The following is a 452,200-nucleotide window of genomic DNA, read 5'->3' on the forward strand; positions in this document are numbered from 1 at the left end:
GACCAGGATCAGCACCGCGCCGACGCCGGCGAGCTTGCGCCGGCGCTGCGACCAATGCGCGCGATTAAGCGCGCGGTCGAGCCAGCCGATCAAGCCGCCGATCAGCACCACCGGATGCGCCAGCCGCCGCCACAGCCAGTCCGGATCGCCGATCACCGCGTCGAACGCCAGCGCGGCGACCAGGATCAGCAGCGTGTGGTCCCAGATCAGCAATTCAGCGCTCCACCCGTTCGAGTTCGGCGCCAAGTCGCTGCGCCGCCTCCACCAGCATCGGGCCGCCGCAATTGATCAACCGTTCGGGGATCACGATGCGCTTGGCGGCCGGATAGAACCGCTCCAGCGCCGGATGCAGCAGAAAGGCGCGGCCCTCATCCTCGGCGAAATCGCCGCCATCGGTGACCATCAGGAAATCCGGTCGCAGGCTGACGATGGTTTCCAGCGACCTGAACCCGGCCCGCATCGATCCGGACTCGCCGATCGCATTGCGCAGGCCCGCGGCGGTCAGCAACGAACTGGCCAGACTCTGCGCCCCGGCGATCCAGCCGCGTCGCGACACCGGCAGCACCCGATAGGCCTTGCGTGACGCCACCTGGCGCAGCCGCGCGATCGCCGCCTCCAGCCGCGCCAGTTCGGTGTCGGCACGATCCGGATGGCCGGCCAGTTCACCCATCAGCCGGATCTGCTTTTTGACATCGTCGATCGAGCGCGCGGCGTCGAACTCGACCACGCGCAGGCCCTGCTGTTTCAGCAATTCGCGGGTCGCCCGCTTGGTGTAGCGGCCGGCGACGACGATGTCGGGCTTGAGCATCAGCACGTCCTCGGCTTCGCCGGACAGAAGCGGAAATCGCGCCGCCTCGGCGGCGTGCCAGGAGCGGACCGGGTCGCGGGCATAGGGGCTGAGCCCGAGAATCTGCGCCGGATCCGCCAGCGTCATCAGCAACTGGTCGGTGCAGACATTGATCGAAGCGATCCGCGGCAGCGCGTCGGCACGGACGGTATTTGGCGCGACGAGGGCGATCAGCATAATGACGATGGCCAGGCCACGTTGCAGGCTCTCGCACTTTGCGACGGATGATGGCATGAAGCGGCGATGAAACATGGCGGCGATCTGACACAGGCCATGGCGCGCCATGGCGGCGCGCCGTCGCTCTGGCTCGACCTCTCCACCGGAATCAATCCGTGGGTCTGGCCGATCCCGGACATCGTAGCCGATGCCTGGCAAAGGCTGCCGTCCCATGCCGACCACGCCGCGCTGATCGATGCCGCGCGGGCGGCCTATGTGGTGCCCGCCGACGTCGACATCGTCGCCGCGTCCGGTACCCAGGCGCTGATCCAGTGGCTGCCGCATCTGGCGGCGCCCGGCGCGGTCGCGGTGGTCGGGCCGACCTATCACGAGCACGAAGCGGCGTGGCGCGACGCCGGCCGCGAGGTGCGGACGATCGGGTCGCTCGATCAAATTCCCGATGGCGTGCGTCATGTGGTGATCGTCAACCCGAACAATCCCGACGGCCGCGTCGCCGATCTGGCGAACCTGGCCCGCGCCGCCGAGACGCTGCGGGGACGCGGTGGCTGGCTGGTGATCGACGAGGCTTTCGCCGATGTCGATCCGGCGATCAGCGCGGCCACGCTCTGTCCCGACTTGCCGATCGTGATCCTGCGCTCGTTCGGCAAGTTCTATGGTCTGGCCGGGGTGCGGCTCGGCTTCGCGATTGCGGCGCCGCAGATGGTATCGCGGATCGCCGCTGCGATCGGGCCGTGGGCCTGCTCCGGGCCGGCGCTGCAAATCGGCGCCGCCGCCTTGCTGGATGTCGATTGGGCCGAGGCGATGCGGGATGCGCTGTCGCGTCAGGCCGGCCGCCTCGACGCCGTCCTGATCAAGCGCGGATGCGAACTGGTCGGCGGCACCTCGCTGTATCGGCTGGTGCGGTGCCGCGACGCGCGCGGTTTGCACGAGGCGCTGGCGCGACGCCAGATCTGGTGCCGGCGCTTCGACTGGGCCGAGGATCTGCTGCGCTTCGGCTTGCCGCCGGACGATGTCGGGCTGGATCGGCTGGCCGCGGCGCTGGCCTAGCATCGCCTAGACTCCGGCCCAGGGCAGGATCACGGCGCTGTCCTGATGCGCGGCCCGGTAGGCGCTGACGCGAAACACCTCGGCCATGATGGCGTCCGACAGCGCCGCGGCCGGCGCGCCATGCGCCGCCATTTTCCCGTCCGACAGCACCAGCACCGAATCGGCAAAGCGTGCGGCGAGGCCGAGATCATGGGTAACGACGACCACCAGCGTGCCGGCATCGGCGGCGGCCCGCAGCGTCCGCATCACGTCGAGCTGGTAGCGCGGATCGAGCGACGCGGTCGGCTCGTCGGCCAGCAGCACCGGCGCCTCGACCGCCAGCACCCGCGCCAGCGCCACCCGGCTGCGCTCGCCGCCGGACAGTTCGTTGACGGAGCGGTCGGCAAATTGCGCGACGTCGGTGGCGTCCATCGCGCGGGTCACCGCGGCATGATCTTGCGGCGACAACCGCCCCGGATCGCTGGCGCCGTGCGGATAGCGGCCGAGCGCCACCACGTCGCGCACCGGCAGCGGCCAATGCACCAGATGGCCCTGCGGCAGATAGCCGAAGTGCCTGGCGCGTTCGCGCAGCGACAATTGCGCCAACGAGGTGCCGTCGATCGACACGTTGCCGGCGGAGGGGATCAATCCGGCCAGTGCGCGCAGCAGCGTGGTCTTGCCGGCGCCGTTCGGTCCGACCAGCGCCACCAGATGGCGGCGCGGCAATGCGATCGCGACGTCGCGCAATACCTCGCGGCCGGACAGGCGGACGCCGAGTTGTTCGGTGCGGATGAAAGCGGACGCGCTCATGCGACGCCTCCGCCCAGCGCGCGGCGTTCGCGCACGATCAGATAGAGGAAGAATGGCACGCCGATGATCGAGGTCAGCACCCCGACCTTGATGTCGGTGGTCGACGGGATCAACCGCACCGCGATGTCGGCGGCGAGCAGCAGCGCCGCGCCGGTGAGCGCGCTCGGCACCAAGAGCCGCGCCGGATCATGGCCGATCAGCGGCCGCATCAGATGCGGCGCCACCAGCCCGATAAAGCCGATGGTGCCGGAAACCGCGACGCCGCCGCCGACCCCGAGCGCGACGCCGGCGATGACCAAGAGCCGCAAGCGGCCGACATCGACGCCGAGGCTTTGCGCGGTCTCCTCGCCGAGGCTGAGCGCGCGGAACGCCGAGCGCTGGCTCATTAGCAGAATCGCGCCGGCGGCGATGAAGGGCAGCGCCAGCATCACATGGCGGAAGCTGCGGTCCTCCAGCGAGCCCATCAGCCAGAACGCGATTTCAAGGGTGGCGAATGGATTGGCTGATAGATTCATCACCAGCGCGGTCGCCGCACCGGCAAGGCTGGAGATCGCCAGCCCCGCGAGAATCAGCAGCAGCAGCCCGGCATTGCGGCCGGCGACGCCGAGCAGCACGAACACCGAAACGAACGCCATCGCGATGCCGGCGACCGGCAGCGCGTAGGAGCGCACATCGGCCCAGCCCAGCGCGATCATCAGCACCGCGCCGAACGCCGCCGATTGCGGCGCGCCGAATAATGACGGCGACGCCAGCGGATTGCGCAGCAGCCCCTGCAAGGCGGCGCCGGACAGGCCCAGAATGCCGCCGATCGCCAGCGCCAGAATGGCGCGCGGCAGCCGGATTTCCTGGACGATGACCTGCTGCACCTCGCCGCCGCCGCCGAACAGCGCGTCGAGCACGGTGAGCGGCGACAGTTTCACCGGACCGATGCCGAGCGAGCCGATCGCCAGCAAACCGACCAGGATGGCGAGCGCGGCGGTGACGACCGTCCGCCGCGTCGCGGGGCGTGTGGCTGTTACCATGTGGCGTTGAATCCCGCATAGGCGGCCGGGCCGGTGGTGCCGAGATTCACCACCTCCTGATAATGCGCATTGAGGATATTCTCGCCGCGCGCGAACAGCTTCCAATTGGCGTCGAGCTTGTATTCGGTGAACAGGTCGACCCTCGTATAGGGATCGAGCGGGTTGCGTTCATCGGCCGAGCTGAAGCGCTTCGACACCATCGTCACCCGCGGTTCGATCAGCCATTTGTCGGTCGGCGTGATCGCCAGCGATAGCCGCGTCACGTCGCGCGGCCGCCGGCTCAGCGTCAGATTGGTCGCCAGATCCACCGCGTGCAGATACGTATAGGCGGCCTTGAACCTGAGCAGGCCGGGCATCAGTTCGATATCGCCGCCGAGCTCGAGCCCATAGGTCTCGGCTTGGCTGACATTGATGTAGTGCCCGAGCGGGTTGGCGGCGTCGGTGGCGAAGTCGATCAGATTGTCGAATTTATTGCCGAACCAGGTTGCCGACAGGGTGACGCGGCCGTCGAACAGCGCCTGATCGACACCGGCGTCGTAGCCGAAACTGGTCTCCGGGCTCAGTCCCGTGCTGCCATAGATCGGGGCGTAGAGTTGATACAAAGTCGGCGCCTTGGCGCCGGTGCCGGCGCTGGCGTGCAATCTGGTGCCGGTTTCCTGGATCGCATAGGCCGCGGTGGTGCGCCAGGTTTCGAACCGCGCGACGTCGACCACATCGTCGATGCGCCCGCCCATCGACACCGTCAGGCGCTCGCCGATCGGCACTTGCCACAGCGCGAACAGCGCGTTGGTGTCCTGGCTGGCCGCGATCTGGCCGGTGCGCGCGACCGCGGTCGGCAGCAGCTTGGTCAGATAGGTGTCGGCGGTCTCGTGTTGCGCCTTGGCGCCGAACACCAGCGTTCCGGCCGGGCCGAGCTTCAGATTGCCCTGATATTCCGCCGCCATGCTGTCGGCCAGATAGTCGGTCACCGTCCGGGTGGTGTTCTTCGGCAGCATATTTGTCTTGTAGGTGGTGGCGTCGAATGAGCGATCGATATGGGTCTCGGAGACGCTGACAGTGTGGGTCAGGATGCCGCCGAAACTATCGACCGCGGCGCGACCCCAGACCTGTTGCAGCAGGCGCGTCGCCGTGGCCGGCGTATCCGGAAAGCTGCCGCTCGCCGCGTCATAGGCCGAGTTGGTCTTGGCGGCGAGCACGCCGCCTTCCAGCCGCACGCCCTCGCCGGCGTCGTAGCCGATCCGCGCGGTGCCGCCGAGCCGGTCATAGCCGTCGCGTTCGAGATTGGGATATTTCGCTTCGATCTCCGGGATCCGATAGCCGTAGCGCGAGAAGCCGTCGCTGCGCTGGCCGGTGCCGGACAATGCGTAGGACCACGGGCCGTTCGAGCCGGTCAGCGCGCCGCTGCCGCCGCCGGTGCCGTAGCTGCCGCCTTCGCCGCGCAGATTGACCTGCGCCGGGCCGGAGCCCTTCTTGGTGATGATGTTGACGACGCCGCCGATCGCGTCGGAGCCGTACAGCGCGCTCTGCGGGCCTTTCAGTACCTCGACATGGTCGATCATGCCGGGCGCGATCATCGACAGGTCGAAATCGCCGCTGGCCGCGGTCGGATCGTTGACGCGGATGCCGTCGATCATCACCAGGGTCTGGCCGCTGTCGGCGCCGCGCAGCCTGATATAGGTGGTCGAGCCGGGGCCGCCGCTTTCGCTGATGTCGAGACCTGGCACGCTGCGCAGCGCGTCGACCAGCGAGCCGCCATTGTGGGTGGCGATGGTCTGGCCGCTCACCACGCTGATCGAACTGCCGGTCCGGCTGATCGGCTCGGAGGTGCGGTCGGCGGTGACCACGAGGTCGGGCAATTGTTGCGCGGACTGCGCGCCGGCTTCGGCGCTGAAACACGTCAAGGAAAGACAAGCGGCCGTCACGGCAGCGCTCGGCTGGGAAATCATCGCGAACCCCTTCTGTCGACCCACCGTCGAACGAGCTGAATCTCGTCAACGGCCGGTCTCCTGGCTCGCGGTCGTTACCCGATCCGCCTTCCCGGACGCTTCGCCGGGCAAGTCTGCCGGCAAGTCCAGTGGCTTCGTACGATTCGCAGAAGTGCGAGACTTCGGAGAATCATGCGCGGTGGATCGCGAATGGCCGCATACAGTTGCGGGGGCAGCCACGGCATTGGGGATCGCTCCCCGCACCGCATTCCCGTTTCACCTCCTTGCGGAGGCACCGATGACCCGACACAGGAAGCACACCGCACCATCCCGCGCAACGGCCTTGCCCGGAGTTTCGATCCGCGGTCCGACCGACTTTCGGCTCAACCGGCCGGCGTGGTGCGGTCCGGCGTGGCGGCGCGCAGGCCGGAGAACACGATCCCCATGAAGATCGTGATCATTCCGGCGCTCACTGCATTCATTGAAAACAGCGCGGCGGAGGCCTGCGGCGAATAAAGATGTGGCGGCGCGGCGTAGTTGCCGTGCAGCAGCAGATAGGCCGCGACCGGCAGGCCGGCGAGCAACAACATCAGCAGGCGCTCGCTGGGCCGGAACAGCAGGCTCGCCAGCATCGCACAGGGCAGCAGGAACAGTTCGGTCCCGGCGGCTTCGCCAAGCAGCCAGGTGCAGAACACGGTGTTGAGCGTCGCCACCAGCGACAGCACGATCCGCCCAAGGAGCGGGTGACGGCGCGCGATCGCCGGCACCATCAGAAAGAACGGAAACGACAGCGCGCTCAGCAGCAGCCAGGGCATGCCGTCGGTGCCCGCCACCAGCGCGACGTAGATCGGATAGAATGGCCCATTGCCGGCCAGCACCAGCGCAATGAGATTGCCGACGCCCGCCAAGGAATCGTTGTTCGACGCATAAGCGAGCAGTCTGGCCTTGGCGGACATCGGATCCATCCTTGAACATTGCCGAGTCTGTCTAGATCGGCTGCGGCGGCAAATCGACGCCAAAAGCGCCCCGGAGGGATCACGCCGCAGCCGCTCGATGGCCGCGGGAATTCCCAATTTTGTGACTGTCGCCGCAAACCGGAACCGTTCCACCACCGGCGGTTTAATCATGCGAAATCGGGCGCGCAGCAGGAATTTGACATGGCAGATCATGAAACCCAGGTGCAGGACATCGAATCCGCCGCAGCGGCCGAGAACAACGGCGCCACCGTGGAATATGATGGACCGGCCGGCGGCTGGGGCTCGATGCGCGGCATCGCGGATATTTTCGGCAAGGAATGGGCGACGCCGAGCGCGGTCGAAACCCTGATGCGGCAGAACAAGCCCAAGGGCTTCATGTGCGTGTCGTGCTCCTGGGCCAAGCCGGCCGATTACCACACCTTCGAATTCTGCGAGAACGGCGCCAAGGCGACGCTGTGGGAATTGACCAGCAAGCGCTGCACGCCGGAATTTTTCGCCGCCCACAGCGTCACCGAATTGCGCGGCTGGAGCGATTACGATCTGGAACAGCAGGGCCGGCTGACCGACCCGATGCGCTATGATCCGGCGACCGATCACTACGTTCCCTGCAGCTGGGAGGAAGCGTTTCAGGGGATCGGCGCGCAGCTGCGCGCGCTCGATCCGAAATCGGTGATTTTCTATGCGTCGGGCCGCGCCAGCCTGGAGACATCCTATCTCTACGCGCTGTTCGCCCGGCTCTACGGCAATAACAACATCCCCGACAGTTCCAACATGTGCCACGAGACCACCGGCGTCGCCTTGAACAAAGTGATCGGCGTCGGCGTCGGAACCGTGGTGTTCGACGATCTCGCCAAATGCGACGCGTTCTTTTTCTTCGGCCAGAACACCGGCTCCAACAGTCCGCGTTTCCTGCATCCGCTGCAGGAGGCGGCCAAGCGCGGCGTGCCGATCATCACCTTCAATCCGGTCCGGGAAAAGGGGCTGGAGAGCTTCATCAATCCGCAAAACGTGACCGAGATGCTGACCGGCAAGGCGACGCCGATCAGCACCCAGTATCATCAGGTCAAGGTCGGCGGCGACATCGCGGTGCTGATCGGGCTGTGCAAGCACGTCTTCGCCTGTGACGACGCCGCCAAGCGCGACGGCCGGCGGGTGCTCGACGTCGATTTCATCGAGGCGCATACAAAAGGGCTGGACGAATTCGAGGCCAAGGTCCGCGCCACCTCCTGGAACGAGATCGAAGCGGCGTCGGGGCTGACGCGGGCGGCGATCGAGGGGGCCGGCCAGGTCTATGTCGAGGCCGATCGCGTCATCGGCATCTATGGCATGGGCCTGACCCAGCACGTCCACGGCTTCGAGAATGTCGCGACCTTCGTCAATCTGCTGCTGCTCAAGGGCAATATCGGCCGCGATGGCACCGGGATTTCGCCGGTGCGCGGCCATTCCAACGTCCAGGGCCAGCGCACCGTCGGCATCGCCGACAAGCCGAAGCTGGTGCCGCTCGACCGGCTCGCCGAGCAATTCGGCTTCGAGCCGCCGCGCGAAAAGGGCATGAACACCGTCGAGGCCTGCCACGGCATGATCGACGGCAAGGTCAAGGCCTTCATCGGCCTCGGCGGTAATTTCGTCCGCGCCATTCCCGAGCGGGCCGCGATGGAGCAGGCCTGGACCCGGATGGAGCTCACCGTGCAGATCGCCACCAAGCTCAATCGCAGCCATCTGGTCAACGGCAAGGCGGCCTATCTGTTGCCCTGCCTCGGCCGCACCGAGCAGGACATCCAGGCCACCGGTCCGCAGGCGGTGACGATGGAGGATACGTTCAGCTGCATCCAGGGCTCGGTCGGGCTGCGGACCCCGGCGAGCGACAATCTGAAATCGGAGCTGGCGATCGTGGCCGGCATCGCCAAGGCGACGCTGCCGCCCAATCCCAAGGTGATTTGGGATGACTGGGTCGGCGATTACGGGCTGGTTCGCGACGCGATCGAGCACACCTATCCGGACATGTTCCACGATTTCAACGCCCGGATGTTCACGCCCGGCGGCTTCTACAAGGGTAACGCCGCGCGCGAGCGGATCTGGAATACCGAAAGCGGCAAGGCCGAGTTCACCACCCCGACGATGCTGAGCTCGATCGGCTTCGACGACGCGCCTGGGCGCTATCGGCTGCTGACGATGCGCAGCAATGATCAGTTCAACACCACGATCTACGGCATGAGCGACCGGCTGCGCGGAATCGAGGGCCGGCGCGACGTGCTGTTGATCAATCCGGACGACATCGCGCGGGCGGGCCTCGTCGACGGCCAGATGGTGTGGCTGGTCGGCGATGCCGATGACGGGGTGCATCGCGAGGTCGGCCCGCTCAAGGTGACGCCGTTCCGGCTGCCGGACGGCTGCGTCGGCTCCTACTATCCGGAGATGAATCCGTTGATCGCGCTCGATCACCACGACATCGAATCGAAAACGCCCGCCAACAAATCGGTGCCGGTGAAAATTCGCGCCTGAGACGGAATCGCGCATGGGCTATGTGCGATAGCGGGCCGATCACTGCTGATCGGCTCGCAATCGCATCAAGGCATGACGCCTCATGGGCCGTTTGACGCATTGACGATACGCCCCCAAAGCATTGCATGGTGCGGCTGCCTCGGCCACAATATGGCGATGCAGCACGACCCCGCATCCCCGCGGGGATGATCCGAACCCATCACGCTTTGCCATTGGTATCGCGCCATCAACCGCACGATGAGAGGCTTCATGAGTAACGGTGCCACCGCTCCCCTCGCCCGCCACGCAATGGCTTATGTTCTGGCAGGAGGTCGCGGCAGCCGGCTGATGGAATTGACCGACCGGCGCGCCAAGCCGGCAGTCTATTTCGGCGGAAAATCCCGCATCATCGATTTCGCGCTGTCGAATGCGCTGAATTCCGGCATCCGCCGCATCGCGGTGGCGACCCAATACAAGGCCCACAGCCTGATCCGGCATTTGCAGCGCGGCTGGAATTTCTTTCGTCCGGAACGCAACGAAAGCTTCGACATTCTGCCGGCGAGTCAGCGCGTCTCCGAGGAGATGTGGTACCGAGGAACCGCTGACGCGGTGTATCAGAACATCGACATCATCGAGAGCTACGATCCAAAATTCATCGTGCTGCTGGCCGGCGACCATGTCTACAAGATGGACTACGAGAAGATGCTGCAGCAGCATGTCGACCAGGGCGCCGACGTCACCGTCGGCTGCCTCGAAGTGTCATGCGCGGAAGCCTCGGCGTTCGGCGTGATGCATATCAATCCGGACGGCGTGATTCACACCTTCCTGGAAAAGCCCGCCGATCCGCCGTCGATCCCCGGCAAGCCCGGCCTGTCGCTCGCCAGCATGGGCATCTATGTGTTCGATACCAAATTCCTGCTCGAGGAATTGAAACGCGATGCGGCCGACGCCAATTCGTCGCATGATTTTGGTAAGGACATCATTCCCTATCTGGTCAAGCACGGAAAAGCCGTGGCGCACAATTTCAACAAGTCCTGCGTTCGCTCCCACGCCGAGGCCACCAGCTATTGGCGCGACGCCGGCACGGTCGACGCCTATTGGGCGGCCAATATCGATCTCACCGACATCGTCCCGCAGCTCGATCTCTATGACAAGGACTGGCCGATCTGGACTTACGGGGAGATCGTCCCGCCGGCGAAATTCGTCCACGACAAGGACGGCCGGCGTGGCGCCGCGACCTCGTCGCTGGTCTCCGGCGGCTGCATCATCTCGGGGGCGAGCCTGCGTCACACGCTGCTGTTCACCGGCGTCCGGGTGCACTCCTATTCGACCGTCGAAGGCGCGGTGATCCTGCCCTATGCCGACATCGGGCGCTCCAGCCGGCTGAGAAACGTCGTGGTCGACGCCAATGTGCGGATTCCCGACGGTCTCGTGGTCGGCGAGGACCCCGAACTCGACGCGGCCCGATTCCGCCGCACCGAATTCGGCACCTGTTTGATCACCCAGCCGATGATCGACAGGCTCGCTCTATGAAAACCGTCACGGCGCTGTCGGTCGCCTCGGAAATCTATCCTTTGATCAAGACCGGCGGCCTCGCCGATGTGGTTGGCGCGCTGCCGGCGGCGCTGCAGCCGCAGGGCATCACGATGCGGACGCTGGTGCCGGGCTATCCGGCGGTGCTCGAGGGCATCGAGGACCCGCACCCGGTTTACGTCTTCGCCGATCTGTTCGGCGGCCCGGCGCGGCTATTGGCGGCGCGGCAGGACGAGCTCGAATTGCTGGTGCTCGATGCCCCGCATCTCTATGCCCGCCCCGGCAATCCCTATGTCGGGCCGGATGGCGAGGATTGGCCCGACAATGCGTTTCGCTTCGGCGCGCTGGCCAAGATGGCGGCGCTGGTCGGGCAGGGGCTGGTCGCCGGCTTTCTGCCGCAGATCGTCCATGCCCATGATTGGCAGGCCGGGCTGACGCCGGCCTATCTGCGCTATAGCGGCAAACCGGCGCCAGCCAGCGTCTTCACCATCCATAATCTGGCCTATCAGGGCCAGTTTCCGCGCGAGCTGCTGGGTCAGCTCGGGCTTCCCGACCGGGCCTTCAGCCTCGACGGCGTCGAATATTACGGCGCGATCGGCTATCTCAAGGCCGGCTTGCAGCTCGCCGACCGGATCACCACGGTTTCGCCGACCTATGCCCAGGAAATCCAGGGACCGGAAGCCGGGATGGGTCTCGACGGCCTGCTGCGGCTGCGCGCCAAGGATCTCAGCGGCATTCTCAACGGCATCGACGATCAGGTCTGGGACCCGGCGACCGATATCAGGATCCCGGCCAATTTCGACCTCCACACCATCGCCGCGCGCTCGCGCAACAAGCAATCGCTGCAGGGCCGGTTCGGCCTGCGTCCGCAGCCCGGCACGCAATTGATCGGCGTGATCAGCCGGTTGTCCTGGCAAAAGGGCCTCGACATGCTGATCGAGGTGCTGCCGACGCTGCTGGCCGACGGCACCCAGCTGGCGCTGCTGGGCTCCGGCGATCCCACGCTGGAAGCCGGCTTCCGCGCCGCGGCGCTGGCCCATCCGGGCCAGGTCGGCGTGGTGATCGGCTATGACGAGAGCCTGGCGCATCTGGTCCAGGCCGGCGCCGACGCGCTGCTGGTGCCGTCGCGATTCGAGCCCTGCGGCCTGACCCAGCTCTGCGCAATGCGCTATGGCGCGGTGCCGGTGGTGGCGCGGGTCGGCGGGCTGGCCGATACCGTGGTCGACGCCAATGAGATGGCGCTGTCCACGGGGGTCGCGACGGGAGTGCAATTCTCCCCGGTCACCGCCGATGCGCTCGCCGCCGCGCTGCTCAAGACCCGCGCGCTGTTTGCCGATCACGCGGCGTGGCGCAATCTGCAGATCAACGGCATGACCACCGACGTGTCATGGACCAACCCGGCGCAGCATTACGCCAAATTGTATCGCGATCTGCTGGCGGCGCGGTAGCTTCGCAGGGTGGATTTCTTCTGCCATTGCCATAGCCGCTTCTGCCCCACGCACGTCATTCCGGGGCGCGAGGCCGTCAGGCCGAGCGAACCCGGAATCCCGAGATGTTCTGGAGTGGCCGCGAGATTCCGGGTTCGCTCGCAGCTGACGCTGCGCGCGCCCCGGAATGACGCCGCGTTGTTATGTTGAGCGTCGCGAGACTGACAGCGGGCGAGGTTTCCTCATCCTGAGGAGCGCTCTTTGCGCGCGTCTCGAAAGATGAGGGAGGCCTCTCCTCATGGTTCGAGACGGCGCTGCGCGCCTCCTCACCATGAGGACGCCTCCCCCCTCAACAGCACGTCATTCCGGGGCGGGAGGCCGTCAGGCCGAACGAACCCGGAATCCCGAGATGTTCTGGAGTGGCCGCGAGATTCCGGGTTCGCTCGCAGCTGACGCTGCGCGCGCCCCGGAATGACGCCGCGTTGTTATGTTGAGCGTCGCGAGACTGACAGCGGGCGAGGTTTCCTCATCCTGAGGAGCGCTCTTTGCGCGCCTCCTCACCATGAGGACGCCTCAGACCCCCTCGAACAGCGCGGTCGACAGATAGCGCTCCGAGAAGGACGGCACGATCGCCACGATGGTTTTCCCGGCGTTTTCCGGCCGCTGGCCGATCTCGATCGCCGCGGCGATCGCGGCGCCCGACGAAATGCCGCCGGCGATGCCCTCGGCGCGCGCCATCGCCCGCGAGGTGGCGATCGCGGTGGCGCCGCTGATCTTGACGATCTCGTCGATCACCGAGCGGTCGAGAATGTCCGGCACGAAGCCGGCGCCGATGCCCTGGATCTTGTGCGGACCGGGCTGGCCGCCCGACAGCACCGGGCTTTCCTCGGGTTCGACCGCGACGACGCGCAGCGAGGGCTTGCGCGGCTTCAGCACCTGGCCGACCCCCGTAATGGTGCCGCCGGTGCCGACGCCGGCAACGAAGAAGTCGATATTGCCCTGGGTGTCGTTCCAGATCTCCTCGGCGGTGGTGCGGCGGTGCACTTCGGGATTGGCGAGATTCTTGAACTGCTGCGGCATCACTGCATTCGGCGTCGTGGCGACCAGCTCCTCGGCCGCGGCGATGGCGCCCTTCATGCCCTTGGCGGCTTCCGTCAGCACGATCTCGGCGCCGAGAAACGCCAGCATCTTGCGCCGTTCAATCGACATCGATTCCGGCATCACCAGCTTCAGCCGGTAGCCCTTGGCGGCGGCCACATAGGCCAGCGCGATCCCGGTATTGCCCGAGGTCGGCTCGATCAGCAGCGTGTCCGGATTGATGATCCCGGCCTGTTCCATCGCGGTGATCATCGCGGCGCCGATGCGGTCCTTCACGCTGCTGGCGGGATTGAAATACTCCAGCTTGGCCAGGATCGTCGCCTTGACGCCGTGCTGCTGCGGCAGCCGGTTCAGCCGCACCAAAGGCGTATCGCCGAATGCCTCGGCGACGCTGGCATAGACCCGGCCGCGGCCGGGGGGATGCGCCGGTGCATCGGCTGCGGCGGGCTGGATCGATGCGGTTGCGGCTTGTGACGCGGCTTGGGACATGGATGCCTCCGGGTTACGCGGGGTCGGAAATGCGCTTGTTGCCCCGGATCAGATATCCCGATCGCCGATGGCGTCAACGCGCCCCGAAAATATGGAACAATCGTCTCCGATCGGCGGCCTGGCGAGAATGCCCGTTTCGTCGCATTGCCCGGATTTAGACGGAAATACCGGCGGGGATCGCCCGACATTTCGTCTGCGCCCTTCACAACGCCGTCACGCTGACTGTAGTATGCCAAGGCATGCTGCTTCGCAGCGTTTGAATCGGGCTAGACGGGGGCCAGGAGCGTTACTTGAACGCACATGTCTCGCAGGGTGGTTGGCCGGTATTGGTGTTGAACGCGGACTTCCGGCCGCTCAGCTACTATCCGCTTTCACTTTGGTCGTGGCAGGACGCGATCAAGGCGGTGTTTCTTGACCGCGTCAATATCGTTGCGCACTACGATCACGCCGTGCACAGCCCGTCTTTCGAAATCCAGCTACCCAGCGTGGTGTCGCTGAAATCCTTCGTCAAGCCGTCGACACATCCGGCCTTCACCCGCTTCAACGTCTTCCTGCGCGACCGCTTTGTCTGCCAGTATTGCGGTGCACCGGAAGATCTGACCTTCGATCACATCATCCCGCGCTGCAAGGGCGGCCAGACTACCTGGGACAATGTGGTGGCGGCCTGTTCTCCCTGCAATCTGCGCAAGGGCAGCATGACGACGCAGCAGGCCCGGATGTTTCCGCGCCAGGCGCCGTTCGCCCCGACGGTGCATCATCTGCACCGCAACGGAAGGCTGTTCCCGCCGAACTATCTGCACGACAGCTGGCTGGACTATCTCTATTGGGACACCGAGCTCGATCCGTAGCGGCAGCGCGATGGATGATGTTGGGCTCCGCGCGGTCAGCGCTAGCGCAGGATGACTTATCTTCGAATCGTCATCCCGCTCTAGCTTGTTGTTTGAGCATGATCTTTTCCGAAAACCGGGATCCACTTTTCGGGGTCATGCTCTAATAGTTCGGTGCGGGAGGCGACAGGCAGTCGAAATGCCCGTCGCGCGCGACCGACTCGATATTGTGCCTGAAATACTGCCCCATCGACGGCGCCGCCATTAGGGCGGCGAATGTGCTGGCCGGAACGCCGCAATAATCGTGGTAGACGCCCCGAACGCTGACGATCAGCCGCGCCTGCGCCGGGTCGTAGCAGCTGCGCTGGATGACGCTGCTGCGGGTGATGTCCCGGCACCCGAACGGCGCCAGGTCGACGGGCCCGCTGGCTTCGACGTCGACGGTCTCGGACCGTATCTCGGCGGTCATCAGCGACGCGATCAAAAATGCGATGGTTCGAACCATGGCGGTCTCACAGGCTCACGCGGCATCGCGAATGCCTTCCTCGTCCCGGCGCGACGTCGCATAAATATCCCACACCGCGATGAACATCGCGGCGATCACCGGGCCGATGACGAAGCCGTTGAGGCCGAACACCTCGATCCCGCCCAGCGTCGAAATCAGCACGACATAGTCGGGCATCCTGGTGTCCTTGCCGACCAGCACCGGCCGCAACAGATTGTCGACCAAGCCGATCACCAGGGCGCCAAAGGCGATCAGGATCACGCCCTTCCACACCGCACCGGTCGCCAGCAGATAGAGCGCGACCGGAATCCACACCAGCCCGGCGCCGATCGCCGGCAGCAGCGACAAAAACGCCATCACCACCGCCCATAGCAGGGCGCCGTTGATATCCAGAACCCAGAAGATCAAGCCGCCCAGCGCGCCCTGCAGCAGCGCGATCAGCATGTTGCCCTTGACGGTGGCGCGGATCACCACGGTGAATTTTTCCAGCAGCTCGTCCTGCCGTTGCCGGCTCAGCGGCAGCGCGTTCCTGATCCGGCGCGCCAGAGCGTCGCCGTCGCGCAGCAGGAAGAACAGCAGATAGACCATGACGAACAGATTGACGACGAAGTCGAAGGTGCTCTGCCCGATATTGATCGCCTGTCCGGCGAGGAACTGGCTGCCTTTCAGCAGCCCCGCCGACAGCCGCTCCTGCAGGCCACCGAGATTGGCGATGCCGAACTGGCTCGACAGATCGCTGATCCAGATCGGCAAGGCAGCCTGGATCTGCTGGAACAGTTGCGCCAGGTCGAGCTCGCCGGACTGGATTTTCTTGTACATGCCGCCGGCCTCCTGCGCCAAGGCGGCGCCAACCATCGAGATCGGCAGGATCACGATCAGCACGATGATCGTCACAGTGGCGATGGCGGCGAGGTTGCTGCGGTTGCCGGTCCTCTTCAGCAGGCCCCGGTACAGCGGGGCAAACAGGATCGCGATGACCACGCCCCACAGCAATGCGCTGTAGAACGATCGAAGGATCAATCCGAACGCCAGCGACGCCGCAACGACCAGGAACAGGAAGAATTTGTCTTCGTGGATGCGCATGTGGACCGTTGGTTCCTGGTCTGCGGCATCGCCGCGACTGCTTCAGAATATCGTGGATGCCGGCGTGAACCAAACCATGATCCGGCGCAACCGCGGTTTGCACCTGCTCTGCTATAGCGTGCTCCGGAGCAGATGTCGGGGCAGGTGCGGGAAGGGTAATGGCGTTGACGATCGAGCCGGTGATCCTGAATCTCGTCATCGCGCTCGGGATCGGGCTGTTGATCGGCGTCGAGCGGGAGCGCCGCAAGGGCGACGGGCCGTCGCGGGCGCCCGCCGGGATCCGGACCTTCGCGATCGCGTCATTGTCGGGCGCCATCAGCGTGCTGGCCGGCGGCGATACGCTGCTGGCGGTCGTCACCGCCGGCGCGATCGCGCTGACCGCGGTCGCCTATTGGCGCGGGCGCGAAACCGACCCCGGCCTCACCACCGAAATGGCGCTGATCGCCACGGTGCTGCTGGGCGGTCTCGCCATCGAGCGCGCCGCGCTCGCCGGCGGTCTCGCCGTCACCGTGGCTCTGCTGCTTGCCGCGCGCGATCGGCTGCACCGCTTCGTGCGCCAGGTGCTGACCGAACAGGAAGTCGAGGATGGGCTGATCTTCGCCAGCGCGTCGCTGGTGGTGCTGCCGCTGGTGCCCGATCGCCCGATGGGGCCCTATGGGGCGCTCAATCCGCATACGATCTGGATCATCGTGCTGCTGATCATGGCGATCGGCGCGGCCGGCCATCTCGCGGTTCGGCTGCTCGGCGCGCGATTCGGATTACCGCTCGCGGGTCTGGCATCCGGATTCATCTCCAGCACCGCCACCATCGGGGCGATGGGCGCGCGCGCCGCGAAGGCCCCTGAGAGCCTCGCCGCCGCCGTCGGCGGCGCGGTGCTGTCGACGGTGGCGACGATCGTTCAGCTGGCGATCGTGCTGGCGGCCACCAGTCCGGCCACGCTGCGCCTGCTCGCGGTGCCGCTGCTCTGCGCCGGGCTGACCTCGGTGGTCTATGGGGTGGTGTTCACCGTGATCGCGTTGCGGCGGCAGGCCGAGCGCGAGCCGGAACGCGGCCGCGCCTTCAGCCTGCCGATGGCGCTGACCTTCGGGCTGACGCTGTCCGTCATCATGGTCGCCGCAGCCGCGCTGCAGGATTTGTTCGGCGACAACGGCATGATGGTGGCCGCCGCTGTTGCCGGCTTTGTCGATGCCCATTCGTCGGCGATCTCGGTGGCGTCGCTGGTCGGCAATGGCAAGATCGCCGTCCATGACGCGCTGCTGCCGATTCTGGCGGGCTTTTCCACCAACACGATCAGCAAGATCGTGCTGGCCGGCGGCGCCGGCGGGTGGGCCTTCGCGCTTCGCGTGGTGCCGGGATTGATCCTGGTGGCGTTGGCCGCCTGGGCGGGGGCTCTGCTGGCCCCGATCACGATGTGAGCCGTTAGCCGGCGGCGTGCGGATAGGGCTTGAGCTCGACATTGGCGGCCGACAGCCGGCGATACAGATCGCGGCGCCGCGCGATCGGCAGCCAGCCGTACAGAAAGATCTCCAGCGGGCGCCAGTTCGCCACCCAGCCCAGGATCAGGAAGCTCTCCTCGACCAGTCGCCGAAACGGCGAGTCGATCAGATGGCCGCCGGCCAGGTGGGCCAGCGCCAGACAGACGACCAGGATCGAGACGCCGATCGCGAGCGAGCGCCGGCCGACCCGAAACAGCTCGCGGAGTTCGCGCTGGGTGGTGGCGGCGCGTTCGGCGAAGTAACGGCCCAGCGCGACGCTGAAATCCCGCGCCGCGGCCTGCTGCGCGTCGGTGTCGGGGAAATGCACCGCGATCCGGATCGGCCGGTCGGTGCCCAGTTCACGCGCCCAATCGACGATGTAGTCCTCTGCCACTCTGTCGAGATCGCGTTCGCGAAACGGGAACGGATCGAGGGTGTGAAACAGCTGGGCGATGTCGTCGACCTGCAGCTCGATCAAATCGGGGGTGGGAGTCGCCATCGCCGGGCAGCCAAATCGCGGAGCATTTGAAGGCGGATCGACCGACCGCGCTTTTCTGATTGCATTGCGGCCGAACCCTGCTCCAGAGTCAATCGATCGTGGCGAAATGCGATCGCCGAAGCCGCGCGGAGGCGCCAATGTCGCGTCATCAGGACGGATCGTTCCGCAAGGACAACGCCGCTTACGAAGCTTGGCTGCGGATGCAGTGCGAGGTGGTCGGCAAGGACGTTCGGCACAAGCACGCGAAGATGAAGGAGAATGCCTTCATCTTCCTGCGGGCGACTTATTTCCGCTGGGCCAAGACCATTCCGACGCTGTGCCCGGAGTTGATGGACGCGCCCGCGGTGCTGTCGGTCGGCGATATGCATCTGGAGAATTTCGGCACCTGGCGCGACGCCGAGGGCCGGCTGGTCTGGGGCGTCAATGATTTCGACGAAGCCGCAATGATGCCCTATCCGCTGGATCTGCTGCGGCTTGCAACCAGCGTCCGGCTGGCTCCGCGCGGCAAGCTCAAGAAGGACGCGGCCGGGGCGGCGCTGCTGAAGGGCTATCGCGCCGGTCTGGCGCAGCCGCGTCCGGCGCTGCTCGACGAAAGCGACACCTGGATGTTGCGCTACGCCGTGGCGGCCGACAAGACCTCGGACAAGTTCTGGGCCAAGGTCGCCAAATACCCGACCGCCGATCCGCCGCGCAAACTCAAGCGCCATCTGGTCGAGAGCCTGCCCAAACACGCAACCAATGTGTGCTACTTCCGTCGCGTTGCCGGCACCGGCAGTCTCGGGCGGCCGCGCTATGTGGCGGTCGCCGATTGGCGCGGCGGGCGGGTGCTGCGCGAGGCCAAGGCGCTGGTGTCGTCGGCCTGGGTCTGGGCCCATGGCGAGGACAGTGCGAGTTCGCATTTTCTCGAACTGGCGACGGGAAGATACCGAGCCTCCGACCCGTTGCTCGAGGCGCGCCACCATTTCGTGATTCGCCGCCTCGCCCCGGATTCGCGCAAGATCGAGCTCGGCCGCAAAGTCGGTACGATCGTCCGCACCAATCTGCTGTGGGAGATGGGCTACGACCTCGGATCGATCCATGCCGCAGGCTCGCCGGGCGCCAAGGTTCTGCTCGCCGATTTGAAACGGCGCAAGCGGGGCTGGCTGAACGCGGCGGCGAAAACCGCGGCAGCAGCGGTCCGTCGCGATTATGCGCAATGGTGCGGCTGAGCGACCGGCGAGGGGGACGTAGTCCGATGAGCGACGCCGTGGTCGACGACATCGTGGCGTTGCTGCCGCCATTGTTGCAGTCGCTGGAAGCGCTCGGCTTCGTTGCCCGCTATCTTCATCCGCCGCAATTCGGCGCCGTGATGCAGCGGATCGGCGCGCCCGATCGGCTGTTGGGGGAAGTGGTGCCGAGGCTGGCAAACTGGCCGGACTCCTTTGCGCATCTGCGCGGACCGCTGCAATCCGCCAGTGCGGCGGCGCTCGCCGGCTTTGCCGGGTTGCGCGCGGTCGAAGCCGGCGACGGCGATCTGATCGCGGTTGGCCGCGCCCTGCGCCAGCTACCGAAGGCCGCGGAGGCGCTTTATCCGCTGGCGGCTCAATTGCCGCCGGTCTCGGTCTTCTTCACAGATCCATCGCTGCGGGACGATGCAGATCTGTCGGCGCGGCTGGCGCAGCCGGCAAGCCCGGACACCGGGATCTCGCACCACGCCAATGAGCCGGGCAGCCGCGGCGGGTTTTCACTCTATGTGCCGGAATACTACACGCCGGATCGAACATGGCCGCTGGTGATGGCGCTGCATGGCGGCAGCGGCAATGGCCGCGGCTTCTTGTGGAGCTGGCTGCGCGATGCCCGCAGCCGCGGCGCGATCGTGGTGGCGCCGACCGCCATCGGGGGCAGCTGGGCGTTGATGGGCGAGGACGCCGATACGCCGAATCTGTTGCGGATCCTCGATCAGCTGCGTGCGCGCTGGCGCATCGATCCGGCGCGGATGCTGCTCACCGGCATGAGCGATGGCGGCACCTTCTGCTATGTCAGCGGCCTGGAAACGACGTCGCCCTTCACCCATCTGGCGCCGGTCGCCGCCACCTTTCATCCGATGCTGGCGCAGATGGTGGATGCCGAACGGCTGCGCGGCCTGCCGATCCAGATCGTCCACGGCCGGCTCGACTGGATGTTTCCGGTCGAGGTCGCCCGGCAGGCGCGGCAGGCGCTATCGGCAGCCGGCGCCGACGTGATCTTGCGCGAGATCGAAGATCTCAGCCATTGCTATCCGCGCGAGGTCAACGCGACGCTGCTGGATTGGCTCAGTGCCTGATGGTCGCTTTGGCCAATTCTTGCACCTGGCCGCGGTCGGCGAACAGCGCAACCACGAGCAGCAACAGGCCCAGATGAAACAAGGCGGCGCCGCCGGCGACATGCGCCATCTGCCAGATCAGCACCGGCGCGGCGCCCATCAGCACGGTCGATCCCGCATAGCTCAATGCGATCACCGCGGAGGCCGGATGACCGAGCCGCCAGATCACCGCCGCCAGCGCGCCCAGCGCCAGCACCGCCTTCACCACCGCCATGAAGCGCAGCAGCAGCGTCAATTCATCGCCTGACTGCTGCACGGCCTGCGCGGTCGCGGCCGGGTTGCCCGATAGATATGCGGCAGCGGCCGCGATCGCGACCGCCACAAGCGTGGCGCTGCGCGCCGGCACAGCCAGCCGCCAGGCTGGCGCGGTTCGGGTCAGAGCGGGAAGCGGAAAATCGGTCATGATCTCGGCCTGTGATCCTGTGGTGATCCTTTGATCCTGTGGTGATCCTTGCGCCTCAATGGTTGAAGTCTAGCGCATCGCCACGCCGGCTCAAGGCGACAGGCCGCCTCAGCGATTTGCCGGATGGAACCAAAGCGCGACGGTCCGCGTTGGTCGCGGTCAATTGGAGAACTGCAATGCGTTTGTTTGTTGGAATGATCTTGGGCGCGTTGCTGCTCACATTGGGCGTCTATATCCGCGATTCGCTGTCGACCTCGACGGTCGCCAATGGCGAGGTCGCGCTTGCCGACCGCACCATCGTCAATTGGGACGTCGCCTCCACCCAGTGGGATGGCCTGAAGGCCCGCGTGCAACGCGACTGGACCAAGCTGTCGGAAAAATAAGCGCGCCGTCGCGCTATTTCTTCGCCGCCGCCTTGCGGGCGTCGCTGATCGCCAGCTTGAATTGCTCCTTGGTCAACGGTCCCGGCACCCGGAACTTGCCGATGATGAAGCTCGGCGTTCCCTGAAAACCGAATGCGGTGGCCTGATCGTCGGCGCGCTTCAGGATCGCTTCGATCTGGGCCTTGTGCGTGTCGAGATCGCGCGTGGCGCGGTCGACGTCGATGCCGGCCTTGGCGAGACGCTCGCGGACGCCGGTTTCGGTCAGCTTTTCATTGAGTCCGATCAGCGCGTCATGCGCGGCGAAGAATTTGTCCTGATATTTGGTCGCCAATGCGAGCTGCGCCGCATAGACCGAGACCGGCCCCAGGATCGGCCAATCCTTCAGCACCAGCCTGATCTTGCCGTCCTCGGCCACGACCTGTTTCAGTTCGGGGGCGAGCTTGCGGCAATAGGGGCAGTTGTAGTCGTAGAATTCGACGATGGTGATGTCGCCCTTGGGGTTGCCGGCGACCGGAATCTCGGAGTCGCGCAGCACCTTGGCCTCGGTGAGGACGTTGCCGTCATCGGCTCCGGTCTGTCCGCGCGCCCGCACCGGCGCGATCTCCAGCCCGAGCAGTACCGCGCTGGCGCCGAGCAGCCCCAAAGCCTGGCGACGGCTGCGCAGATTGCTTGGCGCGGGCGCCAGGGCAGCCGGATCGGTTCGGTCGGTCATTGCAATCTCCACGGAACCCGAACGCCACGGCTGTTCAGAGTGAAACCAGTTGGCGCTCACATATAGTCTGCCGCCGGTGTTGGATAGGCGCAAAGATGCTCGCCGCGACGGAACTTGCGGGTCAGCGCACCAAGCTTGCGGGTCAGCGCACCAGCAGCGTCACCGCCAGCGGAACCAGCAGCGAGGTCACCAGCGCATTCAGACTCATCGCGATGCCGGCGAAGGCGCCGGCGACGGCGTCGACCTGAAACGCCCGCGCGGTGCCGATGCCGTGCGACGCCAGCCCGGCGGCGAAGCCGCGGGCGCGAAAATCCCTGATTCCCATGGCGTTCATCAGCGGCGTCACCATCACGGCGCCGAGGATACCGGTCAGAACCACAGCCACCGCCGTCAGCGACGGGTCGCCATTGAGTGACTGGCTGATTCCCATCGCGACGCCGGCGGTGACCGATTTCGGCGCCAGCGACAGCACCACGCCGCGCGGCAGACCGGCCAGCTGGGCGAGCCAGACCACCGAGACGATCGCGGTGATGCAGCCGACCACGAGCGCGAGCGTCATCGGCAGGATCGCCGCGATCACCTGTTTGCGGTGTTCATAGAGCGGCACCGCCAGCGCCACGGTCGCCGGCCCGAGCAGAAAATGCACGAATTGCGCGCCAGAGAAGTAGGTGGTGTAGGATGTGCCGGTCAGCTCCAGGAAGGCGCCGATGATCCACATCGCATGCAGCACCGGATTGGCGAGCGGATTGCGCCCGGTCGCGAGCGAAATCGCGTCAGTGAAGGCGTAGACCAGCAGCGTCATGGTCAGCCACAGCAGCGGCGTCTGCGACAGATACACCCATAGCGAGAACGGATTGTTGCTCATCGCGGCGTTCTCCACCGCGCCATCAGCCGCACCGCCAGCATGAATGTCGCCACCGTCACCATCAAGGTCACCAGCACCGAGCCGATCAACACCGCGACGATCGCCACCCCGTGGGCGGCGAGCAGATCGTATTGCTGGATCACCCCGACGCCGGCCGGTACGAACAGCAGCGACATATGTGCCAGCAAACCCCTGGCGGTGGTCTCGAGGCCACCGTCGCGCAACGGTCCGCGCGCCAGCAGTTCGGACCAATCCCGCGCCAGCAACAGTAGTAGCAGCAGCAGCAGGCCAATCACCGCCGAGGGTAGCGGCAACGCGAAGCCGCGCGCGATCGCCTCGCCGGCCAATTGGCACAGCAGGATCAACCCCAGACTCGCGATCATCGGACACCTCGGCTTATCGAGAGGTCCGATTCAGCGTTTCCGCCCGGCTTGTCAATGACCGGTGGCGCAGTTCAGCCCTTCAGCTTTTTGTTGCATTCGCTCCAATAACCGCCGCCTTTCTGAATCCAGCGCAATCCGCCGGTGGTGTTGGCTTCCTTGTTGAGCTTCCATTGCGCGGCGCAGGTATGAAGGCGGGCGCGGGACGGCGTCTCCTTGGCGAATTTCGGGTCGATGGCGGACGGAAAGGTGGCCGGACCGGCCGATGGCGGTGGTGCCTGCTTGGCGGCGGATTTGCTCCGCTTCGGCTTGGCTTCCGCGGCCTTCGTGTCCGTGGCCTCGGGTGCTGCGGCCGCCGTCGCCTCGGCGCCGCATTGCTCCTTGCGGAAATCATTCCAGGCCTGACCGTTCAGCGTGCCGGCGGATTTGGCGGCCTGATATTTCGCGCTGCATTCCTGCGCCGTCAGCGCGTTGGCCGGCAGCGCCGTTGCGAGCGCGATAAAACCCGCGGCGATCGTCGTCGCAGCCATGATCGTCAGATGTTTGGTGGTCGTCATTGCGGCTCTCCCCTGAAAACCCCGTGGACAACTCCATCCTAGCGTGCAGCCAAACCGAGGCAATGCGATCGGCGGCGGCTTGGGTCAAAAAATCGGCGGTATTCACGGGCGGTTCAGCATCCGCCCCGGAGGATGGTGGCCCCTCCAACGACAGGTCGTGTCCGATGAACATGCTATCCCGTTGCGCAGTTGCCACCGCCGTCACCTCGCTGCTGCTGACCGGCGCGGCATTCGCCCAGACCGCAGCGCCGGCGCCGAAAACCGCGCCCTCGACGATGGCGCCGACGGCCAAGAAGACCGCGGCCCCGCGCACCGCGGCGTCGCTCGATTGTTCGAAGCAGGCCGACGCCAAGGGGCTGCACGGCAAGGAACGCAAGAAATTCCGCAAGGCCTGCATCAAGACCGCAAAGCCGATCTGAACGAGCCGACCGCGCCAGTGCCGGCCCCACGGCACTGGCGCGGTTGAACGCATGGCCCCGCGCGTCTTGCGCATTTGTCGCAGCTGGCCGGATTTGCCATAACGGCGCGTGTCCGAACAAACCCCGCCTCCCAGCGTCCAAGCCAAAACCCTGAACGTGCTCGAGACCGTGCTGATCGGCATCGGCGGCGGGGCGTTGTTCTATTGGGCGCAATTGCCGGGCGGGCTGATCACCGGCGCGATGGTGGCGGTCGCCGCCGCCGGGCTGTCCGGCCGCAAGATGGGCCTGCCGCAGCCCTTGGCCCATGTGATCCTGATGACGCTCGGTCTGTCGCTGGGCTCGATGGTGTCGCCGGCGATGATCCACAATCTCAGCGCCTATCCGGTGACGATCGCGATGCTGGCCGCAGCGACGTTCTGTTCGACCTTCGGCAGCAGCTATTACTTGCAGTGGGTCCATGGCTGGGACCGCACCTCGGCGCTGCTGGCCGGCAGTCCCGGCGCGCTGTCGCAGATCATCATGCTGGCGACCGAGCGCAAGGCCGACGTGCCCGGCATCGCGGTGGTGCAAATCATGCGGGTGATCATTCTGACCGGCGCGGTGCCGATGCTGCTGGCCGCCTCCGGCATGATGGGGCACGGCCCGCTGCCGTCGCGCGGCCCGATCGCCACGCCGCTGGCGCTGGCCGAGCTCGCCGCGGTCGCGGTGGCAGCGGCGCTGTTGCTGCGCTGGTTGAAATTCCCGGCTGCCTGGATGTTCGGGGCGATGCTTGGCTCGTCGGTGCTGCACGGTGCCGGCCTGGTCGAGGGCACTCTGCCGCAATGGGCCTATATCGCGGCGCTGACCGGGATCGGCACCCTGATCGGCTCGCGATTCGGCGCGATCCGGCTGCGCACCATTCTCAGCCATCTCGGCGCGGCGCTCGGGTCATTCGCGGTGGCGATTGCGATCTCGTCGGTGTTCGTCACGGCGATCGCTCTGACCATGCATGTCAAATTCAGCGACGTCGTGGTGGCCTTCGCCCCCGGCGCGATGGACGCCATGCTGGCGCTGGCGCTGACCCTGCACGTCGATCCGGTATTCGTCGGCGCGCATCATCTGTCGCGCTTCATCTTCGTCTCGATCGCCACGCCGGGGATCGTACATCTGTTCGGCCGCGCCGCCGACGATCTCGATGATTAAAGTGAAGTCCTCATCCTGAGAGTCTGACTGAGAGGCCAATAAATCGAGATTTGATTCCGTCATTGCGAGCCGACGGCGCATCGCGCCGTCCGACAGCGAAGCAATCCAGGGCGCCAAGCAAAGACTGGATTGCTTCGTCGCAAGAGCTCCTCGCAATGACGACGTTGAAGGCCGTTTTGTTGATCGCTTTTCAGTCAGGCTCTGAGGCGCTCACCGCGCCGTCTTGGCGATGCCCCAGCTGGCGATCGCTGCCAGCCCCAGCGAGATCAGCACGTTATAGCCCGCCAGCGACAGGCCGAGAAAGCGCCACTGCGCCTCATCGCAGCGGATCACCTTGACGCTGTCGAGCTGGTCGAGCAGGCCGCCTGCCAGGCCGGATTTGCCAAGATCGAGCAGCGGTCCGCTGCAATCGCTCGGACCCGCCCAGAATTTCCACTCCACGCCGGAATGATAGGCCCCCAGCCCGGCATTGCCGAGCATGGCGAGCGCCAGGATCGCAAGGCCGGCGATCAGCAAGGTGCGCGGGGCTTGCCGGGAGGCGGCCAGCGCGATCAGAAAGCCCAGCGGGAACGCCAGATAATAGGCATAGCGCTGTTCGAGGCAGAGCGGGCAGGGATAGATCTTCAGCACCAGCTGGAAATACCAGGCGCCGGCCAGCGCCGCCGCCGCAACCAGGCCAATGGTCAGCGCCGCCATCCGCGCCGGACGTGACGAAGCGGCCTCGATGCCTGATTTGAGGGGGATGTCGACAGTCACGGTCGGTCTCCGGTTGGAACTGGGTCCTATCCCGCGGCCACATCGCTGTCGAGCCGCAAACCGATCACAGCGCGGTGTAGGCCTCGCGCGGGTTGACCGGCCGCCCCCGCCCGCTATATTCCGCCGGCTTCGCACCCCCTTGTTCGGCGGCGCGATGCCCCTGTGGCGGAATTGGTAGACGCGCTCGACTCAAAATCGAGTTCCGCAAGGAGTGCTGGTTCGATTCCGGCCAGGGGCACCAATTTCGCGTCGATCCCATGCATCGTTGAGAGCCCGCCCTGCATGGATAGGCGCGCGCCGTGGCGGTCATCGCTGGGCGATGTAATCGGCAAGTTCGTCCGGGGTCCCTTCGGGAAAAGCCGCCTTCAGAAATGCGAGGAAGGCTGACACGCGGGCGCTGAGGAGTCGGCGGGAGGGATAGAGCGCCCACAGGGTGATCTGCGGCCCATCGACGTCGGCCCAATGCACCAGCCGTCCGGCAGCGATGTCGTGCATCACCAGGGATATCGGAAGCCGCGCGGCGCCGACGCCCGCCCGCACCGCGTCGCGAATCATCAGAAGGGATGACAGCCGGAGGATCGGTTTGGCGGTCAGATCCGATGTCCCGGCCGGCGTCACCACGCGCCAGGTTTCGATCTGGGCGTCGCCGCCGCGAACGACTGCCGGGACCATGGCGTCGACGGGGCCGCGGAGAAGCGACGGGCTTGCGACGACGACCAGACGGTCGCGCAGAAAGACGCGGCCGACCAGGCTTTCATCAGGCGCGGGATTGACGCGGATCGCAAGGTCATAACCTTCCTCGATCATATCGACGCCGCGATCTTCGGCCGTGACCTCGAGGTTCACCTCGGGGAATTTCAACGCGAACTGGCCTGCAATTTTGCCCATCGCGGTCTGTGAAAACAGCAGCGGGGCGCTGATCCGCAGCCGCCCTCGCGGCCGGGTCCCGCCCGACGCGACGGTCGCCGTCGTCTCATCCAGTTCGAGCAGCAAGGCGCTGCTGCGCTCGTGGAGCGCGCGGCCCTCCTGCGTGAGTTTCAGGGCGCGGGCGCTGCGCTCGAACAGCCGCAGATTGAGGCTGGCCTCCAATTCTGCGACGCGGCGCGACAAGGTTGCCTTCGGGCGCAGCGTCGCTCGGGCGGCTTTGCCAAAGCCGCCATGACGCGCCACCAGATTGAAATCGACCAGAGCCAGCAGATCCATTGTTCCACCTGTGAGACAGAGCGTCCAGATATAACGACTATTTGCATGAATATGGATCGCTAATTTGCGGACATGCCAATCGGCATTCCCAAATCAGGAGTGACATTCATGACCATCCTCGTTATCGGCGCCACCGGCCGTGTCGGCCGCCATGTCGTTCAGCAACTCGTCAATCGCGGCGCCAGCGTGCGCGTGCTCAGCCGCGATCCGGCAAAAGCCGCTTTTCCGGCCGGGGTCGACGTCGCCCAGGGCGACCTGCTCGACCTCGCCGCGCTGCGGGCCGCGTTGAAGGGTGTCAGCGCCCTGTTCCTGCTCAATGCGGTGACCGGAGACGAATTCACCCAGGCGATCATCACCTTGAACGTCGCCCGAGAGGCCGGCGTCGACCGCGTCGTCTATCTGTCGGTGATCCACGCCGATCGCTTCGTCAACGTGCCGCATTTCGCGGTGAAAGCCGGCGCCGAGCGGATGCTGCAAGCGATGGATTTCGGCGCCACCATCCTGCGGCCGTCCTACTTCATCGACAACGACCTTACGATCAAGGACGTGATCTTCAACGCCGGCGTCTATCCGATGCCGATCGGCAACAAGGGCATCGCCATGGTGGACGCCCGCGATATTGCCGAGGTGGCCGCCATCGAGCTGATCCGCCGGGCGCAGGCCCCCGGCAAGCTGCCGATCGAGACCATCAATCTGGTCGGCCCGGACACGCTGACCGGTGCGGGCGTGGCCACGATCTGGTCCGAGGTGCTGGGCCGCCCGGTCGTCTATGGGGGCGACGACCCCAGCGGCTTCGAGCAGAACATGGCGAGTTTCATGCCGGGATGGATGGCCTATGAGATGCGCCTGATGGCCGAGCGCTTCGTCGTCGACGGCATGGTGCCGGACACGGGCGACGTCGAACGCCTGACCGCGATGCTGGGCCGTCCCTTGCATGCCTACCGCGACTTCGCCGCCGGCTTGGCCGCGACCGCCTGAAGACAACGCGTCAAAACGATAGCTCCGACCTGATTGATCAGAACCGGAGCTATCGGCGCGCGATGCCCGCGTCACCGCGAAGGCGGTCTTGCTTCACCGAAGGTCGCGTGCGGTTTTGCCGCTCACGCCATGCCCCCGGGTCCTGTAAGCTGAGGCATGGATGTCCTGAGGCAACGAACGTGAAGATGGTGGCGACCAAGGCGAGGGGGCGGCCGAGATCGGCGGAGACCGAGCAGGCGATCCTTGAGACCGCCTATCGCATGATGGCGTCGAGCGGTCTTGCCGCCACCAGCATCGACGCGGTCGCGCGCGAATCCGGCGTCTCCAAGATGACGATCTACAAATGGTGGCCGTCGCGGGAGGCGCTGCTGATCGATGCATTTTTGCGCCAGGCCGCCGCGATGCTGCCATTGCGGGAGGACGGCGACGCGCTGGCCTGTATCAGGCACCATGCGGCGGCCTATGTGGCCGCATTGAACGGCGATTTCGGCCGGGTGCAGCTGGCGGTGATCGCCGAATGCATCGCCGGGGCCGGCTCGGCCAAGGCCTTCGCCGAGCGCTATCTGGCGATCCGCCGGCAGGTCGGGGTCGGGATCATTCGATCGGGCCAGAGCGACGGCAGCATCGCGTCGGCCGATCCCGCGCCCGATCTGTACGACCGGATCTACGGCACGCTGTTCTATCAATATGTCTTCGGGCTGCGCGCGCTGACCAAATCCTATGCCGAGCAGCTTGTGACGTCGGTGCTGGCGAAGCCATAGAGCTCGCGTATCTTCATGGGCGGTGCCTGCAAAGGATGCAGTCATTCCGGGGCGCGAGCAGCGATAGCTGCGAGCGAACCCGGAATCTCGCCGCAGCGCGCGGCCTTGCCGCGAGCTCGATGCCGGGTCAACCAGATAGCGGCGCGCTATCCGCCGTTCAGCCGCGCCTGACGAAACCAGGCCCAGGTCTGCCGGGTGACGGCGCGGTAGCCGCGCCCCTTATGGGTAATGCGCTCGTCGACGATGGCATTGAGCTTCGGCAGAGCGTGGAACGGCACCGACGGATAGGCATGGTGTTCGACATGAAACGGCATGTTCCAGGTGAACCACTTCATCACATCGCCCGTATAGGTGGTGCGGGTGTTCTCGAAGGCGCTGCGGGTCCGCTCGCAGCCGGTGTGTTCCGCCAGCAGATAGGGCCGCAGAAATGCTTGGCCGATGAACAGCGGCAGCAGCCAGACCCACAACAGCATGGTGCTGGACAGCGCCAGTGATGCCACCAGCAGCACCAGATAGACCGCCAGATAGGCGCGCGCTTCGCGCACCACCATCGCTCGCTTGTTCTCCGGGATCCAGGGCGCCACGGCGTCGCCGGTGGCGCGCCGGACCAGCGCAACGATGCGCTTCACCAGCTGCACGATGCCGCTATAGGTGACGGCAAGCCGCGTATCGGATGTAGGGATGGTGGCGTTGAGTAGTTCGGGGTCGCGCTGCGGGTCCTGGGTGAAACGATGATGATCCCAGTGGAACAGCGCATAGGCTTCATAGGGATAGATGATCATCAGCGCCGACAGATGGCCGAGCGCGAGGTTCATGTATTTCGACCGGAACACGGTCTTGTGGGCGGCCTCATGCAGCGGCATGAACAGGAACGCGACCAGAAAGCCCTGCGCCAGCAACAGCGGAACGGCCCAGACCAGGCCATAACGAATCATCACCTGCCACAGCAAGGTGCCGACCAGCACGATCGCGCCGTAATGGGCGAGCGCGCGGATCAGCCCGGGCTCATTGGAGCGCGCCGACAGCTCTTTTAGTTGCGCCGGCGTCAAGGCCCGGCGATCGATGCTGCGGTCGGCGTCAAGTTCGATGCTCATCGCAATGCTCCCTCAATCGGCCGCCAGAAGTGCCGCCACCTTGGTCTTGATGAAGTCGCGGTCCGCGGCGATCGCAGCCGGGTTGCCGGCGCGGTGTCCGTAGTCCGACGGGATCGGCGCCAATTCGGCCGCGCGCGCGCCGGTCAGCAGCGGTAGTTCGTCTTCATTGTCGCGGACCTGGAAGTAACTGTCGGTCCGGCTCGGCATCAGCAGCATCCGCGCGGTGATAGCGGCGAGTGCCTTGGCCAGATCGCCGCCGAATTGCGCGCAGCGGCTGATATCGCCGCTCTGCCAGATCGCGATCTGGGCCAACAGGTCATTGGCGTCGCGCCGGGAAAACGCAACGTCCCAGGAGCGGGCGAGGTAATCCTCGAGCGAGGTGAAGCCCTGCCCGCGCCACAGCTCGTCGCGGTAGAAGCCGTGCGACATCGCCCAGCCGGCATAGACGCGGCCCATCGCGCGTAGTCCGGTCGCGGGCTGCGCCACGAAGCGGCCATCGACAAAGGCCGGGTCGGCGGTCAGCGCCGCCCTGACGCCTTCTAGAAACACATGATTGAACGGCGAGCAGCGGGCGCTGCCGCAGACGATCGCCGCGCGTGCGACCATGGCGGGATGGCGCGCCGCCCAGTGATAGGCCTGCATGCCGCCCATCGACCAGCCATAGACCAGCGCGATTCTGGAGACGCCGAAATGCTCGGTGATCAGCCGGTGCTGTACGTCGACGGCGTCGTAATAGCTGATCGCCGGAAAGGCGCCATCCTTAAAGGCCTGCGGCGCGTTCGAGGGCGACGACGACAGGCCGTTGCCGAACAGGTTCGGAATCACGATGAAGTAGCGCTCGGGGTCGAGCACGGGGCCGATCAGCCATTCGATGTCACTATGCTGAGCGCCGAACGATGTCGGATAGAGGATGACGTTGTCCTTGGCGGCATTGAGGCGGCCATAGGTCTTATAGGCCAGCTGCATCTCGGCGAAGACGCGGCCGGATTGCAGGGTGACGTCGCCGGCATCGAACAGCTCATAGTCCACGCTCATGCGGGCGGCTTCCGATCCGGTTGCGTTGCAAATAAGTGGACTGATCGTACATGAATTTGCGAAGGCGTCGCAACGCCAATCTTTGACGCTTGCGCCCAAATCCGCGGCAATGGCCGCCCCGTCGCAGCATCCGGGCTGTGTGAGCCCGGACGGCAATTCCGCGTCGGTCTTCAGCTGCTCTGTGCCACCGTGGACGGTTGCGATGGGGCGCCTTGCTGGTTGTCGGCCGCCGAAGCGGCCGGTTTCGGCAGCGCGATTCCCTTGTCGCGCGTGACATAGACGGTTTGCGACGGGAAGGCGAAGCCGGTTCCTTCGTCCTCGATCAGCTCCATCAGGCGCAGGATCAGATCCTCTTTGACCTCGAGAAAATCGTCGTAATTGATGGCGTGGACATAGGCGAAGATCTCGACCTGCAGCGAGATCGAACCCAGTCCAATCAGCCGAACCCGCGCCGGATCGTCGTCGACGCGCGGATGGTCGAGCAGCATTTTTCGCATCGCGGCCAGAACGTTGCGCATCTGATCCGGGGTGGTTTCGTAGCGCAGGTCGAGAATCGGATGAAACCAGAACTTGTCGCGTCGGCTGTAATTCTCGATCTGCAACGAAGCCAGCTGGCCGTTGGGCACCGTCACCAGCGTCCGCTCGAGCGTCCGGATTCGGGTCGAGCGCATGCCGATATCCTCGACCGTGCCGATGGTCTCGCCGAAGCGGCAGAAATCGCCGACGCGGATCGGCTGATCGGCCACCAGGGTCAGGCTGCCGACCAGATGTTCGATGGTCTTCTGCGCGCCCAAAGCGATGGCCAGGCCGCCGATGCCGAGAGCGGCGAGGCCGGCGGTGACGTTGAACCCCAGCGCGTCGAGGCCGGCGATCGCCGCGAAGGCGAAAATCGCGAATTTGACGCTTCGCCTGATGAAGGTCACCGCCGAGAGCATCGACAATCGGCCGCGCAGCGTCATGCGGTCGGTGGCGAATTCGCCAAAGGCGTCGACGACGCGCCAAACGATCCAGGAGATCGCGATCCAGCCTAGCAATTCGGTGGCGCTGGCCAGATGTTGCCGCGCGATAATCGAAACGCCGAGCAGAACCGTCGCGAGCCACAGCGCCCAAGTGGTCAGCAGCACCCGGATCGGTCGCGCCGACGCCAGCAGCACGCGCCGGATCCGCGAGTCGGTGAAACGGTTGTGGAAGTGGAACACCGCCAGCCAGATTCCGCCGGTCACCAGCCAGACCAGTGCGTAGGCCAGCATGGCGAGCACGACGATCGCCAGCCAATGACCGATCGGCGCCCCTGCGAACTGGTTGTCGCGCAGGACGTCCGGAAGTATCCGGTCGATGCGGCTGGAAATCACCGTGCGCGAGAGCTCCGGAAGCTCCGCCACGGTTTTGGCGGACACCAGCCAGATCTTTCCGTTGTCGCGTTCGACCCGCTCGGCCAACAGGTCGACATTGCCGTTAATGGTCCGGATCGCGCCAAATTTTTCCTGATTCGGCATCAGGCCGTCGTCCTGATCGCCCGCAGGCGCGGTACTCAGACCCAGTCGGGAGATGATGTATCCGCCCTGATCGAGGACGCGCTGCAACTGTCGTGCGGCACTCGGCCCCCAGGTGTCCTTTTCCTTGCTGAGGTCGAGATATTCGGCGGCGCGCTCGTAATTGTGTTCGGCGAGCGCGCCCAGGAATCCCGCAACCATTCCGGCCGGGGTTTCGCGGCCGAGCGGATCGGCCGCAGGCGCGGCCGGCGCAGCTGCGTTGGTATTGGCGCCATTGGGTACCGGAAGCTGCGCAAACGCCGCGGTCGCCACCAGCATCGCCCACACGATGATCATCGATCGAATTGTTGCCCGTGTCAGCAGATGCAAGATGGATCCTTTCGAAAAGAATTCAGGTCGGCGGATAGCTTGCCGGGTTTGCGCGGGGTAGCTGGCCGGTCGCGAGGGGTGCGGCAAGGCGTCGCCGGGTGAAGAGTAGCACGGAGGGACGGATCGGGTTCCGAACGAAGGCTGATATCGTAAACGTCCGCCAATGGTCCTGATCGATCGCATCCGGTTGCGCAGGGGCGCGCGGCCCATCGCCTACGGGACAATTTGGCCAGCACTGTGGTCGCCGCGGCCCGCGTCGGCCCGGGCTCTAGGAGCCATTCCGGTTCTGATAGAATCAGAACCGGAGCTCTAGATTCTTATTTTGACGCGTTTTCTTCACGCGAACCGGAACCCACTTTGCTCGAAAACGCTCTATTCCGGCTGGTTCATCGTCTCGATCACCCGCAGCCGGCTCTGATAGGCCGCAAACAGGCAATCCTCGTCGCGGCCGCAATCGTCGCGCTTGCGCAGCCAGGCGCGCTGCTCGTCCTTGAAGGCGCGGAGGTCGGCCGCGCTGCCACCGACCGCCGGTGAGGTGATATTGCCGAGCGCGATGGCGTAACCGGCATTCAGCGCCTTATCCAGCGAGGCAAGCCGATTATTGGCGCAGATCGTGTGTTCGGCGGCGGAATTGGCCGCTATGCAATCGAAACTTGGTGAAATCCGCTGCCGGGGGGCGACGACCGGGGCGCTGCCGGGAAGCCAATCTGCAACCACCAGCACCGCGCCATCCTCGCCGCTGAATTTGCTGGTCGAGATCAGCAGTGCGCCCCTGGCGAAGATGGCCGCGCGCGGTGCGAAGCTCCCGGTGCTCAGGGTGATGGTCCGCTGCAGAGCCAGGTTCCGGGCCGAAAACACCCAGATCGTGCCCTTGTCACCCAGCGCCACCACATGATCGTCATTGCTGATGATCTTCGTGACCAGCTGCGACACCGACGCCCGGTGCAGTTCGCCCCTTCTGTCCGGATCGAGCATGATCACCAGACCGTCATCGGTACTGCCGTCGACGCGCCCGCCAGCGAAGATATTGCGGGAATTGCCCGAGATCGCCCAGAGCGACGCGCCGTCGACCCTGACCGATGTGGCGTCCAGCGTGTCCTGATCGACTACCGTCAGCGCGGGACCGCGCGCATGGGCGACCCAGATCTGGTTGCTATGCGCGGTCAGCGCCTGACCCCATTCGCCGAGGATCCCGGTCTGGTTCTGGCGGCCGCCGCGGTCGACCCGGATAAGACGGCTGGAGTCGGAACTGCAGCTGGGCAGGGTCAGCACCCATAATGCGCGCCCGCCATCGATCATGGCTTGCGGGCATTCGGCCAGTTTGGTCAATGTGCCGCGGCGTCCATTGGCCGATTGCCGCCAGATCCGCTTGTCGGTGACTACCAAAGCGTAGACATCGCCGTCGCCCGACGCGGCGAGGTCGACCGGCAGTCGGCCGACCTTGACGTGTTCGACCACGCGGCCTTCGGCAAGGTCGATCCTGGCGAGGCTGCGCTGACCGCTCTCGGCGGCCCATAATGATTTGCCGTCAAAGGCGATGCCTTCCGCCCATTTGCCGATTTCGATCACGGTGGGGGTCAGGACCACCTGTTCGGCCGCCGCTTTGTCCGCGACCTTGGCACAATTGGCGTCGGCGCCACACGGTTTCTGCGCCGAGGCCGGTGTGGCGAGCGCGCTCAACATCCCGCAGATCACCAAAATGGCCGCGAAGCGCATTTGCGTTGTCTCCCTAGACAATTTGAACACGCAGTCGGATCATGCGCGAGCCCCATTAGGCGAGGGCGGCGCGTCATGGCAAGCGCGAACCGCAGGCGCCGGCACTGCGCAGTTTGTTCTGGCGCTGACGCCGCCGCGGTCCGACAGTCCTGCCGCCGCCTGTTCGCCGATGGTTGGATGGGCCTGCGCCGGTCAACCGACTACACCCAATGGATCAGCCTGTTCGCGCCCGCAGGGCGCGGTCGTCAACAGAAAGGACCGTGATGAGCTCCCGCGTTCTCGCTTCCCATCTTCGCAGCAAGATTATGACGGCCGCCGAAGCCGCGGCCCTGATCCCCTCCGGCGCCAATGTCGGCATGAGCGGCTTCACCGGCTCCGGTTACCCGAAGCGGCTGCCGCAGGCGCTGGCCGAGCGCATCAACGCCCATCACGCCCGCGGCGAGAAATTCAAGGTCGGGGTCTGGACCGGCGCCTCGACGGCGCCCGAACTCGACGGCGCTTTGGCCAAGGTCGATGGCATCGAAATGCGGCTGCCCTATCAATCCGACCCGACCTGCCGCGAACGTATCAACGCCGGCAAGATGGAATATATCGATATCCATCTGTCGCATGTTGCCCAGCACGTCTGGTTCGGCTTTCTCGGCAAGCTCGATATCGCGGTGGTCGAGGTCGCCGGCATTCGCGAGGACGGCAGCCTGATCCCGTCATCCTCGATCGGCAACAACAAGACCTGGCTCGATCGTGCCGACAAGGTGATCCTGGAGGTGAATTCCTGGCAGGACATGCGCTTCGAGGGCATGCACGACATCTATTACGGCACCGAGCTGCCGCCGCATCGCAAGCCGATTCCGATCGTCGCCACCGCGGACCGCATCGGCGAGAAATATTTCCGCTGCGACCCCGACAAGATCGTCGCCATCGTCGAGACCGATGTGCCGGATCGCAATTCGGCGTTCTCTCCGCCCGACGAGATCTCCAATGCGATCGCCGGCCATATTCTCGAATTTCTCCAGCACGAGGTGAAGGTCGGCCGGCTGCCGCCGAGCCTGTTGCCGTTGCAATCCGGCGTCGGCAATGTCGCCAATGCGGTGATGGCGGGGCTGGAGACCGGCCCGTTCGAGAATATGACCGCCTATACCGAGGTGCTGCAGGACGGCATGCTGCGGCTGATCCGCCAGGGCAAGCTGACCCACGCCTCGGCGACCGCGCTGTCGCTGAGCACGGAGGCGCATGCCGAATTCATCCGCGACATCGAATTCTATCGCGAGCGCATCGTGTTCCGGCCGCAGGAGATCTCCAACCATCCAGAGGTGGTGCGCCGGCTCGGGGTGATCGCGATGAACGGGCTGATCGAGGCCGACATTTACGGCAACGTCAATTCGACCCACATCATGGGCACCAGCATCATGAACGGCATCGGCGGCTCCGGCGATTTCGCCCGCAATGCCTATCTGTCGTTCTTCATGACGCCGTCGGTGGCCAAGGGCGGCGCGATCTCCTGCATTGTGCCGATGGCCTCGCATGTCGATCACACCGAACACGACGTCCAGGTGATCGTCACCGAACAGGGGCTGGCCGATCTGCGTGGATTATCGCCGAAGGCGCGGGCCCAGGTCATCATCGCCAATTGCGCGCATCCGACATTCAAGCCGGCGCTGCAGGAATATTTCGACCGCGCCAAGCAGGTCTCGCCGGGCCTGCATACGCCGCACATCATCGAGGAGGCGCTGACCTACCTGCCGAACTGGATCGCCCACAAGGCCGCGCGCGAGGCCTGGCGCGACGATTCGGTGGTGCAGGCCGACGCCTGGCGCTGAGGGCGCATTCGTCATTGCGAGGCGCGAAGCGACGAAGGAATCCGGCAGCCGCACGTGATGCCGCCCCTGGATTGCTTCGCTCCGCTCGCAATGACGGAGGGAGGTGCGGCACCGGCATGCCGGGGAGGTCCTACTCGTCATTGCGAGGAGCGAAGCGACGAAGCAATCCAGGGGCGGCCTGCACTGGCGCTGCGGATTGTTCGCTTCGCTCGCAACATCGGCTACGGCACCAGCACCGCGGCGCCGAGCAATTCGCCGCGGCGCAGCCTCGCGATCACCTCATTGGCCTCACTGAGCGGAAACGCCGTGGTCTGGGTACGAATGCCGGCTTCGGCGGCGACTTTCAGAAAATCCACGCCATCTTGCCGCGTCAGATTGGCGACCGAGATCAGTTGCCGCTCGCCCCACAGGATGTCGTAGGGGAAGGACGGGATGTCGCTCATGTGGATGCCGGCGCAGACCACGCGGCCGCCCTTGCGCACCGCGCGCAGCGCCATGGGCACCAGCTCGCCGGCCGCCGCATAGATGATCGCGGCGTCGAGCGGCGCGTCCGGCAGCTGGTCCGATGGGCCGGCCCAGACCGCGCCGAGGCTGCGGGCGAAATCCTGCGCGGCGTCGTCGCCGCTGCGGGTGAAGGCGTAGACCGCGCGGCCCTGCCAGCGCGCCACCTGCGCCACGATATGACCGGCCGCCCCGAAGCCATAGAGGCCGAGCCGCTCGGCATCGCCGGCCATCACCAGCGAGCGCCAGCCGATCAGCCCGGCGCACAGCAGCGGCGCCGCCGCGACGTCGTCGCCCAATTCGCCGAGCGGAAAGGCATAGCGGGCGTCGGCAATGGCGTGGCTGGCGAAGCCGCCGTCGCGCGTATAGCCGGTGAACAGTGGCGCGTCGCACAGGTTCTCCATGCCGGCGCGACAATAGCGGCAGCTCCCGCAAGTATGGCCGAGCCAGGGAATCCCGACGCGATCGCCGACCCGGTGGTCGGTGACGCCCTCGCCGATCAGGTCGACGCGGCCGACGATCTCGTGGCCGGGAATGATCGGGTAGGGGATGGCGGGCAATTCGCCGTCGAGCACATGCAGGTCGGTGCGGCACACGCCGCAGGCGCTGACCTTGACCCGGATCTGCCCCTCGCCGGGGCGCGGGTCATCGCGCTGGCGCAGCCGCAGCGGCGTGCCCGGCGCCTCGAGCACCATCGCCTGCATGGCGATCCTCCAAGCTAATGGCCGTGGTAGATCATAGCATGCCGGCGTGACCGCGACATCGGCAAGCCCGGCTACTCCGCCGGCTGCAACGCGCCGCGCTTCTGCTTCGGCGCGATCCAGAAGGCATCGGGCCGCTCGAACAGGAAGGTCGCGCCGGTGCGCAGCGCCAGCCGCCAGATCGCCAGCGCGCCGACAACGCCGACCATGGTGACGATCAGCGCGATCGTGCCGATGTCGAGGAAGTCGGCGAATTTCAGCAACAGCGTTCGGGTGATCGCCATCGGCAGGAAGAACGCCAGATAGATCACGATCGAATGCTCGCCGCAGAACCGCAGCCCGTTGAGCCAATGCGCGCGCGCCAGCAGCGTGCCGGTCACGATGATGGCGCAGGCTCCGGACAGGCCAAGCGCCAGCGAGATCAGCGGCCATTCGCTGACGCCGGCATAGACCAGCCCGGCATCGAGCGCCGCCCACAGCGCCAGGCCGGCGAGCGCCACAGCTGGTCGCGCCCGGGCACGATCCGACAGCGCGAACACCTGGGTCGCAAACAGATAGCCGGAATAGAAATACACAAAGCGCGCGGCGAATTCGTCCGGCACCATCCAGCCGGTCGAAACATGCAGCGATTCCAGCAAGGCCGCGACCGCCCAGATCGCCAGCGGCGGCCAGCGCCGCGTCGCCTTGGTGACCACGAAGAAGATCGGCAGCAGATAGATGAACCACAGCGTGCCGAACGGATCGATGAAGGACACCAGGTACAATTTTCCGACGCCGAGCCAGCCCATCTCGGCGGCGAAGCCCGGCGCCTTGAAGCCGAACTGGATCGTCACCCACAGCACATAGAAATAGGCGAAGTGCACCACCTTGCGGTCGAGATAAGTGCGCCAGTCGCGGTCGATCACCACTGCCAGGAACAGACCGGAGATCAGGAAGAAATCCGGCATCCTGAACGGCTTGGCGAAGGCGACCACCAGATGCATGTAGCCGGTCTGGCCGGCGGCGGCCTCGACGCCCAGCACCGAATGCATCATCACCACCATGACGATGCAGATGCCCTTGGCGTAATCCACCCAGTCGACCCGCGCCGGCGACCCGGTGCGAGCGGTTACTGTGCCGGTTGCGGTCATCTTTGTCCCTCTTTGGCGCGGCCCCGGCGCAGTATCCGGTGGAACAGTTGCGATCTTGTTTCAACGATCAAGGAATGTGCCACGCGCGGCGGCTCACATTGCCGCGATGAGCATTTGGTTAAGGCGCGTTAAGGATTTCCAGCCCCACCGCGCCTGATCCGAATCCTGTGACCCATCAATTGCCAAGAAGGATGGATACGCGGGTCAAGCCCGCGTATGACGCCGCATTGGTGGACAGGCTGGGACCAATTTTGCGCGCATTCGACACCCCCCTACCGATCGACGCCGTGCTCGACGAGCTGTCGCGCAGGCTGGCCGACCAGAACGCCGCGGTGCTGGTCGCGCCGCCCGGTGCCGGCAAGACCACAAGGGTGCCGCTGGCGCTGCTCGATGCGCCATGGCTGGGCACCAAGAAGATCATCATGCTGGAGCCGCGCCGGATCGCGGCCCGCGCCAGCGCCGAGCGGATGGCCAGGACGCTGGGCGAGCGCGCCGGCGACACCGTCGGCTACCGCGTCCGCTTCGGCTCGAAAATCTCGCGCGCAACCCGGATCGAGGTGGTGACCGAGGGCATCTTCACCCGGCAGATCATGGACGATCCGGAATTGACCGGGATCGCCGCGGTGCTGTTCGACGAATTCCACGAGCGCTCGCTCGACGCCGATCTCGGCCTGGCGCTGGCGCGCGACGCCCAGCAGGGGCTGCGCGAGGATCTGCGCATCCTGGTGATGTCGGCGACCATCGACGGCGCCCGGGTGGCGCGGCTGCTCGGCGACGCGCCGGTGATCGAAAGCCTCGGCCGGGCCTTTCCGGTCGAGACCCGCTATCTCGGCCGCAAGCCCGACGCGCCGCTGGAGCGGCAGATGGCGGAGGCGATTGCGTCGGCGTTGCGCGAAAATCCGGGCTCGGTGCTGGCGTTCCTGCCGGGCGCCGCCGAAATCCGCCGCACCCAGACGTTTCTCGCCGAGCGGATTCACGATGCGTCGATCGAGATCGTGCCGCTGTTCGGCGCGCTCGACGCCGCGGTGCAGGACCGGGCGATTCAGCCGGCGCCGAAGGGGATGCGCAAGGTGGTGCTGGCGACCTCGATCGCCGAGACCTCGCTGACCATCGAGGGCGTGCGCATCGTGGTCGATTGCGGCATGGCGCGGGGGCCGCGCTACGAGCCGGATATCGGGCTGACCCGGCTGGAGACGGTGCGGGCCTCGCGCGCCGCGGTCGATCAGCGCCGCGGCCGCGCCGGCCGTACCGAGCCGGGGGTCTGTTACCGGCTGTGGGACGAGCCGCAGACCGCCTCGTTGCCGGCCTATACCCAGCCGGAAATCCTCAGCGCCGATCTGTCGTCGCTGCTGCTTGATCTGGCGCAATGGGGCGTTGCCGACCCGGGCGCCCTGGCGTTTCTCGATCCGCCGCCGGCGCCGGCGCTGAAAGAGGCGCGCAGCCTGCTCGGCGAACTCGGCGCGCTCGACGCCGACGGCCGCATCACCGACGAAGGCAAGAGCCTGCGCGCGCTGGCGCTGCCGCCGCGATTGGCGCGGATGATCGTCGATTCGCACCGGCTCGGCGCCGGCGACGCCGCCGCGGCGATCGCCGCGATTCTCACCGAGCGCGGGCTCGGCGGCGACAGCGTCGATCTCGGCGCAAGGCTCGAGCAGTTCCGCCGCGACCGCACGCCACGCGCCACCAGCGCCCGCCAGATGGCGCAGCGCTGGGCTTCGCAGGTGGCCTCTTCTCCCTCCCCCTTGCGGGGAGGGTGGCCGGCCGAAGGCCGGTCGGGTGGGGGGGCAACAGCCAAGGCTTCGGTTCGTGGCACCCCCACCCCCGACCCCTCCCCGCAAGGGGGAGGGGAGTTGAGCAGCGGCGAAATGCTGGCGCTGGCGTTTCCGGATCGGGTCGCCAAGAACCGCGGCAATGGCAGTTTCGTGCTGGCCAATGGCCGCGGGGCCGCGATCGACCGGGCCTCGGCGTTGGCGCGCGCGCCCTATATCGCGGTGGCGGAGATGACCGGCACCGCGGCGCAGGGCCGCATCCTGCTGGCGGCGCCGATCGCGCTGACCGAGATCGAGGCCCGCTTCGCTGCGCAGATCGCCGCCCTCGACGAGATCTCTTTCGACCGCGCCGCGCTGGCGTTGCGTGGCCGGCGCAAGCGCACATTGGCCGCCATCACGCTGTCGGAAGCGCCCTTCGCGGTGAAGCCGTCGGCGGAGACGGCGCGCATCTTCGCCGATGGCGTGGTCGCGGCCGGGCTCGAGAAGTTGCCGTGGTCGAAGTCGCTCGCCCAATGGCGCGGCCGGGTGATGTTCCTGCGCGCCGCCGAGGGCGAGGCGGCATCGCATTCTTGGCCGGATCTGTCCGACGCCGGATTGGCGGAGAATCGCGAGGCCTGGCTGCTGCCTGCACTGTTCGACAAAACCGCGTTGAAGGAGGTCTCCCCCGGCGATCTGTCGGACGCGCTGATCGGGTTGCTGCCATGGGAGCTGCGCGCCCGGCTCGACAAGGAGGCCCCGACCCATTTCGAGGCGCCGACCGGCACCTCGCTGCCGATCGACTATGAAGCCGAGCAGGGCCCGACCATCGCGGTGCGCCTGCAGGAATTGTTCGGGCTCACCACGCATCCCTCGGTGGCCAAGGGGGCGGTGCCGCTGGTGCTGGAACTGCTGTCGCCGGCGCATCGCCCGGTGCAGGTGACGCGCGACCTGCCGGGTTTCTGGCGCGGCTCTTACGCCGCGGTGCGCTCCGACCTGCGCGGACGCTATCCGCGCCATCCCTGGCCGGAGGACCCGGCCAATGCGCCGCCGACCCGCCGGGTCAAGCCGCGCGGAACCTGAGGCCCAGGCACATCGCGGAGCCGCCGTTAAGGCTTCGCTCACCCTATTGGTCGAAACAGCAGGCATGGCGGCGGGCATTCATCGCCGCTTGCAGCACGGCGTGGTCTGATTGCCGTGCTCGAACCGACCAGTCGATGAGTATGCCTATGCGTGGGATCATGATTTTCGCCGCCATCATGGTGGTGCTCGGCACCGTGATGGCGCAGATCGCCGACCGGATGACGCCGGCGCAGGCCCGCTCAATGGTGACCGGGACCGGCGCCGTCGACGCGCCGCAGCAGGCCGGCGTCCGCAATGTCAGCATTGCGCGCGACGCCCGCGGCCATTTCCAGACCGACGGCCGCATCGAGGGCCAGCGCATCGCCTTCATGGTCGACACCGGCGCCTCGGTGATCGCGCTGAATGAGAGTTCGGCGGCGCGGTTCGGGTTGCGGCCGCGCCGCTCCGACTACACCGCCACCGTCTCCACCGCCAACGGGACCGTCAAGGCGGCGCGGACCAGGCTGGCGATGGTCGATGTCGGCGGGCTGATCGTGCGCGACGTCGAGGCCATGGTGCTGCCTGACGAGTCGCTGTCGGAGAACCTGCTCGGGCTGTCGTTCCTGTCGCGGCTGAAGCGGTTCGAATTTGCCAACGGCCAGATGGTGCTTGAGCAGTAACGCGGCGCTCTCAGCGGCGCTTGCGAAACATGTCGCGTGCGGCGATCAATCCGCCGCCGGCGATCAGCGCCGCCGCGAAAGCCAGCGTCGGGCTCGGCCTGGCATAGCCCGCCGCGATCAGAAATCCGGTCGACAGCAGGGGGGTCGCATAGGACGCGGCCCCCAGCACCCGGATGTCGCCGCGCTTCATCCCGATGTCCCAGGCATAGAACGCCGCGCCGAGCGGGCCGATGCCGAGTGCGGTGATCGCCAGCCACTGGCTGGTGCCCTGCGGCCATACCGTCGTCTCGAAGGCCAGATGCATCAACGCTGCGAGCAGGGCGGTCGCCATGCAGAAGCCGGCCACGGCGTCGGTCGGGACCGCGCGCAGCCGGCGCGACATCACCGAATAGCTGGCCCACACGAACGCCGCCGCGATCGCCGCCACGAGGCCCGGCACATAGGCCGGCTCGAAACCGGAGGTATTACCGGCGAACAGCAGCACGGTGCCGGCGAGCCCAAGCAGCGCGCCGACGATGTGATGCGGCAGCAGTCGCTCGCCCGGCAGCAGCGAGGAGAACAGCACGATCAGCAGCGGCCACAGATAGTTCAGCAATCCGGCTTCGGCCGGCGGCGCGAAGCGCAGCGCCAGGAAATACAGCGCGTGATAGCCGAACAAGCCGCCGACGCCGACCGCCCAGGCCAGCGGCGACTGCCGCAACGCGCCGAACGCGCCGGGCCGCGCGATCCAGCTCGCCGACGCCGCCAGCGCGCCAATCGCGAAGGTCATCGCCGTCAGCTGGAACGCCGGTACCGTGCCGGTCGCCACCGTCAGCACCGATAGCAGCGACCACATCAGGATTGCGGTCAGGCCGATCAGGGTCGCGGTGCGCGGCGTCATAATTTCAGTCTTGAATGGCAGTTTGGATGATGGGGCGATGCCGAATCGCGGACGGCTCACTCCGCGGCGGTCCAGCTTTAGCTGCGATCAAGCCCGACATCCACTCCCGAAACCCAAGCCCGAAATCCAAGCCCGAAACCGAAGCTGTGGATCCATGTCCGAATTCCATGCCTCTGGGGCGCACATGTCTCTGGGGCTCAGATGCCGCTGGGGCTCAGATGCCTCCGCGGCTCGCGCGCCGCGAAGTGCGATTTGCCCATCCTGGTCTGCACCCAAGGCCGGGGAGCAACCGGACTCACCAACCTTCAAAACGAAAGTCTATGAAGACCATCGGTATGTAACAGATGGACGATCGGATCATCCGATCAGATCATATACTGGCCGCCATTGATCGACAGCGTCGAGCCGGTGACGAAACCGGATTCATCGGCGGCGAGGAAGACCACGGCGCGGGCGATCTCGTCGGGCTCGCCGAGCCGGTTGGCCGGGATCAACGGCAGGATGGCCTTGTCGAGAACCTCCTTGGGTACGGCCTGCACCATCTCGGTATTGATATAGCCGGGGCAGATCACGTTGACGGTAATGCCGCCGCGCGCATTCTCCAGCGCCAGCGCCTTGGTGAAGCCGATGTCGCCGGCCTTGGCCGCCGAATAATTGACCTGGCCGAACTGGCCCTTCTGGCCGTTGACCGAGGAGATGTTGATGACGCGCCCGAATTTGCGCGCGCGCATGCCTTCAATGACCTGACGGGTCATGTTGAACAGCGAGCCGAGATTGGTGTTGATCACCGCGTTCCATTGCTCGAGCGTCATCTTGTGAAAGGCGCCGTCGCGGGTGATGCCGGCATTGTTGACCAGGATGTCGATCGGCCCCAGCTCGGCCTCGACCTTCTTGACGCCTTCGGCGCAGGCATCAAACGAACTCACATCCCATTTGTACACCGGGATACCCGTCTCGGATTTGAAGGCGTCCGCGGCGCTGTCATTGCCCGCATAGGACGCGGCGACCTGATAGCCCGCCGCCTTTAATGCTTTGCTGATCCCCGCGCCGATTCCCCGCGTTCCTCCGGTCACCAATGCAACACGCGCCATGCTTACTCCCTCCCCTTGCGCATGATTCACCTGAGCGTGAGCGGTGACGGGTCAGATCATGCGGCATTCCAAAATCGTGAACGCGATTATCGCAATACCGTCCTCCTCTTGCGATGAGGAGCGTGCCTGCTGATCGTGTTCGGCTTTTCTTATAGCTTCGAATTAATCTGGCCGCGTGACGAACATCAAGACAAAAACGCCCGGCTTTCGCCGGGCGTTTTGCTAATTCGTTGGTGCAGTGCAAACGACGCGATGATTGCGCGTCGTTACCTCGCTGCTTGCATCAATCGCGGGCAAGGCACATCGCGATGCCCATGCCGCCGCCGATGCACAAGGTGGCGAGTCCCTTCTTGGCGTCGCGCTTCTGCATTTCGTGCAGCAGCGTTACCAGCACGCGCGCGCCGGAGGCGCCGACCGGATGGCCGATCGCGATCGCGCCGCCATTGACGTTGACCTTGGAGATATCCCAACCGAGGTCCTTGTTAACCGCGCAAGCCTGGGCGGCGAAAGCCTCGTTGGCCTCGATCAGATCCAGATCGTTGATAGTCCAGCCGGCCTTCTTCAGCGCCGCGCGCGACGCCGGAATCGGCCCGGTGCCCATGATCTTCGGATCGACACCGGCCTGGCCCCAGGACACGATCCGCGCCAGCACGGTCTTGCCTTCCTTGGCGGCTTGCTTGGCGGTCATCAGTACCACCGCGGCGGCGCCGTCATTGATACCGGAGGCTGAGCCGGCGGTGACGGTGCCGTCCTTCTCGAAGGCCGGCTTGAGCTTTTGCATCGCCTCGATGGTGGCGCCATGGCGCGGATATTCGTCGGTATCGACGGTGATGTCACCTTTGCGAGTTTTGATGATGAAGGGGACGATCTCGTCCTTGAACTTTCCGGCCTTCTGCGCCGCCTCGGCCTTGTTCTGCGAAGCGACCGCGAATTCGTCCTGCTGCTGGCGGGTGATCTGGTACTGCTTGGCCACGTTCTCGGCGGTGTTGCCCATGTGATAGCCGTTGAAGGCATCCCACAGCCCGTCCTTCAACATGGTGTCGACGAACTCGACGGAGCCCATCTTGACGCCACCGCGCAAATATTGCGCATGCGGCGCCATGCTCATCGATTCCTGGCCGCCGGCGACGACGATGTCGGAATCGCCGTTGAGCAGCGCCTGATAGCCCAGCGCCACGGTGCGCAGTCCCGAACCGCACAATTGATTGACGCCCCAGGCCGGGCTTTCGACCGGAATGCCGGCCGCGATTGACGCCTGGCGCGCCGGGTTCTGTCCTTGTGCGGCGGTGAGGATCTGCCCCATGATGACTTCGGACACCCGGCCCGGCTCGATGCCGGCGCGTTCGAGCGCGGCCTTGATGGCAGCCGCGCCAAGTTCATGCGCGGGCGTGGTGGCGAAGGCGCCGTTGAAACTTCCGACAGCGGTACGAGCGGCGCTGACGATGACGACATCGTCGGACATGGACATCTCCTGGGCTTGAGGTTCTTGTGCTTGAGGTTCTTGGGCTTGAGCTTGTTGGACGGCGCTCGCCCGTCGGCGAGCCGGTGTCGGTCGCTATCCTGTTAATCCGGCGGCAGCGTGTCAATCCGAGACACGATTTTGCGAGCGCCGAACCGCCAATAAAATCGCCGGGTGGCGACATCGGCAGCAATCGGTGCCGAGAAATTAACGCGGCCGCACAAAATGGTAGCCGAAACGCATCCGAAGTGCTTACTTTATTGCATTGCGTTTGCCGGCCGCCGTGTTTTCGGCGGGTCCCTTTCCTCCGTGTGTGTGGGTGCCATGGCGAAATCTGACCAACCGACTACGATCAAGAAATATGCGAACCGGCGGCTGTATAACACCGGCACGAGCACTTACGTGACGCTCGAGGATCTCGCCTCGATGGTGAAGGACGGCGAGGACTTTCTCGTCTACGACGCCAAGTCCGGTGACGACATCACCCGCTCGGTGCTGGCCCAGATCATCTTCGAACAAGAAAACAAGGCCGGACAGAACCTGCTACCCACCACCTTCCTGCGCCAGCTGATCCGGTTCTACGGCGACAGCATGCAGATGGTGGTGCCGAAATATCTCGAGCAGTCGATCGACAGCCTGACCCGCGAGCAGGAAAAATTCCGCAAGCAGATGACCAACACCTTCAGCATGACGCCGTTCGCGCCGCTGGAGGAAACCGTCCGCCGCAACATGGAAATGTTTCAGCAGACCTTCGCGATGTTCAAGCCGTTCGTGCCGCCGCGCAAGGGCAGCGCCCACGCCGCGGAGCCCGAGGACCCCGCCGCCGAGCCGGCGGGCGAGACCGGCAATATCGAGGATCTGCGGCAGCAGATGAAAGAGATGCAGGAACGGCTGGAGCGGATGTCGCTGGAGCAGAAAAAGGACGAGTAGGCCTGCCTGGAAGATTAGGCGGCTCGGGCAGATAAGCGTCGATGCGGCTCGGCCATCGCTGGCCCACGAGAGCTGGGAGCGATATTGCCGGGTCGTGGAATCGGACCGTAAGGCTGGCGGCTCGGCCGATGCGACCGTCTTGATTTGTACGGCAAAATCCCGTACAAAATTTGAAAGAGGGTTCGAGATGGCCACCGAACAAAGCCGGACCGCGCGTATCGAAGCCCGCATCGCGCCCGAAGCGCTCGCAGTCGTCAAACGCGCCGCCGAACTGCAAGGCCGCAGCGTCAGCGATTTCGTCGTTGCGGCTGCGCAGGAAGCCGCTGCGCGTGCCATCGAAGATATCCAGATCATTCGCCTCGCGGTCGAGGATCAGCGCGGCTTCGCAGCCGCGATTATCGATCCGCCGCCCCCTTCCGCCAACCTGCTGCGTGCCGCCGACGCCTATCGGGATCTGGTCAAGGCGTCGCAGTGAGTCCGCAATGAGTGCGGGGTTTCGGATCGAAGCGCTGGCCGCGGCGCATGATCGGCTGAGCTTTTGCAGCGGTGTCGAGCCGCTCGATCGCTATCTGCGCGAATTGGCAAATCAGGATATCAAGCGCCGTATCAGCAATTGTTTCGTGGCGTTGGACGATGCCGGGTTGATCGCCAGCTACTACAGCTTCGCGGCCACGAGCCTGCCTTTGACGGAATTGTCCGCCGAACAGACCAAACGCCTGCCACGCTACCCGCTATTGCCCGCCGGGCTGATCGGCCGTCTTGCGGTCGATCGCCGTTTTCGCGGCCAACGTCTTGGTGGGGCGCTGATCATGGATGCCGCGATGCGGGCCTCGCGCTGTGATCCGGCGATCTTCGCCCTGATCGTGGACGCCAAAGACGACAGTGCCGTCCGCTTCTACGAGCACTATCAATTCCGCCGCTTCACCAGCCGGCCGCAATCCTTGTTCCTGCCAGTCGCGACGGCATTGCAGGCCCTTCAGGCAAAGGGTGGCCAATGATGCGAACCCCTTGAGCCCGACGTCCGTGCCCAAAACGCCGTGATCTCAAGCCGCGGCGCACGATTTGTCTCTGACCTTGCGGATGCCGACTCTATCGCCGCGCCGACGGCAAGCTCTCCGCCGCCGCGTCCCACGGCCGGTGCTGCGAGGCGAGGCCGGTCAGCCGGCCCTGAATGTAGTCGCAGCCCCAGTCGCGCAGCAGGTCGGCGGATTCCTGATCCTGCACCCATTCGGCCACGGTCTTGATCCCGAGCCGGCGCGCCAGATCGATCAGCGTCTGTACGAAGGCGCGGTCGTCGGCGGAGCGGGCGATGTTCTGCACAAAGGCGCCGTCGATCTTGACGATGTCGACGCCGAGATTGCGCAGATTGCGGAACGAGGTGTAGCCGGCGCCGAAATCGTCGATCGCGATCCGGGCGCCATAATCCTTCAGCCTGTTGACGAAGCCGCGGACGTCGTCGAGGTCCTGGATCGCCACCGTCTCGGTGATTTCGACGATCAGCCGCTCGGCGATGCCGGGATGCGTCGCCATCATCGATTCGATGCTGGCCCACCAACCCGGATCCATCGTGGTGTCGGGCGAGATGTTGAGGCTGAGCTGCACCCGGGGCGAAGCGGCCAGTTCGGTGACCACCAGTTCGAGAACTCGGTGATCGACCAGGCGGATCAGACCGAGTTTTTCCGCCACCGGCACGATGTCGGGCGCCAGCAGGAGCTGGCCGTCGGCCTGTCGCATCCGGACCAGGCATTCGTAAAACGAAGGCAGCTGCGTGACTGTATCGACCACCGGCTCATAGGCCATGACGATGCGGCGTTCATTGAGCGCGGTGACGATCTCGTCGGTGACGCGGATATTGACCCGGCGTTGGGCGTCGCGCTCGACATTCGGGCGCCACATCGAAAACGAGCCATTGCGCCGCAGCTTCGCGCTGTCCAGGGTTTCATGCGCGCGATTGATGGCCTCGTCGGCGCTCCTGGCGTAGCGCGGCGCGCCGACGGCGCCGATCGAGGCGGTGACCGAGACCGGGCCGGATTTGGTCGGCACGATTTCGTTGCGGATTGCGGACAGGAAGCGCTCGGCGGCGATGTTCATATCGTCGGCGGTGCAATTCTTCAGCACCAGGCCGAATTTGTTGCCCGAGAAACGGCCGAGCTGGTCGCCGGCGCGCAGCCGCGCGCGAATCCGTTTTGCGACCTCGCAGATCACCTCGTCGGCGACATCGAAGCCGAAGGCGTCGTTGATCCGGGCGAGGTGGTCGATGCCGATCAGCATGAAGGCGAAGCTCGAGCGGAACCGGGCGGCCTCCTCGATCGTCTCGGCCAATGACGCCACCAGATGGGTGCGGTTGAGCTCCCCGGTCAGCGGATCATGTCGGGACAGCTTCAACAATTCCTGGTCGTGGGCGTGGCGCTCATTGTTGACGCGGACGATGCCCTCGACCCGCGCAGGCTTGCCGTCGGGGCCGCCGAACCAGCAGCCGCACTCCTCGATCCAGCACACCGGCGCGGCGCTCGAGGCGCGAACACCATATTCGATCCGGTATGGCACGCTGGCGCGGCCGACCGCGGTCGCGGTGCTCAGCAATGCCTCGGAGCGGATATTGCCGGCGGGTTCGATCAGCCTGGCAAAGCCGGCGCCGGACGCCAGCGTGGCGGCGGGAATGTCCTGAAAGACCTCGTCGGCGCCGTCGGTCCAGACCATGCCGTCGGTGGCGAGGTCCCAGACGAACGCCGCCTGTCCCAGCGATTTGAGGATCGCCGCGGGCTGCGGTTGGCTGGGGAACGGCGCTGAAAAGGTCCTGTCCGCAGCCTGGTCGGCGAATCTGGCAGTCGCAAGATCGAAGGATGTCACGTTTGCCTCATTCTGGGACGCCTACGGGTGATTCCCTGTGAAAGAATAGGGTGCCAACATTGCTTAACGCTAGGTAAAGTTCTTAACGTCTCGGAAACCAATTTTTCGCTGCTCGTGGAACTACCAGACGGCATCGGCATAGGTCTTGCGATGCACCTGGCACAGGGGGCGCAAGCGTCCCAAAACCGCACAGAACGGGTCGCCATGCCGAGCAACTGGACCAGCAGCACGATCGACGACGGCGAAACCGCCGGTCAGGCCGATGCAGCCGATCATCGCGCCATGGTCAAGGCGGGCCCTGTCGCCTACCGCACCCGATATACCGACCAGCCGGTTCGCCCGAATTCGATCTTCGTGGCTCATCTGATGGCGATCGACCAGCATTCGCGGCAGCCTGGCGAGTGGCCCCAGGCCGCGCCCCAACAGGCGTCGGCGGCCTACCGGTCGGTGATCGGTCGCGATTTCGCTGCCGCCGGGGGGCGGATGAGGCGGGACTCCTGACGCCCGGTAGGCGTCAATAATGCATAAAAACAGTGACTTAGCGGCGCGGCGCGGGGGATTCGGCGTCCGGCTCCGGATCAGGCGTCGGCATATTCGCGGGTTCGGCCTGCGGCGCCGCGGCAGGCGTCGTCACCGCGACCGGTTCCGGGCGATCCAGCAGAACAGTTTCGGCAACCAATGTGGCGGCGGGCAGCTCCGGCGGCGGTGACGCCTGCTCGGGCTGCTGCGGCGGCGGCGCTTTGGCGGGCGCGGTCGGAGCCTTGCGGGCGACGCGCGGCTGCGGCCGCCGGTGCAACGCGATGCCGGCGAGGACGTCGACCAGGGCCAGCAAGGCCAGCACGAAGAAGGTGGAGTTGCCGAATGGCGGCAGCAGGATGAATTCCGCGGCCGCGCAGGCGAAGACCAGCAGCGACAGCAGATGGTCGGTGACATATTTGGCGCCGGGGCGGGCGCCCTTGATCACCTCGAGCAACAGCAGCAAGGCGCCGAGCGAGAGCAGCACATCGCTGACGGTGAACGTCCAGGCGGCCCCCGATGGCAGCGTTAGTGTCGCAAGCGGCGCGGTGAACGCGACGCCCGGCATCAAGAAGACGAGGATGTTGCAGATCGCGAGCGGAATCAGCAGCAGCGGGAAACCGACTATGGCCATCGGTAGTGCTTTCCGTCGTCCCGGAACCGCGGGGGACGATCAACCAACCACTGCGGAGCTGGCGTCAGCATCCGGTCGCGAGAGCTAGCGCCAATGCTGGATCCGCAACGGATATGCCGAATTGCCGGACCGATTCTGCGTCGCCTGAACCGGAGCGAGGAGCCAAACGCCGTTGTCGCGGCGCGCCGTGCCGGCGCGCCGTCGCGGGTCAGGAGTCTTTCTTGACCTTCAGGACCTGGCGGCCCTTGTACATCCCGGTCTTCAGGTCGAGGTGGTGAGGGCGGCGCAATTCGCCGGAATCCTTGTCCTCGGCATAGGTCGGGGTCTTCAGCGCGTCCGCGGAACGACGCATGCCACGCCGCGAGGGCGAAGTTTTTCTTCTCGGAACGGCCATTTCGAAAGTCCTTGCAGGGATGTGGGGTGTCGTCCGCAACCGGACGGCCCGGCGCTTTCGCGCGAGCGAACTGCTGATTAGGCCGGGCTTATAACGGAACGAGGTCGCCAAAGCTAGAGCGTTTTCGAGCGAAGTGGGTACCGGTTCGCGTGACGAAAACGCGTCAAAACAACAATCAAGACCTCCTGTTCTGATCTACCAGAACCGGAATTGCGCGAGAGCGACCGGCGACCGAAATCGCCGAAATGGCTCAGGAGCCGCGATTTGCGTTCCAGCACCGCCCAAGTTCCGACGACTGCGCTCGCGCGACATATTTCGACGCCAGACGGCGCACCCCGCGGCCCGGATTGCGGGCGCTGCGGCTGATCGGGTTGGGCAGGATCGCCGCCATCAGCGCGGCCTGGCGGGCGGAGAGCTGCGAGGCACCGCGTCCAAACGCATATTGGGCGCCGGCCTCGGCGCCGAACTGCCCTTCCGGCCCCCATTCGGCGATATTGAGGTAAATCTCCAGCACCCGCTGCTTTGACAGCACCAGATCGATCCACAGCGCCAGCGGAAATTCCAGCGCCTTGCGCACCACGCTGCGGCCCGGCCACAGGAACAGGTTCTTGGCCACCTGCTGGGTGATGGTCGAACCGCCGCGCGCGGCCTCGCCATCCTGCAGGTCGTCGATGACGTCGCGCACCGAATCCCAGTCGATGCCCCGATGGCTGCAGTATTTGGCGTCTTCGGAACCGACCACGGTGCGCGGCAAGGCCGCTGAGATCGCATCCAGATCGACCCATTGCCGCGACACCGGCGCGCCGGACAGCCAGCGCCAGGCCATCAAGGTCGAGACCGGATGGCCGGTGCCATAGAACGGCGTCAGCAGATAGGGCAAGGCCAGCAGACCCAACACCACCATGATGGCAATACGGATCAGTCGTCTCATGCGGCCTCGATGCCGTGCCTGCCGGCCGGTCGGGCCGCCATACGGGCGTCGCGGCTGGCGACAGCGGAAGCCACATAAGCGGGCATTTACGGTCTCCGATGATCGTTGCCGGCCACGCCGAGCGCAGAATTGACGAAGCCGGTGCCATGATGAATGGTCCCGCCAACATTATCTGGAGCACTTCCGAATGGCCACCGGCACTTCCTCGATCGACTTTGCCAAGCGGCTCGATGCCACCGCTGACGATACCGAAGCCCTGCTTGCCCGCCTGCTTGGCGACGATCTGTTGCCCGACGAAACCGCGCGGCCGCCGCGGCTGATGGAGGCGATGCGCTATTCGAGTCTCGGCGGCGGCAAGCGGCTGCGGCCGTTCCTGGTGGTCGAGAGCGCGGCGGTGTTCGGCGTCCAGCGCGAGGCGGCGCTGCTGGCCGGGGCGGCGCTGGAGTGCATCCATTGCTATTCGCTGATCCATGACGACCTGCCGGCGATGGACAACAGCGATCTGCGCCGCGGTCGCCCGACGCTGCACAAGGCCTATGACGACGCCACCGCGATTCTAGCCGGCGACGCGCTGCTGACGCTGGCGTTCGACATCATCACCCGGGACGAGATCCATCGCGATCCGCTGGTGCGGTTGCTGCTGACCCGGGCCTTGGCGCGGGCCTCCGGGATCGGCGGCATGGCCGGCGGACAGATTCTCGATCTGGCCGGCGAGGGCCGCTTTGGCGATCGCGAGCCGGTCGACGTGGCGCGGTTGCAGCAGATGAAGACCGGCGCGCTGCTGCGCTTCGGCTGCGTCGCCGGCGCCATTCTCGGCCAGGCCTCGGCCGAGCAATACAAGGCGCTGGAAGATTATGGCCGCGCGCTCGGCGAGGCATTCCAGATCGCCGACGACCTGCTCGATGTCGAAGGCGACGCCGAGGCGCTCGGCAAGCCGGCCGGGGCCGACGCGGCGCTCGGCAAGACCACCTTCGTCACCCAGCTTGGCATCGACGGCGCCAAGCGGCGGATCGCCGATCTCTTGGCGCGCGCCGATCAGGCGTTGTCGGTGTTCGGCGCCAAGGGCGACGTGCTGCGCGCCGCCGCGCATTTCGTCGCCGCGCGAAAGAACTAGCCCGCATGGCCGAGCAGGAGATCGACGATCCGCGGCTGTTGCGTTTTCGCAAATTGCCGCGGCCGGTTCGTGTGGTCTATGCCCGGCCCCGGCTGTTCATCGCGATCCTGATCGGGATCGTCGCCTTTGTCCTGCTGCCGGGGTCGCTGCGGCTGGTGACCCGGCTGCTGATCGGCTGGGACGTTTCGCTGGCGCTCTACCTGATCCTGGCCTTTGCGATGATGTACCGCTGCGGCGTCGAGCATATTCGCCGCAACGCCGTCCTGCAGGACGACGGTCGCTTCCTGATCCTGATGGTGACGTCGATCGGCGCCTTCGCCAGCATGGCGGCGATCGTCACCGAGCTTGGCGCCTCGCATCGCGGCGCCGCCGAGCTGACGCTGGCGACGCTGACCATCGCGCTGACCTGGGCGGCGGTGCACACCACCTTCGCCCTGCACTATGCGCATGATTTCTATCGCGGCACGCCGGGCGGGCTGGCGTTCCCCGGCGAAACCGCCGAGCCGGATTATTGGGACTTCGTGTATTTCTCCTTCGTGATCGGGATGACCGCGCAGGTCTCCGATGTCGGCATCACCGACAAGACGATCCGTCGCACCGCCACCGCGCATGGCGTGGCCGCCTTCGTCTACAACACCGCGCTGGTCGCCCTGATGGTCAACATCGCCGCCAGCGCGATCTGACCGGGCCGGCCGTGAGGCGGCTCCGGGCCGAAGCCGTATCCCTTGACCCGGTGCCGCAGCCGGGCGATTTCATGATCTGATGTCTCAGCAAGCCGGGTCAGGTTCGTCGTGGAAGCCAAGTTTCAGATCTTCCTGACCTTGCTGGCGGTGCTGGCCGGCACCGCGCTGCTGGCGCGCCGGCTCAATGTCGCGCCGGCGATCCTGCTGCTGATATCCGGCATCGCACTGGCCTTCGTCCCCGGCATGCCGGGGATCGAACTGCCGCCGGAGCTGATCCTGCTGCTGGTGCTGCCGCCGCTGATCTATTCCGCCGCGGTGGCGATGAGCTGGCGCGAATTCTGCTCCAATCTGCGGCCGATCGCCCTGCTGGCGATCGGCTGCGTGATCTTCACCGCCTGCGCGGTGGCGGTGGCGACGCACTATCTGATCGGGCTGCCCTGGAGCGTCGGCTTTCTGCTCGGCGCCATTGTGGCGCCGCCGGACGTCGTGGCACCACTGGCGATTGCCCGCAAACTCGGGCTGCCGCGGCGGATCCTGGTGGTGCTGGAGGGCGAGGGCCTGGCCAATGACGCCACCGCGCTGATCCTGTATCGCTTCGCCGTGGTGGCGATCACCACCGGGGCGTTCTCGCTGCCGCAGGCGTCCGCGACCTTCGTGGCGATTCTCGCCGGCGAAGTGCTGTTCGGCGCCGCGGTCGGCTGGCTCAGCCTGCGCGCCCGGCATTGGGTGCGCGATCCGCAGATCGAAATGACGCTGTCGCTGCTGACGCCCTATATCGCCTATTGGATTCCCGAGCATCTCGGCGGCTCCGGGGTGATCGCCACGGTGGCCTGCGGGCTCTATATCAGCTGGAACGGCCCTTTACTGATCCCGTCGGCGACCCGGCTGCAGGGCATCTTCTTCTGGGATCTGGTGATCTATCTGATCGAGGGCATGCTGTTCCTGCTCACCGGCTTTCAGATGCGGGTGCTGCTGGAGAAATCCAAGGAGTTTCCGTTCGGCGACATCCTCACGGCCAGCATTCTGGTGGCGGCGATCGTCATCGTGGCGCGGTTCGCCTGGGTCTATCCGGCGAGCTATCTGCCGGGGCTGCTGAGCAAGCGGTTGCGCGCGCGCGAGCCGCTGCCGAACAGGCGCGCGGTGTTCGTGGTCGCCTTTACCGGCGTGCGCGGCGCGGTGTCGCTGGCCGCGGCGCTGGCGCTGCCCTATGCGCTGCCGGGCGGCGAACTGTTTCCCGACCGCGACCTGATCCTGTTCGTCGCGTTCGGCGTGATTTTGATCACGCTGATCGGGCTTGGGCTCACCTTGCCGGCGGTGGTCCGGCTGCTCGGCGTCGCCCGCGCCGGCAAGGACGAATATGCCGCCGAGCGCGATTCGGAAATCGCGGCGCGGCGCGAGGCGCTGGCCGCAGCACTTGCCTCGCTCGACGCCATGACCAATGACCGCGAATTGTCCGACGAGGTGGTCAAGCTGCTGCGGGCGCGGCACGAGACCCGCGCCAATCTGCTGCCGGTCTCGTTCGGCCCCGATCGCGACCAGGTCTCGGCCACCGGCATCACGCTGGTCCGCGAGTTGATCGCGGCGGAGCGTACATTCATCCATCGGCAATTGCGCGACGGCAAGATCACCGACGAAAGCCGCCGCCGCATCGAACGCGACCTCGATCTCGAAGAGGCGAGCCTGGCCAATCGCGAGGTCGGGACGGGGACGGTGTAGCCGCAGGCCCCGCGGTCGCGGTGGCTGGCGTGGCTACGTCACCGGACGTCAATCAGCTTTTGAGCGAACCGCCATCCGCCCGGAGCTCGTTGTCTCCAATAGCCGCGCCAGCGTGTCGGCGAGGGCGCGGAATTCGGCGTCGCCATAGCCGCGGGCGGTCATGAATTGGGTGCCGATGCGCAACGCATAGTGGCCGGCGGCGGTGGGGTCGGCGCAGGTCCCGACCAGGATCGCATCGCGCTCCAACGCCTTCATCGTCTCGGCCGGCATCATGGCGCCGTCGATCGGGATCAGGATCTGGTGGGTGAACAGATCGCCCGGTCGCGGCGCGATCACTGCCACGCCGCGGGCGTCGAGCGCTTCGGCCAGCACCGCCGAATTGGCGCAGATCCGCCGGGCGTAATCGCCGGCGTCCCGCTCGGCGTCGATCAGCGTGACCAGCAGCGACGGCAGCCGGCCTGCGTCGTAATTGGCCAGCATCTTGTCATCGATCAGCCTGGCGAGCCGTTCGCCATCGGCCGGGTTGCGGCCGGCGATCACGCTGTGCGGCCGGCCCGGCAGCGTCTTGTAGGTGGAGCTGGTCAGCACGTCGACGCCGAGCGCCAGCGGATTGGGGAAGGTGCCGCCGATGATCAGGCCCAGCACATGCGAGGCGTCGAAGATCGTCATCGCCCCCACCGCCTGGGCGCTGGCGACCACCGGGGCGATGTCGTCGGGCGTGATCATCACCGAGCGGCCGAGCAGCACCAGAGCGGGCCGGCGTTCCTGGACCATGGCGGCGGCCGCCGCCGCGTCGAGCCTGCGGCACCCGGCATCGAATGGCAGTTCCTCGACCGTGAGCCCGGCGAGATCGGGGGTGCCGCCGCGACGCTGGCTGAGATGGCCGCCATGGGCCGCGGCCGGCCCCAACATCAGCGCGCCAGGCGCACCGAAGGCGTGGAACACCGCGAGGTTGGCGATGGTGCAGCTCGGCAGCCGCGGCTCCGCCCAGTTCGCGCCAAGCAGCGCGCAGATCTTGCCGCGGATCGCGACTTCGAGCTCCGACACCAGATCAGTGTCGGGCTGTTCCTTGGCAAAGCTCGGTCCCATCGCCGGATAGGCGCTGAGCGCGGGCGTATAGGCGGCCTGGGCGGCGGGGCTCGGCATGCTGGCGCCGGCATAAAGCACGATGCGGTCGCGCAGCAGCGCGTCGCCGCGCGCGGCCGCTCGTTCGAGCAGCCGTTGTTCATTGATGTCCATCACTTGGTGGTTTCCTTCAGCCCGTTCGCCGGCCGGGTCGGTTTAGTGCGACAGGATCTTCGACAGGAATTGCTGGGCGCGCTCGCTGCGCGGCTGGCCGAAGAATTCCTCGGTGGCGGCGTCCTCGACGATCTCGCCGCTATCCATGAAGATCACCCGGTTGGCCACCTTGCGGGCGAAGCCCATCTCGTGGGTCACCACCATCATGGTCATGCCCTCGCTGGCGAGCTGGACCATGACGTCGAGCACTTCCTTGATCATTTCGGGATCGAGCGCCGAGGTCGGCTCGTCGAACAGCATCAGGACCGGGTCCATCGCCAGCGCGCGGGCGATCGCCACGCGCTGCTGCTGGCCGCCCGAAAGCTGGCCCGGGAATTTGTCCGCATGGGCCGACAGCCCGACGCGTTCGAGCAGCGCACTGCCCTTGGCCAGGGCTTCGGCGCGGCTGCGGCCCAGCACCTTCACCTGCGCGAGCACCAGATTCTCGGTGATCGACAGATGGGGGAACAGCTCGAAATGCTGGAACACCATGCCGACCTTGGCGCGCAGCAGCGACAGATTAGTCTTCGGCGCGCCGACATCGACGTCGCTGACGATGATCGTTCCGCTGTCGATCGGCTCCAGCCCGTTTACGGTCTTGATCAGCGTGGATTTGCCGGAGCCGGACGGTCCGCAGACTACCACGACCTCGCCTTTGGCGACCGAGGTCGTGCAATGCGACAATACCTTGAAGTCGCCATAGGACTTCGAGACGTCCCTTATCGAAATCATCGTCATGGCAGGTCCTAATTGATGATCGCGACGCGCTTCTGCAGCCGTCGCACCGCGAACGATGCCAGAATCGAGATCACGAAGTAAACGGCTGCGGCGAACAGATACATCTCGAGCAGACGGCCGTCGCGCTGGGCGATCCGGGCCGCCGCGCCGAGAAAGTCGGTGATCGACAGCACATAGACCAGCGAGGTGTCCTGAAACAGGATGATGGTCTGGGTCAGCAGCAGCGGCAGCATGTTGCGCAGCGCCTGCGGCAGCACGACATAGGCCATGGTCTGCGCGCCGGTCAGGCCGAGCGCATGGGCCGCCATGGTCTGGCCGGTCGGCAGCGACTGGATGCCGGAGCGCACGATCTCGCAGAAATAAGCGGCCTCGAACAGCGTGAAGGTGACCACCGACGACCAGAACGGATCGATCCGCACCGGGCGCGGCGATCCGAGCAGCCATTGCACGACGAACGGCACCAGGAAGTAGAACCAGAAGATCACCAGCACCAGCGGCAGCGAGCGCAGCAGATTGACGTAGATCGCGGCAAAGCCCGAGAGGATCGGAAAGCGCGACAGCCGCATGATGGCAAGCACGGTGCCGATCACGATGCCGAGCAGCGTGGCGCAGGCGGTCAGCGCCAGGGTGAAGCGCATCCCGGTAAAAATCAGATAGGGCAGCGCGTTGACGATGGTCTGGAGGTCGAAGCCGGATAGCATGTCAGAGCGCCTTGATCTTGGGCGTCTTGCCGCCATAGCCGGGGACCAGCGCCAGCCGTTCGACGCTCCGCATCGTGAAGACGGTGGCGAGATTCAGCATCAGATACAGCACGGTCGCGGCGGTGAAGGCCTCGAATACCTGGAAGCTGTTCTCCTGCATGGCGCGGGCGCTGCCAGTGAGTTCGATCAGGCCGATCGCCAGCGCCACCGAACTGTTCTTGGTGCAGCTGAGAAATTCCGACGTGATCGCCGGCACCACGATCCGGAAGGCCATCGGCAGCAGCACGTAACGATAGGTCTGCGGCAGCGTCAGGCCGAGCGCTTGGCCGGCCATCCGTTGGCCGCTCGACAGCGTTTCCAGGCCGGCGCGCACCACTTCCGCCATGCGGGCGGCGTGGTAGCAGCCGAGGCAGATCACGGCGGTATAGAACGAAGCGTTGGGCAGATGTTTCAGGGCCATGCCGGCGTCGCGCGGCAACAGCTCCGGCAATACGAAGTACCACAGGAACATCTGCACCAGCAGCGGGACGTTGCGGAACAGCTCGACGAACACCGTGCCGGCCGCGCGCATCCAGCCGACCGGCGCGTGGCGGGCGACGCCGACCAGCGAGCCCAGCACCAGGGCGATCGCAAACGCCGCGACCGAGGTCGCGATGGTCCAGCCGAGGCCCCAGAACATGGTCTCGAGCCAGGTGTGAGTCCCGTCGAGCGAAGGCTCGAAGAAGATCCACCAATTCCAATGATAACTCATCGTCCGATCCGCCTGGGCAGGTCCGAATATGTTCGGGCTTGGCCCGACGCGACGCGCGCGTCGGGATCTGGGGCAAACGCTGCTTAGCGGTACAGGTCGGGATTCGGATCGTCGGTCGGGTTGGCGATCACCTTCTTCAGCTGCGCCGACATCGGAAACGCCATGTTGACGCCGCGCGGCGGGATCGGCTTGGTGAACCACTTGTCGTAGATCGCGTTGATCTTGCCGGATTTGTACAAGCCCTGAAGCGTGGCATCGACCAGCGCCTTGAAGGCCGGATCGTCGCGGCGAAGCATGATCCCGTAGGGCTCGACCGAAAGCGGCGCGTCGGAGATCTGATAGGCGTCCGGCGATTTCGAGGTCGCTTTGCCGCCGGCGAGCGAGACGTCGTCGAAGATCAGAGCGGCGGCGCGGTCGGTCCCGAGCGTCAGCATGCCTTCCGCCATGTCCTTGGCGGACAGGATGGTCAAATCGAGCTTCTGCTCGTTATTGGCGGCGTTGATGATCTTGACGCTGGTGGTGCCGGACAGCGTGGCGACGGTCTTGCCCTTGAGATCCGCCATGGTGGCGGCCGGCATGGTCTTCTTGGAGAGGATGCGGACGGCTGCCACGAAATAGGTGTCCGAGAACGTCACCTGCTTCTGCCGGTCGGCATTGTTGGTGGTGGTGCCGCATTCCATGTCGATGGTGCCGTTGGCCAGCAGCGGAATCCGCGTGGTGCCGGTGACCGGCATGTAATTGACCTTGATGTCGGGCTTGCCGAGCGTGGTCTTCACCGCGTCGACCACCGCGGCGCAAAGATCGAGGGCGTAGCCGATCGGTCGCTGCTTGTCGTCGTAATAGGAAAACGGCACGTTGCCGTCGCGGTGACCCACCGTGATCTCGCCGCTGTCGGCAATCTTCTTCAGCGTGCCATTGGCGGGGGCGGACATCGCAGGGGTGGCCATCAGCGCCATCACGCAGGCTGACGCCGCCAGGAGTTTGAAATTCATAAGTGTCCCTCTGTCTGATCGAAGACTCGCGGCCGGCCGCGGGGAGCGGCGGCCTCCAGCGAGGTTCGGGCGGGCGGATGCTGGCTTGCGGGCCAAGCAGGGTCAATCAATAAATAATGAATTCATTTATTTGGCGATGAGTTCGCCTGATATTTAGGCGAAATGCCCAATACGAGGGCGGAAAATGGTTTTGCTTTAGGCGAGCGTTGCCGCCGAGGGCGCAGCCGTGGCCTCGTCGGCAGGCTCCGAAAATGCCAACGCGTGGCGCACGGCCTGGGCGGTGTTCAGCACATGCTGCCGCATCACTTTGGCCAGCGTGGCGGCATCGCGCCGCCGCAGCGCCCGGACCATCCGCTCGTGATCGTCGACCGCGATCCGCCAGTCCTCCGGGAGTTGGCGCACGGTGTGGCGGATGTTGCGGATCCGCAGCTCCAGCATTTTGTACAGGCTGAGCAGCGCCCGGTTCTGCGCCGCCTCGAACAAGGCCATGTGAATGGCGTGGTTGAGTCGGGCATATTCGATCGGTTCGTCGCGCTCAAATGCCGCCACCATGGCCCGGTGGGTGTCCTCGATGGCGGCGATTTGCGGATCGCTGATATGGACGCAGGCCAATTCTCCGGCGAGGGCCTCGATGCTGGCGATGATCGGGAACAGCTCGGTCAATTCCGCCGGCGTGATCACCGCGACCCGCGCGCCGCGTTGCGGCAGCAATTCGACCATGCCTTCCGCCGCCAGCACCTTCAGCGCCTCGCGCAACGGCGTCCGGGAAATGCCGAAGCGCAGGCACAATTGTCGCTCGGGGATCTTCTGCCCCGGCGCCAACTCGCCGGTGACGATCATGTCTCTGAGCAGATCGGCCGTCTCGCTGTGAAGCGTGCGCCGTCGAATCGCAGTGACCTGGGGCATAGTGACCTGAGTCCTAGTGACCTGGGACATGCGGCCGTTCTCATGAGAGGCTCATCTATCCTAGCGCGGTCCCGCAAATTATAGCGATAGGGCGGTCGCCGCAACACTGCGGGTTGTGGCCGGCCGCTGGCTTGCCCGGCATCGGCGTTGCCAGACGGCGGGCCACGGCCATCGGCGATGTCCCCTCGCAGTCATGCCTGAGCAGGCGAGACGATAAAGCGAGCGTTCGGCATCGTGGCCGAAGCCGTCGGCTTACTCCGCCGCCGGCACCATCTGCGCCGCGCCGGCGCTGCTGGCGCCGTATTTCTGCTCGATATAATCGATCACCAGCGCCTTGAACTCGGTGGAGATATTGGCGCCGCGCAGGGTACGGAATTTCTGGCCGTCGACGAACACCGGCGCCGCCGGGGTTTCGCCGGTGCCGGGCAGCGAGATGCCGATATTGGCGTGCTTGCTCTCGCCGGGGCCGTTGACGATGCAGCCCATCACCGCGACGTTGAGATTTTCCACGCCGGGATAGCGGCTCTTCCAGCCGGGCATTTCGACGCGGATGAAATCCTGGATCGAGCGCGCCAATTCCTGGAACGTGGTCGAAGTGGTGCGGCCGCAGCCGGGGCAGGCCGCCACCAGCGGCACGAAGGTTCGGAACCCCATGGTCTGCAGCAATTCCTGCGCGACCTGGACTTCGAGGGTGCGGTCGCCGCCGGGCTCCGGCGTCAGCGAAATCCGGATGGTGTCGCCGATGCCCTGCTGCAGCAGGATGCCGAGTGCGGCGGAGGAGGCGACGATGCCCTTGGAGCCCATGCCGGCCTCGGTGAGGCCGAGATGAATCGCATAATCGGAGCGTTCGGCCAGCGTCTGGTACACGGCGATCAGATCCTGCACCGCCGAAACCTTGGCCGACAGGATCATCTTGTTCTTGGGCAGGCCGATCTCCTCGGCGCGGGCCGCCGACAGCAGCGCCGACTGCACCATCGCCTCGCGGGTCACCGCGCGGACGTCGCGCGGGGCTGCCGACAGGGCGTTCTCGTCCATCAGCTTGGTCAGCAATTCCTGGTCCAGCGAACCCCAATTGGCGCCGATCCGCACCGCCTTGTTGTTCTTCAGCGCGATCTCGACAATGTCGGTGAACTGGGTGTCGCGCTTGTTCTTGAAGCCGACATTGCCGGGATTGATCCGGTATTTGTCGAGCGCCTCGGCGCAGGCCGGGTAATCCGCCAGCAGCTTGTGGCCGATATAATGGAAATCGCCGATCAGCGGTACGGTGATGCCGCGCTTGCGCAGCCCGTCGCGGATATGCGGCACCGCGGCCGCGGCTTCCTCGCGATCCACCGTGATCCGGACCATTTCCGATCCGGCGCGCGACAGCGCGGCGACCTGGGCGATGGTGCCGTCGATATCGGCGGTGTCGGTATTGGTCATTGACTGCACCACGATCGGTGCGCCGCCGCCGACGGCGACGTCGCCGACCATGACCTGGGTGGTGGTGTGCCGGGCGCTGGGGCCGGCAATGTCGTTCTGCAGCGGGGTCTCGAGCTTGTTCATGGGGTCTCGAATATCAGGTTTTTGTGACATTCAGCAATGGATCAATGGTTGCCAACCGGGCCGGCCGGTTCACCAGATAGAGCCCGGCAATCACCAGCAGCGCCGCGACACCAAAGGCCGGGGTCAAGGGATCGTGCATGATCAGATAGCCTGCCGCGACCCCGAATAAAGGGGTGATGAAGGTGAAAGCCGACAATTTGCTGGCCGAATAGGTCTTTATCAGAGAAAACCACAACAGGAACGTCATTCCGACCACCCAGATCGACTGATAGGCCATCAGCGTCAGCGACAACGTTGATGGAACCTTGGCGATGGTTTCGCCCGTCAGCAGCGCTGCCAGCGCCAGAATCGGGATCGACATGGCCACCTGGTAGCCCAGCCCCTTCTCGGCCGGGGCCCGCTGCAGATGCGACGCCTTGACGATCAGCGTGGTTCCCGCCCATAGCGCGCCGCCGCCGACCATCATCAGGTCGCCGAGCAGCACATGGGCATCGACATTCGGCTGCGGCACCCCGATCGCCAGCGCCACGCCGGCGAAGCTGAGGCCGAGCCCGGCCCATTGGATCCGCCGCAGCCGCTCGCCGAGAAACTGGTAGGATCCCAGCGCCACGAAGAACGGCGCTGTATAAAGAAACACCGAGGCGCGCGACGCCGTGGTCAGCAGCAGGCCGCGATAGATCAACACGAATTCGACCCCGAACAACAGGCCGGCGAACAACCCCGCCTTCAGCGTGCCATCGCGCTGGAACAGCTTCACGCCGCGCGCCTTGGCGATGATCAGGATCACCACCAGCGCGCCGGAGGAGCGGATCGCCGCCTGCAGGAACGGCGGAATCTCCGGCAGCACCAGCTTCACGGCGATCTGGTTGAAGCCCCAGGACAGGCAACACAGCAGCATCAGCGCCACCGCGCCGATGCTGAGCGGCCTGCTGGTCAGCGGATCGTGCTGCATCGGCGATCCATCGCGCTGGCGCGGCGAGCGGGGGCGTTGCGCGGCGAAGGCGTGGCGTGGCGGCAGGATGTGGCGTGGGGGCAGGATTTGGCGTGGGGGAAAGGCATGGCGGCTCCGGCTTGACACCGTGTTGTGCGGTCGCGCTCCCGAACGGCCTTATGGCGCCGGGACAGACTAAGCCGATAGACTTTGCCCGGCGGCTTGGCAATGGGCGCAGATGCCGGTGATTTCCACCACCGACAATTTGGGCGTGAAGCCGGTCAGCCGCGCGGCGTCGTTCAGCGCCTTGGCCACCGGCGTCGCCGGAAGCTCGCCGACCGAGCCGCAGCTGTCGCAGATCAGGAACGCCACCGCTGAGGCGTCGGCATGATCGTGCGCGCAGGCCAGGAACGCATTGCGGCTTTCAATGCGATGCACCAATCCGTTCTGCATCAGAAAATCCAGCGCCCGATACACCGTGATCGGCGCCGGCCGCGGCATATGCCGCGCCAGCTCGTCGATCACCTCATAGGCGCCGAGCGGACGGTGGCTCGACAACAAGGCGCGCAGCACATGGCGCCGGATCGGCGTGAAGTTCCGCGCGCGGCCGGCGCAGACCTGCTCGGCATGCGCGATCGCATCCGCGGTGCAGCGGTCGTGATCATGGTCGGGCGCTGGAAAAGTCGGCTTTGCGGCTGTCATCGGCTAACCTGTGCTGGGCAAGGAACACTTGTCCGTTACCAGACATGTGGTGTTCGATCCTCGGATTGTAACACGCGATCAAGCAATCTCGCACCGTCCTGTGCCGCGCGACGAGCCATGCGCGCCGGGCAGGCGACTTATGCACCCGATACCTCTCGTTGAATTCATAAGCTAGCTTATGTTACCGCAAGCTTAGGGAGTGCAGCGGTCCATGGCGCGCGGTTCGGTCGACATTAACTTTATGTTTACGCTGGCCGAGGTGCAGCGGCTGCTACGGGCCTATGCGGACAAGCGCGCCGCTTGCCATGGCATCACCCGCGCGCAATGGGCGGTGCTGGCCAAGGTCGAGCGCTGCGAAGGCATGAAGCAGACCGAGCTCGCCGAACAGATGGAGATGCAGCCGATCACGTTGACGCGGTTGATCGATCGGTTGTGCGACCATGGCTGGCTCGAACGCCGCCTCGACGACAGCGACCGCCGGGTCAAGCGACTCTATCTACGTAAGGCCGCGCGACCATTGCTCGGCAAACTCGCCGGCGTCCGCTCGGAAATCACCGCCACTGCGCTCGCGGGCATTGCCCCGGCCGATACGCAGCGGCTACTCGCCCAATTGGAAACCATCAAGGAAAACGTCCGTGCCGCGGTTCACGCCGCGCAGGGCCAACCTGCACGAAAGGAACAGCATCATGGCTGATCCAGTTTTGAAGTTTTCGCCCGAACAAAAGGCGGTACCCGAGATACAGCCGCCCGCGCATCCGCCGGCCAAGGAACCGCCGCCTCAGCGGCTGACCGGCTTGCGCAAATATCGGCGCCCGCTGCTGCTGATCGTGCTGCCGCTGCTCGCGCTGATCGTCGGCTTCGCCTTTTATCTGACTGGCGGCCGCTACGTCACCACCGACGACGCCTATGTGGGCGCCCAGAAAGTGCTGATCACCCCCGACGTCGCCGGCAAGATCGTCAGCGTCACGGTGAAGGAGGGCCAACAGGTCTCGCCCGGCGACGTGCTGTTCCAGATCGATCCGGTGCCGTATCGGCTGGCGCTGGCGCAGGCCCGCGCCAAACTCGCCGACGCCAAGACCAGCCACGATAATCTGGTCGCCAACGTCAAGCTGTATGGTCAGACCGTCGATCTGGTGAATGCCGGCATCGACTTGAAGCAGCGCGACGTCGATCGCAAATCCTCGCTGGTCAAGAGCAATGCCGGGTCGCAGCTCGACCTCGATAACAGCGCGACCACATTGGTGACGGCGAAGGCGCAGCTGCAGCTGGTGAAGCAGCAGCGCTCGACCGCGCTCAATCAATTGCTCGGCGATCCCGAACTGCCGCTCGAGCAGTTTCCGGCCTATATGGAAGCCAAGGCGGCGCTCGATAATGCGCAACGCAATCTCGATCTGGCGACGGTTCGGGCGCCGATGAGCGGCACCGCCACGCAAGTCGACAATATCCAGCTCGGCCGCTTCGTCGCCGCCGGAACGCCGGTGTTCAGCGTGATCGACACCACGGCGCCGTGGGTCGACGCCAATCCGAAGGAAAGCGACTTCACCTATGTGGCGGTCGGCCAGAAAGTCACCGTCGACGTCGACGCTTTTCCGGACCACGTCTTCACCGGCACGGTAACCTCGCTCAGCCCCGGCACCGGCGCGCAATTCGCGATTCTGCCGCCGCAGAACGCCACCGGCAATTTCGTCAAGGTGGTGCAGCGGGTGCCGCTGCGGATCGCGCTCGATCCCAGCGACCCGGCGGTGCGCAAGCTGAAGGCCGGCATGAGTTCCTTCATCTCGATCGACACCCATCACCACCGCTCGCTCGCCAAGATCCTCGGCTTTGAATCTGCGGTGGCGGCGCCGGCCCAGAACCAGGACGGAAACTGACGATGTCGACCGCCGCCGCAGCACCGATCGCGGTTCCGGGCCTGCGCCGGAACATGGTTACGATCTGCGCCATGACGGCGACGATCATGCAGGCGCTCGACACCACCATCGCCAATGTGGCGCTGCCCTATATGCAGGGCTCGCTGTCGGCGTCGCAGGACCAGATCAACTGGGTGTTGACCTCCTACATCGTCGCCGCCGCGATCATGACCGCGCCGGTCGGCTGGATCGCCAACCGGTTCGGCCGCAAGCGCATCTTCATCATCTGTGCGGGCGGCTTCACCATCGCCTCGGTGATGTGCGGCCTGGCGCAGAACATCAACCAGATGGTGGCATTCCGGCTGCTGCAGGGCGTGTTCGGCGCGGCGCTGGTGCCGTTGTCGCAGGCGGTGATGCTGGACACCTACGCGCTGCACGAGCGCGCCAAGGCGATGGCGATCTGGGGCATGGGCGTGATGATGGGGCCGATCATGGGCCCCTCATTGGGCGCCTGGCTGACCGAGACCTATTCCTGGCATTGGGTGTTCTTCGTCAATCTGCCGTTCGGCGTGTTCACCGTGCTGGGCCTGCTGGCCTTCATGGACGAGACCAAGCAGAACACCACGCTGCGATTCGACTGGTTCGGTTTCGCCGCGCTGGCGATCGCGATCGGCTCGATGCAGCTGGCGCTCGACCGCGGCGAGCAGCTCGGCTGGATGGAATCCAATGAAATCATCGCCGAGGCGATCATCTCGGTGGTCGGCTTCTACTACTTCTTCGCGCATTCCTTCACCACCGCCAAGCCGTTCATCCAGTTCGCTATCTTCAAGGACCGCAATTTCATCGGCGGCTGCGTGTTCATGGCGGTGATGGGGCTGGTGCTGTTTTCCACCATGGCGCTGGCGTCGCCCTATCTGCAGAACGTCGCCGGCTATCCGATCATGACCGCCGGTCTGCTGCTGGCGAGCCGCGGCTGCGGCACCTTCGTGGCGATGATGCTGGTGGGACGGCTGATGCGCTATGTCGAGGCCCGCAGCCTGATCGCCTTCGGCCTGACGCTGACCTGCGCGTCGCTTTATGTGATGACCGGCTGGACCGACCAGACCCCGGTCCACAGCATCATCGTCACCAACATCATCCAGGGCTTCGGCTTCGGCCTGGTGTTCGTGCCGCTGTCGACGGTGGCGTTCCTGACGCTGCCGAGCCATCTGCGCACCGACGGCACCTCGATGCTGACGCTGGTGCGCAACGTCGCCAGTTCGATCGGCATTTCGGTGGTGATCGCGCAGCTGACCTCGGGCTCTCGACAGGCGCATGCGGTGCTGGTCGAGCACGTCACCCCGTTCAATGATGCGATGCAGATGCCGAATGTCACCGGCTCGATCGACATGAGCACCACCACCGGCCAGGCGATGATGGATGCCATCGTCAATCTGCAGGCGCAGATCATCGCGTTCGCGCATGATTATCAGCTGGTGATGCTGGTCACCGCCTGCGCCATCCCGCTGGCGATCATGATCGGCTCCACCAAGGTCGCGCTGCGCCAGCAATCGCAGGCGCCGGATCATGTGGCGGTGATCGACTAGCGCGATCGGATAAGACTAAAGGTTCAGTGTGCCCGGACGCAGTGCAACGCCGTTTCGCGTCCGGGACACAGGCTGAAATTGAGAGCCCTCATGGTGAGAAGCGCGCAGCTTTGCGCGCGTCTCGAACCATGAGGGAATGAGCAGCCTCATCCTTCGAGACGCCGCGCAACCGCGCGGCTCCTCAGGATGAGGCGCAATCCGTCAATTCATCTTCTCGATCGCCATCGCGACGCCCTGGCCGACGCCGACGCACATCGTCGCCAGCGCCAATTTGCCGCCGCGCTTTTCCAGGCCGTGCACGGCAGTCATCGCGAGACGCGCGCCGCTCATGCCGAGCGGGTGGCCGAGCGCGATCGCGCCGCCATGCGGATTGACGAAATCGCCGTCATCGGCAACGCCAAGCTGGCGCAGACAGGCCAGGCCCTGCGAGGCGAAGGCCTCGTTGAGTTCGATCAGGTCGAAATCGCTGATCTTGAGCCCTAGCCGTTCCATCAGTTTTCGCGTCGCCGGCACCGGGCCGATGCCCATGATCCGCGGCGGCACCGCGGCCGAGGCCAGGCCCAGGATGCGCGCGCGCGGCGTCAGGCCGTGCTTCTTGATCGCGGCTTCCGAGGCCAGGATCATCGCGGCCGCGCCGTCATTGACGCCCGACGCATTGCCCGCCGTCACGGTGCCGGGATTGCGCACGATCGGGCGCAATTTGGCGAGGCCTTCCAGCGTGGTGTCCGGGCGCGGATGTTCGTCCTTGTCGATGGTGATCGGCCCGGCCTTGCCGCCGGGCGCCGTCACCGCGACAATCTCCTCGGCGAAATAGCCCGATGCGATCGCCGCACCGGCGCGCTGCTGGGAGCGGATCGCGAAGGCGTCCTGGTCGGCGCGGGAGATCTGGAATTCCTCGGCGACATTCTCGCCGGTCTCCGGCATCGCATCGACGCCGTATTGCGCCTTCATCAGCGGATTGATGAAGCGCCAGCCGATCGTGGTATCGAAGATCTCGGCCTGGCGCGAAAACGCCTCGGCCGCCTTGCCCTGCACAAACGGCGCCCGTGTCATCGATTCGACGCCGCCGGCAATCGCCAGATCGATCTCGCCGGCGCGGATCGCGCGGGCCGCGGCGCCGACCGCGTCGAGCCCGGAGGCGCAGAGCCGGTTCAGCGTCAGGCCCGGCACCGAATTCGGCAGGCCGGCCAGCAGCAGCGCCATCCTGGCGACGTTGCGGTTGTCCTCGCCGGCCTGGTTGGCGCAGCCGAAATAGACCTCGTCGACCGCGGCCCAGTCGAGCTTCGGATGCTTCTCCATCAGCGCTTTGATCGGGGTGGCGGCGAGATCGTCGGCGCGGACCTTGGCAAGCGACCCGCCGAACCGGCCGATCGGGGTGCGAACCGCGTCGCAGACAAAGACATCGGCCATGATTCAATCTCCCTTGGGTTGCCATCCGGGCTTCGACGCCGGAATTGAGCGCGAGTTCTAGAAAGCACCACCGCCAAGGTCAATTGCCGGTCAATTCCGCCTGTCGGAAACCGTGTATTTCGCGGCCAAGCCGGTAGGAACCGGGCGCGGAATTTTGCTAGTGTTGAGCCGAGACCGGCGCGCCGGGTTCGGCCTCACCTCTCCCATAAAGAGAGGTCGGCGCGAAGCGCCGGGTGAGGGGTTATGCCCTCAAGATAGTCCGTCACCCCTCACCCCAACCCTCTCCCTAGGGGAGAGGGGGCGGTTCCGATGCCACTCCGCATCGATTCCAAGGGACCAGTTCCAAGGGACCAGTTTCGAGTTTGCCGCCCACCATGACGATACAACCCGCTGTTCCCGTGCCTCCCGAATCCGCCGCGTCCGCGGAGCCGCCCGCGCGGGTTTCGCCGATGATGGAGCAGTACCATGAAATAAAGGCCGCCAATCCCGGCCTGCTGCTGTTCTACCGGATGGGCGATTTCTACGAATTGTTCTTCGAGGACGCCGAGATCGCCTCGCGCGCGCTGGGCATCACGCTGACCAAGCGCGGCAAGCATCAGGGGCTCGACATTCCGATGTGCGGCGTGCCGGTGGAGCGCTCCGACGATTATCTGCACCGGCTGATCGCGCTTGGCCACCGCGTTGCGGTGTGCGAGCAGACCGAGGATCCCGCACTGGCCCGCGCCCGCAAGAGCGTGGTGCGCCGCGACGTGGTGCGGCTGATCACGCCCGGCACCCTGACCGAAGACACTTTGCTCGATGCCCGCGCCAATAATTATCTGCTGGCGATCGCCCGCGCCCGCGGCTCCGCCGGCACCGATCGTATTGGCCTCGCCTGGATCGACATTTCGACCGCCGAATTCATCGTCACCGAATGCGCAACCGGCGAATTGGCCGCCACTTTGGCGCGGATCAATCCCAATGAGGTGATCGTCACCGACGCGCTCTATGGCGATGCCGAACTCGGGCCGTCGTTACGCGAATTGCCGGCGGTGACGCCGCTGACCCGCGACGTGTTCGATTCGGCCACCGCCGAGCGGCGGCTGTGCGATTACTTCGCGGTCGCCACCATGGACGGGCTGTCGGCGATGTCGCGGCTGGAAGCCACCGCGGCCGCCGCCTGTGTCACCTATATCGACCGCACCCAGCTCGGCAAACGCCCGCCGCTGTCGCCGCCGTCGCGCGAGATGGCGGGCGCCACCATGGCGATCGATCCGGCGACCCGCGCCAATCTCGAACTGACCCGGACGCTAAGCGGCGAACGCAAGGGTTCGCTGCTCGATGCCATCGACTGCACCGTCACCGCCGCGGGCTCACGCTTGCTGGCGCAGCGGCTGGCGGCGCCGCTCACCGATGTGGCGATGATCGCGCGCCGGCTCGACGCGGTCGCGAGCTTCGTCGCCGAGCCAGCGCTGCGCGACGATATCCGCGCGTCATTGCGCGCGGCGCCCGATATGGCGCGCGCGCTGGCCCGGCTCAGCGTCGGCCGCGGCGGGCCGCGCGATCTGGCCGCCTTGCGCGACGGCGTGCTGGCCGCCGATCAGGTGCTGGCGCTTCTGGCGCAGCTCGATACCCCGCCGCACGACATCGCCACCGCGATGGCGGCGCTGCGGCGGCCGTCGCGGGATCTGGCCTTCGAATTCGCCCGCGGGCTGGCCGACGACCTGCCTTTGATGAAACGCGACGGCGGCTTCGTCCGCGACGGCTTCGACGCCGCGCTCGACGAGACGCGAAAACTGCGCGACGATTCCAGGCTGATCGTCGCCGCCATGCAGGCGCGCTATGCCGACGAGACCGGCGTCAAGGGCTTGAAGATCCGGCACAACAATGTGCTCGGCTATTTCGTCGAGGTCACCGCGCAGCACGGCGACAAATTGATGACGCCGCCGCTCAACGCCATTTTCATTCACCGCCAGACCCTGGCCGGGCAGACCCGCTTCACCACATCCGAGCTGGGCGAGATCGAGGCCAAGATCGCCAATGCGGGCGACCGCGCGCTCGGCCTGGAGCTGGAGATTTTCGACCGGCTGGCCGCGATGGTCGAGGCGGCCGGCGAGGATCTGCGCGCCGCCGCCCACGCCTTCGCCTTGCTGGATGTCGCGACCGCGCTGGCGAAACTGGCGGTGGACGACAATTATGCGCGGCCCGAGGTCGATGGCTCGCTTGCCTTTGCGATCGAGGGCGGCCGGCATCCGGTGGTCGAACAGGCGCTGCGCCGCGACGGCCAGCCCTTCATCGCCAATGCCTGCGACCTGTCGCCGGGGCCTGGGCAGCAATCCGGCCAGATCTGGCTGATCACCGGCCCCAACATGGCGGGTAAATCGACCTTTCTGCGCCAGAACGCGCTGATCGCGCTGCTGGCGCAGATCGGCTCCTTCGTGCCGGCGACCCGCGCCCGGATCGGCATTGTCGATCGCCTGTTCTCGCGCGTGGGCGCCGCCGACGATCTGGCGCGGGGACGCTCGACCTTCATGGTCGAGATGGTCGAGACCGCGGTGATCCTCAACCAGGCCAGCGAGCGCGCCCTGGTGATCCTCGACGAGATTGGCCGCGGCACCGCGACCTTCGACGGGCTGTCGATCGCCTGGGCGGCGATCGAGCATCTGCATGAAAGTAATCGATGCCGCTCGCTGTTCGCGACTCATTATCATGAGCTGACCGCGCTGTCGGGCAAGCTGCCGCGGCTGTTCAACGCCACCGTCCGGGTCAAGGAATGGCGCGGCGACGTGGTGTTCCTGCACGAGGTGCTGCCGGGCTCGGCAGACCGCTCCTACGGGATTCAGGTGGCGAAGCTGGCGGGGCTGCCGCCGGGCGTGATCACGCGGGCAAAATCGGTGCTGGCCAAGCTCGAGGCCCAGGATCGCGGCCAGAACGCCCGGGCGCTGGCCGAGGATCTGCCGCTGTTCGCGGTCACCGCCCGGGCGCCGGCCGAACCGTCGCCGCCCAGCGAAGCCGAGCAGCTGATCGCGGCGCTGGGGGCAATCCATCCCGACGAATTGTCGCCGCGCGAGGCGCTCGAGGCGCTTTATGCGCTCAAGGCCAAATTGCCGAAAGCGTGATCAAATAGATCAAGCCTTCAAGGTCGTCATTGCGAGGGGCTCTTGCGACGAAGCAATCCAGCCTGTGCTTTGGGCTCCTGGATTGCATCGCTGTCGGACGGCGCTGCGCGCCGGCCTCGGCTCGCAATGACGGAATCATGGCTGATTTGATGGGTTTCTTTCAGTCAGGCTTTGCGCCCAGCAAAAAGCCGCGCCCCGGACGGGACGCGGCTTGATCGATGCGTGGAGCTTACTTCTTCGCCGGCGCCATCTTGGAATCGGCCGGCTTGGCCGCATCCGCGGGCTTCGCCGCGTCCGCGGGTTTGGCCGCATCGGCCGGCTTGGCGACTTCCGCCGGCTTGTCCATGCGCTCGACCTTGGCGGATTTCCGCAGCTCGGCGACGTAATCCGACTGCGCCTTGCGGGTCACATAGGTCTCGATCTGGGCCTTGACCTGCTCGAATGACGGCGGAGTGCGGTTGCGCTTTTCCTCGACCTTGATGATGTGCCAGCCGAATTGCGACTTCACCGGCTCCGAGATCTTGCCCGGCTCCAGCGCGAAGGCTGCGGCGGAGAATTCCGGCACCATCTGCTCCTTGGTGAAGAAGCCGAGGTCGCCGCCGTCGGAGGCGCCCGGATCCTTGGATTCCTTCTTGGCCAATTCTGCGAAGTCGGCGCCCTTTTTCAGCTCCGCCTCGATCTCCTTGGCCTTGTCCTCGGTCTCGACCAGGATATGGCGGGCGTGAACTTCCTGCTCGCTGGCGATCTGCTTGGCGGCCTCGTCATAGACCTTCTTCATCGCCGCGTCGGTGGTCGCTGCCTTGCCTTCGGTCGCCAGCAGGCTGTCCATCAGCAGGCGATTGCGCGCGAAAGCCAGCTTGGTCTTGAAATCGGCGGTGTCGGCGATCTTCTTGTCCTCGGCCGCCTTGGCGACGATCTTCATGTCGATCAGGAACGACAACACGTTGTCCTGCTTGGTCGCCGGGTCCATCTGCGCCAGGCTGGGCCCGAGTTCTTGTTCGGCCAGGGTCACGTCGCTTTGGCGGATCTCGGCACCGTTCACCTTGGCAAGCACCGGATTGGCGTCTTCGGCGCGAACCGGAAGACCCGCAAACAGCACCAAAGCAAGGCAGCCGGTCACGGCGGTCAGGCCGAAGCGATGGCTGGATTTGGGTAACAACGACACGGCGGTCATGGAGAATCCTTATCTTCGGGAAATAGTGCTGTTTCGGGGCGGCGGGACAGTTGCCCAACCATGCGGCCTTGGCAACGCGAAAACTTGGTCAATTTCATGAATTCCGCGACCGGCTGGCGCGTTGACAACCCCCTGACCCAGCCATATCTGTCCCCAGACTAGTAAGGTGGGACAGGCATCGACCGGCCGAAGCTTGGCCGAATACCTCGGATTGCTGGATTCCCACTGATTTCGCGCGACGCCCGAACCGGATGCCAGCCCCTGCGTCACGATGAGTTGATAGCTTCGGTTGAATGATGTGCCGGCGGCGACGCCGAACTGCAAAGACAGGATTTTAGTATGCTCGGCGCGCTTGCTCGCAAATTTTTCGGCTCCGCCAATGATCGTCGCGTCAAGGCCTACCAGGCTCGGGTCGACGCCATCAACGCTCTGGAGCCGGAAATCGCCGCTTTGTCCGACGAGGCGCTGCGGGCCCGCACCGATGAATTCCGCAAACAGATCGCCGAAGGCAAGACCCTTGACGAATTGCTGGTGCCGGCCTTCGCCACGGTGCGCGAGGCCGCCAAGCGCACGCTCGGCCAGCGTCATTTCGACGTGCAGCTGATCGGCGGCATGGTGCTGCACGAGGGCGACATCGCCGAGATGAAGACCGGCGAAGGCAAGACGCTGGTCGCCACGCTGGCGGTCTATCTCAACGCGCTGGCCGGCAAGGGCGTGCACGTCGTCACCGTCAACGACTATCTGGCGAGCCGTGACTCCGGCTGGATGGGCCAGATCTACCGCTTCCTCGGCATGACCACCGGCGTCATCGTGCACGGTCTCGATGACGGCGAGCGGCAGAAATCCTATGCCTGCGACATCACTTACGGCACCAACAACGAATACGGCTTCGACTATCTGCGCGACAATATGAAGTACCGGCTCGAGGACATGGTGCAGCGCGGCCATGCCTACGCCATCGTCGACGAAGTCGACTCGATCCTGATCGACGAGGCGCGCACGCCGCTGATCATCTCCGGCCCGCTCGACGACCGTTCGGAATTCTACAACACCATCGACACCTTCCTGCCCAAGCTCGACAAGGCGACCGATTACGAGCTCGACGAGAAGCAGCGCACCGTGACGCTGACCGAAGCCGGCATGGAGAAGATCGAGACCCTGCTGCGCGACGCCGGCCAGCTCAAGGGCGAGTCGCTGTACGACGTCGAGAACGTCTCGGTGGTGCATCATATCAATCAGGCGCTGCGCGCCCATTCGCTGTTTTCGCGCGACAAGGACTACATCGTTCGCGACGACGAGGTGATCATCATCGACGAATTCACCGGTCGCATGATGCAGGGCCGACGCTATTCGGAAGGGCTGCACCAGGCGCTGGAAGCCAAGGAACACGTCACGGTCCAGCCGGAAAACCAGACGCTGGCCTCGATCACCTTCCAGAACTACTTCCGGATGTACGACAAGCTCGCCGGCATGACCGGCACGGCGCTGACCGAAGCCGACGAATTGTTCGACATCTACAAGCTCGAAGTGGTCGAGATCCCGACCAATCTGCCGATCGCGCGTCTCGACGAGGACGACGAGGTCTATCGCACCCAGAACGAGAAATACGCCGCGATCCTGGCCGAGGTCGAGCGCGCCAATGCGCGGCTGCAGCCGGTGCTGGTCGGCACCGCCTCGATCGAAAAATCCGAGGTGCTGGCCGACTACCTGCTCAAGCACGGCTACAAGCAGATCGACTTCGCCGATCCCAAGGGCATGGACAAACTCTATGCCGCCGCCCGCACCGGCAAGCCGGCGAAGTTGTTCGCGGTGCTGAATGCCCGCTTCCACGAGCAGGAAGCCTATATCGTCGCCGAAGCCGGCGTGCCGGGCGCGATCACCATCGCCACCAACATGGCCGGCCGCGGCACCGACATCAAACTCGGCGGCTCGCTGGAGATGCGGATCGAACACGACACCGCGGGCATCACCGACGAGGCCGAAAAGGCCGCCAAGATCGAGGAAATCAAGAAGGACGTAGAACGCTTCCGCGACATCGTGCTGAAGGCCGAGGATGTGGTCGAGATCGAGCCGGCGAAGGGCTCCAAGCCGGCCAAGACCGTGACCCGGCCCGGCGGGCTCTACATCATCGGCTCGGAACGCCATGAATCCCGCCGCATCGACAACCAGCTGCGCGGCCGTTCCGGCCGTCAGGGCGATCCCGGCCGCTCGAAATTCTTCCTGTCGCTGGAAGACGATCTGATGCGGATCTTCGGCTCCGACCGGCTCGACACCATGCTGACCAGGCTCGGCCTGAAGGAAGGCGAGGCGATCATCCATCCCTGGATCAACAAGGCGCTGGAAAAGGCGCAGCAGAAGGTCGAGGCGCGCAACTTCGACATCCGCAAGAATCTGCTGAAATTCGACGACGTCCAGAACGACCAGCGCAAGGTGATCTTCGACCAGCGCGTCGACCTGATGAAGGAAGACAGCGTCAACGAGACCGTCACCGACATGCGTCACGCCTTTGTCGAGGATCTGGTTTCCAAGCACGTCCCCGAACACGCTTATGCCGAGCAGTGGGATGTCGCCGGGCTCAAGGAAGAGCTGGATCGCGTGGTCGGCCTCGATCTGCCGGTCGATGAGTGGGCCAAAGAAGAAGGCATCGCCGACGAGGAATTGCTGGCGCGGCTGGAGAAGGTGTTCGACGAACACATGGCGGCCAAGGTGGCGCAATGGGGCCCCGAGGTGATGCGCTACGCCGAAAAGAGCATCCTGCTGCAGACCCTGGATCATCTGTGGCGCGAGCATCTGGTGATGCTGGATCATCTGCGCAACGTCATCGGGCTGCGTGGCTATGGCCAGCGCGACCCGCTGCAGGAATACAAGTCGGAGGCGTTCAGCCTGTTCGAGGCGATGATCGCGCATCTGCGCGAGGCGGTGACCGCGCAGCTGATGCGGGTCGAGATCATTCCGCCGGAGCAGGACCATGAGCTGCCGCCGATGGAAGCGCACAAGCTCGATCCGAACACCGGCGAGGACGAGATGTCGTTCGCCAATGTCTCGCTGGCGCCGGCCGACAATGCCGACAAGTCCGCGCGCGACCCGAACCGCCCCGAGACCTGGGGCAAGGTCGGCCGCAACGAGGATTGCCCCTGCGGCTCCGGCAAGAAGTACAAGCACTGCCACGGCCGCTACGCCTGAGCTGCGGCTTCGAGGCGGGGTGACCCGCTTGATTCCATAGAGCTTGTTTCCATGGATGCTGTCATTCCGGGGCGCGCGGCCGCAGGCTGAGCGAACCCGGAATCTCGCTTAGAGAGCAATTCTGTTTTTGATGGAATCAGGCTTGCGCTTCGGAGCACTCACAACGGGCACGCCCTCATGGTGAGAAGGCGCGAAGCGCCGTCTCGAACCATAGGCCGCAGACATCCGGCTCCTCATCCTTCGAGACGCCCGGCTTTGCCGGGCTCCTCAGGATGAGGACTCAGTGCCCTTGGGAACGACCAAATCCGCTTCGATCAATCGATCAATCGATCAAGCGCTTTAAGCGCCCTGCCTTGCCGCGAGATTCCGGGTTCGCTCGCAGCGGAGCTGCTCGCGCCCCGGAATGACCGAGTTTGATCAGACGGGTCATACCGACGGACGTTGCCGTTGACTCATCAATTGAGTCATGGCCGGGCTTGTCCCGGCCATCCACGCCTTTGATCCAGCACGGTTTTCAATGCGTGGATGCCCGGCACAAGGCCGGGCATGACGAACGCGAGGCTGTGCCCTTTGATGTCAGGTCGCCTGAAGCTGCGTCAGCGGCAACATCCCAGCGGCAAGATCCGAGGGTTGAGGCTGAGGCGGACTTCGGCGTGGTAGGTCGGTCCCTCGCAGATGCGGCCTGCCGGTCGAGGCGCTGTGGTCGTCGTCACCTGAAATGAAATTGCGGCGTCTTCGCCGGCGCAGCCTCAGCGCGCCGCTGAAAACCGGCTGTCGAACGAATTCGTCGACACCACCGGCGCGGCGCCGGCCATCGTGCTGCCGGACAGGGCGGCGGTGCTCTCGGAACCGAGCGAGGGCTTCAGCTGCGGCCGGGCAGCGGCCGTGTGCCTTGGCGGTTCGGCCGGGGTCGGCACCTGCGCCTGATGTCGCGGCGGCGCTGCGCTGTCCTGACCTCTGACGGCATAATTTCGCGGGGCCGTCTTGGGCTTGGCGCGGGGAATCGGCAGCGGGACCGCCTCGGCGGTCGGCTTGGCCTCGTGGCTGCCGATCCCGACCTTGCTGGCGAGGCTGCTGAAGAAATTGCTGGAGCTGGACGGGTTGTTTGACTCCACGGACGCGACATAGGCCTTAGGCGCGGTGGATTCCACCGCGGCCGCTGGCTCCGACACGGTGCCGGTCACGCCGGCGGAGATTCGCGGAGGGTTGACGGTCGGCGGGATCGTGCCCGGCGCGCGGGTCATCGCCGCGAGCGCCAGGCTTTGACTGTCGCCGCCTTCCGACAGGCCGGTCGAGGCATCGGGCAGCTTGGCGGCGAACACGCGGTTCATGCCGCCATCGATGCCGGTCTGCAGCCGCGCCACCGGCATGCCCTTGGAAATCAGCTCGGCGGTCTTGATGTCATCGCTCCGCTCCTTGGCCTTCACGGCCGAGGCGATCGAATCGGGGATCACATAGGCCGGGCACTTGCCGGCGGGGTTGAACGACAGCGGCTGCGATGCATCCGGCGGGGCGGCCGCGTCGAATACGTATTTCTTCTCGCAGAAATCGACCTTCGGCTCCTGCCGCGTCACCTCGAAATGATCATTGCCTTCCTTAAGCATCTTCCAGAACGGCATGTTCGGATTGTTGCGATGCTTGGCCAGGTTGGCCGGCGTCATCCGGAACGGATAGGCCTGAAGCTGGAACGCGCGCTGGCCGCCGAAAAACGATTCGCGGCCGAGCGAATAAATCTCGGCGATCTGTTCGTCGGTCATCGCGTAGCAGCCGCGCGACGAGCAGTCGCCATGCACCATCAGCTGCGAGCCGGTGCGCCCGAGCGCGCGATCGAAGGCGTTCGGATAGCCGGTGTTGAACGACAGGTAATAGGACGATTGCGGATTCATCTGGCCGGGCGAGATCGCGTAGAATCCTTCCGGCGCCTGGCGGTCGCCTTCGCGGATCTTCGGTCCGAGATCGCCGGACCAGCGGCAGATCGGATAGGTCTTGAGCAGAGCAAAACGGCCTGAGCGAGTCTGCTTCCAGATCTCGAGCTCGGCCTCCTGTTTGAACAGCCGCACCAGGATCGGCGATTGCAGATCCATGTCCTTGGTCTGCATCTCGGAAACCAAGCGCGGTGGCACCGGCTGATTGGCCTTGGCGTTACTCGCCAGCGAAATCTGGTCGCTATTGCAGCCGGCCAGCGCCAAGCCGGCCGCAAGCACGGCCGAGGCGACAAGCGCGCGACCTGGGAGATTGATCAAAGCGAAGCTCCGCAGCCAATGGGCAAATTCAGTCTCCGATTGTCGACAATTGTGCCCATTACCCTAGCCAAATATTATCCTTAAGACCCCGTGCTCGCAAGCCGATCAAGGCGGTGCGGACGCGCCATGCCGGGGCATGGTCAAGGAACACTGAACACGCCGCTCGCGGCCAAACTTGGACCGAACCGGCAGGCCGATGAATATGGTTAAGGAAGGTTGAGCAGAGGCTGGCGGAGCTCAGCCGTCCGCCGCATCAGTCCGGCGGGGCCGGATCAGGCCAGTTTGCGGCCGATATCGAGGAATTTCTGCCGCCGCTGCTTGCGGATGGTGTCGCGGTCCAGGTCTGCCATCGCGGCGAAGGCCTGGGCGATGGCGTCGCCCGCGGTCGCAATCATGGCGGCGGGATCGCGATGCGCGCCGCCTTTCGGCTCCGGCAGGATCTGGTCGATCACGCCGAACCGCGCCAGATCCTGCGCGGTGATCTTCATCGAGGTCGCGGCTTCCTGGGCCTTGGCGGCATCGCGCCACAGGATCGAGGAGGCGGCTTCGGGCGAGATCACGCTGTAGATCGCGTGTTCCAGCATCAGCACCCGGCTGGCGGTGGCAATCGCGATGGCGCCGCCGGAGCCGCCTTCGCCGATCACGACCGCGACATTGGCAACGCCGAGCGCCAAGCAAGCGTCGGTGGAGCGCGCGATGGCCTCGGCCTGGCCGCGTTCCTCGGCGCCGATGCCCGGATAGGCCCCGGCGGTGTCGACCAGCGACAGCACCGGAATGCCGAAACGATCGGCCATTTCCATCAGCCGCACGGCCTTGCGATAGCCTTCCGGCCGCGCCATGCCAAAATTATGCTTGAGCCGGCTCTCGGTGGAGGCGCCCTTTTCCTGGCCGATCACGCAGATGCTTTCGCCGCGGAAACGGCCGAATCCGCCGACCAGAGCTTCGTCCTCGCCGAATTTGCGATCGCCAGCCATCGGGGTGAATTCGGTGATCAGCGTCTCGATATAGTCGAGGCAATGCGGCCGCTGCGGATGCCGCGCCACCTGGGTCTTCTGCCATGGGGTCAGCGTGGCATAGAGGTCGTGCAAGGCCTGTCCGGCCTTTTCCTCGATCCGGCTGATTTCCTCGCCGATGTCGCTGCCGGACTCCGCCAGCGCACGCAATTCGTCGATCTTGGAATCAAGTTCCGCGACCGGCTTTTCAAAATCGAGATAGCTGCGCATGGGATCAGGCATTTGCACGATATGGGGTCTGGGAGGGACGGGCGATAGCGGCCAAACCCGGCTTTTCTAGCCATCGGCCGCCCGAGTCAAGCGGGCGACGCAAAAGGTAATTTGTGTCAACGACTTGGTTTCGCGCTCGCGCGGCCCACATGCGGCCATCGGCGGCGCCCGATGGCGGCAGATGACGTCCTCAGTCTTCGATGGTCTCGTGGGCGTCGGGTTCGCCGCGTTTCCAATAGCCCGCCGCCTTGGTCCAGGCTTTGGGATGGCCGCGCTGTTCGACGATCTCGCGCCGCAGCGCCCGGGCGACCGCCGCCTCGGCGGCGATCCAGACAAAACCCTCGCCTTCCGGCAGCGAAAACGCCGCCAGCGCCGCCAGCAGCTGGGCAGCGTCATCGGACGACGGATCGCGCGCGATCCAATGCGGCGTCCAGGCAGCAGCGGTGGCCAATTGCTGCGCGGCGCCGTCGGCGGTGATCACGAAACTCGCCACGGCCACGCCGGGGCGCAATTCCTCGACGCGGCGGCCGATCGCCGGCAGCGCGGTCTCGTCGCCGATCAGCGCATACCAGTCGAAATCGTCCGGCACCACGCTGGAGCCGCGCGGGCCGCCGATCTCGAGCGTGTCGCCGAGCCGCGCCGATGCCGCCCATTGGGTCGCCGGCCCGGCCTCGTGGAGAGCGAAATCGATCGTCAGCGATCCGCGCGCTCGGTCGAACCGGCGCGGGGTAAAATCCCGCATCACCGGTTTGCCGTCGGCGCCGGCCGGAAAGATCAGTTTGACGTGGTCGTCATGGCCGAGGCTGACGAAATCGCCGAGCTCCGGCGAGGTCAGGTCGAACCGCAGCATCCGCGACGGCAGCGGCGTGATTGCCGCCACTGTGAGCAGACGGCGGCGGAGTTCGTGGCGAACGCGCTGCACCTGATGGCGCGGCGTGTGATCCGGGCCAGGGGGAGTGCCCTGGCCCGGCAAGGTGTCGGTTCTGCTCATCACAGCCGCTCGATCTTGCTGGCGGCTTCGTCGATCAGCGCCACCGCTTCGTGCAGTTTGTCCTTGCCGAGGCCGGCGCCGAGCCGATGCATCAGCACGCTTTTGAGGTTGTGCATGGCGCGGCGCACCGGCACCGCGTCGGTGCGTTCGCGCATCGCGCCCATAGCTTCCAACCGCGCCAGCATGGCGGCGACTTCGGCGGCGTGCTCGGCAAGATGCGCGGTGCCGTCCGGCGTAATGGCAAATTGCTTGCGCGCGCCCTCCGACACCTGCTCCTCGATCAGGGTCATTTCGCTGAGCAGCGTCAGCGTCGGATAGATGATGCCGGGGCTCGGCGCATAGGCGCCGCCGGTCAGCTCCTCGATCGCGCGGATCAGATCATAGCCATGGCGCGGCCGGTCGGCGATCAGCTTGAGCAGCACCAGCCGCAGCTCGGCGCCCTCGAAGCGCCGGCGCCTTCCATGGCCGCGACCCTCGCCCTCCTCCTGCCAGTCCCCGGGACCGCCGTCGCGGCCGAACCGGCCGCCGCCGCGCGGGCCGGCATGGCGTTCGTCGCCAGCGTGGCGTTCGTCAAAGTGACGTTGGTGAAAATGTCCGCGACGGCCGTGGCCGAGCGCCTCTCTGAATCCAAACATGGAAAATCCTCTGTCTCGTTTATGATCGCTCTAAGATATATCATGAAAATCGGCGAAGCTAGCTCAAAGATATGTTTTCACCGCCTTGTGATATATTTTAGCGGGCCGGCAAATTGCTCCCCGCTGCTCCCCACCCGGACAGCTCGTCGCGCCGGTCGGCTAGCCCGAAGGGCGAAGCCGGGCGTCTCGAAGGATGAGGAGCCGGATGGTCTGCGGCCCATGGTTCGAGACGGCGCTTCGCGCCTCCTCACCATGAGGCGGTGCCTGTTGTGAGCGCTCCGAAGCGCAGTCCCGATTCCATCAAAAACAAAACTGCTCTAGTTGCCTTCCGCCAGCGGGTGCAGGTCGCGCACCAGGCTCTTGAGCCGCTCCTCGACCACATGGGTATAGATCTGCGTGGTGGAGATATCGCTGTGGCCGAGCAGGGTCTGGACGATGCGCAGGTCGGCGCCATTGTGCAGCAGATGGCTGGCGAAGGCGTGGCGCAGCACATGCGGGCTCACCAGCCGCGGCGGCAGCCCGGCGGTGAACGCCAATTCCTTGAGATCGCGGGCGAAATGCTGGCGGGTCAGGTGGCCGCTCTCGCCCGAGGAGGGAAACAGCCATTTGCCGGCGCTGGCGTTGGATTTCTTCTCCTTGCGCAACATTTCGGTCGCGGCGAGATAGCTGGCCATCGCCTGTTTCGAGGTCTCGTTGAGCGGCACCAGCCGCTCTTTATTACCCTTGCCGCGGACCACGATCATGCGGGCGTCACGCCGCGCCGCCGCCAAGGGCAGCGACACCAGTTCGGAGACCCGCAGCCCGGTCGCGTACAAGACTTCCAGCAGACAATACAGCCGCGCCGCCCGCAGCCGCGCCTGAGGCGACACTTCGGGCGCCTCGGCGGCTCGCCTGGCACAATCCAGCAGCCGGTCGACATCGGCGATCGACAGCACTTTGGGCAGGCCGCGCGCGCGTTTCGGTCCCGACAGGATCGCGGCCGGATCGTCGGCGCGGATCCGCTCGGTCAGCAAAAAGCGAAACAGGTGACGCAGCGCCGACAATTTGCGCGCCACGCTGGAGGATTTGTAGCCGCGGGAATCGAGGTCGCCGAGATAATCGCGCAGCGCCTCGGTGTCGGTGGTGACGAAGCTGCCCTTGCGGTGACCGAGGAAGTCGGAGAAATCCGTCAGATCGCCCCGATAGGCATCGAGCGTATTGCGCGGTGCGCCCTGTTCGGCGGCGATCATGTCGAGGAACAGGTTGGTGAGTTTTGCATCGGAGGAGCTGGCGGCCATCTGACAAGCCTAGCGGCTATTTCTTGAGAAACTTGTCGGCCTTGACGGTCACGGTCATTTCCCGCGGCTGCGGATTGACGAAATTCGCCAGCGCGAAGATCACGCCATAAATGATTCCGCCAATCACCGCGACAACCGTCAGAAACCGGAACAAAGAGGGCATAGCAAAGGTCTCAGGCGAAATTGTCTTGGCCGGCAACGATTTACCGTTGATAGGCGGCGGTTGAGACCCTGACTACGACCATGTTCGCCGGCCGGTTGCAAGAGACTCTGGCAACAGCCTTGACCCGGGTAGTATAACCGGCACCGATAACGCCGCCATGACCGTGCCGGTGAATTTGGGTGCCAGATCAATGTTCGAGACCGAGTCGCCGGCCGAGACCCGTGCGTTCACAGAAGCCGCGATCGTCGCGGCGCTGGGATCGCGTCCGGTCGTGCTGATCGGAATGATGGGGGCCGGTAAGTCGACCGTCGGTCGCCGGCTGGCGCTGCGGCTGGGCCTGCCGTTTCTCGATGCCGACAATGAAATCGAGGCGGCCGCGGCGATGTCGATCGCGGAGATTTTCGAAATCCATGGCGAGCCGCATTTTCGCGACGGCGAGGCGCGGGTGATCGCGCGGCTGCTCGACGGCGGCGCCAAGGTGCTGGCCACCGGCGGCGGCGCCTTCATGCGCGCCGATACCAGGGAGCGGATTCGCGACCGCGCGGTGTCGATCTGGCTCAAGGCCGAGTCCGATGTGATCCTGCGCCGGGTCAAGCGCCGCGCCGACCGCCCGTTGCTGCGCACCGCCGATCCCGCCGCCACCATCGAGCGGCTGATCGGCGAGCGGCATCCGGCCTATCAGAGCGCCGACATCACCATTGCGTCGCGCGACGTGCCGCACGAAAAGATCGTCGACGAATGCGTCGCGGCGCTGCACGCGTATCTCTGCCTTGGCAATGCCGCGCCCCCAACTCCGAGCGAGACCCCATGACCGCGCCATTGAACCATTCCGCCCCGATCACGGTCGAGGTCGCGCTTGGCGATCGCCGCTACGACATCCTGATCGGCCGCGACGTGCTGGAGCAGCTCGGCGGGCGAATCGCGGCGTTGCGACCGGGCGCGCGGACCGCGATCGTCACCGACCGCACCGTCGCCAAGCATTGGCTCGACCAGACCGAGGCTTCGCTCGCGGCCGCCGGCTTGTCCAGTTCCCAAATCATTGTCGGCGAGGGCGAGAGCTCGAAAACCTATGCCGGGCTGCAGACCGTCTCCGAGGCGCTGATCGCGGCGAAAATCGAGCGCAACGATCTGGTGATCGCGCTCGGCGGCGGGGTGGTCGGCGATCTGGCCGGCTTTGCGGCGGCGATCCTGCGCCGCGGCGTCGATTTCGTCCAGGTGCCGACCTCGCTGCTGGCGCAGGTGGATTCCTCGGTCGGCGGCAAGACCGGGATCAATTCGCCGCAGGGCAAGAACCTGCTCGGCGCGTTCCACCAACCGGTTCTGGTGATCGCCGACACCGGCACGCTCGACACGCTGTCGCCGCGCCAGTTCCGCGCCGGCTATGCCGAGGTCGCCAAATATGGCGCGATCGGCGACGCCGCGTTCTTCGCCTGGCTGGAGACCAACCACGGCGATATTTTCCAGGGCGGCAGCGCCCGCGAACACGCCATCGCCACCTCGTGCCGGGCCAAGGCGGCGGTGGTGGCGCGCGACGAGCGCGAGACCGGGGAGCGCGCGCTGCTCAATCTCGGCCACACTTTTGGCCATGCGCTGGAAGCCGCCACCGGATTCTCCGACCGGCTGTTCCACGGCGAAGGCGTCGCGGTCGGCATGGTGCTGGCGGCCGAATTCTCCGCCGAGCTCGGGATGCTGCCGCAGGACGACGCCACGCGGCTGTCGCATCACCTTGCCGAAGTCGGGCTGCCTACCCATCTGCAGGATATCGCAGGCTTTGCCCAGGAAGGCCTCGCCGACGCCGATGCGCTGTTGACCCTGATGGCCCAGGACAAGAAGGTGAAGCGCGGTCAGCTCACTTTCATCCTGTTGCAGGCGATCGGGCGCGCCGTGATCGCCAATAATGTCGAGCCCGCGCCGGTTCGGGACTTCCTGGCCCGGCAACTCGCGCGCAAACCCTGAGCATCGAACCAATGGACTGGCTTACCCTCGGCATCGTGTTGGCATGCCTGCTGTGCTCGGCGTTCTTCTCCGCCAGCGAGACCGCGCTGACCGCGTCGTCGCGCGCCAACATGATGCGGCTGGCCAAGCAGGGCAATCGCCGCGCCGGCATCGTCGGCCAATTGTTCGCCAAGCGCGAGCGGATGATCGGCGCGCTGCTGCTCGGCAATAACATCTTCAACATCGGCGCCTCGGCGCTGGCGACCGGGCTGTTCACCGCCTGGTTCGGCGATGTCGGCGTGCTTTACGCCACCGGCGTGATGACGGTGCTGGTGGTGATCTTCGCCGAGGTGCTGCCGAAGACCATCGCCATCAATGCGCCGGACCGGGTCTCGCTGTTCGCGGCAAGGCCGATGACGTTGATGGTGCTGATGCTCGGGCCGCTGCTGACGGTGATCGAGGCGATCGTGCGGGTGCTGATGAGCCTGTTCGGCATCAAGATCGGCCATGACCAGCCGCTGCTGTCGCCGACCGAACGGCTGCGCGGCGCGGTCGAGCTGATCCATCACGAGGGCGGCGTCGCCAAGCAGGACCGCGACATGCTCGGCGGCCTGCTCGATCTCAATGACCTGCAAGTGTCCGACGTGATGGTTCACCGCACCGAGATGGTGATGATCAACGCCGATCTGCCGCCCGAGGAACTGGTGCGCGAGGTGCTTTCCACCGAATATACCCGGATTCCATTGTGGCGCGACAAGCCGGAAAACATCATCGGCGTGCTGCACGCCAAGGACCTGCTGCGCGCGATCCGCGCCGCCGACGGCGAGACCGACAAGATCGACGTCACCACCATCGCGCTGCCGGCCTGGTTCGTGCCGGAGATGCGCCCGGTGTCGGAGCAGCTCAAGGCGTTCCGCAGCCGCAAGACCCATTTCGCCCTGGTGGTCGACGAATATGGCGAAGTCGAAGGCATGGTGACGCTGGAGGACATTCTCGAGGAGATCGTCGGCGACATCTCCGACGAGCATGACGTCGTGGTGGCCGGCGTGCGCACCCAGCCCGATGGGTCGGTGGTGGTCGACGGCTCGGTGCCGATCCGCGATCTCAACCGCGCGATGGATTGGCGCCTGCCCGACGAGGAGGCGACCACGGTGGCGGGGCTGGTGATCCACGAGGCGCGCTCGATCCCGGAGCGCGGCCAGAGCTTCACCTTTCACGGCTTCCTGTTCCGGGTGCTGCGCCGCGAGCGGAACCGGATTACCGCGCTGCGGATCGCGCCGGTGCCGCAACAGGCCGAGGTCGGGCTGCTCGCCAAGAAGCCGCGCGTCGGCCCCGTCTTCTGACGGCGTCGACGCCCAGCTGTTGCCCCGCGGCGCCGCGGATCAGCGCGCCACGCAGCAATGATCCGGGGACGTCAGTCAGCCGTTGAGGTCCTGCTTCTTCTGCAGGAATTCCTCGCGGTTGATTTCGCCGCGGGCATAGCGGTCTTCCAGCACGTCGAGCGCGACGCGCCGCGATTCGGTGGGATCATTGCGCGCCTTGGCGGCGGAATTGGTGCGGATAAACCAGGCCACCAGCACGGCGACGAGAATCAGGCCGACGATCCAGCTGATGATATTGAGCGGACCCATTCCGCCGAAGCTGTCGCCCATCATGCCCCAATGCGGTCCATGTCCCATCGATCAATCCTCCCCGGTCTGGCTGGCATCCGCCGTGCCGGCGTCATTGATTGCGGCCGCGCCGACCGCGATGGCATGGCCCCCAGCTGCAAAGCTCGAGGTGATCGAAATGAAGATGCGCGAGCTTGTCATCGGGCGAACTCTCCTGATGGCGGCCTTCAAAAACAGTGCCGCGAGAATCGCCCCTGGGAATAGTCTATGCAAGGTCGCCGCTTGATCCTTGATTTCGATCAAGCGCCGGCCAGGCGCAATCCTCGGGACTGGTCCCGAAGCTGGCAGGCTAGCCCTTGCCCGGGGAGCCTAAGCCTCGCCAGGGGAGTCTAAGCCTCGCCGGGGGAGTCTAAGCCTCGCCGGGGGCTTGGGCCTTGATCGCCAGCGCGTGCACCGAGCCGGCGAGTTCCGCCGCCAGCGTGGCATTGATCATGCGATGGCGGTCGAGTCGGCTCTTGCCCGCGAAGGCCGGGGACACGATATTGACCCTGAAATGGGTCTCGCCGCCCGGCCGGTGGCCGGCATGGCCTTCATGCAAATGTGATTCATCAATCACGTCGAGACTCACAGGAGCGAAAGCTTCGTTCAACTTCTGTGTGATAGAGTCTTTCGCTCTCATGATCTGGCCACGTCCGTCAGGGTAATGTTTGAAATTCATCTATTCCCATCAACCCGGGTGCTATTCGCAATGTCAAGACTTGAAGCCCGCCGCGTAGCGTTGTCATAGTCAGCCATGGCCATCGACTCCTCCAAATTTTTCGACAGCATCCGCATCAAGCCCAACAAGCTGAGCGCGAAGCAGCAGGCGGCTGCGCGCGAGGAAGCGCAGATGTGCGAGGCGCCCGGCTGCAAGAACAAGGGCGGCCATCGCGCGCCCAAGGGCCGCGGCGCCGAGAAGGAATATTGGCACTTCTGCCTGAACCATGTACGCGAATACAATCAGGGCTATAATTTCTTCAAGGGCATGGAAGCCGACGCGGTGGCGCGTTATCAGAAGGATGCGTTGACCGGGCACCGCCCGACCTGGAAGATGGGCGCCAACGGCACCAAGACCAAAGGCAAGGCCGGCGCCGCCGAGATCGACGACGCTTCCGACCCGTTCCACATGTTCAGCGAGCTCAACGGCCGCGGCCGCTGGCGGCCCGGCCCGGGTTCGCAGGCCGAGGAGCCCAAGGTCGAGACCCGCAAGGTGTTCAACGCCGAGCGCAAGGCGCTGCAGGTGATGGGGCTCGGCTCCGACGCCACGCTGGAAGTGGTGAAGGCGAAATACAAGGCGCTGGTGAAGCAGCATCACCCCGACGCCAATGGCGGCGACCGCTCCACCGAGGATCGCCTGATCGAGATCATCAAGGCCTATAATTATCTGAAGACCGTGGTTCGCGGCGCCAGCTGACGAGTCGCTGTCGCGCCGCTTGCGCGGCGCACAGCCGCGCGCGTTCATTCAGGCGGTCTTGTATTCAGGCGTCCCTGCCGGACAGATCGGCAGATGCCTTGCGCCAGCGCCGCCAGGCCCACAGCGCCAGCAACGCCGTGGTCACCGCGCCGGCCAGCACCGGCAGCAGATGATGCAGCCCCAATTGGTGCGGCTTGGCCAATACGGTGGCGGCGATCAATCCGGGCAACACATGGGCCGGCGCCCACAGCGCGATCGCCGGCAGATTGACCGCGAAGAATCGCCCCGGCGCCATGCCCAGCGCGCCGGCGGTGACCGGCACCAAAGCCCGGACCGGCGCCACGAAGCGGGCGAAGAACACCGCCCAGGCGCCATAGCGCAGAAAGAACGCCTCGCTGCGCGCGACCAGCAAGGGATAGCGCGCCATCGGCCAGGCGCCGAGGATTCGGCGCTGGCCGCGATGCCCGGTCCAATAGGCGGCGGCGTCGCCGATCACCGCCCCCGCCACCGCCGCCGCGATGACCAGGACCACATTCAGGTGACCGCCGGGAATCAACGCGCTCAGCGCCAGGATGATGGTCGAGCCGGGAATCACCGAGCCGAGCAGCGGCACGGCTTCCAACAGGGCGGACAAAAAGACGATCAGATAAGCGAGCCCGGCATGCGCCGAGGCGAATTCGATCAGATGCTCGAGAAATGCGCTCACCGGAACCTTCTTTGCACGATCGTCACATCAGAGGGCCCGCGATGGCTGCCGGGCAAGCGGCGCCCGTGCCCGGCGTTCCCATCGGCAAACACTGTCAAACCGGGATCATCGATTCGCAATGCAGCCTTCCATAAACCTGCATTCGCACCTATCTTGATGATAAGACAACAGAACTTTGATGACGCGGCGGGCTTCTGCCGGTCGCGGCTCTCTGCTAGGCTGAAATCCGCATTCAACCGCAGCCACCACAGATCGGGGTTCGGCGCATCCGAGCCTACGGAGGATTGATGACCGCCGCCATGACAACTGCGCAGGAGACCGCCGGCTTACCCGACATGAAGGTGTCGGTTCGGCAGGTTTTCGGCATCGACAGCGACCTCGAAGTTCCGGCCTATTCGGAGGTCGATCCGCATGTGCCGGACGTCGATTCCGACTACCGGTTCGATCGCAACACCACGCTGGCCATCCTTGCGGGATTCGCCAAGAATCGCCGCGTCATGGTCACCGGCTTTCACGGCACCGGCAAATCCACCCATATCGAGCAGGTGGCGGCGCGGCTGAACTGGCCCTGCGTCCGCGTCAACCTCGACAGCCACATCAGCCGGATCGATCTGGTCGGCAAGGATTCGATCGTTGTCCGCGACGGCAAGCAGATCACCGAATTCCGCGACGGCATTCTGCCCTGGGCCTTGCAGAACAATATCGCGCTTGTGTTCGACGAATATGACGCCGGCCGTCCCGACGTGATGTTCGTGATTCAGCGCGTGCTGGAAGTCTCCGGCCGGCTGACGCTGCTCGATCAGAACAAGGTGATCAAGCCGCACCCGGCGTTCCGGCTGTTCTCGACCGCCAACACCATCGGGCTCGGCGACACGTCGGGCCTGTATCACGGCACCCAGCAGATCAACCAGGGCCAGATGGATCGCTGGTCGATCGTCACCACGCTGAACTATCTGCCGCATGACGAGGAAGTCGAGATCGTGCTGGCCAAGGCCAAGCATTATCGCAACCCGGAAGGCCGCGACATCGTCAACAAGATGGTGCGGCTCGCCGACCTGACCCGCAACGCCTTCGCCAATGGCGACCTGTCGACGGTGATGAGCCCGCGGACCGTGATCACCTGGGCGGAGAATGCCGAGATCTTCAGCGACATCGGCTTTGCGTTCCGCGTCACCTTCCTCAACAAATGCGACGAGCTGGAGCGCCCGCTGGTGGCGGAGTTCTACCAGCGCTGCTTCAATGTCGAGCTGGCGGAGAGTTCGGTCAACGTGGCGATGAGCTGATGTGATGCCGTTGATCTCCGTCGAGCGCACCGTTGGAAAAACCAAGAAGGCGGTGCTCGACGGATTGATGGGTTACAACCGCGAAAAGATGGGGAAGACGAAGCACAAGCGCTTCGCCATCTCGTTGCGCGACAAGGACGAGATCGTCGGCGGTATCGTCGGTGAGGTCTGGATGACGGTGTTGTTCATACAGTACTTCTGGATCGATGAACGGTTTCGCGGCAAGGAACACGGCACGGCCCTGATCGCGAAGATCGAGGATGAAGCCCGGCAGTTCGGCGCGGAGCGCGCCTATGTCGACACCATGAGCAGTCAGGCGCCGGGGTTCTATCGCAACCGCGGCTATCAGGAGTTCGGTGCGATCGACGGCTACCCGGGCGGCGTGACCCGCCACTGGTTCACCAAGGCGTTGTGAGGATTGGCGATGACGACCAGTTCGAAAATTCGCTCAGAGTCGACCGCGCAACCGGCCGCATCGGCGCGCTATGCCGATGATCGCTATGGCTGGGTCGAGCAGCAGGTTGCGTTGTTGCGGCAGGGTCGGGTGACCGAGATCGATGCCGACAACATCGCCGAGGAGTTGTCCGACGTGGGCGGCGAGCAATATGACAAGCTGGAAAGCGCGATTCGCGTCGTGCTGCTGCATTTGCTGAAGTGGGACCAGCAGCCCACGCACCGGTCAAAGAGTTGGGTTTTTTCGATCCGCACGCAGCGGCGTCAGATCGCTCGCGTTCTCAAGAAGAATCCTAGCCTTAAGCCGCATATCGCAGAAGCGATCGGTGAAGCCTACCTCGATGCCCGCGATGACGCCCAAGAGGAAACCGGGCTTCCGGCGAAGGCTTTTGGGTCGACCTGTCCCTATGATTGGGATGCGATCCTGTCGCGCGCCGTTGAGTTTGAAGACATCCGCTCACCGGAAGAGTAATTGTCCACATGACCACGCCCACGAACAAATACCGCCCCGGTTCGAAGGAAAGCCCGACCGAGCCGTTCAAACGCGCGGTGACGTCCTGCCTGCGCGCGATCGCCAAATCGCCGGAGCTTGAAGTCACCTTCGCCGCCGAGCGGCCCGGGCTGTCGCCGGGCAAGGCCAGGCTGCCGGAACCGGCGCGCAAGATGAGCAAGCGCGACGCCGCCATTGTGCGCGGCCACGCCGATTCCATCGCGCTGAAGCTCGCCTGCCACGACCCGAAAGTGCATCGCAAATTGATGCCGGGCAATCCGCAGGCGCGCGGGGTGTTCGAGGCCGTCGAGCAGGCGAGGGTCGAGGCGCTGGGCGCGCGGCGGATGGCCGGCGTGGCCAAGAATCTCACCGCGATGCTCGACGATCATTTTCATCGCGGCAAGTTCGACGAGATCACCGACCGCGCCGACGCGCCGCTGCCGGATGCGCTGGCGATGCTGGTGCGCGAACGGCTGACCGGCCTTGCGCCCCCCGCCGCCGCGAAGAAGATGGTCGACCTGTGGCGGCCGGTGCTGGAGGACAAGATCGGCGCGCGGCTCGACCTGCTCGAGAGCTTCGCGGAGAACCAGGCCAAGTTCGGCGACGCCGTGCATGAGCTGCTGCAGGCGCTGGACATCGGCGACGAGCGCAACACCGAAGCCGACGAGGACGAGAATCAGGAGGACAATCAGGAAGGCGAGAACGATCAGTCCGGCGCCGAAGGCACGCCGGAGAGCGACGCCGCGCAGGAGATGAGCGCCGAGCAGGCCGAGGCCTCCAGCGATGAGATGAGCGACAGCGCGATGGAAAGCGCGCAGGCCTCCACCTCCGACACCTTCGAGGACGGCGAACTCGGCGAGGACGAAACCCCGGGCGAAGCGACGCGGCCGAATTCGCGCGGCCATAACGAACCGCGCGGCCCGGAATATCACGCCTTCGCGCCGAAATTCGACGAGGTCGTCGCCGCCGAGGATCTGTGCGATCACGACGAGCTGGAGCGGTTGCGCAGCTATCTCGACAAGCAGCTGGCGCATCTGCAAGGCGTCGTGGCGCGGCTCGCCAACCGGCTGCAGCGCCGGTTGATGGCGCAGCAGAATCGCGCCTGGGATTTCGATCTGGAAGAAGGCGTGCTCGATCCGGCGCGGTTGTCGCGCGTCGTCACCGATCCGTTCCATCCGCTGTCGTTCATGAGCGAGAAGGAAGCCACCTTCCGCGATACAGTGGTGACGCTGCTGCTCGACAATTCCGGCTCGATGCGCGGCAGGCCGATCACGGTGGCGGCGACCTGCGCCGACATCCTGGCGCGCACGCTGGAGCGCTGCGGCGTCAAGGTCGAGATTCTCGGCTTCACCACGCGGGCCTGGAAGGGCGGGCAATCGCGCGAGGCGTGGCTCGCCGCCGGCAAGCCGGCCAATCCGGGCCGGCTCAACGATCTGCGCCACATCATCTACAAATCGGCGGACGCGCCCTGGCGTCGGGCGCGGAAAAATCTCGGGCTGATGATGCGCGAGGGATTGCTCAAGGAGAATATCGACGGCGAGGCGCTGGACTGGGCGCATAAGCGGCTGCTCGGCCGAAGCGAGCAGCGCAAGATCCTGATGATGATCTCCGATGGCGCGCCGGTCGATGATTCCACGCTGTCGGTCAATCCCGGCAATTATCTGGAGCGGCATCTGCGCCATATCATCGAGGAGATCGAGACCCGCTCGCCGGTCGAACTGATCGCGATCGGCATCGGCCATGACGTCACGCGCTATTATCGCCGCGCCGTCACCATCGTCGATGCCGAGGAATTGGGCGGCGCCATCACGGAGAAATTGGCCGAATTGTTCTCCGAGACCGCGGTCCCGCCACCTTCCCCAGGCCGTCCGCGCCGGCTGCATTCGTGACCGCGCGCGAGGCGCGATGAGACACCTGCATGTTCGCCCGGCTGAGCCGCTGGAGGACAGCGCTAGCGACGCAGACGGCGCGCACCCTCCCCCCTTGCGGGGGAAGGTCGGGGTGGGGGGTGCCACGAGTGAGACGCCAACTTTGTGGACCCCCACCCCCGACCCCTCCCCGCAAGGGGGAGGGGGGACACGGCGGCGCTTCATTGCGGGAAGCTTGGCGCTTAGCGCGTTGGCGGCCTTGCCGACGCTGGATGCGCGCCCTGCGCTGGCGCAGTCGGCCAAGGCCGAGCTCGACGCCTTCTCGGTCCATGATCCCCAGCGCATCGAGGTCCGCGCCCGGCCGATCGCCTCGTTCGATCTGCGCGATCCGTCGCATCTGCGGTTCGGCGCGCTGCAATTTCGCAGCGGGCTGGTGCTGACCTCCGGGTTTCGCGGTTTTGGCGGGCTATCGGCGCTGCGGCTCGATGCCAAGGGCGAGCGTTTCATCACGATCAGCGACAAGGCCAACTGGTTCACCGGGCGCATCGTCTATGCGGGCGATCAGATGACCGGGCTGACCGAGGTCGAAGCCGCGCCGATGCTGGGCCCCGACGGCGCGACGCTCACCAGTCGCCGCTGGTACGACACGGAGTCGATGGCCTTCGCCGAAGGTATCGCCTATGTCGGCATCGAACGGGTCAACCGGATCGTGCGGTTCGATTTCGCCCGCGACGGCGTTCGCGCGCGCGGCGAGCCGATCGCGGTGCCGCCGGGCGTGCGCAAGCTGCCGAACAACAAGGGGCTGGAATCGCTGGTATTCGTGCCGAAGGGCCGCAAACTGGCCGGCACCTTGATCGCGATCTCGGAACGCGGCCTCGATGCCGACGGCAATATCATCGGCTTTCTGATCGGAGGCCCCTCGCCGGGGTCCTTCGCGGTGCGCCGCACCGACAATTACGACATCAGCGATGCGACGCTACTGCCGGCGGGGGATCTGTTGCTGCTGGAGCGCAAATTCTCGCTGCTGACCGGGGTCGGAATCCGGATCCGGCGGATCGCGCTGGACACGCTGGCGCCCGGCGCGGTGATCGACGGCCGCACCATCTTCGATGCCGATCTCGGCCACGAGATCGACAATATGGAAGGGCTGAGCACCCATGTCGATGGTAACGGCGACACGGTGCTGACGATGGTGTCGGACGACAATTTCTCGATGATCCAGCGCACCCTGCTGTTGCAATTCACGCTGATCGAGGAGTAGTCGCGCGGTCGCGCCGGCCGGCTTAGGCGGCGCGCACCGTGTCGAGGAATCTGCCGACCTCGGACCTCAACCGATTGCTTTCGATCGAGAGCGATTTGGCAGAGGACAGCACCTGCGCCGATGCCGAGCCGGTTTCGGTGGCGCCGCGCTGCACGTCGGTGATGTTCGCCGACACTTGCTCCGTCCCCTGCGCCGCCTGCTGAACGTTGCGGGAAATCTCCTGGGTCGCAGCGCCCTGTTGTTCCACCGCCGCCGCGATGGTCGAGGCGATCTCCGACATCCGTCCGATAGTGTCGCCGATCTCCTTGATGGCGCTGACCGAAAGCTGGGTCGCCGCCTGAATGCCGCTGATCTGCTGGCTGATTTCCCCGGTCGCCTTGGCGGTCTGCTCAGCCAGCGTCTTCACTTCGGCGGCGACGACGGCGAAGCCGCGGCCGGCGTCGCCGGCCCGCGCCGCCTCGATAGTGGCATTCAGCGCCAGCAGGTTGGTCTGTCCGGCGATGGTGTTGATCAGTTCGACGACGTCGCCGATCCGGGTGGCGGCCTGGGCCAGTTCGGCGACGCGATCATTGGTGGCCTGAGCCTGATTGACGGCCTCGCTGGCGATCCGGGCCGAGTCCTGAACCTGCCGGCTGATTTCATTGACCGACGACGCCATCTCCTCGGTCGCTGACGCCACCGATTGCACGTTGGTCGAGGCTTCCTCGGAGGATGCCGCCACCACCGTTGCCAGCTCCTGCGATCGCGTCGCTGTCGAGGTCAGCGACGTCGCCGACGCCTCCAGCTCGGTCGAGGCGGATGAAACGATATGCACGATCTCGCCGACCGCGCCCTCGAACGCATCGGCCAGCTTGATCATTTCGGCCTTGCGCTGCTGGGCCGCGACGGCCTCTTGGCGCGAGGCAGCCGCGGCTTCCTCGCGCGCTTTTTCTTCGGCCTTGATCTTGAAGGTTTCCACCGCGTCGGCGATCTCGCCGATTTCGTCCCTGCGGCCGAGCCCCGGCAGCACGACATCGAAATTGCCGTGGGCCAGTTCGATCATCGCCGCGGTCATTGCCGCCAGCGGCCGCGACACCGAACGGCCAACCAGATATCCGGCGCCAAGCACGATCATGGCAATCACCGCGAGCGCGATGTTGATTTGGGTTTCGGTCTGATCGCGCAGCACGTCACCTTGTTGCTCGGCTGCGAGCCGCGCGGCGGTTACCGAGCCGACCATCGATTCGATCAGCGGTTCGATCGGCGCAAAGGAGGCCGACATCGCGGCAAGCTCGGTGCCAAGTGCCTTAGCGGTCTCGGCCCAGGCCAGGAAGTCGCGCTGATAGTCAGCGAGCTTGGTCGCCAGGGCGGTCTTGGCGTCGGCCGGAAGGCTGGCGCTGTCGATCAGAGCCGAGAATTTCTTGGCCTGCGCGGTCAGTTGGTCGACATATTTTCCGTCGCGCCGCATCATAAAATCTTTCTCATGACGCCGCATCATCAGCATCGAGATTTTCATCTGCGGCTCGTCGAACCGATCGGCCATCTTTTCGATGTCGTGGACCGAGGTCCGCAGCTTGATTTCCAGTCCCGATTTTTCATCGAGCCCCAGACGCGTCTTCTGCGCCAACACGGCTTCGAAGTGACCCTCATAGGCCTTCAACGCATCGCCGATGCGGCCGACATCCGCGGCCAACGCCTGATTGGTTCCGACCTGCTTGCGCAGCGCGTCGACGCTCGCCACCGCGGATTTGACGATCGTCTGCTGCAGTTCGGCTTTCGCGACGTCGTTGCGCGCCAGGAAGTCCTTCTCGGCGCGGCGGGCCTCGAGCAGTTCGACGTTGAGCTTGCCAGTCAATTCGGCCGTCAGTCGCGCGGCGTCGGTCGCCTTCTGGATCGGCGCCAGCGACGACTCGCCATACAGATGGATGCCGCCGACCAGCAGCACGCCGATCAGCCCGATGATCCCGATCGCCGCGATCTTATGGCTGAGGCGGACGGTCCAGCCGCTGCCGGCGGTGCTCGCGGAGCGGCCGGCATGGGATGGGCTGTTCGGCATGACGACTTCCTCCGGTGATCGTGGAACGTGCGCAGATATGACCATGCGCGATCCAGGCGGGGTCGATGCCTCGACAGCTCCAGATCGCCATCATGGGATTCGTCGATTCTTCAAGCCGGATCGGAAGCGATCGCTTGAAGGATCAGATTCAGATTATGGACGAATGCTTTAGACTTGGTTGCCCATTGCCCTCGGCAGACTACCAGGGGCGCTGATGCGATCGTCGTTCAGGCCGGCGCCCGCCTTGCGTTGCGGTTCTGGCGTCGCGGCCGACAACGCCTGTCGGACCATGCGGGCGAGCGCGGCACGCCGATAGGGCTTGCTGAGCAGGATCACATCCTCATCCAGGCGGTTGTTGTGGATCAGGGCATTCTCGGAATATCCCGAGGTGTAGAGCACCTTCAGTCCCGGATGCCGCTTCGCCATCTCGGCGGCGAGCTGCACGCCGTTCATCTTTCCCGGCATCACGATATCGGTGAACAGCAAATCGAACGCAACCTGCTTGTCGCTGATCGCAAGCGCGGCGGCGGCGTTGGCCACTGACAGCGTGGTGTAGCCCAGACTCTTGAGCTGCGAGGTGACGTAGTTGCGCACCAGCGCGTCGTCCTCGACAACCAGAATGGTTTCGTGGCCTCCGACCGGCGCAGCCTCGGGCGCCGCCGGCGCGATCTTCTGAGTTTCGGCCTTGGCGCGCGGCAGGTAGATCCGGAACGTGGTGCCCAGACCCTCCTCGCTGTAGAGCGTGATGTGGCCGCCCGACTGCTTGATGAAGCCGTAGACCATGCTGAGGCCGAGCCCGGTCCCCTTGCCGACTTCCTTGGTGGTGAAGAACGGATCGAACACCTTGTCGCGGATCGCCTCGGGAATGCCGGAGCCCGAATCGGTGATCGCGATCATCACATAGCCACCCTCGTCGATCCCGCCCATCCGCCGGGCGAGTTCCTGATCGAGCACGACGTTGCAGGTCTCCAGCGACAGCTTGCCGCCATTGGGCATCGCGTCGCGGGCATTGACCGCCAGATTGACCAGCGCGGAATCGAGTTGGCCCCGGTCGACGAAGATCGGCCATAGCCCCGGCTGCAGCACGGATTCGATTTCGATCTGTTCGCCCAGTGCCGAGCGCAACAGGCTTTCCAGCCCGCTCAACAAGACGTTGGCGTCGGTTTCGTCGGGCTGCAGCGGCTGCTTGCGCGCGAACGCCAGCAGCAGCCGGGTCAATTCCGCGCCGCGGTCGGCCGCCTCGCTGATCAGTTTGGCGATCGCCAACAATTGCGGCTGCTCGGCCACCGCATCGCCGAGAATATCGATGGTGCCGGTGATGACGGTGAGCATGTTGTTGAAGTCGTGGGCGATGCCGCCGGTCAATTGTCCGATCGACTCCATCTTCTGCGATTGGCGTAGCTGTTCGTCGGAGACGATCTTGTCGGTGAGGTCGCGCAGGAAGGCGTTGGTGACGAAGCCGTCGTCGCGGCGCAACGCGGTCATCGCCACTTCGATCGGGATCGCCGAGCCGTCGCGCCGGACCGCTTCGATCTCGACCCGGTGACCCGGACTGCCATGCTCGATCGAGTCGAGAAAACGCGAATATTCGGCGGCGCCCTCGTTCAGCTGCTCGGGGGAAAAGATCAAGGCGCCGATGCTTCTGCCGATCACCTCGCTGCGGAGCCAGCCGAACATCGCTTCGGCCTGCGGACTCCATTCGGTGATGGCCCCGGCCGAGTCGATCTGGACAAAGGCATCGAGCGCGGTATCGATGATCGCCCGCGCCATCCGCTCGCTGTGGCGCAGCGCTTCCTCGCTTTTCTTGGTCTGGGTGACGTCGTGATAGACCATCACCGCGCCTAGCAGCTTGCCGGATTCACTGCGCAGCGGCCGGCCATTGGCGATCAGATAGGAGCGCCGATCCGATCCGATCGGCTGCACGATGAATTCCAAGTTTTCGATGATCTCGCCACCGAAGGCGCGCAGCAGCGGCGAATCGTCCGGCCCGAACGGGGTGCCGTCGGGGAAGAAGCGGTCGAAGGCCCGCGTCGTGTTGCGAGGGCCGACTCCCGAAAGGCTCCCGAACAGGTTGCGTGCCGCCGGATTGGTGATGATCACCATTCCCTCCGCGTCCACCACCAGCACTGGATCCGGCATATTGTTGATGGTGTTGTTCAGCACGTCGCCCAGCCGCGAGCTTTGCTCGGTTTCCTTGGTTAGTTCGGCGGCCTTCAGCCGCGATTCCGCAGCCATCCGGTTGAAGGCCTCGGCCAGAACGTTGATTTCGTGACCGCCGCCCGCCGTGACCGTGACCGGTTCGCCGCGGGAGAACCCCTCGACCGCCTGGGTGATCCGGACCAGCGGCCGGGTCAGCGAGCGTGCCAACGGCACTGCCATCAGGACAGCGACCAACAGCGCGGCGGCGCCGCCGAGCAGCGTCGCCTTCTGTACCGCGGTCCGCACCAGGAAAAAGGAGGAGTAGGGCCTGGTCTCGACCACCGCCACCCTGGGGCCGCCGGCGAGCCTTGCCCATTCCCATCCGACGCCGAAGCGTTGCCCGGCGCGGTCCAGCATCAGCCGCGGTTCGGTGCTGCCCGCCTGCAGCAGTGCCGCGAATTCCGGAAAATCGTCCTGGATACGAAAGCGAGCGCCGCGATCGAAACCGAATTCGCGCGACGGGTCGGGATGCAGCAGATAGTCGCCCTGCTCGTTGACCAGATAGATCTGGTTGCCGGGCTGCCCGCCGGCGCGCAGCCGCGCCAGGATGGCGCGCAGATCGACATTGAGCACCAGCACGGCATAAGTCGTGCCGTCGGGTTGGTGCAGCGGGGCGACCACGCGCAGTGTGGGGGTGTCCGGTTTCTCCAGCCCCGTCAGGGTCCGGTTGAGTTCGATGTTGGAGACGTAGATTTCGTTGGCCGGCGTCGCGATGCCCTGTTTGACATAGGAGCGGTCGCCGCGGCGCGATAATTGATCCTGAGGCACGATTCGAATCGTACCGTTCGGACCGTGGCGGTCGACCCGAATGATTTCGAGGCCGCCATCCGCCACACCGATCACCCGGAGGATTGCATAATCCGGTTTGGCGGTGAGCTCGGCGACGAAATCATGGGCGATCTGCTCGCGCCAATAGGCTTCGGTCGGGTTCGGCGTCTCGCCGCCAGCGTTACGCCCCGCCATCATCAGTCTGCGCAGATCATCGGAACTGGCGCTGGCCTTGACGTCGGCATAGGCGCTGCTCAGCGACGCATCCATCACCACGGCGCTGAGCCGCGCCTGGGTCTGCAGCCGCTCGAGCGCTCTTGGCATCAGCAAGGAGACGACGCTCTGATAGTTCAGAACACCAAGCGCCGCGGTGGTGACCAGCGCCAGCGCGATCATTGCCAATGCCAGCCGGGAGGAGAGCGTCATCGCGCAAGCCCGACGATAGGTGCTGGCGTCTGCCACCGTGACGATGGCCGCGCGCAACAAGCCCCGGCACTGGATTGCACTTGGGCATCGGCGGCGTCACGCGTGTTGATGGTCGAAGCCCGCATCTTGCGTTTTGCCATTGCTGCCGAACGCCGGCCGGGTGAGGAAATCAGACTACGATCGATATGATCGTGCTTCTCCCCGAAAAACTACGTGATTCGGCAAATAATTTGGCCTTCGTAAAAATACGGGCAGGTCTCGCGCCGCGGGCTCGGCTGCTACTGGTCCGGCTGAGGGGCCGTCCGAATCGATCATCGTTCCCAAGGAGTTAGTAATTACCGCTGAATTTTCGGACCAGAATGTCTAATCGGTCCTGAGTACCGTCAGCTGGGATGCGTCCGGACTGCATCAGGACGACCATTCCATGCAAGGCGCTCCACAGCACTTCGGCGGTGAATACCGGGGCTCCCTGATCCGGCCCGAGTGCGGTGACCAGCGCGTCGAAAGCCGCCCGGAGTGCCGTCGGCGTTTCTTCGCTGGCAAACAACAGTTCCGTCGGCGAGACGAACATCGCCTCGTACACAACCGGCTGCGAGGCGGCAAAATGAAGATAGGCGGTACAGAGGGCGTGCAAAGCATTGGCGCCGCCAGCCGCATTTTTCATGTCGGTCGCCAGCTCCTCGAACCCCCTCATAGCGACCGCCGCCATGATCTCGGCCTTGCCTTTGAAATGGCTGTAGAGGACGGGCTGGCTGTACTCGATTAACGCTGCGAGGCGACGCGTCGTGACCGCCTCCCAGCCTTCCGCTGCAGCCAGCTCAAGCGCGGTATTCAGGATCAGCTCATAGCGTTCGGCGCGCTGACGCTCTTTTCGTTCCACGATCGACATTGCATGACACTACCGGCGCCGTATTTCCTGTCAACGCTAGATTTCCAATTGACAGCATTAACTAGCGCCGCTAGATATATTGCAGATGAAAGGATAAAGCGTCATGACCCATTCCACTTTACTGATCCAAATCGGATATGTGCTGTCCGGCCTGATCGCGGCCGCGATCATCTTCCTCGGTTCCCGTTTCTGGCTGGCGCCAGCTGGCGCATCGGCTGAGTTCGGCATCGCTGCATCTCCGCCGCTGTCGCGTGGCTTCAACGCGTGGCTCTCCGTGAAGGGGACCCGCGATATCGCGTCCGGGATTTTCGTCATTCTGCTCATGGTGAACGGAATGCCGCACCTCCTCGGCGAATTCATGCTCGCCGCAAGCCTCATTGCCTTCGGTGACATGGTCACCGTCCTTCGGTCGGGCGGAAGCAGGGCGCTCGCCTTCGGCATGCATGGGCTTACCGGACTGGTCATCGTCGCGACCGGCGCATGCCTGATGATCGGCGCCTAAAATCCGATCTCACAACTCAACTTTGGAAAGCACGAAACATGACGGCCGCAACGCACGCTGATCTGGTGAAGCTCGGCCGGCTCTTCGCCGCTGGACGTGTTCACTCAAATCGGCGCCGCCTCGCCAACCGTCAGAATTCGATGCGCTCCAGCATTCCAAGATCCGGCCAGCGACACCGGCCGGAATGCTGGGAGGTTCACCTGGCCGTCGATCGCGGTACCGGAATTGAGCGTCATCGCGACCGGGGCCTATCCGCTCATTCCTAACAGGAGACCACCATGCGAACCTATGAAATGCGAGTCTACTCGCTGCGTACCAACGAGGCGCGCGATTTTTATGCCTCAACCGTCTATCCGCGCCACCTCGATAATTTTGGCCGGTTCGGCGTCGAAGCGCACGGCTTATGGACCCAGAAGGATGATCTGGCGCATAGGATCTTCGTCTTGGTTTCCTATGAAGAGGGCGCCGATCCTCATGAAGTCGCGCAGCGATACATTCAGAGCCCAGAGGCTGCGAACGATGCGAAGGGCTTTGATGTCGCCGACATCCTCAACGTTGAATCAACGATCCTCGTGCCGTCGCCGAACTCTCCGCTCAAATAGTGCTGTGCGGCACGGCCGTGCGGTCTTCAAGGTCGGGCGTCGGACAAGACCGTCGCGCCGGCTATGCTCGAAGGGCTCGCGCCGGCACGCGACCCCATCGCTGATCGCCACAACGACGCCCGCGCGCTTGTCGGCTGCGGCAATCGGCAAAGCTTAGCCCAGCGCTTCCGCGCGCTCGCCATGCTCGACCCCTGCATGCTCTTGCACGTCGAGGCATTTGATCAGCTGGGTCAGGACAGTGCGGTCTTCATCGGGAAGCGCGCCGCACAGCAACTGCCGGAATAATTTCAAGTTCGCATCGAGATTGTTTTCGAGATCATAATCGTTCATCGCACACCATCCCCGAATTGGAATAGGGAGAGAGCTGTCTCACTCTCGATCATCGCTGTCATTGGCGATGCGATTATCACGCAATATTACGAGGGCAACAATCGATTTGTCGGTTCGGTTACGGACTCTGAGAGCCCTTCGCACCTCCGTATGATTACTTAAGCGCGGCGCTCGCGGTACTGAAGTAAGGTCGGCGTGCCTTGTTGCCGCTTTGCAGCAAATAGCAACGTCTGCATGGTGGTCGACGCGACCGCTGATCGTGGCGTTCATCGATGAGCTGATGCGGGATCGAATAAGCGTCGTCACGCGTGCGGTGCGAGCGCCAATGCTGCGTTGCGCCATCGACGCCGCACTAATCATATGCCGCAATGCGGCGGTTTGCCGTGTGGGTCGAAAGTGCGCGCGGCAATGAAATCAATCCGCGGAATGCCGTGTAGTTGCGGCTGTGTCGCCGCCAGCATGCGGGCTGCTCGCAGAGCGCGGGTAGAACGGCCGCGTCAGCCGTGACGCAGGCGCGCGCATCAATGCTTGCGGCCGCGCGGCGTCGGGACTCCGTGCATGGATCGGATCGGTCGCAGCGCCATCGCGACGCCGAGATCGAGTGCGCCAGCGAGCTTCCCTGAAAAAGAGAGCTTCCCTGAAAACAAAACCGGCCGGATCTTGCGATCCAGCCGGGTTCAAATTCGATCGATCAGTCGGTGGTGCCGAAGCCTCAGCTGGCGGCGGCGACCGGAGCCGCGGGTTCGGCGGCTTTCTTCTTGGCGATCGCGCGCTTGATGTCGACGGCCTTCTGCGACAGCTCGGCGTCCTTGGCCTTCAGCAGGAAGGCGTCGAGCCCGCCGCGATGGTCGACGCTCTTCAGCGCATTGGTCGAGACCCGAAGCCGCACCGGGCGGCCCAGCGCGTCCGACAAGAAGGTCACATTGACCAGATTGGGCAGGAACCGCCGCCTGGTCTTGATATTCGAGTGGCTGACCTTATTGCCCGTTTGGACACCCTTGGCGGTCAGTTCGCAGCGCCGGGACATGGCGAAAATCCTCTGTCATCCCCGTCGGCCCACTAGCAGGCGCGGGGGTTGTAAAATCACGTCCATTTCAGGAACCGGGGACCTATAAGCGGGACGGCGTCCAGCGTCAAGTTATCAGCCGCGCAACAGTGGCCTGCCCGCCGGGTCAAGCTGCTGCAGGGGGCCGGGTGCATGGCGGTTTCCCTCGCGGCCTCAACCATATAGCATCATATAAAGGACGCATTCGTTGCAAAATGATGGTCCGAGATCGAGGCGCGCATGACGTGCCCCAGACAGGACCTCCCGTCAGTGATCAATCTCCCCAGCCTGTCGTTTGCCCAGCGGACCCTTCCCGCCTTGGCGCTTGTTGTCGGGCTGGCGGCGCCGTTCGGCGAAGCCGCGGCGCAGGGCAAGCTCGACGCGCGCTACGAGGCGTCGCTGGCCGGAATCGTCATCGGCAAGGGCGCCTGGATGATCGAGATCGACGCCGATCAATATTCGGCCTCCGCCAACGGCGGCACGTCGGGGCTTCTGCAGGCCTTTGCCGGCGGCAAGGGCAGCGGTGAATCGCAGGGCCGGATCGTCAATGGCCAATTGGTGCCGATGAGCTATGCGGCGTCCACCACGTCAAAAAGGAAAACGGAATCGATTCGGATGACCTTGGTGGGCGGCAATGTGAAGGATTACGCCATCACCCCGACCCCGCCGGTCGACGCCGATCGCATTCCGGTCACCGAGGCGCACCGTCGCGGCGTGTTTGATCCGATGACCGGCTCATTCCTGCGGGTGCCCGGCACCGCCGACCCGATCAGCGCCGATGCCTGCCGTGCCTCGACGCCGATCTTCGACGGCCGGATGCGTTACGATCTCAAATTCGAATTCAAGCGGATCGAAACCGTCAAGGCGGAAAAGGGCTATCACGGCCCTGCCGTGGTGTGCGCGCTGTATTTCGCGCCGATTTCCGGATACATCGCCGACCGTACGGCGATCAAATATCTGATCCGCCAGCGCGATATGGAAGTCTGGCTGGTGCCGATCGCCGGCACCCGCGTGCTGGTCCCGTTCAAGATCAAGATCCCGACGCCGCTGGGCAATGCCGTGCTCGAGGCGACCCAGTTCAACACCCAGGCAAGCCCCGCCGTACCGAAAGCGACTGCCAAAACCCAATAGGCGCATCGCGCGACGGAAACCGAATCGGGTCGGCGGCGCCGCGCTCCGTCGCAGCCTCACCGCCACGCCATCGCAACATCCCGGGAGCGGAATGATGTTGACTCCGGGGGCAATCACCGAACGCATGGTCATTAAGACCGCTGTTCAAATCCAGACGACCGCCAGCCCAGGGCTCTCCGAGTCTGGTGGCATTCTCGAACGCCGGGGCGAGATGTGGTGGGGAACAAAGTCCGGAACGGTCGAGTCACCGATTCGGGCGCGTTTCGTTCCGGACTCGTTCCAAAGCTTAAAATGCGACGTCGGATGCGTCGCATTGTGAAACACTTATGACCGCAAGCGACGCAGAAAATCAATAAAATGGCCTTTTCCTCTCCCCCGCCGTGGTTTGCGAGCGATCGCGCTCCTGGCGCCGGCGTGACCGCGGTTCTCGGACCGACCAACACCGGCAAGACACATCTGGCGATCGAGCGGATGGTGGCGCATTCCTCGGGCATCATCGGATTGCCGCTGCGGCTGCTGGCGCGCGAGGTCTACAACAAGATCGTCGCCCGGGTCGGCGAAAGCGCGGTGGCGTTGGTCACCGGCGAGGAGAAGATCAAGCCGCCGAAGGCGCGCTATTGGGTCTCCACCGTGGAGGCGATGCCGCGCGATCTCGACGTCTCGTTCCTCGCTGTCGATGAAATCCAGATCGCCGCCGATCTGGAGCGCGGCCATGTCTTCACCGATCGGCTGCTGCATCGGCGCGGCCGCGACGAGACGCTGCTGTTGGGCGCCGCGACGATGCGGCCGATCATCGAGCGGCTGCTACCCGGCGCCAGCATCGTGACGCGGCCGCGGCTGAGCCAGCTGGAATTCGCCGGCGACCGCAAGATCACCAGGCAGCCGCGCCGCACCGCGATCGTGGCCTTCTCGGCCGACGAGGTCTACGCCATCGCCGAATTGATCAAGCGCCAGCATGGCGGCGCCGCCGTGGTGCTGGGCTCGCTCAGCCCGCGCACCCGCAACGCCCAAGTGGCGATGTTTCAGTCCGGCGACGTCGATTATCTGGTGGCCACCGACGCCGTCGGCATGGGCCTCAATCTCGACGTTGACCACGTCGCTTTCGCGTCCGACCGCAAATATGATGGCTATCAGTTCCGCCGCCTGACCCCGTCGGAATTTGGCCAGATCGCCGGCCGTGCCGGCCGCGCCACCCGCGACGGCACCTTCGGCACCACCGGGCGCTGCGCGCCGTTCGAGCCCGAACTGGTCAACGCGCTGCAAAATCACACCTTTGACAGCGTGAAGGTGCTGCAATGGCGCAATGCCAAGCTGGATTTTTCCTCGCTCGCCGCATTGCAGGTGTCGCTTGCCGAGAGCCCGACGCACAACGCGTTGACCCGTGCGCCGATCGCCGAGGACCTGCGGGTGCTCGAACACGCCGCGCGCGATGCCGAAATCCGCGATATCGCTCATGGCCCCGCCGCGGTGGAGCGGCTCTGGGACGCCTGTCAGATTCCGGACTACCGCAAGGTCGCGCCGGCCGCACACGCCGAACTGGTGACGACGCTGTACGGATTTCTAATGCAAAAGGGCAAAATTCCGGATAGCTGGTTCGCGGCCCAGATTGAACAGGCCGATCGAACCGATGGTGGAATCGACACGCTGTCGGCCCGGATCGCGCAGATCCGGACTTGGACTTTCGTCGCCAATCGTCCCGATTGGCTCGCGGATCCCGAACATTGGCAGGGAATTTCGCGAGAAGTCGAAAATAAATTGTCCGATGCGTTGCACGAAAGGCTCACGGAGCGTTTCGTTGATCGTCGGACCAGTGTATTGATGCGCCGCCTGCGGGAAAATACGATGTTGAATACTGAAATTGGTAAAACTGGCGAAGTGATCGTGGAGGGCCATGTAATTGGCCGCCTCGACGGATTCACATTCGCGCCCGACGCCGCCGAGGCTGGTTCGGATGCGAAAGCCTTGCAGGCGACCGCCCAAAAGGCTCTGGCCGGCGAAATTGACGCCCGCGCCGAGAAATTGGCGGCCGCGCCGGACGACCAATTCGTGCTCGCCTCCGACGGCACCGTGCGCTGGACCGGCGATGCGGTGGCCAAGCTGGTAGGGGCCGATGATGTTTTGCACCCGCGATTGCGGATCGTCGCCGACGATCGCCTGACCGGCGCGCCGCGCGAAGCGGTGCAGGCCCGGCTCGACCTGTGGCTGAAAGCCCATATCGAAAAGCTGCTGGGGCCGTTGTTCGATCTGACCAAGGCCGAGGATGTCACCGGCATCGCCCGCGGCATCGCATTCCAGCTGATCGAGGCGCTCGGCGTCATCGAGCGGCAGAAGATCGCCGCCGAGATGAAGGATCTCGACCAGCCCTCGCGCGCCACCTTGCGCAAATATGGCGTCCGCTTCGGCGCCTATCACATCTATATGCCGGGACTGCTGAAGCCCGCCGCGCGCGCTTTGGCGACGCTGCTGTGGGCGCAGAAGCAGGACAATGTCGATATGTCGGCGCTGTCCGGCGCGCAGCATCTGGCCGGCAGCGGCCGGACCTCGTTCCCGGTCGACAAATTGCTGGACCGCGACGCCTATCGCACGCTGGGCTACCGGCAATGCGGCGAACGCGCCGTCCGTGTCGATATTCTGGAGCGGCTCGCCGACCTGATTCGTCCGGCGCTGGCGTGGCGCGAAGGCTCGCACGGCGAAAAGCCGGCCAGCGCCTTCGATGGCCGCGGCTTCGTCGTGACCCAGGCGATGACCTCGCTGACCGGATCGGCTGGCGAGGATTTCGCCTCGATCCTGCGTGCGCTCGGCTATCGGATGGAGAAGAAGCCGCCGCTGCCGCCGGCACCGCCGAAGGCCGCCACCGAACCCGCGACCGTCACGCCGCAGACCGCTGCGATGACTGAATTGTCCGCGGAGGATCTGGCGATCATGGCTGGCGCGATTGCGCTGGAGCCGGAGATCGCGGTGGAGACCGGCGACATCGCCGATATCACCAATGAGGCGCCGGAGGCCGCCGCGGCCGAGCCGGAAGCTGCTGCGGTTGAACTGGCCGCCACCGAACCGGTCGAAGCCCAGCCCGACCCGGCGACGATGCCGGCCGTCGAATTGGCGGTGGCCGAGGCGCTTGCGGAACAGCCCGCGGCCGAAACGGCGCAGCAGCCGGTTGCCGCCGAGATTGCCGCCGAAGCGTCGCAGCAACCCGGTGCCGCCGATGCCGCAGCCGCTCCGGAGGCAGCAAGTTCTGAGGTCGCGAGTTCTGAGGTCGCGAGTTCTGAGGCTACCAATGCTGCGGCGGAGGTCAGCGCGGATCCGGCCCCGGACGCGGTGGTTGCCGAGCCGGAATTGATTGAGGTCTGGCGCCCGGGCGGCCGCTCCGACGAGCATCGTCCGCGCCACGATCGCAACCGCTACCGCAATCAGGATCGCTCCCAGCAGGCCGGAGCGCCAGCTGAAGGCGAAGCCGCCGATGGCGCCAAGCGCAGCCGGCCTGGGCGTGGTCGGCGTGATCGCAAGCCGGATTTCCGCCGGCCCGATGCCAACGCATCCGGCGCCGCGGCCCCGGCCGAGGGCGCTCCGGCTCAGGACACCGCAAATGGCAGGCCGCCGCGGCCGCCGCGCGAGCGGTTCCAGGGCAAGGGTAGGGACCGCGACAAATTCCAGGGAGCGAAGGGCGGCCGCGAAGGCGGCAATGACCGCAGCTCGCATCGCCAGGTCGCCAGCAGCGCGCCGCCGCGCGAACGCGATCGCCCGATCGATCCGAATTCGCCCTTCGCCAAGCTGGCGGCCTTGAAGGAACAGCTCACCGCCAACCGCAAGGATCAGCATTAGAGCGTTTTCGAGCGAAGTGGGTCCCGGTTCGCGTGAAGAAAACGCGTCAAAACAAGAACCTGGAGCGCCGGTTCTGTTCTATCAGGACCGGAATTGCTCCAGCCCCTTTGGGGCGATGACATCGATCCGCTCGCGCGGATCGCGGCTGAGAGGGCCGCGCTAGCTTACGAAGTGGTGTTGCTTGGAGCGCCAGCGTCTCGACAAATGGTTGTGGCACGCAAGGGTGGTCAAAGCCCGGACCAGCGCTGCTGCCCTCGTCGAGGCCGGCCATGTCCGCATCAACGGGACCCGGGAAAAGGCGCCGGGACATGCGGTGAAGCTTGGCGACGTGGTCACGGTGGCTCTGGATCGCGCCGTGCGCACACTCAGGGTTGAAGGCTTTGCCGAGAAGCGTGGAAATGCGGCGAGCGCAACCGTACTTTATACCGATCTGCACGCCAGCCAAGAAAAGCGGCAGGTCTCTTGCGGCTGACAGGGTCCTGCGCTACCCACTGGTCAAATTGATACTGTCTCTCGGAGTCTTGGATGACTTACGTCGTCACTGAAGCCTGCATCAAATGCAAATACACCGACTGCGTCGAAGTCTGTCCCGTGGACTGCTTCTACGAGGGTGACAATATGCTGGTGATCCATCCGGACGAATGCATCGATTGCGGCGTCTGCGAGCCGGAATGCCCGGCCGACGCCATCAAGCCGGATACCGAGCCGGGCCTCGAGAAGTGGCTTGAAGTGAATACCGAATATTCCAAGACCTGGCCCAACATCACCCAGAAGAAAGAGCCGCCTGCCGACGCCAAGGATTTCGACGGGCAGGACGGGAAATTCGACAAATACTTCTCACCGGAGCCCGGCACCGGCGACTGAGCGTTTCGCGCCAGCCATTGATGCCTGAGGCCGAATCATTACCGGCGCGCTTAACCCTGTTCGAACTTGCCGCCCCTCGATTTCAATGAGGGGCCGCGATTCGTCATAAATCATTGATTTTTGCGGGAAATGTGCTATTATAGGCACATTCGAGTGCTTGGCACGCGGATTTGCGGCCAGGACAGGTTCCCGTGAAAGCATGAACAGGGGCGTGGAGTCTCCACGCGCAGGCCGTGTCACAAAAAACGCGTAAAAAGAGTGTTTCGAAGGCTTCGAAAAATGCGCCGTCGGCCAGCCGCGGTGCAACCAAGAGCCGCTCGCCGACTTCTACCAGAGAGGCCCCTTCTACCAAGGCAAACACGGCCAAAGCAAACGCGGCCAAGTCGACAGCCGTGAAGGCTTCGGCTTCGAAGGTTTCAAAAGCGGCAGCCCCGAAGACGTCAGTCGCAAAGGCGTCGGCCGCGAAGACTTTAGCTTCAAAGGTTGCGGCTTCCAAGGCCCCAGCCTTCAAGTCCTCCAAAAACAAAAGAAGTGCAATGCCCAGCAAGACTGCCAAGACCTCCGTAAAGGCCACCGAATCCAAGGCCGCGTCCGCCAAATCGCCTGCCAAGGCCGATGCAGCGAAGGCTGATGCAGCCAAGGCTGCGCCGAAGGTTGCGGCCAAGTCTGCCGTTGCGGCGAAGTCTGCAGTTGGGACCAAGCCGGCGGCGAAGCCGGTGTCGGCCCAGCCCAAGGTGGAGGAGCCGAAGAAGGCGCTGACCCAGCGCCAGGGCTTCAAGACCGGCGAATTCGTGGTCTATCCGGCCCACGGCGTCGGCCAGATTCTGGCGATCGAGGAGCAGGAGATTGCGGGCGCCAAGCTTGAGCTGTTCGTGATTAATTTCATGAAGGACAAGATGACGCTGCGGGTGCCGACCGCCAAGGTCGCCAATGTCGGCATGCGCAAGCTGTCGGAGCCGGCGCTGGTCAAGCAGGCGCTGGAAACCCTGAAGGGCCGCGCGCGGGTCAAGCGGACGATGTGGTCGCGCCGCGCCCAGGAATACGAAGCCAAGATCAATTCCGGAGATATCGTCGCGATCGCCGAAGTGGTGCGCGATCTGTATCGGTCCGATTCGCAGCCGGAGCAGTCCTACAGCGAACGTCAGCTCTATGAAGCCGCGCTCGATCGGCTGTCGCGGGAGATCGCGGTGGTGCAGCACGTCACCGAAACCGAGGCGGTCAAGGAAGTCGAGGGCCAGCTCGCCAAGAGCCCGCGTCGCGGCGCCAAGGCCGAGGCAGAAGCCGATTCGGACGCCGATGGCGATTCCGATGGCGACGATGCCGCGGTCGCCGACGAAGCCGCCTAATACCAAAGGGCACGGCCTCTCGTTCGTCATGCCCGGCCTTGTGCCGGGCATCCACGCCTTCAAGCGGATGCTGCAGAAGAGACGTGGATGGCCGGGACAAGCCCGGCCATGACGCGTGGATGAGTCGAAACCAAACGCCTTGGTATAAGCCGTCTAAACCGACCCATCAATTCAAGGCTCGCAATTCAAGGCTCGGCCCAAAAGGCCGGGCCTTTTGCTTGGGGGGAGATTGACCTTCCACCCTCGCTGAAGACGAATCCTGAAACGATTACGACGAATCGCGTCATTGCGAGCTGAGTGAGGCCGGCGCGCAGCGCCGTCCGATAGCGAAGCAATCCAGGGGCGGGCAAACCCTGACTGGATTGCTTCGTCGCTTCGCTCTCGCAATGCCGACATTGAACGCCTGACGGTCGCGACCGATGGGCGTAGCGAGCCCCGCCGTCAGTCCACCACGATCTTGACGCGCTCGCGCGGTTTGACGGTGGAATTGGCGTCGAGCCCGTTCAGCAGCCGAAACCGCTCCGCGGGCCGATCGACCCCGGCCATCCGGTGCGACAGCGATTCGACCGTGTCGCCGGGCTGCACCGTGATCACCTTGATGCGCAGCGGCCGGGCGGCCTGGATTTCATCCAGCGTCAACCGCCGGAATGATGCCACGGTCTCGCGGGCGTTACGCTCGCTCTCGGTGGTCTTCTGCTTGGTCGCAAAGATGAAGCGATAGACGTCGCTGCCAAACCGCAGCGCATAGACCTTGAACTGCCATTGATCGCCATGGGCGGTCACCGACGCAGCCGGGAAGCCGCTGATGGTCAGCTCCTCGGTCGAGGCCTTGTCGACATTCTCCATCCAGCCCGAATTCAAATAATCGCGCAGGCTCTGCTCCGCCGGCACCCGGACGACGTCGAAGCGCATCGCCTGATTGCCGCCGTCGCGCACGCCGATCACTGCCTGGGCGGTGTTTTCCAGCGTGAAGGCCTCGGGTGCCTGGAAGGTGAAGCCGAGTTTGGGGTGCAGGAAGCGCCGACCGCGGACGAAGCCTTCGCTGGGATCTTCGCCGTAGACGATATTGTCGATCGCGGCCAGATAGGCCTCGCGGTCGCGCTCGCGGTCGCTGCCCTGCGGTGCCGAATATTGCCGGGCATTGGCCTGCGCGTTCTGCACCCGCTCCGGAGTCGCCGGATGCGACGACAGGAAGTCCTGCGAGCGCGCATCGACCGGGCCGCGGCCGGCCTTCATCGCCGCGTTGCGTTCCATCGCGGTCAGGAAGCGGGCGGCGCCATAGGGATCGAAATGCGCGCGCGCCGAGATCCCGACGCCGATGCCGTCGGCTTCGAACTCCTGCTGTCGCGAAAAGCTCGCCAACGTCAGCTTCGACTTCGCAAGCGCCAGCGCGGTCATGTCGGGGTCGTTGCCCATGTTGGTGACCACGCGGGTCACGATCGCGGCCTGCCGCGCCTGATCCTGGCGGATCAGCGCGTGCTTGGCCAGCACATGGGCCATTTCGTGCGACAGCACCGACGACAATTCAGAGGTATCGCTGGCCAGCGCCAGCAGTCCGCGCGTGACGTAGAGCTGCCCGGTCGGCAGCGCGAAGGCGTTGACCGCGCCGGAATTCAGGATCGTGACCTTGTAGGCCAGATCCGGCCGCTCCGATGCCGCCACCAGCCGCTCGACCGTGCTGGTAATCAGCGCCTCCAGCCGCGGGTCGTCATAGGGGCCGCCATAGGCCGCCAGAATCCGCTCGTGCTCGCGTTCGGCGGCGGGCGATTGCACCGTCGCCGGCCGAGCCGGCTTCGGCGGTGCGGAGACCGCTGCGACCGCCTGGAACCGGCTCATGTCACCGCAGCCGGACAGGACCAGGGCGGCACACAGCAAGATCGGCGCGGCCAGCAGCAGGCCGCTCCTCGATATCTTGCGCCGTTGTTCCGATCTGATCACGCTCGATGCTCTCTGCGGGCGTTATTGACGGCCCGGCCATTCGATTTGTTCAATGCGCCGGACCTCGATCCGCGGCCCGCCCCGCACGCCGACCCAGCCCCGGACCCGAATATGCTGGTTTTCGAGGGACTTGAGGTGAAGGCCCTGAGCCTCAAAAGATCCCGCCATCCGCCTTGAAATAGTCACGGCGAAGTCTCGTGTCCAGCGCCGGCCGAAATTCAAATAGACCGTGGCGCCGGCTTGCCGCACCGAAACGACCTTGCCCTCAACCAGTGCGAACCGCCCGATCTGCGCCAATATATCGCCAGGATTTTCGGCGTTTTTTATGGCGGCAGGGTCGGCCCAAATGCCCTGCCGGCGCTGTCGGGCAGAGGCTTCCGCCGCCATCAGCTCAGCCCGGCATGCGCCCATGGCGATGTCGATGCCCACCAGCGCGGCGCCGCGCCCCACCAGCTGGCGCTGCGCCGACGCGGCGTCGGCGTCGGCGCCGAGGAAGACGAAGGCCGGTTGCCGGCCATAGCGGTCCGGCGCGTCGCTGTCGCCGCGCAGCGTGACTTGCCGGCCGGCGACGAGATCGGCGAGCGCCGCCATGCCGTCGCCTCGCGGCAGCGCCGGCTCGATGCCCACGAGCTTCACCTCGCCGCCGTCCTGCAGCCGCAAGCCGCGCGGATCGATCACCGCAATCACCTGCCCCTCGCCCTGCGGCGCAAGGCTGCAGGGCGAGGCTGCGCGGCTCATCGCCCCGGCGAACATCCACCACGTCAAGGTCAGCGCGAGAAATCTGGTACGAGGTCCGATCATCTCATCGTCACAACGAAAGAGGGCGCGGCGCGGTGCCGGATTATTATAGCTGCTACCAAGCGTGCGACCATGCCGCGCGTTGATGTCATTCGGCGCAGCCACTGCTGATCACCATTCCACTTTGCGGAAATCTCGCTCGCTTGCCGCCGGCCGGCCAATCCGGCATGATCATCGCAACGATCAGATGCGCCGCGCAGCAATGCGGCGCCGATCGTGGGGGAAACAATGAAGAAAATCACACCGAAGAAAATCACACCATTGCGTTCGATCCTGCTGGCGTCGCTGCTGATGGTGACGCCCGGCGTCGCGATGGCTCAAAGCGCGCCGCCGCTGAAGCTCGGCGCGATTCTCGACATGTCCGGTCTTTACGCCGACATCACCGGCCCCGGCAGTGAGACCGCGGCCAAGATGGCGGCGGAAGATTTCGGTGGCGAGGTGCTCGGCCGCAAGATCGAGATCGTGGTGGCGGACCATCTCAACAAGGCCGACCTCGCCGCCAGCATCGCCCGCGACATGCTGGACAATCAGGGCGTCGAGGCGATCGTCGACGTCGCGGCCTCCGCCACCGCGCTTGCCGCCGGCGAGATCGCCAAGGCGCGCGGCAAGATCATCATGTATTCCGGCCCGGGCTCGATCCGGCTCAGCAACGAGGCCTGCGGCCCCTTCACGGTGCATTACGCCTACGACACCTATGCGCAGGCCAATGTCGCCGGGCTCGCCGCGGTCAAGCGGGGCCTCGACACCTGGTTCTTCCTGACCGCCGACTACGCCTTCGGCCAGGACCTCGAAAAGGATACCTCCAACGTCGTCGTCAAGTCCGGCGGCAAGGTGCTGGGCACCGTCAAGCATCCGATCAACACGTCGGATTTCTCCTCCTTCCTGCTGCAGGCGCAGTCCTCCGGCGCCAAAGTGATCGGGCTCGCCAATGCCGGCGGCGACACCATCAACGCGATCAAGCAGGCCGCCGAATTCGGCATCACCCGCAAGGGCGGCCAGAAGATCGTGCCGCTGCTCGCCTTCGTGACCGACATCGACAGCGTCGGGCTGCAGACCGCGCAGGGGCTGCTGGTCGCGGGTGCGTTCTATTGGGATCTCAATGACGACACCCGCGCCTTCTCGAAGCGCTTCGTCGAACGCATGAAGCGGGTGCCGACTTCGGCGCAGGCCGGGCTGTACTCCTCGGTCATGCATTATCTGCAGGCGGTGAAGGCGGCGGGCACCACCGACGCCGCCGCGGTGATGGCCAAGATGAAGGAAACCCCGATCAACGATTTCTTCGCCAAGAACGGTCACATCCGCGCCGACGGCCGGATGGTCCACGACATGTATCTGTTCGAGGTCAAGACGCCGTCCGAATCCAAGGGCCGCGGCGACGTCTACAAGCTGCTGGCGACGGTGTCGGGCGACGACGCGTTCCAGCCGCTGGCGCAGTCGCGCTGCCCGCTGGTGAAGAAGTAGGACGTGCAACGCCGTCATTGCGAGGAGCTCTTGCGACGAAGCAATCCAGCCTTCACTTGCAGCCCCTGGATTGCTTCGCTTCGCTCGCAATGACGGGCTCCGGAGCCGGCATTTGCACAAGAACAACAATCACAAAGGCAATCCCAATGACCGATATCGTCCTGCAGCAGCTCGATCAGGGCCTGCTGACCATCACGATGAACCGGCCCGACCGCCGCAACGCGCTCAATCCCGACATGGTGCGCGGGCTGGTCGAGGCGGCGCGGCGCGCGGCGGAAGATCATGAGGTCCGCGCCGTCTTGCTGAAGGGCGCCGGCGGCACCTTCTGCGTCGGCGGCGACGTCAAATCGATGGCGGAGGGCCGCGCCTCGCTGTCGTTCGAGGCGAAGCTCGCCAATCTGCGGCGCGGCATGGAGGTGTCGCGAATCCTGCACCAGATGCCAAAGCCGGTGGTGGCGCAGATCGATGGCGCCGCAGCAGGCGCCGGGCTGTCGATGGCGCTGGCCTGCGATCTGCGCGTCGCTTCCGAATCCGCCAAGATCACCACCGCCTTCGCCAAGGTCGGGCTGTCCGGCGATTACGGCGGCACTTACTTTCTCACCAAGATGCTCGGCAGCGCCAAAGCGCGCGAACTCTATCTCACCTCGCCGGTGCTGAGCGCCCGCGAGGCGTTGGCGCTGGGCATGGTGACCAAAGTCGTCGCCGACGCCGAAATCGGCGCGGCGGCGCATCAGCTGGCGCTGTCGCTGGCGCAGGGGCCGAGCGTGACGCTGGGCTACATCAAGCGCAACATCAACAATGCCGAGGAGCTGTCGCTGGAAGCCTGCTTCGACGCCGAGGCGATGCATCATTCGCGTTGCGGCGACACCGCCGACCACAAGGAAGCCGCCGCCGCCTTCGTCGAGAAGCGCGCGCCGGTGTTTCAGGGGCGCTGAGATGACGGGCTATCTCAGACTGCGTCAGATCTGCCTGGTAGCGCCGCAGCTCGAACCGGTGGCGAGCGATATCGCGGCGATCATGGGGCTTCAAATCTGTTATCACGATTCCGGCGTCGCCAACTATGGCCTCGAAAACGCGCTGCTGCCGGTCGATACCACGCTGCTCGAAGTGGTGGCGCCGTTCCAGCCCGGCACCGCCGCCGGCCGCTTCATCGAACGCAGCGGCGGTCGCGGCGGCTATATGGCGATTTTCTCCTGCGACGATCCCGATGCCCGTGGCCGTGCCGCGGAAGCGATGGGTGTCCGCATCGCCAATGTGATCGATCATGCGCCCTATCACGGCGTGCAGTTGCATCCGCGCGATTGCCGCGCCGCCTTCATCGAGTTCAACCACACCGAAGGCAGCGACGATATTTTGGGGCTCTATCCGCCGGCCGGGCCGAATTGGCAGCAGGCGATCCGCAAGGATGTGACCCGAGCGCTGGTCGCGGTCGAGATGCAAAGCCCCGATCCGCAAGACCTCGCGGAGCATTGGGGCCGCATCGTCGGCGTGCCGGCAACGACGGCGGCGAATGGCGAGGCCGAGATCGCCTTTGTCAATTGCAGCTTCCGCTTCGTCAAAGGCGACAGCGAGGCGATGACGGCGCTGACCTTCAAGGTGGCCGACGCCGCGCGGATCCGCGACGCCGCCAAAGCGAAGGGGCTCGCGGTCGGCGGCGATGGCTTCACGCTGGCCGGTGTCGACTTCCGGCTCGTCGCATGAGCCATCCGCTCGATTCGTTCTTTGCGCCGTCCAGCATCGCCATCATCGGGGCGTCGCGGGACCCGATGAAGATTCCGGGCCTGCTGCTGAAATTCCTGCGCCGCAACGAATTTCCCGGCGCGATCTATCCGGTCAATCCGAACTATCCGGATATCGATGGCTTGGCGTGCTATCCGTCGGTCGGCGCGATCGGCAAGCCGGTCGATCTCGCCATCATCATCATTCCGGCCCGCGCCGTGCTCGGCGCGCTGGCCGAATGCGCCGAGGCCAAAATTCCCAATGCGGTGATCATCTCCTCGGGCTTTGGCGAGGAGGGCGGCGACGGCGTGGCGATGCAGCAGGCGATCGCCGATTTCGCCCGCGCCACCGGGATGCGGATCTCGGGGCCGAATGCCGAGGGCTTCTTCAACGAGCCGATGAAGATCGCCGCGACCTTCAGCCCGACCGTCGACGTCAAGCCGGACGTCCCGCGCCTGCTGGCGTCGCGCCGGCGGATCGGCATCGTGGCGCAATCGGGCGGCATCGGCTTTGCGATCTATAATCGCGCCCGCGCGCTCGGCGTCGCGCTCTCGATCGTGATCTCGACCGGCAATGAATCCGACCTCGGTGCCGGCGAGTGCCTCGACTACATGGTGCAGGACGCTGCGACCGACGTGATCCTGCTGTTCATCGAGGGGATTCGCGACACCGAGAAATTTCTCGTCGCGGCGCGGCGCGCAGCGCAGGCCGGCAAGCCGGTGATCGTCACCAAGGTCGGCCGCTCCGACGCCGGCGAGCGCGCCGCGGCCTCGCACACCGCCAGCATGGCGGGATGGAATGCGGCCTATGACGCGGTGTTCGCCAAATACGGCTGCATCGTCTCCAACGATCTCGACGAGGCGGTGGCGATCGCCGCGGCGCTGACGACATCGCCCTTGCCGAAGGGCGACCGCGTCGCGGTGGTCACGGTGTCGGGCGGCGCGGGAATTTGGGGCGCCGACGCGGTCTGCGCCCAGGGCCTGCGCGTGCCGGAATTGTCCGCGCCGTTACAGGCGCAGATCCGTGCGCTAATTCCGTCCTATGGCTCGGCGCGCAATCCGGTCGACATCACCGCGCAGGCTGTGCACAGCGGTGGGCTGCAGAAGACCATCGAGCTGCTCGAGGCCTGCGATGAGGTCGATAGCATCCTGGTGGTGATCTCGCTGTCGAGCGAGACAAGGATGCCGCTCAAGAAGGCCGAGCTGAAGCCGCTGCTTGATGCGCAGACCAAGCCGGTGCTGTTCTATTCCTACACGCTGCCGTCGGATTTTGCCCGCGAAGGGCTCGCCGCCTCCGGCGGCGTGGCGTTGTCGGGGCTGACCCATATCGCGGTCGCGTTACGTCAGCTGGTGCAGCGCAGCCGCTTCAGCCTGGCGGCCGAGCCGGAGGCGTTCGGCATGAAATCGCTCGATCTATCGGGCTATCCGGTAGGCGGAGCGCTGTCGGAATATGACAGCAAGCGATGGCTGCGTGACGCCGGCGTGGCGCTGCCGGACGAGATCCTGGTCGCGGAAAAGACCGTGCTCGAAGCCGCGATCGCCCGGGCCGGCTTTCCGCTGGTGATGAAAATCCAGTCCCCGGCGATTGCCCACAAGAGCGAGGTCGGCGGCGTCCGCGTCAACATCGCCAGCGAAGCCGAGGCGCTTGAAGCCTATGATGCGCTGCTGGCCAATGCCGCCCGGCATTGCCCCGATGCGGTGATCCAGGGCGTGCTGGTCGGGCCGATGGCGAAGAAGGGTGTCGAGATCATCATCGGCACCATGATGGATGCCAGTTTCGGGCCGATGATCATGGTCGGCCTCGGCGGCGTCGTCACCGAATTGTTCAAGGATGTGGTGTGGCGGCCGGCACCGGTCGGCGCCGCGGAAGCCGGCGCGATGCTCGACGGCTTGAAGGCCGCGCCGCTATTGCACGGCTTTCGCGGCGCGCCGCCAGCCGATGTCGGCGCGCTGGCCGAGCTGATCGCGCAGATCTCGCAGCTCGCCGCCCATGCGCGCGATCATGTCGCCGAGATCGAACTCAACCCGGTGCTGGTGCATCCGCTCGGCGACGGCGTCACCATCGTCGACGCGCTGGTGGTGGGGAAGACGACTAACTTTCTAAAATGACCTCATCCTGAGGCGATTCGTCATTGCGAGCCGAGGCCGGCGCGCAGCGCCGTCCGCAGGCGAAGCAATCCAGGGGCGTCAGGCAGGACTGGATTGCTTCGTCGCAAGAGCTCCTCGCAATGACGGCCTCGACGGCTTGACGAAGGATGGGCCGCATGGCCTCATGGTTCGAGACGGCGCAACAGCGCCTCCTCACCATGAGGGCACGCCTCACCGACCCTTGAAGTCGGCGACGCGGCGTTCTTCGGTGGCTTTGACGCCTTCCTTGAAATCATCGGTGGCGCGCAGCCGGGTCTGTTCGGCTAGTTCATGTTTAGTCGCCGCCATGACGCGGTCGGCGAGGTCGCCGCGCATCGTCGCCCGGGTCGACAACAGGCCGAGCGGCGAGCATTCGGCGATCTCGCGCGCCAGCTTCAAGGCCTCGGCGCGCACCTCGTTCTGCGGCACCAGCACATTGGCCAGCCCGATCTTGAAGGCGTCCTCGCCGGTGAGGCGGCGGCTGGTGTAGAACATCAGCTCGGCATTGTTCTTGCCGACCAGTTCGGGCAGCGCGACGGTAAGGCCGAAGCCGGGATGGAAGCCGAGTTTGGTGAAGTTCGCGGCGAAGCGCGCCTCCGGACAGGTGACGCGGAAATCCGCCGACACTGCAAGCCCGAGCCCGCCGCCGATCGCCGCACCCTGCACCGCGGCGACGATCGGTTTCTTGGCGCGGAAGATCCGCACCGCTTCGGTATAGAGATGTCCGATCGAGCCGAGATTATCGGCAGGATCGCCGCTCTTGGCCGCCGCCTCGGTTTCCTTGCGGTTAGGATCGCCGAAATCGGCGCCGGCGCAGAACGCCTTGCCCTGGGCGCACAGCACCGTGGCGCGAATCTGCGGATCGGCGTCGATCGTGTCCAGCGCGTCGGCAATCTGCTGGATCAGCATGATGTCGAAGAAATTATACGGCGGTTTGCGGATCTCGATGGTGGCGACATGGCCGAGAAGCTCGACGCCGATATCCTTGTAGCTGGTCATTCTGATCTCCGGTCATGATGGCGTTGAAACTCGCGCCGGCCGCTGCGCGCGGCGCTCCGGCGCAAGCCGTGTTCAAAATCGCGCGGTCAGCGCAGGCCGAGGCCGCGCGCGATGATGCCGCGCAAGACTTCGGTGGTGCCGCCTTGGATCGTCAGCTTCGGCGCGGTCTTGATCGCGAAGGGCAGCTGATCGTCGAGCGTGGCGTGGTTCGAGGCGTCCGGATCGACAAAGGCGGCGAGTTCGCGCACCCGATGCGGCAGCTGCTGTTCCCAGATGGTGCCGATGTCCTTGACGATCGAGGCCTCCACCACCGGCTCCTTGCCGGCCTGCAACATGCCGGCGACCGACACCGACATCCGCCGCATCGTGTGCAGCTGCGCCACCAATCGTCCGATGCCTTCGGCGCCGCGGATGTCCGGGTTCGGCCCCAACGCGCGGACCAGCTCGGTCAGCACGTAATAGGTTTCGAGAAATCGTTCGGGGCCGGAGCGCTCATAGGCGAGTTCCGAGGTTGCCTGTTTCCAGGCGCCGTCAATTTCGCCGAGCATGTGATCGTCGGGCACGAAGACGTCCTCGAACACCACCTCGTTGAATTCATATTGGCCGGTGATCTGCGCGATCGGATTGACCTTGATGCCGGGGCTTTTCATGTCGACCAGGAACTGGGTCAGGCCGTGGCGGCGATTCTCCTTGGTCGGCGGCGAGGTGCGGAAGATCGCGATCATGTAGTCGGCGATATGCGCCGAGGTGGTCCAGATCTTGGAGCCGTTGATCAGGAAGCCGCCATCGGTCCGGGTCGCCTTGGTCTTGGCGGCGAACAGGTCGGAGCCGGAATTCGGCTCGCTCATGCCGATCGAGAAGCAGACTTCGCCGCGGCAGATCCGCGGCAGGATGTCCATCTTGATATGTTCGGGCGCGTATTTCAGCAGCACCGGGCCGCTCTGGCGGTCGGCGACGAAGAACCGCCGTGTCGGCGCGTTGGCGACGCGCATCTCCTCGGTCACCACATAGCGCTCGAGAAAGCTGCGCTCATGACCGCCATATTGCTTCGGCCAGGTCATGCCGAGCCAGCCGCGTTCGCCGACCCGGCGGGAGAATTCCGGCGCGTCGCTGTCTTCACGCTGCGGCTTGTGCGGATCGAAGGTGCCGGCGGCGATTTCCTCGGCGAGAAAGGCGCGCACTTCCTGGCGCAGCACCTCGCATTCGGGCGGCAGGCGGATCGGATCGAAGCGAAGGGCTGCGGTCATGTCGGTCTCGTTCTTGTTGAGGTGTCAGCGGGAAGCGACCAGCGGCCACAATTCGTCGGCGCCGCGCGTCGCGACCAGTTTGCCGAGCTCGACCGCCCAATGGCTTTCGCTGCCGAAATCGTCGCGCCACGCCAAAGCGCGCAAGGTGAAGCGATGCAGAATATGCTCCTGGGTGAAGCCTATCGCGCCGTGGACCTGGTGGGCGATCGCCGCGCCCTTTTCGGCGGCCTCCGCGCAGCGGATTTTTGCCGCGGCGGCTTCCAGAAACAGCGCGTCGTCGAATGATTCGGCATGGGCGAAGGCGTCGGCCGCCGAACTGGCGGCGGCGAGTGCCGCGGAGGTCTCGCCGGCGAGCTTGGCCAGATTGTGCTGCACCGCCTGGAATTTCGAGATCTTCTTTTCGAACGCCACCCGCTCGTTGGAATAGCCCACGCTGACGTCGAGCATCGATTCCAGCGCGCCCGCGATCTGCAGGCTGCGCGCCACCGCGCCCATCAGCATCAGCGCATTCTGGTCGAACCCCGCCGGCGCCGGCTTCAGCGCCAGCGGCGTGACATTGTTGAGGATCACGGTGTCGGAGGGATCGTCCGCGAGATTGAGCCCGGGCTCGATCCGGCACGCCGCGATCGCTACCAGCGCGATCGCAACGCCATCGGCGCCGTGCGCCAGCACGGCGATATGCCGCGCGCCCTTGGCAAAGGGAACGCCGCGGGCGCGGCCGACCAGACTGCCGTCGGCATTGAGCGTGATGCGATCCTTCGGATGGGCCGGCGCCACCGTCATGGTGTCGGATGGCGCGGCGATCCTGGCCTGCGCCAGCAGCCAGCCCGCCAGCATGGTTTCGGCCAGCGGCACCGCCAGCGCGAAACGGCCGGCCGCGCTCAGCACGGCAAAACCTTCCGCCAGGCTGGCGCCCGAGCCATCGCAATCCTCCGGAACCCAGGATAGCGGCAGTCCGGCCTGTTCGAGCGCGTACCACAGCGGCGCCTTCCAGGCGCCGTCCTTGCCGCTGTTGATGGTCTGGGCGTCGGCGAGATCCGCGAAGATTCGTTCGGCGGTCTCGGCGACAATGTTATCACTCTCCGTCACAGCGCTTCCCCGTTGTCACAAGCACATCTCATTCGGGCATCGCTGCCGGGCATGGGGTGCTGCCATTGTTGTTGCTCGGCATGATGCGGAAAAGCCTCGGCAATGACAAGCACCGTCGGCGGCGGATCACCCTGCGGTGGCGGCATGGAGCCGATCACCTGCTTGATTGGACGGGTTATTCCGCGCGGCGGGTTTTGCCGAAACTTGCTCTGGCCTTTGCAGCCGATATGGTGGCCGCCACGGCGAACCACCTCGTAATAGCAACTCATAAGAAACAGGACGGGCAGATGTCGAAGGACGGAATGTGTGTGATCGTGACCGGATCGGCGTCGGGCCTTGGCGCCGCCACCGCAGCCATTTTGGCCGGGCAGGGCGCGCGGATCGTGGTCAACTATGCGTCGAGTCAGAAGGAAGCCGAACAGACCGCCGATACCTGCCGCAGCGCCGGCGGCGACGTCGTGGTGGTGCAGGGCGACGTCGCCAAGGATGACGATTGCAAGCGGATCGTCGCCGCGGCCGCGCCCTGGGGCCGGCTCGACGCGCTGATCAACAATGCCGGCACCACCAAGCACATGGCGCATGACAATCTCGACGGATTGTCGGCGGAGGATTTTCAGCGGCTCTATGCGGTCAACACGATCGGGCCATACCAGATGATCCGCGCCGCGCGGGCGTTGCTGGAGGCCGGCGCCAAGGCATCGGAGCGCGCCGCGGCGGTGGTGAATGTCTCGTCGGTCGCAGGCATCAGCGGGATCGGATCGTCGGTCGCTTACGCCGCCAGCAAAGGCGCGTTGAATACGATGACGCTGTCGCTGGCGCGTGCGCTGTCGCCGCTGATCCGCGTCAATGCCGTCTGTCCGGGCTATATCGACACGCCCTGGTTTACCAAGGGCCGCGGCGTCGAGGGCGCGAAACAGATCCGCGACATGGTGGTGGCGAAGGTGCCGCTCAAGCTCGCATCGACTGCCGAAGACGTCGCAGAACTGGTGTGTTTTCTCGCGACGGCGAAATCCGGCACGATGACCGGCGAAATGGTCCGGGTCGATGCCGGCCTGCATCTGGTGAACTGACCCGTCGAAAAACGCTGGCCGCGGACTGCTGCGGCCAGCGCGAGACCGTTACCTGTTGCCGGGATCGGAAATCATCCGCCGCGCCACCAGCCTGTTCCAGATGAACAGCACAATCAGCGCGCCGAGCGTCGCGGTGATGAAGCCGGCGCCCTGGTTCGGTCCGTAATGGCCGATCGACTGGCCGATGAAAGTGGCGAGGAACGCCCCGGCAATTCCCAGCACGGTGGTCAGCAGGAATCCGCTGGGATTGTTCGGCCCGGGAGACAAAACCCGGGCGATGATTCCGGCGATGAAGCCGACAAGGATGATCCACAAAATGCCGGTCATGGCGGGCGTCCTTTTTGAAATGACAGTAGTGAGCAATGAATTGAAGGTGAATTAGATCCAGCGCGAGGCTTCGGTTTCGGTCGGCAGCCGTCCGTCCGGGGTCAGCTGATCGACCACTTCGGGAAGCTGCCGGCTGAGTCCGTCGAACAATTCGTCGCGCGACAGGCCGGTCTGCGCTGTCATCATCTCGATCTGGTCGGCACCGAGCGCGTTGGCCAGATCGTTCGGCGCGATCTGCCGGTTCGGTCCGGGGCTGACCCAGGAATTGGCGGTGTCGCCATGGCCGCTTTGCTGGAATTGCTTGAGCAGATCGCCGAGCCCGCCGCTGAGAATGCTTCCGGCAGCGCCGCCGGCCAGCAGGCCGCCGAGTCCGCCTTTCAGCAGATCGCCCAGGCCGCCCGAGGGGCCGGCATTCGCGGTATTGAACGGCGGCGGCACCTGCCTCGGCTGGGCATTGCCGGAGGGGGCGGGCGCATTGTCGCTATTGACGTGCTTATAGGCCTTGTAGGCAAGCAGAGCGAGGATCGCCATGGTGATCTTCGACATCCCGCCGCTCTTGTCATTGGGGTCGGCCGGACCGCGTGGACCATTCTGCATGCCGTTGAGAATATCGAGCAAACCCATTTTCATCTCCCTTGGGCTCCAGCCCGCGATTAAGATGGGGCCGGCTGATGGCGGTTACAAGGCGAGCGCTCGATTGGGAATCCTGCCCGCGCCCTGCTAATCAACAGGCTGACAGTGGCGCGGATAACAGCCTGGATGACCAATGAGTGACGCCCGGACTATCAGGATCGCCGGCGCCGGCAGCATCGGCTGCTTCGTCGGCGGGATGCTGGCCGACGCCGGCCGCGATGTCGCGCTGCTGGCGCGCCCCAGGGTGATCGCCGAGATCGGCGGTCACGGCTTGCGGCTGACCAGCTTCGAGGGGCTCGACCGCCGGATCGCGCCCGAGGCGCTGACCCTGTCCGAGGATCCGGCGGTGCTGCGCGACGCCGCCTTCGTGCTGGTCACGGTCAAGAGCGCCGATACCGCCGAGATCGCCGATCTGATCGCGCGCCATGCGCCGTTTGATGCGGTTGTCATCAGCCTGCAAAATGGCATCGGCAATGTGGCGACGCTGCGCGCGCATTTGCCGGGGCGAAGTGTGCTGGCCGCGATGGTGCCGTTCAATGTCGTCGCCATCGGCGAGGGCCGCTATCATCGCGCCACCTCGGGCGATATCATTGTCGAGCGCGACCAGGCCGACACCGCGGCGCGGCTCAGCGTGCCCGGGCTGCGGCTACTTCCGTCCGACGACATCATCGGCGTGCAATGGGGCAAGCTGCTGGTCAATCTGAACAACGCGCTCAATGCCCTGTCCGGCCTGCCGCTGCGCGACCAGCTGGCGCAGCGAGACTGGCGACGGCTATTTGCCGATCAGATGGCCGAGGGGCTGGCGGTGATCAGGGCCGAAGCCATCAAGCCGGTGGCGGCGACGCCGCTGCCGCCGGCCTGGTTGCCGCGATTGCTGCGCTTGCCCGATCCCCTGTTCAACCTGCTGCTCGGCCGCACGATGAAGATCGACCGCAATGCGCGCTCCTCGATGTGGGAGGATCTGCAGCGCGGCCGGCGAAGCGAGATCGACTATCTGCAAGGTGTGATCGTCGAGATCGCGCGGCGCCGCGGGCTGAGCGTGCCGTTGTCGCAGCGCGTGATGGATTTGATCAAACAGGCCGAAGCCGCCGGCCACGGCTCGCCCGGCCTGACGCCGGATCAGATCAGGGGGCATGATTAGCTGATGCCGTGGCGGCCGCCGCGGCGATCGACCGGCGCCGCCCGGATGAGCAGCCCGAAATCCGCCGCACTAGCGAACCGCCGGAGCCTCTGATATGGACAATCCCGAGCGCCTGCGGCAGCCCGTGGGTCTCCGGTCCCGTAGCTCAGCCGGATAGAGCGACGGTTTCCTAAACCGTAGGTCGGATGTTCGAGTCATCCCGGGATCGCCAGCTTCCTCCCCGCCCTTTTGAAGATTGAGCCGCCCTGCCGTGGCGAATCGGCGGGTCCGGCAGATCGCCGCCTCGCCCCGACCCCTGCGACGCGTCGGCTAAGCCGGCGGCCAGTTGCGCAAGGTCATGTCGGCGATCTTGCGCAATTGATCGCGGCGGACGCCGCCCGCGGCCTGCACCGCCATGCCTTGCAGAATGGTCGAGACGTAGCGCGCCAAATCGGCGGCGTCGCAATCGGCCGGCAGGTCGCCTTCTTCCTTGGCGCGCTCAAAGCGCAGCCGCAGATCGTCCTCGCCCTTGGCGCGGCGCGCCATCAGTTCCTGCTTGATGGTTTCGGCGGCGTCGCCGCAGGTCAGCGCGCCCTGCACCGCGAGGCAGCCCGGCGGATGGTCCGGCCCGCTCAGCGCGTCGGCGGCGGCATGAAGAATGTGTTCGACGACGGCGCGGGCGGTCGGCTTCTCCAGCGCGATCCGCACATAGCCGCCGGGGCCGTCGACATAGCGGTCGAATGCCTTGCGAAACAGCTCTTCCTTATTGCCGAACGCCGCATAGAGGCTGGGCTTGGTGATGCCCATCGCCTCGGTGAGATCCGCCATCGAGGCGCCCTCATAGCCTTTGCGCCAGAACACCTGCATCGCCAGGTTCAGAGCCAGATCGATGTCGAATTCACGCGGACGGCCGATGGCCATGGCGGGCACTCCCAGATTTTCTACCGATCAGTAGATATGTCCCTTGACAACGATTGTCGATAGTCCATCTATACCGAACGTTACGGATGTGTGCGGTGCAGCAGCGGGCGCGAGCCTCGCTGTCCCTGCAAGCTACTGAAAATACAGGGATTAGGCAAAGCCTGATCGTGGAAGGGACCAAGATGATCAAAAGTCTTAACCGCAAACACCTGATCGGCATCGGCATCGCGCTGGCGGTGTTCACCGTTGCCGCAATCGACGCGATGACCGACTGGCCGCAGGCCAAAGCCGGCGCGACGGCAGCCGCGCCCGGCCCGGTGCCGGCCTCGGTCGCGCTGGTCAAGTCGCGCAAAACCACGCTGTCCGACGAGTTCTCCGGGCGGCTCGAGGCGATCGACCGGGTCGAGATCCGCTCGCGCGTCGCCGGTGTGATTCAGCAGATCCATTTTCGCGAAGGCGCGCTGGTGAAGAAGGGCGATCTGCTGATCCAGATCGATCCTTCGCTCTACGCTGCCGATGTGGCCCGCGCCGAGGGCCTGGTGGCCGCGGCCAAAGCGCAGCTGGTGCTGACCAAGAGCGATTTCGATCGCGGCCAGCAATTGTCGGATTCCCGCACCATTTCGCAGCGCGACCTCGAGGGCCGCGTCAATGCCTATCGGGCGGCCGAGGCCAATCTGAAAGCCGCCGACGCCGCGCTGCGGACCGCGCAGCTCAATCTCGACTACACCGAGATCCGCGCGCCGGTCGCCGGCCGGATCGGCAAGATGGAAATCACCGTCGGAAATCTGATCGCCGCCGGCGCCGGCACGCCATTGCTGACCACGCTGGTCTCGGTCGATCCGATCTATGCCTCCTTCAACGCCAATGAGCAGGTCGTCACCCGCGCGCTGAATGCCCTGGCGGACGAGAAGACGCCGGCCGCGGTCGAGCGAATTCCGGTTGAGATGCGGATCGACGCCACCGACCCGGTCAAGGGCCGGATGCAGTTCATCGACAACCACGTCGATGCCGCCAGCGGCACCGTGCGGGTCCGCGCCGTGTTCGACAATTCCGATGGCCGGCTGATGCCGGGCCAATTCGCCCGGTTGGCGATGGGCCAGCCCAAGCCCGAGGATGCCCTGCTGATCAGCGAGCGCGCGATCGGCACCGACCAGAACAAGAAATACGTGATGGTGGTCGATCCCAACGATAAGGCCGAATACCGCGAGGTCACGCTGGGCGATACGGTCGGCGGCCTACGGGTCGTCACCAGCGGGCTGAAGGCCGGCGAGCGCATCGTCGTCAACGGGTTGCAGCGCATTCGCCCGGGGGCCGCGGTCAAGCCCGAGATGGTGGCGATGGATGCCGCCCACGCCAAGCCGTCCACCAAGCTCGCGGAGCGCTAGGCCGACAGCAAGCCCGGCCCGGCGGCCGGGGCCTCAAATCTCGTCTCTTGACTGCAGATCGCGGCCGACATCTCGGCCGCGCCGGGACCCCATTGTCCGCGACACCCAATTTAGCGAGCTAGCGCCATGCATTTCTCGAAATTCTTCATCGACCGCCCGATCTTTGCCGGCGTGCTGTCCACGTTGATTTTCCTGGCCGGCCTGTTGTCGCTGCCGGTGCTACCGATCTCCGAATATCCCGAAGTGTCGCCGCCGACCGTGGTAGTGCGCGCGCAATATCCCGGCGCCAATCCCAAGGTGATCGCCGAGACCGTGGCGACGCCGATCGAGGAGCAGATCAACGGCGTCGAAGGCATGCTCTATATGAGCAGCCAGGCCACCACCGACGGGCTGATGACGCTCAACGTCACCTTCCGGCTCGGCACCGATCCCGACAAGGCCCAGCAGCTGGTGCAGAACCGGGTGTCGCAGGCAGAGCCGCGGCTGCCCGCCGAGGTCCGCACCCTGGGCATCACCACCATCAAGAGCGCGCCCGATTTGACCATGGTGGTGCATCTGCTGTCGCCCAATGACCGCTACGACATGACCTATCTGCGCAACTACGCGGTGCTCAACGTCAAGGACCGGTTGGCGCGCATCGAGGGCGTCGGCCAGGTCCAGCTGTTCGGCTCCGGCGATTATTCGATGCGGATCTGGCTCGATCCGCAGAAGGTCGCCGAGCGCGGGTTGTCGCCGGCCGACGTGGTCAAGGAGATCCGCGAGCAGAACGTCCAGGCCGCCGCCGGCGTCGTCGGGGCCTCGCCGAGCGAGTCTGGCCTCGACCTGCAGCTGTCGATCAATGCCCAGGGCCGGCTGCAGACCGAGGAGCAGTTCGGCGACATCATCGTCAAGAGCGGCGCCAATGGCGAAGTGACGCGGCTGCGCGACATCGCCCGCATCGAGCTCGGCGCCGCCGATTATTCGCTGCGCTCCTTGCTCAACAACAAATCGGCGGTGGCGGTGCCGATCTTCCAGGCGCCCGGCTCCAACGCCATCCAGATCTCCGACAATGTCCGCAAGACCATGGCCGAGCTGAAGAAGAACATGCCCGACGGCATGGACTACAGCATCGTCTACGACCCCACCCAATTCGTCCGCGCCTCGATCGAGGCGGTGATCCACACGCTGCTGGAAGCGGTGGCGCTGGTGGTGCTGGTGGTGATCCTGTTCCTGCAGACCTGGCGGGCCTCGATCATCCCGCTGATCGCGGTGCCGGTGTCGGTGGTCGGCACCTTCGCGGTGATGCATCTGTTCGGATTCTCGATCAACGCGCTGACTCTGTTCGGGCTGGTGCTGGCGATCGGCATCGTGGTCGACGACGCCATCGTGGTGGTGGAGAATGTCGAGCGCAATATCGAAAGCGGGCTGTCGCCAAAGCACGCCGCCTATCAGGCGATGCGCGAGGTCACCGGCCCGATCATCGCCATCGCGCTGGTGCTGGTGGCGGTGTTCGTGCCGCTGGCCTTCATCACCGGTCTCACCGGGCAGTTCTACAAACAGTTCGCCCTGACAGTGGCGATCTCCACGGTGATCTCCGCCTTCAATTCGCTGACGCTGTCGCCGGCGCTCGCCGCGCTGCTGCTCAAAGGCCATGACGCGCCGAAGGATGCGCTGACCCGCGGCATGGACCGAGCGCTGGGCTGGTTCTTCCGGCGCTTCAACCGGGCGTTCACCCGCAGCTCCAATGCCTATAGCGGCGGCGTCGGCCGGGTGATCTCGCGTCGCGCCATCGTGATGGTGGCCTATGTGGCGCTGATCGGCGTCACCGGGCTGTTATTCAAGGCGGTGCCCGGCGGCTTCGTGCCGGGTCAGGACAAGCAATATCTGGTCGGCTTTGCGCAATTGCCCGACGGCGCCACGCTGGACCGCACCGAGGAGGTGATCCGCCGGATGGGCGAGATCGCGCTCAAGACGCCGGGCGTCGAGGACGCGATCCAGTTTCCCGGCCTGTCGATCAACGGCTTCACCAATTCGTCGAATTCCGGCATCGTGTTCGTGACGCTGAAACCGTTCGACGAGCGCAAGACCGCGGCGCTCAGCGGCAATGCGATTGCGATGACGCTGAACGGCAAGTTCGCGGCGATCCAGGACGCCTTCATCGCCATGTTCCCGCCGCCGCCGGTATCCGGCCTCGGCACCATCGGCGGCTTCAAGCTGCAGATCGAGGACCGCGTCGGGCTCGGCTATGACGCGCTGTCCGATGCCACCAAGGCGTTCGTCGCCAAGGCCACGCAGCAGAAGGAGCTGGCCGGCCTGTTCACCTCCTATCAGGTCAACGTGCCGCAGCTCTATGCCGACATCGACCGCACCAAGGCGCGCCAGCTCCATGTGCCGGTGACCAGCGTGTTCGAGACCATGCAGATCTATCTCGGCTCGCTCTACGTCAACGACTTCAACAAATTCGGCCGCACCTATTCGGTCCGCGTGCAGGCCGACGCCAAATATCGCGGCCGCGCCGACGATGTCGGCCTGCTGAAAGTGCGCTCCGACACCAACGAGATGGTGCCGCTGTCGGCGCTGCTGAAGATCAAGGAGAGCGCGGGGCCGGAACGCGCCATGCGCTACAACGGCTTTCTGACCGCCGACCTCAATGGCGGCGCGGCGCCGGGCTATTCCACCGGCCAGGCCCAGGACGCCATCGCCCGCGTCGCCGCCGAGACCTTGCCCAAGGGCATCGGCTTCGAATGGACCGAACTGACCTATCAGGAGATCATCGCCGGCAATTCGTCCTTCATCGTGTTCCCGGTGGCGCTGCTGCTGGTGTTCCTGGTGCTCGCCGCGCAATACGAAAGCCTGATGCTGCCGCTGTCGATCATCATGATCGTGCCGATGGGCCTGCTGGCGGCGATGTTCGGGGTCTGGGTCACCAAGGGCGACAACAACGTCTTTACCCAGATCGGCCTGATCGTGCTGGTCGGGCTGTCGGCCAAGAACGCGATCCTGATCGTGGAATTCGCCCGCGAGCTGGAATTCGGCGGCCGCACGCCGGTGCAGGCGGCGATCGAGGCCAGCCGGCTGCGGTTGCGGCCGATCCTGATGACCTCGTTGGCCTTCATCATGGGCGTCGTGCCGCTGGTGATCTCCACCGGCGCCGGCTCCGAGATGCGCCACGCCATGGGCGTGGCGGTGTTCTCCGGCATGATCGGCGTCACCGCCTTCGGGGTGTTCTTCACGCCGATGTTCTACGTGCTGCTGCGCGCATTGAGCGGCAACCGCCCGCTGATCCAGCACGGCGAAGGCTCGATGACGCCGCTCGCGCCCGAGGAGCCGGATGCGCCGCGGCCGCACGGGACAAGGGAGGTCGTATAGCTTCGCAGGACCCGTCCGGCGGCTGACCCCGCCTGCCGGATTGGTTCGTTGCGACGGATCGGATGTCACGGCTGTGATGCTGCGCCCGGCTCCCGCCCCCCTGCCGCGGCCGCGCGTCACGCCGATGACATCCGAGTCGCCGCATCCCGATCGCCGAAGCGCGCGGCTGTTCCGATTAACAATCTTCCATGATGAAACGATCGCCTGCGCGCCACGTTGAGCAAGCATTGGCTCATCGTCGGAGGCTCTCCATGAGGAAGATCGCGGTCATTACCGGCGCTGGCGCCGGCGTCGGACGGGCCACTGCGCTTGAATTTGCCCGCAATGGCTACGATGTCGCGCTGCTGTCGCGCGATCCCGATCGCCTCGACAGCCTCAAGCGCGAGATCGAAAGGATCGGGCAACGGGCGCTGCCGATTCCGACCGATATGGCGGACGCCGATCAGGTCGAGGCCGCGGCCTCGCAGGTGGAAAGCGAATTGGGCGCCATCGCCGTCTGGGTCAATGTCGCGATGGCGACGGTGTTTTCGCCGGTCGACCAGCTTACGCCGCGGGAAGTGCAGCGCGCCACCGAGGTCACCTATCTGGGTCAGGTCTACGGCATGATGGCGGCGCTGAAGCGGATGCGGCTGCGACGTCAGGGCAAGATCGTCAATGTCGGCTCGGCGCTGTCCTATCGCTCGGTGCCGCTGCAAGCGGCCTATTGCGGCGCCAAGGCGGCGATCCGCGGCTTCACCGATTCGCTGCGCTCGGAGATCATCCATGATGGTCTCGATATCGGGCTCACCATGGTTCATCTGCCGGCCGTGAACACCCCGCAATTCGATTGGGCGCTCAACAAGATGCACAAGATGGCGCGGCCGGTGGCGCCGATTTTCGAGCCCGAAGTGGCGGCGCGTGCGATCTATTTCGGCGCTACCCATGAGCGCCGCGAGGTGTGGGTCGGCTTTTCCACCGTGAAGGCAATCGTCGGCAACATGATCGCGCCGGGCCTGATCGACCGCTATCTGGCGAGCGCGGGCTATAGCGGGCAACTCAGCAACCGGCCGCTGCCGCCCGATTCGCCCGGCAATCTGTTCGAGCCGGTCCCCGGCCACGCCACCGCCCATGGACGCTTCGACGCCAGCGCGCGATCAAGCAGCTGGGAAATGTTCACCGAGCGGCATCGCGAGGCCATCCTGGCCGGCGTCGCCGTGGCCGGCCTGCTTGGTATCAGTTGGCTGCTTGGCGGACAGCGCCGCCATCGCGTGGTGCGGCGCAGTTACTAACAGCCTGACCGAAAATGCGATCAAGGTCCATGACGTCATTGCGAGCCGAGGACGGCGCATCGCGCCGTCCGAACGCGAAGCAATCCAGGGGCCTCAAGCTCAGACTGGATTGCTTCGTCGCAAGAGCTCCTCGCAATGACGAATCCAAAGGCTTGATTCGATTGATCGCTTTTGAGTCAGACTCTCAATGCGTTCGATGCGCCGATCGCCCGGGTCGGCCACGCGCTCAGACATGCACCGCGTTGCGCACCCGACCGGCATCGCCGAACACCCGCAGATAGCGCTCGATTTCGGCGGGGCTGCCGGTGGCCTTTTCGGGATTGTCGGACAGTTTCACGGCGGGCCGGCCGTCGACCGAGGTCACCTTGCAGACGATCGAGATCGGGTCGAGATTGGTCGATCCGTCCGGCGCGCAGCCGACGAAATCATTGGTGAGGTTGGTGCCCCAGCCGAAGCTGACCCTGACCCGCCCGGCAAAGTGATGATAGGTCTGCTCGATTGAGTCGACGTCCATGCCGTCGGAAAACACCAGCAGCTTTTCCCTGGGATCCTGGCCCTTCTGCTTCCACCATTTGATGATTTCCTCGCCTGCCGCGATCGGTGGCGCGCTGTCGGGCCGAAAGCCGGTCCAGTCGGCCACCCATTTGGGCGCGTCGCGCAGGAAGGCCGTGGTGCCGAAGGCGTCGGGCAGCGCGATCAGCAGATTGCCCGCATAAGTGTGGCGCCACTGGTCGAGAATCCGATAGGGCGCCCAGCGCAATTCGGCGTCGTCATTGGCCAGCGCGGCGGCCACCATCGGCAATTCATGGGCATTGGTTCCGATCGCCTCGAGATCGCTGTCCATCGCCAGCAACACGTTGGAGGTGCCGGTGAAGGAGGCGCCGAGCCCTTCCTTGACGGCCTCGACGCACCAGCGCTGCCACAGAAAGCCGTGGCGCCGCCGTGTGCCGAAATCGGACAGCTGCAATCCGTCGAGCCGGTGCAGGCGCTCGACCTTGCTCCACAGCTTGGCCTTGGCGCGGGCATACAGAACATCGAGGGCGAAGCGGCCCTTTCCTTTGGTGGCCTGGCGCGAGCGCAATTCATTGAGGATCGCCAGCGCCGGGATTTCCCACATCGTGGTGTGGGTCCACGGCCCGTGGAAATGCAGCTCATACTGGCCGTCGACTTTTGTCAGCTCGTAGTCGGGCAGCCGGAAGCTCGCGAGCCATTTGATGAAATCCGGCGAAAACATCTGGGTCTTGCCGTAGAACGTATTGCCGGCCAGCCAGATCAGCTCCTTCTTGCTGAAGCGGATGGTGCGGGCGTGGTCGAGCTGGGCGCGCAGCTCGGTTTCGTCGATGACCTCGCCGAGCCGGACATGCCGGCTGCGGTTGATCACCGAGAAAGTGACGTGCTGATCCGGGTAGAGATCCCGGATCATCTGCAGCATCAGCAATTTGTAGAAATCGGTGTCGAGCAGGCTGCGCACGATCGGATCGAGCCGCCAGCCATGGTCGTAGGTTCGGGTCGCAATGTCGGTGATCGCCATGCGGCGACCCTATCCCGCCAGCAGCCCGTCAACCAGCCACCTTTCGGGCCAATGGCCTATAGCTTCACCATCCGCTTGCCGCGGTTCTCGCCGGCCAGCAATCCGATCAGCGCCTGCGGGGTGTTTTCCAGCCCGTCGATGACGTCCTCCTGCACCTTGAGCTTGCCGGAGCCGACCCAGGATTGCAGCTCGGTCAGCGCCTGGTCGCGCTGGTCCATGTAGTCCATCACGATGAAGCCCTGCATGATCAGCCGCTTGACCACGATCAGCCCGGGCACGCCGCGCGGGCCGGTGGCCGAGGGCACGCCGTCATATTGCGAGATCGCGCCGCAGCAGGCGATCCGGCCGCGCAGATTCATCTGCGCCAGACAGGCCTCCAGAATGTCGCCGCCGACATTGTCGAAATAGACGTCGATGCCGTTCGGCGCCGCCGCCCTGAGCGCCTTGAACACCGCGCCGTCCTTGTAGTCGACGGCGGCGTCAAAGCCGAGTTCGCGGGTCAGCCAGTCGCATTTGTCCTTGCCGCCGGCGATGCCGACGACGCGGCAGCCCTTGATCTTGGCGATCTGGCCGACGATCGAGCCGACCGATCCGGCCGCGGCGGAGACCACCACGGTCTCGCCCGCCTTCGGCTTGCCGACATCGAGCAGGCCGAAATAGGCGGTGAGGCCGGCGATGCCGTAGACGCTCAACAGATGCGTCATCGGCTCGATATTCGGCATCTTACTGAGATGCTTGGCCGGCACCGCGGCAAAGTCCTGCCAGCCGGTGTCGCCGAACACGATATCGCCCGGCTTCAGCCCCGGCGCCTTCGACGCCACCACCTCGGCGATGCCGCCGCCGGCCATCACCGTATTGGTCTCGACCGCGGCCCGATAGGTCGCGCCATGCATCCAGGCGCGGTTGGCGGCGTCGAGCGAGATGTAGCGCACGCGCAGCAGCGCCTCGCCATCCTTCGGCTCGGGGATCGGCGCGTCCGCCATCTTGAAATGTTCGGGGCCGAGCTTGCCGGTCGGCTTCTCGACCAGCAGGATCTGTCGGTTGATCTCGGGATTGGTTGCGGCGTTCACGATGCTCTCCCTGTGGCCCTGCGATGCGATCGCCGTGGCGATCGTCGCGGGCCTGTTATGGCGGCGATTGCGGCGGACGCTAGTCGGCGACATCGCGCTCCGCAACGGCAAAGTCGACGCACCGCGACCGGCGCTCAGAGCCAGACTGAAGATGATATCAAGAGAATCAAGCCTTCAAGGTGGTCATTGCGAGCCGAGGACGGCGGATCGCGCCGTCCGACGGCGAAGCAATCCAGGGACATCAAGCAAGGACTGGATTGCTTCGTCGCAAGAGCTCCTCGCAATGACGGCGTTGTAAGCCTCGTTCTATTGATCCCTTTTCAGTCACGCTCTCAGAAGAACGCCAGATCCTCGGCGCGGCCGCCGCGGGTCACGGTGGCGAATTCGATCGCCAGGAACAATCCGCCGGCGACATAGATCTTGCGGTTGAGCGATTGGGCCATTGCCAGCGCGTCGCGCGCCGCGAGGGCGACCGTGGGCGCGATATGAATATCCGCCCGCGGATTGGCGCGGTGCGCGCTATCGGCGATCGTCGCGGCATCGGCGCCCTTGTGATGCGCCGATGTGCAGATGATGCGATCGAACGACGGCGCCAGCGCGGCGACGATGGCGTCGGCGCTCTTGTCGCGCGAGACGCCGAGCACCAGGATCCAACCGTCGGCGCCGTGGATCGAAACAAGGCTCGCCAGCGCGCGGCGGATGCCGTCGGGGGTGTGGCCGACGTCAATCACGGTGAGCGGCTGCTGACGGATCGTCTCCAGCCGGCCGGGCCACTCTGCATTGCGCAGGCCGGCGCGGATCGCCGATTCGATGGCGCGGGGCGTCGCGTCGGGTCTGCTGCGTTCGAGCCACAGCAGAACCAGCGCGATCGCGATCGCGGCATTGTTGAACTGGAATGCGCCGAGCAAGTTCATCTCGATCGCCGCAAAATCCTGGCTGTCGAAACGCAGATCGAAGCACTGCCCCTGCGCGGTGCTGATCGGATTGCCGATGCTGAGCTGGTCGCCGACAAACAGCCCGACCACGTCGCGGCTGCGGTTATATTCGGTGAGGTGATCGCGCAGCGCGGCGCAGTTCTCGCCATAGACGATGACGCCGCCGGCGGCGCAGGCGTCGCTCTTGTCGGAGGCGATCAATTCGAGCGAATGGCCCAGCAGTGCGACGTGCTCATAATCCACCGAAGTCACGCAGGTCGCCAACGCGCCGATCAGCCGGGCCGGATCGTAGCGGCCGCCGATCCCGGCCTCGAACACCGCGAAATCGCATTGCGCCTCCTGGAAATACAGGCAGGCTAGCGCAAATTGCGCCTCGAAGGCGCCGAAGGATTCGCCGCGCCGTTGTGCGACATCGGCGATCGCCGCCTCGATGCGCGCCAGCAACCGCGCCAGCGTGGCGTCGTCGATCGGCGCGCCGTCGATCCGAAACCGCTCGTTGAAGCGATACAGATGCGGCGAGGTGAACAGCCCGCTGCGCAGGCCGAAGGCGCGGCCGATCGCGGCGCAGAACGCGGCGGTCGAGCCCTTGCCGTTGGAGCCGGTGACTACCACCGAGATCTCGCGCAGCCGGGCGCGGTCGATTCCCAGAACCGAGAGCAATTCCGCCAGGCGCGCCAGGCAAAGCCCTTCGCCATATTTCGGCAGGCTGAACATTACAGCAATCCCATCGCGGTGAATGTATGCCGCCAGATCGCCAGGATCAGATCGTCGCGGCCGCAATCTTCCAGAAAGCGGATCGACGGATTGGAATTGACCTCGATGACGCGGATCTGGTCCGGCCCCGGCTCCACAAAGATGTCGACCGCGCCGAGCCGCAGGCCGAGCGCGCGCACTGATGCTCTGGCGATGGCGCAGGCCTCCTGTTCGGGTTCGGGCGCCTCGAGCGCCATGGTTCCGCCAATGCTGAGATTCATCCGCCCGGGAATCTCCCATCGCGCGCCGGATGCGAGCACGACATCATGCCCGTTGGGCGCGATTGCGGCGGGCGATAGGCCACGCGCGCGCAATGCCAGATCGTGTTGCGTCAGCAATTCGTCAATGCTGCGCACCCCATCGCCGAGCAGCGCCGGCGGATATTTGCGCGCGCAATACAGGATTTCGTCGTCGATCACGAAGATCCGATATTCGTGCCCGCGGGCCAGCGGCTGGATCAGCACCGAATCATAATAGCGCGACACCGCGTCGAGATAGTCCGAAAGCGCCGCCTCGCTTTCGATCATCTGCGCGAAATCGCCGCGCGAGCCCAGCAACGGCTTGACGAAGGCGCGCCCGCCCAATGCTGCGAGATAGGCCAGGGCGTCGGCGCGCTCATGGCCCGGCGGGCGCAGCGCACGGTGGCGGGCGTGCAGAAAGAAATAGCGGCCGCCGAGGCTGGCGATGCCGGCGCGCGCCAGCACCGCATTGGCGAGATATTTGTCATTGGCCAGCGTCGCGGCGGTGGCGTTGTTCTGCGGATAGAACGAGCCGCGCCCGGCGCCGAAGCTGAGCGTCCGTGGCGGGGCGGTCACCGAGAACAACAGCCCGGTGCCGGCGTCGTGTTCGGCAAAACCCAGCCCGAAATGGGCGCAGGCATATTCGGCATAGATGGCCTGATCCGGATAGAATCCGGGCTTTCCGGCACGAAAATCGGGGAGGCGATACATCTGGTTCCGGCGGTCGCGGCGATCGGGGCTTTTGCAGCGCGGTCCGCCAGTCATTGCCGCAGCCGCGTCCCCCCGCAAGTGTTTTCCGGCGCAATGGCGCCCGAAACCGGGTCTGGCGGATCGATATCGGCCTCACGCCCGTCGCGCCGCCGGGCAATGGACCGGGCCGCGGCACGCGGTGGTCGTCGCCTTGTGATCTCGGCGTGGTCAAAATGGTGTATGGGTTTTCGCGCGGCGCTGCCGCGGTCCGGCCGAAATGATCGGATACAGCCCCGCGCCGGCGTCGCTCGCGGCGCAGACACCAGACAAGCGGGCCATCGCGCGCGCGCCCCAAGGGATTTCATGGAAACGCTTTTGCTGCCTTTCTCGCCGCGGTTCATCGCTCTGACGATCTGCGGCGTCCTCACCGTGCTGCTGCTGAGCATCGGAATCTCGGACGGCAAATTGCTCGGTCCGATATTGGTGCCGACGCTGGTGTTCGGCGCGCTGACGCTGCTCGGCATCCGCGACCTGTTGCAGAAGAACCACGCGGTGCTGCGCAACTACCCGATTTCCGCGCATCTGCGTTTTCTGCTCGAGGAAATCCGCCCGGAGATGCGGCAATATTTCTTCGAGAGCGAGAAGGACGGCATGCCGTTTAGCCGCGACACCCGCGCGGTGATCTATCAGCGCGCCAAGATGGTGCTCGACAAGCGGCCATTCGGCACCCAGGAGGATGTCTATCGCGACGGCTATGAGTGGATGCATCATTCGGTGGCGCCGCGTCCGCATGCCGAGGCGCTGTTTCGCGTGCTGATCGGCGGGCCGGATTGCGCCAAACCCTATTCGGCCTCGGTCTTCAACATTTCGGCGATGAGCTTCGGCGCGCTGAGCCCGAACGCGATCCGCGCGTTGAATGCCGGCGCCCGCAAGGGCGGCTTCGCCCATGATACCGGGGAAGGCGGCGTCAGCCCCTATCACAAGGAAAACGGCGGCGACCTGATCTGGGAAATCGGGTCAGGCTATTTCGGCTGCCGCAATCGCGACGGGTCGTTCAACCCGGAGGAATTCGCCCGCGTCGCCACCGACGACCAGATCAAGATGATCGAGCTCAAGGTCAGCCAGGGCGCCAAGCCCGGCCATGGCGGCGTGCTGCCGGCCGCGAAAGTGTCGGAAGAGATTTCGCGCATCCGCGGCGTGGCGATGGATGAGGACTGCATCTCGCCGCCCTATCACAAGGCGTTTTCGACGCCGCTGGAGATGATGGGCTTCATCGCCGAGATGCGCCGGCTGTCCGGCGGCAAGCCGACCGGCTTCAAGCTGTGCATCGGCCACACCTGGGAATTTCTGGCGATCTGCAAGGCGATGCTGGAGACCGACATCTATCCCGATTTCATCGTGGTCGACGGCAAGGAGGGCGGCACCGGGGCGGCGCCGCTGGAATTCATGGACCATCTCGGCATGCCGATGCGCGAGGGCGTCAATTTCGTGCACAACGCGCTGGTCGGCATCAATGCCCGCGACCGGGTCCGGGTCGGCGCCGCCGGCAAGATCGCCACCGCCTTCGACATGGCCCGCGCCATGTCGATCGGCGCCGATTGGTGCAATTCGGCGCGCGGCTTCATGTTCTCGCTGGGCTGCATCCAGTCGCTGAGCTGCCATACCGATCGCTGCCCGACCGGCGTGACCACGCAGGAGCCGTCGCGCTATCGCGCCTTGGTGGTGCCGGACAAGACCGAGCGGGTCTGCAATTATCACCGCGCTACGCTGGAGGCGCTGAGCGAGTTGCTCGCGGCGGCGGGGCTCGATCATCCGCAGCAGATCCGGCCGATCCATTTCTCGCAGCGGATCTCGACGACCGACGTGCGCAGCTTCGCGCGGCTGTATCCGCCGCTGCGTCCGGGCGAGCTGATCGAGGGCACCGGGGACGTGCGCTATCGCGAACCCTGGGCAATGGCGCGGGCCGACACCTTCGCCGCGGCGATGTGAGATAGGCCGGTCAAGGTTGCCTCGTCATTGCGAGCCGAGGCCGGCGCGCAGCGCCGTCCGAACGCGAAGCAATCCAGGGGCGGCAAGCGAGGACTGGATTGCTTCGTCGCAAGGGCTCCTCGCAATGACGACCTTGAATGCTTGATCTATTGATAGCCTTTTGACTCAGACGCTCACACGCTCACACGCTCAGACGCTCAGACGCTCAGACGCTCACACGCTCACACGCTCACACGCTCGGCCGGCGGCCCAGCGCGGCGAGGTCGAAGCGGTTGATGTCGCCGAGCAATTCGCAAAATGCCTGGGCGGCGTGGTCGATCAATCGCCGGCCGTTTTCGGCCGTGGCCTTCGTCGCGTCGCCGACGGCGCCGCTGGGGTTGAGATCCTCGGTCTGCCAGGCGAAGGGCGCCGGCCGATGCGCCGACAGCCAGTGAAAATCGCGCTCCATCGCGATGCTGGCGGCGCCAAACTCGGCGACGCGATCCTCGCGCACCAGCTGCGGATTCGACGCCAGCATGATCGAGGTCTCGACCGCGCCGCCATGGATGCCGTGGCGCAATTCCTCGGCGCCGATCATGCCCTCCGGGGTGCCGAATCGCCCCCAAGAGGTGGTCACCGCCAGCATGCCGTGGCGCGCGCGCAGCTCCTGCGCCACCAGACTCATCGCCGCGCTGTTGCCGCCATGGCTGGTCACCAGCACCAGCTTGCGCAGGCCGGCGCGGGCGACGCTGTCGCCGATCTCGGTCCATTGCCTCAGCGCAGTCTCGGTGCTCAGCGTCAGGGTGCCGGGGAATGAGAGATGCTCGGTGGACAAGCCGACGGGCTGCAGCGGCAGGAAACACGCCGGCACGGCGGCGGGCAGCAATTCGCCAACCCGCGCTAGATAGGCCTCGGCGATCATCACATCGGTGCCGAGCGGCAGATGCGGGCCGTGCTGCTCGGTCGCCGCCAGCGGCAGCACCGCGATCCAGCGCGCCGGGTTAACGATCTCCGGCCAGTGAATCTCGGTCCAGTTGCGGGAAGGGGGGAGGGTTGTCATCGTCAACGACGCTATCTTGCGGGAATTGGGTGCTTGCGATTGGGTGCCGCGCGGCTTGGCTAGTCACTTGGCTAGTCAGATGGATCAAATGCCTGCATTGTTTCGCCACGAACGCAACGTCGAACCCATGCCGGCCCCGCAACGGCCTATCATGCCTCTGAATGACCGACGGAGTCCAATCATGAGCCCAGGCCTTTTGCTGCGCGCGTTAACCATCGGCCTCTCCTTGACGCTGGGCGTTGCGGCGCACGCGGCCGGGCATGGCGCGGCGGAGAAGCCGGCCGTGGTGGAAAAGCCCGCCGCGCCGAAGCCGCCGCCGCCCGTTGCGACGAAGCCGCCCGCCAAGACCGGCTCCGCGGAGAAGCGCAAGGACGGGCTCGATCAGGTCACGTTCGGCACCAATTGGGTGGCCGAGCCCGAGCATGGCGGGTTCTTCCAGGCGGTGGCCGACGGCACCTACAAGACCTATGGGCTCGACGTCTCGATCGTGCCGGGCGGCCCCAATGTCAACAACCGCGCGCTGCTGATCGCCGGCAAGCTCGATTTCTTCATGAGCGCCAATACGCTGCAATCCTTCGACGCGGTCGCCAACAATGTCCCGGTGGTCGCCGTCGCGGCGATCTTCCAGAAGGACCCGCAGGTGTTCCTGGCGCATCCGGAATCCAAGGTCAGCAAGCTGCAGGATCTCAAGCCGCTGACGCTGTTCGTGTCCAAGGAAGGCATCGTCAGCTATTTTCAATGGCTCAAATCCGAATACGGATTCAGCGAGGCGAAGGTCAAGCCCTACACGTTCAACCCGCAACCCTTCCTGGTCGATCGCAACAGCGCGATGCAGGGCTATGTCAGCTCCGAGCCGTTCGTGATCGAGCAGCAGGCCCAATTCAAGCCGACCGTGCTGCTGCTCGCCGATTACGGTTTCAACGGCTATTCCACCCTGATCGAGACACGACGCGAATTGGTCGACAGCCAGCCGGACCTGGTGCAGCGCTTCGTCGATGCCTCGCTGATCGGCTGGTATCATTATTTGTATGGCGACAATGCCGCCGGCAACGCCATGATCAAGAAGCTCAATCCGGACATGACCGACGCCATGCTGGCCTATTCGGTCGGCAAGATGAAGGAATATGGCATCGTCGATTCCGGCGACACCTTGCGTGACGGCATCGGCGCGATGTCGGATGCGCGCTATGCCAGTTTCTTCGACAAGATGGTGCGCGCCGGCGTGGTGCGCCGCGACGTCGATTTCCGCAAGGCCTATACGCTGCGCTTCATCAATCAGGGCGTCGGCCTGCGATTGCGGCCGCAAGAATAGGACCGCGCGATGGCCGATCCCGCAGTTTTCGTCGAGTTCGACGGCGCGCCGGCCGGCGTCGCGGTCCGGCTGCGCGCGGTCACCAAGACCTATCCCAACGGCACCGCCGCTCTGGGCCCGCTTGACCTCGACGTGCGCCGCGGCGAATTCGTCTCGCTGCTCGGGCCGTCCGGCTGCGGCAAGTCGACGGCGCTGCGGCTGATCGCGGGCCTGAGCGCGCCGTCGTCCGGTACGGTCAATCTGTCGAGCCGGCCGGCGCAGGCGCGCGGCGACCATGCGATCGGCTTCGTGTTTCAGGAGCCGACGCTGATGCCCTGGACCAGCGTGCGCGGCAATGTCAGCCTGCCGCTGCGCTTGGCCCATGTGGCACGCGGCGATATCGCCTCGCGCGTCAGCGAGGCGCTGGCGCGGGTCGGGTTGCTCGACTTCGCCGAAGCGTTTCCGCGCGAATTGTCCGGCGGCATGAAGATGCGGGTGTCGCTGGCCCGCGCGCTGGTGACCGATCCCGACATCCTGCTGATGGACGAACCCTTCGCCGCGCTCGACGAGATCACCCGGTTTCGCCTCAACAATGATCTGCTGGCGCTGTGGCGCAAGCTGCGCAAGACCGTCATCTTCGTCACCCATTCGGTGTTCGAGTCGGTCTATCTGTCGCAGCGCGTCGTCGTGATGACGCCGCGGCCCGGAACGATTGGCGCCGAATTCCGGATCGATGCGCCACAGCCGCGCGGCGAAGAGTTCCGCACCTCGGCGGATTATGCCGCGCAATGCCGCGAGGTCTCGCATGCGCTGGCGCAGACCGCCGATAGCGTGACCAGCGCATGAGGGCGCGGCCGCGAATGCCGCCGGATGAGGCCGGCGCCCACAGCAATGGCGCGCGGCTGTTGCGCGTGCTGCTTCCTGTCATCATGTTCGCCGCCGGCGTCGCGGTGTGGGATCTGGTGGTGCGTCTCAACCAGATCCCGCCTTATGTGCTGCCCGGGCCCGGATTGGTGCTGCGCACGCTGATCGCGGATTGGCCGCTGCTGTGGGACTCGCTGCTGACGACGCTATCGACCACGCTGGAGGGGTTTTCGGTCGCGGCGCTGGGCGGCATCGCGCTGGCGCTATTGTTCAACCAATCGAAATGGCTGGAATATTCCCTGTTCCCCTATGCGGTGGTGCTGCAGGTGACGCCGGTGATCGCGATCGCGCCGCTGCTGCTGATCTATCTGCCGCAGGAGGCCGCGGTGATCGCCTGCGCGGTGATCGTGGCATTCTTTCCGGTGCTGGCCAATACCACGCTGGGGTTGAATTCGGCCGATCGCAATCTGGTCGGGCTGTTTCGGCTCTACGGCGCGTCGCGCCTGCAAACCCTGTGGCGGCTGAAGCTGCCGGCCGCGCTGCCCTATATTCTCGGCGGCTTGCGGATCGCCGGCGGGCTGTCGCTGATCGGCGCGGTGGTGGCGGAGATCGCCGCGGGCTCGGCCGGCGCCGGCTCGGGCCTGGCCTATCGCATCGCCGAGGCCGGCTACCGGCTCAACATTCCCCGGATGTTCGCCGCATTGCTGTTGCTCTCGGTCGCCGGGATTGTCATTTATGGGCTGCTGGCGCTGGTCTCGCATCTGCTGCTGCGGCGCTGGCACGAAAGCGCGCTGGGAAAGGATAATTGATGGCCGGGGGAAATGCGTCGTCGCAGGTCGAGCTGCTGATTTATGGGCCACGCAAGCCGGTGGTCGAAGCCGGCTTCACCGACGACTACGTCCTGCACAAGGTCGAGCAGCTGGCCGACCTCGAGCGGCTGCCGCCTGTGGCGTTCGAGACCATTCGCGGCATCGCGGTGACCGGCCTGGTGCCGGCGAGTTCGGCGGTACTGGCGCGATTTCCGAAGCTCGAAATCGTCTCCAGTTTCGGCGTCGGCTATGATCACGTCGATTCCGCCTGGGCGCGCGACCATGGCGTGATCGTCACCAATACGCCCGACGTGCTGACCGAGGAAGTCGCCGACACCGCGCTCGGCCTGTTGATCGCCACGCTGCGCGAATTCGTCAAGGCCGATAAATTCGTCCGCTCCGGCCTGTGGGCGACCCAGGACTATCCGCTGAGCGCGGGCTCGCTGCGCGACCGCACCGTCGGCATGGTGGGCATGGGCCGGATCGGTCAGGCGATCGGCCGACGGCTCGACGCCGCCAAGGTGCCGGTGGTGTATCATTCGCGCAATCCGGCCGCGGGCGTTGCCTACAAGCACTATCCGGATCTGATCGAGATGGCCAAGGCGGTCGATACTTTGGTGGTCATCATTCCGGGCGGCGCCGCCACCGCCAAACTGATCAACGCCGAGGTGATGGCGGCGCTCGGTCCGCGGGGCGTCATCATCAATGTGGCGCGCGGTTCGGTGATCGACGAGCCTGCTTTGATCGCGGCGCTGTCATCCGGAGCCATTCAGGCCGCCGGGCTCGACGTCTTCGCCCAGGAGCCGAAAGTGCCGGAGGAGTTGCGCACGCTGCCCAATGTGGTGCTGCTGCCGCATATCGGCTCGGCCTCGGTGGTGACGCGCAACGCGATGGATCAGCTGGTGGTCGACAATCTCGCCGCCTGGTTCGCCGGCCAGCCGCCGCTGACGCCGATTGCCGAAACGCCGGTGAAGGGGCGCTGACCATGTGGCGTCCGGGCGCTGCCAGACTGGCGTTGGTCGCGGCCTTGCTGGCGCTGGCTTCGCCGGCGCCGGCGCAGGATGCCGCCGCGCTGAAGAAGGACATGGTCGGGCAATGGGAGTTGTCGACCGCCGAGCGCAGCAAGACCTGCGTGGTGACGCTGAAGCCCGACGCTGCGCCGCAGGGGCTGAAGCTCGAGCTGGAGCCCGGCTGCGCCGCCGCGCTGCCATTCACCAAGGACATTGCTGCCTGGAACGTGAAGGGCCTCGACATCGTCCGACTGGAAGACGCCGCCGGCGCCGCGGTGATCGACTTCACCGAAGTCGAGACCGGCATTTTCGAGGGACGGCGCAGCGGCGAGGGCATCTACATCCTGCAGAACCTGGTGGCGGCGCGCTCGCTGGCCCGCTCGATGGATCAGATGATCGGTGACTGGGCGATGGTGCGCGCCTCCGGTCGCACCATCTGCGGCCTGACCCTGACCAATACCGAGACCGACGCCGAAAATTTCGAGGTCTATCTGAAGCCGAATTGCGATCAGAGCGTCACCAGCTTCGCCCCCAAGATGTGGCGGCTGGAGCGCGGCGAGGTGCTGCTGCAATCCGCCACCGGCGAGATCTGGCGATTCCAGGCCGACGACAACGCGCAGTGGCGCCTGATGCCCGACAGCGTCGATCCGCTGATCCTGGTGCGGCAGTAGTAACGACGAGTCGCTCATCATCGTCGTCATTGCCAGATCATGGTCATTGCCGGGCTTGACCCGGCAATCCATCCTCCTTGAACAAGGTCGTCGTGAAGACGGATCCGCGGGTCAAGCCGCGGATGACGCAGTACCAGACATGATGTCGTCATTGCGAGCCAAGGACGGCGCATCGCGCCGTTCGACGGCGAAGCAATCCAGGGGCGCCAGGCAAGGACTGGATTGCTTCGTCGCAAGTGCTCCTCGCAATGACGAACCTTGATGTCGGTTGCATTGATCTTTCTGAATAAGGCTTCGAGCAGCGCATCTTGCGCGCCTCCTCACCATGAGGATTGTCGCTTTGTTCAGCCGCTCAGATCAATTTCATCCCCTTCAGGCTGGCGTGGCCGTTCTTGCCGACGATGATGTGGTCATGCACCGCGATGCCGAGCGGGCCGGCAATGTCGATGATGGTCTTGGTCATCTGGATATCGGCCTGCGACGGCGTCGGATCGCCGGAGGGGTGGTTGTGGACCATACCTAGCGGTTTTCTAAGTAATTGATTTGGATGCAATAAATGGCGATACTGCAAGGAATGGTGCCGGAGACTGGGATCGGTTGATCATGCCCGACCGTGATCATCACGCCTGATCACCCCTGTGCTTGCCGAGTCCCTTGGATGCACGGCACTCCACCTTATTCTTTTCATCCCACGCATCAAGCTCGCCGAGGGGATAAAGCACGGCCTTGCCAATTTTGACGAAGGACGGGCCGAGACGCATCGCGCGCCAATTTCGAAGGGTCCCAACCGAAATACCTCCCCGATAGCGTTCAGCCACTTCGTCGGGGGTAAGGAATTTACTATCTGCCACTACGGCCTCCTTTGGCAGCACGACTTAACGCCGTGTCGCCGCGTCTTCGTTTGATCATCGCGGCAGTCTGGCGAGGCTCGCTTCGGCGCAATGTTCAAACGCGCGGGCCCGGTGCCTCACGCTTCCGCACGGACATACATGCTGCGCAATTCACCGCTGCGAAAGACGTCGAAGGCAGGTGTCGGAGAAACGGATACCATAGAGGCCACATAGGCGGGGTTGACTGCGCTGCCTCCCGTTGTCGGTGCCAGGTGGAGGGCAGGTGCTGCGCCGCTGGGTATGTAAGCGATCTCCGTCACGAGTCTGGGGGGGGGGTGGGCGCGGAAAAACAAGACAGACTCAAAAAGTGGTTTGTCTACCAATCCACAGAAATACGGGACGAGTTGAAAACGTCGTGTTTTCAGTGGGTTATGAAGGAAGGAAAAGAGGCTGACGATGTTCGGTTTTCGCTCTAGGTGCAGTATAGGTGCAGAGAGCGTCGGCTAGAATCGGCGGCAAATGTGCGGGTGTGGTGGAACTGGTAGACGCGCCGGATTCAAAATCCGGTTCCGAAAGGAGTGTCGGTTCGATTCCGACCACCCGCACCATCCTTAAAAATCAGCCTTAGAAGTTCGTTCGGATTGTATCTGATCGACCACACCGAAATGCTTGCAGCGATATGCCAGCCGCCGAAGTGCCGCCCTTCGTTCAGCGTCGGGGTCTCGCGGGGGTGCTATCGCAACCCCGTGCAGCCCAAAAGGCCTGTGTGAGACCTGCCCGCCGAAGGTGGAGGCAACACGTTCGAATCGTGTCGGGCGCGCCATTTCGATTCAAAGAGACAACTTCACGGCGGCAGTCCGAACAGCTCATCCATCTCTTGCCGCGTGTGGTCTAGATCGCGCGCGGCTCTGCGGCGGGCGCCATGCTTGGCCACGGATCGGCTTGGGTAATACGCTAGGCCACTCTTTGATCGGTCGCTCTCGTCTCGGCAACCACGATCCGGTCGCGCCCAGCGTGTTTGGCGCGATAGAGGGCTGCGTCGGCCGTCTGCAGCAGCTTGTCGAACGCGCAATGGTCGGGCGCACTCGCCAAGCCAACTGATACGGTAACTGGCCCCAACTCGCGCCCGCCGTGCTCGATGCGGATGGCTCGCACCTGCGCCAGGATCGCCTCGGCACGGCTGAGAGCCTGCTCTGGACCAAGCTCGGGCATCAGCAGCAGGAACTCCTCGCCGCCATGGCGAAAGGCGACGCCACTCTCGCGCATCGAATGCGAGAGAACCTGGCCCAAGGCGCGAAGGACGGCATCGCCGGCGTCGTGGCCGAACTCGTCGTTGAAACGCTTGAAATGATCGACGTCGATCATGAGGCAGCTGAGGGGTTGAGCGAGGCGCTGCGCTTCCTCCAGACGGAGCTTCAGCACCGTCTCCAGATGACGCCGATTGGCCAGTCCGGTGAGCGCGTCACCCATAGCCATCTCCCGCAGCGCATCACGGAGGCGCAGATTGCCGAGCGCCAGGCTGATATTCTCGGCCAGCATCTTCAGATACATTTCCGAGATTGGCGGAGAATCCGAAATATCCTGGCTAGGCTCGAAATAGAGCAGTCCGAGGGTGGCTCGTTGCGCGATGAGTGGCAGACAGATCGAGTCGATCTTCCCATGTGTGCGGTCAAGATGATCGCAGGGAACATCGAGAGAGCCGCCGGCCGGCCGGTGCAGGTCGCTGCGTTGCAGCGCCCAACACGCCGTTGGCGGAAACTCGGGTCTTGAATGAATTGGCGCGAGCCATGAGCAGGCCTCGACCAAGGCATTGCGCCTGTCATCCAGAAGATACAGGCGACCCGCAAGGGTCGGGACGATCTCAGGGACGAAGCTTTCGACGACCCCCTCCAGCGCGTGGATGGTTTCGCAGCCCTGCATCCGCTGGGTCATGCGCGACAAAAGGGACCGCATGGCGAGATCGGTGCTACGCTCCGTCTCAAGCCGTTGCCGTTCGAGGCCGTTCTCCCGGAAAATACGGATTGCCTGGGCCATGTCCCCGATCTCGTCGATCTGATCGATTTCGGGCGGCTCGACACCATAATCCTGGGCGGCGAGGCGGCTGACGACGTCGCTCAGCCGCACGACCGGGCACAGCACGCGCTGCTTGAACACGAAGTAGAGCACGCACAGGACGACGAGGGCGGTGAGAGCGAGCATCCCCTCTGAGATGGTTTTCCAGATCCGCGCGATGTTGGTCGCGGCGGTGATCTCCGCGCCGGTGCGCTGGTCAAGGCGGTACTGAAAGCGCTCGACATCGCTCTCGACGCGATCCAACTCACGGTCATATTCCGCCCCGAACAGAATCCGGCGCGCCTGGTCCTCTTCACCCCGCTCATGCGCAGCGATGGCCTGCCGCTGCTGATCCTGCAAGGTATCGGCCCACTGCATGGCGTCGGAAAGCGCGCTCAATTCATCCGCGCTCGCGCCCACCTCTTTGATACGGCGAACGCGATCCTCGACCGATTTCAAGGCCGCCGCGTCGCGGCGATAGAGGACCAGATGTATAGAATCGCCGGTGATCACATATTCGCGGGCTTGGTCGCTGAGCGCCGTCACCTCAGCAGCGATCTTTGAGGTGGCTTGGTCCAGGCTGTAGCGTTGTGCGACGGCCGCGCGCTCGTTCTCCAGAGCGTTCGACGCCAGCAGCATCGTCGCTCCAGAAGCGAGTGCCATGATGACGGTTGCCCCGTAGGCCCAGTTTGTGATCGTCGCTAAACGCATGGTGGCAATAATAGCGTCAAGAATGGTAGGAAACGTTAAGTCATCCGTGCGACCAAACGAAGGGCGCAAAGTTTACGCGTACGGCACGTTGGGAATGAACAGGCTGTGCCCATGGGTTCGCGTCTTCGAACCGGGAGCCTCGTCCGTGCGCCCATGCGCCCCACATCGCGCTGGGCGCTCCCGATTGGACCGCCCCGGCTGCTCCACCAAGCATACAGCTTGCATCGCCATGTCCCGTTGTCGATCGGTTGGGACGATGCTATTCGGGCTGTGTCGGAAAAGGCAGACTTGGTTTGGTAAGCCCAAGTCCTTTCGGTGACGAAAGCTCTGGTCTTTGGCCTCGTGCACGAGATCCCCACGACGAACGTCGGATGCCACGCAGGCGTCTAATCGTTCGTCCGTGCGGGTCTGAAGCTCAGGAACGCTCCGGTCGAACAATCGACCAAGGAGTATCCTATGCACGTCTCTCACGCCGCCCTTCATGATGTGATTATTGCCGGTGCTGGACCGGTTGGCCTGTTCCTCGCTTGTGAGCTCCGCCTGGCAGGCTGCTCAGTGCTGGTGCTGGAGCAGGCGCAAGACCCATTCTCGCCACTGAAGGCTCTGCCCTTCGGGTTGCGCGGCCTGTCGGTGCCTACGATCGAGAGCCTCGATCGCCGCGATCTGCTCGACTCCATCAAGGCTCGCGCGGTTGGTCACGACGTTCCGGCGGCTGCGCACTGGACGAAGCAAAAGCGCCGCCCGGGCGGCCATTTTGCCGGCATCCAATTCTTCCAGGATCAGGTCGACAGCACGGAATGGCCGTATCGCCTCCCCGGCGCCGTCAGCAGCATCGCGGCCGATATGGCGAGCATCGAAGCCGTTCTTACCGCGCGAGCGGCGGCGATCGGCGTAGAGATAATACGCGGCGCCAGCGTCGAAGACTTCGAGCAATCGGGCGAGGCGGTCTTCGTCCGCGCGGGCGACGAGACATATCGAGCGCGCTGGCTCGTCGGTTGCGATGGAGGGCGCAGCATAGTGCGTAAGGCGGCCGGCATCGGCTTTACCGGCACCGATCCCGAATTCACCGGCTATTCGGTGCAGATCGAACTCTACGACCCGGACACGCTCAAACCCGGTCGCCATTACACCCCGACGGGCATGTATACCTATGCGCCACCGGGCACCATCGCGATGGTCGATTTCGACGGCGGCGCCTTCCACCGGACCCAGCGCGTCACCCGCGATCACATCGAGGCCGTGCTGCGCAAGGTCTCCGGCACCCAAGTCGGAATCGCGGCTCTGGAGCTGGCTACGACCTGGACGGACCGTGCCCATCAAGCGACCGACTATCGTAAGGGTCGCGTGCTGCTCGCCGGTGATGCCGCGCACATCCATTCGCCATTGGGCGGCCAGGGGCTCAACCTCGGGCTTGGCGACGCGATGAACCTGGGCTGGAAGCTTGCCGCGACGATTCGCGGTGACGCGCCGGCCGACTTGCTCGACAGCTATATGCTGGAGCGGCACCCGGAAGGCGTGCGCATTCTCGACTGGTCGCGCGCGCAGGTCGCGCTCATGCGACCGAGCGCTAGTTCGCGCGCCCTCGAAGCCATCGTCCGCGATCTGATCGGAACACGCGATGGCGCGACCTATTTCGCCGAGCGGGTCTGGGGCGTTGGTCTTCGCTACGATCTTGGCGGCGATCATCCGGTCGTCGGCCGCAGCGCGCCTGACTTCGAATTCGTCGACGGCACGAGGTTGAACGAGCACCTTCGGCGCGGGCGTGGCTTGCTCCTGGACTTCGACGCGCGCGCATCGCGCCGGGACCTGGCCGGCAGCTGGAGCGGGCGGATGGACTATGTTGCCGGGGAACCGAGAGAGCGTCTGGGCCTGAGCGCGATGCTGGTGCGACCCGATGGGTTCGTCGCATGGGCAAGTTACATCCCGAATGACGATGAAACGCTGGCGCAGGCCGCGATACGGTGGTTTGGGCACCCGGTCCGGATTGCGGCACTCTCGCCCAGCGCGAGCAGCCCAATCATCGATCGCGTCGGGTTGATCGGTGGCGGCACAGTGTAAAGCTTGGACAGTGTCTCGTGGCCGCCGACGGGCGGCAATTCGAACCGGGTGGCGTTAGGATCGGCACAGCATCGCGAATCGGTTGTGAGCTCGGGTAGCGGATTGAACTTCGTCTTCAAACTTCATCGCGATGGAGCCTTTGATTGGATGATCCTATGGCCATCAAGGGGTGTTGATCTTGTCCTGCGTGCGCAATTCGAAGTCGCTGGCGTCGTGGCGCTCATGAAGTTGCTCGGATAGTTCACCGCTGACACGGTTCACGATCCGCCCACGCTTTACAGCGGGGCGGTCGGCAATCGCCGCCACCCAACGCTGGACGTTGGCATATTCGTGGAGCGCTAGGAATTCCGCCGCATTCCCATAGAGCCGACCTAGCGCGACGTTTCCGTACCAGCACCATGCCGCGATGTCTGCGATCGTATAGTCACCGCCGGCCAGATAGGGGGTCTCCGCCAGACGGCGATCAAGCACGTCGTATTGGCGCTTGGCCTCCATCGCAAAGCGGTCGATCGCATATTCGATCTTGGTCGGCGCATAGGCATAAAAATGGCCGAAGCCACCGCCGAGATAGGGTGCGCTGCCCATCTGCCAGAAGAGCCAGGACAAGGTCGCCGCGCGCCCGGTCGGATCGGTCGGCAGAAAGGCGCCGAACTTCTCGCCGAGATAGGTCAAGATCGCACCGGATTCGAACACGCGGATTGGCGTGGAGCCTGAACGGTCAAGCAGCGCAGGGATTTTGGAGTTAGGATTGACATCGACGAAGCCGCTTCCAAACTGATCTCCCTGCTCGATCCGGATCGGCCAAGCGTCATATTCGGCACCCTCGTGCCCCAGCGCTAGAAGCTCCTCTAGTAGAATGGACACCTTCTGGCCGTTCGGCGTGGCAAGGGAATAGAGCTGCAGCGGATGTTGGCCGATCGGCAAATCCTTGTTGTGAGTGGCGCCGGCGACGGGCCGGTTGATGGCGGCGAACTGGCCCCCATTGGGCTTATCCCAGACCCAGACCTTCCGTGGCGTGTATTCCTGCTGATCGGGCATGACGTGCTCCTTGTAAGGTGGACCTCGCCAGCGACCGCGCTGGTCGATGGTCGTCCGTCGATGGCAGTGCGAGCGACTTCGTTTCCTTTTCGGTTCGCGAATTCCCCCTTAGCTCGCGGCGAGCGCCGTGGTCTTGGAGATCGCGGTTTGAAAGGCGGGACGGCCTTCGAGTTCGGCATACCAGCGTCCGACATTCGGCGTCGCAGCGAAGTCGACCCCGGCGAAGCCGCGCTGCCACATCCAGCCGAAGTCGGCGATGTCGGCGATGCTGAGATCGTCGCCAGCGACGTACTTCTGCTTGGCGAGCAGCGCATCGAGCACGCTCATCACACGGATCGCTTCAGCCGAGAAGCGCTCGATGGCGTAAGGGATCTGCTCCGGGGCAAACTTCAGGAAGTGGGCCGCGTTGCCGAAGGCTGGGCCCACGGCGGTGCCATGAAAGAAGAGCTGCTTGAATACCCGGGCACGCGGCGCACCAGCCGTGGGTAGGAGTTTACCCGTCTTCTCGGCTAGGTAGATCATGATGGCGGCACTCTCGCTCAGTACGAGCGCGCCGCCGTCAGCGTCATGATCGACGAGAACCGGCACCTTGCCGTTGGGGTTCAACGCCCGGAAGGCTGGATCCTTTTGACCGCCGGTTCGGATGTCAACTGAGTGAAGGGTATAGTCGAGTCCCAACTCCTCAAGCGCAATGGGAACCTTGACGGAGTTCGGCGTGGCGAATGCATAGACGTCGATCATGGGATGTCCTTGCCTGGCTGAGTGGAATTCGAAGTCTGACTGACTTGAGGGGGCTCGCGACCTAGGAGGTCAGAGCACGTGCGATGGAGCAGTTTGGCGATCTGAAGCGACAGGCCCAAAGGCGCCGCATAGGCGAGCGACACGAACAGCGCTTCCGAATTGTACTGGAACCGATGGGCCAATCGAGCATGGCGCATGCCAGCCTCACCTAAGCCACGTGCGACGCGCTAACGCCGCCAGGGTTGCGGTAATGGTGGCGGGTTCGAGGCGATTGCGGAAATCGACGTCGACATAGGCAAAGGCAATTATGCCGTCGCGATCGATCACGTAAGTGGCCGGGAGCGGCAGCACCCAGCCGCCATCCCCATTGCGGTCAGGCGAAGCTTGGCCGAGCTTTGCGTAGATTAGGTGTAACTCCTCGGCGAGGTCGAACGCGATACCATACGCCTTTGCCGCCGCGGAGCCGGTGTCGCTGAGAACTGCGAATGCCAGATCGTTCCTTTCGACGGTGCTCAGCGATTGATCTGGCGTCTGCGGCGAGACAGCGATGAGCGACGCTCCCAATGCAGTGAAGTCGGGCAGAGCCTTTTGCAGCGCCCGCAGCTCGAGATTGCAGTATGGGCACCAGCCACCGCGATAGAAGCTCAACACCACTGGGCCGGCTGTGAGGGCTTCAGCGAGGCTCGTGGCGCCATCCCTGCTGTTCGGCAGGGTAAAAAGTGGGGCGCGATCGCCGGCTTTCGACGCACGATCGAGGATGCCCGAGGCGCTGAGGTTGAGATCCGCTTGCGTCATGGCAGCGGCCATCTCGGCCGGGACCTTGTGTATGAAGTCGGCGTGGAATGCAGTTAATTCGGCTTGGAGTGACATGGAGTGCTCCTCTAGCGGATGCGGATTCGGTGCTCTCGCATTCTCCGTCCGTGCCCTCGCCGTTGTTGGAGCAGAAAGCTGCCCCCTACGATTGCCGACCGGATCCTCGGCGCTTCAACGCGCCGAAGATCGGATTGGGTGAAAGGAGATCAGGCGACCTGCCGATGGCTCAGTTGCTCTAGAACCGGGAAGATGGCCGAAGGCTCGGGGCGCCGTGTGTAGTCGGCGTTCACTTCGGCATAAACGATGGTCCCATCCTGCGCGATAACGTAGCGAGCAGGCATCGGCAGGGTCCAACTGTCCTCGCCGTTGAACTGCGCCAGGTCGGCGCCGAGCGCCTTCTGGACCTCACGCAGATAACCCGGCAAAGTCCAGCGGACCCCGAACTGAGCGGCGATCTCCCCGCCATGGTCGCCGAGGATTGGGAACCCCAGTCCGTTCTGTCGCTGCGATTTCCGACTATTTGGCGCCGTCTGCTGCGAGATCGCGACCAGGGTTGCCCCGCGCAGCTCGATCTCCGAACGGGCTTCTTCCAGCGCGCTCAGGTCGAAGTTGCAAAACGGACACCAGGCACCGCGATAGAATGTGACCACGAGCGGCCCGTTCGCGAGCACCACCTTTGAAGCGACTGGATTGCCGTCAGGATCAGGAAGGGTGAACTCGGGTGCCACGTCGCCGACTTTCAAGGCACGGCTCTGCGCGCCGGACGCGATCAGTTCGTCGGTGGAGCGATGGAGCGCTTCGACTGCAGCCGGCGGCGCGAGGTTGTTATCGAATTCGAATTTAAACGCATCGAGCTTGCCTTGCAGTGGCAGACCGGATTTCGCGATCGTGGCTAGGGTTTCCTGAAGGGTCATCGAACTTCTCCTTGTCGGGCCAGCAACATCGCTGGTGTTGCCTATGGATGCGCTATTCCAATCGCTTGCAGAAGAAGGGCTGGGGCGATAGCATATATTCCAACTTGGAATATTTGGTGCATGAAATGGATCGATTGCACGCGATGGAAGTCTTTGTCCGTGTCGTCGAGACCGGCTCCTTCTCGACGGCCGCGCGAGATTTGCGGATTGGGCAACCGGCTGTGTCGAAATTGGTCGCAGCATTGGAGGATCACCTCCAGGTGCGGCTTCTCGTTCGCTCAACGCGCCAACTTCATCCGACCGAGGCCGGCCAGGCTTTTTATGAGCGCGCGCGCCGAACCCTCGCGGAAGCAGATGAAGCTGAGACCGCTGCCCGCGGATTGGGCAAGGGGCTCGATGGACGACTTCGCGTTTGTGCGTCCGTCACCTTCGCGAGGTTGCACATTGTGCCAAGGATCGGCGCATTCTTGGACGCGCATCCCAATCTTCGCGTCGATTTCGTCATGGATGACCGATACATTGATTTGATGGGGGAGAACATCGACGTGGCTCTGCGCGCGGGCGAGCTACCCGATTCCAGCCTGACCGCGCGCAAACTCGCAACGTGCGGACGATCAGTGGTAGCGAGCCCCGCCTACCTCTCGCGAATGGGCACACCATCAGCCCCGAGTGATCTCCTCGACCACACTGCGCTTGTTTACACACAGGGCCTGGTTGCGGAGGAATGGCGATTTCGTCGCGCGACTGCAGATACGTCCGTGCGCATTCCCACCCGGCTCTCGTTCAGTGCGGCCGAGGGAGTTCGCGAGGCGGTGATTGCCGGTCTTGGCCTGGCGATCAGCTCGCGATGGATGATGGAACCGGAGCTTGCGAATGGGAGCGTTATTCCGGTGCTTACCGACTGGAAGCTTCCGAGCGCCGACTTGTGGGCTCTCTATCCGAGCGGGAGGCTACCGACGGCGAAAGCGCGTGCCTTCGTCAACTGGTTTGAAGAAAACTTCTCAAGTAGAGAGTATCAATCCACGTCGGTGGGTACAGCGAGCTAGAACTTCTCTGACCACGGGCGGACATCGATCTCGTGAGACCAGGCGCTGCGCGGCTGTCGATGCAGTTGCAGATAAAGTTCAGCGATCGCATTTGGCGCGAGCAGCGAGTCCTCCCCACGTTCCTCGGCCAGATGTCGATAGCGCTCTGACTCGATTTGTCCGTCGATGATTACGAAGCCGACATGTACGCCTTGAGGCCCCAGCTCACGAGCCATGCTTTGCGCGAGCGCCCGCAAACCGAACTTGGGAACCGCTAAGTTGGCAAAGCCAGCGCTGCCGCGCAGCGCAGCAGTTGCGCCCGTAAATATGATCGTGCCATGCCCACGCTTGACCATGCGACGTGCGGCCGCTTGCGCGACAAGCAAGCCACCAAGGCAGCCGATCCGCCAGCATCGCTCGAAGTCGGCGGGATCGATGTCGAGGACGTCGGCCTTCTGGAACGCGCCGGCGTTGAATACGACGAGATCCAGTGCTCCGAGGTCGCGATCGACGCCATCGAAGACACGAAGGACGTCGTCGGCACTTGAGACGTCGGCGGTATATGGGCGAATGTCGTCACGGCCTTCAGACTGGATCAGAGACTTTAGCTTCGCTTCGTCGCGAGCCACCGCGCCGACTTGCATGTTCTCGGTCGTGAAGCGGCGGGCCAGTGCCCATCCCAACCCTGGTCCGACCCCAAAGACGATCGCGGTTTCGCGTGCTGCCATGGATGTTGCTCCTTCGCCTTGGCCTGCCTCCGCCCATCTCGGCGAAGGCACGCCCTTCAGAGATTCGTTGTTCCAAGAGCGTTGACGAACCTCTTGTACGCTTCCTCATCCAGGAGTGCGTCGAACTCCTTCGCGTCTGCTAGGCGGAGCTTGAAGAGCCAGCCCTTGCCCATCGGGTCACCGTTGATCTTTGCTGGGTCGTCATTGAGCGCTGTATTGACGCCCGTAACCTCGCCGGAGAGGGGTGCGAGAAGTTCGTTGGCCACCTTCACCGACTCAATGGCAGCGACTTCTCTGGCCTGTTCAACACGCTTGCCGACTTGCGGGAGGTCAACATGAACGATTTCGCCAAGCTGCGTTTGGGCATAATCGGTGATACCGACGACGGCTTCACTGCCGTCGAGCCGGACCCATTGGTGATTGTCGTTGAAACGCACAATGCTCATCTCGTGCCCTCAGGGAGGTCAGACTCCAAATCCTGCTCGCCAATAGTCTGGGCATACGTTTTGCCGTACGGATAAAAAAGGTCTTTGCGGCCTTGCTCCCACGCAGCCTTGAGCTCCGGCTTAGTGATGTCGAAGTCGGGCCGGCATTTTTCTGTGACGACACGCAAATCCCGACGGAGATCATCCATGGTCGGTCGACCGAAGTACCAGTAGCCATTGTAGATCTTATAGATCACAAGGCCCGGTTCGAGGACGATCACATGGGGAATCATCGGATCATGGCGTGGATCCGTATATTCAGCGATCTCAAGGTCCTTTTGGATGATGCGCCTGCTATCCGAAAGAAAGGGCCAATGAGCACCAACACCGCTGCGGTATTCATTGGTCTCAGTAATATTGTCGGTGCTGATCGTGACGAGACGGCAATAGCCAACTTCCATCTCATCGTGGAGATCAAGTAGCTTTTGGTGTTGTTGGCGATCTTTGGGACAGTATCCGCCACGGCTGAGTACCAGCACCATAGGGCTTTGGCCTTGCAGAGCCGAAAGCTTCCGGCGTTTTGCAGTATGGTCAGAGAGCTCGTAGTCGGGGAGCATGGCCCCCGGAGTCATATCGTGTCGCATAAAGCGCCTCTTGCGTTTTCAGGCAGTCCTTCCGGATTACAATGCGATGGCTGATGAGGTCATTCCTCACAGCCAAGGAAAGCGTTATCTCTTCCAAGACCTGTTGAGCAGGACCCAGAAAATCAACAGATGCGAAATGATCACCAAAGGGGCGTAGAAAGTGTAGATGTACCAAATAGTGGATAGGTTGAAGCTGGGGACGTTCAAGCTCAGCACGCCGCGCAGTCCGTTCAATAGGTCAGCAAATCCCAACGTATTCGTCACCCACACCAGAGGGACGGCAAAGCGCCAGTTACTCCGCAGAGCAAAAATGGAGGCGAGGGCCAGCGCAGCTGCCAAGAGGTCACCGTAAGCGGCGCCAGAAAGGAACTCTCCAGGGAGTCTCGGATCAATCATTCCCGTAACTAACAGCGTCATTCCCACATAGCGGGGCACATGCACCCAGAGCAGCGGAATCAGAGCGGCATTGCGAGGCAGCTTGGTCAGCGACGGCCAAACGTACCACGCCGCGACGATGGAGAAGACGGCGCAACTCACGAGAAGCTGCATCCAGAATATTGCGACGCTACCCATGTCTAATGGCTCCCGTTTATGTTCTCGACGATCCTCAATCGAATCGTCTTTACATCGCCAGCTCGGCTTCTTTGATGTTGGCTATCGGCCCAAGGATCGTTGGGTCGAAGTCGTTGAGGGCGCCTCGACCGGACCAACGCCTCGGTAGGTCGGGATTCGCCAGGGCCCCGCGGGCGATGGTGATGATATCGGCACCGTCGTCCAGCGCAGCCAGCGCCTGTTCGACGCTGTGCAGACTGCCATTGGCAAAGATCGCTGCTTTGGGTGCGTGGCGCTTGGCGAGTTGCATCAAGGATGGACCTTCCGACGTGAACGCCGGCTTCCACGCCTCGAATTCGGTTACATGGATGAAGTCCGCGCCGGCCTCCGCGAGGCTGCCGAAGATGATTTCGGCGTCATGCTCCGCATCGGCCCACTTGTGATGGTAGTCGTTCACCTTGCCTTGAGAGATGCGGACGCCGACAGGCACCTTGGGGCCGACCTGCGCTCGCACAGCCTTGAAGGTTTCGAGGATCAATCGCACGCGGTTCTCCGTAGAGCCGCCCCACGAATCCGCCCTGGTGTTAGCGTAGTCGGTCAAAAACTGGTCAAGAAGATATCCATTGGCGCCGTGGATCTCGATTGCATCAAACCCGGCAATCTTGATTGCGCGCCCTGCCGATTCAGCGAAGCCGGTGATGGCGTCGACGATCTGCGCCTCCGTAATCGCGGCCGGCAGGGCGTAGGCGCCCTTACCATGATAGAACGACATCTGTTCGCCCTTCGGCTGGACCGGAGACGGCCCAACCGTGGTGTCGCAAAAGCGATTGCCCTGGCTGATTGCCCCAGCATGCATGATCTGGGCGATGGCGAGCGCGCCGTGCGCCTTGATGCCGCTGACGACCGGTTTCCAGGCGTTGGCCTGCGCTTCGTCAGTCATGCCGGGCTGATGGATGTAGCCCTGCGAGAACGCCTGATCGGTATAGATACCTTCGGTGATGACTGTCCCGAAGCCACCGCGCGCGAAACGCTCGTAGTAACGGGTCATCGTTTCGGTCGCCCGGCCATCGTCGGTCGCCGAGATGCGTGTCATCGGTGCGACGGACAGGCGGTTCTTCAGGGTACGGCCGTTTATAACGATCGGTGCGAAAAGCGCGCTGGTGTCAATGCCCATCGTCCAGATCTCCAGAACCATCAAACCGAGCGTTTTGCGCTCTAATGCGCAGGAAATTCGCTCGTACGAGTTAGATTTAGCCTGTGCGGGTAGGCTGGAGAAGACAGGGTGGATGATAAGCAATATATCGTTTGGCGTTAGAATACAGATTCTCTGAATGAGGCGATACCCGTTGTGACGGTCGAGAGCCTGTTGGGCTGCGGCTCGTCAGAAGGGGCACGGTGCCGGCGCTGGTAAGCCGGTAGAAGAGACCTCTCTGCCTCACGCGGCTCCTTTCATCGAAGCTGGCAATCGACGCTCCACTCGATCTGGTCCGGCGGCTTCGGTCTCTCAGTTCGGGTGGAGTGTTGCGAGCCCAACAACGAAACTCGCGAGTTTGGTCGCCGAAACGAGTTTGGAAGACATTCCTGTCAGGGTCGATCTCATTTCCCGCGGATTATGGCTTCCGCCGCAAGGGCGGCTGACAGCAGCGTCGTGTCACGCCCGTGTGCGGCCGAGAGCAGCACGCTCGTCGGCATGCCGTGCTCGTTCACTCCATTAGGGATTGCCACTCCGCACCAGTCGAGAAAATTGCCCAGCATCGCGTTGCGCACCGTCTGCACGTTCGCGCGCGCGAAGACATCATCGTCGGCCAGCAGTGGAGCGACCGGCATCGCTACCTGCGACGTGGTTGGAAAAGCGACGATTGCTTCGCCGATCAACGCTTCTGATTCTGCGATGAGGCGTCTGCGGGTCTGAATCACCACGTCGAGGTCAACGGCGGTCATTTGCTCGGAGAGCCGGATCCGCTCGACGACGCGGCGATCGATCCGGTCCGCGTCCGGTCCGATCAGACGTTTGCGGTGGAGGTGCAGCGCCTCGGCGCCGAGGAGATGGCCGTGATTGGCGAACAGTTCGATTGCCTCGGCGATCTGCGGCACGGGGCGGCGCTGGACGCGAACGCCGGCGCGCGCCAGTCCGGCGAGCGTCGCCTCGAAATTGGCGAGGACCGCAGCCTGGCAACCGTCGAGAACGACGGTCTCCGGCACGAGAATCCGGAGGCCGTCAAGGTCGGCGGGCCGCGCCTCGGGCGTCGGAACGCCGCGCAGAGCGGCGTCAACGAGCACGCAGTCTTCGACGGTATTGGCGAGCGGTCCAAGCGAGTCGAGCGTGCGCGAGAGCGGGAAGACGCCATCCATCGAATAGCGCCCGGTAGACGACTTGTAGCCGACGACGCCGTTGAAGCTGGCCGGTACTCGGATCGAGCCGCCGGAGTCAGTTCCGATGGCTAAAGGTGTCAGCCCCGCCGCCACCGCGACGGCAGATCCCGAGGAGGAGCCGCCCGGCGACCGCGCGATCTCAGGATCGCGCGGGTTGCGGGGCGTGCCGTAGTGTGGATTGAGGCCCAACCCCGAGTAGGCGAATTCACTCATGTTGACGAGGCCAATAGTGATCAGGCCCGCGCCGACTGCGGCCCGCAGCAACGCCGCGTCGCGTTTGGCCGGGGACTCCGATTTCAACACGACCGATCCGGCCGTGGTCACCCGGCCCTCAACATCGAACAGATCCTTCCAGGCCATCGGAACGCCGTCGAGCGCGCTGAGCGGGAGCCCGGCGCGCAGCCTAGCGCGCGATGCCGCCGCCTCCTTGCGCGCGCGCGCCGCCGCCACTTCGATGAATATGGCCTTGTCGGGATTGTCAGCGATCGCGGCAAGAGTCTCCTCTACAAGGCCGCACGGGTCCAACCTCCCGGATCGGAGTTCGGCGCCCAGCGCAGCTGCAGTCCGTCCAGGATCAAAGCTCGGCGTGGACAAGCAACCTCACAAGGACTCGCTCTTTGGCGATGCGCCTCGCCTTGCGAGGCCACGCTGCTTCAGCCTCCATACGAGCACGTCAAAGCGGTCTTGGCCAAAAAACGGTTCATTCTCGAAGACCATGGTCGGCACCCCCCAATGCCCGGCCGCCTTCAACGCATGATCGTTATCCGCCAACTGCGCGTCGAAGCGTTCACGGTGGATGTCCACCGCGGATTGAAGGTGCGAGAGAGCGAGCCCCGCTCGCCGCGCGGCTTCCGCAAGGTGGTCGCCTCTGTCCCAGCCGTCTACTTCCCCGCTCCACAGCAGCTTGGCCACCTCCCAGCCAAATTCGACGCCGCGCCCTTCTTCCGTTGCTGCTATACCAAGGCGGCTTAGGCGCAGCGCCAGCGGCTGCTCGGCCGCGATGGCGAGGGTCTTGGGATCCTGATTTATCGGATCGGGAACAGGCCGCCTGAAGGGAAGCCCCTGGAACGCAGCGGCCCGTGCGCTGTCCAGAACGAAATAGGGCCGCGCCAACGGATCCATCCGAGCGAAGTAGGACGGATTACGGATTGCTGCAGGATTGACGATCCGAAAATCGACCGAGACCATGTGACTCTCTCGAAGCGACATGATTCTCGGTAATACGATGTATGAGTAGGGGCTACGAAATGACCAGTACAGTTCTATCGCCAAGGCCATGCCAATTCCCCGTCTATGCCATATTGCTCATTGTCTCAGCCGAAAACGCCGGTGCGGTGACCGTCTAGTCAAATCGATCGCCGTAAGATTCTCTGAACCAAGTGTTGATTTCTCCAGAAGTCGCGAACCACACGCCGTCGTGGGAGGAAATATATTGGAGAGCTGCGGCCAAGTGCTTGGCTCTGAAAGGCTGCCCAGCGATGAAAGTATGAAGGCAGATCGGCATGATCTTGGCCCGGTTCGCGCTCTCTGCGTAGAAAACGTCGAATTGATCGCGGATGAGCTGGCCGAATTCTCCGGCCGTGATGCCGAAACTCAAGACCGAAGGAAGGTCATTGCACTCGACGGAATAGGGCATGGAGAGCAACCCCTTCCCGGTGTTCACCTTCATCGGAAACGGTTCATCGTCGGCGGAGAAATCGCAAAGGTATTCTATTCCTGCTTCCGACAACAAATCCGGCGTGTCAAACGTTTCAGACATAAACGGTCCAAGCCAGCCTTTCGGTGGGACACCCGTACTCTTCGCAATTGTAGAAACGACGTCGCCGATAAATCGCCGTTCGTCATCCGGCGAGAGGCCGTTCAGGAATGTGGAGTTGTTCTTGCCGTGACCCAGCCATTCCCAATGGAGCTTCTTCCCAGCCTCGACGATTTGAGGATATTCCAGGCAGATGTCGGAATTTAAGAGGACGCTCGCGCGCACGCCGAGTTTTTCGAACATCTCGGCGAGCCGCCAAAAGCCGACGCGCTGCCCGTAGTCGCGCCAGCCATAGTTGAGAGGGTCGGGCGAAAATTTCGTCGTGCCCGGCACGATCGCGGGTCCCGGGATGTTCTCCGGAAAGTGCTCGATGTTGAGGTAGAGAACCACTGCAACTCTCGCTCGATTGGGCAGTTGCAGCGGCACTCGATCGACGATCGGGGAGAAGCTATATCGGCTTGTTTGCGTGAGCATCGTATCACCTTCGTCTTGCGCTAGGTCGAGCGCCGGTCCTGCTAACTGGGCGACCTAGCCTTACCCACACCCCGCGCAGCGCTCGCAGAAGTGGTCTTCGTCTCGGCCGACGATCATGGGCCGCGTCGATGAGAGTCATCGGTACGACAGAACAGAGAGCCGTTCGATGCCGTTTATAACGTTCAGCGCGAAAAGCCCGCTTGTGCAAATCTCCGTCGTCCTAGGTCCAAACCATTGCATCGGCCGCTTTCCGCTCACGGCGCAGGGTCAAACGCCCCTTGGCGAAGGTTTAGCTTTTGTGGACGGGAGGCGGAAGATGGGATGGACGATAAGCAATATATCGTTTAGCGTTAAAATATGGATCTCGCGGATGTAGCTCTGTTTCGCGCAATTGCGTCAGTCGGCAGTCTGTCGGCGGCGGCTCGCCAGATAGGCACGACGCCGATGCTGGTCAGCCGCAGATTGGCAGGTCTCGAGGCCGAACTCGGCGCGCGTCTGTTCCACCGCACGACGCGGTCTCTATCGCTGACGCCCGAGGGAGAGGCGTTCTTGCCTCACGCGGTGACCCTAATGGAAGCCCGCGATTCGGCATTCGACTCGGTCTCGTCCGGTAGCTCGGGCCTCTCAGGCGTGTTGAAGATTACAGCGCCGAACGTCATCGGCCACTCTGTCGTGGTCCCTGTCGTTGCCGAGTTGATCGCCGACAACCCCGCGCTACGCGTCGATCTGACCCTGAGCGACAGTGTCGTCGATATCGCAACGGCAGGTCTGGATGTTGCCGTTCGCGTGGCGGAGATGAAGCCGTCGGACATGATAGCGACAAGGGTTGCCGACAATCCGTTTACTTTGATCGCATCGCCAAGCTACGTCGCACGCTTCGGACAACCCGCGACATCAGAAGACTTGGTGAGTCATCCCTGCATTAAGCTTCATGCGATGGACACTTGGCCATTCACGCGGGGGGGCCAGATGCATCGAGTTCGGATTAGTGGCCCCTTCTCTGCCAGCACCGTCGATGCGGTCCGAGCAGCCTGCATCGCCGGCGTCGGGATCGCCATGTTGACCTACTGGGATGTGCACAAGCAGGTCGCGCGGGGAGAGCTGCGGCGTATAGTCTTAGCCGACGTCGAACCGCAGGAAGTTGGGATATGGGCCGTGTTCCCGACCCGCACGCACATGCCTGCCCGGGTGCGGGCCTTTATTGATGCGTTGCGAGATCGCTGCATGCCGGGATCTCCCAGTCCTCGATTGGTACAAGCGGATCGTCTTTGAAGTATTCCCGGGCGCTTTTGATAAAGGCGCCAAGGTTGGTCGAGGCGATGCGGCGCGCGGGATGGATCACGCTGACTGGAAGCTTTTCGGCCGTAAAACTGACCAGGAGCGGGACCAAGCGGCCAGCTAGCACACTGGACATCACTTGGTAGGACAGTGTCCTGGAAATGCCGAGGCCCGCCTCAGCGGCCGCGATCGCCGCATCACCGCTATTCACGGTCAATCGGGGCTCGACGCGAACCAGCTTACCGGTCGTCCCGAAGCGCCATTCGTTGGTCGCGTCGAGACTCTCGAAGGCAATAATGTCGTGGGCCGATAGGTCGTTTGGCGCTTTCGGCATTCCGCGGCGCTCCAGGTATTCGGGGCTCGCCACCAAGACGCGGCTGACGGACCCGAGGCGGATCGCCTTCATGCTACTGTCGGCTAGGTCGCCGACGCGAACCGCCACGTCCACGGCTTCCTCCGCGAGGTGGACGTTGCGATCCGAGAGCGACAAGTGGACAGTCAGGCTCGGATGCTTCGTCAAAATCCGGGTGATGATCGGCAACACATGCAGCCGACCAAATAGGATTGGCGCCGCGACCTTCAGTGACCCCCGGGGCTCTGCGTCCTCGCCCCGGACGCGGCGCTCGGCCCCTTCAATGTCCTCCAGCACTTGCCGGCAGCTATCCAAGAAAATCTCGCCACGCTCGGTCAGGCGGACCGAGCGGGTGGTGCGATTGAGAAGTACGAGACCAAGCCTGTCCTCCAGATCGGCGACCGAGCGGGTGACGACAGAGGGGGATAGCCGCAACTGCCGCGCCGCCTCGGCGAAGCTGCCAAGGGAGGCGACGGCGACGAACGCACGCATAGTTTCAAGTCGGTCCATGCACTATTGCGTACTTGACAATAAAGACTTGTCAACAAGCGTGATTATCGCTGATTGGGGATCATCGTACAAGCATCGGGACGCCGGCGCCGCCGGATCAGACCCTCTGGAGGATGCCGTGTCCCGAATAACCGTACCCGCCCGCGAAGCCGCTCCCGCCGCGTCTCAGTCCATGCTGGACGCTGTGGAGAAGCAATTGGGCGTCATTCCCAACCTTTTTCGTCTCGTTGCCCTGAGCCCGGCGGCGCTTCAGGGCTTGCTGGGCCTCAACGGTGCCTTGGGCAAGGCCTTGGACGTCAAGACCCGGGAGCGGATCGCCATCGCCGTCGCCCAGGTCAATGGCTGCGACTATTGCCTCTCCGCCCACACCTACCTTGGCTTGAATTTGGCCAAGATCGACAAGGCTGAGATTGCGCTGAACCGCAATGGTGCGTCGTCTGACCCCAAGGCCAATGCGGCCGTCGCGTTCGCCCGCAAGATCACCGAAAATCGCGGGAGCGCCGCCGAGGCGGAGCTCCAGGCTGTGCGGGCGGCCGGCTATACCGACGCGCAGGTCATCGAAATCATCGCCGTGGTGGCCGAAAACGTCTTCACCAACATGGTCAATATCGTTGCCGGCACGGAAATCGATTTCCCGGTCATCCATACCGCCGAAGCAGCCTGAAGCAACTGGCTGCCGGCGGGAGATGCCCGCCGACAGCCGTCCCTTGGGGTAAGGTGTGGGTCATGGCTTACGGATTTCTCGACACCCTCTCGACGCGTGGCGTGCGGGCGGCACAGGCCGCCAACGGCAGCGCTGAGATGTGGCAGAAGTTCAGCGGTCACCGTGCGTTCGATCGCTTTACCGCCGCCGAGACCGCCTTCGTGCAGGCCCGCGACAGCTTCTACATGGCCACGGTCTCGGAATCGGGCTGGCCCTACATACAGCACCGCGGCGGACCTGTCGGCTTCCTGAAGGTCCTTGATGAAAAGACGCTTGCGTTCGCCGATTTCCGCGGCAACCGCCAGTACATCAGCCTTGGCAACGTGGCTTCGGACGATCGCGCCGCCCTGTTTCTGATGGACTATCCCAATCGCCAGCGCCTGAAGATTCTGGCGCATATGAGTGTTCGAGATCTCGCCGCTGAACCTGAGTTCGCCGAGCAACTGTCGTCGCCCGGCTACAAGGGGCGGCCTGAACGGGCCTTCATCCTCAAGCTTGAGGCTTTCGATTGGAACTGTCCCCAGCACATTACTCCGCGCTTCACCGCGGACGAGGTCGCCGCCGGGACGTTGCTCCTTCGGGAGCGCTTGGCCGAAACGGAGGCTCAGCTGAAGATTCTTCGCGAGCACGTCGCTCGCCCGCAAAACCCGGAGAGCGCCCCTTGAAAACTTCTAACGAAGCTCGCCCCCCCATGCCGCCGTTCACGCGCGAAACCGCGATTGAGAAGATCAGGAAGGCCGAGGATGCCTGGAATAGCCGCGATCCGGAGCAGGTGTCGCTCGCCTACACTCCGGACAGCCGATGGCGCAATCGGAGCGAGTTCCTCCAGGGCCGCGCGGCGATCATCTTGTTTCTGCAGCGGAAGTGGGACCATGAAAGCGATTACCGGCTGATCAAGGAGCTCTGGGCGTTCACGGAAGATCGTATTGGCGTCCGCTTTGCTTATGAGTGGCATGATCTGACGGGAGCTTGGTTCAGATCCTACGGCAACGAGAACTGGGCGTTTGATGCGCAAGGTCTGATGCGCGAGCGACACGCCAGCATCAACGACGTCGCGATCGGCGCCGCTGATCGGAAGTTTAACTGGGATCGAAAGGGGCCGCGTCCGGCTGACCACCCGGGCTTGAGCGAATTGGGGCTGTGATGGCAGCGCCGGCTCGTCAGATGGCCGCTCCTCGCGGCTGCTCGCAGCTTCGACTTCTCCTGAAAGTTCCGTTATCGACCTGGCCTGGGGGTGGCGGGTCAACGACAGACAACTTGGTTCGGGCCAGCCTCAACGCGCCAGAAATCCTTCGGCCATGAGCCGGAACGCCTCGATCGCCTTCGGCAGGACGATATGTGGCTCGTCGCTGGCGGCAACCCATAGAGCGGCATTGAACGCCGTGCCGCTCAGAAGGCGTGCAGCGGCCTCGACATCGACTGACTTAATGACACCGTCGGCGATCAGATCGGCGACCGCCTGCTTTGTGACGCTCAGGCAGGCATTCTGGCTCGGCCACGTCGAAGGGTCGCCCAGGAAGGCAGGTCCGTCCAACAAGACGATCCGTCGGATTTCCGGGTCCAGCGCCATCCCGATATACGCTTCGCCCTCAGCCAGCAGCCTTGCCCATGGGCTTGCCGCAGTTGCTGCGGCCAGTTGCGCGCGCGCAGCCATCTCGCCATCGACTTGGGAAACGACGGCAGCCAGCAGTCCCTTCTTGTCGCCGAAGCCGTGATAAAGGGCGCCACGAGTGAGGCCGACTTGCGCGGTGAGTGCGTCCATCGACGCCTCGGCGTAACCCGATTCAGCGAACGCTTTTCGCGCTGCTCCGATCAGCTTGATGCGGTTTTCTTCCATCGTTTCAGCGCGACGCTTTGCAGCCAAAGCAATCTCCTATTTCGCATACGGCGCGTATATGGAGTTGACAGCCGGTACACATTTGTGCTTTCACATACGCAACGTATCTTACTACCGCGGCTTCGCGAGAATGTCGAGCAAAGCTGGTCGGGTATGTTCGCTTCCACCATGAAAGGACGATCTAATGACCCAGCGTCAGGCAGTGTTTCCAGCCAACCGACATGCCCTCTACGAGCAGCATGGATATTCCGCCGCAGTGAGATCGGACGACCTGTTGTTCGTGTCGGGTCAGGTCGGCAGCCGCGCCGATGGTTCGCCTGAGCCCGATTTCGAGGCTCAGGTTCGGCTGGCTTTCGCCAATCTGGAAGCCACGCTCGCGGCAGGAGGATGCACATTCGACGACATCGTCGATGTGACATCGTTCCATACCGATCCGGAAAAGCAGATGGGCGCGGTCATGGCGGTGAAAAGCGAGAAGTTTCCCCGAATTCCGTATCCGAACTGGACGGCGCTTGGCGTCAACTGGCTTGCCGGTTTCGACTTCGAGATCAAGGTAACCGCGCGCATTCCTTCTAGTACATCGGCGTCTGTAAGCCGCCGGAACCCTCCAACAATTTGGGATATGGCATCGGGCGGGTACTCGCAAATCAGTATCGCAGAACCGGGCCGTCTCGCCTTCCTGTCCGGTCAGGTCGCCTGGCTGCCCAGCGGCGAGGAAGCGCCCAAGGACGTTGCCGGCCAAGGCAAGATTGCGGCTGCCAACCTCGCCGCCGCACTCAAGGAACTAGGGGCGTCCGGGCAAGACATCGTGATGCTGCGCGTCTACGTCGTCGATGCGACCACGGAAAAATTCCAGCAGGTCCAGACCTCCCTAGATGAACTAAAAGGGACCGGGATGCCCAGCATCACCACGATTGGCGTTCAGGCACTCTATTCGCCGGACATCTTGGTCGAGATTGAAATGGTGGTGCGTGTGCCCTGAACGGGAGATCCCGGACACGGTCATCGAACTTCGGTGACCGTGTCAAAGGCGGAAACGCGGGTCGACACCTAACGGACTGCGCTTTCGATAATTGCGTTGATGAAACGCTCGTCGGTCTCCTCCTTGGAGAACCAGCGACGGAAAAAGAACGGTCCCACTAGGGTGGCTATGAGATCGGTTGTGACGTGATCCGACGGGATCTCGCCTTTGGCCTTGGCGCGTTCTATGACGGCGTCGAATGGCGCCATGAAAGCTTTGTGAAGCGCCGCCTGCATGGCGTTGATCTCAGGGTCGCGCTCGGCGGCATCAATAATCGAAGGATAGACCGAACTCCAATTCGCCGTCTGCAACTGATCAGAGAGTCTCGCCAGCAGAGCCCGCACGTCGCCCCGCAGACTTCCGGTGTCCGGCACGTCCGGTGCGCTTCCGAGGCGGGAACAGGCATCGATCAGCAAAGCCGAGCGCGACGGCCAATGGCGGTAGATCGTCGTTTTCGAGATGCCGGAAACGCGGGACACCTCGTCGATGCTCACCCCGCTGATGCCGCTTTGCACGAGCTGCCGGTACGTTTCGGCCAGCACTTGCGCTTTGGAGCGCTCGACCCGCTTGTCCGCAATCTGAATTGGTCCTGCCACAGCCGCCTTCCCACTTGACATAAAACAGCACGATACCGTAGCGTATCACAAATACGGTCCCGTGCAGTATCGAAATTCGGGAACCACATTGCAAGCCGGAAGGGTGCCCTATGAAATTCGCCTATACGCGTCTCGTCACAGACGATGTCCAAAGCCTCTCCGCTTTTTACGAAAAGCTGTTGGGGACGCCGTCAAAGGGGAACGACGATTATGTCGAACTCCACCCTGGGGGCGCCATTCTCGCCATCGTAAGCCGGAAGGCCGCCGAGTTCATGCACGGTGGGGAATGGGTCGCTGGCGCCAATCGAACGGCCATCCTCGAGTTCGAAGTCGACGATGTCGATCGGGAGCGTGAACGCATCGACTCCCTTGTGACCGACTGGCTGCAGCAGCCAAAGGACATGCAGTGGGGCAATCGCTCCATGCTGTTCCGCGATCCCGACGGCAACCCGATCAACTTCTTCAAATCACCCGCCGCCAAAGCCTGACCGGGCATTGAGGTGGCGGACGCCATCGGCTGGTGCAACCAGTGAGCAGACAATCATGACGAACAGAGCATTCCGTATCCACGCGTTCGGCGGCCCGGAGGTTCAATATTTACGCCGTCATTCCTAAGAAAAAATAGTCCCATTCGACTTTGTGCCTGCGTCGCACCGACACCGGATACGCCGTCGATCTTCTAATTTGACTTTGAGAGGTCTCCATGAACACCAAAATAGCTATCATCACAGGCGCTGGCCGCGGGCTTGGCCGCAATATGGCCGTCCATCTGGCGCGCCGAGGCGTAGGCATCGTCGGCACGTTCAGGGGTGGTAGCGAAGGCGGTCCCGACTCGACAGCGGAGATCGAGGCTGCGGGCGGGCGGGCCGCAATGCTTCAACTCGATGTCAGTCGGACGGCCGACTTTCCGGCGTTCGCCGAGCAGCTTCAGAAGACGCTGGAGACGACCTTCGGGCGCAGCAATTTCGATTACCTCGTCAATAATGCGGGGAACAGTGCGTTCGCGCCGGTGTCTCAAACGACCGAGGAACAATTTGATTCCCTGATCGCCGTACAGTTCAAGGGGCCGCTATTCCTGACCCAAGCGCTGTTGCCGATGATCGCCGACGGCGGTTGCGTCCTCAATGTTTCCTCTGGCGCGGCGCACACAGTCTCTCCCGGTCTCGGCGTGTACGCGGCGAACAAAGGTGCGGTTGAGGTTTTGACCCGCTACCTAGCGACTGAACTTGGCGGCCGGAAAATCCGGGTAAACGTAATCGCTCCAGGCGCCATCGCGACCGACTTCGCCCACGGCGTGGTTCGCGACAATCCAGACATTAATAAGAGGGTCGCCGGCGCGACTGCGCTGGGCCGCGTCGGTCAGCCTGACGATATCGGCGCCGCTGTCGCGTCAATTCTGTCTGACGATTTCGGATGGGTGAATGGCGCGCGCATCGACATCACCGGCGGCCAGGGGCTTTAGCACCGCTGGTCCTTTGGGGCCCCGCGATCGAGGCCTCTTCCGATCACCGAGTTAGAATAATCGTTGAAGCATACGGATCTGCAGTCATGGTGACCAAAGAAGCGGCCGTTATTGTTGGCGTCGGGCCGGGTCTGGGGGCGGCGCTGGCGCGGCGCTTCTCCGCCGCCGGCCTCAGCGTGGCGATTGCTGCGCGCGATCTAGCGAAGGTCCAGGCCATCGCGACCGCTATTGGGCCTGACGTGCGTGCGTATGGCTGCGATGTCACGGACGAAGACCAGGTGGACCAACTGTTTCGTGCGGTGGAGTATGATCTCGGCGCCCCGCATGTCGCGATCCACAACGTTGGCGCCTACCTGCGCAAGAGCATCCTTGAATCGACCAAAGACGATTTCGAGATGTGCTGGCGATTGTGCTGTCTCGGCGGGTTTTTGATCGGGCGCGCGGCCGCGCGGATCATGGTGCCTCAAGGGCACGGTACGATCCTTTTCACCGGCGCCACGTCCAGTCTCAGAGGCGCGGCACTGTTCCACAATAACGCCGTCGCAAAGTTCGGATTAAGGGCACTCGCACAGAGTATGGCGCGCGAACTTCAGCCGATGGGCGTGCATGTGGCCCACGTCGTCATCGATGGCGCCATCGAGAGCGAACACCTGCGGACCGTGCTCGACAAGCGTGATCCGGAAAGTTTCCTGCCGCCTGACGATATTGCCGAAGCCTATTACCAGCTCCACGTTCAGCGTCGCGGCGCCTGGACGCAAGAGCTGGATCTTCGGTCTTGGAAGGAAGGCTTTTAGCTATGGCGCGTCTTCGCGCGGAGGAGAGGAATACTTCGCCGTCATGGCCGCACCGGCGGCGATATTCCACTACGAAGGTTGGAGAGCTAGTGCTGCCGGTATTGGTATTGATCCATGCCAGACGTCGTCCTTGATCTTCGCCATCTGAAATATGCGATGGTTGCCGCCGAGCAAGGTAGCTTTCGGCGTGCAGCTGAGTTTCTAAATTTGTCGCAGGCGACCGTAAGCCGACGCATCCAACTGCTTGAGCGCAGACTTGGAGTTTCGCTGTTTGAGCGTAGTAGAACGGGCTCCCGACTTACGCAGGCTGGTGAAATTTTTATCCGGGATGCTGAGGTTGGCGCTGCGCACTTTCGACAAGCAGTAACGAACCTTGGGTTGGCTCGACAAGGACAGACCGGCAAAATCCGCATTGGTCTTATGGCCTCGCTGGCGAGAGGGTTTCTTGGAGAGTTGTTCAGTACCTTTCGGGCCAGCTTTCCGAACATAGATGTGACCTTCGAAGAGGCGTCTTCGCAATCAAACGCTGCTGGCGTTCTCAACGGGCGGCTTGACGCGGCCTTCATTTCCGGCAGGCCGGAACTGCCAGGGTGCCATACGCGCATGCTGTGGCAAGAGCGGATCTTTCTGGCAATGCCCGTGTCGCATCAATTGGCTGGCGTGAAAAATGTGCGTTTGAATCTCGTACGTGACGAGACTTTCCTTGTCGGCGCCGACGGTCCAGGCCCGGAAATAGAAGATTATCTTGTTCGTCAGCTCTCCGTCCTCGGTTTTCGCCCGAAAATTGTTGCTCAGAAAGTCGGTCGCGAGAATCTTTTAAATATGGTTGCAGGGGGCTATGGACTAACACTGACGACGTATTCGACACTTGGGGTCGCATATCCGGGCTTATCGTTTGTTCCTGTTGGAGAGCCTGAAGAAAATGTCATCTCAAGCGTCGTGTGGCCCGCCAACAGCAAGAATCCCGCTTTGATAAAACTGCTCGATATTTGCTACATCCTGTCGCGCAAATATCAAGAAATCGATGGCTTTGCCTTATCGCCTTAGCCCGATCACACTGTAAATCATTAGAGCAATTGGCGGCGCGCACTGGCGAAGCCACGATCTGTGGCCATGAACCGCTCCAACATAGGGACAATCAAACGGAGAGGATCGGTTACTTCCTGTCCCTGCTCTTTACTAAGGGCTTTCGCGTACGCAAAGAGATCGCGGTGCAGCGCTGCAGGTAAATCCAACGTGATTTTCACTGGTTTGTCGTCGACAATTGGCCCGAGCTTCAGCTTCGCCATTATGATCCTCCATACGGCTCAAGGACAAGATCCCGCGTCACGATTACCCTCACTGGAAATCCAGGCCGGATCGTCAGTGTCGGCGCGATGTTGAGCTGGCGACGGACGATCTGCTGGCCGGCGTCGTTGATCGTATCCTGCCCGCCGTTGCGGATCGCGCTGATCAGTCGATCGTCGTCGTTTGTGGCCAGCTCTGCGCCGATGCTGAGCAAGGTCGAGAGCCCTGCTGCCTTCGCCAGATCCCACCAGTGATAGTCGACGCCGTCCTGCAGGCCGGCGAATCCTTTAGCGTCTGCCCCTGGCTGACGCTCGAGAACGATTGAGCGACCGTTCGGAAAGATCAGGCGGTTCCAGACCAGCAGCACACGGCTCTGACCGAACTGCACGTTGTTGTCATACTGGCCAATGACGCGCGTGCCCTGGGGCACGAGAAGGATGCGGCCGGTCGGGCTGTCGTAGATGTTCTCGGTGACCTGCGCCGTGATTTGGCCTGGCAGGTCGGACCTGATGCCGGTGATCAGCGCTGCCGATATGACCGCGCCGGCCTGCAGGATGTTCGGCGACGCCGGCGCGGCGACGCGATCTGCCGCGACCGTGCGGCGATCCGGGGCTGCGTTGAGGAAGGCGCTCTGGCGGTCCTGCGCTGAGGGCGTCGCCGGCGGAGGCGCAAGGCCGAGGCCAGCCAGGTCGGGCGCCGGCGGCGGTGCAACGGTGGGCGCCGCGACTGAGGCGCCAGCGCGTGTCTCGGTGCCCGAGAACAGCCGGCTGGTCCGGGCCGTTTCGATCTCCTGTAGCCTGCGCTGCTCTTCCGGACTGATGCCCGGATTGGGGGTGGCGATGCCAGGGGCTGGAACGGCCTGACCTCGCTCCTGCGCGCCGACGATTGGGCGGCCGAGATCGCCCGGCAGGGGCGGTCCGAGGCGAGGCACGCCGCTGTAGTCGCGCGGCAATCCGGCGAGCCCATCGGCGGTCGAGCGGTTGTCCGTCGAATAGAGTTCCTCGTTCGGGCGGGCGCCATCGCGGGTCTGAAGCGCATAGACGAGAGCACCGCCGAGCCCGACGCTGGCGACGAGGCCGATTCCCGCGAGGACTTTACGCGATAGTCGGGTGACACGCGGCGGCTCGGCGCGCAGCCGCATCGGTGCGGCGCTGGCCGGCTCGCCGGTCAAGGGTTGCGTATCGTCGGCCGACGTGTGCTCGTTCGGGGGCTCGTTCTCGCTCACGACGCCGGCCTCCCGTCGGTGCGGGTGATGCGGACGCGCTTCTGGCGATCGCCGGAGCCGAACCGCAGCTCGGCGGCGGCGAAGAGCCGGTCGACGATCATGTGGTTGCCGCGGACCCGGTAGTTCACCAGCTCGGAGGTGTTACCCTCGGGTCCGACGACGAACAGCGGCGGCATTTCGCCCTGGCCGATCCCGCGGGGAAACTCGATGAAGACCTGACGGCCGTCGTCGAAGGCGCGCAGCGGCCGCCACGGCGCACGGTCGCCGTCGATGGCATAGCGGAAACTGACGTTGGCGAGATCGACGCCGCTCGCCACCGGCTGGGCGGCCTGCGCCTCGGCGTTTTGTCGGCGCAGCGCGATGAGCTGGTCCTGCGGGTATTGCCACGAGACCGACGCCATATAGGTCCGCTCCGTCGAGCGAAGCTCCATATGATAGGTGCGCAGGTTGGTGTTGATGACGAGGTTCGTCATCAGTTCGGCGCGCGTGGGTTTCACGAGGATATGGATCTGGCGGGTTGCGCCAGATCCGCTCTCGGTGTCGCCGATAATCCAGCGAACGGTGTCGCCCGCGGCAACGGGACCGGAGCCGACGAGCTGCTCGCCCGGCTGCAGCGCGATGTCGGTGATCTGGCCGACGGCGGTATAGACTTGGTAGAGCGCTCCTTGCGTGAACGGATAGACCTGCATCGAGTTGATGAAGCCGTCGCGCACCGGCTGGATCCGAGCGGCGGCGTTGGCTTGGTTCACCCTTGCCGTGGGATCGGCAGGCTCCGGCGTGCGCCGGGACGGCTCGACGCGTTGCAACTGACCAGGCAGCGGCAGCGGACGTGGCAGTTCGACCACGGTGACGGGCGCTGGTGGATCGACCGTCTGCACGGCCGGGGCCGCGTTGTCGTAGGAGATTTCCGGCGGCGGATTGGTAGTGGCGCAGCCGGCGAGCGCGGTCGTCGCCAATAGCACGAACGGCAATACGCATCTGCGCGGACCCGGAGATGCGATGATGTGTGAAGCCGGATTTCCGGCTTTACGGAAAGACGGCTTCATTGCCCAAGCTCCCGTGACCAGTTGATGGCGTTGACGTAGATGCCGAGCGGGTTCGCCCTGAGCCGGTCGGCGTTGCGCGGGATCTGCACCACGATCGTCAGGATCGCGGTCCAGCGCGTAGTCTCGGCGAGCTGACCGTTCTCATAGCGGCGCTCGACCCAGGCAACGCGGAAGCTGTCGGGGGACGCGCGAATGACGCTGGAGACGTCGACCGCGATCTGCTGGCGGCCGACCTTCGCGAACGGGTCGTTCGATCGGGCATAGTCGTTGAGAGCCATGGCCCCGCGATCGGTTGCGAAGTCGTAGGCGCGCAGCCAATTCTGGCGGACGATGATCGCGTCGGCGGGAATCGAGCGGACCTGCTCGATGAAACGCGCGAGGTGGAAGGCGATTTGCGGATCGGTCGGCCGATAGTCGGCGACGGCAGGCGCGACGGCCTGGGCTTGGCCAAGTCGATCGACCTGCACCACCCAGGGCACAATCGTCCCCCGCGCCGACTGCACGACAAGCGCGGTGGCGAAGCCGGCCGACAGGATCAGCGAACCGAACGCCATCGTTCGCCAGTTCTTGGCCTGCAGGCGCGAGGCGCCGATGCGTTCATCCCAGACCTGGGCGGCGCGCTGATAGGGCGTCTCCGGCTCGGGGGCTTTGCCGTAATGGGTGGAGGGTCGTTTGAACATCAGCGATCGCCTTCGGAAAGATTGACGGAAGAGCCGCCGCCATGGGCGTCGCCGGAGCGGACGGCATGGGCCGTGGCCTGGACGGCATGGGTCATGTGCTGCGAGCGGCGCATCCGCTGCGCCCAGGCCGGCGGACCGCCGGCGCTCGCGGAACCGGCGGCAGCGGCGCCGTCACCGGCCGCGTCACCGCCGATCGAGCCCGCAGTGGACGTGCCGCCCGTCGCCTCGAAGGCGGCCTTGCCGCCAGCGTTGAAGCTGGAGCGCATGCTTTCGGCGGCGCGCGACGCAGCGCGGCGCAGGGGCGAGACGGCCGCGCTACCGCCAGCGCGGGCAACGCCGCCGAGCCCGGACGCGACGCCAGCGGCGCCGGACTGGCCGGCTGCTCCGAGGCTGTAGGCGGTGGATGCGCCACCGGCGATCGCCGCGCCGCCGCGGGCGGCAGCGGCTGCGCCACCGGCCAAGGCAGCACCACCGGAGGCGGCGGCGCCGACGGCGCCCGCGCCGAGCGCGACCATGCCGCCCGCGGCGATGCCCGTGCCGACCGCTGCGCCGGCGCTGAGCTGCGGGCCGCCGGAGACGAGACCACTGGCGATACCGGGACCGAAGATGCCCAGGCCGAGCAGCGACAGCGCGGCGAGCACGATGGCCATCGCCTCGTCGATGGTGGGGGTTGCCCCGCCGAAACCGGCGGTGAACTCGGAGAAGAGGGTCGAGCCGATGCCGATGATGACGGCGAGGACCAAAACCTTGATGCCGGAAGAGATGACGTTGCCAAGCACGCGTTCGGCCATGAAGGCCGATTTGCCGAACAGGCCGAACGGGATCAGCACGAAGCCCGCGAGCGTCGTCAGCTTGAACTCGATGAGCGTGACGAAGAGCTGGATGGCGAGGATGAAGAAGGCGAGCAACACCAGCGCCCAGGCCAGGAACATACAGGCGATCTGGATGAAGTTCTCGAAGAACGACCAATAGCCCATGAGGCTGGAAATCGAGTCGAGCAGCGGTCGTCCGGCGTCGAGACCGGTCTGTGCCACCTTGCCGGGGCGCATTAGATCAGCCGTGGTGAAGCTCGTCCCGCTGGCTTTCAGGCCGAGCCCGGCGAAACTTTCGAAGATGATCCGGGCGAGGTTGTTCCAGTTGCCGATGATGTAGGCGAAGACGCCGACGAACAGCGTCTTCTTCACCAGGCGGGCCATGATGTCGTCGTCGGCGCCCCACGACCAGAACAGCGCGGCGAGCGTCACGTCGATGACGATCAGGGTGGTGGCAATGAAGGCGACTTCGCCGCTGAGCAACCCGAATCCGCTGTCGATGTAGCGGGTGAAGACCTCAAGGAAATGGTCGATGACGCCGGTGCCGCCCATGATGTTATCTCGCCTCGTCGAGCTGCGGCGGCGCGATCGGTGCGGCGGGTTCCAAGGCCGGCTGATCGGTGCGATCCCATTGGGGAGCGGCGCTGTCTCGCGGCGCTGGCGGCATGTCCGGCAGTCGCTCGGCAGGTCGCGCGCCAGGGGCGAGGAAGCGGTTGCGGTTCTCCGCCCAGGCCCGCAGGCAGGCCGGATCGCGGGGCCCCGCTTCGCCAAGCGCCTGGCAGCGGATCAACTCGTCGCGCAGCGGATCAGCCTGCGCCTGAGTGGTCCGGCCGGACGGCCAGGCCTCGGACGCTTCCTCTTTCCGGCTCATCTCGATCGCGGTCGCGGTGATCGCGACCGCGACGAACACGACGGCGCCAAGCCGGGCGAGCATCTTGCCGTCCATGACCGCGTCCTCAGTTGCCGTTCGGGAACATGCGGGCGTTGCCCGGCTGGTAGCCGCTGCCCGGCGTCAGGAATCGACGGCGCTGCTCGCGGCCCTGTTCGGCTGCGGCCGAGCGCTCGGCCTCGGACAGGCTCTGCGCGCGACCGTTTGCGGCGACGACGGCCGTGAGGTCCGCGAGCTGCTGCGCTTGCAACGCCAAAAGTTGGTTGCCGGCCTGTGTCGCCTGCAGCGCGCCCGTCGCGCCCTGGCTCTGGCCGACCAGCGCTGACATCTGGGTCCGGTTCGTGTCGATGTTACCCACGACGCCCGCCTGGACGCGCATGGCGTCCTGTAGGCCGCCGACGGTGTTCTGCCAGCGCTCGCGCGCACCGGCCACGAGCTGCTGGTCCGAGGACGAAATCGACGCATTGCCGTAGGTCGTGCGGAACGCCTGATCGATGTTCTGCACGTTGTATGCGATGCGTTGCGCTTCGCCCAAAAGCTGTTGCGTGCGCTGAACGGACTGCTGGAGCTGCTGGAGAGACGAAAACGGCAGGCTCGTAAGGTTGCGAGCCTGATTGATCAGACCGGTCGCCTCGTTCTGAAGCGACGTGATCTGGTTGTTGATCTGCTGAAGCGCTCGCGTGGCGGTCAGAAGATTCTGGGCGTAGTTGGTGGGGTCGTAGACGATCCCGCCAAACTGCGCGTGGGCGGGCGGCGCCATAAACGGCATCACGGCGACGGAAGCCGTCAGCAGCGCTGCGGTCATGCGCAGCACGCGCGAGCGGGAATGAACGGAACGGGTCATGGGCGTGCCTCCGGATCGGTTTGGGGAGTGACGTTGGTGAGGTCGGCGATGAGGTCGGCAGCCCAGGCGAGCCGGTTTTCGGCAAGCCACTCGACAAGGAAGCCGTCCGTGCCGCTGCGGGCATGGACTTCCGCGATGAGCGCCTGGTGCTGCTTCGATGAGGCGGCGCAGAGCGCCAATGCGACATCGGACAGGCCCAGCTCGAACAGCCGGTTGCCGCGCCGGGACTGGCAGTAGTAATCGCGCTTGGGCATCGCCCGTGCGAGGATCTCGATCTGGCGATCGTTGAGGCCGAAGCGGCGATAGATGGCCGTGATCTGCGGCTCGATCGCGCGTTCGTTCGGCAACAGGATGCGGGTCTGACAGCTCTCGATGATGGCCGGCGCGATCGCCGATCCGTCGATGTCCGACAGCGACTGCGTAGCGAAGATGACGCTGGCGTTCTTCTTGCGCAGCGTCTTCAGCCATTCGCGGAGCTGGCCCGCAAAGCCCTCATCGTCGAGGGCGAGCCAGCCTTCATCGACGATCAACAGCGTCGGCCGCCCGTCGAGGCGGTCCTCGATGCGGTGGAAGAGATAGGCAAGCACGGCGGCAGCGGCGCCGGTGCCGATCAACCCTTCGGTTTCGAAGACCTGAACATTGGCTTCGCCCAGATGCTCGGCCTCGGCGTCGAGCAGCCGACCATAGGGACCGCCGACGCAATAAGGTCGCAGCGCCTGCTTGAGATCGTTGGACTGGAGTAGGACGGACAATCCCGTCAGCGTCCGCTCGGTGATTGGCGCCGATGCCAGCGAGAACAAGGCCGACCAGAGATGCTCCTTCACCTCCGGCGTTACGGCCACGCTCTCGCGCATTAGGATCGCGACCAGCCAGTCGGAGGCCCATGCACGCTCAGCGACATCGTCGATGCGCGCGAGCGGCTGAAGCGACACGCTGTCGTCTGAGCCTTCGGTGAGGCCGCCGCCGAGATCGTGCCAGTCGCCACGCATGGCGAGCGCGGCTGCCCGGATCGAGCCACCGAAATCGAAAGCGAAGACCTGGGATTGCCGATAGCGCCGGAACTGCAACGCCATCAGCGCCAGCAGCACCGACTTGCCGGCGCCTGTGGGGCCGACGATCAGCGTATGGCCGACATCGCCGACATGGATGGAAAGCCGGAACGGGGTCGAGCCTTCGGTTTTGCCGAAGAGCAGTGGGGGTGCTGCAAAATGCTCGTCCCGTTCCGGTCCCGCCCACACCGCCGACAGCGGGATCATGTGGGCGAGATTCAGTGTGTTGATCGGGGGTTGGCGGAAATTGGCGTAGACATGGCCGGGCAGCGAGCCGAGCCAGGCGTCCACAGCGTTGATCGTCTCGGGCATCGCGGTGAAGTCGCGGCCCTGGATGACCTTCTCGACCATCCGCAGCTTCTCGGCGGCGATGCGCGGATCATCGTCCCAGACAGTGATCGTCGCGGTCACATAGGCCTGGCCGGCATAATCGGCGCCCAGCTCCTGCAACGCCATGTCGGCATCGGCCGCCTTGTTGGACGCATCGGTGTCCACGAGGGCGGAGGCCTCGTTGGTCATCACCTCCTTCAGGATGGCGGCGATCGATTTGCGCTTGGCGAACCATTGCCGCCGGATCTTGGTCAGCAGCTTGGTGGCGTCGGTCTTGTCGAGGAGGACTGCCCGCGTCGACCAGCGATACGGAAAGGCCAGCCGGTTCAGCTCGTCGAGGATGCCGGGCGTGGTTGCGGTCGGAAAGCCGACTATGGTGAGGATGCGGACATGCGCGTCGCCGAGCCGGGGTTCGAGCCCGCCGGTCAGCGGCTGATCGGCGAGCAGCGCATCGAGATACATCGGCGTCTCGGGGACGCGGACGCGATGCCGCTTCGTTGAGACGGTCGAGTGCAGATAGGTCAGCGTCTCGCCGTCATCGAGCCAGGCGCATTCCGGCATGAAGGCGTCGATAAGCTGGAGGATGCGATCGGTGCGGTCGGCGAAACCGCGCAGGATCTCGTGCGCGTCGACGCCGGTGTGATCGCGGCCCTCGTAGAGCCAGGTCTCGGCCCGTGCGGCGTCCTCGGCCGGCGGCAGATAAAGGAAGGTCAGGAAGTAGCTGGACTCGAAATGCGCGCCGGCCTCTTCGAAATCTGCCTTGCGTTCCGCGTCGACCAGGCCGGATGCGCTGTCGGCGAACACGCTGGCCGGATAGGTCGCGGCGCCATGGCGCTGCGCTTCGACGAAGATGGCCCAGCCGGAGCCGAGGCGACGGAAGGCGTTGTTGAGCCGGCCGGCGACAGCGACCAGTTCGGCCGGCACGGCGCTGTCGAGGTCGGGGCCGCGGAAGCGCGCGGTGCGCTGCAGGCTGCCGTCCTTGTTCAGCACGATGCCTTCGCCGACCAGCGCCACCCAGGGCAGGAAGTCGGCGAGCCGCGTATTGCGGTTGCGATATTCGGCGAGGTTCATCATCGGCGTCGCTCCTCAGACCGACAGGTGGCCGGGGATGCGCAGATGCTTGCGCACGACGTCGACGAACTGCGGATCGCGCTTGGCAGCCCAGACGGCTGCGAAATGCCCGACAGCCCAGAGGCCGAGGCCGACCAGCCAGAGGCGCAGGCCCAGGCCGAGCGCGGCCGCCAGCGTGCCGTTGAGGATGGCGAGCGAGCGCGGAGCGCCGCCGAGCAGGATATGCTCGGTCAGCGCCCGATGGACCGGGACCGAGAAGCCCGGCAACTCGCCGCCATGGTCCGCGCCGTCGGCCATCAGACGAGCGCTCCGCCGCCGAACGAGAAGAACGACAGGAAGAAGCTCGATGCGGCGAAGGCGATCGACAGGCCGAAGACGATCTGGATCAGACGACGCGCGCCGCCCGACGTATCGCCGAAGGCGAGCGTCAGGCCGGTGATGATGATGATCATCACCGCGATGATCTTGGCGACCGGCCCCTCGATCGATTCGAGGATCGATTGCAGCGGTGCCTCCCAGGGCATCGACGAGCCGGAGGCGTGGGCGGCCGGCGCGAGCGCCAGCGTGAGAAAACTGACGGACACCGCCGTGGCGATATGGCGGCGGATGCGCAAAGCATGCTGGATCATGACGGGTCTCCTGTGAGGGGCTGGCTTGCGGGGGTGACGCGGTAGTCGCCGTCGGGGCCGAGACCCTCGATGCGGGCGAGTTCGGCGAGCCGGCGCGAGGCGCCGCGGCCGGAGAGCACGGCGACGAGATCGATCGTTTCGGCGATCAGCGCGCGCGGGACGGTGACGACGGCTTCCTGGATGAGCTGCTCCATCCGACGCAGCGCGCCGATGGCGGTGCCGGCGTGGATCGTTCCGACGCCGCCGGGGTGGCCGGTGCCCCAGGCCTTCAACAGATCGAGCGCCTCGGCGCCGCGCACCTCTCCAATCGGGATGCGGTCGGGGCGCAGGCGAAGCGAAGAGCGAACCAGATCGGAGAGCGAGGCGACGCCGTCCTTGGTCCGCATCGCGACCAGATTTGGCGCGGCGCATTGCAGCTCGCGCGTATCCTCGATCAGCACGACGCGGTCGGAGGTCTTCGAGACCTCGGCTAGCAGCGCGTTGGTAAGCGTGGTCTTGCCTGTCGACGTCCCGCCGGCGACCAGAATGTTGCGGCGGTCGGCGACGGCCTGGCGCAGCGTCTCGGCCTGACCGCCCGCCATGATCCCGGCGGCGACGTAATCGTCGAGCGTGAAGACGGCGACGGCGGGCTTGCGGATCGCGAAGGCCGGCGCGGACACCACGGGAGGCAACAGCCCCTCGAACCGCTCTCCCGTCTCGGGCAGCTCGGCCGAGACACGCGGGGCGCCGGGATGAACCTCCGCGCCGACATGATGGGCGACGAGGCGGATGATCCGCTCGCCGTCCGACGGCGACAGCAGCTCTCCCGTGTCGGAAAGTCCTTCGGAAAGCCGGTCGACCCAGAGCCGCCCATCGGGGTTGAGCATCACCTCGACGATCGCGGGGTCTTCCAGAAACCGGGCGATCGCCGGCCCGAGGGCCGTGCGCAGCATGCGCGCGCCGCGAAGGATCGCCTCCGATTTCTGGTGAGTGGCCGCCACGTCGTCCCCGTTCTCTTGCGGGACCGCGACATGCGGCCCTGGATCGGGGATGAGTAGAAGAGGCAGAAATCATGGCCTGACAACAACCATAATGTGGTCGTCGTACTGTGGCGTACAAATACAGGGAAACGGCGGAACGCCGGAATACTTGAAGTGGACGTGGCCGTGATTAATCCGCGTCGTGCGCGGGCGTGATGTCCTCGGAAATCTCTTGCCGTAGCTTGGGCCCGTGAGCGAGTCGCCGGCCGAGCGCGGTGACGAACGCTTCGTAGCGCTCGCCGGCTTTGGCGCGCGCCGCTGCCTGGGCGGGCTCGGGGAGCGGCGGGTTCGTCGTCAGCCAGAATCGGATGAAGACGGCCAGCGTTTCGACGGCGATTCCAAGATCACGCTCCATACGCGCCATTCGCCGGTCGAGCTGGTCGAGCCGTTTCGTCGTAGCCGCCTCCTGCCGTTCGGCAGCGTCGGGCGACAGGAAGGAGGCGATGCCAGCTTCCGCGATCAGCGAGAGGGATTGATCGCGCCGGGCGGCGTGCGCGGCGAGCGCCTTCATGACGTCGGGTTCGAGATACACCGATAGCCGCTGCTTTTTGGGAGGCTTTGCCATGGTGCCTCCTAAAGCTCGATACCGTCGCCGGGATCGAGCGATGCTTGGCGTGCGACCTGGCGCATGGTCTGATTCATCCTCGAGAGACGTGCGGCGTCCTCGTCGGCGTCATCGCGAGGATCGATCTCAAATTCGTTTTCGATGGGCTGCCTTGGCTCGACGGGCTTTGCGCGGCTCAGTTCCGGCTGATGCCGGCGCTCGGAGTCGGTCGTATCCTCATCCTCCGATCCATGCTCGCCGTTGGTCGCGATCGACACGGTCGGCGCCGCTGGAAGCGGCAGCGCGCTCCAGTCATCGGGCCGTGCCGTTGTCGGTTTCACCAGGTTCGGCGGCGTTACGATGCGCTCCTGAAACCGGCGATCCTCATAGTACCGCGCTTTCTTCGCGCGGATCGGTGGCGTACCGGCAACCATGACGATCTCGTCGGAAGGCGGAAGCTGCATGATCTCGCCAGGCGTCATCAGTTGCCGGGCTGTTTCCGAGCGCGAGACCATCATGTGGCCGAGCCAGGGCGACAGGCGGTGACCGGCATAGTTCTTCATCGCGCGCATCTCGGTCGCGGTGCCGAGCGCGTCCGAGACACGTTTGGCGGTCCGTTCGTCATTGGTCGCGAAGCTGACGCGCACATGGCAATTATCGAGGATCGAATTATTTGGCCCATAGGCCTTCTCGATCTGATTCAGCGACTGGGCGATGAGGAAGGCTTTGAGACCGTAACCGGCCATGAACGCCAGGGCGCTCTCGAAGAAGTCGAGGCGGCCGAGCGCCGGAAATTCGTCGAGCATCAGGAGAAGGCGATGGCGGTTGCCCTTCGCCTTCAGATCCTCCGTGAGCCGCCGGCCGATCTGATTGAGGATCAGCCGGATCAGCGGCTTGGTCCGGTTGATGTCCGACGGCGGCACCACGAGGTAGAGCGTGGTCGGATGCTTGCTGCCGACGATATCGACGATGCGCCAGTCGCAGCGGCGTGTGACCTCGGCGACGACAGGATCGCGATAGAGGCCGAGGAACGACATCGCGGTGGACAGCACGCCGGACCGCTCGTTGTCGGATTTGTTCAGCAGCTCGCGCGCGGCGCTGGCGATCACCGGATGCGGTCCGGCCTCGCCGAGATGCGCCGTCCTCATCATGGCGGCGAGCGTTGAATCGATCGGCCGCTTCGGGTCGGAGAGGAAGGCGGCAACGCCAGCCAAGGTCTTGTCGGCCTCGGCGTAGAGGACGTGCAGGATGGCGCCGACCAGCAATGCGTGGCTGGTTTTTTCCCAGTGGTTCCGTTTCTCCAGCGAGCCCTCCGGGTCGACCAGGATGTCGGCGATATTCTGGACGTCGCGGACCTCCCATTCGCCGCGGCGGACCTCGAGCAGAGGATTGTAGGCGGCGGACTTCGCGTTCGTCGGATCGAACAGCAGCACGCGACCATGACGCGCGCGGAAGCCGGCGGTGAGTTGCCAGTTCTCCCCTTTGATGTCGTGGACGATCGCCGAGCCAGGCCAGGTCAGCAGCGATGGCACGACCAGGCCGACGCCCTTGCCGGATCGGGTGGGCGCAAAGCACAGCACATGCTCGGGACCATCGTGGCGGAGATAGTCCCGATCGAACTTCCCCAGGATGACGCCATCCGCGCCCAGCAGGCCAGCGGCGCTCACTTCGCGGGCGACGGCCCATCGGGCGGAGCCGAACGTCTCGGCGTTCTTGGCCTCACGCGCCCTCCAGACGGACATGCCGATCGCGACGGCGATGGAGATGAAGCCGCCGGACGCGGCGATATAGGCGCCCTCGATGAAGATCGGCGGGGCATAGGCATCGTAGAAATACCACCACCAGAAGAAGGCCGGTGGATAGTAGATTGGCCAGCCGGCCAGCTCGAACCAGGGGAGTCCGAGCTGTGGTTGGAAGCCGAGCCGATAGGCCGTCCACTGCGTCGCCGCCCAGGTTGTCATGACGATGATGAGGAAGACGGTGAGGATCTGGCCCCAGAGGATCTTGGTCGCCGACATGGCGGGCACTCCTTGCTTGATTGGGCTACATGCCGAGGCCACGGTTGCGGCCGAAGCTCCAGTCGACGCCGCCTGCGCCGCGCGACACGCCGGAGACATGCTGGCCGATCTGGCGTTCGAGGGATGGCGACCAAGGCACGAGCTGGAAGCCGAGGCTGTCGTCGATCATGGCGAAGCGGCCCGAGGCGAGGGCGAAGCGCTGGCGGTAAGTGCCCGCCACATACTCGCCCGTTGCGGCCTTCGAAAATTGTCGGCCGGTCTCGGCCGCGAGCTTTTCGCCAAGGGCCTCGACCTCGCGCTGCCTCAGCGTGTCGATCAGCCCGGGGGAGAAGCTGACGCCGCGTGTCTGCCTCTCGGCAAGGCCCTGACCAACGAGATGTTCGGCCCGCCTGTCCATCGCCTGGCGCACCTCGGCGCCGAAGCCGCCGCCTCCGAGGGCAACGGGATCGCGGGCGATAGCCTGCCGGTCGAGCCAGGTTGCGCCGGTCGCATGGACTTGGGCGGAGATGTCGAGGTCGGAGCGGACGGCGAGCGCGACGCGGCGGCGGCCTTGCGCGTCGTCGAATTTGCGCAGCTCGACGATCGAGCCCGGCGCGCTGTCGCCGGCGGCGTCGAGGTCGGGCAGCTTGATGTGATGGGTGCGTCCGTCCGTGCCGTCGACCACGGCATAGGCCGTGCCCTTCAGCTCGTCATCGAGACCGCGATCGACCAACCGCCCGATGACCGGGTCGTTGACGCTCTCGCCGGCGAGCACATAGCTGGCGGCGCCGCGCTCGATGCCGCGCTCGGTCAGGCCGCGATGGATGCGCTTGATGATGTCGCCACGCTCGCCCAGCTCGCGCAACGTCGCCTCGGCATGCTCGGTCACGACCCATTGGCCGGGGCCGACCTGATCGGCGAGGCCGAGCGTCTCCAGCTTCCGCAGGCGGCCGACCTTCATCGCGTGGAATTCGTCGGGCTGGCGGTCGGGGTGCGGGGCGAGATCGACGACGCCGGTGCGATAGCTGTCGCGGGCAAGTTGCCGGTCGAGATTAGTCCAGCGCTCGGCGTCGATCTGACGTTGGAGATTGCGGCGGATCTCGTGATCGGTGCGCGGCCCCAGCTCCTGCGTGACGAGGTCCTGCGCGCGGGCGCGCATGCCTTCCTTGATGTAGTCGCGCGAGATGACGAGGTCCTGGCCGTCATCGGTGCGCCCGCGCAGGATGATATGGACGTGGGGATTGTCGGTATTCCAGTGATCGACCCCGACCCAATCGAGCTTTGTGCCGAGGTCGGTCTCCATCTGCCCCATCAGGTCGCGGGCGAAGGTCTTGAGGTCGGACATCTCGGTCGCGTCCTCGGGCGAGACGATGAAGCGGAAGTGGTGGCGATCGTCCTGGGTGCGCTCGGCGAAAGCCTTGGGGTCGGCGTCCTCAGTCTCCGGTCCGAACAGCCGGGCCTTCTCCCCATCCCGGGTGACGCCCTCGCGCCGGAGATAGCTGAGGTGCGCGGCGAGCGGCGCGGCCCGCGCTGAGTGCCGGACGACGCGGGTCTTGATCACCGTGTTGCGCGATCGGCTGGTGAGCAGACGATTGGCCTGCACCGTCGCGCGCTGGCCGCGGCCGAACCGCGAGCGGTTGCCCGAGCTGATCTTGCCGGAGCGCGAGACGCTGCCGCCGGCGCGCTGGGCGGCCGCCAGCGCCTGGGCGATGAAGGGCCGCGCCTGTTGTGCGCGGGTGGATCGGATGCGGCCCGGCCGGATGCGGAAATCGTCCTCGCCGCTCATCGCCGGGACCCCGCACATCGTGCAAACGCGCGGAAATCCTTGGCGAAATGGCGGATGCGCAGGCTGCGCCGATCAGGCGCACCTCGCGCAAATGCGCCATAAGTCTCTGAAAACACACGACCGCACCAAGCCGCACCTCGCGCGCTTTTATCTCGCCATCGTGCGGTTGTGTTGCCTGCTCCTCCTCCTCGGACCGCCATCCGTCCGCCAGAGCATGCCATTGCCCGATCAGGTGCGAACGCGGTCATCGCGGGACACCGGAGGCATTGCGAGCGACGAACAGCCCATCGGTGCGTGGCGCAATCGCGCTTTGATCGCGCGCTGGGGCTGGTGTTATCGCGTCATCCGGCTCGCTTTCACGATGCACCGGAACGACACTCCCGCTGCCAGATGACTGCACGACGAAGAGCGGCGCACGGGTCCAGGCGAGCGGATCGGCGGTCGCCACCATGACAGGGACGATGTTCTCACCGCCGCCGAGAACGGGCGCGAGCATGGCGACATAGGCGCGCGTTTCGGCGGGCAATGGACGGCCGGCGAGATACTCTTCGTAGCGCCCGGGACCAGCATTGTAGGCGGCGAGGAAGCCCGGCGAACCGTAGCGGTCGTGCATCTCGCGCAGATACGCCGCGCCCGCCAGAATGTTGTCGCGTGGATCGTATGGGTTCGAGCCGAGGCCGTGACGGGCGCGAAGGCTGGCCCAGGTATCGGGCATGATCTGCATCAGGCCCATCGCACCCTTCGGCGAGACGGCGCGCACATCACCCCGGCTTTCGACGCGCATGACCGCCCGAATCCACGCCTCGGGAATGCCGAACCGCTGCGCCGCTTCGGTTACGAAGACGGCATAGGGATCGACGCGTGACGAGCGTTCGGCGGGGGTCTCCTGCGCGTTCGCCGATGGGCAAAGCGGCGCGGCCAGAAGCAGGCCGGAAAGGAGAAGGAAGGCTGTGCGCCGGAGGGGGATGCTCCCTCCGACGACAGACGCGTGACAAATGAGAGACATCGCTCAGTCCCGCTCCCCGCGCTTCGGCGGGCGATTCCAGCTCAGTCCCCAGGCGGACTTGTCGTCGACCGACTGGAAGAGATTGGCGCGGATCGGATGACCAAAGGTCGGATCGTCGATCTGCAGCGAAACGTAGTCGCCGGCCTTCTCGCCGGTGCGCTTCCATCCCGCGCCGATCTCCGGGCCGTCGTCGTCGGGGCCGAGATGGATGCGGAAGTCGGGCGCATTCTCGGCATCGGAACTCTCTGCCGGCACGAGCACCAATTCGGCATCGATGGTGAGCGTGCGGACGCGACCCGCATAGCCGCTCTTGGTGCGCGTGAATTGACCGATCAGGGACATGAGTTTCTCCTTGGCTATGCGGTGGACAAGGTCGTGGGCGCGCCGTCACCGCGTCGGCGCGCGCCAGACGAAGCGGCCATCGCTGTCCTCGTCGGTGTAGAGAGGGGTGGCCCGACCGATGACGGAGCTGGTGGGAAGCGGGCCGAAATAGCGTCCGTCCAGACTGTCGCGGACCTGCCAGTTCATCAGGAAGAGTTCGCCGTCAGCGACGACGCGGCATCCCTGCCAGATGGGCAATGGTCGCCCGCGACGGTCGTGGTCGAGGGCATCTCCCATGGCGATGCCGTCGACGGTGATCGCGTTGCCGTTCCGGCAAATGCGCTGCCCAGGAAGCGCTGCGACGTGCTTCATGAGAGGCACGCCGCGCGGGAGATATCCGCCGTCCGAGAGGAAGGTCGCGAGCGGTTCTGGCGCGCGGACCGCAACCAGATCCGTGACATCGAGCCGTCCAGGCGCGTCTATCGCATACAGGCCGATCGGCGTGCTGGCGGAGGCATTCCAGATCAGCTTCGGCGCAAATGATACGATCGAGAGGATGCCCATCAGCATCACCGCCAGGTAGGTCGTCATGACATAGGCAAAGCGGCTCATGGCATGATCCTCCGGCGCAGGAGGAAGGCGCGATGCTGCTGCGCGTCGTAGGCGCGCGGTGCTTCACCGACGGTCAGGCGGTTGTGGACGTGTCGCCAGTGTTCCGGCGAAACGTCCATCGCGTCGATGCCCCGCGCCTCGATCGCGTCGATGAACTGGAGCACGCGCTCGACCTTCGGCCATCCATCCGCGCGCAACAGGATGTCGCCGCCGGCGCGCACGAACGGCAGCGTCTGGCAGGGCTCGCCGACACTTACGGCGCGCACTATGTCGAGGCGCGACAGCGCGGTGCCGAAATCATTCGAGGTCCAGCGAACGAAGGCGAAGACGCTGTCCGGCGCGAACGACACGACGCGTCGGCGGCGGTCGATGATCTGTTCCGCGACCTCGCGGCCGAACCTGATCCAGAATTCGATTTTCTTCTCGATCCATGTCAGTTCGACCTGGGTCAGGACATCGGCCGCGGGCGAAGACGGCAAGCCGCTGCGCAGCGACGTGTCGGCGACACCGATCATCGGGGCTCTCCTTCACTGGTTGGGAACTCGCGTTCGAACAGCGCGCGCAGCATGTCGGCGACGGTCTGTCCGCGCTGGAATGCGGCGATCTTGATCCGGCCGCGCATGTCGGCGGTGACGTCGATCGTCAGCCTGGCCGTGAAGTCGGCGGTAGCCTCCACGCGGGGCGACGGACGGTCTGGCGCCTTGATCCAGCTTTCCGGATCGGCCGGGCGGGCCGCGAAGCTGCGTTTCGAGGAGCGCTCGCTCATGTCCCGATCCTCATGACTTCGGCTGCGAGCGCGGCGATCTCCCGCGCGGCGGGCGACGAGTCGTCCTGCTCGGCCGCGAGCCGCCCGGTCTGCACGACATCGGCGAATGCGATGCGCTGGCCGATGGTGGTCAGGAGCGGCGGCGGATCGTGCTCCGCGAGCGTCTCGGCGGTGTCGCGGGCGAGGATCGTGCGGGCCGCACAGCGGTTCAGCACGAACCGCGCCTTGAGATCCGGTCGATAGATCCGCGCTTCGCTGAGCAGCGTCAGCATCTCGGCGGAAGCCCAACCGTCGAGCGGCGATGGCTGCACCGGGATCAGCACGAGGTCGGCAGCCAGCAGCGCAGAGCGCATCAGGCCAGCGACACGCGGCGGTCCGTCGATGACGACGTGATCGACGTCGCGCGCCAGCTCCGGCGCTTCACGGTGGAGCGTGTCGCGCGCCAGGCCGACGACACCGAAGAGCCGCTGCAATCCCTCCCGGTTGCGTTGCTGCGACCAGTCCAGCGCCGAGCCCTGGGGGTCGGCGTCGATCAATGTGACGCGCTTGCCGCAGCGCGCCCATTCGCCGGCGAGATGCAGCGCCAGCGTCGTCTTCCCGACACCGCCCTTCTGGTTGAGGAACGCGACGATCATGACGGTCTCCCGGCGATCAGGGACTCGTCCACAGCGGTCGAAAAACCGGGTTCCGTTAGAAAGATTCCGTAGGAATCTAGGTTAGATAAGTTACGGCGCTCGCAAGCTGCTGATTCAGCGTGATGAATCGGCGATTCCGGTCCCCGATAGCACGAGAGTCCGGTCCCCGATGGCACGATAGTGCCGGTCCCTGATAGCACGAGATGATTCACAGCTTATCCCCAGGGTGACTTGTCGAGCGGCGGCGGCGGCGCGGGATGCCGAGCGCGTCCGGATCGGTTGGTGCGAAGGACAGGATTTCCGGCCCGCCAAGGCATTGCTCGATGGTGAGCCGGTAGCCCGGCAGCGGCTGGCGCCGGACGATGTCGCGCAGGTCGTAGGCGAAGTGCTTGAGCGGCGAGAGGCTGCCCGACTTGGCGTGGAGATGAGGGAAATCGAAGCTCCAGCCGAATTCCTGCTTGCCGCCGTGCTTACGCACCAGGCGGTAAAGCCAGCGCTCCAGCCCGCCAGTGAGATCGAAGTATTTGCGATCGATCGTCAGCACGAGCGCGTCGTCGAGAACTGCGCCGTAGAACCAGTCGGGGACGATCAGCTCGAGCCCGAGCGGCCGGCCGCGGTGATCGGCGCGCTCCTTCCATTCGTTGATCCAGGAGAAGCGGTGCATTCGCCGCTCGGTGGGCTGGCGGATCGAGGTCGCGATGGTGGTCGATTGCAGCCGGTCGAGCGCAGCCTTCAGGCGGTCGTAGTCGCGCAGCGACACGCCGCGGCCGATGAAGTTCAGAATTTCATAGGGGGTGGTCGCCATCAGGCGCGACGGCCGCAAGCCGACGTCACGCGCTTCGACGATCTGCGAAGCCGCCCAGATCAGGACATCGGCGTCCCAGATCGTCGCCATGCCGTGTTCGGGCACGGCTTCGACGCGGATCTTTACCGAACCCGCCTTGAAGTCGATCGGCGCCAGGCGCTTCGACTTGGCAAGCGAGAAGAATGGATAGGCCATGAGGTCCTGCGCGTCGCGCGGCGCGAGATCGCCGGGCAGCGCCCGAAACAGATCGAGCTGCGCGCGCTCGTCATGCTGTGTGTGACGGGACGACATGGCAGGTCGTCTCAGCGCGGCTGGCGGCCGGCGAAGCGGCGGTCCGAAGGCTCCTGCCGCTTTGCGGGGAGAACCGTACCGCGCGGGTCGGAGGTCGAGCTAACGAGGCCGCGATCCGCCCAGGTCTGGAGATCTTCGATGGCGTAGACGACTCGGCCGCCGAGCTTCCGGTAGGCCGGGCCGGTGCCGTAGGTACGGTGCTTCTCAAGCGTGCGCTCGGACAGTCCGAGGAAGCGAGCGGCTTCCTGCGTGCGCAGGTAGCGTGGCGGGATGCCGGCGGTAGTTTCGGCCATTGTCGAGCCTCCGTGGTCTCGTTGGGGGCCGCTGCCGTCAGGCGGCGGTTCGAGAGCACGGTGGCGTGAAGACGGTGGGTCGGACGATGTCGAAGATAGGAATCTAGTTTCGACACGCCTCAGGCGATCGGCGGCGGGCTATGATCGGCGGGGTCGACGCAGGAGGGAGCGGTAGCCACCCTCGACGAGTTTCATCCCGTCGCGCGCCAGCCGGATGGTGATTTCGCGGAGCGCGTCCCCGGCCCAGGAGGCGGAGTCGATCTTATGGCCGGGGAACAGAGCCTCTCCGATCGATCGATACGTCGCTCCGGCACGACGTCCATCGACCGCGCGCAGCATCTGTCGCGCACGCTCGCGGCGTTGCGGGGTCATTCGAGGGTCGATCGGCACGCGCTTGCCCTTGATCGCGTCCCAGAACCGGGTCAGCGCACTCTGTCGGTCCGGTGTGAGGTCATCGAACATGACCATCGCCGCAAGGGGGTTCTCGTCGCGCGGGTCGGCGAGCGTGACGTCATAGTGCTCGCCGCGAATGTCGAGCCTCAGATGAGAAGGGTCGTGTTGGAATATGGCGCGGAGGCGCAGTTCGTCGGCAGTGATGGAGAAGCCGTCAGGACGTGGACCTGCGGCGAACAATATTGCAGCAGGGTCGATTTGTGGGGTCCAGAAGATCTGCTGGGTGTGAGCCGGGACAAGTGGGTCGGCGCCGAAATCGCAACCCCCATAGGTTCGCAAATTCTTCCGCCGTTTCGAGTGAAAGCCGGCCGCTGGACACAAGATCCTGATAGGCTTTCCGGTAGTCGGGGTTTCGGCGCAGGAATTCCCATGCAAGGTCACCCGGATTTAGATTGTCGATATAGTCATAGGCGGTCTCCGACCGCCAACTTTCATCTTCGGACATCCTCCAACGCCTCCGCGCAATTGTGACGCAACGCGAGTCAAGCAGCGGTCACATTCCCAAGTTGAGTATTGCGTGGGAAGAACGAAGTCGGATCAACGTGATGCAGGTTCTGCATCACCTCAGTGCAGGCGGGGACCAAGAAGCTCGCAAAAGCCGTTTTCGGTCATCCATTTCGCGCGAGCGAGGTGGGCGGCGTACACTTGAAAGGCACGTTGGGGTTCGGCGATGGCGTCGAGACCGAACACGACTTCGACTACCTCATGCCAATCTGCACCTTCAGCGTCCGCGTCGAGCAAACGCAGGTACAGCTTCAGGTGCGCCTGATCATAGGCGGTGAGCGATGCCCCGCTTGGCGGTTGGTCCAGGAAGTCGTGTTTGGTCACTTTGATCCCCATTCATAGATGTATCCATTTTGAAGGGGATTGTTAACGATGATTTGGCTGTGCCGTTGTCGCGGGCAACAGGTGCGGGAAGAACGCGCGATGGCGCTCCACCCTGTGACGTCAGGCGTCTTTCTTCCCATGAACCAGCATCACTCCCACGCTTTCGCCGGAGTTGAGGAGGACGACGCCGCTGGCCTCAAAGGCGCGCCGGACCTGATCGCGAGTCGATTCATACACCTCAAGTCCGCTGTCGGATTCGAGGCGCTTCAAAGCGGTCAGTGATACCCGGGCCTTGTCAGCGAGCGTCTCCTGTGTCCAACCCAGCAACGCGCGTGCGGCCCGCGATTGTCGGGCGGTGATCATGCATGATCACCTCCCACTTGGACCTACTCGCACGCTAGAACTACGGCTATAATAGTCGTTCTTGCGGCCCGGGGCCAGCGGTTCTGGCTTTTTGACGCCGGGTTTTGATCGCATTGCCGCGAACTGATTCGGTTCGCGCAGGCGTTTGGCCCCGCCCGGGTTGTCCGGGCGGGGCGTCGCGCTGGCCTTACTCGCCGTTGCGGCGGCCGTTCGGGCGGGACCAGATGAGGCTGAAGCCTTCGCCTTCCTCGTCGTCGAAGAGGTTGGCGTAGATCGGGGCGGTGAAGCTCGGATCGTCGAGCTTGAGGCCGAGATAATCGCGGCCCTCGTTGGAGCGCTTGGACCAGCCGGCGCCGATTTCCACCCGGCCAACAAAGACGCGGTGGCTGGGGCTGTTGTCGCCGGTGCGGTTGGCTTCTGGGACGATCCGGACGTTCTTGGCCTGGAGCGAGAGGGTGACGATTTCGCCGGTAAACTCGTTGTTGCCGGTCTTCTTGAAGGTGCCGATGGTCGCCATGATAGTTCTCCTTGAACTCTGTTCCGAGCCCGCACCATTGCGGCCTCGATGGCGATCGACCGGCCGGAGGCGATTGACGGCGCACCCCGCAGGGGCCTGACAGCAAAGGAGGGACTTTCTTGGTTCGCGAGGAATGACGGCGCAGCCGGTAGGGGAAGAAAGTTTCGACGCCGCTGTTGCGGCATAGGCGATCGAGGCGCAGCCGACCTTCGGCCAGATCAGCCCATTGAAGAGGCCGTTTTGGAGCGGTCGACCTGACAGAGACGCATCACAGGAGAACGTGGCGACGATCCCGAACCGATGGACCGTGACGACGCCTGACACCGCGGTTCAAACCAACTCCGCCAGACGCTACGTTCCGCCGATTCCTGCCCATCGCCCGCGAGATCGTCCCTCTCGGCACTCGCACCGTTGGGAGTGCTTGCACGGTGTTGCCCCCAAGCCTGCCCCGAGGGAATGGCGCATCGGTTGGATTAGCGCGTCGATCCGATCAACGCGATTCATGCGACCCTGCCGACGAGGAGCGCGACATGTAAGACATGAACCCGCCATCCCGCCGCCGGCAGCGATGGTCAGGCCCGCGCGACGGTCTGCCCGGCTGGTCCGGGCGCGGCCATTGCTGTCACCCGGATCAGCGCTGTGACGCCAACGGCGATTGCGCCGACGACGGAGAAGATGATCTGCCAGGTGTCGGACGGCATGGTGTGTTTCACGATGCCATGCGTCGCGTGGTAGCCGGCGAGCGCCGCAGGCGCGACGAAGGCGAGTGCGATGGCGAGCCGTATCCAGAGCTGACGGATGAAGGCGAGCAGGAATTGGCCGAGGCCGAGCGTCAGCGCGGCGGTGGCGAGGCCGACGAGGGTCGCCCCGAGCCAGCCGGCGCCGGTGCTATAGGCCCATGTCCCGGCGCTGACGCCGGCGAAGAACGGCAGCGCGAAGACAGCCAGTGTAAATAGAAGCCAGCACAGAGCGCCGATCGCGGCGATGCTGGCGAGGATGCCGATGAAGATCATGGTGGTGTCCTCCGTGAGATAAAGGTCTGACGGTCGCGCCTCCACCACCACCACGGCGCGTTGCCAGTATAGCCGAAGAGAAGGCGGAACGGGAGCGGAGATCCCATGGGATCTCCGCTTGCCGCCGTGACGCCTTGCCCGTGGTCAGCGGGCGAAGGGATCGACCTCGTGAACGATGGCGGCGAAATCGCCGTCATATTCGCCGGCGGGCATGACGCCCATGGTGCCGTCGCCGGCCTGGAAGATGACGATGGAGACCATGAGGGTGGTGGCGAGGCTGAAGGCGAAGGCGTGAGCTTGATTGAGGGACATGTGACCGGCTCCTGTCTTGGAGGCGGGAGACCATCTCCCGCGCGACAGGCGCCCGATGTGTCCGGCCGATGGCCGCGATCACCGCGCAGGCGAAGCCGGAGCGGCGGCACGCTTTGCGTAGTCCGACCCTTTACGGGTTGATGGCGTCAGGCCAGCGGCCGGACCAAGGATCAGCGCAATGGAAGCGGGAGATGGCTTTCCGCCATGACCGGGGCCACGATGGAAACGCCCGTTCAATGCTTTCGCGCCAAAGCATCGCCGCCATGCTGCCGGTCGTGATGCTGCCGACATGGGCCGGTATGGTCATGCAAAGCGCAAACAGCCGAAGAGGATGCCCATGGCCAAGCTTCCCAAGAAGAGCGATTTCCCGGTGAGCCAGGTGCGGCGCTATTTGGAGCCCGGCCCGATCGTGCTGGTGTCGTCGAAGTGGCAGGGCGCGACCAACATCATGACGCTCGGCTGGCACACGATCCTGGAATTCTCGCCGTCTCTGGTCGGCCTGATGATCTCCGGCGGCAATCACAGTCACCGCATGATCCGCGAGAGCCGGGAGTGCGTGATTAACCTACCGACGACGGCGCTGACCGATACCGTGGTCGGGATCGGCAACACGTCAGGAGCCGAAATCGACAAGTTCGCCAAATTCAATCTCACGGCGGAAGACGCGAGCGAGATCGATGCGCCTCTCATCAGCGAATGCCATGCCAGCTTCGAATGCCGCCTTCACGACGATGCGCTGGTCGACAAGTACAATTTCTTCATCTTCGAGGTGGTGAAGGCGCATGTGGCCGCATCGCCGAAGCATCCCGCGACGCTGCACTACACCGGCGACGGCGTGTTCGTGGTGTCAGGCAAGATCATCAGCCGCAGATCGCTGTTCCGACCTGAAATGCTGTGAAGGCAGCGCTTACGCGCCGCCTCCTTTCTGGCGGAAGTCGAACAGTGGGATGCCGAGTTTCCTTGCCTTGTCGGCGAGGTTGTCCTGAATGCCGGTGCCTGGGAAGACGATGACCCCGATCGGCAGGACGTCCAGCATCTGATCGTTGCGCTTGAACGGTGCGGCCTTGGCGTGTTTCGTCCAGTCGGGAGCGAAGCCGACCTGCGACACCTTGCGGGTGTCGGCCCATTTGGCCGCGATCTTTTCGGCGCCCTTGGGCGACTTGCCGTGCAGCAGCACCATGTCGGGGTGCTTGGCGTGGACCTGATCGAGTTTGGCCCAGATCAGGCGGTGATCGTTGAAATCGAGCCCGCCGGTGAAGGCGATCTTTGGACCGGCGGGCAGCAGCACCTGATTATCGGCGCGTTTCTTGGCGGCGAGGAAGTCCCGGCTGTCGATCATCGCCGAGGTCAGGTTGCGATGGTTGACCATCGATCCGCTGCGCGGTCGCCAGTTCGATCCGGTGTGGCGCTCATAGTGTTCGGCGGCCTGGTCGCGCATCAGCTCGAAAGCGTTGCGGCGTTCGATCAGGGTCTGGCCCTCGGCGGTCAGGCGCTCCAGCTCGACAGCCTTCACCTCACTGCCGTCCTGCTCGCGCTGGCCGCGGCGCTGCGCCTGCTCGTTGTCGTCCAGCTCGCGCTCGATCCGGTCGGTGGCTCGGTGGAAGAGGTTGACGGTCGACCAGAGGAGATCGTCGAGGTCGGGCTCGAGGCGGGTGTCCTCCAGGGTGACGATCAGGGCGTCGAAGATGTCGGCGATGGCGCCGGCGACATGGTCGCCCTCCGGAAGCGGTCGGGGATCGGGTTCATCCGTGAAGGGACGGAAGCCGTAAAGTTGGAGTTCGCTAAGGATATGGTCGGTGGGGGAAGAGGCGTGGTGCGGTTCGTAGTCGTCGTGCTCGCTCATGGGATGCTCCGTCGGTTCGACCGCGACCCTCGCGGCCTTCATGGCGACGAAAGCCGGCGGGCGGGCCGGACCTGCATCCGGAGCTAAGCGGAGGGCCGGAGCACAGCGGAGGATGGCGAAGGCGGGCTATTTTGCCTCGCGATGGAAAGCGGCCCTCGGCCGCGCCGGAAAATAGTCCGCCGCAGACATTGCGGGTCCGGGCCGTTTGCTGGCCGATCGCCCTCTGGAAGGCCGGGGCGCGGTTCTCTCTGACCTGGGGATCATCCGAGCGATGCCGACGACGGCGCTCCCGCCGTCTGCATTCTCCTTGCGGCCTATGCCGCCAGCGCCATGAAGCGTGCGACGTCCTGGGGCGCGATCTGCACCCGGGCCGCTGCCCGGAGGCTATCCAGACCTGCCAAGCGGAGATCCTCGTTGAAGTCGCCCAATGTTGGAGACACCACGACAGCCTCGATCCCGGCCGCGTTCGCCCGTTCGATCAATGCTGCCATCGCACCGTCGCCGGCCGGATCATTGTCGCGGGCGATGTAGAGCCGGCGCAGCGTGTCGGGGAACGAGATGGCGGAGAGATGCGCCGCCGAGAGCGCCGCCGCCATCGGCATGTTGGGCAGCGCCATCCTGAGCGACAGCATCGTCTCGATCCCTTCGCCCGCCGCCATCACTTCGCCCGCCACACCGAAGCGAACGGCATGTCCGAGGAGGTCACCCATCGCCCGTCTCGGGGTGTCGATCGGGGCCTTGTCCGAACCGTCAGGTGCGAGCCAGGTGCGGTGCGCGCCGGTCTGATGTCCGGCGAGATCGGTGACCGATGCGATCATCGCTGGCCAAGTCTCGGTCGGGGAATACTCGTCGGGCCGATAATAGCACCTAGGATGAAAACGCAGGCTTCCGGTTCCGTGCAAATCCGTAATGCCGCGTGTGCGGAGATACGTCTTTACGAGCGTGCCCGAAATCGGCTGCGCCATGCCAAAGAGCCGCCGTGCCGCTTCGGGTGAGCCGGTCTGCGCCGGTGACTTGCGCTCGCCACCATGCGGGCGGTCCGGTTCGGGATGCGGCATCGACAGAAAGGTGCGCGCCTCATCGGCGACGTCCTTGAAGTCAACCAAGCCGCAGCTCTCGCGGATGACGTCGAGCAGGTCGCCATGCTCGCCGGTGGCGGCGTCGGTCCATTTGCCGGCGGCGCCCTTGCCGGTTTCGCCGCCCTTCAGTCTCACGAACATCGAGCGGCCCCGCGTGTTGCGGACGTCGCCGACCAGCCAGTAGCGGCCCTCCCGATGACCGGCGGAGAGATAGTGGCGGCACACCGCCTCGGCCTGCCGGCCGAGACGGATCGCCAGTTCGGAAGCGTCCTGCCGCGCCATCACGCCGCCTCCCGCTCGCCGACGCGCTCGACCGGGTAGCGCTCAAGCACTTTGGCAAGGATGGCCGCGCCGGTCGTATCGGTCGGCACGAACATCCGCAGCTTCCACGAGATGATCTCATGAAACAGGCCATAGGCCCGCAGGCGATCGCGCATGGCGTCGGTGAAGCCCGACAGCTCGATGCGGTTGGCGCCCATGACCCGAACGCGGCGAAGCTGAAGACCCTCGGTCAGATCGAGGATGGTCTTGCCGTCCATCAGCGCCATGAAGGCGTCATCGGGCGTCAGGGTTGACGTGCCGGCCGCGAGCGCGCCGGCCACCCAGGCGGAGGAGACGCGGCGGCCGACGATGCGCTCGCCGTCGTCGGTCTGGAGGCGATAGACCCGCGTCGACTCGTTCGGCAGCCGCTTCCAGATTGGCAGCAACAGCCCGCTGACGACATGGATGGTGCTATCGGCATACTCCGGCACCTCGGCGGCCTCGACGTCCCAGGCCGCTTTGAAGGCGATCCGCTCGGCCTGCACCCAATGGGTCTCGTCCATCATCTTGATGGGAATGTTGTGCGCCTCCATCGGCCGGATCAGCCGCACGCGCCGTTCGATCTCGCCATCGTCCAGCATGATGCTGGTGGTTGGTATCTGCACGGCGGCGCGGCCCGAACGCTCGTTGACCAGCAGCTTCGCGCCCGGGTCATCGAGATGGTCGAGCGCCTCGGCCAGCGTCACGGGACGGTTTCGCTGGCGCTGGGTGATGGTCAGCAGCCGAGCCTCGGCCCCGGTGCCAGGATGAACGTGGATCGTTCGGCGGTCGGTGACGATGAAGCTCTCGGCCTGCAGCGTCTCCAGCCCGACGTCGTAGCTGCCCGAAGCGATTGCGCCTTCGATCTTGGCGTTCAGCAGCCGCTCGAACGCGGTGAACAGGACACCCTGAAGCTCGATGGTCAGCGCCAGCAACCTGTTGAGGAACGTCGTGATGGGCGGCAACTCATCCTTGATGCCGGTGGAATCCATCAGCGAGAGGCCCGTGGCATCCTCGAACATCTGGAGTGAGCACCCCTCGACCTTGCCGCGCACCAGCAGCAGGTAGAGCTGCCGCAGGGCGTCGCGGGCGTAGTGGCTCTCCAGATTGTCCTCGGGCCGGAACAGGCCTTGACCGCCCGTCTGGCGCTGGCCGCGCGTGATCGCGCCCAGGGTGTCGAGGCGGCGAGCGATGGTCGAGAGAAAGCGCTTTTCCGCCTTCACGTCCGTCGAGATCGGCCGGAACAGCGGTGGCTGCGCCTGGTTGGTCCGGTTGGTGCGGCCCAGGCCCTGAATGGCGGCGTCGGCCTTCCAGCCCGGCTCCAGCAGATAGTGGACGCGCAGGCGCTGGTTCCGCGCCGACAGATCGGCGTGGTAGCTGCGCCCGGTGCCGCCGGCGTCGGAGAAGATCAGAATGCGTTTCTGATCATCCATGAAGGCTTGCGTCTCCGCCAGATTGGCCGAGGCGGCGCGGTTCTCCACGGCGAGGCGGTCGATGCCGCCGGGGCTGGTCATGGAGTCGGCACCCGACTTGCGGACGATGCGGCGCGAACGTCCCGTCACCTCTGCTACGACATCGGTGCCGAAGCGCTGGACGATCTGGTCGAGCGCGCCGGGGACGGGTGGCAGCGAAGCGAGCCTCTCGATCAGCCGGTCACGACGGGCAACGGCGTCGCGGCTTTCGACCGGCTGGCCGTCGCGAAACACCGGCCGCGACGACAGATTGCCCTCGCTGTCGGTGAAGGGCTCGTAGAGCTGCACCGGGAAGGAATGGGCGAGATAATCCAGAACATATTCGCGCGGGGTGATGTCCACCCGGACGTCGTTCCATTCCTCGGTCGGGATCTCCGCGAGCCGACGCTCCATCAGGGCTTCGCCGGTCGAAACGATCTGGATCACTGCGGCGTGGCCATCGGCCAGGTCCTGCTCGATCGACCGGATCAAGGTCGGCGTCTTCATCGAGGTCAGCAGATGACCGAAGAAGCGCTGCTTGGCGGATTCGAAGGCGGAGCGGGCGGCGGACTTGGCCTGCCGATTCAGCGTGCCGCTGTCACCGGTGATGTTGGCGGCCTGCATCGCGGCGTCGAGATTGTTATGGATGATGGCGAAGGCCCCGGCATAGGCGTCGTAGATCCGCGTCTGCTCGGGGGTAAGCTGGTGCTCGACCAGCTCGTATTCGACACCGTCATAGGAGAGCGACCGGGCCGTGTAGAGGCCGAGCGAGCGCAGGTCGCGGGCCAACACCTCCATCGCCGCCACGCCGCCATCTTCGATCGCCTCGACGAATTCGGCGCGGGTGGAGAACGGGAAGTCCTCGCCGCCCCAGAGGCCGAGGCGCTGGGCGTAGGCGAGATTGTGGACGGTGGTCGCGCCGGTCGCCGAGACATAGACGACGCGCGCATTCGGCAAGGCGTGCTGGAGCCGTAGGCCCGCGCGGCCCTGCTGCGAGGCGGCGACATCGCCGCGTTCGCCCTTGCCGCCAGCGGCGTTCTGCATGGCGTGGCTCTCGTCGAAGATGATTACTCCATCGAAGTCGGAGCCCAACCATTCGACGATCTGCTTGACGCGCGAAAGCTTACTCCCGCGGTCATCGGACCGTAGCGTGGCATAGGTGGTGAATAGGACGCCTTCCGACAGGCGGATGTCATTGCCCTGCGAGAAGCGCGACAGCGGCGTGACCAGCAGGCGTTCCATGCAGAGCGCCGACCAGTCGCGCTGGGCGTCTTCCAGCAGGTTGTCGGACTTCGATATCCACACCGCCTTTCGCCGGCCCTGCATCCAGTTGTCGAGGATGATGCCGGCCGACTGGCGGCCCTTGCCGGCGCCGGTGCCGTCACCGAGCATGAAGCCCCTGCGGAAACGCACGGCGTTCGGTGCATCATCGGGCGCGGCCGAGACGATGTCGAAGGTCTCGTCGAGCGTCCAAGAACCGGCGAGGAAATCGGAATGCGCCTCGCCGGCGTAGATGACGGTTTCGAGCTGTGCGTCGGAGAGAAGCCCGTCGGTGACGATGTTGGCGGGCAGGCGCGGCCGATAGCTCGGTTTGGGCGGCGCGACCGAGGCCATCGCCACGGACTGCACGAGCTTGGTTGGGTGAGCCTGAGCGCCGGGAATACGGATCGCCTGCAATCCGTATTCTTCATAGATCGCATCGGTGATCCGGCCGTCTTCGGCGGGCGTCCAGTCCACGGTGTCATAAGCGAGTTCGACACCCTCGGGCTCAGCGACGGTGCGGGCCGGCGATGAGGCGGCGACGCGGGCGACGTAGCCGCGAATGGTCCGCGGAGCCGGCGCGGGCGAAGCCATGGTGGCGGCCACGGCCGGATCGACAGGCAGCCGCGCTGGGACGTGTTCGCCGATCCATCCGATGAGCGTCGCAACGTCGGGCGCGACGCCAGGCGAAGCCGGAAACGCCGCCGCATCATCGGCCGGAACCTTGTCGATGACGGTCAGGCGGGTGTCGATGGTCGTGCCATGCTTGGCATAAACCGCGCCGTCGATCGCGGCGCTGAACACGACGCGGCCGTGTTCCTGCAGGCGGGCGAATGCGGCCCGCCACGCCGGCGCATCCGGCGCGAAGCTGGCTCCGGTGATCGTCACGAGGCGGCCGCCGTCGGCCAGGCGCGCAAGCGCTGAGGCGATATGGCGATAGGCGGCGTCAGCCATCCGGCCCGTTACATTCGCCATCACCGAGAACGGCGGGTTCATCAGGATGACGCTGGGCACGATGCGCGCGTCGAGATGATCGTCGATCTGGGCCGCGTCGAAGCGGGTGACGGGAATGGCGGGAAAGAGGTGGGACAGAAGATCGGCCCGGGTGTCGGCCAGCTCGTTGAGAACGAGCGCGCCCCCGGCCATCTCGGCCAGGACAGCGAGAAGGCCAGTGCCGGCGGATGGCTCCATCACGCGATCGGCCGGCGTGACGGCGGCGGCGATCAGTGCCGCCACGCCGAGGGGCACCGGCGTCGAGAACTGCTGGAAGGACTGACTTTCCTCCGATCGCCGTGTGTGCGTGGGTAGAAGGTTGGCGACCTTTGCCAGCATCGGCAGGGCTGCGGCCGGAGACTCGGCTTTGCGGAAAAGCGCGGTTCCGTATTTGCGCAGGAACAGGATCGTCGCGACTTCGCAGGCCTCGTAGGCGGACTTCCAGTCCCAGGCGCCCGTCGTGTCGGAGGCGCCAAAGGCCTGTTCCATGACAATGCGCAGGATCGCGGCGCTGACTGGCCGGCCCTGTTCCAGATGGGGAAGGAGTTGCCCGGCGGCGGCCAGGATCGCGGCGGAAACGGGCCTTTCCGGCGCGAGCGGAAGCGAAGCCGCCGAGGCGGCGGGACGGGGAGCATAAAGCATTGTGAGGACCTCTGAGAGCGGAGACGGACAAGCCAGCCGGCGCTCTCTCTCAACCGGACGGGCTCAACCCGTCTCGGCCGTCCTCTGCCTCTCAGATCTGGTTTCCAGGCCACATCTTTGCTAGGCCGTGTGGACGAATTTGACCAAGCATAGACCGGCAGCGAAGCTGACGATTGATCGGAAATTCTGTGCGGTTTTTTCGCATCGCAGAGCGACGCGTTTGAAGCGCTTGAGCCGTCCGAAGCCCTGCTCGATACGGGCGCGGGCCTTGTAGAGCGTCTTGGCGAAGAAGGCAGGCTTATTCTTCTCGTTGACTTTGTGAGGAATCACCGGGGCGATACCGCGCGCTCGTGAGGCGGCGCGATTGGCTTTGCTGGAATAGCCTTTGTCCCCCAGCGCGGCGCGTGGGGTGATGTCTGGCCCCATGTCGAGCAGGGTCACGAAACGGGTTGTGTCCGCAACCTGGCCGCCGGTCAGATCGAACGCGATGATCCCGCCCGAATTGTCCGATTTGGCGTGGATTTTCGTCGTGAACCCACCGCGCGAGCGGCCGAGCGCCTGGCCTTGCTGCCCCCTTTTGCGCCGGCCGCCGAGACATGGGCGCGCACGATGGTGGAATCGAACATCTGGATCAAATGGGCAGATGCGCTCATCTCGGCCAGTGTGTCGAAGAAGGCTTCGAACACGCCGGCCTTGCTCAGCCGGTCAAAGCGCTTCCAGACCGAGTTCCAGTGGCCGAAGCGCTCCGGCAACGCGCGCCAGCGCACATTCTCCACCGGGAAGAAGTGCATCGCTTCCAGAAACAACCGGTCGTCCGCTGCCTTGCGGCCCCGCAAGGGCAGGCAGGCGCGGAAAATCTCCAGCGTGTTCGTCCAATCCGCATCCGTCATTTTCGTAGACATCGCCGACCTCCAAATCAGTCGGCATCTTATGAATCAGACTGGATCCGTCCGCGGAACCCCAAAATCTGTACCTGAGTCAATTCGTCCACACAGCCTAGCACTACTTTGGCAGAATGTCCGTTTTGGGATTCCCAAGCGGCAAAATCCCTGATTCATGGGGAGCCAGCTTTTCTGGAGGCTGGCGATGGAATCGGACTGGCGGAGCGAGTTGGAGGCGTGGCTTGCGCCGTTTGTGGCGGCGTTGCGGAACAAGACACGTGGGCGGATGTGTCCGGCCTACATAGCGGGCTTGATTGGTCCAGGTGATCGCAAGAGTGTGCAGCCGATGGCCGCGCGCGACGGCGAGGTCAGCTACGATCGGCTGCATCATTTCATCGGTAGCGGCATCTGGGACGAAGCTCCGCTGGAGACGGCATTGCTTGCCGAGGCCGACAGCCAGGTCGGTGGCGAGGATGCCTGGCTGATCATTGACGATACCACCTTGCCGAAGAAGGGCAGTCATTCGGTAGGGGTAGCACCGCAATATGCCTCGGCGCTCGGCAAGAACGCCAACTGCCAGACGCTGGTATCGCTGACCTTGGCATCGCGTGAAGTGCCGGTCATGGTAGGCTTGCGGCTATTCCTGCCGGAGAGTTGGACTTCCGATTTGGCCCGGCTTGATCGCGCCGGTGTGCCCGACGGCCATCATGCCTACAGGACCAAGCCGGAGATCGCGCTGGCCGAGATCGACAGGGTTCGTTCCGCTGGTGTTCGCTTTGGCTGCGTTCTCGCTGATGCAGGGTATGGCCTCTCTGGCCACTTCCGCCAGGGTCTGAGCGAGCGCGGCCTTACCTGGGCCGTCGGCATACCGTTCAAGCAGAAGGTCTACCCCGCGGATGTCACGATGATCTTTCCCGTCGCCGGGCGAGGCCGTCCTCGCAAGAACGCGATACCGGACATCACCTCGGTATCGGCGCAGACCATGCTGGAGGCGGCGCCATGGCGCAAGGTCAGCTGGCGGCGCGGGACAAAGGGACGGCTCTCCGCCCGCTTCGCTGCGATTCGTGTTCGGGTCGCAGACGGACCACCACAGCGTATCCATGATATGGGCGCCCAGCACCTGCCCGGCGAAGAGGTCTGGCTCATCGGCGAACATCGCTCGACCGGTGAGCGCAAGTATTACCTGTCCAATCTCCCGGGCGAGACGCCGATCAAGCAGCTGGCCGGCGCCATCAAGGCTCGTTGGATCTGCGAGCAGGCGCACCAGCAACTCAAGGAAGAACTCGGCCTCGACCATTTTGAGGGCCGATCATGGAAAGGCCTGCATCGACACGCGCTGTTGTCGATGATCGCCTTCGCCTTCCTTCAGTTCCTCCGCCTCAAACAGGCCAAGGGGGGAAAAAAGAGGCCCAGGACCGCCACCGCAGCCGAGCCTTCCCAAAATCAGGCAAGCCATCATTGACCGGATCGCGAAGCCCCCAGATCGACCATGTCCCCACTGCGGGAGCAGGCCGTCCGATCCATCGCAAAAAAATCTGCCAAAGTAGTGCTAGTGCTGTGCTTATATAAGCACCGAGTATTCAAGAGATGCTGCGACCCTGAGGCGGCACGGCAGGAGGCCGCTCCGAGTGAACAGTAATAATGGCAAGAGCGATCCTGACGATATGCAGGCAAGCACGACGATGTTTCATAGCCAACCCACGAAAGTATCGGGCGGACCTGTGCATTTCGAGGCTGCGGAAAGCGATCCGGATCCCCGCGATTGGTTGGCCGCGATCATTGATGGGTCTGAGGATGCTATCATCAGCAAGGATCTCGGAGGCATCATCCGAAGCTGGAATCTCGGCGCGGCGCGCGTGTTCGGCTATTCGGCTGACGAAATTGTCGGACGTCCGATCACGATCCTCATTCCGGAAGAGCGGCTCGACGAAGAGCCGGCAATTCTCGGCAAAATCCGGCAGGGCGAGCGGGTCGATCATTTCGAGACCCAGCGGCGACGCAAGGATGGCTCCCTTGTCGATCTGTCCCTGACGGTCTCTCCGATCCGAAATACCAGCGGTGTGATTGTCGGGGCGTCGAAGATTGCCCGCGACATAACCGAACAACGGCAGGCTCAGGAGAAGCAGCGCCTCCTGTTCAGCGAGATGCAGCATCGCGTTAAGAACCTCTTCGCGCTCACGGCGGGCATCGTCACGTTGAGTGCCAAGTCGGGGGCAAGCACTGACGAAATAGTCCGGATCATCCACGAGCGGCTCAGCGCGCTTTCCCGCGCTCATGATTTAACGATGTCCGACGCAGGGGCCAGAGGCTTGGACGAACGGGCTATAAGCTTGCCTGCGCTTTTGGGGGCGATCCTGGAGCCTTATGCGGATCAGGAGAGGATCATCATCGAGGGCGCAGCTCCGATGGTTAGCGGCAAGGCGCTGACCAACATTGCGCTTCTGCTGCACGAACTGGCGACGAACGCGGCCAAGTACGGCTGTCTGTCGGTTCAGGACGGCCAGCTTCAGGTACAGGTCTTGCAACAAGATGGTGGGGTCAGGCTGACCTGGGTTGAAACGTGCGGGCTGCACATCGTTGCTCCGGAGACGGCGGGCTTCGGCAGCCGCCTGGAAAAGAGTCTAACGATTGCGCTTGGGGCCGCTATCGATCGCGAATGGCGATCTGACGGGCTGACTGTGCTGGTCAGCGTTCCGGAGAAAAACCTGTCGAGTTGAGTTTGTCTCAAGGCGTCAGGTGCAGTCCAACAGCGCCAGATCCCCGCTTCCGCAGCGAGAAGCCGGATCTGGAAGTTGGCACGGGCGTGATCGGGATCAGCGCACACCTCCTTCGGCGAGCCAGCGGCCGGTGCTCATCCATTCGATCGTGCGGCCCGTGCTGAGATCCAGCAGATGGGCGCCGCCGGAATAGCCGTCGACGACAGGCTCCGAGGCAATCCCGGCCCACTGAAACCCCCAGGTGCCGGTAAGCGCGAACGTCTCGGCGCAGCGCGTGACGTAGGTGATCAGCAATTGCGGATCGGCGGTGCCGGGATCACGAAGCCAAAGGCGCGTCGCGCCGTGCTCGGGTGTCAGGGAGAGCAGGAACGGCTCGGCGGGTGGGTCCTCGCGAGCGTTCTCAGCCATCAGCGCAGTGTAGATGTCGAAGGCCCTTGCGACATTGGTGGCCGAGCCAACGTCGAGCAGGCAGGAAAAGCGGGTGAGATAGGCGGGCATGTCGGGCTCCTGAAACGAAAAGAGCCCGGCGCTGGGGCCGGGCTCGGAGGGGTCGGGTTCGTGGTTGCAGGGGCTAATAGCCGAACTGCCGGGACGGCCAGGACCGGCCGTCGTCGGCGGCCGTGACGGCCTGGTTCAGGTTTTCGGGATCGCCCTCGACCACGATGGGGTCGCGAACAGGCGTCTCGTCGATGACGGTCACGCGGGCAACGAGGCCATCCTCGACCTCGACATGAACGGGCACGAGATACTGGAAGACGACGTGCCGGGTCGGCACTGGGCTGATTTGCACCACGCGGAAGCTCCTGCGATTGGAGGAAGGTGCGGAGCGGCCGAAACCCGCTCCGCTTGTCCGTCACTCGGCGGCGATGAGGTGACCTTCGTCGTCGGCATCGGCCGGGGCTTCCTCCTCGTCATCGGTGCTGAGGAACTCGGGCAGCGTCGTGCCGTCCTCGTCGCCGTCGCCGTCGCCGCTTGCCGCGCCGTTGATGTCGGCGAGGCGCAGCGGCTCGGGAAGCCAGCCGGTATCGGCCAACAGCCGCTCGGCCTCCTTGGCCATGTCGCCCTTCTTCAAATGGTCGATGAGCTGCGCCGACACCTCGCCCTTGGCCTCGCGGACCGCCTCAAGGATGCGGGGCTTGGTCACCCGGCCAAGATAGTTGTCGACGGTCGGGCGCCATCCCGCGTCTGCCATGTCGAGACCGACGGCGTGCGCGATCCGGTCGGCCTGCTTCAGACGACGTTCGAGCCCGTGCTGAGAGGTGCCGGAGCCGCCATAACGATCCACCTTCTCGGAGAGCGCATTGACGCCGTAGGAGACGCAATGCGCCAACAGGGCGGCCCGTCTGGCGTCGTCAAGGTTGACCAGCCAGTCCCACAGGGCATCCTCGTCCTGCGGGATGTCGGCCTCCCAGCCTTCCTGCCGTTCCGCCACCGACTTGGCGGACGTGCTGTCCTTCAGGTCGGCGGCCTGGGCGGAGAAGAAGACGTGGCGGACCGACACCTCCAGGCACCCGCCGGAAGACGAGGTGCGGTGGAAGGTGTCGAGCACCAGCTTGTGCAGCAGCGCCGTCATGGCGACGTGCGGATTGCCGGCCAGCGCGTCCCGCAGAGCGAGGGTGCGGTGGGCCGTCAGTTCGCTGACCAGGCGTTCGGGCAGCGGCTTGACGACATCGTCCTCATCATCCTCCGGTTCGGCCTTGCCCCCGATGGTGATGACCGCCCGCATCGGCTCCGCGTTCGGCGCGTCGCCTTCGGTTTCGCCGGTGCCTTCGGTCTCACGCTCGATCGGCGCCTCGTCTTCGGGTCGGACATAACCGCGCTCGATGGTCAGTCGGCCCGAGCTGTCGATGCTGACGAAGGCGCCGGCGCGCGCGATCTCGGCCGGATCGTAGAGGGTCGGCCGGTTCTGAAAACCGGCGATCGCCGTCTCGATCTCCTCGAGCCGCAGATCGACCGCCTCCGGCAGGTCCTCGCCATCGTCATGCTCGGCATAGAGCCGATCCAGCTCCTCGGTCAGGGCCTCGTAGGCGGCCTGCTCGTCGGCGGAGAGTTCGGGGCGTTCGCCCGTGATCCGACGCAGGCCCGACGTATGGCCGTAAGGAAAGTCGAGCGCGGCATCGATCCAGCGCCAGCCCTCGGCCGCGATCTCCTCGGCGGCGGCGCCGAGCTTCGCGGTGGAGAGGCTGTCGAGCAGCACCGGGTCCTGCAGCCACCCGCCGTCGTCGGCCTGGAACAGATCGCGCAGCGTTGCGCCGCCGGCCGCCTCATAGGCTTCGACCCCGACGAACTGCGCACGGCGATCGGAAGCGCGAACGGCGCCCTCGGTCAGCATGCGGCGGATCTCATAGGGCTGGCGGCTGTAGGATCGCTGGATGGTTTCCCAGACCTCCATCTGCCGCGCATGGTCGTGCGACACCGTGAAGGCCATGAGCTGGTCAAGCGCGATGCCGTCCTCGGCATAGACGTCGAGCAGCGCCGGGGCGACCGCGGCCAGGCGCAGGCGCTGGCGGACCACGGCCGGGGTGACGTAGAAGCGGGCGGCGATATCCTCCTCGCCCATGCCGCGCCCGATCAGCGCCTGGAAGGCCCTGAACTGATCGAGCGGATGGAGCGCCTCGCGATGGACGTTCTCGGCGAGGCTGTCTTCCTCAGCCGGGATCGCGGAGGCCGCGTCGCGGACGTTGCAGGGGACTGGTGCGGTCTTCGCGAGACGCTTGGCCTTGACCAGCAGTTCGAGCGCCCGGAACCGGCGACCGCCGGCCGGGACCTCGAAGATGCCGGTTTCCACGCCCTCGCCGTCGAGCACAGGGCGGACGTTGAGGTTCTGAAGAAGACCGCGGTGGCCGATATCCTCGGCCAGTTCGGGAATCGAGACGCCGGCCTTGGTCTTGCGGACGTTGGCCTGGCTCAGGATGAGCTTGTTGAAGGGGATGTCGCGACGCTCGCCAAGGGACGCGATTTTCTGAACGGCGGTTGCCATGTCGGGATACTCCATGACGGGCGGCCGAGAGACTCTCTCTCAACCTCCAACCCGTCACGGAGCGCAGCGCCGCCCTCTTCCTCTAAGGGGGCAGCGCCACGGGCCGGCAAACCGGAAAGACACGGAAGCGCAAAGCCGGAGACACGGAAAACCGCATCCCCAGCTTTGCGGAAATCAGGCGGCTCGATCGAGCAGCTTCTTCGCCTTTGCCTCCATGTCGAGGCGGGCGTCCTGATGGGGTTTGTCACGCGCGACAGCGGTGATGCCCTGCACGAAGTCGAAGATGCTTTCGGGTGGGCGACCTTCCTCTGCCAGCACCGTGTCGATGATCCTGCCCGTTTCCGCCTTTGCGAAACCGCGTCGGCGCAGGAAGTCGGCGCGATCCTCGTCGGTGCGCGCCACGATCCGCTCGCGGGCGGCCTTGATGCCGTTGACGAAAGGCAGGGGCGAGGAATTGGCGAAGTTCAGAAGCGCAGGGGCCGCCTCATGGGCGAAGCGGTTGGCGGCATATTTGGAGTGGCGGATGGTGATTTCCTCGAAATCCTCCACGCCCCACAAATTTCGATTCTGGCAGACCGCGCGGAGGTAGAAGCTCGCCATGCCAAGCGTCTTGGCGCCGACCTCGGAGTTCCAGCAGTAGAAGCCCCGGAAATAGAGATCCGGCGAACCGTCCGGCAGGCGGCCGGCCTCGATCGGGTTCAGATCGTCGACCAGGAACAGGAAGACGTCGCGATCGGAAGCATAGAGCGTCGTGGTGTCCTGGGTGATGTCGACGCGCGGATTGTAGATCCCGGTCGACCAGTCGAGCACGCCGGGCACCTTCCAACGGGTGTCGCCCGTGCCGTTGCCGGCGATGCGCTGCACGGCTTCCACGAGTTCTACGTCAAAGATCCTCCCATAGTCCGGCCCGGTGACAGCGCGCAGTTCCGTGTGGCCGTCGTCGGTTTCCAGCGTCTTGATCTGCTCGGCCCGGTTGGAGGTCAGGCCGTATTGCAGGTTGATGGCGGCGAGCGCCGCCGGGAGCTGGCGCAGATAGGCGGCCGGCGCGCCGACCAGGCTGGCGAGCTGTCCGAAGGACCAGTGCGTCGGCGCGATGGCCGTATCCGTGCCTGGCAGGATCAACGCCAGCCGCTCCGGGTCGCTGCGGTTCGCCTCCACATGGATCAAGGCGCTTTCCACCACGCGGGTCCGGCTGCGGTCGGCGCGGTCGCGCACAGACCGCGCCAGCTCGGACAGCGACAGATATCGTTCGTCGGCCGGGCGCGAGAACCACTCGGACGAGACGCGGCCGACCCGCTCGCCGCGGCCGACATCCACTTTGTAGCTGCCGCGGGTGTCGCGGCGCGCATCGAGGACTTGCATGTTCATGGGACCAATCTCCACGACGGGCGCCGGAGACCTCTTCTCCAGCCCTCAACCCGTCACGGCAAAGCCGGCCATCCTCTTCCTCTCAAAGGGGCGTTGCGGGGGCCTCCCGCAGAAGGGGTCGGCCGAGACGCAAGGCTCGGACGCAGGGGAAGGCTTTCCCCTCCTGGCAATCTGAAGGTTTCGAATGCTCTGCACGAAGAAGGGGGTACGGACGAACCCGGGCTCAACCCGCTACGGGTAACCGCAGCCGCGAACCGCAATTATGCCGGCCGAGAGTACGACGCGGCAATCTGGGAACTCCCCGTCAGGCTGATCGCCTATGGATTCACATCATTTTATGTGCTTAATACATTAAATGATGTGTGTCCGGCGAGCCCTATGACTTATGATGCGTTTGTCGCAGAGCTTGCTCGGGCTGGCCTCACGATTCGGGAGTTCGCCAGCCTACTTGGCATGCGACCGAACTCGATCACGAACAATCGGAAGCGGGGAGAGGTCCCTGACCACTTGGCTGTTATAGCGGCTCTACTGTCTGAACTACGCCTTTCAGGAGTCCCTGCTGCGCCCGTCTTCGCCCGACTTGGCCTGACCAAGAAGAAGCCTCGTGGTGCTGCGACCATCGGGCGGTTCGCTGGAGACAAGCAAGGAACATTGGAATTGCGCTCGTGACGGAGAGTTCACCCCTGACCCTCGATATCGCCGGCGACCATCTGGGTTGGCCGCATGTCGAGGCAATCCTCGCTCCGAAGGGCGCGGGCGCGGCAGTTTTCGCGGACCTCGTCCGAGGTAAGATCGGCCGATCACTCGACGCTATGCCAGATGCGCGCGGCATTCGTTTAGGCGTTCTCATGGCGGACGCGGCAGCGGCTACATCAGAACCACCTCTGGCGATCGTCGCCGAGTTCGCAGGACCCGTGAGCGAAGACACGCTGCGCGAACTGCATCGCTTGGCATGGAACTTCTCGCATGCGCCGACCCTGGTTACGATCGAACCCACGATCCTCAAGGTCTGGACCTGCTGCGAAGCCCCTGATCCGAGCCGGGATCTCGCGACGTATCTGGTTCAGAACGTGGCATCCGACGCCATGTCACCGCACGGCTCCGACCCACTCGAAGCTCAGGCTGCGCGCGCCTTGCATTGGATCAACCTTGTCTCCGGCCAGTTCTTCTTAGCCCACGCGGCTCGGTTTCATCGCGATGGTCGAGCCGATCAGATGCTGCTCGGGAATCTTCGGCATATCCGGGCAGTGTTGGCCGGTCAGGGGCTGGTCGACGACGATATCTGCCACGACCTTCTGGCGCGGATCATCTTCGTTCAGTTTCTGTTTGATCGGAAGGACCAGGACGGCAAGGCTGCTCTCACGCCTGCAACCTTGCAGCGACTGCAGAAGGAGGGCGTCCTCGCCGAGATCCACGGCAGCTTTGCCAGCATCCTGTCGAGCTACGATGATACCTACCGACTATTCGACTGGCTGAACACGAAGTTCAACGGTGATTTGTTCCCAGGAAAAGGTGACACAGATCAGGCGCGGGCGGTGGGTTGGGCGATAGAGAAGGACATTGTCCGCCCGGCGCACCTGGCATCTCTGGCGGAGTTCATCCGGGGCGATGTGGACCTGGGCTCCCGGCAAATGTCGCTATGGCCGCAATATGCCTTCGACGTCATCCCGCTCGAATTCATCAGCAGCATCTACGAGACGTTCGTAACGGAGCGTGCCGCCAAGGACGGCATCTTCTACACGCCGCCCTATCTCGTAGACTTCATTCTCGATCAGGTTCTGCCTTGGAACGGAACCGAATGGGATTTGAAGATCATCGATCCTGCGTGTGGATCCGGAATTTTTCTGGTCAAGGCGTTTCAGCGGTTGGTCCACCGCTGGAAGCTCGCCAACCCAGGCGATACGGTGCGAGCTGAGACGCTGCGCCGGCTGCTCGAGCGCAACATCTTTGGCGTCGACAAGGACCAGCATGCGGTGCGGGTCGCGTGCTTTAGTCTTTACCTCGCCATGTGCGACGAGATTGAGCCCCGTCACTATTGGACCCAGGTGACTTTCCCGCCCATGCGCGGCCGCCGCCTGATTTGCTCGGATTTCTTCACTGAAGGACAGACCGGTTTCGATACCGCGACAGATGGTGGCTCATACGATCTGGTGCTCGGGAACGCGCCGTGGGGCGACGGTGTGATCACTGAGGACGCCAAGGTCTGGGCCAAGGCAGGGCGTGGATGGTCTGTCCCCAATAAGGACATCGGCGGACTGTTCCTGGCTAAGGGCTCGGATCTGACAGCGCCGTCCGGGCGGGTGGCGATGATTCAGTCCGCAAACTCGCTGCTTTTCAATATCAGTCCAAAGGCCGCCAGATTTCGCGAGCAAATTTTCGGACGCCGCCGGGTCGAGGCGATTTTCAACCTCTCGGCGCTCCGCTTCAAGGTCTTTCGGCGCAAGACTCACACGACCAAGACTTCGGCCGCCCCAGCATGTGTCGTCATCATGGCTCCATCGGCACCGGCAGCTGACGACCTAATCCGCTACGTCTGCCCGAAGCATGTCCGTCCGCTAGTTGATGACTTCAGCATCCTGATCGAACCTCAGGACGCTCGCGTGCTGCGGGTTTCGGATGCCATATCAGAACCGCTTATTTGGTCGCAGCTCATGTGGGGCGCACCCCGCGATCTCCAACTGATCCGGCGGCTTCAGGGCTTCCCGAGCCTAGGAGCTTTAGCCGGCCAGAGGGCGTTTCCGTACCAGCAGGGCTTGAATTTCGGCGACCGGAAGAAGGCGATGCCGGACCTTGAAGGGCGCCGCATCTTCGATGAAACGATGTTTCCTGCGGATAGCTTCCTGACCCTGGAAACTGAACCATTGCCCGTCGCGCACGACCTGAAAATTCACTCGAAGGCTTCGACCGGGGTAGCGGCCTTCGCCTGGCCCCAACTCATCATCAAGCACAGTTTGAACAGCCCGACGCGACGTTTCCATGCGCGCATTACGAAATCGTCCAACAGGGAAGGCGTTCTTCCCAACCAGAGCTATTTTTCCGTCCACGCCGACTCGGCGATCCTGGATGCCGCCTGCCTTGCACACAACTCGCGCCTGGCGGTGTACTTCCATTTTCTAACGAGCGGGCGGGTGTCCGCCTATCGCCCCAAGCTATCTCGGGACGAGATTCTTTCGCTCCCTATACCGGATCCGGCCGAAGCCTCACTGGATGGGATTTCGGATTACGCCGGCCTGGACGCCCGGGTCTTTGATCTCTTTCGCCTCAACGAGGCAGAGCGTGTTCTGATCGAGGATGCGCTGGCCTACACCGTCGACGGCTTCCTGGAGACCGATGAAACTCTGGGCGATGAGTCGACCACGTTGGGTGACACTGACGACGAGGCCCATCTGCGTGCCTATTGCGAATATTTCATCAGGGTCATCCGAGCAGGATTCGGCGAGGATAAGCCGCTCTCAGCAACGATTTTCCGAGCGTCTCAGGAACAGATGCCCCTACGCCTTGTGGCCTTCCGCCTTGGAGAAGACACGGGAATCTCAGTCCAAGAGATAGCCTCACCAGAGCTTCTGCGTCAGTTGGAACAGCTGGCCGACCTAGACGCCCCGTCCGGTGGCGGATTGTTCAATAGGCGGATTGGCCGCATCTACGACGCAAGCAGCGGTGCGCCAACAATCTTTCTCGTCAAGCCCGATCGAAAGCGGTTCTGGACCAGAAGCGTTGGCCTCCACGATGGCGATGAGGTGGCGCTGGATCTGCTCACCTGGGGACGCCCCATCCAGGAGATGGTGATTTGACTTGGGCCGTCTCGCCGGCCGCGGCCACCTCGGACCCCGCATTTCTGACGCTTGCTGCATCATGGGCACCGGAGCCGGCGCGGCAGTTCTTGTCTCTCGTCTGGCTCGCCTACGACGCGATGCGTGAGTCGATGCCCTTCGTCGACGGCGGCGATCTGGAGCGCAGCATCACCCAAGTTCTTGAGCCGCGAATTTCCGCCGCGATGACGGGATTTGAACCTTTTTACGTTCAGCACGGGCCGTTCGAAAGGGAGACCAGACGTCCAGCACCTGCGCAGCCGCCGGAATACGATCTCGCCTTCGTCCTACGAGCCGATGAGCGCATCATGTGGCCCCTTGAGGCGAAGGTTTTGGAAACTCCCGGCGCCGTGGCCGCCTACGCCCACGACGTGGAGAACGAGTTTCTGAAATGCCGCTATGCGCCGTTTTCGAGCTCCGGCGCCATGTTGGCATACCTGATCTCTGGAGACGCAACAGACGCGTTGGCCTCGATTGCAACCAAGCTCGGCTGCGAGCTTCACGATGTTGTCGAGCACAGCGCGCGGCCAAACCGCTACTCGAAGCACACCCGGAGCGTTCCTCCCGGCAAGCACTATCCCTCCGCATTCGACTGCTACCACTTGGTGCTGGAATACCCTGGGCTGACTCGAAGTAGGGCTTGACCAGCCGCGGCCTGTGACGCCGCCCTCCAGCACCGCCGTCATTAGCATACTATTTTCGGGACGAGATCCGGAGGGCCTCACGCTCACAGTCGCACTTCCCGTTGAGCGTCTTACGGGCTGGTTCTGATCTGCGCAGACGGTCAAAGGGGCGTTGGGGGCGTCCCGTAGAAGGGGGGCCGAAACGCAAGGCTCGGACGCGGGGGAAGGCTTTCCCCATAAGCTGTGGGTTCAAGTTCTGCGGCAATTGTCGAGTGTCGATTATCACTATAGGGTTCCGCAGTAGGATTTCGAGCGAGTCGATTTGGCGATGCATCCAGGATCAGTGGTTCGGCAGGAATGCCTCGAAAAGCACGGGCTGAGCGTGACCGACGCAGCACGCGTTCTCGGCGTGGATCGGCAAACCCTCAGCAACTTGCTGAACGCGCGATCGGGTATCTCGCCTGAAATGGCGATCCGACTGGAGAAGGCTTTCGGGTTGCCGGCCCGCGAGTGGTTGATGCGTCAACTCGATCACGAACTGGCCGAGGCGATGCACAAGGCCGACGGCATCGAGGTCCAACCGTTTGCTGGCACCTCGGACGACAGACAGGGCGCTCATGAACGCGGTTGAAATCGAAGAAGCCATCTCGGCGCTCGCGGAGCGGCCGTTCGACACCGAAGAGTTTCCCTACGCGTTTCTCGAGGCCTTCGGGAACAAGGAGACCACCCTCAAACGCCTGCGCAAGGGCGAATCAAACAAGTCCGATCTGGGCGGCGTGCTTCAGACCAACAACATTCATATCGCTACCTGCAAGTCAGGCGAGGTGACGCGCACGCTGATAGCGTTGAAGGCCAGCCCGGCTACGGCGCGGGCCAAGGCGCGTTTCGTGTTGGCGACCGACGGCGAGCTGTTCGAAGCCGAAGACCTAACGATCGACGATGCGCCGGTCTCTTGCACCTATGCGGATTTCCCCAACCACTTCGGCTTCTTTCTACCGCTGGCTGGCATCACCACGGTCAAGCAGGTCCGCGAAAGCTCGTTCGATATTCGGGCGACGAGCCGCCTCAACCGGCTCTATGTCGAGCTGCTGAAGGACAACCCCGAATGGGGCACCGCGCAGCGCCGGCACGACATGAACCACTTTCTGGCCCGGCTGATCTTCTGTTTCTTTGCGGAAGATACCGACATTTTTAACGGCATCGGCGTGTTCACGTCGGCCATCGAGAGAATGAGCGCGAGGGATTCGTCCAACACCCAAGAGGTGATTAGCGAACTTTTCCGCGCCATGAATACCAAGACTACGGAACGGGCCGCTGCTGGCCTCCCGCGCTGGGCTGATGGTTTTCCCTATGTGAATGGCGGGCTGTTCTCCGGCAGCACGGATGTGCCGCGCTTCAGCCGCATCGCGCGATCCTACTTGCTGCACATCGGCAGTCTCGATTGGAAGAAGATCAACCCGGATATTTTCGGATCGATGATCCAGGCGGTTGCAGACGACGACGAGCGCGGCGCACTTGGCATGCACTACACCAGCGTGCCGAACATCCTGAAGGTGCTGAACCCGCTCTTTCTCGATGACCTGCGGGAGAAGCTGGATGAGGCTGGCGACAACGTGCGCATGTTGCTCAACTTGCGCAAGCGTATGTCGAAGATCCGCGTGTTCGATCCGGCCTGCGGATCGGGGAACTTCCTCGTCATCGCGTACAAGGAAATGCGGGCGATCGAAGCGGAAATCAATCGACGCCGCGACGAAGCTGACCGGCGTACCGAGCTTCCGCTGACCAACTTTCGCGGGATCGAACTGCGGGATTTCCCCGCCGAGATCGCACGGCTGGCGCTCATCATCGCGGAATACCAATGTGATGTGCTCTATCGCGGCCAGAAGGAGGCCCTGCGTGATTTCCTGCCGCTCGATGCGCAAAACTGGATCACCTGCGGCAATGCGCTGCGCCTTGATTGGTTGAGCCTGATGGATGCCAAGGGCACAGGCGTGAAGCACCATGCGGACGACCTGTTCCACGCGCCGATAGGTCAGGCGGATATCAAATTCGAGAACGAAGGCGGGGAGACATATATCTGCGGAAACCCTCCTTATTACGGAGGAAAGCTGCAGAGCGATGAACAGAAGGATGATCTGGAGGCAGCGTTTCAAGGCACGCAAGTCAACTGGAAGTCGCTGGACTATGTATCAGGTTGGTTTATGAAAGCCGCTCAATATATTAGCCGTTCAACAGCACATTGCGCTTTAGTTAGTACTAACTCGATCTGTCAAGGGCAGCAAGTTCCAGTTCTATGGCCTGCGTTGCTTAATGAAGATGTTTCTATTCGATTTGCACACACATCATTTCGTTGGTCGAATTTGGCCACCAATAACGCAGTGGTTGTCGTCGTAATTGTTGGTCTCAGCCGTCGCGAAGGAGGTATTCGGAAAAAGCTAATATCAACATCTTCAGACGGTGAAGTCACATCAAGGGACGTAGAAAACATCAACCCTTACTTAGTCGCAAGCCCCGATGTAATTGTGGAGCCGACAAATTCGCCAAAGAATGGGCTTCCCAATATGGTGTTCGGAAATATGCCGAGAGATGCTGGGAACCTTCTTCTCAGTTCCGAAGAGCGTAAGCAGATATTGCAGCAATCCGCGAAGGCGGAAAGATTCATCTATGAATTCCGTGGATCTGATGACTTTATTCACGATAATAGGCGCTACTGCGTCTGGATTAATGAAGTCGACATAAGCGAAGCGGTGGATATTGTTCCAATTCGAGAGCGGTTAGAGCGAGTGGCTGATGCCCGTAGAGGAATGAAGGCTGCGTCGACGCAGAAATTTGCCGATCGCCCTCACCGTTTCGTGCAAATTCAAGGCGTCGCAAAGAATCATTCTATCATTATTCCCCGCCATACATCCGAGAGGCGTGAATACTTGCCGGTTGGTCTCCTTGATGCCAAATCAATAATCGCTGACAGCGCGCTGGCGATTTATGATGAGCCTAATTGGGCGTTATCAATTATCGCTTCTAGACTTCATTTGGTTTGGATAGCTGCCGTCTGTGGAAAAATTAAAACAGATTTTCGCTATTCTAATACGATCGGGTGGAATACGTTCCCGATGCCCCGGCTGACGGATAAAAACAGGGAAGACTTAGCTGAGTCTGCCGCTCAAATTCTGATCACTCGTGAGTATTATTATCCATCTACAATTGGAGAAATGTATGATCCGGATAAGATGGAGACCGAATTCTCACAGTTACACCAAGCTCACAGACGCAATGATGAGATCGTAGAGCGTATCTATCTCGGCAGAAGATTTAAGAATGACACGGAAAGGTTGGAGAAGCTCTTCTCACTATACGCGCAGGCGAACGACGGCGAGGTTGTGAAGGAGCTTGCAACGGCGGGAACGGGGGGGCGGTTATGAGCAAGGTCGGTTACATTGCGCAACCAGCGACGACAACGACGCTGGATGCTATAGAGGCTTTTGCAAAGGCCGATGACTTAGCATGTCTTGACACTGCAGCCGCCTATGTCACCGCCAGTGGCGTTCATGATCTTTTAGTGCGGATGGATGCGGCACTAAACGGTGCGTGGAAAGGTGTAAAAAAGCGCTGGATAACATCGTTCGATTACTGTCGGACGCAGCCGGTTGCGCTGGAGACCTTGTTGTCACTTCCCGCCTCATCAGTGCGTGTCTACGACGCGCATTTCTGTCTTTCACACAGCGGGATGCCAAAGGTTCCTTTTCATCCAAAAGTGTTTCTCTTCCGTGGAAAGGAGCAGGACTACGCACTTGCGGGGTCTGGAAATCTGTCACGGTCTGGATTGTCCCGCGGAGTCGAGGTTGGCCTGACCCTAGCGGTGAAGCGAAGCAATCCGGTTGAGCCCAGTTCTGCAGCCTCAATAAAGGGCCTACGAAACTGGTATACAGCGACTTGGAATGCCTCGGATCCCTTGGATGCCATCCTGCTTAAGAGATACGCTAATCTGTTTGACAGCGTGCCTAAACTTCAGAACCCGACACCCACAGAAGATGACCTGGCTAGTGGCGATACCACCAGAGGGGCTCTCACCGGTACGGACTTGCAGAAACTTAGGGTATGTTCAAACTTCTGGGTAGAGGCAGGCAATATTACGAAAAATAGAGGCCCAAAGCTCCCAGGAAATCAACTGATGCTGAAGCGTCTTTCGCGCGTTTATTTTGGGTTTAATCCAGCGGCCGTTCCACAAAATACGTCAATCGGAAGCGTAAACATGCATTTCGACGGCGGTCCGGTGGATCAATATACATTATCGTATAGCGATAATAAGATGGATAAACTTAATCTCCCTATGCCTGGCGCCGCGGGTCCAGCCGCATACGACAATCGGGTTTTGTTATTCACTCAGATTGGGGCTGACTTATTTAACTTAACTGTTGGAACGAACGCCGACAAAGGCAGCTGGCTAAAGCGCAGCAAAGCCATTGGCGCTAATTTCAAGATGTCGAGTGGCCGCGAGTGGGGGGTATTTTGATGGAAGAATCGAAATCTATTGATAATCTAAAGCTGGCGGTCCCCTCCGTTTCGGTCAGGTACGCCTCCAATGGTAGCTCGACAAGAGCCAACGAGTTCGGCATGCGGCCGATGCAGGAGCGCGCATTCGAGAAGCGAGGTGAGCAATATCTGTTGATCAAGTCGCCGCCGGCATCGGGCAAGAGCCGCGCGCTGATGTTCATCGCGCTCGACAAGCTGGCCAATCAGGGCGTCAAGCAGGCCATCATCGTCGTGCCGGAAAGATCCATCGGCTCCAGCTTCCATGACGAGGCGTTGAGCAAGCACGGCTTCTGGGCGGACTGGCACGTCGAGCCGAAGTGGAACTTGTGCGACGCACCGGGCAACGACAACGGCGGCAAGGTCAATGCGCTGGGGGCTTTCCTGGAAAGCCGCGACAAGGTTCTGGTCTGCACTCATGCGACTTTCCGCTTCGCCGTCGACAGATTCGGGCTTGAGGCGTTCGATGAGCGGCTAATTGCGGTGGACGAGTTCCACCATGTATCCGCCAATCCAGATAACAAGCTAGGCATTCATCTGGGCGGATTCATGAGCCGTGACCGCGTGCATATTGTCGCGATGACCGGGTCTTATTTCCGGGGGGACGCGGAAGCCGTGCTGGCCCCGCAGGACGAAGGCAAGTTCGAAAGCGTTACCTACACCTATTATGAGCAGCTCAACGGCTATCAGTATCTGAAGCAGCTCGACATCGGCTATTTCTTCTACTCGGATTCCTATGCCGACGACATTTTAAAGGTACTGAACCCGGCCGAGAAGACGATTATCCACATCCCGAACGTCAATTCGCGCGAGAGCACGAAGGACAAGATTAAGGAGGTGGAGCACATCATTGAAGAGTTGGGCGCTTGGCAGGGGACCGACCCGGCCACCGGATTCCAACTGGTCAAGACGCCGGAAGGCCGGATCCTGCGTATCGCCGATCTGGTCGATGATGACTCCGCCAAGCGGGACCGGGTTTCGGCCGCGCTGAAAGATTCATCGCAGAAAAACAACCGTGATCACGTCGACATCATCATCGCGCTTGGCATGGCGAAGGAAGGCTTCGACTGGATCTGGTGCGAACACGCGCTGACGGTCGGCTATCGCTCCAGCCTTACCGAGATTGTGCAGATCATCGGCCGCGCCACCCGCGATGCGCCGGGCAAGATCCGCGCCCGCTTCTCGAACTTGATTGCCGAGCCCGCCGCCGCCGATGACATCGTGACCGAGGCCGTCAACGACACGCTGAAGGCCATCGCGGCGAGCCTGCTCATGGAGCAGGTGTTGGCGCCGCGCTTCGAGTTCAAGCCGAAGAACCCGCAAAACGGGCCGTCGCCGGGCTTCGACTATGGTGAAGGCGGCTTCGATCCGAGCAAGTGCAACGTTGGCTTCAACGAGGACTCCGGCAAGTTCCAGATCGAGATCAAGGGCTTGGCTACGCCCAAGAGCGAGGAAGCGACCCGCATCTGCCAGGAAGATCTGAATGAGGTGATCGCGGCCTTCGTCCAGGACAGGACGACGATTGAACGTGGCCTGTTCGACGAGGAGATGGTTCCCGAGGAACTGACCCAGGTGCGTATGGGCAAGATTATCAAGGACAAGTTCCCGCAGCTCGACGCGGAGGACCAGGAGGCTGTTCGCCAGCATGCCGTGGCGGCGTTGAGTCTGACCCAGAAGGCGAAAGAAGTCGCGGCGGGCAGCGCGCTGGGTGACGAGAGCGCGAATACCGCCTTTGTTGATGGCGTGCGGAAGTTCGCGATGGACGTGCGCGAGTTGGACATCGACTTGATCGACCGGATCAATCCCTTCGGGGAGGCCTATGCGATCCTCGCCAAGACCATGAGCGAGGAAAGCCTGAAACAGGTCGCCGCAGCGATTGCCGCCAAGCGCACCAGCCTGACGCCGGAGGAGGCTAAGGTGATCGCCAAGCGCGCCGTTGAGTTCAAGCGGGAACGCGGACGTCTGCCGTCGATCAGCTCGGCTGATGCTTGGGAAAAGCACTTGGCTGAAGGCGCCGCAGCGTTCGTCCGCTTCAAGGATGAGGGCCGCTATGAGTGACCTCGACCTTGATGAACTGCGCTCGGAACTCGACGATTTCGCGCAACCGGAAAAGAAAGGCGGCCCTTCGCCCCGCGAGGAGCGCATCATCGCGGGATTTGAGGAAATTCAGCGCTTTGTCGAGAAAAACGGTCACGCTCCGCGCCTCGGCGAGGACGGCGACATATTCGAACGGCTGTACGCCGTGCGGCTCGATCGACTGCGTGCGCTGGAAGATTGCCGCTCCCTCCTCAGGCTGTTTGATCACCAGGGACTGCTGACCGGCGCGCCGTTCACGTCGTCTGCGCCGGCCGACGGAATGGACGCGGACGAGCTGCTTGCCGAATTGGAAGGTGCCGCGGGTTCATCTGACATCACCAAGCTGCGCCATGTACGCACCAGCGCCGAAAAGCGCGAGTCCGAAGAAATCGCGAGCCGGGAAAAGTGCCTCGATTTCGAAACGTTCAAACCGCTATTCGAGCAGGTGCAGAGCGACCTCGAAAGGGGGCTCCGCACCACAAGGCCGTTCGTCAAGGATGCAGGGTTCCTCAAGGCCGACGTTCAGGCGGGCCAGTTCTTCATCCTTGGCGGCCAGACCGCCTATGTCGCCAAGGTCGGAGAGCCGATAAAGGCGCCGAACGGCGAAACGGACGCGCGGCTCAGGGTTATCTACTCCAATGGCACCGAGAGCGACCTGCTGCTGCGGTCGCTCCAGCGCGCACTTTACAAGGATGAGGCTGGCCGGCGGATCACCGAGCCGAGCGCGGGACCATTGTTCGACGACCAGACGGGTGATGGCGATCAAGCGAGCGGAACGATTTACGTGTTGCGCAGCAAATCCGACTATCCGCTGGTCGCCGCGAACCGCGAAATCCTGCACAAGATTGGCGTGACGGGCGGCAGCGTGGAGCGGCGTATCGCCAACGCTCGCTTCGATCCAACCTACCTCATGGCCGATGTCGAGATCGTCGCTACTTACGAGCTCTACAACGTCAACCGCGCGAAGCTTGAGACCTTGATCCACAAGGTCTTTGGCGCGGCGCGGCTGGATGTCGAGATCAAGGATCGCTTCGGCCAGCCGATCGTGCCCAAGGAGTGGTTCTTGGTTCCTCTGTTTGCCGTGGATGAGGCCGTCGTCCGCATAAAGGACGGTACGATCACGGGATACGTCTACGATCCGCAGACTGCGCGTTTGGTGCATCGAGAACGCTGACTTCACCGATACCCGTTAAGAGTACCCGCGAAAGCGATCACCCGATTTTGACGTGAAGGGGGCCGCGAATGCCCGTTCAGCTCACGGTGAAAAATCGATCCGAATATCGATTGAACGCAGTGATCGCGCTCCTGCGTATCGGGGCCTCCCGCTGATAGATATCTGCATGAAGAAAGCTGATCTCAGCAGATAAATCGGCTTCGGTAACATCGATCCACCAGCCGCGCGGCTGTCTTGTGTTGTCACCGTTCCAGCGATATCCGCGCGCCTTCAGAATATCCTTCTTCTCGAAGGGCGAATTCTCGGCCCAGCATCGGACGCTATTGGTCCTCGCAGAGGCGAGGAGCACCTTAAGCGCGCTTGTTCCGGTCGCCGCCAACGGTCGCGCCAGAAGCTCCACGGCTGCATGGCAGTCATGAACGGCGCGATGTCGATCATAGTAGAAGCCGCTTGTGGCAGCGAGAAACGCAAGTTTGTTGGTCTCGAAGCCATGATCCTTCCAAGGCACTTCGCTCATCGAGCAAGCCCACGGATTACGTGCGAAGGATGGGCAGAACTTCTCCATGAAGCGGCGATCGAACGCGGCGTTGTGTGCAACTATCAGGCTCCCTCCCGCAAAGCGGCTGACCGAATCAGGATCAATGGACTTCCCGGCGACCATGTCCTGGTCGATTCCGGTTAGCTTCGTCACCTCGGCGGGAATCGGGCGAGTCGGTTGACGTAGTTCGTTGAAGGGGACGCCGACGCCAACAATCTCGTCGTCGTCGGAGTAAAAGAACGGGAGCATGGCAAGTTCGATAATCTCATCAACGTCGGGATCCAGCCCTGTCGTTTCGACGTCCAAGAGCACGCCCCGCTTTGACCCAGGGGGCGCCTCGGCCTGACTTGTGCCTGGCCTAAGGCGCCGGAGAACGCGATAGTCGCCGGTGGCCTCAAGTATGGCCGCCATTTGCTCCGAAGAGAGGATTTTTTCCAGTTCAGAATTCATCCGGCAGATCACTGGCTGCTGGCCCCAGCTTAAGCAGTGATGGCCGCCCGGCCTCGTGGAACCAGAGATCGACGATTTTGGCATCATCGCTCGCCGGCAGCGGCCAAGCGCTCCGCACTTTGAATGTAGTCGGCAGATTGACAGAATTGCCGAAGACAAGCGCGTGCTGTTTCGGAAGCGATGGGAGGCGACGAAGCACGCTGTCAGATATGAACGGCGTCATCTGCCTGATTTGGGAGAGATCGTCGGGGTTCTGAATCCGGTGAACCACGAAATTCGAACATTGGGAGAGGACGGTTTTTGAAAGCTCGCTGGGGCGTTGCGAAGCAACTAGAAGAAACAGGCCGTATTTGCGGCCCTCTTTCGAGATACGCTCGAAAATCCGACCAGCGTCCATCGCATAGCGCGATGGTGTCGAGGCGACGTAGCGATGCGCTTCTTCAAGCAAAAGATGCACCGGGAAGCGATTGCGTGGGTCAGCTTGCCTCAGAAGGCGGAAAATCATTCGCGCCAGGACCGCGCTGACGAGTTCCACGACTTCATCTTCGACTGCGTTCATGTCGATGATGACGATCTGGGAAGCCTTGGTATGGCCGCCAGCGGCGGCTTTTAGGCCTAGGAGGCTGGCTAGGAACGCGGCCGGCTCGCTGGCGCTGGCAGCGTCGTGACGGAGGAAGGCGTAGTCGGCTCGCTCCTCCAGCGCTTTGAAGCGCGTCACCATCTGCGAGCAGTAATCTCGAATTTGCCGGTTGCCGTGAGCTTCCTGGTAGAGAAGGGCGAGGTCGATCGCATCCCCGAGCGCAGGAAAATCGAATGGCGTTCCATCGTAATCCGGGAATTTCAGGTCAGGATCGATGAACCCGCTCACGCCGTCTGCACCGGCCAGATAGGTATAGGCCCCCTGAAGATTTGGCATGTTGCCGTAGCTTACTGTGATCCACTGGCTCAGCTTCGCGGCGTTGATTTCCTGCGTGCGGAAACGCTGGAGAATTCCGCGGATGCGCGTCTCCTTGGCACCCGGTTGGTTCTCGTCGCCTAAGATCTGCGTGATGCAGGTGGCGAGGATATGATTGCGGAACGTGTTCAATTGCGCGCCGCTATTCTGGCCGAACAACGTCGCCAGACCGAGAGCCATGCGCAAGATGGGAAGCTGTGTGCGCTCGCTCGCCTGGAGGAGCAGTTCCCACTCGGACAGGTCGAGAAACCAGTGAGGGACACGGAACTTGCCCGATCCTGCTGAGCCGTCGAGGATCACTCGTTCGACGCCGATATCCGCCGGAAGCTTGGAGAAGGCGGTGTGATATTCGCCGTTGACGTCCAGCACGACGAACGTTGCGCCGCGGGCGTGGTGTTCGTCGGGCTTTTCAAAAAGAGCCTGAAGGACTGATGCTACTGTGCAGGATTTTCCGCTGCCGGTGTTTCCCAGCACGGCCACGTGCCCACCAAAGAAATCGTCGATGCGGACCTTGACCTGATAGTCTTCAAAAATGACCGACTGGCCGATGCCCAGGTTCCGAAAGCGGGTCGCCTCTGCTGGGACGCACTCGGCCCCGGCATGGCCAATGGAGGGAACGAAGGCGGCGTCCGTATCGAAGATGCGATCCAGCTCGGTGTCGAGCGCATAGAGCGCGTCCGCGAATAGCGAGGGGAATATCGATACGCCGAAGCGGAACTTGCCGACGCCCTGGAGGGGCAGCATGCCCACGGGAACCACGTCAAGAAATTTGGCGGAACTTGCCTTATCCAATTGGCCGTTTCCGCCGCTACCGCCCGGACCGTCCCGTTCACGTAGGCCAACGACTTCGGCCACGACGTATTCGGATTGTGCGGGGATCATCAGGAATGAGCCGAGCCGGGCGACGTAGTGAATGTCGTCGAAGCCGACGACGGTAAAGTTGTCGGTCCCGCTGTGCATCTCGATGACGAAACGGTCGGCGGCGACGGACGTCACCTTGCCGATCGCCCGTTTGCGGTCGTCAGAGCTCACTGTCGTCGCCCTTCGTTGGCCCCATCTTCTCCAACACCAACTTCACCGCATCATCGATGCGTTCGAGGGGGCGTTGAGGCAAAAAGTGCTCGACGATCGTGCTGAAGTAGTGGGCGCGGGTGCCTTCCTCTGGACCGTCGCCCCCGATGATCCAGATTCGCGGGTCGTTCAGCTTCCGTAGTTTTTCGATCTCGCCTCCCGACGCCGGGTCGGCGAAAATTATGAGGCGGAAGGTGGGGATGGTGAGCGCCTGATAGATGATGTGGTTCAGGTGCTCGTCGCCAAAAGCGAAGCCCGCGGTAATCAGGACGCTCTGTTCTCGCACGATCCGTGATTGGAATTCGCGGAAGAGGTCGGCGTAGGGCGAGCCAAGGCTCGAATTCTGCTTCGCCGGCGTCGGGTAGATCATCACCTTCGTCGGTTCGTCCTGCGGCCACAGCTCGCGAACTGGGAAGAGGCCGTGGTCATCCTCGGTCCAACTGATCGAGCCGTGCAGCTTGCAGAGATAGACGAATCCATCGACCGCCGACCACTTCCGGTTTGTTAGGTCGAGTTGTTCAGCCAACGCATAGCGGAAGGTGGCGGGATTGAAGCGCCGCTCGACCACGCCAGAAAAGCCGTTTGCATAGGGTAATCCCAAACGATCCATCGCCCGTTCGTTGAACAGATCATAGTTGGTTGTGAAGACCCAGGGCCTCGGCAAGGATCGGTCGCGTAAAACAAGCTTACGATAGAAAGCTTGGTAGAGATCAAGAACGGTTTGATCGCCGTTAGCGAACGCGCCATTGGTACAGCGGTCCCACAGGAAATCCTGCACTTTCTTGATGATCTTCTCGACCTTTGCACCGTTTTCCGCGTGCTTGGGTTTGTTGCTCCGCTCGTAGATGAAACGCAGGCTGTGCAGCAACTCCATCAGGCGTTCTAGGTTGCGCGAATACTCCGTGTCCGACAGGCTCGCGCCGACGGCTTCCAGGAATTCGATATCGGCCTGATCCAGCGCCCAGTCTGGCGTGGGGATAAGGTTCAGATCGTCTTCCAGATCCGGGACGCAGGGATGCTTGCAGAATTCCTTGGCGAGCGGCGCCATCGTCGAGATGCCGCGCTCTTGTTTATCGAGCACGAACGAGGAGCAGCCCGCGCCCAGAAGAAACGCTACATTCCTCGCGTTCAGGGCCTCGCCAAGTGCTTTGCGAACCTGCTCAGGCCCACGTTCCCAGCTGACGGAGGAGGTGACGGAATCACCATGGCGAACAAATTCGAATTGTGCCGGTGGAGTTTCTTCTGCGAGATCAGCCACGAGCGCGCCGCGCGACAGTTGGCTTGCTCGCTGACCCGGTAACATCGCCGAGATGGTGGATCGTAAATATTGGGCGAGCTGGCAACTTCACTGTTATCTCAAGCTTTCCGCCGATTGCTTCGACATAACTGCGCAGCGTCGAGAGATACATATCCGCTTGGCTCTCGATCTTTGAGACGGACGGCTGCTTGATGTTGAGCGCCGTTGCGATGTCAGCTTGCGCTTTGCCGGCGATCTGGCGCAGCTCGCGCAGGCCTTCGACTTCCTGCTTCAGTACCTGATAGCGGGACTCGATTGCCGACTGCTCATCCGCGGGTAGCTCGGCAATGATATCGTCGATCGTCCTGCCCATCTCACTTTCCCTTCTTTGCGTATTTCAGGCTTTCCAGATGGTCGCAAAACCGCAAATCCGCTTTGGCGATCAGGCCCTTGTAGAAGCGCTTCTGGCTTCTGCCAGACTTGTCGCCGGCCACGAGCAAGATTGCGTTTCTCTCCGGGTCGAAGGCGAAGGCTGCTCGCCATTCGCCATCGGCCGCCTCGAACCGCAACTCCTTCATATTGGCGTGTCTGGACCCCTTGAGCGTGTCGGCGTGGGGCCGGCCAAGCTGTGGGCCGAAATCGGCAAGCAGCTTGGCGGCGGCAAATAGTGCGACACGGACGTCACGCTCTATGGTCAGAACCTCATCCTCGAAGGCGGAATGCAATCTGACTTCCCAAGTCATATAGCCTCCAAGCTATGCGAGGTCAATGGAGAGCTGGGCCGCATCAGTTGCCGCCTTCAGCTACGCCCGCCTGGCGCAGCAGGTCGCCAAGACTGGCCCCGCCGATGCGGCAGCGTGCAACAACGCGATCGAAGGAGCGGACCCGGCCGCCGCGACCGCGTTCGGATATGCATACGATCTCACGTTGGAGAGCCAGGCGTTCGAGTACCGCTTTGGCCGCGGGACCATGAGGCGCGTTCAACTCCGGGGCATTGAAATCAGCGAGGCGAACCTCGATCCACGCATTTGGATCGGCGGTCTGGCCAACACACAGGCCGTCGCCGTCGCCGACATAGCGCACGGTCCCGGCGAAGGTGGCACCTGGTCGGGACGGAAGCCTGCCTTCACATGGGTCTGCGTGGGTCGGCACCGCCGTGCCGATGGCCATCGCAGCGCCAGCAATCAACATAGCCCGCACGCTCAGGCCGCCTTTTTCAGCGCGCCGCTGCTTTTCTTTTTAGTCAGCAATACCCGGGCGAATTTGTCCCATTTTGCCATGGCTGCGCGCTTCTCCGGCATGTAGTTCCACCGATCGTAGCTCTTGGAGCTAACATCTTGCAGCGTGTGGTTTTGCAGGCGGTCCCGGATCTCCTTAGACAGGCCAGCTTTGCCAGCCAGCGTCTTCCATGTCCGCCGCAGATCGCGATTGGTCACGAAAGGGATGACCTCGCGGTCCCGCTGGCGCCACATGAACGAATAGAGCGTGCCGTGGCTGACTGGCTTAGACGGGTCGGTTGCCGAGGGGAAGAACCAGCCATGAGCGTTGGGTGTGATTGACTCGATGAGCTCCGCGGCGATTGTCGGCACTGGGATCGCGTGGGGCTTCCCGTTTTTAGTCTTCGACCAGTCGATGACGCGTTCTTTCGCGTCCCACTGATCGACGTGCAGTCGGGCGATCTCTTCCACGCGCTGCCCCGTCAACATCAGAATCCTGACCGCGCGGGTATATGGCGGATGCACCGGAGTGTCCGGGCATTCGAGCCAGCGATAGAGACGGAGGAATTCATCTTCGTCCAACCAGCGCGTTCCGACTTTCTTAGGTTCCGTCGGTATGCCTGCAGCAGGATTATAAACCAGGCGGAAGCGGCGCGCTGAGTTTGAGCGGTAATCGTGCTCTGATTTTAGGCCCCAGCTAAAAGCGGATCGAATATAGCTTCGGACATGGTCCGCCATCGAGCGCTTGCCGCGCTCATAGATGGGGCGGATGATGGCGGTGATCTCATCCGGTTCGATGTCACGGGCAGGGCGGTTACGCCCCAGCGTATCCGCGATCTTGTTGAGGCCCTTTTCCGCCTCTTTCCAGGACGATTTTTCCGCATCCCTGAGGTAAGCGACGTAGGCCTCGAAGAGATCGGCGACGGTTCCAGGCCGCGTATCGCCGGCGATCTTGATGCTGCGGCCCTTCTGGATCATGTCTGCGAAATCGCGGTTGAACATCTCCCGCGCCTTGCTGAGTGGCATCGAAGGATATGATCCGAGCTTCTTCTTGATGCGCTTCTGATCCCGCCACTGCTGAGCCATCCAGTCCGCGGTCACCCGGGTCGGCATGGGCTTCATCACGAGCACGAGGCGTCCCGTTCCGTGGCCTTCGCCGTCGACGAGGCTGACCTGTTTTCCGGTCTGTTCCACTTCCTTCAGGGCGCGGCGTATTTCTCCATCGGTAAGGCTTGGCACTGGGGTTCTCCATCGGCTTCCAAGTGGGGTCGCTCGACGGATTTGTGGGGTCGGCGACTGGGGTCAAAAAGGGCTTCGATCCCCCTAAAACCGACCCCAATATGCCATGATATCCGACTCTACGACAACCCCAAAAAACCTTGTGAATCAGCGGTATCGTGCGTGATCAAGCGTGATCAAAAGTGGTGAGTGGGATGGTTGTGCACCAGGATGATCGCGGTGGCGGAGAGTTCGAGCCCGCGCTTGACGATTTCGCGGGGATAGACCGGCGTATGGTCCACCGTGCCGACCTGCTGCAATTCGTCGGCGATCAGCTGGTTGCGCTTGTCGAGAAACAGCATGCGAAACTGCTCCCTGTCGGCGAAGGCCATGGTGGTGCGGCAGTAGTCGATCACCGCGGCCCATGACGACAACAGGGTGCGGCTCTTGAGCTGTCCCTTCGCCACCCGCCCGGCGGCCGCCGCGATCAGCTTCAGCTCGGTAATCGCCGCCTCGCCAAGCCCCGCAACTTCGCGCAGCCGGGTCTCGGAGGCGTGCACCACCTCGGCGAAGGAGCCGAACTTGCCGATCAGGGTCTTGGCCAGCGGCTTGACGTCGCGCCGCGGCAGCGCGCGGAACAGCACCATCTCCAGCAGCTCGTAGTCGCTGAGCGCGTCGGCGCCGGCCTCGCGAAATCGCTCCCGCAGCCGTTCACGATGGCCATGATAATGCGGGGCGTCGGCGAAACCGGCCAGGCCGGCGGGCTCATCAGTCTTTGCGGGCATCGCGGCGACACCGTTGAGAGAGACCCCAACCATGCCGCGCCCACCGTCATTTGCAACCGGGATTTATCGAAGTTTTGATGATGGCCGCTCAACGCCGGGCACTGCGATGCCCCACCATTAGCTCGTCATTCCGGGGCGCGAGGGCGCAAGCCCGAGTGAACCCGGAATCTTGCAAACCATGCCGCCGTCCGTTTCATGCCGCTCTGACGTTTTACAATGGCGCGAGATTCCGGGTTCACTCGCAGCTGACGCTGCGCGCGCCCCGGAATGACGCGACGCTGGATTTGTCGAGGCGCGATTGATCCGAGGGCTTCGCCGGCGTCGCAGGCCTCGGTGAACGCACTCAATCCGCGGTCGGCAGCCGGCGCATGGTGAATTCGATTTCGTCGCCGGGCAATTCCCGCCAGTTCTCGACGCCGCTCATATAGGCGGCCTTGGGGTAGCTGTGCAGGAAATCCCGGGCCTTGGCGCGGGCCGCGGCGCGCGGCAGCCGAAAGGTCTCGCGCAGAAAGCCGTCGGCCGGCTGGCGTGGCGTCTTGCGGTCCGCCATCCGGTCCGCCAGATCGCGTGGGCGATTAACCATTGTGGATACTCCGATACGCTGACAACGGTAATATACAATTGTCCGGGAACGAATCCCCCGGCTTCGGCTTGAGTTCCAGTTCCCTGCTTCGCGTTCTGTTGAGTCCAGTCCTGGAGTAATTTCATGGCCCCCCGCGCCAATTGGAAGGGCTTTTTGCGCCTTTCGCTCGTCACTTGCCCGGTGGCGCTGTATCCGGCCACCTCGGATTCGGAAAAAATCAGTTTCAACCAGATCAACCGCAACACCGGCCACAGGATCAAATACCTCAAGGTCGATGCCGAGACCGGTGAGGAGGTCGAGGCCGATGATATCATCAAGGGCTACAAGGTCGATACCGATACTTATATCGAAGTATCGGCTGACGAACTGGATAGCATCGCACTGGAATCCACCCATACGATCGATATCGACCAGTTCGTACCGCGGTCGGAAATCGACGACCTCTATCTGATCAGGCCCTATTACATCGTGCCGGACGGCAAGGTCGGCCACGACGCCTATGCGGTGATCAGGGAGACCATCCGCCAGATGGACAAGGTGGCGCTGGCGCGGGTGGTGCTGACCAATCGCGAGCATGTGATCGCGCTGGAAGCCCGCGACAACGGGCTGATGGGCAATCTGCTGCGCTATCCCTATGAGGTGCGCGATGCCGCCGAATATTTCGACGACATTCAGGACGTCAAGATCACCAAGGACATGCTCGACCTGGCCAAACATATCGTCGAGCAGAAATCCGGCCATTTCACGCCGGACAAATTCGAGGATCATTACGAAGCCGCGCTGACCGAGCTGATCAATCACAAGCGCAATGGCGAGACGATCGCGGCGGCGCCGCGGCCGCGCGGCGACAATGTCGTCGACCTGATGGATGCGCTCAAGCGCAGCCTGTCCGGCGGCAAGCCGGACGGCTCGAAACCCGGGGCTGGCAAATCGTCATCGACCAAACCGGGCGCGAGCAAATCCGCCGCGACCAAGTCGGCGGCGAAATCGACAGCCAAAACCCCGAAGGGCAGAAAGCGAAAGACCGCGGCCGGGCAAAAGGAAATGCTGCTGCCGATCAGCGGCAGCAAGGCATCGAAGGCCGAAACCGCCAAGAAGCCGGCGCGACATGCCGCCAAGGCCCGCAAGGCCGGATGAAATCCCGCGCGGCCATCTGGCGGCGCGAGCATCCGGTTGACAAACTTGTTCCTGCGATTATATTCCTAGCCGTCCTGTCCGTGAGGGGCGCTTCTCGAGGGCGCTTGTGAAGCGGGACAGAGCAGCGGCGCGGAGCGATCCGGGCCAATGCTGGCCACGGCGGGATTCGTCCCGTCGGGTCGATGCGGCGTCCCGCGCGCGTGGCTCGCAACCACGTCCCGGGAGGCCCTGGGTCGCCGTCCGGCTCCACTAAGAGAGCCTGCCACTTGCTAGTTGGCTGGACGCGGCACAGGCGAAGGGCGGGAAACCGCCTGGATCAAGCGGTGCAACGGCATCGCGCCTGCGCCCGGAAGCACGGTCCTGGGGCCCAAAATCGCCGCGAAATGCCAGGCTGGTTCGCCGGCCTGCGGGGCGCGCCGCAAGGCGATACGCGATTGGCCCATAAGCCGATCGCGAAGCTCCAAACTCGCGCCGCGCGGCGCGCCCCCGCCCCTCATCGGGGCGGCGTTGTTGGCAAGGCTCGGGCGCGGATGCGTCGCGAGACTGCGAACCCATGATCCGCCGTGGCTGTTTGACATTCGAATCCGTCGCCGTCAGCACACGCCGCCGCGCGCCGTCATCCCGAGGCGCCTCAGAGTCTGACCCAAAAGAAACCACTCAAATCAAGCCTGGTGCGTCATTGCGAGCCGAGGCCGGCGCGGTGCGCCGTCCGACAGCGAAGCAATCCAGCGGCGCCAAGCAAGGACTGGATTGCTTCGTCGCAAGAGCTCCTCGCAATGACGACCGGGACGGAGAGGCGGCCGACACAGACACGGCGAACATTGATGGCCGTCAGCAGGAGGACCGCCGGTCAGGATGGGGCGCCAACGCGCAGCCGGCCGGCGAACAGAGGCTCAGCCGGAGACCGGCGGCTTGTCGAGATTGTTGGGCGACAGCGTGAAGATCTCGACGCCGGTTTCGGTGACGCCGACCGAATGCTCGAACTGCGCCGACAGCGAGCGGTCCCGCGTCACCGCGGTCCAGCCGTCGGACAGGATCTTCACATAGGGTTTGCCGAGATTGATCATCGGCTCGATGGTGAACAGCATTCCGGGCTTCAGCACCACGCCCTGGCCGGGGCTGCCGACATGGATGATGTTGGGCTCGTCATGAAAGATGCGGCCGAGCCCGTGGCCGCAGAAATCGCGCACCACGCTCATCTGCTGCGGTTCGACGAAGCTCTGGATGGCGTGGCCGATGTCGCCGGTGGTGGCGCCGGGCTTGACCGCGGCGATGCCGCGCATCAGCGATTCATAGGTGACGTCGATCAGCCGCTCCGATTTGCGCGCGATCGGGCCGACCGCATACATCCGGCTGGAATCGCCGTACCAGCCGTCGACGATGAAGGTGACGTCGACATTGACGATGTCGCCTTCCTTCAGCGGCCGGTCGCCCGGCATGCCGTGGCAGACCACATGGTTGATCGAGGTGCAGGTCGAATAGCGATAGCCGCGATACATCAGCGTGGCGGGGTAGGCGTCGTGGCTGAAGGCGAAGTCGCGCACGAAGTCGTCGATCTTCGAGGTCGGCACGCCCACCTTGACGATGTCGACCAGCGCGTCGAGGCAGCGCGCCACCAATTGCCCGGCCTTGCGCATGCCGGCAAAGGCCGCGGGGCCGTGCAGCTTGATCTGGCCTGTTTTACGCAGGGAGGTCTGTTCGGAGGCTTCGACGTAGCTCATTGGACGGTCTGCTTCGGCGCAAAGGGGTGATTTGAGCCCCCAATTTAGTGATCGCGGCGGCCCGTGCAAGCTAAAGCGCCGGTTAGCCGCCCTGCGCGGCGCCGAAACTGGTCAATTTTGCTCAAGGACGAAGATTTCGACCGGCCATGCGCGATGAATCCGCGTCAGCTCGTCTGCCGCTCGCGATTGCCTCGGTCGCGCTCGCCCGCGACGTCTCGGCGGAATCCTGGCTTGTGCCGGATTGGCGTGGTGTGGCGAATGAGGTTGGCGATGTGCGGGCGCACCGATAAGAATTCCCCAACAATGATTTGAAGGATTGCGAAACATCAATGGGGTCACTGGATCTAGTCAGCATAGCGATCCTGCTCGGCGCGGTTCTGGTGATGGCGGGAATCCTGTCGAGCCTGCTGGCGCTGCGCTTCGGCGCGCCGCTGCTGCTGGTGTTCCTCGCGGTCGGCATGATCGCCGGCGATTCCGGCCCCGGCGGCCTGCAGTTCAACGATGTCCACACCACCTATCTGGTCGGCTCGGTGGCGCTGGCGCTGATCCTGTTCGATGGCGGGCTGAAGACCCGGTTCCAGACGATCCGCGCGGTGCTGGCGCCCTCGGTGGCGCTGGCGACCATCGGCGTGCTGCTGACCGCGCTGATCACCGCGCCGGTGGCCAAATATGCGCTCGACCTGAATTGGACCGAAGCGCTGCTGGCGGGCGCCGTGGTGGCCTCGACCGACGCCGCCGCGGTGTTTCTGCTGGTTCACTCCCAGGGCCTGCGGCTGCGGCCGCGCGTCGGCGCCACGCTGGAAGTCGAATCCGGCACCAATGATCCGTTCGCCGTGTTCCTGACGCTGATGCTGGTCGAGTTGATCTCGATCGGCGAGAGTTCGATCCTGCATGTCGGCTTGGAATTCTTCCGCCAGGCGATTCTTGGCGCCGTCATCGGCTTCGTCGGCGGTCGGTTGGTGGTGCTGGCGCTCAATCGGGTCGCGTTGCCGCAGGGGCTGCACGCGCCATTCGTCGCCACCGCGGCGCTGGTGATCTTCGGCGCCGCGCAGATGTCGCACGGGTCGGGATTCCTCGCGGTCTATCTCGCCGGCATCATCATCGGCAACAGGCCGACCCGCGCGCATAATTCGGTGGTGGCGTTTCTCGACGCCGCCACCTGGCTGGCGCAGATCGTGATGTTCGTGCTGCTGGGATTGCTGGTCTCGCCGCAGCGGCTGTTCTCCAGCATCGGGCCGGCGGTGCTGGTGGCGCTGATGCTGATGCTGGTGGCGAGGCCGGTGGCGGTGTTCATCTGCCTGGCGCCATTCCGTTTCAACTGGCGCGAACGGCTGTTCATCGCCTGGGTCGGCCTGCGCGGCGCGGTCGCGATCTTCCTGGCGTCGATCCCGATGCTGGTGGGGCTGACCAAGGCCTATCTGTATTTCGACGTCGCCTTCGTGGTGGTCTTCACCTCGCTGCTGCTGCAGGGCTGGACGCTGGCATCCGCGGCGCGTCGCCTGCATGTGGCGTTGCCGCGCTCCGATCGCGGCCCGCGCCGGGTCGAGCTCGACCTGCCGGGGCAGCTCGAACAGCAATTGGTCGGCTATGAGGTGCGGCCGAAATCGCTGTTTCTACGCCGCAGCCTGCTGCCGTCCTGGTCAAAGCCGACATTGGTGATCCGCGATCAACGGATCCTGTCGCATGCCGAGGCCGAGCCGGTTATGGCCGGCGACTATGTCTATCTGCTGGCGCCGCCCGAAAAGGCCGAGGCGCTGGACCGGTTCTTTGTCGACATGCCGCCGACCTCGGCGCCCGACCCGCATCTGCTCGGCGATTTCGTGGTGTCGGGCGAGATCACGCTCGGCGATCTCGCGGCGATCTATGGCGTGTCGATCGAGCCGGGGGAGGCGGCGCTGACCCTGGCCGATTATTTCGACCTTCACCTCGATCGCGCGCCGAAAGCGGGCGCCACCCTGCCGCTGGATTCGATCGTCCTGGTGGCGCGCAGCATCGGCGGCGCCCGCGTTAACGTGGTCGGGCTGCGGCTGCCGGAAGACGAGGAAGACGCTCCGCCGCCGACGAGGTTCGAGCGGATCAAGCGCAAGCTCAAGAAGATCTGGTCGTCGCTGATCGGGCTGTGAGCGTGGCGGCGATCACGGCGCGTTCAGCACCGCGCGGCACGCCGCCGGCAATTGCGCCAGCGTGATTTGCGGCCGCGGCTTCGGCGGAGTTTTGGGCGGCTTGGGATGCAGCACCCGGTCGCTGAACCAATAGGCCAGATCGCGGGCGCTGCAGCCCTCGCTGTCCGAGGGCGGTGGCTGCGAAATGCAGCCGGGGCTGCCGGCCGGGCATTTGATCCGGATGTGGAAGTGATAATCATGGCCATACATCGGCCGCACCTTGGCGAGCCAGCTGCGGTCGCCCTTAGCCTCGCGGCACAGCGCCTTCTTGATCGCCGCATTGACGAAGATCCGCTCCACCGCCGGCTCCTGCGCGGCGGCGCGGATCACCTGCAGATGGCTCGGGGTCCAGCTGTGGGGATCGATGTCGAGGCGGTCGCGCCGGACCATCATCACCGCCGACATCTCCTCGCGCTCGTTGCGCGACAATGGCCGGTTCGGCATCGGCGTCAGCCAGACGTCGGCATCGAGCCCGACCTGATGGCTAGCGTGGCCGGAAATCATCGGGCCGCCGCGCGGCTGCGCCATGTCGCCGACCAGAATGCCCGGCCATCCGGCGCGGTCATGGGCCTTGCGCGACAGCCGCTCCAACAGCGCCACCATCTCCGGATGCGCCCAATTGCGATTGCGCGACAGCCGCATCACCTGCCAGGTGGCGCCGTTGATCGGAAGCGCTTCGCCGCCGGCCAGGCAGCCCTTGGCATAAAAGCCGACCGCCTGCGCCGGAGCCGATGACGGCATGGTCACGCGGCCAAACAGCTCCTTGGCCGCAAGGCTGGGATCCTCGGGATTGGCCAGAGGCGGCAGCATCCTGGGATGCATTGTTCCCTTGTCCTGCGCCAATGCGGCCGTCGGCCCGACAACAGCGGCGGGCAACAGCAGCAAAGCAAGAATCACGCGCAGGATCATCGTCAATCTATAGCGCAGGATGCCGGCAAAATCAGCCGGTGCGACGACGCTCACCGTCTCGACATTGCGCGCCGGCGCGCGGGGATGATTCGCACCGATCGATTGAGGCGACCAGACCCATGGCGTTCACACCTCTCAGCGTGAAACCAAGGTAAGTATGGTAAGCAGTCACTAACCTTGTCGGGGGATGCGTGACTTTTTTGCCGCGCCGCGCTGTTTGCCCAGAAAACAAGCCGGTCTCGCGGACCGCAATGTTATTTCAAGTTCCAGCCCGCGCCCCATGCTTGCATCGCCCGGAACGCTCGCGCGATATGTGTGGATTTGCGCCTCCCAAACAGGCAGCTGTGTTCCTGGCGGCCTCGGTTGCGAACCCGGGCGCGGCGCTCTTTCATTTTTTTTTCAGACACTTACCCCACAACGAACGTGGGATGAGTGGGGCGGGTTATGCGGAAGGGGCGGTCACAGCCAAAGAAGTTGCAGAAAAGGGCGGCGCGGATTCGGCCGACCCCGCGCGGCCGGCCGATCAAGGCCGACCCGAAACTGCTCACCGCAGCGCGGCCGCCGACCCCGCAGGCCGGCGTCATCCGTCGCGAGCGCGCCGCCGCCGACGCCGCGATTGCCGAAGCGCGCAAGTCGCATGAGCGGTTGCGCGAAGCCATCGAGATCCTGCCGCAGGGTATCGTGTTCCTCGACGCCGAGGGCCATTATATCCTGTGGAACAAGCGTTACGCTGAAATCTACCATCGCAGCGCCGATCTGTTCGGCCCCCACGCCAGGATCCAGGACACCATCCGGATCGGCGTCGAACGCGGCGACTACCCCGAAGCCACGGGTCGTGAAGAAGAATGGATCGCCGAGCGGGTCGCCAGGATGTTTCATCCGGGCGAGCGCCACGAGCAGGTGCTGGCCGATGGCCGCTGCATCCAGATCGAGGAGCGGGTCACCACCGATGGCGGCGTCATCGGCCTGCGGGTCGATATCACCGAGTTGAAGCAGCGCGAGGCGTCGTTCCGCCTGATGTTCGACAGCAATCCGGTGCCGATGATCGTCTGCGGGCTCGAGGATGAACGGATCCTCGCCGTCAACGACGCGGCGGTCGAGCATTACGGCTATTCGGTCTCCGAATTCACCACGCTCACGGTCAGGCGGCTGCAGGCCTTCGAAACCGAATTGCCCTGGGCCGAGGATCAGACCAGTGAAGATCGCGCCGCGCGGACCTGGAAGCACGTCAAGGCCGATGGCTCCTTGATCGATCTGGCGGTCTATTCGCGCCAGCTGGTCTATGAAGACAAGCCCGCCGTGCTGCTGGCGCTGATGGACATCACCGAACGCAAGCGCGCCGAGATGCGACTCGCCTTCATGGCCCAGCATGACGAGCTGACCGGGCTGCCGAACCGCAACTCGCTGCGCAAGCGCCTCGACGACATGCTGATTCAAACAAGGCGCGGGTCGGACAAGATCGCGGTGCTGTTTCTCGGCATCGATAATTTCAAGGCCGTCAACGACACGCTGGGCCATGCGGTCGGCGACCATTTGCTGCGCAGCGTGGCGCGGCGATTGCGCTCCACGCTGCGCGAAGAGGATCCGCTTGCTCGCCTGAACTCCGACGAATTTGCCATCGTGCAGGGCGGCATCGGCCGGCCCGAAGACGTCATTCTGTTGGCCAAACGATTGCTGCACGCGGTCGCCGAGCCGTATCTTCTGGAAGGTCAATCGGTCGTGATCGGCGCCAGCATCGGCATCGCGGTCGCGCCCGGCGACGGCGATGATTCGGAAAAGCTGCTGATGAACGCCGACATGGCGCTGACGCGGGCGAAGATCGATTCGCGGGGCACCTTCAGTTTCTTCGAGCCGGGGATGGATGCCCGCGCGCAATCCCGCCGCAAGATCGAAACCGAATTGCGCTTTGCGATTCAAAACGAGGTGTTGCGGCCGTATTACCAGCCGCTGATCGGCCTGTCCGATGGCCGGATCACCGGATGCGAGGCGCTGGTGCGCTGGCCCGATCCGGAGCGCGGCATGATCTCACCGGCGGAATTCATCCCGGTGGCCGAGGACACCGGGCTGATCAATGCGCTCGGCGCCCAGATCCTGCGATCCGCCTGCATGGATGCCGCGAACTGGCCCGATGACGTCCGGGTCGCGGTCAATCTGTCGCCGCTGCAGTTCCGGGGCGGCAATTTGTTGTCGGTGGTGATGGATGTGCTGAAGCAATCGGACCTGCCGCCGCGCCGGCTCGAGCTCGAGATCACCGAGACGCTGCTGCTCGAAAAGAGCAGCCAGGTGCTGGCGACGCTGCATGCGCTGCGGGCGCTGGGGGTGCGGATCTCGATGGACGATTTCGGCACCGGCTATTCGTCCCTGAGCTATCTGCGCAGCTTTCCATTCGACAAGATCAAGATCGACCAGTCGTTCGTTCGCGACCTGTGCGGCAATCGCGAATCGCAGGCGATCGTCCGATCGATCATCAGCCTCGGCATGGGGCTTGGCGTCACCATCACCGCCGAGGGCGTCGAAACCGAATCCGAACTGAGTTGGCTGCGCGCCGAAGGCTGCCACGAAGCGCAGGGATTTTTGTTCAGCCAGGCTCGGCCCAACGTGGAAATCGCCGATCTGCTGGGTTTGCAGAGCAGCACGACCAGCGCGCCCGATGCGGCGCGTCCCAGCTCCACCCGCGTCGCCTGAGACGGACGATGGCGGCGCGCGCCGTTCAGGCCACCCGTTCCATCGGCAGACGGCGCGGGTCGCCGGATTGCGTCGGTTCGCCCGCGCTCACGCCGTCAGCGACAAGCCGCGCTTGCTTGTCAGGCGCTTCGGGAACGCGCGGCGCGGTTTCGATCGCAAGATGCGGATCGATCGGGCTTGCGATATCCCCGAGCGGCTTTTGCTTATCGGCCCAATGCAGCTTGGTGTAGTCGAAGCCGCCGTCGATGGTCGGCTTGACGATCTGGAAATAGGGCGAGATGTCGAAATCGCGCGGCATGTAGAGCGACGAATGGCGAATATGCAGGATTTCGCGGCGCGCCTTGCGGCTGCCCGCGCGGGTGATCTTCGGCAGGATGGGATAGCGTACGGCGTCGAACGCCTGGGCGATCAGCGCCGAGCAGATGATTTTGGTCGGGTCCCCGGAGCCGATCGCGATCATGCGGCGGCGCCAGCGCTGCGGCACCGGCAACGGAATCAGGAAGCGCATCAGGTCGAGGATGTTCTTGGTGTCGTAACCGAAGCCGATCCGGTTGATGGCATAGCGGCACACGGTGTGGCGATCCTCAAAGGACAGCCCGACCGGCCGGCAGACCCTGGTATGATAGGGGAAATATTTCGACAGCGCCGATGAGGTGACACCTTCGCCGATATTGGCCTCGATCAGCACATGCGGTTCGCCGTCCGGCTCGGCCGCGCCGTCGATCGGTCCGACATAGAGTGCGCCATGCGACCAGGTCGACTGCGTGAGATATTTGATGATGCCGGCGATCCGGCTGTTGCCTTCCACCAGCAGGACATCCCCGGGCTCCATCATCTTGCGCAGATGGTCGGGATCGCTCGGCGTGAACGGCTCGTAGCCCGGCACCTCCTTTTGAAGATAGCCGGCCAGCACCTTTCCGACCGTGTCGAGCACCAGACCCATGATGGTTGTTCCTTTGCGACCGTTCCGGCCGTCATGCTGTTGGATTATGTTGGGAAGCCGTTGCAATTTGGTTCATTGGCTGGATTCGCGGGTCACGATTGGTTCACCATGACGGTTGCGGCCAGCGGGCCATTGCGGCACATTTCGAATGTCTTTGAACGCGGGCGCCCTGCGGAGCTCGCGTTCGGCGTCGTGCCTGGTCGGCCGTACATTTGCGATCGAAGCTGATCATGTTCGGATATGGATTTCCGTGCCCGGACGCAGCCGCGACAGCGAGGCGGATTCTCAACGAGGCACCGCAGCTTTGCCTTCGTCATAATTTTCGGAAAACATGACATGACCATTTCACGCCGCGCATTCCTGACGGCGTCCGCGGGCCTCGCTTTGACGCCGATATTTGGCAGCCACGCCCGCGCCGTGCCGGTGCCCCGCGAGGCCGATGTCGTGGTGATCGGCGCCGGCGCGGCCGGCATCGCCGCGGCGCGACGGATCATGGCGGCGGGCCGCAAGGTGATCGTCATCGAGGCCGCCGGACAGGTCGGCGGCCGATGCCTGACCGACGCCGCCAGCTTCGCGGTGCCGTTCGAGCGCGGCGCGCGCTGGCTGTACAATCCCGACAGCAATCCGATGATCAAGCTGGCGCGTTCGGTCGGGCTGGATGTGGCGCCGGCACCGCCGGGGCAGCGCGTCAGGATCGGCCGCCGCTACGCCCGCGCCGGAGAAACCGAGGATCTTCTGGCGACCTTGGTCCGCGCCAACCGTGCGATTGGCGATGCGGCGCGCGGCCGGGCCGACGTCGCTTGCGCGGCGGCGCTGCCCGCGGATCTGGGAAACTGGGCCGCGACCGTCGAATTCCTGCTCGGTCCCTTCGCCGCCGGCAAGGACCTGAAAGATCTGTCGGCGATGGACCAGATCCACGCGCAGGACCGCACCGCTTTGATCGCGTGCCGCCAGGGTCTGGGAACGCTGCTTGCCAAGCTCGCCGAGCCGCTGCCGGTGGCGCTGTCGACGCCGGCTTCGCGAATCGTGTGGGGCGGCCGCGAGGTCAGCGTCGAGACCCCGGCCGGCACGATTTCGGCGCGCGCGGTGATCGTTACCGTCTCGACCAATGTGCTCAGGTCGGGGGCGATCAAATTCACTCCGGAATTGCCGAAACGTCAGATCGACGCGGCGACAAAGCTCAGCCTCGGCAGCTTCGATCGCATTGCGCTGCAATTGGCCGGCGATCCGCTCGGACTGTCCAAGGACGAGGTGATGATCGAGCAGAGCAGCGGCCCGCGGACCGCGGCGCTGTTTGCCAATATCGGCGATTCCTCGCTGTGTACGCTCGACGTCGCCGGCGGCTTCGGCCGCGATCTGTCGGCCCAGGGCGAGCCGGCGATGCGGGCCTTTGCGGTCGAATGGCTCACCAAGCTGTTCGGCAGCGACGTGGCGAAATCAATCGAAGCCAGCAGTGCGACGCGCTGGAACGCGGCGCCCTTCGTGCTCGGCGCAATGTCGGCGGCGTCGCCCGGCGGGCAGCCGTCGCGCAAGGTGTTGACAGAGCCGCTCGGCAGCCTGTTTCTGGCCGGCGAGGCCGCGCATGAAACGCAGTGGGGCACCGTCGATGGCGCCTGGGATTCCGGCGAGCGCACCGCCGAGGCCGCGCTGAAGCGGATCGGCACCGCAAAAGCCGAGGTGCCCGCCGCGGCGCGGCGTCGTCGCCGCGCGCCGCGCAGGACATCCAAGCCCAAAACCCAGACCAGAACCCGATAGGCGCGCAACGCAGGTCTGCTCTTTCGGTCATTGGCGGTATCGGCGAGGCTGCCGGCTTTTCATCCTCTCCGGCCTCGGCTAAACCGCCGCGATGAACCGGAACGGACTTTTCATCGCGCTCGGGATTGCCGCGGTGGTCGGGCTTTTGTTCGGGATATTTCCCGGTCTCGACCTGCGCTTGGCCTCATTGTTTTACGATCCGGTCGCCAAGGACTTTCCGGCCTCGGCCATCCCGCTGCTGAAATTCGCCCGTGACGCCGCGATGTGGATTGCCTGGGCATTCGCCGCGCCGTCGATCATTGCGCTCATTGCCAAGCTGATCTGGCCACGCCGTCCGCTTCTGGTTGGCGGTCGCAAGATGATCTTCATCGTGTTCACCATCACGATGACGGCGGGCATTCTCACCAACGCGATTTTCAAGAGCCATTGGGGGCGGCCGCGCCCGGTGGCGACGGCGGAATTCGGCGGCCCCTGGGCGTTCAAGCCGTATTGGGACCCCAGCGGCGCCTGCCCACGCAATTGTTCGTTCTTCTCCGGCGAGGCCGGCACCGCGTTCTGGACCTACGCCCCCGCCGCATTGGCGCCGCCGGCGTGGCGGGCGATCGCCTATGGGGCGGCAACATTGTTCGGGCTCGGCACCGGCGTGCTGCGCATGAGTTTCGGTGGCCATTATGCCAGCGACGTGCTGATCGCCGGCATCGTCGCTTTCCTGGTGGTGTGGTTCAGCTACGCCGCGTTGTTTCGCTGGCGGACATTGGGGTGGACCGACGAGGGGATCGACCGCTGGATGCGCCGGCGCGGAATCGCAGCCCGGCTGTGGTGGAAACGCTTGCACGACCGGGTGTCGGGCGATCTGGCGCGGCCCGATCACGGTGGCGTGCCGCGGTCGTTCTGGTGGCTGCTGGCGGCACTGGCGGGACTGACGGCGTTTCGCATTGTCGCGCTGAAATTTTCGGTGGTCGATCTGTTCTTCGACGAGTCGCAATATTGGGCCTGGGCGCAGGCGCCGGCGTTCGGCTATTTCTCCAAGCCGCCGCTGCTGGCCTGGCTGATCGCCGCCACCACAGACGTATGCGGCAATGGCGAAGCCTGTATCCGCTCGGCATCGCCGGTCTTCTATCTGGCAACCTCGCTGGTGACCTATGTCATCGCGCTGCGGCTCTATGGCGCGCGCACGGCGTTCTGGGCCGGGATCTGCATCGCCTTGGCTCCCGGGCTGGTGTTTTCGGCGCGGATCATTTCGACCGATGTGCCGCTGCTATTGTGCTGGGCGGTGGCGCTGCTGGCCTATGTCCGGCTGCTCGACCGGCCGGACTGGCGCTGGTCGGCGGTGCTGGGCCTGGCGCTGGGATTCGGGCTGCTGGCGAAATATGCGATGGCCTATTTCCTGCTCGGCACCCTCGCCGCGGCCTTCGTCGATCCGCGGGCACGCGCGCTGTTACGGCACCGGCTGTGGTGGATCGCCGTGGCTATCGGGCTGCTGCTGCTGTTGCCGAATCTGATCTGGGTCGCGACCCACGATTTCGTGACGCTGCAGCATGTCGAGGCCAATATCGATGGTGCGGCGGGGATCGACTTCAGGCCGATCAAGGCGGTGAATTTCCTCGCCAGCCAGTTCGCGGTGTTCGGGCCGATCGTTTTCGCGGCATTTGTGCTGACGCTGCTGCGGCGCAGAGCGATCCCGCTGCAGCCGGCCGATCGCATCATGATCGTGTTCGCGTTGCCGCCTTTGGTTCTGGTGGCGGGCAACGCGATTATCAACCACGCCAACGCCAATTGGGCGGCGCCGTCGGCGATCTCGGTCACCATCGTGGCGATCGCGATCCTGGTGCGGCGGCATGAATCGCGCTGGCTGCGGGCCACCGTGGCGATCGGGCTGGCGCTGCAGATCCTGCTGCCAATCACCGACGGCCTGGCCAACAAGATCAGCCTGCCGTTCATCGCCAAGCCCGACATCTATGCCCGCACCATGGGGTGGCGCGGACTGGCCGCCGGTGTCGTCGCTGCCGCCAAGGCCAATGGCGTTGCCGCGATCGTGGCCGACAAGCGCGACGTGCTGGCGTCGCTGATCTATTACAGCCGCGATTCGGGGATTCCGGTTCTGTCATGGTCCCGCAGCGACGTTCCGGCCGATCAGTTCGACCTCGACCGGCCGCTGATCCCGGCGACACCGGGGCCATTGCTCTATGTCAGCAGCTGTCCGCCGTTGGAAAGCCTGGCACAGCATTATCGCGTCGTCGAACGGCTGCCGGAGATCCGATCGGCGACCGGACGGCATTCGGAGCGGGGGGTGGCGGTCTTCAAGCTGTCCGAAAGCCTCGGCAACGCCGCGCCGCTGCCGCCTTGCAGCGGCTAGGTCGGATGACCGATCGGGGAATCGGTGGCCTGATCTAGTCTATTGTTAGAGCATGGCTTTTACCGAATATCGGGATTCGCTTTGCGCGATCGCGCGGGAAATCGATGGGCGCCGCGGCTTGCAAGGCCGGCGGTTCGCCCTATAGTCCGGCGCGAATTCCGCCGGGCATTCCGATCCGGCCGCGCCGTCGAACGGTCGCGATCCCCGGACCGAAGCGCCATTCAAGAGCCATTTCATGAGCTTGACCAAAGTCAAAAGCTCGTCCTTGCCTGTTCGGCGGACGCGACGCGACGATTGATCGTCGCGCCGAGGCCGCAAAACCGACCCAGCCGATTGGAAGTTTCATGAGCACGATTCTGAAAAGCCTACCCAAAGGGGAAAACGTCGGCATCGCTTTTTCGGGCGGGCTCGATACCAGCGCGGCGCTGCTGTGGATGAAGCAGAAGGGCGCCCGCGTGTTTGCCTATACGGCCAATCTCGGGCAGCCCGACGAATCCGACTACGACGAGATTCCGCGCAAGGCGATGGAGTTCGGCGCCGCGAAGGCCCGTCTGGTCGATTGTCGCGCGCAGCTGGTGCACGAAGGTATCGCGGCGATCCAATCGGGCGCGTTCCACATCTCGACCGGCGGCATTGCGTATTTCAACACCACGCCGCTCGGCCGCGCCGTCACCGGCACGATGCTGGTTTCGGCGATGAAGGAAGACGGCGTCAATGTCTGGGGCGACGGCTCGACCTACAAGGGCAATGATATCGAACGTTTCTACCGCTACGGGCTGCTGACCAATCCGGAGCTGCGGATCTACAAGCCCTGGCTCGATCAGCAGTTCATCGACGAATTGGGCGGCCGCGCGGAAATGTCGGCGTTCATGACCGCCAACGGCTTCGCCTATAAGATGAGCTCGGAAAAGGCCTATTCGACCGACAGCAATCTGCTCGGCGCCACCCATGAGGCCAAGGATCTCGAACAGCTCGACTGCGGCATCACCATCGTCAACCCGATCATGGGCGTGCCGTTTTGGCGCGACGATTGTGCGGTCAAGGCCGAGAAGGTCAGCGTGCGCTTCGTCGACGGTCAGCCCGTCGCGCTCAACGGTCAGAGCTTTTCCGATCCGGTGGCGCTGCTGCTCGAGGCCAACGCCATCGGCGGCCGCCATGGCCTCGGCATGAGCGATCAGATCGAGAACCGGATCATCGAGGCCAAGAGCCGCGGCATCTATGAAGCGCCCGGCATGGCGCTTTTGCACATCGCCTATGAGCGCCTCGTCACCGGCATCCACAACGAGGATACCATCGAGCAATACCGGATCAGCGGCATGCGGCTCGGCCGCCTGCTGTATCAGGGGCGTTGGTTCGATTCCCAGGCCTTGATGCTGCGCGAGACCGCGCAGCGCTGGGTGGCGCGCGCCATCACCGGCGAGGTGGCGCTGGAACTGCGCCGCGGCAACGACTACTCGATCCTCAACACCCAAAGCCCCAATTTGACCTATGCGCCGGAGCGGCTCAGCATGGAGAAGGTCAAGGATGCGCCGTTCACGCCGGAAGACCGGATCGGCCAGCTGACCATGCGCAACCTCGACATCACCGACACCCGCGCCAAGCTGGATCTCTACGCCCAGATCGGCCTGCTGTCGGCCGGTGAGGGCTCCCACATTCCGAAGCTGGAAAACGACAAGGGCTGAGGCGAATTCCCGCAGTCACGGGAGGCGAAAGGTATATTCGAGAAAATATATCTTGAAAAATAGATATTGACCTGTTTCGCTCCGTTAGGTATCTTTTTTTCAGGATATCTAGCGCGGAGGATGGGTCGTGGCGCCGGAAAAGCTCAAGCGTCATTATGGCAGTCCGGTTTCCGGCGCATCCTACTGGCCGCGCCCGGAACTCACCGACCCGATCGTCGGCTCGTTGCGTGCGGGCGAGAGCGTCAAGCTGTTCGGGTTGCGGCGGACGGGCAAATCCAGCGTCATGCTCGCGGTCGAGGAGGCGCTCAAAGCGCACGGGCTGAAGCCGGTCTATATCGATGTTCAAGGGCACGATCGGATCGACAAATTGCTCACAGCGCTGTTAAGCGCGCTGCCTCAATCTGACGCTGTCCAGAAAATCTCGCGCGCGCTGTCGCCGGCTCGATTCAGTCAGGTCGTCGAGCTGGTCAATGTGATTCGCGGCAAGAGCGCCGAGGGACCGGCTTCACCCACAGCCGTGCTGCAGCAGGTCGAACTCGTCAGGGGAGATCTCACCAAAGTTCTGGCGCAGCAGAACGGGTCGGTCGTTCTGATGATCGACGAACTGCCGTTCCTGATCGACAACATGCTGAAACGCGGCGTCAAGGATGCCGACGTCAATGCCTTCCTGGCGACCTTGCGGTCCTGGCGGCAAGACGGTCGGGTGCCGATGCTGCTGTCCGGCTCGATGGGATTGTCCTGGCTGATCCGCGAACGCGGAATCGCCCGCGAGCACTTCAATGATCTGGTCAAAAGCAACACGCCCCCGCCGTTGCGGGACGACGACGCACGCGCCATGTTGAAGGCCCTGGCGACGGAGGAAAACTGCGATTGGCTGACGCCCGCGATCGTCGATGTGGTGTTTGAGGAACTCGCCGTCGCCTATCCGAGCTTCATTCAGTTCGCATTCGGCCGCCTCAAGGACCACAAGGCAGTGTCCGTCGACGACGTCCGGAGGATCTTCGCCGACCACATCCGGCCGAGCCTCGACGAGGACTTCTATGCGCAGTTCGACACCCGAATGAACCGTTTCGAGACCGCCGACAAGGCGATGGCGCGCGATGTGCTGCGCTGCATAGCCAAGGCCGGCGATGCACCCGCAAGTCTCGCCGATATCGCTCAGGTGCTCGGCAGCCATGCGGCGACCGACCGCGACGATATCATCCCCATGCTGGCCGAAGACGGCTTCGTCAGCGTCGACACCCGCGATCAGAGCGTGCGCTTCGGCTCACCGCTGGTCCGCACCTGGTGGCAATCCAAACCCTATCGGCGGTGACGGCGTGGCATTCCTGAAGGCTTTCAATCCGCACGAACTTTCCGCGGGCACGGTCCGCGGCGTCGTCACCGGCCGCGAAGACCCGCTCGGCCGAATTGTCTCCATCGTCCGTGCCAATCTGGACGCACCGACGCCTCAGCATGTCATCGTCAGCGCGCCGCGCGGCTATGGCAAGAGCTTCTTTCTGCGCTACGTGGAGGTCGAGCTCGATCAGTTGGCCCGCGCTGAAGGCCTCCCGGTCGCGATGGCGTTGCTGCCGGAAGAACTCCCGCATGTGAAGGAGCCGGAGACCCTGCTGGCCGAAATCCGCCGCACCTTTCTTGGCCTGCCCGCCGATACGATCGGTGTCAGTTGGGTGGAGGACGATGGACAGTCATGGGACCACGAAGTGGCCTGGCTCGATGCCGCCATTGCCGAGCGATTCGGCGGGAAGCCTGGATTGCTGGTGGCAGCGGTGGAGAATTTCGACCTTCTGCTGAAGAAGGCGTTCGCCAAGCCGGTGCAGGCGGCGCGGCTGCGCGAATGGCTGACCCGACGCGGCAATCGCCTGATGCTGATCGCCGCCAGCGCCCGCGGCGCATTCGACCGCGACTACGATCGCCCGTTGTTCAAAGCATTCGAAGAGATGTCGTTCGAGCCGTGGACGATCGACCAATCGCTGGCGTTCTTTCGGTCGCAGCGGGCGGCTGCCGGCAAGGCCCCGCTGACCGAGACCCAGGCCGCGCGAGCAAAGGCTGTTGCGACTTTCATCGGCGGCACGCCGCGGCTGGCGACGCTGATCGGCGAAGCCCTGTTGGAAGACGACCCGTTGGGCGCGGCGGATCTGCTGGAGAAACTGGTCGACGAACTGACGCCCTACTACAAGGAGCGCATCGAGGTGCTGCCCTCGCGCTCGCAAGCGCTGCTCGATGCGTTACTGCGCGGTGGCGAGAACTGTTCGGCGACCGAGCTGGCACGACGGGTCGGCGCGCCGAGCCAGCCGGCGATCGCCGCGGCGCTCGACGAATTGAAGAAAGACCTGCTGGTGACCGGCGCCAAAGCCCCCGATAGCGCCGAAGTTCTGCTGCGCGTCACCGACCGCGTCTTCGCGCACTATTACCGCAAGCGCATCCTCAGCCACGGGCTGGAGACCTGCCCGCTCGAAGCGCTGGTGGATCTGCTGGCGGTGATCTATTCGCCCGAGGAAAAAAAGCGCGAGGCTGCCAAGCTGGCTGCGCGGGGCTTGGCGCGCGAGGCGCAGGTGTTCGAGCGATTGTGGGCGGCGGATCAATCGCGAGTGGAGAGACGTGCTCGCGACGAAACGACGATCGACAAAGCCGACGAGTTTGCAGAACTGATCACGGCTTTTAGAAGCGCGGCCGACGCGGCGCGCTATTCGGAGGGATTGGCGATTTTGGACCAAGCCCTTGCCTTGGCGACAGCAACGCCTGACACGGCGAAACAAGCCAGGGCACTACAGCGTCGCGCCTGGACCCTCGGGGAACTCGGGCGCCACGACGAGGCGCTCGCCACCGCGCGTGAGGCGGCGGTCAAGGCCGAGAGCGCCGGTGATATTCGCGAGCAGGCTGCGGCACTCCGGCATGCGGCATGGAACCTTGGGCAACTCGGGCGCCACGACGAGGCGCTTACTGCTGCGCGCGAAGCTGTGGTCAAGGCCGAGAGCGCCGGTGACAATCGCGAGCAGGCTGAGACACTCCGGCATGCGGCATGGAACCTTGGGCGCCTCGGGCGCCACGACGAAGCGATTGCGACCGCGCGCCAAGCTGCCGCGAAGGCCGATAGCGCCGGTGATATTGGCGAGCAGGCTAGGGCACTCCGGTTCGCGGCATGGAGCCTTGAGGGACTCGGTCGTCACGACGAGGCGCTCGCCACCGCGCGCGAGGCAGCGGCGAAGGCCGAGAGTGCCGGTGATAGTCGCGAGCAGGCAGGGGCACTCCTAGAAGCGGCATGGAATTTGATGCAACTCGGGCGCCGCGACGAGGCGATTGCCATCGCCCGCGAAGCAGCGGCACTCGCGGAGAAGGTCTCGGATCGCGAGCTCTCGCTTGCCGTCGCACGAACCCTTCTCCAGATGAGGCCGGGTGATGCTGACATTGATCTCGCCTACCGATCCTACGAGTACGTGATTGAGGGTGGCGACGCCGACGATCCAGGCTTGTACTTTGATGATATCGCGGATGTTGCTACCCGGACGTCGAGCTGGCCGAGGCTCATCGCCATGTTGGCAAGCCGTCCCGTTGTGGCTGAGACGATTAATCAATCATCGGTTTTCATTGGCCATTCGGGGGGCGTCGTCGCACGGGCGCTGCTAAACGGCGAACGAGAAGACGCCCTGACGATGGCGCGCCACGTCGTTTCCGCGCTGGCCCAGGCGATCGAGGCCGCATCCGATCCGCGCCCGGCCGGGCTTTGGTCAGCGATACTCGCAGCCTCGGCTGAAGCGATCACGACAGCGGTCGCGGAGGCCGCGTTTCTGAGTGAGATCGCCGATATTCTCGCCGCGCATGCGTCGGTTCCGGTCCGTGCCACCTCGCTGCTGGCGGCTGCGGCGGCCTATCATGCGGGTGGTCGAGACTCCGCGGCGCTAGCGCGGCTCGATCCCGACCTCGCGACGACATTAATGGTGGTGTTTCCGCCGGACAGCGCAAAGCAGTCGGAGCCGCGTCGGCGAAAACCCCGGGCGAAACGACCGAGCAGGAGGTAGGCAAGAGGGCGGCACGGCTAGAAGACGGCGGTCATTGCCCGCCTCTATAATCCAGTTGTCATGTGCCGCGACCAGACTAGCGGCACCAGCCGTCGCGATGGCCGCCGTGATAGGCGCGGGCGAAGCCGCCGGCCAGCAGGGCGTCGGAGACATTCGGCGTCTGCTTGGTGGCGGCGTCGGCGACGACGCGGCCCTGATATTTGTCGGGGCCGATATTGAAGATCGTCACCTCGCCCTGATCGAGCAGGCCGCGCAGCGCCGCGCTGGCCGCCTCCGCTCCCTGCAATTCGCGCGCGCAATGCGCCTTCAATTCCGGCGCATCGATGCCGCGCAGCCGCACCCGCGTCGTCATGTCGAGACCGGGCCACAAATGCACCCGGGCCTCGAAGGTGTCGCCGTCGATGGTGCGCAGTACCTCGACCGGATGGCGGATGCCCGGATTTCCCGCGCGCCGCCAGATCGCGTCGCTGTCATCGGCGGATCGGGAGGGGTGCGCCGTGCCGGTCAGCGCGCCGCGCCAATCCGGCCAGTGCCGTGCCGGCAGCATGGTCCCGGCCGCCACGCCCACAACGAACACCCAGGGCAGCGCCGCCGCCCATCGCCCTCGCCAGGGACGATAGGGGGCGCGTGCCGCGTTTGTTCTGGAATATGGGTACATATTCCTAATATAACCTGAGTCGCGACGCGGCGCAAGCCCTAATTGCAATCACAGGTTGTAGTGCGCGTGCCTGTTTCGCCGAAGCTCAAAAGTCCGACGCAATGCCCTTGGTCTCCCAATCGCCATAGCGGGTCGGCTCCGGCCCCTTTGGTCCCTGGAATTCCATGGCGCGCGACGCCTCATGCTTGGCGGCCTCGGCGCGGCGCGCCTCGGCCTCGGCGAGCGCGCGCTTGGCGGCTTCGGGCAGCGGCTTGCGCGAGGGTTCGGGGCGAGGAAGCGGCGACGGATCATTTGTCATGGTCGAAATTCCAGTCACGAATTGACGTATCATGAATTGGCTTGGCACCGATCGCAGCCGGTGATGCACGCTCGCTGCGAGTACGATGGAACGTGGTCAGCGATTCTTACATTTGGCATATTCGCATGTCACCAATAGGGATGCCGCGACGATTGGCGGCGCACCAATCAACATCCTTTCAGTTGTGATACTCTCACCTCATGCCAGCTCAAAGATTCGCCTTGCCCCCCGAGGTGCCCGGCCTCGCCGCGCGCCGAATCGCCGCCGATATTCTTGACGGTGTTTTGCACAAGCGCCGGACCTTGGACGACCAGCTCGAAGGCTCGGGCGCGCATCCCGGGCTGAAGACTCTGTCGGATCGCGACCGCGCCTTGATGCGCCGGCTGGTCGCCACCATCCTGCGGCGGCTGGGAACGCTGGGCCATGTGCTGTCGCGGCTGCTCGATCGTGGCGTGCCGACCGACGCGCCGCGGGCGCAAAGTGCTTTGTTGATCGGCGCCGCGCAGATCCTGTGGATGGATGTGCCCGATCATGCGGCGGTCGACCTGTCGGTGCGGCTGGTGCAATCGGACCGCCGCGCCGCCAAATATGCCGGCCTGGTCAATGCCGTGCTGCGCCGCTGCGCGCGCGAAGGCCAGCCACTGATCGACGAAGTGCAGGCGCAGACGCTCGACGTGCCGCCATGGCTGATGGCGCGCTGGACCACGCATTATGGCGAGACCACCGCGCGGGCGATCGCGCTGGCGCTCAGCGTCGAGCCCTCGCTGGATCTGACGGTGAAGTCGGAAGCCCACGCATGGGCGGCGCGGCTGCATGGCGAAGTGCTGCCGACCGGAACCGTGCGCACTCTGCTGCAAGGCCCGATCACCATGCTGCCGGGCTTCGAGGATGGTCAATGGTGGGTGCAGGACGCCGCCGCCGCCTTGCCGGCCCAATTGTTCGGCAACCTCAAAGGCAAGACCATCGTCGATCTCTGCGCCGCGCCGGGCGGCAAGACCGCGCAGCTCGCACAGGCCGGCGCCGACGTCACCGCGATCGACCGCTCGCCGAATCGGGTGGCGCGGTTGCGCGAAAACCTGGCGCGGCTGTCGCTCGAGGTGCGCACCGCGGTCGCCGATGCCACCGAGTGGCAAAGCGAGCAGGGCGATGCCGGGTTTGACTGCGTGTTGATCGATGCGCCCTGCGCCTCCACCGGTACCATCAGGCGGCATCCGGATGTGGCGTGGCTCAAGCGTGAGGACGATATCGGGGCGTTGTCGGCGTTACAGCGGCGGCTGCTGCAAAAGGCGGCGTCGCTGCTGAAGCCGGGCGGAACCCTGGTCTATTGCACCTGTTCGCTGGAACCCGAGGAGGGCGAGCAGGCCATCGCGGCGCTGTTGGCGGCGGACGCCAGCATGCGGCGCGTCCCGATCGACGCCGCCGAAGTCGCCGGCCTTACCGACATCATCACCCCGGACGGCGATCTGCGCACGCTGCCCTGCCACCTGCCGCATGCCGACCCGCGGCTCGGCGGCTTCGATGGATTTTTTGCCTCCAGACTCACCAAGTCCTTGTAAAACAAAGATAGATTCGATCGGCGAAGGCCCAGCGGCGGGGGCGCCGGCTCGGTTTGCGTCGTGGTTTGTGGCTGCCGAGCGGAACCGGCTACCGATATTACGCTGGATTGCGATCGACGGGGTGTGCCGGCCGGAATTCCGGACTAAAAGGAATCGCAACGAATTTTCGGTAAATTGACGGTTGCTTTGATTCAGAGCGTCACCTCTTCGCAGAGGCTACGCCACACGAAAGTTTGGGTCGAAACGGCTGGGTCGAGAAGGTGTCGAATCCTTTTGAATTCGAAGTTCGCAACAGAGGATATCGCAGACGTGACGCGAACTTTGGATCCGGGGCATTAGCGCGCGTGTCGGTCGCTCATCGCAGACGCATCTCGTCGCTCCTCATAAGCCGCTTCGCGCGGAGCGTGATGGCGCGTGCGACCGGCGGCTCGGTGTCGCTGTCGCGGCTGTGGCCGGGGCGCACCGATCGGTTGATCATCGCGCCGCATGATCTGCGCACCGCCGACGCCACCCGCGCCGCCGAAATCTATGCCGGTCGCTTCGTGTTCGCCGGTAAGATCGTCACCTGCCATGGCCGGTCGATTTTCGACCTGGAGCCGCCGTCGGAGGAATGGGAGGTCGCGCTGCTCGGCTTCGGCTGGCTGCGCCATCTGCGCGCCGCCGATACCGCGATCACCCGCGCCAATGCCCGTTCGCTGGTCGATGACTGGCTGTCCAATATGGCGCGGAACCGGCTGGTCGGCCGGCGTCCGGACGTGCTGGCGCGCAGGGTGATCTCGCTGTTGTCGCAAGCCCCCCTGGTGCTCAGCGACACCGATGGAAAATTCTACCGACGCTATCTGCGCGGGCTGACCCGCGAGGTCCGCTATCTGCGCAACCCGATGCTGGATATTGCCGACGGCGTGCCGCGACTGCAGGTTCTGATCGCGTCGTGCTACGCCTCGCTGTGCCTCGCCAACCAGGCCCGCAATATCCGCACCGCGACCCGCAAACTGTCCGACGAATTGCAGCGCCAGATCCTGCCTGATGGCGGCCATATCTCGCGCAACCCCGGCGCGCTGATCGAATTGCTGATCGACCTGTTGCCGCTGCGGCAGACCTTTGCGGCGCGCAATATCGCGCCGCCGCCGGCGCTACTCAACGCGATCGACCGGATGATGCCGATGCTGCGGTTCTTCCGCCATGGCGACGGCAGTTTCGCGCTGTTCAACGGCATGAGCAGCGCGCCGTCCGACCTGCTGGCGACGCTGCTGGCCTATGACGACACCCATGGCAGCCCGATGTCGAGCATGCCGCATACCGGCTACCAGCGCATCGATGCCGGCACCATGACGGTGATCGTCGATACCGGCGCGCCGCCCCCGCCCAATCTCAGCAACGAGGCCCATGCCGGATGCCTGGCGTTCGAATTGTCCTCCGGCCTGGCGCGGATCGTGATCAATTGCGGCATGCCGTCGACCGGCCGCGAGAATTGGCGCGTCTTCGCGCGCAGCACCGCGGCGCATTCCACCGTGACCTATCACGAGACCTCGTCGTGCCAGTTCGTCGAGCGCGCCGGCGTGAAGCGATTCCTGAAAGGCTCCCCGGTGGTCAGCGGGCCGCGCAATGTCGAGAATTTTCGCGAGGTCGTCGCCAATGGGGTGATGCTGACGACCGCGCATGACGGCTATCTTGATCGCTTCGGCGTCATGCATCGCCGGCTGCTGATGGTGGCGCATGACGGCACACGGCTCGACGGCGAGGACTCGCTGTCGCCGGCGCCGGGCGCCAAGATCAGGGGGACGAATACCGATTATGCGGTGCGGTTTCATCTGCACCCCTCGGTCAAGGCGAGCCGGCTCAGCGACGCCCGCGGCGTGATGCTGGTGCTGCCGAACCGCGACGTCTGGACCTTCGAGGCGCTCGACGACAAGGTCGATCTCGAGGACAGCGTGTTCCTGGCCGGCAATGAAGGCCCGCGCCGCACCGCCCAGATCGTGATCCGGCAGAATTCGACCCAGGCCTCCAGCGTGCGCTGGAGTTTCGTCCGCTCCAGCAGCTCGGCCACCGCCACCTCCGCCCGCCGCGATGCCCGCAGCCAGCCGGAATTGCCGCTGTAGCGGCGGAAGCCTCGCGCCACGGCGATCACTCGGCGGCGCCGATCGGTCCCGCGCTCGATACTTTGAGCGTTTTTAAGCGAAGCGGGTGCCGGTTCGCGTGACCAGACGCGCCAACACAGGAAGCTGGAGCCCCGGTTCTGATTCCATCAGAACCGGGATAGATCTAGAGATCCAGGGTGAGGCCGACCCGCGCGCGCGAGACGCAGAGCATGAGTCGGTCCTGGCGTTTCGACGTCGGCAGAACCTTGTCACGATGCAGCACGATGCCATCGCGATAGCCGCACTCGCAGGATCCGCATATGCCCAACTCGCAGGACGACGGCATGATAAACCCGTTCTCGCGCAAGACGGTGAGCAATGACTTGTCGGCCGGAACCAGCAGCCTTTGGCCGGTCGATCGAATGGTCGCCTCGAACGGTTCTGGCTTGAAATTCTCGTCCACCGTCATCTGGAAGACTTCGCCGTGGACGTGATCTTCCGGCCAATCGCTCAACCGCGCCTGAGCGGCATCCAACAGGCGCTGCGGGCCGCAGATGTAGATCTGCCGGCCGGGCTGATATGGGCCGACGATCGCGGGGTCGAAGCGTGTGCCGCCGCGCGAGAACCAGCATTGCAGGCTCGGTCCGCAAAGGTCCTCGAGTTCGTCGAGCAGCGGCGCCTCCGCGGCGGAGCGCGCGCAGTCGTGCAGGGTGAATGTCTTGCCCCGGCGCTGCAGCATGCGTGCCATCGAAATCAGCGGTGTGATGCCGATCCCTCCGGCGATCAGGACGTAGTCGTCGCCGTCGGGGTCGAGCGGGAAATTGTTGCGCGGAGCAGAGACGTGCAACTCGCTGCCCGCGCCGAGAGTGTCGTGCGCCCAGTTCGACCCGCCGCGGCCGGCGGCCTCCCGCTTGATGGCGATGACGTATTTGGACGTATCATCCGGATCGCCGCACAGCGAATACTGCCGCACCCGCCCATCCGGCAGCCGCAGATCCACATGGGCCCCGGCGGACCAGCCCGGAAGCGACGGCCGGAGCGGGTGAACCAGCTCCAGTCGCAGAACCTCCGGCGTGGTGAACCGCGCCGTGGCGACGCGGAGCTTCATGATCAAGCGTGCGGTCATTGATCGAGCATCTCGATGACGTCGCCGGGCCGGATGACGCCGCCGCGTTCGATGCCGCAGTTCAGTCCGGAGCGGTTGTACAAGGGAAGAAACAGCGGCATGCCCAGCAGTTCCTCCAGATACTTGCAGGGGAAATTCAGCCGGCCGCCGCGCAGGATCACCTCTCCCACCCGAAACCGACGCCCGACCAGATGATTGAGCGGCACGCCGGTGACGGTGAGATTTCTCCGGTGATCGCGCGGCTGCAGCGTGATCGGCCCGTCCTGCAGCGGCGGATCGTTGCGCGCCAGGGCATCCAGCGCTTCCTGTTCGATCAGCGTCACTTCCCGCACGTCGGGCTTCGGCGAGTAGGTGCCGGCGCCGTTGTAATAGCGGTCACCGACGATGCCACGGCCGGCGATGCATTCGGCCTCGGACAGTTCCTCCATCTCGTAGCTGGCGCTGGGCGCAATATGGATGTGAAGCAGCCGGCCTTGCCATCGGGTTGCGCCGCCGGGCTTGCTCGCGGCCAGTGATCCGGCGGGGTGGTCGAACGCCTCGATCATCCGGGGCGGCGGTTGTTGGGGGGAGGGGGCGTCCACTGCATTATCCTTTCGTGCGCAACGCGATGGCCTCGACTTCGACCAGCGCGTCCTTCGGCAGGCGTGCCACCTCGACGGTCGACCGGGCAGGCGGGCCGTCCTTGAAGAATTCGGCATAGATCGCGTTCATCGCAGCAAAGTCGTTCATGTCCTTGAGAAACACGGTGGTCTTGAGAACGCTTTCGAACGACGCGCCACCGGCCTGCAGCACGGCTGAGAGATTCGCCAGCGACTGTCGCGTCTGCTGCTTGATGCCGTCGGGAATGTTGCCTGAGGCCGGATCGATCGGCAATTGCCCGGAGGCGAAAACGAGCTGATCGGTGCGGGTGGCCTGGGAATAGGGACCGACTGCTGGCGCGGCCTTGTCGGTGCTGACGATGGATTTGGTCGACATAATATCTCCGGTTGGGTGGTGAAACTATCGGGCGCGAAAGGCCATGCTGTCCGCATTGGCCTTCCGGGCACGTTGATATTCCAGAATGCGGGCGGTCTCGTCCGCAACATTCTTTCCGAGCATCTTTTCCAGCAGGTGCAGCGTGGTGTCGATGCAGAGCGAAACGCCGCCCCCGGTCACGATGCTGCCCGTATCGACGACCGGCTGTTCGACGACGTCGATGTTCGAATGCATGGCGCGCATCCGGTCAAGCGGCGAGATCTCGGGAGGAACCACAGCCCGCTTGGTCGTCGCTGCGGCGTTGTCGAGCACGCCGCTGGCCGCGAGAATCATCGCTCCGGTGCAGACGGACGCGACCCTGGCGGTGGCGTGAAGCTGCCGAATGTAATCGAGGGTCGGTGGGCATCGCGTTTGTTCCTCCCAGCCCGGCCCGCCCGTGACGATCACGATGTCGCAGGCCGGCGCATCGTCGATTCCGAACTGCGCAACGACGTCGAGCCCGTTGGACAATCGCACCAGGCCGGGCTTCGGCGCGATGGTACAGATGCGGATCTGCGGGGCGATCCGGCGTGCCATGGACAGCACGCCGAATGTCGCGAGGTCGATCGGTTCAACACCGTCATAGATGAATATTCCAAACAGCATGTCGAACCGGTCTTTCGTCAGCCGATCAGGGCTTCGTTGTTGGTTTCCCGGGCTGCAAGCGCAGCCCACAGCGTGATCAGCGCGATTCCGATCATCATCACCGAGACGCCCGTTGTGCCGCCGAAATAGCCGACGAGCGCCGTGGCGATGATCGGCGAAAAGCCGCCGCCGACCGCCGCCGACACTTGGAATCCGAACGACGCGCCGCTGTAGCGGACACGCGGCCCGAACAGTTCAGGAAAATAGGTCGATTCCAGGCTGAACATCATGCCGTGGCCGAAGTTCATCGCGATGATGATCGCCGTCATGACCATGGCAACGCTTTTGGTTTCCAGCATCCAGAACAACGGGAACGCGAAGACAATGGTGAAGATCGCCCCCAGGATGAAGAACGGACGCCGCCCCACCTTGTCGGACAGATAGCCGAACAGCGGCAGCGTGATTAACTCGAACAGCGCCGCATACAGCACGGCATCGAGCAGCAACTGCTTCGGCAGCGCCAGCTTGGTGGTGGCGTACACCACCACGAAGACGGTCAGCATGTAGACCCAGGACACCTCCGACAGTTTCAGGCCCACGGCGATCAGGAACGTCCTGAAATTCTTGCCGACGGCCTCGCCGATCGGATTGTTCGAGAAGGAACGGGTCTCCTTCATCCGTTCGAAAACCGGCGTTTCCGGGATCTTGGATCGGATGAAGGTGCCGAGCGCCAGGAGAACAATGCTCACCAGGAACGGCACACGCCATCCCCAGGCCTGGAAATCGGCCTCGGGAAGCTTCGTCACCAGCGCGAATACCAGCGCCGCCAGAACCAGGCCGATCGGAAATCCGATCTGCACGAAGGCGCCGTAGAACCCGCGCTTGTCCGCCGGCGCATGCTCGATCACCATGATCGAAGCGCCGCCCCACTCGCCGCCAAGGCCGATGCCTTGAATGATTCGCAGCAGAATAAGCAGGATCGGCGCCAGCACGCCGATCGTTTCGTAATTGGGAAGCAGCCCGATGCAGAATGTGCTGAGCCCCATGATGAACATGGTGGCCACCAGCATCGACTTGCGGCCGAGGCGGTCGCCGAAGTGACCGAACAGCGCGCCACCGAGAGGCCGGGCGAGAAAGCCGACCGCGTAGCTGCCGAGCGCCGCGAGCGTGCCGGTCAGCGGATCGATCGTCGGAAAGAAGGTCTTGTTGAACACCAGCGCCGCGGCGGTCGCATAGATCAGGAAGTCGTACCACTCGATGATGGTGCCGATGCTGCTCGCCAATACGATCGATCGCATCTTCGAGCCTGCGCTTCGCGTGTCAGGCATGGTCGCGGCTATGCTCATTTCCAACTCCTGGCCCAAAAGCTAGGGGAGAAATTCCCCTTTAGAGGAAGCTTTTCCACCGAGTGGATGCAAGCGCTGTGCCAGGATACCGGCGGCGAAAATCAGCGCCGCACCGCGGGAATTGCGACGGAGTGATTGGTTTTGCATCGAACGCGGCTAAAAAAGGCGCATGTAGCCTTCGACTCGCGGCCGGAAGCCGGGTCGACTCGACCGGCCCCACCGCAGTCAACAGGCTGCTTTCGTCAGCTTCCCGTGAGGAAGCCTCTATCGGGGAAAATTTTCCACTCGAAGGGATTAGAATCGCATCTTCGAAGTGTCGATCACGAGAAAATAGTCGCACGGGGTTCTGCCGAGATTCAAAAACGAATGGTCGGCATCCGCCTGAAAGTAGAGCGAATCTCCCTGATTGAGGATCACCCGCTGATCGCCCACGGTGACCCGCATGCGGCCGCGCAGGACATAGATGTATTCTTCGACGCCCCGCCGATGCGCCACAAAGGTTCCGGTTTCGGCTTCCGGTGGCAGTGTGTTGAGCACCCAATCGATTCCCCGACCGGGCAGTACCGGCGAGATGCAGCGACGCAGAAAGCCGGTTTCGTCGTCCCGCAACACCGGTTGCCGGGCCGCGGGGATATGAACGATCTCACGCTCGACGGCGGGTGCCATCAGCTGGGAGAACGTCACCCCCAGCGCCTCGGCAAGCTTCGACAGGATGACGGTCGACGGAACTGTCTCGCAGCGCTCGATCTTGGAGATCATGGACCGGCTCACGCCTGATGCGTCGGCCAGCATCTCCAGGGAGAAATGGTTCTTCTTGCGAAATTGACGAATTTCGTCGGCCAGCACCGATAGCTGAAACTTGTCCGAGGTGCTCTCAGTGGTCACGGAAATCCCTATGTTTTTCAACGGAATCCCTTAGCGAATTGCCGACGCTCGTGCAATTGCGCAGCGCCGACGCTATCGCGCGTGAGGTCGCGGCGCGAGCCTCGGGCAGCCCATTGGTCACCGGCCTGTTGCGGGCTTCGTCGCATCGACCAGCTTCGGGGACCGTGGCGTCGGCGATCTCGACAGGTCCATCTCGACAGTTCCCTGGACTGGCAATCCATGCTAGCCCGCGGCCCTGCACGAAGGATCCAGATTCATGACCGACCATCCGCGCCGCGTGACCCGCGCTCTGTTGTCCGTTTCCGATAAATCCGGGCTGATCGATTTTGCCCGCGCGCTGGCCGGCCGTGGCGTCGAACTGGTCTCCACCGGCGGCACCGCCAAGGCGATCGCTGCGGCCGGGCTCGCGGTCAAGGACGTGTCCGACCTCACCGGCTTTCCGGAAATGATGGATGGGCGGGTCAAGACCCTGCACCCCAAGGTCCATGGCGGGTTGCTGGCGATCCGCGCCAATGCCGAGCACAAAAAGGCGATGGCCGATCACGGCATCGCGCCGATCGACCTCTTGGTGGTCAACCTCTACCCGTTCGAGGAAACCGTCGACAAGGGCGCCGGTTACGAGGACTGCATCGAGAATATCGACATCGGCGGCCCGGCGATGATCCGCGCCGCGGCCAAGAACCATGACGACGTCGCCGTGGTGGTCGAATCGTCGGATTATCAGGCGGTGCTGGATGAGCTCGCGTCCAATAACGGCGCCACCACGCTGACCTTGCGCAAAAAGCTCGCCGCCAAGGCCTATGCCCGCACCGCGGCCTATGACGCGGCGATCTCGAACTGGTTCGCGCTGCAGCTGCAAACCGAGGCGCCGGATTTCCGCGCCATCGGCGGCCGGCTGATCCAGAGCCTGCGCTATGGCGAGAATCCGCATCAGAGCGCCGCGTTCTACCGCACCCCGGACCGGCGCCCCGGCGTCGCCACCGCGCGGCAGCTGCAGGGCAAGGAACTGTCCTACAACAATATCAACGACACCGACGCGGCCTATGAATGCATCGGCGAATTCGACGCCGCGCGCACCAATGCCTGCGTCATCGTCAAGCACGCCAATCCCTGCGGCGTCGCCGAGGGATCGAGCCTGCTCGATGCCTATCACAAGGCACTGGCCTGCGATTCGACCTCGGCGTTCGGCGGCATCGTTGCGCTCAACAAGACGCTCGACGCCGAAGCCGCCCGCGCCATCACGGCGATCTTCACCGAGGTGATCATCGCGCCCGACGCCGCCGATGAAGCCATCGCCATCGTCGCGGCGAAGAAGAATCTGCGGCTGCTGTTGGTCGGCAGCCTGCCGGACCCGCGCGCCGCGGGCCTGACCTACAAGACCGTCGCCGGCGGCTTGCTGGTGCAAAGCCGCGACAACGCCGTGGTCGACGATATGGCGCTAAAGGCGGTCACCAAGCGGCAGCCGACCGAGGCCGAGCTGCGCGACCTGAAATTCGCCTTCCGCGTCGCCAAGCATGTCAAATCCAACACCATCGTCTACGCCAAGGATCTTGCCACCGTCGGGATCGGCGCGGGCCAGATGAGCAGAGTCGATTCGGCGCGCATCGCCGCGCGCAAGGCGCAGGATGCAGCAAGCGAGTTGAAGCTCGCCGCGCCGATGACCAAGGGTTCGGTGGTGGCGTCGGATGCGTTCTTCCCCTTCGCCGACGGCATGCTGGCCTGCATCGAGGCCGGCGCCACCGCGGTGATCCAGCCCGGCGGTTCGGTGCGCGACGACGAGGTCATCAAGGCCGCCGACGAGGCCGGCATCGCCATGGTGTTCACCGGCATCCGGCATTTCCGGCACTGAGCCATGCCGTCTTCCCCTCTCCCCTTGTGGGAGAGGGTGGCTTCGCGAAGCGAAGCCGGGTGAGGGGTGAAGCCTCGCGTCTCGGCGCTCCCCCTCATCCGACGCGGACTTCGTCCGCGTCACCTTCTCCCACAAGGGGAGAAGGAAGAGAAGCGGCCGCCGTGCCAGGCGGGCGGCTTTGCAGCTACGACTTCTTCACCCTTGCCAGCAGTGCCAGACCGGCGAGGAAGAACAGCACCAGCACCGCCATGCCGGCCTTCTGGCTGGCGGTGATCGCCGTGATGGCGCCGATCAGCAGCGGGCCAATGAACGAGGTCACCTTGCCGGTCAGCGCGAACAGGCCGAAATATTGCGTGATGCGGTCCTTCGGCGCCATGTGGATCAGCAGCGTGCGCGACGCCGCCTGCAGCGGGCCGCCGGCGATGCCGATCAGGCAGCCCAGCACCAGATAGGCCCGCTCGGCGGGCGCTGCGAACAGCGCGCCGCCTTGCTGCGGCGGCGTCACCGCGATGAAGGCGATATGGCCGGGATCGACCAGCAGGATGCCGGTGATCGAAATCAGCAGCAGCACCATGCTGCCGGCGATCACCCGTCTGGGGCCGAGCGCATCGTCGAGCTTGCCGCCCAGATAGGCGCCGCAGGTGGCGGCGATCGCCAGCAGGATGCCGAAACTGCCGATCTGAGTGGTCTGCCAGCCGAAAGTGCCGGCCGCATAGATGCCGCCGAACGCGAACAGCGACACCAGCCCGTCGGTGTAGATCATGTTGGCGAGCAGGAATGTCGCCATCGCGCGATGTTGCGGCAGCTGCCGCAGCGTCTCGCGCAGCTCGCGCAAGCCTTCGCGCACCGCCGCGCCGGGCGCCATCCTGGCCGGAAAATCCGGCGTGAACACGAACATCGGCAATACGAAGATCGCAAACCAGATCGCGGTCAGCGGCCCGGTGATGCGGTCGCCCTGATGCGTCGCCGGGTCGAGCCCGAATAGCGGCGTGAAACCGAGCAGCGTGCGGCCGGTCTCGGGGCTCGCGGCGAGAAAGCCGAGCACCAGAATCAAACTCAGAATGCCGCCGACATAGCCGGTGGCCCAGCCGTTGCCGGACAATCGCCCGATCTGATGCGGCGGCACCAGATTCGGCATCATCGCATTGTTGAACACGGTGGCGAATTCCACCCCGATGGTGGCGATGCCGAAGGCGATCAGCAGCGGCATCACCGCGCTGGAATCGCCGGGCCGGCCGAACCACATCAGGCTGGCGCCGATCACCAGCAGCAGGCCGAACGCCGCGATCCACGGCTTGCGCCGGCCGCTGGCGTCGGCGATGGCGCCCAGCACCGGCGAGGCCAGCGCGATCACAAATCCGCTAGCGGCGGTGGCGAAGCCCCAGATCGATTGGCCTGTGGCCGGATCGGCTGCGACATGGGTGACGAAATAGGGCGCGAAGATGAAAGTGGTGATCAGCGTGAAATAAGGCTGCGCCGCCCAGTCGAACAGAATCCAGCCGACCACGGCGCGGCGCGGCGGATAGCTGATCGGTACGGCGGCGGGAAGGTCGGCCGCGATCGATAACGCCATCTGTGTTTCCTCGCCCGCGGGCATTTTGCCTATTGCTGCGAAAGCCATATAGCATCGCGGCGAACGAGGCAGCCTGATGCTGCACTAAATGCCGGGATATTCGATGGTCGTTATGACGCTTTTACGTCGCCAGCTTGTGACGGCGCTCATCGCCGCAGCGGCGCTGCTCCCCGCAATGGGCAGCGCCGGCGCGCAGGACATCAGGGGCGGCGGCGACGTCCGCACGGCCGCGGTGCCGGCCGTTGCGGCCAAGCACGGCATGGTGGTGGCCCAAGAGAAGCTCGCCGCCGAGATCGGCCGGGATATTCTGGCCAAGGGCGGCAACGCGGTCGACGCCGCGGTCGCCACCGGCTTTGCGATGGCGGTGACCTATCCGCGCGCCGGCAATCTCGGCGGCGGCGGCTTCATGATGATCCATTCGGCGACGCGCCACCAAGACGTCGCGATCGATTATCGCGAGACCGCGCCGCAGGCGGCGACGCGCGATATGTTCCTGGGCGCCGACGGCAAGCCCGACGACGCTAAATCGCGCAGTTCCGCGCTCGGCATCGGCGTGCCCGGCACCGTCGCCGGTCTGGCGCTGGCGCTGGACAAATACGGTTCCGGCAAATTCACGCTGGCGCAGATCCTGCAGCCGGCGATTGCGCTGGCGCGCGACGGCTTCGTCATCGCCGACGACAATGCCGACACACTGCCGCAATGGCACAAGCGGCTGGCACGCTGGCCGTCATCGCTGAAAGTGTTTTCCCGTCCCGACGGCAGCGCGCTGCAGGGCGGCGACACCCTGGTGCAGCCCGATCTCGCCGCCACGCTGGAGGCGATCGCCGCAAAGGGGCCGGACGGCTTCTATCAGGGCGAGGTGGCGCGAAAACTGGTCGACGGCATTCGCGGCGCCGGCGGCATCTTCACCCTCGACGATCTAAAAACCTATCAGCCGGTGCTGCGCGAACCAGTGCGTGGCACCTATCGCGGCTACGACATCGTGGCGATGCCGCTGCCGTCATCCGGCGGCACCGTGCTGATCGAGACGCTGAACATTCTCGAAGGCTTTGCGCTGCGCGACATCCCGCAGGGCTCGGCCGCCTCGCTGCATCTGCTGATCGAGGCGATGAAGCGCGGCTATGCCGACCGCGCCCGCTATCTTGGCGATCCGGCCTTTGTGGATGCGCCGCTGAAAGCACTGCTGTCGAAGGACTATGCGGCCAAGCAGCGCGCCGGCATCGATCCGAAGCGCGTCACGCCCTGGACCGAGGTGCTGCCGGCGCTGCCGCCGCGCGAGGGCCAGAACACCACGCATTTCTCGGTGGTCGACGGCGACGGCAACGCGGTCAGCAACACCTATACGCTGAATTTTTCCTACGGCGTCGGGTTGGTCGCCGAGGGCACCGGGGTCCTGCTCAACAATGAGCTCGACGATTTCACCGCGGCGCCGGGCGCCTCCAACGCGTTCGGCCTGGTCGGCTTCGAGGCCAATCTGCCGGGGCCGGGCAAGCGGCCGCTGTCGTCGATGTCGCCGACCATCGTGCTGAAAGACGGCCGCGTCGTGCTGGTGACCGGCTCGCCGGGCGGCAGCCGGATCATTTCGACGGTCTTGCAGGTCGTGGTCGATTTGCTCGACTACCATATGGACATCGCCGCCGCGGTGGCCGCGCCGCGGCTGCATCATCAATGGCTGCCCGACGAGGTGCGGATCGAGCACGGCTTCGACGCCGCGACCATCGCGGCCCTGGAGGCGATGGGCCACAAGGTGGTGGAGCCGATGGGCCAGACCTCGGCGAATTCGATTCTGGTCACGTCCGACAGCCTGCTCGGCGCGCCCGACCCACGCACCCGCGGCGCCACCGCGGCGGGCAATTGAGTGATCGGTTGAATTGACTCGCGCTGGGTGTGCGTCACATCCTTTCAGCAACGCAGCGCGCGCCCTCTCCCGCTTGCGGGGGAGGGTTGGGGAGGGGGCGAGGATGGGCTCAGGACTCGCGGCATTCCCCCACCCCGGCCCTCCCCCGCAAGCGGGGGAGGGGGTAGGCCAAGCCTCGGGTTAAGCCCATCCGAAAGCGAGTCCGCGATACGAGATCAACTGCGCCAACAGCGCCGAGCGAGAGGGGACGACACATGGCATCATTGAAGGGCAAGACGCTGTTCATTTCCGGCGGCAGCCGCGGCATTGGGCTGGCGATCGCGTTGCGGGCGGCGCGCGACGGCGCCAATGTGGCGATCGCGGCGAAGACCGCCGAGCCGCATCCAAAGCTGGAGGGCACGATCTATACCGCCGCCGATGAGGTGCGCGCCGCCGGCGGCAAGGCGCTGCCGCTGTTGTGCGACATCCGCGACGAGGCCCAGGTGATCGCCGCGATCGACGCCACCGTGGCGGAGTTCGGCGGCATCGACATCTGCGTCAACAATGCCAGCGCCATCAGCCTCACCGATTCGCAGCATACCGACATGAAGCGCTACGATCTGATGATGGGAATCAACAGCCGCGGCACTTTCATGGTGTCGAAATATTGTATCCCGCATCTGAAGAAGGCCGACAATCCGCACATTCTGATGCTGTCGCCGCCGCTCGACATGAAAACCAAATGGTTCGAGCACTCCACCGCCTACACCATGGCGAAGTTCGGCATGAGCATGGTGGTGCTGGGCCTGTCCGGCGAATTGAAGCGCGCCGGCATCGCCGTCAACGCGCTGTGGCCGCGCACCACCATTGCCACCGCGGCGGTCGGCAATCTGCTCGGCGGCGACGCGATGATGCGCGCCAGCCGCACGCCCGCGATCATGGGCGACGCCGCCTATGAGATCTTCATCAAGCCGTCGCGGGACTTCACCGGGCAATTCTGCATCGACGACAAGGTATTGGCCGCCGCAGGCGTCACCGATTTCGAGCCCTACCGGGTCGACAGATCGGTCGAACTGATGTCGGATTTCTTCGTGCCCGATGACGACGTGCCGCCGCCCGGCGTCAGCGTCAGGTCGCTGCCCTCGGTCGATACGGCCGCGGCCAAAGGTTAGGGCGCGAAGCTAGAGCGGCTTGCCCTGCAGCGCGGCGCGCCAATGGTCGCCGCGCTCTTTCAGCAGCGCCTCGCGGACATAGCGCGAGTCCTCTTCGGCGAGTTGCTCGATCGGCTCGAAGGCGAAGGCCGCGGCGCCATGCTGGCTCCATGCCGCCTGCAATGGATGATTGGGATGGCTGCCCTGGCGCAGCGTGAACCAGATCCGGTTCTGGATCGTATCCAGATTCGGCGTCTGGCCGACCCAGATCTGTCCGGATGCCGCGCAGCGCAGCACGAAAATGCCGGCGCAAAGCTTGCGCTCCTTATAGGCCGCGATCGCGGCCTTGCGGGTGTCCTTGGTCATCGGATGTCCTGTCGAGAGGTCGGCGCCATCCTCCTAACAGGAGCCAATCGGCCCGTCAATTATATCCGGGTAATATAAAAGGCGATCGGACGCTGGATGCCCGGCGCAGAGCGGTTTTATCGGCGATTGACCGACTTGCGAAATCAATTTTGCCCGGGTAAAAGCTCCGCTCCCACTTCGGAGGACGCGATGACGACCCTCACCAGCAGCATTTGCATCGGCTTTGCCGGCGACCGCTGTGTCGGATCCGGCAGCCTGTCCGACATGGCCATTCTGGCCAAGCAGACGCTGGATCGGGGCGCCGGCACCAACCTGCAGTTCTTCGACAGCATCACCAGCCACCGGGTCGAGTTCGACCTGCGCGGCTCGCTGGCCGATGTGCTGGCGCGGCTGCCGGTCGTGGAGGATTCGGCCGCGCCGCCCGCCCCAGAATCCGAGCCGGGGCCGCGCGGCCCGGGCCGGCCGAAGCTCGGCGTGGTGGCCCGCGAAGTCACCCTGCTGCCGCGGCACTGGGACTGGCTGGCGCAGCAGCGCGGCGGCGCCTCGGTGACGCTGCGCCGGCTGGTCGACGAGGCGCGCCACGCCAATAAGGACGCTGATCGAATCCGGCAGGCCCAGGACGCGGCCTATCGCTTCATCGCCGCGATGGCCGACAACAAGCCGAATTTCGAGGACGCCACGCGCGCGCTGTTCGCTGGCGACGCGGCACGGTTCGCGCAATCGACCGGCGACTGGCCCGTCGATGTGCGCGACCATGCCCGCGCGCTGGCGGCGGCGGCGTTCGCGCCCGCCGCGTGATCCGCCGATTGCCAACTGGTCTCGCCCATGAGATGATGGCGGTCATATAAGGCGGGCCATGCGATCCGCCGTCGTCCGGGAGACATCATGAGCAAAACCGCCCCGCAATTCCTGTTCGATTTCGGCAGCCCCAACGCCTTTCTCAGCCACCAGGCGATCCCGGCGATCGAGGCGCGGATCGGCGTCAAATTCGACTATGTGCCGGTGCTGCTCGGCGGCATCTTCAAGGCCACCAACAACAGATCGCCGGCCGAAACCCTGGCCGGCGTCAAGAACAAGCGCGAATTCCACGCGCTCGAAACCGCGCGCTTCCTCAAGCGCTTCGGCGTCGAACCCTATGTGTGGAATCCGCATTTTCCCATCAACACGCTGAACCTGATGCGCGCCGCGATCGCCGCGCAACGCGACGGCGTGTTCGAAAAATATGTCGCGGCTGCGTTCCACCACATGTGGGTCGAGCCGAAGAAGATGGACGATCCCGAGGTTGCGGCGCAGGCGCTGAATGAGTCCGGCCTCGACGCCGCAAGATTGTTCGCCGGCGCCCAGGAGCCGGAGATCAAGGCCAGGCTGATCGCCAACACCGAGGACGCGGTCAAGCGCGGCGCGTTCGGCTCGCCGACCTTCTTCGTCGGCGACGAGATGTTCTTCGGCAAGGAGCAGTTGCGCGAGGTCGAGGAGATGTATGGCTAGCCGCGCACCGCGACACCCTGTCCCTCATGGTGAGGAGGCGCGCAGCGCCGTCTCGAACCATGAGGCCGATGCTTACCCCATAATCGGCCCTCATCCTTCGAGACGCCCGGCTTCGCCGGGCTCCTCAGGATGAGGTTGGTTTCGCCGTCGCGGCTCAGTCGTCCTGATCATCCAAATCCGGGAGAACCATTTTGCAACAACGCAACGCCACCGTCGCGGTGATCGGTGCCGGGGATTTCATCGGCGCCGAGATCGCCAAGAAATTCGCGGCCGAAGGTTTCACGGTGTTCGCAGGGCGGCGCGACGGCGCCAAGCTCGAGCCATTGGTCAGGGAGATCGAGGCCGCCGGCGGCTCGATCGTGGCGCGCGCGCTCGATGCCCGCAAGGAGGACGAGGTCGCGGCGTTTCTCAACGACGCCGACGCCCATGCGCCGCTGGAGGTGACGATCTTCAATGTCGGCGCCAACGTCAATTTCCCGATTCTGGAGACCACCGATCGAGTGTTCCGCAAGGTCTGGGAAATGGCGTGCTGGGCTGGCTTCCTCGCCGGCCGCGAATCGGCGCGGCTGATGCTGCCGCGCGGACGCGGCAACATCTTCTTCACCGGTGCCACCGCGTCGTTGCGCGGCGGCTCGGGTTTTGCGGCGTTTGCCAGCGCCAAATTCGGCCTGCGCGCAGTAGCGCAATCGATGGCGCGCGAATTGATGCCGCAGAACATCCATGTCGCGCATCTGATCATCGATTCCGGCGTCGACACCGCCTGGGTGCGCGAGCGCCGCGAACAGCTTTGGGGCAAGGACGCGCTGAACAATCCAGATCTGCTGATGCCGCCCGCGTCGGTTGCGGCGTCGTATTGGCAGTTGTATCAACAGCCAAAGAGCGCCTGGACGTTCGAGCTCGAAATCCGGCCGTTCGGCGAGAAATGGTAGCGGTCGATTGAGTTCGGCAGAGTTGTCATTGCGCGGAGCGAAGCGACGAAGCAATCCAGAGACGCCTTGCCAGCGACTCTGGATTGCTTCGCTTCGCTCGCAATGACGGACGAAAACTGTTGAGCTGCCAGTACAACAGAGAGGAACAAAGCGGATGCGGATTCTCGTGGTCGGCGCCGGTGCGATCGGCGGCTATTTCGGCGGCAGGCTGTTGCAGGACGGGCGCGACGTGACGTTTCTGGTGCGGCCCGGCCGCGCCGGTGAACTGGCCGATGCGGGATTGGTGATCAAGAGCCCGAATGGCGATGTCACCTTGAAGAACCCGCCAATGGTGCTGGCCGGCAATCTGAAAGCGCCGTTCGATCTGGTGCTGCTGAGCTGCAAGGCGTTCGACCTCGACGACGCGATGGCGTCGTTCGCGCCGGCGGTTGGTCCGGCGACCGCTGTGCTGCCGCTGCTCAACGGGCTACGGCATCTCGAAACGCTGGATGCCAAGTTCGGGCGCGAGCGGGTGCTGGGCGGCCAATGCGTGGTGGCGGCGACGCTGGACCAGAACCGCCATGTGGTGCAGCTCAATCCGATGCATGCGATCACCTTCGGTGAGCGCGACGGCGGCCTCTCCGAGCGTGTCAACGCCATCGCCGAGGCGATGAACGGGGCGATGTTCGATGTCCATCCCAGCGCCAACATCATGCAGGAGATGTGGGAGAAATGGGTGTTCCTGGCCTCGCTGGCGGGATCTACCAGCGTGATGCGGGCATCGACCGGCGATATTCTGGCCTCGCCGGGCGGCGCCGAATTCATGCTCGGCGTGCTCGACGAATGCGCCGCAGTCGCTAGCGCCGCCGGCTTCGCGCCGCGCGACGCCCTGATCGAGCGATCCCGCGGCATGATGCTGGCCGAAGGCTCCTCGCTCACCGCCTCGATGTTTCGCGATATCAAGGCCGGAGCGCCGGTTGAGGCCGATCACGTGATCGGCGATCTGATCGCGCGCGGCGACGCCGCCAAGGTGCCGGTGCCGCGGCTGCGGGTAATCTACACCCATCTGAAGGCCTATGAGCGGCAGCGCGGCTGACCAGAGCGTCTTCGCGCGAAGTGGATACCGGTTCGCGTGACGACAACGCGTCAAAACAAAAGTCCAGAGCCCCGGTTCTGATTTAGCAGAACCGGACTTGCCAAAGTGGCGCCGGCTGCGGGCGCTCCCCCGCGCCGGCGGGTGAGGCCGCGGGTCCGAACGATTTGCCGGGCTTTTTCGCTGTATTTGCCAAGGCGTTTTATCGCGCCCTTCATTCCGATCGGCGCGATTGCGGGCGGCGGGCGAAAATCGTCCCGACCTGAGCGTTATTGATCAGTCGCCGGCCCGGTCCAATGAGATCGTGGTGCTTCGCAACCATCCGCTGGCCCGGCGGCGTCCCGGGCCGTCTCGAAAGCGCCAAGCAGGACGACGGAACCGGATTTGGTCCGGTGCCGAGATTCTGTCGCCCTTAGGTCGATCTGCCTTCAACCATTGGTGGAAGCATGAGCCCCCAGAGCCAGGCAGCCCAGGCCGACTTTTCAGCCCCGCAGGCGTGTGTTGCGAAATCGCAGGCGGCGCAGACGGCTGACGCCGACCTGCAAGCCGCGCTGGGGCGCGAACGGGATCTGATCGCCCGGATCGCCGAGCTCGAACGCCGGCACGAGCTGCAGATCAGCGAGCTGAACCACCGGCTGCTGAATGGCCTGCAGTCGATCGCCAGTCTGCTGTCGTCGCAAAGCCGGTTGGCGACGCCGGAGGCCGCGACCCAGCTGATGGTAGCGGTCAGCCGCATCGTCGCATTCGGTCAGGTCAATCGGCAGCTGCATCTGCTCGATCACCAGGACCGCGTCGAATTCAGCGGCTATCTGGCGCGGCTGTGCGCCGAGCTGTCGACGCTGTTGTTGTGGCAGCAACCCAGCGGCGCGATCAAGATCGAAGCCGAGCCACTGGAGATGCCGACGGCGACCGCGATTCCGCTGAGCTACATCGTCAACGAATTGGTCACCAATTCGGTGAAATACGGCGCCGGTAACATCACCATCCGGCTGCAGGCGGTGTCGCCGACGCGCTATTCGCTGTCGGTGCTCGACCAAGGGCCGGGATTGCCGGCCGGGTTTGATCTTTGCGGTAAAAAAGGTCTCGGGATGCGAATCGTCCAGTCGTTGGTCACGCAGATCGCCGGTGAATTGCAGGTCTCTTCCGGTGGCGATGGAGGCGGGGCGTGCTTCGCCGTGGGCTTTTCCCTGCCGCGTGTGGAAGCCTGCTGACGCACGTCCATGCCGCTGCAACTTTGGTCTAGTTTCGACCCCGCATATTGCTCCATTTCAGGCGCGATACGCGGCTTTGCGCTTGATATCTCCAATGAAAATGGAATTGCCTGCCGACGGCAGGAAACCAGGTGCATCAGGCGAAAATCTATGCAATTTGATCTCGATCAAACACGCATCCGTGAAATCAGATTTGCTCGCACGGTATCGCCCGCCGAAAAAAGAATGATCAAATGAATCAAGCCATGAATTCGAAGCGGATCACCCTCGGTGAGGGCGGTCTGACCGTCTTCTTTGCGTTGGCCGCGCTGGTCTTCGTTTATGCCGCGATTAACGCGCTGGATAGCGCGTTCGCTTTCCATACGAGTATCCTGGCAGCCGTGAGCTGCTGGGCGGTCTTTGCGATCATTCTGCGCCACAGGGGACGCGATGGCGTTCCGCCGCAGGAAATCGACGGTCGACCGAATTACAATTTCTCGCAGGTCAAATTTCTGACCTTCATGGCGATGTTCTGGGGGATCGCGGGGTTCTCGGTCGGTCTCTACATCGCTCTCGAGCTGGCCTATCCCGGGCTGAACCTCATTCACTGGATCAATTTCGGACGGTTGCGGCCGCTGCACACCTCGGCGGTGGTCTTCGCCTTCGGCGGTAACGTGCTGCTGGCGACGTCGTTCTATGTGGTGCAGAAGACCTCGCGCGCACGCCTCGCCGGCGATCTCTCGCCGTGGTTCGTGGCGATCGGCTACAACATCTTCATCCTGATCGCCGGCACCGGCTATCTGCTCGGCGTCACCCAATCCAAAGAATATGCCGAGCCGGAATGGTATTCCGACCTGCTGCTGACGGTGGTCTGGGTCGTCTATCTGCTGGTATTCCTGGCGACGCTGATGAAGCGCAAGGAGCCGCATATTTTCGTGGCGAACTGGTTCTATCTGGCCTTCATCATCACCATTGCGGTGCTGCATCTGGGCAACAACCCGGCGGTGCCGGTGTCGTTCCTGGGCTCGAAGTCCTACATCGTCTGGGGCGGCGTGCAGGACGCCATGTTCCAGTGGTGGTACGGCCACAACGCGGTCGGCTTCTTCCTGACCGCCGGCTTCCTCGCCATCATGTATTACTTCATTCCCAAGCGCGCCGAGCGGCCGATCTACAGCTATCGGCTGTCGATCATCCACTTCTGGGCGCTGATCTTCCTCTACATCTGGGCCGGCCCGCATCATCTGCACTACACCGCGCTGCCGGATTGGACGCAGACGCTGGGCATGACGTTCTCGATCATGCTGTGGATGCCGTCATGGGGCGGCATGATCAACGGCCTGATGACGCTGTCGGGCGCCTGGGACAAGTTGCGGACCGATCCGGTGCTGCGGATGATGGTGGTGTCGGTGGCGTTCTATGGCATGTCGACCTTCGAAGGTCCGATGATGGCGATCAAGGTCGTCAACTCGCTCAGCCACTACACCGACTGGACCATCGGCCACGTGCATTCCGGCGCGCTCGGCTGGGTCGGCTTCGTGTCGTTCGGCGCGCTGTACTGCCTGGTTCCCTGGGTCTGGAATCGCAAGCAGCTCTACAGCATCCGTCTGGTGAACTGGCACTTCTGGATCGCCACCCTCGGCATCGTGCTCTACATCTCGGCGATGTGGGTGTCCGGAATTCTGCAAGGCCTGATGTGGCGAGCCTACACCTCGCTCGGGTTCCTCGAATATTCCTTCATCGAAAGCGTCGAAGCGATGCATCCCTTCTATATCATCCGGGCGTGCGGCGGAGCCTTGTATCTGACCGGCGCTCTCATCATGGCCTACAATCTCTGGATGACGGTGCGTGTCGGCGAATCGTCGGAGGCGCAGCCGCGCCTCGCTCTTCAGCCAGCCGAGTGAGGAGCAAATAAATGTCTATCTGGACTCGGCATAAGATCTTCGAGACGAATTCCCTGGTTCTGGTGGTCGGAATTCTGCTCGTGGTCGCGATCGGCGGGCTGGTGGAAATCACGCCGCTGTTCTACCTCAAGAGCACGATCGAGAAGGTCGACGGCATGCGGCCCTACACCCCGCTCGAACTGGCGGGCCGCAACATCTTCGTCCGCGAGGGCTGCTATCTGTGTCACTCGCAGATGATCCGTCCGCTGCGCGACGAGGTCGAGCGCTACGGTCACTACTCGCTGGCCGCGGAGAGCATGTACGACCATCCGTTCCAGTGGGGCTCCAAGCGGACCGGCCCGGATCTGGCGCGGGTCGGCGGCAAGTACTCCGATGCCTGGCACGTCACGCATCTGACCAATCCGCGCTCGATCGTGCCGCAATCGGTGATGCCTCCCTACGCCTTCCTGGCCAAGACCGAGGTCGACGCCAAGAGTCTTCCGGGTAACCTGCGCACCAACCGCATCGTCGGCGTGCCCTACACCGACGAGGACATCGCCAACGCGGTCGAGGATTTGAAGACGCAGACCGACCCGGACAGCGAAAATGTCGCCGCCTTCACCAAGCGCTATCCGAAGGCGGTGGTGCGCAATTTCGACGGCCAGCCGGGCAACCCGACCGAAATGGACGCGCTGATTGCCTATCTGCAGATGCTCGGCACCTTGGTTGACTTCAAGCTTTACAATGAAAAAGCCAATCTGCGGTGAGGCACTGATATGAAAGCAATCATCAATGTCGAGACCTGGGTGTCGGAGTTCGTCGTGCTGTGGTGGACGCCGATGTTCATGGTCATATTTTTCGCCATCGTAGCGTACGCGCTGTGGCCCCGTAACAAAGCGCAATTCGACGACGCCGCCAAAATGCCGCTGCGAGAGGACTGACAGGATCATGGCTGAGCACCACGAAGGCGAGATCGACAAGGTCTCGGGCCGAACCACAACCGGTCACGAATGGGACGGCATCCAGGAACTCAACACGCCGTTGCCGCGCTGGTGGATTCTGACGTTCTACGCCTGCATCATCTGGTCGATCGGCTACTGGATCGTGTATCCGTCCTGGCCGCTGGTGCAGGGATATTTACCAGGTCTGTTGCACTCGTCGTCGCGCGCCGACGTGGCCGTCGAACTGGCCAATCTCGACGCCGTTCGCGGCGGCAAGATGAAGGCGCTGGCGACGACGCCGCTCGCCGACATTGAGAAGGATCCGGCGCTGCTGGCGATGGCGCGGGCCAAGGGCAAAGTGGTGTTCGGCGACAATTGCGCCCCCTGTCACGGCAGCGGCGCCGCCGGCGCCAAGGGCTTCCCGAACCTGAACGACGACGACTGGCTGTGGGGTGGCTCGCTCGAGCAGATCATGCAGACGATCCAGTACGGCGCTCGCTCGGGCAATGACGAGGGCCATCAGGGCCAGATGCTGGCGTTCGGTCAGTCCGGTACCCTGACCAAGGAGCAGATCGTCACGGTCGCTAACTATGTCAGGTCGCTGTCGGGTCTTTCGACCAGGCCGGGTGTTGATCTGGCCGCAGGCAAGACTATCTTCGAAGAAAATTGCGTGGCCTGCCACGGCGACAACGCGAAGGGGAACCAGGAGCTCGGTGCCCCGAACTTGACCGACAAGATCTGGCTCTATGGCTCGGACGAAGCCACGATCATCGAGACCGTCACCAATGGTCGTGCCGGCGTGATGCCGGCCTGGACCGGGCGTCTCGATCTGGCCACCATCAAGGCGATGGCGGTGTATGTGCACTCGCTCGGCGGCGGCAAATGAGCCCCCGCCGAGGGCAATGGAAACCTGCAGGGTGAGCCACACTTGAGGTTGTCAATTGCGCCCATGAGGTCGAGCCTCCGCTCGACGACAGAAGCGAAATGAATCCTCGTCATGAACAAACCACTGCTGCCGACCGACCTGCAACCTGACGACGGGATCCAGCTTTACGAAGCGCAGAAGAAGATCTACCCGCAGAGCGTGTCCGGCACATTTCGGCGGATCAAATGGTACCTCATGGCATTCTGCCTTGGGGTCTATTATCTGCTGCCCTTCGTGCGCTGGAACCGGGGCCTTGGCGCGCCTGATCAGGCGGTCCTGATCGACCTGCCGAACAGCCGGTTCTATTTTTTCTTCATCGAGCTGTGGCCGCAGGAAATCTATTATTTCACCGGGCTGCTGATCGTCGCCGCCGTCACCCTGTTCCTGATGAACTCGCTCGGCGGCCGGGTCTGGTGCGGCTATCTGTGCCCGCAGACGGTATGGACCGATCTGTTCTTCACCGTCGAGCGGATGATCGAGGGCGATCGTCGCGAGCGCATGAAAAAGGCCGCCGAGGGCTTCACGCTGCAGCGCGGCGCCGAACTGGTGTTGAAGCATTCGATCTGGCTATTGATCGCCTGGTGGACCGGCGGCGCCTGGGTACTCTATTTCAGCGACGCGCCGACCCTGATGAAGGAGCTGGTCACCTTCCAGGCGCCGATGATCGCCTATATCTGGATCGGCATCCTGACCTGCACCACCTATCTGCTGGCCGGCTTCATGCGCGAGCAGGTATGCGTCTATATGTGTCCCTGGCCGCGGATCCAGGCTGCGCTCACCGACGAATGGGCGCTCAACGTCACCTATAAATACGATCGCGGCGAAACCCGCACCTCGCTGAAGAAGGCCGCGCAGCTGCGCGCGCGGGGCGAGACCGTCGGCGACTGCGTCGATTGCAACCAATGCGTCGCGGTGTGCCCGACCGGAATCGACATTCGCGACGGCGCCCAGCTCGACTGCATCCAATGCGGGCTTTGCATCGACGCCTGCGACAGCGTGATGAAGAAGGTCGGCCGCGAGACCCGGCTGATCGGCTATGACAACGACATCAACATCCATCGCCGGATGGAAGGCAAGCCCGAGATCTTCAAGCCGGTGCGCTCGCGCACGCTGGTCTATAGCGCCCTGATCCTGGGCATCGGCGCCATCATGACGTATGCCTTGCTGACCCGCAGCCTGCTCGACGTGAACGTGCTGCATGATCGCAATCCGCTGGCGGTGCGGTTGAGCGACGGTTCGATCCGCAATGGTTATACGATGCGGTTCCTCAACAAGCGCGGTTTCGACCGGGTCGTGGCGGTCGATGTCGAAGGTCCGCCGAATGCCGTGGTTCACATCATCGGAACCGATTCGATCACCCCGGATCGCCCGATGATCATCCTGGGCCGTGACGCCACCACAGAACTGCGCGTATTGGTGACCTCCAATACCGAAGCCGATCTTCCCAAATCGATGCCGGTCACGTTCCATGTCACCGACATCGGCCTCGGCGAGGTCACCTCGACCAAGGACGTGTTCGTCACGCCTGAAACGCGATAGCGGAGCCATTCCATGAGCAGTCAAGCATCCTCGCCGCGGCCTTTGACAGGGCGGGTTGTTCTCGCGGTCCTGGTCGGGTTTTTCGGGCTGGTGATCGGCGTCAACGTGCTGATGGCGACGCTGGCGATCGAGACCTTGCCCGGCACCGAGGTCGACAGCCCCTATGCGGCGAGCCTGGCTTACGAAGGCGAAATCGCGGCCGCGCATGCGCAGGCGGAGCGCGCCTGGAATATCGCCGCCAAAGTCGAGCGGCAGGCCGATGGCTCCGCGCTGCTGCGCGTCGAGGCGCGTGACAAGAACGGCGCGCCGTTGCACGGGCTGAAATTCGTCGGCCGTCTGGAACGCCCCGCCGACAAGCGCGCCGACCGCGAAGTCGCCCTGGCTGAAGTCGATACCGGCATCTACCGCGGCAACACCTCGGGCGTGAGCGCGGGACAATGGGATCTGGTGCTCGAGGGCGACCAGGCCGGCACCCGTATGTTCCTGTCGAAGAACCGGCTGATGCTGAACTGATCGGCCGCGTTTGCCTGAAAAGCTGTTGCGTGAAGAGGGTCGGTGCATGTTGTTGACGCGGGACTTCTCGCACTACGTCAAGGAACTGGATTCCGGGGTCGCGCATCTCGATCTCGCGGTCGAAGGCGTCAGTTGCGCCGGCTGCATGGCCAAGATCGAGCGCGGCCTGTCGGCGATTCCCGACGTGACGCTGGCGCGGGTCAACCTGACCGATCGCCGGCTCGCGATCGAGTGGAAGCCAGGCGTGCTGGAGCCCGCGCAATTCATCGATCGCCTCGCCGAGCTCGGCTACAAGGCCTATCCATTCGAGCCGCTCCGCGTCGAGGCGATGGAGGTCGAACGCTCGAAATTCCTGCTGCGCTGTCTCGGCGTCGCGGCGTTCGGGTCGATGAATGTCATGATGCTGTCGGTGCCGGTCTGGGCCGGCTCCGACATGTCGCCCGTCACCCGCGATTTCTTCCACTGGCTGTCGGCGCTGGTGGCGTTGCCCTGCGCCGCCTATGCGGGCCAGCCGTTCTTCCAATCCGCCTGGCGGGCGCTGCGGGCCCGCAGCGTCAATATGGACGTGCCGATCTGCATCGGCGTGCTGCTGGCGCTGGGCATGTCGGTGGTCGAGACCATCAACCACGCCGAGCATACTTATTTCGACGCCGGCATCATGCTGCTGACATTCCTGCTTGTCGGCAGGTTCCTCGATCAGAAGATGCGCCAGCGCACCCGCGCCGTCGCCGGCAATCTCGCCGCGCTGAAGGCCGAAACTGCGACCAAATTTGTCGGCCCCGACGAGATCAGCGAAGTGCCGATCGCCGCGGTCCGGCCCGGCGACATCGTGTTGCTGCGCGCCGGCGAACGCTGCGCGGTCGACGGCACCGTGATCGAAGGCCGCTCGGAGATCGATCAGAGCCTGATCACCGGCGAAACGCTGCATGTCGATGCCGAGCGCGGCGTCCAGGTCTATGCCGGCACGCTCAACGTCTCCGGCACGCTGCGGGTGCGGGTGTCGGCCGCCGCCGAAGGCACGCTGCTGGCTGAAATCACCCGGCTGCTGGAGCACGCGCTGCAGGCCCGCTCGCGCTACGTCAAACTCGCCGATCGGGCTTCGCGGCTCTATGCGCCGCTGGTCCACGCCACGGCGCTGCTGACGATGCTGGGCTGGCTCGCCTACGGCGCCAGCTGGCACGATTCCATCGTCATCGCCATCGCGGTGTTGATCATCACCTGTCCCTGCGCGCTCGGCCTGGCGATCCCGGCGGTGCAGACCGTTGCCGCCGGCGCCATGTTCCGGGCCGGCGTGCTGCTCAATTCCGGCGACGCGATCGAGCGTGCCGCGGACATCGACACCATCGTGTTCGACAAGACCGGCACGTTGACACTGCCCGAGCTCGACGTCGTCAATGCCGGCAGCGTTTCCGAGGAGGTGTTCCAGCTCGCCGGGCGGTTGGCGCTGGCCAGCCACCATCCGGTCGCCGCCGCCGTCGCGCGCGCCGCGCAGGCCAAATCGCCGCTGCGCGACGTGGTCGAAGAGCCCGGCCGCGGCGTCCGCGCCATGCTCGACGGCGTCGAATTGCGGCTCGGCAGTCCGGCATTCTGTGGCGCCGAGCGCCAGGCCCACGAGATCCTCGAGGCCGACCCCGAGGTCTCGGTGGTTGCCTTCAGTCGCGGCGCCGAGTGCCATGTGCTGGCGGTGCGCCAGCGGCTGCGTCCGGATGCCGCCAAGGCGATCGCGGCGCTGCAAAGCCGCGGGATCGCCGTCGAATTGCTGTCCGGCGATCGCGAACCGGCGGTGCGCCACGCCGCCGCGACGCTGGGCGTCAGCAAATGGCGCGCCGCAATCACGCCGGCCGACAAGATCGCCCATATCGAGATGCTGAAGCGGCAGGGCCGCAAAGTGATGATGGTCGGCGATGGCATCAATGACGCCCCGGCGCTGGCGGCCGCGACGGTGTCGATGTCACCGATCAGCGCCACCGACCTCAGCCGGGCCACCGCCGATCTGGTGTTTCTCGGCAAGGAACTGGCGCCGGTGCTGGCCGCGGTCGATTATTCCCGCAAGGCGATGAGCCTGATGCGGCAGAATCTGTGGCTGGCGGTCGGCTACAACATCGTCGCGGTGCCGATCGCGATCGTCGGCCTGGTGACGCCGCTGATCGCCGCCTTGGCGATGTCGGGCTCCTCCTTGATGGTGATGCTGAATGCGATGCGGGCCCGCCGCGTTCGTCAGGGGATCGTCTGATGGAAGTGATGGTCATTCTGGTGCCGCTGGCGCTGGTGCTGGGACTGCTGGGGCTGCTGGGATTTCTGTGGTCGTTGAAGACCGGCCAATATGACGATCTCGAAGGCGCGGCCTGGCGCGCGATTTTCGATGACGATGACGAGATCCCGGAATCGGCGCCGCCTCAAAAGGATCGAGGCTGATATGCCCGCGTTGCAATTCGACGACGGCTGGAGCGAATCATCGCGCAATTTGCGCCACGGTCTTGCGACCCACGATGTCGCCGCGGTCGCGCGCCGCGGCAACGTCGTGGCGCTGCGATCACCGGCCGGGGAACGCGCGGCTCATCTTCCGCAGACGGTTGGTCTGGTTCGCATCATCGAGCCAGGCGGCGTTCGGCCGGTCGCAGATGCCGATGCAATGGCGGCCGAGGCGGCGGCGACCGACGAGGTTGCGGACGGGCAGCAGCCTTCGACCTCTTTGCGAAGCCTTCCTGGCCGAATCTGGCGCGCGCTGAAGCGCCTGGAGCCCATGTTCCCGCCGATGTCGTGCTGTTGACGCCGCGGAAAAACTTTCAACGCAGATTCATCGAACTGATACAGGCGCGGGCTATCAGGCGGACGACGGAGCAGCCATGTCAGACGCCTTCATCATCGAAGTGAAATCAACAGCCATCGGACTGGTGGTGCGGGACGGGCGCGGCTTCCGCTTTCATGCCGCCTGCGATGAGTTCCACGGCCTCGACGGGCGTGCCTACCGCTCCCCCGATGACGCGCAAAAGGCCGCCATCCGTCATGCTGCGCAGCTTGCGGCCACGCGGCTCGGCGGCCGCGCGGCCCGGCTGCAGCCGGCCTGACGCGGCGCCGGCCGGCGGTCACCGGTGGTGTCCAGCGCTTTGCGATCTCGGTCAGTTCTGTCTCAAGAAATCCCATTTGCGGGAAAGAACTTCCCAGATAAGATCGGCTGCTACATCTGATTTGGAAGAAAGTTCTTTCCCATGACCAGCGCCGCCGTTCCGATCGCGGAGCCGATCCGCCGCATCGACGCTATCGACCGCAAGATTCTCACCGTGCTGCAGCAGGACGCCTCGCTGTCGGTCGCCGAGGTCGGCGAGCGCGTCGGGCTGTCGTCGACGCCGTGCTGGAAGCGGATTCAGCGGCTCGAGGCCGATGGCATCATCATGCGCAAGGTGGCGCTGGTCGATCAGAACAAGATCGGCCTCGGCCTGTCGGTGTTCGTCTCGATCGAGAGCGGCGATCACTCCGAATCCTGGCTGAAGACCTTCGCCGATGCGGTCAGCGCGATGCCCGAAGTGATCGAGTTCTACCGCATGGCCGGCGACGTCGACTACATGCTGCGCGTCGTGGTCGCCGACATGAGCGCCTATGACGTGTTCTACAAGAAGCTGATCCGGGCGGTGACGCTGAAGAACGTCACCTCGCGTTTTGCGATGGAAAAGATCAAATCGGTGACGGCGCTGCCGGTGCCGGCGATGGAAGCCGCGTAGCGGCTTGCCGCCGCGTTCCAGGCGGTGGTGTCAGCCGCGGTAACGCAACGCGTCGACCAGCACGGCGAAGGCCGGCGTCGGTTGTCGGCTTGGGTAGTACAGGTGATAGCCGGGAAATGGCGGGCACCAATCGGCCAGCACCCGGATCAGCCGTCCATCGGAGATGTGCTGGCGCACCAGATCCTCCGGCACATAGGCCAGGCCGAAACCTGCGAGGGCCGCGGTCAAGCCCGGCTTGAGGGCGTTGAACACCAATTGCCCTTCGACCCGGACCTTTAACTCGCGGCCGGCCTTCTCGAATTCCCAGGCATAGACGCTGCGAAAGGGCATCAACCGAAGATTGATGCAGATGTGAGCGGTGAGGTCCTGCGGCCTCTTGGGGCGGTTGCGCTTGGCGAAATAGTTCGGCGAGCCGACCACCGCCATCCGCATGTCAGGCCCGATCCGCAGCGCGATCATGTCCTTGGCGACCTGTTCGCCGAACCGGACGCCGGCATCGAACCCCTCGGTCACGATGTTGGTCAAGGCATTGTCGATTCCGAGCTCGATCTTGATATCCGGGTGATCCGGCAGCAATCGCGCCAGCGCCGGCCACAGCACCGTCTCGGCCGCGTGCTCGCCGGTATTGATGCGAATGGTGCCGGCGGGCTTTTCGCGCAGATCGCTGAGTGCCTTGAGTTCGGCGTCGATTTCGCCGAGCCGCGGCGCCACGGTGCGCAGCAGCCGTTCGCCGGCCTCGGTCGGCGCCACGCTGCGGGTGGTGCGGGTCAGCAACCGGATGCCGAGCCGGGTTTCGAGTTCGCGGATGGTGTGGCTGAGCGCCGACTGTGAAACGCCGAGCCTGGCGGCGGCGCGGGTGAAACTGCGCTGCTCGGCGACCGCCACGAAGGCCGCGAGGTCACCGAGATTGGCTCGGTTCATTCATGAATATCCTTCATAGGTTCATGCCGATTATATCCTCTAATCGCAAAGAGAAAAGCGGCTTAGATGCTGGATACGTCGCCCGCGAAGATCACCGTGCAAGGCGATCGCTATCCGAAACAGCTTGAAGGGATGACGGCGGTTAAGCCCGCGTCGGACCTCACCAAGACCACTCAGAAAGACCACGATGATTCACGTCAAAGCCTACGCCGCGGAGTCGGCGTCCTCGCCGATCGCGCCATTCAGCTTCGAGCGGCGCGAGCCGGGCCCGCACGATGTCCAGATCGAAATTCTGTATTGCGGCGTCTGCCATTCCGATCTGCACCAGGCCCGTAACGACTGGAGCAATTCGCTCTACCCGATGGTGCCCGGCCATGAGATCGTCGGCCGGGTCGAGGCGGTCGGCGCGCATGTCAAAAAACTGAAGGTCGGCGATATCGCCGGGGTCGGCTGCATGGTGGATTCCTGCCGGCATTGCGCGCCGTGCGACGCCGGCCTCGAGCAATATTGCGTCGAGGGTCCGACCGTCACCTATAACGGCCATGAGCGCGGCTCCGCCCGGCTGACCCAGGGTGGCTACTCCGAGCAGATCGTCGTAGAGGAGCGCTTCGTCGTCAAAGTGCCGGCGCAGATGGATCTGAAGGCGGTGGCGCCGCTGCTGTGCGCCGGCATCACCACCTGGTCGCCGCTGCGGCACTGGAAGGTCGGCAAAGGCCAGAAGGTCGGCGTCATCGGGCTCGGCGGCCTCGGCCATATGGGGGTCAAATTCGCCAAGGCGCTCGGTGCCCATGTGGTGATGATCACCACCTCACCGGAAAAGGGCAAGGACGCGCTGCGGCTCGGCGCCGACGAGGTGCTGGTCTCGAAGGACGCCGACGCAATGGCGAAAGCCAAGGGATCGTTCGATTTCCTGCTCAACACCATCCCGGTCGGCCATGATACCAACCCCTATCTGGCGTTGCTCAGGCTCGACGGCGCCATGGTTCTGGTCGGCGCGTTGACGCCGCTCGATCCGGTGGTCGGCGGCAATCTGATTCTTGGCCGCCGAAGCCTAGCGGGCTCGGCGATCGGCGGCATGCCGGAGACCCAGGAGATGATCGATTTCTGCGCCGAGCACGGCATCGTCAGCGACGTCGAAATGATCCGGATCCAGGATATCAACGAGGCCTATGAGCGCCTGCTGAAGAACGATGTGCGCTACCGCTTCGTCATCGACATGGCATCGCTGAAGGATTGACCTGAAACACGTGATCGGCGGCAACGAAGCCGCCGGTCACACATCCACTTGGTTACACATCCACATTGGCTTCCAGCGAATTCTCCTGGATGAATTCGCGGCGCGGTTCGACGACGTCGCCCATCAGCTTGGTGAAGATGTCGTCGGCCTCGTCGACCTCGCGGACTTTTACCTGCATCAGCGAGCGCGCATTGGTGTCGAGCGTGGTGTGCCACAGCTGCTCCGGATTCATCTCGCCGAGGCCTTTGTAGCGTTGCAGCGCCACGCCCTTGCGCCCGGCCTCGGTGACCGCCTCAAACAGGCTGACGGGGCCGTGGATCGGCGTCTCGGTATCCTTGCGGCGCAGCGTGCCGGGGCGCGGATAGGCCTCTTGCAGCCGCGCCGCATATTCGTCGAGCTTGCGCGCGTCGACCGAGCCGAGCAGCGCGTCGTCGATCATCGCCACGTCCTTGACGCCGCGGATGGTGCGTTCGAAGGTAAACCCTTCGCCCTCGGTGAAGCGGCCGACCCAGCCGCGCTCGACCTCGTCGGCCAGCGCGTCGAGCCTCTTGGCGATGTAATCGGCAGCGGCGTTGGCGGTGGCGAGGTCGCCGGTGACGCGCGGATTCATCACGCCGGCGATCGCCGCCTGTTCGATCACCTTGCGATTGTAGCGGCTGTGCAGATTGTGCAGCGTGCCGCGGATCACGCGGGCGTCTTCCACCAGCGCCAACAGGTCGCGGCCGGTGCGGTCCTCGCCGGTGGCGAGCTTGAACACGCAGTCGTCGAGGCCGGTTTCGATGAGATAGTCTTCCAGCGCGCGCTCGTCCTTGAGATATTGCTCGGACTTGCCGCGCGTCACCTTATAGAGCGGCGGCTGCGCGATATAGAGATAGCCGCCCTCGATCAGGGTCGGCATCTGCCTGAAGAAGAACGTCAACAGCAGGGTGCGGATATGCGCGCCGTCGACGTCGGCGTCGGTCATCAGGATGATCTTGTGGTAGCGCAGCTTGGCGATGTCGAAATCGTCGCGGCCGATCCCGGTGCCGAGCGCGGTGATCAGCGTGCCGATCTGCTCGGAGCCCAGCATCTTGTCGAAGCGGGCGCGTTCGACATTGAGGATCTTGCCGCGCAGCGGCAGCACCGCCTGGAATTCGCGGTTGCGGCCCTGCTTGGCGCTGCCGCCTGCCGAGTCTCCCTCGACGATGAACAATTCGGATTTGGCCGGATCGCGCTCCTGACAGTCGGCGAGTTTGCCCGGCAGCGAGGCGATGTCGAGCGCGCCCTTGCGCCGCGTCAGCTCGCGCGCCTTGCGCGCCGCCTCGCGCGCCGAGGCGGCCTCGACCACCTTGCCGACGATCACCTTGGCCTCGGAGGGGTGTTCCTCGAACCAGGCGGCGAGTGCTTCGTTGAGCACGTTCTCGACCACCGGGCGGACTTCCGAGGACACCAATTTGTCCTTGGTCTGCGAGGAGAATTTCGGATCCGGCACCTTGACCGAGAGCACCGCGGTCAGGCCCTCGCGGCAATCGTCGCCGGTCAGCGCGATCTTTTCACGCTTGGCGATGGCGTCGGCATAGCCGTTGACCTGGCGCGTCAGCGCGCCGCGAAAGCCCGCCAGATGCGTGCCGCCGTCGCGCTGCGGGATGTTGTTGGTGAAGCACAGTACGTTCTCGTGGTAGCTGTCGTTCCACCACAGCGCCGCCTCGACGCCGATGCCGTTCAGCTCGGCATTGATGACGATCGGCGAAGGCACCATCGCCTTCTTGTTGCGGTCGAGATATTTAACGAATTCCTCGACGCCGCCCTCATACATCATCTGCTCGCGCTTCTCGACCGGGTGACGCAGGTCGGACAGCACGATGTTGACGCCGGAATTGAGGAAGGCGAGCTCGCGCAGGCGATGCTCCAGCGTGGCGAAATCATATTCGATGTGGGTGAATGTCTCGGGCGAGGCCAGGAAGGTCACCTCGGTGCCGCGCTTGCCATTGGCATCGCCGACCACCACCAGCGGCGCCACCACGTCGCCATGGGCGAATTCGACGAAGTGTTCCTTGCCGTTGCGCCAGACCCGCAGTTCGAGCTTGCTCGATAGCGCGTTGACCACCGAGACGCCGACGCCATGCAGGCCGCCGGAGACCTTGTAGGAGTTCTGGTCGAATTTTCCGCCGGCGTGCAGCTGGGTCATGATGACCTCGGCCGCGGAGATGCCTTCGCCCTTGTGGATGTCGACCGGAATGCCGCGGCCGTCGTCGCGCACCGTGACCGAGCCGTCGGCGTTGAGCACCACTTCGACCGCGGAGGCGTGACCGGCCAGCGCCTCGTCGATGGCGTTGTCGACGACCTCGTAGACCATGTGGTGCAGGCCGGAGCCGTCATCGGTGTCGCCGATATACATGCCCGGCCGTTTGCGCACGGCGTCGAGGCCTTTCAGCACCCGGATCGATTCCGCGCCATATTCGATCGGAGGAACCGAGGTTTCGATTTCGGCGGTCGGCAGCCGGGCGGGTTCTGTCATGAGTGGCCTTCGAAAATGCGCGAATCAACGGCGTAGGAAACGCGGTCGAACAGCTTGGTTTGTGCCATGAAAGACGGCTTGCGCCTAGTGCAAAGTCGCACCTAACAAGCCTTTGAATAATTGGGGTTTTTATCCTGTTTTTCAAGTCGTCCGAGGGGCCTTTTCGGGGCCCGCGAAATCGGTCGATTTGCGCTCCGAAACGACGCCCGGGAAGGGCCGCGAGAGGTGCAAATTGCGAGGCGCAAAACCGCCGGCGCCCGGCCTGCCAGCGCTGCTGCGGTCTTTCGCGCGCAGCCCGGTGCGCGTGGCGGCCTCACAGCGACAAATCGAGCATGCGACCTTCGAACACGCGGTCGCGCGAGCCTTCGAGGTGGCTGCGCATCAATGCGCGGGCGCGTTCGACATCGCGGGCGCGGATCGCTTCGAAGATGCCGCCGTGCTCGGCGAAGACGTTCTCCAGCCTGCTCTGCGCCCCGGAGACCGAATTGCCGTGGAATTTCATGCCCACATGGATGTGGTCCTTCAGCGCGGTCATCGACGAGACGTAGTAGTGATTGTTGGTCGCCTGTGCGATCGCCAGGTGAAAGGCAAAATCCGCGTCTTCACGATGCAGCCGGGCGACGGTGGCATCGCGCATGAGGTCGAGCGCGGCGGCGATCTCGTCGAGCGCCTGGGCGTTCCAGCGCAACGCCGCCCAATAAGCGTGATCGGGTTCGATCGTCAGGCGGAAATCGTAGCAGCGCTGGATGTCGGCGATGGTTTCGACGGGGGCAAAGCCGATGGCGGGCTGGCTGGTGCCAAGATCGGGACGCGCGACCACGAAGCTGCCGGCGCCGCGCCGTGAATAGATCAGCCGTTCTTCCCTGAGTTGCCGCAACGCTTCGCGCACGATCGGGCGCGAAACCAGATAGGTCTCGGCGAGCTCGTGCTCGCCCGGCAGCTTCTGCTCCGGTCGCAACTGGCCCGCGGCAATCTGCGCCCGAAGCGCCTGAAATACGTTCTGCGCTAGTGGGCTGCGCCCGGCCGGCGACCGGTTTGGCCGCACATTCTCATGGTCCGTCGTGTCGATCGTGTCGTTCAACGCCTGCTCCTAAGCTTCGGTGCAGCCTAGCGCAGACTTGTAAAGTTGTAAAATACAAATCCGGTAAATTAGCGTGCGATGCGGAAATAAGTTACATGTTTGACAAATGATTGACATGTTGTTCCTGGCCGCCTATGCACCTGCGCCATAATCCAAGGCGGCTTGAATCCGCCGGACGAGGCGGGCGGACATGAGCGTCAGGAACGAGTTCGGAGTCGAAGGCGAGCGGTTGGCGCGTCTTCGTGGCGTCGCCGCCGACCTGACCGGCGCGCCCCACCCCGCCATCCGCCTTCGGTCCAATCCATGCGCGGCATCGCTCCGGTGCCCCAGCTCGCGTCGCGCAACGACCGGCGCAAACGCCGTTCGATGCTCCGGCGCAGCCTTACGCCAAGCCCGACCCGCAGCTCGCAACCGCAGCCCGGTGATGAAAGCGATCGCCGATGCGGCGAAACCGACTGTGGCCCGTCTCCAAATCAGGAATTGATAATGACCGCACCGCTGTCGCAACCGATCGATCTCGTCCGTCCGCCGCAGATTCTGTTTGGGTCCGGCGTGGCCGCGCGGGTCGGCAGCTGGATCAGCCGGCGTAACCTGACCAAGGCGTTCGTCGTCGCCGATACGTTCAATGCGACGCGGGTCGAGGTTCTGAACCTCACCTGCGAAACGATCGTCTTCGATGCGTTCCGGCCCGAACCCGACGCGGCCGATCTCGAAAGGCTGCTGGCGGCCGTCGAGAGCGCGAAGCCCGATCTCATTATCGGCTTCGGCGGCGGCAGCGCCATGGACCTCGCCAAGCTCGCCGCGGTCCTGCCCGGCAGCGGTCAGCACTTCATGGATGTTGTCGGGCCGGACAAGGTGAGCGGCCGCGCCCGCGCGCTGATCCAGGTTCCGACCACCGCCGGCACCGGCAGCGAGGCCGGGACGCGCGCGCTCGTCACAGATCCGAAGACGCTGGCCAAGCTCGCGGTGCAGAGCGACCACATGTTGGCCGATCTCGCCGCCGTCGATCCGGATCTGACGCTCACAGTGCCGCGCGCGATCACGGTCGCGACCGGGGTCGACGCGCTGGCGCATTGCGTCGAAGCCTACACCAACAAGAAGGCGCATCCGACCATCGATCTCTACGCCCTGGAAGGCATTCGCCTGGTCGGCCGCTGGCTGCCGCGCGCGGCCGAAAATGGCGCTGATCGCGACGCCCGCGCCGGCATGGCGCTGGCGTCGCTCTATGGCGGCATCTGTCTCGGGCCGGTGAATACCGCGGGCGGCCACGCGGTCGCCTATCCGCTCGGCTCGCGTCATCATATTCCGCACGGCGCAGCCAATGCGCTGATCTTCCCGCATGTGCTGGCCTTCAACGCGCCCGCGGTTGCTGAACGCACCGCGACCATCCTGGCCGCGCTTGGCCTCGAATCGAAATCCGATCCCGCCAGCGTGTTCGCCGCTGCGCACCAATGGTGCGTCGATCTGGGCTGCGAGATGCGCCTGTCCGCAATGGGCGTTCCGGCCGACGATCTGCCGATCATGGCCGACGAGGCCCACGCCATCCGCCGCCTGCTCGACAACAACCCGCGCGATCTCACCCGCGACGACATTCTCGCCATCTACCTCGCCGCCGCCTAACGCCAGGAAAGAAGAACCATGACCAAGATCTTTGGACCATTCGTCGCCATCGTCACCCCGTTCGACGCCAACGAGGCAATCGACGAGGCCGCGCTGCGGCGCCAGGTCGATCGCCAGGCGAAAGCCGGCAACGGCGTGTTCTGCGCCGGCACCAATGGCGAGTTCTACGCTCTGTCGTTCCAGGAAAAACTGCGCGTCGCCGAAATCTGCGCCGAGGCCGCGGCTGGGCGCGTGCCGGTTCTCGCCCATATCGGCGAAATCTCGACTCACGAAACCATCGCGCTCGGCAAGCTGATCGAGAAGCTCGACATCAAGGCGATGTCGGCGATTACGCCATCCTTCATCGCCTGTTCGCAGGCCGAATTGGTCAATCACTATCGCCGCGTCGCCGACGCGATGTCGAAGCCGGTCTATCTTTACAACATCCCGGCCCGCACCGGGAACACGATCCAGCCGGAGACGGCGCGCATCCTCGCCGATCATCCCAACATCATCGGCATCAAGGACAGCGCAGGCTCGCAGGAAAGCCTCGACGCCTTTCTGGCCATCGCCAAGGAACGCCAGGATTTCGACGTTCTGGTCGGCGCCGATTCTCTGGTCTTGCACGGCCTGCAGAACGGCGCGGCCGGCTGCATCTCCGGCCTCGGCAACATCTCGCCGGTCACGCTCAACGCGATTCACGCATCGTTCGTCGCCGGCGATGCCGCCGCGGCAACCAAGCATCAGGACCACTATTCGGCACTGCGCAAAGAGCTCTACGCCCACGGCTTTCCGCCGGCGATGGTGAAGCGCGCGCTGCGCGTTGCGATGCCCGAGGTCGGCGCGAGCCGCGCGCCGGTGCTGATTTCGGACGAGGTCAACGCCAAGGTGAGCGAGATCTCGAAGCGCTTCGCCGAAGCGATCAACTGATCGCCGACAACAAGAAAGCCAGGGGATGAAAGCATGAGTGTTGCAGCAGGGTTAGTATCGGCCGCCGAAGCGAAAGCGACAAAAGTCCGCTGGATCGTCGCCGGATTGATGTGGTCGGCGATCGCGATCAACTATATCGACCGGACGGTGCTGTCGGTGGCAGCACCGCATCTGAGTAAGGAATTGTCGATTCCGGCCGATCAGATGGGCTTCATTCTCTCCGCCTTCTTCTGGTCCTACGCCCTGCTGCAAATTCCCGCCGGTCTGCTGGCGGATCGCTTCGGGCAGAAGCGCGGCCTCGGCGCTTCGGTCGGTCTGTGGTCCTTCGCCACCGCCGCGACCGGGCTCGCCACCGGCTTCTATTCGCTGTTCGCCATGCGCCTCGGCCTCGGCGTCGGCGAGGCCGGCGCCTATCCGAGCAATGCCGGCATCGCGTCGAAATGGTTTCCCGACCGCGAGCGCGCGACGATTTCCGGCCTGTTCGACAGCGCCTCGAAATTCGGCGGCGCGGTCGCGATGCCGCTTATCGTCTGGCTGATGGCGATGGTCGGCTGGCGCATGACCTTCGTGGTGATCGGGGCGGTCGGCATCGTCTGGACGCTGATCTGGTGGCTGTTCTTCACGGAGACGCCTGAAAAACACCCGATGATGAACAAGGCCGAGCTCGATTACATTCGCGGCGGCCAGGCGATGAAGCACGGCGAGGACGACAGCATTTCGATGCGGTGGTACGAGCTTCTGCGCTATCGCAATGTCTGGGCGATGTGCCTCGGCTTCTTCACGATCAACTACATCTCATATTTCTTCATCACCTGGCTGCCGACCTATCTGGTCAGGGAGAAGGGGATGGGGATGATCCAGATGGGCTTCATCGCGGCACTGCCGTTGTTGGCCGGGCTCGTCGCGGAAATCATCGCCGGCATGGCGTCGGATCGGATCGTGCGCTCCAAACGCCTGTCGCTGACGGCGACGCGCAAGCTGTTCCTGATCGGTGGCCTGACCATGGCGCTGTGCATCGGGCTCGCGGCGATCGCCGAGAGCGTGGCACTCACCGTCGCTCTGCTGTGCGTCGCCAAGGCCGGCACGACGATCGCCGCCTCGCAGGTGTGGGCGCTGCCGGGCGACGTCGCGCCGAAAAACATGACCAGCGTGCTCGCGGGCCTGCAAAACATGGTGTCGAATTTCGGCGGCGTGGTGGGACCGATCGTGACGGGCTTCATCGTCGTCAAGACCGGATCGTTCAACGCGGCGCTGCTGTTCTCGGCGGGGGTCGGACTGCTCGGCATCCTCAACTACGCCTTTCTGCTCGGCAAGGTTAAGCCGATCGTGGCGCGCGCATGACCGACAGCGAACACAAGGGACAGATCATGGCATTCACCGTCGTCAGCCTCGGCGGGCCGGTCGCGCCCGAAGGCGAGGAGATGTTGCGCGCAGCCGGCGTCACCTCGCTGCATACCGGCCCCTATCCGGCGAAGGCGGAGGCCTTGGATCTGCTGGGCCGGGTGAGCGCCGACGCGATCATCGTGCGCAATGTCGAGCGGATCGACGCTGAGCTGATGAAGGCGTCGCCGAACCTCAAGGTCGTCGCCAAGCACGGCGCCGGCACCAATGATATCGACCTTGCGGCGGCGAAGGCGCTCAACCTGCCGGTTCTGGCCGCCGTCGGCGCCAATTCCCACTCGGTCGCCGAACACGCCTTCATGCTGATGCTGGCTCTGATCAAGGACCTGCGCAACCAGGATGCCTATGTGCGCGGCGGCGGCTGGGACAAGAAGAACTATCGCGGCCGCGAATTGCGCGGCCGGGTGCTCGGCCTGGTCGGCATCGGCATGATCGGCCGCGCGTTGGCCGCCATGGTCCAGCCGATCGGCATGACGACGATCGCCTATGATCCGTTCGCGCCGGCCGAGGCCTTCGGCCCGCATGCACGCCGAGTCGAGACGCTCGACGCGCTGCTCGCCGAAGCCGACGTCGTCAGCCTGCACTGCCCGTTGACCCCGAAGACGCAGAATCTGATCGACGCGCGCGCATTCGGCCTGATGAAGCCGGGTGCGCTGCTGATCAACACGGCGCGCGGCGAGGTGGTCAACGAGCCGGCGCTGATCGAGGCGCTGAAGAGCGGCCAGATCGCGGCGGCGGGGCTCGACAGCTTCGCGGTCGAGCCGCCCGCGGCCGACAATCCGCTATGGGCCTTGCCCAATGTCATCGCGACGCCGCATTGCGGCGGAGTCACCGAAGAAGCGCGACGCGAGGTGTCGCTGATCACCGTGCGCAACGTGCTGGCGCTGCTCGGCGGCAGCGCCGTCGATCCGCATTATATCGTCAATCGATAGCACCGATCAGGCGGCGCGGTGTCAGCCGCGCCGGCTGATCTGTCCGGCATCGACGTCGAAGATCTCGCCGGTGGCGCCGATCTCGGCGAAGGCGGCCGGATCGGCGCCGGTCATCCAGACCTGGGCGCCGAGCTTGGCCAATTCGCCGAACAGCGCCCGGCGCCGCGATGGATCGAGATGCGCCACCACCTCGTCGAGCAGCAGCAGCGGGGTGATGCCAGTCATTTCCGAAACCAGATGGGCATGGGCCAGCACCAGGCCGATCAGCAGCGCCTTCTGCTCGCCGGTGGAGGCGTCGCGCGCCGGCATCGCCTTCGGCGCGTAGATCACCTGTAGGTCGGTCAGATGCGGCCCGTCCAGCGTGCGGCCGGCGGCGGCGTCGCGGCCGCGATTGTCGCGCAGGATCTGGCGATAGCGATCTTCCATCGCGGTCGCGGGCTGATCGATCAGCGCGCTCTCCATCCAGCCGTCGAGCATGAGCCGGGCTGAGGGGAACGCCGAGGCCGCGCCGCGCGCATCCAGCGCGGCCGCAAGCCGGATCGCGGTCTGGCCGCGCATCGCCGCCACCGCCACCGCCAGCTCCGCGGTTTCGCGCTCGATGGCGTCGAGCCAATGGCCGTCGGCGTGGCGCGCCTCCAGCAGCCGGTTACGCGAGCGCAGGCTGCGGTCGAGCGCCGAGACGCGCGAGGAATGCTGGCTGTCGATCGCCAGCACCAGCCGATCGAAAAACCGCCTCCGTTCCGACGCCGCGCCCATGAACAGCCCGTCCATCGCCGGCGTCAGCCAGACCATGCGGAGATGATCGCCGAACGCCGCAGCGGAGCCGACATTCTCGCGATCGATCCGGCAACGCCGCGCGGAAGCCGTGTCGGGCAGCGGCGGATCGATCCCGGTGCCGAGCGTGGCAAGGCCGAGCGCGCCCTCGATCTCGGCCGCAACCGCCCAGGAGCCATCGCCCTGATTGTCGGCCACGTCGTCCAGCGTGGCGCGCCGCAGCCCGCGCCCCGGCGACAGAAACGAAATCGCCTCGATGCAATTGGTCTTGCCGGCGCCGTTCGGCCCGACCAGCACGACGATGTCGCCACGTGTGGTCAGGCTCGCCGCACGATAATTGCGGAAATGCGTCAGGCTCAGGCGATGGATGCGGGAGGCGGTCATGAGGGCGCGCTGCAAATCAGGGAACGTCATTGCCGGGCTTGACCCGGCAATCCATCGTCCGCGTCAGCGGACAATCTCGTCATAGAGATCGCGCCAATCCGGATTGGCGGCAATGATGAGATCGATTTTCCACTCTCGCGACCAATGCTTGATGTTCTTCTCGCGCTGGAGTGCGGCGGCGATGGTGTCGTGCGCCTCGAAATACACCAGCATCTTGATCCCGTATCGTTTGGTGAAACTCTCGGCGAGCCCCTCGCGATGCTCGTAGATGCGGCGCACCAGATCGTTGGTGACACCTACGTACAGGGTGCCGCCCGGTTTGCTGGCAAGAATATAGACCCAATAGCTCATCGCGAAGAAGATGGATTGCCGGGTCAAGCCCGGCAATGACGGCCGGTGGTGGTCGCCCGGTCAAGCCGGGCGATGACACATATCGATTGCAGGGCTACACCCGCATCGGCATCAGCACGTAGAGCGCGCCCTTGGCGTCCTTGTCCTGCACCAGCGTCGGCGAACCGGGGTCGGCGAGTTTCAGCACCGCGACTTCGCCCTCGATCTGGGCGGCGATGTCGAGCAGATAGCGCGAGTTGAAGCCGATATCGAGCGCGTCGGAGGCGTATTCGACCTCGAGTTCCTCGGTGGCGCTGCCGGAATCCGGATTGGTCACCGACAGGATCAGCTTGCCGGCGGAGAGCGCCAGTTTCACGGCGCGGCCGCGTTCGCTCGAAATCGTCGAGACGCGGTCGACCGCGGCCTCGAAATCCTTCTTGTCGACGATCAGTTCCTTGTCGTTGTTCTGCGGAATCACCCGGCCGTAATCCGGGAAGGTGCCGTCGATCAGTTTCGAGGTCAGCACCACGTCGCCGATGGTGAAGCGGATCTTGCCGGCAGACAGCTCGATTCCGACCTCGGCCTCGGCGTCCTCGATCAGTCGCTGGACTTCGCCGACGGTCTTGCGCGGCACGATCACGCCGGGCATGCCGATGGCGCCCGCCGGCAGCGCCAGATCGATCTGGGCAAGGCGGTGGCCGTCGGTGGCGACCGCGCGCAGCGTCGCGGCCTTGGCACTGCCGGCGCTGTGCAGATAGATGCCGTTGAGATAATAGCGGGTCTCTTCGGTGGAGATCGCGAATTGAGTGCGGTCGATCAGCCGCTTCACATCGGCCGCGGCCAGCGCGAAGGAATGCGTCATCTCGCCGGCGGCGAGGTCCGGGAAATCGTTTTCCGGCAGGGTCTGCAGCGTGAAGCGCGAGCGCCCGGCGCGGATCGCCAGGACCGAACGGTCACCGTCGGCTTCCAGCACGATCTGCGATCCGTCCGGCAGCTTGCGGACGATGTCGTAGAACATATGAGCGGGAACCGTGGTCGAGCCCGCGGTCGCGACTTCGGCGGGCAGCGTCTCGGTCACTTCAAGGTCGAGGTCGGTGGCCTTCAGCGACAGCCGGGCATTCTCGGCGCGCACCAGGACGTTGCCGAGGATCGGTATGGTGTTGCGACGTTCGACCACGCGATGCACGTGGCCCAACGATTTCAAGAGTTGCGCGCGTTCGACGGTAACCTTCATTGCAAAACCCGCCTGATCCAAATCCACATCGTGTGATGAAGATGCCCGGCGGCCGGAAGCGGCGCCGCAGCGATTGAGGCCCTACGGATTCGTTCAAACCCGCGGGGGTTCGCAAAGTGGCGTGGATGACGGGCCGACGCAAGTGCGGCGCGCCGGCCGGGAGCGAATTTCCCCGCATTTCAGGGGCATGGCCGCTCTGGAGGGCGCATCCGGCAGGGTTTTCTGGCGATATTGCGGGACTGTCCCGACAGGACTGTCCCGGCAGAATGTCCGGCCGGACGGCTCCGGCAGACTATTCCTGGAGCTGCCGCTTGAGCAGTTCGACCTCGTCGGACAAAGCGGCGTCCTTGGCCACCAGCCCTTCGATCTTGCGAACCGCATGCAGGACCGTGGTGTGATCGCGGCCACCGAAACGGCGGCCGATTTCCGGCAGCGAGCGCAGCGTCAGCGTCTTGGCCAGATACATCGCGACCTGACGCGGTCGGACCACATTGGCGGTGCGGCGCGACGACAGCAGGTCGGAGCGGCTGACATTGTACTGCCGGGCCACGATGCGCTGAATATCCTCGATCTTGATCCGTTTCGGCTCCTGCGGCCGGATCAGGTCGCGCACTTCGCGCTCGGCCATTTCCAGCGTCACCGGCTGGGCGTTGAGCTTGCTGTGCGCCAGCAGCCGGTTGATCGCGCCCTCGAGGTCGCGGCCATTATGGGTGATGGTGCGGGCCAGATAATCCAGCACCGGCGCCGGCACGTCGAAGGTGGCGTGATGCGCACGCGCCGCCAGCACGCGCGATTTCAAAATTCCAAGGCGCAATTCTTCGCCGAGCGAGCCCATCTCGACGACCAGGCCGCCGGCCAGCCGCGAGCGCACCCGCTCGTCGAGGCTCTCGAGGTCCGATGGCGGCCGATCGGCGGCGATCACCACCTGGCGACCGGCGTCGATCAGCGCATTCAGCGTGTGGCAGAATTCGGCCTGGGTGGTCTTGCCCTGCAGGAATTGCAGATCGTCGATCACCAGCACGTCGATGCCACGCAGCGCTTCCTTGAAGGCCAGCGCCGTCTGCGTCTTCAGCGCGGCGACGAAGCCGTACATGAACTTCTCGGCGGTCAGATACAGCACCTTGCGTTCGGTGCCGGAATTGCCGGCCCAGGTCACCGCCTGCAGCAGATGGGTTTTGCCGAGGCCGACGCCGGCATGGATGTAGAGCGGGTTGAACATCACCGGATCGCCGCGACGGCCCTCGGCGACCTGCCGGGCCGCTGCATGGGCCAGCGTGTTGGAGCGGCCGAGCACGAAGCTGCCGAAGGTCAGTCGCGGGTCGAGCGGCGAGCCGCCCAGCGCGTCGTGCGTGGCCGATACCGGCGCGATCGCGGTGGCGCGCACTTCCGGGGCGGGCCGGCCATCATCGCGGCGCCGCTCGGCTGGCGCGGCTTCCTTGACGGGCGCGGCGCAGCGCATCGCCGTGCGCACGGTCAGATCGATGCGATGAACCTCCGGCATCTCGGCCTGCCAGCAGGTCAGCACCTTGTCGGAGTAATGCGTCTGGATCCAGCTCTTCAGAAAGCGCGTCGGAACCGACAGATGCACGCTCTCGCTCTGCACGCTCTCCAGATCCATCCGGGCGAACCAGCTCGAATAGACGTCTTCTCCAACGCTCGAGCGCAGCCGGCCTTTAACGCGGGACCAACGATCTTGTTCAACATTTGTCATCTTAGGCGACTCTTCAAACTGAGAAAATTCCGGGTGGCCGAGGCGAATGAATCGTTGGAGATTCACGTCGCGGCAGGACCTTTGGCGAGCCCTTCGGAGACAGACCGGCCGTTCGGCGCAACGCCGCCGCGACAGATCAGCACCTGATGAAAGGGCCTTGGCCGGTCAGCGCGCAGCTGACGGCAGATCCGGACTTCGCCCGGGTGGCGGAGACCACGCCGAAGCAAAAAAATAATGCGCCGCCGGCAATCCGGTTCGATCAGTTGAAGTCGTGATGATGTCGCGCATAAAAACTCCCCCGCCCGCCGCAAACATTCGCGTCAAGCTTTCGTCAAACCCGTCGTGATGCGTTCGCGTTTTGCATTGAAACTTGTCACGTCGCACCCTGAATGCCGATCGCTTGTTTCATCCTGCGGCCACGCTCCCGGCGATGCGGCTTGCAGATTGCAAATGCTATCTCTCGTCTCGGATACGCTCACGATAGAACGCCCGCTGAAGAAATTTGGCACAGCACAACCCGCCCCATATTGCTATGAGTTGCAATCCGACCATCGCTTGGAAAGCGTCGCCAACATGCATACCGCCGCCGATCTGCATGCCCACCCCAGAGTCTCAAACCGCGCTGGTCTGAAGAGCCGAGGGCGTCGCGAACGAGCTAAGAAATACACGACGCCTTCGGTCTCGCAACGGAATTGATTTTGGTGCGGCGGCTCAAATTTCGGCTTTTGCCGCGTGCGATCCGGCGACGGTTTTTGTGGAAACCGACAAGGTTTTGAATCTGTGCACAGATTCGAAACGCGCCGGTGCCGTCATATTGGCCGCCGCCGCCCAAAATAAATTCATAAATCGTTTACGTTTGAGGCTGGCGCGTCTGCTTTTCGAAGCGCTGCTCCTCGCTATGCCAATAAGTGGTTCGCAGCGCGCGTTTTTTTCTGAGCATTCGAACAGGGTAACCCTCGGCGTGGATAGCGCCCTCGGATTCGTAACAGTTGCATTTTCCAAACATCGCTGCGCGTGCAGTGAGTCCATCGGGTGCTGTGCCGCAAGGGGTTTTGCGCCCTCGCAAAAAGCTGTTGCAGGGAGCGTTTCGACGATGGGTTGATGGTTTGCTCGACCTCGCGGTCGGTTCGGCAGGCCGTCCGCGGAACTACCAGATTCAAAACAGGCTCAGCGTGGCGGGCCGAAGAGGCGCTCGCCTCTGGCAAACGCAATGCGACAACCGCCAAAAAAATCCGAAAACTAATCGAAAAAAACCGAAAAGACTAATCGAAAAAGACAAAATGATGATGGAAAACACCAGGCAAAGAAAAGCCCGGCACTGCCGGGCTTGCGTGTTCGGTATTGCTCGCAGAAATTATTGAGCGATCTTGGCGATCCGATGTGCGAGCCGCGAAACTTTCCGGCTGGCGTTGTTCTTGTGAATGATGTTGCGCTGCGCCGCCTTCATCAGGATCGGCTCGGCGTTGGCCATCGCCTTCAAGGCGGCCTCACGGTCGCCGCTGGCGATCGCCTCTTCGACGATCCGCACCGTGCCGCGCATCTGGGTGCGGCGCGACTTGTTGACGATGGTGCGACGGGCGATCTTGCGGGTCGCCTTTTTGGCGGAAGTGGTATTGGCCATGTTTTCTCAAATCCTACAGCGGTCATCCCTTGCGGAGGACCGGGCTGATTGACGGCAGCCGCTTCAATGTCGCGACCTGTGTATTCCGGGTGGTTCTGAAAATGCTATTCTCAGAGCTGGTCTTCGAGCCGATCCTGGTGCCGATCCTGGAGCCGAACAGGTCTTAAGTCGACCGGCTCAGACAGCAACGTCGCCCAAAGAACAGCGGCGGCAGGATCGCCCCTACCGCCAGTGCGGCTCTTATAGAGCCCCCGCTTTCCAGCGTCAACGCCCAGCGCTCGCGCTGTGGTCGCACCCGGGGTGGTCGGCGGACCGGTTCCTGCAGGGCGGCGCGCCGAAAGCCCGACGGGCCCAATAAGTCGCTGGCGAGGTTGAATTTTAGCGCCTGCCCCGGTAATCCCGGGCTGCGGCGGGTCGCTGCCGCAAATGGGGTGACGCATGATCCGTGGGTTTTTTCGTCTGATCGGACTGCTGCTGCTGACGGGTGGGTTCGTTTTCCTGGTCTATGACGGCGCCCGCTCGGTCGCGGACAATGCCTTGCGCTGGACCCGGTTAGGCGAATCCTGGAACGACATCCACCAATCCAGCCAGCAGGCGTTTCGGGTCAAGGTCGAGGCCGCCGCGCCCTGGCTGTGGGACAATGTGATCAAGCTGCTGCTCGACCAACCGACCTTCGCGGTGCTCGGGGTGCTGGGAATCCTGCTGATGCTGACGTTTCGGGCGCGCAAGCCGCTGATCGGATATGCCCGCGATTGACCCGCGGGCGCGCCGGATGATGGCGGCTGCGACCCCTGCCGTTTTGCGGGTAAATACCTATATTCAGATCTGAGATCGTGCCCGTCGCCGGATCCCTGGTTCGGCGGTTGGTGCGCGAGCCACAGCCAATGCGCGGGGGCGCTGTCGCCCGCGCCGGGAGGGATTTGATGTTCTTCATGCGCAAGACCACCGCATTGCCCAGTGCCGCCGAGGCGTTGCCGGGCCGCGCCACGCCGGTCGCCACGGCGACCACCCATTTCGTCAACGGACACCGGATTCAGCCGCCTTATCCCGAGGGCCTGGCGCAGGCGGTGTTCGGGCTCGGCTGTTTCTGGGGCGCGGAACGCAAATTCTGGGAACTGGGCGAGGGGGTTTACACCACGGCGGTCGGCTATGCCGGCGGTCACACCCAGAACCCGACCTATGAGGAGGTCTGTTCGGGCCGCACCGGCCATACCGAAGTGGTGCTGGTGGTGTTCGACCCGACGATAATCTCCTACGACCGTTTGCTGAAGACGTTCTGGGAAAGCCACAACCCGACCCAGGGCATGCGCCAGGGCAACGATGTCGGGACGCAATACCGTTCGGCGATCTACACCTTTGGCGAGGCGCAACGACAGGCTGCCGAAGCCTCGCAGGCCGCCTATGGCAAAGCGCTGGCGGCGAAGGGGCTCGGCCCGATTACCACCGAGATCGCGCCGTCTGGCGCGTTCTATTTCGCCGAGGACTATCATCAGCAATATCTGGCGAAGAATCCCGCCGGCTATTGCGGCCTCGGCGGCACCGGCGTGTCGTGCCCGATCGGCGCCGGCGTCAGCGCCTGATTCAAGCGGGCCGTCCGCTGCGAAGCCCGATTGGATTCGCAGCGGACGCCCGTTCGGACTCACCAATTATTAACCCTAATGCTGCATTAATAGGTGCGATCTCGTTATGAGGGGATGGCTCCTGTGTGGTTGTTGCGCGCGTTCCGATTGTCGATTGTCGCCCTCCCGGCCGCGCTTGCGCTGGCGGGCTGCATGGGGCGTTCGGGGCCGATCGCGGCCATGCCGCGCAACGATCTGGATTCGATGGCCTATGGCTCGCGCGGTTATCAGCAGCCGGCCTATGGCGGCGGCGCGTTCGCGGCTGTCGCCTCGGGGTTCTCGCGTCGCGGCAACCCGCCGGTTGTCTATGCGGCATCGCCGGGGCCCGCGTCGGCCCCGCGGGTGGTTCCGGTCTATGAGCCGGACTATCAGCTCGACGCCGGCGACCGGTTGCGGGTCGTGGTCTACGGTCAGGAAGGCCTCACCAATACCTACACGATCGGCCCCGGCGGCACGATCACCATGCCGCTGATCGGCGCGGTGCCGGCGCGCGGTCGCACCCCTTCGGGCCTCGCCGCTGCGATCACCGCACGCCTGCGCAATGGCTTCATCCGCGATCCCTCGGTCGCGGTCGAAATCGATTCCTATCGGCCGTTCTTCATTCTCGGCGAGGTCGCGGCCCCCGGGCAATATCCCTATGTGCCGAACATGACCGTCGAGAGCGCGGTGGCGATCGCCGGCGGGTTCTCGCCGCGCGCCAAGCGGGACAGTGTCATCCTGACTCACCCCGAAGGCGCAAGCTCGCTGCGCGCCGCGGTGCCGCTCGGCACCCCGCTCAGCCCCGGCGATACCGTGATGGTCGGCGAGCGCTGGTTCTGAGTCAGCGGTCGTCGCCGGCTCAGATCCGGCATCCACCGTCCGCGGTCGTCAGGAGCGATGTCTGTCCCGCGGCTCATCCCTTGGTGGGTCAAGATGGTTGGCCGATGACGCGCCCGGCGTGGATTATCGCCACATCCAGTTGCGGCCCCAATCGCCTTTCCAGCCCGCCAGCCGGCCGCGGCGGAATTGCAGATAGAGCCGGTCGCGCCGGTTGAAGAACCCGCTGCCGCCGATGTCGCGAAACACCAGATAGATTTCCTCGCCGGGCCGCCCGCTGATGTAGTTCAGCGGCTTGCCAAGCGCGCGCGCCGCGTCCTCGGCATCCATGCCGAACGCCAACGGAGTGGTGTTGGACAGCGTCGCGGCGAATGGCGGCGGGAAATGGCCCCTCAACGGTACTGCTTGCTGGGCGGTCGCTGCGGCCGTTGTGGCGGCCATCGCAACGCCGATCATGATCGCGCCAAGCGCCCGGCGACGCGCCGAGAGGCGAGGCCTCTGGACCGGGATAGCGCTTGCTTCAAGGTGGCGGTTCGGCATTGCCCTCATCCTGCAATTTCATCGACTATAGACGAGCGCGCCGCCGGGCGCGACTGCCGCGCCGCCTCGCCTGCGCGGCGCCGAGCGAACGGTGTCAATTTGCGCCGCAAACAAAACCGAACCTTAACAATGCTCATTAATCCTCGGGAACCTATTCCTTGTTATCTCTGGGGCTTGTGACAATGGCCTCAAGGCTCCGGGACTCGATGACGGCAACAGCTCAACAATCCGTGGCGCGGCGGCGGTTGATTCTTGCCTCCGACCGCGGCGATCACAGCCGGGATCTGGCGGGCATTCTCGCCGCGGTCGCCGACGTTGAAACTGTGCCGACGGCCCAATTGCCGGATGCGCCTGCCAAGGGCCTGTCCGGGATCGTGGTCGATATCAATTTGCGCTCGGCCGACAGCGTGCAGCAGATTCGCCGCAAGCTGCTGGCCGGCGCCTATAAGCCGGTGCCGCGCCTGTTCGTGCTCGCCGATGAATTGCATCACGGCTCGATGCAGGCCTGGGCGCTCGGCGCCACCGACACCATCGCGCGGCCGTTCGACGCCCGCGATATTCTGCAGCGGATTCAGGCCGCGTTTCCCGACCCGGGCGAGGACGCCGTGGTGGCCGGAGCCGAGGCGCTCGACAAGGGCGTGTCAGCCGCTCACGCGGTTCTGAAAAAGATGTTCGAACGGCTGCCGGCCGGACAGGCGTTGAGCTTCGACGACATCAAGCAGGCGGAAGGTCATATTCTGCGGGCGATCAAGAAATCGTCGCTGCGGGAATGGCTCAGCGCGGTCGGCCGTCACCACAATGAAAGCTGCCGGCTCAGCCTGTTTGCGACCGGTTTCGCGGTGGCCTTCGCGCAGCATCTGGGCATGCGCGAGGAGGATGAGCGCAGGCTCACCCGCGCCGCGTTGCTGTACGATGTCGGCAAGGCGTTCGTCGATATCGGCGCGCTCGACAATCTCGACAATCTGGCCGGCGATCAACTCAAGGCGTTCCGCGAACATCCGCGGCTCGGCTTCAATGCGCTGGCGGCGCAGGGCAGTTTCCCGCGCGAAACGCTCGACGTGGTGCTGCATCACCATGAAATGCTCGACGGCAGCGGTTATCCGGATGGCCTGCATGGCGACCAGATCAGCGACATCGTCCGTATCACCACGGTGGTCGACATCTATGCCTCGCTGGTGGCGAAGCGGGCCAGGCATGAGCCATTGACCCGCGCGCAGGCCTTCGCCCGCATGGAAGCGTTGGGCGACAAGATCGATCAGCGGCTGCTGCAGGCGTTCCGCCCGGTGGCGCTGGGCTGCTGACGCGCCGGCGCGGCCGCGCCGCGATCACTCCAGCAATTTGCGCAGCTCCGCCTTGGCCACTTTCTCCAGGGTCGAGCGCGGCATCTCGTCGACCAGGCGGATTTCGCGCGGCACCTTGAAATCCGCCAGCGCGTCGCGGCACGCCGCCATCACCTGGTCATGGAGATCCGGCGCGGCCTCGGCCACCCCGGCGCTTGGGATCACGAACACCACCGGGACCTCGTCGAGCATCGGATGCTTCTTGGCCACCACGGCGGCCTCGCGCACGCCCGGCACCATCGCGACCACCTGTTCGATCTCCGAGGCGGCGACGTTCTCGCCGCCGACCTTCAGCATGTCCTTGGCGCGATCGCCGAATTTGATGAAGCCGCGCTCCAGCAGGGTGACGCGGTCACCGGTGATGAAATAGCCGTGGGCGTCGAAACTGTCGCGGGTCGCGGCCTCGTTGTGCAGATACTCCTTGAACAGCGACAGCCCGGGCACGCCCTTGATCAGCAGATTGCCGGTCGAGCCCACCGGCGTCGGAGCGCCGTCATCATCGGTGACGCGGAGGGTGTATTCGGGCGCGGCGCGGCCGATCGACATCGGAATATTGGGCTGGTCGACCTCGCCGATGATGCCGTGGGAGATGGTTTCGGTCATGCCCCACCAGCCGACGATCTTGATGCCGAACTTCGCGAATGCCGGCGGTTCGCAGAACGCCGTGCCCCATAGCCGGAAACTGTGCTGCTTCGGTACTTCGTAATCGAGCAGTGCTTTCAGGCAGAACCCGATGGTCGACGCCCAGGTGCAGCGGTGCTCCAGCGCCGTGCCCCAGAAACGCCGCGCGGAAAACCGCGGCTGGATCACGCAAGAGGCGCCCACCCACAGCGTCGCCAGCACCGAATAGGCCAGCGCGTTGGTGTGGAATAGCGGCAGATAGGCCAGATGCACGTCGTCGGCGCGCAGCGTCTGATGCACGGCGTTGATTTTGGCGCCCCACAACGCATTGGCGTGGGTCCACAACACCGCCTTGGGTCGCGACGTGGTGCCGGAGGTGTATTGCACGCTGCACGGCGCCATCGGATCGATCGGCCGGCGCGGCCGGTCGGCGCTGTCGGCGAACAGCGCCTCGAAGCGCTCCGCCTGCGGCACGGCGTGACCTTGCGCCGGGGCTTCGCCGGAATCATGCGAGATCACCGCGATCCAGCGCAGCTTGCGGCAATTGCCGGCGACCAACTCGGCATAGGCCGGCTGGGTGATGGCGGCGACCGCGCCGCAATGATCGGCGAAATAGGCGATCTCGGCGGCTGCCGAGCGGGTGTTGGTGGTCACCGCAATGGCGCCGAGCTCGACGCAGGCGAACCAGGTCAGCATCGCCTCGATGCAATTGTCGAGATGGATCAGGACGTATTCGCCCGGCTTGACGCCGCGCTTGGCGAGGCCGGCGGCGAGCGCGCCGACCCGGTCGTGAAATTCGCCGTAGCTCCAGCTCCGCGCCGGCTGATCGAACGGCGCCCAGATCAGGAACGGATGGTCGCGGCGTTGTTCAGCCTGCATCCGCAGCAGCCACGGCACATCGAGCCCGGCAAATGGTCCCACTACTCCTGGCGCATTCTCGTCACGTACCATCGTTCCTCCCGATCGAAGTCCTGCGTTGCATCGACGGCATCGTCGCCGGCCGGTGGTCGCGGCTTCTTTGTTATGACCGGGATGTTGTGCCATCGGCGGACGCCGAGCGCAATTCGCGGCGGTCGCATGGCGACGGTGCAAGAACGCAATCAGGCGACCTTGCGGCCGCCCTGCGTCGTCAAATTCCGCCAGGCGGATGGGCGCTTAGCCGTTGGCGATCGCGGAGGCTTCGGCGGCCGCGCGTTGCATGCTGGACGACATCTCGTTCGTCACCGTGCTTTGTTCCTCGACGGCGGCGGCGGTCGAGGTGACATACTCGCTCACATTCTGGATCGAGGTCTTGATCCTGTTCAGCGCCTCGACGACATCGCCCGAAATGCCGTTGAGGTTGTCGATCTCACTGCCGATCTTGTCGGTCGCCTGTTTGGCCTGATTGGCGAGGTTCTTCACTTCGGCGGCCACCACAGCGAAGCCGCGGCCGGCCTCTCCGGCGCGGGCGGATTCGATCGTCGCGTTGAGCGCCAGCAAATTGATCTGGCCGGTGATCTGCCCGATCAGTTCGACGATGCCGCTCATCGCCTGGGCCGCGTCGTTGAGCCGCTGGGCCTGGGAATCCGCGGATTCGACCTCGTTGACCGCGGTCATTGCGGTCTCCCGCGATTTGGTCATCGCTTCGGAAATCTCCCGCACCGAGGCGTTGAGTTCCTCGGCGCCCGCAGCCACCGATTCCATCATCGAGCGGACGCGTTCATTGCCCAGCCGCGTCAGCACCTGCTTGGTGGTGTCGGTGGCGTATTTCACCACCTTGAACGGCTTGCCGTTGAGGTCGAGGATCGGATTGTAGGACGCCTGGATCCAGACCTCGCGGCCGCCCTTGCCGATCCGCTTGTATTCGGCGGCCTGGTACTCGCCGCGGCGCAGCGCGGCCCAGAATTCCCGATAGGCCGGCGTGTCGCGCTCGGCGGCATCGACGAACATGCTGTGGTGGCGGCCCTTGATCTCGCCGAGCGAGTAGCCCAAGGCGCGCAGGAAGTTGTCATTGGCGCCGATGATCGTGCCGTCGACATCGAACTCGATCACGGCCTGCGACTTGCCGATCGCGTCGATCTGACCGGCCAGGTCGGCGGTCGCCAGCTTCTGCTGGGTCACGTCGGTGGCGAATTTGACCACCTTGAATGGCTTGCCCTTCTCGTCGAGGATCGGGTTGTAGGACGCCAGAATCCAGACCTCCTTGCCGCCCTTGCCGATCCGCTTGTATTCGGCGGCGAGGTAGTCGCCGCGATTGAGGCTGGCCCAGAACTCCCGGTACGCGGCGCTGTCCCGCATTGCCGGCTCGACGAACAGGCTGTGATGCTTGCCCTGGACCTCGGCCAGCGAATAGCCGAGCGCTTTGAGAAAATTCTCGTTCGCCGTCAGGATGGTTCCGTCCATCGTGAATTCGATCACCGCCTGGGCGCGGCTGATCGCATTCATCTTGCCGGAATCCTCCATGCTGCGCAGCTTTGCCGCCGTAATGTCGGTGGCGTATTTGACGACGCAGAACGGCTTGCCCTGCTTGTCGAGCACCGGATTGTACGAGGCCTGGATCCAGATGTCGCCGCCGCCCTTGGCGATGCGTTTGAATTCCCCGGCCTGATATCGGCCCGCCTTCAGCCCGTCCCAGAATTCGCGATACGCGGCGCTGTCGCGCAACGCCGGCTCGACGAACATGCTGTGATTCTTGCCCTTGATCTCCGCCAGCTCGTAGCCGAGCGCTTTGAGAAAATTGTCATTGGCGGTTCGGACGGTGCCGTCCATATCGAATTCGATCACTGCCTGCGAGCGGTTGATAGCATCAAGTGTGGCCGCAGTACGATCGGTGCCGGCGCGCTTGGAGAACGGGTACATCTGTCGGGAACCTCAATGGATGATCGCTCGCGGCGCACGGCTGTGACGGGCACACTTTGTCCGCAGATTCCCGACTGTGTTGGTGTCGACTTAACTTTTGCCTAACCCGGAATGAGTGCAACACGGTGGAATTGCGCTCCGTGAATGCGACCGGTGCGGCTGATTACTGTGTGTTGCGTAGTTGGCAGGTCCCGAGCGCTAGTTTTGGCAACCGGAGGTGGTGCCGAGCGGTGTTCCCGTCGCAAGCGAAGTAACAGGAGACCCTTTTGCTCGTGCGCGGGGGTGCGAAAAAAGCGCCGCCCTAGTAATCATACGTAGTCCGGTCGCGCGGATTTGTCGCGTGTCGCTGACCTTATCGAACCAACTCTTCGTGGAATTCAAACCCGTAAAATTCCGCTCCGTGGAATCGCGTGTCTCGTCGAATACCCAGTGCGGTCAGCCTCATGAAAAAGGGGCGACCTTTCGGCCGCCCCTTGCTCATCATTGTTTGGATCGAAGGCGTTACTCGCCGGCGGCTTCGCGCGGCGCGGCCTCTTCGGCCTTCTGCTTGGCTTCGAGATCCTCGCCGGTGGTCTGGTCGACGACCTTCATCGACAGCCGGGTCTTGCCGCGGTCGTCGAAGCCGAGCAGCTTGACCTTGACCTTGTCGCCTTCCTTGACGACGTCGGAGGTCTTCTGCACCCGGCCCGAAGCGAGCTGGCTGATATGGACCAGGCCGTCCTTGGCGCCGAAGAAGTTCACGAAGGCGCCGAACTCCATGACCTTGACGACGGTGCCGTCATAGATCGCGTTGAGCTCGGGATCGGACGCGATCGACTTGATCCACTTGATCGCCGCCTTGATCGATTCGCCGTCGGAGGACGCCACCTTGACGGTGCCGTCGTCGTCGATATTGACCTTGGCGCCGGTCTTTTCGACGATCTCGCGGATCACCTTGCCGCCGGTGCCGATCACTTCCCGGATCTTGTCGGTGGCGATCTTGAAGGTCTCGATCCGCGGCGCGTATTCGCCGAGTTCGGCGCGGGCGTTGGTCAGGGCCTTCGACATCTCACCCAGAATGTGGATGCGGCCGTCCTTGGCCTGGCCGAGCGCGACCTTCATGATCTCCTCGGTGATGCCGGCGATCTTGATGTCCATCTGCAGCGAGGTGATGCCCTGATCGGTCCCCGCCACCTTGAAGTCCATGTCGCCGAGATGATCCTCGTCGCCGAGAATGTCGGACAGCACCGCGAAGCGCTCGCCTTCCAGGATCAGGCCCATCGCGATGCCCGCGGTCGGCCGCTTCAGCGGCACGCCAGCGTCCATCAGCGCCAGAGAGGCGCCGCAGACCGACGCCATCGAGGACGAGCCGTTCGACTCGGTGATCTCGGAGACGACGCGCACGGTGTAGGGGAATTCGTGATGCGGCGGCAGCACCGGATGGATCGCGCGCCAGGCGAGCTTGCCGTGGCCGATTTCGCGACGCTTGGTGCCGCCCATGCGTCCGGTTTCACCGACCGAGTAGGGAGGAAAGTTGTAGTGCAGCAGGAACTGCTCCTTGTAGGTCCCTGACAGCGAGTCGATGTACTGCTCGTCCTCGCCGGTGCCGAGCGTGGTCACCACCATCGCCTGGGTTTCGCCGCGGGTGAACAGCGCCGAGCCGTGGGCGCGGGGCAGCACGCCGACCTGGGCGATGATCTGGCGCACGGTCTTGGAATCGCGGCCGTCGATGCGCTTGCCGGTGTCAAGAATGTTCCAGCGAACGATCTTGGCTTCCAGGTGCTTGAACACGCCGGCGATGCGGAGCTTGTCGTATTTCGGCTCCTCACCTTCCGGGAAGTAGTGCGCCATCACCTTTTCCTTGGCCTTGCCGACCGCTGCGTAGCGATCCTGCTTGACCGGAATGGCGTAGGCGGCGCGCAGCTCGGGCTCGATCATGCCCAAGATCTCTTTCTCGAGCTCGCTCTCGTCGACGACCTTGACGTCGCGCGGCTCCTTGGCGGCCTTCTCGGCGAGTTCGATGATCGCCTGCACCACCGGCTGGAAGTGCCGGTGACCGAACATCACCGCGCCCAGCATGATGTCTTCGTTGAGTTCCTTGGCTTCGGATTCGACCATCAGCACCGCGTCGGCGGTGCCGGCGACGACCAGGTCGAGCTGGGTGTCGACCATCTCATCGAGCGTCGGGTTGAGCACGTATTCGTCGTTGATGAAGCCGACGCGGGCGGCGCCGATCGGGCCCTTGAACGGCGCGCCGGACAAAGTCAGCGCGGCCGAAGAGGCGACCAGAGCGAGAATGTCCGGGTCGTTCTCCATGTCGTGCGACAGCACGGTGACGATGACCTGGGTCTCGTTGCGCCAGCCGTCGACGAACAGCGGACGGATCGGGCGGTCGATCAGGCGGGAGACCAAGGTCTCCTTCTCGGTCGGGCGGCCTTCGCGCTTGAAATAGCCGCCGGGAATGCGGCCGGCCGCGTAGGTCTTCTCGATATAGTCGACGGTCAGCGGCAGGAAGTCGACGCCCTCGCGGGGCGTCTTGGCGGCGACGACCGTGGCGAGCACGACGGTTTCGCCATAGGTGGCGAGCACGGCGCCGTCGGCCTGACGGGCGATCTTGCCGGTCTCAAGCCGAAGCGGACGACCACCCCAATCGATCTCGACTGAATGAATATTGAACATTGCGTGTTTCTTTCATGGGTTCACGAAAGGCGGCAACGCCAAATACCAAAAGACCATGCGCAAGATTGCGAGACGCTGAGCGCGCGATGGCGTCAGCGTCCGGCGATCCTGCCATGGTCTTCCGGTCGAAAATGGCGTCGATCCTCCCGGTGCGGGGATCAACCCGCGCGGCGGGCCATTGGCCCGTTGTCGCTCAGCGGCCGGAGTGCTGCTGAGCAAAAGCGTACAGGCAAATCAATTCGCCTGTACGGAACTCGATCGGCGGACCTGAAGGGAAGCGGAGATCCGCTCCCAGGCCGCGCCGTTTAGGCGCGCGCGAATTCGATCAGCGGCGGATGTTGTGCTTTTCGAGCATCGCCTTGTAGCGTTCCACGTCCTTCTTCTTGATGTAATCGAGAAGCGAACGGCGCGTGGACACCAGCTTCAACAGGCCGCGGCGCGAATGATTGTCCTTGCCGTGGGTCTTGAAGTGGCTGGTGAGGTTGACGATGCGTTCCGACAGGATCGCGATCTGAACCTCGGGCGAGCCGGTGTCGCCGGCCTTCTTGGCATTGGTCTTGATGACTTCCGCTTTGCGTTCTGCGGTAATCGACATCGTCAGATACTTTCTTTGCGTGCCGAACTGGTCAGTCCGGTCAGGTTGAACACGCGCTTGGGGATGAGTTCGCCATTGCCAATCTCGGCGAGGGCCAAAAGCCGGCCTGCCACCGTGACATAGACTGTGCCGCTATCATTGGGCGCATCCCGTCCGCGCAACAAAACGGCCTGGCCCCGATGGAGCCTTGCCGCATCAGCCCGTGTGACGGCCAGCGCCGGGATGTCGTCCAGCGCGGTCTCAACGGGCAAAAGCGCGTCGGCGAGGCTACCCTCGCCAGACGCGGCTCTATCGCACAAAGCCTCCAACTGTTCCAGCGGAATCATGTCCGCCTCGCGGAATGGCCCGACCAGGGTGCGGCGCAACGCGCAAATATGCCCGTAGCAGCCGAGCAACCGGCCCATGTCGCGCGCCAGCGCCCGCACATAGGTCCCCTTGCCGCATTCCGCCTCGAACACCGCATGGTCGGCATCCGGCTGTTCGGTCATGGTTAATTCGTGGATCACGACGGGGCGGGGAACCAGCGGCACGATTTCGCCGTCGCGCGCCATGTCGTAGGCGCGCTCGCCGGCGATCTTGATCGCCGAATATTGCGGCGGGGTCTGCTCGATCGCCCCGGTGAATTGCGGTAGCAGCGCGCGGATCGCCTCCGCGGTGGGCCGCAACTCGCTGGTCTGCGTGGCCTTGCCCTCGGTGTCGTCGGTGTCGCGCTCCTCGCCCCACGCCACCGTGAAGCGGTAGCGCTTGCGGCCGTCCATCACGAAGGGAACGGTCTTGGTGGCCTCGCCCATCGCGATCGGCAAGCCGCCGGAGGCCAAGGGATCGAGCGTGCCGGCGTGGCCGGCGCGCTTGGCCGAGAACAACCGCTTCACCACCGCCACCGCGTGCGTCGAGGTCATGCCGATCGGCTTGTCGAGCACCACCCAGCCATGGACGTCGCGCTTGTCGCGCCGCGGCTGGTTGTTCTGGCGCTGCTTGCCGCCGCGCTGGCCGTTGCCACGCGGGTCGTTGTGCGAACGATCGGCGCGGGCTGGCTGCGCCGAAATATTTTCATCAGCGCCGGTCGGCTCGGTCGTCTGCGAGTCGAGAAGGGCGTCTGGCGTGGTCACGATCATCAATTTCCGTCCGAATCCGGTTCGAGGTCCTTTTGTACTGCGGGTGTTCGCAGTAATTTCTCTATTCGTTCCGCTTCGGCGAATCGCTCGTCGATGCGGAAGCGAAGATCAGGGGCGAATTTCAGGTTAACGCGGCGCGCCACGGCGGTGCGGATGAACGGCTTGTTGGCCGCCAGCGCCTTCAGCACGATGTCGGTGTCGCGGCCGCCGAGCGGCATCACATAGACCGTCGCCAGTTTGAGGTCCGGCGACATCCGGACTTCGGGAACGGTGATCAGATGGGATTCCAGAACCGGATCGTGGACATTGCCCTGCGACAGAACCTCGGCGACGGCGTGGCGGACGATCTCGCCGACCCGCAATTGCCGCTGCGAGCCGCCCGGACTGGTATTCTTCTCGTGATGGCGAGGCATGGCCGTCTCTCAAATCGGCGTCATGCCCGCGTTTGTCGCCGGCATCCACGCCTGTCTGTGTCTTGGTAAGACGTAGATGGCCGGAACAGGTCCGGCCATGACGCCCATTTTCGATCGATGGCTCGCAGTAAGATTTGGACTTACAGCGAGCGCTGGATCGTCTCGACGCGATAACACTCGATGACGTCACCGGCGCGCATGTCGCCGTAACTCTCGAACGCCATGCCGCATTCCTGACCGGAGGCGACTTCCTTCACTTCGTCCTTGAAGCGCTTGAGCGTCGACAGCTTGCCCTCGTGAACCACGACGTTGTCGCGGATCAGGCGGACATTGGCGCCGCGTTCGACATTGCCGTCGGTGACGCGGCAACCGGCGACCTTGCCGACCTTGGAGATGTTGAAGACTTCCAGGATCAGCGCATTGCCCAGCATGGTCTCGCGCAGGGTCGGCGCGAGCAGGCCGCTCATCGCCTTCTTCACGTCGTCGACCAGGTCGTAGATGATGTTGTAGTAGCGGATTTCGATGCCGTTGCGCTTGGCCGCGGCGGCCGCTTCCTTGTTGGCGCGGACCGAGAAGCCGATGATCGCGGCGCCAAAACCTTCCGCCAGCGTCACGTCGGATTCCGAGATGCCGCCGACGCCGGCATGCAGGATCCGCGCGGCGACCTCGTCGGTGCCGAGCTTCTCCAGCGAGCCCAGGATCGCTTCCAGCGAGCCCTGCACGTCGGCCTTGATGATCAGCGGGAAGTCCTTGCGGCCGGTGGTCTTGAGCTGGCTCATCATCTGCTCGAGCGAACCGCGCATGCCGGTCGCCGAGGCGGCGGATTTCTCGCGCTTCTGATGTTCGCGGTAGCTGGTGATTTCGCGGGCGCGGGCCTCGTTCTCGACCACCGCCATCCGATCGCCGGCCTCCGGCGGGCCGTTGAAGCCCAGAACCTCCACCGGAACCGACGGACCGGCCTCGGTCAGCGTCACGCCCTGATCGGAGATCAGCGCGCGGACGCGGCCCATTTCGGAGCCGGCCACGATGATGTCGCCGACCCGCAGGGTGCCGCGCTGAACCAGCACGGTGGCCACGGGACCGCGGCCGCGATCGAGCTTGGCTTCGATCACGGTGCCCTCGGCGGGGCGCTCGGTATTGGTCTTCAGGTCCAGCAATTCGGCCTGCAGCGCGACCATTTCCAGCAGCTTGTCGAGATTGGTCTTGTTCTTGGCCGAAACCTCGACGTCGACGACGTCGCCGCCGAAGGATTCCACCTGAACGCCATATTGCAGCAGCTCGGTGCGGACCCGCTCGGCCTTGGCGTCGGGCTTGTCGATCTTGTTGATCGCCACGATCATCGGCACGTTGGCGGCCTTGGCGTGGTTGATCGCCTCGATGGTCTGCGGCATCACGCCGTCATCGGCCGCCACCACCAGGATGACGATGTCGGTGACCTTGGCGCCGCGGGCACGCATCGCGGTGAACGCGGCGTGGCCCGGGGTGTCGATGAAGGTGATCTTCTTGCCGCTTTCCGGCGAGGTGACCTGATAGGCGCCGATATGCTGGGTAATGCCGCCGGCTTCGCCCGACACCACATTGGCGTGGCGCAGCGCGTCGAGCAGCGAGGTCTTGCCGTGGTCGACATGGCCCATCACGGTCACCACCGGCGAACGCGGCTCGGTGTCGGTGGAATCCTCGACCGTATCGAACAGGCCTTCCTCGACGTCGGATTCGGCGACGCGCTTGACGGTATGGCCCATTTCTTCGGCCAGCAATTGCGCGGTGTCGGCGTCGATCACGTCGTTGATCTTGTGAATCGCGCCCTGCTTCATCAGCAGCCGGATCACGTCCACGGCGCGCTCGGCCATACGGTTGGCGAGCTCCTGAATGGTGATGGCTTCGGGAATCGTCACTTCGCGAATGAGCTTTTCCTTCGGCTCCTTCGAGGCATTGCCCTTGAGGCGCTGGGTGCGGCGGCGGAACGAGGCGATCGAACGCTCGCGCACGTCGTCGGCGGACAGCGCCGTGACCAGGGTCAGGCGGCCACGCTGCTTGGCGGGCGCCGGCTTGGCGGTGGTTTTCGGCGGGGTGACCGGGCGGGCGACGCCGCCGGGGCCACGGCGGATCTGGCGCGGACCTTCATCCTCGTCGGTGGCATCGGCGGCGACGCCCGGGGCGCGCGCGGGCGGGGTGGCGGCGCTGGGGGTGCGCGCAGCCGCGGCTGCGGCGGCGGCCTTCTTGGCCTCCTCCTCGCCAAATCGCTTCTTGGCTTCGCGCTCGGCCTTGGCCTTGGCCTCTTCATCGGCGCGGTGGCGCTCTTCCTCGGCCTTGCGGCGGGCCTCGGCGGCTTCGCGCTCGGCCTGCTCGATGCCTTCCTTGCTGTTGCGGCGCGCGATTTCGGCTTCGGCGAGGCGGCGCTCTTCGATATCGCGCAGCCGGGCGTCGGCCAGCGCGTTGGCGCGCGCGGCTCGCTCGTCTTCGGACAGTTTTTGCAGCACCACGCCAGAACCGCTGCGCGACGATGACGAGTGCGAACGCGACACGGGCGGGCGGGCGGGCGGCTGCGGCCGCGGCGCCACGGCTGCGGGGGCCGGCGTCGGCGCCGGTTGCGCCTCGTTCGGTCCGTCGCCGCCGATCCGGCGCTTGCCGCGTTTCTCGACCACCACCTGTTTGGTACGGCCATGGCTGAAGCTCTGGCGCACGACGCCCTGCTCGACGCGGGGCTTCAGCGTCAAGGTCTTGGTCGGCACACTCAGAGTCTTGTCGCCAGGAGTTTTCGTATCAACCATTCAGTAGTCCCAATCTCTAAACCTTGTGCGCATCCGCACAGTCGTTTTCAGCAAACGGTCGTTTTCAGCAAGGTGTCTCAGCAGCGTCTTTCGGCGTATTCATGCGCATTTTGGCCGTAGCGGCATTCGCATCGCCATCGTCCGCCAGCCGGTATCGGACCAGGATCTGGCAGCGCGACAGGAATGTTTTGCCGGCCGAGCCCGCAAGCACGGCAGCATGTATCACATTTGACCGGCCTAATGCCAAATCCAATTCGTCCGAAGTCAACGCCGTGACAATCAAAATGTCACGCGAGCCGGTCGCAATCCCGTCATTTTGGCGCGCCACGGCGTCCAGCTTGCGGATTCCGTCGGCGGCGCCGTCCGAGGCGTGGATCAGCGCCACCGCCTGGCGGCCCTGCAGCGCGGCCTCGACCCGGGTGAAACCGGACACCACCTGGCTGGCCTTGGCGGCCATCGCCAGCGCATCCAGCACGCCGCGCGCCAGCATGGCGTCGGTGTCCTGCGCCAGGGTCGGCGCGGCTTTGATGTTGGTCTTGAAGCCGCGCGCAAACACATTGCGCCGCACGGCTTCGGTGACCGTCTTGTGCGAGGCCGAGACCCACAGGCCGCGCCCCGGAAGCTTGCGCTTGAGATCGGCGATCACCTCGCCGGTGGGCGCGACGACGAACCTAATCAGTTCGTCTATCGGCCGCACCTGCCGTGACACGGCGCACATCCGCTCGGTCGCGGACTTTGGGGTCCGCGGTCCGTTGTCGAGATCTGCCTGGTCGGCGACTGCGAGCATGCGAATGGCACCGCCCTTAAACCGGCTGGTCTTCGGCCGCCTCGGCCGGGTCGGTGGCCTTGGCCAGATCGGCCTCGGTGATCCAGCCGGCAATCACGCGGGCCTGCATGATCAGATGCTCGGCGTCCTCGCGCGAAATCTCGCTGGCGTCGAGAATCCCGGGATGCTTGACCGGCTCGGCGCCTTCCTTGCGCTCGCTCCAGCCGACCAGGTCGTCGGTGGCGCAGCCGGCCAGATCTTCGACGGTCTTGATGTCGTTCTCGCCGAACTTGACCAGCATTTTCGAGGTCACGCCGGGTACCGTCTTCAACGCGTCATCCACACCGAGTTCCTTACGTTTTGTTTCAAGCTCGGACTCGAGCTGTTCGAGATATTCGCGGGCTCGGCTCTGCAATTCGTTCGCCGTCTCCTCGTCGAAGCCCTCGATGCTGGCGAGTTCCCTGGAATCGACCAGCGCGAGCTCCTCGACCGAGGTGAAGCCTTCCGATGCCAAGAGCTGGCCGACGACTTCGTCGACGTTCAGCGATTCCATGAAGACCCGGGTCGAATTCTCGAAATCGGCCTGGCGGCGCTCGGATTCCTCCTGCTCGGTCAGGATATCGATATCCCAGCCGGTCAGCTGCGAAGCGAGGCGGACATTCTGCCCGCGGCGGCCGATTGCAAGGGATAATTGGTTATTGGTGTCGGGGACCACAACCTCGATCCGCTCGCGATCTTCATCGATCACGACTTTGGAGACCTCGGCGGGCGCCAGCGCGTTGACCACGAAGGTCGCGATGTCGGGCGACCACGGGATGATGTCGATCTTCTCGCCCTGCAGCTCGTTGACCACGGCCTGGACCCGGGAGCCGCGCATGCCGACGCAGGCGCCGACCGGATCGACCGAGGAATCCCGGGAAATCACCCCGATCTTGGCGCGCGAGCCGGGGTCGCGGGCGACCGCCTTGATCTCCACGATACCATCATAGATTTCAGGCACTTCCTGCGCGAACAGCTTGGCCATGAACTGCGGATGGGTGCGCGACAGGAAGATCTGCGGGCCGCGGGTTTCCCGCCGCACGTCGAAAATATAGGCCCGCACCCGGTCGCCGTTGCGGAACACTTCGCGCGGCAGCATCTCGTCGCGTCGCACGATCGCTTCGCCGCGGCCGAGATCGACGATCACGCTGCCATATTCGACGCGCTTGACGATGCCGTTGACGATGTCGCCGATGCGATCCTTGAATTCCATATATTGCCGGTCACGCTCGGCCTCGCGCACCTTCTGCACGATCACCTGCTTGGCCGACTGCGCGGCGATGCGGCCATATTCCAGCGGCGGCAGGGTGTCGGCGATGGTGTCGCCGATTTGGGCGCCCGGATTGGCGCGCTGGGCGTCTTTCAGCGAGATCTGGTTGGAGGAGTTCTCGACCTCCTCGACCACCAGCATGTGGCGCGACAGCCGCAACTCGCCCTTCTTGGCGTCGATCTCGGCATGAACGTCGGTTTCGGAGCCGTAACGGGCGCGCGCCGCTTTGGCGATCGCGTCTTCCATCGCCTCGATCACGATCGAGCGGTCGATCGATTTTTCCCGCGCGACGGCGTCCGCAATCTGCAGAAGTTCGAGCTTGTTGGCGCTGACAGCTGCCATGTTCAGTCTCCTTCGGGGGTGTCGATGTCGCCGCGCCGCGCACGTTCGGCGGCGAGACGGTGTTCCTTGGTATTCTTCGGCGGCGTCTTGGCCACGGCCTTCTTCGGCTTCGGCTTCGGCGCGTTGCTCTTGGTCGGGTCGCTTTTCTTGGCATGCGGCGGCGGCACCGGCAGAATTCCCAGATTCTGCTTCATCTCGCGCTCGGCAATCTTGCCGCGCCGCATCGATTCGGCGATCAATTCGTCGGTCAGCACCAGATTGGCGCTGCCAATATCTTCCAGCGGCAGCAAGGTGTTGGGGTCCTCGCCGTCGCGCGCGCCTTCGCGCGCCAACACAACGGCGCCATCCTCGATCGGGCCCAGCAGGCCGCGGAAGCGCTTGCGGCCACCGACCGCGACGGCCATCTCGATCTTGACCAGATAGCCCTGATAACGCTCGAAATCGGTGCGGCGCACCAGCGGGCGGTCGATTCCGGGTGAGGAAATTTCCAGCCGATAGGCGCGTTCGATCGGGTCGGCGATGTCGAGCACCGGCGACAGCGCGTGGGAAATTGCCTCGCAATCCTCGACCAGCATGGTGCCGTCGGGGCGCTCGGCCATGATCTGGACCGTGCAGCCGAGTTCGGCCGACACTTTGATCCGGACCAGACGGTAGCCCAACCCCTGCAGGACAGGACCCGCGACGGCAGCCACCCGCGCCGCCACGCCCGGCTCAACAACGAGCCGCGGCTCTGAGAGCAGATCAAACTCCACGGCACCAACGGTCGGATCGGTCATATCCAGGGTCAATTTGTCCAGGCTCGATTTGCTTGCTGGTCTGTATTTGTACGGTCGCGGGTGAAAGTCCGGCTTCGGCCTGGCGGCTGCTGTGCCCGCGTCGATCCGGCGTGTTCGGTGCGGTCCGTCCAGGTAATAAAAAAGAGCGGGTCCCGAGGGGCCCACTCTCAATACACCATGTATGAGAACTAAGTTGCGCCTGATATAGCGGTTTTCGGACCACGCGGCAAGGGGCACTGCACCCGGAACCGATAGTTTTGCGAGTGTCTCGCGGCTGCAAGCCGCCAGATCTTGGCGCACGGGCTGCGATCGCAACCCTTCATTCACGCCGCCGCACTAGGTTGCGCTCCTCGCTTGCCGCCACAAAGTCTGATTCGATGCTTGCTGCCCACTCGCTGATCTCCGGCCTCGACGACGTCGTCAATCATGACGACCCGATGCGCCGTGCCGAGGCGCTGCGGAAAGTGTCCGAACTATTTGTCCAGGGGGCCGCTGTTTTCCGCGCCGACCATGTGGCGCTGTTCGACGGCGTTCTCACTCGGCTGCTGAACGGCGCCGAGACGGATGTGCGTAGCGAGCTCGCCGCCCGCTTCGCGGCGCTGACCCATGCGCCGCCGGATCTGCTTCGCCAGCTGGTCGGCGACGAGGACATCGGGATAGCCGGGCCGCTGTTGCGGCACTCGCCGCTGATCGATGACCTCACATTGGTGGAGATCTCGCGGTCGCGGGGGCAAACGCATTTGATGGCGATTTCCGAGCGGCCATTGGTGTCGCCGCTGATCACCGATGTGATCGTGCGGCGCGGCGACCGCGACGTGGTGCGCAAGATCGCCGGCAATGCCGGCGCGCAATTCTCGACGGCGGGCTTCAACGGGTTGGTCAGGCGCTCCGCACAGGACGGCGTTTTGGCGCTCGCGGTCGGCCAGCGCGACGATCTGTCGGCGCCGCTGCTGAAGGACCTGTTGGCCTGTTCGGCCGACGGCGTGCGACGGCGGCTGTTCGACGCGGCGCGGCCAAGCGCCAAGATCGCGATCAACCGGGCGATGAGCGAATTGTCGAGCGCGCCGACCCGGCCCAAGGTGGAGCGCGACTACGGAGCGGCGCAACGCGCGGTCGTGGCGCTGCTGAATGCCGGGGCCCTGACCGAAGCCGCCGTCCTGGACTTCGCCAGATCGTTTCATCACGAGGAGACGGTCGCGGCGCTGTCGGCGTTGTCCGGTTTGCGATTGGCAACGCTCGATCAGCTGCTGAGCGGCGAACGCAACGATCCGGTCCTGATTCTCGGCAAGGCACTGGGCTTCGGATGGGCCGCGGTGCGGGCCATGATCGGGCTGCGCAGCGGCCCGGCCCGGGGGCCTTCGCCCGCGGACCTCGAGGAAGCCCGGCAGAACTTCGAACGGCTGGCGCCCGCCACCGCGCAACGCGTGCTGGGCTTCTGGCGGACGCGGCAGTCCGACGAATAGCCGCGCGGCGCTTGCGGCTGACAAGCCTGTGCAATTCCTTCTATGCTGACGCAACGGCGCGACACAGCGCCATTGCGGGGGAGGATCCATGCTGAACGAGGCAGCTATCGACGGTCACGCGACGCGCATTAGCGACGACGGCTACACGGTGATCGAAGGCGCGGTCGCGCCCGCACTGGTCGAGGCCCTGAAGGCAGCGCTGCTGCGGATCGAGCGCGAGCACAATCTCGGGCCGGCCAAGACCTCATTCGAGGGGCTGAAGACGGTTCGCATCAACAATCTGCTGACCTATGACGATGTGTTCTGGGAGGTGCCGCTGCACGATCACGTGTTGCCGGTGGTCGAGCGGGTGCTGGACAAGGAGTGCCTGCTATCGTCCTTCGTCTCGTTGGTACTTGGTCCCGGCCAGGAGGCCCAGCCGATCCACGAAGACACCCAGTTGATCCCGCTGCCGCGCCCGCATATCCCGATCACCGTCAACGCGATCTGGGCGCTGAGCGATTTCACCGCGCAGAACGGCGCGACCAGGATCGTGCCGGGTAGTCACAAATACAATGCCTCTCCGGAATATGGCCGCGACTACGACACCGTGACCGCGACGATGCCGGCCGGCAGCGTGATGCTGTTCGACAGCGCGCTGTGGCATGGCGGCGGCGCCAACGCGTCGGACGCGCGCCGCTTCGCATTTTCCTGCGCCTATTGCTGGGGCTGGATGCGGCAGCAGGAAAACCTGCAGCTCGGCATTCCGCGTGAGACAGCGCGGCGGTTTCCGCGCCGGCTGCAGGAATTGTGCGGCTACGGCGTCTACAAGGGGCAGTTCGGTCACATCGACAATCGCGATCCGATCGAATTGCTCGGCCGCGAGCGCGGCAAGCGGATGGTGTGGGAGGCGACCGACATTCGCAAGGCGCGAGACGCCAACGCCCTAGACACGAAGGCCCCAGACACGACGGCGGCGAATCGATAACGCGGCAAAGCCGGTTAATCGGCTGTGCGGCGGAACCGGAAATAGGCGGCGCGTCGGCCCTCGCGTTCGGCTTTGCGGCCGTAGCGGGTCATGGTGTAGTTCGGCCATGGCTGGCGCCAGTCGCAGGCCCGTTCGGCCAACCAGTGAAATCGCGGCGAGCGCAGCAGATGCGCCAGCGTCCAGGCGCTGTAGTCGTCGATATCGCAGACGAAGCGGAACTCGCCCGCGGGCTGCAGCGCCCGCGCCATCGCGCCGACGGTGGCGTCCTGCACGAAACGGCGCTTCCAGTGCCGGCGCTTCGGCCATGGATCGGGATGGATCAGGTCTATCCGGCTCAGCGATTGCGGCGGCGCCCAGGCCAGCAATTCGGCGGCGTCGCCGGCGAACAGCCGGATATTGCCGATCTCGTTGGCTTCGATCTGCGCCAGAATCTTCGCCATGCCGTTGACGTAAGGTTCGCAGCCGATGAAGCCGAGATCCGGGTAGGCCAGCGCCTCGGCGATCAGATGCTCCCCGCCGCCGAATCCGATTTCGAGCCGAACGCCCGTGACCGGCGGGTCAAACAGCGTGGCGATCGCAGCGGGATCGGTCGCGCTGATGTCGAGTGCGAGCCGAGGTAGCAATTCGGCGATCAGATCGGCTTGATGCGATCGCAGCTTGTGACCTTTGCGGCGTCCGAAGAACGAACCGAGCGCGCGCGCCGCGGCTGAATCGACGGCCGAGTCGGGAATGGGCGTGCTGTCGTGTGAGGTCATCGATGTTCGGATCCGGCGATATCAACCCGACGACGGCGGCACGATAAGCGCCATCCGCATCACTCGATAAGGTCAGGTTATATCACGGGTTGCTTATAGAGGCGACGCCGATTCAGCGGTTATCGGGCGCCTCGCGCGCGGCGATCTGCTCGACCATGTCGACGATGCTCCGGCGCAGTTTGGCGTCGGTGATACGCGTGAACGCGCGGGTCAGCGCCAGACCTTCGGATGTTGCAAGAAAGTCCGATACATAGGCCGGCGACGGGGCTTCGCTGAAACCGTTGGTATTGGCCAGACCGCCGCTCGGACCGCCTTCGAACAGGAATGAAACCGGCACCTGCAGGATCTCGGAGATCTGCTGAATCCGGCTGGCACCAACGCGGTTGGTGCCCTTTTCGTATTTCTGAACCTGCTGGAATGTCAGCCCCAGCGCCTCGCCGAGTTTTTCTTGACTCATGCCCAGCATGATGCGGCGCATGCGCACACGGCTGCCGACATATTTGTCAACAGGATTGGGCGCTTTGGTCGACATCTCACTCACTCCTCAGGCACATTAGCAGACGCAAACAATTCGCGCATGCGGGATGAAATACGCCTTAAATATTGGAGCCGTCAAATGCCTTCGGACCCGATGCGCAATCGCCGTTAATTTCCGCCAACGAGAAATACGATGATACATGCGTGCGGATTGTCTTCAATTTAATCTGCGGTTGCGTGGATGTAATACGTATCATCGCGATAGTCTGGCCGATTTGCGCCGTATTACAAGCATCATGGCAAGTGTGACAAGCACCGCCGCAGGAATATTACCGAGCCGCGCATAGACCGTGCTCGGGATAGCCCGAGGCAGACCAGCATCGAGCACGCCTTCGACGCCGAGCCCCAGTCGCGCCACAATTCGTCCCACCGGATCGATCACCGCGGAGACCCCAGTATTTGCAGCACGCACCAGCGGCAAGCCTTGCTCGATGGCGCGAATGCGGGCCTGCTGCAGGTGCTGATAAGGCCCTGTGGAAATCCCGAACCAGCCGTCATTGGTGAGGTTGAGGATCCAGCCCGGACGCGCGTCGCCCGCCATCAATTCGTCGGGGAAGATCGCCTCGTAGCAGATCAGCGGCAGCATCGGCGGCGTGTTCGGCAGATCGATCAGCTTGCGGCGCCGCCCGGCGATGAAGCCGCCATGCACCTTGGTGAGTTGGACGAAGCCGATCTTCTCCATGAAATTCTGGTACGGCAAAAATTCTCCGAATGGGACCAGATGATTCTTGTCGTAGACGGCCAGAATGCTGCCGTCGTGGTCGATGGCGTAAATCGAATTATAGGCGCGGGTGATCCGGGTTCCGGGTGGAACGAGCGGCGGGCGCACCGATCCGGTCAGCAGAATCGTGCCTTTCGGCAGCAGCTCCGCGATCTGCGCCATCGCGTCGGCTTCGCGCGCGAGGAAAAACGGAAACGCCGATTCCGGCCAGATCAGCAAGGTGGCGTCGCCGACGCCGGTGGATTGCGGGCCGGTGGCGCGGTCCGACAGCGTCAGATATTTTCGCATCACCTCGGCCTTGGCCGAATAATTGAAGCGGGCGTCCTGCGCCAGGTTGGGCTGCATGATCCGCAATTTGACCTTGTCGACCAGCCGGGTCGGCGTCAGCCGCAGCCGCACCGCGCCATAAGCGCCCATCGCCACCAGCAGGCAAAGCGCCGCCACCGGCGCGATCCATGGTCGGCGCGCGGCGGCGCCGCCATCGATCAGCAGCGCCGGGCTGGCGAAGATCGCAACGGCCAGAAAGGTCAGGCCCCAGATTCCCACCAGCGATACGCTTTGCGCCAGCGCCAGCGGCTCGGTCAGCGCATAGCCGAACGCGTTCCATGGGAAGCCGGTCAGCAGATGGCCGCGCAACCATTCGCTCAGCGTCAGGCTCACCGCCAGCGCCAGCACGCGCGACCCGTCCTTGGTCCACAGCAGCCGCGCCAGCGCGAAGCCGAGCGCGGTGAACAGCGCCAGATAGGCCGGCAACCCGGCGATCGCGGCCGGCAGCAGCCAGGCGAAGGTCTGGGCGTCGACCAGGAAGGCGTAACCGATCCAGTACAGGCCCGGCACGAAATAGCCGAATCCGAACCACCAGCCCGCCAGCGCGGCCGCCGGCACGCCGCGCCCGCGACCGGCGCCGGCGCCGTCGATCAGCCACACCATCACCGGAAATGTCAGGAACAGGATCGGCCAGGCGTTGAACGGCGCCATCGCCAGCGACGACAATGCGCCGGCGAGCAGCGCGATCGCGGCGCGCTTCCATCCCCATGCCAGGATGATGCCCGACCCGATTTGTCGAATCGGATGTCTCGGCATCACGACGAGCTGGCTCCGTCGCCGGGAGGCGTCGGGTTCGTCGGATTGGTGTTGGTATTGTCACTGCTCTGCGCGGCGGGATCGGTCGCGGTTTCGCGCCGCCGCGTCTCCCGCGGCCGCACGATGGGGCGCTCCTTGCGGATCCTGATCCGCAGCCGCTTGACCCGCCGCGGGTCGGCGTCGAGCACCTCGATCTCGAAATTGCCCGGGCCGGAGATCACTTCGCCGCGCACCGGCAGCCGGCCGACATGGGTCACCAGATAGCCGCCCAGCGTTTCGACTTCCTCGCCGGCCTCGCCGGTGACGAATTCCTCGCCGATCACCGAGCGGACGTCCTCGAGGCTGGCGCGGGCGTCGGCGATGAAGGAATTGTCGGCCTGGCGCACGATCGACGGCGGTTCGGCGCTGTCGTGCTCGTCGTCGATTTCGCCGACAATCTGCTCGACGATGTCCTCGATCGAGACCAGGCCGTCGGTGCCGCCATATTCGTCGACCACCAGCGCCAGATGGATCCGCGCCGCCTGCATCTGCGCCAGCAGGTCGATCGCCCGCATCGACGGCGGCACATAGAGCAATTTGCGAATGATGCCGGTCTCCACCAGCGGCATCGCCAGATTGACCGAGCGCAGATCGAGCCCGGCGGGCCGCGGCTTCCTGCGTTTGGCGGTGGACGGGGGCGGCACCCGCGCCTGGGTGGTCATGAACGCCACCAGGTCGCGGATGTGGACGATCCCGACCGGATCGTCGAGCGTTTCGTTGAACACCACCATGCGCGAATGCGCCGCGCTTTCGAACAGGCTCATCAGCTCGGCCAGCGAGACGTCGCGCTTGACCGCGACGATGTCGGCGCGGTGCACCATGACGTCGGCGATCCGGCGCTCGTGCAGGCTGAGGATATTGCGCAGCATGGTGCGCTCGATCGCCGAAAACCCGCCATCGTCGGGCGGGCTGGCATCGAGCACCACCTGGAGATCGTCCCGCACCGAGCCCGGCTTCCAGCCGAACATCGAACGGATGGCACGGATCAGCCAATTGTCAGGCGAGGGCCGCAGCACCTCGCCCTGATGCACCACCGCCGGCAGGTTGGTTCCGACGCGGGTGGTCTCCTGCGGCAGGTTCTGGTCCTGGTTCTGGGCTGGGTCGCCGTCCGGCATCTCAGACCACCCGATCCTGGTCGGCGTAAGGGTCCGGAATGCCGAGCCCGGCCAGGATCTGGCGCTCGACGTCTTCCATCGCCTCGGCCTCGGCTTCGCTTTCGTGATCGTAGCCGACCAGATGCAGGAAACCGTGGACCGCCAGATGGCTGAGGTGGTTGACGAACGGCTTGCCCTCGTCGTCGGCCTCGCGCCGCACCGTCTCATAGGCGATGGCGATGTCGCCGAGCATCCGCGGGGCATCGTCGGGCTCGATCCCGCCGGGCGGCTGCAACGCCGGAAACGACAGCACATTGGTCGGCTTGTCGATGCCGCGCCAATTGGCGTTCAGGGTGCGGATGCCGGCATCGTCGGTCAGCATCACGGCGAGTTCGGCGTCGCCGGTATCGGCATCGACGCTTTCGGCGGCGGCCGCGATGGCGCGCAGCACGGTGGCCTCGGCCTCGGTTTCGGCCTGCCAGCAGTCGGCAACGACCAGAACTTCCGTGGCGGGTAGGGCATGGCGCGTCATTGGTCCGAAATTACTTTCCTGAGCTGGCCCGATCCGATCGAAGCCGCTCACAGAGCCTGCATTGTGGGTCAAGGTCGATTGGTTGCCGGCTTCTGCGGCAATCCCTCATAGGCCGCGACGATCCGCGCCACCAATTCGTGGCGGATCACGTCTTCGGCGGTGAATTTAACCTGGGCGATGCCCTCGACGCCGTCGAGCAGCTTGGTCGCCTCGGCCAGGCCCGAAGGCTGGCCGTTGGGCAGGTCGACCTGGCTGGGATCGCCGGTGACGATCATCCGGCTGTTCTCGCCTAATCGGGTCAGAAACATCTTCATCTGCATCGACGTGGTGTTCTGCGCTTCGTCGAGAATGATCGCCGCATTGGTCAGGGTCCGCCCGCGCATGAAGGCCAGCGGCGCGATCTCGATCTCGCCGGTCTGCAGCGCGCGCTCGACGATTCGCGAATCCATCAGATCATACAGCGCATCATAGATCGGGCGCAGATAGGGATCGACCTTTTCGCGCAGGTCGCCCGGCAAAAACCCGAGCCGCTCGCCGGCTTCCACCGCCGGGCGGGTCAGGATGATGCGGTCGACTTCCTTGCGTTCGAACAATTGCGCCGCCTGCGCCACCGCCAGCCAGGTCTTGCCGGTGCCGGCCGGGCCGATCCCGAACACCAGCTCGTGGCGCTTCAAAGCGCGAATGTAGGAATCCTGCGCCGCGGTGCGCGCCCGCACCGGACGTTTGCGCAAATTGATCGCCTCGAAGGCCGAGGCCGAGCTCTTGGGGTCGAATTCGAACAGCGAGCCCTGGGCGATCACCGCGCGGATAGCGCCTTCGACGTCGCCCTGCGCCAGCTCATGGCCGGCGATGGCCTGGCCGTACAGCGTCTCCAGCACCCGCCGCGCCGCGTCGCAGCCTTCGCTGGTCCCGGCGATGGTGATGTGGTTGCCGCGGGAATCGACCACGACGGCGAGCCGTCGCTCGATCAGCGCCAGATTCTGTCCATAGGGGCCGACCAGGGCCGAAGCGGCGCGATTATCGTCGAAGGCGACGACCACTTGCGTTTCCGGTTGGGTCTGGGGGGCGCGGTCGAGTTTGCTGCGGCGGGAGGCGAGCGAAGGCAAATCCGATACGCTTTTTGGCAAGGGGTCAGGCTCCCATGGACATGGCGGACAGGGGTGGCCGCAACGGCGGGTCCGCCAACTCGCCGATCAGGCTGTAACGCTCGAGACTGTCGATCCGCACGGGCAGAACCTGCCCGATGATGTCCGGTGGGGCGATCACATGGGCCGGCTGCAGATAGGCGGTGCGGCCGACGATCTGGCCATCATTGCGCGCGGCGCGTTCGAACAGCACATCGACGCTGGTTCCAATCGCCGTCCGATTGAATGCCGATTGCTGATCGTCGATCAATTGCTGGAGCCGCCCCAATCGCTCGTCCATCACCGCCGCTGACACCGTCTCCCGGATCTCCGCCGCCGGCGTCCCTGGCCGCGGCGAATACTTGAAAGAATAGGCCCCAGCGTAGCCGATTTGTGTGACCAGCGCGAGCGTCGCGGCGAAGTCCTGCTCGCTCTCGCCGGGGAAGCCGACGATGAAATCCGATGAAAAAGCAATGTCTTGGCGAGCCTTGCGGAATCGATCGACGGCTCTGCGATAATCATCGGCGGTATGCTTGCGGTTCATCGCCGCCAAAATCGCGTCGGAACCGGACTGCACGGGGAGATGTACAAACGGCATCAGCGCCGGCAGATCGCGATGCGCCTCGATCAGCGAATCATCGACGTCGAGCGGATGGCTGGTCGAATAGCGCAGCCGCGCGATCCCCGGAATCGCCGCCAGATGGCCGAGCAGGCGGCCGAGCGACCAGGCCCGGCCGTCGGGGCCGTCACCATGATAGGCGTTGACGTTCTGGCCGATCAGGGTGACTTCGCGCACGCCATTGTCGGCCAGCCGCTGCACATCGTCGACGATTTTCGCCACCGGGCGCGAGACTTCCGAGCCGCGGGTGTAAGGCACCACGCAGAAGGTGCAGAATTTGTCGCAGCCTTCCTGCACGGTGACGAAGGCCGAAATGCCGCGGGCGCGGATCGCGTCGACCGAGGGCGGCGGCAGGAATCCGAATTTGTCCTCGACCGGAAACTCGGTCTCCAGCGCGCGGCCACGGCTTTTGGCCCGCGCCAGCAGCTGCGGCAGATGGTGATAGCTTTGCGGGCCGACCACGACATCGACGGCAGGCTGGCGGCGGATGATCTCGTCGCCCTCGGCCTGGGCGACGCAGCCGGCGACCACGATATTCATCTTGCGGCCGTCGCGGGCGGCCTCGTCCTTGGCGACACGCAGCCGTCCGAGCTCGGAATAGACTTTCTCCGAGGCCTTTTCGCGGATGTGGCAGGTGTTGAGAATCACCAGATCGGCGTCGTCGGGATTGGCGGTTTCGACAAAGCCCTGCGGCGCCAGCACGTCGACCATGCGCTGGGCATCGTAGACGTTCATCTGACAGCCAAATGATTTGATATGCAGCTTGCGCGGCTGATCCATGGAACCTGAATGACGTGATAAAGCGGCGCGGATACGGCGCGATGCCCAATTACAGGCTAAAGCCGCGGAAATCCAGCATCTCGCCGCCGCGGCCGAATCGCGGCGTCAGGCTGGCTTGAGGTGCATTTGGTCAATCATCGCAGGCAGTTGGCGCATATCGGCGAAGCTCGCCACGGCGCCGGCGGCGCGCAGCGCGGCGGCATGGCTCGGCCGGCAATGGCTGCCGCCATGAAATCCCAACACCGTCATGCCGGCGGCCGCCGCGCCGGTGACGCCCGCAATACTGTCCTCGATCACCACGCAGCGCTCAGCCGCGACCTGCATCCGTTGCGCGGCAAACAGGAACAGGTCCGGGGCCGGCTTGCCATTGGCGACGTCGCTGGCCGAAAACAGATGCGGGGAAAAGAAGCTCAGCAATCCGGTGGTGGTGAGGCTGCTGACGATCCGGGTCGGTGTGCCCGACGAGGCCACGCAGATGCGCTGTGACAATCCTGGCAAGGTCTCGGCGACATGGGCGATGGGCTGTAACGACGCGCCAAACGCCAGATCGATCGCGGCCTTGAGTTGCGCCGTATAGCTGTCGGGCAGGGCGCGGCCGAGTTCAGACTCGACCTCAAACCGCGCCTCGCGCGCCGACCGGCCGAGGAAACGATCATGCACCTGATCCGCCGTAATGGCGTAGCCGTGCTGCGTCAGCAGCTCGGCATGGACGTGGCAGGCCAGCGCCTCGCTATCGACCAGCACGCCGTCGCAGTCGAAGATGACGAGGTCGTAATTCAAGCTCAGGATTTGTCGTCGTCCAGCGGCACGCAATACAATTCGAGGCGGTGATCGACCAGCTTGTAGCCGAGCTTGCGGGCGATCTCGGCCTGCAGCTTCTCGATCTCCTCATTGGTGAATTCGATCACCTTGCCGTCGCGCAGATTGATCAGATGGTCGTGATGGCTGTCGCGCATCTGCTCGTAGCGGGCGCGGCCCTCGCGGAAATCGTGGCGCTCGATGATGCCCGCATCCTCGAACAGCTTGACGGTGCGATACACCGTCGAGATCGAGATCTTGTCATCGACGGCGACGCAGCGGCGATACAATTCCTCGACGTCGGGATGGTCCACGGCCTCGGCCAGCACCCGCGCGATGACGCGGCGCTGCTCGGTCATGCGCATGCCGGTGGCGGCGCAGCGCGCTTCGATTTCGGTGGCCTTGAGTTCGGACATGGCGTTCAACTTGGTGATGGGAGAATGGTTTGCGACAATGCGGTGTGTTCTGCCACCGCGGAGGGTCTAGGACAAGTCGCGACGCATTAGCAATGCGTTCAATTGTTCCCCATCGGGTTGCCGGTAATAGCGCTCGCGGCGCCCGGCGACGACGAAACCGGCCCAGTTGTACAATCGCAGCGCCGGTTGATTGTTTTCTTCGACCTCCAGGAACACCTTGACGATGCCGCGGCCGGCGAGATGGCCCAGATGCGTCAGCAGCAGACCGCGCGACAATCCGCGGCCGCGATAGCCGGGCGCCAGCGCGATCGACAGGATCTCGGCCTCGTCGGCCGCCATCCGCGACGCCACGAAGCCGACGATTCGCCGTCCCACCCGCAGCCGATGAACCAGCGTGTTGCGCTGGGTCAGCATGTCCTCGAATTCTTCCTCGCCCCAGCCGCGGTGAAACGAAGCGCCATGCAGTTCCGCTAGTTTCGGGCTGTCGCGCAGCGTCGCGCCTTCGACCCGCGCTTCGGCATAGCCCCAAAACTCTGCAAGCCAGTCCATCATCGGCGGGGCATCATCGGCAGGTCACCTTTTCGGACGCCATCATGGCGATGGTCATCCCGCGAGCGGTTGCGGCGAGAACCGCAGCGGGTCGGTCTGCGGCTTGGCGTCGGGCGGACGCAGATAATAGGGCCGTGCCGGCGCGGTTTCCGGCGTCACGGCGGCGCCGAGCCACGCCACCCAGGCGATATCCGGCGCCGGCTGGGCGTCGACCAGCGCGGCAGGTTCGGCCGTCGCCGGCCAGCGATCGGCCAAGATCCGCGCCGCATTGCCGACCAGTCGCGGCGCGCCGACGCAGGCCGTGGCAAGGACCTGCGCGATCGGCGCGATTTGCGGCTTCACCATACTGGTCCCGTTGCCGCTGACCACTTGGTAGTAAACCTGATCATGCCGTGCATCGATCGCCGAAACGATCGGCGAGTCGTCGTGCTCACTGAGCAGCGGCGCCGCATAGGCGGCCAGCGTGGTGAAGCCGACCGCGGGCTTGCCGGCGGCCAGCGCGATGCCGCGCGCGGCCGACAGCCCGACGCGCAGGCCGGTAAAACTGCCCGGGCCGGTGGTCACGGCGATTCGGTCGAGCTGCGGAAAGCCGAGGCCGGAGGCCTTGATCACCCGGGCGATCATCGGCATCAGCGCCTCGGCGTGGCCGCGCTGCATCGGCTCGGATTCGCGCGCGATCAGCCGATTGGCCTCGGTATCCAGCACTGCGGCAGCGCACGCGTCGAGCGCGGTATCGATGGCGAGGATCAACATCCGGGTAGTCTAGCAGCAACGCCAATGCCGCGTCATGCTCTGCGGCGGCAATGTGGCGAGTATTTCGGGCCGGGTTCGGCGCAATGCACAATCTGCACGCTGCATTGGCAGCGCACAATCGGCAGGCAGTCGTGGGGCCGTGCGGCTTCGATCAGACCGGACGAACTTCGACCACATCGGGCACGAAATGCTTCAGCAGGTTCTGGATGCCGTGCTGCAGCGTCGCCGTGGAGGACGGGCAGCCGGAGCAGGCGCCCTGCATTTTCAGATAGACGATGCCGTCCTTGAAGCCGCGGAAGGTGATGTCGCCGCCGTCATTGGCAACCGCCGGACGCACCCTGGTCTCGATCAGATCCTTGATGATGTCGACGGTCTCGGCGTCGGCCGCGCTGAAGAACTCGTCGTCCTCTGAGGGCTCGTCGCCATCGACCCGGCCATCGGCCATGATCGGCGCGCCCGACATGTAATGTTCCATGATGGCGCCGAGGATCGCCGGCTTCAGATGCTGCCAGTCGGTGTCGTCCTTGGTGACGGTGACGAAATCCGAGCCGTAGAACACCCCGGTCACGCCGGGCACGTCGAACAGCCGCACGGCCAGCGGCGAGCGGGCGGCGGCGGCGCGGTCGGTGAAGTCCATGGTGCCGCTGTCGAGCACGACGCGGCCGGGAATGAACTTCAAAGTGGCGGGGTTTGGCGTGGCTTCGGTCTGGATGAACATCGATGGTCTCCGTCGTCGCCGGTTCAAGGCCGGGGCTTCGTGGTCCTTTAACAGATGGCGATCAGGAACGCACGATCAAGGCGGGCGGAACCGTTATGCATATAGCGGGCTTCTCAGGGGTTTGAGTCGGACGTTGACTGCGGTCACGACAGCGCGTCGATGTCGTCGTCGGTCATGCTGGCCGCCACGATCGTCACCGGGATCGGGAAGCTGCCGATGTGGCGCAGCAAGGTGGCGACGATCGGGCCGGGGCCTTCCGCAGCGTCGCTTGCCGCCAGCACCAGCATGACGATGTCGACGTCCTTGTCGATCACGTCGAGAATCTGCGGAACCGGGTCGCCTTCGCGGATCACCCGCTCCGGGGTGATTGCCGCGATGCCGTTGGCGCGGCCGGAGGCGCGATCGAGCACGGTCTCGGCGATCTCGATGGCTTCGGCGCGCATCACATCGGCGACTCCGAGCCATTGCTGGTTGCGGTCGAGCGTCTCGATCACGCGCAGCATCACCACGCCGCCGCCGACGCGCACCGCCCAGCGGCTGGCATAGTAGACCGCGCGATCCCATTCGGCGGTCTCATCGACGATCACCAGACATTTCGGCCGGTGGTCCGGCCGGTAGCTTTGTCGCTGAGTGGTCATGCATGTCCCAATGCGAACGGGGCGCGCCCGCGCCCCTGCGACATGGTGCCACGGCGCGGCATTGTTAGACAAGCGGTTGCGGCTCCGACTTGCGTCGGCCGCGATCGATGAGCTTGCCGCCGTGCTATCCGCACGCCAAGCGACGTTGCGAGACTGTGGCAAGAACAGCACGTCCGTCCTTTATATCTCCCGATGTCCATTGTGGACATCGGGCACGCAAGGCGGGTGTTACCGGTTACCTCAGCCATAAGGCTGAGATTCGCAAACCCAGGAGCCCGACAATGAAGACGCTCGTGATAACCGGCGCGTTCTGCCTGCTCCCGATTGCCGCCATGGCGGCCGATATGCCCGCCCGTGGTCTATACAAGGCGCCCATCATGGTCGCTGCGGCGCCCTCCTGGACCGGGTTCTATGTGGGTGCTCACGCCGGCTATGGCTGGGGTGATTTCGAGGCCTCCGACGTCGATCCGGTGTTCCGGACTCTGATCGACGAGAATTTGAATCACAAGCCGGATGGCGGCGTGTTCGGCGCCCATGCCGGCTACAATTATCAGGTTGGAGATATCGTGTTCGGCGTCGAGGCCGACGGCAGCTACGCCTCCATCAAGGGCAGCGTCTTCTATGACTTCCCGCTGCTGGGCGGCACTTTCTCGGATCAGCAGACGTCGAAGATCGACGCGCTGTTCTCGGCGCGCGGACGGGTCGGCTACGCGTTCGGGCCGGCGCTGCTCTACGCGACAGGCGGCGTCGCGACCGCGCAGGTGTCCTCGACCTTCTCGGCGTCGCTGTTTGGCCAGTCATTGTCGACCGCCGACAAGGCCTGGCACGTCGGCTACACGGTGGGCGGCGGCATCGAATACAAGCTGGCCTCGAATTGGAGCACCAGAGTGGAATATCTCTACGCCGATCTTGGCGAACAGACCCACACGGTCGAGCCGTTCAAGCTCAGCATGAACGTGGTCCGTGTCGGCCTGACCTATCAGTTCGGCGCCCCGGCCGCGATGACGGCGCGCTACTGACCGTCTTTGACGCACGTATATGATACGGCCATTGCCTCTCGTTCGTCATGCCCGGCCTTGTGCCGGGCATCCACGCCTTGAAAGCAGTGCCGGATCAAAGACGTGGATAGTCGGGACAAGCCCGGCCATGACCAAATCGAAGAGGCAACGGCAAAGTCCGTTGGCATGAGAAAGTCCGGCCGCGCGCCGGACCTCTCGACCTTCGCCGCCGCGCGCTACTTCTTGCGAACCATGCCGACGATGTCCTTCACCGCGTTCATGGTTTCCAGCGCGATCGCCCGCGCCCGGTCGGCGCCGTCGGCCAGCACCGAATCGACATAGGCCTGATCCGAGGTGAGCTTCTTCATTTCGGTGGCGATCGGCGCCAGTTTGGTCACCGCCAGGTCGACCAGATTGGATTTGAAGCCGGAAAACTGCGCGCCGCCGAATTCGCCCAAAACCTCTGACTTCGGCTTGTCGGCCAGCGCCGCATAGATGCCGACCAGATTGTCGGCCTCGGGCCGGGTTTCCAGGCCCTTTTCCTCGCTCGGCAACGGCTCCGGGTCGGTCTTGGCCTTGCGGATCTTCTGCGCGATGGTGTCGGCGTCGTCGGTGAGGTTGATCCGGGAATAATCCGACGGGTCCGACTTCGACATTTTCTTGGTGCCGTCGCGCAGGCTCATCACCCGCGTCGCGGCGCCGGTGATCACCGGCTCGGGCATCGGAAAATAGCCATCGCCGAATCCCTGCGCGGCGATCGATGCCGAGAAATCATTGTTGAATTTCTGGGCGATGTCGCGGGTCAGTTCCAGATGCTGCTTCTGGTCCTCGCCGACCGGGACATGGGTGGCGCGGTAGACCAGAATGTCGGAGGCCATCAGCACCGGATAGTCATAGAGGCCCACGGAGGCGTTTTCGCGGTCCTTGCCGGCCTTTTCCTTGAACTGGATCATCCGGTTCAGCCAGCCGAGCCGGGCCACGCAATTGAACACCCAGGCCAGTTCGGCGTGTTCGGCGACCTGGCTCTGGTTGAAGATGATCTGCTTTGTGGGATCGATGCCCGCCGCGATGAAGGCCGATGTGACCTCGCGGGTGTGGCGGCGCAGCTCGTCCGGGCCGCCCCAGACCGCGATCGGCATGGTCATGGCGTGCAGATCGACCACGCAATAGATGCAATTATGCGTCGCCTGCAATTTGACGAAATTGACGATGGCGCCAAGATAATTGCCGAGATGCAGATTGCCGGTCGGCTGCACGCCGGAGAAGACCCGTTCGATCGTCATGCTGTTGTCCCTGCGCGCCTTCGGCGCCATTCCTGCCGTCAGGCGCCGTGCTCTGCCATGCGGGCGTCAGTCGCGCAAGCCGTCAGGTCGCCGGATCGCGCGCAGCAGCTCTGACGGGTTGACGACGCCGAACAGCACCAGCAACCCGCCATAGACCGCGATGCCGCCGGCGATCAGCAGGCCAAGCGCGAGCGCCTGGATCGCCCCATGGGCCTGCGCTGCCAGCGGCAGCGCAAAGCTCGCCTTCAGCCACAGCAGCCCGGCCATCGCCAAAGCGGCGAGCACGATCAGGACCAGCCGGCGCCGCGTTGCCGCGGCCAGCGCGAAGCCGAAGGTCGTCGCGCCGCGCCGGATCAGCAGGATCGCCGAGCCCCAGGCCCCGAGCGCCACTGCGGCGGCCACGCCCGCGACGCCGAACCAGTGCCCCAGCAGCAACGCCGCCACGATGGCGGTACCGAGCCCGGTCAGCATCGCCTGCAGCGGGACCTTGGTATTGTCGCGGGCGAAAAACGCCGGCGCCAGCGCCTTGCTCAGCACATGCGCCGGCAGCCCCAGCGCCAGCAGGGTCAGCGCTTGCGCGGTCGCTGCGGTGTCGGCGGCGCCGAAGGCGCCATGTTCGAACAGCAGCCGTACGATCGGCTGGCTCAGCACCATCAGGCCCAATGCGGCCGGCAGCCCCAGACCGATCGCGAGCTCCAGCGCGTGGGATTCCGCCTTTGCGATCGCGCCGGGGTCGGTGCCGCGCACCGCGCGGGTCAGTTCCGGCACCAGCACGCTTCCCATCGCGGCGCCGACGATGCCGAGCGGCAATTCGATCAGCCGGTTGGCGAAATACAGCCAGGCCACCGCCGAGGGTGCCGCCGAGGCCACGATGGCGCCGGCGACGATCAGCAATTGCGGGCCCGAATTGGCCAGCATCCCGGGGATGGCCTTGGCGAAAAAGCCGCGCATCGCGGCGTCGAATGACGCCCGCAGCGGCGTCGCCAGTCGCTCGCCGCGATGCATCGCCAGAACGCTCAGCTGCAGCAGCCCGGCCAGGCCCACCGTGGCGGCGATCAGCGTCGCGGCGTCGGCGGCGTCGCGCCGCCAGATCAACAGCGCGATCATCACGCCGATCAAGGCGAGGTTGAACAATAGCGGCGAGAACGCTGTCAGCGCGAAGCGGCCCTGCGCGTTCAACAGCCCCATCAGCACCGCCACCGGGCCGGCGAAGGCCAGATAGGGCAGCATCAAGCGGGCGTCGGTGACGGCGAGTGGCAGGCTCGGCTGGCCGACAAAACCCGGCGCCAGCGCCCCGATCACCCAGGGCATCAGCACGCCGAGCAGCAAGGCGGCGATCAGCATCGCCAGCCCGATACTGCCGACCAACCGGCCGGCGAAGGCGGCGGCCGCGACAGCGCCATTGGCGTCGCGCTGCCGCAGCCAGGCCGGCACCAAAGCGGCGTTCAGCGCGCCTTCGGTCAACAGCCGCCTTGTGACATTGACCAGTTGAAACGCCAGCAGAAATCCGTCGGCGACAAAGCCGGTGCCGAGCAGCGCCGCCACCAGGGCGTCGCGCGCAAAGCCGAGCAGCCGCGACAGCAGCGTTCCGGCGGAGACGGTGAGGAAGGGGCGGATCATGTGACCTTCAAACGGGCTGGCCTTGAGCCGAGGGGGGGATCGTGATAGGCCGCGACCTCAATTACCCATCCTCCACGCCAGCAGATCAGTGAGTTGGACCGGATTTTCCGGGCCATCGCAATCGTCGCAACGGGACAAATTTTTCATGACCTCAGCCAAATATGACGTGCTCGCCATCGGCAATGCGATTTTCGACGTGCTGGTGCGCACCGAAGACGATTTCCTGGTCAAGCACGGCATGGCCAAGGGCGGCATGGCGCTGATCGACGAACCCCGCGCCGCCGCGATCTACGCCGCGATGGGGCAGGCGGTGGAGATGTCGGGCGGCTCGGCCGCCAACACCATCGTCGGTCTGGCCAATTTCGGCGCCCGCACCGCCTATGTGGGCAAGGTCAAGGATGACCAGATCGGCAAGCTCTACAGCCACGACATTCGCGCCGCCAAGGTGGCGTTCGAGACCAAGGCGGCCAAGGACGGGCCGGCCACCGGCTGTTCCTACATCCTGGTGACGCCGGATGGCGAGCGCACCATGAATACTTATCTCGGCGCCGCCCAGGACCTCGGCCCCGACGACATCGACGAGGCCCAGATCGCGGCCTCGGCGATCACCTATCTGGAAGGCTATCTGTGGGATCCGAAGAACGCCAAGGACGCCTTCCTGAAAGCATCGACCATCGCGCATGGCGCCGGCCGCCAGGTGGCGCTGACGCTGTCGGATGCGTTCTGCGTGGATCGTTACCGCGACGAATTCCTGCAGTTGATGCGCTCCGGCACCGTCGACCTGATCTTCGCCAATGAGTCGGAATTGCACGCGCTGTACCAGACCTCCGATTTTGACACGGCGCTGAAGCAGCTGGCGGACGACGTCAAGCTCGGCGTCGTCACCCGCAGCGAGAAGGGCTGCGCCGTGGTCGCCCAGGACGGCGTCACGCTGGTGCCTGCGGCCAAGATCGACACGCTGGTTGATACCACCGGCGCCGGTGATCTGTTCGCCGCCGGCTTCCTGTTCGGCCTGGTGCGCAATGCCGGCTATGAGAATGCCGGCCGGCTCGGCGCGCTGGCCGCCGCCGAAGTGATCCAGCACATCGGCGCCCGGCCGCAGGTGTCGCTGAAGGATCTGGCGCTGCAGAACGGCCTGCCGGTCTGACGCCGCATTCTTGTCGGTCGACGGCTTTGGCCGCGACGGCGGCGCGCGCCCTCTGCCATGGGAGAGGGATGGGGTGACGGAGTGGCCGCTCGATAGTTTAGAACCTCTCACCCAGATCGCTGCGCGATCCGACCTCTCCCTATGGGAGAGGTGAAGGCGGCATTTGGCTGGATCGATTGTCGCTGGCTCAGCAGCGCGGTGAGCAGGCGGCGTCGGGCCACATCAAAGTCAGGTGGGCCACATCAAAGTCAGTCATTCCGGGGCGCGAGAGCGCAGCTCGAGCGAACCCGGAATCTCGCGGCACCGTGTGGCGGCGCGAAACGGCTGCGGCTGAATGCGGGGCGGGATTCCGGGTTCACGCGCCGCTGGCGCGGCGCGTGCCCCGGAATGACAACCTCTATTCCAATGACAGCGTCTTTCGCAGCGATACTCGTCACGCCGTCTTCGCGGCTGTCAGCCCGAGCCGCGACTCCACCTTTTCGCGCATGATGAATTTCTGGATCTTGCCGGTCACCGTCATTGGGAATTCGCCGACGAATTCGATGTAGCGCGGGATTTTGTTGTGGGCGATCTGGCCCTGGCAGAATTCCCGGACTTCGTCGGTGGTCAGCGCCTCGCCGGCGCGGACGCGGATCCAGGCGCATAATTCCTCGCCATAGCGGTCGTCGGCGACGCCGAAGATCTGCACGTCCTGAATCTTCGGATGGCGATAGAGGAATTCCTCGATCTCGCGCGGATACAGGTTCTCGCCGCCGCGGATCACCATGTCCTTGATGCGGCCGACGATGTTGCAATAACCCTCGGCGTCGATCACCGCGAGATCGCCGGTGTGCATCCAGCCGGCGTCGTCGAGCACGTCGGCGGTTTTCTCCGCCTCGTCCCAATAGCCCAGCATCACGCTATAGCCGCGGGTGCAGAGTTCACCGCGCTCGCCGCGCGGCACCACCCGACCCTCGAGATCGATCACCTTGACCTCGACATGCGGATGAATCCGGCCGACCGTCGAGACCCGGCGCTCCTGCGGATCGTCGACCGCGCTCTGGAAGCTGACCGGGCTGGTCTCGGTCATCCCATAGGCGATCGTCACCTCGCGCATATTCATCAGATCGTTGACGCGGCGCATCACCTCGACCGGGCACGGCGCGCCCGCCATGATGCCGGTGCGCAGCGACGACAGATCGAATTTGGCGAAATCCGGATGGTCGAGTTCGGCGATGAACATGGTGGGCACGCCATACAGCGCGGTGCATTTTTCCTGCTCGACGCTCTGCAGCGTGGCGAGCGGATCGAAGCCCTCGCCGGGATAGACCATGGTGGCGCCGCTGGTCACCGAGGCGAGGTTGCCCATCACCATGCCGAAGCAATGATACAGCGGCACCGGAATGCAGATCCGGTCCTGCTCGGTCAGCCGCATCGCGCGGCCGACGAAGTAACCATTGTTGAGAATGTTGTGATGCGTCAGGGTGACGCCCTTCGGCGATCCGGTGGTGCCGCTGGTGAACTGGATGTTGACCGGGGCGTCGAATTGCAGCATCTGCCCCAGTGTGGCGAGCGCCTCGCGGTGGCGCGTGCCGCCCATCCGGGCGACCTCGTCGAACGCGATGGTGCCGGGGCATTTCGGGCCGCCGATCTGGATCACGGCGCGCAGCATCGGCAGTTTGGCGGATTTGAGCTGGCCCGGTTCGGCGCGCGCCAGTTCGGGGACCAGCGTGTTGAGCATCTCCATGTAGTTGCTGGTCTTGAACGCGGTCGCGGTGACCAGAGCGGTGCAGCCGACCTTGGCGAGCGCGAATTCGAGTTCGCTCAACCGGTAGGCCGGATTGATGGTGACGAGGATCAGCCCGGCCTTGGCGGCGGCGAATTGGGTCAGCGTCCATTCCGGCCGGTTCAGCGACCACACCCCGATCCGCGCGCCGCGCTCCAGACCGAGCGCCAGGAAGCCGGCGGCAAGGTCGTCGACCCGCGCGGCGAAATCGCGCCAGGTCCAGCGCACGTCGTGAGAGGGCGACACCAGCGCCTCGCGATCCGGCCATCGCTGCGCCGCCAGATCAAGCGTGCGTCCGATGGTGTCGCCGAGCAGCGGCGCATCGGCCACGCCGCACACATAACTTCCTGCTCTGTCGGTCACGTCGATTCCTCCATTGCTCGCCGGGCACGCATGGCCCGCTTCGTCGCGTCACGCTTTTGAACGATTATTGGCCGCGCTCGCAGCGCCCGCAGTCTGACCCCGCAGGCGTGGTCGAATCAAGCGTCGGGCGGCAGATAATGTGCCGCCCGACGCATGGCTTCGGGTTTCTAGCTCACGGGCGAGTGCCGAGCCGGAGCCGCGTTACGCCGCCTGTTGGGCGGCGTCGAGCGCGGCATAGACCTTCGCCTCGAAGCCCGCGAAAGTTTCCAGACACCTGCTATCCGCGAAGGGAAACACCTGCATCAGGATCACGCCGCAAATGTCGCGCGACGGATCGATCCAGTAATAGGTGTTGGCGAGGCCGGCCCAGGCCAGGCTGCCGGCGCTGCGGCCCTGCGGCGTCGCCGCCGTATTGATCATGAAGCTGAGGCCCCATTTCTTCTCGATATCGGGGAACAGCTCGACGTCGTTGGTCACCATCGCGATGGCGGATGTCATCTTGCCCATGCTGAGATCGCCGATGTGGTTCTGCCCCATCTGCGCGATTGTTTCGGGCTGCAGGATCTGATTGCCGTTGTGGCGGCCCTTGTTGAGGATCATCTGGGCGAATTTGATGTAGTCGCCGGCGGTGCCGTAGAGTCCGCCGCCGCCCATGTGAAACTCCGGATCCTGTTCCAACTCGAACGGGATGGGCGTCAGTGAGCCATCCGGCCCGCGCGCATGCATCGCCACCAGCCGCGCGCGCATCGCGTCGCTGATCCTGAAGCCGGTATCGGTCATGCCGAGCGGCGCCAGCACATGGTCGTGCAGATAGGCGTCGAGCCGCACGCCGCTCGCCGCCTCCACCGCCTTGCCGACGAAATCGATGCCGATGCCATATTCCCAGCGGGTGCCGGGATCGCTCATGATCGGGGCTTGCAGCGCCGCATGCAGGCAAGAGGTGATGGCCGGCGTCCCGGTCTTTTCGCGATAGACCACCATGTCGGCGTTCCACATGTCGTAGCAGAAGCCCGAAGTGTGGGTGAGCAGATGCCGCAGCGTGATCGGCCTGCTGGCCGGGCGCAGGCGCGGCTCGCCCTTGTCGTCGAAGCCCTCCAGCACCTGCGGCGCAGCCAGATCGGGCAGCACCTTGCCGATCGGCTCGTCGAGCGACAGCTTGCCCTGCTCGACCAGTTGCATCGCGGCGGCAGCGGTGATCGCCTTGGACATCGAGGCGATCCAGAACACGCTGTCCGGCGTCATCGCGTCGGGCTTCGACAGATCGCGTTTGCCGAACGCGCCCTGATAGATCACCTCACTGCCGCTGGCCGCCATCGCGACCACGCCGGGAATCTCTCCGGCCTCGGATTTCTGCCGCAAAATCTGATCGATCTGTGACTTGTCCTGCATGGCGTCCTCCCATTTTGGTTTTTTGGAACCCGGGAATTGTTGTCCGATTGGCAGCATCCGGCAAGTCGGCAGATCGAAGCGCCGCGACAAGGGCGGCAAAATGGGAGAGGTCGGATCAATCGATCTGGAACGAAATCTGGGCGTCGCCGTTCTCAATCCGGCCACGATTTGGCCGCGAACAATTTGATGCAAATCTGATGCAGCGATGCGGAAGGCAGATGATGATCTCGACCTGGAGCGAATGGAAGCGCTACCCCACCCCGTTGCGCGGTGAGAATATCGAAGCCCCGATCGGGCCCGGCCTGTACGAGGTGCGCTATGCCGGATCCGGCGCCCTGTTCGGCTTCGCGGCCGTCGACAATGTGGCGATGGCGCTGGCGCGACTGGAGATCGCGCCGCGATCGCTGGGCTCATGGTTCGGCCGGCGTGGCACGGCGGATATGCCAAATCTTGAATACCGCACCTGCGCGACGTCGCGGCGCTCCGACGCCAAGGCGATGGCGGAAGGCATGATGGGCCGCCGCGAAGCCTATATGAGCGGCATGGCCTGATCGGCGGCATGGCTTGCGGCCTGTCCGACGTGGCATGCAGATTTGCGGCCATCACATCCTCTGACCGCGGGGCCGAGGCGGCGTGCCTTAGATCATTTGAGCCTGTATAGTGTGCGCGTCACCGAGCCGGCCCGATGGCCGGCAGCTCATGCGATCGAAGAAACGCTGGAGGAATCAAGATGTCCCCGACCGCCGCCGCGCGCAGCGCGAAACCCACCCCGCCCTCGCTCCGCGATCGCCTGAAGGATCCCGCGCTGCTGCGCGAGCATTGTTTCATCGACGGCGCCTGGACCGGAACGCCGGATTTTCCGGTGACCAATCCGGTCAACGACATCGAACTCGCCAAGGTGCCGAATCTGGGCGCCGCGGAGGCCACCCAGGCGGTCGAAGCCGCCGAGCGCGCGTTTCCGGCCTGGGCCAAGCTCACCGCCAAGCAGCGTTCCAACATCCTGCGCAAATGGTTCGACCTGATCATCGCCAACCGCGAGGATCTGGCGCTGATCCTGACCTCGGAGCAGGGCAAGCCGCTCGCCGAGGCGCTGGGCGAAGTCGATATCGGCGCGGCTTACGTCGAATTCTTCGCCGAGGAGGCGCGCCGGGTCTATGGCGAGACGATCCCGACGCAGCGCCCCGACGCCCGGCTGATCGCGATCCGCCAGCCGCTCGGGGTCTGCGGCGCGATCACGCCGTGGAATTTCCCGAATTCGATGATCACCCGCAAAGTCTCGCCGGCGCTGGCGGCGGGTTGCACCGTGGTGCTGAAGCCCGCGATGGAGACGCCGCTGAGCGCGCTGGCGTTGGTGGCACTGGCCGAGCAGGCCGGCGTGCCCAAGGGCGTGTTCAACATCATCACCGGCGACGCCTCGGCGATCGGCAAGGTGCTGTGCGAACATCCGGCGGTGCGCTTTGTCGGCTTCACCGGCTCCACCAAGGTCGGCAAGATCCTGTACCAGCAGGCCGCGGTCGGGGTGAAGAAGCTCGGTCTCGAACTCGGCGGCAACGCCCCCTTCATCGTGTTCGACGATGCCGATGTCGATGCCGCCGTCGAAGGCGCGATGGTGTCGAAATATCGCAACATGGGCCAGACCTGCGTCTGCGCCAACCGGCTCTACGTTCAGGACGGCGTCTACGATTCCTTCGTCGAGAAACTCGCCGCCAAGGTCGCCGCGATGAAGATCGGCGACGGCACCGAACAGGGCGTGACGCAAGGCCCGCTGATCAATGAAGCCGCGGTGGCGAAGACCGAAAAGCACATCGCAGATGCGCTGTCGCACGGCGCCAAGGTGATCACCGGCGGCAAGCGCCACGCGCTCGGCGGCACTTTCTTCGAGCCGACCGTGCTGGCCGATGTGCCGGCCGGCGCGCTGGTGGCGCGGGAGGAAACCTTCGGGCCATTGGCGCCGGTGTTCCGTTTCAAGACCGAGGACGAGGTGATCAAGCTCGCCAACGACACGCCGTTCGGGCTGGCGAGCTACTTCTACTCGCGCGATCTCGGCCGGGTCTGGCGGGTCTCCGAGGCGCTGGAAACCGGCATGGTCGGGGTCAATTCCGGCCTGATCACCACCGAAGTCGCGCCCTTCGGCGGCGTCAAGGAATCGGGCCTCGGCCGCGAAGGCTCGCATCACGGCATGGAAGAATATGTCGAGATCAAATATGTGATGATGGCGGGGATCTGAAATCGCCCCCGCATTTCGCGCCGTCTCGGATGTGAGTCTGAGGCGGCGCGAAACTGCGCGCAGCCTCGGGTGAGACGCCAGCCTTGCGGCGTTGTAGCTATCCCTTGCGGCTTCCGAATGCGCCGTGGCGGCCTTCGCCGGAGGCAAAGCGCGAGGCGCCGTCGAGCGTTTCGCCCGAGGCGATCACGGCGAGGCCGCCGCGCATTTCATTGGCGATGGCGTCCTCTTCGTCGAGGTCCCATTGGCCGAGTGCCGATAGCCGGTCGGCGCGCAGGCAGGCCTGCGGAAATTGCGCGATCTGTTTGGCCAGCTCGATCGCCCGCGCGCGTGCTTCGCCATCCGGCACCAGCCGGTTGGCCAGCCCGATGCGGTGCGCCTCCTCGGCGCCGACCGGGCGGCCGGTGAGGATCAGGTCGATGGCCTGGGAATGGCCGATAAGCCGCGGCAGCCGGATGGTACCGAGATCGATCAGCGGCACGCCGAACCGGCGGCAGAACACCCCGAAGGTAGCGCCCGCGGCGGCGACCCGCATGTCGGCCCACAGCGCCAGCTCCAGCCCGCCCGCCACCGCATAGCCCTCGATCGCGGCGATCACCGGCTTTCCCAATCGCAACCGGCTCGGCCCCATCGGGGCGATCGACTGATGGCCGCCGACTTCGCGCTTCTTGTTGATGTCGCCGGCCGCCACCGCCTTGAGATCGGCGCCGGCGCAGAAATGCCCGCCGATCCCGGTGAACACCGCCACCGAGGCGGCCGCGTCGGCGTCGAACGCCAGAAACGCGTCGAATAATTTGCGCGCGGTCAGGCCGTCGACGGCATTCCGACGATGCGGCCGGTTGATCGAGATGATGGTCACCGGCCCGTCGCGCTCGACGAGGATGTCGGTCTGGTCCATGGCGTTGCTCCCTTGGTCTTGCCGTCCCTTTGCGGGATCGGTTCGCGTTGAGTCGGTCAGGTCACGACCAGATCCGCGCCGGTCAGCCGCCGATAGGCGTCGAGATAGCGCTTGCTGGTGGCCTCGACCACATTGGCCGGCAGCGGCGGAGGCGGGGCGTCGCCATTCCAGCGCCCGGCGCGGCGTTCGGCATCGAGATAGTCGCGCAGCGGCTGCTTGTCGAAGGAGGGCTGCGACCGGCCGGGCTGATACACGTCGGCGGCCCAGAACCGCGAACTGTCGGGTGTCATCACCTCGTCGATCAGGATGATGCGGCCGTCGGCGTCGCGGCCGAATTCGAATTTGGTGTCGGCGATGATGATGCCCTGCTCGCGGGCGATCGCCTCGCCCTGGGTGTAGACCGCGCGGCTCATGCTCTCCAGCGTGTAGGCGTCTTCGTCGCCGACCGCCTCCCGCATCTGCGCGATGGTGATGTTCTCGTCATGGCCGGTCTCGGCCTTGGTGGCCGGGCTGAAGATCGACGGCTCGAGCTTGGCGCTTTCTAGCAGGCCCTCGGGCAGTTTCTCGCCGGCCAGCGTGCCCGAGGCGGCATATTCCTTCCACGCCGAGCCGGTCAGATAGCCACGGATCACGCATTCGATCGGAAACACCGTGCTCCGCCGGCACAGCATGGCGCGCCCGGCCAGTGCGGCGCGTTGCCCGGCCAGCGCCGGCACCTGGGCGATGATGTCGTCGGCGTCGGCCGAGATCATGTGGTGCGGCACCACGCCGCCGAGCTGGTTGAACCACCAGGCGCTGATCTGGGTCAGCACCGCGCCCTTCATCGGAATGGTTTCCGCCATCACCACGTCGAAGGCGCTGATCCGGTCGGTGGTCAGCAGCAGCAGCCGGTCGGCATCGACGGCGTAGATATCGCGGACCTTGCCGCGCCCGATCTTTTCAAGGGGCAGGTCGCTGGCGAGCATGGGGGGCATTATTGGGACTTTCACAACAGGGCGGGCCGGCGGGCGCCGGCGCAGCGCGAACATGGAATCGCCGGGACTGTATCATTCCGGCAGCGGAATGAATTCGGTCTCGTCGGGGACGTGGGCGAAGCGGCCGGTTTTCCAGTCCTGCTTGGCCTGTTCGATCCGCTCCTTGCTGGAGGAGACGAAATTCCACCAGATATGGCGCGGGCCTTCCAGCGCGTCGCCGCCGAGAAACATCATCCGCGCCGCGCTGATCGCCCGCACCGTGATGCGGTCGCCGGGCCGAAAGATCAACAGGCAAGGCCCGGTATGGCGGTCGCCGGCGATTTTGATCTCGCCGTCGACCAGATAGATCGCGCGCTCCTCGTGATCGGGATCGAGCGGTACGCTGCTCCCGGCCGCGACGCCGACCTCGGCATAGAACCAGGGCGACGCCATCGCCACCGGCGAGGATTGCCCGAAGCTCGAGCCGGCGATGATCCGCGCGGTAAAGCCGGTGTCGGTGACGGTCGGCAGCGTCGCGGCGCCGAAATGCTGGAACGACGGCGCGATCTCTTCTTTGTCTTTCGGTAGGGCGATCCAGCTTTGCAGCCCGAGCATCTGCTGGCCGTCGCGGCGCTGGACGTCGGGGGTGCGCTCGGAATGTGCGATGCCGCGGCCGGCAGTCATCAGGTTCATCGCGCCGGGCGCGATCTCCTGGGCGTTGCCCTCGCTGTCGCGATGCATGATCCGGCCGTCGAACAGATAGGTCACCGTGGACAGGCCGATATGCGGATGCGGCCGCACATCCATGCCCTTGCCGGAGACGAACTGCACCGGGCCGAAATGATCGAAGAAGATGAACGGGCCGACCATCTGCCGCTTGCCGTGCGGCAGCGCCCGGCGCACCGAAAAGCCGTCGCCGAGGTCGCGGGTGCGCGGCACGATGATCAGCTCCAGCGCGTCGCAGGTCCTGGCGTCACCGAGCAGCGGATCGTTCGACGGCATCCAGCTCATGGGCGAAAACTCCTGTGACAGCTTTCGGCCATCATGACGGGACGGGAGCCGGGTTTCAACGGCCCGGTCTGGCCGCCCGGCCGCCTCAGCTCGCCGCGACGTTTTCGACCGCCGGCGGACGCGCCGCCAGCAGCTTGCGGACCGCGGACGAGGATGTCACCTGGCCGCGCTCGGCGAAGGCCTCGTGGTTGGTTTCGATCTCGCCAAGCGCATAGAGATAATTCACCATCAGCCCATGCGACTGCCGCAATCCATTGGCCGAGCGGTCGCCGAGAAAATTCAGCCGCTCTAGCCGGGCGCCGTTGCCGAGATGAAACCGCGCCACCGGGTCGGCCGGCTGGCCGCGCGGCGTCTTGGCTTCCAGGAAATACGCCGCCGCCAGCGGCTGCAGCACCGGCTTGACGCGCTCGGCAAGCTCCGGATTGTCCAACCAGTCCGGCGCATCGAGCAGGTCCAGCGTGGCGCGGGTCGCGGCGTCGAGCCGCGGCGGATCGGCCTCGCGCTCGCGCCGCAGCCATGCGGCGAAGCCCGGTGCCGGTGACAGCGTCACGAAATTCTGCAGGTTGGGCAATTCGCTCTTGATGGTCTCGACCACCTGCTTGATCAGGAAATGGCCGAACGAGATTCCGGCCAGCCCCTTCTGGGTATTGGAGATCGAATAGAACACCGCGGTCGTCGCCTCGGAGGCGGCGATCGGCGTGCGCTCGAGGTCGAGCAACGGGGTGATCGCCCCCGGAATCGCGCGGGTCAGCGCGACCTCGACGAAGATCAGCGGTTCATCGACCAGTTGGGGATGGAAAAAGCCGTAGCAGCGCCGGTCGGGCGGCGCCAGTCGCGCCCGCAGATTGTCCCAGTCGTTGATGGCATGGACCTGTTCGTAGCGGATGATCTTTTCCAGGATATTGGCCGGCGTGGTCCAGTCGATCCGCTGCAGCACCAGGAAACCCCGGTTGAACCAGGACGAAAACAGATGAACGAAATCGTCATCGACATGCTTGAGCTGGGGATGCTCGGCGATCTGCCCGAGCAGCGCCGCGCGCATCCGCACCAGCGACGCGGTGCCGCCGGGCGCCAGATTGAGCCGCCGGATCAATTCCTGCCGCCGCGGCTCGGCGGCGTCGTGCAGCCGGCCGATCGCCTGCGGCGATGCGTCGCCGCCCCGCACGACATCAATCGCGGCGTCGAGTTCGGCCAGATCCGGACCGAACCGCTCCGCCAGCGCGTTGAGAAAGCCAAGCTGGTCGGCTTCGCTGGCCCCGGCATAGCCGGCATGCAGCGAATTGGCCAGCGCGACCCCGGTGGCTTCGCCGCGTCGTGACAGCAGTGTCTCGCCGAGCGCGATCAGTTCGGTCTGCGACATCGGGGTCGGGTTGGTGCGGCCAAGCAGGCCGCGGCCGCGCTCGGTCAGCGTGTTGAGCAGTCCCCCGAGAAAACCCGAGCTGCGGTCCGTGCCATTCGGCATTAATGTGTCTCCTGATCCGCGGGTCCCTGATCGGGTCGAAACATACCCAACCGTGGCTGCCGTTGCCAACCGGCAACTCATGCAAGCGGAATGACGCCGTCGGCGCTTCAAGGTTCCGGGCGCGTCGGTGCCGCAATTTTGAGGACGTCGACGATCCGACTGTACGCCCGGATCTGGCGAAGGCGATCGCACCCTCCGGCTTTGCCGAAGCGGGCCTCTCGCGGCGACGCAACGGGCCCCGGGTCGGGAAACGACGAGATGCATCAAAGGAGTGCAAAACGGACCACACGGGCGGGCGCCGGAAGCGCATCCTGACCGTCTGATTCGACTTAAAGATTCGTTACGCCGCGGGAAGGCGGTGCCGACTCTGAGGGGCTGACATTTTGACCGATGGCGCAGAAGTCCAGAAGTTGCTTCGGCAGCAGGCGGCGATCGCCCGGTTCGGCAGTTTTGCGTTGCGCGAGTGGGATCTGAACAAGATCCTGACCGAGGCGACCAGGGCTTGCGCGGAAGGCCTGGGTGTTCGCTTCAGCAAGGTCTGCCGCTACCGCGCCGAGGAGAACGACCTGCTGGTTGTCGCCGGTTTCGGCTGGAACGATGGCGTGGTCGGCTATGTGGTGTCGCGCGCCGACATGAGTTCACCGCAAGGCCGAGCGTTCAGTACCGGGGAGCCGTCGGTCTGCGACGATATCCAGGCGGCAGGGTTCAGCCTGCCCGCGTTCTATGCCGAGCACGGCATCGCCTCGATCGTCGATGTCATCATCAAGGGCAGCGACGAACAGCCTTATGGCATTCTCGAGATCGACAGCGACCGGCATCAGAAGTTCGACCAATACGATATCAATTTTCTCACCGGCTTTGCCAATGTGCTGGCGGAGGCGGTCTCCACCGCCTCGCGGGCGGCGGAGCTGAAGGCCACGGTCGACCAGATGAGGGCGATGGTCATCGAGAAAGAGCAAATGCTGCAGGCCAAGGACGTCGCCGATCAGCAGCTTCGCCAGGCCCAGAAGATGGAAGCGGTCGGGCAATTGACCGGCGGTATCGCCCACGACCTCAACAACATCCTCACCGTGATCGTGGGAAATATGGAGCTGTTGATCGACGGGGTTGCGGATCGGCCGTCGCTGGCGGAACTCGCCCACATGGTCGATGACGCCGCGACGCGCGGCGCCGACCTCACCCAGCGGCTGCTGTCGTTCGCGCGAAAGCAGCCGCTTCAGCCGCGCGAGGTCGACGTCAATGCGCTGGTGATGAAGGCCACTAGCCTGTTGCGGCAAACGCTGGATCGTCGGGTCGAGATCAAGATGGATCTGGCCACCACGGTGCCCCGCGCCTTGATCGATCCCGGCCAATTGACCAATGCGATCCTCAATCTGGCGCTGAATGCCCGCGACGCGATGGAGCAAAACGGCACGCTGTCGATCGAAACCAGCGATGTCGTTCTCGACGATGCGAGCGAGCCTACGGCCGACGGCATTACGCCCGGGCGCTATGTGCTGATTTCGGTGGCCGATAATGGCCACGGCATTCCGGCCGACCTGATCGACAAAGTCTGCGAGCCGTTCTTCACCACAAAGGATGTCGGCAAGGGCTCCGGCCTGGGGCTCAGCATGGTTCAGGGCTTCGTTCAGCAATCCGGCGGACAAATCCGGATTTCCAGCACCGAGGGGTTCGGCACGACGATCCGGATCTATCTTCCGCAAGCGGCGGAGAGCGTCCAATCCGTCGCGGTGCCGGCGGCCGCCGCGGTGGCCACTGGCGTGTGCGAGACGATCCTGGTGGTCGAGGACGATGAATTGGTGCGGAATTTCGTGATCGCGCAGATTCAAAGCCTGGGCTATCAGGCGCTGTCGGCGGCCAATGCGGAGGAGGCCCTGGTTGTGATCGACAACGCGGAACACATCGATCTGCTGTTTACCGACATGATCATGCCCGGCGCGCTGAACGGCCGTCAACTCGCCGAACAGGCGATGCGGCGCAGGGCATCCCTCAAGGTGCTGTTCACTTCCGGCTATTCGGACGACACCATCATCCATTATGGCCGGCTCGATCCCGGCGTGCTGCTGCTGCCCAAACCCTACCGCAGGGCGGATCTCGCGCGCTCGATTCGCATTGCGCTTGAGGTCGCTTCGCCGCAGCAGCTGATGACGTCGACCAGTACAAGATCCGCGCTGAAATCGCCCAACGCGGCTTGAGCCGCGCGGCCTGCCGGCGCCGCGATCGTCCTGCTTGATTGCAACCCCTGAATGTTGCGTTAGCATCATCGGCGAGAGCGCAATTCATGCGCTTATCAATCGTCCAGGGATCTCGGCCGATGAAGGAGTCGCATAGCCCCGATGCTGCGGATGCCGGTCCAAGTCCTGCTGATACTAGTCCTGCTGGTATAAGTTTTGCGCAGATGCGGCCCGCGCCGATCCGGGAGCCGGTGCTGGACACGCCGCGGCTGTTGTTGCGGCCGTGGCGGGCGTCCGACATCGCGCCCAACACCGCGATGCTCGCCGATCCGGGCACCGCGCGATTCATCACCGTCGACGACAAGCCGGTGACCGACGCTTTGACCGGCTGGCGTAACGCGGCGACGATGGCAGGGCACTGGGCGTTGCACGGCTTCGGCATGTTCGTGGTCGAGGAAAAATCCAGCGGCAGCTTTGTCGGCCGGGTCGGGCCGTGGTGTCCGCCGAACTGGCCCGGCTTCGAGGTCGGCTGGGGCATCGTCAAGGAGGCGCGCGGCAAGGGCTATGCGGTGGAGGCAGCGCGGGTCTCGATCGATTGGGTGTTCGCGAATTTCAGGGTCGATCAGATCGTGCATTGCATCGATCATGAGAACGCCGGGTCGCAAGCGGTCGCGCGGCGGCTCGGCGCCAAGATCGAGCGGCAGATCGATCTGTTCGGACATCCCGCCGATCTTTGGGTCACGCGGCGCCAGGCTTGGCCTGCCGGGTGACCAGCACATAGAAACGCGCGATTTTCGATGCGCCGGTGCGAAATTGCACAGACGGCCCCCAGAGCCGGATGCAAACTACGTGGTAATAACAAAGTGAGCGGATTGGAAATCCGCCACGCATCCCAATCAGGACGCCCAAGGAGCGGCCTCCGACTTCACCCCCGTCGGATCCGATCATCATGGGCTTTTGACCCAGCCGACAGGCCGGAGGACTGCCGCGCGCGAGGTCTTGATATCTGGGCGCACGCGCCCTTCTTGCCTTGGGGAATTTTCCCGGTCGGTGGTGACCTCCTCAGAGTCGGGCGGAAAAGAAATCAAGAGCATCAAACTCGATTTCGTCATTGCGAGCCGAGGACGGCGCGTCGCGCCGTCCGACAGCGAAGCAATCCAGAGTCGCCCAGCAAGGATTGGATTGCGTCGTCGCAATAGCTCCTCGCAATGACGGCCTCGAAGTCTTGATTCTAATTGATCCCTTCTCTTGGTGAGACTCTCAGCGATAATATCGCGGGCCGTTCTGTTATCTTAGCTAGCGAGGCTCGGACGCAGTGCGGCGGCGTCGCGAAGCGCCTGTTGCAGCGCCCCGATATTCGGTGAGCTGGTGCCCTTGCGCCAGATCAGCACGGTCTCGGCGCGGTTCTCGCCTTCCGGCAGCCGATGAACGGTCAGCCGCTTGCTCTCCGGAAAAGTTGTCAGCACGCTTTCGGGCAACAGCGCGATGCCCATGCCGGCAACGACACATCCGAGCATGGCGTGATACGACCCGAGTTCGGTGGTGCGCTCCGGCATCGCGCCGCGCTTCCTGTACCAATCTTCCAGCCGCTTGCGATGCGGGCAGCCATTCTCGAACACCAGCACCGCGCGCGGAGCCGCGCCCTGCGCGCTGATCTCGGGATGATCGGCGGCGGAGACGATCACCGGCACCTCGTCGAAGGCGTGCATCTTGTCGAACGGCGCATCGGCGATCGGCTCGGCGACGAAGGCGGCGTCGAGTTCGCCGGCCAGGATCGCCTTGGCCAGCGCGTCAGGCGTGCCAATCCGCAGCTCCAGCGTCACTTGCGGATAGCGCCGGTGAAATTCGTTGAGCGGCGCGGGCAGGCGCACCGCCGCGGTGCTTTCCATCGCGCCGATGCGCAGCACGCCGCGCGGCTGCGAATCCTGCAATGCGGCGCGGGCCTCGTCGGCGAGCGCGAGGATGCGGTCGGCGTAGCCAAGCAGCACCCGGCCGGCGGGGGTCAGGTGCAGCCGCTTGCCCTCGCGGACGAACAGCGGCTGGCCGAGATCGTCCTCCAGCTGACGCAGCCGGGTGGTGACATTGGACTGCACTCGATGCAGCCGCTCGGCCGCGCGGGTGACGCCGCCCGCGCGCACCACGGCGCAGAAGATGCGTAGCTCGGCCAGATCCATGCATCTCTCCTGGAGATTAAAAGCATCTCAATTATTCATTTTATGAGATTTATTGCGCCGGGTAAACCGCCGTCATGGCCCCTCTTTGCGAAAGGCACGCCCATGGCGGACGACGATCATCGCTATCCTGGGAGGTTGCGCGACCTGACCCCGCAGCAATGGACCGAGCTGCGACGGACCATCATCGCGCAGAGCCATGCCGAGCGGGATCGGGCGATCCGCAAGGTGTTTGTCGCGGCGTGGGGCGGCGTGAGGATGCTCTGGCGCATCGGGCGCCGGCTCTGGCTTGGTCAGCAGGCCCGTAATGCATTGCGGGCGATGAGCGACAACGAGCTGCGCGATCTCGGTATCCGGCACCACGATATCGATGCGGCGATTGTCCGTGGCCGCGCGAGCGACCTCAACCGCCCCGGCGGCGGCTCGCTTGCGCGCCGTTGCGGCAGGGACAATGAGCTAAAGTTGCCCCAGCCTTGTCGCTTCGCCGATCTGTGAATAGCTCTCCAGCGTCAGGATCGCGTCGGCGAATTTCTCGGCGCCGCCATTGAGCACGCTGCGGGTCAGTAGCAGGAATTTCTCCGCCATCGCCTGATCGCTTGGAAACGAGGTCGGCTCGCCGGACGGATCGGCATAGATCCGCTCGTGGACGCCGTCATCGGTGGTGATCGTCACCCGGCCGCCGAACGGATGGGTCTTGCCCTCGAGCCGGTCGTCCTGCACCACCTCGAACTTGTCGGCCAGCGCATCGATCGCCGCATCACCGAGCCGGGCATAATCATCCCAGCCGAACCGGCCCTGGTCCAGCGCCACCGCGCCGGTGAAGAACATCGAGAACTGGCCGCCGACGATCGAGGTCGGGTGCCGCTTGGTGGCGGCGTCGCCGGTCAGCGTAATGCCGTTGCGGTGCAGCCCGATCTCGACCCGCTTGACCTGATCGGGCGTCAGATTGTGCTCGCGCCGCATCGCGATCAGCGCATCCAGCGCCGCATGGGTGTAGCGGCAGCTCGGATAGGGTTTCACCCCGATCTTCATGGTCTCGTAGACCGAGCCCAGCCCAGCCACCGCCTTGTCCGGATGAGCGTTGTCGCTGTAGCCGACCAGCAGCCCGTGAATGCCCTCGACCGATTGCGTCGCGCCGAGAAAATCATTGCGCGCCAGCGTCGCGGCGATCACCCCGTTCATCGCCGCTGCGCCGACCTGGTAACGCTTGTTCCAGGCGCCGTTGACCAGGAATTGCAGCGAACCGGCGGCCTGGCTGCCGGAGACGCCGAAGGCCGACACGATCTGATCTGGCGACAGCCCGAACAGCTTCGCGGCGGCGGCGGCGGCGCCATAGGTGCCGGCGGTCGCGGTGGGGTGGAAGCCGCGGGCGTAATGCGAGGTCGGATCGAGCGCATTGCCGAGCCGGCAGCACACTTCATAGCCGGCGACGATCGCGGTGAGCACCTCGCGGCCGGAGGCGCCGACCATCTCGCCGACCGCAAACGCCGCGGGTACTACCGGCGCCGAGGGATGCAGCGACGAATCGGCGTGGGTATCGTCAAAATCCAGCGAATGGCCGAGCGCGCCATTCAGCAAGGCCGCCACCGCGGGGGTCCAGCCCTTGGTGTCGCCGAACACGGTGGCGTCGCCGTCGCCGTCGAGCGAAAGAGCCTTCAGCATCGCCAGCAGCGCCGGGGTGGATTCGGCGTCGCGTCGCGCCCGGATCGCGCTGCCGAGAAAATCCAGCGTCAACAGTTTGGCGCGGGAAACGACGTCGCGGGGAATGTCGTCGAATTTCAGCGCGGCGACGTAGCCGGCCAGGGTTGCGGTCTCGTTGGCCATTTGGGCTCCCTTTTTCGCCACGTTAGGCGCTGGCCGGACGGCGTTCAAGCTGCCATACCAAGCAGATTCGCAGCAGCCGCCGATTTGGTATGATCCTATGAAACAATTCTGGGCGCGACATCTCGCGCCGCTACGGCCGCGTCGGCCGCAATGGAACTTGGCGCTGCGGGTAACGCTGGCGGCGACGTCGGCGTTGGCGGCGGGGCTGGCGCTGCATCTGCGGCTGCCGCTATGGGCGGTGCTCACGGCGATCATCGTGACGCAAATGAGCGTCGGCGGCTCGCTGAAGGTTGCGGCGGATTATCTGATCGGCACCGTCGGCGGCGCGCTCTATGGCGGCGCGATCTCCATTTTCGTGCCGCATCATGGCGAACTGGCGCTGCTTGGCGTGCTGGTGCTGGCGGTCGCGCCGCTGGCGCTGCTCGCGGCGGTCAAGCCCCGCCTGAACATCGCCACCGTCACGGCGATCATCGTCCTGCTGGTGCCGACCATGACGCCGGTCAATCCGCTGGATTCTGCGGTCGATCGGGTTCTGGAGGTCGGGGTCGGGGCCGTGGTCGGGCTGGTGGTGTCGTTCTTCATTCTGCCATCGCGCGCCCAGGGTCTTGCCATCGCGGCCGCGGCGCGCGCGCTCGATCTGATGGCGGTGGCGCTTGGCGAATTGCTGGCCGGGTTGACCGGCGGCCACGACACCGATGCGTTGCACCGGCTGCAGGACGGCATCGGCCAGGCGCTGGTGACCTTGACCGGGATCAGCGCCGAGGCCCAGCGCGAGCGCGCCACCGGCCTGTCGCGGGGGCCGGACCCGGCGCCGCAGCTGCGAAATCTCCTGCGGTTGCGCCATGATCTGGTGATTGTCGGCCGCGCCGCTGCCAGCCCGCTGCCGCCGGCGCTGCAGGAACGCCTGGGGCCGTCGCTGCAGGGCGTCCGCGCCGCAGCCACCACCTATCTGTCGGCCAGCGCCGCCGCGCTGCGCGAACAGCAGGGACCGCCGCCTCTAGCGCCGGTCCGCGCCGCGTTGGATGCCTATGCGGCCGAGGTCGCGGCAGTGCGGCGGGATGGGCTGGTCCGGCCGATGTCCGGCGAGATGATCGAGCGGTTCTTCGCGCTCGGCTTTGCGCTCGAACAGCTACATCAGAATTTTCGTGATCTGGAGATGAGGGTGGCCGAGCGCGCCAAGCCCGGCCTGCTTGTCGCCAAGCCTCCAGCGGCCTGATCAGGCGTTAGAGCTATTCCGGTTCTGATAGAATCAGAACCGGAGCTCTAGATTCTTGTTTTGACGCGTTTTCGTCACGCGAACCGGTTTCCACTTCGCTCGAAAACGCGCTAGCGATTGCGCAGGGCTTCCAGCGCGTTCGCGCTCAGTCGCTCAGGGTCACGCTCGCCCCGCGATGCCTCTTCGAGAATGCTGTTGGTGAGAAAGCTCAGCACGCTCGACGGCGTTTGCAGCGGCAGTTCCTGCATGCACTGTTCAAGCGCGGCCGACATCGCGGCGATCGTGTCAGGTCCGAACGCCTGCGCGCCTTGCGGTTCCGGAACGAAGGCGTGCTGCTCGACCGACTGCGGCTCGTTGCCGATGCGGGTGGCTTCGGCCAATACGCTAAGATAGATCAGGCCCGCCTCCGCCAGCATCGCCTCGTCGGCCTCGCCGGATTTGGCGGCGGCGACGATGCGGCCGGCCAGCCGCTTGCGATTGAGGTCGGTGCCCGACTTGGTGCCCTCGCGTTCGAGGAAGCGCTCCCAAGCGCTGTCGAACGCCCGCGCCAGAGTGAGTTTGGTGTCGTCGGGTGTACCGATTTCATCGGTCTGGGTGCTGTCATTGTCCACCATCGGCAACCACCAAGTCTGACCGAAGTTCCGTCGTCTGTTCAATCCGCCAGTCGCCGCAGCATCGAGCGCACCACCAGCCGGTGGAACGGCATGATGGTCGCCAGATAGGCCCGGCCAAGCCGATTGTGGGTCAGCACCAGCGTGGAGGTTGTGACGCTGCGGCCGGTCGCGCCGTGGCCGACGTTGACTACCACGCGGAAATCCAGATGGCTGTCGTTGAACCCGGCGACGATCTGCTCCGACGTTTCGCTCACTACCGGAAAGATCCCGATGCGGTCGCCGGCGGCCGATTTGCCGGGCGCCGGGGTCTTCAATCCGAACGGTGCAACAATGAGGTTGCGCAGCGCCATCAGCGCGTCGATCCAGCGCGGCCCGTGCTCGATCATCCGGATCGCGGCGTGGCGGGCATCGAGTGTCGGATCATGGATCTCGACCCGAAAGGCGTCGATGAATTGCGCGCCGGGCAACAACGCATCGGCATCGACATCCGGCTCGACCGCATCGATCTGCATCCGTCGTTCTCGCTGCGCGCGGGCGTCGGCCATCACCCTAATGCGGGAGCGGCGCCCCGCGAAGTGGGCGGCCCCGGCGCTAGATCTTGACCACCATCACATAGATCGCGGCAACCAGCGGCACCGTGGCGATCACGCCCCAGATAATCCAGAGGCGGGCGTCGCGGCGGTAGCCCTCCGGAATCTCGCCGCCCTGCGCGAAGGAGCGCGCCACGCGCGCTTGCCTGATCTGCAGCGGCACCAGAATCCCGAGCCAGATCACCCCCGAGACGGCGAACAGGATCTGTCCGGCGACAAGCCAGGGCGAGGTGAACAGCGGCAGATCCTTGAGGATCGCGGCGCCATAGCCGCCGATCATGATCAGCACGATGCCGGCCAGGGTGAAGATGAAGTCCGCGACCGTCACGCCGCGCTGCGCATGGGCGATCACGCGCGGATCGCCGGTCATATCGGAAAACACCTTCCAGAACGCGGTGATCGTCACATTGCCGACCAGAATAACCACGCCGACCACGTGGAGCACCTTGAACACGTCGTACATTCGAACTGATCCACGCCTGCTGCCTGGCCGAGCGCAGGCGGTTGAGGGAGCATTGCCGGTTTTCGCCAGCGGTTTTGCTCGGGTTTTTCGCCGCAAATGTCAAATGCACGCAGCTGGTGGCCAGGCTTGGACTTTGGTCGCAGTAGTCGCGCAGGGATCGCATCAAAAAGCGGCGTTCGTTGCAGCCGCGGCGGCGCTCCATCGCCCTGATCGCGGCAATCTGCGCCCGCCACGTTGAGCTGGAAATTGTCCGCCGGTCGAGGCTGCGCGCGCCGTGGTCCGGCCCTCAGACACAGTGGGGCGCGATGGTGTTGCCCGTGGCTCTGTCGCGGTGCCTCTCTCGCGGTGAAACAGTGTGTGATTTTGCGCGCCAACAATTTTCCCGAATCATTATTATTTTGCAGTGCAGCAACTATATCGGGCTGACTGGGTTGCCTTACACTTGGACGAGGAGCCGCCGTGTCATTGAGCCGCAACATCGATTTTCTCAACCGCTTACGAAAAATGAACGGAATCAGTGCGCTGGATCCGTCGCTGTGGGGTGGCAAGCCATCCGGCGCGGGCAGCAGACTGGTCGAAACCGCGGAGTTCGGGCCAAATCCTGGGGATCTGCGGATGTTCACCTTCGCCCCCGAGGGCGTTACGGGAAAGATGCCGCTGGTGGTGGTGTTGCACGGCTGTGGCCAGAACGCCGCCGGCTACGAGATTGGCGCCGGCTGGTCGACGCTGGCGCGGCGTTTTGGTTTCGCCCTGCTGATGCCGGAGCAGAAATCCGCGAACAATTCGAATGGCTGCTTCAACTGGTTTGTGCCCGAGGATACGACGCGCGGTAGCGGCGAGGCGGCGTCGATCCGGCAGATGATCGATCACGTCGCCGGCACGCATCAGATCGACCGCGATCAGATCTTTGTCACCGGCCTATCGGCTGGCGGCGCGATGACGGCGGTGATGCTGGCGACCTATCCGGAGGTGTTTGCCGGCGGCGCCATCATCGCCGGCTTGCCGTTCGGCATCGCCAGCAATGTCCAACAGGCGTTGAGCGGCATGATGCGCTCGCCGGCGCACTCTGCGCGCGAACTCGGCGATCTGGTGCGCAATGCCTCCGCGCATAAGGGGCCATGGCCGCGGCTGTCGGTGTGGCATGGCAGCGCCGATCGCACCGTCAATCCGTCCAACGCCGACGAAATCGTCAAGCAATGGCTCGACCTACATCAATTGCCGGCCGCGCCAATGTCGGAAGGCATCGTCGACGGCTATCCGCGGCAGGTCTGGTGGAATGCTGATGGCGAGACGGTGATCGAATCCTATTCCATCACCAGCATGCCGCATGGCACGCCGCTTGGGCTCGCCGCGAATGACGAACGTTACGGTGTCGAAGGCGCGTTCCTGCTCGAGGTCGGGATTTCGTCATCCTACCATATCGCCAGCTTCTTCGGTCTCACCGAGCGAATTCCGCAGACCATAATTCCGCAGACCAAGGCGGTGGCGATGCCCGACCTGGTGGCGCCGAAGCCGGAGCGGGTCGAGGAGATCGCACAGGCGTACAAGGTGCGCGCCAAGGGCGATCGCCGCGCCGATCAGCGCGATCCGCCGGGGCGGCGCGCGCTCGATATCAACGGCGTGATCACTCGGGCGCTGACTGCTGCGGGTCTGATGAAGTAACGATCGGTCTCGGCAGTAGCGGAGGTCGCGCCATTTGCGCAGGTCGCCGCGGATGCTAGGCTCCACGGCACTGCGCATGGGCCGCAGCCTAACCGATCGTTGTTCAATGTTGGATCTGGATCCCGAGAGAGCGATGGCCGGTGATTTTCTCACCGGCGGCGGAGAGATGGGCGCGTTGACGCGCGCTTATGACTGGTCATCGAACCCGATCGGTCCGCCACAGCGCTGGCCGCAGAGCCTGCGCACTGCCTTGCGGTTATTGCTGAACAGCAACCACCCGATGTTCATCTGGTGGGGACCGGATCTCATCCAGTTCTACAACGACGCCTATCGCCAGACGATGGGGCCGGAGCGCCACCCTGGCGCGCTGGGCCAGCGTGGCCGCGACTGCTGGGCGGAAATCTGGGACGTGATCGGGCCGCAGATCGAGCAGGTGATGAGCGGCGGCGGCGCCACCTGGAACGAGGATCAACTGGTCCCGGTGACGCGTCATGGCCGGCTCGAGCAAGTGTACTGGACCTATGGCTACAGCCCGATCGATCAGGACGATTCGGTCGGCGGTGTGCTGGTGGTCTGTCGCGACGTGACCAAGGAGCATCTGGCGGCGACGGCGCTACGCGAACGCGAGGCCGAGCTGACGCGGGTGCAGCAGATTGGCCGGATCGGCGGGCTCGAGGTCGACCTGCGCGACGGCTTCCGCAACCGGCGCTCGCCGGAATATCTGTTGCTGCACGGCCTGCCGCCGGAGGCGGCCGAGGAAACCCATGAGGACTGGGTGCGGCGGATCCATCCCGACGATCGCGCGGCGGCGGAGCACCAGTTCCGCGAGGCGGTCGACGGCGACGTCCGCGAATATCACGCGCAATACCGGATCATTCGCCCGAGCGATGGCCAGACCCGCTGGATCTCGGTCCGCTCGATCATCGAGCGCGACGATCAAGGCCGCGCGATCCGGCTGGTCGGCGCCCACACCGACGTCACCGAACAGGTGGTCGCCGAACAGGCGCTGCGGCAAAGCGAGGAGGCCTACCGCGAACTCGCCGATCAGCTGGTACAATTGAATGCCACGCTGGCGCAGCGGGTGCAGGAAAAGACCCGCGAGCGCGACCGGATCTGGGACGTGTCGCAGGACCTGCTGCTCGTCGCCGACCGCAATGGCGTGTGGCGCACGGTCAATCCGGCGTGGACGAAGACCTTCGGCTGGAGCGAGGCGGAATTGCTGAACCGCACCTCCGATTGGCTGGACCATCCCGACGACGCCGCATTGACGCGCGGGCAATCGAAGGCGCTCAGGAGCGGCGAAATCAGCGTCAAATTCGAAAGCCGGTTTCGCCACAAGGACGGGTCCTATCGCTGGCTCTCCTGGGTAGCGGTGTCCGACGCCAACGCCATCTATGCGGTGGCCCGCGACATCACCGCCGAGAAGGCCGCCGCGGAGCGGCTGAAATCGGCGGAGGAGGCGCTGCGCCAGTCGCAGAAGATGGAGGCGGTCGGTCAGCTGACCGGCGGCATCGCCCACGACTTCAACAATCTGCTGACCGGCATCGTCGGCTCGCTCGACCTGATGCAGGTCCGGCTCGATCAGGGCCGCGTCGAAAACATCCCACGCTATATCAGCGCGGCGATGACCTCGGCCAATCGCGCCACGGCGCTGACCCACCGCCTGCTGGCCTTCGCGCGGCGCCAGCCGCTGATCCCCAAACCGGTCGACGTCAATCAGCTGGTGGTGTCGCTGGAGGATCTGCTGCGCCGGACCATCGGCGAGGCCATCGACCTTCACATCGTCGCCGCGGCCAATCTGTGGCTGACGCTGTGCGATCCGAACCAGCTCGAAAGCGCGGTGCTCAATCTGGTGATCAATGCCCGCGACGCCATGCCGGAGGGCGGCAGGATCACGATCACGACGCGCAATGTCCGGTTCACGTCGGTCAACGCCGATGCGCCGGCGCTGCGGCCAGGCGATTACGTCTGCGTCGCGGTCGCCGACAGCGGCGCCGGGATGAGCGCCGAGGTTGTGGCGCGGGCTTTCGATCCGTTCTTCACCACCAAGCCGCTTGGCCAGGGCACCGGGCTCGGTCTGTCGATGATTTATGGCTTCGCGCAGCAATCCAACGGCCACGCCGAGATCGACAGCAAGCCGGGGCACGGAACCGAAGTGAGGCTCTATCTGCCGCGCCAGCTCGGCGCCATCGCCGCAGCCGTCGAGCGCATGCCGGCTGTCGCTGCGTCGGCTCCGTCAACCGGAGGAACCATATTGGTGGTCGAGGACGAGGCGGTGGTCCGCGGCATCGTCGTTGAATTGCTGCGGGACCGGGGCTACCGCGTATTGGAAGCGTGCGACGGGCCTTCGGGACTTGCGTCCCTGCGGCACGGCGAGCGGATCGATCTGCTGCTGACAGACATCGGACTGCCGGGCATCAACGGTCGCCAGCTAGCCGACCAGGCGCTTGAACTCCGTCCCGCGCTGAAGGTTCTGTTCATGACTGGCTATGCCGAAAGCGCGGCGATCGCCAAGGGCTTCCTGCAGCCCGGCATGGACATGATTACCAAGCCGTTCGATCTGGAGGAGCTGGCGCGGCGCGTTCGCGACATGGTCGCGACGTAGCAGCGCGCGGCGCGACGGGTTAAGAAAATATTCGTGGCTTCGCCACGCGGGCGGTGGAACTCCCCGGGGGGCGGCGACTTGTCATGCACATTCCACGACCCCCCGGAGTTCAAAATGATTCGCCGCCTTATCGCGACCACCGCCGTTGTCCTCACGATGACAGCTCCTGCCATCGTTCATGCCCAAGGCGTTCCCGGCGGCATTGAACGTGGCGCCCACGAAGGCGGCAAGGCCGCCGGCCCAGTCGGCGCGATTGTCGGCGGCACCATCGGTGGCGTTGTCGGCGGCGTTGCGGGCATCCTGGGCGTCGATGAGCGTCCGCGCTTTCGCACCTATGTGGTCGAGCAGAAGCGCCCCTCGTATCGGTACGAGCAGGAAGTGCGCGTCGGTACCGTTCTGCCGGAGAGCGGCTTGAGCTATTACGAAGTGCCGGAACAATACGGCCATGCTCACGAATATCGTTACACCGTCGTCAATGGCCGCACCGTTCTGGTCGAGCCGCGGACCCGGCGGATCGTCGAGATCGTCGAGTAAGCGGATTTCGTATCACTCGTAGTTGTACCTAGCGTACGGGGGCCGTCCAAGCTGGGCGGCCCCCGTATTCGACGCAAGTCGAAATGAAGATCACGACGGAACTAAACGCCCAAACCGTGGTTAATCCGATATGACCCAACCCGATATCTGGTACGTGGCCTATGGCCCGGATACGACTGTGAAGTCCGATGACAGGGCTTCGGGTGTCGTGCGCTCGACCAAGACGTTCAAGTCCGAAGCGGAGGCCAAGGCTTTCGCCATGGAGATCGTCGCCAAGGGCTGGTCGGCCAATGCCGGCACGCTCAATCCATATCAGCCAAAGCGGATGGTGCCCTCCTCGCAAATCGAGAAATGGGCCAGCCTCTCGACGCACGCGTGATCCGACCTCGATCTGATCGAGTGCAGGCTTAGCTGGCGGGCTGCTGCGCCGATGTCCAGCGCAGCAAGCGTTGTGCCGTCACATCTCTCCGGTCAGAAACGGATTGGTCATGCGCTCCTGGCCGATGCTCGATCCCGGACCATGCCCGCAGATGAAGCCGACGTCGTCGCCGAGCGGCAATAGTTTCTTGGTGATCGATTCGATAAGCGTGGCGTGATTGCCGCCGGGCAGGTCGGTGCGTCCCACCGAACCGGCGAATACGACGTCGCCCACCATTGCAAAGCGCATCGCGTCGTTGAAGAACACGACGCTGCCCGGCGAATGACCGGGGCAATGCAAAATCGCAAAACTCAACTCGCCGATCTTGACGCTGTCGCCATCGGCGAGCCAGCGGTCCGGCGCGAAGTCGCGCACGCCGGTCATGCCGAAGCTGCGTCCGCTGTTGACGACATTGTCGAGCAGGAATTTGTCGTCGATGTGCGGCCCCTCGATCGGCACCTTCAGCGCGTCGCGCAGTTCGGCGGCGCCGCCGACGTGATCGATATGGCCATGGGTGAGCCAGATCTGCTCGACGCTCACCCCCGCCTGCTTGATCGCAGCGAGGATCTCCGGGACGTCACCGCCAGGATCGACTACCACGGCCTTTTTGGTCGTCTCGCACCACAACAGCGTGCAGTTTTGCTGGAATGGCGTGACCGGAATGATGGCCGCTCCGGCTTTCGCCGCGCTGTGGCCGGGGCCGTCGGTTTGCTCTGTCATGCCAGTACAATGCCGATTTTTTCCTGCTCGCCAAGCCCAAAAAACCGCGCCGCAAGGCGATCGGCGGCCTCAGGCGGCGCGAACGGATCCCAGGAACGTCGCCACTTCGGATTTCAGATTGGCGCTCTCGCCGGACAGCGCGTGCGCCTCAGAAAATACCTGCGACGATGCCAGCCCGGTGTCGGTGGCGCCGCGCTGCACTTCGGCGATGTTGGCTGTGACGTTCCTGGTGTCCCCAGCGACCTGCTGCACGTCGCGGGAAATCGCGGCCGTCGCCGCGCCCTGTTGCTCGACCGCGGCGGCAATCGTGGCGGAAATCTCCGACATCTGCCGGATCGTGTCGGTGATCTCCCTGATCGATTCCGTCGATTGGGTGGTGGCGGCCTGGATGCTGCCCACCTGTTGATTGATCTCCTCGGTGGCCCGCGCGGTCTGCCCGGCCAGGGCTTTCACCTCCAGCGCCACCACCGAGAAGCCGCGCCCTGCCTCGCCCGCCCGCGCCGCCTCGATGGTGGCATTCAGCGCCAACAGATTGGTCTGCTTGGCGATGGTCTGGATCAGATCGACGATCCGGCCGATCCGGCTTCCAGCACTGGCCAGTTCCACCACCTGCTCGTTGGTGCGGCGGGTCTGTTCGACGGCCTTGGCGGCGATCGCGCCCGCGATGTGAATCTGCCGTCCAATCTCGCTGACCGAGCGTGCCATCTCCTCGGCTGCCGCCGCGACCGATTGGACATTGGTGGCGACTTCATCGGAGGCGGCGGCGACCGTGGTCGCAAGCTGCTGAGAATGCGTCGCGGTCGTCGTCAACGATCCTGCCGAGGTCTCGAGCCGTGTCGAGGCCGCCGACACCGTCTCGATGATCCGTCCGACCGCGACCTCGAACGCGTCGGCGAGCCGATTGGTGTCGGCCCTGCGCTGTTGCGCCGCCAGATTGTCCTGATCGATCTTGGCCGCGGCCTCGACCTCGGCCTTCTGCTTCGCCTTGACTTTGAAGTTCTCCACCGCCCGCGCCATGTCGCCGATCTCGTCGCTGCGCGACAGTCCGGGCAGCACCACGTCGAATTCGCCCGACGCCAGTTGCTGCATCGCCTTGGTCATACGGGCGATCGACCTGGCGATGCGCTGGCCGAACATCAGCGCGAAGATTCCGATGCCCAGCGTGGCGACGCCGATCGCCCACGCCAGGAATTCGCGAAGCTCGGTCGCGCGGGCCTCGGAAGCCAGGTAGCGCTCGTCGGCCGTCTTGATCAGAAGGTCGAGCGTCGGGCGATTGCGATTGAACACCGTCAGAAAATCGTCGACCTCCTCGTTCATCGACGTCTTGGTCACGGCATATCCGGCAAAGCCCAAATTGTAGGATTTGAGCAGCGCCGTAAGCTCCGCCTTCACGGCGGCGGGTAGCTCGGTGGCCGCGAGCCGGTCCTGAAATTCATCGGCGCGAAGCGAGAGCTGGTCGCCATATTTCTCGTCGCCCCGCAACATGAAATCCTTTTCATGGCGCCGCATCATCAGCATCAGATTGGACAGACGCGGCTGGTCCAGCTCGACGAGCCGGGCCTCGAGCTGATGAACCGCGTTCCGAAGCTTGCCCTGCAACCCGTCGGCCTCGGTCAGGCCAAGCACCTTCTGTGCCGAAACGAGGTTGTGAAACCGCGTCACATAGAGCCTGAAGCCGGCGCGCAGCGCCGAGGTCTGCTTCATCGGGTCGTCGTCCGGCAGTTGCTGGACGGTCGTTTCGATTGCGTCAAGATGCTGTTGTGCCGCTGTCATGAGCGCATTGTGGGCCTCGATCAGCTTTTCCTCCGGCTTGCGGAGAAACGCGGTGGCGATCAGGCCGGCTTCGAGATAGCTGCGCGACAAGGCGACGACATGGGACCGCAACACCATCCGCTGCGCGGATTCGGCTTGCATGCGATCGGCGAATTTCACGCCGGCCAGGCAAATGATGCCGGTGAGCAGCACGCCGACGACCCCCAACAGGGCGATCTGAACGCGCAGGCCAATCCGGGGCAGCGCGATGCGCCGCGCCGGGGATTTCGCCTTTCGACCGCGAATTTTGAGCATCTGGAAGTCGGCCTTTCACAAACCGCAGACCGTCGACCGCGGAGCGAGACGGCCTGACTGATGGGGCGTTGTACGAAGCCAACTCCGAAGATAGAGTAAAGCCGCGGAAGACTCTTGCCACCGTCGATTAGTTAGAAAGTTGATCGCCATTGTCACCTGTGCGTCACATCGATGTCTGGCGCGTCGTCGACGCGCTTTCGCATCCGCACGATCGAGGTGAAAGTCGCCGCGAAATCCGCTAGGCTGCCGGCCATGGAATCGGATGTCGTTCACATCGTCGCGCCGCCGGATCGCCGGCAATCGGAGACCGCGTTGCTGATCGCGCGCGGCACCTCGCGGCTGCTGCGTTCGCTCGGCTTTGCCTGCGTCAGCGAGCTGCCCCTGCCATCCGGGCGCCGCGCCGATCTGGTGGCGCTCAACGAACGCGGTGAGATCTGGATTGTCGAGATCAAATCGTCATTGCAGGATTTGCGCGCCGACCAGAAATGGCCGGACTACCGCGCCCATTGCGACCGGCTGTTGTTTGCGTTCACGCGGGATCTGCCCTGCGAGATTTTCCCGACTGATACCGGGCTGATCGTGGCCGACGGCTATGGCGCCTATCTGCATTGCGAGGCACCGGAACATCGATTGCCCGCGCCGACCCGCAAGGTGATGATGCTGCGCTTCGCGCTGGCGGCGGCGCAGCGGCTCAACCGGCTGAACGATCCGCAGGGGTTCGCGGAGAGTTAGCCTGCGACGTTATCCTGAAGCGCGCGTTGCGATGCGTATTCAGGGCTTCAATTCGTCATTGCGAGGAGCGCGGCGACGAAGCAATCCAGTCTGTGCTGGCGGCTCCTGGATTGCTTCGCTGTCGGACGGCGCTTCGCGCCGTCCTCGGCTCGCAATGACGGAATACTGTCACTGTTGCGGATGCTCGGCCTTAGCGCGGCGCGCGCTTGGCCAGGATTCGCTGCAGGGTGCGGCGGTGCATGTTGAGCCGGCGGGCGGTTTCGGAGACGTTGCGGTTGCACATCTCATAGATGCGCTGGATATGCTCCCAGCGCACCCGATCGGCCGACATCGGGTTGTTCGGCAGTTCGGATTTTTCCGCGCCGCTGGCGAGCAGGGCGGCGACCACGTCGTCGGCATCGGCCGGCTTCGACAGGTAATCTACCGCGCCCATTTTGACCGCGGTGACGGCGGTGGCGATGTTGCCATAGCCGGTCAGCACGATGGCGCGGGCATCCGGCCGCTCGCGCTTCAGCGCCGACACCACGTCGAGGCCATTGCCGTCGCCGAGCCGCAAATCGACCACCGCGAAGGCCGGCGCCGCCTTGCCGATCTGCGCCAGCCCGTCCGACACGCTATCGCAGGCGGTCACGGCGAAGCCGCGGGTTTCCATCGCGCGCGACAACCGCTCCAGGAACGGCTTGTCATCCTCCACGATCAGCAATGAGCGGTCGGTATGGCCAGAAAGTTCCGGGATGGCATTCACGGTGAGAAATCCTCCATTACGGTTGCGACATCATATGGCGACGAGATGTCGCGCTGCCAAGGACCGGGGCCTGCGGCCGGATGGCGCGGTCCCTACTCTTGTTTGAAGCGTTTTCTTTACGCCAACCGGTGCCCACTTCGCTCGAAAACGCTCTATGTGTCCGGTTCCTGGGGGATCTCCACGGTTTCGAAGCGGCTGCGAGGCCAGGTGATCTGGACCACGGCGCCATGGTCGGGAAACACCTTGTTGCGGAACGAGACCTTGGCGCCGGTGCGCTCCAGCAAGGTCCGCGCGATGAAGACGCCGAGGCCGAGGCCGGCATGGGCGCCATGAGGATCGTCGGCGTTGCGTCGGCGCGAGACGTAGGGCTCGCCGATCCGCCGCAGCATGTCGGGGGCGATCCCGGGGCCATCGTCGGAAATCATGACCTGCACGGTGTCGGCGTTCCACCAGGCGTTGACCTCGACAATGTTGCGGGCGAAGTCGACGGCGTTTTCCAGGATGTTGCCGACGCCATAGAGGATCGCCGGATTGCGCATCCCGACCGGCTCGGGGACGCCGGCCACCGCGATCCGCACCTTGATGGTGATGTCGAAATCGCGATGCGGCGCCACCGCTTCCTCGATCAGCGTCGACAGCGGCATGCGGTCGAACGGCGCGCCGGAAGACGACAGCTGGGTGATCTTGCTGAGGATTTCCCGGCAGCGCTGGGCCTGTTCGCGCAGCACCTTGAGATCGCCGGCGATGGTGGCGTCGGTCGAGGTCTTCTCCAACTCGCGGGCGATCAGGAAGATCGTCGACAGCGGGGTGCCGAGCTCATGGGCGGCGGCGGCGGCGAGGCCGTCGATCTGGGTCAAATGTTGTTCGCGGGTCAGCACCAGCTCGGTGGCGGCCAGCGCGTCGGCGAGCTTGCGGGCCTCCTCGGTGACCTGGAACGTGTAGAGGCTGGTGACGCCGATCGCCAGCAGGATCGAGAGCCAGACGCCGAACAGATAGACCGACGGCAGCGCCACCGGCTCGTCGCCATTCCAGGGCAGCGGCAAATGATAATAGCCGAGCAGGGCGGCGCACAGCGCGGCGAAGATGCCGAGCCCGATCGTCATCCTTGTCGGCAGCGCGGTGGCGGCGATCAGCACCGGGCCGAGGAACAGAAACGAGAACGGATTCTGCAAACCGCCGGTGAGGAACAGCAGCCCGGCCAGCTCGGCGATATTCAGCGCCAGCAGCGCCGCCGCATGGATCGGCTCCATTCGCTGCATCGGATTGAAGGCAGCCTGCAGCGCAATATTGACCAGGGCCGACAGGCCGACGACGGCGATGCAGGGAATGACGGGAAATTCGAATTCCAGCCCCTGCGCGACCACGAAGATCGCCGCGATCTGCCCAAGCGCGGCGAGCCAGCGCAGCCGCAAAATGGTATCGAGGCGGACATGGCGGCGCGGATGGCGGAAGTCGGAGGATATGGTATCGGTCATCCGCCGACATTAGCCGTGCATCGGGCCGACCACAAACCGGCCGGCGCGGCGCGACGATTGGTCCGACGCTTGCGCTCACAGCCGCGATCGTCAATGAAGCAGCGTGATGAGCCTCGACACCGCAGCCATGCCGGGCGCGCCCGGAGCCGATCCGTCCACTTTGGCGGCGATCGACGTCGCCCATCTGGTCAAGCTCTACAAGACCACGCGCGCGGTCGACGATATCTCGTTCCGGATCGCGCGCGGCAGCATCACCGGCCTGCTCGGCGGTAATGGCGCCGGCAAGACCACCACTATCGCGATGATCATGGGCCTGGTGCTGCCGAGCTCGGGACGCATCCAGGTGCTGGGCTACGGGATGCCCGAACAAAGCCAGCATGTGCTGGGCCGGATCAATTTCGAAAGCCCCTATGTCGACATGCCGATGCGGTTGACGGTGCGGCAAAACCTTACGGTGTTCGGCCGGCTCTATGCGGTGGACAATCTGCCCGAACGGATCCGGCAGCTCGCCGCCGATCTCGATCTCGGCGAATTCCTCGACCGCCCCAATGGCAAATTGTCGGCCGGCCAGAAGACCCGGGTGGCGCTGGCCAAGGCGCTGATCAACCGCCCCGATCTGCTGCTGCTGGATGAGCCGACCGCATCCCTGGACCCGGATACCGCGGACTGGATCAGGTCGCATCTCGAGACCTATCGCAAGGCCCAGGGCGCGACCATTCTGCTGGCGTCGCACAACATGCTGGAAGTCGAGCGATTATGCGACCGGGTGATCATCATGAAGCGGGGCCGGATCGAGGACGACGACAGCCCCTCCAACATCATGCTGCGTTACAACCGCAGCACGCTCGAGGATGTGTTCCTCGATGTCGCGCGCGGCCGGGCTCGGGGCGATTCCGGCTCTGACGATCCGGCCATTGCCGCGGCGGAAGGTGACGCGGGGCACCGGATCGGTGGAGACGGCGTGCCATGAGCGACCCCAGCTCCCACCGCGGCCTCGCGATGCACCGCATCAACGCGATGATCCTGCGCTATTGGTACCTGTTGATGTCGTCATGGCCGCGGCTGTTGGAGCTGGTGTATTGGCCGGCGCTGCAGATCATCACCTGGGGCTTTCTCCAAAAATACATCTCGACCAATGCGGGATTCTTCGCCCAGGCCGGCGGCACCTTGATCGGCGCGGTGATCCTGTGGGACATCCTGTTTCGCGGCCAGCTCGGGTTTTCGATCTCGTTTCTCGAAGAGATGTGGGCTCGCAACCTCGGCAATCTGATGATGAGCCCGCTGAAGCCGATCGAGTTCCTGATCTCGCTGATGATCATGAGCGTGATCCGGCTGGCGATCGGCGTTGTTCCGATGGTGGTGCTGGCGATGACGTTGTTCGATTTCAACCTGCTCGGCTTCGGGCTGCCGCTGATCGCATTCTTCTGCAATCTGATCTTCACCAGCTGGGCGCTGGGAATTTTTGTCTCCGGCCTGGTGCTACGCAATGGGCTCGGTGCCGAAAGCATCGTCTGGACCTTGATGTTCGGCGTGATGCCGCTGGCCTGCGTGTATTATCCGGTGAGCGTGCTGCCGCATTGGCTGCAATATGTCGCCTGGGCGTTGCCGCCGACCTATGTATTCGAGGGGATGCGCGCGCTGTTGATCGACCACGTATTTCGTTTGGATTTGATGCTCTGGGCGCTCGCAATCAATCTGGTGTTGCTGGCTGCCTCTTTCGTCGGCTTCTTGTTGCTGCTGACCAGCGCGCGCCGGCATGGATCGCTGATCCAGAGCGGCGAATAGGCTTGTTCCGGACAGCTTTCGCCGCCGTTCCGTGCTCTATTTCGATCCATGCATTGACGCTTTACTATGCAGCGGCCACTATGCTGCGCCGCAGGATGATTTCGAGGGAAAGACATATGCCAGCTGTGATTGGTGAATTTGGCCGCCCGCCCGAACTGCCGTCGGAAGTCAGTCCGGCGATGACGACGCCGATGTACTGGTTCTACGAACTGGCTCATGCGTCGCTGAACCCGGCTCGGGTGATATCGGATACGACCAAGCTGATGCTGAAGAACCCCCTCAATCCGTGGTCGCGGACCGGGATCGGCAAATCCATCGCGGCCGGCTGCGAATTGTTCGAGCGCACCACGCGCCGCTACGGCAAGCCCGAATGGGGGCTCGACGACACCGAAGTCAACGGCATGCGGGTGCCGATCGAAATCCACAATGTCTGGGAAAAGCCGTTCTGCCGGCTGCTGTATTTCGAACGCAAGCTGGAGCGGCCGCTGCGGGTGCCGGCGCAGCGCGTGCTGATCGTGGCGCCGATGTCGGGCCATTACGCCACGCTGCTGCGTGGCACCGTCGAGGCGTTCCTGCCGACCCACGAGGTCTACATCACCGACTGGACCGACGCCCGTATGGTGCCGATGACCGAAGGCCGGTTCGACCTCGACGATTACGTCGATTACATCATCGAGATGCTGCAAATGCTGGGCGGCAATGTCCATGTCATCGCGGTATGCCAGCCCTCGGTGCCGGTGCTGGCCGCGGTCTCGGTGATGGAGGCCGATAACGACCCGTTCGTGCCGGTGTCGATGACGCTGATGGGCGGTCCGATCGACACCAGGCGCAATCCGACCGCGGTCAACAATCTCGCCGCCGAGAAGGGAATCGACTGGTTCCGCGCCCATGTCATCACCAAGGTGCCGTTCCCGCATCCGGGGGTGATGCGCGACGTCTATCCCGGGTTCCTGCAGCTGAACGGCTTCATCAGCATGAATCTCGACCGCCATGTCGACGCGCACAAGAACCTGTTCAATCATCTGGTGCAGGGCGACGGCGATCTGGCCGACAAGCATCGCGAATTCTACGACGAATATCTCGCGGTGATGGACCTGACCGCCGAATATTATCTGCAGACCGTCGACGTGGTGTTCGTCAAGCACGCGCTGCCGAAGGGCGAGATGATGCATCGCGGCAAGCCGGTCGATCCCTCCAAGATCAAGCGGGTGGCGCTGATGACGGTGGAGGGCGAGAACGACGACATCTCCGGTCTCGGTCAGACCGAGGCGACGCACGCGCTGTGCACCGCGATCCCGGATGATCGTCGGGTGCATTACGTGCAAAAGGGCGTCGGCCATTATGGCGTGTTCAACGGCTCGCGCTTTCGCTCCGAAATCGTGCCGCGGATTTCCGATTTCATGGTGTCGGCGGCGCATGCGAAGAACACCGCCGACGCTGCGGAATAGCTTTCGCGCGTCTCAACAGAGGCTGCTTGTCGGCACGCGCGCGCACGCGATTTTCGATTTGGATTTGGCGTCGCGTAGCCGCGCCGGACCAAATTGGGGGTAAATCCGTGCATCTACCCGTGAAAAGAGCGATTCACCGCCTGCGGAAGAAATGAGGACTGAGTCATTATTCAACTCGTAGGTCCGAGCGATGATTCACCCGAAATTGGCGTTCCACGGCCCATTCGGTAGGGGCCTGTTTTTTCGATCACCCTGTATATTGGGCAAATGATTTGTTTTTGCGCCGAACGATTTCCCTGGCGGCGGATATGGCAAAATCCCGGCAGCTTCCTGATGTCCGGATCCCCAGATATGGCCTTTCGCGCTCTTCTTTATCGCCGTCCTACTGAACCGCAGACCCTCGCCGTCAAGTTTGGCTCGCAGATTTTCGCCATTCGTTTGCGCCGACATCGGCGCGCGCGACGCTACACACTTCGGATTCATCCAAGTGATCGTGAGGCGATTCTGACCATGCCGCCACGCGGCACGCTCGCCGACGCGAAGGAATTTGCGCAGCGCCACGGCGCCTGGATTGCGGCGCGGCTCGGCCGCTTGCCGAAGGCGGCCCCGTTCCACCCCGGAACCCTGGTGCCGCTGCGCGGTCACGACCACAAGATCGTGCATCGCGCTGGCGTGCGCGGCACGGTGTGGACCGAGATCCGCGATTCCGGTGAGCGGATCATCTGCGTCGCCGGCGAGGCCGAACACATCGATCGCCGGGTGCATGATTTTCTCAAGCGCGAGGCGCGCAAGGATCTGCAGAAGGCGTCGCAGCATTATGCCGAGGCGCTCGGCGTCAAGGTGACGCGGATTTCGATCCGTGATCAGTCCAGCCGCTGGGGCTCCTGCACCTCGGCCGGGTCGCTGTCGTTCTCCTGGCGCCTGATCCTGTCGCCGCCTTATGTGCTGGATTATCTCGCCGCGCATGAAGTCGCGCATCTGGTGGAGATGAACCATTCGGCCCGGTTCTGGAAGGTGGTCGCCAAGGTCTGCCCCAGCGTCGAGCGCGCCAAGACCTGGCTCGACACCCATGGCAACGACCTGCACCGCTACGGCATCAGCGACTGAAGGCGCCAGCGCGCATGCGAGGGTTTTCGAGCGAGGTGGCTGCGGTTCGCGTGAAGAAACCCGTCAAACAACAATCCAGAGCTGCGGTTCTGATCTATCAGAACCGCAATGGCTCTGGCCTAGCGGCCCAACAGCCGATCCATCAGCCAGCCGTCGATTCCGCCCGATGATTCCGGGCGGACCGCCGCACGGGTCGGCTGCGAGGCCCCGCGCTGTGGCATCGCGAGTTCGCCGCCCGCCGTGTCGCCGCGCGTTGCTTCGGGGGCGGCGGAAGCCCAGCTGCTTCTCGCTCCTCCCGGCAGCGCCGCGACCGCGACGCCTTCATGCGCGGTGCGCATGAAGCGGCTCCAAACCTCGACCGGCAAGCCGCCGCCGGTGGCCTTTTTGGTCGGCGAATTGTCATCATTGCCGAACCAGACGCCGGTGACGAGGTGCGCGGTGTAGCCGATGAACCAGGCGTCGCGGAAGTCCTGGCTGGTGCCGGTCTTGCCGGCCGCCGACCAGCCCGGGATGTCGGCCTTGCGCGCCGTGCCGCTGATCAGCGTCTGCTCCATCATGGCGTTCATCATTGCGACATTGCGCGGGTCGATCACCCGGTTCTGCGGATCGGGCGGCCGCGCATACAGCAATTTGTTGCCGGCGACGGTACGGATGGTGTCGATCACATGCGGCGACACGCCGAGTCCGCCATTGGCGAACGGGACATAGGCGCCGACCAATTCGGTCAGCGACACTTCCGAAGTGCCGAGCGCGATCGAGGCATTGGCCTCGAGCTTCGATGCGATGCCGAGGCGATGCGCGGTGCGCACCACATTCTTGGGTCCCACCTCGAGCCCGAGCCGCACCGCCACGGTATTCAACGACATCGCCAGCGCCTGGGTCAGCGTCACCGCGCCGAAATATTCGTGGCCGTAATTCTCCGGCCGCCAGCCTTTGACGTCGAGGGGCGCATCCTGCCGGATCGTATCCGGCGTCAGCCCGGCCTCGATCGCGGTGAGATAGACGAACGGCTTGAACGCCGAGCCGGGCTGGCGCTTGGCGGTGACCGCGCGATTGAACTGGCTCTCGGCGTAATTGCGGCCGCCGACCATCGCGCGCACCGCGCCGTCCGTGGTCATCGCCACCAGCGCGCCTTGCGAGACCCGGTATTTGACGCTCTTGGCCGCCAATTCATCGATTACAGCGGCTTCCGCGGCCGCCTGCAGCGTCGGATCGATAGAGGTTTCGACGACGATGCTCTGGTCGATCTGGCCGACCAGATCGTCGAGCTCCTCGCCGATCCAATCGGCCACGTAGTTGATGGTGCCGGCGCTGGGCGGCTTGACGATGTAGAGCGGATGGGCGATCGCGGCCTGGGCCTGCTTATTGGTGATGAAGCCGGCGTCCGCCATCGTCGCCAGCACGGTCTGGGCGCGCTTCTCCGCGCCCTCCGGATTGCGGTTCGGCGCCAGTCGCGACGGCGATTTGACCAAGCCGGCCAGCATCGCGGCCTCCGCCAGCGAGACGTTCTTGGCCGATTTGCCGAAATAGCGCTGCGCCGCGGCTTCCACCCCATAGGCGCCGGAGCCGAAATAGACCCGGTTGAGGTACAGCTCCAGGATCTGGTCCTTGGAATGTTTGCGTTCCAGCCACAGCGCCAGCTCCAGCTCCTGCAGCTTGCGCGCCATGGTGCGCTCCTGGGTCAGGAACAGGTTCTTCGCCAGCTGCTGGGTCAATGTCGAGCCGCCTTGCGACACGCCGCGATGCGCGATATTGGCGACGATGGCGCGCGCGATGCCCAGCGGGTCGACGCCGAAATGGTGGTAGAAGCGGCGGTCCTCGATCGCGATGAACGCCTGCGGCAGATAGGGCGGCAGATCCTTCAGCGCGACATTGGTGCCGGCCATTTCGCCGCGGACCGACAGCCGGCTGCCGTCGTACCCGACGATGGTGATGGTCGGTGGTCGTTTCGGGATTTCCAGCGACTGGATCGCGGGCAGATGCGCGCCGACCCAGATCATCACGCCGACCACGGCGAGCATTGCCCAGATTCCGGCGACCGCGCTCCAATAGAACAGCCGGTAGAACCAACCGCTCACGCCGCGCCTGGATTTGGCCTTGCCACGCTTTGGCTTGTTGCCGCGCGGTTGCTCGCCGCTGCTGGGCTTGCTGGCGGGTTTCTTGCTCTTCGGTTTGCTGTCATAGGCGCCCGCGACCCGGTCCTGCGGGCCCAGGCGCAGCCCGGCCAGGGACGCCGAAAGGCCGAATTGCGGCTCCCGTCGTGTGCTGGTTTTCTTCTTGCCCCACGCCATCCGCAACGCCCACATTTATCGAGGCTGACCCTAGCGGAGCGGGTTTAAAGTCGAGTTAAGCGATGGTTAAGGGTCTATTTCGCAGCGCGGAACCAACCCGCTGTCGGCCCGATTTGAGCCACCGCAAATGCCGGCACTTCTGTTGCGCTAGTCTGCACGTTCGATCGATCATTGACCGATTGGCCCGACAGATCTGCTCTCAAGGACATCCGAATGCCGCGCGTCCTGCTGCCTGCTCACGAAATCGAAGCGTTGCTCCTGGAGGATGTCCGCCAGCAACGCCACTGCGACAAGGTCGAGAGCATCCGCATCCGGCGCTGTCTTCCCGATGACGACAGCAACCGCGCCAATTGGAAGGTCGAATCGGTCGATTGCGGTCAGGCCAGCCGAGAATTTGCCGGCTCCGCGGTGGTGATCGCGATGGATCGCCTGCAGCGCGAATACGACGCCCTTCCCTGGGAATGAGGCGCGCCACTGGCCTACGGCGCTTTCGCGAGCGAAGGTGATTGGCGTCCCGGGCAAAAGGGCTGATGATAGCGGCATTCACCCGGACGATGCGACGGCCGCGCCGCCGGCGCTGATCCCGATCAGCCGTGTAATCGCCGACCGGCCGTCAATGATACGAGGAGCGGTCCGGCAGCTCCATCTCGCACATCAGCCAGCTCTTCATTTTGGCGCGGCTGGCGAAGCCCTTGGCTTCTTCGAGCAACTCGCTGCGCTCGGGCCCTTCCGGGGTCAATGCGGCCTCGATGTATTTGGCGACCGCCATCTCTTCGAGTTGATGCACCGTGAAATAGGGTCTGGGGTCTGATTTCATGGTCTATTCGCCGCGTAGCGACGCCTTCCACTTCGTCGAGATCCAACCACCGAGTTGGCGACAAATGGAAATTACGTCACCATCTGTTTTTCTGTCTGTTCCAAATTGGTCGGCACCGTCGCCCTTGTCTAGTGCGTGATATTACGAGTCAAGGCAACCCCATGACGGTTGCGTGGCGTCGGACTACCACCCCGCGTGGAAGGTCAGACGTGCGCGGTGCGATGGTGGGGTCGACGTGCCCTCATCCTCTCCCCGCAAAGGGAGAGGATGAGAGCCTGTCACGCGCCGCGGCTGCCGCGACTTGCGATCGCCGCGACAAGCGATCATCGCGCCTCGCCTTGATCGGAGGCGAAATTGCTAGCCCGCCGCATTGTCCTCGATGACCGGGCCGAACATCTCCCAGCGCTCGCCATTGAACTTCATCATCTGCAATTGCTTATTGACGCGGTAATCGGTCGGCGAGGTGTTGACCACGATCCCGGGCAGCGACAGCTCAAGCTGCACGTCCTTGAGCGAGGTTGCCTGCTTCATGATGTTGGCGCGGGTGAGATCGTCGCCGCAGGCCTTGAGCACCTCAATCAAGAGTTGACTGTTGGAATAGCCATAGGTGTTGAACGACGAATTCTTGTCGCCATCGGGGTAATATTTTTCCATGAAGGCGAAGTAGTGCTTCATGCCCTCGTCGTCTTTCCACTTCGGATCGAGCGGGTCCTTGCCGTAATTGACGCTGATCACGCCCTTGGAATTGTCGAGGCCCGCGGGCTTCATCACCGCGCCGACCGAGGTGGCGTTGATGTCGAGGATGTGCACCGGATGCCAATCGAGAGCGGCGATCTTCTTGATCGCCTGGGCGGCGAATTTCGGGGTCGAGGCGTCAAACACCAGGTCGACGCCGAGCGACTTCATCTTGACGATCTGCGAATCGATCGTCGGGTCGGACAGCTCATAGGAGGATTCGGAGACGATCATCTTCTCCGCCTTGTCGCCGAGCGCCGCTTTTAGCCCGGTGACGTAATCGCGGCCGAGATCGTCGTTCTGGAACAAGACGCCGATCTTGGCGTCGGGATAATTCTTCAGGATGTAACGGCCGTAAATCCGGCCCTCGGTCTGGTAGTTGGGGTTGAAGCCCATGGTCCAGGGATAGTTTTTCGGGTCGGTGAAGCGCGACGCGCCGGTGGCGGCGAATAGTTGCGGCACCTTCTTGGCGTTGAGATATTTCTGCACCGCCGCATTCGGCGGCGTGCCGATCAGCTGAAAGGTCAGCAGCACTTCGTCGCTTTCAACCAGCTTCCTGACCTGCTCGACGGTCTTCGGCGGCGAATAGGCGTCGTCATACTGGATGAAGTTGATCTTGCGGCCGTTGACGCCGCCCTGGTCGTTGATCATCCTGAAGTAAGCGGCCTGGGTCTTGCCGATGGTCGCATAGGCCGACGCCGGGCCGGATAGCGGCGTGGTCTGGCCGATCTTGATCTCGGTGTCGGTGGCGCCGGGGTCGTATTTCTTCTGCGCGAAGGCCGGGGCGGCCGACAGCGCGATCGCGGCGACAGCCGCGGCCGTCGCATGAAAAATGCTCTTCATAGGATCGTGCCCTCCGATGTGGTTTGCCGGCGGTCTTGTCCGTTGATGCCGGAAGCCGCCGTTGCGCGGAGTGTGGATCAGTCGTTTGGTGAAGGCAATGGGGCGTGCGATGCCCAGAAGATGGGCGCGCGCAGACCTCGCGCCGAGACGCGGTTATCAGGGCAGCGCCGCACTATCTAGGCCAGCCACACCAGGATCAGCGCCAGCGCCGCCGGGGCGGCCTGGACGTAAAGGATCCGCAGGCTCACCGTTTTCGCCCCATAGGCGCCGGCGACCACCACGCAAAGCAGGAAGAATGTCTTGATCTGCAGTGCGATGGTGGGGTCCGGATGGATCAGGCCCCACAGCAGCCCGGCGGCCAGGAAGCCATTATACAGCCCCTGATTGGCGGCAAGCACGGCGGAGTCCCGCGCCCGTTCCGGCGTGTTCCGAAACGTCTTCAGGCCGATCGGTCTGGTCCAGAGAAACATTTCCAGCACCAGAAAATAGACATGCAGCGCGGCGACCAGCGCGACCACAGTGTTGGCGATTGCATTCACCGCGATTTCCCCTGAAGAAAGCCGGGATGGTAACCGTGCGACCCTAGCACAGGTCGCCACCGCGCAAAAAAAGCAAGGGAGATCCGCATGACTGGACATATCGATCCGACCAAGGAGGTGTTCGCACAGTTTCGCGACAACGATCGCGAAGGCCAGATCCAGATGCTCAATCTGGTGCGGCTGAAGCCGCGCGCGGCCTATCCGGACGGTCGCGAGGCCACCGGCGCGGAGGCCTATGCCGCCTATGGCCGCGAGAGCGGTCCGGTATTTGTCAGGCTCGGCGGCAAGGTGGTGTGGCAGGGCCAATTCGAGCTGATGCTGATTGGGCCGGCTGCGGAGCGCTGGGATCATTGCTTCATCGCAGAATATCCGAGCGTGGCGGCGTTCGTCGAGATGATCCGCGATCCGGTGTATCGCGAGGCGGTCAAGCATCGCCAGGCGGCGGTCGAAGATTCGCGGTTGATCCGGACCAAGCCGCTGGCGATCGGAAAGGGATTTGGCGAAATTCCCGACTGATCGCTCCGAGGGCAACCGCCAGGCGGCGACCGACGGCCAGCACCGCGCTGCGGTGGCGCCTCGAAGCGCCATAGGCTAGCCTTCGCGTCCCGCTTGCGGCCGCCTGATTGAAAAGTTGAAGCCATGCGATTGTGGGTGCGTTTGACCTTGGCGATGACCGGCCTGGTGCTGTGCGTGGTGGCCGCGGTCGGCGTGCTCGCTTATTACAATATCGGCCGCGCCGTGGTGCCGAACGGCCTGATGCAACTGGTCGGCAACGCCAAGGCGCGGCTCAGCGGCTTCGAATCGATCCTGCGGGTGGTGCGCAACGAAGTGTTGTCGACCCGCAGCCTGTCGGCGCATCAGGGCTGGATCCGAGCCCGCCTCAACGGCGGCGTCGATCCGCAGGACGGGCTCAGCGCCGACGCCTGGCGGCGGCATCTGGCCGACGACTATGCCGCGGTGATGGGCGCCAAACAGGGTTTTGCCGAGTTTCGCCTGATCGTCACCGGCGACCGCGACCGCGAACTCGTCCGGGTCGTGCGCGAGGGAACGGAGGGCCGCGTCGGCGCCGCGGCGTTGACCGAATTGACGCCACGCGACGAGGAGTTGCTGCGGCGTGCGCGTGCGCTGCCGGCCGATGAGGTCTATTTCTCGCCGATCCGGTTCGAGCAGCCGAGCGATGCCGCGATGCCGGCCGTGCCTTTGATATCGGTCGCGGCGCCGGTTCGCGGTCCGTCCGGTGAGGCGTTCGGTGTGTTGGTGCTCGAGTTCGATCTGCGTCCGACCTTCGAACGGCTTCGCGCGGCGCTGGGCAACGACACCGAGGTGTATTTCGTCGACGCCAGCGGCCCCTATCTGATGAATTACTCGGGGGGACGAATCATGCCCGCCGAATCGGGGCGGCTCTGGCAGCAGGATTACCCGAAGCTCGCGGCATCGCTCGGCGACAAGCAAGGCACCGCGACGGTGTTCGACGCCGCGGACGGCCGGCGAACCGCCGCCGCAATCGTGGTGGCGCCATTGACCAGCGGCTTGCGGACCGGGGTGATCGAGATCGAACCATTCGACAGGATCATGGCGCCGGCAACCGCGCTGCAAAGCTCCGGCATCGTGGTGGCGCTATTCGGCGCGATCGGCGCCGTGCTGCTCGCGGCGCTGCTGTCGCGCTCGCTGGCGCGGCCGATCGGGCAGATCAGCGCCGCGGTTGACGGTTTCGCGCGCACCGGACGCCTGGCGATGCCGACCGGTCTCAGCGGCGAGCCGAAAATCCTCGCCGCGGCCTTCGCCAAGGTGGTCGACGAGATCGAACAGACGGGCGCGGCGCTACGCGGCAAGTCGGAACTGCTGGATAAGACCATCGCCAGCATGGCTGACGCGGTGGTGGTGATCGACGCCGAGGGACAGCGGGTGTTTGCCAATCCGACCTGCGTGGCGTTGTTTGGCGCCGCCGCCGAAATCGGTTCGGAGCGCTGGAAAACTAAATACAAACGCTATCTGGGCGACGGCGTGACGCCGATGCCGGACGAGCAAAGCCCGTCCTGGCGGGCCCGTCGCGGCGAGAGCTTTGACAATGTCGAATTGGGAATCAGGCATGCCGACGAGGTGCTGGTCCAGCTCGTCGCCAGTTGCCGGCCGATCGAGAACCCCGACGGGACGTTCGGCGGCTCGGTGATCGTCTACCGCGACGTCACCGCGCTCAGGGAGGCCGAGCGGCAGCTTCGCCAGTCGCAGAAGATGCAGGTGATCGGCCAGCTTACCGGCGGCGTCGCCCACGATCTGAACAACATCCTCACCGTGGTCACCGGCGGCATCGAAATGCTGGCCGAAGGCGTGGCCGGCAAGCCCGCGCTCGAGGAGGTCGCCGCGATCGTCGATCAGGCGATCGGGCGCGCCAGCGACCTCACCAACGGGCTGTTGTCGTTCTCCCGCAAACAGCCGCTGAAGCCGCGCAGCATCGACGTCAACGCGCTGATCGCCGACACCGCGAAACTGCTGCGCGCCACCTTGGGCGAGCAGATCGAAATCGACATCAACCCGGCGCCGGAACTGCGGCTGGCGCTCGCCGACCCCTCGCAACTCGGCAGCGCCCTGATCAATTTGGCGATCAACGCCCGCGACGCGATGCGCGATGGCGGCAAGCTGCTGCTGGAAACCGGCAATGTCGACCTCGACCAGTCCTATGCGGACCACCACGACGAGGTTTCCGCCGGGCGCTACGTGATGCTGGCGGTGAGCGATAGCGGCACCGGCATTCCGGCGGCGATCCGCGACCGGGTGTTCGAGCCATTCTTCACCACCAAGCCGATCGGCGAAGGCACCGGGCTCGGGCTCAGCATGGTGTACGGTTTCATCAAGCAGTCCGGCGGCCATATCGAGGTCTACAGCGAGGAAGGCCACGGCACCACAATCCGGATTTATTTGCCCTGCGCCTCCGCGCAAGATCCGAAACTCGAGGGACCCGCGCCGGCCTTGGCGCGCGGCGGAAAAGAGACGCTGCTGGTGGTGGAGGATGATGTCCTGGTGCGCAACTACGTCATGGCCCATCTGGCGGCGCTCGGCTATACGGCCAATTCGGCCGCGACGGCGGCCGAAGCGCTGTCGATGGTCGATGGCGGTCTCGAATTCGACCTGTTGTTTACCGACGTGATCCTGTCGGGCGGCATCAATGGCCGACAGCTCGCCGACACGCTTTGCAAGGATCGGCCGAGGCTCAAGGTGCTGTTCACCTCCGGCTATACCGAGAATGCGATCGTGCATCACGGCCGGCTCGACGCCGGCGTGCACCTGCTGGCGAAACCCTATCGCCGCGCGCAGCTGGCCCAGATGCTGCGGCTGGTGCTCGACGGCAAGCTCGAGGAGCCGGTGAAATAGCGCGGGGCGGTCGCCGCCGGCATCCGTTCGTCATCGAAGCGCGGTGCGGTCGAGGTCCGAACTCAGGACCGCGACCGCTCAGACCGTCGTCACCCCCGTGCCGCCATCAATTCGGCTTGGCTGGCGTAGCGGGCGCCTTGTTCAGATAGGCGAGCGCCGCCTTCAGCTGGGCGTCATCGGGCTTGCCAATCAGGTTGGTCTTGATCGGCGCCGAAAAGGCGGCCTTGTTGAGCTGCTTGGCCGGCTGGTCGGCCGACGCCGGCGCTTGTGTGCCGGATTCGCTGCCCGGCTTGCCGAGTTGTCCGGGATTGGCCAAAGCGCCGTGCAGCGCGCTTTCGCGGATCAGGGCGCCGCCGCTGATCTGCTGATCCTTCAGGGCCTCCTCGACGATGTCGGGCGCGATGCCGTCGTCCTGGATCGAGCGGCCCGACGGCGTATAGTACAGCGCCGTGGTAAGCCGCACCGCGCCGTGGCCCTTGAGCGGGATCACCGTCTGCACCGAGCCCTTGCCGAAACTCTGGGTTCCCATCACCGTGGCCCGGTGACGATCCTGCAGGGCACCGGCGACGATCTCGGAGGCCGATGCCGATGCGCCGTTGATCAGGACCACGACCGGAACGCCGGGCAGCATGTCACCCTTGGCCGGCGCCTTGAAGACGTGTTCGTCATCCGCCTGTCGTCCGTGGATGCTGACCACCGGGCCGCCATCGAGCAGATCGCTGGAGACCGCGATGGCCGCGTTCAACAACCCGCCCGGATCGTTGCGCAGGTCGATCACCAGTCCCTTCACACCACCCTTGTCGCCTGCCTTGGCTTCTTCCTTCAGTTTGGTGATGGCGGTCTTGAACCCTTCGGCGGTATCGCCGCCGAACTGGCTGATGCGGATATAGCCGACGCCGTTCGGCTCGAGCTGCGACTTGACCGAGGCGACGCGGATGATTTCGCGCGTGAGCGTGACGTCGAACGGCTCCTGCTTGCCGCGCAGGATGGTGATCGTCACTTTGGTTCCGGGCTCGCCGCGCAGCAACTCGACGACTTTGCGCAGGTTCATGCCCTGGGTGCTGGCATCGCCCGCCTTGATGATAGCGTCGCCGGGTTCAAGCCCGGCCCGCGCCGCCGGGGTGCCGTCGATCGGCGAGACGATGGTGGGAATTCCGCCCTGCGCGGAGATCTGCATGCCGAGCCCGCCGAACTGGCCGGACATGTCGGTCTCCATCATCTTGAATTCGTTCTCGTCCATGTAGTCGGAATGCGGATCGAGCCGGTTGAGCATGCCCTTGAGGGCGTCCTTGGTGAGTTCGTCCGAACTCACCGGGTGCACATAGGCGCGATGGACGAGCTGGATGACGCCGGCGATCAGGTCGAGGTCCGGCCCCGCATTATTGTCGCGCGGCGACATCGCCACGACCGAGAGCACGGGGACCGCGATGAGGCCGATGACGGCGACGGTGCGAATGATGAGCGGGCGGGCTTTGATCATGGTCTGAACTCACGTGAGAGTGATTGGCGGAAATATGGGTCGCCTCGACGGTCAGAACCGCCAGACGTCGTGTTAGGTTCCTGTCTATCGAGACGCCAGTCGGCCACAACAGCGGCAATTGCCCCGGCGCCCGGGCGGATGGGTGCGCCGTCAACTCGATCCGGTCGTGGCGCTCCCTTACGCCGCGGTGTTCTCTTCGGCGTCGCCATTGGCCAGCAGGTGCACCAGCGCGCGCTTGATCGCGGCCTGGCGGGTCGGCGCGGTGATCTGCGCGCCGAGCAGGTCGGTGACGTAGAACACGTCGCGAGCCCGCTCGCCGAAGGTGGCGACATGCGCCGAGGCGATATTGAGATTGAGCTTCGAGATCGCGGTGGTCAGCTGGTAGAGCAGGCCGGTGCGGTCCAGCCCGGTGACCTCGATCACGGTGTAGCGGTCCGACCACTGATTGTTGATGATCACCTCGGGTTCGACCACGAAGGGCTTCAGCTTGCCGCGTTTGGCGGCGCGGCGCGCCACCACCTCGGGCAGCCGCAATTTGCCTTCCAGCAGGTCCTCGATGGTCTCGCCGATCCGGGTGGCGCGGCGCCCCTCATCCTCGTCGCGGTCATATTCGCGGGTGATCGCCACGGTGTCGAGCGCGCGGCCGTCGGTGGTGGTGTAAATCTGGGCGTCGACGATGTTGGCGCCGGCGGAGGCGCAGGCGCCGGCGATGATCGACAGCAGCCAAGGATGGTCAACCGCGAGAATCGTCAGTTCGGTGACGCCGCGGGCCTCGTCGAAGCCGACATTGATCGCGAGCTTGTGACCGGCCTGTTCGGAGGCGCGCAGGAATTTGGCGTGGCGGATCTTGCGGGCCAGCTCGACCTTGAGCCAATAGGCCGAATAATGCCGCGCCACATAGGCGTCGAGTTCGGCCTCCGGCCATTCGCGGAAGGCGGCGCGGAATTCGGCCTGCGCCGAGCTGATCCGCTGCGCGCGGTTGACCTCGGAGAAACCGCCGGTCAGCGCCGGCTCGGTTTCGTAATACAGCGTGCGCAACAGCTGCGCCTTCCAGCCGTTCCACACCCCGGGGCCGACGCCGCGAATGTCGGCGGTGGTCAGGATGGTCAACAGCTTCATCTGCTCGACCGATTCCACCACCGCGGCGAAATTCTCGATGGTCTTGCGGTCCGACAGGTCGCGCGACTGCGCCACCGACGACATCACCAGGTGCTTGTCGATCAGCCAGGCGATCAGTTCGGTATCGGCGGCGTTGAAGCCCAGTCGCGGGCACAGCCGCCGCGCCACCTTGGCGCCGGCGATCGAGTGATCTTCCGGCTGCCCCTTGGCGATGTCGTGCAACAGCACCGCGACATAGATCACCCGGCGATGCTCGGGGCGGATCTTGCGCATCAGATCGGAGGCGACGATGAATTCGTCATTGCCGCCGCGTTCGATCTCCTGGAGGTTGCCGACGCAGCGCAGCAGGTGCTCGTCGACGGTGTAGTGATGATACATGTTGAACTGCATCATCGAGACGATGCGGCCGAAGGCGCGGATGAAATGGCCGAGCACGCCGGTCTCGTTCATGCGCCGTAGCACCACCTCGGCGTTGTCGGAGGTCAGGATCTCGATAAACAGCCGGTTGGCTTCCGGATTGTCGCGCAGCTGGGCGTTGATCAGCCGCAACGACCGCGTCACCGCGCGCATCGCGTCGGGGTGAAATGCCAGATCGTTCTTCTGGGCGAGCCGGAATAGCCGGATCAGATTGACCGGATCGTGTTTGAACACGTCCGGCGCGGCCAGATTGATGCGGTTGTTGTCGATGACGAAGTCGTCGCTGTCCGGGACTCGTCGCCCCGGCGTGCTGGGTAGCAGCCGCGCCATCATCCGGGTCAGCGCGGGCGCCGGCTTGGCTTGCTGATCCTCCAGCTTGGCGCACAGGATCGCCGTGAGGTCGCCGACATCCTTGGCGATCAGGAAGTAATGCTTCATGAAGCGCTCGACGTCCTGCATCCCGGGATGCGAGGTGTAGCCGAGCCGGACCGCGATCTCGCGCTGCAGGTCGAACGACAGCCGCTCCTCGGGGCGGCCGGCGACGAAGTGAAGGTTGCAGCGCACCGACCAGAGGAAATCGGAGCAGCGCCGGAACGTGCGGTATTCATGTGCGTCGAACACGCCGCGCTTGACCAGTTCGGCGATCTCGCGGACCTGGTAGACGTATTTGGCAATCCAGAACAGCGTGTGCAGATCGCGCAGCCCGCCCTTGCCGTCCTTGACATTGGGCTCGACCAGATAGCGCGATTGCCCGGCGCGGCGGTGGCGCTCCTCGCGCTCGGCGAGCTTGGCGGTGACGAATTCGGCCGCGGTGCCCTCGACCACTTCCTTGTCGAAGCGGTCCACCAGTTCCTGGTACAACGCCTTGTCGCCGGTCAGGAATCTGGTTTCGAGGATGGCGGTGCGGATCGTCATGTCGCCACGGGCCTGGCGGATCGATTCGTCGACCGAGCGGGTGGCGTGTCCGACCTTGAGGCCGATGTCCCACAGGCAATACAGGATCACCTCGGCGATCTGCTCGCCCCAGGCGGTCTGCTTGTAGGGCAGGATGAACAGCAGATCGATGTCGGATTCCGGCGCCATCAGGCCGCGGCCATAGCCTCCGGTGGCGACCACCGCCATGCGTTCGGCGCTGGAGGGGGTCGGCGACGGATAAAGATGGCGGTTGGCCGCCGCAAACAGCATGCGGATGATCTCGTCCTGGACGAAGCACAGCCGCTCGGCGCAGCGGCGCCCGTGCCGATCGCTCAGCAGCAGCGCCTGGGCGGCGTCGCGTGCCTTCGCCAACTCGGCCTTCATCAGCTGGGCGAGGGCGGAGCGGAACAGGTCCTCGTGCCCGGCATGTTGGACGGCCAGCGCGTCGATCTCGCCGGTGATCCGGGAGGTCTCGAAGCGATCGTCGACAGTTGGGCGGGCAGGGTTCACGATTGTATCCATCAACTATCCGGATATCGGACGGCGCCCGCGCTGTCACGGACCATTATCGGCAGGGGATTGCGAGGGTGACTCAATGCCGAATTTACCGTTACCTCATTTTGACCGCGTTGTGGCCGGCTTGGGGAGACCTGGCCTGCCTCACGTAAGTGAGGTTAAGCTCTTGAAAATGTTTTGTTTTGCTGAGAATGGCAGGCCGTGGCAAGGCCGCCGCACGACCCCACATAACGGCGGCGCGGTCGGTTGGTAACATCCATGCTGTCCGCTCCGTAGACACGCTAGCAAAACCGGGAGAGCCTCATGGATGCAGCCACGCTTCGCGCAACCCAAGCCCCGATCAAGGAGCGGTTCAAATCGGACCCGCAGGCGGCCTTGATCACCTTGACCGCCAAAGGCGCGATCGACGCCGACGGTATCGCCTGCAAGCTCGAAACCGGCCGGGCGCTGGCGATGGCGGGGCTGCATCCCGCGACCGGCGGCTCCGGGCTGGAGCTGTGTTCCGGCGACATGTTGCTCGAGGCGCTGGTGGCCTGCGCCGGGGTGACGTTGAAATCGGTGGCCACCGCGATCGAGCTGCCGCTCAGCGTCGGCAATGTCATCGCCGAGGGCGATCTGGATTTCCGCGGCACCCTCGGTATCGACAAGGAGGTGCCGGTCGGCTTCGCCGAGATCCGGCTGCGTTTCGAGGTCGGTACCGACGCGCCGCAAGATCGGCTCGATCTGCTGCTGAAACTCACCGAGCGCTATTGCGTGGTGTATCAGACCATCAAGAACGGCCCGAAGCTGTCGGTGTCGATGCAGCGGGTCTAGGCGCGCGCCGGCGGGCATTCTCCACTTTTCTTCCGCGGCGCGGTGTGGGAGAGGGTGCGGGTTCTCCCGCCATCGGCGGGAGCTGGAAATCCGAAGGCCGCCAATGTCCACCGCCGTCTCCCCGCTCGCGCCCATCAATGTTCCGCAGATGCCGGCGATCGCCGGCGTCAGGCTCGCCACCGCCGCCGCCGGCATTCGCTACAAGGGCCGTACCGACGTGCTGCTGGTGGCGCTCGACCAGGGCACCACGGTCGCCGGGGTGTTCACCAAGTCGAAATGCCCGTCGGCGCCGGTCGAATGGTGTCGCGCCAAGCTGAAGGGCGGCACCGCCCGGGCGCTGGTGGTGAATTCCGGCAATGCCAACGCCTTCACCGGTAAGAACGGCAAGGTCTCGACCAAGCTCACCGGCGACATCGCCGCCAAAGTGGTCGGCTGCAAACCGGACGAGATCTTTCTGGCCTCGACCGGGGTGATCGGCGAGCCGCTGGATGCAACCAAATTCGACGGCGTGCTCGGCAAGCTGTCGGACAATGCGGCGCCGGACGGCTGGATGGATGCCGCCAAGGCGATCATGACCACGGACACTTTCCCCAAGGTCGCCACCGCCACGGTCAAGCTCGGCAAGGCCAAAGTGACGATCAGCGGCATGGCCAAGGGCGCCGGCATGATCGCGCCCGACATGGCGACGATGCTGGCCTTCGTGTTCACCGACGCGCCGCTATCGGCGGCGTGCCTGCAGGCGCTGCTGAAGGCCGGCGTCGCCGACACCTTCAATGCGGTCACCATCGATGGCGACACCTCAACCTCCGACACGCTGCTGGCCTTTGCCACCGGCGCGGCAGCGGCGAACGGCGCGCCGAAAATTTCCCGCGCCGCCGATCCGCGGCTGACGGGTTTCGTCAAGGCGTTCAACAAGGTGCTGGCCAATCTCGCCGAGCAGGTCGCCCGCGACGGCGAAGGCGCGCGCAAACTGGTCGAGATCATCGTCGAGGGCGCCACCTCCAAGGCGTCGGCCCGCAAGATCGCGATGTCGATCGCCAATTCGCCGCTGGTCAAGACCGCGATTGCCGGCGAGGACGCCAATTGGGGTCGCGTGGTGATGGCGGTCGGCAAGGCCGGCGAGCCGGCGGATCGCGATAAATTGTCGATCTCGTTCAACGGCATCCGCGTAGCCAAGTCCGGCGCGCGCGATCCGTCCTATGACGAGGCCGAGGTCTCGGCGGCGATGAAGCATCCGGAAATCCAGATCAAGGTCGCGCTCGGGCTCGGCACGGGTCGCGACCGGGTGCTGACCTGCGACCTCACCAAGGAATATATCGCCATCAATGGCGACTACCGGTCGTAATTTTCCACCCTCCCCTGGAGGGGGAGGGGCGGACGGCGTAGCCGTCCGGGGTGGGGTGGCGCCAAGTTGGCAACGCAGCGCCTATCACCCCGCTGTCACCCCACCCCGACCGCTTCGCGGTCGACCCTCCCCCTCCAGGGGAGGGTGAAGAAAGCGCTGGCGGCCATGGCCGAGATGAACCTCCTGCTCGTCGTCGCGGTGGCGCTGATCGACGCCGATAATCGGGTGCTGATCGCGCAGCGCCCGGAGGGCAAGCAGCTCGCCGGCCTGTGGGAGTTTCCCGGCGGCAAGCTCGACCCCGGCGAGCGCCCGGAGGCCGCGCTGATCCGCGAATTGCGCGAAGAACTCGGCATCACGGTGAAAGAGGCGTGTCTGGCGCCGCTGACCTTCGCCAGCCATGCCTATGCGGATTTCCACCTGCTGATGCCGCTCTATATCTGCCGGCGCTGGGAAGGCCAGGCGATCGCCCGCGAAGGCCAGACATTGGCCTGGGTCCGCGCCAACAAGCTGCGTGACTACCCGATGCCGCCGGCGGATATCCCGCTGATCCCGCATCTGATCGATCTGTTGCTGTAGGAGCGATACCTCATCCTGAGGAGGCGCTTCTTCAGCGCCGTCTCGAAGGATGAGGCACGCAGCTCATGGTTCGAGACGCGCGGCAAGAGCCGCGCTCCTCACCATGAGGATGAACGCTACGGCTTCACCCGCTTCACCGCATCTGCGAGGCTTGCGGTCGCCGAGCCCGGCTTCAGCGGCTGTTGCTGGCTTTCATGCGGCGCCCAGCCGGACAGCCAGACGATCTCGAAAGTGGCGCGGATGCGGCCGTCGGGATCGGAGAAGCGCTCGGCATAGATCTGCGCCATCCGCAGCAAAGTGGCGCGACGGGTCGGCTTGCGGCGGCGGTCGACCAGCACATTGGTGGCGCCCATCCGCCGCAGATCCTGCATCAGCGCGAAGGCGTTGTCGTAGCGCACCAGGAAGCGGTCGACGTCGGTGACCGGCAGCGCGAAGCCGGCGCGTTGCAGCAGCGCGCCGAGGTCGCGCAGATCGGCGGTCGGCGCCACATGCGGCGACACCCCGCCCTCGAGCTCGGCCTCGGCCTGCGCGAAGGCCTGGCGCAGCTCGGTCAGCGTATCGCCGCCGGTCATCGCCGCCAGCAGCAATCCGTCCGGCCGCAGCGCGCGGCGGATCTGCGCCAGCACGCCGGGCAGATCGTTGACGAATTGCAGCGCCAGCGCCGAGACCACTAGGTCGAGCGAGTCCGGCGCGAAGGGCAGGCGCTCTTGCGCCGCGTCGTCGAGATCGATGTGGGTGATGGACTGGAAGCGATCGGTCAGATGCGTGCCCGGCGTCACCATCGGCGTCCACAGATCGGCAACAGCGGCGAAGTCACGCAACACCGCGTGTAGCCGTTCGTCGATGTCGTCGCTGACGCGGTCGAGCAGGAAGGTGGCGGGGCCGAGCCGCCGCGCACGGCTCTGCCGCGCGCGCAGCAATTGGCGGTCGAACAGGATCGGCGTGGGCGAGGGCGTGGCCATGCGGGTTGGTACGCTGAATGGCGGGGGAGAGGCAAACCCGATTACGGCTCCTCATGGTGAGGTGTCTGGCTTGGAGCCACACTCTTTGGCACTTGAGAGCCGGCGGAACCGGCGCTAGCCTTGGACATGGATGTCGAAGCCCCATCGCGTCCCTTTTCCGGCGGCCTGCGCGACGCGCTGCGGCTGTGCCATGGCGCGCTGCTGCATGGTGCGCGCCTCGCGCTCGACATCGCGCTGCCGACCTTGTGTGTGGCCTGCCGCGAGCCGGTCGACGGCGAGGGCGTCTGCGCGGCCTGCTGGTCGCAGCTGTCGTTCATCGCGCCGCCTTATTGCGACCGGCTCGGCATCCCCTTTGTCTACGATCCCGGCCCCGGCATGTTGTCGATGCAGGCGATCGCCGATCCGCCGGCCTATCAGCGCGCCCGCGCCGCACTGCGCTATGACGAGGTGGCGCGGACGCTGGTGCATGCGCTCAAATTCCAGGACCGCGTCGATCTGGCGCCGACAATGGGGCGCTGGATGGCGCGCGCCGGCAAGACGCTGCTCGATGAGGCCGATCTGCTGGTGCCGGTGCCGCTGCATTGGCGCCGCGGCTTTTCGCGGCGCTATAATCAATCCGGCGCGCTGGCGCGGGCGATCGGCCGGCACAGCGGCGTCGCGGTGGCGACGGGAGCGCTGAAGCGGATCCGGCCGACCGCGCACCAGATCGGCCTGTCGCGGGCCGAGCGCGCCGCCAATGTCCAGGGCGCGTTCCAGGTTCCGCCGGACAACAGGGCCGAGATCCAGGGCCGCCGGATCGTGCTGGTCGACGATGTGCTGACCTCCGGGGCCACGGTGGATGCCTGCGCGCGAGCGCTGTTGCGGGCCAAAGCGGCCCAGGTCGACGTGCTGGTTTTCGCCCGGGTTGTGGACAGCCTGCGATCTCCCATATAGTCCGTTCATTCCTTGTTCTCACCAGAGGCCGCCTATGCCCGTTGCGATCGAGATTTTCACGCGCCCCGGCTGCGGCTATTGCAGCGCCGCCAAGTCGCTGCTTTCTCGCAAGAAAGCCGCGTTCACCGAGCTCAATGTCGCGACCGACCCGGCGTTGCGCGAGCAGATGGCGGCGCGGGTCGGGCCCGGCGCGACCTATCCGCAGATCTTCATCGGCGCGCTGCATGTCGGCGGCTGTGACGAACTTTATGAACTGGACCGCGCCGGCAAGCTCGATGCGCTGCTTGCGGATGAAAAGGCCACCTCATGAGCGATGACCTGTCCTTCAACGCCGCGATGGTGCAGCTGCGCACCGGACTATCACCCGAATCCAGCCTGGATCAGGCCACCCAGCTGATCCGCGAGGCGGCCGCGGCCGGCGCCGATTATGTGCTCACCCCCGAGGTGAGCAACATGATGCAGGAAAATCGCAAGGCGCTGTTCGGACTGCTCGCCGCCGAGGCCGACGATAAGTCGCTCAAGGCCTATCGCGAATTGGCGCGCGAATTGAAGATCCACCTCCACATCGGCTCGCTGGCGCTGCTGGCGACCCCAGATCGCGCCGCGAACCGCTCGTTCCTGCTCGACCCGGATGGCCAGATTCTCGCCAGCTATGACAAGATCCATATGTTCGATATCGATCTGGACAATGGCGAGAGCTACCGCGAATCCGCCAACTACCAGCCCGGCGAAACCGCGGTGATCTCCGACCTGCCATGGGGCCGGATCGGCTTGACGATCTGCTATGACCTGAGGTTTCCGGCGCTGTACCGCGCGCTGGCCGAAAGCGGCGCGTCGTTTCTCACCGTGCCGGCCGCCTTCACCAAGGTCACCGGCGAGGCGCATTGGCACCCGCTGCTGCGCGCCCGCGCCATCGAAAACGGCTGCTTCGTCTTTGCGGCGGCGCAGGGCGGGCTGCATGAGAGCAAGCGCGAGACCTTCGGCCATTCGCTGATCATCGATCCGTGGGGCGTGGTGCTGGCCGAGGCCGGCACCGAGCCCGGCTTCATCATAGCCAGGATCGATCCCGCGCAGGTCGCCAAGGTGCGCGGGAAAATTCCGTCGCTGCAGCATGGCCGGCGGTTCGGCGTCGCCGATCCCAAGGCCGGTCCGGAGCATCTGCATCTGGTGCGGAGCCCGGTATGATCCGTTACACCCTGCGCTGCGACCGCGGTCATGGCTTCGAGAGCTGGTTTCAAAGCTCCGCGGCGTGCGATTCGCAGGTGCGGCGCAAGCTGGTGAACTGTCCGCAATGCGGCTCGGCCAAGGTCGAAAAGGCGATCATGGCGCCGCAGATCGCGCGCAAGAAGGGCAAGGCGGCCGCCTCGGCGCCGGCCGCGACCGGCGAGGGCGCCGAGCCGTCGATGCCGCTGCTGATGGCGCAGGAGCGCGAATTGCGCAGCAAGCTGAAAGAGCTGCGCGACCACATCGTCAAGAACGCCGACAATGTCGGCGAAAAATTTCCCAATGAAGCCCGCAAGATGCATTACGGCGACATCGAGCATCGGCCGATCTATGGCGAGGCCAGCCCGGCCGAGGCGCGCGCGCTGATCGATGAAGGCGTCGAAGTGGCGCCGCTGCCGGTGCTGCCGGAAGACCGCAATTGATGGGTCTGCCTCGGACGCGGATGTCGCCCCTCATGGTGAGGAGCCCGCGCGGTCGCGGGTATCTCGAACCATGAGGCCGGCACGCATCTTCCTTCGGGACGCCGCGCCAAGACGCGCGGCTCTTCAGAGTCTGACTCACAAACCGATCAACACAGCGAGGCCTTTAAGGCCGTCATTGCGAGGAGCTGTTGCGGCGAAGCAATCCAGTCCTTGCTTGGCGCTCCTGGATTGTTTCGCCTTCGGACGGCGCACCGCGCCGGCCTCGGCTCGCAATGACGAATCGGCCTTGATTTATGGAGGCCTTTTTCAGTCAGGCTCTCAGGATGAGGTCGTTGTTTGTCGCAAGGGCATTCAGCCATGACCCCCGAAACGCTGTGGCCCTGGCAGGTCTGGGCGCTGCTGTCGGCGGTGTTCGCAGCAATGACGGCGATCTTCGCCAAGGTCGGGGTCGCCGATATCAATTCGGATCTGGCGACCTTGATCCGGACCATCGTGGTGCTGATGGCGTTGTCGGCGGTGCTGTTCGCCACCGGCCAGTTCGCCGCGCCGGGCCCGATCTCGACCCGGAGCTGGGTGTTTCTGGTGCTCTCCGGGCTCGGCACCGGGGCATCATGGCTGTGCTATTTCCGCGCCCTGAAACTCGGCCCGGCGACGCTGGTGGCGCCGATCGACAAATTGAGCGTGGTGTTCGTGGCGCTGTTCGCCGTGGTGTTTCTCGGTGAACGACCCTCGCTCAATGGCTGGCTCGGCATCGCGCTGATCGCCGCCGGCGCGGTGCTGATCGTGTGGAAGAAATAATTCGGCATCTGCTTGATCCCGCAGGAATCAGCGCCGCGCTCTGCTTCACCTCTCCCATGGGAGAGGTCGGATTGCGAAGCAATCCGGGTGAGGGGTTACAACTTATCGATAGGTATAACCCCCTCACCCCAACCCTCTCCCCATGGGAGAGGGAGCGCGCTGCCGATGAGGCAACGCTACGATCCAAACGGATCCTACACCGCGACCAGCAGCGCCACGCCCACGATGATCAGCGCAATGCCGCTCAACTCGCGTGTCGATAGCGGCTGCTTGAACGAATAATACGCCACGCCCTGGGCGAACAGCACCTCGACCAGCGCCAAGGTGCGGACATTGGCGGCGGCGGTCAGCGCGAAGGCGAGAAACCAGAATTGCGAGGCGAGGGCGCCGACGAAGCCGGCCAGCATCGACGGTTTCCACAGCGCCAGGATGCCGCGCAGCACCTGCGGCGCCCGCGCCAACAGATAGATCGTCAGCACCAGGGTCTGGACGAACAGGGCGAGGACCAGGGTGAAGGACGCCGCGGTAACGAAGCTGACTCCCGGCACCACGATGATGGCGCCGCGGAACCCGACCGCCGACAGCGCGAAGGCGGCGGCGGCGAACAGGCCGAGCAAAGTCGGCTTCAGGCTGACGAAACCCTTTTCGGCGCCCGGCCGCAGCGCGGTGACGACGACGCCGAAGGTGGCGATCAGGATCGCCACCACCTTCAGCGCGGTGAGGTGGTCGCCGAGAAACACGAAGCCGAAGATCGCGGTCTGGATCGCCTCGGTCTTGAGATAGGCCGTGGTCACCACGAAGGAGCGGTCGTTCATCGCCGCCAGCATCAGCCCGGTGGCGAGGATCTGCGACAGCGCGCCGAGCAGCAGCCATGGCCAGAACGCCACAGGCGGCGTCGGCAGCGCGTCGCCGGTGGCGACGATCACCACGGCGAAAAACACGATCGAGAACGGAAAGCCGAACAGAAAGCGGATATTGGTGGCGCCCCAGGTGCCGAGCGGCCTGGTCAGCTGTCGCTGCATCGCGTTGCGGGCGACCTGGCCCAGCGCGGCGACGATGGTGAAGGGAATCCAGAGCGAAGCGATGCTGTACATGGGTGAGGATGAACCGGCAGGGGAAAGCGCGCGGCACCGTGACCGCCGCGACGGCCGCGGTCAACCAAAGCCGCGTCATGACAGGATTGCGGGCCCCGGCCGCGCGCTTTGCCGCGATGACGGGCGCCGGATTAGGCGCTAGAGTTCGCCCTGGTCAACCGGAGACGGGCTGCCATGCTGCGATACGTCACCGCCGTCATAGCCGTTTTGGGCGCGCTGATCGGGTCGGCCGCGGCGCAGGATGCCGCGGTCGGCAGCCAGTGCCTGGCGATGGCCCAGGCGCCGCCGCGCGCCATCCCGGTGGCGCTGCGCCGCACCGCCGCCAAACCCGACGAGGTCACCATCACCTATGCGGGGCATGCGACCTATCTGATCGACACCCCGGGCGGGATCCGGATCGCCACCGACTATAACGGCCACTACGATCTCGGCCGACTGCCTGACGTGGTCACCATGAACCGCGCCCACAGCTCGCACTACACGCTGTTTCCTGATCCGGGCATCGCCCATGTGCTGCGCGGCTGGGGCGACGACGGTCGGCCGGCGCGGATCAAGGAGCGGATCGGCGACGTGCTGATCCGCAACGTCACCACCGACATCCGCCCCTATATGAGCGCCGACGGCGCCGACGCGCTGATCAAGGACGGCAATTCGATCTTCATCTTCGAGGTCGCCGGGCTGTGCATCGGCCATCTCGGCCATCTGCATCATAAACTCGACGACAGCCATTTCGCCGCGATCGGCAGGCTCGATATCCTGATGGTGCCGATCGACGGCAGCTACACGATGTCGTTGGACGGCGTATCCGAGATCACCAAGCGGCTGCGCGCCTCGGTGGTGCTGCCGATGCATCGCTTCATGACGCCGCTCGACGACTTCATGCGCCGGATCGGCCGGGACTTTGCGATCGACGTCCGCCCCGATCGCGCCTTGACGATCTCGTTGGGCACGCTGCCGCGCACGCCGACGGTGATCATTCTCGACGGCGTGTGAATCCGCGTAGCAGCGCCGTATAGCCGGCGTCTGACGCCCGGCTCACACGGTCGAGATTGTTGCGATCCCATCGGCCAAACTACGTATATTTACTGAGGTGCGAGGTTAACGTTCCGGAAGTTGTTAAGGATTATGTTCGCCGCGCGGCATCAGGGATGCGGCAATATTGTTCTGGCTGGCGCGTCCTGCCCGATGCGAGATTAATTGGTGAGTATCCGTCTTCGCCTATCGTTGCTGGTGTTAGGGTCGGCGCTGTTGCCCGCCTTGTTCCTCGGCTGGCAATATTTTCAGGACCGCGGCAGGGCGATCGAACTCGCGGTGGGTAGTCTGGCTCGGTTGGCGGGCAACGTCGCGGTGAATCTCGACGCCAGGATCCAAGGCACCAGCCAATTGCATTTCGGCCTGGCGGAGGCCCGCGATCTGGCCTTCAGTGACAAGGCCGCATGCTCCGCATTCTTGTCCGACGTGCTGGCGAAGAACCCGCAATTCACTGAAATTTTGACGGTCGACCCCGACGGCAAGCTGTTCTGCGACTCGCTGCAGAGCGGGCGAGTGCTGGATCTAAGCGATCGCAGCTACTTCAAGCGCGCGCTCGAGACGACCGATGCCGTCATCGTGGAGCCGGCGTTGGGTCGTCTCACCGGCGCGCCGGTGTTGCAAATCGCCTATCCGGCACGCAACGCGCTGGGGCAGCTGCGGTTCGTCCTGGTGGCGGCGCTCGACCTCGATAAATTCATGGCAGCGCAGGCGGTGCATATTCCGGGCAACGTCGATGTCGTGCTTGCCGACGACAACGGCAGAGTATTCGGCGTTACATCGCCGCAATCCCGAGTTCGGCAGCAAGACAGCCTGGCCAATATGGCGCTGTTGCGGTTCGCCGCCGGCACGGATCGCGGCACCACGGAGCTGATCGACGCCGCTGGTGACACCGAGGTCTGGGCGGTGGCGCACGCCGCCAAGGCCGGCCGCAACGGTGTGCATATCCTGGCCGGCTGGGCCAAGTCGGAGCTGGCCGCGGACGCCAACCGGCGCTTCGCCGAGGAGGTGTCGGTTCTGGTTGGTCTGTCGATCTTATTGTGCGGCGGGGCCTGGCTGCTCGCCGATCGCGGTATCCGTTTTCAGATCGGCCGAGTGTCGACGATGGCCGAACGGCTTGGCGCCGGTGAGCTCGGCGCGCGGATCTCGCCGCCTTATCCGGGCGGAGAACTAGGTCATCTGATGACCGTGCTCAATGGCACGGCGGCGTCGCTCCAATCCCAGCGCCACGACATCGAGGACCTCAATCGGAAGCTGCGTCACGCCAAGGAGTTGGAGGCTCAGGAAAAGCAGCGGCTCGACCACGCCGTGAGCAACATCATTCAGGGCTTGCTGCTGTTCGACGGCGAGGAGCGGCTCGCCGTGGTCAATCAGCGCTATATCGAGATGTTCGGGCTGTCGCCGGACGTCGTGAAGCCGGGCTGCAGCTTCCGCGAGCTGATCGCGCATCGCAAGGCGGTCGGATCGTTGACGGGCGACGTCGACGATTATTGTGACTCGATCCGGCGCAAGGTCGCGCTGGGCAAAGTGAGCCGAGTCAACCTCGAGGACAGCGACGGGCGCTTGATCCAGATTCTCAACCAGCCGCTGCCGGGCGGCGGTTGGATGACGACCATGGAGGACATCACCCAGCGCCGGGCCGACGAAGAGCGGATCATCCACATGGCGCATTATGATGCGCTGACCGACCTGCCGAACCGGACGCTGTTTCGCGAGCGGCTCGATATCGCGCTGCAGGCGATGGAGCCTGGCGCCGAACTGGCCGTGCTCTATATCGACATCGATCAGTTCAAGACGATCAACGACTCGCTCGGGCATCCGATCGGCGATGAATTGCTGAAGGCGGTGGCCGGCCGGTTGCGCAATTGTCTCGGCGCGGCGGATTTCGCCGCGCGAATCGGTGGCGACGAATTCGCCATCATCCAGACCGGTGCGCACCACCGCGCCGACACGACGGATCTTGTCGGGCAAATCTACCAGACCATCCGCGAGCCGTTCGAATGCACCGGCCACCTGGTCACCACCGACGCCAGCATCGGAATCGCGGTAGCGCCGCACGATGGCATGGACATCGATCAATTGCTGAAGAACGCCGACCTGGCGATGTATGCGGCCAAGGCCGATGGTCGGCGCACCTACCGTTTCTTCGAGACCGCGATGGAGGCCCGCGCCAAGGCGCAGCGCGCGTTGGAGATGGATTTGCGCACGGCGATCGCCGATGGCGGCCTGGAGATTCAATACCAGCCGCTGGTCGATCTGGGGAGCAACGAGGTCAGCGGCTGCGAGGCGCTGCTGCGTTGGAATCATCCGCAGCGCGGGCCGATTTCGCCGGCCGACTTTATCCCGGTCGCCGAGGAGACCGGGCTGATCAATCCGCTCGGCGAATGGGTGCTGACCGAGGCCTGTACCAAAGCCGCCACCTGGCCGGACGACGTCAGGGTCGCGGTCAATGTTTCGCCGGTGCAGTTTCGCAATCAGGCCTTTGCATTGAAGGTCGCCGTCGCGCTCGCCAATTCCGGCCTTCCGCCGCGACGGCTGGAGTTGGAAATCACCGAGGCGGTGCTGATTCGCGACGACGAGGTCGCGCTCGAAATGCTGCATCAGCTGCGCGCATTGGGCGTCCGCATCGCGCTCGACGATTTCGGCACCGGCTATTCCTCGCTCAGCTATCTGCAGCGCTTTCCGTTCGACAAGATCAAGATCGACCGCTGTTTCGTCACCGATATCACCGAGGCCGGCGGCTCGTCCTGCATCGTGCAGGCCGTCGTCAACATCGCCACCGCGCGCAACATGACGACGGTCGCCGAGGGCGTCGAGACCGAGCAGCAGCGCATCGAGCTGCGCAAGCTCGGTTGCACCGAAATGCAGGGCTATCTATTCAGCCCGGCGGTGCCCGCCGCGGCCATCGCCAAGCTCTTTGCGCGGCGCGGTCAAGCTGCGGCCGGCCGGGCATAGCGCCGCGGCTCGAGGGGCGATGGTTTCTCATAGGGCAGCCGTCAGGCGAGTTGAGTTGTCTCATCGATCATCAGGCGCGGTCATTCCGGCGCGGGAGCCAAAGGGATGAGCGAATCCGATACGTGAGGATGGCAGTGAACCGAGCGAGATTCCGGGTTCGCTCGCAGCAAAGCTGCTCGCGCCCCGGAATGACGGTCGTCATAGTTTGACGCGAATCCGCGGGCCTTGCCGGTCTTATGCCAACGGATTTTGCCGTTGACTCATCAATCTGGTCATGCCCGGCACGAGGCCGGGCTAGACGAACGAAAGGCAAGGACTGTTGCTATTAGCCGGCGCCCTCGGCGACCACCATGTAGTTCACATCCATGTCGGACGAGATGCTCCAGCGGTCGCCGAGCGGGTTATAGACCACGCCGGCCTGCTCGGTGATCGCCAGCTTGTGGTTCTGCAGATGGCGGGCGAGTTCGGCCGGGGTGACGAATTTGTCCCATTGATGAGTGCCGCGCGGCAGCCAGCGCATCACATATTCGGCGCCGACGATGGCCAGCGCGAAACTCTTCCAGTTCCGGTTCAGGGTCGAGACCACCATCAGCCCGCCGGGCTTCATCATCGTGGCGCAGCGGCCGAGGAACACGCCGACGTCGGTGACGTGTTCGATCACCTCCATCGCCAGCACGATATCGAAGCGCTCGCGCGGGTCGATCTGCTCGATGGTGGTGTTGCGATAGTCGATCGCCAATTGCGACTTGTCGGCGTGCAGCTTGGCGGCGGCAATATTGCTGGCGGACGGGTCGACCCCGACGACCTGGGCGCCGAGCCGTGTGAGCGGCTCGCATAGCAATCCGGCGCCGCAGCCGATGTCGATTATGCGCAGCCCAGACAGGCAGCTCAGGCTCTTGGCGTTGCGTTCGAATTTGCGGCAGGCGGCGTCGCGGATATAGCTCAGCCGCAGCGGATTGATCTTGTGCAGCGGCGCCATCTTGCCCGTCGGATCCCACCATTCGGCCGACAGCCGGGAGAATTTGGCGATTTCGGCGGGATCGACGGTGGAGGCCGGTTCGCCGGAGGGGTTCGATTGGGTTGACATGTGCTGCGCCGTGCTCCTATCGCGCGGTGATTGAATTTCGAAACGAAAGCGGCGAGGCGATGGTGCTGATGGTTTCCTTGCCCTCGCCGACGCCGAGAATTTTCACGTCGCCGTAATTGAGAATGCGGCCGAGGATGCTCTGGTTCACATCGACGCTCTCGACCTTGTCGAGGCTCATTTCGAAAGTCCGGCGTCGGATAAAGCCGGTCTTGTGCACCACCCGCAATGTCGTGACGTCGGTCTCGGTGGTCCAGCGGTGGAACCAGGCTTTCAGCGTCCAGTACAGCGCCATCACGGCGGCCAGCGCGGCGGCCACCAGGCAGACCTGTTGTACGGAATCATTGGCGGTCATGCGCCCCAGCACCAACAAGCCGGCGGCGACGGCCCACAGCACCATTGCCGGGAGATAGAAAATCCAATGCGCATTGGTCGAATACAGCACCTTCTCCCCCGGTTGCAGGATGTCGTCGATATAGCGCCCCATACAGCCTCGATTGCCTCATATTCGGTCGTATGCCGCCGCATCGGCTGCGTTAAGCCAGCCCGGTTGCTTGCCCGCAACCGCGCCGCAATGTATACGCGCCAACGGTGTCCGCGGTCCGCGGATTGCACGATATCATTACTCGTTGTGTTCAGGGATTGCACTATTCGTCATGGGTCGGCTGGTGATGAAATTCGGCGGCACGTCCGTCGCCAATATCGAGCGCATCCGCAACGTCGCGCGGCATGTGAAGCGCGAGGTCGATGCCGGCCACGACGTGGCCGTGGTGGTGTCGGCGATGTCCGGCAAGACCAACGAATTGGTCGAATGGTGCCGCGACGCCTCGCCGCTGCATGACGCGCGCGAATACGACGCCGTGGTGGCGTCGGGCGAGCAGGTCACCTCCGGGCTTCTTGCGATTGCGCTGCAATCGCTCGGCGTTCCGGCGCGGTCCTGGCAGGGCTGGCAGATCCCGATCCGGACCAGCGACGCCCACGCTTCGGCGCGAATTCTCGAAATCGACGGCAGCGAGATCGTCAAGCGCTTTGCCGAGCGCAAGGAGGTCGCGGTGATCGCCGGCTTCCAGGGCATCAACCCGGAGACCGGCCGGATCACCACGCTCGGCCGCGGCGGCTCCGACACCTCGGCGGTGGCGATTGCTGCGGCGCTGAAGGCCGACCGCTGCGACATCTACACCGACGTCGACGGCGTCTACACCACCGACCCGCGAGTGGTGCCGAAGGCGCGCCGGCTCGACAGGATCTCGTTCGAGGAAATGCTGGAACTGGCGTCGCAGGGCGCCAAGGTGCTGCAGGTCCGTTCGGTCGAGCTCGGCATGGTGTACAACATGCCGGTATTCGTCCGCTCCAGTTTCGACAAGCCCGAGGATATCGATCCCTTCGGCACACCGCCCGGCACGCTGATCTGCAGCGAGGAGGAAGTCATGGAAAACCACGTCGTCACCGGCATCGCCTTCTCGAAGGACGAAGCCCAGATCTCGGTACGCCGGATCGAGGACAAGCCGGGCGTCGCGGCCTCGATCTTCGGGCCGCTGGCCGAGGCCAACATCAATGTCGACATGATCGTCCAGAACGTCTCCGAAGACGGCAAGACCACCGATCTGACCTTCACGGTGCCGGCGTCGGACTTCGCCCGCGCCAAGGCGACCATCACGGGCGCTCAGGACAAGATCGGCTATTCCCGGTTCGACAGCGAGACCGATGTCGCCAAAGTGTCGGTGATCGGTTCCGGCATGCGCAGCCATGCAGGCGTCGCGGCCCAGGCCTTCGCGGCGCTGGCCGCCCGAAAAATCAACATCCGGGCCATCACCACTTCGGAAATCAAGTTTTCGGTCCTGATCGACGCCGCCTTTACCGAGCTGGCGGTCCGGACGCTGCATACATTGTACGGTTTGGATCAATCCTAGTAGATTTTCTAATCATTTCAGGCTTGTGCCAGCGGGATGAAGGTTCCGCTGGCAGGCGTTTTGCTTGGCAAATCGAGCGCCAATTCGCTATACGGCCTCAGGGCGAGATGCGCCGGGCTGACGCTTCGCATGGCGAAGCGCGTGCAGGCTTGGTGCGGATCTCGTCTGAATCGTGATTCGGCTGTTTGCCGGGCGGGCCATCCGGCCTAAGACATATCAGTCGTTGTTGAGGCTAAGCGCCGGTGCCAGGAGATCAGGGGCCCGGCCTCGCAGGGGAGATGTCGGCACATGCGGAGCGCGTCGGGAGGCCCCCGCGTCTTGCTGAGACGGCTCCGCGAAACCATGGCGGAGCAGGTCTCCGCCCAGGAGCGCCTCGACAAGATCGTGGTGCTGATCGCCGCCAATATGGTGGCGGAGGTGTGCTCGACCTATGTGCTGCGGGTCGACAATACGCTCGAGCTCTACGCCACCGAGGGCCTCAACCGCGAGGCGGTGCACAGCACCGTCCTGACCGCGCATGAAGGCCTGGTCGGCCTGGTCGCCAGCGAGGCGACGCCGCTGAACCTGTCGGACGCCCAGAGCCATCCGGCGTTCTCGTTCCGCCCGGAGACCGGCGAAGAAATCTATCATTCCTTCCTTGGCGTGCCGATCCTGCGCGCCGGCAATACGCTCGGCGTGCTGGTGGTGCAGAATCGCGCCAAGCGCACTTATGTCGAGGAAGAGGTCGAGGCGCTGCAGACCACCGCGATGGTGCTCGCCGAGATGATCGCCTCCGGCGAATTGTCGGCGCTGGCGCAGCCCGGCGCCGAGCCCGCGGCACGACATCCGATTCACCAATCCGGCGCCATCCTGGCCGACGGCATCGCGCTTGGCCATGTGGTGCTGCACGAACCGCGCGTCGTCATCACCAATTACATCGCCGAGGACCTGCCGAAGGAAATCAAGCGGCTCGATGCCGCGCTGACCAAGCTGCGCGCCGATCTCGACCGCATGCTGGAGCGCGGCGACGTCGCCGAAAGCGGCGAGCACCGCGACGTGCTCGAAGCCTACCGGATGTTCGCCAATGATCATGGCTGGTCGCACAAGCTGCACGAGGCGGTCGCCACCGGCCTCACCGCCGAAGCCGCAGTCGAGCGCGTGCAGTCCGACACCCGCGCCCGGATGCTGCGCTCCACCGATCCCTATCTGCGCGACCGGCTGCACGACCTCGAGGATCTCGGCCATCGGTTGATGCGGCAATTGGTCGGGCAGAATCACGCGCCGTCGCGCGAGCAATTGCCCGACAACGCCATCCTGATCGCGCGCTCGATGGGGCCGGCGGCGCTGCTCGATTACGATCGCAAGCGGCTGCGCGGGCTGGTGCTGGAGGAAGGCACCGCCAATTCCCACGTCTCGATCGTGGCCCGCGCGCTCGGCATCGCGGCGATCGGCGAAGTGCCGAATGCGGTCGGCATTGCCGATCCGGGCGACGCGATCATTGTCGACGCCACCTCCGGCTCGATCTATGTGCGCCCCTCGGCGGAGGTCGAAGCCGCCTATGCCGAGCGGGTCCGGTTCCGGGCGCGGCGTCAGGCGCAATATTCGGCGCTGCGCGACCTGCCCTGCGTCACCCGCGACGGCCGGCCGATCGACCTGATGATCAATGCCGGCCTGATCATCGACCTGCCGCATATCGACGATACCGGCAGTTCCGGCATCGGCCTGTTCCGCACCGAGCTGCAATTCATGGTCGGCCAGAGCCTGCCGCGCTCCTCCGACCAGCTGGCGCTGTATCGCGCGGTGCTGGATGCCGCCGGATCGAAGCCGGTGACGTTCCGCACCCTCGATATCGGCGGCGACAAGGCGCTGCCCTATATGGAGACCGTGGTCGAGGAAAACCCGGCGCTGGGCTGGCGCGCGATCCGGCTCGGGCTGGACCGGCCGGGGTTGCTGCGCAGTCAGGTCCGTGCGCTGCTGCGCGCCGGCGGCGGCCGCGCGCTGCGCATCATGTTTCCGATGATCTCGGAAGTCGCCGAGTTCGACGCCGCCAAGAACATCGTCGAGCGCGAACTGACCTATCTGCGCCAGCACGGCCACACTTTGCCGGAGCGCGTCGATGTCGGCACCATGCTCGAAGTGCCGGCGCTGCTGTATCAGCTCGACGAGCTGCTGAAGAAGGTGGATTTCATCTCGGTCGGCTCCAACGATCTGTTCCAGTTCCTGTTCGCGGTCGACCGCGGAAACCCCAAGGTGGCCGACCGGTTCGACACGCTGTCGGCGCCGATCCTGCGGGCGCTGCGCGACATCGTGCAAAAGGCCGATGCGGCGCGGCGCTCGGTGTCGCTGTGCGGCGAGATGGCGTCGCAGCCGCTGGGCGCGCTGGCGCTGATCGGACTCGGCTACCGGTCGCTGTCGCTGTCGGCGATCGCGCACGGGCCGGTCAAGGCGATGGTGCTCGATCTCGACGCCCGCAAGGCCGAGGATTTGATGGCGCAACTGCTCGACGCGCCCTCGGGCAGCGTCTCGATCCGCAAGACGCTGACGGAATTCGCCGAGGCCGAGGGGCTTTCGTTGTAGCGACGCTGTCGTCGCCCGCTCTCTCCCTTCCGTGATTCGAGATCGCCTCATGTCCACACTGCCTGAAACCAAACTCGACGTCCTGCTGGCCCATCACGCCTCGCTGGAATCCCAATTGCAGGGCCAGGTCAGCGCCGAAAATTTCGTCAAGATGAGCCGCGAACTCGCCGAGCTCAATTCGCTGGTCGAGGCGGTGAAGGCCTATCGCGCCGTCCGCGACGAACTCGGCGACATCGATTCGTTGATCGAGGACCCCGCCACCGAACCTGATATGCGGGCGATGGCGGAGGCCGAACGCGAAGCGCTTGACGCCCATTGCGAGGAGCTGGCGCAGGAAATCCGCGTCGCGCTGTTGCCGAAGGACGCGATGGACGACCGCAACGTGGTGCTGGAAATCCGCGCCGGCACCGGCGGCGACGAAGCCTCGCTGTTCGCCGGCGACCTGTTCCGGATGTACGAGAAGTTCGCTGCCTTGCAGGGCTGGAGCGTCGAGGTGATCTCGGCCTCCGAGGGCACTATGGGCGGCTTCAAGGAAATCATCGCCGAGGTGAAGGGCCGCGGCGCGTTCGCCAAATTGAAATTCGAGTCCGGCGTGCACCGGGTGCAGCGGGTGCCGGACACCGAGACCCAGGGCCGCATCCATACCTCGGCCGCCACCGTGGCGGTGTTGCCCGAGGTCGAGGAGGTCGACGTCGATATCAAGCCCGACGATCTGCGGATCGAGACGATGCGGGCGCAGGGCGCCGGCGGCCAGCACGTCAACAAGACCGAGTCGGCGATCCGCATCACCCATATCCCGACCGGGCTGCAGGTGATGATGCAGGACAGCCGCTCGCAGCACAAGAACCGCGCCTCGGCGATGAACATCCTGCGCTCGCGGATCTATGACGCCGAGCAGCAGCGGATCGATTCGGTGCGCTCCGCCGAACGCAAGGAAAAGGTCGGCACCGGCGACCGCTCTGAGCGGATCCGGACCTATAATTTTCCGCAAGGCCGGGTCACCGATCACCGCATCAACCTGACGCTCTACAAGCTGCCGCAGGTGATCGCCGGCGAGGCGCTGGGCGAGCTGGTCGACGCGCTGACCACCGAGCATCAGGCCGCGCAGCTCGCCGCCCAGGGCAACGCGGCGTGAACGCTGGCGAGCTTTTCGCCGGCGCCACGATCGACACCGCGCGTCGCGCTTTGACCGCGCGCTTCAAGACCCATGACATCGACTCCGCCGAGCTCGATGCGCGGCTGTTGGTCGGCGCGGCGCTGGGGCTCGATCTCACCGGGCTGATCGTTGCCGCGGCGCGGGTGCTGACGCCCGACGAAGCGGATCGGCTGGCGGCATTGGCGAAGCGACGGCTGGCCGGCGAGCCGGTGGCGCGGATCCTCGGGGTCAGGGAGTTCTGGGGCTTGCCGCTGCACCTATCCGCCGAGACGCTGGTGCCGCGGCCCGATACCGAGACCGTGGTCGAGGCGGCGCTCGACGTGTTGCGCGCCCGGCCGGCGGGCGGGCCGATCGTGCTCGCCGATATCGGCACCGGCTCCGGCGCGATCCTGCTGGCGCTGCTGACCGAATGGCCGGCCGCCTTCGGCATCGGCACCGACATCAGCCTCTCGGCGCTGCGCACCGCGCAGGCCAATGCCGTAAGCCTCGGCTTGGCCAACCGCGCCGGCTTCGTCGCCTGCGATTTCTGCGCGGCGCTGTCCGGCGGCTTCGATCTGATCGTCTCCAACCCGCCCTATATCAGCAGCCGTGAGATCGCTTCGCTGGCCACCGAGGTTCGCGACCACGATCCGCTGCGCGCGCTCGATGGCGGCGCCGACGGGCTGGACGCCTATCGCCAGATCGTTCCCGAGGCGGCGCGGCGGCTGTCTCCCGGCGGCGCGTTGGTGGTCGAGATCGGGCAGGGCCAGGGGCAGGACGTGGGCGCCCTGATGGCGGCCGCGGGGTTGACCGTCGTCGAGCCACCCAGGCCCGATTTGTCAGGCATTTTCCGGGCCGTCACCGGATGGAAACCGTCCCCGTAATGTTCGAATTGACTGCAGAAATCGCTTGGAATATCGACGCAGAGCGACTACGTTCCGCCCAAGACATTGGTCCAGGGTGGCTGGCCCCGCATAAAGTGCGGGCTAAGACCAGCGTTCTCAAGCGAGAAACCCCTGATTGAAAGGTTCCAACTGGCAGGTTGTAGCGCGCGCGATGGCTGAGAGAGCTGCGCCGCTGGTGACCGCGAAGCGAACGAAAGCCCGATTTGCGCTTGAAGCACTCACGCGAGAGAATCTGAGTCCGTCTTGATGGACTCGATGGTGGTCCGGCCAGCGCGGCACAGTGCTCGCTGGCGGTTGGGGAACGCGTCTTGTCGAACGCGACGTGCGACACATCGGTACGGAGTTGAGCTTACGATTCGGAGGCGCGCGATCTGTCGCGCGTCGGGCACGGCTATGCGATAGCAATCTGGGGTTGGTAAAAAGGTAAGTCATGAGAAACGGTCAGAACAATAACAACAAGCGGCTGCGAAACCGAAACAACAACAGCAACAATAACAACAACAATAACAACAATAATCGGCGCGGCCAGAACCCGATGACACGGGTGTTCGAATCGAACGGACCGGATATCAAGATCCGCGGCACCGCCTCCCACGTCGCTGAGAAATACGTCCAGCTGGCTCGCGACGCCCGCAGCTCCGGCGATCCGGTCGCGGCGGAAAATTACTACCAGCACGCCGAACACTACTTTCGGCTGATCGCCGCGGCCCAGGAGCAGTTTCGCCAGAACCTGCCGCAGCAGCGCAGCGAAAACGAAATGGCCGACGATGGCAGTGGCGACGACGAGAGCGAGAGCTACTCGAATTTCGGCGCCGAGCCCGGCCTGGTCCCGGTGCCGCCGCAGCCCTTCGTGGCGCGCGAACCGCAGCGCGAGCAGCCGCAATATCAGCCGCGCGAGCCGCGCGAACAGCAGCCGCGGGAGCAGCGTGAGCATCAACCGCGCGAGCCGCGCGACCACCAGCCGCGCGAACATCGCGAACCTCGGCCGCAGCCGCAACCGCAACCGCAATTTCAGCCGCAGCCGCAGCCGGTGATCCCGGTGACCGATAGCGTCGATCGGCTGCCGTCCTTCATCACCGGGCCGCAGCCGCAGATCAGCCCGGCGGCATTCGAGGGTGGTGGCGAACGCTTTCCCCCGCGCCGCCGTCGCCGGCCGCATGCGCCGCGTCCGGATGGGGTGGCCGCACCGGCCCCGGCCGCGCCGAGCGACGATTTCAATCCCGGCAACGAGTAAGGGTTTTCCCGACCGCGACGCTCAGCGCGGCAGCCCGTTGATATCGCCGTCGTCGGTCTGCATCGGCGACGGCACCAGTGCCGGGTCGAGCGCCGGAATCAGCCTGGTGCGCTCACGGCGCACCGGGATCGCCCGATAGACCTGCTTGGTCGCCTCGACGATATGGACGCCCGCGAAAGGCAGCGACATCGCGCCGCCGACCCGCTCCCATGCGGGCGCCGAGCGCAACAGCCAGCCTTGCGCGATCGGCGGCACGAACAGCGCCTCGCCCCAGGCCGCCGGCGTGAACCAGGTTCGCCGCAGCAGCTGCGCGATTTGCAAGCGCGAATAGGGCCGGCCATGGCCGAACGGCGTATTGTCGGTGCGGGCCCAGATGCCGCGGCGGTTGGGAACGATCGCCAACAGCCGACCCGACGGCGCCAGCACCCGCCAGACCTCGCGCAACAGCCCGTCCGGATCGTCCGACATTTCCAGCGAATGCACCAGCACGATGCGGTCGACCGCGGCGTCCGGCAGCGGGAAGGTGCGTTCCTCGACCAGCGCCGACAGCGTCGGGCGCGCGGTCGGCCATTTCAGCACGCCTTGCGCCGCCGGCATGAAGGCGATGCAGCGTTCGCTGTCGCGGAACAGGCCCAGATAGGGGGTCGGATAGCCGAGCCCAAGCACGCGCTGGCCGCGCGCATCGGGCCAGCGCGCCGCGATCCCGCGATTGATGATCCGCCGCGCCACCACACCGAGGCGTTTGGAATAGAAATCGCGCAGTTCGGTCACATCCATTGTCATGGAATCGATTCTATCATGCCGGCCGATGTTCCGCCAAAGCACTGAGGCCGCTTGCCGCGCTAGGCTTAACCCCATATTGCAGGCACAGCGCGCCGATACCGCCGCCTATACCGATCGATGGAGAGCCCATGTCCGCCGAGATCCGCCTGTTCACCTGCCTGTCCGACAATTTCGGCTATCTGGTCCATGACACCGAAACCGGCGCCACGGCCTCGATCGACGCGCCCGAGGCCGGCCCGATCATCGCGGCGCTCGAGCAGGAAGGCTGGACGCTGACGGATATTCTGGTGACCCACCACCATGCCGATCATGTCGGCGGCGTCGCCGAACTGAAACAGAAATACGATTGCCGCGTCGTTGCGCCGCACGACGCCAAGGCCAAGATCGCGCTGGTCGATCTGCGGGTGAAGGAGGGCGACATTGTGCAGATCGGCGCGCTGTCGGCGCGGGTGCTGGAAACTCCCGGCCACACGCTCGATCACGTCAGCTATGTGTTCGACGAGGCCTGCGCGCTGTTCGCCGCCGACACCCTGTTCTCGATCGGCTGCGGCCGGGTGTTCGAAGGCAGCTATCCGATGATGTGGGACTCGCTGCTGAAGCTGCGCGCGCTGCCGGACGATTACCGGCTGTATTGCGGCCATGAATACACCGTCGCCAACGTCAAATTCGCCCTCACCATCGAGCCGAACAACGAGGCGCTGCTGGCCCGCGCCAGGCAGGTCGAGGATCAACGCCAGGCCGAGCAGCCGACGGTGCCGACCATGCTGGGCGACGAGAAGCGGGCCAATGTGTTCCTGCGCGCCGATGTGCCATCGGTCGCGGCCGCGCTCGGCCTTTCCGGCAAGGACGCCGCCGAGGTGTTCGGCGAGCTGCGCGAGCGCAAGAACCACTCGTGAGGCTGCCGATGCCGACCGCCACAGAGGTGATCGCGCAACTCGGGCTGCAACCGCATCCCGAGGGCGGGCATTTTCGCGAGACTTTTCGCGATGCCCGCCGCGACGCCGATGGCCGCAGCGCCTCGACGGCGATCTATTTCCTGCTGGCCAAAGGCGAGCGCTCGCATTGGCACCGCATCGATGCGGTCGAGATCTGGCACTATTACGCGGGCGCCGCGCTGGCGCTGCGGATCGCCGACGAGGCCGGGCCGCGCGAGCTGCGGCTCGGCCCCGATCTGGCCGCCGGCGAATTGCCGCAAGCGATCGTGCCGCCGCACGCCTGGCAGGCCGCGACCAGCAGCGGCGACTGGACCCTGGTCGGCTGCACCGTGGCGCCGGGCTTCGATTTCGCGGCGTTTGAGTTGGCGCCGAAGGACTGGGCGCCAAGCCCCTGAGAGTCTGACTGAAAAAGAAACCACTGAAATCAGGCTTGATTTGTCATTGCGAGCCGAGGCCGGCGCGTAGCGCCGTCCGAAAGCGAAGCAATCCAGGGGCGCCAAGCAAGGACTGGATTGCTTCGTCGCAAGTGCTCCTCGCAATGACGACCTTGAAGCCTTGATTCTGTTGATCGCTTTTTTTGTCAGACTCTGAGGCCCCTCACTATCAGCCGGTCATTCCGGGGCGCTCTCATGGCGCGTCCTAGCGCCATGAGAGCGAACCCGGAATCTCGCGGCCCGGCCAAGCGCTCATCGCCCCTTCGCAAGATTCCGGGTTCGCTCGCAGCTGAGGCTGCGCGCGCCCCGGAATGACGCGCGCGGGTGATGCGAGTCGGCGGATGACGCTGCGTGCTCAAACGTCCGATGCAAATGTCAAACAGCCACGCGCCAGCGTTCTCGCGCGCCATGCGCGAGGGAAGCTGTTAGTTCCCCCTCGCGATGAGGGGGACGGAGCGCCGCAAGGCGCAACCTTTGTTCAGTGGCGCGGCCCGCGTGACGTCAGCGACGGCGACACCCGAACCACGCACGCCTTGCGGCGCTCCATCGCGGGATTTACGATCCCAGGACCGTGCTTCCGGGGGCAGGCGCGATGCCGTTGCACCGCTGATCCCGGCGGATTTCCCGCCGTTCACCTGTCCCGCGTCCAGCCAACTAACAAGTGGCAGAGCCCCGTATTAGGCCCGGACGGTGACCCAGGACCTCCCGGACGCGTGGTTGCGAGCCACGACGCGCAGGACGCCGCACCCCCACTCCACCTCAAGAGCGCCCTCGAGAAGCGCCCCTCATGAGCGAGGGCAGGGAGATGATAATCGAGGTTTGGGGAGCGGGGATAAGCAAGGCGAGATTTTTTCAAACAGCACGGATCGGCGGCGGCATTCTTGGTGTCAGTCGCGCTAGGCCTGTGGCTCCCCCACCCGACTCGGCATCGCTGCGCTCGCCGAGCCACCCTCCCCACAAGGGGGGAGGGAGCAGAGGTGCGGCGCTCGCTAGTTATTGCTAGCAGGGCGGCCGCAAGTGGATAGCAAAGAATATTACCATTGCGGCGCAGTGCCTTATCCCTCCCCCTTGTGGGGAGGGTGGCCGGCCGTAGGCCGGTCGGGTGGGGTGGCGACACGGCAAGATCTCGTCGTCACGCATCCGGATTGTGGTCGGCCTCCGAATTCCGCAAGCGCCGTTTCTGTGGCTACCCCCACCCGACCCGGCTTCGCTACGCTTCGCCGGGCAAGCCCGGCTTCGCCACGCTCGCCGGGCCACCCTCCCCACAAGGGGGAGGGATTCGCTTGCGGCGGCTTCACGTTTTCAAATGTGATCGCGTGAGTGGGACGAGCCTTGATGCTTATTGACTACCTCGCGTCTCCGCGAGCTCAGGCCTTCGCCGCGGCTACGCCGCCTTCGCCAGCATCGCATCGACTTCCGCCCTTGTCGGGCAGGCAAACGCGCCGCCGGGGCGGGTGCATTTCAGGGCGGCGGCGGCGGAGGCGAAGCGCAGGGCTTGGGGGATCGGCTGGCCCTGGGCGAAGGCGACGGTGAAGCCGCCGTGAAAAATGTCGCCGGCGCCCAGCGTATCGACGGTGTGGACCGGGAATGCCGGGGTCTCCTGGAACTGCCCCTCGGTGTCGAGCCACAGCGTGCCCTTGGGGCCGCGAGTGACGGCGACGAAAGCGTGGGTCAGGGCCGCGACTTTCTTCAGCGCGCCTTCGTCGCTGGCGGTGCCGGCGGTGGCGTGCAGCGCCTCGGCGGAGAAGATCAGATGCGTCGCCGCGGTCAGCAGGCCCTCGCTCATCGACATCGCATTGTCGACATCGACTACCACCGGAATGCCGCGCCGCGTCGCCTCGGCGCATAGCGGCGTGACGAAGCTGGCGCAGCGGCTCTCGGTGAGAATGGCATCGCAATTGGCCAGCAGCGCGTCGGAATCGGGCAGCGCGACCTTCCACAATTCGGGATCGCGGAAGGTGACGATGGTGCGCTCGCCGGAGGGATCGACCAGCACCGCCGAGATCGGCGTCACCAGGCCGGGCATGTGGACCAGGCCGCTGGTGTCGATGCCTTCCTCGCCCAGTTTGTCGAAGATGAAATGCGCGGCGGCCTCGTCGGCATCGCCCATCGGGCCGCACATGCTGGCCTGGCCGCCGAGCCGGGCGATGCCGATCGCGGCGTTCATCGCATTGCCGCCGCAGATTTCGCCGAACGAGCTGGCGCCGATCTTGGAGCCGCGCCCCGGCACCGCCTCGATCCGGAAGGTGAGGTCGCGCACCGGAATGCCGATGCACAGAATGCGGGGCTTGCTCTTGGTCATGATTGCGGCTCCAGCCAGCGGCCCACCAGATGATGCGCGATCGCGAAGGGATGCGGCCCGGTGAGGCCGTCGGGATGTTGACGCTTGAGCATCAATTCGGTTTCATCCCGGCTGAACCAGCGCGCGTCTTCGAGCTCGGTGAGGTCGACCGTGATGTTTTCGCTGGTGGCGGTCGCGGTGCAGCCGATCATCAGCGAGGAGGGATAGGGCCAGGGCTGCGTCATGTAGTAGCGCACGTCCGAGCACAGGATGCCGGATTCCTCCAGCACCTCGCGGCGCACCGCGTCCTCGATAGTTTCGGCGGCCTCGACGAAGCCGGCGAGGCATGACCACATCCCGGGGGGAAACTGCTTCTGCCGCCCCAGCAGGCATTTGTCGCCATAGGTCACCAGCATGATCACCACCGGGTCGGTGCGCGGAAAATGCTCGGTCTTGCAGGCCGGGCAGTCGCGCTTCCAGCCGCCTTGCGACATTCCGGTGCGGGCGCCGCAATTGGCGCAGAAGCCGTGGCGCTGATGCCAGCTCACCATCGATTTCGCCATCGCGATCGCGGATAATTGCGCCGGCGGCACCGCGCCCTGCATCGCCATGCCGCGCAGCTCGGTGACGGCGGCGTCGGTGCGGGTCAGCAGTTTTTCAACCGCCGCGGCGCCGATCCCCATGCCGAACACCGGGGCGCCGTCGCGCAGCCCGAGAAAGATGGTTCCCGGATTGGCGCCGAGTGACAGCGCCTCGTCGATCGTCAACAGCGCGCGCGGGCCGTCCGCATCGTGCTTCATCACCAGCGAATCGCGATGCACCACATAGGCGCGGGCGTTGCTTTGGCCCTCCATGGCGAACAGTTTCGAATCGTCGCCACGCAGATGCGCGGCGCGATCCAGTACATTGGTGACAAAGGCCGGCTGGCCGAGCGGGAAGCCATTGATGGTCATGCTGTCACCCTAGCCAGATTCGGCGGCGCAATTCACTGATGAAAGTCTGAACTTCCTCGGGGTCGTGCGCCAGCGGCGGCATCACCCCCCAGACCGGGCGCGGCCAGGCGGCGTCGCTGGAGCGGCGCGCGATCACATGGATGTGGAGCTGCGGCACCAGATTGCCGAGTGCTGCGATGTTGAGCTTGTCGCAGCGGGTGACCTCCTTCAGCGCGCGCCCGACGCGCGACATCTCGGTCATCAATTGCGCCTGCTCGACCTCGCCGAGGTCAATGATCTCCATGGCGTCGGCACGGCGCGGCACCAGTAAGAGCCAGGGATAATGCGCGTCCTTGATCACCAGCACCCGGCACAGCGGCAGGTCGCCGATGTCGATGGTGTCTTTTTTCAGCTGTGAATTCAACGACCAGTCGGCGGATGCGGCGGACATGTCTGTTCCAATCGATCACGGCAAGGCGCGCGGCGCGCCGGCTCGGCGCCAGCGGGGCGGCGAAACGGCGCAGCTTCGGGGCGCGCTTTACCACACCAAAGGTCGTCGCCGCCACGCTTGCATTCCGGCGCTTTTCGATCCAAATAAGGGCCGGGAGATTGGCGGTGGACGAGCCACTCGCCAACCGGGTCAGGTCCGGAAGGAAGCAGCCCTAACGAGGTCCGGATCGGGTCGCTCGTCAGTCTCCTACTTTGCTTTGAGCGTCCGTGACGCTCTCGACGGTCGGCCATGGCAATCTCGCGCCCGAACCGGCCCCGGCTCTGTCGGGCGAGTTCCTAAGGGGGCCCGCCGATCGGCCAAGCGTCGCCTGCAATAGTCGCGTGAACACTCGCCTGACACGCCCGAGCAATTCCGCAATCCGGCTTCGAAAGACATGCAATTGCGGACCGATCGATGACCGAGGCTGGCACACCCGCAATTCCGTCGACCGCTGCGGCCGATCCCGATTCGTCGGGGTTCGACACCGGCGCGGCCGCGGCCGGCAAGCCCTATCGGGTGCTGGCGCGCAAATATCGTCCCAATAGCTTCGACGATCTGATCGGCCAGGAGGCGATGGTGCGCACCGTCTCCAACGGCTTCGAGACCGGGCGGATCCCGCAGGCCTGGATTCTGACCGGCGTGCGCGGCGTCGGCAAGACCACCACCGCGCGCATCCTGGCCCGCGCTCTGAATTATCAATTGCCCGACGGCTCGATCAAGGGGCCGACCATCCACATGCCGGTGCCGGGCATTCATTGCCAGGCGATCATGGAAAGCCGGCACATGGACGTGCTGGAGATGGACGCCGCCTCCCACACCGGCGTCGACGACGTCCGCCAGATCAATGACAGCGTGCGCTATGCGCCGGCCAGCGCCCGCTACAAGGTCTACATCATCGACGAAGTCCACATGCTGTCGACGGCGGCGTTCAACGCCTTCCTGAAGACGCTGGAGGAACCGCCCGAGCACGCCAAATTCGTGTTCGCCACCACAGAGATCCGCAAGGTGCCGGTGACGGTGCTGTCGCGTTGCCAGCGTTTCGATCTGCGCCGGGTCGAGGCCGACGTGCTGATGGCGCATCTGGCCAATATCGCCGCCAAGGAAAATGTCGAGGTCGAGCCGGAGGCGCTCGGCATCGTGGCGCGTGCCGCCGAGGGCTCGGTGCGCGATTCGCTGTCGCTGTTCGACCAGGCGATCGCCCATGCGGCCGGCACCGTGCGCGCCGACGCGGTGCGGCAGATGCTGGGGCTGGCCGATCGGACCCGGGTGATCCATCTGTTCGACGCGCTGGCGCAGGGCGACATCGCCGCAGCCTTCCAGGAATTCCGCGAGCAATACGACACCGGCGCCGACCCGATCGTGATTCTCAGCGACCTCGCCGAATTCGTCAATTTCGTCACCAGGGTCAAGATCGTCCCCGCCACCGCCGAGAATGTCGCCTTCGGCGAAACCGAACGGCTGCGCGCGCGCGATTTCGCCGGCAAGATGTCGATGCGGGTGCTGTCGCGGATGTGGCAGATGCTGCTCAAGGGCATTACCGAGGTGCAGGGCGCCACCCGCCCGGCCGCCGCCGCCGAAATGGTGCTGGTGCGGATCGCCTATGTGGCCGATCTGCCGACGCCCGACGAGGCGATCCGGATGATCGAGCAGGGCGGCGGCGGAGCTTCGGCATCCGCGTCGTCGGCGGCGTCGAGCAGCGCAGGCACGCGCGGCAGTTCGTCCTCGACGTCCGCGGTGTCGACGATGCCATCATCTCCGCGCGGCATGCCGATGGCGCGCGGCAGCGCCGAAGCGGCGCAACGTCCGCAACACAGTGCGCCGGCGGCCGAGCCGCAAGCCGCCGCGCTGACCATCACGACGTTTCCCGAACTGGTGGCGCTGGCGGCGGAGAAGCGCGACCTGATGACCCGCGCCGCGCTGGAAGCCGACGTTCGCCTGGTCCGGATCGAGGACGGCCGGCTCGAACTGGCGATGGAGCGCAGCGCCTCGCGCACTTTGATCAACGACCTGTCGCGCAAGCTGGAACAATGGACCGGGCGGCGCTGGACCGTGATCGTGTCCAACGAGGCCGGGCAGCCGACGCTGCGCGCGCAGAACGAACAGCAGAAGAACGAACGCGAGCGCGTCGCGGAATCCGATCCGCGGGTGCAGGAAGTGCTGGCCCGCTTCCCCGGCGCCAAGGTGCTGGAAGTGCGCCGGCTTGCCCCCGAGCCGCCGGAATCCGATGTCAGTGCTGACGACGCCGCCGAATCATTCGACAACGACGACTAGAGTCTGGTCCATTGACATGGCATCGCATGCACCGCGCGCACTGCTTCACCTCTCCCATTGGGAGAGGTCGGATTGCGAAGCAATCCGGGTGAGGGGTTGCGGCTTCACGATAGACCGTAACCCCTCACCCCAACCCTCTCCCCATGGGAGAGGGGGCGCGCTTCCGGTGTTGCAACGCTTCAATTTAATCTATCAGGCTCTAGAACGATCAACGACATCTCTCCAAGAAGGAATCGATCATGGCTGATTTTCTCGGCATGATGAAGCAGGCGGCGCAGCTGCAATCGAAAATGAAGGCGATGCAGGAAGAGCTCGATTTGATCGAGGTCGAAGGCCTGTCCGGCGGCGGTCTGGTCAGCGTGCGGATGACCGCCAAGATGGAAGTCAAGGCGATCAAGATCGACCCGTCGCTGATGAACGCCGACGAGCGCGGCGTGCTTGAGGATCTGCTGGTCGCGGCGCTGAGCGACGCCCACCGCAAGGCGGAAGCCGCGATGCAGGAGAAGATGCAGGCGCTGACCGGCGGATTGTCGCTGCCGCCGGGGATGGGCCTCGGCTAAATGGCCATTGCGGTTGCCGGCCCTGAGATCGAACGCCTGATCCAGCTTCTGGCGCGGCTCCCCGGACTGGGGCCGCGCTCGGCGCGGCGCGCGGCGCTGCATCTGATCAAGAAGCGCGAGGCCTTGATGGCGCCGCTGGCGGCCGCGCTGCAGGTCGCGATCGAGCGGATTCAGGTCTGCAATATCTGCGGCAATATCGACACGCAAAATCCCTGCACGGTGTGCACCGATCCCAGGCGCGATCGCTCGATCATCGTGGTGGTCGCCGACGTCGCCGATCTGTGGGCGCTGGAACGCGCATCCGCCACAAACGGCCAGTATCACGTGCTCGGCGCCACGCTGTCGCCGCTCGATGGCGTCGGCCCACAGGATCTGACCATCGACGCGCTGGTGGCGCGCGCCCATGCCAGCGAGGTCACCGAAATCATCCTGGCGCTCAACGCCACGGTCGATGGCCAGACCACGGCGCATTACATCACCGACCTGTTGCAGGAGGCCGGCGTGAAGATAACGCGGCTGGCGCATGGCGTGCCGGTTGGCGGCGAACTCGACTATCTCGACGAAGGCACGCTGTCGGCGGCGATGCGGCAGCGGACGCTGTTTTGACAAAACGACTTGAAAGAGGACTGATGACGCGACCACAACTGAACCGATCGATCGTCTGGGCTGCGGCACTGTGTGTGACGACCGCGCTCGCCATAGGACAAAGCGCCAAGGCGCAAGCCGCGGCTTCCGCCGCGCCGACCTTGATGAAGATCGGTGACATTCTCAGCGGCGAACTCAACGTGATGCGGACCCGCGCCGGCGGCGGACGGCGGGTCAACACCTTCCAGCTGGTCAGCGAGCCGCGCCGGCTGCCGCCGCCGAACGGGCTGTGCAATCTTGAGACCGGGCCGGAGACGTTTGAGATCGTCACCGCCAACGACGCCGAGTCCAAGCAATTGAAGCGGCTGACCGGCAAGAAAGTCTCGTTCAAGGTCAAGGAAGTCGCCTGCGCCCAGAAGGCCGGTCAGATGAGCGAAGCCATCGTGACCAAATGGAGCGTGGTGGGGACGCCGTGATGCCCTGCTGTCATCGCCCGGCTTGACCGGGCGACCCAGTATTGCAGAGCGTGCGCGCCCTGCTATCGACATTGAGGCTCTGGGATACTGGGTCCCCCGCTTTCGCGGGGGATGACGGTTGTGCCGCCCCGTCCCGCTACACCCGCACCGGACCCAGCTCGGTGAAATGGCCGCGGCGTTGCAGCCACGCCAGCAGGATCAGGCTCGGCACCGCGACCGCCACGCAGATCACGAAGAACGCCGGCCAGCCGGTGGTTTCCGCCACATAGCCGGCGCCCGACGACAGATAGGTGCGGCCGACCGCGGCCAGCGCGGTCAGCAGTGCGTATTGGGTCGCCGTATGCAGCGGATTTTTGCACAGCGCAGACAGGTAAGCGACGAAGATCACGGTGCCGATTGCGCTGGTGAAATTCTCCGCGGTGATCGCAGAGGCCAGCGCCCATTGGTTGACGCCGACCAGCGCCAGCCAGGCGAACGACAGATTGGCGAGCGCCTGCAGGCTGCCGCCGATCCACAGGCTGGCGGCCAGCGTATAGCGCCGCGCCACATAGCCGCCGGCAAAGCCGCCGATCAGCGTGGCGGCCAGCCCGACGCCCTTGACGATCGCCGCGTAGTCATTGCGGGAAAAGCCGAGGTCGATGACGAACGGTGCCGTCATGGTGCCGGAAAATGCGTCGGTGAATTTGAACAGCACCACGAAGCAAAGCGCCGCCCAGGCATCCTTGCGCGCCAGGAATTCGGCGAAGGCGCCGACCGCGGCGCGGCTGACGCGGACAAAAGCGCTCTCGCCGCTGGTTGCGGCTTCGGCGCGGGCCGATTGCTCCGGTTCGGTGGCGAGCAGCGCCGTGAGCGTGCCGATCAGCACCATCGCCGCCATCGTCACATAGCCCCACATCCAGGCCGCGAGCCTGGTCTGCCCGGTGCTCTCATAGGCGCTGACCAGGAACAGCGCGCCGGCGGTTGAGATCAGCATGCCGATCCGGTAGGCCGCCACATAGGAGGCCATGCCGGCGGCCTGCTCGCTCTCCGGCAGGCTCTCGACGCGAAAGGCATCGACCACGATGTCCTGCGTCGCCGACATCGCCGCCACCAACAGCGCGCCGAGCGCCACGAACAGCGGCGCCTTGGCCGGATCGGTCAGCGCCAGCAGCAGGATCGCGCCGATCAGCAGCATCTGCGAAAACACCAGCCAGCCGCGGCGGCGGCCGAAGCGGCGGGTGAATAGCGGCACATGCAGCGCATCGACCAAAGGCGCCCAGAGGAATTTCAGCGTGTAGGGCGTGCCGACCAGCGCGAACAGCCCGATGGTGCCGAGATCGACGCCGGATTCCCGCATCCACACCAATAGCGTCGAGCCCGACAGCGCCAGCGGCAGCCCCGACGAAAAGCCGAGGAACAGCACGATCAGCACCCGCGGCTGCAAATAGACGGTAAGCGCCTCGCGCCAGCTGGCGCGCGGCTTCGGCAAGAGACTCTGATCGGGCAGGGCGTCGGGGGAGTTTGTCATTTTGCAGTGCTAGCAGATTCGAATGGCGGGAGGCATCGGCTGCAATAATTTACCGTCATCGCCCGGCTTGAGCGGCGACCCAGTACTCACAAAATTCAACGGTTGGGGCGCGGGCTTTCTACGTCTCCATTCTCGCCAGCCGCATTGGCGGGGAGACCGGCACCACGCGGGCCAGATAGGCCTTCTGGACGATATCGGCGAAGTCGTCATGGATCTCGGCATAGACCGATTTCTACGGCACGAACATCAGGGCGGTGTCCCTGGTCTCGCCCGGGATCAGATATTTGCCGGCGATATCATGGACACGCCGCATCTCCATTTACAGCGCACCAAATTGGCGATGGCTTCCCGGTCTCCCACAGGGCATCATGCCGCACGGCCCGCCTCGCCCGCGCCGTGTTTCCGGTCGCCCGCACCACGTCACCCAGCGCGGCAACGCTCGGGCGCGAACCTTCTCCGGCGACGACGACGATGCGCCGAACCGCGTAGCCGAAGATAATCAAATGCACTGTCCCCGTCATTCTGGATTGGAAGCGGTGGCCAAGGTTGAGGCGGGGCGCCCCAATGAAAATCTTGATGTTCGGCAGAGGCGTGATTTCGGTGCTTTACGGGTGGGCGCTCGAAAAGGCTGGTCACACTGTTGAATTCTACGTCCGTCCGGGCCGCGCGGCGCAATACGGCCCGACCGTGACGCTTGAAATACTCGATGCGAGAAGATCGATCCTTGGCAAGCGCGTCAACGAGGATTGGGCAATCCACATGCGCGAGGATTTGCCCGCCTATCATGACTACGACCTGATCCTCGTGAGTGTGCAGCATTACCACTTCGAGAACGCGGCGGCGTTTCTCGGGCCGCGTGTCGGCAAGGCGACGGTGCTGGTGTTCAACAATCTTTGGGTCGAGCCCACGACGGCGGCTTCACGCCTTCCCGCCACGCAACTGGCGTGGGGATTTCCTGGAGCGGGGGGCGGCTTCAGCGCCGACGGGGTGCTACGCGGTGCGCTGTCCGGCAAGGTTACCTTTGGGACCTTTCTCACCGACCCCAGTCAATGTGAGATGGCCGTACGGGGAGCGTTTAAGAAGGCTGGATTTGCTATCGTCGAGCAACGAGACTTCCGCAGTTTCCTGTTCGTGCATTTCGCGCTCGATTGCGCCGTGGAGACCGAGGCGCTCAAATCCGGCTCGATGGCGGGCGCGTTCGCCTCCGGCCGTCACCGCCGCGGCGCGATTCTGAACATGCGGGAACTGATGCCGCTTCTCGCGGCACGCTCGGTCGATCTGAAAAATCAATCAAGCAAATTGGCTCCGTTTCGCCTACCCATCTGGCTGGTTGGCCCGATGATGGGATTTGCTTCGAGGCTGGTCCCATTGGTTCGTGTACTGCTCGACAGCCACTCGAACATCGAGGAACTGCGTTCGACCTGCCGCGATGTGCTCACCGAGGCGCGACGCCTCGGCGTGAACCTGCCGCGGCTCGAGGGCGCTTCGTCGCTTTTCGAAAGCACCGGCCAAGAGTAGACGCAGCTATTGCTGATGCCATTGCGCAGCCTGCCTGCCGTGCGGCATCGTAGCAAGGATGATCGCGCGAACGCTTTGCCTCTATTCCCCCGCCTGCAGCTGGCGCGGAAACAGTGCCGGAATATCGATGCCATCGCCATCGTTGTCATGGTCACCGTCATCGCCGTCAGCTCGGGGCGCGAGCGGCGCCAGCGCGGGCGCCTCGGCCTTGCTGAAATCCATTTCCTCGATCCGCTGGGCGCGGCGCTCGATCTTGTCGGCCGAGATCAGGATCTGGCGGACGTCCTCATTGGCCTGGCCGAAATGGGCCTGCAGCTTCAGCACCCGGTCGCGCAGCCGGCCCAGATCGTCGCCGAGGCTGAGCACTTCGGTGCGGATCTGGTCGGCGGCGTCGCGCATCCGCGCGTCCTTGAGGATCTGCTGCATCACCTGGATCGCCAGCATCAGCAGCGACGGCGACACCAGCACAACGCGGGCGCGATAGGCCTTCTGGACGATGTCGTCGAAGCCGTCATGGATCTCGGCATAGACCGATTCCGACGGTACGAACATCAAGGCGGTGTCCTGGGTCTCGCCCGGGATCAGATATTTGCCGGCGATGTCGTTGACATGCCGCATCACGTCGAGCCGCACCCGTTGCGCAGCGAAGCGTTTTTCCTCATCGCCGCAGGCGGCGTGCAGCGCGGTGATGGCTTCCAGCGGAAATTTGGCGTCGATGCAGAGCGGCCGCTGGTCCGGCAGGAACACCACGCAGTCCGGCCGCTTGCCGCTCGACAGCGTGAATTGGAACGCATAGGCGCCCTTCGGCATGCCGTCCTGCACGATGGCTTCCATCCGGGCCTGGCCGAAGGCGCCGCGCGATTGCTTGTTGGACAGCACATCGCGCAACGTCGTCACCTCGGCGGCAAGATCGGTCAGGTTCTGCTGCGCGCTGTCGATGATGCCGAGCCGCTCATGCAGCACCCGCAGGCTGTCGAGGGTGTGGCGGGTGGAGTGGTCCATCGATTGGCCAACCCGATGGGTCACGCTGTCGAGCCGCTCGGTCACCGCGCGCGCCATCTCTGCCTGCCTGCCGGCCAGCGCCGTGCCCATCGCGTCGACCCGGCCGGTGGCCTCGTGCTGCGCCCGCATCATATAGGCCAGGCGCTGCTCCAGCTCGGTGGCGCGGACCGCCTGAGCCAGCGCGGCGTCGCTGCCGCTTTGCATGAAGCGGGCGACTGCCACGGCGATCGCCACCAGCAGCAGCAGGACGAGCAGCGCAAAGGCCGCGGCCGCCACGCCGGTCGAAACCGGCCAATCGCCGAGATAGAACAGCGTCTCATTCATTTCAAAAGCATAGCAGATTTGGCACGCGGGCGAACGAAGAGGGAACGTTTGTGGTTAACCGGAGGTAAATTTTGATGGTTAACGGCCGTTAAGGCGTCCGTCGTCGTACCGGATTGACCGCGGCAATCGCGCGGCTTAAATCGCCGCCATGGCCCTTCGTGAAATCATCATTTTGCCCGACAAGCAGCTGCGGCTGATCTCCAAACCCGTCGCCGAGGTAACGGCGCAGATCCGCAAGCTGGCCGACGACATGTTCGAGAGCATGTATGACGCTCCGGGCATCGGCCTGGCTGCGATTCAGGTCGCCGAGCCGGTGCGGCTGATCACCATGGACATCGTCCGCAAGGAGGGCAATGGCCAGAGCGAGCCGCGCGCCTTCATCAATCCGGAGATCGTATCGTCGTCCGAGGAGATGAACGTCTACGAGGAAGGCTGCCTGTCGATCCCGGAATATTACGCCGAGGTCGAACGCCCGGCCCGGGTGCGGCTGCGCTATACCGACCTCGACGGCCAGGTGAAGGAAGAGGACGCCGATGGGCTGTTCGCCACCTGCATCCAGCACGAGATCGACCACCTCAACGGCGTGCTGTTCATCGATCACCTCTCGATGCTGAAGCGCCGGATGGTGATCAAGAAATTCGAGAAGGCGGCAAAGCACGGCATCAAATACGTCTGACTGGTTTGACCGGCCGGCACCGGTTTGATATCATTGATATCAACGCTGGAGGCGCCGATGCCTGACCTGTTGATCAGAAACCTCTCAACACAGCTGAAGGAGCGGATCGAGCGCCAGGCGCGGGCCTCGGACACGAGCCTGTCGGAAGCCGCCAAGGCGCTGATCGAAAAAGGCCTCGGCCCCTCTGAGCCGCCGCGCCAGCTCGGCACTGAGCTCTTTAATCTCATCCCGCCCGAATATCGCAGCGATGATCTGGTCTTTGAAATTCCGGACCTGCCAAGCGATCCGCCCGATTTTTCATGATCCTTCTCGACACCAATGTCGTCTCGGAGGGGTTTCGAGCCACGCCTCATCCGGCTGTCCGCTCATGGATGGATGCGCAACCGCATGAAACGCTCTTCATCTGCGCGCCCGTTCTCGCGGAAATCCGTTTTGGCATCGCGCTGCTGGGGCCTGGCGCACGACGCGACCTGTTGCAGGCTGGCGCCGACCGGCTGGAACAGAGCCAATATCTGGGTCGAATTCTATCGTTCGATGCCAGAGCGGCTGCAGCCTATGGGCAGCTCGCCGCCGACCGTCAGAAGCGGGGCAAGCCTGTCGGATTGATCGACGGTCTGATCGCAGCAATTGCCATCTCGCATGGGGCCGATATAGCAACGCGCGACGCATATGGTTTCTCTGAGCTGGGTTTGAATGTCATCGATCCCTTCGCATTCACCCCGTAGCCATTCTGGATTGCATTGCCCATGTCCCTTCGCCTGATTTTCATGGGCACGCCCGATTTCGCGGTGCCGACGCTGCTGGCTTTGGCCGGCCATGGCCACGACATCGTCGCGGTCTACAGCCGCGAGGCCAAGCCGTCGGGACGCGGCATGAAGCTGCAGCCGACGCCGGTCGAGCAGGCGGCGCGCCGGCTCGGCATCCCGGTGCTGACGCCGAAGACGCTGAAGACCCCGGAGGTGCTGGCGGAATTTGCCGCCTTCAACGCCGATGCCGCCGTCGTCGTCGCCTATGGGATGATCCTGCCGCAGGCCATTCTCGATGCGCCGACATTCGGCTGCTACAATCTGCACGGCTCGCTGCTGCCGCGCTGGCGCGGCGCGGCCCCAATCAATCGCGCCATCATGGCGGGCGACGCCGAGTCGGGCGTGATGGTGATGCAGATGGACGCCGGGCTCGATACCGGCGACGTCGCGATGGCGGAGCGGATCACGATCACCGACGCGATGACCGCTTCCGATCTGCACGACGCGCTGGCGCCGCTCGGCGCCGACCTGATGGTGCGGGCGATGGGGGCGCTGGAACGCGGGCAATTGCGACTCGCCAAACAGAGCGAAGCCGGCGTCACCTATGCCGCCAAGATCGACAAGGCCGAGGCGCGGATCGATTTCACCAAACCGGCGGCCGCGGTGTTGCGGCATATTCACGGGCTGTCGCCGTTTCCCGGCGCGTGGTGCGAATGGCCGATCGAAGGCGAGGCGGTGCGGGTCAAGATCCTGCGCTGCGAATTGGCGAAGGGCGCGGGCGCGCCCGGCGATCTGCTCGACGACCGGCTCACGATTGCCTGCGGCGACGGCGCGATCCGGGTGCTGCAATTGCAGCGCGCCGGCAAGCAGCCGATGCAGGCAGCGGATTTTCTGCGCGGCACACCGCTGAAGCCGCCGCTGCGGGTGTGCTAGAGATGGGACGATTGGCCGGTATCGCAGCCATGCTGTCACCGCCCGGGCGATCACGGTGGATGGTGCGGCGGCGCGTGATCTCGCGCCGTCATGCGCGGGCTTGACCCGCGCATCCATCCGGAAAACAACACTTGCCCGATTGATGGATTGCCGGGTCAAGCCCGGCAATGACAGCAGACAGATCATCGCCAACCATGCCGCGCTACAAGCTCATCATCGAATATGACGGCGCGCCCTATTGCGGCTGGCAGATTCAGCGCAACGGCCCCTCGGTGCAGGCCGCGCTGGAAGATGCGGCGCAGGCGATCTGCGGCGAGTTCGTCCGCATCAACGGCGCCGGCCGCACCGACGCTGGGGTCCACGCGCTGGGCCAGGTGGCGCATTGCGACGTCGCCAAGCCGCTGGTGCCGGGCCGGCTGCGCGACGGGCTCAACGCGCATCTGCGGCCGCATCCGATCGGGGTGCTGAGCGCCGAGATCGTGGCCGATGATTTCGAGGCGCGGTTCTCGGCGGTCAAGCGGCACTACGTCTATCGGATCAGTAACCGGCGGGCCAATCTGGCGCTCGAGATCGGCAAGGTGTGGCGGGTGGCGAAGCCGCTCGACGTGGCGGCGATGCAAGAGGCCGCGCAGCTTCTGGTCGGCAGGCACGACTTCACTACGTTCCGCGACACCGAATGCCAGGCCAAATCGCCCGAAAAGACCCTCGATCAGCTCGACGTGGTGCGCGACGGCGACAATGTCTCGATCGTCACCTCGGCGCGCTCGTTCCTGCACAGCCAGGTGCGCTCGATGGTCGGCTCCTTGGTGTGGGTCGGCGAAGGCCGCTGGCGCGCCGAGGATCTGGCCGCCGCACTGGCGGCGCGCCGCCGCTCCGCCTGTGGCCTCGTGGCGCCGCCCGAAGGGTTGTATCTGGTCCGGGTGGATTATTGAGCGGCGCGGCGCGCCGCCCGAAGGGCTTTATCTGGTGCGGGTGGATTATTGAGGCACGCGCGAGGCCCAGCGTCGCAGACCCCGCTCGGTCATTCCCGGGACGCGCCGCCGCACGCTCCGCTCGGTCATTCCGGGGCGCGAGGCCGATAGGCCGAGTGAACCCGGAATCTTGCAACGGGCACAGTTCGCGTTGCGTCGTGTCGCGAGATTCCGGGTTCGCTCGCAGCTGTCGCTGCTCGCGCCCCGGAATGACGGGCGATTGAAGAATCCGCTCAGTTCAAATGCTCAGGCGAAATATCGGTCCAGCACGCCGCGATAGATCGCGGTCAGCTGCTCGAGATCCGAGACGGGCACGCGTTCGTCGACCTTGTGCATGGTCTGGCCGACCAGGCCGAATTCGATCACCGGGCAATAATTCTTGATGAAGCGCGCGTCCGAGGTGCCGCCGCCGGTGTTGAGCTCGGGCTTGCGGCCGGTGACCTGTTCGATCGCCGCCACGACGATATCGGTAAAGCCGCCGGGCTTGGTGACGAAGGCGTCGGCGTTCGACGGCTGCCAGTCGATCCGGGCGCGGATGCGGTTGCCGGCGGCCTGTTGGAGCCGCAGCTCGATCAGGATCCGCAGCGAATCGGCGGTGTGGTGGTCGTTGAAGCGGATGTTGAATCGGGCGCGCGCCTGCGCCGGGATCACATTGCCGGCCGGGTTGCCGACATCGACCGAGGTGAATTCCAGATTGGATGGCTGGAATTGCGGCGTGCCGGCATCGAGCGGCTCGCCGTTCAAGGCCACGATCAAGGCGGCGATATCGGGCACCGGATTGGATGCGCGATGCGGATAGGCGACGTGGCCCTGCACACCGTCGACGATCAGCGTGCCGGACAGCGAGCCGCGGCGGCCGATCTTGATGGTGTCGCCGAGCGTCTCGACATTGCTGGGCTCGCCGACGATGCAGTGATCGAATGTTTCGCCGCGCGCCGCCGCCCATTGCAGCAGCTTGATCGTGCCGTTGACCGCGACGTCTTCCTCGTCGCCGGTGATCAGGAACGAGATCGAGCCTTTTGGTTTGCCGTCATGCGTCGCGAGAAAATCCAGCGCGGCGGCGACCGCGCAGGCGATGCCGCCCTTCATGTCGACCGCGCCGCGGCCATAGAGCTGCCCGTCGGCGACGTCGCCCGAGAAGGCGCCATGGCTCCACGCCGCCTCGTCGCCGGGCGGCACCACGTCGGTATGGCCGGCAAAGCACAGATGCGGCGCGCTGTCGCCGATGCGCGCATAGAGATTGTCGATGTCGGCGGCGCCGGGCTCGGAGAAGGTCACGCGGTGGCAATCAAAGCCGGCATCGCCCAGCAGCCGCTCCAGCACGCCCAGCGCGCCGGCATCCGCCGGCGTCACCGAGGGGCAACGCAGCAGGTCTTGGGCGATGCTGAGCGCGTCGGGCGGCATCAGTCGCGCAGCAATTCGTTGATGCTGGTCTTGGAACGGGTGCGTTCGTCGACGCGCTTGACGATCACCGCGCAGGCGGTCGAAGGGCCGGGCTGACCGTTCTTCAACGGTCGGCCGGGCAGGTTGCCGGGCACCAGCACGGCATATTCGGGCACTTCGCCGACAAAGATCTCGCCGCTGTCGCGGTCGATGATCTTGGTCGAGGCGCCGAGGAATACGCCCATCGCCAGCACCGCGCCCTTGCGCACGATGACGCCCTCGGCCACTTCCGAGCGCGCGCCGATGAAGCAATCATCCTCGATGATGACAGGACCGGCCTGCAGCGGCTCCAGCACGCCGCCAATGCCGACGCCGCCGGAAATATGCACCCGCTTGCCGATCTGGGCGCAGGAGCCGACCGTCGACCAGGTGTCGATCATGGTGGCCTCGTCCACATAGGCGCCGAGATTGACGAAGGACGGCATCAGCACCACGTTTTTGGCGATGAAGGCCGAGCGCCGCACGATGGCGCCGGGCACGGCGCGGAACGCGGCCTCGCGAAACCGGTTCTCGCCCCAGCCGTTGAATTTCGACGGCACCTTGTCCCACCACGACGCGCCGTCGGGACCGCCCGAGATCGCGCTCATGTCGTTGAGCCGGAAGCTCAGCAGCACCGCCTTTTTCAGCCATTGATTGACCTTCCAGGCGCCGGACGCGTCACGCTCGGCGACCCGGGCCTCGCCCTTGTCGAGCAGGTCGAGCGCGGACTCGACGGCGTCGCGGACCTCGCCCTTGGTGGCGGCGCTGACGCTGTCGCGCGCGTCGAAGGCGGTGTTGATGGTGGTTTCGAGTGCGGTCAGCGACATCGGGTTTCCTTGCGGCGGCTAGGTTAGGCGGCGATTTGCGGCGTTTGGCGAGGCTTTTGTCGGGATTTGGCCGGGGAGAGTCAAGCAGTGCCTCTCAAAGACGCGTGCGTGCCCCGGATGCTGCGCAGCGCGCCGCTCTTGGCGGCGTGGTGCGCTGCTGATCCGGGGCCCCGGTGTCCGGCGTCTAAACCGGGATCCCGGTTCTGCGAAGCGGCACTGCGTGCCGCATCGCGCCCGGGACACGCTATCGGCTTGTATTCAATGCCGCCAGAAAACCGGTCAGATCGTCGGTGACATGATCGACATGGGCGGCGTCGCGGCCTTCCAGCTCCCAGTCCTCGCGCACTACCTCCTCGCTGCCATCGGGCACCACCAGCACCGTGGTCATGCCGAGCTCATATGGCACGCTGAGATTGCGGGCGAGGTCCTCGAACATCGCGGCCTTCTGGGGATCGACGCCGTGCAGCGTGAGAAAGCGCTGATAGGTCTGCGGCGCCGGCTTCGGCTCCAGCTCGGCGGCGACGATGTCGAACACCGCCTCGAATTGTTCGACGATGCCGAGCCGCGCCAGCACCTTGCCGGCGTGATCGGCCGAGCCGTTGGTGAGGATCAGCTTGCGGCCGGGCAGCGCGGCGATCGCCACGCCCATTGCCGGGTTGGGCTGCAGCGGCGAGTGATCGATCTGATGGACATAGGCCAGAAAATCGTCGGCACGGACGCCGTGCTCGGTCATCATGCCGCGCATGCTGGTGCCGTAGCGCTTGTAATAATCCTTCTGAATCAGGCGCGCCTCGGCGGGCGGAATCTTCAGGAAATTGCCGATGAACTCGCCGATCCGCAGATCGACCTGCTGCCACAGATTGACGTGATGCGGGTACAGCGTGTTGTCGAGGTCGAACACCCAGGTGTCGACATGATCGAAGCCGCGGGCCTGTCTGGTTTTAATTGTCATGGTTCTTTCTTCACCTCTTCCCATGGGAGAGGGGGCGCGCAGTGCGAGGGACGGCGACTAGGCACTCTGTCAAGATCATGGCGATTTAAAGCGCAGCGTGTTGCCGCCGCCGGACAGGTCGACCGGGGCGAAGCCGGTGGCGGTCAGGCCGCGCGCGGCGCAATCGTCCTGCTCGTTGATCTCGAATTTGCTCTGGCGGGTGCACAGCATGGTGGTGCCGCCCCAGTTCAGCGGCTTGCCCCTGATCTCGAGCGCGCGGGCCTTGTCGTCGACCGCCTCGGCGAAGCTGAAGACGCGTTTCGGCTGGCCGGTCACGTCGGGATGCAGGCAGGCGCCAGGCGCGATCCCGTACCAGCCGCGGCTGACCACGGTCTTGCCGTCGTCGCTGGCGACCGCCGCCATGATCTTGTACGGCGTGTCGTTGCACCAGGTCAGCCCGCTCGGCGACGGCGCCTGCACCGCCTTGATCATCGCCGCGAACAGATCGGGGCTCTGCACGATCTCCGGCGAAAGCCCGCTGCTTTTGAGGAATGCCGCCAGGGCCGCCTGCGTCTTCGGCCCGTCGACGCCGTCGATCGGGGCGGCGTCGTAACCGGCGATCACCAATAGCCGCTGGATGCCGGCGAGCTTGGCCTGTTCGTCGTCATATTCGCCGGCCTCGGCCAGATAGGCCACCTGGTCGCCGTCTTCGTTCTCGGTCGGCCGAACCTCGGTGAACGGCGCCAGCGCCTGGGTGCCGCGGCACTGCCGCGCGGCGGCGATCACGAAATTGCCCTCGGCGACGCAAAGCCGGTCGGTGCCGTTCTGCGGCACCGGCGAGGCGCCATAGACGCCGAGCGAGCGGGCATGCAGCAGCAGCCGGTCGGCGCCGAGCGTGCCCTGCACCACAACGCGGCATTGCGCCGGATCGAGCCGGAACCAGCCGCGGGTCGCGGTGGTGGCCTTGACGTCGATTCCGATCGCGACCTCGACCACATAGCTCATGCGATTGCACAGCTTGAGGTCGGCACGGGCGGGGGCGGCGGCAAGCGTCAGCGTCAGCAGCGCTGCGCCGAGTCGCGGCCAAGCCGCCATCATCGCACCCACGGTCCACCCCCGTCATTGCGAGGAGCGAAGCGACGAAGCAATCCAGGGGCTCCGTGCTCGGCGCCCTGGATTGCTTCGCTTCGCTCGCAATGACGCCGAAGCGCGGGTTTTGCGCGTTCTCCGCCCCTCATCACTTGTAGATCAGCGTGCCGGTGCCCTGGTTGGTGAACAATTCGAGCAGCACCGCGTGCGGGATCTTGCCGTCGATGATGACGACGCCTTCGACGCCCTGTTCCAGCGAATAGATGCAGGTCTCGACCTTGGGGATCATGCCGCCCGAAATGGTGCCGTCGGCGATCAGTTTTCGCGCGTCCTTGATCGACAGCTCGGGGATCAGCTTCTTCGACTTGTCGAGCACGCCCGGCACGTCGGTCAAGAGCAGCAGCCGCTTGGCCTTCAGCGCGCCGGCCACCGCACCCGCGAAGGTGTCGGCGTTGACATTGAAGGTCTGGCCGGTCGCCGAGGTCGCCAGCGGCGCCAGCACCGGAATCAGTTCGTGGCCGATCAGCTGGTTGAGCAGGGTCAAATCGACCCGCTCCGGCTCGCCGACAAAGCCGAGATCGACGACCTGTTCGATCCGCGAATCCGGGTCGACCATGGTGCGCGTCGCCTTGACGGCGCTGACCATGTTGCCGTCCTTGCCGCACAACCCGACCGCCTTGCCGCCGGCCTCGTTGATATAGCCGACCAGCTGCTTGTTGATCGAACCGGCCAGCACCATCTCGACGATTTCGATGGTGGCGGCGTCGGTGATGCGCAGGCCGGCGGCGAATTCCGATTTGATGCCGAGGCGTTTCAGCATCTGGGCGATCTGCGGTCCGCCGCCATGCACCACCACAGGATTGACCGCGGTCTGCTCCATCAGCACGATATCGCGGGCGAATGCCTTGGCGGTGGCCTCGTCGCCCATGGCATGGCCGCCATATTTGATGACGATGGTTTCCTCGTCGTAGCGCTGCATATGCGGCAACGCCTCGGACAGGATGCGGGCCTGATCGAGCGGGCTGATGACATAGGGCGCGTCGGTCATGAGGCGGGTCTCGCGATTCGGTGGGCCATTTCAAGCGGGCACAGCGCTAGCATTTCGCAGCCGGCGATCCTAGTGGCGCGGCGTTCGGGGCCATAGCGCCGCGACCGCCAGCATCAGCCAGCTGGCGATCAGGAGGGTGCCACCGGTCGGCGCCGCCATCGGAAACAGGCTGTGGCCGGCGAATTGCCGCAGGCTGAGATCGCCGGCGAATAAAGCAGTTCCGGCCGCGAAGCCGAACGCCGCCGCCAGGCCGGGAATTCGCCGCGTCACGCCGCGCTCGCACAGCAGCACCGCGGCGGCAATCGCGCAGGCGTGAAACAGCAGCATGGTCGAAGCCGAGCCGAGCCGCGCGGCGTCCGGCAGATGCGCGGACGCGGCGGCCAGCGCCACGCCGGCGGCGCCGAACAAGCCGGCCAGCACCACCAGAGCGCGAAACACCCGGTCCATCAGGCGCGCTCGTCGAGCAGCCGGATCATCGCGGCGCGCAATTCCGCCATCCCGGCGCCGGTGCGCGAGGAGGTCAGCAGCAATTCGGGAAACGCCGCCGGATGGGTTTTCAGCGCCGCCAGCGTCGCTTCGACGCGCTCCTGAAGTTCGGCGGGCTTGACCTGGTCGGCCTTGGTCAGCACCACCTGGTAGCTGACCGCGGCCATGTCCAGCGTCTTCAGGATGTCGAGATCGACATCCTTGAGGCCGTGGCGGGAATCGATCAGCAGATAGACCCGCGCCAGCGAGCTGCGGCCCTGCAGAAAATTGTGAATCAGCGAGGTCCAGGATTTCACCTTGGCCTTCGGCGCCGAGGCGTAGCCATAGCCCGGCATGTCGACCAGCCGGAAGCCGGCGTCCTGCGGGCCCTCGAAGAAGATCAGCTCCTGGGTGCGGCCCGGCGTATGCGAGGTCCGCGCCAGCGCGTTGCGGCCGGTCAAAGCGTTGATCAGGCTCGACTTGCCGACATTGGAGCGGCCGGCGAACGCCACCTCCATGCCGGCCATCGGCGGCAGGGTCTCGATCGAGGGCGAGGCCCAGATGAATTGCCAGTCGCCGGCAAAGATCTTGCGCCCCCGTTCGATCAGCTTCGCATCTAGGTCGGCATTCATGCGAGCGCTTTCAATTGGTGATGAGCGATAAGGCGGGAATTGTCCTGCCTCCCGCCGTCCGTCATTCCGGGGCGCGAACAGCGAAGCTGCGAGCGAACCCGGAATCTCGCCCAAGGTGCGCGTCGCAAGATTCCGGGCTCGCTCGCAAGTGCTCGCGCCCCGGAATGACCAGGGCGCGATTGTCGAAGCGGAGCTACGTCGTTTTTTTCGAACCCCTAAAGGTCGATTTCAGATTGTCGAACAGTTCGACCTTCACGCCGTTGCGCCGCATGATGAAGCCCTGCTGCAGCACCGACAGGGTGTTGTTCCAGGCCCAATAGATCACCAGACCGGCCGGGAACGACGCCAGCATGAAGGTGAAGATCACCGGCATCCAGGCGAAGATCATCTTCTGGGTCGGATCCGGCGGCGCCGGGTTGAGCTGCATCTGCACCCACATGGTGACGCCCATCACCAGCGGCCAGGCGCCGAGCGCCAGATAATGGCCGAGCACCGGAACCAGGGTGGGGTCGAACGGCAGCAGACCGAACAGGTTGAACAGATTGGTCGGGTCGTGCGCGGACAGATCCTGGATCCAGCCGAAGAACGGCGCGTGGCGCATTTCGATGGTGACGAACAGGACCTTGTAGAGCGAGAAGAACACCGGGATCTGCAGCAGCACCGGCAGACAGCCGGCGACCGGGTTGATCTTCTCCTTCTTGTAGATCTCCATCATCTCCTGCTGCTGCTTGGCCTTGTCGTCCGGATTGCGTTCCTTCAACGCGGCCAATTGCGGCTGGATCGCCTTCATCTTCGCCATCGAGGCGTAGGACTTGTTGGCCAGCGGCAGGAACAGCAGCTTGACGATCACCGTCACCAGCAGGATGGCGACGCCGAAATTGCCGACCAGATGGTAGAAGAAGTCGAGTGCCAGGAACATCGGCTTGGTGATGAAGTAGAACCAGCCCCAGTCGATCAGCAGGTCGAAATGGTTGAGGCCGAGTTGCTGGTTGTAGCCGCCGAGGCCGGCAAAGGGGAAATTGATGCCGACGACGCGGGCTTCCTTGGCGCCGGCGAACAGCCGCGCATTGGCCGAGCCGGTACCGCCGATCGCGACGGTCTGCGGATCCTGCAGATAATCGGCCTGGTAGGTGTGGACGGCGCCGGCCAGGTTCGACGAGAATCGCGCCTGCAGCTGCGCGCTATTGTCCGGCAGCAGCGCCGAAGCCCAGTATTTGTCGGTGATGCCGAGCCAGCCATTGGTGACCTTGAAGCTCACCGACTTGGCCTCGTCGATCTTCTTGTAGGGGAATTCCTGCAGGCCCTGGTCGCCGAGATAGCCGAGCAGGCCCTCGTGAAGGATGTAATAGCCGGCGGTATGCGGCGTGCCGTGGCGGGAGATCAGAGCGAACGGATACAGCGTCACCGGCGCGGTGCCGAGATTGGTGACGTCGTCCTTGACGCTGAACAGATAGCGCTCGTCGACCGAAATGGTGCGGCGGAAGGTCAGACCCTCGCCATTGTCATATTTCAGTGTCACCGGATGCGACGGCGTCAGGCTGCCAGAGCCTTCCTGCTGCCAGACCGTGTTCTGGTCCGGAACCTTGGTTGCCGCGCCGCTCGCCGCGACCCAGCCGAATTCGGCGTAATACGGGTTCGCGGTGCCGGACGGCGAGAACAATTCGATCGCCGGCGAGGTCGGATCCACGGTCTCGCGGAACTTGACCAGCGAGACATCGTCGATCCGCGCGCCCTTCAGCGCGATGCTGCCGCTGACAGTCGGAGTCTCGATCTTGATGCGCGGGCCGGCGGCCAGCATCTGTTCGCGGCTCACGACCGGGGCAGCGGAGGCCGGCTCGGCGGGGGCGATGGCGTTCGCTGGCGGGGATGCCGTGCCGGATTGCAGCTGGTCGGGTGTTGCGGCCGGCGCGGCGCCGGACTGCGGCGCCGGCGTCGTCGACTGGATCTGCGCCTGCTTGGCGGCGCGCTGCTTTTCCATCTGCGGAATATTGAAGAAATATTGCCAGCCGAGCAGGACAAGGCCCGACAGGATGACAGCGAGAATGGTGTTGCGATTATCGGTCATCGGTCAGGTCTCGTCATTCAGTTCGGATTTGGCGCCCGCCGCGCGATGCGGCCGAGGGCGGAACGGAGATCGTCGAGCATGATATCAAAGTCGCGGCTCAGCGCCGCACGACGGCCGACTAGCACATAATCGCTATGGGGTCGCATGGATACGCCATCGACGTGCTCCACCAACGCGCGAAGCCGGCGGCGAATGCGGTTGCGCTCGGGAGCGTTGCCGACTTTTTTGGTCACGGTGAAGCCGACCCGGACCGGGCCGTCATCGTCGCGGCACCGGCCCTGGACCACGAAGGCAGGAGCGCTCATCCGCAGCCCTTTGGCAACGGCGATAAAGTCCGCCCGCTGCCTTAACCGATCCATGAGGAGATCTCGGTGAGGCCCGTTCAGGCGCTCAGACGCTTGCGACCGCGGGCGCGACGTGCCGCCAAGACCTTACGGCCACCGACCGTCGCAAGACGGGCGCGAAAACCGTGGCGGCGCTTGCGCACCAGTTTGCTGGGTTGATAAGTCCGCTTCACGGGCCGTTCTCCGCTGACCGGGCAAGTTCGCCGATAAAACCGGGCAAGTTCGCCGATAAATGAGGTAAGTCCGCCGATGCTGACTCACATTTGAGCCATTCACGGCTCAAAAATGAACCGCCCCGGTCGAACCGGGCCATCGCGGACAGTTGGCGCGGCTTATACGGGAGCGACCTGTTTTCGTCAATCATGGCCGACACCGCATTTGTGCAACCGCAAAACGGCGCATTCGCGGCGCAGAATGCCGATTGCGGGCGGCTCTCACGGCGCGGCGGGCGCAGATGAGGAAACGGTAATTTGACGGTTCCCGTGCTAGGGCGCATTCTGAGCGAGCAATCTGCGCGCGAGTGGTGAGACAGGGCAGCGACGACGTGGCAGCAGCCGAGCAACAGCACCAGGCAAAGCCGGCGCGAACGCGACCGGAGCCGCGGATCGGTCTGTCCGGCAAGCTCCTGCTGCTGACGATTCCGTTGGTGCTGATCGCCGAAATCCTGATTTACGTGCCCTCGATCGCCAATTTCCGGATCAACCGGCTGAATGACCGACTGGCTGCGGCCAATACCGCGGCGCTGGTGCTGGACGCCTCGCCCACCGGGCTGGTGCCGGATTCGCTGGCGCGACAGATTCTGACCAGCATCGACGCGCGCGCGGTGGCCATCAAGATGGGCAAGCAGCGCCGGCTGCTGGCCAGCGCCAATCTGCCGTCGACCATCGACCACCATGTCGACATGCGCGACGTGACGCCCTGGTCGGCGATCGTGGATTCTTTCGTGGTCATGCTGGAGAGCGGCAACCAGACGATCAGGGTGATCGGGCCGGCCGAAGGCGGCGGCCAGTTCATCGAGGTCGTGATCGACGAATTGCCGCTGCGTCAGGCGATGTACCGGTTTTCCAGCAATCTGCTGCTGGTGTCGCTGACCATCACCAGCCTGACCACGGCGCTGATCTATCTGGCGCTGCACTTTTTGTTCGTCCGCCCGATGCGCCGCCTGACCGCCAATATGGTCAATTTCCGCAAGAATCCGGAAAGCCCGGCGGGTATTATGGTGCCCGGGCCGCGCGGTGACGAGATCGGGCTCGCCGAGCACGAATTGTCCGACATGCAGCGCGATCTGGTGTCGATGCTGCATCAGAAGAGCCGGCTCGCAGCGCTCGGGCTGGCGGTGTCGAAGATCAATCACGATCTGCGCAATCTTTTGGCCTCGTCGCAATTGCTGTCGGACCAGCTGTCCAGCGTGCCGGATCCAAGGGTGCAGCGGTTCGCGCCGAAATTGATGCGCTCGCTGGAGCGCGCGATCGCGTTCTGCCAGTCGACGCTGTCCTATGGCCGCGCCCAGGAGGCCGCCCCGGATCGGCGGATGCTGTTGATCGAGCCGGTGGTCAATGAGGTGCGCGAGACCGCGGGGCTGGCGGCCGACGCCTCGATCACCTGGATCTCCTCGATCGAGCGCGGCCTGACCATCGACGCCGACCCCGACCAGCTGTTTCGCGTGCTGCTCAATCTGGTGCGCAACGCCGCGCAGGCGCTGGAAAACCATCCGCGCGGCGAGGCCGCCCCGCAGCAGATCCGAATCACCGGACGTCGCGAGGGCTCGGTCACGGTCATCGAGGTCTCCGACACCGGCCCCGGGGTTCCGCAAAAGGCCCGCGACCATCTGTTCGAGGCGTTCCACGGCTCGGTCCGGGCCGGCGGCACCGGCCTCGGTCTGGCGATCGCCGCCGAGCTGGTTCGTGCCCATGGCGGCGACATTAATCTGGTGGATGGCACGCTGGGGGCGACGTTCCGCTTCTCGATCCCCGACCGTCCGGTCGACCTGCACAGCCTGCGTGCCGAGCGGGCCCGGGCATAGGTCGGGTCGAAACGCAAAGCGACGCTTGCCAAGCCGAAGCGGAGCCGCTAGCTATGGCGCGCTTTCGCGGCTTGGTCGTCGCGCAACGCAAGCGGCTTTCGCGGGTCCTTCCCGCGACGCCACGCCAAACGCGCCCGTAGCTCAGCTGGATAGAGCACTAGACTACGAATCTAGGGGTCAGGAGTTCGAATCTCTTCGGGCGCGCCAGCACTATCAACCGCTTATGGTTGTCGAAAGCTCTCAAATCTGGCGCCGTCGCCAACAGCCGCTATCAGCGCGGCTTCAGTTCACATCTGGCGGCAGCCCGGGAATTTGATGCTCAACGGCGTGCCGGCGATCTGCAATTGCCGAGCTGCTAATCATCGCGCTGGTCTGCGCCTTTCCGATCGAATCGGACGCCGACCAGTCGCGTTTCCAAAGCACACCGACAGCACACCGACGACATCGATGGCCCGTTGAGGCAAGTGCCAGGCCCCGAGCCCGACAATTCACCCCTGCGTGGGCTTGGCAGTCGCCGCGGCTTCCCAGCCCGGTTCGACCGGGACGATGTACCAGGTGGTCAAGACGACCTTTGAAAACAGCCAACGGCCGTTCTCCCTGACATATTCATCGTCGAAGCGGCCGCCGACCATCAGGCTCTTGCCGTCGCGGACGGGACGCCCGTCGAGATGGCTGTAGCCCGTGCCGCGGTCGCCGTCGATTGCGACGACATGCGCGTGAATGAACTGACGCGCCCATTTGATCGGGAAATTGATGAAGAAGCTTCGTATTTCCTCCCGGCCGGTGACAAAGGGGCGGCCGCCATAGGAAACGGTGGCATTCTCCGAGAACAGATCGGCCAATTCAGTCACCCGGTCCTGATTGACGTATTCGTGGTAGGTGCAACGCAGCGTTCGTATCGCTTCCCGATCGTCATGTTCGGCCAGACGCCGCTCGAGCGCCTCGATCCTGGTCCGCAGGTCAAGGTCATTGTCGGAATTGCTCATGTTCGCTCCGTTTTCATCATGAGGTCGTCGGGCTCGTGGTGCTGATCATCACCGATGATCGCGTGAAGCCGCTCCTCCAAGCGCAGCCGGATCTCCGGGTGCGGAAGGATGTAGAATTCATCGTCGTAAATAGCCTGCATCGTTATGCTGGCGATGTCGGCGGCGCTGACATTGGCGGCTTCCATCCCGGCTCTGACGCGCCGATCGAACGCTGCGGTGTCCGGGTTCGTGGCGGCCAGATGTGCGGGGCGATGCCTGTCGGAATCGGCGATGGCGGTCTTGACCAGCGCCGGACATAATACGTTGACCTTCAGTCGCGAGCCGGCCGCCGCCAGGTCCTTCAAGAGACACTCGGACAAAGCCACCACGGCGTGCTTGCTCGCGCAGTAAACGCCGGATCCCGCGACAGAGCCCAATCCCGCCGCCGAGGAGGTGTTGACGATATGGCCGTCCTCGCCCGCCGCGATCATCCGCGGCACGAAGCTTCGAATGCCGTGGGCGACGCCCAGGAGATTGACGCCTAGCACCCATTTCCAGTCTTCGGGGGTGGCGGACCAGACCGGGCCCAGCACCGCGACGCCGGCGTTGTTGAAGAGCAGGTGGACGCTGCCGAACTCGCCAAAGGCCAGATCGGCGAGGCTCTGAACGGCCTCGAAGCTGGACACGTCGCAATGCGTCGTGCGCACCGCGACATCGCCGGGCATCAGATCCTTGGTGGCCGACAACCCGTCGACATCGACGTCGGCGAGAACGAGCTTCATGCCACGCCTGGCACAGGCAACAGCCAATTCGCGACCGATGCCACTCGCCGCCCCGGTCACAACGGCGACCTTTCCGGTGAATTGCTTCATGCCGCGGTGACCCCGCCGTCCACGGTGAACACCGATCCGGTGATATAACTGGAGGCCGCGGAGGCCAGCAGAAGGCTGACGCCGGCAATCTCGCGCGGCATCGCAATCCGACCCATCGGGACGATCGCTTCGAGCGGCTTCGACGCGGCCTCGTCCAGCAGGCGGCCGGTGCCGAGCGCCGTCCTGAAGAAGCCGGGTGCGATCGCGTTGCCCTGAACGTCGAACGGCGCCATTTCGAGAGCGGTCTGCCTCACAAGGTTCACCACCGCGGCCTTCGAAGCCGCATATGCATATCCGACGGCCGACGCTCCGCGTAATCCTCCCACGGATGCGGTGACCACGATCCGACCGTGGCGCTGCGCCTTCATGTGTCGCGCGGCGGCCTGCATGGTCGCGAATGCACCGGTCTGGTTCGTCGCGATAACCTCGTTCCATGCGGCCAGATCGATGTTTTCGATCTGGCCGTTGGGCCGGAGAAATCCGGCCCCGGCGCTTATTCCGGCATTCGCGAACACGACGTCGAGCCGGCCCTTGCGCTGGACGACGCCATCCACCAGCCGGCGAATAGCGGCGGGATCCGCGATATCAACCACCGCGGTCTCGGCCCCGGGAATGACCTCCTCGCTGACCCTCTTCATCTCCTTCTCGTTTCGGTCGACGAGAATCAGGTCGGCCCCGTTGGCCGCCATCGTCTCGGCGATGGTCAGGCCGAGCCCGCTCGCAGCGCCAGTGACGATGGTGACAAGCCCCTTAACGCAGAAGAGCCGCTCGGCCGACAAGGAATGGATTTCGTCTTTCATACGCTGAACCGCCTTTGCATGCGCTGGATTTCAGATGCGCCAATCGCGCGTCGCGGACGAGAAGCGTTCGGGCCTCTGATCGCGGCGCAGCCTCTCGCCGGGCCGTTCAGTTTCTGGTGCGTGCGGCCATTTCTTGAACGCGTCCTCGGCCAGTTCCTTCGACGCGCGCTCTCTCCCAACCCAACGTCAACCGCAATTGATGAGCGACTTTGTCGCAAGAGCGACAATTGCCGCACAAAAAAAACCTAGCGTCGCGCCGAAAGATCCGACCTGTGCGGAAGGATCGACCAACAACAAGCGAACGAATCGGCGCCGCTGGCCGCGAGGGCGTCGTCGGGATGGGGGGATGAGATGACGGCAACCGAGGCAACCAATGGTCTGGCCGCGGCTTCAGGCCAGGAACGAGACAGTACGGCCCGGCTGTTTGCGAAGATCAGCTGGCGTCTGCTGCCGTTCCTGATGCTGTGCTACGTCGTCGCCTTTCTCGATCGCATCAATATCGGATTTGCCAAGCTTCAAATGAAGCAGACGCTGCCGTTCAGCGACGCCACCTATGGCATCGGCGCCGGCATTTTCTTCATCGGCTACATGTTGTTCGAGGTCCCCAGCAATCTCCTGCTGGACCGGATCGGCGTCCGCAAGACGATGCTGAGGATCATGTTTGCCTGGGGCATCGTGTCCGCCGCGATGGCGCTGGTCCAGACGCCCGCTCAATTCTACGTCGCGCGGGTCCTGCTCGGCGTCTTTGAGGCCGGCTTTCTTCCTGGCGTGCTTCTCTATCTGACCTATTGGTATCCGCCGATGAGGCGCGGCCAGGTGCTGGCCACTTTCATGTCAGCGACGGCGATCGCTCCGCTTCTGGCCGGGCCGATCTGCGGGGCGACGCTGAAGTATCTCGACGGCTTCGGAGGGCTGCATGGATGGCAATGGCTTTTCATTTCCCAGGGCGTGCCGGCCTCGCTTCTGGGCATCGCCGCCTATTTCTACCTTCAGGACAAGCCGAAGGATGTGTCCTGGCTGACAGCCGGAGAGAAGTCCGCACTTCTGGTTCAGCTCGAGCAAGATCCTCCCGCGGTCGAGACCTCTTCGCATAGCGGGTTCTGGCAAATGGCATCGGATCCCAAGATCTACGCCCTGGTGCTGGTCGACATTCTGCTGATTGGATCGAACTACACGATGGTGTTCTCGATCCCGTCGATGATCAAGAGTTGGGGTATTTCCGATTTGTTTCACGTCGGATTGCTGTCGACCTTGCCGCAGATCGCAGGCCTGATCGGCATGATCGTGGTTGGCCGGCATTCCGACAAGCATCGCGAGCGACGGTGGCACTATGCCTCGTGTGTTGCCGTGGCCGCTCTGGGGATGCTCGTCATGACTTTCGCGCAGGGCAACATCGTGTTGGCCGTGCTGGGCCTCACGATCGCAGGCGCCGGATTCATCTCCGCCGTTCCGCTGTTTGTCACGATCTGCACCGAGTATCTGTCGAAGGCGAGCATGGCCGGGGGAATTGCCTTCATCGCGGGGCTCGCTAATCTCGGACCAGCGGTCGCGCCGCCGGTCACCGGCTTCATCACCGCGACAACCGGCAATCACATCTACAGCAATTTGCTGGTCGTCGCGTTGTATCTGCTGTCCGGCACTCTGTTGCTGATCACATTGCGCAATTCGTCGTCGCGCGGCCGCTGAGCGCGGCGCGGGCCGGAGCGGCTGGAGAGCGGCCGGGCGCGGCCGGGATCATCCTGGCGCCGCCTCCTTGCCTCCGCGCCGCCAGGGATAGACATTTCGCCGCAGATTTGCGAGGTATCCGGGGAGGGTCGAGCGGGCAGGACCGCGGGTTCGGCGACCGCGCGAACCGCAAAGAGGACGAGCGGCGGCCTGTTGCCCAATCAGCGCTCCTTTTCGTGTGGCGACCAATGAACAAAGCGATCCTCCGGGCCGATCTGCGCAAGAACAAATGGTTTGCCGGCCTTGCACCGTCGCTGGCCGACAACATTCTCCGCCTCGGCCGTGTGCGAAACGTCCAAGATTCCCTGATTTTCTCGGCGACCGACAGTCCGGACGGATTGCTTGCCCTGATCTCCGGCCAGGTGCGCATGACCAGCTTCTCGCTGTCTGGAGATCCGTCCTTCCTCCTGGTCAGCTCGCCGGGGTCCTGGATCGGCACAACCTCCGCGCTTGACGGCCGCGCCTATGGCTACGACGCATTCGCCGTCGGCAAGACCGTCCTGTTTCACCTGAGCCAGGAGCGGTTCGATGCGCTCATCGGCGAAAGCACCGAGAACTATTCGGCCTTTGTCCGAATGATCTGCGGGCATTTGCGGGTTTCGATCCAGAACCTGGTCATCCCCCGCAATCGCCGCCCGCTTCACCGCCTCGCGCAGGAATTGTGGCGGCTTGCGGAGTGTCACGGCCGTCGGACCAAGAAGGGATTGGTCATCGATCTGCGCCTGTCCCAGGAGGATCTGGCGGTGATGATCGGCGTCGGCCGCCAAACCATCAATCGTTTGTTCAAAGGCCTCGAGGAGGATGGAATTGCGACGACGAAGTACACGTCCGTCACGATTCATGACCTGGCGGCGATTGAGCGCCTCAGCCTGAGCGAGGCCCTGGACGGCTAGGGTCTGTATTCAAACCCTCAAAGCGTGAGCGGCTCAAGCGAGGCTTCCGCCGATCTTTTCGGAGATCTGTCTGGCGGCCACCAGCAGGTGCATCTTGATGCTTTCGGTTTCCCGGGGCTGGATCTTCTCCTGGCGGAGCAGCGGGATGGTCAGGGCCGCGACGGCGCGTCCGGAGGATTCGAGGACGGGGCAGCTGAAGGCGCGCAGCCGGGGCGCGTGGCTCTCCTGCGGGAAATCGCCGCCGCTCGCCACCACCTTCGCCAGTCCGGCCAACACGGTTTTGAGCGAGGCGCGGTCATGCCTGGCGATCGCCTCCGCCAATTCCCTGCGACGGTCCTCCAGCTGGAAGGCCGCCAGAACCTTGGCCGATGCATAGTCCTGGGTCATCGGAAAGGTCGCCCCCAGCCGCACCGACCAGCCCATCTGCCACTCCGGATCCATCTGCGCGATGACCATGAACTGGTGGCTGCTCAGCACGGCCAGATGGCACGACAGCCCGGTCTGCGAGGTCAGTTTTTCCATCGCCGGGAGGGCCGCCTGTTGCAGGCGCTTGGTTGGCGGAAACTGTGCGGCGATCCTGAACAATTGCAGCGTCAGGGTGTATTCGGCCGTGATCGGATCGCGCAGTACATAGCCGCGCTCCTCGAGAACGCTCAGCATCCGAAAGATTTCGCCGACCGAGCGGCCCACGCGCTCGGCGATCTGCTTCTGGTTCAAACCACGGGATTCGGCGGCGAGCGCCTCGATCAGATCGAGTCCCTTCTCCAGCGCGGGAGCGCCTGGTCGCACCGTCGGATCTTTTCCAGCCATGCGGGCGTTCTAATGGGTCCGCCGGTGCGGATCAATCTTCCGCGCCGCGGAGTCTCGTCGCAAGGCCGCGCCGCCGAACAGCCGGCGGCCGCGGCAGTTCACGCCACGGTGCTGCCGGCGTCGACGGTCCATGCCGCGCCGTTGACGTGACGCGCGGCCGGCGAGAGCAGGAACGCGACGACATCGGCAACGCTGTCCGGCGAGCCGCAAGGCGCGGTGCCGCTGCGGCCAAAGCCGTTCGTCGTCTGACCGTCGAGCGCCTGCAGCATCCGCGACTCGATCGGCCCGGGGAGCACCGCGTTGATGCGGATCGCGGTGCCCGCGACGTCCAGGGCGGCGACCCGCGTCAGGCCGAGCACGGCATGTTTGCTGGCGACATATCCGGCGAGTCCGGTGCGCCCGCGGATCGCCGAGGTCGACGCGGTGTTGACGATGGCGCCTTCGCGGCGCGGCATCATTCTGGCGATCACGTGCTTCAGGCCGAGAAAGACGCCCTTGACGTTGACTTCAAGCAGGCGATCGAACGTCGCGTCGGGATAGTCCTGAATCGGCGCCACCACGCCCTCGATGCCGGCATTGTTGGCAAACGCGCCGATCGGCCCGAGCCTGCGCTCGACCTGGTCGACATAGGCCGCGGCCTCGGCCGGATCGGAGACGTCGGCACGAATGAAGATCGAGCGGCACCCGCGCTCGATCAGGCGCCGGGTCGTCTCGGCGCCATTGACCTCGTCGGTATCGACGATCGCAACGCCGGCCCAGTCTGCCGCGAGTTTCAGCGCGATCGACCGGCCGATGTCGCCGCCGCCGCCCGTGACCAGGGCGACGGCCTCGTTGCGGGAGGTTTTGCTCATGATTTCGAGAAGTCGCAGCCACCCTCGTCGAGCGGCCGCCACGCCTCGTCGGGCGGAATGGTCTTGATCACCTTGTAGTAATCCCACGGGTACTTCGATTCCGACGGCTTCTTGACCTCGAACAGATACATGTTGTGAAGCTTGCGGCCGTCGCTGCGAATCGTCCCCTTGCCAAATAGCGGATCGTCGGTGGGCAATTCCTTCATCTTGGCGATGACCGCCTTGCCGTCGGCCGAACTGCCGAGCGCGTCCACCGCGCGCAGATAGTGCAGCGTGGCGCTATAGACGCCGGCCTGGAGCGCGGTCGGATAGCGATCGCTGTTGCGCGGCGCGAATCGCTTGCTCCATGCGCGGGTGCCGTCGTTCAAATCCCAGTAGAACGATTCGGTGAATTGCAGTCCCTGGGCGATCGCAAGGCCGAGCGAATGCACGTCGCTGAGATAGAGCACGGTCGCCACGACGCGCTGGCCGCCGGCGCCGATCCCGAATTCCGCGGATTGCTTGATCGAGTTGATGGTGTCGCCCCCGGCATTGATCAACCCGACAACCTGAGCCTTCGAGGCTTGCGCCTGCAGCAGGAAGGAGGAGAAGTCCTGGGAATTGATCGGCGTGCGAACGCCGCCGACCACCGTTCCTCCGCTCTTCTTCAGCGCGTTCTTGATGTCCTGCTCCATGGCGTGGCCGAAGGCGTAGTCGACCGTCACGGTGAACCAGGTTTTGCCGCCGGATTCGACGACCGCCCGGGCAACGCCGGTGGCGAGCGCATAAGTGTCGTAGGTCCAATGGACGAGATTGGGCGAACAGGCCTTGCCGGTGAGGTCCGACGACGAGGCGCCGGTGACGAGCAGTGCCCGGTTCTTGGTCTGCACGATGTTGCGAACCGCCAGCGCGACCGACGAATTCGGCGCATCGATGATCGCATCGACGCCGTCGCGGTCGATCCATTCGCGCGCGATGCCGGCGGCGACGTCCGGCTTGTTGAGATGGTCGGCGCTGATGACCTCGATCGGGCGCGTCATCCGATGTGGGCCCGCCAGGAAGTCCTCGACCGCCATCTTCGCGGCGACCACCGATCCGGGGCCGGTGACATCGGCATAGAGGCTGGACATGTCGGTGAGGACGCCGAGCTTCAACGGCGGTTGCTCGGCGGCGGCGTTGCCGCCGAGGGCCAGCATCAGGCAGCCCAAGCCGCCGAGTAGCCACGCCCGATGCGTTGTCTTCCAGTTCAGCATGTTCGTTTCTCCCATTGTCGTGGTCTGATGCCACTGATTGCGTCGCCCGCCTGCGGTCGGTTGCAGGTCAGACGTCGAGCCGCTTGATGAGTCGCCGGTCCTCGACTTCGAATCCGCCGCCATAGACGCCGGAATACATGAAGTGCGCACCGATGATCTCGGGATCGAGCGCGGCCAGCGGATCGAATTCGGACGCGTGCAGCGTCATCTGGGCGCGGCCCGCCAGCGGCTTTGAATATTCGAGCGGGGTGCGGCGGTAGACCACATCGGCATAGGCGGTGGCCAGACGCTCCGGGTGCGGCAGTCGCCGGACGTGGATCTCGCCGGCCGGCTGTTCCTCCCCATCCACCAGAGCGACGCTCGGCGCCGCCGCGTCGGGCACGAAGCTGAAGTCGGCCAGCGCGATCCCGCGGCGCGTCACCCGCCCGACGATGGTGTGATCGGGCGCCTCCTCGAAGGCGTAGTTCGCATCCTTTTTCGTATAGCCGAACACCTCGCGGCCCGCGCAGATGCCCATCGGATCGCTGCAATACATGTAGATGTGGGTGTGGGTGAACAGGCCTTCGTAGCGAACCGGCACCGTCACCATCAGGTCGAACATCTGTCCGGCGTGGACCGCCAGCGAGTGTCCCGGTGACAGCATGAACTGGAACGCCACCCGGTCGTTGACCAGTTCGAACGGGCTGTCGGCGAGCAGCTCGGCGATCTTTTTCTGGTCGACCCGCGTGATGATCTGCAGCGTCCGCAATGTGCAGCCCCACTCCACCGGATAGGCGGGCGAGTAAGGTGGATTGACCCCGCTGTTGGGTTTCAACTGGTAGTTTCCGAACATTCCCTCTCCTTTGGCTGCGTTGGGGCCTTGCGATCGCAAGCGTCCACGCCGCGATCTTGTCCGGCGGCGCATGCGTCCGATGTCGTGTTCTCGCTCCACGTGCAAAGCCCGATCGTGGATTTTTCGATGCCGGGACGATCGCGGGCGCAGGATCGCGCTCCGCGGAATTGGGCGGCTGTCGCGACGCTTGTACCTGCGGTGGAGGTTGCTGGTTGCGCCGCAGCTGCGACCAGGTCGAAACGGGCGATCCGCACCCGAACGGTCGCGGCCTTGCGCGCAGCCGCGCGGCGCCTCCCATAAATTTTATTAGCATCTATCGACTTTCAAATATGAAATCGAACCCCCGACCTTGTCAAGCAGCGAAATTCCGGCGGCGCATGGCTCCGGGGCCGCGTCGCCCCAAGGCAATGCGCGCCGGTTCATGCGCCGCCGCCGGCGCAGGTGACGTCGCAGATCGCCGACGTCAGCGCTGAGATGAGCCAATCCGGCGCGGCGAGGGGGAAAAGACGGCCCTGCGGTCGGCGTTGTCAGCCGGCCAGGCGCTTGGGGGGAGGGCCGGGCGCATAGACGCCGTTCGGCGCGACCTGCCGCTTCAGGCGGCTGTCATAGGAGAACCGGTCGGCGGGATGGATGCTGCGGCTGACGATGAAGACCCGGTCCTTGGCGTCCAGATAGCAGCGGGTGATTTCCAGCGCATGGGCGCCGAGCTTGGCCTTGAGCGGCCCGGCGAGCCGCTTCGGCACGCCGGTCGCCGTGATGGTCTGACGGATTTCCGCGGTGCGGTGGCCGGCGAAGTCCTCGATCAGCGTGCTGATCAGCCCGGGATAGTCGGCCACGCGCTCGCGCACGATCGGCGCGAACATCGGCGCCACATAGACATCGGTCCAGCACAGCGGCGGCGCTGATGCGTTGGGCGAGGAGCGCAGGCTCGACACCCGCAGCCAGGCCTGGCCGGGTGGGCAATTCAGCAAGGCCGCCAGCGTCACGTCGGTGACGTCGTCGGCGATCTCCTGGATCTGCCGGTCGGTCTGCGCGCCATATTGGGCGACGTCCTCGATCGTCGCCAGCGTCTGGTTGTAGCTGCCGGGCCCGCGCAGCGGATGCAGGGATTCGACGCGGGTGCCGGCATTGCGCCGCCGCGAAATCATGCCGGATTGCTGCAATTCGTTGAGCGCCGCGCGCACCGTCGAGCGGCTGACGCCGATCTGCTCGGCCAGATCCACCTCGTTCGGCATCACGGTGCCGACCGGATATTCGCCATGGGCGATCCGTTGCGCCAGCAGTTTCGCGACGATGGCCCAGCGTGTTCGCAAATCGGATGTCCTGCAACGAGATTGTCAGTCGCAGTCTACCTCGAAATGCAGCCGACTCCAGCCCGATAAGTCCGAACCTACGATTGACATAGGTCTTTCTTTGGAGATAGGTACGAACCAATAGGTGCTTGGCACCATTTTACCTGGGCGGAACTGACAAGAGGGCGTCGATGCCGAGCACCGTGACTGAATCGCTTATTTTCCGGGACATGTTCGGCACCGCCGAGATGCGCTCGGTATTTTCCGACGAAGCCCTGGTTCGCCGCTATCTCGACGTCGAAGTGGCGCTGGCCGCCGCCGAGGCCGCCGCCGGCGTGATCCCCGCCGAGGCCGCCGAGGCCATTGCGGCCGCCGCGGCGTCGATGCTGATCGATTTCGATCGGCTCCGGCATCAGACCGAAATCACCGGCTATCCGATCCTGGCCATCGTGCATCAATTGTCCGAGGCAGCAGGGCCGGCCGGCGGCTTCGTCCATTGGGGCGCCACCACTCAGGACATCATGGACACCGCGACCGTGCTGCAGGTGCGCGCCGCGCTCGATCTCGTCGGCGCCGACCTCGTCGCGCTGCGCGACATTCTTGCCGCGCTGGCGCTGAAACACCGCGACACGCCGATGGCCGGGCGCACCCATCTGCAGCAGGCCTTGCCGATCACCTTCGGCTACAAGGTCGCGGTCTGGCTGTCGATGGTCGAGCGTCACATCGAGCGGCTGCAGCAGATGCGGCCGCGCGTGCTGCTCGGCCAGTTTGCCGGCGCGGCCGGCACCCTGGCGTCGCTCGGCGCCGACGGATTGAAGGTCCAGGCCGCATTCTGCGAGCGGCTCGATCTCGCCCAGCCCTCCGCGACCTGGCATGTGGCGCGCGACGGATTGGCCGAAGTGGTGGCGTTTCTCGGCCTGGTCACCGGCAGCCTCGGCAAGATAGGCACCGACGTGATGCTGCTGATGACGACGGAATTCGCCGAAGTGGCGGAGCCCTTCGTCAAGGGGCGCGGCGGCTCCTCGACCATGCCGCAAAAGCGCAACCCGATCTCCTCCGAGCTGATGCTCGCCGCCGCCAAGACGGTTCGTCAGCACGTCGCGCTGATGCTGGACGGTATGGTGCAGGATCTCGAACGTGCCACAGGCCCCTGGCATGTCGAGTGGATTGCTATTCCCGAGAGCTTCATCCTCACCGGCGGCGCGCTGGCGCAGGCCAAGTTCATGCTGGGTGGCCTGAGCGTCGACACCGATCGGATGCGCTCCAATCTGGCGCTCAGCGGCGGTCTGATCGTCGCCGAAGCCGTGATGATGGCGGCGGCGCCCAAGCTCGGGCGGCAGCACGCTCATGACGTCGTCTACGATGCCTGCCGCGTCGCCCTGACCGAGAAGAAGACCCTGGCCGAGGTGCTGATCGAGCAGCCCGTTATCGTCGATGCGCTGGGGGGTGCCGAGGCCATTCGCCATCATTGCGATCCGGCGAATTATCTGGGGCTCGCGCCGCAGATGGTCGATCACATGCTGAGCCTGTTGCCCGGCAAGCCGGGGGCACGCTGATGGCAGACCCCGCCACCATTGCGCCGCTGCAGACCTACCTCGCGCTGTTGGCGGCGGGCCAGCTGGCGTTCCAGCGCGCGCCCGACGGCAGCGCGGTCTTCTTTCCCCGCCTGGTGGCGCCGCACTCCGGCGCGACCGATCTGCGATGGGAGGTCTCCGCCGGGTTCGGCACAGTGTATTCGGCGACCACGATCCATCCGAAGGGCGAGCCTGCCTACAACGTCTCGCTGATCGATATCGACGAGGGATTTCGCATGATGAGCCGCGTCGAGGGTGTCGATCCGGGGCAGGTCAAGATCGGCATGCGGGTGCGTGTCCGCATCGCGCAGGACGGCGCAGGCGCGCCGCTGCCGGTGTTCGATGTGCTGACGCCGGAGGTCACATCATGAGTGCGATCACCCGCGGCAGCGCCGCCGTCGTCGGCGTGGCGGAGTCCGATCTCGGCGTAGTCGGCCCGCATATGACTCCGGTCGATCTGATGGCGCAGGCGACGATGCGCGCGCTCGACGATTCCGGCCTCAAGCTCGGCGACATCGACGCGGTCTTCGCGGCCTCGGCCCAGGTTCGCTTCGGGCCGATGATGCTGGCGGAATATCTCGGCCTCAATCCGCGCTACCTCGACGGCACCCAGATCGGTGGCTCCTCCTTCATGTCGCATCTGGCGCATGCGGTGGCGGCGATCGAGCTCGGCCTCTGCGAGGTGGCGCTGATCGCCTATGGCAGCACCCAGCGCTCGGTGTCACGCAGCGCCGCCTCGCCGACCGACGTCAATCCTTACGAGACGCCGTTCCGGCCGATGATGCCGGCCAGCGCCTATGCTTTCGCGGCGGCGCGGCACATGCACCAGTTCGGCACCACCCGCGCGCAGCTCGCCGATGTCGCGGTCGCGGCGCGGCAATGGGCGTTGCTCAATCCGGTGGCCTGGGAGAAGGAGCCGCTCAGCCGCGAGCAGGTGCTGAGCGCCCGCATGGTCTCGGATCCGCTCTCCGTGCGCGATTGCTGTCTGGTGCTGGATGGCGGCGGCGCGATGATCGTCACCTCGGCGGCGCGGGCGCGCGATTGCGGCAAATTGCCGATCCATGTGCTCGGCACCGGCGAGGCGATCGGCCACGGCTCGATCTCCGGCATGGCCGACCTCACCACGACGGCCGCCGCGATTTCCGGGCCTCGCGCCTTTGGCGCGGCGGGGCTCGCGCCGAGCGACGTCGATGTCGCGCTGCTGTACGACGCCTTCACCATCACGCCGATCCTGTTTCTCGAGGATCTCGGCTTTTGCCCCAAGGGCGAGGGCGGCCCCTTCGTGCAGGATGGCGGCATCGCGCCGGGCGGCCGGCTCGCCGTCAATACCAATGGCGGCGGCCTGTCCTACTGCCATCCCGGCATGTACGGCCTGCTCGCGATGATCGAATGCGTCCGCCAGCTGCGCGGCGAATGCGGCGCCCGTCAGATCGGCAAGCACGACATCGCGCTGGCGCACGGCAATGGCGGGGTCCTGTCCAGCCAGTGTACGGCAATTTTCGGCACGCCGGCGACGCTCTAGCGGCCGTCGCAATCTCAACAATCAACAAGAGCAAAGGGAATGGAAATGGCGACGATTGAAGGACTGGGGGCAATCGACAAGCCCGCGCCTGACACGATGGAACATGTTTACCGGAAGATCACGCTGCGGATCATTCCCTTCCTGTTTGCTTGTTACGTGTTGAACTACATCGACCGCGTCAATATCAGCTTCGCCAGCCTGCAATTCCGCCAGGATCTCGGCATCAGCGCCGCGGCCTATGGATTCGGCGTCGGCATCTTCTTCGTCGGCTACGTCATTTTCGAAGTGCCGAGCAATCTGCTGATGCAGCGAATCGGCGCGCGCCGCACCATGATGCGCATCATGGTGTTGTGGGGCCTGGTCTCGATCGCGACGATGTTCGTCACCTCGGCGACGCAGTTCTACGTGGTTCGCGCCTTGCTCGGCGTCGCCGAGGCGGGCTTCTTTCCCGGCGTCATCTTCTATCTCACGCTGTGGTTTCCCTCGGCCTTGCGCGGCCGGATCATGGCGATGTTCGTGCTGGCCATCGCGGTCTCGGGTGTGATCGGGGGACCTGTGTCCGGCCTGATCATGAGCAAGATGGCCGATCTGGGCGGCCTCAGGGGCTGGCAGTGGCTGTTCCTGATCGAGGGCATCCCGCCGATCCTGATCGGATTGATGGCTTACTTCTATCTCGACGACGGTCCGGAAGACGCCAAATGGCTGACCGCCGCTGAGAAACGCTTTGTCGTCGCGAATCTGGCCGTCGAATCGGCGTCGCGCGAAAGCAGCAAGCACGGTTCGTTCTGGACCGCGCTGCGCGATCCCCGGCTTTACGCCGCCGCGGCCGCCTGGTTCACGATGGCCTGGTGCGGTTCGGTCATCAACTACTTCTCGCCGCAGATCATCCGCAATTCCGGCGTGTCGGATACGCTGACGGTCGGACTATTGTCGGCGATTCCCTACGCGGTCGGCGCGGTCGGCATGGTGCTGATCAACCGCCATTCCGATCTGAAGCTGGAGCGGCGCTGGCACTATGCGTTCAGCGTGGCGCTGGCGGCGACGGCGATCGCGCTGCTGCCCTCGGTGGCGCAGAACTGGAAGCTGGCGATCGTGCTGCTGGCGATGCTGTCGGTTGGCTATCTCGGCGGCGTCGCGCTGTTCTGGTCGATTCCCACGGCCTATCTGTCGAAGCGGGCCACGGCGGGCAGCGTCGCGCTGATCAGCAGCATCGGCCAATGCGGCGGCCTGACGGCGCCGAACATCATCGGCTGGACCCAGCAGGCGACCGGCAATTTCGCGGTTGGATTCTACACCATCGCCATCGGCATGGTGATCGGCACCATCATCATGCTGATCGGGCTGCCGGCGCGATTGCTGCGTGAACGCTATATTGACAACACGCCGGTTTAGCGCGCCGGCTGGGCCGGGAAGGCCGACGCCTCGCCACCACACCCCGCCCCCGGACCAATGGTCCGGGGGCTCCTTGAAGCCTCCGATCCAGGCCATGTCATGATCAACAAGATTGCTTTGTCGTTGCGAGATGCTGTTGCGCCGATCACCGACGGTTCCTCGGTGATGGTCACGGGTTTCGGCGATTCCGGTCTGCCGCGCGAATTGATCGATGCGCTGATTGCGCACGGCGCCGGCGACCTCACACTCATCAGCAACAATGCCGGCACCGAGCGGGTCGGTCTCGCCCGCCTGCTCGAACTCGGGCGGGTGCGCAAGATCATCTGTTCCTATCCGAAATCCTCGGGCTCGGTGGTGTTCACCGAGTTGTACCGCGCCGGTCGCATCGAACTGGAGCTGGTGCCGCAGGGCACCTTGCTGGAGCGGATGCGCGCCGCGGGCGCCGGCCTCGGCCCGTTCTTCACCCCCACCGGCTATGGCACGCTGATCGCCGAGGGCAAGGAGCAGCGTGTCGTGGATGGCAAGGGCTATGTGCTGGAGCAGCCGCTGGCCGCCGACTTCGCCTTGATCAAGGGCTATCACGCCGACCGCTGGGGCAATCTGACCTACCGTCTCGCCGCGCGCGGCTTCGGGCCGGTGATGTGCATGGCCGCCAAAACCACGATCGTCCAAGTCGACGACATCGTCCCGCTGGGAACCATCCCGCCGGAATCGGTGGTGACGCCGGGGATTTTCGTCGCTCGTATCGTTCGGAAGGATGCCTGATATGGCCACCAACAGGAAACTGAGCCGCAACCGCGTCGCGCAGCTGACCGCGCAGGACATCGCCCCCGGCAGCTACATCAATATCGGCCTCGGCATTCCGACGCTGGTGCCGAAATTTCTCGATCCGAGCAAGGAAGTCGTCCTGCATAGCGAGAACGGCATTTTGGGGCTCGAAGGGCTGAAGCCGGGGCTGCCGGGCGATGACGATCTGATCAACGCCAGCAAGCAGCACGTGCAACTGATCCTCGGCGCATCGATCGTCGATCAGTCGCTGTCGTTTGCGATGATGCGCGGCGGCCATCTCGACGCCACCATTCTGGGCGCGTTCCAGGTGGCGATGAATGGCGATATCGCCAGCTGGTCGACCGGCGCCGCGGACGACATTCCGGGAATCGGCGGGGCGATGGATCTGGTCGCCGGCGCGCGCCGCGTCATCGTGGTGATGGAGCATCTGGCCCGCGACGGCGCGCCGAAGCTGATGAAGAAGTGCAGCTATCCGCTGACCGGCCTCGGCGTCGTCACCAACATCTATACCGACATGGCGATCATCGACGTGGAGCCGTCGCGCGGATTCGTGGTGCGCGGGATCGCCGAGGGCCTGTCGCGCGAAGAGCTGCAGGCGGCCACCGACGCGCCGCTGATCTATGCGGATGATGTCGTCGTCCTGACCGAGCAGGCATAGCGCAACCGGGGTTCGCGACGGCCTACCAGAAGAAACCCCATAGCGCGCTGCCGACGCCGGTCAGGCTTTCGCCGACGATCAGGCCGGCGGCGACGACCACGACCCGCTTGGGCGCCAGATCGGGATAGGCCCTGGTCAGCACGAAAGCCACCACGGCTCCGGCCAGCAGCGACAGCGAATTCCAGGCCGGAATCACAAAGCCCAGCCCGATCGCCGAGCCGCTCGGCACGAAGCGCGCATATTGCTCCGGGATCCGGGCTTCGAGCACCGCCAGCACGATGCCGCAAGCGGCCGCGATGGCGATGGCGACCAGCGCGCCGGGCGGCATCGCCGCCAGGCCGCCCGCCAGCACTTCGGCGACCGCCTTCCAGGTGGCGACGGCCGGCGCCGGCCATTGCGGGGTCAGCAATTGCGTCTGCGGCGAGGGGATCAGCAACAGATAGGTCGCCGCGGCGACGAATGAGCCGGTCAGTATCCCGAAGATCTGCGCGATCATCTGGAACGACGGCGTCGCGCCGATGATCTGGCCGGTGCGCAGATCGTGCATCAGATCGGCGCATTGCCCGGCGGCGCCGCCGGTGACATTGGCCGTCATCAGATTGGTCGTGATCTGCCCGGGCGAGATCGCCCCAAAGGTCAGCTGGGTGATCTTGCCGAGCGCGCCGATCGGCGTGATCGCGGTTTCGCCGGAGACCCGCGCCGCCACGATTGCCAGAACGTAACTCAAGATCACCGCGATCATCGCCTCGAACGGGCCGATCGAAAAGATCGTGACCTGCGCGATCACGCCGAGGATCAGCACCACGACAAAGGCCAACCACAGCAGGCGCTTGTCGAAGCCGCGCGGGGCGGTGGCGTCCGCCCGCTCGCTAGATTCGCGTTGCGCCCGGCGGGTCGCATCGGCGCGGCGACGCACGACACCGACCAGCGACATCAGAAAGCCGGCGAGCGCCGACGTCGCCATCAAGGTCGCGCCCGGCCATAGCAGCCATTCGACCAGCGGCCCGAACCACAGGCCGGTCGCGGGGCCCGGCGACACCCAACCTTGGCTCAACGCCAGCGGCGCCAACACGGCCCAGCCGGCGAGCGCGCCGATCAGCATCGATAGGCCGATACGCAATCCGGCGATGGCGCCGAAGCCGACCATCAGCAAAGAGGGATCGAGCGCGAAGCCGAGATTGAGCGACGACACCGCCAGGGTCTTGTTGCCCGCAAGGCCCAGCGTCCAGCGCAAAGGCGGCGCCATCGGACCAAGGCCGAAGGCCGTCACCAGCGCCTTCAAAGCGGCGCTCGCGGCCGCCGCGAGACCCAGCAGGCGAAGGCGGGCGGAGGATTCGGCGCCGCTGGAATGGATCTCGGTCATCGTTTCGGCGGTCACGACGCCGGACGGAAACGGCAGCTTTTCGCGTTCCAGCAGCTGATGGCGCAATCCGGCGGCGACGACGACGCCGAGCAGGCTGATCACCAGCAGCCAGACGGCGAGGACCTCGAAGGCCAGCGTCTGGCCGGTGAGCAGCGCCAGCGCGGGAATCGGCGCCGCGAGGCCGGCGGAGATGATCGACGCCGATGCGGACGCGGCGGTCTGGTTGATATTGTTTTCGTGCAAGGCCCAATGGCGGGTGCCGAACAGGTGCGACGCCGAGCTCCAGAAGGCGAAGCCCAACAACCCCGCCGCCACCGACATGTTGAAGGTCCAACCGATCTTGAGGCCGCTATAGACATTGCACGGCGCCAACAGCGCCCCGGTGATCATGCCTGTCCCGATTGCCCGCAGGGTCAGTTCGTGGGCCGGCTTTGTTGTCCCGTCGATGGTGCTGGTTCCCCTGTCTGATCGGCGCTGGGCTCGATGCTAGCGCAGGGGCTGTGTCGAAGCCAACCCGCGTCGGCGACACGATCGGGTTTTGTTGCACCGGGACGACGCGCGGTTCAGGCCGGCGAGCTGAGTTTCAGTCCGATCATGCCGGCCACAATCAAAGTGAGGCAAAGCACCCGAATGCCGCTGGTCGGTTCGCCATAGAGCAACATGCCGACGATGATGCTGCCGGCGGCGCCGATTCCGGTCCAGACCGCGTAGGCGGTGCCGAATGGCAGTGATTTCAGCGCGATGCTCATCAGGCCGAAGCTGGCGACGATCGCCAGCAAGGTCGCGGCCGCAGGCCAGAACCGGGTGAAGCCCTCGGAATGTTTCAGACCCAGCGCCCAGACAACCTCCAGCAAGCCCGCTGCAAGCAAAGCGAGCCAGCCGTTCACGGCATCGTCTGCCGCGCCGGCAAGGTCAGCACCGCATATTGCGCATAGCCCCGGAACGGCCGCTCGAAGCTGAGTTCGGCGCCGTGGCGCCTCGCGATCTGGCCCAGCACCTTTTCGAGGTCGTCGCGCGGGGTGACGCCGAACAGGGTCAGCCAGCGCCGCAACAGGGTGCGGGCGAACCGCGGCAGGCCGCGCTGATCGCCGAAATCGACGATGTGCAGACGGCCGCCCGCCCGCAGGCTTGCGAGCGCGCGATCGAGCACCGCATTCCAGTTCGGGATCATCGACAGGCTATAGGAAATCATCACATGGTCGAAGGCGGCGCGGCCGAACAGGTTTTGCGGCGCGAAGGCGGTGGCGTCGCCATGGGCGACCCGAACCGTCTTGGTCAGGCCTGCCCGGGCGATCCCCTCGATCGCAGAGGTCAGCATTTCGGTGGAGACATCGAGGCCGAAGAACCGGGCGCCCGGATATTTAGTGGCGGAGTGGATCAGGTTGCGGCCGGTGCCGCAGCCGATTTCGAGCACGGCCTGCCCGGCCGCCGGGCGCAGCCGGTCGATCAATTGATCGCGGCCGAGAAGGTAGTAGCGGCGCGTGATATCGTAGATGTGGCGCTGCGAGCGATACATCCGATTCATGCGGCTGGTGGCGTCGGTCGGCCGGGGCGCGGTATTGGCGGAGATGTCGGAACGAGACAGTGTAGTCACGAGGTTCTCCTCACGTCGGCAGACTGCGCAATTAGTCCAACATTCCCGCGACAACGGTATGACAGCGGCTGCGCCGCACGGATCGGTCGGCTGTCGCAAAACTGCATTGAGCGCTGGCTATTTTCGACCAATTGCCGATTCGAGGAATAAATGAACACCCAACAGCTCATCGCGGACGCGGTCCGCAACAGCAAAGACCGCAGCGAGTCGACGCTGTGGGACCGGTTGTTTTCGATCTGGTTTCGCCGGCTGGTCTATACCCAGATCTGGGAGGATCCCGAGGCCGACCTCGCCGCCCTGCAATTGCCGACCGCGTCGACGATCGTGACGATCTCCTCGGGCGGCTGCAACGCGCTGTCCTATTTGACCGCCAAGCCCGCGCAGGTGTTCGCGGTCGATCTGAACGAGGCGCATCTGGCGCTGCTCAAGCTGAAACTCGCCGGGCTTCGCGCCTTGTCGGACTATGCGGATTTCTGGCGTTATTTTGGCGAGGGCAGCTCGGCCGACAATGCCAAACTGTATCGCGACCGGCTGCGGCCGCAGCTTGATGCCGATGCGCGCGGCTTCTGGGACGAGCGGGATTTCCGGGGGCGTCCGCGCTATCGCTATTTCACCAACGGGTTCTATCGCCATGGCGCGCTCGGTCATTTCATCGGCTTTGCGCATCGGCTGGCGAAATTCGCCAAGGTCGATCTGGCCGCGCTGCTGACTGCGGAAGCCGATTCGCCGGCGCGGATCGAGGCGCTGGCCCGGCTGCATCGGCTGTTTCATTCGGGCTTTGCCCGGTTCCTGACCAAGACGCCGGCGCTGCTGTTCAGCCTCGGCATTCCGCCGCAGCAGCGCGATCTTCTGGGCGGTGACCAGCCGCTCAACGAGGTGCTGCACGCGCGCCTGCTGCGGCTGATCAATGTCTATCCCAACGCCACCAATTACTTCGCCTGGCAGGCACTGCAACGCAGCTACAAGGGGCCGGGCGACTCATGCCTGCCGCTCTATCTGCAGCGCAGCAAATTCGAATTGATGCGGGCCGGCGCCGGCCTGGTCACGCCGGTTCACGCCAATCTGCGGGTGTTCCTGGAAAGCCTGCCGGCGCGTCAGGTCGACGCCGTGGTGTTGCTGGATTCGCAGGACTGGATGGCGCCCGACGAGATCCGCGCGCTGTGGGATGCGATCGATCGCGCCGGCAGCGATTCGGTGCGGGTGATCTTCCGCACCGCCGGCGCCGAATCGCCGCTCGACACCGCGGCGCTGACGCCGCTGCGGCAGATCTGGGAGCGCGACGCCGAGCGCAGCGCGATCGGATTCGACCAGGATCGCTCGGGCATCTATGGCGGATTTCATTGCTACGCGCGGCGCGGCGCGATCACCCACTAGTCGGCATCCGCGGGGCGGCGTGCAAATGGCTCAATGGCCGGTGCAAGATTCGGGGTAAACGCCGCGCAAAACCTCGTCGAAATGCCGCTTGACCGATTCATTGCAATTGCAGGAGCGGACGAGCAAGGCCTCGCGGTCGCGCACCACCAGGGAGCCGCGCCGTGATTCCAGAATGCCCTGGGCCTTGAAGGTCTGCATCACCCGGCTGGCATAGCTGCGTCCGACCCCCAGCATCGATGCCAATTGATCGTGGGTGAGGGGAACGATGTCGCTCTCGGTCCGCTCCATCGCCGCCAGGATCCATTTGGAGATGCGCTGCTCGATCGAGTGGATGGCATTGCAAGCCGTTGCCTGAAACACCTGCGCCAACAGGCAATCGGCGTAGCGCGCGAACATCTGGTGCAGGCTCGGCGATTGCGCCTTGGCCCGCTCCAGGTCGCGCAAATTCAGCCGGGCAAACGGTCCGCCAAATTTCACGACAATTTTCGAGTAGGCGGGCAGGTGCCCCAGCGAAACGATGCCGCCGACCGCGCCTTCACGCCCGACCAGAATGATCTCGACGTCGCGTCCATCCTCATTGGGTATGAGGTACGAGATCATGCTGGGGCCGCAGGGAAAATGCACCACTTCGATATTGTCGCCGGCGTTGTAGAGCAGGTGTTCGGGTGCGGAATCGCTCAGCACCAGATGCGGGCTGATCAAATCGAAGTCGGATTGGCTCAGCGCGCCGAGCAAATTGTTGTTCGGGCGAGTGCCAGCGGGGACAGTCGGCATTCTGGGCTTTCAAACAATTTTGAACTGTTGGGGTTTTTGTGTTCACTAGTGCACCGACAACGCGCCGTCAAATGTGGTGAGTTCCGTCGTGGAACCAGATCGTGCCGTGGGGGGCGATCCAGAGGTGCCAGCAAACCTCTCCGACTCCTCCGACGCCATGACCCGCTCTCGTATCGCCATCGATCTATCATTGCGCTGCCTGCGCGGCGGCGCGCACCACTGTCATCGGCTGATGGTGGGTAGCAAGGCGTCGGATCGGACGCCGCGGGGGCACCATGCCGCCGTTGTTGTCGTGGCACCTCGTTCAATCCCGGCCGCCTAGTTTTCTGGTTCGAAGTGCAAAGTCAGACCAATCCTCCCGTCGACTTGACCAATTGCGATCGTGAGCCGATCCACCTGCTTGGCGCGGTGCAGTCGTTTGGCTTCCTGCTCGCGATCCCCATGGACAGCTGGGTGATCGAGCGTTGCTCGCGCAATGTCGAGGACTTCCTCGCGGTACCGGCCGCGACCCTGATCGGCAAGCCGCTCGACACGATTTTCGCGCTCGAAGCCGTTCATACCATTCGCAGCCATCTGCAGAGCGCGATGATCGGCGAGGCCCCCGCGCGCGTCTTCAATATTGCCCTGACGGCGGCAGAGGCCCGCTACGATCTGGCCATTCACGCCGTCGCCAATCGGCTGGTGATCGAGTGCGAAAGAAGCCGGCCCGAGCAGGCCGTCAATGCCGCGGTGCTGGTGACGAGCATGCTCGGCCGCCTGGAAGCCACGGAAAGCATGCATGCGTTTTTCCGCGTCGCGGCGCGAAGTGTTCGGGCGTTGACGGGTTTCGACCGGGTGATGGTCTACCGCTTCGATCATGACGAATCCGGCGAGGTGATCGCCGAGGCGGCGACGCAGGGGCTGGAGCCTTTTCTCGGCCTGCACTATCCGGCGTCGGACATTCCCCAGCAGGCCCGGCGTCTGTATGAGCGCAACGTGTTGCGGATCATTCCGGACGTCGGCGCCGCGCCCTCGCCGATCGAGCCGACGCTGGATCGCGCCGGCCAGCCGCTTGATCTGTCGATGAGCGTGTTGCGCAGCGTGTCGCCGATCCATCTCGAATATCTCGCCAATATGGGCGTGGCGGCTTCGATGTCGATCTCGATCCTGCGCGACGGCAAGCTGTGGGGCCTGTTCGCCTGCCATCATTAT

At 64.6% G+C, this 452,200-nt stretch carries 413 protein-coding genes, 4 tRNA genes, 1 other RNA gene, 5 pseudogenes and 1 riboswitch (2 of these 424 only partly in view); of the genes and pseudogenes, 187 read left to right on the forward strand and 236 right to left on the reverse strand.

The genetic code is table 11. From position 1 onward, the window contains the following. Both cbiB and RBJ75_RS20670 read right to left on the reverse strand, forming a co-directional pair. Positions 1 to 213: the start of an adenosylcobinamide-phosphate synthase CbiB gene (gene cbiB, locus RBJ75_RS20665; protein ID WP_044416958.1), read on the reverse strand. Its footprint begins 759 nt before the window's first position; 213 of the gene's 972 nt are visible here — the first part of the coding sequence; it begins with the start codon at positions 211 to 213; its stop codon lies off the left edge, out of view. Position 214: 1 nt separating this feature from the next. Continuing rightward, on the reverse strand, positions 215 to 1,024 hold the full coding sequence (locus RBJ75_RS20670) for an ABC transporter substrate-binding protein (RefSeq protein ID WP_044416957.1): 810 nt from the start codon (positions 1,022 to 1,024) through the stop codon (positions 215 to 217). A 66-nt stretch (positions 1,025 to 1,090) separates the two neighbouring features. Here RBJ75_RS20670 and cobD point away from each other — a divergent pair, with 66 nt between their 5' ends. Further along, entirely contained in the window at positions 1,091 to 2,071 is a 981-nt protein-coding gene (gene cobD / locus RBJ75_RS20675) for a threonine-phosphate decarboxylase CobD (RefSeq protein WP_044416955.1), read from the forward strand. Between the two features lie 6 nt (positions 2,072 to 2,077). Here cobD and RBJ75_RS20680 read toward each other — a convergent pair whose 3' ends face one another. From RBJ75_RS20680 to RBJ75_RS20695, 4 genes are all read right to left on the reverse strand, one after another. Then, on the reverse strand, positions 2,078 to 2,860 hold the full coding sequence (locus RBJ75_RS20680) for an ABC transporter ATP-binding protein (protein WP_044416953.1): 783 nt from the start codon (positions 2,858 to 2,860) through the stop codon (positions 2,078 to 2,080). Beyond that, a complete protein-coding gene (locus RBJ75_RS20685; protein WP_044416951.1) occupies positions 2,857 to 3,882 on the reverse strand; it encodes a FecCD family ABC transporter permease in 1,026 nt (341 codons plus the stop codon). The genes RBJ75_RS20680 and RBJ75_RS20685 overlap by 4 nt, the downstream gene beginning before the upstream one ends. Beyond that, complete coding sequence (locus RBJ75_RS20690; protein WP_276156672.1) at positions 3,876 to 5,828, reverse strand: TonB-dependent receptor plug domain-containing protein; 1,953 nt, start codon at positions 5,826 to 5,828, stop codon at positions 3,876 to 3,878. Before RBJ75_RS20690 ends, RBJ75_RS20685 begins: the two co-directional genes overlap by 7 nt. A 32-nt stretch (positions 5,829 to 5,860) precedes the next feature. Next, a riboswitch (cobalamin riboswitch) is annotated at positions 5,861 to 6,122 on the reverse strand. Positions 6,123 to 6,190: 68 nt separating this feature from the next. Next, the gene (locus tag RBJ75_RS20695) at positions 6,191 to 6,763 is read right to left on the reverse strand and encodes a hypothetical protein (RefSeq protein ID WP_044417906.1); all 573 of its coding nucleotides are present in this window, start codon (positions 6,761 to 6,763) and stop codon (positions 6,191 to 6,193) included. 306 nt (positions 6,764 to 7,069) lie between these two features. On the opposite strand from RBJ75_RS20695, the gene RBJ75_RS20700 reads away from it, so the two are divergent. The 3 genes from RBJ75_RS20700 (at position 7,070) to glgA (ending at position 12,246) form a co-directional block, all read left to right on the forward strand. Continuing rightward, positions 7,070 to 9,286: an FdhF/YdeP family oxidoreductase gene (locus tag RBJ75_RS20700; RefSeq protein ID WP_411194530.1), complete on the forward strand. Its 2,217-nt coding sequence runs from the start codon at positions 7,070 to 7,072 to the stop codon at positions 9,284 to 9,286. 249 nt (positions 9,287 to 9,535) lie between these two features. Further along, complete coding sequence (gene glgC, locus RBJ75_RS20705) at positions 9,536 to 10,798, forward strand: glucose-1-phosphate adenylyltransferase (RefSeq protein WP_044411149.1); 1,263 nt, start codon at positions 9,536 to 9,538, stop codon at positions 10,796 to 10,798. Continuing rightward, positions 10,795 to 12,246 (forward strand): glycogen synthase GlgA, encoded by a 1,452-nt coding sequence (gene glgA / locus RBJ75_RS20710; RefSeq protein ID WP_044411147.1) that lies wholly within the window; start codon positions 10,795 to 10,797, stop codon positions 12,244 to 12,246. Before glgC ends, glgA begins: the two co-directional genes overlap by 4 nt. A gap of 552 nt (positions 12,247 to 12,798) precedes the next feature. Here glgA and cysK read toward each other — a convergent pair. Next, entirely contained in the window at positions 12,799 to 13,812 is a 1,014-nt protein-coding gene (gene cysK / locus RBJ75_RS20715; RefSeq protein WP_044418097.1) for a cysteine synthase A, read from the reverse strand. Positions 13,813 to 14,102: 290 nt separating this feature from the next. Between cysK and RBJ75_RS20720 the strand changes: the two genes are divergently transcribed. Beyond that, complete coding sequence (locus tag RBJ75_RS20720) at positions 14,103 to 14,660, forward strand: HNH endonuclease (protein ID WP_044418099.1); 558 nt, start codon at positions 14,103 to 14,105, stop codon at positions 14,658 to 14,660. A 142-nt stretch (positions 14,661 to 14,802) separates the two neighbouring features. Here the strand turns inward: RBJ75_RS20720 and RBJ75_RS20725 are convergent, their stop codons facing one another. Next, entirely contained in the window at positions 14,803 to 15,144 is a 342-nt protein-coding gene (locus RBJ75_RS20725; protein ID WP_044404619.1) for a KTSC domain-containing protein, read from the reverse strand. A 15-nt stretch (positions 15,145 to 15,159) separates the two neighbouring features. After that, positions 15,160 to 16,227, reverse strand: coding sequence for an AI-2E family transporter (locus RBJ75_RS20730; protein WP_044404616.1), 1,068 nt, complete (start codon positions 16,225 to 16,227; stop codon positions 15,160 to 15,162). Positions 16,228 to 16,385: 158 nt separating this feature from the next. On the opposite strand from RBJ75_RS20730, the gene RBJ75_RS20735 reads away from it, so the two are divergent. Continuing rightward, positions 16,386 to 17,642 (forward strand): MgtC/SapB family protein, encoded by a 1,257-nt coding sequence (locus tag RBJ75_RS20735; RefSeq protein ID WP_044404614.1) that lies wholly within the window; start codon positions 16,386 to 16,388, stop codon positions 17,640 to 17,642. Between the two features lie 4 nt (positions 17,643 to 17,646). Here RBJ75_RS20735 and RBJ75_RS20740 read toward each other — a convergent pair whose 3' ends face one another. Continuing rightward, complete coding sequence (locus RBJ75_RS20740) at positions 17,647 to 18,201, reverse strand: hypothetical protein (protein ID WP_044404611.1); 555 nt, start codon at positions 18,199 to 18,201, stop codon at positions 17,647 to 17,649. 137 nt (positions 18,202 to 18,338) lie between these two features. Here RBJ75_RS20740 and RBJ75_RS20745 point away from each other — a divergent pair, with 137 nt between their 5' ends. Beyond that, positions 18,339 to 19,409 carry a DUF2252 family protein gene (locus tag RBJ75_RS20745; protein WP_044404609.1) on the forward strand — a complete coding sequence of 357 codons (1,071 nt, stop codon included), beginning with the start codon at positions 18,339 to 18,341 and terminating at the stop codon, positions 19,407 to 19,409. Between the two features lie 26 nt (positions 19,410 to 19,435). Next, positions 19,436 to 20,503, forward strand: a complete 1,068-nt coding sequence (locus RBJ75_RS20750; protein WP_044404606.1) for a phospholipase — start codon at positions 19,436 to 19,438, stop codon at positions 20,501 to 20,503. Here the strand turns inward: RBJ75_RS20750 and RBJ75_RS20755 are convergent. Next, positions 20,493 to 20,945, reverse strand: coding sequence for a hypothetical protein (locus tag RBJ75_RS20755; protein WP_044404604.1), 453 nt, complete (start codon positions 20,943 to 20,945; stop codon positions 20,493 to 20,495). The two genes, RBJ75_RS20750 and RBJ75_RS20755, sit on opposite strands and share 11 nt — an antisense overlap. A gap of 176 nt (positions 20,946 to 21,121) precedes the next feature. On the opposite strand from RBJ75_RS20755, the gene RBJ75_RS20760 reads away from it, so the two are divergent. After that, a complete protein-coding gene (locus RBJ75_RS20760) occupies positions 21,122 to 21,328 on the forward strand; it encodes a hypothetical protein (RefSeq protein ID WP_044404602.1) in 207 nt (68 codons plus the stop codon). A gap of 13 nt (positions 21,329 to 21,341) precedes the next feature. Here the strand turns inward: RBJ75_RS20760 and RBJ75_RS20765 are convergent, their stop codons facing one another. From RBJ75_RS20765 to RBJ75_RS20780, 4 genes are all read right to left on the reverse strand, one after another. Next, positions 21,342 to 22,040: a DsbA family protein gene (locus RBJ75_RS20765; RefSeq protein ID WP_080900812.1), complete on the reverse strand. Its 699-nt coding sequence runs from the start codon at positions 22,038 to 22,040 to the stop codon at positions 21,342 to 21,344. Between the two features lie 142 nt (positions 22,041 to 22,182). Beyond that, a complete protein-coding gene (locus tag RBJ75_RS20770; protein ID WP_044404622.1) occupies positions 22,183 to 22,905 on the reverse strand; it encodes an LrgB family protein in 723 nt (240 codons plus the stop codon). Then, the gene (locus RBJ75_RS20775) at positions 22,902 to 23,288 is read right to left on the reverse strand and encodes a CidA/LrgA family protein (RefSeq protein WP_044404599.1); all 387 of its coding nucleotides are present in this window, start codon (positions 23,286 to 23,288) and stop codon (positions 22,902 to 22,904) included. Before RBJ75_RS20775 ends, RBJ75_RS20770 begins: the two co-directional genes overlap by 4 nt. A gap of 71 nt (positions 23,289 to 23,359) precedes the next feature. Further along, positions 23,360 to 23,842 (reverse strand): hypothetical protein, encoded by a 483-nt coding sequence (locus RBJ75_RS20780; protein WP_044404597.1) that lies wholly within the window; start codon positions 23,840 to 23,842, stop codon positions 23,360 to 23,362. Positions 23,843 to 24,006: 164 nt separating this feature from the next. On the opposite strand from RBJ75_RS20780, the gene RBJ75_RS20785 reads away from it, so the two are divergent. Together RBJ75_RS20785 and RBJ75_RS20790 are read left to right on the forward strand one after the other, a co-directional pair. Then, entirely contained in the window at positions 24,007 to 24,261 is a 255-nt protein-coding gene (locus RBJ75_RS20785) for a PsiF family protein (RefSeq protein WP_044404594.1), read from the forward strand. A 108-nt stretch (positions 24,262 to 24,369) separates the two neighbouring features. Beyond that, positions 24,370 to 25,443 (forward strand): AbrB family transcriptional regulator, encoded by a 1,074-nt coding sequence (locus tag RBJ75_RS20790; protein ID WP_044404591.1) that lies wholly within the window; start codon positions 24,370 to 24,372, stop codon positions 25,441 to 25,443. Between the two features lie 210 nt (positions 25,444 to 25,653). Here the strand turns inward: RBJ75_RS20790 and RBJ75_RS20795 are convergent, their stop codons facing one another. Continuing rightward, positions 25,654 to 26,139: a disulfide bond formation protein B gene (locus RBJ75_RS20795; protein ID WP_044404580.1), complete on the reverse strand. Its 486-nt coding sequence runs from the start codon at positions 26,137 to 26,139 to the stop codon at positions 25,654 to 25,656. Positions 26,140 to 26,355: 216 nt separating this feature from the next. Between RBJ75_RS20795 and RBJ75_RS20800 the strand changes: the two genes are divergently transcribed. Next, positions 26,356 to 26,440: transfer RNA gene (locus tag RBJ75_RS20800), tRNA-Leu, on the forward strand. Positions 26,441 to 26,505: 65 nt separating this feature from the next. Here the strand turns inward: RBJ75_RS20800 and RBJ75_RS20805 are convergent. Beyond that, positions 26,506 to 27,402 carry a LysR family transcriptional regulator gene (locus RBJ75_RS20805; RefSeq protein WP_276156666.1) on the reverse strand — a complete coding sequence of 299 codons (897 nt, stop codon included), beginning with the start codon at positions 27,400 to 27,402 and terminating at the stop codon, positions 26,506 to 26,508. Positions 27,403 to 27,510: 108 nt separating this feature from the next. Here RBJ75_RS20805 and RBJ75_RS20810 point away from each other — a divergent pair, with 108 nt between their 5' ends. Further along, on the forward strand, positions 27,511 to 28,380 hold the full coding sequence (locus tag RBJ75_RS20810; RefSeq protein WP_044418761.1) for an SDR family oxidoreductase: 870 nt from the start codon (positions 27,511 to 27,513) through the stop codon (positions 28,378 to 28,380). A gap of 185 nt (positions 28,381 to 28,565) precedes the next feature. Next, the gene (locus RBJ75_RS20815) at positions 28,566 to 29,141 is read left to right on the forward strand and encodes a TetR/AcrR family transcriptional regulator (RefSeq protein WP_044418759.1); all 576 of its coding nucleotides are present in this window, start codon (positions 28,566 to 28,568) and stop codon (positions 29,139 to 29,141) included. Positions 29,142 to 29,287: 146 nt separating this feature from the next. Here the strand turns inward: RBJ75_RS20815 and RBJ75_RS20820 are convergent, their stop codons facing one another. The 4 genes from RBJ75_RS20820 to RBJ75_RS20835 all read right to left on the reverse strand — a co-directional run bounded on the left by RBJ75_RS20820 (position 29,288) and on the right by RBJ75_RS20835 (position 34,848). Next, positions 29,288 to 30,235: a fatty acid desaturase gene (locus RBJ75_RS20820; protein WP_044419068.1), complete on the reverse strand. Its 948-nt coding sequence runs from the start codon at positions 30,233 to 30,235 to the stop codon at positions 29,288 to 29,290. A 12-nt stretch (positions 30,236 to 30,247) separates the two neighbouring features. Further along, positions 30,248 to 31,270 (reverse strand): alpha/beta fold hydrolase, encoded by a 1,023-nt coding sequence (locus tag RBJ75_RS20825; protein ID WP_276156665.1) that lies wholly within the window; start codon positions 31,268 to 31,270, stop codon positions 30,248 to 30,250. 170 nt (positions 31,271 to 31,440) lie between these two features. Further along, a complete protein-coding gene (locus RBJ75_RS20830) occupies positions 31,441 to 33,099 on the reverse strand; it encodes a mechanosensitive ion channel family protein (protein WP_234707496.1) in 1,659 nt (552 codons plus the stop codon). 405 nt (positions 33,100 to 33,504) lie between these two features. Beyond that, the gene (locus tag RBJ75_RS20835) at positions 33,505 to 34,848 is read right to left on the reverse strand and encodes a lysozyme inhibitor LprI family protein (protein ID WP_052628908.1); all 1,344 of its coding nucleotides are present in this window, start codon (positions 34,846 to 34,848) and stop codon (positions 33,505 to 33,507) included. A 305-nt stretch (positions 34,849 to 35,153) separates the two neighbouring features. Between RBJ75_RS20835 and RBJ75_RS20840 the strand changes: the two genes are divergently transcribed. Next, positions 35,154 to 36,665, forward strand: coding sequence for an acetyl-CoA hydrolase/transferase family protein (locus RBJ75_RS20840; RefSeq protein WP_411194476.1), 1,512 nt, complete (start codon positions 35,154 to 35,156; stop codon positions 36,663 to 36,665). Positions 36,666 to 36,886: 221 nt separating this feature from the next. Here RBJ75_RS20840 and RBJ75_RS20845 read toward each other — a convergent pair whose 3' ends face one another. Both RBJ75_RS20845 and RBJ75_RS20850 read right to left on the reverse strand, forming a co-directional pair. Continuing rightward, positions 36,887 to 37,870 carry a zinc-dependent alcohol dehydrogenase family protein gene (locus tag RBJ75_RS20845; RefSeq protein WP_044410353.1) on the reverse strand — a complete coding sequence of 328 codons (984 nt, stop codon included), beginning with the start codon at positions 37,868 to 37,870 and terminating at the stop codon, positions 36,887 to 36,889. 71 nt (positions 37,871 to 37,941) lie between these two features. Next, a complete protein-coding gene (locus RBJ75_RS20850; RefSeq protein ID WP_044410351.1) occupies positions 37,942 to 38,997 on the reverse strand; it encodes an acyltransferase family protein in 1,056 nt (351 codons plus the stop codon). A 191-nt stretch (positions 38,998 to 39,188) separates the two neighbouring features. Here RBJ75_RS20850 and hrpB point away from each other — a divergent pair, with 191 nt between their 5' ends. After that, entirely contained in the window at positions 39,189 to 41,825 is a 2,637-nt protein-coding gene (hrpB, locus tag RBJ75_RS20855; RefSeq protein ID WP_317528529.1) for an ATP-dependent helicase HrpB, read from the forward strand. A 146-nt stretch (positions 41,826 to 41,971) separates the two neighbouring features. After that, entirely contained in the window at positions 41,972 to 42,484 is a 513-nt protein-coding gene (locus tag RBJ75_RS20860; protein WP_044414663.1) for a TIGR02281 family clan AA aspartic protease, read from the forward strand. Positions 42,485 to 42,494: 10 nt separating this feature from the next. On the opposite strand, the gene RBJ75_RS20865 is transcribed toward RBJ75_RS20860, so the two are convergent. The 3 genes from RBJ75_RS20865 to RBJ75_RS20875 all read right to left on the reverse strand — a co-directional run bounded on the left by RBJ75_RS20865 (position 42,495) and on the right by RBJ75_RS20875 (position 45,917). Continuing rightward, entirely contained in the window at positions 42,495 to 43,364 is an 870-nt protein-coding gene (locus tag RBJ75_RS20865; protein WP_044414664.1) for a DMT family transporter, read from the reverse strand. Positions 43,365 to 43,729: 365 nt separating this feature from the next. Beyond that, positions 43,730 to 44,455, reverse strand: a complete 726-nt coding sequence (gene phbB / locus RBJ75_RS20870) for an acetoacetyl-CoA reductase (protein WP_044414665.1) — start codon at positions 44,453 to 44,455, stop codon at positions 43,730 to 43,732. 283 nt (positions 44,456 to 44,738) lie between these two features. Next, on the reverse strand, positions 44,739 to 45,917 hold the full coding sequence (locus RBJ75_RS20875; RefSeq protein ID WP_276156446.1) for an acetyl-CoA C-acetyltransferase: 1,179 nt from the start codon (positions 45,915 to 45,917) through the stop codon (positions 44,739 to 44,741). Positions 45,918 to 46,238: 321 nt separating this feature from the next. Here RBJ75_RS20875 and phaR point away from each other — a divergent pair, with 321 nt between their 5' ends. The 3 genes from phaR (at position 46,239) to RBJ75_RS20890 (ending at position 47,842) form a co-directional block, all read left to right on the forward strand. Further along, a complete protein-coding gene (gene phaR / locus RBJ75_RS20880; RefSeq protein ID WP_044412884.1) occupies positions 46,239 to 46,844 on the forward strand; it encodes a polyhydroxyalkanoate synthesis repressor PhaR in 606 nt (201 codons plus the stop codon). 187 nt (positions 46,845 to 47,031) lie between these two features. Then, on the forward strand, positions 47,032 to 47,319 hold the full coding sequence (locus tag RBJ75_RS20885) for a DUF1778 domain-containing protein (protein ID WP_044412886.1): 288 nt from the start codon (positions 47,032 to 47,034) through the stop codon (positions 47,317 to 47,319). Between the two features lie 7 nt (positions 47,320 to 47,326). Further along, a complete protein-coding gene (locus RBJ75_RS20890) occupies positions 47,327 to 47,842 on the forward strand; it encodes a GNAT family N-acetyltransferase (RefSeq protein ID WP_044412888.1) in 516 nt (171 codons plus the stop codon). A gap of 91 nt (positions 47,843 to 47,933) precedes the next feature. Here RBJ75_RS20890 and RBJ75_RS20895 read toward each other — a convergent pair whose 3' ends face one another. Continuing rightward, a complete protein-coding gene (locus RBJ75_RS20895) occupies positions 47,934 to 49,598 on the reverse strand; it encodes a putative bifunctional diguanylate cyclase/phosphodiesterase (protein ID WP_044412905.1) in 1,665 nt (554 codons plus the stop codon). A gap of 300 nt (positions 49,599 to 49,898) precedes the next feature. Between RBJ75_RS20895 and RBJ75_RS20900 the strand changes: the two genes are divergently transcribed. Then, positions 49,899 to 50,195, forward strand: a complete 297-nt coding sequence (locus RBJ75_RS20900; protein WP_052628958.1) for a hypothetical protein — start codon at positions 49,899 to 49,901, stop codon at positions 50,193 to 50,195. Between the two features lie 37 nt (positions 50,196 to 50,232). Here RBJ75_RS20900 and RBJ75_RS20905 read toward each other — a convergent pair whose 3' ends face one another. The 3 genes from RBJ75_RS20905 to mtgA all read right to left on the reverse strand — a co-directional run bounded on the left by RBJ75_RS20905 (position 50,233) and on the right by mtgA (position 52,169). Beyond that, the gene (locus RBJ75_RS20905; RefSeq protein ID WP_044412889.1) at positions 50,233 to 50,844 is read right to left on the reverse strand and encodes a hypothetical protein; all 612 of its coding nucleotides are present in this window, start codon (positions 50,842 to 50,844) and stop codon (positions 50,233 to 50,235) included. Between the two features lie 208 nt (positions 50,845 to 51,052). Continuing rightward, positions 51,053 to 51,238: a 50S ribosomal protein L32 gene (rpmF, locus tag RBJ75_RS20910; protein ID WP_044412892.1), complete on the reverse strand. Its 186-nt coding sequence runs from the start codon at positions 51,236 to 51,238 to the stop codon at positions 51,053 to 51,055. A gap of 250 nt (positions 51,239 to 51,488) precedes the next feature. Further along, positions 51,489 to 52,169 carry a monofunctional biosynthetic peptidoglycan transglycosylase gene (gene mtgA / locus RBJ75_RS20915; protein ID WP_044412895.1) on the reverse strand — a complete coding sequence of 227 codons (681 nt, stop codon included), beginning with the start codon at positions 52,167 to 52,169 and terminating at the stop codon, positions 51,489 to 51,491. A 187-nt stretch (positions 52,170 to 52,356) separates the two neighbouring features. On the opposite strand from mtgA, the gene RBJ75_RS20920 reads away from it, so the two are divergent. The 3 genes from RBJ75_RS20920 (at position 52,357) to RBJ75_RS20930 (ending at position 55,682) form a co-directional block, all read left to right on the forward strand. Then, positions 52,357 to 53,283 (forward strand): polyprenyl synthetase family protein, encoded by a 927-nt coding sequence (locus tag RBJ75_RS20920; RefSeq protein ID WP_044412897.1) that lies wholly within the window; start codon positions 52,357 to 52,359, stop codon positions 53,281 to 53,283. A 5-nt stretch (positions 53,284 to 53,288) separates the two neighbouring features. Beyond that, positions 53,289 to 53,966 (forward strand): DUF1345 domain-containing protein, encoded by a 678-nt coding sequence (locus tag RBJ75_RS20925; protein WP_044412900.1) that lies wholly within the window; start codon positions 53,289 to 53,291, stop codon positions 53,964 to 53,966. A gap of 108 nt (positions 53,967 to 54,074) precedes the next feature. Then, on the forward strand, positions 54,075 to 55,682 hold the full coding sequence (locus RBJ75_RS20930; RefSeq protein ID WP_276156414.1) for a Na+/H+ antiporter: 1,608 nt from the start codon (positions 54,075 to 54,077) through the stop codon (positions 55,680 to 55,682). 48 nt (positions 55,683 to 55,730) lie between these two features. On the opposite strand, the gene RBJ75_RS20935 is transcribed toward RBJ75_RS20930, so the two are convergent. The 9 genes from RBJ75_RS20935 to RBJ75_RS20975 form a co-directional block, all read right to left on the reverse strand. Beyond that, positions 55,731 to 56,921, reverse strand: coding sequence for a glycine hydroxymethyltransferase (locus RBJ75_RS20935; RefSeq protein ID WP_044411633.1), 1,191 nt, complete (start codon positions 56,919 to 56,921; stop codon positions 55,731 to 55,733). Positions 56,922 to 56,963: 42 nt separating this feature from the next. After that, positions 56,964 to 57,692, reverse strand: coding sequence for an amino acid ABC transporter ATP-binding protein (locus RBJ75_RS20940; protein WP_044411645.1), 729 nt, complete (start codon positions 57,690 to 57,692; stop codon positions 56,964 to 56,966). Between the two features lie 14 nt (positions 57,693 to 57,706). Beyond that, entirely contained in the window at positions 57,707 to 58,399 is a 693-nt protein-coding gene (locus RBJ75_RS20945; protein WP_044411630.1) for an amino acid ABC transporter permease, read from the reverse strand. A gap of 1 nt (position 58,400) precedes the next feature. Further along, on the reverse strand, positions 58,401 to 59,150 hold the full coding sequence (locus RBJ75_RS20950) for an amino acid ABC transporter permease (RefSeq protein ID WP_044411627.1): 750 nt from the start codon (positions 59,148 to 59,150) through the stop codon (positions 58,401 to 58,403). An 83-nt stretch (positions 59,151 to 59,233) separates the two neighbouring features. Further along, the gene (locus RBJ75_RS20955) at positions 59,234 to 60,142 is read right to left on the reverse strand and encodes a transporter substrate-binding domain-containing protein (RefSeq protein WP_052628936.1); all 909 of its coding nucleotides are present in this window, start codon (positions 60,140 to 60,142) and stop codon (positions 59,234 to 59,236) included. Positions 60,143 to 60,337: 195 nt separating this feature from the next. Then, the gene (locus RBJ75_RS20960) at positions 60,338 to 61,048 is read right to left on the reverse strand and encodes a GntR family transcriptional regulator (RefSeq protein WP_276156413.1); all 711 of its coding nucleotides are present in this window, start codon (positions 61,046 to 61,048) and stop codon (positions 60,338 to 60,340) included. A gap of 252 nt (positions 61,049 to 61,300) precedes the next feature. After that, complete coding sequence (gene ispG, locus RBJ75_RS20965) at positions 61,301 to 62,593, reverse strand: flavodoxin-dependent (E)-4-hydroxy-3-methylbut-2-enyl-diphosphate synthase (protein ID WP_044418196.1); 1,293 nt, start codon at positions 62,591 to 62,593, stop codon at positions 61,301 to 61,303. A 13-nt stretch (positions 62,594 to 62,606) separates the two neighbouring features. Next, positions 62,607 to 63,545: a DMT family transporter gene (locus tag RBJ75_RS20970; RefSeq protein ID WP_044418194.1), complete on the reverse strand. Its 939-nt coding sequence runs from the start codon at positions 63,543 to 63,545 to the stop codon at positions 62,607 to 62,609. Between the two features lie 174 nt (positions 63,546 to 63,719). Further along, positions 63,720 to 64,226 (reverse strand): Fur family transcriptional regulator, encoded by a 507-nt coding sequence (locus tag RBJ75_RS20975; RefSeq protein WP_044418192.1) that lies wholly within the window; start codon positions 64,224 to 64,226, stop codon positions 63,720 to 63,722. Positions 64,227 to 64,437: 211 nt separating this feature from the next. Between RBJ75_RS20975 and RBJ75_RS20980 the strand changes: the two genes are divergently transcribed. The 3 genes from RBJ75_RS20980 to RBJ75_RS20990 are packed head-to-tail and all read left to right on the forward strand — an operon-like array spanning position 64,438 to position 67,662. Next, positions 64,438 to 64,920, forward strand: a complete 483-nt coding sequence (locus tag RBJ75_RS20980; protein WP_044418200.1) for a MarR family winged helix-turn-helix transcriptional regulator — start codon at positions 64,438 to 64,440, stop codon at positions 64,918 to 64,920. Next, positions 64,913 to 66,097 (forward strand): HlyD family secretion protein, encoded by a 1,185-nt coding sequence (locus tag RBJ75_RS20985; protein WP_044418190.1) that lies wholly within the window; start codon positions 64,913 to 64,915, stop codon positions 66,095 to 66,097. The genes RBJ75_RS20980 and RBJ75_RS20985 overlap by 8 nt, the downstream gene beginning before the upstream one ends. Before the next feature lie 2 nt (positions 66,098 to 66,099). Continuing rightward, positions 66,100 to 67,662: a DHA2 family efflux MFS transporter permease subunit gene (locus RBJ75_RS20990; protein ID WP_044418188.1), complete on the forward strand. Its 1,563-nt coding sequence runs from the start codon at positions 66,100 to 66,102 to the stop codon at positions 67,660 to 67,662. A 201-nt stretch (positions 67,663 to 67,863) separates the two neighbouring features. Here the strand turns inward: RBJ75_RS20990 and pcaF are convergent, their stop codons facing one another. Further along, positions 67,864 to 69,072, reverse strand: a complete 1,209-nt coding sequence (gene pcaF, locus RBJ75_RS20995) for a 3-oxoadipyl-CoA thiolase (protein WP_044418186.1) — start codon at positions 69,070 to 69,072, stop codon at positions 67,864 to 67,866. A gap of 374 nt (positions 69,073 to 69,446) precedes the next feature. Between pcaF and mutS the strand changes: the two genes are divergently transcribed. Beyond that, on the forward strand, positions 69,447 to 72,170 hold the full coding sequence (gene mutS, locus RBJ75_RS21000; protein WP_276156856.1) for a DNA mismatch repair protein MutS: 2,724 nt from the start codon (positions 69,447 to 69,449) through the stop codon (positions 72,168 to 72,170). 229 nt (positions 72,171 to 72,399) lie between these two features. Here mutS and RBJ75_RS21005 read toward each other — a convergent pair whose 3' ends face one another. Beyond that, entirely contained in the window at positions 72,400 to 73,344 is a 945-nt protein-coding gene (locus RBJ75_RS21005; protein WP_044416281.1) for a peptidylprolyl isomerase, read from the reverse strand. A gap of 339 nt (positions 73,345 to 73,683) precedes the next feature. On the opposite strand from RBJ75_RS21005, the gene secA reads away from it, so the two are divergent. Beyond that, the gene (secA, locus tag RBJ75_RS21010) at positions 73,684 to 76,527 is read left to right on the forward strand and encodes a preprotein translocase subunit SecA (protein WP_276156855.1); all 2,844 of its coding nucleotides are present in this window, start codon (positions 73,684 to 73,686) and stop codon (positions 76,525 to 76,527) included. A gap of 749 nt (positions 76,528 to 77,276) precedes the next feature. Here the strand turns inward: secA and RBJ75_RS21015 are convergent. The 6 genes from RBJ75_RS21015 to RBJ75_RS21040 all read right to left on the reverse strand — a co-directional run bounded on the left by RBJ75_RS21015 (position 77,277) and on the right by RBJ75_RS21040 (position 83,059). After that, complete coding sequence (locus RBJ75_RS21015; protein ID WP_044418765.1) at positions 77,277 to 78,770, reverse strand: murein L,D-transpeptidase family protein; 1,494 nt, start codon at positions 78,768 to 78,770, stop codon at positions 77,277 to 77,279. Between the two features lie 272 nt (positions 78,771 to 79,042). Further along, positions 79,043 to 80,005, reverse strand: a complete 963-nt coding sequence (locus tag RBJ75_RS21020; protein ID WP_044418769.1) for an acetyl-CoA carboxylase carboxyltransferase subunit alpha — start codon at positions 80,003 to 80,005, stop codon at positions 79,043 to 79,045. Positions 80,006 to 80,183: 178 nt separating this feature from the next. Beyond that, on the reverse strand, positions 80,184 to 80,984 hold the full coding sequence (locus RBJ75_RS21025) for a siderophore-interacting protein (protein ID WP_080901281.1): 801 nt from the start codon (positions 80,982 to 80,984) through the stop codon (positions 80,184 to 80,186). Next, positions 80,984 to 81,619 carry a PadR family transcriptional regulator gene (locus tag RBJ75_RS21030; RefSeq protein WP_044418763.1) on the reverse strand — a complete coding sequence of 212 codons (636 nt, stop codon included), beginning with the start codon at positions 81,617 to 81,619 and terminating at the stop codon, positions 80,984 to 80,986. The genes RBJ75_RS21025 and RBJ75_RS21030 overlap by 1 nt, the downstream gene beginning before the upstream one ends. A 317-nt stretch (positions 81,620 to 81,936) precedes the next feature. Next, entirely contained in the window at positions 81,937 to 82,896 is a 960-nt protein-coding gene (gene xerD, locus RBJ75_RS21035; protein WP_044404395.1) for a site-specific tyrosine recombinase XerD, read from the reverse strand. 16 nt (positions 82,897 to 82,912) lie between these two features. Continuing rightward, complete coding sequence (locus tag RBJ75_RS21040) at positions 82,913 to 83,059, reverse strand: hypothetical protein (protein WP_044404392.1); 147 nt, start codon at positions 83,057 to 83,059, stop codon at positions 82,913 to 82,915. A 190-nt stretch (positions 83,060 to 83,249) separates the two neighbouring features. Here RBJ75_RS21040 and RBJ75_RS21045 point away from each other — a divergent pair, with 190 nt between their 5' ends. The 3 genes from RBJ75_RS21045 to RBJ75_RS21055 are packed head-to-tail and all read left to right on the forward strand — an operon-like array spanning position 83,250 to position 86,337. Next, positions 83,250 to 83,870: a shikimate kinase gene (locus RBJ75_RS21045; RefSeq protein WP_044404388.1), complete on the forward strand. Its 621-nt coding sequence runs from the start codon at positions 83,250 to 83,252 to the stop codon at positions 83,868 to 83,870. After that, entirely contained in the window at positions 83,867 to 85,015 is a 1,149-nt protein-coding gene (gene aroB, locus RBJ75_RS21050) for a 3-dehydroquinate synthase (protein ID WP_044404385.1), read from the forward strand. The genes RBJ75_RS21045 and aroB overlap by 4 nt, the downstream gene beginning before the upstream one ends. An 11-nt stretch (positions 85,016 to 85,026) precedes the next feature. Beyond that, entirely contained in the window at positions 85,027 to 86,337 is a 1,311-nt protein-coding gene (locus RBJ75_RS21055) for an HlyC/CorC family transporter (protein ID WP_044404381.1), read from the forward strand. Between the two features lie 75 nt (positions 86,338 to 86,412). Here RBJ75_RS21055 and RBJ75_RS21060 read toward each other — a convergent pair whose 3' ends face one another. The 3 genes from RBJ75_RS21060 to RBJ75_RS21070 form a co-directional block, all read right to left on the reverse strand. Then, entirely contained in the window at positions 86,413 to 86,673 is a 261-nt protein-coding gene (locus RBJ75_RS21060) for an SHOCT domain-containing protein (protein WP_044404378.1), read from the reverse strand. A 3-nt stretch (positions 86,674 to 86,676) separates the two neighbouring features. Continuing rightward, positions 86,677 to 86,907, reverse strand: coding sequence for a hypothetical protein (locus RBJ75_RS21065; RefSeq protein WP_044404375.1), 231 nt, complete (start codon positions 86,905 to 86,907; stop codon positions 86,677 to 86,679). 106 nt (positions 86,908 to 87,013) lie between these two features. Further along, the gene (locus RBJ75_RS21070; RefSeq protein ID WP_044404408.1) at positions 87,014 to 87,283 is read right to left on the reverse strand and encodes a BolA family protein; all 270 of its coding nucleotides are present in this window, start codon (positions 87,281 to 87,283) and stop codon (positions 87,014 to 87,016) included. A 114-nt stretch (positions 87,284 to 87,397) separates the two neighbouring features. Here RBJ75_RS21070 and RBJ75_RS21075 point away from each other — a divergent pair, with 114 nt between their 5' ends. Further along, complete coding sequence (locus RBJ75_RS21075) at positions 87,398 to 88,057, forward strand: J domain-containing protein (protein ID WP_044404372.1); 660 nt, start codon at positions 87,398 to 87,400, stop codon at positions 88,055 to 88,057. A 64-nt stretch (positions 88,058 to 88,121) separates the two neighbouring features. Here RBJ75_RS21075 and RBJ75_RS21080 read toward each other — a convergent pair whose 3' ends face one another. After that, positions 88,122 to 88,763, reverse strand: coding sequence for a DedA family protein (locus RBJ75_RS21080; protein ID WP_044404369.1), 642 nt, complete (start codon positions 88,761 to 88,763; stop codon positions 88,122 to 88,124). Between the two features lie 287 nt (positions 88,764 to 89,050). On the opposite strand from RBJ75_RS21080, the gene cobS reads away from it, so the two are divergent. The 5 genes from cobS to RBJ75_RS21105 all read left to right on the forward strand — a co-directional run bounded on the left by cobS (position 89,051) and on the right by RBJ75_RS21105 (position 94,118). After that, entirely contained in the window at positions 89,051 to 90,046 is a 996-nt protein-coding gene (cobS, locus tag RBJ75_RS21085) for a cobaltochelatase subunit CobS (protein ID WP_044404366.1), read from the forward strand. Between the two features lie 4 nt (positions 90,047 to 90,050). Further along, a complete protein-coding gene (locus RBJ75_RS21090) occupies positions 90,051 to 90,461 on the forward strand; it encodes a GNAT family N-acetyltransferase (RefSeq protein WP_044404405.1) in 411 nt (136 codons plus the stop codon). Positions 90,462 to 90,470: 9 nt separating this feature from the next. Further along, positions 90,471 to 90,971 (forward strand): DUF29 domain-containing protein, encoded by a 501-nt coding sequence (locus tag RBJ75_RS21095; protein WP_044404364.1) that lies wholly within the window; start codon positions 90,471 to 90,473, stop codon positions 90,969 to 90,971. 8 nt (positions 90,972 to 90,979) lie between these two features. Continuing rightward, positions 90,980 to 92,878, forward strand: coding sequence for a cobaltochelatase subunit CobT (gene cobT / locus RBJ75_RS21100; protein WP_044404363.1), 1,899 nt, complete (start codon positions 90,980 to 90,982; stop codon positions 92,876 to 92,878). 142 nt (positions 92,879 to 93,020) lie between these two features. After that, on the forward strand, positions 93,021 to 94,118 hold the full coding sequence (locus tag RBJ75_RS21105; protein WP_044404361.1) for an esterase-like activity of phytase family protein: 1,098 nt from the start codon (positions 93,021 to 93,023) through the stop codon (positions 94,116 to 94,118). 22 nt (positions 94,119 to 94,140) lie between these two features. On the opposite strand, the gene RBJ75_RS21110 is transcribed toward RBJ75_RS21105, so the two are convergent. From RBJ75_RS21110 to RBJ75_RS21120, 3 genes are all read right to left on the reverse strand, one after another. Then, complete coding sequence (locus tag RBJ75_RS21110; protein ID WP_044404358.1) at positions 94,141 to 96,153, reverse strand: methyl-accepting chemotaxis protein; 2,013 nt, start codon at positions 96,151 to 96,153, stop codon at positions 94,141 to 94,143. Between the two features lie 168 nt (positions 96,154 to 96,321). Continuing rightward, on the reverse strand, positions 96,322 to 99,546 hold the full coding sequence (locus tag RBJ75_RS21115) for a PAS domain S-box protein (RefSeq protein ID WP_080900808.1): 3,225 nt from the start codon (positions 99,544 to 99,546) through the stop codon (positions 96,322 to 96,324). 328 nt (positions 99,547 to 99,874) lie between these two features. Then, positions 99,875 to 100,435 carry a TetR/AcrR family transcriptional regulator gene (locus tag RBJ75_RS21120; RefSeq protein WP_044404355.1) on the reverse strand — a complete coding sequence of 187 codons (561 nt, stop codon included), beginning with the start codon at positions 100,433 to 100,435 and terminating at the stop codon, positions 99,875 to 99,877. Positions 100,436 to 100,538: 103 nt separating this feature from the next. Between RBJ75_RS21120 and RBJ75_RS21125 the strand changes: the two genes are divergently transcribed. Together RBJ75_RS21125 and RBJ75_RS21130 are read left to right on the forward strand one after the other, a co-directional pair. Continuing rightward, entirely contained in the window at positions 100,539 to 100,937 is a 399-nt protein-coding gene (locus tag RBJ75_RS21125) for a DUF4267 domain-containing protein (RefSeq protein WP_044404352.1), read from the forward strand. Between the two features lie 278 nt (positions 100,938 to 101,215). Next, positions 101,216 to 101,539, forward strand: coding sequence for an NIPSNAP family protein (locus tag RBJ75_RS21130; protein WP_044404349.1), 324 nt, complete (start codon positions 101,216 to 101,218; stop codon positions 101,537 to 101,539). A gap of 153 nt (positions 101,540 to 101,692) precedes the next feature. Here RBJ75_RS21130 and RBJ75_RS21135 read toward each other — a convergent pair whose 3' ends face one another. Next, positions 101,693 to 101,869 carry a hypothetical protein gene (locus RBJ75_RS21135; protein ID WP_160297893.1) on the reverse strand — a complete coding sequence of 59 codons (177 nt, stop codon included), beginning with the start codon at positions 101,867 to 101,869 and terminating at the stop codon, positions 101,693 to 101,695. Between the two features lie 712 nt (positions 101,870 to 102,581). Next, complete coding sequence (gene rpmB / locus RBJ75_RS21140; RefSeq protein ID WP_044404346.1) at positions 102,582 to 102,896, reverse strand: 50S ribosomal protein L28; 315 nt, start codon at positions 102,894 to 102,896, stop codon at positions 102,582 to 102,584. A gap of 291 nt (positions 102,897 to 103,187) precedes the next feature. Here rpmB and RBJ75_RS21145 point away from each other — a divergent pair, with 291 nt between their 5' ends. The 5 genes from RBJ75_RS21145 to RBJ75_RS21165 all read left to right on the forward strand — a co-directional run bounded on the left by RBJ75_RS21145 (position 103,188) and on the right by RBJ75_RS21165 (position 110,077). Continuing rightward, a complete protein-coding gene (locus RBJ75_RS21145) occupies positions 103,188 to 104,045 on the forward strand; it encodes a DUF3108 domain-containing protein (protein ID WP_317529043.1) in 858 nt (285 codons plus the stop codon). A gap of 357 nt (positions 104,046 to 104,402) precedes the next feature. Then, positions 104,403 to 107,867, forward strand: a complete 3,465-nt coding sequence (locus RBJ75_RS21150) for a helicase-related protein (RefSeq protein ID WP_044411457.1) — start codon at positions 104,403 to 104,405, stop codon at positions 107,865 to 107,867. Positions 107,868 to 108,048: 181 nt separating this feature from the next. Next, positions 108,049 to 108,339, forward strand: a complete 291-nt coding sequence (locus tag RBJ75_RS21155) for an RNA-binding S4 domain-containing protein (protein ID WP_044411456.1) — start codon at positions 108,049 to 108,051, stop codon at positions 108,337 to 108,339. 53 nt (positions 108,340 to 108,392) lie between these two features. After that, a complete protein-coding gene (fdxA, locus tag RBJ75_RS21160; protein ID WP_044411454.1) occupies positions 108,393 to 108,731 on the forward strand; it encodes a ferredoxin FdxA in 339 nt (112 codons plus the stop codon). Between the two features lie 392 nt (positions 108,732 to 109,123). Then, on the forward strand, positions 109,124 to 110,077 hold the full coding sequence (locus RBJ75_RS21165) for a CarD family transcriptional regulator (RefSeq protein ID WP_080901029.1): 954 nt from the start codon (positions 109,124 to 109,126) through the stop codon (positions 110,075 to 110,077). A gap of 441 nt (positions 110,078 to 110,518) precedes the next feature. Here the strand turns inward: RBJ75_RS21165 and RBJ75_RS21170 are convergent, their stop codons facing one another. Beyond that, positions 110,519 to 112,015 (reverse strand): M48 family metalloprotease, encoded by a 1,497-nt coding sequence (locus tag RBJ75_RS21170; protein ID WP_044416064.1) that lies wholly within the window; start codon positions 112,013 to 112,015, stop codon positions 110,519 to 110,521. A 21-nt stretch (positions 112,016 to 112,036) separates the two neighbouring features. Next, the gene (locus RBJ75_RS21175) at positions 112,037 to 112,918 is read right to left on the reverse strand and encodes a thermonuclease family protein (RefSeq protein WP_234707507.1); all 882 of its coding nucleotides are present in this window, start codon (positions 112,916 to 112,918) and stop codon (positions 112,037 to 112,039) included. Positions 112,919 to 113,104: 186 nt separating this feature from the next. Here RBJ75_RS21175 and RBJ75_RS21180 point away from each other — a divergent pair, with 186 nt between their 5' ends. The 4 genes from RBJ75_RS21180 to RBJ75_RS21195 all read left to right on the forward strand — a co-directional run bounded on the left by RBJ75_RS21180 (position 113,105) and on the right by RBJ75_RS21195 (position 118,101). Further along, the gene (locus RBJ75_RS21180; RefSeq protein WP_152647836.1) at positions 113,105 to 114,274 is read left to right on the forward strand and encodes an ABC transporter substrate-binding protein; all 1,170 of its coding nucleotides are present in this window, start codon (positions 113,105 to 113,107) and stop codon (positions 114,272 to 114,274) included. 146 nt (positions 114,275 to 114,420) lie between these two features. Then, positions 114,421 to 115,209, forward strand: coding sequence for an enoyl-CoA hydratase (locus RBJ75_RS21185; protein ID WP_044416068.1), 789 nt, complete (start codon positions 114,421 to 114,423; stop codon positions 115,207 to 115,209). 1 nt (position 115,210) lies between these two features. Then, positions 115,211 to 115,975, forward strand: coding sequence for a hypothetical protein (locus RBJ75_RS21190; RefSeq protein ID WP_044416070.1), 765 nt, complete (start codon positions 115,211 to 115,213; stop codon positions 115,973 to 115,975). Next, the gene (locus RBJ75_RS21195) at positions 115,972 to 118,101 is read left to right on the forward strand and encodes an acetate--CoA ligase family protein (RefSeq protein ID WP_044416072.1); all 2,130 of its coding nucleotides are present in this window, start codon (positions 115,972 to 115,974) and stop codon (positions 118,099 to 118,101) included. Before RBJ75_RS21190 ends, RBJ75_RS21195 begins: the two co-directional genes overlap by 4 nt. A 210-nt stretch (positions 118,102 to 118,311) precedes the next feature. On the opposite strand, the gene RBJ75_RS21200 is transcribed toward RBJ75_RS21195, so the two are convergent. The 4 genes from RBJ75_RS21200 to RBJ75_RS21215 all read right to left on the reverse strand — a co-directional run bounded on the left by RBJ75_RS21200 (position 118,312) and on the right by RBJ75_RS21215 (position 121,723). Then, positions 118,312 to 119,118 (reverse strand): enoyl-CoA hydratase/isomerase family protein, encoded by an 807-nt coding sequence (locus tag RBJ75_RS21200; protein WP_044405568.1) that lies wholly within the window; start codon positions 119,116 to 119,118, stop codon positions 118,312 to 118,314. Positions 119,119 to 119,204: 86 nt separating this feature from the next. Continuing rightward, positions 119,205 to 120,365: an acyl-CoA dehydrogenase family protein gene (locus RBJ75_RS21205; RefSeq protein WP_044405570.1), complete on the reverse strand. Its 1,161-nt coding sequence runs from the start codon at positions 120,363 to 120,365 to the stop codon at positions 119,205 to 119,207. 24 nt (positions 120,366 to 120,389) lie between these two features. Next, entirely contained in the window at positions 120,390 to 121,454 is a 1,065-nt protein-coding gene (locus tag RBJ75_RS21210) for an acyl-CoA dehydrogenase family protein (RefSeq protein WP_044405572.1), read from the reverse strand. After that, positions 121,451 to 121,723 carry a hypothetical protein gene (locus RBJ75_RS21215; RefSeq protein WP_152647580.1) on the reverse strand — a complete coding sequence of 91 codons (273 nt, stop codon included), beginning with the start codon at positions 121,721 to 121,723 and terminating at the stop codon, positions 121,451 to 121,453. Before RBJ75_RS21215 ends, RBJ75_RS21210 begins: the two co-directional genes overlap by 4 nt. Before the next feature lie 18 nt (positions 121,724 to 121,741). Here RBJ75_RS21215 and RBJ75_RS21220 point away from each other — a divergent pair, with 18 nt between their 5' ends. Continuing rightward, a complete protein-coding gene (locus tag RBJ75_RS21220; protein WP_044405583.1) occupies positions 121,742 to 122,524 on the forward strand; it encodes an SDR family NAD(P)-dependent oxidoreductase in 783 nt (260 codons plus the stop codon). Between the two features lie 48 nt (positions 122,525 to 122,572). Here RBJ75_RS21220 and RBJ75_RS21225 read toward each other — a convergent pair whose 3' ends face one another. Both RBJ75_RS21225 and RBJ75_RS21230 read right to left on the reverse strand, forming a co-directional pair. Next, a complete protein-coding gene (locus RBJ75_RS21225) occupies positions 122,573 to 122,851 on the reverse strand; it encodes a GlsB/YeaQ/YmgE family stress response membrane protein (RefSeq protein ID WP_044405574.1) in 279 nt (92 codons plus the stop codon). Positions 122,852 to 122,902: 51 nt separating this feature from the next. Continuing rightward, entirely contained in the window at positions 122,903 to 123,475 is a 573-nt protein-coding gene (locus RBJ75_RS21230; RefSeq protein ID WP_044405576.1) for a YidB family protein, read from the reverse strand. Positions 123,476 to 123,617: 142 nt separating this feature from the next. Here RBJ75_RS21230 and RBJ75_RS21235 point away from each other — a divergent pair, with 142 nt between their 5' ends. Continuing rightward, positions 123,618 to 124,625 carry a 2-dehydropantoate 2-reductase gene (locus tag RBJ75_RS21235; protein WP_044405577.1) on the forward strand — a complete coding sequence of 336 codons (1,008 nt, stop codon included), beginning with the start codon at positions 123,618 to 123,620 and terminating at the stop codon, positions 124,623 to 124,625. 134 nt (positions 124,626 to 124,759) lie between these two features. Beyond that, positions 124,760 to 124,836: transfer RNA gene (locus RBJ75_RS21240), tRNA-Arg, on the forward strand. Between the two features lie 98 nt (positions 124,837 to 124,934). Here the strand turns inward: RBJ75_RS21240 and RBJ75_RS21245 are convergent. After that, on the reverse strand, positions 124,935 to 125,525 hold the full coding sequence (locus tag RBJ75_RS21245; RefSeq protein ID WP_044405578.1) for a TetR/AcrR family transcriptional regulator: 591 nt from the start codon (positions 125,523 to 125,525) through the stop codon (positions 124,935 to 124,937). 182 nt (positions 125,526 to 125,707) lie between these two features. Here RBJ75_RS21245 and RBJ75_RS21250 point away from each other — a divergent pair, with 182 nt between their 5' ends. From RBJ75_RS21250 to RBJ75_RS21260, 3 genes are all read left to right on the forward strand, one after another. Next, complete coding sequence (locus RBJ75_RS21250; RefSeq protein WP_080900850.1) at positions 125,708 to 126,910, forward strand: efflux RND transporter periplasmic adaptor subunit; 1,203 nt, start codon at positions 125,708 to 125,710, stop codon at positions 126,908 to 126,910. Between the two features lie 126 nt (positions 126,911 to 127,036). Continuing rightward, complete coding sequence (locus RBJ75_RS21255) at positions 127,037 to 130,258, forward strand: efflux RND transporter permease subunit (RefSeq protein ID WP_044405580.1); 3,222 nt, start codon at positions 127,037 to 127,039, stop codon at positions 130,256 to 130,258. Between the two features lie 251 nt (positions 130,259 to 130,509). After that, the gene (locus tag RBJ75_RS21260) at positions 130,510 to 131,526 is read left to right on the forward strand and encodes an SDR family oxidoreductase (RefSeq protein WP_044405582.1); all 1,017 of its coding nucleotides are present in this window, start codon (positions 130,510 to 130,512) and stop codon (positions 131,524 to 131,526) included. Between the two features lie 226 nt (positions 131,527 to 131,752). Here the strand turns inward: RBJ75_RS21260 and pncB are convergent, their stop codons facing one another. The 4 genes from pncB to RBJ75_RS21280 all read right to left on the reverse strand — a co-directional run bounded on the left by pncB (position 131,753) and on the right by RBJ75_RS21280 (position 136,765). Continuing rightward, entirely contained in the window at positions 131,753 to 133,057 is a 1,305-nt protein-coding gene (gene pncB, locus RBJ75_RS21265; RefSeq protein ID WP_044418326.1) for a nicotinate phosphoribosyltransferase, read from the reverse strand. A 56-nt stretch (positions 133,058 to 133,113) separates the two neighbouring features. After that, positions 133,114 to 134,127 (reverse strand): NADP-dependent oxidoreductase, encoded by a 1,014-nt coding sequence (locus tag RBJ75_RS21270; protein ID WP_234707535.1) that lies wholly within the window; start codon positions 134,125 to 134,127, stop codon positions 133,114 to 133,116. A gap of 332 nt (positions 134,128 to 134,459) precedes the next feature. Continuing rightward, a complete protein-coding gene (locus RBJ75_RS21275; RefSeq protein ID WP_044418310.1) occupies positions 134,460 to 135,776 on the reverse strand; it encodes a bifunctional folylpolyglutamate synthase/dihydrofolate synthase in 1,317 nt (438 codons plus the stop codon). Beyond that, on the reverse strand, positions 135,776 to 136,765 hold the full coding sequence (locus tag RBJ75_RS21280) for a RimK family alpha-L-glutamate ligase (protein WP_044418308.1): 990 nt from the start codon (positions 136,763 to 136,765) through the stop codon (positions 135,776 to 135,778). Before RBJ75_RS21280 ends, RBJ75_RS21275 begins: the two co-directional genes overlap by 1 nt. Before the next feature lie 342 nt (positions 136,766 to 137,107). On the opposite strand from RBJ75_RS21280, the gene RBJ75_RS21285 reads away from it, so the two are divergent. Further along, complete coding sequence (locus RBJ75_RS21285) at positions 137,108 to 138,733, forward strand: FMN-binding glutamate synthase family protein (RefSeq protein WP_044418306.1); 1,626 nt, start codon at positions 137,108 to 137,110, stop codon at positions 138,731 to 138,733. A gap of 229 nt (positions 138,734 to 138,962) precedes the next feature. Here the strand turns inward: RBJ75_RS21285 and RBJ75_RS21290 are convergent, their stop codons facing one another. Beyond that, the gene (locus tag RBJ75_RS21290; RefSeq protein ID WP_044417437.1) at positions 138,963 to 139,772 is read right to left on the reverse strand and encodes a creatininase family protein; all 810 of its coding nucleotides are present in this window, start codon (positions 139,770 to 139,772) and stop codon (positions 138,963 to 138,965) included. A 181-nt stretch (positions 139,773 to 139,953) separates the two neighbouring features. On the opposite strand from RBJ75_RS21290, the gene RBJ75_RS21295 reads away from it, so the two are divergent. Genes RBJ75_RS21295 through RBJ75_RS21315 form a run of 5 tightly spaced genes read left to right on the forward strand, consistent with a single transcriptional unit; the run spans position 139,954 to position 144,417 of the window. Further along, positions 139,954 to 141,084, forward strand: coding sequence for an ABC transporter substrate-binding protein (locus tag RBJ75_RS21295; protein WP_044417438.1), 1,131 nt, complete (start codon positions 139,954 to 139,956; stop codon positions 141,082 to 141,084). 9 nt (positions 141,085 to 141,093) lie between these two features. Further along, complete coding sequence (locus RBJ75_RS21300) at positions 141,094 to 141,909, forward strand: ABC transporter ATP-binding protein (RefSeq protein WP_044417439.1); 816 nt, start codon at positions 141,094 to 141,096, stop codon at positions 141,907 to 141,909. Between the two features lie 14 nt (positions 141,910 to 141,923). Further along, on the forward strand, positions 141,924 to 142,736 hold the full coding sequence (locus RBJ75_RS21305; protein WP_152647878.1) for an ABC transporter permease: 813 nt from the start codon (positions 141,924 to 141,926) through the stop codon (positions 142,734 to 142,736). Further along, positions 142,736 to 143,719, forward strand: coding sequence for a 2-hydroxyacid dehydrogenase (locus RBJ75_RS21310; RefSeq protein WP_044417441.1), 984 nt, complete (start codon positions 142,736 to 142,738; stop codon positions 143,717 to 143,719). The genes RBJ75_RS21305 and RBJ75_RS21310 overlap by 1 nt, the downstream gene beginning before the upstream one ends. Positions 143,720 to 143,721: 2 nt before the next feature. Then, complete coding sequence (locus RBJ75_RS21315; protein WP_044417442.1) at positions 143,722 to 144,417, forward strand: protease inhibitor Inh/omp19 family protein; 696 nt, start codon at positions 143,722 to 143,724, stop codon at positions 144,415 to 144,417. Positions 144,418 to 144,769: 352 nt separating this feature from the next. On the opposite strand, the pseudogene RBJ75_RS21320 reads toward RBJ75_RS21315, so the two are convergent. Together RBJ75_RS21320 and RBJ75_RS21325 are read right to left on the reverse strand one after the other, a co-directional pair. Beyond that, positions 144,770 to 144,934 (reverse strand): annotated as a pseudogene (locus RBJ75_RS21320) (JAB domain-containing protein); the annotation flags it as partial. A 103-nt stretch (positions 144,935 to 145,037) separates the two neighbouring features. Next, positions 145,038 to 145,268, reverse strand: a complete 231-nt coding sequence (locus RBJ75_RS21325; protein ID WP_044405784.1) for a helix-turn-helix transcriptional regulator — start codon at positions 145,266 to 145,268, stop codon at positions 145,038 to 145,040. 502 nt (positions 145,269 to 145,770) lie between these two features. On the opposite strand from RBJ75_RS21325, the gene RBJ75_RS21330 reads away from it, so the two are divergent. Continuing rightward, a tRNA-Leu gene (locus RBJ75_RS21330) sits at positions 145,771 to 145,855 on the forward strand. A gap of 346 nt (positions 145,856 to 146,201) precedes the next feature. Here the strand turns inward: RBJ75_RS21330 and RBJ75_RS21335 are convergent. Continuing rightward, the gene (locus tag RBJ75_RS21335; protein WP_234707289.1) at positions 146,202 to 147,938 is read right to left on the reverse strand and encodes a sensor domain-containing diguanylate cyclase; all 1,737 of its coding nucleotides are present in this window, start codon (positions 147,936 to 147,938) and stop codon (positions 146,202 to 146,204) included. A gap of 528 nt (positions 147,939 to 148,466) precedes the next feature. Between RBJ75_RS21335 and RBJ75_RS21340 the strand changes: the two genes are divergently transcribed. Beyond that, positions 148,467 to 150,068 (forward strand): FAD-dependent monooxygenase, encoded by a 1,602-nt coding sequence (locus RBJ75_RS21340; RefSeq protein WP_044404559.1) that lies wholly within the window; start codon positions 148,467 to 148,469, stop codon positions 150,066 to 150,068. A gap of 162 nt (positions 150,069 to 150,230) precedes the next feature. Here RBJ75_RS21340 and yghU read toward each other — a convergent pair whose 3' ends face one another. The 4 genes from yghU to RBJ75_RS21360 all read right to left on the reverse strand — a co-directional run bounded on the left by yghU (position 150,231) and on the right by RBJ75_RS21360 (position 153,574). Continuing rightward, positions 150,231 to 151,106 (reverse strand): glutathione-dependent disulfide-bond oxidoreductase, encoded by an 876-nt coding sequence (yghU, locus tag RBJ75_RS21345; RefSeq protein ID WP_044404556.1) that lies wholly within the window; start codon positions 151,104 to 151,106, stop codon positions 150,231 to 150,233. 108 nt (positions 151,107 to 151,214) lie between these two features. Then, the gene (locus tag RBJ75_RS21350) at positions 151,215 to 151,847 is read right to left on the reverse strand and encodes a glutathione S-transferase family protein (protein ID WP_044404553.1); all 633 of its coding nucleotides are present in this window, start codon (positions 151,845 to 151,847) and stop codon (positions 151,215 to 151,217) included. 204 nt (positions 151,848 to 152,051) lie between these two features. Continuing rightward, the gene (locus RBJ75_RS21355) at positions 152,052 to 152,717 is read right to left on the reverse strand and encodes a peroxiredoxin-like family protein (protein WP_044404551.1); all 666 of its coding nucleotides are present in this window, start codon (positions 152,715 to 152,717) and stop codon (positions 152,052 to 152,054) included. A 149-nt stretch (positions 152,718 to 152,866) separates the two neighbouring features. Further along, positions 152,867 to 153,574, reverse strand: coding sequence for a peroxiredoxin-like family protein (locus tag RBJ75_RS21360; protein ID WP_044404548.1), 708 nt, complete (start codon positions 153,572 to 153,574; stop codon positions 152,867 to 152,869). 47 nt (positions 153,575 to 153,621) lie between these two features. Here RBJ75_RS21360 and RBJ75_RS21365 point away from each other — a divergent pair, with 47 nt between their 5' ends. Further along, entirely contained in the window at positions 153,622 to 154,620 is a 999-nt protein-coding gene (locus tag RBJ75_RS21365) for a LysR family transcriptional regulator (RefSeq protein ID WP_317528531.1), read from the forward strand. On the opposite strand, the gene RBJ75_RS21370 is transcribed toward RBJ75_RS21365, so the two are convergent. The 8 genes from RBJ75_RS21370 to RBJ75_RS21405 all read right to left on the reverse strand — a co-directional run bounded on the left by RBJ75_RS21370 (position 154,617) and on the right by RBJ75_RS21405 (position 161,551). After that, positions 154,617 to 155,327, reverse strand: a complete 711-nt coding sequence (locus RBJ75_RS21370) for an SDR family NAD(P)-dependent oxidoreductase (protein WP_044404545.1) — start codon at positions 155,325 to 155,327, stop codon at positions 154,617 to 154,619. The two genes, RBJ75_RS21365 and RBJ75_RS21370, sit on opposite strands and share 4 nt — an antisense overlap. A gap of 56 nt (positions 155,328 to 155,383) precedes the next feature. Next, positions 155,384 to 155,773: a glycine cleavage system protein GcvH gene (gene gcvH, locus RBJ75_RS21375; protein WP_044404542.1), complete on the reverse strand. Its 390-nt coding sequence runs from the start codon at positions 155,771 to 155,773 to the stop codon at positions 155,384 to 155,386. Next, positions 155,770 to 156,396 (reverse strand): redoxin domain-containing protein, encoded by a 627-nt coding sequence (locus RBJ75_RS21380; RefSeq protein WP_173427306.1) that lies wholly within the window; start codon positions 156,394 to 156,396, stop codon positions 155,770 to 155,772. The genes gcvH and RBJ75_RS21380 overlap by 4 nt, the downstream gene beginning before the upstream one ends. Before the next feature lie 84 nt (positions 156,397 to 156,480). Continuing rightward, the gene (locus tag RBJ75_RS21385) at positions 156,481 to 156,969 is read right to left on the reverse strand and encodes a hypothetical protein (RefSeq protein WP_044404539.1); all 489 of its coding nucleotides are present in this window, start codon (positions 156,967 to 156,969) and stop codon (positions 156,481 to 156,483) included. Between the two features lie 49 nt (positions 156,970 to 157,018). Further along, positions 157,019 to 158,122 (reverse strand): NADH:flavin oxidoreductase, encoded by a 1,104-nt coding sequence (locus RBJ75_RS21390; RefSeq protein WP_044404565.1) that lies wholly within the window; start codon positions 158,120 to 158,122, stop codon positions 157,019 to 157,021. Between the two features lie 422 nt (positions 158,123 to 158,544). Continuing rightward, complete coding sequence (locus tag RBJ75_RS21395) at positions 158,545 to 159,915, reverse strand: amidase (RefSeq protein ID WP_044404537.1); 1,371 nt, start codon at positions 159,913 to 159,915, stop codon at positions 158,545 to 158,547. A 6-nt stretch (positions 159,916 to 159,921) separates the two neighbouring features. After that, positions 159,922 to 160,599 (reverse strand): 2-hydroxychromene-2-carboxylate isomerase, encoded by a 678-nt coding sequence (locus tag RBJ75_RS21400; protein WP_044404536.1) that lies wholly within the window; start codon positions 160,597 to 160,599, stop codon positions 159,922 to 159,924. 64 nt (positions 160,600 to 160,663) lie between these two features. Next, positions 160,664 to 161,551, reverse strand: coding sequence for a polysaccharide deacetylase family protein (locus tag RBJ75_RS21405; RefSeq protein WP_044404534.1), 888 nt, complete (start codon positions 161,549 to 161,551; stop codon positions 160,664 to 160,666). A 357-nt stretch (positions 161,552 to 161,908) separates the two neighbouring features. Between RBJ75_RS21405 and RBJ75_RS21410 the strand changes: the two genes are divergently transcribed. Then, the gene (locus tag RBJ75_RS21410; protein WP_276156639.1) at positions 161,909 to 162,823 is read left to right on the forward strand and encodes a LysR family transcriptional regulator; all 915 of its coding nucleotides are present in this window, start codon (positions 161,909 to 161,911) and stop codon (positions 162,821 to 162,823) included. Here RBJ75_RS21410 and RBJ75_RS21415 read toward each other — a convergent pair. Next, a complete protein-coding gene (locus tag RBJ75_RS21415) occupies positions 162,750 to 163,691 on the reverse strand; it encodes a LysR family transcriptional regulator (RefSeq protein ID WP_044410766.1) in 942 nt (313 codons plus the stop codon). The genes RBJ75_RS21410 and RBJ75_RS21415 overlap by 74 nt on opposite strands. Before the next feature lie 118 nt (positions 163,692 to 163,809). Between RBJ75_RS21415 and RBJ75_RS21420 the strand changes: the two genes are divergently transcribed. From RBJ75_RS21420 to RBJ75_RS21430, 3 genes are all read left to right on the forward strand, one after another. Further along, positions 163,810 to 164,355, forward strand: a complete 546-nt coding sequence (locus RBJ75_RS21420) for a carboxymuconolactone decarboxylase family protein (protein ID WP_044410064.1) — start codon at positions 163,810 to 163,812, stop codon at positions 164,353 to 164,355. A 62-nt stretch (positions 164,356 to 164,417) separates the two neighbouring features. After that, complete coding sequence (locus tag RBJ75_RS21425) at positions 164,418 to 165,059, forward strand: pyridoxamine 5'-phosphate oxidase family protein (protein ID WP_044410066.1); 642 nt, start codon at positions 164,418 to 164,420, stop codon at positions 165,057 to 165,059. A 26-nt stretch (positions 165,060 to 165,085) separates the two neighbouring features. After that, positions 165,086 to 165,538: a DUF1348 family protein gene (locus tag RBJ75_RS21430; protein WP_044410062.1), complete on the forward strand. Its 453-nt coding sequence runs from the start codon at positions 165,086 to 165,088 to the stop codon at positions 165,536 to 165,538. Between the two features lie 129 nt (positions 165,539 to 165,667). Here RBJ75_RS21430 and RBJ75_RS21435 read toward each other — a convergent pair whose 3' ends face one another. Further along, positions 165,668 to 166,231, reverse strand: coding sequence for a TetR/AcrR family transcriptional regulator (locus RBJ75_RS21435; protein ID WP_276156649.1), 564 nt, complete (start codon positions 166,229 to 166,231; stop codon positions 165,668 to 165,670). A gap of 184 nt (positions 166,232 to 166,415) precedes the next feature. Between RBJ75_RS21435 and RBJ75_RS21440 the strand changes: the two are divergent. Together RBJ75_RS21440 and RBJ75_RS21445 are read left to right on the forward strand one after the other, a co-directional pair. Further along, a pseudogene (locus RBJ75_RS21440) lies at positions 166,416 to 166,802 on the forward strand (RidA family protein); the annotation flags it as partial. A 114-nt stretch (positions 166,803 to 166,916) separates the two neighbouring features. After that, a pseudogene (locus RBJ75_RS21445) lies at positions 166,917 to 167,213 on the forward strand (RidA family protein); the annotation flags it as partial. A gap of 68 nt (positions 167,214 to 167,281) precedes the next feature. On the opposite strand, the gene RBJ75_RS21450 reads toward RBJ75_RS21445, so the two are convergent. Next, a complete protein-coding gene (locus tag RBJ75_RS21450) occupies positions 167,282 to 167,848 on the reverse strand; it encodes a TetR/AcrR family transcriptional regulator (protein ID WP_276156640.1) in 567 nt (188 codons plus the stop codon). Positions 167,849 to 167,958: 110 nt separating this feature from the next. On the opposite strand from RBJ75_RS21450, the gene RBJ75_RS21455 reads away from it, so the two are divergent. The 4 genes from RBJ75_RS21455 (at position 167,959) to RBJ75_RS21470 (ending at position 171,151) form a co-directional block, all read left to right on the forward strand. Further along, positions 167,959 to 168,336: a VOC family protein gene (locus tag RBJ75_RS21455; RefSeq protein ID WP_044417191.1), complete on the forward strand. Its 378-nt coding sequence runs from the start codon at positions 167,959 to 167,961 to the stop codon at positions 168,334 to 168,336. A gap of 215 nt (positions 168,337 to 168,551) precedes the next feature. Then, the gene (locus RBJ75_RS21460) at positions 168,552 to 169,310 is read left to right on the forward strand and encodes an SDR family NAD(P)-dependent oxidoreductase (protein ID WP_044417366.1); all 759 of its coding nucleotides are present in this window, start codon (positions 168,552 to 168,554) and stop codon (positions 169,308 to 169,310) included. A gap of 86 nt (positions 169,311 to 169,396) precedes the next feature. After that, positions 169,397 to 170,104 (forward strand): SDR family oxidoreductase, encoded by a 708-nt coding sequence (locus RBJ75_RS21465; RefSeq protein ID WP_044417364.1) that lies wholly within the window; start codon positions 169,397 to 169,399, stop codon positions 170,102 to 170,104. 114 nt (positions 170,105 to 170,218) lie between these two features. Further along, on the forward strand, positions 170,219 to 171,151 hold the full coding sequence (locus tag RBJ75_RS21470; RefSeq protein ID WP_044417362.1) for a LysR family transcriptional regulator: 933 nt from the start codon (positions 170,219 to 170,221) through the stop codon (positions 171,149 to 171,151). Between the two features lie 20 nt (positions 171,152 to 171,171). Here RBJ75_RS21470 and RBJ75_RS21475 read toward each other — a convergent pair whose 3' ends face one another. From RBJ75_RS21475 to RBJ75_RS21610, 29 genes are all read right to left on the reverse strand, one after another. Further along, on the reverse strand, positions 171,172 to 171,393 hold the full coding sequence (locus RBJ75_RS21475; protein ID WP_044417360.1) for a DUF2274 domain-containing protein: 222 nt from the start codon (positions 171,391 to 171,393) through the stop codon (positions 171,172 to 171,174). Further along, a complete protein-coding gene (locus tag RBJ75_RS21480) occupies positions 171,393 to 172,616 on the reverse strand; it encodes a TrbI/VirB10 family protein (protein ID WP_276156641.1) in 1,224 nt (407 codons plus the stop codon). The genes RBJ75_RS21475 and RBJ75_RS21480 overlap by 1 nt, the downstream gene beginning before the upstream one ends. After that, entirely contained in the window at positions 172,613 to 173,662 is a 1,050-nt protein-coding gene (gene trbG, locus RBJ75_RS21485; RefSeq protein ID WP_044404069.1) for a P-type conjugative transfer protein TrbG, read from the reverse strand. Before trbG ends, RBJ75_RS21480 begins: the two co-directional genes overlap by 4 nt. Continuing rightward, positions 173,659 to 174,342, reverse strand: a complete 684-nt coding sequence (gene trbF, locus RBJ75_RS21490; protein WP_276156642.1) for a conjugal transfer protein TrbF — start codon at positions 174,340 to 174,342, stop codon at positions 173,659 to 173,661. Before trbF ends, trbG begins: the two co-directional genes overlap by 4 nt. Then, entirely contained in the window at positions 174,342 to 175,706 is a 1,365-nt protein-coding gene (trbL, locus tag RBJ75_RS21495) for a P-type conjugative transfer protein TrbL (protein WP_276156643.1), read from the reverse strand. The genes trbF and trbL overlap by 1 nt, the downstream gene beginning before the upstream one ends. A 4-nt stretch (positions 175,707 to 175,710) precedes the next feature. Then, complete coding sequence (trbK-alt, locus tag RBJ75_RS21500; protein WP_044417539.1) at positions 175,711 to 176,100, reverse strand: putative entry exclusion protein TrbK-alt; 390 nt, start codon at positions 176,098 to 176,100, stop codon at positions 175,711 to 175,713. Positions 176,101 to 176,110: 10 nt separating this feature from the next. Then, positions 176,111 to 176,887, reverse strand: a complete 777-nt coding sequence (gene trbJ, locus RBJ75_RS21505; protein ID WP_044417537.1) for a P-type conjugative transfer protein TrbJ — start codon at positions 176,885 to 176,887, stop codon at positions 176,111 to 176,113. Next, positions 176,884 to 179,340, reverse strand: a complete 2,457-nt coding sequence (trbE, locus tag RBJ75_RS21510; protein ID WP_276156645.1) for a conjugal transfer protein TrbE — start codon at positions 179,338 to 179,340, stop codon at positions 176,884 to 176,886. The genes trbJ and trbE overlap by 4 nt, the downstream gene beginning before the upstream one ends. Positions 179,341 to 179,352: 12 nt before the next feature. Next, positions 179,353 to 179,634 (reverse strand): VirB3 family type IV secretion system protein, encoded by a 282-nt coding sequence (locus RBJ75_RS21515; protein ID WP_008827607.1) that lies wholly within the window; start codon positions 179,632 to 179,634, stop codon positions 179,353 to 179,355. Then, a complete protein-coding gene (locus RBJ75_RS21520) occupies positions 179,634 to 179,966 on the reverse strand; it encodes a TrbC/VirB2 family protein (RefSeq protein WP_099555744.1) in 333 nt (110 codons plus the stop codon). Before RBJ75_RS21520 ends, RBJ75_RS21515 begins: the two co-directional genes overlap by 1 nt. Then, the gene (gene trbB, locus RBJ75_RS21525) at positions 179,963 to 180,898 is read right to left on the reverse strand and encodes a P-type conjugative transfer ATPase TrbB (protein WP_411194477.1); all 936 of its coding nucleotides are present in this window, start codon (positions 180,896 to 180,898) and stop codon (positions 179,963 to 179,965) included. Before trbB ends, RBJ75_RS21520 begins: the two co-directional genes overlap by 4 nt. A 217-nt stretch (positions 180,899 to 181,115) precedes the next feature. Continuing rightward, positions 181,116 to 181,550, reverse strand: a complete 435-nt coding sequence (locus RBJ75_RS21530) for a hypothetical protein (RefSeq protein WP_044416634.1) — start codon at positions 181,548 to 181,550, stop codon at positions 181,116 to 181,118. Between the two features lie 8 nt (positions 181,551 to 181,558). After that, a complete protein-coding gene (locus RBJ75_RS21535; RefSeq protein WP_276156647.1) occupies positions 181,559 to 183,547 on the reverse strand; it encodes a conjugal transfer protein TraG in 1,989 nt (662 codons plus the stop codon). A 25-nt stretch (positions 183,548 to 183,572) separates the two neighbouring features. Then, positions 183,573 to 185,312, reverse strand: a complete 1,740-nt coding sequence (locus RBJ75_RS21540; protein WP_044413163.1) for a relaxase/mobilization nuclease domain-containing protein — start codon at positions 185,310 to 185,312, stop codon at positions 183,573 to 183,575. A gap of 244 nt (positions 185,313 to 185,556) precedes the next feature. Beyond that, a complete protein-coding gene (locus RBJ75_RS21545; protein WP_044413523.1) occupies positions 185,557 to 186,318 on the reverse strand; it encodes a lytic transglycosylase domain-containing protein in 762 nt (253 codons plus the stop codon). Positions 186,319 to 186,321: 3 nt separating this feature from the next. Further along, positions 186,322 to 186,660, reverse strand: coding sequence for a DUF736 domain-containing protein (locus RBJ75_RS21550; protein WP_044413525.1), 339 nt, complete (start codon positions 186,658 to 186,660; stop codon positions 186,322 to 186,324). 45 nt (positions 186,661 to 186,705) lie between these two features. Further along, complete coding sequence (locus RBJ75_RS21555; protein ID WP_044413526.1) at positions 186,706 to 187,251, reverse strand: S26 family signal peptidase; 546 nt, start codon at positions 187,249 to 187,251, stop codon at positions 186,706 to 186,708. Further along, positions 187,248 to 187,766 (reverse strand): DUF2840 domain-containing protein, encoded by a 519-nt coding sequence (locus tag RBJ75_RS21560; RefSeq protein ID WP_044413528.1) that lies wholly within the window; start codon positions 187,764 to 187,766, stop codon positions 187,248 to 187,250. Before RBJ75_RS21560 ends, RBJ75_RS21555 begins: the two co-directional genes overlap by 4 nt. Next, positions 187,763 to 188,017 (reverse strand): hypothetical protein, encoded by a 255-nt coding sequence (locus tag RBJ75_RS21565; RefSeq protein WP_044413529.1) that lies wholly within the window; start codon positions 188,015 to 188,017, stop codon positions 187,763 to 187,765. Before RBJ75_RS21565 ends, RBJ75_RS21560 begins: the two co-directional genes overlap by 4 nt. Beyond that, on the reverse strand, positions 188,014 to 188,652 hold the full coding sequence (parA, locus tag RBJ75_RS21570) for a ParA family partition ATPase (RefSeq protein ID WP_044413532.1): 639 nt from the start codon (positions 188,650 to 188,652) through the stop codon (positions 188,014 to 188,016). Before parA ends, RBJ75_RS21565 begins: the two co-directional genes overlap by 4 nt. A 208-nt stretch (positions 188,653 to 188,860) precedes the next feature. After that, positions 188,861 to 189,748, reverse strand: a complete 888-nt coding sequence (locus RBJ75_RS21575) for a replication initiator protein A (RefSeq protein ID WP_044417550.1) — start codon at positions 189,746 to 189,748, stop codon at positions 188,861 to 188,863. An 11-nt stretch (positions 189,749 to 189,759) separates the two neighbouring features. Beyond that, positions 189,760 to 190,041 (reverse strand): helix-turn-helix transcriptional regulator, encoded by a 282-nt coding sequence (locus tag RBJ75_RS21580; RefSeq protein ID WP_044417548.1) that lies wholly within the window; start codon positions 190,039 to 190,041, stop codon positions 189,760 to 189,762. A gap of 138 nt (positions 190,042 to 190,179) precedes the next feature. Continuing rightward, positions 190,180 to 190,674 carry a DUF2285 domain-containing protein gene (locus RBJ75_RS21585; protein WP_044417546.1) on the reverse strand — a complete coding sequence of 165 codons (495 nt, stop codon included), beginning with the start codon at positions 190,672 to 190,674 and terminating at the stop codon, positions 190,180 to 190,182. Beyond that, positions 190,649 to 190,939, reverse strand: coding sequence for a transcriptional regulator domain-containing protein (locus RBJ75_RS29520; protein ID WP_411194478.1), 291 nt, complete (start codon positions 190,937 to 190,939; stop codon positions 190,649 to 190,651). The genes RBJ75_RS21585 and RBJ75_RS29520 overlap by 26 nt, the downstream gene beginning before the upstream one ends. Positions 190,940 to 191,058: 119 nt before the next feature. Continuing rightward, the gene (locus RBJ75_RS21590; protein WP_152647883.1) at positions 191,059 to 191,334 is read right to left on the reverse strand and encodes a DNA -binding domain-containing protein; all 276 of its coding nucleotides are present in this window, start codon (positions 191,332 to 191,334) and stop codon (positions 191,059 to 191,061) included. Positions 191,335 to 191,442: 108 nt separating this feature from the next. Further along, on the reverse strand, positions 191,443 to 191,685 hold the full coding sequence (locus tag RBJ75_RS21595) for a multiprotein-bridging factor 1 family protein (protein WP_276156648.1): 243 nt from the start codon (positions 191,683 to 191,685) through the stop codon (positions 191,443 to 191,445). Positions 191,686 to 191,872: 187 nt separating this feature from the next. Continuing rightward, positions 191,873 to 192,202 carry a DUF736 domain-containing protein gene (locus RBJ75_RS21600; RefSeq protein ID WP_044417949.1) on the reverse strand — a complete coding sequence of 110 codons (330 nt, stop codon included), beginning with the start codon at positions 192,200 to 192,202 and terminating at the stop codon, positions 191,873 to 191,875. Between the two features lie 572 nt (positions 192,203 to 192,774). After that, positions 192,775 to 193,215, reverse strand: a complete 441-nt coding sequence (locus tag RBJ75_RS21605; protein ID WP_044417951.1) for a hypothetical protein — start codon at positions 193,213 to 193,215, stop codon at positions 192,775 to 192,777. 144 nt (positions 193,216 to 193,359) lie between these two features. After that, positions 193,360 to 193,527 (reverse strand): hypothetical protein, encoded by a 168-nt coding sequence (locus RBJ75_RS21610; protein ID WP_171794881.1) that lies wholly within the window; start codon positions 193,525 to 193,527, stop codon positions 193,360 to 193,362. Positions 193,528 to 193,864: 337 nt separating this feature from the next. Here RBJ75_RS21610 and RBJ75_RS21615 point away from each other — a divergent pair, with 337 nt between their 5' ends. Further along, the gene (locus tag RBJ75_RS21615; RefSeq protein ID WP_276156736.1) at positions 193,865 to 194,425 is read left to right on the forward strand and encodes a flavin reductase family protein; all 561 of its coding nucleotides are present in this window, start codon (positions 193,865 to 193,867) and stop codon (positions 194,423 to 194,425) included. Positions 194,426 to 194,434: 9 nt separating this feature from the next. Here the strand turns inward: RBJ75_RS21615 and RBJ75_RS21620 are convergent, their stop codons facing one another. The 5 genes and pseudogenes from RBJ75_RS21620 to RBJ75_RS21640 all read right to left on the reverse strand — a co-directional run. Further along, positions 194,435 to 195,370, reverse strand: coding sequence for a DUF2493 domain-containing protein (locus RBJ75_RS21620; protein ID WP_276156737.1), 936 nt, complete (start codon positions 195,368 to 195,370; stop codon positions 194,435 to 194,437). Between the two features lie 314 nt (positions 195,371 to 195,684). Beyond that, positions 195,685 to 196,731, reverse strand: a complete 1,047-nt coding sequence (locus tag RBJ75_RS21625; protein ID WP_276156738.1) for a toprim domain-containing protein — start codon at positions 196,729 to 196,731, stop codon at positions 195,685 to 195,687. Continuing rightward, positions 196,731 to 201,095 carry a strawberry notch family protein gene (locus RBJ75_RS21630; RefSeq protein ID WP_317528532.1) on the reverse strand — a complete coding sequence of 1,455 codons (4,365 nt, stop codon included), beginning with the start codon at positions 201,093 to 201,095 and terminating at the stop codon, positions 196,731 to 196,733. The genes RBJ75_RS21625 and RBJ75_RS21630 overlap by 1 nt, the downstream gene beginning before the upstream one ends. Before the next feature lie 120 nt (positions 201,096 to 201,215). Further along, positions 201,216 to 201,740: an IS5 family transposase gene (locus RBJ75_RS21635; protein WP_152647725.1), complete on the reverse strand. Its 525-nt coding sequence runs from the start codon at positions 201,738 to 201,740 to the stop codon at positions 201,216 to 201,218. Between the two features lie 86 nt (positions 201,741 to 201,826). After that, positions 201,827 to 201,997, reverse strand: a pseudogene (locus RBJ75_RS21640) (hypothetical protein); the annotation flags it as partial. A 184-nt stretch (positions 201,998 to 202,181) separates the two neighbouring features. Here RBJ75_RS21640 and RBJ75_RS21645 point away from each other — a divergent pair. Then, the gene (locus tag RBJ75_RS21645; RefSeq protein WP_044411552.1) at positions 202,182 to 203,438 is read left to right on the forward strand and encodes an IS701 family transposase; all 1,257 of its coding nucleotides are present in this window, start codon (positions 202,182 to 202,184) and stop codon (positions 203,436 to 203,438) included. A 166-nt stretch (positions 203,439 to 203,604) separates the two neighbouring features. Continuing rightward, on the forward strand, positions 203,605 to 204,693 hold the full coding sequence (locus RBJ75_RS21650) for a PAS domain S-box protein (protein ID WP_234707418.1): 1,089 nt from the start codon (positions 203,605 to 203,607) through the stop codon (positions 204,691 to 204,693). Positions 204,694 to 204,789: 96 nt separating this feature from the next. Here the strand turns inward: RBJ75_RS21650 and RBJ75_RS21655 are convergent, their stop codons facing one another. The 4 genes from RBJ75_RS21655 to RBJ75_RS21670 all read right to left on the reverse strand — a co-directional run bounded on the left by RBJ75_RS21655 (position 204,790) and on the right by RBJ75_RS21670 (position 209,041). Continuing rightward, entirely contained in the window at positions 204,790 to 205,191 is a 402-nt protein-coding gene (locus tag RBJ75_RS21655; protein ID WP_044411546.1) for a hypothetical protein, read from the reverse strand. A 73-nt stretch (positions 205,192 to 205,264) separates the two neighbouring features. Continuing rightward, positions 205,265 to 205,486, reverse strand: coding sequence for a hypothetical protein (locus RBJ75_RS21660; protein ID WP_044412140.1), 222 nt, complete (start codon positions 205,484 to 205,486; stop codon positions 205,265 to 205,267). A gap of 60 nt (positions 205,487 to 205,546) precedes the next feature. Further along, positions 205,547 to 207,673 carry a ParB/RepB/Spo0J family partition protein gene (locus tag RBJ75_RS21665; protein ID WP_044412137.1) on the reverse strand — a complete coding sequence of 709 codons (2,127 nt, stop codon included), beginning with the start codon at positions 207,671 to 207,673 and terminating at the stop codon, positions 205,547 to 205,549. Between the two features lie 174 nt (positions 207,674 to 207,847). Continuing rightward, positions 207,848 to 209,041, reverse strand: a complete 1,194-nt coding sequence (locus RBJ75_RS21670) for a DUF932 domain-containing protein (protein WP_276156818.1) — start codon at positions 209,039 to 209,041, stop codon at positions 207,848 to 207,850. A 665-nt stretch (positions 209,042 to 209,706) separates the two neighbouring features. On the opposite strand from RBJ75_RS21670, the gene RBJ75_RS21675 reads away from it, so the two are divergent. The 7 genes from RBJ75_RS21675 (at position 209,707) to RBJ75_RS21705 (ending at position 221,250) form a co-directional block, all read left to right on the forward strand. Further along, the gene (locus tag RBJ75_RS21675; protein ID WP_052628797.1) at positions 209,707 to 212,832 is read left to right on the forward strand and encodes a class I SAM-dependent DNA methyltransferase; all 3,126 of its coding nucleotides are present in this window, start codon (positions 209,707 to 209,709) and stop codon (positions 212,830 to 212,832) included. Further along, positions 212,829 to 213,494 (forward strand): hypothetical protein, encoded by a 666-nt coding sequence (locus RBJ75_RS21680; protein WP_276156816.1) that lies wholly within the window; start codon positions 212,829 to 212,831, stop codon positions 213,492 to 213,494. Before RBJ75_RS21675 ends, RBJ75_RS21680 begins: the two co-directional genes overlap by 4 nt. Positions 213,495 to 213,855: 361 nt before the next feature. Beyond that, positions 213,856 to 214,104 carry a HigA family addiction module antitoxin gene (locus tag RBJ75_RS21685; RefSeq protein ID WP_411194479.1) on the forward strand — a complete coding sequence of 83 codons (249 nt, stop codon included), beginning with the start codon at positions 213,856 to 213,858 and terminating at the stop codon, positions 214,102 to 214,104. Continuing rightward, positions 214,091 to 216,892 carry a class I SAM-dependent DNA methyltransferase gene (locus RBJ75_RS21690; RefSeq protein ID WP_044414094.1) on the forward strand — a complete coding sequence of 934 codons (2,802 nt, stop codon included), beginning with the start codon at positions 214,091 to 214,093 and terminating at the stop codon, positions 216,890 to 216,892. Before RBJ75_RS21685 ends, RBJ75_RS21690 begins: the two co-directional genes overlap by 14 nt. Further along, positions 216,889 to 217,983, forward strand: coding sequence for a hypothetical protein (locus tag RBJ75_RS21695; protein WP_152647773.1), 1,095 nt, complete (start codon positions 216,889 to 216,891; stop codon positions 217,981 to 217,983). Before RBJ75_RS21690 ends, RBJ75_RS21695 begins: the two co-directional genes overlap by 4 nt. Further along, positions 217,983 to 220,058, forward strand: a complete 2,076-nt coding sequence (locus RBJ75_RS21700) for a DEAD/DEAH box helicase (protein WP_276156815.1) — start codon at positions 217,983 to 217,985, stop codon at positions 220,056 to 220,058. The genes RBJ75_RS21695 and RBJ75_RS21700 overlap by 1 nt, the downstream gene beginning before the upstream one ends. Then, a complete protein-coding gene (locus RBJ75_RS21705) occupies positions 220,051 to 221,250 on the forward strand; it encodes a GIY-YIG nuclease family protein (RefSeq protein ID WP_044412692.1) in 1,200 nt (399 codons plus the stop codon). Before RBJ75_RS21700 ends, RBJ75_RS21705 begins: the two co-directional genes overlap by 8 nt. A 76-nt stretch (positions 221,251 to 221,326) precedes the next feature. Here RBJ75_RS21705 and RBJ75_RS21710 read toward each other — a convergent pair whose 3' ends face one another. Genes RBJ75_RS21710 through RBJ75_RS21730 form a run of 5 tightly spaced genes read right to left on the reverse strand, consistent with a single transcriptional unit; the run spans position 221,327 to position 226,244 of the window. Next, on the reverse strand, positions 221,327 to 222,238 hold the full coding sequence (locus RBJ75_RS21710) for a 3'-5' exonuclease (protein WP_044412693.1): 912 nt from the start codon (positions 222,236 to 222,238) through the stop codon (positions 221,327 to 221,329). Further along, positions 222,228 to 224,225, reverse strand: coding sequence for an ATP-binding protein (locus RBJ75_RS21715; RefSeq protein ID WP_044412694.1), 1,998 nt, complete (start codon positions 224,223 to 224,225; stop codon positions 222,228 to 222,230). Before RBJ75_RS21715 ends, RBJ75_RS21710 begins: the two co-directional genes overlap by 11 nt. After that, positions 224,215 to 225,522, reverse strand: coding sequence for an SIR2 family protein (locus RBJ75_RS21720; RefSeq protein ID WP_044412695.1), 1,308 nt, complete (start codon positions 225,520 to 225,522; stop codon positions 224,215 to 224,217). Before RBJ75_RS21720 ends, RBJ75_RS21715 begins: the two co-directional genes overlap by 11 nt. Further along, a complete protein-coding gene (locus RBJ75_RS21725; protein ID WP_080901066.1) occupies positions 225,515 to 225,874 on the reverse strand; it encodes an XRE family transcriptional regulator in 360 nt (119 codons plus the stop codon). Before RBJ75_RS21725 ends, RBJ75_RS21720 begins: the two co-directional genes overlap by 8 nt. Position 225,875: 1 nt before the next feature. Then, positions 225,876 to 226,244 carry a type II toxin-antitoxin system RelE/ParE family toxin gene (locus RBJ75_RS21730; protein WP_044412696.1) on the reverse strand — a complete coding sequence of 123 codons (369 nt, stop codon included), beginning with the start codon at positions 226,242 to 226,244 and terminating at the stop codon, positions 225,876 to 225,878. A 25-nt stretch (positions 226,245 to 226,269) separates the two neighbouring features. Between RBJ75_RS21730 and RBJ75_RS21735 the strand changes: the two genes are divergently transcribed. Then, positions 226,270 to 226,806: a hypothetical protein gene (locus tag RBJ75_RS21735; protein ID WP_160297942.1), complete on the forward strand. Its 537-nt coding sequence runs from the start codon at positions 226,270 to 226,272 to the stop codon at positions 226,804 to 226,806. Here the strand turns inward: RBJ75_RS21735 and RBJ75_RS21740 are convergent. The 3 genes from RBJ75_RS21740 to RBJ75_RS21750 form a co-directional block, all read right to left on the reverse strand. Continuing rightward, complete coding sequence (locus RBJ75_RS21740; RefSeq protein ID WP_044412701.1) at positions 226,704 to 227,957, reverse strand: tyrosine-type recombinase/integrase; 1,254 nt, start codon at positions 227,955 to 227,957, stop codon at positions 226,704 to 226,706. The two genes, RBJ75_RS21735 and RBJ75_RS21740, sit on opposite strands and share 103 nt — an antisense overlap. A 176-nt stretch (positions 227,958 to 228,133) precedes the next feature. Further along, positions 228,134 to 228,721, reverse strand: coding sequence for a RadC family protein (locus RBJ75_RS21745; RefSeq protein WP_044412707.1), 588 nt, complete (start codon positions 228,719 to 228,721; stop codon positions 228,134 to 228,136). Between the two features lie 343 nt (positions 228,722 to 229,064). After that, on the reverse strand, positions 229,065 to 229,304 hold the full coding sequence (locus tag RBJ75_RS21750; protein WP_044412703.1) for a hypothetical protein: 240 nt from the start codon (positions 229,302 to 229,304) through the stop codon (positions 229,065 to 229,067). 123 nt (positions 229,305 to 229,427) lie between these two features. On the opposite strand from RBJ75_RS21750, the gene RBJ75_RS21755 reads away from it, so the two are divergent. Then, a complete protein-coding gene (locus RBJ75_RS21755) occupies positions 229,428 to 230,441 on the forward strand; it encodes a Ku protein (RefSeq protein ID WP_044412704.1) in 1,014 nt (337 codons plus the stop codon). An 893-nt stretch (positions 230,442 to 231,334) separates the two neighbouring features. On the opposite strand, the gene map is transcribed toward RBJ75_RS21755, so the two are convergent. Beyond that, the gene (gene map, locus RBJ75_RS21760; protein WP_044417105.1) at positions 231,335 to 232,162 is read right to left on the reverse strand and encodes a type I methionyl aminopeptidase; all 828 of its coding nucleotides are present in this window, start codon (positions 232,160 to 232,162) and stop codon (positions 231,335 to 231,337) included. A 329-nt stretch (positions 232,163 to 232,491) separates the two neighbouring features. Between map and RBJ75_RS21765 the strand changes: the two genes are divergently transcribed. Then, on the forward strand, positions 232,492 to 234,285 hold the full coding sequence (locus RBJ75_RS21765) for a potassium/proton antiporter (RefSeq protein ID WP_044417107.1): 1,794 nt from the start codon (positions 232,492 to 232,494) through the stop codon (positions 234,283 to 234,285). A 12-nt stretch (positions 234,286 to 234,297) separates the two neighbouring features. Here the strand turns inward: RBJ75_RS21765 and mepA are convergent, their stop codons facing one another. Then, positions 234,298 to 235,233: a penicillin-insensitive murein endopeptidase gene (gene mepA / locus RBJ75_RS21770; RefSeq protein WP_044417109.1), complete on the reverse strand. Its 936-nt coding sequence runs from the start codon at positions 235,231 to 235,233 to the stop codon at positions 234,298 to 234,300. Between the two features lie 444 nt (positions 235,234 to 235,677). Here mepA and RBJ75_RS21775 point away from each other — a divergent pair, with 444 nt between their 5' ends. Beyond that, entirely contained in the window at positions 235,678 to 237,918 is a 2,241-nt protein-coding gene (locus tag RBJ75_RS21775) for a putative bifunctional diguanylate cyclase/phosphodiesterase (protein WP_044411611.1), read from the forward strand. Positions 237,919 to 237,943: 25 nt separating this feature from the next. Here the strand turns inward: RBJ75_RS21775 and RBJ75_RS21780 are convergent, their stop codons facing one another. Beyond that, positions 237,944 to 238,861, reverse strand: coding sequence for a lipo-like protein (locus RBJ75_RS21780; protein WP_044411609.1), 918 nt, complete (start codon positions 238,859 to 238,861; stop codon positions 237,944 to 237,946). A gap of 336 nt (positions 238,862 to 239,197) precedes the next feature. Here RBJ75_RS21780 and RBJ75_RS21785 point away from each other — a divergent pair, with 336 nt between their 5' ends. From RBJ75_RS21785 to RBJ75_RS21805, 5 genes are all read left to right on the forward strand, one after another. Beyond that, entirely contained in the window at positions 239,198 to 240,616 is a 1,419-nt protein-coding gene (locus RBJ75_RS21785) for a flavin monoamine oxidase family protein (protein ID WP_044411606.1), read from the forward strand. A 91-nt stretch (positions 240,617 to 240,707) separates the two neighbouring features. Further along, entirely contained in the window at positions 240,708 to 242,972 is a 2,265-nt protein-coding gene (locus RBJ75_RS21790; protein WP_052628935.1) for a glycosyltransferase family 39 protein, read from the forward strand. A 344-nt stretch (positions 242,973 to 243,316) separates the two neighbouring features. Beyond that, positions 243,317 to 244,654, forward strand: coding sequence for an argininosuccinate synthase (argG, locus tag RBJ75_RS21795; protein ID WP_044411600.1), 1,338 nt, complete (start codon positions 243,317 to 243,319; stop codon positions 244,652 to 244,654). A 127-nt stretch (positions 244,655 to 244,781) separates the two neighbouring features. Continuing rightward, positions 244,782 to 245,969: a hypothetical protein gene (locus RBJ75_RS21800; protein WP_276156331.1), complete on the forward strand. Its 1,188-nt coding sequence runs from the start codon at positions 244,782 to 244,784 to the stop codon at positions 245,967 to 245,969. Positions 245,970 to 245,973: 4 nt separating this feature from the next. Next, positions 245,974 to 248,673, forward strand: a complete 2,700-nt coding sequence (locus RBJ75_RS21805; protein ID WP_044414114.1) for a tetratricopeptide repeat protein — start codon at positions 245,974 to 245,976, stop codon at positions 248,671 to 248,673. Between the two features lie 76 nt (positions 248,674 to 248,749). Here the strand turns inward: RBJ75_RS21805 and RBJ75_RS21810 are convergent, their stop codons facing one another. After that, positions 248,750 to 249,331 carry a thermonuclease family protein gene (locus RBJ75_RS21810; protein ID WP_080901108.1) on the reverse strand — a complete coding sequence of 194 codons (582 nt, stop codon included), beginning with the start codon at positions 249,329 to 249,331 and terminating at the stop codon, positions 248,750 to 248,752. A gap of 85 nt (positions 249,332 to 249,416) precedes the next feature. Continuing rightward, the gene (locus RBJ75_RS21815; protein WP_044414108.1) at positions 249,417 to 249,629 is read right to left on the reverse strand and encodes a DUF1674 domain-containing protein; all 213 of its coding nucleotides are present in this window, start codon (positions 249,627 to 249,629) and stop codon (positions 249,417 to 249,419) included. A 200-nt stretch (positions 249,630 to 249,829) separates the two neighbouring features. Between RBJ75_RS21815 and RBJ75_RS21820 the strand changes: the two genes are divergently transcribed. Together RBJ75_RS21820 and RBJ75_RS21825 are read left to right on the forward strand one after the other, a co-directional pair. Further along, complete coding sequence (locus tag RBJ75_RS21820; protein ID WP_044414105.1) at positions 249,830 to 251,185, forward strand: RsmB/NOP family class I SAM-dependent RNA methyltransferase; 1,356 nt, start codon at positions 249,830 to 249,832, stop codon at positions 251,183 to 251,185. Positions 251,186 to 251,529: 344 nt separating this feature from the next. Next, positions 251,530 to 253,284 (forward strand): heparinase II/III family protein, encoded by a 1,755-nt coding sequence (locus tag RBJ75_RS21825; protein ID WP_152647774.1) that lies wholly within the window; start codon positions 251,530 to 251,532, stop codon positions 253,282 to 253,284. 163 nt (positions 253,285 to 253,447) lie between these two features. Here the strand turns inward: RBJ75_RS21825 and RBJ75_RS21830 are convergent, their stop codons facing one another. From RBJ75_RS21830 to RBJ75_RS21855, 6 genes are all read right to left on the reverse strand, one after another. Beyond that, positions 253,448 to 254,263, reverse strand: a complete 816-nt coding sequence (locus tag RBJ75_RS21830; protein ID WP_317528533.1) for a PDR/VanB family oxidoreductase — start codon at positions 254,261 to 254,263, stop codon at positions 253,448 to 253,450. 122 nt (positions 254,264 to 254,385) lie between these two features. After that, positions 254,386 to 254,934 carry an MOSC domain-containing protein gene (locus tag RBJ75_RS21835; RefSeq protein WP_080901126.1) on the reverse strand — a complete coding sequence of 183 codons (549 nt, stop codon included), beginning with the start codon at positions 254,932 to 254,934 and terminating at the stop codon, positions 254,386 to 254,388. A 40-nt stretch (positions 254,935 to 254,974) separates the two neighbouring features. Further along, the gene (locus RBJ75_RS21840; RefSeq protein ID WP_044414504.1) at positions 254,975 to 255,364 is read right to left on the reverse strand and encodes a RidA family protein; all 390 of its coding nucleotides are present in this window, start codon (positions 255,362 to 255,364) and stop codon (positions 254,975 to 254,977) included. Positions 255,365 to 255,388: 24 nt separating this feature from the next. Then, complete coding sequence (locus RBJ75_RS21845; protein ID WP_234707464.1) at positions 255,389 to 255,940, reverse strand: DJ-1/PfpI family protein; 552 nt, start codon at positions 255,938 to 255,940, stop codon at positions 255,389 to 255,391. Between the two features lie 86 nt (positions 255,941 to 256,026). Continuing rightward, positions 256,027 to 257,334: an MFS transporter gene (locus tag RBJ75_RS21850; RefSeq protein ID WP_044414502.1), complete on the reverse strand. Its 1,308-nt coding sequence runs from the start codon at positions 257,332 to 257,334 to the stop codon at positions 256,027 to 256,029. Positions 257,335 to 257,628: 294 nt separating this feature from the next. Then, positions 257,629 to 258,219 (reverse strand): helix-turn-helix domain-containing protein, encoded by a 591-nt coding sequence (locus RBJ75_RS21855; RefSeq protein WP_234707463.1) that lies wholly within the window; start codon positions 258,217 to 258,219, stop codon positions 257,629 to 257,631. A gap of 256 nt (positions 258,220 to 258,475) precedes the next feature. Between RBJ75_RS21855 and purH the strand changes: the two genes are divergently transcribed. Then, the gene (purH, locus tag RBJ75_RS21860) at positions 258,476 to 260,068 is read left to right on the forward strand and encodes a bifunctional phosphoribosylaminoimidazolecarboxamide formyltransferase/IMP cyclohydrolase (protein ID WP_044414501.1); all 1,593 of its coding nucleotides are present in this window, start codon (positions 258,476 to 258,478) and stop codon (positions 260,066 to 260,068) included. 184 nt (positions 260,069 to 260,252) lie between these two features. On the opposite strand, the gene RBJ75_RS21865 is transcribed toward purH, so the two are convergent. Continuing rightward, entirely contained in the window at positions 260,253 to 261,641 is a 1,389-nt protein-coding gene (locus RBJ75_RS21865; RefSeq protein ID WP_044414500.1) for an MFS transporter, read from the reverse strand. A gap of 175 nt (positions 261,642 to 261,816) precedes the next feature. Between RBJ75_RS21865 and ggt the strand changes: the two genes are divergently transcribed. Both ggt and RBJ75_RS21875 read left to right on the forward strand, forming a co-directional pair. Beyond that, a complete protein-coding gene (ggt, locus tag RBJ75_RS21870) occupies positions 261,817 to 263,499 on the forward strand; it encodes a gamma-glutamyltransferase (protein WP_411194531.1) in 1,683 nt (560 codons plus the stop codon). Positions 263,500 to 263,753: 254 nt separating this feature from the next. Beyond that, a complete protein-coding gene (locus RBJ75_RS21875) occupies positions 263,754 to 264,650 on the forward strand; it encodes an SDR family oxidoreductase (RefSeq protein WP_044414499.1) in 897 nt (298 codons plus the stop codon). A gap of 9 nt (positions 264,651 to 264,659) precedes the next feature. Here RBJ75_RS21875 and RBJ75_RS21880 read toward each other — a convergent pair whose 3' ends face one another. Next, positions 264,660 to 264,995, reverse strand: a complete 336-nt coding sequence (locus tag RBJ75_RS21880; protein ID WP_044414498.1) for a GIY-YIG nuclease family protein — start codon at positions 264,993 to 264,995, stop codon at positions 264,660 to 264,662. Between the two features lie 189 nt (positions 264,996 to 265,184). Between RBJ75_RS21880 and RBJ75_RS21885 the strand changes: the two genes are divergently transcribed. The 5 genes from RBJ75_RS21885 to RBJ75_RS21905 all read left to right on the forward strand — a co-directional run bounded on the left by RBJ75_RS21885 (position 265,185) and on the right by RBJ75_RS21905 (position 269,695). Beyond that, positions 265,185 to 265,793, forward strand: a complete 609-nt coding sequence (locus tag RBJ75_RS21885) for a DUF2239 family protein (RefSeq protein WP_044414497.1) — start codon at positions 265,185 to 265,187, stop codon at positions 265,791 to 265,793. A gap of 87 nt (positions 265,794 to 265,880) precedes the next feature. Then, positions 265,881 to 266,483 (forward strand): 2-hydroxychromene-2-carboxylate isomerase, encoded by a 603-nt coding sequence (locus RBJ75_RS21890; protein ID WP_044414496.1) that lies wholly within the window; start codon positions 265,881 to 265,883, stop codon positions 266,481 to 266,483. A 191-nt stretch (positions 266,484 to 266,674) separates the two neighbouring features. Beyond that, complete coding sequence (locus RBJ75_RS21895; RefSeq protein WP_044415316.1) at positions 266,675 to 267,412, forward strand: SDR family oxidoreductase; 738 nt, start codon at positions 266,675 to 266,677, stop codon at positions 267,410 to 267,412. A gap of 154 nt (positions 267,413 to 267,566) precedes the next feature. Further along, positions 267,567 to 268,487: a 2-dehydropantoate 2-reductase gene (gene panE / locus RBJ75_RS21900; RefSeq protein WP_044415314.1), complete on the forward strand. Its 921-nt coding sequence runs from the start codon at positions 267,567 to 267,569 to the stop codon at positions 268,485 to 268,487. A 443-nt stretch (positions 268,488 to 268,930) separates the two neighbouring features. Next, positions 268,931 to 269,695: a sensor histidine kinase gene (locus RBJ75_RS21905; protein ID WP_044415312.1), complete on the forward strand. Its 765-nt coding sequence runs from the start codon at positions 268,931 to 268,933 to the stop codon at positions 269,693 to 269,695. Between the two features lie 167 nt (positions 269,696 to 269,862). Here RBJ75_RS21905 and RBJ75_RS21910 read toward each other — a convergent pair whose 3' ends face one another. Beyond that, entirely contained in the window at positions 269,863 to 270,057 is a 195-nt protein-coding gene (locus tag RBJ75_RS21910) for a hypothetical protein (RefSeq protein WP_234707488.1), read from the reverse strand. Between RBJ75_RS21910 and ccoN the strand changes: the two genes are divergently transcribed. The 11 genes from ccoN (at position 269,995) to RBJ75_RS21965 (ending at position 279,191) form a co-directional block, all read left to right on the forward strand. Continuing rightward, positions 269,995 to 271,575, forward strand: coding sequence for a cytochrome-c oxidase, cbb3-type subunit I (gene ccoN / locus RBJ75_RS21915; protein WP_276156534.1), 1,581 nt, complete (start codon positions 269,995 to 269,997; stop codon positions 271,573 to 271,575). The genes RBJ75_RS21910 and ccoN overlap by 63 nt on opposite strands. Before the next feature lie 11 nt (positions 271,576 to 271,586). Beyond that, complete coding sequence (gene ccoO / locus RBJ75_RS21920) at positions 271,587 to 272,321, forward strand: cytochrome-c oxidase, cbb3-type subunit II (RefSeq protein WP_044404772.1); 735 nt, start codon at positions 271,587 to 271,589, stop codon at positions 272,319 to 272,321. Between the two features lie 9 nt (positions 272,322 to 272,330). Beyond that, entirely contained in the window at positions 272,331 to 272,495 is a 165-nt protein-coding gene (locus RBJ75_RS21925; protein ID WP_044404775.1) for a cbb3-type cytochrome c oxidase subunit 3, read from the forward strand. A gap of 7 nt (positions 272,496 to 272,502) precedes the next feature. Next, positions 272,503 to 273,381 carry a cytochrome-c oxidase, cbb3-type subunit III gene (ccoP, locus tag RBJ75_RS21930; RefSeq protein WP_044404778.1) on the forward strand — a complete coding sequence of 293 codons (879 nt, stop codon included), beginning with the start codon at positions 272,503 to 272,505 and terminating at the stop codon, positions 273,379 to 273,381. A gap of 111 nt (positions 273,382 to 273,492) precedes the next feature. Next, positions 273,493 to 274,959 carry a cytochrome c oxidase accessory protein CcoG gene (gene ccoG, locus RBJ75_RS21935; protein WP_044404781.1) on the forward strand — a complete coding sequence of 489 codons (1,467 nt, stop codon included), beginning with the start codon at positions 273,493 to 273,495 and terminating at the stop codon, positions 274,957 to 274,959. A gap of 12 nt (positions 274,960 to 274,971) precedes the next feature. After that, complete coding sequence (locus RBJ75_RS21940; RefSeq protein WP_044404784.1) at positions 274,972 to 275,472, forward strand: FixH family protein; 501 nt, start codon at positions 274,972 to 274,974, stop codon at positions 275,470 to 275,472. A 46-nt stretch (positions 275,473 to 275,518) separates the two neighbouring features. Next, positions 275,519 to 277,705 carry a heavy metal translocating P-type ATPase gene (locus RBJ75_RS21945; RefSeq protein WP_044404785.1) on the forward strand — a complete coding sequence of 729 codons (2,187 nt, stop codon included), beginning with the start codon at positions 275,519 to 275,521 and terminating at the stop codon, positions 277,703 to 277,705. Beyond that, entirely contained in the window at positions 277,705 to 277,887 is a 183-nt protein-coding gene (gene ccoS / locus RBJ75_RS21950) for a cbb3-type cytochrome oxidase assembly protein CcoS (protein WP_044404788.1), read from the forward strand. Before RBJ75_RS21945 ends, ccoS begins: the two co-directional genes overlap by 1 nt. Positions 277,888 to 277,897: 10 nt before the next feature. Continuing rightward, a complete protein-coding gene (locus tag RBJ75_RS21955) occupies positions 277,898 to 278,242 on the forward strand; it encodes a hypothetical protein (protein ID WP_317528534.1) in 345 nt (114 codons plus the stop codon). Between the two features lie 76 nt (positions 278,243 to 278,318). Beyond that, on the forward strand, positions 278,319 to 278,540 hold the full coding sequence (locus RBJ75_RS21960; RefSeq protein WP_044404793.1) for a hypothetical protein: 222 nt from the start codon (positions 278,319 to 278,321) through the stop codon (positions 278,538 to 278,540). Between the two features lie 141 nt (positions 278,541 to 278,681). Continuing rightward, the gene (locus RBJ75_RS21965) at positions 278,682 to 279,191 is read left to right on the forward strand and encodes an Lrp/AsnC family transcriptional regulator (protein WP_044404796.1); all 510 of its coding nucleotides are present in this window, start codon (positions 278,682 to 278,684) and stop codon (positions 279,189 to 279,191) included. 30 nt (positions 279,192 to 279,221) lie between these two features. On the opposite strand, the gene RBJ75_RS21970 is transcribed toward RBJ75_RS21965, so the two are convergent. Continuing rightward, the gene (locus RBJ75_RS21970) at positions 279,222 to 280,112 is read right to left on the reverse strand and encodes a LysR family transcriptional regulator (protein WP_044404799.1); all 891 of its coding nucleotides are present in this window, start codon (positions 280,110 to 280,112) and stop codon (positions 279,222 to 279,224) included. Between the two features lie 187 nt (positions 280,113 to 280,299). On the opposite strand from RBJ75_RS21970, the gene RBJ75_RS21975 reads away from it, so the two are divergent. Beyond that, positions 280,300 to 281,349 (forward strand): NAD(P)-dependent alcohol dehydrogenase, encoded by a 1,050-nt coding sequence (locus RBJ75_RS21975; RefSeq protein WP_044404800.1) that lies wholly within the window; start codon positions 280,300 to 280,302, stop codon positions 281,347 to 281,349. Positions 281,350 to 281,401: 52 nt separating this feature from the next. On the opposite strand, the gene gyrB is transcribed toward RBJ75_RS21975, so the two are convergent. Continuing rightward, positions 281,402 to 283,846, reverse strand: coding sequence for a DNA topoisomerase (ATP-hydrolyzing) subunit B (gyrB, locus tag RBJ75_RS21980; protein WP_044404806.1), 2,445 nt, complete (start codon positions 283,844 to 283,846; stop codon positions 281,402 to 281,404). A gap of 313 nt (positions 283,847 to 284,159) precedes the next feature. After that, positions 284,160 to 284,927 carry a FadR/GntR family transcriptional regulator gene (locus RBJ75_RS21985; protein ID WP_234707292.1) on the reverse strand — a complete coding sequence of 256 codons (768 nt, stop codon included), beginning with the start codon at positions 284,925 to 284,927 and terminating at the stop codon, positions 284,160 to 284,162. A 486-nt stretch (positions 284,928 to 285,413) separates the two neighbouring features. Here RBJ75_RS21985 and RBJ75_RS21990 point away from each other — a divergent pair, with 486 nt between their 5' ends. The 4 genes from RBJ75_RS21990 to RBJ75_RS22005 are packed head-to-tail and all read left to right on the forward strand — an operon-like array spanning position 285,414 to position 289,789. Next, positions 285,414 to 286,547 carry an iron-containing alcohol dehydrogenase gene (locus RBJ75_RS21990; protein ID WP_044404809.1) on the forward strand — a complete coding sequence of 378 codons (1,134 nt, stop codon included), beginning with the start codon at positions 285,414 to 285,416 and terminating at the stop codon, positions 286,545 to 286,547. An 18-nt stretch (positions 286,548 to 286,565) separates the two neighbouring features. Then, positions 286,566 to 287,456: a dihydrodipicolinate synthase family protein gene (locus RBJ75_RS21995; protein WP_044404810.1), complete on the forward strand. Its 891-nt coding sequence runs from the start codon at positions 286,566 to 286,568 to the stop codon at positions 287,454 to 287,456. A gap of 33 nt (positions 287,457 to 287,489) precedes the next feature. Then, complete coding sequence (locus RBJ75_RS22000) at positions 287,490 to 288,797, forward strand: MFS transporter (RefSeq protein ID WP_276156533.1); 1,308 nt, start codon at positions 287,490 to 287,492, stop codon at positions 288,795 to 288,797. Further along, positions 288,794 to 289,789 carry a hydroxyacid dehydrogenase gene (locus tag RBJ75_RS22005; RefSeq protein ID WP_234707482.1) on the forward strand — a complete coding sequence of 332 codons (996 nt, stop codon included), beginning with the start codon at positions 288,794 to 288,796 and terminating at the stop codon, positions 289,787 to 289,789. Before RBJ75_RS22000 ends, RBJ75_RS22005 begins: the two co-directional genes overlap by 4 nt. A gap of 21 nt (positions 289,790 to 289,810) precedes the next feature. Here RBJ75_RS22005 and recF read toward each other — a convergent pair whose 3' ends face one another. The 4 genes from recF to dnaA form a co-directional block, all read right to left on the reverse strand. Next, a complete protein-coding gene (gene recF / locus RBJ75_RS22010; protein ID WP_044415124.1) occupies positions 289,811 to 290,947 on the reverse strand; it encodes a DNA replication/repair protein RecF in 1,137 nt (378 codons plus the stop codon). A 63-nt stretch (positions 290,948 to 291,010) separates the two neighbouring features. Then, positions 291,011 to 291,298: a GIY-YIG nuclease family protein gene (locus RBJ75_RS22015; RefSeq protein WP_044415126.1), complete on the reverse strand. Its 288-nt coding sequence runs from the start codon at positions 291,296 to 291,298 to the stop codon at positions 291,011 to 291,013. A 94-nt stretch (positions 291,299 to 291,392) separates the two neighbouring features. Next, on the reverse strand, positions 291,393 to 292,511 hold the full coding sequence (gene dnaN, locus RBJ75_RS22020) for a DNA polymerase III subunit beta (RefSeq protein WP_044415118.1): 1,119 nt from the start codon (positions 292,509 to 292,511) through the stop codon (positions 291,393 to 291,395). 292 nt (positions 292,512 to 292,803) lie between these two features. Further along, on the reverse strand, positions 292,804 to 294,222 hold the full coding sequence (gene dnaA / locus RBJ75_RS22025) for a chromosomal replication initiator protein DnaA (RefSeq protein ID WP_044415120.1): 1,419 nt from the start codon (positions 294,220 to 294,222) through the stop codon (positions 292,804 to 292,806). Positions 294,223 to 295,211: 989 nt separating this feature from the next. On the opposite strand from dnaA, the gene RBJ75_RS22030 reads away from it, so the two are divergent. Then, on the forward strand, positions 295,212 to 295,583 hold the full coding sequence (locus RBJ75_RS22030) for a hypothetical protein (RefSeq protein ID WP_152647587.1): 372 nt from the start codon (positions 295,212 to 295,214) through the stop codon (positions 295,581 to 295,583). On the opposite strand, the gene rpsT is transcribed toward RBJ75_RS22030, so the two are convergent. Then, positions 295,577 to 295,843 (reverse strand): 30S ribosomal protein S20, encoded by a 267-nt coding sequence (gene rpsT / locus RBJ75_RS22035; protein ID WP_044405726.1) that lies wholly within the window; start codon positions 295,841 to 295,843, stop codon positions 295,577 to 295,579. The genes RBJ75_RS22030 and rpsT overlap by 7 nt on opposite strands. A gap of 438 nt (positions 295,844 to 296,281) precedes the next feature. Here rpsT and RBJ75_RS22040 point away from each other — a divergent pair, with 438 nt between their 5' ends. The 3 genes from RBJ75_RS22040 (at position 296,282) to RBJ75_RS22050 (ending at position 298,281) form a co-directional block, all read left to right on the forward strand. Next, complete coding sequence (locus RBJ75_RS22040) at positions 296,282 to 296,599, forward strand: hypothetical protein (protein ID WP_044408786.1); 318 nt, start codon at positions 296,282 to 296,284, stop codon at positions 296,597 to 296,599. Between the two features lie 167 nt (positions 296,600 to 296,766). Beyond that, positions 296,767 to 297,423, forward strand: coding sequence for a peptide-methionine (S)-S-oxide reductase MsrA (gene msrA, locus RBJ75_RS22045; protein WP_044408783.1), 657 nt, complete (start codon positions 296,767 to 296,769; stop codon positions 297,421 to 297,423). Between the two features lie 114 nt (positions 297,424 to 297,537). Then, positions 297,538 to 298,281 carry a polysaccharide biosynthesis/export family protein gene (locus RBJ75_RS22050; RefSeq protein ID WP_317528535.1) on the forward strand — a complete coding sequence of 248 codons (744 nt, stop codon included), beginning with the start codon at positions 297,538 to 297,540 and terminating at the stop codon, positions 298,279 to 298,281. A 123-nt stretch (positions 298,282 to 298,404) separates the two neighbouring features. On the opposite strand, the gene RBJ75_RS22055 is transcribed toward RBJ75_RS22050, so the two are convergent. Beyond that, a complete protein-coding gene (locus RBJ75_RS22055; RefSeq protein WP_234707522.1) occupies positions 298,405 to 298,719 on the reverse strand; it encodes a hypothetical protein in 315 nt (104 codons plus the stop codon). 305 nt (positions 298,720 to 299,024) lie between these two features. Here RBJ75_RS22055 and RBJ75_RS22060 point away from each other — a divergent pair, with 305 nt between their 5' ends. Continuing rightward, positions 299,025 to 300,119: an HD-GYP domain-containing protein gene (locus tag RBJ75_RS22060; RefSeq protein WP_044417058.1), complete on the forward strand. Its 1,095-nt coding sequence runs from the start codon at positions 299,025 to 299,027 to the stop codon at positions 300,117 to 300,119. Positions 300,120 to 300,143: 24 nt separating this feature from the next. On the opposite strand, the gene RBJ75_RS22065 is transcribed toward RBJ75_RS22060, so the two are convergent. From RBJ75_RS22065 to rimP, 10 genes are all read right to left on the reverse strand, one after another. Further along, on the reverse strand, positions 300,144 to 301,730 hold the full coding sequence (locus RBJ75_RS22065; protein WP_044417060.1) for an AMP-binding protein: 1,587 nt from the start codon (positions 301,728 to 301,730) through the stop codon (positions 300,144 to 300,146). Between the two features lie 204 nt (positions 301,731 to 301,934). Further along, positions 301,935 to 303,617, reverse strand: coding sequence for a PAS domain-containing protein (locus RBJ75_RS22070; RefSeq protein WP_044417061.1), 1,683 nt, complete (start codon positions 303,615 to 303,617; stop codon positions 301,935 to 301,937). A 501-nt stretch (positions 303,618 to 304,118) separates the two neighbouring features. Further along, complete coding sequence (gene pnp / locus RBJ75_RS22075) at positions 304,119 to 306,275, reverse strand: polyribonucleotide nucleotidyltransferase (RefSeq protein ID WP_044417063.1); 2,157 nt, start codon at positions 306,273 to 306,275, stop codon at positions 304,119 to 304,121. Positions 306,276 to 306,600: 325 nt separating this feature from the next. Further along, the gene (rpsO, locus tag RBJ75_RS22080; RefSeq protein ID WP_044417065.1) at positions 306,601 to 306,870 is read right to left on the reverse strand and encodes a 30S ribosomal protein S15; all 270 of its coding nucleotides are present in this window, start codon (positions 306,868 to 306,870) and stop codon (positions 306,601 to 306,603) included. Between the two features lie 2 nt (positions 306,871 to 306,872). Further along, positions 306,873 to 307,985: a tRNA pseudouridine(55) synthase TruB gene (gene truB / locus RBJ75_RS22085; RefSeq protein WP_044417067.1), complete on the reverse strand. Its 1,113-nt coding sequence runs from the start codon at positions 307,983 to 307,985 to the stop codon at positions 306,873 to 306,875. Continuing rightward, positions 307,985 to 308,398 (reverse strand): 30S ribosome-binding factor RbfA, encoded by a 414-nt coding sequence (gene rbfA / locus RBJ75_RS22090; RefSeq protein ID WP_044417069.1) that lies wholly within the window; start codon positions 308,396 to 308,398, stop codon positions 307,985 to 307,987. Before rbfA ends, truB begins: the two co-directional genes overlap by 1 nt. A 140-nt stretch (positions 308,399 to 308,538) precedes the next feature. Continuing rightward, on the reverse strand, positions 308,539 to 311,169 hold the full coding sequence (gene infB, locus RBJ75_RS22095; RefSeq protein ID WP_317528536.1) for a translation initiation factor IF-2: 2,631 nt from the start codon (positions 311,167 to 311,169) through the stop codon (positions 308,539 to 308,541). 64 nt (positions 311,170 to 311,233) lie between these two features. Continuing rightward, positions 311,234 to 311,956 carry an RNA-binding protein gene (locus RBJ75_RS22100; RefSeq protein WP_044414618.1) on the reverse strand — a complete coding sequence of 241 codons (723 nt, stop codon included), beginning with the start codon at positions 311,954 to 311,956 and terminating at the stop codon, positions 311,234 to 311,236. A 16-nt stretch (positions 311,957 to 311,972) separates the two neighbouring features. Next, a complete protein-coding gene (gene nusA, locus RBJ75_RS22105) occupies positions 311,973 to 313,586 on the reverse strand; it encodes a transcription termination factor NusA (protein WP_044414619.1) in 1,614 nt (537 codons plus the stop codon). Positions 313,587 to 313,588: 2 nt separating this feature from the next. Then, positions 313,589 to 314,362 (reverse strand): ribosome maturation factor RimP, encoded by a 774-nt coding sequence (gene rimP, locus RBJ75_RS22110; protein ID WP_044414620.1) that lies wholly within the window; start codon positions 314,360 to 314,362, stop codon positions 313,589 to 313,591. A gap of 377 nt (positions 314,363 to 314,739) precedes the next feature. Between rimP and RBJ75_RS22115 the strand changes: the two genes are divergently transcribed. Next, positions 314,740 to 315,825, forward strand: a complete 1,086-nt coding sequence (locus tag RBJ75_RS22115; protein ID WP_044414621.1) for a DUF2336 domain-containing protein — start codon at positions 314,740 to 314,742, stop codon at positions 315,823 to 315,825. Positions 315,826 to 315,913: 88 nt separating this feature from the next. Continuing rightward, a complete protein-coding gene (locus tag RBJ75_RS22120; protein WP_044414622.1) occupies positions 315,914 to 316,792 on the forward strand; it encodes a phytanoyl-CoA dioxygenase family protein in 879 nt (292 codons plus the stop codon). Positions 316,793 to 316,806: 14 nt separating this feature from the next. On the opposite strand, the gene RBJ75_RS22125 is transcribed toward RBJ75_RS22120, so the two are convergent. From RBJ75_RS22125 to RBJ75_RS22185, 13 genes are all read right to left on the reverse strand, one after another. Then, positions 316,807 to 317,547 (reverse strand): tRNA (guanine(46)-N(7))-methyltransferase TrmB, encoded by a 741-nt coding sequence (locus RBJ75_RS22125; protein WP_044414623.1) that lies wholly within the window; start codon positions 317,545 to 317,547, stop codon positions 316,807 to 316,809. Between the two features lie 112 nt (positions 317,548 to 317,659). Then, the gene (locus RBJ75_RS22130; RefSeq protein WP_044414624.1) at positions 317,660 to 318,079 is read right to left on the reverse strand and encodes a helix-turn-helix domain-containing protein; all 420 of its coding nucleotides are present in this window, start codon (positions 318,077 to 318,079) and stop codon (positions 317,660 to 317,662) included. A 198-nt stretch (positions 318,080 to 318,277) separates the two neighbouring features. Further along, positions 318,278 to 319,888: an apolipoprotein N-acyltransferase gene (gene lnt, locus RBJ75_RS22135; RefSeq protein ID WP_044414625.1), complete on the reverse strand. Its 1,611-nt coding sequence runs from the start codon at positions 319,886 to 319,888 to the stop codon at positions 318,278 to 318,280. Then, positions 319,888 to 321,042: a hemolysin family protein gene (locus RBJ75_RS22140; RefSeq protein WP_044414626.1), complete on the reverse strand. Its 1,155-nt coding sequence runs from the start codon at positions 321,040 to 321,042 to the stop codon at positions 319,888 to 319,890. The genes lnt and RBJ75_RS22140 overlap by 1 nt, the downstream gene beginning before the upstream one ends. Position 321,043: 1 nt before the next feature. Continuing rightward, complete coding sequence (ybeY, locus tag RBJ75_RS22145) at positions 321,044 to 321,553, reverse strand: rRNA maturation RNase YbeY (protein ID WP_276156972.1); 510 nt, start codon at positions 321,551 to 321,553, stop codon at positions 321,044 to 321,046. A gap of 68 nt (positions 321,554 to 321,621) precedes the next feature. Then, positions 321,622 to 322,680, reverse strand: a complete 1,059-nt coding sequence (locus RBJ75_RS22150; RefSeq protein ID WP_052628970.1) for a PhoH family protein — start codon at positions 322,678 to 322,680, stop codon at positions 321,622 to 321,624. Between the two features lie 4 nt (positions 322,681 to 322,684). Then, complete coding sequence (miaB, locus tag RBJ75_RS22155) at positions 322,685 to 324,076, reverse strand: tRNA (N6-isopentenyl adenosine(37)-C2)-methylthiotransferase MiaB (RefSeq protein WP_044413513.1); 1,392 nt, start codon at positions 324,074 to 324,076, stop codon at positions 322,685 to 322,687. 105 nt (positions 324,077 to 324,181) lie between these two features. Next, complete coding sequence (locus RBJ75_RS22160; protein WP_044413510.1) at positions 324,182 to 324,856, reverse strand: HAD family hydrolase; 675 nt, start codon at positions 324,854 to 324,856, stop codon at positions 324,182 to 324,184. A gap of 2 nt (positions 324,857 to 324,858) precedes the next feature. Further along, positions 324,859 to 325,290 carry a Fur family transcriptional regulator gene (locus RBJ75_RS22165; protein WP_152647756.1) on the reverse strand — a complete coding sequence of 144 codons (432 nt, stop codon included), beginning with the start codon at positions 325,288 to 325,290 and terminating at the stop codon, positions 324,859 to 324,861. 66 nt (positions 325,291 to 325,356) lie between these two features. Beyond that, the gene (gene rimI, locus RBJ75_RS22170) at positions 325,357 to 325,842 is read right to left on the reverse strand and encodes a ribosomal protein S18-alanine N-acetyltransferase (protein WP_044413504.1); all 486 of its coding nucleotides are present in this window, start codon (positions 325,840 to 325,842) and stop codon (positions 325,357 to 325,359) included. Between the two features lie 51 nt (positions 325,843 to 325,893). Next, on the reverse strand, positions 325,894 to 326,592 hold the full coding sequence (gene tsaB / locus RBJ75_RS22175; protein WP_044413502.1) for a tRNA (adenosine(37)-N6)-threonylcarbamoyltransferase complex dimerization subunit type 1 TsaB: 699 nt from the start codon (positions 326,590 to 326,592) through the stop codon (positions 325,894 to 325,896). Between the two features lie 151 nt (positions 326,593 to 326,743). Then, on the reverse strand, positions 326,744 to 327,310 hold the full coding sequence (locus RBJ75_RS22180) for a NifU family protein (protein ID WP_044413499.1): 567 nt from the start codon (positions 327,308 to 327,310) through the stop codon (positions 326,744 to 326,746). Positions 327,311 to 327,453: 143 nt separating this feature from the next. Beyond that, on the reverse strand, positions 327,454 to 327,948 hold the full coding sequence (locus RBJ75_RS22185; RefSeq protein ID WP_044413496.1) for a universal stress protein: 495 nt from the start codon (positions 327,946 to 327,948) through the stop codon (positions 327,454 to 327,456). A gap of 281 nt (positions 327,949 to 328,229) precedes the next feature. Here RBJ75_RS22185 and RBJ75_RS22190 point away from each other — a divergent pair, with 281 nt between their 5' ends. Continuing rightward, positions 328,230 to 328,967: an outer membrane protein gene (locus RBJ75_RS22190; RefSeq protein ID WP_044413493.1), complete on the forward strand. Its 738-nt coding sequence runs from the start codon at positions 328,230 to 328,232 to the stop codon at positions 328,965 to 328,967. Between the two features lie 215 nt (positions 328,968 to 329,182). Here the strand turns inward: RBJ75_RS22190 and trpS are convergent, their stop codons facing one another. After that, positions 329,183 to 330,229: a tryptophan--tRNA ligase gene (trpS, locus tag RBJ75_RS22195; RefSeq protein ID WP_044415241.1), complete on the reverse strand. Its 1,047-nt coding sequence runs from the start codon at positions 330,227 to 330,229 to the stop codon at positions 329,183 to 329,185. A gap of 66 nt (positions 330,230 to 330,295) precedes the next feature. After that, positions 330,296 to 331,849 carry a murein biosynthesis integral membrane protein MurJ gene (gene murJ, locus RBJ75_RS22200; protein ID WP_044415227.1) on the reverse strand — a complete coding sequence of 518 codons (1,554 nt, stop codon included), beginning with the start codon at positions 331,847 to 331,849 and terminating at the stop codon, positions 330,296 to 330,298. A 145-nt stretch (positions 331,850 to 331,994) separates the two neighbouring features. On the opposite strand from murJ, the gene RBJ75_RS22205 reads away from it, so the two are divergent. Then, a complete protein-coding gene (locus RBJ75_RS22205) occupies positions 331,995 to 332,996 on the forward strand; it encodes an adenosine kinase (protein WP_044415228.1) in 1,002 nt (333 codons plus the stop codon). 433 nt (positions 332,997 to 333,429) lie between these two features. Here RBJ75_RS22205 and RBJ75_RS22210 read toward each other — a convergent pair whose 3' ends face one another. Both RBJ75_RS22210 and RBJ75_RS22215 read right to left on the reverse strand, forming a co-directional pair. After that, positions 333,430 to 335,124: an AMP-binding protein gene (locus RBJ75_RS22210; RefSeq protein WP_044415230.1), complete on the reverse strand. Its 1,695-nt coding sequence runs from the start codon at positions 335,122 to 335,124 to the stop codon at positions 333,430 to 333,432. A 201-nt stretch (positions 335,125 to 335,325) separates the two neighbouring features. Beyond that, positions 335,326 to 336,513, reverse strand: a complete 1,188-nt coding sequence (locus RBJ75_RS22215; protein ID WP_044415243.1) for a serine hydrolase domain-containing protein — start codon at positions 336,511 to 336,513, stop codon at positions 335,326 to 335,328. A 221-nt stretch (positions 336,514 to 336,734) separates the two neighbouring features. Between RBJ75_RS22215 and RBJ75_RS22220 the strand changes: the two genes are divergently transcribed. Both RBJ75_RS22220 and RBJ75_RS22225 read left to right on the forward strand, forming a co-directional pair. Next, entirely contained in the window at positions 336,735 to 337,064 is a 330-nt protein-coding gene (locus tag RBJ75_RS22220) for a hypothetical protein (protein ID WP_044415245.1), read from the forward strand. 179 nt (positions 337,065 to 337,243) lie between these two features. Continuing rightward, positions 337,244 to 338,740: an NAD-dependent succinate-semialdehyde dehydrogenase gene (locus RBJ75_RS22225; protein ID WP_044415232.1), complete on the forward strand. Its 1,497-nt coding sequence runs from the start codon at positions 337,244 to 337,246 to the stop codon at positions 338,738 to 338,740. A gap of 97 nt (positions 338,741 to 338,837) precedes the next feature. Here RBJ75_RS22225 and RBJ75_RS22230 read toward each other — a convergent pair whose 3' ends face one another. The 4 genes from RBJ75_RS22230 to RBJ75_RS22245 all read right to left on the reverse strand — a co-directional run bounded on the left by RBJ75_RS22230 (position 338,838) and on the right by RBJ75_RS22245 (position 343,061). Continuing rightward, entirely contained in the window at positions 338,838 to 339,635 is a 798-nt protein-coding gene (locus RBJ75_RS22230) for a crotonase/enoyl-CoA hydratase family protein (RefSeq protein WP_044415234.1), read from the reverse strand. A gap of 56 nt (positions 339,636 to 339,691) precedes the next feature. Beyond that, positions 339,692 to 340,609: a phosphoribosylaminoimidazolesuccinocarboxamide synthase gene (locus RBJ75_RS22235; RefSeq protein WP_044415235.1), complete on the reverse strand. Its 918-nt coding sequence runs from the start codon at positions 340,607 to 340,609 to the stop codon at positions 339,692 to 339,694. Between the two features lie 72 nt (positions 340,610 to 340,681). Further along, positions 340,682 to 341,599 carry a pirin family protein gene (locus RBJ75_RS22240; RefSeq protein WP_044415237.1) on the reverse strand — a complete coding sequence of 306 codons (918 nt, stop codon included), beginning with the start codon at positions 341,597 to 341,599 and terminating at the stop codon, positions 340,682 to 340,684. A gap of 85 nt (positions 341,600 to 341,684) precedes the next feature. Next, positions 341,685 to 343,061, reverse strand: coding sequence for a malonyl-CoA decarboxylase (locus RBJ75_RS22245; RefSeq protein ID WP_044415239.1), 1,377 nt, complete (start codon positions 343,059 to 343,061; stop codon positions 341,685 to 341,687). 383 nt (positions 343,062 to 343,444) lie between these two features. Here RBJ75_RS22245 and RBJ75_RS22250 point away from each other — a divergent pair, with 383 nt between their 5' ends. Together RBJ75_RS22250 and RBJ75_RS22255 are read left to right on the forward strand one after the other, a co-directional pair. Then, positions 343,445 to 345,256: an ATP-binding protein gene (locus RBJ75_RS22250; RefSeq protein ID WP_276156958.1), complete on the forward strand. Its 1,812-nt coding sequence runs from the start codon at positions 343,445 to 343,447 to the stop codon at positions 345,254 to 345,256. A 203-nt stretch (positions 345,257 to 345,459) separates the two neighbouring features. After that, positions 345,460 to 346,005, forward strand: coding sequence for a GNAT family N-acetyltransferase (locus tag RBJ75_RS22255; RefSeq protein ID WP_044417208.1), 546 nt, complete (start codon positions 345,460 to 345,462; stop codon positions 346,003 to 346,005). 522 nt (positions 346,006 to 346,527) lie between these two features. Here RBJ75_RS22255 and RBJ75_RS22260 read toward each other — a convergent pair. Further along, the gene (locus RBJ75_RS22260; protein ID WP_044416342.1) at positions 346,528 to 347,409 is read right to left on the reverse strand and encodes a LysR family transcriptional regulator; all 882 of its coding nucleotides are present in this window, start codon (positions 347,407 to 347,409) and stop codon (positions 346,528 to 346,530) included. 102 nt (positions 347,410 to 347,511) lie between these two features. Between RBJ75_RS22260 and RBJ75_RS22265 the strand changes: the two genes are divergently transcribed. Continuing rightward, the gene (locus RBJ75_RS22265) at positions 347,512 to 347,901 is read left to right on the forward strand and encodes a DUF1127 domain-containing protein (RefSeq protein WP_044416344.1); all 390 of its coding nucleotides are present in this window, start codon (positions 347,512 to 347,514) and stop codon (positions 347,899 to 347,901) included. Here RBJ75_RS22265 and RBJ75_RS22270 read toward each other — a convergent pair. After that, positions 347,863 to 349,230, reverse strand: coding sequence for an MmgE/PrpD family protein (locus tag RBJ75_RS22270; protein WP_044416346.1), 1,368 nt, complete (start codon positions 349,228 to 349,230; stop codon positions 347,863 to 347,865). The two genes, RBJ75_RS22265 and RBJ75_RS22270, sit on opposite strands and share 39 nt — an antisense overlap. Positions 349,231 to 349,327: 97 nt before the next feature. Here RBJ75_RS22270 and RBJ75_RS22275 point away from each other — a divergent pair, with 97 nt between their 5' ends. Beyond that, positions 349,328 to 350,446: an FUSC family protein gene (locus tag RBJ75_RS22275; protein ID WP_044416348.1), complete on the forward strand. Its 1,119-nt coding sequence runs from the start codon at positions 349,328 to 349,330 to the stop codon at positions 350,444 to 350,446. A 110-nt stretch (positions 350,447 to 350,556) separates the two neighbouring features. Here the strand turns inward: RBJ75_RS22275 and RBJ75_RS22280 are convergent, their stop codons facing one another. From RBJ75_RS22280 to RBJ75_RS22290, 3 genes are all read right to left on the reverse strand, one after another. Beyond that, the gene (locus RBJ75_RS22280; RefSeq protein WP_234707349.1) at positions 350,557 to 351,060 is read right to left on the reverse strand and encodes a hypothetical protein; all 504 of its coding nucleotides are present in this window, start codon (positions 351,058 to 351,060) and stop codon (positions 350,557 to 350,559) included. Between the two features lie 38 nt (positions 351,061 to 351,098). Next, the gene (locus RBJ75_RS22285) at positions 351,099 to 351,572 is read right to left on the reverse strand and encodes a DUF2867 domain-containing protein (protein WP_044408092.1); all 474 of its coding nucleotides are present in this window, start codon (positions 351,570 to 351,572) and stop codon (positions 351,099 to 351,101) included. A gap of 79 nt (positions 351,573 to 351,651) precedes the next feature. Further along, positions 351,652 to 352,113, reverse strand: a complete 462-nt coding sequence (locus RBJ75_RS22290) for a DUF2269 family protein (protein ID WP_044408093.1) — start codon at positions 352,111 to 352,113, stop codon at positions 351,652 to 351,654. Between the two features lie 459 nt (positions 352,114 to 352,572). Between RBJ75_RS22290 and RBJ75_RS22295 the strand changes: the two genes are divergently transcribed. From RBJ75_RS22295 to RBJ75_RS22310, 4 genes are all read left to right on the forward strand, one after another. Next, positions 352,573 to 353,775: a PHB depolymerase family esterase gene (locus tag RBJ75_RS22295; protein WP_044408094.1), complete on the forward strand. Its 1,203-nt coding sequence runs from the start codon at positions 352,573 to 352,575 to the stop codon at positions 353,773 to 353,775. A 133-nt stretch (positions 353,776 to 353,908) separates the two neighbouring features. After that, entirely contained in the window at positions 353,909 to 356,380 is a 2,472-nt protein-coding gene (locus tag RBJ75_RS22300) for a hybrid sensor histidine kinase/response regulator (RefSeq protein WP_234707350.1), read from the forward strand. 114 nt (positions 356,381 to 356,494) lie between these two features. After that, positions 356,495 to 356,914: a DUF1236 domain-containing protein gene (locus RBJ75_RS22305; RefSeq protein WP_044408096.1), complete on the forward strand. Its 420-nt coding sequence runs from the start codon at positions 356,495 to 356,497 to the stop codon at positions 356,912 to 356,914. A gap of 130 nt (positions 356,915 to 357,044) precedes the next feature. Continuing rightward, a complete protein-coding gene (locus RBJ75_RS22310; protein ID WP_052628861.1) occupies positions 357,045 to 357,293 on the forward strand; it encodes a hypothetical protein in 249 nt (82 codons plus the stop codon). A gap of 78 nt (positions 357,294 to 357,371) precedes the next feature. Here RBJ75_RS22310 and RBJ75_RS22315 read toward each other — a convergent pair whose 3' ends face one another. Both RBJ75_RS22315 and RBJ75_RS22320 read right to left on the reverse strand, forming a co-directional pair. After that, entirely contained in the window at positions 357,372 to 358,052 is a 681-nt protein-coding gene (locus RBJ75_RS22315; protein ID WP_044408097.1) for an MBL fold metallo-hydrolase, read from the reverse strand. Positions 358,053 to 358,121: 69 nt separating this feature from the next. Further along, a complete protein-coding gene (locus tag RBJ75_RS22320; RefSeq protein ID WP_276156939.1) occupies positions 358,122 to 359,966 on the reverse strand; it encodes a methyl-accepting chemotaxis protein in 1,845 nt (614 codons plus the stop codon). Between RBJ75_RS22320 and RBJ75_RS22325 the strand changes: the two genes are divergently transcribed. Together RBJ75_RS22325 and RBJ75_RS22330 are read left to right on the forward strand one after the other, a co-directional pair. Next, entirely contained in the window at positions 359,961 to 360,176 is a 216-nt protein-coding gene (locus tag RBJ75_RS22325; RefSeq protein WP_276156940.1) for a hypothetical protein, read from the forward strand. The two genes, RBJ75_RS22320 and RBJ75_RS22325, sit on opposite strands and share 6 nt — an antisense overlap. Positions 360,177 to 360,371: 195 nt before the next feature. Beyond that, positions 360,372 to 360,851, forward strand: coding sequence for an MmcB family DNA repair protein (locus tag RBJ75_RS22330; protein WP_044408130.1), 480 nt, complete (start codon positions 360,372 to 360,374; stop codon positions 360,849 to 360,851). 190 nt (positions 360,852 to 361,041) lie between these two features. Here RBJ75_RS22330 and RBJ75_RS22335 read toward each other — a convergent pair whose 3' ends face one another. Both RBJ75_RS22335 and RBJ75_RS22340 read right to left on the reverse strand, forming a co-directional pair. Then, positions 361,042 to 361,596: an ActR/PrrA/RegA family redox response regulator transcription factor gene (locus RBJ75_RS22335; RefSeq protein ID WP_044408099.1), complete on the reverse strand. Its 555-nt coding sequence runs from the start codon at positions 361,594 to 361,596 to the stop codon at positions 361,042 to 361,044. A 152-nt stretch (positions 361,597 to 361,748) separates the two neighbouring features. Then, positions 361,749 to 363,071 (reverse strand): ActS/PrrB/RegB family redox-sensitive histidine kinase, encoded by a 1,323-nt coding sequence (locus RBJ75_RS22340; protein WP_044408100.1) that lies wholly within the window; start codon positions 363,069 to 363,071, stop codon positions 361,749 to 361,751. Between the two features lie 106 nt (positions 363,072 to 363,177). Here RBJ75_RS22340 and RBJ75_RS22345 point away from each other — a divergent pair, with 106 nt between their 5' ends. From RBJ75_RS22345 to RBJ75_RS22360, 4 genes are all read left to right on the forward strand, one after another. Next, the gene (locus RBJ75_RS22345) at positions 363,178 to 364,041 is read left to right on the forward strand and encodes an ABC transporter ATP-binding protein (RefSeq protein WP_044408101.1); all 864 of its coding nucleotides are present in this window, start codon (positions 363,178 to 363,180) and stop codon (positions 364,039 to 364,041) included. Continuing rightward, positions 364,038 to 364,856, forward strand: a complete 819-nt coding sequence (locus tag RBJ75_RS22350; RefSeq protein WP_044408102.1) for an ABC transporter permease — start codon at positions 364,038 to 364,040, stop codon at positions 364,854 to 364,856. The genes RBJ75_RS22345 and RBJ75_RS22350 overlap by 4 nt, the downstream gene beginning before the upstream one ends. 116 nt (positions 364,857 to 364,972) lie before the next feature. Continuing rightward, the gene (locus tag RBJ75_RS22355) at positions 364,973 to 366,304 is read left to right on the forward strand and encodes a polyhydroxyalkanoate depolymerase (protein WP_044408104.1); all 1,332 of its coding nucleotides are present in this window, start codon (positions 364,973 to 364,975) and stop codon (positions 366,302 to 366,304) included. Between the two features lie 267 nt (positions 366,305 to 366,571). Further along, a complete protein-coding gene (locus RBJ75_RS22360) occupies positions 366,572 to 367,411 on the forward strand; it encodes a M48 family metallopeptidase (protein ID WP_044408106.1) in 840 nt (279 codons plus the stop codon). Between the two features lie 119 nt (positions 367,412 to 367,530). Here RBJ75_RS22360 and RBJ75_RS22365 read toward each other — a convergent pair whose 3' ends face one another. After that, on the reverse strand, positions 367,531 to 369,702 hold the full coding sequence (locus tag RBJ75_RS22365) for a transglycosylase domain-containing protein (protein WP_044408108.1): 2,172 nt from the start codon (positions 369,700 to 369,702) through the stop codon (positions 367,531 to 367,533). Positions 369,703 to 369,915: 213 nt separating this feature from the next. Between RBJ75_RS22365 and RBJ75_RS22370 the strand changes: the two genes are divergently transcribed. Next, the gene (locus tag RBJ75_RS22370; RefSeq protein ID WP_044408112.1) at positions 369,916 to 370,167 is read left to right on the forward strand and encodes a hypothetical protein; all 252 of its coding nucleotides are present in this window, start codon (positions 369,916 to 369,918) and stop codon (positions 370,165 to 370,167) included. 148 nt (positions 370,168 to 370,315) lie between these two features. On the opposite strand, the gene RBJ75_RS22375 is transcribed toward RBJ75_RS22370, so the two are convergent. From RBJ75_RS22375 to RBJ75_RS22385, 3 genes are all read right to left on the reverse strand, one after another. Then, positions 370,316 to 370,519, reverse strand: a complete 204-nt coding sequence (locus tag RBJ75_RS22375; RefSeq protein ID WP_044408115.1) for a hypothetical protein — start codon at positions 370,517 to 370,519, stop codon at positions 370,316 to 370,318. Positions 370,520 to 370,876: 357 nt separating this feature from the next. Further along, entirely contained in the window at positions 370,877 to 372,097 is a 1,221-nt protein-coding gene (locus tag RBJ75_RS22380; protein WP_044408118.1) for an ABC transporter substrate-binding protein, read from the reverse strand. A 176-nt stretch (positions 372,098 to 372,273) separates the two neighbouring features. After that, positions 372,274 to 372,636, reverse strand: coding sequence for a DUF1304 domain-containing protein (locus tag RBJ75_RS22385; RefSeq protein ID WP_044408121.1), 363 nt, complete (start codon positions 372,634 to 372,636; stop codon positions 372,274 to 372,276). 87 nt (positions 372,637 to 372,723) lie between these two features. On the opposite strand from RBJ75_RS22385, the gene RBJ75_RS22390 reads away from it, so the two are divergent. Both RBJ75_RS22390 and RBJ75_RS22395 read left to right on the forward strand, forming a co-directional pair. Next, a complete protein-coding gene (locus RBJ75_RS22390) occupies positions 372,724 to 373,152 on the forward strand; it encodes a DUF1330 domain-containing protein (RefSeq protein ID WP_276156216.1) in 429 nt (142 codons plus the stop codon). A 123-nt stretch (positions 373,153 to 373,275) separates the two neighbouring features. Next, positions 373,276 to 376,005, forward strand: coding sequence for an ATP-binding protein (locus tag RBJ75_RS22395; RefSeq protein ID WP_276156217.1), 2,730 nt, complete (start codon positions 373,276 to 373,278; stop codon positions 376,003 to 376,005). A gap of 106 nt (positions 376,006 to 376,111) precedes the next feature. On the opposite strand, the gene RBJ75_RS22400 is transcribed toward RBJ75_RS22395, so the two are convergent. Both RBJ75_RS22400 and RBJ75_RS22405 read right to left on the reverse strand, forming a co-directional pair. Further along, entirely contained in the window at positions 376,112 to 377,485 is a 1,374-nt protein-coding gene (locus RBJ75_RS22400) for a S41 family peptidase (protein ID WP_044417080.1), read from the reverse strand. A gap of 177 nt (positions 377,486 to 377,662) precedes the next feature. After that, positions 377,663 to 380,458 (reverse strand): [protein-PII] uridylyltransferase, encoded by a 2,796-nt coding sequence (locus tag RBJ75_RS22405; protein WP_044417081.1) that lies wholly within the window; start codon positions 380,456 to 380,458, stop codon positions 377,663 to 377,665. A gap of 297 nt (positions 380,459 to 380,755) precedes the next feature. Between RBJ75_RS22405 and RBJ75_RS22410 the strand changes: the two genes are divergently transcribed. From RBJ75_RS22410 to mutT, 3 genes are all read left to right on the forward strand, one after another. Next, positions 380,756 to 381,265: an OsmC family protein gene (locus RBJ75_RS22410; protein WP_044417083.1), complete on the forward strand. Its 510-nt coding sequence runs from the start codon at positions 380,756 to 380,758 to the stop codon at positions 381,263 to 381,265. Between the two features lie 103 nt (positions 381,266 to 381,368). Further along, positions 381,369 to 382,610, forward strand: a complete 1,242-nt coding sequence (argJ, locus tag RBJ75_RS22415) for a bifunctional glutamate N-acetyltransferase/amino-acid acetyltransferase ArgJ (protein ID WP_044417085.1) — start codon at positions 381,369 to 381,371, stop codon at positions 382,608 to 382,610. A gap of 174 nt (positions 382,611 to 382,784) precedes the next feature. Beyond that, entirely contained in the window at positions 382,785 to 383,186 is a 402-nt protein-coding gene (mutT, locus tag RBJ75_RS22420) for an 8-oxo-dGTP diphosphatase MutT (RefSeq protein ID WP_411194480.1), read from the forward strand. 116 nt (positions 383,187 to 383,302) lie between these two features. Here mutT and RBJ75_RS22425 read toward each other — a convergent pair whose 3' ends face one another. After that, positions 383,303 to 384,148, reverse strand: a complete 846-nt coding sequence (locus RBJ75_RS22425) for a methyltransferase domain-containing protein (protein ID WP_044417242.1) — start codon at positions 384,146 to 384,148, stop codon at positions 383,303 to 383,305. Between the two features lie 126 nt (positions 384,149 to 384,274). Here RBJ75_RS22425 and RBJ75_RS22430 point away from each other — a divergent pair, with 126 nt between their 5' ends. The 5 genes from RBJ75_RS22430 (at position 384,275) to RBJ75_RS22450 (ending at position 387,525) form a co-directional block, all read left to right on the forward strand. Then, positions 384,275 to 385,081 (forward strand): ComF family protein, encoded by an 807-nt coding sequence (locus RBJ75_RS22430; protein ID WP_044417244.1) that lies wholly within the window; start codon positions 384,275 to 384,277, stop codon positions 385,079 to 385,081. Positions 385,082 to 385,115: 34 nt separating this feature from the next. Further along, on the forward strand, positions 385,116 to 385,391 hold the full coding sequence (gene grxC, locus RBJ75_RS22435; protein WP_044417246.1) for a glutaredoxin 3: 276 nt from the start codon (positions 385,116 to 385,118) through the stop codon (positions 385,389 to 385,391). Beyond that, positions 385,388 to 386,266, forward strand: a complete 879-nt coding sequence (locus RBJ75_RS22440) for a carbon-nitrogen hydrolase family protein (RefSeq protein ID WP_044417248.1) — start codon at positions 385,388 to 385,390, stop codon at positions 386,264 to 386,266. The genes grxC and RBJ75_RS22440 overlap by 4 nt, the downstream gene beginning before the upstream one ends. Next, positions 386,263 to 386,727 (forward strand): DUF1178 family protein, encoded by a 465-nt coding sequence (locus tag RBJ75_RS22445; RefSeq protein ID WP_044417250.1) that lies wholly within the window; start codon positions 386,263 to 386,265, stop codon positions 386,725 to 386,727. Before RBJ75_RS22440 ends, RBJ75_RS22445 begins: the two co-directional genes overlap by 4 nt. 357 nt (positions 386,728 to 387,084) lie before the next feature. After that, on the forward strand, positions 387,085 to 387,525 hold the full coding sequence (locus tag RBJ75_RS22450) for an EamA family transporter (RefSeq protein WP_044417252.1): 441 nt from the start codon (positions 387,085 to 387,087) through the stop codon (positions 387,523 to 387,525). A 194-nt stretch (positions 387,526 to 387,719) separates the two neighbouring features. On the opposite strand, the gene RBJ75_RS22455 is transcribed toward RBJ75_RS22450, so the two are convergent. Further along, positions 387,720 to 388,619 (reverse strand): EamA family transporter, encoded by a 900-nt coding sequence (locus RBJ75_RS22455; protein ID WP_044411528.1) that lies wholly within the window; start codon positions 388,617 to 388,619, stop codon positions 387,720 to 387,722. A 174-nt stretch (positions 388,620 to 388,793) separates the two neighbouring features. Between RBJ75_RS22455 and RBJ75_RS22460 the strand changes: the two genes are divergently transcribed. Next, entirely contained in the window at positions 388,794 to 389,612 is an 819-nt protein-coding gene (locus tag RBJ75_RS22460) for an MBL fold metallo-hydrolase (protein WP_044411531.1), read from the forward strand. A 207-nt stretch (positions 389,613 to 389,819) separates the two neighbouring features. Next, the gene (locus RBJ75_RS22465; protein ID WP_234707417.1) at positions 389,820 to 392,603 is read left to right on the forward strand and encodes an EAL domain-containing protein; all 2,784 of its coding nucleotides are present in this window, start codon (positions 389,820 to 389,822) and stop codon (positions 392,601 to 392,603) included. A gap of 325 nt (positions 392,604 to 392,928) precedes the next feature. Here RBJ75_RS22465 and ubiG read toward each other — a convergent pair whose 3' ends face one another. Next, positions 392,929 to 393,690, reverse strand: a complete 762-nt coding sequence (ubiG, locus tag RBJ75_RS22470) for a bifunctional 2-polyprenyl-6-hydroxyphenol methylase/3-demethylubiquinol 3-O-methyltransferase UbiG (RefSeq protein WP_044406355.1) — start codon at positions 393,688 to 393,690, stop codon at positions 392,929 to 392,931. 16 nt (positions 393,691 to 393,706) lie between these two features. Continuing rightward, positions 393,707 to 394,174 carry a PH domain-containing protein gene (locus RBJ75_RS22475; protein WP_044406352.1) on the reverse strand — a complete coding sequence of 156 codons (468 nt, stop codon included), beginning with the start codon at positions 394,172 to 394,174 and terminating at the stop codon, positions 393,707 to 393,709. A 169-nt stretch (positions 394,175 to 394,343) separates the two neighbouring features. On the opposite strand from RBJ75_RS22475, the gene RBJ75_RS22480 reads away from it, so the two are divergent. The 5 genes from RBJ75_RS22480 to RBJ75_RS22500 all read left to right on the forward strand — a co-directional run bounded on the left by RBJ75_RS22480 (position 394,344) and on the right by RBJ75_RS22500 (position 401,427). Beyond that, positions 394,344 to 395,597 (forward strand): aspartate kinase, encoded by a 1,254-nt coding sequence (locus tag RBJ75_RS22480; protein WP_044406349.1) that lies wholly within the window; start codon positions 394,344 to 394,346, stop codon positions 395,595 to 395,597. Positions 395,598 to 395,885: 288 nt separating this feature from the next. Beyond that, entirely contained in the window at positions 395,886 to 398,153 is a 2,268-nt protein-coding gene (gene ptsP / locus RBJ75_RS22485) for a phosphoenolpyruvate--protein phosphotransferase (RefSeq protein WP_044406345.1), read from the forward strand. 49 nt (positions 398,154 to 398,202) lie between these two features. Continuing rightward, the gene (prfA, locus tag RBJ75_RS22490; protein ID WP_044406342.1) at positions 398,203 to 399,288 is read left to right on the forward strand and encodes a peptide chain release factor 1; all 1,086 of its coding nucleotides are present in this window, start codon (positions 398,203 to 398,205) and stop codon (positions 399,286 to 399,288) included. Continuing rightward, complete coding sequence (prmC, locus tag RBJ75_RS22495; protein ID WP_044406339.1) at positions 399,285 to 400,172, forward strand: peptide chain release factor N(5)-glutamine methyltransferase; 888 nt, start codon at positions 399,285 to 399,287, stop codon at positions 400,170 to 400,172. The genes prfA and prmC overlap by 4 nt, the downstream gene beginning before the upstream one ends. A gap of 451 nt (positions 400,173 to 400,623) precedes the next feature. Further along, the gene (locus tag RBJ75_RS22500; protein WP_044406336.1) at positions 400,624 to 401,427 is read left to right on the forward strand and encodes a DUF4167 domain-containing protein; all 804 of its coding nucleotides are present in this window, start codon (positions 400,624 to 400,626) and stop codon (positions 401,425 to 401,427) included. A 21-nt stretch (positions 401,428 to 401,448) separates the two neighbouring features. Here the strand turns inward: RBJ75_RS22500 and RBJ75_RS22505 are convergent, their stop codons facing one another. Continuing rightward, on the reverse strand, positions 401,449 to 402,204 hold the full coding sequence (locus tag RBJ75_RS22505) for a class I SAM-dependent methyltransferase (protein WP_044406333.1): 756 nt from the start codon (positions 402,202 to 402,204) through the stop codon (positions 401,449 to 401,451). Positions 402,205 to 402,338: 134 nt separating this feature from the next. On the opposite strand from RBJ75_RS22505, the gene gloB reads away from it, so the two are divergent. Both gloB and RBJ75_RS22515 read left to right on the forward strand, forming a co-directional pair. Beyond that, a complete protein-coding gene (gloB, locus tag RBJ75_RS22510) occupies positions 402,339 to 403,106 on the forward strand; it encodes a hydroxyacylglutathione hydrolase (RefSeq protein WP_044406330.1) in 768 nt (255 codons plus the stop codon). Between the two features lie 8 nt (positions 403,107 to 403,114). Continuing rightward, positions 403,115 to 403,540: a cupin domain-containing protein gene (locus RBJ75_RS22515; protein WP_044406358.1), complete on the forward strand. Its 426-nt coding sequence runs from the start codon at positions 403,115 to 403,117 to the stop codon at positions 403,538 to 403,540. Between the two features lie 1,423 nt (positions 403,541 to 404,963). On the opposite strand, the gene RBJ75_RS22520 is transcribed toward RBJ75_RS22515, so the two are convergent. Genes RBJ75_RS22520 through RBJ75_RS22530 form a run of 3 tightly spaced genes read right to left on the reverse strand, consistent with a single transcriptional unit; the run spans position 404,964 to position 407,243 of the window. Beyond that, positions 404,964 to 405,881 carry a sugar kinase gene (locus RBJ75_RS22520; protein ID WP_044411129.1) on the reverse strand — a complete coding sequence of 306 codons (918 nt, stop codon included), beginning with the start codon at positions 405,879 to 405,881 and terminating at the stop codon, positions 404,964 to 404,966. Beyond that, the gene (nudC, locus tag RBJ75_RS22525; RefSeq protein WP_044411126.1) at positions 405,878 to 406,813 is read right to left on the reverse strand and encodes an NAD(+) diphosphatase; all 936 of its coding nucleotides are present in this window, start codon (positions 406,811 to 406,813) and stop codon (positions 405,878 to 405,880) included. Before nudC ends, RBJ75_RS22520 begins: the two co-directional genes overlap by 4 nt. 4 nt (positions 406,814 to 406,817) lie before the next feature. Further along, on the reverse strand, positions 406,818 to 407,243 hold the full coding sequence (locus RBJ75_RS22530) for an HIT domain-containing protein (protein ID WP_044411123.1): 426 nt from the start codon (positions 407,241 to 407,243) through the stop codon (positions 406,818 to 406,820). 153 nt (positions 407,244 to 407,396) lie between these two features. On the opposite strand from RBJ75_RS22530, the gene ffs reads away from it, so the two are divergent. The 5 genes from ffs to RBJ75_RS22555 all read left to right on the forward strand — a co-directional run bounded on the left by ffs (position 407,397) and on the right by RBJ75_RS22555 (position 411,174). Beyond that, positions 407,397 to 407,493: signal recognition particle sRNA small type (gene ffs, locus RBJ75_RS22535), an RNA gene on the forward strand. Positions 407,494 to 407,696: 203 nt separating this feature from the next. Next, a complete protein-coding gene (locus RBJ75_RS22540; protein ID WP_044411120.1) occupies positions 407,697 to 409,553 on the forward strand; it encodes a DNA polymerase III subunit gamma/tau in 1,857 nt (618 codons plus the stop codon). A 239-nt stretch (positions 409,554 to 409,792) separates the two neighbouring features. Next, complete coding sequence (locus RBJ75_RS22545) at positions 409,793 to 410,113, forward strand: YbaB/EbfC family nucleoid-associated protein (protein WP_044411117.1); 321 nt, start codon at positions 409,793 to 409,795, stop codon at positions 410,111 to 410,113. After that, positions 410,114 to 410,719, forward strand: coding sequence for a recombination mediator RecR (recR, locus tag RBJ75_RS22550; protein ID WP_044411114.1), 606 nt, complete (start codon positions 410,114 to 410,116; stop codon positions 410,717 to 410,719). Positions 410,720 to 410,742: 23 nt separating this feature from the next. Continuing rightward, positions 410,743 to 411,174: a hypothetical protein gene (locus RBJ75_RS22555; protein WP_044411113.1), complete on the forward strand. Its 432-nt coding sequence runs from the start codon at positions 410,743 to 410,745 to the stop codon at positions 411,172 to 411,174. 136 nt (positions 411,175 to 411,310) lie between these two features. Here the strand turns inward: RBJ75_RS22555 and RBJ75_RS22560 are convergent, their stop codons facing one another. Next, positions 411,311 to 412,681, reverse strand: coding sequence for an AmpG family muropeptide MFS transporter (locus RBJ75_RS22560; RefSeq protein WP_276156329.1), 1,371 nt, complete (start codon positions 412,679 to 412,681; stop codon positions 411,311 to 411,313). 124 nt (positions 412,682 to 412,805) lie between these two features. Beyond that, a pseudogene (gene rmuC / locus RBJ75_RS22565) lies at positions 412,806 to 412,994 on the reverse strand (DNA recombination protein RmuC); the annotation flags it as partial. Positions 412,995 to 413,245: 251 nt separating this feature from the next. On the opposite strand from rmuC, the gene RBJ75_RS22570 reads away from it, so the two are divergent. Next, positions 413,246 to 414,199, forward strand: a complete 954-nt coding sequence (locus RBJ75_RS22570; protein WP_044412333.1) for a ketopantoate reductase family protein — start codon at positions 413,246 to 413,248, stop codon at positions 414,197 to 414,199. Between the two features lie 81 nt (positions 414,200 to 414,280). Here RBJ75_RS22570 and RBJ75_RS22575 read toward each other — a convergent pair whose 3' ends face one another. Then, entirely contained in the window at positions 414,281 to 415,525 is a 1,245-nt protein-coding gene (locus tag RBJ75_RS22575; RefSeq protein ID WP_080901051.1) for a DNA recombination protein RmuC, read from the reverse strand. 148 nt (positions 415,526 to 415,673) lie between these two features. Between RBJ75_RS22575 and def the strand changes: the two genes are divergently transcribed. From def to truA, 5 genes are all read left to right on the forward strand, one after another. Next, a complete protein-coding gene (def, locus tag RBJ75_RS22580) occupies positions 415,674 to 416,201 on the forward strand; it encodes a peptide deformylase (RefSeq protein WP_044412329.1) in 528 nt (175 codons plus the stop codon). A 57-nt stretch (positions 416,202 to 416,258) separates the two neighbouring features. Next, on the forward strand, positions 416,259 to 416,504 hold the full coding sequence (locus RBJ75_RS22585) for a hypothetical protein (RefSeq protein WP_044412326.1): 246 nt from the start codon (positions 416,259 to 416,261) through the stop codon (positions 416,502 to 416,504). Beyond that, a complete protein-coding gene (locus tag RBJ75_RS22590; RefSeq protein ID WP_044412323.1) occupies positions 416,501 to 416,926 on the forward strand; it encodes a type II toxin-antitoxin system VapC family toxin in 426 nt (141 codons plus the stop codon). The genes RBJ75_RS22585 and RBJ75_RS22590 overlap by 4 nt, the downstream gene beginning before the upstream one ends. 21 nt (positions 416,927 to 416,947) lie before the next feature. Continuing rightward, positions 416,948 to 417,880, forward strand: coding sequence for a methionyl-tRNA formyltransferase (gene fmt / locus RBJ75_RS22595; protein WP_044412320.1), 933 nt, complete (start codon positions 416,948 to 416,950; stop codon positions 417,878 to 417,880). A gap of 194 nt (positions 417,881 to 418,074) precedes the next feature. After that, positions 418,075 to 418,812 (forward strand): tRNA pseudouridine(38-40) synthase TruA, encoded by a 738-nt coding sequence (truA, locus tag RBJ75_RS22600; RefSeq protein WP_044412317.1) that lies wholly within the window; start codon positions 418,075 to 418,077, stop codon positions 418,810 to 418,812. Between the two features lie 285 nt (positions 418,813 to 419,097). Here the strand turns inward: truA and dapE are convergent, their stop codons facing one another. From dapE to rpmH, 10 genes are all read right to left on the reverse strand, one after another. Next, a complete protein-coding gene (gene dapE / locus RBJ75_RS22605; RefSeq protein WP_044416917.1) occupies positions 419,098 to 420,255 on the reverse strand; it encodes a succinyl-diaminopimelate desuccinylase in 1,158 nt (385 codons plus the stop codon). Beyond that, positions 420,255 to 421,100 carry a 2,3,4,5-tetrahydropyridine-2,6-dicarboxylate N-succinyltransferase gene (dapD, locus tag RBJ75_RS22610; protein WP_044416919.1) on the reverse strand — a complete coding sequence of 282 codons (846 nt, stop codon included), beginning with the start codon at positions 421,098 to 421,100 and terminating at the stop codon, positions 420,255 to 420,257. The genes dapE and dapD overlap by 1 nt, the downstream gene beginning before the upstream one ends. A gap of 244 nt (positions 421,101 to 421,344) precedes the next feature. After that, complete coding sequence (locus RBJ75_RS22615; protein ID WP_044412656.1) at positions 421,345 to 422,052, reverse strand: pyrimidine 5'-nucleotidase; 708 nt, start codon at positions 422,050 to 422,052, stop codon at positions 421,345 to 421,347. A 75-nt stretch (positions 422,053 to 422,127) separates the two neighbouring features. Further along, the gene (locus RBJ75_RS22620; protein WP_411194532.1) at positions 422,128 to 423,126 is read right to left on the reverse strand and encodes a DUF1036 domain-containing protein; all 999 of its coding nucleotides are present in this window, start codon (positions 423,124 to 423,126) and stop codon (positions 422,128 to 422,130) included. 142 nt (positions 423,127 to 423,268) lie between these two features. Continuing rightward, positions 423,269 to 424,168, reverse strand: a complete 900-nt coding sequence (gene argB, locus RBJ75_RS22625) for an acetylglutamate kinase (protein WP_044412648.1) — start codon at positions 424,166 to 424,168, stop codon at positions 423,269 to 423,271. 69 nt (positions 424,169 to 424,237) lie between these two features. Next, positions 424,238 to 424,615, reverse strand: coding sequence for a DUF423 domain-containing protein (locus tag RBJ75_RS22630; RefSeq protein ID WP_044412646.1), 378 nt, complete (start codon positions 424,613 to 424,615; stop codon positions 424,238 to 424,240). Continuing rightward, on the reverse strand, positions 424,615 to 425,265 hold the full coding sequence (gene yihA, locus RBJ75_RS22635) for a ribosome biogenesis GTP-binding protein YihA/YsxC (RefSeq protein ID WP_044412644.1): 651 nt from the start codon (positions 425,263 to 425,265) through the stop codon (positions 424,615 to 424,617). The genes RBJ75_RS22630 and yihA overlap by 1 nt, the downstream gene beginning before the upstream one ends. A gap of 193 nt (positions 425,266 to 425,458) precedes the next feature. Further along, positions 425,459 to 427,330 carry a membrane protein insertase YidC gene (gene yidC / locus RBJ75_RS22640; protein ID WP_044412642.1) on the reverse strand — a complete coding sequence of 624 codons (1,872 nt, stop codon included), beginning with the start codon at positions 427,328 to 427,330 and terminating at the stop codon, positions 425,459 to 425,461. 17 nt (positions 427,331 to 427,347) lie between these two features. After that, positions 427,348 to 427,689 carry a ribonuclease P protein component gene (gene rnpA, locus RBJ75_RS22645; protein WP_044412641.1) on the reverse strand — a complete coding sequence of 114 codons (342 nt, stop codon included), beginning with the start codon at positions 427,687 to 427,689 and terminating at the stop codon, positions 427,348 to 427,350. A gap of 23 nt (positions 427,690 to 427,712) precedes the next feature. Further along, positions 427,713 to 427,847 (reverse strand): 50S ribosomal protein L34, encoded by a 135-nt coding sequence (rpmH, locus tag RBJ75_RS22650; protein WP_011471298.1) that lies wholly within the window; start codon positions 427,845 to 427,847, stop codon positions 427,713 to 427,715. A 371-nt stretch (positions 427,848 to 428,218) separates the two neighbouring features. On the opposite strand from rpmH, the gene RBJ75_RS22655 reads away from it, so the two are divergent. Together RBJ75_RS22655 and RBJ75_RS22660 are read left to right on the forward strand one after the other, a co-directional pair. Then, positions 428,219 to 429,697 carry an ATP-binding protein gene (locus tag RBJ75_RS22655; protein WP_044412660.1) on the forward strand — a complete coding sequence of 493 codons (1,479 nt, stop codon included), beginning with the start codon at positions 428,219 to 428,221 and terminating at the stop codon, positions 429,695 to 429,697. Between the two features lie 130 nt (positions 429,698 to 429,827). After that, positions 429,828 to 429,904 (forward strand) — tRNA-Arg (locus RBJ75_RS22660). A 281-nt stretch (positions 429,905 to 430,185) separates the two neighbouring features. Here the strand turns inward: RBJ75_RS22660 and RBJ75_RS22665 are convergent. Genes RBJ75_RS22665 through RBJ75_RS22675 form a run of 3 tightly spaced genes read right to left on the reverse strand, consistent with a single transcriptional unit; the run spans position 430,186 to position 432,334 of the window. Further along, positions 430,186 to 430,683, reverse strand: a complete 498-nt coding sequence (locus RBJ75_RS22665; RefSeq protein WP_044412639.1) for a nuclear transport factor 2 family protein — start codon at positions 430,681 to 430,683, stop codon at positions 430,186 to 430,188. Continuing rightward, positions 430,680 to 431,534, reverse strand: a complete 855-nt coding sequence (locus RBJ75_RS22670; RefSeq protein WP_044412638.1) for an SDR family NAD(P)-dependent oxidoreductase — start codon at positions 431,532 to 431,534, stop codon at positions 430,680 to 430,682. Before RBJ75_RS22670 ends, RBJ75_RS22665 begins: the two co-directional genes overlap by 4 nt. Next, the gene (locus RBJ75_RS22675) at positions 431,531 to 432,334 is read right to left on the reverse strand and encodes an SDR family NAD(P)-dependent oxidoreductase (protein ID WP_044412636.1); all 804 of its coding nucleotides are present in this window, start codon (positions 432,332 to 432,334) and stop codon (positions 431,531 to 431,533) included. Before RBJ75_RS22675 ends, RBJ75_RS22670 begins: the two co-directional genes overlap by 4 nt. 351 nt (positions 432,335 to 432,685) lie before the next feature. On the opposite strand from RBJ75_RS22675, the gene RBJ75_RS22680 reads away from it, so the two are divergent. Continuing rightward, a complete protein-coding gene (locus RBJ75_RS22680; RefSeq protein WP_080901062.1) occupies positions 432,686 to 434,020 on the forward strand; it encodes an MFS transporter in 1,335 nt (444 codons plus the stop codon). A 227-nt stretch (positions 434,021 to 434,247) separates the two neighbouring features. Further along, the gene (locus tag RBJ75_RS22685) at positions 434,248 to 434,952 is read left to right on the forward strand and encodes a Crp/Fnr family transcriptional regulator (RefSeq protein WP_044412633.1); all 705 of its coding nucleotides are present in this window, start codon (positions 434,248 to 434,250) and stop codon (positions 434,950 to 434,952) included. 33 nt (positions 434,953 to 434,985) lie between these two features. On the opposite strand, the gene RBJ75_RS22690 is transcribed toward RBJ75_RS22685, so the two are convergent. The 5 genes from RBJ75_RS22690 to RBJ75_RS22710 form a co-directional block, all read right to left on the reverse strand. Further along, positions 434,986 to 435,762 (reverse strand): IclR family transcriptional regulator, encoded by a 777-nt coding sequence (locus tag RBJ75_RS22690; protein ID WP_052628953.1) that lies wholly within the window; start codon positions 435,760 to 435,762, stop codon positions 434,986 to 434,988. A 98-nt stretch (positions 435,763 to 435,860) separates the two neighbouring features. Beyond that, the gene (locus RBJ75_RS22695) at positions 435,861 to 436,613 is read right to left on the reverse strand and encodes an SDR family NAD(P)-dependent oxidoreductase (RefSeq protein ID WP_044412630.1); all 753 of its coding nucleotides are present in this window, start codon (positions 436,611 to 436,613) and stop codon (positions 435,861 to 435,863) included. Then, a complete protein-coding gene (locus RBJ75_RS22700) occupies positions 436,610 to 437,845 on the reverse strand; it encodes an ABC transporter substrate-binding protein (RefSeq protein ID WP_080901061.1) in 1,236 nt (411 codons plus the stop codon). The genes RBJ75_RS22695 and RBJ75_RS22700 overlap by 4 nt, the downstream gene beginning before the upstream one ends. Before the next feature lie 67 nt (positions 437,846 to 437,912). Beyond that, positions 437,913 to 438,677 carry an acetoacetate decarboxylase family protein gene (locus RBJ75_RS22705; protein ID WP_276156507.1) on the reverse strand — a complete coding sequence of 255 codons (765 nt, stop codon included), beginning with the start codon at positions 438,675 to 438,677 and terminating at the stop codon, positions 437,913 to 437,915. 527 nt (positions 438,678 to 439,204) lie between these two features. Continuing rightward, a complete protein-coding gene (locus RBJ75_RS22710; protein WP_044414545.1) occupies positions 439,205 to 439,990 on the reverse strand; it encodes a GntR family transcriptional regulator in 786 nt (261 codons plus the stop codon). Between the two features lie 170 nt (positions 439,991 to 440,160). Here RBJ75_RS22710 and pcaB point away from each other — a divergent pair, with 170 nt between their 5' ends. The 6 genes from pcaB (at position 440,161) to RBJ75_RS22740 (ending at position 445,904) form a co-directional block, all read left to right on the forward strand. Continuing rightward, a complete protein-coding gene (pcaB, locus tag RBJ75_RS22715; RefSeq protein WP_044414544.1) occupies positions 440,161 to 441,525 on the forward strand; it encodes a 3-carboxy-cis,cis-muconate cycloisomerase in 1,365 nt (454 codons plus the stop codon). Beyond that, positions 441,525 to 441,914 (forward strand): Zn-ribbon domain-containing OB-fold protein, encoded by a 390-nt coding sequence (locus RBJ75_RS22720; RefSeq protein ID WP_044414543.1) that lies wholly within the window; start codon positions 441,525 to 441,527, stop codon positions 441,912 to 441,914. The genes pcaB and RBJ75_RS22720 overlap by 1 nt, the downstream gene beginning before the upstream one ends. Further along, on the forward strand, positions 441,911 to 443,065 hold the full coding sequence (locus RBJ75_RS22725; protein WP_044414542.1) for a thiolase: 1,155 nt from the start codon (positions 441,911 to 441,913) through the stop codon (positions 443,063 to 443,065). Before RBJ75_RS22720 ends, RBJ75_RS22725 begins: the two co-directional genes overlap by 4 nt. 45 nt (positions 443,066 to 443,110) lie before the next feature. Next, positions 443,111 to 444,457, forward strand: a complete 1,347-nt coding sequence (locus tag RBJ75_RS22730; RefSeq protein WP_052628996.1) for an MFS transporter — start codon at positions 443,111 to 443,113, stop codon at positions 444,455 to 444,457. A 99-nt stretch (positions 444,458 to 444,556) separates the two neighbouring features. Next, a complete protein-coding gene (locus tag RBJ75_RS22735; RefSeq protein WP_044414540.1) occupies positions 444,557 to 445,222 on the forward strand; it encodes a 3-oxoacid CoA-transferase subunit A in 666 nt (221 codons plus the stop codon). A gap of 1 nt (position 445,223) precedes the next feature. Continuing rightward, positions 445,224 to 445,904, forward strand: a complete 681-nt coding sequence (locus RBJ75_RS22740) for a 3-oxoacid CoA-transferase subunit B (RefSeq protein WP_044414539.1) — start codon at positions 445,224 to 445,226, stop codon at positions 445,902 to 445,904. A 22-nt stretch (positions 445,905 to 445,926) separates the two neighbouring features. Here RBJ75_RS22740 and RBJ75_RS22745 read toward each other — a convergent pair whose 3' ends face one another. The 3 genes from RBJ75_RS22745 to RBJ75_RS22755 all read right to left on the reverse strand — a co-directional run bounded on the left by RBJ75_RS22745 (position 445,927) and on the right by RBJ75_RS22755 (position 448,861). After that, on the reverse strand, positions 445,927 to 447,657 hold the full coding sequence (locus tag RBJ75_RS22745) for an OPT/YSL family transporter (RefSeq protein ID WP_411194481.1): 1,731 nt from the start codon (positions 447,655 to 447,657) through the stop codon (positions 445,927 to 445,929). A gap of 173 nt (positions 447,658 to 447,830) precedes the next feature. Then, positions 447,831 to 448,154, reverse strand: coding sequence for a DMT family transporter (locus RBJ75_RS22750; RefSeq protein ID WP_044415625.1), 324 nt, complete (start codon positions 448,152 to 448,154; stop codon positions 447,831 to 447,833). Beyond that, a complete protein-coding gene (locus RBJ75_RS22755; RefSeq protein ID WP_044415627.1) occupies positions 448,151 to 448,861 on the reverse strand; it encodes a class I SAM-dependent methyltransferase in 711 nt (236 codons plus the stop codon). Before RBJ75_RS22755 ends, RBJ75_RS22750 begins: the two co-directional genes overlap by 4 nt. 150 nt (positions 448,862 to 449,011) lie before the next feature. On the opposite strand from RBJ75_RS22755, the gene RBJ75_RS22760 reads away from it, so the two are divergent. Next, entirely contained in the window at positions 449,012 to 450,235 is a 1,224-nt protein-coding gene (locus RBJ75_RS22760) for a DUF3419 family protein (RefSeq protein WP_044415629.1), read from the forward strand. A 30-nt stretch (positions 450,236 to 450,265) separates the two neighbouring features. On the opposite strand, the gene RBJ75_RS22765 is transcribed toward RBJ75_RS22760, so the two are convergent. Then, complete coding sequence (locus RBJ75_RS22765; RefSeq protein ID WP_276156505.1) at positions 450,266 to 451,009, reverse strand: Crp/Fnr family transcriptional regulator; 744 nt, start codon at positions 451,007 to 451,009, stop codon at positions 450,266 to 450,268. A 408-nt stretch (positions 451,010 to 451,417) separates the two neighbouring features. Here RBJ75_RS22765 and RBJ75_RS22770 point away from each other — a divergent pair, with 408 nt between their 5' ends. Further along, positions 451,418 to 452,200, forward strand: partial view of an HWE histidine kinase domain-containing protein gene (locus RBJ75_RS22770; RefSeq protein ID WP_411194482.1) — the 5' portion only. Its footprint extends 1,728 nt past the window's final position; only the first 783 of its 2,511 coding nucleotides appear in the window; its start codon is at positions 451,418 to 451,420; its stop codon lies off the right edge, out of view.

The sequence above is a fragment of the Rhodopseudomonas sp. BAL398 genome (genome assembly GCF_033001325.1).
In the GTDB taxonomy this organism is placed as follows: Bacteria; Pseudomonadota; Alphaproteobacteria; order Rhizobiales; family Xanthobacteraceae; genus JARJEH01.

Excerpts from the sequence above, each read along its gene's own strand:
- RBJ75_RS22375 (WP_044408115.1), bottom strand. The coding sequence starts at position 370,519 with ATGAAATCAGACCCCAGACCCTATTTCACGGTGCATCAACTCGAAGAG.
- RBJ75_RS21400 (WP_044404536.1), bottom strand. The coding sequence starts at position 160,599 with ATGGCCTTGGCGATAGAACTGTACTGGTCATTTCGTAGCCCCTACTCA.
- cobT (WP_044404363.1), top strand. The coding sequence starts at position 90,980 with ATGACCACGCCCACGAACAAATACCGCCCCGGTTCGAAGGAAAGCCCG.
- RBJ75_RS21200 (WP_044405568.1), bottom strand. The coding sequence starts at position 119,118 with ATGACCAGCTACAAGGATATCGGCGTCGAGCTTCTCGGCCATGTCGCC.
- RBJ75_RS21940 (WP_044404784.1), top strand. The coding sequence starts at position 274,972 with ATGAGCAGTCAAGCATCCTCGCCGCGGCCTTTGACAGGGCGGGTTGTT.
- mepA (WP_044417109.1), bottom strand. The coding sequence starts at position 235,233 with ATGATCCTGCGCGTGATTCTTGCTTTGCTGCTGTTGCCCGCCGCTGTT.
- ccoP (WP_044404778.1), top strand. The coding sequence starts at position 272,503 with ATGGCTGAGCACCACGAAGGCGAGATCGACAAGGTCTCGGGCCGAACC.
- RBJ75_RS21690 (WP_044414094.1), top strand. The coding sequence starts at position 214,091 with ATGAACGCGGTTGAAATCGAAGAAGCCATCTCGGCGCTCGCGGAGCGG.
- RBJ75_RS20805 (WP_276156666.1), bottom strand. The coding sequence starts at position 27,402 with ATGGATCTGCTGGCTCTGGTCGATTTCAATCTGGTGGCGCGTCATGGC.
- RBJ75_RS21625 (WP_276156738.1), bottom strand. The coding sequence starts at position 196,731 with ATGGCGCGGCAGGACGCTTCCGAACTGGCGATCCGTCTCGGCCGGCAG.
- RBJ75_RS22620 (WP_411194532.1), bottom strand. The coding sequence starts at position 423,126 with ATGGCGGCTTGGCCGCGACTCGGCGCAGCGCTGCTGACGCTGACGCTT.
- RBJ75_RS21605 (WP_044417951.1), bottom strand. The coding sequence starts at position 193,215 with ATGATCTTCATCGGCATCCTCGCCAGCATCGCCGCGATCGGCGCTCTG.
- RBJ75_RS22125 (WP_044414623.1), bottom strand. The coding sequence starts at position 317,547 with ATGACCTCACACGACAGCACGCCCATTCCCGACTCGGCCGTCGATTCA.
- RBJ75_RS22545 (WP_044411117.1), top strand. The coding sequence starts at position 409,793 with ATGGCTGATTTTCTCGGCATGATGAAGCAGGCGGCGCAGCTGCAATCG.
- RBJ75_RS22345 (WP_044408101.1), top strand. The coding sequence starts at position 363,178 with ATGAGCCTCGACACCGCAGCCATGCCGGGCGCGCCCGGAGCCGATCCG.
- RBJ75_RS21180 (WP_152647836.1), top strand. The coding sequence starts at position 113,105 with ATGGTGACGCCCGGCGTCGCGATGGCTCAAAGCGCGCCGCCGCTGAAG.
- RBJ75_RS20815 (WP_044418759.1), top strand. The coding sequence starts at position 28,566 with ATGGTGGCGACCAAGGCGAGGGGGCGGCCGAGATCGGCGGAGACCGAG.
- RBJ75_RS22180 (WP_044413499.1), bottom strand. The coding sequence starts at position 327,310 with ATGTTCATCCAGACCGAAGCCACGCCAAACCCCGCCACTTTGAAGTTC.
- RBJ75_RS20680 (WP_044416953.1), bottom strand. The coding sequence starts at position 2,860 with ATGAGCGCGTCCGCTTTCATCCGCACCGAACAACTCGGCGTCCGCCTG.
- tsaB (WP_044413502.1), bottom strand. The coding sequence starts at position 326,592 with ATGTTGATCCTCGCCATCGATACCGCGCTCGACGCGTGCGCTGCCGCA.
- pnp (WP_044417063.1), bottom strand. The coding sequence starts at position 306,275 with ATGTTCAATATTCATTCAGTCGAGATCGATTGGGGTGGTCGTCCGCTT.
- RBJ75_RS20795 (WP_044404580.1), bottom strand. The coding sequence starts at position 26,139 with ATGGCGGCGCTGACCATTGGCCTGGTTGCGGCGGCGGCGCTGGCCGGC.
- RBJ75_RS21385 (WP_044404539.1), bottom strand. The coding sequence starts at position 156,969 with ATGGGTAGCGTCGCAATATTCTGGATGCAGCTTCTCGTGAGTTGCGCC.
- RBJ75_RS21260 (WP_044405582.1), top strand. The coding sequence starts at position 130,510 with ATGAGGAAGATCGCGGTCATTACCGGCGCTGGCGCCGGCGTCGGACGG.
- RBJ75_RS21130 (WP_044404349.1), top strand. The coding sequence starts at position 101,216 with ATGCGAACCTATGAAATGCGAGTCTACTCGCTGCGTACCAACGAGGCG.
- RBJ75_RS21530 (WP_044416634.1), bottom strand. The coding sequence starts at position 181,550 with ATGGCAAAGCCTCCCAAAAAGCAGCGGCTATCGGTGTATCTCGAACCC.
- trbG (WP_044404069.1), bottom strand. The coding sequence starts at position 173,662 with ATGAAGCCGTCTTTCCGTAAAGCCGGAAATCCGGCTTCACACATCATC.
- RBJ75_RS21215 (WP_152647580.1), bottom strand. The coding sequence starts at position 121,723 with ATGAGTTGCTATTACGAGGTGGTTCGCCGTGGCGGCCACCATATCGGC.
- RBJ75_RS22190 (WP_044413493.1), top strand. The coding sequence starts at position 328,230 with ATGAAGACGCTCGTGATAACCGGCGCGTTCTGCCTGCTCCCGATTGCC.
- RBJ75_RS21575 (WP_044417550.1), bottom strand. The coding sequence starts at position 189,748 with ATGTCGTCCCGTCACACACAGCATGACGAGCGCGCGCAGCTCGATCTG.
- RBJ75_RS21560 (WP_044413528.1), bottom strand. The coding sequence starts at position 187,766 with ATGATCGGTGTCGCCGACACGTCGCTGCGCAGCGGCTTGCCGTCTTCG.
- RBJ75_RS21845 (WP_234707464.1), bottom strand. The coding sequence starts at position 255,940 with ATGGCACGCCGGATCGCCCCGCAGATCCGCATCTGTACCATCGCGCCG.
- RBJ75_RS22315 (WP_044408097.1), bottom strand. The coding sequence starts at position 358,052 with ATGACAGAGCAAACCGACGGCCCCGGCCACAGCGCGGCGAAAGCCGGA.
- RBJ75_RS20785 (WP_044404594.1), top strand. The coding sequence starts at position 24,007 with ATGAACATGCTATCCCGTTGCGCAGTTGCCACCGCCGTCACCTCGCTG.
- RBJ75_RS22410 (WP_044417083.1), top strand. The coding sequence starts at position 380,756 with ATGGATGCAGCCACGCTTCGCGCAACCCAAGCCCCGATCAAGGAGCGG.
- RBJ75_RS20885 (WP_044412886.1), top strand. The coding sequence starts at position 47,032 with ATGGCCACCGAACAAAGCCGGACCGCGCGTATCGAAGCCCGCATCGCG.
- RBJ75_RS20875 (WP_276156446.1), bottom strand. The coding sequence starts at position 45,917 with ATGTCCGACGATGTCGTCATCGTCAGCGCCGCTCGTACCGCTGTCGGA.
- RBJ75_RS21700 (WP_276156815.1), top strand. The coding sequence starts at position 217,983 with ATGGAAGAATCGAAATCTATTGATAATCTAAAGCTGGCGGTCCCCTCC.
- RBJ75_RS21785 (WP_044411606.1), top strand. The coding sequence starts at position 239,198 with ATGACCATTTCACGCCGCGCATTCCTGACGGCGTCCGCGGGCCTCGCT.
- RBJ75_RS22065 (WP_044417060.1), bottom strand. The coding sequence starts at position 301,730 with ATGGTACGTGACGAGAATGCGCCAGGAGTAGTGGGACCATTTGCCGGG.
- ccoG (WP_044404781.1), top strand. The coding sequence starts at position 273,493 with ATGAACAAACCACTGCTGCCGACCGACCTGCAACCTGACGACGGGATC.
- trbL (WP_276156643.1), bottom strand. The coding sequence starts at position 175,706 with ATGGGCGGCACCGGCGTCATCGACCATTTCCTTGAGGTCTTCACCCGC.
- RBJ75_RS21460 (WP_044417366.1), top strand. The coding sequence starts at position 168,552 with ATGAACACCAAAATAGCTATCATCACAGGCGCTGGCCGCGGGCTTGGC.
- RBJ75_RS21255 (WP_044405580.1), top strand. The coding sequence starts at position 127,037 with ATGCATTTCTCGAAATTCTTCATCGACCGCCCGATCTTTGCCGGCGTG.
- recF (WP_044415124.1), bottom strand. The coding sequence starts at position 290,947 with ATGACCGCCTCCCGCATCCATCGCCTGAGCCTGACGCATTTCCGCAAT.
- RBJ75_RS21755 (WP_044412704.1), top strand. The coding sequence starts at position 229,428 with ATGGCCCCCCGCGCCAATTGGAAGGGCTTTTTGCGCCTTTCGCTCGTC.
- RBJ75_RS21290 (WP_044417437.1), bottom strand. The coding sequence starts at position 139,772 with ATGACAACCCTCCCCCCTTCCCGCAACTGGACCGAGATTCACTGGCCG.
- RBJ75_RS22670 (WP_044412638.1), bottom strand. The coding sequence starts at position 431,534 with ATGAAGCAATTCACCGGAAAGGTCGCCGTTGTGACCGGGGCGGCGAGT.
- RBJ75_RS22290 (WP_044408093.1), bottom strand. The coding sequence starts at position 352,113 with ATGTACGACGTGTTCAAGGTGCTCCACGTGGTCGGCGTGGTTATTCTG.
- RBJ75_RS21030 (WP_044418763.1), bottom strand. The coding sequence starts at position 81,619 with ATGTTTGGATTCAGAGAGGCGCTCGGCCACGGCCGTCGCGGACATTTT.
- RBJ75_RS21905 (WP_044415312.1), top strand. The coding sequence starts at position 268,931 with ATGAGCCCCCAGAGCCAGGCAGCCCAGGCCGACTTTTCAGCCCCGCAG.
- RBJ75_RS21125 (WP_044404352.1), top strand. The coding sequence starts at position 100,539 with ATGACCCATTCCACTTTACTGATCCAAATCGGATATGTGCTGTCCGGC.
- RBJ75_RS21075 (WP_044404372.1), top strand. The coding sequence starts at position 87,398 with ATGGCCATCGACTCCTCCAAATTTTTCGACAGCATCCGCATCAAGCCC.
- nusA (WP_044414619.1), bottom strand. The coding sequence starts at position 313,586 with ATGGCAGCTGTCAGCGCCAACAAGCTCGAACTTCTGCAGATTGCGGAC.
- RBJ75_RS21670 (WP_276156818.1), bottom strand. The coding sequence starts at position 209,041 with ATGAACATGCAAGTCCTCGATGCGCGCCGCGACACCCGCGGCAGCTAC.
- yihA (WP_044412644.1), bottom strand. The coding sequence starts at position 425,265 with ATGAATGCCGACCTAGATGCGAAGCTGATCGAACGGGGGCGCAAGATC.
- RBJ75_RS21455 (WP_044417191.1), top strand. The coding sequence starts at position 167,959 with ATGAAATTCGCCTATACGCGTCTCGTCACAGACGATGTCCAAAGCCTC.
- RBJ75_RS21975 (WP_044404800.1), top strand. The coding sequence starts at position 280,300 with ATGATTCACGTCAAAGCCTACGCCGCGGAGTCGGCGTCCTCGCCGATC.
- RBJ75_RS21970 (WP_044404799.1), bottom strand. The coding sequence starts at position 280,112 with ATGAACCGAGCCAATCTCGGTGACCTCGCGGCCTTCGTGGCGGTCGCC.
- trbK-alt (WP_044417539.1), bottom strand. The coding sequence starts at position 176,100 with ATGGACGGCAAGATGCTCGCCCGGCTTGGCGCCGTCGTGTTCGTCGCG.
- pncB (WP_044418326.1), bottom strand. The coding sequence starts at position 133,057 with ATGGCGATCACCGACATTGCGACCCGAACCTACGACCATGGCTGGCGG.
- RBJ75_RS20860 (WP_044414663.1), top strand. The coding sequence starts at position 41,972 with ATGCGTGGGATCATGATTTTCGCCGCCATCATGGTGGTGCTCGGCACC.
- RBJ75_RS21535 (WP_276156647.1), bottom strand. The coding sequence starts at position 183,547 with ATGTCGGCGACCAAGATCCTCTGGGGCCAGATCCTCACCGTCTTCCTC.
- RBJ75_RS21765 (WP_044417107.1), top strand. The coding sequence starts at position 232,492 with ATGGGGTCACTGGATCTAGTCAGCATAGCGATCCTGCTCGGCGCGGTT.
- RBJ75_RS21665 (WP_044412137.1), bottom strand. The coding sequence starts at position 207,673 with ATGGCAACCGCCGTTCAGAAAATCGCGTCCCTTGGCGAGCGTCGCGAC.
- rnpA (WP_044412641.1), bottom strand. The coding sequence starts at position 427,689 with ATGGATCGGTTAAGGCAGCGGGCGGACTTTATCGCCGTTGCCAAAGGG.
- RBJ75_RS22015 (WP_044415126.1), bottom strand. The coding sequence starts at position 291,298 with ATGAGCTATTGGGTCTATATTCTTGCCAGCAAACCGGGCGGCACCCTG.
- RBJ75_RS22215 (WP_044415243.1), bottom strand. The coding sequence starts at position 336,513 with ATGCAGGACAAGTCACAGATCGATCAGATTTTGCGGCAGAAATCCGAG.
- cobS (WP_044404366.1), top strand. The coding sequence starts at position 89,051 with ATGACCGCCGCCATGACAACTGCGCAGGAGACCGCCGGCTTACCCGAC.
- RBJ75_RS21020 (WP_044418769.1), bottom strand. The coding sequence starts at position 80,005 with ATGCCTGATCCCATGCGCAGCTATCTCGATTTTGAAAAGCCGGTCGCG.
- RBJ75_RS20750 (WP_044404606.1), top strand. The coding sequence starts at position 19,436 with ATGAGCGACGCCGTGGTCGACGACATCGTGGCGTTGCTGCCGCCATTG.
- yghU (WP_044404556.1), bottom strand. The coding sequence starts at position 151,106 with ATGCCCGATCAGCAGGAATACACGCCACGGAAGGTCTGGGTCTGGGAT.
- RBJ75_RS22740 (WP_044414539.1), top strand. The coding sequence starts at position 445,224 with ATGGCCACCAACAGGAAACTGAGCCGCAACCGCGTCGCGCAGCTGACC.
- mtgA (WP_044412895.1), bottom strand. The coding sequence starts at position 52,169 with ATGAGACGACTGATCCGTATTGCCATCATGGTGGTGTTGGGTCTGCTG.
- RBJ75_RS22680 (WP_080901062.1), top strand. The coding sequence starts at position 432,686 with ATGACGGCAACCGAGGCAACCAATGGTCTGGCCGCGGCTTCAGGCCAG.
- ggt (WP_411194531.1), top strand. The coding sequence starts at position 261,817 with ATGGGCAGCGCCGGCGCGCAGGACATCAGGGGCGGCGGCGACGTCCGC.
- RBJ75_RS22730 (WP_052628996.1), top strand. The coding sequence starts at position 443,111 with ATGGCGACGATTGAAGGACTGGGGGCAATCGACAAGCCCGCGCCTGAC.
- RBJ75_RS22505 (WP_044406333.1), bottom strand. The coding sequence starts at position 402,204 with ATGGATGTGACCGAACTGCGCGATTTCTATTCCAAACGCCTCGGTGTG.
- RBJ75_RS21090 (WP_044404405.1), top strand. The coding sequence starts at position 90,051 with ATGCCGTTGATCTCCGTCGAGCGCACCGTTGGAAAAACCAAGAAGGCG.
- RBJ75_RS21275 (WP_044418310.1), bottom strand. The coding sequence starts at position 135,776 with ATGTTCAGCCTGCCGAAATATGGCGAAGGGCTTTGCCTGGCGCGCCTG.
- RBJ75_RS20935 (WP_044411633.1), bottom strand. The coding sequence starts at position 56,921 with ATGGACATCAATGAACAACGGCTGCTCGAACGAGCGGCCGCGCGCGGC.
- yidC (WP_044412642.1), bottom strand. The coding sequence starts at position 427,330 with ATGACCGATAATCGCAACACCATTCTCGCTGTCATCCTGTCGGGCCTT.
- RBJ75_RS21110 (WP_044404358.1), bottom strand. The coding sequence starts at position 96,153 with ATGCCGAACAGCCCATCCCATGCCGGCCGCTCCGCGAGCACCGCCGGC.
- RBJ75_RS21230 (WP_044405576.1), bottom strand. The coding sequence starts at position 123,475 with ATGGGTTTGCTCGATATTCTCAACGGCATGCAGAATGGTCCACGCGGT.
- RBJ75_RS22540 (WP_044411120.1), top strand. The coding sequence starts at position 407,697 with ATGACCGAGGCTGGCACACCCGCAATTCCGTCGACCGCTGCGGCCGAT.
- RBJ75_RS22320 (WP_276156939.1), bottom strand. The coding sequence starts at position 359,966 with ATGCAAGCCGAATCCGCGCAGCGGATGGTGTTGCGGTCCCATGTCGTC.
- RBJ75_RS22350 (WP_044408102.1), top strand. The coding sequence starts at position 364,038 with ATGAGCGACCCCAGCTCCCACCGCGGCCTCGCGATGCACCGCATCAAC.
- RBJ75_RS22230 (WP_044415234.1), bottom strand. The coding sequence starts at position 339,635 with ATGGACCAGACCGACATCCTCGTCGAGCGCGACGGGCCGGTGACCATC.
- RBJ75_RS20950 (WP_044411627.1), bottom strand. The coding sequence starts at position 59,150 with ATGAGTTATCATTGGAATTGGTGGATCTTCTTCGAGCCTTCGCTCGAC.
- RBJ75_RS21810 (WP_080901108.1), bottom strand. The coding sequence starts at position 249,331 with ATGTACCCATATTCCAGAACAAACGCGGCACGCGCCCCCTATCGTCCC.
- RBJ75_RS22275 (WP_044416348.1), top strand. The coding sequence starts at position 349,328 with ATGAAACAATTCTGGGCGCGACATCTCGCGCCGCTACGGCCGCGTCGG.
- RBJ75_RS22265 (WP_044416344.1), top strand. The coding sequence starts at position 347,512 with ATGGCGGACGACGATCATCGCTATCCTGGGAGGTTGCGCGACCTGACC.
- RBJ75_RS21475 (WP_044417360.1), bottom strand. The coding sequence starts at position 171,393 with ATGGCGAAGCTGAAGCTCGGGCCAATTGTCGACGACAAACCAGTGAAA.
- RBJ75_RS21710 (WP_044412693.1), bottom strand. The coding sequence starts at position 222,238 with ATGAATTCTGAACTGGAAAAAATCCTCTCTTCGGAGCAAATGGCGGCC.
- RBJ75_RS22055 (WP_234707522.1), bottom strand. The coding sequence starts at position 298,719 with ATGGCCGCCACAACGGCCGCAGCGACCGCCCAGCAAGCAGTACCGTTG.
- RBJ75_RS21415 (WP_044410766.1), bottom strand. The coding sequence starts at position 163,691 with ATGGACCGACTTGAAACTATGCGTGCGTTCGTCGCCGTCGCCTCCCTT.
- ubiG (WP_044406355.1), bottom strand. The coding sequence starts at position 393,690 with ATGTCAACCCAATCGAACCCCTCCGGCGAACCGGCCTCCACCGTCGAT.
- RBJ75_RS21310 (WP_044417441.1), top strand. The coding sequence starts at position 142,736 with ATGGCCGGGGGAAATGCGTCGTCGCAGGTCGAGCTGCTGATTTATGGG.
- RBJ75_RS21615 (WP_276156736.1), top strand. The coding sequence starts at position 193,865 with ATGGCCAAGCTTCCCAAGAAGAGCGATTTCCCGGTGAGCCAGGTGCGG.
- RBJ75_RS22480 (WP_044406349.1), top strand. The coding sequence starts at position 394,344 with ATGGGTCGGCTGGTGATGAAATTCGGCGGCACGTCCGTCGCCAATATC.
- RBJ75_RS21095 (WP_044404364.1), top strand. The coding sequence starts at position 90,471 with ATGACGACCAGTTCGAAAATTCGCTCAGAGTCGACCGCGCAACCGGCC.
- dnaA (WP_044415120.1), bottom strand. The coding sequence starts at position 294,222 with ATGACAAATGTTGAACAAGATCGTTGGTCCCGCGTTAAAGGCCGGCTG.
- secA (WP_276156855.1), top strand. The coding sequence starts at position 73,684 with ATGCTCGGCGCGCTTGCTCGCAAATTTTTCGGCTCCGCCAATGATCGT.
- RBJ75_RS22515 (WP_044406358.1), top strand. The coding sequence starts at position 403,115 with ATGCCGACCGCCACAGAGGTGATCGCGCAACTCGGGCTGCAACCGCAT.
- RBJ75_RS22040 (WP_044408786.1), top strand. The coding sequence starts at position 296,282 with ATGATCCGTGGGTTTTTTCGTCTGATCGGACTGCTGCTGCTGACGGGT.
- RBJ75_RS21120 (WP_044404355.1), bottom strand. The coding sequence starts at position 100,435 with ATGTCGATCGTGGAACGAAAAGAGCGTCAGCGCGCCGAACGCTATGAG.
- mutS (WP_276156856.1), top strand. The coding sequence starts at position 69,447 with ATGACGATACAACCCGCTGTTCCCGTGCCTCCCGAATCCGCCGCGTCC.
- RBJ75_RS22310 (WP_052628861.1), top strand. The coding sequence starts at position 357,045 with ATGACCCAACCCGATATCTGGTACGTGGCCTATGGCCCGGATACGACT.
- RBJ75_RS22450 (WP_044417252.1), top strand. The coding sequence starts at position 387,085 with ATGACCCCCGAAACGCTGTGGCCCTGGCAGGTCTGGGCGCTGCTGTCG.
- RBJ75_RS21555 (WP_044413526.1), bottom strand. The coding sequence starts at position 187,251 with ATGAGCCGCTTTGCCTATGTCATGACGACCTACCTGGCGGTGATGCTG.
- def (WP_044412329.1), top strand. The coding sequence starts at position 415,674 with ATGGCCCTTCGTGAAATCATCATTTTGCCCGACAAGCAGCTGCGGCTG.
- RBJ75_RS21590 (WP_152647883.1), bottom strand. The coding sequence starts at position 191,334 with ATGGGGATCAAAGTGACCAAACACGACTTCCTGGACCAACCGCCAAGC.
- RBJ75_RS20690 (WP_276156672.1), bottom strand. The coding sequence starts at position 5,828 with ATGATTTCCCAGCCGAGCGCTGCCGTGACGGCCGCTTGTCTTTCCTTG.
- RBJ75_RS20695 (WP_044417906.1), bottom strand. The coding sequence starts at position 6,763 with ATGTCCGCCAAGGCCAGACTGCTCGCTTATGCGTCGAACAACGATTCC.
- RBJ75_RS22130 (WP_044414624.1), bottom strand. The coding sequence starts at position 318,079 with ATGTCGACCAAAGCGCCCAATCCTGTTGACAAATATGTCGGCAGCCGT.
- RBJ75_RS22390 (WP_276156216.1), top strand. The coding sequence starts at position 372,724 with ATGACTGGACATATCGATCCGACCAAGGAGGTGTTCGCACAGTTTCGC.
- pcaF (WP_044418186.1), bottom strand. The coding sequence starts at position 69,072 with ATGGCCGATGTCTTTGTCTGCGACGCGGTTCGCACCCCGATCGGCCGG.
- RBJ75_RS29520 (WP_411194478.1), bottom strand. The coding sequence starts at position 190,939 with ATGTCCGAAGATGAAAGTTGGCGGTCGGAGACCGCCTATGACTATATC.
- argG (WP_044411600.1), top strand. The coding sequence starts at position 243,317 with ATGAGCACGATTCTGAAAAGCCTACCCAAAGGGGAAAACGTCGGCATC.
- RBJ75_RS22050 (WP_317528535.1), top strand. The coding sequence starts at position 297,538 with ATGGCTCCTGTGTGGTTGTTGCGCGCGTTCCGATTGTCGATTGTCGCC.
- RBJ75_RS20865 (WP_044414664.1), bottom strand. The coding sequence starts at position 43,364 with ATGACGCCGCGCACCGCGACCCTGATCGGCCTGACCGCAATCCTGATG.
- RBJ75_RS21220 (WP_044405583.1), top strand. The coding sequence starts at position 121,742 with ATGTCGAAGGACGGAATGTGTGTGATCGTGACCGGATCGGCGTCGGGC.
- RBJ75_RS21705 (WP_044412692.1), top strand. The coding sequence starts at position 220,051 with ATGAGTGACCTCGACCTTGATGAACTGCGCTCGGAACTCGACGATTTC.
- RBJ75_RS22585 (WP_044412326.1), top strand. The coding sequence starts at position 416,259 with ATGCCTGACCTGTTGATCAGAAACCTCTCAACACAGCTGAAGGAGCGG.
- RBJ75_RS22400 (WP_044417080.1), bottom strand. The coding sequence starts at position 377,485 with ATGATCAAAGCCCGCCCGCTCATCATTCGCACCGTCGCCGTCATCGGC.
- RBJ75_RS22555 (WP_044411113.1), top strand. The coding sequence starts at position 410,743 with ATGACGCGACCACAACTGAACCGATCGATCGTCTGGGCTGCGGCACTG.
- RBJ75_RS20890 (WP_044412888.1), top strand. The coding sequence starts at position 47,327 with ATGAGTGCGGGGTTTCGGATCGAAGCGCTGGCCGCGGCGCATGATCGG.
- RBJ75_RS21115 (WP_080900808.1), bottom strand. The coding sequence starts at position 99,546 with ATGACGCTCTCCTCCCGGCTGGCATTGGCAATGATCGCGCTGGCGCTG.
- RBJ75_RS22665 (WP_044412639.1), bottom strand. The coding sequence starts at position 430,683 with ATGAGCAATTCCGACAATGACCTTGACCTGCGGACCAGGATCGAGGCG.
- RBJ75_RS20755 (WP_044404604.1), bottom strand. The coding sequence starts at position 20,945 with ATGACCGATTTTCCGCTTCCCGCTCTGACCCGAACCGCGCCAGCCTGG.
- RBJ75_RS20745 (WP_044404609.1), top strand. The coding sequence starts at position 18,339 with ATGTCGCGTCATCAGGACGGATCGTTCCGCAAGGACAACGCCGCTTAC.
- RBJ75_RS21850 (WP_044414502.1), bottom strand. The coding sequence starts at position 257,334 with ATGAGCATAGCCGCGACCATGCCTGACACGCGAAGCGCAGGCTCGAAG.
- RBJ75_RS20940 (WP_044411645.1), bottom strand. The coding sequence starts at position 57,692 with ATGATTTCGATAAGGGACGTCTCGAAGTCCTATGGCGACTTCAAGGTA.
- RBJ75_RS20725 (WP_044404619.1), bottom strand. The coding sequence starts at position 15,144 with ATGGTTCGAACCATCGCATTTTTGATCGCGTCGCTGATGACCGCCGAG.
- RBJ75_RS20945 (WP_044411630.1), bottom strand. The coding sequence starts at position 58,399 with ATGCTATCCGGCTTCGACCTCCAGACCATCGTCAACGCGCTGCCCTAT.
- trbB (WP_411194477.1), bottom strand. The coding sequence starts at position 180,898 with ATGCTGCGCACGGCCCTCGGGCCGGCGATCGCCCGGTTTCTGGAAGAC.
- ptsP (WP_044406345.1), top strand. The coding sequence starts at position 395,886 with ATGCGGAGCGCGTCGGGAGGCCCCCGCGTCTTGCTGAGACGGCTCCGC.
- RBJ75_RS21355 (WP_044404551.1), bottom strand. The coding sequence starts at position 152,717 with ATGTCACTCCAAGCCGAATTAACTGCATTCCACGCCGACTTCATACAC.
- RBJ75_RS20990 (WP_044418188.1), top strand. The coding sequence starts at position 66,100 with ATGTCGACCGCCGCCGCAGCACCGATCGCGGTTCCGGGCCTGCGCCGG.
- RBJ75_RS22765 (WP_276156505.1), bottom strand. The coding sequence starts at position 451,009 with ATGCCGACTGTCCCCGCTGGCACTCGCCCGAACAACAATTTGCTCGGC.
- RBJ75_RS20975 (WP_044418192.1), bottom strand. The coding sequence starts at position 64,226 with ATGACAGCCGCAAAGCCGACTTTTCCAGCGCCCGACCATGATCACGAC.
- RBJ75_RS21340 (WP_044404559.1), top strand. The coding sequence starts at position 148,467 with ATGCACGTCTCTCACGCCGCCCTTCATGATGTGATTATTGCCGGTGCT.
- ccoO (WP_044404772.1), top strand. The coding sequence starts at position 271,587 with ATGTCTATCTGGACTCGGCATAAGATCTTCGAGACGAATTCCCTGGTT.
- murJ (WP_044415227.1), bottom strand. The coding sequence starts at position 331,849 with ATGATCCGCCCCTTCCTCACCGTCTCCGCCGGAACGCTGCTGTCGCGG.
- RBJ75_RS22440 (WP_044417248.1), top strand. The coding sequence starts at position 385,388 with ATGAGCGATGACCTGTCCTTCAACGCCGCGATGGTGCAGCTGCGCACC.
- RBJ75_RS21135 (WP_160297893.1), bottom strand. The coding sequence starts at position 101,869 with ATGAACGATTATGATCTCGAAAACAATCTCGATGCGAACTTGAAATTA.
- fdxA (WP_044411454.1), top strand. The coding sequence starts at position 108,393 with ATGACTTACGTCGTCACTGAAGCCTGCATCAAATGCAAATACACCGAC.
- trbJ (WP_044417537.1), bottom strand. The coding sequence starts at position 176,887 with ATGACCCGTTCCGTTCATTCCCGCTCGCGCGTGCTGCGCATGACCGCA.
- RBJ75_RS21780 (WP_044411609.1), bottom strand. The coding sequence starts at position 238,861 with ATGGGTCTGGTGCTCGACACGGTCGGAAAGGTGCTGGCCGGCTATCTT.
- xerD (WP_044404395.1), bottom strand. The coding sequence starts at position 82,896 with ATGGCCGCCAGCTCCTCCGATGCAAAACTCACCAACCTGTTCCTCGAC.
- truA (WP_044412317.1), top strand. The coding sequence starts at position 418,075 with ATGCCGCGCTACAAGCTCATCATCGAATATGACGGCGCGCCCTATTGC.
- RBJ75_RS21250 (WP_080900850.1), top strand. The coding sequence starts at position 125,708 with ATGATCAAAAGTCTTAACCGCAAACACCTGATCGGCATCGGCATCGCG.
- lnt (WP_044414625.1), bottom strand. The coding sequence starts at position 319,888 with ATGCCGAGACATCCGATTCGACAAATCGGGTCGGGCATCATCCTGGCA.
- RBJ75_RS20905 (WP_044412889.1), bottom strand. The coding sequence starts at position 50,844 with ATGGCCATAGTCGGTTTCCCGCTGCTGCTGATTCCGCTCGCGATCTGC.
- aroB (WP_044404385.1), top strand. The coding sequence starts at position 83,867 with ATGACCGCGCCATTGAACCATTCCGCCCCGATCACGGTCGAGGTCGCG.
- RBJ75_RS20960 (WP_276156413.1), bottom strand. The coding sequence starts at position 61,048 with ATGCCCCAGGTCACTGCGATTCGACGGCGCACGCTTCACAGCGAGACG.
- RBJ75_RS22725 (WP_044414542.1), top strand. The coding sequence starts at position 441,911 with ATGAGTGCGATCACCCGCGGCAGCGCCGCCGTCGTCGGCGTGGCGGAG.
- RBJ75_RS20760 (WP_044404602.1), top strand. The coding sequence starts at position 21,122 with ATGCGTTTGTTTGTTGGAATGATCTTGGGCGCGTTGCTGCTCACATTG.
- recR (WP_044411114.1), top strand. The coding sequence starts at position 410,114 with ATGGCCATTGCGGTTGCCGGCCCTGAGATCGAACGCCTGATCCAGCTT.
- rimI (WP_044413504.1), bottom strand. The coding sequence starts at position 325,842 with ATGATGGACTGGCTTGCAGAGTTTTGGGGCTATGCCGAAGCGCGGGTC.
- RBJ75_RS22685 (WP_044412633.1), top strand. The coding sequence starts at position 434,248 with ATGAACAAAGCGATCCTCCGGGCCGATCTGCGCAAGAACAAATGGTTT.
- RBJ75_RS22690 (WP_052628953.1), bottom strand. The coding sequence starts at position 435,762 with ATGGCTGGAAAAGATCCGACGGTGCGACCAGGCGCTCCCGCGCTGGAG.
- RBJ75_RS20770 (WP_044404622.1), bottom strand. The coding sequence starts at position 22,905 with ATGAGCAACAATCCGTTCTCGCTATGGGTGTATCTGTCGCAGACGCCG.
- gyrB (WP_044404806.1), bottom strand. The coding sequence starts at position 283,846 with ATGACAGAACCCGCCCGGCTGCCGACCGCCGAAATCGAAACCTCGGTT.
- RBJ75_RS21725 (WP_080901066.1), bottom strand. The coding sequence starts at position 225,874 with ATGGGCAGGACGATCGACGATATCATTGCCGAGCTACCCGCGGATGAG.
- trpS (WP_044415241.1), bottom strand. The coding sequence starts at position 330,229 with ATGACGATCGAACGGGTCTTCTCCGGCGTGCAGCCGACCGGCAATCTG.
- panE (WP_044415314.1), top strand. The coding sequence starts at position 267,567 with ATGCGGATTCTCGTGGTCGGCGCCGGTGCGATCGGCGGCTATTTCGGC.
- RBJ75_RS22425 (WP_044417242.1), bottom strand. The coding sequence starts at position 384,148 with ATGGCCACGCCCTCGCCCACGCCGATCCTGTTCGACCGCCAATTGCTG.
- RBJ75_RS21370 (WP_044404545.1), bottom strand. The coding sequence starts at position 155,327 with ATGGCAGCACGCGAAACCGCGATCGTCTTTGGGGTCGGACCAGGGTTG.
- RBJ75_RS20740 (WP_044404611.1), bottom strand. The coding sequence starts at position 18,201 with ATGGCGACTCCCACCCCCGATTTGATCGAGCTGCAGGTCGACGACATC.
- RBJ75_RS21235 (WP_044405577.1), top strand. The coding sequence starts at position 123,618 with ATGAGTGACGCCCGGACTATCAGGATCGCCGGCGCCGGCAGCATCGGC.
- RBJ75_RS22355 (WP_044408104.1), top strand. The coding sequence starts at position 364,973 with ATGCCAGCTGTGATTGGTGAATTTGGCCGCCCGCCCGAACTGCCGTCG.
- trbF (WP_276156642.1), bottom strand. The coding sequence starts at position 174,342 with ATGTTCAAACGACCCTCCACCCATTACGGCAAAGCCCCCGAGCCGGAG.
- RBJ75_RS21185 (WP_044416068.1), top strand. The coding sequence starts at position 114,421 with ATGACCGATATCGTCCTGCAGCAGCTCGATCAGGGCCTGCTGACCATC.
- RBJ75_RS22500 (WP_044406336.1), top strand. The coding sequence starts at position 400,624 with ATGAGAAACGGTCAGAACAATAACAACAAGCGGCTGCGAAACCGAAAC.
- RBJ75_RS20925 (WP_044412900.1), top strand. The coding sequence starts at position 53,289 with ATGGCCGAGCAGGAGATCGACGATCCGCGGCTGTTGCGTTTTCGCAAA.
- RBJ75_RS22735 (WP_044414540.1), top strand. The coding sequence starts at position 444,557 with ATGATCAACAAGATTGCTTTGTCGTTGCGAGATGCTGTTGCGCCGATC.
- RBJ75_RS21695 (WP_152647773.1), top strand. The coding sequence starts at position 216,889 with ATGAGCAAGGTCGGTTACATTGCGCAACCAGCGACGACAACGACGCTG.
- RBJ75_RS21070 (WP_044404408.1), bottom strand. The coding sequence starts at position 87,283 with ATGAGAGCGAAAGACTCTATCACACAGAAGTTGAACGAAGCTTTCGCT.
- RBJ75_RS21910 (WP_234707488.1), bottom strand. The coding sequence starts at position 270,057 with ATGGAAAGCGAACGCGCTATCCAGCGCGTTAATCGCGGCATAAACGAA.
- RBJ75_RS22340 (WP_044408100.1), bottom strand. The coding sequence starts at position 363,071 with ATGACCGATACCATATCCTCCGACTTCCGCCATCCGCGCCGCCATGTC.
- RBJ75_RS22205 (WP_044415228.1), top strand. The coding sequence starts at position 331,995 with ATGACCTCAGCCAAATATGACGTGCTCGCCATCGGCAATGCGATTTTC.
- RBJ75_RS21820 (WP_044414105.1), top strand. The coding sequence starts at position 249,830 with ATGCCAGCTCAAAGATTCGCCTTGCCCCCCGAGGTGCCCGGCCTCGCC.
- gcvH (WP_044404542.1), bottom strand. The coding sequence starts at position 155,773 with ATGAGCATTGTGCGTTTCAACGACAATCACCAATGGGTCCGGCTCGAC.
- RBJ75_RS21305 (WP_152647878.1), top strand. The coding sequence starts at position 141,924 with ATGCCGCCGGATGAGGCCGGCGCCCACAGCAATGGCGCGCGGCTGTTG.
- RBJ75_RS22530 (WP_044411123.1), bottom strand. The coding sequence starts at position 407,243 with ATGTCCGCCGCATCCGCCGACTGGTCGTTGAATTCACAGCTGAAAAAA.
- RBJ75_RS22760 (WP_044415629.1), top strand. The coding sequence starts at position 449,012 with ATGAACACCCAACAGCTCATCGCGGACGCGGTCCGCAACAGCAAAGAC.
- RBJ75_RS21360 (WP_044404548.1), bottom strand. The coding sequence starts at position 153,574 with ATGACCCTTCAGGAAACCCTAGCCACGATCGCGAAATCCGGTCTGCCA.
- RBJ75_RS22615 (WP_044412656.1), bottom strand. The coding sequence starts at position 422,052 with ATGACAATTAAAACCAGACAGGCCCGCGGCTTCGATCATGTCGACACC.
- RBJ75_RS21745 (WP_044412707.1), bottom strand. The coding sequence starts at position 228,721 with ATGCCCGCAAAGACTGATGAGCCCGCCGGCCTGGCCGGTTTCGCCGAC.
- RBJ75_RS22225 (WP_044415232.1), top strand. The coding sequence starts at position 337,244 with ATGTCCCCGACCGCCGCCGCGCGCAGCGCGAAACCCACCCCGCCCTCG.
- RBJ75_RS22070 (WP_044417061.1), bottom strand. The coding sequence starts at position 303,617 with ATGTACCCGTTCTCCAAGCGCGCCGGCACCGATCGTACTGCGGCCACA.
- fmt (WP_044412320.1), top strand. The coding sequence starts at position 416,948 with ATGTCCCTTCGCCTGATTTTCATGGGCACGCCCGATTTCGCGGTGCCG.
- RBJ75_RS22285 (WP_044408092.1), bottom strand. The coding sequence starts at position 351,572 with ATGCAGATCGATGCGGTCGAGCCGGATGTCGATGCCGATGCGTTGTTG.
- RBJ75_RS21610 (WP_171794881.1), bottom strand. The coding sequence starts at position 193,527 with ATGTCCCTCAATCAAGCTCACGCCTTCGCCTTCAGCCTCGCCACCACC.
- truB (WP_044417067.1), bottom strand. The coding sequence starts at position 307,985 with ATGATCGTGACCACGCCAGACGCCCTTCTCGACTCGCAGACGACCGAG.
- RBJ75_RS21790 (WP_052628935.1), top strand. The coding sequence starts at position 240,708 with ATGAACCGGAACGGACTTTTCATCGCGCTCGGGATTGCCGCGGTGGTC.
- RBJ75_RS21295 (WP_044417438.1), top strand. The coding sequence starts at position 139,954 with ATGAGCCCAGGCCTTTTGCTGCGCGCGTTAACCATCGGCCTCTCCTTG.
- RBJ75_RS21045 (WP_044404388.1), top strand. The coding sequence starts at position 83,250 with ATGTTCGAGACCGAGTCGCCGGCCGAGACCCGTGCGTTCACAGAAGCC.
- RBJ75_RS22705 (WP_276156507.1), bottom strand. The coding sequence starts at position 438,677 with ATGTTCGGAAACTACCAGTTGAAACCCAACAGCGGGGTCAATCCACCT.
- grxC (WP_044417246.1), top strand. The coding sequence starts at position 385,116 with ATGCCCGTTGCGATCGAGATTTTCACGCGCCCCGGCTGCGGCTATTGC.
- RBJ75_RS21390 (WP_044404565.1), bottom strand. The coding sequence starts at position 158,122 with ATGGGCATTGACACCAGCGCGCTTTTCGCACCGATCGTTATAAACGGC.
- dapD (WP_044416919.1), bottom strand. The coding sequence starts at position 421,100 with ATGTCGCTGACCGCACTCGAAACCACCATCAACACCGCCTTCGACGCG.
- RBJ75_RS22475 (WP_044406352.1), bottom strand. The coding sequence starts at position 394,174 with ATGGGGCGCTATATCGACGACATCCTGCAACCGGGGGAGAAGGTGCTG.
- RBJ75_RS20775 (WP_044404599.1), bottom strand. The coding sequence starts at position 23,288 with ATGATCGCGAGTCTGGGGTTGATCCTGCTGTGCCAATTGGCCGGCGAG.
- RBJ75_RS21890 (WP_044414496.1), top strand. The coding sequence starts at position 265,881 with ATGAGCAAAACCGCCCCGCAATTCCTGTTCGATTTCGGCAGCCCCAAC.
- RBJ75_RS21545 (WP_044413523.1), bottom strand. The coding sequence starts at position 186,318 with ATGTCTCTCATTTGTCACGCGTCTGTCGTCGGAGGGAGCATCCCCCTC.
- ybeY (WP_276156972.1), bottom strand. The coding sequence starts at position 321,553 with ATGACGCGCCATGCCCTACCCGCCACGGAAGTTCTGGTCGTTGCCGAC.
- RBJ75_RS21630 (WP_317528532.1), bottom strand. The coding sequence starts at position 201,095 with ATGCTTTATGCTCCCCGTCCCGCCGCCTCGGCGGCTTCGCTTCCGCTC.
- RBJ75_RS21945 (WP_044404785.1), top strand. The coding sequence starts at position 275,519 with ATGTTGTTGACGCGGGACTTCTCGCACTACGTCAAGGAACTGGATTCC.
- RBJ75_RS22380 (WP_044408118.1), bottom strand. The coding sequence starts at position 372,097 with ATGAAGAGCATTTTTCATGCGACGGCCGCGGCTGTCGCCGCGATCGCG.
- RBJ75_RS20830 (WP_234707496.1), bottom strand. The coding sequence starts at position 33,099 with ATGATCATCGTGTGGGCGATGCTGGTGGCGACCGCGGCGTTTGCGCAG.
- RBJ75_RS21965 (WP_044404796.1), top strand. The coding sequence starts at position 278,682 with ATGACCAGCGCCGCCGTTCCGATCGCGGAGCCGATCCGCCGCATCGAC.
- RBJ75_RS21645 (WP_044411552.1), top strand. The coding sequence starts at position 202,182 with ATGGAATCGGACTGGCGGAGCGAGTTGGAGGCGTGGCTTGCGCCGTTT.
- RBJ75_RS21595 (WP_276156648.1), bottom strand. The coding sequence starts at position 191,685 with ATGATCACCGCCCGACAATCGCGGGCCGCACGCGCGTTGCTGGGTTGG.
- RBJ75_RS21025 (WP_080901281.1), bottom strand. The coding sequence starts at position 80,984 with ATGAGCAGAACCGACACCTTGCCGGGCCAGGGCACTCCCCCTGGCCCG.
- RBJ75_RS21655 (WP_044411546.1), bottom strand. The coding sequence starts at position 205,191 with ATGCCCGCCTATCTCACCCGCTTTTCCTGCCTGCTCGACGTTGGCTCG.
- RBJ75_RS21285 (WP_044418306.1), top strand. The coding sequence starts at position 137,108 with ATGGAAACGCTTTTGCTGCCTTTCTCGCCGCGGTTCATCGCTCTGACG.
- pcaB (WP_044414544.1), top strand. The coding sequence starts at position 440,161 with ATGCCGAGCACCGTGACTGAATCGCTTATTTTCCGGGACATGTTCGGC.
- dapE (WP_044416917.1), bottom strand. The coding sequence starts at position 420,255 with ATGCCGCCCGACGCGCTCAGCATCGCCCAAGACCTGCTGCGTTGCCCC.
- RBJ75_RS21430 (WP_044410062.1), top strand. The coding sequence starts at position 165,086 with ATGCCGCCGTTCACGCGCGAAACCGCGATTGAGAAGATCAGGAAGGCC.
- RBJ75_RS20685 (WP_044416951.1), bottom strand. The coding sequence starts at position 3,882 with ATGGTAACAGCCACACGCCCCGCGACGCGGCGGACGGTCGTCACCGCC.
- RBJ75_RS21365 (WP_317528531.1), top strand. The coding sequence starts at position 153,622 with ATGCGCTATTCCAATCGCTTGCAGAAGAAGGGCTGGGGCGATAGCATA.
- RBJ75_RS20980 (WP_044418200.1), top strand. The coding sequence starts at position 64,438 with ATGGCGCGCGGTTCGGTCGACATTAACTTTATGTTTACGCTGGCCGAG.
- RBJ75_RS22140 (WP_044414626.1), bottom strand. The coding sequence starts at position 321,042 with ATGCCGGACGGCGACCCAGCCCAGAACCAGGACCAGAACCTGCCGCAG.
- RBJ75_RS21815 (WP_044414108.1), bottom strand. The coding sequence starts at position 249,629 with ATGACAAATGATCCGTCGCCGCTTCCTCGCCCCGAACCCTCGCGCAAG.
- RBJ75_RS22405 (WP_044417081.1), bottom strand. The coding sequence starts at position 380,458 with ATGGATACAATCGTGAACCCTGCCCGCCCAACTGTCGACGATCGCTTC.
- RBJ75_RS22060 (WP_044417058.1), top strand. The coding sequence starts at position 299,025 with ATGACGGCAACAGCTCAACAATCCGTGGCGCGGCGGCGGTTGATTCTT.
- RBJ75_RS22270 (WP_044416346.1), bottom strand. The coding sequence starts at position 349,230 with ATGGCCAACGAGACCGCAACCCTGGCCGGCTACGTCGCCGCGCTGAAA.
- RBJ75_RS21730 (WP_044412696.1), bottom strand. The coding sequence starts at position 226,244 with ATGACTTGGGAAGTCAGATTGCATTCCGCCTTCGAGGATGAGGTTCTG.
- RBJ75_RS21465 (WP_044417364.1), top strand. The coding sequence starts at position 169,397 with ATGGTGACCAAAGAAGCGGCCGTTATTGTTGGCGTCGGGCCGGGTCTG.
- RBJ75_RS21835 (WP_080901126.1), bottom strand. The coding sequence starts at position 254,934 with ATGATCGAGGCGTTCGACCACCCCGCCGGATCACTGGCCGCGAGCAAG.
- RBJ75_RS22520 (WP_044411129.1), bottom strand. The coding sequence starts at position 405,881 with ATGACCAAGAGCAAGCCCCGCATTCTGTGCATCGGCATTCCGGTGCGC.
- RBJ75_RS21315 (WP_044417442.1), top strand. The coding sequence starts at position 143,722 with ATGTGGCGTCCGGGCGCTGCCAGACTGGCGTTGGTCGCGGCCTTGCTG.
- RBJ75_RS21885 (WP_044414497.1), top strand. The coding sequence starts at position 265,185 with ATGACGACCCTCACCAGCAGCATTTGCATCGGCTTTGCCGGCGACCGC.
- hrpB (WP_317528529.1), top strand. The coding sequence starts at position 39,189 with ATGGATACGCGGGTCAAGCCCGCGTATGACGCCGCATTGGTGGACAGG.
- RBJ75_RS21735 (WP_160297942.1), top strand. The coding sequence starts at position 226,270 with ATGGAGAGCTGGGCCGCATCAGTTGCCGCCTTCAGCTACGCCCGCCTG.
- parA (WP_044413532.1), bottom strand. The coding sequence starts at position 188,652 with ATGATCGTCGCGTTCCTCAACCAGAAGGGCGGTGTCGGGAAGACGACG.
- RBJ75_RS21865 (WP_044414500.1), bottom strand. The coding sequence starts at position 261,641 with ATGGCGTTATCGATCGCGGCCGACCTTCCCGCCGCCGTACCGATCAGC.
- RBJ75_RS21990 (WP_044404809.1), top strand. The coding sequence starts at position 285,414 with ATGACCGCACCGCTGTCGCAACCGATCGATCTCGTCCGTCCGCCGCAG.
- RBJ75_RS22560 (WP_276156329.1), bottom strand. The coding sequence starts at position 412,681 with ATGACAAACTCCCCCGACGCCCTGCCCGATCAGAGTCTCTTGCCGAAG.
- RBJ75_RS22300 (WP_234707350.1), top strand. The coding sequence starts at position 353,909 with ATGGCCGGTGATTTTCTCACCGGCGGCGGAGAGATGGGCGCGTTGACG.
- RBJ75_RS22120 (WP_044414622.1), top strand. The coding sequence starts at position 315,914 with ATGCTGAACGAGGCAGCTATCGACGGTCACGCGACGCGCATTAGCGAC.
- RBJ75_RS20765 (WP_080900812.1), bottom strand. The coding sequence starts at position 22,040 with ATGACCGACCGAACCGATCCGGCTGCCCTGGCGCCCGCGCCAAGCAAT.
- RBJ75_RS20845 (WP_044410353.1), bottom strand. The coding sequence starts at position 37,870 with ATGCAGGCGATGGTGCTCGAGGCGCCGGGCACGCCGCTGCGGCTGCGC.
- prfA (WP_044406342.1), top strand. The coding sequence starts at position 398,203 with ATGTCCACACTGCCTGAAACCAAACTCGACGTCCTGCTGGCCCATCAC.
- RBJ75_RS20835 (WP_052628908.1), bottom strand. The coding sequence starts at position 34,848 with ATGCGCTTCGCGGCCATTTTGGTGATCTGCGGGATGTTGAGCGCGCTC.
- RBJ75_RS22100 (WP_044414618.1), bottom strand. The coding sequence starts at position 311,956 with ATGCTCGCAGTCGCCGACCAGGCAGATCTCGACAACGGACCGCGGACC.
- RBJ75_RS20700 (WP_411194530.1), top strand. The coding sequence starts at position 7,070 with ATGCGCGGCATCGCGGATATTTTCGGCAAGGAATGGGCGACGCCGAGC.
- cobD (WP_044416955.1), top strand. The coding sequence starts at position 1,091 with ATGAAACATGGCGGCGATCTGACACAGGCCATGGCGCGCCATGGCGGC.
- ispG (WP_044418196.1), bottom strand. The coding sequence starts at position 62,593 with ATGAACAAGCTCGAGACCCCGCTGCAGAACGACATTGCCGGCCCCAGC.
- dnaN (WP_044415118.1), bottom strand. The coding sequence starts at position 292,511 with ATGAAGGTTACCGTCGAACGCGCGCAACTCTTGAAATCGTTGGGCCAC.
- RBJ75_RS22395 (WP_276156217.1), top strand. The coding sequence starts at position 373,276 with ATGCGATTGTGGGTGCGTTTGACCTTGGCGATGACCGGCCTGGTGCTG.
- RBJ75_RS20955 (WP_052628936.1), bottom strand. The coding sequence starts at position 60,142 with ATGAATTTCAAACTCCTGGCGGCGTCAGCCTGCGTGATGGCGCTGATG.
- RBJ75_RS22745 (WP_411194481.1), bottom strand. The coding sequence starts at position 447,657 with ATGATCACCGGGGCGCTGTTGGCGCCGTGCAATGTCTATAGCGGCCTC.
- RBJ75_RS22675 (WP_044412636.1), bottom strand. The coding sequence starts at position 432,334 with ATGAAAGACGAAATCCATTCCTTGTCGGCCGAGCGGCTCTTCTGCGTT.
- RBJ75_RS22455 (WP_044411528.1), bottom strand. The coding sequence starts at position 388,619 with ATGTACAGCATCGCTTCGCTCTGGATTCCCTTCACCATCGTCGCCGCG.
- RBJ75_RS20810 (WP_044418761.1), top strand. The coding sequence starts at position 27,511 with ATGACCATCCTCGTTATCGGCGCCACCGGCCGTGTCGGCCGCCATGTC.
- RBJ75_RS21405 (WP_044404534.1), bottom strand. The coding sequence starts at position 161,551 with ATGCTCACGCAAACAAGCCGATATAGCTTCTCCCCGATCGTCGATCGA.
- RBJ75_RS20735 (WP_044404614.1), top strand. The coding sequence starts at position 16,386 with ATGGCGTTGACGATCGAGCCGGTGATCCTGAATCTCGTCATCGCGCTC.
- RBJ75_RS21995 (WP_044404810.1), top strand. The coding sequence starts at position 286,566 with ATGACCAAGATCTTTGGACCATTCGTCGCCATCGTCACCCCGTTCGAC.
- rpmB (WP_044404346.1), bottom strand. The coding sequence starts at position 102,896 with ATGTCCCGGCGCTGCGAACTGACCGCCAAGGGTGTCCAAACGGGCAAT.
- RBJ75_RS21880 (WP_044414498.1), bottom strand. The coding sequence starts at position 264,995 with ATGACCAAGGACACCCGCAAGGCCGCGATCGCGGCCTATAAGGAGCGC.
- RBJ75_RS21005 (WP_044416281.1), bottom strand. The coding sequence starts at position 73,344 with ATGACCGCCGTGTCGTTGTTACCCAAATCCAGCCATCGCTTCGGCCTG.
- RBJ75_RS21300 (WP_044417439.1), top strand. The coding sequence starts at position 141,094 with ATGGCCGATCCCGCAGTTTTCGTCGAGTTCGACGGCGCGCCGGCCGGC.
- RBJ75_RS20780 (WP_044404597.1), bottom strand. The coding sequence starts at position 23,842 with ATGACGACCACCAAACATCTGACGATCATGGCTGCGACGACGATCGCC.
- miaB (WP_044413513.1), bottom strand. The coding sequence starts at position 324,076 with ATGGATCAGCCGCGCAAGCTGCATATCAAATCATTTGGCTGTCAGATG.
- RBJ75_RS22700 (WP_080901061.1), bottom strand. The coding sequence starts at position 437,845 with ATGCTGAACTGGAAGACAACGCATCGGGCGTGGCTACTCGGCGGCTTG.
- RBJ75_RS20670 (WP_044416957.1), bottom strand. The coding sequence starts at position 1,024 with ATGCTGATCGCCCTCGTCGCGCCAAATACCGTCCGTGCCGACGCGCTG.
- phbB (WP_044414665.1), bottom strand. The coding sequence starts at position 44,455 with ATGGCGCGTGTTGCATTGGTGACCGGAGGAACGCGGGGAATCGGCGCG.
- msrA (WP_044408783.1), top strand. The coding sequence starts at position 296,767 with ATGTTCTTCATGCGCAAGACCACCGCATTGCCCAGTGCCGCCGAGGCG.
- RBJ75_RS21055 (WP_044404381.1), top strand. The coding sequence starts at position 85,027 with ATGGACTGGCTTACCCTCGGCATCGTGTTGGCATGCCTGCTGTGCTCG.
- RBJ75_RS22165 (WP_152647756.1), bottom strand. The coding sequence starts at position 325,290 with ATGTCCGAACTCAAGGCCACCGAAATCGAAGCGCGCTGCGCCGCCACC.
- rpsT (WP_044405726.1), bottom strand. The coding sequence starts at position 295,843 with ATGGCCAATACCACTTCCGCCAAAAAGGCGACCCGCAAGATCGCCCGT.
- infB (WP_317528536.1), bottom strand. The coding sequence starts at position 311,169 with ATGGTTGATACGAAAACTCCTGGCGACAAGACTCTGAGTGTGCCGACC.
- RBJ75_RS21225 (WP_044405574.1), bottom strand. The coding sequence starts at position 122,851 with ATGACCGGCATTTTGTGGATCATCCTTGTCGGCTTCATCGCCGGAATC.
- RBJ75_RS22430 (WP_044417244.1), top strand. The coding sequence starts at position 384,275 with ATGGATGTCGAAGCCCCATCGCGTCCCTTTTCCGGCGGCCTGCGCGAC.
- RBJ75_RS21960 (WP_044404793.1), top strand. The coding sequence starts at position 278,319 with ATGTCAGACGCCTTCATCATCGAAGTGAAATCAACAGCCATCGGACTG.
- RBJ75_RS21775 (WP_044411611.1), top strand. The coding sequence starts at position 235,678 with ATGCGGAAGGGGCGGTCACAGCCAAAGAAGTTGCAGAAAAGGGCGGCG.
- trbE (WP_276156645.1), bottom strand. The coding sequence starts at position 179,340 with ATGATGAACCTCGCCGAATATCGCAACCGCAATACGCGGCTCGCCGAC.
- RBJ75_RS21245 (WP_044405578.1), bottom strand. The coding sequence starts at position 125,525 with ATGGCCATCGGCCGTCCGCGTGAATTCGACATCGATCTGGCTCTGAAC.
- RBJ75_RS21470 (WP_044417362.1), top strand. The coding sequence starts at position 170,219 with ATGCCAGACGTCGTCCTTGATCTTCGCCATCTGAAATATGCGATGGTT.
- rpsO (WP_044417065.1), bottom strand. The coding sequence starts at position 306,870 with ATGTCGATTACCGCAGAACGCAAAGCGGAAGTCATCAAGACCAATGCC.
- RBJ75_RS20825 (WP_276156665.1), bottom strand. The coding sequence starts at position 31,270 with ATGAGCGTGGACTATGAGCTGTTCGATGCCGGCGACGTCACCCTGCAA.
- RBJ75_RS21380 (WP_173427306.1), bottom strand. The coding sequence starts at position 156,396 with ATGCGACACGATATGACTCCGGGGGCCATGCTCCCCGACTACGAGCTC.
- glgA (WP_044411147.1), top strand. The coding sequence starts at position 10,795 with ATGAAAACCGTCACGGCGCTGTCGGTCGCCTCGGAAATCTATCCTTTG.
- RBJ75_RS21875 (WP_044414499.1), top strand. The coding sequence starts at position 263,754 with ATGGCATCATTGAAGGGCAAGACGCTGTTCATTTCCGGCGGCAGCCGC.
- RBJ75_RS22370 (WP_044408112.1), top strand. The coding sequence starts at position 369,916 with ATGCCGCGCGTCCTGCTGCCTGCTCACGAAATCGAAGCGTTGCTCCTG.
- RBJ75_RS21540 (WP_044413163.1), bottom strand. The coding sequence starts at position 185,312 with ATGAGCGGCGAGGACGATTTCCGCATCCGGCCGGGCCGCATCCGATCC.
- cysK (WP_044418097.1), bottom strand. The coding sequence starts at position 13,812 with ATGTCCCAAGCCGCGTCACAAGCCGCAACCGCATCGATCCAGCCCGCC.
- RBJ75_RS22220 (WP_044415245.1), top strand. The coding sequence starts at position 336,735 with ATGATCTCGACCTGGAGCGAATGGAAGCGCTACCCCACCCCGTTGCGC.
- rpmF (WP_044412892.1), bottom strand. The coding sequence starts at position 51,238 with ATGGCCGTTCCGAGAAGAAAAACTTCGCCCTCGCGGCGTGGCATGCGT.
- RBJ75_RS21425 (WP_044410066.1), top strand. The coding sequence starts at position 164,418 with ATGGCTTACGGATTTCTCGACACCCTCTCGACGCGTGGCGTGCGGGCG.
- RBJ75_RS22240 (WP_044415237.1), bottom strand. The coding sequence starts at position 341,599 with ATGAGCTGGATGCCGTCGAACGATCCGCTGCTCGGTGACGCCAGGACC.
- RBJ75_RS20900 (WP_052628958.1), top strand. The coding sequence starts at position 49,899 with ATGCCGAGCAACTGGACCAGCAGCACGATCGACGACGGCGAAACCGCC.
- RBJ75_RS21520 (WP_099555744.1), bottom strand. The coding sequence starts at position 179,966 with ATGATCCAGCATGCTTTGCGCATCCGCCGCCATATCGCCACGGCGGTG.
- RBJ75_RS21840 (WP_044414504.1), bottom strand. The coding sequence starts at position 255,364 with ATGTCGACCAAATCCATCGTCAGCACCGACAAGGCCGCGCCAGCAGTC.
- RBJ75_RS21190 (WP_044416070.1), top strand. The coding sequence starts at position 115,211 with ATGACGGGCTATCTCAGACTGCGTCAGATCTGCCTGGTAGCGCCGCAG.
- RBJ75_RS21515 (WP_008827607.1), bottom strand. The coding sequence starts at position 179,634 with ATGGCCGACGGCGCGGACCATGGCGGCGAGTTGCCGGGCTTCTCGGTC.
- RBJ75_RS20850 (WP_044410351.1), bottom strand. The coding sequence starts at position 38,997 with ATGACCGCAACCGGCACAGTAACCGCTCGCACCGGGTCGCCGGCGCGG.
- phaR (WP_044412884.1), top strand. The coding sequence starts at position 46,239 with ATGGCGAAATCTGACCAACCGACTACGATCAAGAAATATGCGAACCGG.
- nudC (WP_044411126.1), bottom strand. The coding sequence starts at position 406,813 with ATGACCATCAATGGCTTCCCGCTCGGCCAGCCGGCCTTTGTCACCAAT.
- RBJ75_RS20840 (WP_411194476.1), top strand. The coding sequence starts at position 35,154 with ATGACGGCCGCCGAAGCCGCGGCCCTGATCCCCTCCGGCGCCAATGTC.
- RBJ75_RS21565 (WP_044413529.1), bottom strand. The coding sequence starts at position 188,017 with ATGAGCGAGCGCTCCTCGAAACGCAGCTTCGCGGCCCGCCCGGCCGAT.
- RBJ75_RS22695 (WP_044412630.1), bottom strand. The coding sequence starts at position 436,613 with ATGAGCAAAACCTCCCGCAACGAGGCCGTCGCCCTGGTCACGGGCGGC.
- RBJ75_RS21150 (WP_044411457.1), top strand. The coding sequence starts at position 104,403 with ATGGCCTTTTCCTCTCCCCCGCCGTGGTTTGCGAGCGATCGCGCTCCT.
- RBJ75_RS20920 (WP_044412897.1), top strand. The coding sequence starts at position 52,357 with ATGGCCACCGGCACTTCCTCGATCGACTTTGCCAAGCGGCTCGATGCC.
- rimP (WP_044414620.1), bottom strand. The coding sequence starts at position 314,362 with ATGACCGATCCGACCGTTGGTGCCGTGGAGTTTGATCTGCTCTCAGAG.
- RBJ75_RS22445 (WP_044417250.1), top strand. The coding sequence starts at position 386,263 with ATGATCCGTTACACCCTGCGCTGCGACCGCGGTCATGGCTTCGAGAGC.
- RBJ75_RS21280 (WP_044418308.1), bottom strand. The coding sequence starts at position 136,765 with ATGTATCGCCTCCCCGATTTTCGTGCCGGAAAGCCCGGATTCTATCCG.
- RBJ75_RS22185 (WP_044413496.1), bottom strand. The coding sequence starts at position 327,948 with ATGACCACTCAGCGACAAAGCTACCGGCCGGACCACCGGCCGAAATGT.
- RBJ75_RS22235 (WP_044415235.1), bottom strand. The coding sequence starts at position 340,609 with ATGCCCCCCATGCTCGCCAGCGACCTGCCCCTTGAAAAGATCGGGCGC.
- ccoS (WP_044404788.1), top strand. The coding sequence starts at position 277,705 with ATGGAAGTGATGGTCATTCTGGTGCCGCTGGCGCTGGTGCTGGGACTG.
- RBJ75_RS22360 (WP_044408106.1), top strand. The coding sequence starts at position 366,572 with ATGATTTGTTTTTGCGCCGAACGATTTCCCTGGCGGCGGATATGGCAA.
- RBJ75_RS20730 (WP_044404616.1), bottom strand. The coding sequence starts at position 16,227 with ATGCGCATCCACGAAGACAAATTCTTCCTGTTCCTGGTCGTTGCGGCG.
- RBJ75_RS22255 (WP_044417208.1), top strand. The coding sequence starts at position 345,460 with ATGCGGCCCGCGCCGATCCGGGAGCCGGTGCTGGACACGCCGCGGCTG.
- RBJ75_RS22000 (WP_276156533.1), top strand. The coding sequence starts at position 287,490 with ATGAGTGTTGCAGCAGGGTTAGTATCGGCCGCCGAAGCGAAAGCGACA.
- RBJ75_RS22260 (WP_044416342.1), bottom strand. The coding sequence starts at position 347,409 with ATGGATCTGGCCGAGCTACGCATCTTCTGCGCCGTGGTGCGCGCGGGC.
- RBJ75_RS21925 (WP_044404775.1), top strand. The coding sequence starts at position 272,331 with ATGAAAGCAATCATCAATGTCGAGACCTGGGTGTCGGAGTTCGTCGTG.
- map (WP_044417105.1), bottom strand. The coding sequence starts at position 232,162 with ATGAGCTACGTCGAAGCCTCCGAACAGACCTCCCTGCGTAAAACAGGC.
- RBJ75_RS21620 (WP_276156737.1), bottom strand. The coding sequence starts at position 195,370 with ATGAGCGAGCACGACGACTACGAACCGCACCACGCCTCTTCCCCCACC.
- RBJ75_RS22280 (WP_234707349.1), bottom strand. The coding sequence starts at position 351,060 with ATGGTGGACAATGACAGCACCCAGACCGATGAAATCGGTACACCCGAC.
- RBJ75_RS21435 (WP_276156649.1), bottom strand. The coding sequence starts at position 166,231 with ATGGAAGAAAACCGCATCAAGCTGATCGGAGCAGCGCGAAAAGCGTTC.
- RBJ75_RS22460 (WP_044411531.1), top strand. The coding sequence starts at position 388,794 with ATGCTGCGATACGTCACCGCCGTCATAGCCGTTTTGGGCGCGCTGATC.
- RBJ75_RS20820 (WP_044419068.1), bottom strand. The coding sequence starts at position 30,235 with ATGAGCATCGAACTTGACGCCGACCGCAGCATCGATCGCCGGGCCTTG.
- RBJ75_RS21580 (WP_044417548.1), bottom strand. The coding sequence starts at position 190,041 with ATGGCCGAAACTACCGCCGGCATCCCGCCACGCTACCTGCGCACGCAG.
- gloB (WP_044406330.1), top strand. The coding sequence starts at position 402,339 with ATGTCCGCCGAGATCCGCCTGTTCACCTGCCTGTCCGACAATTTCGGC.
- rbfA (WP_044417069.1), bottom strand. The coding sequence starts at position 308,398 with ATGCCTCGCCATCACGAGAAGAATACCAGTCCGGGCGGCTCGCAGCGG.
- RBJ75_RS21335 (WP_234707289.1), bottom strand. The coding sequence starts at position 147,938 with ATGCTGCTGGCGTCGAACGCTCTGGAGAACGAGCGCGCGGCCGTCGCA.
- RBJ75_RS22005 (WP_234707482.1), top strand. The coding sequence starts at position 288,794 with ATGACCGACAGCGAACACAAGGGACAGATCATGGCATTCACCGTCGTC.
- RBJ75_RS22115 (WP_044414621.1), top strand. The coding sequence starts at position 314,740 with ATGCTTGCTGCCCACTCGCTGATCTCCGGCCTCGACGACGTCGTCAAT.
- RBJ75_RS21205 (WP_044405570.1), bottom strand. The coding sequence starts at position 120,365 with ATGACCGCAGCCCTTCGCTTCGATCCGATCCGCCTGCCGCCCGAATGC.
- RBJ75_RS22245 (WP_044415239.1), bottom strand. The coding sequence starts at position 343,061 with ATGCCGAATGGCACGGACCGCAGCTCGGGTTTTCTCGGGGGACTGCTC.
- RBJ75_RS21195 (WP_044416072.1), top strand. The coding sequence starts at position 115,972 with ATGAGCCATCCGCTCGATTCGTTCTTTGCGCCGTCCAGCATCGCCATC.
- RBJ75_RS21410 (WP_276156639.1), top strand. The coding sequence starts at position 161,909 with ATGGATCTCGCGGATGTAGCTCTGTTTCGCGCAATTGCGTCAGTCGGC.
- RBJ75_RS20985 (WP_044418190.1), top strand. The coding sequence starts at position 64,913 with ATGGCTGATCCAGTTTTGAAGTTTTCGCCCGAACAAAAGGCGGTACCC.
- argB (WP_044412648.1), bottom strand. The coding sequence starts at position 424,168 with ATGACCGACGCGCCCTATGTCATCAGCCCGCTCGATCAGGCCCGCATC.
- RBJ75_RS21040 (WP_044404392.1), bottom strand. The coding sequence starts at position 83,059 with ATGCCCTCTTTGTTCCGGTTTCTGACGGTTGTCGCGGTGATTGGCGGA.
- RBJ75_RS21060 (WP_044404378.1), bottom strand. The coding sequence starts at position 86,673 with ATGGGACATGGACCGCATTGGGGCATGATGGGCGACAGCTTCGGCGGA.
- RBJ75_RS22330 (WP_044408130.1), top strand. The coding sequence starts at position 360,372 with ATGGAATCGGATGTCGTTCACATCGTCGCGCCGCCGGATCGCCGGCAA.
- RBJ75_RS21550 (WP_044413525.1), bottom strand. The coding sequence starts at position 186,660 with ATGTCCCTGATCGGTCAATTCACGCGCACCAAGAGCGGCTATGCGGGT.
- argJ (WP_044417085.1), top strand. The coding sequence starts at position 381,369 with ATGTCCACCGCCGTCTCCCCGCTCGCGCCCATCAATGTTCCGCAGATG.
- RBJ75_RS22575 (WP_080901051.1), bottom strand. The coding sequence starts at position 415,525 with ATGAATGAGACGCTGTTCTATCTCGGCGATTGGCCGGTTTCGACCGGC.
- RBJ75_RS22365 (WP_044408108.1), bottom strand. The coding sequence starts at position 369,702 with ATGGCGTGGGGCAAGAAGAAAACCAGCACACGACGGGAGCCGCAATTC.
- RBJ75_RS21350 (WP_044404553.1), bottom strand. The coding sequence starts at position 151,847 with ATGATCGACGTCTATGCATTCGCCACGCCGAACTCCGTCAAGGTTCCC.
- purH (WP_044414501.1), top strand. The coding sequence starts at position 258,476 with ATGACCGACCATCCGCGCCGCGTGACCCGCGCTCTGTTGTCCGTTTCC.
- RBJ75_RS22630 (WP_044412646.1), bottom strand. The coding sequence starts at position 424,615 with ATGGACCGGGTGTTTCGCGCTCTGGTGGTGCTGGCCGGCTTGTTCGGC.
- mutT (WP_411194480.1), top strand. The coding sequence starts at position 382,785 with ATGAACCTCCTGCTCGTCGTCGCGGTGGCGCTGATCGACGCCGATAAT.
- RBJ75_RS22570 (WP_044412333.1), top strand. The coding sequence starts at position 413,246 with ATGAAAATCTTGATGTTCGGCAGAGGCGTGATTTCGGTGCTTTACGGG.
- glgC (WP_044411149.1), top strand. The coding sequence starts at position 9,536 with ATGAGTAACGGTGCCACCGCTCCCCTCGCCCGCCACGCAATGGCTTAT.
- RBJ75_RS20970 (WP_044418194.1), bottom strand. The coding sequence starts at position 63,545 with ATGCAGCACGATCCGCTGACCAGCAGGCCGCTCAGCATCGGCGCGGTG.
- RBJ75_RS21750 (WP_044412703.1), bottom strand. The coding sequence starts at position 229,304 with ATGGTTAATCGCCCACGCGATCTGGCGGACCGGATGGCGGACCGCAAG.
- RBJ75_RS22720 (WP_044414543.1), top strand. The coding sequence starts at position 441,525 with ATGGCAGACCCCGCCACCATTGCGCCGCTGCAGACCTACCTCGCGCTG.
- RBJ75_RS21600 (WP_044417949.1), bottom strand. The coding sequence starts at position 192,202 with ATGGCGACCATCGGCACCTTCAAGAAGACCGGCAACAACGAGTTTACC.
- RBJ75_RS22305 (WP_044408096.1), top strand. The coding sequence starts at position 356,495 with ATGATTCGCCGCCTTATCGCGACCACCGCCGTTGTCCTCACGATGACA.
- RBJ75_RS22590 (WP_044412323.1), top strand. The coding sequence starts at position 416,501 with ATGATCCTTCTCGACACCAATGTCGTCTCGGAGGGGTTTCGAGCCACG.